Origin of the sequence: Massilia sp. Dwa41.01b (assembly GCF_014171775.1) — a bacterium.
Classification (GTDB): Bacteria; Pseudomonadota; Gammaproteobacteria; order Burkholderiales; family Burkholderiaceae_D; genus Telluria.
Window position 1 is genome coordinate 1,536,468 of the sequence record NZ_CP050454.1, and the last position, 460,357, is coordinate 1,996,824.

Consider the following 460,357-nt stretch of genomic DNA (forward strand, 5'->3'; position numbering starts at 1 on the left):
GGTCATCAGCGATTTCTGGTCCTGGCGCTCGGCATTGGCGGTGATGGGCGCGGCCGGCCTGTACGCGGCCTGGGAGTTCTGGCGCAGCCTTCCCCCCTCGAAGCGCTTCCGTCGCGGGCAGGGCGGCTTCGGCGGCCTGTTGGATGGCCTGCGCCGCCACCTGCGCGACCCCGGCCTGCCCTGGCTGTTCGCCTTGTCTTTCCTGCTGATGGGGTCCTTCGTCAGCCTCTACAACTACATCGGCTACCGCCTGCTCGGACCTGAATTCAACTTGCGCCAGAGCGCCGTCGGCGCGCTGTCGATCCTCTACCTGCTCGGCATCTTCAGCTCCGTCTGGGCCGGGCGCCTGGCCGACCGCCTGGGCCGGCGCAATGTGCTGTGGCTGGTGATGTCGGTGATGTTCGCGGGCCTCTTGCTGACCCTGTTCAGGAACCTGGTCGCCGTCGTCGTCGGCGTCGGCCTCTACACCTTCGGCTTCTTCGCCTCGCACTCGGTGGCCAGCAGCTGGGTCGGCCGGCGCGCGCGGGCGCCACAGGCGCTGGCGTCGGCCTTGTACCTGTTCTTCTACTACCTCGGCTCGAGCGTGGTCGGCTGGGGTTCGGGCTACCTGTGGGAGCACGGCGGCTGGCTGGGCGTGGTGGGGCTGCTGGGGGCGATTCTGGTGATGGCCATGCTCATCGCATTGCGCTTACGTGTGTTGGCGCCGCTGGAACCGGTCGGGCCCGCGGCGCCGTGATCCTGCGAGTCAAAATTTAGCTTAAGCATTGATGCAGATCATGTCTGCAGGTGGCTTTCCCTTCTTGACCTTCGGTAACATCGTCGGCTGGCAAGTTTGCAGCTCGTGTCGGCGCCGTGGGTGCCGCGCGAGCTCTCTGCCTTCCGATTCGTCCGAACCGAAGGAGCTCTCCAGATGGCAACGATGGCATTGCCGGGCCGCGCATGAACGCGTCCGATTTTTCACTTTCGGCCCTGTTCGGTACGGGCCTCGGCCAGCACGCACGGCTCATTACCCTCACCACCCCGCAGGAAAGCGAGCTCCCTGAATCGTTGGCCGCCGAGCGGATCACGGGCCGCGAAGCGATCAACGAACTGTTCTGTTTCGAAGTCGATGCGCTGAGCACCTCGGCCGACCTCGACCTTGCGCTGTTTCTTGGCGAAGAGCTGCGCCTGGGCCTGCTGCAGCCCGACGGCAGCCGGCGCTTCTGGCATGGCCTGTGCACGGGCGCGGCGTGGATGGGCGCCGACGGCGGCGTTGCCCGCTACCGCTTGCGCCTGGAGCCGGCGCTGGCGCTGCTGGGCCTGCGTCGCGACAGCTACATTTTCCAGGACAAGAACGCGCGCGATATCGTCACCGAACTGCTGGCCGATTATCCGCAGGTGCGCTTCGATTTCGACATCACCCAGGCGCTGCCAGTGCGCCCCATCTGCACCCAGTACCGCGAAAGCGATCTCGATTTCTTCACCCGGCTGCTCGCACTAGAGGGCCTGAGCTGGCGCTTCGAGCACGCGCAGGAAGAGGATCAGGGCGGGCACCGCCTCGTCGTCTTCGACAGCGCTGCGCAGGCCCCAGCCACCCCAGGTGGGGCAGCACTGCGTTTCCACGGCGTGCGCGCCACCGAGGAAGACGACGCCATCGACGGGTTCGGTGCGCGCCGCAGCGTCGCGGCGAACGCGGTCGCCAGCAGCAGCTGGCACCCGGCGCAACTGCTCGCGCCCGCCGCCGAACAGCAGTCGATGCTCGATGCCGGCGAGCTGCCGGGTATGCAGGTGCATGACGGCAGTGGCGAGCGGCGCTTCGCCGACCGGGGCGCGGCTGACGCGCACAGCCGGTTGATGCTGCAAGCGCTGGAGCGGGACAACAAGGTGTTCAGCGGCGCCGGCGCGGTACGGCGCCTGGCCGCCGGTCACGGCTTCGCGCTCACCCAGCACGAGCGCTATCCCGAGGGCGAGAATGTCTTCACGGTGCTGTGGGTGGAGCACGAAGCACGCAATAATTTCGAGACCGGCATCGCCGGCGGCGAGCGTGGCGTGGAGAAGGGCAGCTATCGCAACCGCTTCGCCTGCGTGCGCGATACCGTTGCGATCGTGCCGGCAGCGACCGCGGCGCTGCGCCGCACGACGGCTCTTGGCGCGCAGGCAGCGCTGGTGGTCGGCCTGACCGACGCGGTTTCGACCACCACGCGCGACCATCAGGTGCGCATCCAGTTTGCCTGGCAGCGTGGCGCGTCCCCCAACTCCGGCGGAATGGCCCACGACACCGACGACGCCGGCTGCGCGCCGGGGAACGAGACATCCGGCACCTGGGTGCGCGTGGCCGAAGCACTGGCCGGGCCGAACTGGGGCACGCTCTTCACGCCACGTGTCGGCACCGAAGTACTGGTCGATTTCGTCGAGGGCGACATCGACCGTCCCCTCATCGTCGCCCAGCTCCACAACGGCGTCGACACGCCGCCGTTTCCTGCCGGCGTGGAGTCCGGCGCCGACCACGCTGGAACGCTGTCGGGCATCCACAGCCGCAACTTCGACGGCAGCGGTTTCAACCAATGGCAGCTGGACGACACGGCGGGACAGGTGCGCACGCGCCTTGCCACCAGCACCGCAGCTACCCAACTGAACCTGGGCTACCTGATCCAGCAAGCGCCGGGTTCAAGCACACGCGGTGCCTACCGCGGCAGCGGCTTCGAGCTGCGCACCGACGCCTGGGGTGTCGTGCGCGGCGGGGAGGGCGTGCTGCTGTCGACCAGCGCACGTGCGTGCCGGGGCTGCGGCGTGCCCTCGACGCAGATGGATACGCTTGAAGCGGTGTCGATGCTGAAGGGTGCGCAGGCACTCGGCAAGACCCTGTTCGACGCGGCCACACAGCAGGGCGCCCTGTCCAGCAAGGACGCGGAGAAGGCACAGCGCGCGTTCATCGAGCAGATCGATCCGAAGGCGAAGGGCAAGTATGCGGGCGCAGTCGGCGGCCAGCAGGCGCTCAAGTCGCGGGCGGGCAGCCGCGAGCTCGATGGCGCGGGGCCGGTCGAGAAGTTCGGTTCCGCGCTCGTGCTGATGGATTCGGCGGCCGGGATCAACTGGGCGACGCCGGCATCGACCGTGCTCTACGCCGGCCAACAATTAGCGTGGACCACGCAGTCGGATCTGCACCTGAGCGCGGCACATACGGTGTCCTCGGTTGCCGGCAGTGCCGCCAGCTTGTTCACGCATGCGGGGGGCATCCAGGCGATTGCGGCGAATGGGCCAGTGTCGCTGCAGGCGCATACGGATGGGCTGGAGATCCTGGCGGACAAGGAAATTACGGTGATTTCGGTGAATGACTGCATTGAAATCAAGGCCAAGGAAAAGATCGTGCTGCAGGCGGGGCAGTCGGCGATCACGCTGGAGGGTGGGGATATTACGTTTGCTTGTCCGGGGAAGTTTTCGGTGAAGGGGGGGAAGCATTTGTTTGACCAAGGTGCCAAGCAATCGGCTGAATTCCCTCATTTCCCGGAAGCGGGAGCTAAGCTGAATAACTTCATCGCGCTTAACTACCGGGATGCCAGCGGTGAACCGATGGCAGGCGTGGGTTACAAGATCAAGTTCGCAGAGGGCGTCGTCATCAGCGGAACGCTCGATCAGGCTGGAAATGCTCGTCACGACAATGTGCCCGAGAAGCCGATCTCTGCGGAGTACGAAGAGCGAACGCCGCTGCCTGATCCGCCCTGGGATCCCTTGACAGCGATGTTATCCAGAGCGGACAAGATGTTCGCCGGCTGAAAATCTCCCTGGAGTGCGATACATGAACGACGAGTTCGAAAACGCATTAGCGTGGTTTTGTTCTGCCCCTGCCCAATGGATCAAGGAGGGCAGGAACAGCTTGGCCGCCGGTGCCGAGTGGATCTGGGAAGTGCTGCAGGGGGACTTTAACGATAGCGCCAGCACCGCGCAGGTCGTAACCGGGACGATCATTTCCATGATTCCGTTTGTCGATCAGCTGTGTGACGTGCGTGATCTGGTCGCGAACTGCAAGAAGCTCGATGAAGAACCTTCGCAAAAGTGGCACTGGTTCACGCTCGCCTTGACCTTGATCGGGCTGATCCCTGGGCTTGGCTCGCTACTGAAAGGCTCCCTCAAGGTCATGTTTGCCGGAATGCGAAAGGCGGGTGCGGTCAGCGGCGTGACGCCACGCCTATCCTTACATCTCGACGAGGCTATCGTTCAGCTAAACAGATTTCTCGCCCGCCCAGAAATCGTGGCCGCACTGAAGGCCATGAAGTGGGACAACCCTCATCGGCTTCTTGCGATAGAGGTCAAAAAGCTCGCTGCGAAGGTCAACACCACCGCCTTGATCGGCGCATTCGACCACGTTGCCGGAGCAGGAAAGCATTTGCTGGGTCTGGTGACGAAATGGGGTGGCAGTACCGTAGCCTCGCACGCGACAGACCTTATCCGGAAGATCGATCAGGTACGGCAGGGAGCGCATTGCCATTTGACGGGGGCTGTCGGTCCCATTCGGAATGCGATGGAAGCGCTAGCGCGGCGTTTGGAGATACAAGCCGATATGGCGCACCGCGCTTACTTGAACTCGGTGAATCCGCATGCCTTTGCGAAGGTGTCTGAAGCCGAGGAATTAGCTGCTTTTAACAAAGGAAAGCCAGCTTGGGTCGATAGGACTCCAAGCGCGGCATACCCCCAGGTCGCTGTGCCGCCAAATGCCCCGCCGGGGTGGACAAGTACAGTGTCTGGTCCAAAACGTGGGCGGCATCCACTCAACAATGCGCACGAGACGTTTAACACCATTCAAGCGTTGACAATTCCGCCTGGGACAAAGCTGTACCGTATCGTCGATCCGACCTCTTTCGATAACAGCATTTGCTGGATGAGCGAGTCCGAGTTTAAGAAGCTGAAGTCGAAAGATGATTGGAGGCGACGCTTCGCTGTATGGGCAAACTGGAACAGCAATGGAGAGTTCGTTGTCTATACCGTTCCACCAGGATCAGGCCTGAAAGTCTGGGAAGGGGTAACCGCATCGCAACGGATGGAGAAGACCGATTTTGTCCTTGAAGGGGGCGCACGCCAGATAGTCGTCGACCCGTCGCATATGGATAAGTCCCATCTGAGTCCACGGCAAAAAACCGGGTGGGGATACGACGACTTAGGGACAAGCAATAGCCTAGTCGGGGTTCCCGTTCAACGCAACCACGTTCGCTAAGGAAAAAATGAAACCAGTCCTAAATTCTCAAGAGGTATTCCTTCTCGAGCGCTACATATCAGCGGAATATTTTTGCGAACTCCGCGACACTTGGGCTGAGATGGTCAAACATTTGGAAGCTTGCCTTGACAATTGTATGCGGAATTTACCCAAGAACTATCGTTCGCGTCCTTTGCCGGAGCAGCCCGATGTCGTCTGGGGGCATCGTGTTATCCCGAACTTCCGCAAAACCCTAGAGAGTTTACACTCAGGTTACATTCTATTGACCCATGGTGATTTTCTTGGTCTGACTTGCTCATGGGGAGTGCAGAGCGATTTCAAAGGCCAAATGGACTACTGGTCCGGATGGATGCCCCGGTCGGACGAGAATATCTACGGAGAGCTTCTAGACAAGGCAATTATGCTAGCTCGCAATATTTCTCGTACTGAGCGGGCTGGGTGGGGGCCATTCGATTTGGCTGAATACAACGATTACTTCGGGCCACTAAATCCTCCTGCCCAATGGCCCATGTACCAAGTCCAAGCAAACGTATCGGTCGCAACGGGACAGAAACTCGAGCGCAGCGGTATTTATGTGCCCGATGTGGAAGGAAGTTGCGCCCAATTCTTGTTCGTCAGATATGAGACAGCGCCTACGACGAAGGTACGCACCGGAATGCGCCCGATCTTGCACCCAACAACAGGTGAGCAATATGACGAAGAGCCAATCCTGGAGGAGCGAAACTGTACGTGGTATCTCGTCGAACGCGCTTCCGGTGCGCAGGGCATCGTTCGGAACGACGCGACGACTGCTGCGCAACATATCCGTGTTCCTGGCGGCCAGGCTTGCCCAGAGACCGGGTTTTACTTTACACCCGCAAAAACGGAATCTCGGCGTTTATTTCGGAAGGGTGAAGCGATGCCGACCGTGGATTCAGGGTATGGTCGCACTATCTGGCAATGGGACAGTAATCAATCTTAGGCCGCTCAAGCGCGAATGGATCGGTCCTGCCCCGGGGCCGGAACCAATGATCATAGAATTCTAAGTTTCCAAATGTCAGCAGAACTAGAGATGGGGTGGGATGAAGACTTCGCAGGTAATGAGAGACTTTAAATGAGCTCCGCCAACTCGCTATAGGTCGCTACCATCTGAGATGTCGACCGCGAATGCTGGAAGGGCGAGCATTCGAGCCCTTTAAATTATCCAACAATCCATGCTTGAAACTAATTCGCAATGGAATTACGTGGAGCATGACATGAGCACTGAGCCGTTACGGGCAATTTTCGTTTGCAGTGTATTGGTCGCAACGATGCTCGTTGGCGTTGATTGTTTGGCCATTTCTCGCCTTGAGCAGGCTGAAGTAAAGAGCACCAAAGGAAGTGTGTGCTTCTCGATACCCTCGAATAAAGAAACCCGTGATGGAGTCTCACTTTATTCAATTCTTGTATCCGATGCGAAAGCGATCCGTCCAGGAGTGCTTCCTGAAGAGCAGTGGTATACGGCCGTCACCTCAGATGAGAAGCCGCTCTTGCTTAAGCCCAAGGACTGCATTTCGTACGGGTAGGCGCTGCCTTTAACTGAACAGCGGACCTTGCAAACACTTCGTTTAGATCATGCTTACGCTGTCTACCTTGCCGCGAAACTCAAAGAATCAAATGCCATGGGATATTACGGCACGTTTTGCCTCGTGCCGGGCGACAAAGGGGAATTGGTGGTGAAGCTGTTGCCTGCGGACTTGGATCAATGAGATGAGTGGTATCGATCCTGTGGACAACGGTAAGCGTCAAGCTGCCGTTTGCGCATTCAAACGGGGCCATTCGCCCGCTCCACGGTGAGTGGCGCGAATTTCAATGACGCACAGGCACGACGGTCAAGGCCGCTGGGTGCAAGAGGACATCGCGACGTCCAAAGCTCGGATAGCGATACTTGAGAGAAAAGCACTGGAGCGCGGCAACCACTTGATTCCTCGTCAATAAGCAGCTCGGCAGGAGGTTGAAGGTTTCGGACTGCTTGGCCTACGCAGTACTACAGCCCTTCAGCAAGCTAGGCCATTTCCTTTTTTCGTCCCGGTCCGACCAACCTTGACTCCTAGCTCGTGGGACCAGTGGCGGATAATGACGCGCTACTCTATCTTTGCTGCCGGAATCATCCGGTCCTCCTATGTCCAAGGCCTTGATGGGTACGAAAACAACCCCATCTAATCGAGCGAAACAGCTGATGAATTAGCGCCGGCGGCGTGACGGCATTTCGAACAATCTCTCTCACGGGGCGTCATTTGTGAGCCCGCACGCGAATCAGTATTTGACCGAATTTTCGTCCCCGGATTCTGAATTGGTCCGCCATTCTCGTTTCCCAACGCTAATGTGCGCCCGCTCGCGCGCATTTATCCGCAGCGTTAAAATTATTCGCTCTCTTTTCGAAGGAGGTCATCATGCTCCAAGCAAACGAAATCCAGCAACGCTACAGCCACCTGCAGCAGACCATCGGCGAAGCCGAGCAGGCTTGCCGCGCGTCGCAGGATACGCCGCCGCAGATGCGTGATTGTATCGAACGCATTTCGCGTGAATTGCAGCAGGCACGTGATGTGATGCAGTCGAACGACGAGGCGCGCATCGTGCAGTGCGTCGACAGCCTGGAAGACATGGGCGACGAGGCCAAGCGCATGAGCCGCACTATGCCGCAGATGCCGGCGCATCTGGAAGCGGTTGTCACCCGCGTGCATGCCGAGCTGTCGGAGTTCAAGCACAAGCTGCACTGAGTCTGCACTGAGTCGTCTGGCCGGCGCAAAGCCGGCCAATCGACGGAGGCGGCTGTCTCGCATGACGCGGGCAGCCGCTTTTTCATTCAATCGACAGCGCAAGCGATCAGACGATCCCGCGTGCCTGCAGCGCTGCGACTTCGTCCTCGCTCTTTCCCAGTACCTCGCGCAGCACGTCGACCGTGTGCTGGCCCAGCAGCGGCGGAGCTGCGTCGCTGGTCGCCGGCGTCGCCGACATCTTCATCGGATTGCGCACCAGCTTGACGGTGCCCGCTTCCGGGTGCGGCAGCTCGATCGCCATGCCGCGCGCCTGTACCTGTTCATTCGCGAAGACTTCGCCGACGTCGTTGATCGGCCCGCAGGGCACGCCCACCGCCTCCAGCATCGCGATCCATTCGTCGCGGGTGCGCGTGGCCGCCATCTCGGCCAGCAGCGGCACCAGCACGTCGCGGTTCTGCACGCGCAGCGGGTTGGTGGCGAAGCGCGGGTCGGTCGCCAGCTCGGGGCGGCCGCCGCTTTCCACGAACTTCTGGTACTGGCCGTCGTTACCGGCGGCGACGATCATGTGCCCGTCCGAACAGGCGAAGGTCTGGTAGGGAACGATGTTCGCGTGGGCATTGCCCCAGCGCTTGGGCGGCCTGCCGCTGTTGAGGTAATTGCTGCCGACATTGGCCAGCATCGCCACTTGCGTGTCCAGCAGGGCCATGTCGATGTACTGGCCGAGTCCCGTGCGGTCGCGGTGGGTCAGCGCGGCCAGCACGGCAATCGTCGCGTACATGCCGGTCATCAGGTCGGTCAACGCCACGCCGGCCTTTTGCGGGCCGCCGCCGGGCAGCTCGTCGCGTTCGCCGGTCACCGACATCAGCCCGCCCATGCCCTGGATGAGAAAATCGTAGCCGGCGCGATGCGCGTACGGCCCATCCTGGCCGAAACCCGTGATGGAGCAGTAGACCAGGTCCGGCTTGATGGCCTTGAGCGAGGCGTAATCCAGCCCATAGCGCTTCAGGTGCCCGACCTTGAAGTTTTCCAGCACCACATCCGACTGGCTCGCCAGTTCGCGGATCAGCGCCTGGCCCTCGGAGCTGGCGATATCGACCGTCACCGAACGCTTGCCGCGGTTGGCCGAGAGATAGTAGGCCGCCTCGCCGGTATCCTTGCCGGAAGCGTCCTTGGCGTACGGAGGGCCCCAGGCGCGTGTATCGTCGCCGCTGCCGGGACGCTCGATCTTGATGACGTCGGCGCCGAGGTCGGCGAGGTTTTGCGAGCACCAGGGGCCTGCCAGGACACGCGACAGGTCGAGGACGCGGATATGCCCGAGCGCCTTGCTGGCGCCGGGATTGGAACCGGATTGGGTCATTCTGATCTCTTTGGCAAGTCGAACGAAGCGCGATTATAGCTGGCCGCGCTCGACCGTCCTGACTGTGCGCGATGCGGGTTGCAGGCTCGCTTCGATCAGCGCGAGGGCCAGCTGCGGCTGGGCGGCGCCGCACATGAAGATGTCGGCGGCGGCGAAGCCGACTTCCGGCCACGTATGGATCGAAATATGCGATTCGGCCAGCAGCAGTACGCCCGTCACGCCCATGCCGGGGCCGAAGGTATGGAAGTGGCTGTGCAGGACGCGCGCGCCGGCCGCCAGCGCCGCTTCGCGCAGCAGGGCGTCGATACGGTCCGCGTCGACCAGCAGGCTTGGCGTAATGCCGTGCAGGTCGGCCAGCAGGTGCAGGCCAGCCGGACGGTGAAGGGCGGTCGCCGTCACTTGTGGCCGCCGCCGGAATAGGAACCGCCGCCCGAATACGAGCCGCTCGAATACGAGCCGCCGCGCGAGTACCAGCGGCCCCCGGAGCTGCTGCTGGCCCCGAACATCGACAGCCAGCTGAGGAGCGTGATCACCACGATGACGGCAACGGCGTAGAGCATGTAGTACTTTTTCATGGGTCAGTCGCTGCCTGGAGCAAGCATGGCCGGCAGCGCCAGCGCCAGGGCGCCGAGCAGCAGCAGGAAGAACACGCCGGAAAAATTGAAGAGCAGCGGGACGACGTTCAGCCCCAGCAGCCAAAGCAGGCAGCGGCCGACCTTGCCGAACATGTCGGGCGATGCGGAAGGCTGGGCCTGCGCCAGCTTGGGCGCACTCGTACCGAACCAGGCACGCAGCTGGTCGAGCGCCACCGGCGTCGAGCGCGTCCAGGTCAGTTCGTCCGTGTTCCATTCGGCGGCCAGGCGCGCCGTGCCGCGTTCGAATTCGCTTACGCGCACAGTGTCACCGCGCGCCACGCGCCAATCAAAGGCGCCCACCACATGCTCGACCCGTGCTTCGTAGTCGTAGAGTTTGCGGTAGGCGATGCCCTCGAGGCTGACCGAAAGGGACGCGGGTTCGGCCGGCACCGGCCATGCGTCGAGTACCTGGGCACGCGACCAGCCTTCGTTGGTCTCGACCAGCCAGAAAAACGCGCCGGTCGGGCTGAACATCAGGTACTCCGACCATTCGCTGCCTTCTTCGTCAACCCGCACCATGGCGCCGAGCACGCGGTAGCTCCCGTTGCCGATCTTCGCGACAGCGCCCAGCGGCAGCGACATGTTGCGGCGCTCGGCCCGTTCGCCCTGTTCCAGCACCTGTACCTGCGGCGTGGTCGCGTCCAGGCGTGCCGTGCACGACGGGCAGACGAGGTTGGTCGCCATGCCCGGCAGGTAGCCGATCGCGCTGCCGCAGGACGGGCAGAGCAGGGACTCGACGCGGCCGCGGTATTTGCCGGCGCTCGTCTTGATCTGTTCCTCGTCGCGCAGCAGCTGGGCTTTCAGCTCCGGCAGGGTGACCGCGTAGCCCTTGTAGAGCAGGGGCGCCTCGCCATCGGAGTAGTCGAGGGTCAGGAAGTCGCGCTCGCGGCGGAAGTCGGCCACGCGCGCCTGCCAGCCGGCGCCGACGCGAAACGGCAGCTCGCCCTGGCCGCCGATGCAGTCGGCCTCGCGCACGTCGGAGGCGGTGACGCGGGCGTCGCCGACCAGGTAGTTCTGGCCGGGGCGGAGCTCCGCGAATGCGGGCCAGCGTGTCCAGCCGTTCGGCTGCGGGATCGTCAGCATGAACTGGCCGGACGCATCGCCCAGCCAGCCGGCCTGCCCATCGTCGAACAGCAGATACCACTCGTTCCAGATGCCGGCCCGGTAGCGCAGCTGGATGCGGCCGACGACGGTAAAGGCGCGGCCCGCATGGCTGCCGGCGGTGCCGACCTGGATTGGCGAATAGTCTTCCAGCACCTCGGACATCTTGCCGAGGTCGCGTACCGCATCGGCGTCTTTCACGACGCTCGCGCGGCAATATTCGCACACCGCCATGACGGAGGCGTGCGAACGGAATTGGACCGGGGCGCCGCAGGAAGGGCAGGCTACGTTCTGCATCGAGGCCGGCTTAGCCGATCAGCTTTTTCAGGAGTTCGGCCTTGGTGCTGTCGTAGTCGGCGGCGGAAATCAAACCCTTGTCGAGCAGGCCCTTCAGCTTGGCCAGGCGCGTCTCGATGGAGTCATCGGCCGCGGCGGGAACCGCCGGCGCGCCGGGAGCTGCCGTGCCCGGCTGGGCAAAGGCGCCGCCAAGTCCCTGCGCCATCGCCTGGCCGACCGCCATGCCGGCACCGACGCCGGCGCCGATGCCGGCCAGCCCGCCCTCGTTCTGGGCCGCCAGCGGGATGCTGCTGGCCACCTGGAACTGGGTGAAGCCGGCCATTTTCGCGCCCGACAATCCGCCCTTCATGCCGGCCGAGATGCGCTCGTCCAGCGCGGCCTGCAGTTCTTCCGGCAGGCTGACGCTGGCGACGTTGAATTCGTCCAGGCCGATGCCGTAGCGCGCGAACGCGGTGGCAAGGTCGCTGCGTACCTGCTGCGCCATCAGGGCCTGGTTGGCCGCCATGTCCAGGAAGGCGACGTTGGCGCTGCCGAGCGACGAAGCCATCGTCGCCATCAGGATGCCGCGCAGCTGGTCCTCGACCTCGTCGCGCGTATAGGCCGCGCGGGTGCCGCTGATCTCGGTGAAAAAGGCGCGCGGATCGCTGATGCGGTAGGAGTACATGCCGAAGGCGCGCACCCGGATCATGTCGAAGTCCTTATCGCGGATCGTGATCGGCTGCGGCGTGCCCCACTTGCGGCCGGTCTGCAGGCGCGTGCTGAAGAAGTAGACGTCCGACTTGAACGGCGAATCGAACAGTTTGTCCCAGTTCTTCAGGTTGGTCAGCAGGGGCAGGGTGCGCGTGGTGAGCGTATGTGTGCCCGGGCCGAACACGTCGGCGATGCGGCCCTCGTCGACGAACACGGCCATCTGCGACTCGCGCACGTTGAGCACGGCGCCGTTCTGGATTTCGAAGTCCTGCATTGGGAAGCGCCAGGCCAGCACGCCGTCCGTGTCTTCGTTCCACTGCAGGACGTCGATAAACTGCTTCTTGATGAATGAACCGAGGGACATGATGGACTCCGTGTGGCGAATGGGGAAAATCAGGAGATGCTGCCGGCGTTGATCAGGCCGATGGACAGCGAAATGGCGCCCAGCAGGCCGCCGAAGGCACTGTTGCCGGACTCGATCTGGTCCTTCGACATGCGCAGGAGGCGCGTCGCGACCAGGAAGACCAGCAGCTGCACCAGCATGCCGACCGCGCCCCAGCCGAGGAACTGATAGTAGTTGCCGGTATAGGTCAGCGCCGAGGCGAGGGTGACGGAAAAGCCGAGCAGGGTACCGCCCAGCGACAGGGCTGCCGCGCAATTGCCTTCGCGGATGAGGTGCACCTCGTCATAGGGCGTGACCCGGGTGTACACCACAAAAAATGCCATGACCATCGCGATTGCCGTCGCGAGATGCAGCAGATAGTTTAGGATGGCGGGCACAAATTTCTCCAGAGAAGTGTCTTTCTGTCTAGGCAGAGCGATCTTAAGGCAAAACTTGTTTCATGACCAAAAGAATTCTAATACTGTCGGTTTTCGTTGTCGCCTCCTGCGGACTGGCCTATGAACTCATTGCCGGTGCCCTGTCGAGCTACTTGCTGGGCGACTCGGTCCTCCAGTTTTCGACCATCATCGGCTGCTATCTGTTCGCCATGGGCGTCGGTGCCCACTTTTCGAAGTATGTGAAGGACGAGGACGTACTGGCGCGCTTCATCGACATCGAACTGGCGGTCGGCCTGATCGGAGGCGTCTCGGCGGCCCTGCTGTTCATGGCCTTCACCTGGATGGCGGCGCCATTTCGCACGCTGCTCTACACGCTGGTGTTCCTGATCGGGATGTTCGTCGGGATGGAGGTGCCGCTGGTGATGCGCGCGCTCAACGAGCGGCGCACCGAATTCGCCGAACTGGTGAGCCGGGTGCTGACCTTCGATTACCTCGGCGCGCTGGCCGTGTCGCTGCTGTTCCCGCTGGTACTGGCGCCGCACCTGGGGCTGGTGCGCACCGGCTTCCTGTTCGGCATGCTCAATGTCGGCGTGGCGCTGTGGACGCTGTATGCCTTCCGTCTCGAACTGACAGGCCTCGGCGGACGGGTGCTGCGCGCCTGCGCCGTGCTGCTGGCGCTGGCGCTCGGGTTCACGCTGTCTGACCGCATGGTCGGCTGGGGCGAGCGCGGCCTGTTCGGCGACGACATCGTGTATTCCACCACCACGCCCTACCAGCGCCTGGTGATCACACGCTGGAAGGACGACCTGCGCCTCTACATCAACGGCAACCTGCAGTTCTCCTCGCGCGACGAATACCGCTACCACGAGGCGCTGGTCCATCCGGCGCTGCAGCAGCTGCCCTGGGCGCGGCGCGTGCTGATCCTCGGCGGCGGCGACGGACTGGCGCTACGCGAAGTGCTGCGCTACAGGCACATCGAATCGGTAACCCTGGTCGACCTCGATCCGGCCATGACGGGAGCGTTTACGACCCGCCCCGAGCTGGTGAAGCTGAACCGGGGTGCCTTCGCCGACCCGCGCGTGAAAGTGGTGAACACCGATGCCGCGGTCTGGCTGCAGGAAAGCCGCGACATGTTCGACGCCGTCATCGTCGACTTCCCCGACCCGTCGAGCTTCTCGCTCGGTAAACTGTATTCGGTCCCTTTCTACGGCATCCTGAAAAAACACATGGCCGCGAACGGCCTGGTGGTGGTGCAGTCGACCTCGCCGTATTTCGCGCCGAACGCCTACTGGACAGTGGACGCCACGCTGCGCGAAGTAGGCATGCGCACCTGGCCGTACCACCTGTACGTGCCCTCGTTCGGCGAATGGGGCTTCATCATGGCGTCGCCCCAGGCCGATTTCGCGCCGCCGTCGCAGTACACGCTGCCGATGCGCTACCTGAATGGGGAGACCACGCGCGAGATGTTCGCCTTCCCGCCCGACATGGCGCGGCGTGCGATGCCGCCCAACCGGCTCAACACCCAGTCGCTGGTGCACGAGTTCGAAAACGACTGGCGCCAGGTGATCCGCTGATGGACCGCCGCTCCTTCCTGGCAGGTGCCGGCGCAGGTCTTGCGGCCCTGGGCAGCGCGGCCGGCTTCAGCCACTTCCAGGAAATCACGCCGAACGTGCATTATCCGGGCCGTGCCGAAGGCCACTTCCTGCGCGACCTGCGCCACCTGCCGCCGCCGGCATCGCGCATCGACACCGACGTGCTGGTGCTGGGCTCCGGCGTGGTCGGCTTGACGGCAGCCTGGAAGCTGGGGAAGGGGGCGCGCGCGCGCTTGTCGTCGACGGCCCCCAGGCGTTCGGGAACGCGGCTGGCGCGCGCTACGGCGAGCTCGAAAGCCCGACGGGGGCGCACTACCTGCCGCTGCCCTCGATGGAGTCGACGCATGTGCGTGCCATCCTTTCCGATCTCGGCGTCATCGAGCGTGACCCGTATGGAGCGCGTCCGACCTATGACGAGCGGCGCCTGGTGCATGCTCCCGAGGAGCGGCTGCTGGTGAACGGGCGCTGGCAGGAGGGGCTGCTGCCGACCGTCGGCGTGGGCCCGGCGGAGCTGGCCGAGCAGCGCCGCTTCTTCGCCCACATGGCACGCCTGCGCGGCGAGCACGGGCTGGATGGTCGGCGCATGTTCGTGTTCCCGTCGGCGCTGTCGTCGAACGACCCCGCACATGCGGCGCTCGACCGCATCAGCTTTGCCGACTGGCTGACGCACGAAGGCTACCGTGCGCCCAGCCTGCGCTGGTACCTGGACTACTGCTGCCGCGACGATTACGGCGCCACGCTCGACCGCGTCTCGGCCTGGGCGGGCCTGCATTATTTCGCCGGCAGGAGCGGCCAGGCCGCGAACGCGCCGAGGATGCGGCCGTGCTGACCTGGCCCGGCGGACTGGCGCCGCTGGTGGCCGGCATGGCGGACAGCGCTGCGCGCGCAGGCGTCGCGCGGCGGCCGGGTACAGCGGTCTCCTTGCGGCGCGTTGGTGGCGGCGTCGAGGCGCTGTGCTTCCGCTTTGAAGCTGGCGTGCCGACCAGCTTCCTGGTGCGCGCGCCGGGGGCGATCTGCGCGATGCCGCTGTTCGTGGCGGCGCGCGTGGTCGAGGACATGGCGGCGCATGGGTTCGATGCGCGGCGCCACCTGCCGGAGTACGCGCCCTGGCTGGTGGCGAACTTCGTGCTGCGCGAGCCGCCGCGCGAGCGCGAGCAGGGTGGCGAGGCGGTTCCGCTCTCCTGGGACAACGTGGTGCAGGGTGCGCAGGGTGCGCAGGGCGCGCACGGGCTGGGCTATGTGGTCTCGACCCACCAGGATATCCGCGTCACGCCCGCCGAGCGCAGCGTGTACACGGCCTATGTGGCGCTGGCGGACCGCAGGCCCCAGGACGCACGCACATGGATGCAGTCGGCGTCGAAGGAAGAGTTGATCGCGCTGGCGGCGGCCGACCTGAAGGCGGCCTATGGCTGGACGCTGGCGCCTTGCGTGGAGCGGGTCGACATCACGCTGCGGGCGCATGCGATGGCCATTCCGGGGCCGGGATTTCGCAGCAATGCGGGGCTGGCGGCGCTGCGCGAGGCGGACGGGCCGATCCTGTTCGCGCATGCGGATCTGTCGGGGTTTTCGGTGTTCGAGGAGGCGTCGTGGTGGGGTTGGAGGGCGGCGGAGCGGGCCTTGGGGTGATGGCGGCTCGTTACCGCCGCGGGAACGCGGCGGTTCCATACCGCGTGGGCTCAAGAGCCCACCCTACGGTGTGCTGCTGCCCGTAGGGTGGGCACCGTCACCGAGGCCCCCAGTACCGTAGGGTGGGCACTCCGTGCCCACGCTGTCGTGCCCATGCATGCCACAGTGCGTCACCTTGCGGTCGCCATCGAACGGGCTACGGCCGATGCGTCCCCACCTCTCGCAGTCCCGCATCGTCCAGCTGCGCCGCAAACAGATCCCGCTCGCGGTCGACGATGCCATCGACCGTACGTTCGTCCAGCCCCATCGCCTCCAGCACGAAGGCCGACAGCTGCAGGCTCGCTTCCAGCGTTTCCGGCACGATCACCGTCGCACCGGCGCGGCGCAGCGAGCGTGCATGCTTCTCGTCGCGCGAGCGCACGAACAGGGGTACCTGGGCGAATTCGCGGCGGATGCCGCGTACCGCCTGCAGTGCCGACGCCGGATGGTCCATCGTCAGCACGATGGCGGGCGCCTCGTCGGCGTTCACGAGGCGCAGCAGTTCGGGCCGCGCGGCATTGCCGAAGTAGACCGGCGCGCCTTCGGCGTGCAGCTTCGACACCAGGCGCGCATCGTTTTCGAAGGCGACGTAGGCGATGCCACGGGCGTCGAGCAGCTTGGCCAGCTGCTGGCCGACGCGGTCGAAGCCGGCGATGATGATCTTGCCGCGCGCACCGGCATAGCCCTGCGCCTGTTCCTGCACTGCGCGCTCGCGGTGGGCACGATCGTCGCGCTCGCCGATGGTCCTGCCGATGCGCGCCAGCAGCGGCGTGATGAACATCGACAAGCCGACCGCGAGCATCACGCGTGCGCCCAGCGCCGGGTCGAGCAGCTTGCTGTTGATGGCGTAACCGAGCACGATAAAGGCGAATTCGCCGCCCGGGCCAGCAGCAGGCCGCCCTCGAGCGCGCGGCTCCAGGGCAGGCGGCCGGCGCGAAACAGCAGCGTGACCACCAGCGCCTTGATCGCCACCAGGCCAAGGACGGCGCCGGCCAGCCACAGCGGCGCCTCGTCCAGCTGGCGCGTGTCCATGCCCATCCCCACGGTCATGAAGAACAGGCCCATGAGCAGGCCTTTGAAAGGCTCGACCATCAGTTCGACTTCGTGGCGGAACTCGGTCTCGGCCAGCAGCAAGCCAGCCACCAGGGCACCGAGCGCCATCGACAGCCCGGCGGCGGCGGACAAGCCGGCAATGCCGAAGGTCGAAAGCAGGATCAGCGCCATGAAGACGTCCGGCTGGCGATGGCGGGCAAACGCCTTGAACAGCGGCGGAATGATGCGCCGCCCGACCAGGTAGATGAGGGCGATGGCGCCGCCTGCTTTGAGCATCGTCATCATGGCCAGGGCCGCCGCGCCGTCGCCGCTGCCGCGCGCCAGTACGCCGAGCAGCACCAGGATCGGCACCACGGCCAGGTCCTGCAGCATCAGCACGGCAAACGCCGCCTGGCCGAGCGGGCTGCCGGTGGTTTGCTGCTCGCTCATGAGGGCCATCACGACGGCGGTGGAAGAGAGCGACAGCACCACGCCGAGGATCGCGGCCGTCGCCGGCGCCTGCCCCAGCATCCAGGCGGCGCCGCCGATCAGCAGCGCGCTGGCCAGCACCTGGACGGTGCCGGCCCCGAATACCCAGGCGCGCATCGCCCACAGGCGCGCGGCCGAGAGCTCGAGGCCGATCATGAACATCAGGAACAGCACGCCCAGCTCCGCCAGCATGGCCACGCCCTGGCCGCTGGGGAAGGTCAGCCAGCCGAGCCAGGGGATCTCGTGGGTCAGCAGGCCCAGGCCATAGGGACCGACCAATGTACCTACTGCCAGGAAACCGAGCACCTGGTTGATGCGCAGGCGCTGCAGGGTCGGAATCAGGACGCCGGCCAGGATCAGGAACAGGAGGATTTCGCGCAGAAAGGGGAAGGCGTGTTGCTCTTGCACGGGGCTAAGCCTTGGCGGTTGGGGAAGGGCATTGGCATTTTATAACGGCCGGGAGGAGAGGAAGCGGCCGCCATCTGCAGGGTGGGCACCCCGCGTCCACGCGGATGGGCCGGTTCGCGGACGCGGCGATTGCGCCCTCATTCCCCGTATTGTGGACGATTGATCGCCCATGAGCGAAGCGGGATTGCGCGTGGGGTCATTGAGGCCAATGGCCTCAATGACGGCTTCACCACGGGGCGCCCACCCTACAGGACGCGCCGCTTACTCAAAAACTCCCCGCCACCGCCTCCGCCGGCGTCTCTTCCTGCTGGCGATGGCCGCTCGCCACCGGCTGGCGCGATTCGGCGGTCTTGACCAGTTCTTCGTACTCCGGATCGTCGACGCCGCGCAGTTCGATGAAGCGCTCCAGCGCGTTTTCCAACCTTGGCAGCAGGATCGCGCGTTCGCTGTGCAGCACGCTGTAGGCCGGGCGTGCCGCGGCCATGCCAATTTCGCTCGCTGTCTGCGCCACCAGCTTGGCGGCATCGATGCCGGCCTTCTCGGCGGCCATGCGCGCCAGTTCGTACCAGGTGACCGAGCCCACGTTGTTCAGGTGCCAGACCCCGCATTCGCGGTCGATCGCGAGGTCCAGGCAGGTGTGCACCAGGTCGGGCACGTAGGTCGGCGACACCGTCATGTCGTTCGCGGCCGCAAACCGCTCGCCGCGTTCGAGCGCATCGAGCGCCAGCTTGACGAAGTTGTGGCGGTCCCAGGGACCGAAGAAGGCGCTGGTGCGCACGACCAGGGCGCCGGGGTGGGCGGCCAGCACCGCCGTTTCCGACTCGGCCTTGCTGCGCCCATACACGTTCAGCGGCGTGACCGGATCGCTCTCGACATACGGGCTGCCCTTGCTGCCGTCGAAGACCAGGTCGCTGGAGAACGTGGTGAGGTGCACGCCATGGCGCGCGCAGGCCTCGGCCAGGGTGGCGGCGCCCACGGTGTTGTCGCGCATGCAGCGCTCGACCTCGCCCTCGGCGTCGTCCACGCGCACATAGCCCGAGGTGTTGATCACGGCCCAGGGTTTGTGGTGGGCCAGCGCGCGCTCGACCGAGGCGGGGTCGGCGATGTCCATCTCCATGCGCGAGAGCAGCTTGTAGTGCAGGCTGCGCTTCTGGCAGATGCGGGCAAAGGCCCGGCCCGGGGTGCCGGTAGCGCCCGTGATCAGGATGGGCGCGGCGCCCGTGCCGACCAGGCGGTGGCCGTCGGCCGAGATCGAGGTGATGGCGGCCGGCGTGGCGATCGGCGTGCACAGGAAGCGCCCCGGGCGTCGCCACCAGCCCTGGCCGCGCAGCACCGGATGCGAAGGCGTGCGGCCGCTGCCGAGTTCGCGCATCATGGCGGCCAGCGCCGTCGGGCGCGGCATCTTTGATCTCACATCAAAGGGGCCAGGTTCGTAGTAGCCGCGGTTCTGCGTGACGAGGCTATTCCAGTCGAAGGAGCCGAGCAGGGACCAGACAGTGACGGCGCGCACGTCCACGCCCACCTGGCGTGCCGTTTGCGCCGCTTCCCAGATTTCCAGCAGCCAGCGCAGCTGGTCTTCGCGGTTGGCGTCGATATGCGCTTCGGTGACGGCGATCGGCAGGCGGTAGCGCTCCCACACCTCGCCCAGCAGCGGGCCGATGCCGGGCGTCGGCGTGGCCAGCGCGCGCGAGGCTTCGATGTCGGCGCAAGGCACGCCGTCGGCGACGCCGCGGTGGTGCTGCGGATAGCGTTCCGGGCGATGGTCGAGCCAGCGCTCGCTGGTGACGTAGTAATTGACGCCGATGACATCGGGTGGGCAGGGGTTGTCGCGGAACCAGAGGAACTCGGCGGCGTCGATGCCGGTGCCCAGCAAATACTTCCACAGCTTGTGCTCCGGGCCCATCATGCCGCACAGGAGGTCCCAGGCCAGCCAGCGGCGCTCGTTGTAGAACTCGGCCACATGGGCCAGCTCGGGCGTGCTGTAGGTCTTGCCGAGGTCGTCGGTTTGCACCAGCTTGGCGTTCGGGTTGACCTTGCGGATGGCGCGCATGCACAGCACGACGGCGCGGCACTGCACCAGCAGGGCCTGGATGAAGCTCCTGTCGTCGCGCGCATGCGGATACCAGACGCCGTACAGGCCGGCGAAGCGGGCGGTGGTGCAGGGTTCGTTGACGGGCGTGTAGTACTCGAGCCAGGGATAGCGGGCGGCCACCGCGCCGGCATACTCGGCCAGGCGTTCGGGGAAGGCGGGGTCCATCAGGCTGGTGTCGCGCGGGCCGCTACCGTGGTGAATGAGTCCGGCGATCGGGGTGACGCCGGCGTCGCGCAGGGCGGGCAGGCGCTCGTCCGGCCAGCTCCAGTCGGCCTTGTCGAGTCCGTCCGGAGCGGTGCGTTCCCAGAGCACGGGATAGCGGATGGCGCGGATGCCGAGCGAGGCGAAGCGGCCGATGTCGCAGGCGCGCAGTGCGTGGCCATTGCGGTCGAGCTGGCTGAAGTATTCGTCGCGCACGCGGTTGACGGTGCATTCGAGACCGCCCCACAGTTCGAGTGGGCGGTGTTGGCTGTTCGGGCTCGTGTTATGCATGATTTCACCACTTATTAAAATTGTGACAACAAAAAGCTTTTAGACGGCCGCCAGGAAATGAAGTTCGGTCGGACGCTCGTCTGGATGCTGCGTGGACCTTGACGTCCGTTATGTCGGCCAGCCGCCGGGCAGGTTTATCCCAGGACGACGGCGATACCGGGCCTGAAGACCCCTCCGGACCGCTCCCCCCGTCGCGGCCGGTCGTTTGCGGTTGACAGCGCGCCGCCAACCTGCAACCATGCCATCCATGAAATTTCTGAACCCACAATTCTCGTTCTGCACCTGGTGGCGCCGCTGACAGCGCGCGGCCTCCACGAGAAGATGTGACTCAATGAACGCCGCCTCGATTCAGGTGGCGTTTTCGTTGGCGCGGCAGGATCGGGGCACTACCAGGAAACACAAGGAAACCCGATGAGCTCCACCACCCCTGCACCCGTCATCCTCACCGGCGATCGTCCAACCGGCCCGCTGCACCTCGGCCACTTCGTGGGCAGCCTGCGCAACCGCGTTGCCTACCAGGACCAGTACCGCCAGTTCATCATGCTGGCCGACGCCCAGGCGCTGACCGACAACATGGATGACACCGGCAAGGTACACCGTAACGTTGTCGAGGTGGCGCTCGATTATCTGGCTGTCGGCATCGATCCGACACGCTCGACGATCTTCATCCAGTCCCAGGTGCCGGAACTGGCCGAGTTGACATTCTATTATCTTAATCTGGTGACTGTCGCCCGTTTGGAACGCAACCCGACGGTCAAGACGGAAATCGCCCTGCGCAATTTCGAGCGCGACATCCCGGCCGGCTTCCTGACTTACCCGGTCAGCCAGGCCTCGGACATCAGCGCCTTCAAGGCGACCCTGGTGCCGGTGGGCGAAGACCAGATCCCGATGATCGAGCAGTGCAACGAGATCGTGCGCCGCTTCAACCGCCTGGCGAACAAGGACATCCTGGTCGAATGCAAGGCGCTGGTGCCGGAAATCGGCCGCCTGCCCGGCATCGACGGCAAGGCCAAGATGAGCAAGTCGCTCGGCAACACGATCAACCTGGGCGACAGCCCGGACGCGATCCGCGCCGCCGTCAAGCAGGTCTATACCGATCCGCTGCACCTGAAGGTGTCGGACCCCGGCCACCTGGAAGGCAATGTCGCCTTCCTCTACCTGGACGCCTTCGACACGGACAAGGATGCCCTGGCGGAGATGAAGGCGCACTACACCCGTGGCGGCCTGGGCGACAGCGTGGTCAAGAAGCGCCTGGATGTCGTGCTGCAAGAGATGCTGGCGCCGATCCGCGAACGCCGCGAGCACTTTGCCCAGGACAAGGGGCAGGTGCTGGAGATGCTCAGGGAAGGGACGATGAAGGCGCGCGAAGTGGCGGCCAACACGGTCGACGAAGTGCGCCGCGCCCTGGGGTTGTCGTACTTCTGATTGGTTTGCCCATGGCGGCAGGTGGCGTGGCTGTGCGCCTGCCGCTTGAACGCGTGGGCGGCGCAAGCGTTGGCCTTGACGCATCGTTCACGGTGGAGCCGACCCCCCTACCTTGCGCAAGGCCTGTGAGGCTGTTCGCCTGCTGGCTGAACGCGCGGGCGGCGCGGACACTATCCTGAAGCGCCATCCGCGCTGGAGCCGACCACCCTGCAATCGTACGCAGGGTGGTCGGCTCCACCCTGACATCTGCATCCACGCGGCGCGTGCGCCGCCCACGCGTTCAACCCACGTTCGAATGACTGCGGCTGTTCTCCAGCTGGTTGAACGCGAAGCGGCGCGGGCTTTATCTTCACGCCCCATGCACGGCGGGGCCGTCCACCCCAGGTCCTGGCGCGCTGTCTGGCGGTACCCACGGTATCGATATTCGCGTCTCACGCTTCCACACTCGCGTCATGTTTTGCGCCATGTCAAGCTCCCCTTTGCGGCATCGCCGATTATCGGGAATTTTGTGACAGGAGGAAATATGAGCAAGGGATTGCGGCTGACCGAGAAGTGGTTGAACCGGGCACTGTGGCTGGTGGCGCTGGCCTTCGCCGGCTTCCTGATCGGCCTGGGAGGCAAGCTGGTCGAGAACCTGGCCGACGTCGAGGAAGCGCCGACCGTCGAGCAGTTCATGGATCCGGCCCGGCTGGCAGCGCTGCGTGCCGAGCAGAAGGAAGCCGAAGAGAAGCAGGGCGCCGCACGCGAGCGGCGCGACCAGGCCGTCCAGAAGCACGAGGTGGCCCGCTCGAATACGCAGTCGGCGCGCGCCACCTTCGATAACTGGCTGGCCACCCGCAAGGTAACGGCGCGGCCCGAGCAGGACCCCGAACTCATCAGCCGGACGCACGCGCTCGACGCGCTGGAAGCGGAGGAACGCAAGGCGCTGGCGGCGGTCGAGGCCCGGGACCAGGCCCTGCTCGACGCCGGCCAGCAGGCCGAGCGCACCCGGGCGCGATGGAACGCACTCGAGCAACCGGCGCTGATCGCCCATTCCGAGGCGGTGCGTGCGCTCGAGCTGCGCGTGTTCGGCTACCGGCTGGCACTGACCCTGCCGCTGCTGCTGGCGGCCGGCTGGCTGTTCAAGCACAAACGCAAGGGCCCGTCCTGGCCTTTCGCCTGGGGTTTCATCTTCTTCGCCCTGTTCGCCTTCTTCTTCGAACTGGTGCCTTACCTGCCCAGCTACGGCGGCTATGTGCGCTATGTGGTGGGCATCGTCGTGACCGTCGTGGCCGGGCGCTATGCCATCGCCTCGCTGCAGCGCTACCTGGCACGCCAGAAGGAAAGCGAAGCGCTGCCCGACGTCGAACGCCGCCAGACCCTGCGCTACGACGTCGCCCTGGCGCGCCTCGGCAAGGGCGTATGTCCGGGCTGCGAGCGCGCCGTCGACCTGAAGGACGGCGCCACCGACTTCTGCCCGCACTGCGGGATCGGCCTGTTCAACCGCTGCGGCGGCTGCACCACGCGCAAGAATGCGTTCGGACGCTTCTGTTTTCCTGCGGTACCGCGGCCAATACCAGCCTGGCCGATTAGCGCGCTTGCCCGGGGCTGCCAGGCCTGCCGATCCCCACCGCGAGGTGCGGGGCGTGAGGGACGACGCTGCCCGCGTCACCGGGGCATCGCGGGCATCGTCGAAAAACAAGCCGGCGGGCGGCATGGCCGTCCTGGCGAATCAGTCCTGCAGGTCGGCCGGCACCTTGCCGCCGTTCTCGGCCAGCTTCTTCATCACCTGCTTGTGCAGCCAGATGTTCATCGTCGCCGAGTCGCTGGTGTCGCCGGTGTAGTGCAGTTCGGCGGCGAGTTCCTTGCGCGATTGCAGGCTGCTGTCGAGGTCGAGCAGCTTGAGCAGGTCGACGATCGAGGTACGCCAGTTCAGCTGCTGGCCCGATGCCTTCTGCTTGTTGGTCAGGATTTCTTCCACGTCCACCTGCTGGGCCAGCGTGGCGGCCGGTGCGGTGGCGGCGGGCGTCACCGGTTGGCTGGCCGGCCTGCTGGGCTTGCGCGGTGGCTGGCGGCACCGGGATGTTTTGCTGTCCGCCCGGTGCGGCCGCCGGCGCTGCGCCTGGGGCCTGGGTGGCGGCCGGCTTGTCGCGGCCCGGGAAGATCTTGTGGAAGATATTGCTGAGGATACCCATGTGTTTCTCCTTGTTGTTGTCGATGAAGTCGGTCTGATCAGCGGCGCATGCCCTGCGCCATGTGGCCGAGCGCAATCGCAAGCGCGGCGCCGCCCAGGGCTTTCACCACGTTTGGATGCTCGGCGTAGAAGTCGCCCATGCGTTCGACGACGCCCGGATTTTCCTGTTCCGCCTTCTCGGCGATTTGTTGCACTTGCTCAGGCGAGAGCTGCGATGCCTGCTCCGGCGTGATCGGGTCGGGTCGGGCGCCGCCGCCGAGCACATTCCCCAGAAGACCACCCAGACCGCCGCCGGCGGCGCCGCCAGCAAGCGAGCCGAGCAGGGAAGGACCGGCGGCCGCAAGCAGCTGGTTCAGCATGCCCGCACGCTGGTTCGGGTTGCTTTGGCCAAACATCTGCCCGACCATTTGCGGGAAGGGCGGCGTCTGGTCCGAACGCAGCGCCTGCGTGACCCCCTGCGCCACGTGCTCGCGCGGCACCTCCTGTGCCACGCGTTCGAAATCTTCGGTGGCACGGGTGTTGTCTGCGCCCGATGCGCCGTTCATGTATTGCTGCAACAGATTGCCCAAATCAAAAGCCATGATGTTCTCCTGCTTGGATGACAAGGTGAACGAGGAGGGTAGGACGCACGGTTCCCGCATTCGGTACGGTATCGAACGCATGCGGCAGAAAACCCCGGTATCCATTCCGGCTAGCAATTGGGCGGAGACCGCGCTAAGCTGACGCGATGCCCAAACCCTACCGATCCCTGTCGATGCAAGCGCCGGAGTCGCCATGAGCTGGCCTCATGCGCGGGTACTGGCCCACCGCGGCGGCGGCACGCTGGCGCCGGAAAACACGCTCGCTGGCCTGAAAGAGGGCATGCGGCGCGGCTTTCGTGCCATCGAATACGACATCATGCTGGCGCGCGACGGCGTGCCGGTGGTGATGCACGATCCCTACCTCGGGCGCACCGTGGCCGGTTCCGGCAACGTTTTCGACTACGACGCGGCCGAACTGGCGGCGCTGGACGCCGGCGGCTGGTTCGCGCGCGAGTACGAAGGCGAACCGGTGCCGCTTTTTGTTGAGTTCGCAGGATTCTGCAAGGCGCACGGGGTCTGGATGAACATGGAGATCAAGCCGGCGCCTGGCTATGACATCGAGACCGGTGGCACCGTGGCGCGCATCGCCGCGGCGCTGTTCGCCGACGAGATCGCGCGCGGCGAGATGGCGGCGGTGCCGCTCCTGTCGTCGTTCAGCCACCTGGCGCTCGAAGCGGCGCGCGAAGTAGCGCCCCAGGTGCCGCGTGCCTGCCTGATGAGCGAACTGCCGCCCGACTGGGAGCGCCGCGCGCAATCGGTCGAAGCGGTGGCCATCCACACCAACCACAAGCACCTGACGCCGCAACTGGCGCGCGAGGTGAGGGCGGCGGGGTATGGGTTGTTCTGTTACACGGTGAACGACCCGGAGCGGGCACGTGAACTACTTTCATGGGGCGTAGACGCGTTTTGTACAGACCGCATCGATTTGATCGGACCGGATTTCGCGTAGGGTAGGCGGCTCCACCCGCGAGGTGACGGACCACGCTGCCGCAATGCCGCCTACGCGTCCAGGCAGCTCCGGCATCCCGCGGTGCTGTTTCGGCCGGGGTTGAACGCGTAGGCGGCGCAGAAGTCGCGAACTTGCCGAGCAACGCGGGTATAGCCGCCTACCCTACGCTATAATCATTCTCTTTATATACGTACTGCTCTCTTTCCGCCCCGACCAACATGAAATCCTCCGAAATTCGCGAAAAGTTCCTCAAGTTCTTTGAGTCCAAGGGCCATACCATCGTACGGTCCAGCCCCCTCGTGCCGGGCAACGATCCGACCATGTTGTTGACCAACAGCGGAATGGTGCAGTTCAAGGACGTCTTCCTCGGCCTCGATTCGCGCCCGTACAAGCGCGCGACCTCCGTGCAGCGCTGTGTGCGCGCCGGCGGCAAGCACAACGACCTGGAAAACGTCGGCTACACCGCGCGCCACCACACCTTCTTCGAGATGCTGGGTAACTTCAGCTTCGGCGACTACTTCAAGCGCGACGCCATCAATTACTGCTGGGAGCTGCTGACCAAGGTCTACATGCTGCCCGCCGAGAAGCTGACCGTCACCGTCTACTTCGAAGACGACGAAGCCTACGACATCTGGGCCAACGAGATCGGCGTGCCGAAAGAGCGCATCATCCGCATCGGCGACAACAAGGGTGCGCGCTACGCCTCCGACAACTTCTGGCAGATGGCCGACACCGGCCCCTGCGGCCCGTGCACCGAAGTGTTCTACGACCACGGCGCCGACATCTGGGGCGGTCCTCCAGGCTCGGCCGAGGAAGACGGCGACCGCTTCATCGAGATCTGGAACCTCGTGTTCATGCAGTTCAACCGCGACGAATCCGGCGTGCTCACCCCGCTGCCGAAGCCGTCGATCGACACCGGCATGGGCATGGAGCGCCTGGCCGCCGTGCTGCAGCACGTGCACAGCAACTACGAGATCGACCTGTTCCAGAATCTGATCCGCGCCGCTGCACGTGAAACCGGCGCGACTGACCTGGAAAACAATTCGCTGAAGGTCATCGCCGACCACATCCGCGCGGCTTCCTTCATGATCGTCGACGGCATCATCCCGAGCAGCGAAGGCCATGGCTATGTCCTGCGCCGCATCATCCGCCGCGCGCTGCGCCACGGCCACAAGCTGGGCCAGACCCGTCCGTTCTTCTACAAGCTGGTCGACGACCTGAACCTTGAAATGGGCACGGCCTATCCGGAACTCGCGGACGCGAAAGACCGCGTGGCCCAGACCCTGAAGGCCGAGGAAGAGCGTTTCGGCGAGACGCTGGAAAACGGCATGAAGATCCTGGAAGCGCAGCTGGCCAAGGACGCGAAGAACCTCGACGGCGCCACCGCCTTCACCCTGTACGATACCTACGGCTTCCCGCTCGACCTGACCGCCGACATCTGCCGCGAACGCGGCGTGACGCTCGACGAAGCAGGCTTTGCCGAGGCGATGGAGCAGCAGAAGAAGACCGCGCGCGCCGCCGGCAAGTTCAAGATGGCGGCCAAGGTGGACTACGCGGGCGAGAAGACCAAGTTCGTCGGCTACGAGTCGCTGGTCCACAACACCCACGTGCTGGCGCTGTACTCGGAAGGCGTCTCCGTCCAGGAACTGAAAGCCGGCCAGGAAGGCATCGTCGTGCTCGACACCACGCCGTTCTACGCCGAATCCGGCGGCCAGGTCGGCGACCATGGCCTGCTGAAAACCGGCAGCGGCGAGTTTGAAGTCGAAGACACGCTCAAGATTCAGGCGGACGTGTTCGGCCACCACGGCGTGCTGCGTTCCGGCGCGCTGAAGGTCGGCGACACCGTGGACGCGCAGGTCGACCAGGCCAAGCGCGCGCGCACCATCCGCAACCACTCGGCAACCCACCTGATGCACAAGGCGCTGAAGGAAGTCCTCGGTAGCCACGTCCAGCAGAAAGGCTCGCTGGTCGATCCGGACAAGACCCGTTTCGACTTCAGCCACAATGCACCGGTGACCCAGGAGCAGATCGCCCAGGTCGAACTGATCGTGAACCGCGAGATCCTGGAAAACCACGCGACCCAGGCGCAGAACATGTCCTTCGACGACGCGGTGAAGCATGGCGCAATGGCCCTCTTTGGCGAAAAATACGGCGACGAAGTGCGCGTGCTCGACATCGGCTCCTCGAAAGAGCTGTGCGGCGGCGTGCACGTGACCCGCACCGGCGATATCGGCCTGTTCAAGATCGTGTCGGAAGGCGGCGTCGCTGCCGGCATCCGCCGTATCGAGGCGGTGACGGGCGAGGGTGCGCTGGCATGGGTGCAGGCGACCAATGCACGCCTGCTGGCTGCGGCCGCTGCGCTGAAAACCGGTCCGGACGAACTGCCGAACCGCATCGGCCAGGTGCAGGAGCAGGTGAAGTCGCTGGAAAAGGAAGTGGCGGCATTGAAGTCCAAGCTGGCCGCCGGCCAGGGCGACGAGTTGCTGAGCCAGGCGGTCGACGTGAACGGCATCAAGGTGCTGGCCGCGACGATGGAAGGCGCCGACGTGACGGCCCTGCGCGAGACCATGGACAAGCTGAAGGACAAGCTGGGCACCGCGGCCATCGTGCTGGCGAGCGTGCTCGAGGGTAAGGTCAGCCTGATCGCGGGCGTCACCAAGGACGCCACCGGTAAAGTGAAAGCCGGCGAGCTCGTCAATTTCGTTGCCCAGCAGGTGGGTGGCAAGGGCGGCGGCCGTCCGGACATGGCGCAAGCCGGCGGTACCGATCCGGCGGGCCTGCCTGGCGCGCTGGCCGGCGTGGCTGGCTGGGTGGGCGAGCGCGCCTGACCGTTTCAAGGCTTGTACGAGAAGCCGCCTGCGGGCGGCTTTTTTTCGTCCTTGCCGCGCGCACGATTGGCTTATGCACACGGGTTAGGCGTTGCGTCGTTGCAAATATGTACATAGAATGCCGCTGTTCAATCGATAACCCAAGGACGGACATGCGTATTCATCGACTTGCAGCACTGCTTCTCTGTATCGCAACGGCTTTGCCGGCCTGGGCTGCCATGCCGGCTGCCGATACCGTCAAGGGAGGCAAGGATCACCCCCTGCTGTCGCGCTTCGAGGGCGCGCGGATGATTGGCTACGAAGCCACCGAATTCGAAGAGGTCACGCTGCCGGCAGGCAAACGCTACTTCACCAAGGAGCGCAAACCGGCATTCGAGAAAACCCTGCAGCTCTCCGGCAGGTACACCCGCATCGCCTACCTGAACCCGCGCGAGCGTTCGTCGCTCGAAGTCATGCGCAATTACCAGAGCGCACTGGAAAAGGCCGGCCTGAAGATCGTGTTTGCCTGCGCCAAGGAAGCTTGCGGCGAGCGGATCAACGATTACTGGCACGACAAGCGCCTGGGTAACGGCTACCTGAAGGAGGTCGGCGCGGCGGGCACCTTCATCCACGCCAGCGAGCAGCGCTACATGGCGGCGGCAGGCACGCGCCCGGACGGCACGGCCGTGAACGTCGCGGTATGGGTGACGGGGCCGGTATTGAGCTACAACGGCGGCGCCTATGTCGAGATCGTCGAAGGCAAGGCCATGGAAAACGGCAAGGTTGCGGCCAACCTGAACGCGGCCGAGATGGCCAAGGGCATCGCCGACGAGGGCAAGGTTGCTATCTACGGGGTCTATTTCGACACCGGCAAGGCCGAGGTCAAGCCCGATTCGGCACCCGCGCTGGGCGAGATGGCCAAGATGCTGCAGCAGGACCCGAAGCTGAAGGTCTATATCGTCGGCCATACCGACAACCAGGGCGATGCCAACATGAACCTGGCACTGTCGCAGAAGCGCGCCGAGGCGGTGGTGAAGGCGCTTGCCGATGGCTACAAGATCGAGCCGCGGCGCCTGAGCGCGAAAGGGGCGGCCTCGTATGCGCCGGTGGCGTCGAACCGCAGCGACGCGGGGCGCCAGAAGAACCGGCGCGTCGAGCTGGTCGAGATGTAAGAACGGGCGGTGGCAGGCGCTGCCTGTCCCGCACCGCCTTTGCACCACCCGCGTGCAGCGATGCGCCGCCAACGGGCGCATTCGCTGCGACTCAGCAATATCTCTCCGAACTTTTCCTATTTTTTGGTTGCAAAATTGCAACAGGATATGACTATTTTGGTGCGCCGCGTCATAATCCGCAAATAGGAGTAGTATGCATCCAGAATCACCCACCTTAGCAGGCATGCGATGAGCGACACCATTCTCGAAACCGATACGATTCACTTCCAGAAGGACCTGGACGCGCGCGGCCTGAACTGCCCGCTGCCCATCCTGAAGGCCAAGAAGGCACTTGCTGAAATGGCTACCGGAGAAGTGCTGCGCATCACGGCCACCGACACCGGTTCCGTGCGCGACTTCCAGGCTTTTGCCAAGCAGACCGGCAATGCGCTGTTGTCGCACACGCAGAACAATGGCGAATTCGTCTTCCTGATGCGCCGCAAGTAAGGCTGGCAAGGCGGTAGCCTGCGCTGGCACCGTGGACCGGTCGCTGGAGCGGGCAAGCTAAGGTAGTGACGAGCACGTCTCGAAAGGTCGGCGGCAGGTACGGCCGCAAGTGCAGCGCGCGAGCCCATCTTTGGCAGGGACACTTTCCTGCAACCCCTTTATTCAATACACGTGCGATTTGGAAGCATCCCTCTAACCAAAAATCGCACGATCGTGCTTTAATTCAGCCTTGAAGCTGTTATCTCTTATAATCTGGCCTTTTAAGCCACAGTCTACCTCTTCAATTTTTCAAAGGCACACCTATGAAAGTCCTGGTACCCGTCAAACGCGTGGTCGACTATAACGTCAAGGTCCGCGTCAAGTCCGACGGCAGCGGCGTGGATATCGCCAACGTCAAGATGTCGATGAACCCGTTCGACGAAATCGCGCTCGAAGAAGCGACCCGTTTGAAGGAAGCCGGCAAGGTCACCGAGGTGGTGGCGGTGTCCATCGGCGTGCCGCAGTGCCAGGAAACCCTGCGCACCGGCATGGCGATCGGTGCCGACCGCGGCATCCTGGTCGAGACCACGGTCGAGACCGAGCCGCTGGCCGTGGCCAAGATCATGAAGGCGCTGGCCGACAAGGAACAGCCGCAGCTGATCATCCTCGGCAAGCAGGCGATCGACGACGATTCGAACCAGACCGGCCAGATGCTGGCTGCCCTGCTGGGCTGGCCACAGGCTACCTTCGCCTCGAAAGTCGTGCTGGAAGACGGTAAAGTGACCGTGACCCGTGAAGTCGACGGCGGCCTGGAAACCGTTGCCTTGAGCCTGCCGGCCATCGTCACCACCGACCTGCGCCTGAATGAGCCGCGCTACGTCACGCTGCCGAACATCATGAAGGCGAAGAAGAAGCCGCTCGAAACGATCAAGCCGGAAGACCTGGGCGTCGACGTTTCGCCGCGCCTGAAGACCCTGAAGGTCGTCGAGCCGGCCAAGCGCTCGGCCGGCATCAAGGTGCCGGACGTCGCCACGCTGGTGCAGAAGCTGCGCACCGAAGCCAAAGTCATCTGATCGCGGCCTCGCCGTCATCTCAAAAATATAGGAAACATCATGGTCGCATTAGTCATCGCTGAACACGACAATGGCTCCCTCAAGGGCGCAACCCACCACACCGTGACCGCGGCCGCCCAGTGCGGCGGCGAGGTCCACGTGCTGGTCGCCGGCTCGAATTGCGGCGCCGCCGCCGAAGCCGCCGCCCAGATCGCCGGCGTCTCGAAGGTGCTGGTCGCCGACGCGCCTTACTTCGCCGACGGCCTGGCCGAAAACGTGGCCGAGCAGATCCTGGCCGTTGCCGGTTCGTACTCGCACATCCTGGCTCCGGCGACCGCCTTCGGCAAGAACATCCTGCCGCGCGTGGCCGCCAGGCTGGACGTGGCCCAGATCTCGGAAATCACCAAGGTCGATTCGCCCGACACCTTCGAGCGTCCGATCTACGCCGGCAACGCGATTGCTACCGTGCAGTCGACGGATTCGGTCAAAGTCATCACCGTGCGCGGCACGGGTTTTGACGCCGCCCCGGCAAGCGGCGGTTCGGCTGCTGTCGAAAACGTCGCCGCCGCCGCGGACTTCGGCAAGTCGGCTTTCGTCGGCCGCGAGCTGGCCAAGTCGGACCGTCCGGAACTGACGGCAGCAAAAATCATCGTCTCCGGTGGTCGCGGCATGGGCTCGGGCGACAACTTCAAGCTGCTCGAACCGCTGGCCGACAAGCTGGGCGCCGCCATGGGCGCTTCGCGCGCGGCAGTGGACGCCGGCTACGTGCCGAACGACTGGCAGGTCGGCCAGACCGGCAAGATCGTCGCACCGTCGCTGTACATCGCCGTCGGCATCTCGGGCGCGATCCAGCACTTGGCCGGCATGAAGGACTCGAAGACCATCGTCGCCATCAACAAGGATCCGGAAGCGCCGATTTTCTCGGTGGCCGACTACGGCCTGGTGGGTGACCTGTTCGAAGTCATCCCGCAACTGGTGCAGGAACTGGGCTAAGGGGGGAACCCCGATAAACCTGCTGCGCGTCGAATTGGCGTCCTGCGATGCTCCGCACCGGCGGGCCGGCTGTACTTCCGTGCAGCTGCGCTTCTCGAACGCCACTCCTTGCGCTCGCTACGGTTTCTCGGGGGCCCTTTAAGTAACGTAGGGTGGGCTCTCGAGCCCACGCTGTTTATCCGTCGCGACCGAATGCCGGTACGATGATTGATCCGCACGTAGACCGCGTGGGCATCAATGCCCACCCTACCAAAGACACACAGGCCACGCTGGTCCGGCATTCGCCTGGCTACCGTGGCCTGTTTCACATCCAATACTGAGGAGAGACTCGTGAGCTACCAAGCCCCGATCAAAGACATGCTGTTCGTGCTGAACGAACTGGCGAACCTGGAACAGGTCAGCCAGCTGCCAGGCTGCGAAGACGCGACCCGCGACACCGTCGAAGCCGTGCTGGAAGAGAACGCGAAATTCTGCGGCGAAGTCGTTGCGCCCCTGAACGGCCCGAGCGACAAGGAACCGAGCTTCTGGCACGACGGCCAGGTCACGACGTCCGCCGGCTTCAAGGTGGCCTTCCAGGCCTTCGGCGAATCCGGCTGGCAGGGTATCCAGCATCCGCAACAGTTCGGCGGCCAGGGCTTGCCGAAACTGGTCGGCACCCCATGCACCGAGATGCTCAATGCGGCATCGATCTCGTTCGCGCTGGTGGCCCTGCTGACCGACGGCGCCATCGAGGCGTTGCTCACAGCTGGTTCCGACGAGCAGAAGGCACGCTTCCTCGAGCCGCTCATCTCCGGCAAGTGGACCGGCACCATGAACCTGACCGAGCCGCAGGCCGGTTCCGACCTGGCTGCCGTGCGCACCCGCGCCGTGCCGCAGGGCGATGGCACCTACAAGATCTTCGGCACCAAGATCTACATCACCTACGGCGAACACGACATGGCCGAGAACATCATCCACCTGGTGCTGGCCCGTACGCCGGACGCGCCGGCTGGCGTGAAGGGGATCTCGCTGTTCATCGTGCCGAAGTTCATGATCAACGAAGACGGTTCGCTGGGCGAGCGCAACGACGCCCACTGCGTCTCGATCGAACACAAGCTGGGCATCAAGGCCAGCCCGACCGCCGTGCTGCAGTTCGGCGACAACGGCGGCGCCATCGGCACCCTGGTCGGCGAAGAAAACCGCGGCCTGGAATACATGTTCATCATGATGAACGCGGCCCGCTTCGGCGTCGGCATGCAGGGCATTGGCCTGGCCGAGCGTGCCTACCAGCAGGCGGTCGCGTTCGCGAAAGAGCGCATCCAGTCGCGCGACCTCGCTGGCTCCGCCGGCCCGGTGGCCATCATCAACCATCCGGACGTGCGCCGCATGCTGATGTCGATGCGCGCCCAGACGGAAGCGGCGCGCGCGCTGGCGTATGTCGGCGCCGGCATCTCGGACGTGGCCCACTACCACGCCGACGAAGCCACCCGCAAGGCCAACCTGGCCGTCTACGAATACCTGGTCCCGGTCATCAAGGGCTGGTCCACCGAGATGAGCGAGAACGTCACCCGTGACGGCGTGCAGGTTCACGGCGGCATGGGCTTCATCGAGGAAACCGGCGCGGCCCAGCACTACCGCGATGCCAAGATCCTGACCATCTACGAAGGCACGACCGCGATCCAGGCGAATGACCTGGTCGGCCGCAAGACCGTGCGCGACGGCGGCGCAACCGCCAAATCGATCATCGGTCAGGTGCGCGAGACGCAGGCGGCACTGGCCGAGCAGCAGGGCGCGGATTTCGCCGCCATCGGCCGCCAGCTGGCGCTCGGCAGCACGGCCCTGGAAGAGGTGGTCGACTTCGTCGTCGCCAACGTCAAGTCGGACATCAAGGGCGTGTTCGCCGGTTCCGTGCTGTACCTGAAGCTGGCCGGCATCGTGCTGGGCGGCTGGCAGATGGCGCGCGCGGCCCTGGTCGCGCAGAAGAAACTCGATGCGGGAGAGGGCGATGCCGGCTTCCTGCGCGCGAAGATTGCCACCGCGCGCTTCTTCGCCGACCACATCCTGTCCGGCGCGAGCGGCCTGCGTTCGGCCATCGTCGAAGGCAGCGCCGGCGTGCTGGCGCTGGACGTCGAGCAGTTCTGAGCGGGCAGAGGCTGCGGCCTCTTTGCCTGACCAGCGGCCTGCGGGCCGCTTTTTTTGCGCCCGCCATCCGGATTTTTACGGTTTGCTGAGCTTGATTTCGGATAAACGAAGCATTACGGCCGCGTTCGTAGACTGGCTCCACCATTTACTTCCGGAGCCCTACATGCCATTCCTGACAGCGCGCACCCTGCGTGTCCCGGCCCTGGCCATCTCGTCCCTGCTGTTGCTCGCCTCCTGTGGCGGCGGCGACGATGCTGGCCCGGGACAGGTTGCCACCGATCCGCAACCACCCAAGCCCGATCCCAATCCGCCGCCGACCAATCCGCCACCGACGAATCCGCCACCGACCAATCCACCACCGACGAATCCACCACCGGCCGATCCGCCGCCGACCTTGCCGCCGGCAGATCCGCCGCCGGTCAATCCGCCGCCACCACCACCGCCACCGCCGCCGCCGCCCACAGTGGTGCTGGCCGACAGCTATACCGACCTGGTCGCCGGCACCATCGGCAGCCAGCCGAACTGGCCTGCATGGGTGGGAACGGGGCGTCCGGTCGGGGGCGTCGGCTGCCTGATCAACGAGGATTACCACCTGCATTCGCTGGTGTCGATCTACCGCAATGGCCTGCGTCTCGGCTTGCCTGACAACATCGGGCGCAGCGGCTGTGCCTACGAGCTGCATACCCACGACGTGACGGGGGTGGTGCACATCGAAACCGACGTGCCCAAGAAATTCACGCTGGGGCAGTTCTTCGGGCTATGGAACCAGACGCTCGGTGCCAACGGCGCCGCCGGCTTGCCCGGGCCGATTCGCTACTACCTGATCGAGAACGAGAAGCTGACGCCGTTTACCGGCGACCCGGCCGGGCTGGAACTGATGGCGCACCGCGAGATCGTCATCATCAGCGGCACGCCGCCGTCGGTGTTGCCGAAGTATCGCTGGCCGAGCGGCCTGTGAGGGAGGGAAGGGGGACGCCGTGCCGCTGGTCAGCCGTAGGCGCCGCCCGTGTACATCAGGTCGAAGGTGCGCGCGATCGTGGCAATCAACACGGTCGCGCCCACCATCAGGGTCGCCACCAGCAGCAGCGCCAGGATCCAGTTCGAGCGCGAATGGCTGCCGCCGGCGGCATTGAAGCGCGCGTCCCACTTGTCGTCCGGGGTCAGGCCGATGGCCAGGGCGGCAATGCAGCCGGCAATGCAGGACACCAGCAAGGGCAGCAGCGCATAGAAGGGATGGGCGCCATCGACGTTGCTGAAGATGAGTCCGCTAATGGGAATGCTGCTCACGTGCAGCAGGCCAAGGCGGTCGACGCCCCCGTGCAGGTAAAAGCGGTGCGCGCCGACCGTGCCCAGGAGCAGTGCCAATGCGGTCGCGAACGTCTTGTTCTTGTGTGCCATGCAGTAATTTAGTGACGGAATGTGTTACGTGAAACCGCAAGTATCGTTCAAGAAGGTAACAAAAGCATCACTTTTTATGTAAATGCAATGTATCAACATGCAGCACTCGGCAGGGCGCGCCGCCGCGGGTAGCGGTAGCGCCGAAAATCAGGGATAATGCGCAATTCCGCCGGGACTGCGCGCCTGTCGTTACCTCGTTATCATTAACGCTTGCTGCTGCGCGGCATTGCGCGCTATAATCGTCGGCTTTCTCCGTCCAGTACAACTTTTTGGAATTATTATGGTCGTTATCCGTTTGGCTCGTGGCGGCGCAAAAAAGCGCCCGTTCTTCAACATCGTTGCAACCGATTCGCGTAACCGTCGCGATGGCCGTTTCATCGAGCGCATCGGCTTCTACAACCCGATGGCTTCCGGCGCCGAAGTCGGCCTGAAGATCACCGCGGACCGTCTGGCCTACTGGCAAGGCGTTGGCGCACAACTGTCGCCAACCGTCGCTCGCCTGGTTGCTCAGCAGACCCCGGCTGCCTAAGTAAGGTTTTCCTGGTTTGTCCGATTCAGCAGTTGCACAAGGGGCGCAGGCCCCCGACGACCTGACCCAGGTCGGGTATGTGTCCGGTGCCTATGGCATTACCGGCGGTATCCGCGTCACGCCGTTTTCGACGGATGCGGATGCGCTGCTGAGCGTGAAGACCTGGTGGCTCGACAAGCCGAGCCTGCGCTGCGTCACCGTACGCACCGCGAAGATGCATGGCGGCGACGTGGTCGCCACCCTGGTCGGGATGAGTGACCGCAACCTGGCGGAGGCGCTGAAAGGCGCCGCCGTCCATGTGTCGCGCCGCGAGTTTCCCTCGCTTGAAGAAGACGAGTACTACTGGTCCGACCTGATTGGCCTCGATGCGGTCAACCTCGAGGGTGAAGCCCTCGGCAAGGTAACCGACATGATGAGCAATGGCGCGCAATCCATCCTGCGCATCGAGCCCGTCGCCGATCCGGAAAGCAGCGAAAAGGCGCCCGAGCGCCTCGTGCCGTTTGTGGATCAGTTCGTGAAGACCGTCGATCTCAAGCAGAAAAGAATTACCCTGGACTGGGGCCTGGATTATTAACCCGTCCACCCTGAAGCGAGGTCCCGATGCAGTTTGACGTCGTGAGCTTGTTTCCCGAGATGTTTGCCGCGTTGACGCAGTCGGGTGTGACCCGCCGCGCCTTCGAGCAGGAGCGCTGGGGCCTGACCCTGTGGAATCCACGCGATTTCACCCAGGATCGCCACCGCACCGTGGATGACCGCCCGTATGGCGGTGGCCCCGGGATGGTGATGCTGGCCCGCCCGCTCGAAGCGACGATCAACGCCGCCAAGGCACGCCAGGTTGAACTCGGCCTGCCGGCGCCGCGCGTGGTGTTCATGTCGCCGCAAGGCAAGCCGCTGACGCACGAACGTGTCATGGCGCTGAAAGACGAGCCCGGCCTGGTCGTCCTGTGCGGCCGCTACGAAGCGGTCGACCAGCGCTTGCTGGACCGCCTAGTCGATGAGGAAATTTCCCTTGGCGACTTCGTGCTTTCCGGCGGCGAGTTGCCGGCGATGGCCTTGATGGATGCCGTAGTGCGGCAATTGCCTGGTGTGCTGGGCGACGACGCCTCGGCGGTCGAAGACAGTTTCGTCAACGGCTTGCTCGATTCGCCGCATTACACCCGCCCGGAAGTGTACGAGGGCGTCGCGGTACCGCCGGTTCTACTGGGCGGCAACCACGCGGAAATTATCAAATGGCGCCGCCAGCGCATGCTGGAAGCGACATCGAAGAAGCGGCCCGAGCTGCTGGACAAGGCGCGTGCCGCCGGCCAGCTGAGCCCGGCCGATGAACAGTTTTTGGCCACGCTCCCTCCGGGGTAGCAGGCCGGAAAAATGCACCGTCAAGGTGCAAGACATGCGGGCATGTTGCCCTTGTGTTCAACCCCATCCTCTACTGGGCAACAAGTACAGCGCCAGCAAGATGGTTTTTGGAGTCATAAGAATGAATCTGATTCAACAACTCGAGCAGGAAGAAATCGCGCGCCTCGGCCGCAGCATTCCTGATTTCGCACCTGGCGACACCGTGATCGTCAATGTCAACGTCGTCGAAGGCAACCGCAAGCGCGCCCAGGCATACGAAGGCGTCGTCATCTCGCGTCGTAACCGTGGTCTGAACTCGAACTTCATCGTTCGCAAGATCTCGTCGGGCGAAGGCGTGGAACGTACGTTCCAGCTGTACTCCCCACTGATCGCTTCGATCGAAGTCAAGCGTCGCGGTGATGTCCGCCGTGCGAAGCTGTACTATCTGCGTGAGCGTTCGGGCAAATCGGCGCGTATCAAAGAAAAGCTGCCGCAGCGTCGCGTCGCGGCCGCTCCAGCCGCTGAGTAATAGCGTCTGCGGCAATAAAAAGGCATCCCTCGGGATGCCTTTTTTCGTTTTGAGTCATCATTTACGCTGGAGAAATGCTTGTGGCCAAGGTGAATTTCGACCCCTCGCACCTGCCGATCGATGCCGTTGCCGGCGAGCCGGCCATCGACGCAGACCTGCTTACCCCGAGCCGCTTGCGCGTCCGCTTTGCCAACGCGCGCCGCGCCTGGGAACCGGAAACAGGCGAGGAAACGCCATTCCAGCCTGGCCTGAAGCTGCGCCGCGCCGCGGTGCTGGTGCCGCTGGTGGCGCGTCCGGAAGGGCTCACCGTGCTGCTGACCCAGCGCACCGAACACCTGAGCAGCCATGGCGGCCAGATCAGCTTCCCGGGCGGCCGCGCCGAGGAGCTCGACTCCTCGCCAATCGAGACCGCCCTGCGCGAAACCGAGGAGGAAATCGGCCTGCACCGCCGCCACATCGAGATCCTCGGCGTGCTGCCCGAATACATTACGGCCAGTGCCTACCGCATCCGTCCGGTCGTCGCCCTGGTCATGCCGCCGTTTGATCTGCTCGCCGATCCGAACGAGGTCGCCGAGATCTTCGAGGTGCCGCTGGCCTTCCTGATGAGCGGTGCGCATCACCAGCGCATGTCCTTCGAATTGCCCGAGGGGGCAGGGCGGCGCAGCTTCTACGCCATGCCTTATGAAAAATTTTTCATCTGGGGGGCGACGGCCGGCATGCTACGCAACCTCTTCCATTTCTTGCGCGCCGGACACATCTAAGTACTCACCCAAAAATAAATGTGTTTTTGGCTTCCAGAACCGGCGCGTTGCTGCGTCGGTTCGCGCTTGCAGTGCTCGCACTGCGGCGCGCTCGCCGCCTTGCACCGCATCCAGTTCTGTTTGCCAAAATTCCCATTTATTTTCGGTCGAGTACTTACTTACGGGCCCGGATTTGATTATGGCGGGAAGCTGCGCTATCGTAGCGGGGCAGCTGGTATTGCCATAACAAAAGAAGGAATTGCATGACATTTTTATCGATTCTGTGCGCCCTGCTCATCGAGCAGTTGAAACCGCTGCGCGCAGATAACCAGGTCTACAGCGGCATCAAGACCCTGGCGATGCGCATCGAGGGCTGGTTCAATGCCGGCGAAGCGAAAAACGGCCGCATGGGCTGGTTCCTGATGATGGCATTGCTGGTGCTGCCCGTCGCCATCGTCCACTGGACCCTGGCCCGCTACCAGGTATTCCTCGTGTTTGCCCTGAACGTCGCCATCGTCTACCTGACGCTGGGCTTTCGCCACTACAGCCATTACTTCACGTCCATCCAGTTGGCCCTCAACAACGGCGACGAAGCCACCGCCCGTACCCTGCTGGCGGAATGGACCCGGCTCGACACGGTCGGCATGGACGCCGGCGAAATTGCCCGCATCGCCGTGGAAAAGTCGCTGATCACGACCCACCGTAGCGTGTTCGGCGTGTTCTTCTGGTTCCTCGTGGGCGGCCCGGCCTGCGCCGTGCTCTACCGCGTGTCCGAATACCTGGCCCGTGCCTGGAACGAGCCCGAGCATATGCGTAACGAAGCCTTCGGCCAGTTCGCCGCGAAAGCTTTCTACTGGATCGACTGGGTGCCGGTGCGCCTGACGGCGATTGCCTTTGCCGTGGTAGGCAATTTCGAGGATGCGATTTACGCCTGGCGCAATTTCGCCGACCGCTGGTCGGAAGAGTCGCGCGGCATCATCCTCGCTGCCGGCGGCGGCGCCATGGGTGTGCGCCTGGGCACCCCGTACGAGAATGCCCCGCAACTGCTGCCGGCCGACGCCGCCCTGGTCGACATGACCGATGCCGAAGCCGAGGTGCTGCCGGGCGAGGAGCCGAACCTGCGCGCCCTGCAAAGCACGGTGGGACTTGTCTGGCGTGCCCTGATATTATGGATGATCCTGTTGCTCCTCCTGTCGAGCGTGATGTGGCTCGGCTGAGCATGTCCGGACAGGCTTCGTCCCCAAGTCTTCTATAAGATATAATAGTGGGGTTGTCCTTCTCCACGTAGCATTCTTGTATCAGCAAGCAGCACTATGGCCGAGTTACCGCACACCGGGACCGAAACCGCCGCCGGCGAGTTCTTCATCCTGGGCCTCACGAATGCAGGCAGGCAGTTCCGTCCCAGCGACTGGGCGGAGCGCCTGTGCGGGGTCATGTCCTGCTTCCGGCCCGAAGGCAGCGGCGGGCGCAATGCCCACCTGCAGTTTTCTCCCTACGTACACCCGACCATGGTGAACGGCGTCAAGGCCGTTGTCGTCGACAAGACCCTGCAAAAAGCCGAACCGCTGGCCTACCACTTCGTCATCAATTTCGCCAAGGACAACGACCTGCAGTTGGTCGATGCCTGCTTTGTCGAGCTGCCGGGCGATAGCAAGGCGTAAGCGCTCCAAGTTCCCCACGCTGTTTGAGTCAGATTAAACTGCCTTGAAGTTCATGCACTAGCTTGGACTTGAGAGGGCGGAACGCTGTCGTCCCGCCCGCCAACCGTGCGCTGCGTTGCGCATCCAGGGGAAGGCATCATGAACATCGGCGACATCTGCACCGTCCAGACGATCAGCTGCACGCGCGACGAAACCGTGCAGGGCGTGGCGCTCCTGATGCGCAAGCACCATGTCGGTGACCTCGTCGTCGTCGACGGCAGCGACGGCGAAGCCACGCCGGTCGGCATCGTCACCGACCGCGACATCGTCGTCTCCGTCATCGCGCTCGGTCTCGACCCGGCCAGCCTGCTCGTCGGCGACATCATGAGCGACGACCTGCTCACCTGCCGCGAGGACGACGACGTCTACCAGACCATCGAACACATGCGCCTGCGCGGCATCCGCCGGGTGCCGGTCGTGAAGCGCAACGGCGGCCTGGCCGGCATCGTCAGCGCCGACGACCTGCTCGAGTTCCTCGCCGAAGAGATGGGCGACCTGTCGCGCATCAGCGGCAACCAGCAGGCGCACGAACGGCGCGCGCGTCACTGAACCGCGGCATACGCTCCAGGCAGGACCCACCTCGCGGCAACTTGCCTGGCAGCATCTGGCCGCGGGGTGCAGCGGCGGCGCAGGCACGTATGCCCGCTGCATCGATGCCTCTGTCGCAGCATCATCTTGAACAGCCATCTGTTACCATCGCGCTCTTGCAGCCTCTCGCGCCGCCCCCGGACCACGCGCGTCGGACCGACGCCCCACCTGACGGAATGACATGAATTTGACGAGTTTCAAGCAGCGCCTGCCCGCGCAACTGACCGCCGGCGCCCTGATCTTCCTCCTTGCCGGCGCCGCCGCGTCCGCGCCCCTGCCCAAGGGCGTGCAGCTCGGCGCCTCGGTCGAAGGGATCACCGAATACCGCCTGGCCAACGGCCTGAAGGTCCTGCTGTTTCCCGACAACTCGCGTCCGACCGTCACCGTGAACGTCACTTACCTGGTCGGCTCGCGCCACGAGAACTACGGCGAAACCGGCATGGCGCACCTGCTCGAGCACCTGCTGTTCAAGGGCGCGAAGAAGAACCCGGACATCACGCGCCAGTTCGCCGACCGCGGCATGGACTTCAACGGCACCACCTCGCTCGACCGCACCAACTACTACGAGGTGTTCCAGGCCGCGCCCGGCAACCTCGATTGGGCGCTGCAGATGGAAGCGGACCGCATGACCGGTTCCTTCATTGCCCAGAAAGACCTCGATTCCGAGATGACGGTCGTGCGCAACGAATTCGAGAGCGGCGAGAATTCGCCCACCGGCGTGCTGGCCAAGCGCATGCAGAGCGTGGCCTACGACTGGCACAGCTATGGCCGTTCGACCATCGGCAACCGCAGCGACATCGAGAACGTGCGCATCGCCAACCTGCAGGCCTTCTACCGCACCTATTACCAGCCGGACAACGCCGTGCTGCTGGTGGCCGGCAAGTTCGAGCCGAACGCGACCCTCGCGAAGATCAACCGCCTGTTCGGCGCGATTCCGAAGCCGAAGCGCCAGTTGCCGCAATTCTGGACGGTCGAGCCCACCCAGGACGGCGAGCGCAGCTTCGCGGTGCGGCGCCAGGGCGACGTCCAGATCGTCATGCTGGGTTACAAGGTGCCGTCCAGCCTGCACGACGACAGCGACGTGATGGCCTTCGCCTCCGCCATCCTGGGCGACGTGCCGACCGGGCGCCTGCACAAGAGCCTGGTCGAGACCGGCAAGGCGAGCCAGGTGTTCACGTTCGGCGAGACCGGCTACGCGCCCGGCCTGCAGTATGTCGGCGCCGTCGTGAAGAAGGGCGAGCCGCTCGAACCGGTGCGCGCCGCGCTGATCGAGGCCGTCGAGCACTTCGGCGACACGCCGCCGACGGAAGAGGAAATGGCGCGCATCCGCCGCACCTACGAAAACCAGCTCGACCGCAGCCTGAACGACCCGCAGCGGGTTGGCGTGGCGCTGTCCGAAACGATCGCGCTGGGCGACTGGCGCCTGTTCTTCACCGGCCGCGAACGCATCAAGACCATCAGCGCGCTCGAAGTGGCCGGCGTCGCCAAGCGCTACTTCCGGCGCGACAACCGCGTCACCGGCGTGTTCATCCCCGAGGACAGCCCGCTGCGCGCCGTGATCCCGCCGGCGCCGAGCGTGGAGAGCATCCTGAAGGACTTCAAGCCGCGCGAGTCCAAACTGGTGTCCGAGGATTTCGAGCCGACCCAGGCGAATATCCTGAAGCGCACCCAGCTGGCGACTGCCGGCGGCGTCAAGCTGGCGCTGCTGCCCAAGAAGAACCGTGGCGAGACCGTCACCGTCGACCTGCGCCAGCACATGGGCGACGAGAAGAACCTGTTCGGCAAGGGCGCCGTGCCCGAGCTGACCGCGGCGATGCTCGTGCGCGGCACCAGCCGCTACACGCGCGAACAGCTGGCCGACGAGTTCGAGCGCCTGCGCATTTCCGGCGGCCTGACCCATTTCCAGACCACGCGCGAACACCTGCCCGAGGCACTGCGCCTGGTGGCCCACGTGCTCAAGGAACCGGGCTTCCCGCAAGCCGAGTTCGAGCAGCTGCAGCGCCAGTCGCAGGTCGCGCTCGAGGCCAGCCGGGGCGAACCGCAATCGGTTGCCGCGCGCGCCCTGAACCGCCACTTCGACATCTACCCGAAGGGCGACGTGCGCCACGCGAACAGCATCGACGAAGACCTGGCCGAACTGCAGGCCGCGCGCCTGGACGAGCTGCGCGCCTACCACCGCGAATTCTACGGCAGCGTGCCGGCCGAGATGGCGGTGGTCGGCGACTTCGACCCGGCAGTGGTCACGCCGCTGGTCGAGGAGCTGTTCGGCAGCTGGAAGGCGGCCGCCAACGTGGCGCCGGTGCTGCGCGGCCATGCCGAGATCGCGCCGCTGGCGACCATGCTCGATACCCCGGACAAGGAGAACGGCTTCTACGCCGCGCGCCTGAACCTCGACCTGAACATCGACGACCCGGACTATCCGGCCCTGACCCGGCGAACTACATCTTCGGCGAAGGCGGCCTGCGCTCGCGCCTGATGGACCGCATCCGCCAGAAGGATGGCCTGTCCTACGGCGGCGGTTCGCAGCTCGACGCCGGCGACCTGGACCGGGCAGGGGCTTCGAGATCAGCGCCATCGCTGCACCGCAAAACCTGCGGCGCCTGGACGCGGCCGTGCGCGAGGAACTGGCGCGCGCCGTCACGGGCGGCTTCACCGCGGCCGAACTGGCGGGCGCCAAGTCGGGCCTGATGCAGCAACGCCAGCAGACCCGCGCCGACGACGCCGCCCTGGCCTCGGGCTGGACCTCTTACCTGTACCGCAACCGCACCTATGAATGGTCGCGCCAGTTCGAGGACAAGCTGATGGCGGTGACCCTGCCCCAGCTGAACGCGGCATGGCGCCGCGCCATCGACCCGAAGAAGCTGTCGGTCGTGATGGCCGGCGACGAGAAAAAGGCCAGGCCGGCGCCGTAAGCTGCACCCTGGAAGGCCGCAGCGGACCAAAAGCGCAACACTCCCGCGCTAGCAGCCCCGCCTGGATTGATGAAACCCCGGCTTCCCGGTAGAATGTTGCCTTTGGGCATCATTGTGGCAAGACCGCGGGAGCAGCAGGGATGAAGGGCAGGATCAAGCAGGAACCGAAGCAGGAAGCGAAAGAGGGCGGCTTGCCGTTTGCCGGCAAGGTGGCGATCGTCACCGGCGGGGCTGCGGGCATCGGCCGTGCCACGGCGCTGGCCTTCGGGCGTGCCGGCGCATGTGTCGTGGTGGCCGACGTGTCGGTCGACGGCGGCCATGCCACGGCCGCGATGATCGTCGAGAACGGCGGCAAGGCCTTGTTCGTGCAGGCGAACGTGACGCGCGCGGCCGATGTCGAAGCGCTGGTCGACAAGGCGGTGCACCATTACGGCCGCGTCGACTGCGCGGTGAATTCGGCGGCGCTGGAGGACGAGGGCGTGCCGCTGGTCGACATCGACGAAGCCGGGTTCGACCGCATCATGGACGTCAACGTCAAGGGCGTCTGGCTGTCGATGAAGTACCAGCTGCGCCAGATGAAAAAGCAGGGCGCCGGCACCATCGTCAACATGTCCTCGGCGCTGGGCCTGGTCGGTGCGCCGGGCATGGCCGCCTACGCGGCCAGCAAGCATGCGGTGGCGGGCCTGACCAAGAGCGCCGCGGCGGAATATGCCGGGGACGGCATCCGCGTCAATGCGCTGTGCCCGGGTGCGGTGCGTACGCCGATGCTGGCACGCGCCCTGAAGGCGGAGGCGGCAGCCGAGAAGAAGCTGCGCGAAGCGCACCCGATGGGCCGCTTTGCCGAGCCGGCCGAAATCGCCAACGCGGTGCTGTGGCTGTGCTCGGAACAATCCTCGTTCGTGACCGGCCACCAGCTGGCAGTCGATGGCGGCCTGACCGCGATCTGAGCTCGAGCGAATAAAAAAGCGGGCGGCGCCGGTGGCGCTCGCCCGCTTGTCGTTTGCGGCGCGGTTACTGCGTCGAAGCGGTAGCGGCCGCCGGCGCGGCTGCCGGTGCTGCGCCTGCAGCCGGCTGGCGCAGCAGCAGGATATGCATGCGTGCGATGTCGGACAGGCCGCCGCGTGCCTTGACGCTCTCGAAGGTCTTGATCGCGTCTTCCTTGTGGCCGGCCTTGGCCTGGGCCTGGCCGAGACGCAGCTTGGCCTCGTCAGGCTGCTTCAGGCCGCCCTTGGCGATACCCTGCTGGATCAAGCCGATGCCCTTGTCGGCCTGGCCCATGGTGGTGTAGGCCCAGCCCAGGTTGACCAGGCCGGCGCCGGTCTTGGCCTTGCTGGCCGAGGCTTCGCCGCTGGCGATGTTTTTCGCGTCGTCGGCCGCACCCTTGTTGGCGCGGCTGCGCAGGGCGTCGTGGGCCTTGGCGTTGGCACCCTTGCCCAGCACGCCGGCGGCATAGCCCGCGTCCAGCACGTTCTTCGCTTCGGTGGCGAACGTGTCGCGCAGGGCCAGCTCGGCCAGGTCCATGTACTCGCTCTCGTCCAGGGTCTTGATTGCTGCAAACTGCAGGCGGCGCAGGGGCAACGGGTTGTTCTGGTCGAAGCCCGGCTTGGACGTCACGCCCAGGCGGATCAGTTCGTCCCACCATTCATCGGCCGGGTAATAGGTGACCAGTTTCTGGGCCACGATTTCACGGGCAGCATTGTCCTTGGTCTCGCTGGCGGCGCTGCGCAGCAGTTTCAGGTCTTCCATGGTCGGCGTCTTGCCGGCCTTTTCGGTCTCTTCGATCACCTGCAGCAGCAGCGGTTTGGCGGCCGCGTAGTCCTTGTTCAGGTAGTAGGCGCGCGAGAGCATCAGGCGTGCCGTCGTCATGTCGGCGCCCATCGACTCGTAGCGCTTCAGGCTCTGGATGGCGCCCGCGTAGTTGGCCGCCTTGAACTGCATGTCGGCGAGGGTCAGCACCAGTTTCGGCTGCATTTCCTTCGGCTCGAAACCGGACTGGATGACCTGTTCGGACGTGGTTGCGAAGGCAGCGGTGTCGTTGGCAATCGAGGCCGAGACCATCTTCATGCGCGTGATGACATAGGTCTCGTAAGGCGTCTTGTTCGGCAGCGCATCGGCCTGGCCGAGGCGGGCGTTCAGCTCAGCCGTGTTCTTGGCGCTGATCAAAGGCTGCAATTGTGCCGGATCGAGCAGCTTGGCCAGCTCCGGACGCACGCTGTTCTTGGCAGCGGCAGCCGGCGCGTCGTTCTTTTGCGCATGCGCGCTCGTCATCAGGGCAGGCGCGCTGTTCAGGCCGACGGCAGCCAGCAGCAGGCAGAGGCGAGCGAGACGGAAATGGGACATGAAAGATCCTTCTAAAAAAATGAGCGGTGGATCCGCGGCAAAATGGCGAATTTGCCAATCTTGTGCAAACGCGCATTGTCCCATAAACCGGCGGGACCCTGCGCCGCAATTGTGCCGCAGGGACTACCGGGGCGGGCGTGGCGTTACATTGCGTTACCTGCCTTGACGGCAGGTAACTTGTCGTGGGCGCGCGGCCTCAGAAACCGGGAACCGGGCAACGTCCCTCGGCCTCAATCTCGCCCGCCAGCCAGGCGTTGACGGCGGCTAGCGCCGGTGCCGCGAAGCCATAGGTCATCAGGGCCGGCGCGTCGAAGTCGAGTGCCTGGTAGGGGTTCCACAGGGCCAGGTGCAGGTCAGGGCGCCAGGTCGCTTTCGCGTGCGGGCCGTAGCGGCGGCGCGAGGTCGAGGCCAGCACCGTGAAGCGGCCGTCCTGGGGCAGGGCGGCCCAGTCGAAGCTTTCCGCATCGGCAAACGTCACCAGCTCGACGTCGTAGAGCTGGCCGAGGGACGCGGCGATCTGCGCAGCAGGCACGCCGGCTTCCGAGACGCCGTCGCTGACCACGTCCTGGCGCGCCACCAGGCGCAGCCTGCTGCCCGCCGGCGGACGCACGACTTGCCCGCGTGCGCTCAGGGCGCGGCGCCATGCCCGCGCCATCAGGGCGCGGTCGGCGGCATCGGTGCTGTAGACCGGGGCCTCGTCGGCGCCGGGCGGCGCATCGGGCTCGGCCGCAAGGGCGCCCGTGCCGGCAGCGACGCCGGCGCTCGTGCCCGTGGTTGCACCTGCAGGATGGGCCGCCGCGAGCGCGCCCAGGCGTGCCAGCTTCTGCTGGACCTGCGCCATCGGCAGTTCGCCAGAGGCGATCGCGGCGGCAATCGCCGCGACCGTCTCTTCCTGCGTCTCGCGCGAGCCGATCGCCATCACCATGTCGGCGCCGGTCACCAGCGCGCGCACGGCGGCCTGGCCGGCGCCGTAGCGGTGCGCGATCGCATGCATGTCCATGCCGTCGGTGATGATCACGCCCTCGTAGCCCCAGCCGTCCCGCAGGATGCCGGTGAGGATGGGCTGCGACATCGTCGCCGGGTACTCGGCGTCGAGCGCCGGGTAGACGATGTGGGCGGTCATCATTGCCGGCGCCGGTTTTTCGCGCTGCGCGGCCATGCGGAAGGGGGCGAATTCGAAGCGTTCGAGTTCTTCGAGCGGCTTGTCGACGGTGGGCAGCGCGCGGTGCGAGTCGATGTGGGTGTCGCCGTGGCCGGGGAAGTGCTTGACGCAGCAGGCCACGCCCTCGGCCTCGCTGCCGTCCATCCAGGCCAGCGCGATGCGGGTCGCGGTTTCCGCGTCGGCACCGAAGGAGCGCTCGGCGATCACCGGGTTGTGCGGGTTGTTGTTCAGGTCCAGCACCGGCGCGAAGTTCCAGTTGAAGCCGAGCGAGCGCACCGCGCGCCACCCGCCGCGCCGACTTCGCGCGCGAGGTCCGGGTCGTTGGCGGCCCCAAGCGCCATCGCCGAGGGCGGCGCCGGCACCCAGGTCGAACGCACGACGGCGCCGCCTTCCTGGTCGAGCGCAATCAGGGCTTGCGGTCCCATCACGGCGCGCAGGGCGCCGGTGAAACGGGTCAGCTGGCTGGTATCGACCATGTTCTGGCGGAACAGGCAGGCGCCGCGCACCCGGTTTTGCGCCATGAAGGCGGCGGTGTCCTCGTCCAGTTCGGTGCCGAACAGGCGCACCATGATCAGCTGGCCGGCGAGTTGGTTCAGTTCTTCCATGCGCGTCTTCAGTTCAATTGGTCTTGGTGACTTTGCTCAGGTGACGCGGCCGGTCCGGATCGAGCCCGCGCGCTTTCGACAGCTGCGCCGCCATCACATAAAAGGCCTGGATCGCGACGATCGGGTCGAGGTCGGGCGTGGCGGCCACCGGCAGGGTCAGGTCGCGCTCAGGCACGTCGTCCGGCGCGGCCAGCAGCACGCGCGCCGCGTCCGCGCATCTCGGCAGCGAGGGTCAGCAGACCCGCCTGGGCCGGGCCGCGAGTGGCGAAGATCAGCAGCGGATAGCCTTCCTCGATCAGCGCCATCGGGCCGTGCTTGATCTCGGCGCCGGAAAACGCTTCCGCCTGCAGGGCCGAGGTTTCCTTGAATTTCAGGGCCGCCTCCAGGGCGATGGGGAAGCTGATGCCGCGACCCACCACCATGATGTTGCGCGCTGGCGCCAGCACGTCGATGGCCGCCGACCAGTCGGCCTGGCTCGCCGCGCGCAAGGCCTCGGGCAGGGCGGCAACGCCGGCTTTCAGTTCCGCGTCGTCCTGCCACTCGGCCACCAGGCGCGCACCGGCGACGAGACTCGTGATGAAACTCTTGGTGGCGGCCACGCTCTGCTCCTTCCCGGCATGCAGCGGCATGGTCCAGGCGGCGCTCTGCGCCAGCGGCGAGCTGTCGTCGTTCACCAGGGCCACCGTGGTGGCGCCGCCGGCGCGGAAGTACTGGATCGGTTCCACCACGTCCGGGCTCTGGCCCGACTGCGAAATGGCAATCGCCAGCGTGTCGCGCGTGACCAGGGGCGATTTGTACAGCGTGACGAGCGACATCGGCAGCGAGGTGACGAGGCGTCCGAGGCGCGACATGATCAGGTAGGCGACATAGCTTGACGCATGGTCCGAGCTGCCGCGCGCCACCGTCACCGCGCTGTGGAAATTCGTCGACCTGAGCGTGCGCCCGAGTTCGGCGTAGCGTTCGGTGTCCTGGCTCAGTTGCAGCGCGACGCAGTCGCCGGCGGACATGGCCTCCTGCAGCATCAGCGAGGTGGCGGGTGCGCTGTCGGTCGCGCTTTTGCTGGAATTCATACGGCTGCTCCTTCGATATGGACGGCTTTGATGTTCAGGTCGCGGCCGAGCACCACGAAGTCGGCATGGCAGCCCGGCGCCAGGCGTCCGCGCAGCGGTTCGCCCAGTAATCGGCGGCATTGGTCGACACGCGCCGCGACGCTTCCGCCAGCGGCAGGCCGATCTTCACCGGGTTGCGCAGGGCGCCGTCCATCGTGAGCGTGGAGCCGGTCAGCGTGCCGTCAGCCAGGCGCACGCCACCCATGCACTTGTGGACGACCTGGCGCCCCAGCATGTATTCGCCATCGGGCATGCCGGAAGCGGCCGTCGAATCGGTCACGCAGAACAGGTGCGGAATCGCGCGCAGCGCCACCTTGATTGCGCCCGGATGGACGTGCAGCAGGTCGGGATGATCTCCGCGTACTGCGCGTGTGCCAGCGCCGCACCCACCATGCCCGGCTCGCGGTGGTGCAGGCCCGGCATCGCGTTGAACAGGTGGGTAAAGCCGGCCGCGCCGTGTTCGAGCGCGGCGACGCCGTCTTCATACGAGCCGCTGGTATGGCCGATCTGCACGCGCATGCCCTTGTCGGCAAGCAGGCGCACGAGCTCGAGGTGGCCGTGGATCTCGGGCGCCACCGTGATCACGCGCAGCGGCGCGCGACGGGCGTAGTCTTCCACCTCGCGCAGGGTCGCTTCCTTTGCAAACGGCGGCTGGGCGCCCAGTTTGGCGGCATTGATGTAGGGGCCTTCCGGTGCACGCCGAGGATGCGCGCTTCGCCCTTGCCACGCTCTTCGATGGCCGCGCCGATCGCATCCAGCGCGCGTTCGATGTCTTCCGGCGGCGCCGTCATCGTCGTGGCCAGCAGGCTGGTGGTACCGTGTTTCGCGTGCAGGGCGGCGATGACGTGCGGCGCGTCGCCGCCTTCCATCATGTCGCGTCCGCCGCCGCCGTGCACGTGGACGTCGATGAAGCCGGGCAGGATGTAGTCGTCGTTATTCCCGTCAGGGTCGGCCGGGCTGCCGGCGATGGCCTCGATGATGGCGCCGTAGCGCAGTTCGCCGTGGATCCAGCCGTCCGGCGTGAGGATGTTGCCTTTCATGGTGCGGCCTTCTTCAGGTGACGTTCGATCATGCGCAGCGCGCCTTGCGCCGAGTCGCCCTGCGGCGCTAGGCAGCGTGCACGGGTCTCTGGCGGCAGCCAGGCCAGCAGCACTTCGCCCAGGCCGCCGCACAGGGCCAGCGGCAGGCGCGCGGACGGGTCGAGCGCATGGGCGATGCTGGCCACTTCGCGGCCCGCGTGTTCGAGGATGGCACGGGCCACCGGATCGGTGTCGCCATGCAGGATCACGAAGCGCGCCAGGCTCGCATAGGCCGTCTGGTTGGCGCGCCCGAGCCAGACCTGGACGGCATCGCGGCTGCCGCCGCAGGCTTCGATGACCTCGCGCGCAAACGCGCCGCCTGCGACGCGGCCATCGATCACCTGTTCGATATGGTTCAGCGCGCGCAGCCCCATCCATGCGCCGCTGGCTTCGTCCCCGGCCGGGAAACCCCAGCCGCCGACTTCCACCTTGCTGCCGTCTTCCAGCATCGCTTCGCCGACGCTGCCCGTGCCGATCGCGACGATCGCGCCTGGTTCTCCGCCATGGGCGCCCATCAGGGTGCTGAAGCCGTCGGTGCCCAGCACCAGGGCGGCGAAACCGGGATCGCTTGCCACGAACTGCGCGGCCCATTCCTTGTTGTGCACCCCGGCCAGGCCCAGGCCAATCGCCATCGAGGACAGGGGAGGGGAACCGATATCGGCCACCGCGCAGGCTTCGCCGATGGCTTGCATGATGGTGGTCCAGGCGTTCTGGATGCCGTGCGAGAGACCGGAAGGGCCGGCACTGGCCTGCGCCAGTTCGACGCCGTTGGCGCTGGCGAGACGTACGCGGGTGCCGGTGCCGCCGCCATCGACGCCGATGAGGTATTCGATCATGGTTGAGGGGCGCCTGGAGAGGCTGCCGCAAGCTGGAAAAGGGGTCAGGGCACTATAGGCAGGCTGCCTGGGTCTGTCAACAGGTATTTAAGTGGTATTGTTTTTGGGTAGAAGTGGTATGGTTTCGTGCCGCTGCCGATTCGCCTTGGCTAGCTCAATGAGCAGCTTCATTTATGTGAATCGGGCAGGGATGTTGCTTTTTGCTGAACGAAGTCGTGTGCCGGTTCGCCGTCATGCAGTACGAGAGGCAAAACCATTCGTGCCTTGATGCTGCGCAATGTCCTGTTTGAACTATTTCATTAATTTTCGTTAAGAACCCATCGGTTTTGTGAAACCTCATGAAATGAGACCAGGTGCCTTGCACGAACTTAACTAAATGAAACCATTCCCCATTCCTGAGTCCCGTAGCGGGTTGTTGCCAAAAGAGCTGGTTAGCCTGTTTGGTGGATTGAGCGAAGCGAATCGTGCCATTCGACTGCGCATGTCAGGTCGCCAGGGCATTGTTGATGACGTTTTGCTAGTGAAGCAGGTCAGCGGACAGGAAACCATGTGCGGCGGACTGGAATACCGTTTGTACTGTGTATCGCTGGATCCTGCCTTGCCACTCAAGGACTTCATCGCGGTTCCGGTCGAAGTGCAGTTCGTTACCGACCGAGGAGAGATGCGTTCTGTTTGCGGCATTGTCGCGGAAGCGATGGCGGGGCAGGCCGACGGTGGACTTGCGACCTACCAGCTGTTCGTGCGCGATGCGTTGGCCCTGATGGAGCAGCGCGTGAATACCAGAGTATTCCGTAACCTGAATGAAGTCGACCTGTCAGCAGCCATGCTTCGCGAATGGAAAAACACGAATCCCATCCTGGCAAAAGCTTTCGACATTGATATGTCCGGCGTACGCGACACGTACCCCACGCGTGAATTCACGATGCAGCACAACGAATCGGACGCTGCATTCCTGCGCCGGCTCTGGAAGCGGCGGGGTATTTCGTGGTTCATCAGGCCTGGACAGGCCAGCAACGATGGCAGTAGCAGCACACCTGCTCATACGCTCGTCCTGTTCGATTCGTCGTATTCGCTTGTCCAGAATGCAGCTGGTGCCGTACGTTTCAATAACGACCGGGCTACCCAGGCAGCGGACGCAATCTACAACTGGAGTGCGCTGCGGACGCTCCGGAGTGGCAGTGCCACGCGGCAGAGCTGGGATTATCGCAGCGGTGGCATGATGTCGGTTCATCTACCCACCGTCATGCAGCAAGGTGAGGCCGGAACCCAGTTTGCTTTCAGTCTTGATGACTATGTGGTCGATCCGCCGCATGCAGGACACGACGCCGCCGATTATCAGCGCTTGGGCGAACTGCGCATCAGGCGGCACGAATACGCGTCGAAGTGCTTTCGCGGCGAAGGCGGGGTGCGAGACCTCTGCGTTGGCCAGTGGTTCCGGCTCGATGGACATCCGGAAATCGACATGCATAACGACGACCAGCGTGAATTCGTCCTGACCCAGTTGTGGGTGAGCGCAGAGAATAATCTGCCGAAGACGGTGGACGAGCGCGTTCAGCGCCTGTTTTCCGTGAATGGCTGGCAGGGAGATGGTATAGCGGCGGAACTTCATGCTGCAAGCGTAGAGCGCGATATGCGTTACACGAATCGCTTTGCCTGTGTGCGGCGCGGCATTCCAATTGTCCCAGCCTTCGACCCCCGCACTGACCTTCCTCGTGTGACATTACAAACTGCCATTGTCGTCGGCCCACCCGGAGAAGAAGTGTATTGCGACGCACTGGGCCGGGTGAAGCTGCGCTTTCCAGGAACCCGCGAACAGGATCACGCATCGGGACCCGGCGCATCGAACACCGATACCGACTCTGCATGGATACGCGTAGCCAGTTTCTGGGCCAGCGACAAGTGGGGCAGCATGCATCTGCCACGGGTTGGCAATGAGGTGCTGGTCGACTTCCTCGGCGGCGATCCAGATAAACCTGTCGTCGTCGGTAGTCTGTATGGAAAACCTTTGCCGCCGGCATTCAGTCACACAGGCGAACTGCCCGGCAACCGCTTCCTGGCAGGTATCAAGAGCAAGGAAGTAAAAGGCATACGCTACAACCAGCTCCAGTTCGACGATACCCCGGGCCAGATCAGCACCCAGCTTGCAAGCGAACATGGCCACAGCCAGCTCAATCTGGGGTGGCTGACACGGCCGCGCCAGAACGGGCAGGGCGGCGCCCGCGGGGAAGGCGCCGAACTACGCTCGGACGGCGCAGTGTCGGTGCGCGGAAAATCCGGCGTGTTCATCAGTGCGGAGGCCCAGCGCGGGGCGCAAGGGGCGTTGTTGCAGCGGGAATCCTTGCTTGGATTGGCCGAGGTACTGCAAAGCGTTCAGCAGCAGCTATCGGAGCTGGCACAGACTCACCACGCCGATTCGACACCGGCTGCACAATTGGGGGACCTGGTCAAGCGGCTCAAGGCGTGGGAAAACGGAACGAACGTGAGTCCCGATGCCAGTGAAGGACAGGCTGCGGTCGTTGCCGTTAGCGCACCGGCAGGGGTAGCGATCGGCAGCCAGGACAATGTTCTGCTCGGCGCCCAAACCCAGATCGACCTTATCAGTGTGGGTACAACCCATGTCAGCGCCGGCAAAACCTTCCTCGTTCGCGCAGCCGAGAGTATCAGCCTGTTCGCGCACAAGCTTGGCCTGAAACTGATCGCGGCGTCCGGCAAGCTGGAACTGCAGACCCATAAGGACGATATGGAACTGACGTCCGCCAAGCGCATCGTGCTGAGCGCGGCAGACGAAATCGTGCTGCAAGCGCCGAAGCTGCGCTTCATTGCACAAGGGGCGCAAGTCGATATCGGTGGCAATGAGATCGTGCAGCAGTGCAGCGGCAATCACACCATCAAGTCTGCCAAGTTTGCCCACCTCACCGGTGGGGGCGGAAATGTGGCCTCCTTAAATCTCCCAGCCAGCGACATCAAGACCGACGAACGCATCATCTTGTTCGACCAGCAATCGGGCCTGCCTGTCAAGGATCGGGCTTACCGTGCAATTCTTGATGATGGCCAGGAAATCACCGGGAAAACCGATGCGGAAGGACGTACAGAACTGATGCATTCCGTAGCGATGGGAGAGGTGCGGATCATTATCGACCCGCATTCCGACAATGCCTGACAACTTCTTAAGCGGACGCCATGGCTGAACCGATCCGACGACTCCCTGATCCCATTGTCAACGCCGACGGCAAACTGGAGGGCAAAAGCATCCTCACACCGCAGTCTGTGAAAACACGCGGTGCGATTGCGATTCCTTCTAACAAAGTCATTCCAGTGATTCTCGTGCCAGGAATTATGGGGAGTAATTTGCGGGCAACAACAAACAAAAAACAAGCCCAAAACACTGAATTGTCGGTCGGGAATCCGGCTTGGCGCCCTCCAAACGGAGTCCGCGAAGGTTTGCGCGAAGCGAAAATGTGGGATGGGCGTGGCCCGGCCGTTCGTCAACAGATACTCGATGGTGACACACTTGAAGTCGACAATACGGGACTGATTGAGCCATCTGGTGAGATGGAAGGCATGACCGTCGAACAGCTGCGCAACAGATGGTGGGGAGAAGTTCACTGGTCCAGCTATGGACCATTGCTGTGCGAGCTGCAAAGCAAACTGAACAGCACGTTCGAAGCGTCTTTGATTTTGAGAAACCGGCAACCCAACTCGCACTGGGAGTCGATCATGGAATACGACCATGAAAAATGGAATGCTGCTGACATGTCCAAACTCACCGTAGGGAATCTGGAAAAATTCGCGCAGTACCAATACCCTGTCTATGCCTGTGGCTATAACTGGACGCAGTCAAATGAACTGTCGGGCATACGCCTGAAAACCCGTGTGCTGGAAATTATCGACCTTTGGATCAAGCGTAAATTCGACTGTAAGCAGGTCATTCTGGTGACGCATTCAATGGGCGGACTGGTAGCTCGGGCATGCGCCAAGCAAATCCCTGACAGGATTGTTGGGATATCGCACGGCGTCATGCCTGCACTGGGTGCTCCCTTGGCCTACCGGCGTATGGCATGCGGCACCGAAAAGAGCTCTCCATCGGCGACGATCAAAGGTAACTTCGAAATGGAGAAATTTTCTCAGATTGCCGGTGATACTACCGAAAAAACGACTCCCACAATGGCCATGGCCTGTGGTGCGCTGGAACTTCTCCCCAATCACCTTTACCCGCAACCGTGGTTGATGGCTTCAGTGAGAAAGAGGGATGGCAGTATCGAGGACGTTTGCCCGCTTTTCTATCAAAATGTTTACGACCTATATCGTGAGTTCTCAACGTGGTACCGCGTAATCGATCTGGATCTAGTTGATCCTGCTCGTAAATATGATCCAAAGACCGGCGAAGCGAAACGTGCTGTAATACGCGCGGTCGGCCAGGCCGAAAAGTTTCATACCCAGGTGCTTGATAGCTATTATCATCCAAATTCGTATGCCTATTACGGTGCCGACCCGGAGCAGCTTTCGTTCGGCGTATTTCGCTGGATAACAGACGATCAGGGTGCATTGAACCAGCAAGTACGTTCGCTGCTCATCGTCGGGCAGGGCCGGGGAACCAATTTCAACGGTGGAAAAACCATGATTATGCCCGAGAATTTCGTTGGCGCGGGAAGCAGCTATTTCTTCATGCCAGGAGCGCAAGACGCCCCGGGCGACGGTACTGTATCGCATCAATCAGGCGACGGACCGCGCGGCAGGGTCAAGCGCGTGTTCCGCACAACGGGCTTTTCTCATCAGGGTAGCTATAAGGACGAACACATGATAAGTCTTACTTTCAACCTGATAGCTCGAATAGTGCAGGAGGCAAAATAATTGAAAAGCTCAAAAAAATACGCGATAACGGCTGCGACTGCAGTCGCCGTCGCGATAGCGGTGATTGATCGAGCTTGTGACCACTTACCTGGGCCGGAGATTGGAGGAAGAAGCGTGGCGCAAAATATGACACATAAAATGAAGTCAGTATGCGTAGGCAGGTTTATCATCGATTTGCCAGAGGAATCCATTGTGAAATTTGCGCCTGCGCGAATAGCTGGGGTAAACATCAATGTGGAACCTGGATATACCGATGCAAAAATGAAGAGCGAGATCGAGCTGCGCGAGCAGGAGCTGAGCCTGCAAAAGAATGAGTATGACCAGCCAAGTTTGGAAAAAAAGAACAATGTCGATGCCCTGAACTTCAAGGCGGTAATTATGCATTACGCACGAGAAAAGCCCGTGACTTGGTTTGAGTTAGGGAAGAGGATTTCTGGTGCGGAGGAGGGGATTTCCCTCGAAGCATTCGGCCTATATGACAATCTTTTGTTTTATTACAGAGCGGAGCATCTGGCATCGCCGAAGAACGAGAATAATGTACTGAACTTAGTACGAAAAACTGAGGCGCGCAATTCCGATTCGATTCCACCGCAGCCCGGGTTTTGCATGGAGAATGGTCTGATTCACGACCCCATTTCGCCAGACGATAATGAATCGATCGCGATGTTCGCGTCCTTGAAGGGCCACCCCGACATTGCAATAAGACTCCACATGTTAGTCAATGACGACCGGGTCGAGGAATCGTTGCTGGCGCGTGACGCGAGAAGCCGTATCAAGAGACTATATCCGAACCGAATCAAGAACTTGCGGCGGCAACACCGTGCTCTCAATGGCATCGAAGGTGATGAAACGGCCAACAAGTACAAGGAGGACAATGGGACGAGTGCGCACGCGCTCATGTGGTTTTCACCGGGAAAAGCGCGGGATGTACTGGCACCTCAGTTGTCGCTGGAGCTTGAAACAGGCATAGGCCGGCCGGGTGAACCAGTCAATTCCAGTCTCTCAGACGAGGCAGTGCTTGAACTGTGGGACAACATTACGAAAAGCATCCGGCTGCGGCCAACGTCAGCTACGGGCCAGGCCGGCACTGTGACCGTAAAACATCAGGTAGCGCTGGGAGAACTTGCTGCGACGGGCCGTCGTTGTCCGCAAACAGGATATTGGCAATGCGATGCATCCGGCCAGATCGAGGACGACCAGCGCCAATTCCTCAACCAAGGTGACCTGATGCCCAAGGCCATCGTGCGCGGCACGCCGAATCTGTGGCAGAAGCTCAGCGGCGATTTGCCTCTGCATCGCGTTTCGACGGTCTGGAAGCTGGTCGCCTACGATGCGGCTGCAGTCGGGAAGTCGGCGACCGATGGCAGTGGGCTGCCCCGCCAGGCGCCAACGGCATCGGATTCCGACGATGCAGCCACCTGAGCAAAGCTGACACGCTCGTGCCCGTGACGCTAGCGCGGCCACGGCCCGACTACTTAGAGCAAGGGATCAAACTCACCATGCCCAATGTTATCCGCCTTGGCGACACGACCAGCCATGGAGGCAAGGTCGTCAAGGTCGCAGCCAGGCACTATACGATCGGCGGCATCCCTGTTGCTTGCGTAGGCGACGTATGTACATGTCCAATGAAAGGACATGACGGGTGCACAATTGCTGAAGGAAATCCCACCCACCTCGTCGAGGGCGTCCAAGTGGCTTACGATGGGCACAAGACAAGTTGCGGAGCATCTCTCATAGCCAGCCAAACCGTCTTCACGGCTGGGTAAGAATTTGCGCGAAGCGACAGTCCAGGTCCTGTTACGCGGTTGTGTAGGCAGTGCGGGCCTGCACTCAGGCTTTGGATGTTGATGAAATCGCAGCTATTTCAACTTGACCCTGCATTCATAAAAAGCGGACGACGGGTGCCCCTTACCGCCCGCGGCAGACAAACCCGTATTCCGTCACGCTGCACCCCTGCTTGATACACTGCGCCGCGTGATAGCCATGTTCCCGGCACGCCTTCAGCGTTGCCGTCATCGAGGTATCGGGCGCCGTCGGTTTTTCCGCGCGAACCGCGGATGCACGTGCGACCTGACGGACGGGACGGGCCGGCTCCTTTTTCGTCACAGGCTTGCTGGCGCTGGCAGACTGCTTGCGCACGGTCCGGCTCGGCGGCTTCGATACAGGCGCGGAGGGCGCGCGTTCCACGACGGGCTCGGGCGCGGGCGAGGCTTGCGGCCTCCCTTCAGCCGCTTCGGATGCCGGGCGTTCCACCGCCTCGGCAGCGGCAGGCGGATCCGCTTCCAGCATGACGAGGGGCGGTACCCCGGATACAGGACGGGTCTCGGTCTCCGCAGGCGGCACAGGCGCGTCGCCGGCAGCAGCTGGCTTGACCGGCTTCGCTTGACTCGCGCCTTGCGTGCCGGCTTGAACCGCCGGTCGCTCTGCTTTTGCTGCGGTGGCGACAAGCGCGAGCGCGCCCGCATCGTGTTGCTCCCGGTATAGCCAGCGACCACCCCGGGCAATGGCTGCCACGGCGAGCACGCATGCGCCCCACAGCACGTAGCGCGGCTTGAACCACGCGGGCCCGCTTCGGGGGCGCGTGAACGGTTCAGTAGCCTGTGGCGCCGGCGGTGGCGGGGTGAAGTCGAACAGGGGGTCTTGCGGCGCGGCCGCCTGCTGCGTCGGGGGAGGAGCCAGCGCCGGCTCGAACAATGAATCCTGCGGCGCGGCCGCCTGCTGCGTCGCATACTGCGCAAGCGTTGGCCCGGCTGGGGCAGTCCTCGGCTGCTGAAGGGGTTCCTCCGGGGAAGTGGACAGGTCGTGCTCAGGCGCGAGAAGCGGGAGGTGCGCGGCCGGCACCGTGGGCTCGACGGGCGCAGCGACAGGCGCGGGGGGCAAACCAGGTTGCACGTACTGCGCCTCGAGGGCAGCAATTTCCTCGAAGACGCTTTCCAAGGCCAGAGGATCCGGCTGAGAATCTGGTAGTTCCGCCACGGCAATGGGCGGGTCGGCTGCGGCGCGCTCCCGCCATACGCCATGCGTAGAACGGGGCTCGGCGGACGCCGCTTTCCTCGGCAGCGGCACCTTCGCCACCTCTGCCTTCCGTTTCGCATTGCCCGCTGTGTTCGTCGGCGGGAGGGGGAGTGCTGCGCTTTGGCCTATGTCTTCAAGCAATTGCGTTTTCATGATGTGCTACGACTTCCAATTGCGGTGGAAGGTAGAGCTTAGCGCCTTTTCAATATTGGGTTAGCGCGGTTTGTAAGCAGTTGTGAGCAGGCATGGCGGACCTGCCCTCAAAGACGGGCCCGGCGGCGGCTGTCGGGCACCCGCCGGACTCGTCGCCACGCAGCGCGCTTCAGTTACTTTACTCCACCAGTAAGCGCCCGCTGCGCTCGACCGCCACCACTTCCGCCCGCCCGCTCTCCTTGCGCACCGGGTTGACCCTGGCGCTGCCCGGTCCGCGCACGTTGACGTCGCTCTGGCGCACCGTCAGGCGGCGCGCTTCCAGGCTGCCCGAGCCGCTCAGGTCGGCGCTGATGCGCTCGACCTGACCTTCGAGCGAACCTTGCCGGGGCCGCTCATCTTCAGCGCGACGCGCTTGCCTTCGACGGCAGCCGACAGGTCGCCCGAGCCGTGCAGCGAGGCTTCCGGGTGTCCTGCACCTTGTCAAGCGTGACGTCACCGGGACCGCTGCTGTCGATGAAGGCATTGCGCACCGTCAGGTGGTCGGCTTCCAGTTCGCCCGAGCCGTCGAGGTCGGCGCGCAGCTCGTCGACTTTGCCGCTCAGCTTGGCGTTGCCGGGGCCGCCCATGCGCAGGGTGGCGCGCGCCGCCGCCAGGCCGCGTGCTTCCAGGTCGCCGGAGCCGTTCACGTCCGCTTCGAACGCAGTAATGTTGCCGCTCACGCAGGCGTTGCCGGGACCCTGCTGGCGGCTCGTGACTTTTCCACCTGCAGGCTGCAACCGTCGAAGTCGCCGGAGCCGGTGAGCTCGACCCGCAGTTCGCGCGCGCTGCCGCGCAGGTGCACGCCGCCGGGGCCGCTGACCGGGCGACGGCGCGCACTACGCGCACGTCGTCCGCTTCGAGGTCGCCCGAGCCGCTCACACGCGCATTCAGGTCGTTGCCGACACTGCCCAGGCGCACGTCGCCGGGGCCGGACATGGTCAGCGCCACATTGGCCGCCTGCACGCCGCGCAGGTCGAGCTCGCCACTGCCGCTGCCGTTCACTTCCAGCACGCGCACGGCGCCCCGGGCGCGCACATCGCCAGGACCTTGCGCGGCGAGGACGAAGCGCTCGCCCTTGATTGCGTCGACTTCGACGTCGCCGCTGCCGTTGTTGACCAGTTTCTTGAGCCCCGATGCGGCAATGCGCACGACGACTTCCGGCCGGTTGTCCTTGCCGAAGTGGATACCCCAGCGCGAACGCTGGCGCACGACCAGGGTGCCGCCGCGGACTTCGCTTTCGATCTCGGCCAGTTGCTTGGCGTCCCCAAGCAGGTCCAGGCGCGGCGCGCCTTCGCTGACGACGACGCGGAAGGGGCCGGAGACTTCGATGGCGTCGAAGGCGGCAACCGGGCGTTGTTGGGTAGTGACGGCAGGGCGCCGTTCCTCGGCGGTGACGCTGTGCATGCCGGCAAATCCGGCGCAGAGCAGGAAGGCGGCGACGGCGATGTGCTTGTGTTGGGTAGTCACGGGGTGTCCTCGTTGTTTTTGTGGTGTCGGTAGCGTCGACATTAAGGGAAACATGGCCGCTACGCGCAGCCCAACCGATAGACGTGCAAAATAGCGGTATCAACCGTCGAAGAGGGCGATGAACGGCGCGGGTTCTCCGCCCATGCCCCGGTGCACGAAGGAGCTGCCATGCTTGATTTAACTGTCCGCAAGATCGACGTCGACCTGTCGCAGGGCTTCGGCCGCCACTGGAATGGAGGCGATGCCTACCGCACCCAGCTGTTCAATGCGCTGTCGATGACCTTTCCCCTGGGGGAACAATTGTTCATCGATGCGGTGCGCGACGTGCCCGAGGCATGCCTGCGCGATCCGGTGCTGCGCGCCCAGGTGAAGGATTTCGTCGGCCAGGAAGCGACTCACCGCCATCAGCACGTGCAGTACAACCGCGAGCTCGAACGCCAGGGCCTGCCCTATACGCGCGAAGAAAAGCTCAAGAAACGCATGCGCCGTGTGGATAAGCTGGGAGTGCTGAACAGGCTGGCCATTACCTGCGCGCTCGAGCACTACACGGCGATGCTGGCCGACGGCGCGCTGCGCTACCCCGAGTGGCTGCAGGGGGCCGAGCCGCAGATGCGCACGGTCTGGTCCTGGCATGCGGTGGAGGAGCTCGAGCACAAGGGCGTCGCGTTCGACGCCTATGTCGCGGCGGGCGGCGGCTACCGGCGCCGGGTGTTGTGGTACCTGCATGCGAGCGCGATCTTCGCGATCGACGCCTTCATGCAGACGCTGCACAACCTGCGCAACGATGGCCACCTGTTCAAGGCCCGTACCTGGACGGGGGCGCTGCGCTTCTGGTTCGGGCGCAACGGGCTGGCGCGGCACATCGTGCGGCCGGCGCTGGCCTACCTGTCGCCGCGCTTCCACCCCTGGCAGCACGACAACAGGGACTTGATCGCGGCGTGGCTCGAGCACAACAGCAAGGCCTGGCAGCCCGTCCGGACGCGCGCTTCCTGAGCAGAGACGCACTGTGGCGGGAGCCAGCGCTGCCATGGGGCGCCGGGAACTGTCATAATGCGCACTCGCGCAAGGAGAACAGAGTGATTCGTTACATGGGCACGCGCAGGAACAGCGAAGGTGCCATCGTCTATGTATTTATCGTGAACGGCCTCGAGAAGGAGGTACGCGAGCACGCGCTCAAGCAGCATCCCGGCTGCTACGAGGCGCTGCCTGCTTCCACGAAGGCGAAGATCGCCGCCAATCGCGACTGGCTGTCCAAGTTGTGACCTGCCTTGCCGCCGGTGCATTCAGCCGGGCAATGCGCCCGCGGCTTGCGGCCGGCATCGTGCTGGCGCTGGCCTGCTCGAGCGCGGCGGCGGCGCCCTCTACCTTCGGCACCGTCATCGGCAGCGCCTTGCTGTGCCGCAGCCATCTCGAGAATGCCTATTTCCATCAGTACCTGACCACCGCCTTCGGCCCGGCCTACAAGCACGAGGGCGGCGCCTTCTGGTTCAAGCTTGATGCCAGCCTGTGGGGCAAGCCGGTCCTGGAGGTGATGGTCAGCGACGATACCAGCGCCATGGTGTTTGTCGGCGCCGTCGTCGATGCCAGGCCGGAAGAGCTGGAAGAAGCGATCCGGGTCAGTGCCGGACTGCATCACAAGGCCCGGGACGGTTCGGCCGCGCCCTTGAGGATTTCCAATCCGGGCAGCGTCATCGCTTATCAGAACGGCAAATCCAAAATATACTGCGCGAGGTATAAACCTCTGCCGCCAGGCCGCTAGTTCGTCGACTCCTCATGTACACCCATTACTTCAGCCTGAAGCAGGCTCCGTTCTCGATCGCGCCCGACCCGCGCTACCTGTTCATGAGCGAGCGCCACCGCGAGGCGCTGGCCCACTTGCTGTACGGCATAGGTAGTGGCGGCGGGTTCGTGCTGCTGACGGGCGAGATCGGCGCCGGCAAGACGACGGTCTGCCGCTGCTTCATCGAGCAGATTCCCGACAATTGCCGGCTTGCCTATATCTTCAACCCGAAGCTCACCGTCGCCGAACTGCTGCAGTCGGTCTGCGAGGAGTTCCGCATCGCGGCACCTGGTGGGCAGGGCGGGGTCAAGGGCTATGTCGACGCCATCAACCTGTACCTGCTCGAAGCGCACGCCCAGGGCCGCAACAACGTACTCGTTATCGACGAGGCGCAGAACCTGGCGCCGGACGTGCTCGAACAATTGCGCCTGCTGACGAACCTGGAAACGAGCGAGCGCAAGCTGCTGCAGATCATCCTGATCGGCCAGCCGGAACTGCGCACGATGCTGGCGCGTCCCGAGTTGGAACAATTGGCCCAGCGCGTCATCGCCCGCTACCACCTGGGGCCGCTGTCCGAGCCCGAAACCGGTGCCTATATCGCGCACCGCATGGCGGTGGCCGGTTTCGTCGGCGCCCCGGTGTTTCCGCCGGCGAGCGTGGCACTGGTGCACCGCATTAGCCACGGCGTGCCGCGCCGCATCAACCTGCTGTGCGATCGCGCGCTGCTGGGCGCCTATGTGGAAAACAGCCGCGAGGTGACGCGCAAGATCGTGCTCACGGCTGCCGCCGAAGTGTTCGCGGGCGAGGGGGCACCACCGCCGCCACGCAGGGCGCGCTGGCCGCTGGTGGCGGGCGGGCTGCTGGCTGGCGCCGCACTGAGCGCGGCCGCGGCCTGGCAGGTGTTGCCGCACGCGGCGGCACCCGTGTCGCCGGCCGCGTCCGCGACCGGCAAGGTCACTCCGGCGCCGGCGGCGACGGTGCTGCCGGCCGGACAGCTTGATGAAGCGGCTGCGCTACGCGCGCTGGCCCGGCTGTGGGGCGCACCGCTGCCGGCGGGCGAACCCTGCCAGGTGGCCTACCGTCTCGACCTGCGCTGCCATGCGGGGCGCGGCGGCATCTATGAACTGCGCCAGCTCGACCGCCCGGCCGTGATCACGCTGCGCGAGGGCGCGGCCACGCGCTACGCCGTGCTGGTGGGCATGGACGAGCGCAGCGCCACGCTGGAAGCCGGCGGCAAGCGCCAGCGCGTCGACCTGGCCGCGCTGGTCGCGCGTTTCAGCGGCGAATACACCACCTTCTGGACAATGCCGCGCGCCTTCCGCGACCACCGGGGCAGGGCGACGAAGGACCGGATGTCGACTGGCTGGCGTCGCGCCTGGCCCAGCTCGGCCGGGTGGCGGCGCCAGATGCCGGCCGGCCACTGGACGCGCGCACCCGCGAGTGGCTGCGCGCCTTCCAGTCGCAACAGAACCTGAAAGCGGACGGCGTGGCCGGTCCGCGCACCTATATGCGCCTGAACCAGATGACCGGCGTGAACGAGCCGCGCCTCCTGGCCGGCGCGGGGACGGGACACTAAATGTCGTACATTCTCGAAGCACTCAAGAAGGCGCAAGCCGAACGCCAGCTGGGCAACGCCCCGGACATCCACACCCCGGCACCGCTGCAGGTGGCCACGCCGGCGCCAGGGGCCAAACCGCAAGCCCTTACTGCTGGGGCTGGGAGCGGGCGTGCTGGTGGCGGGCGTGGTCGGCGTGTTGGCCTGGCGCGCGCAGGCACCCGGTGATGCTCAGCCGGCCGTGCTGGCACAGGCCCCGGCCGCAGCGACTGCGCAGCCGGTGCCGGCCCCTGCACCGGCTGTCGCACACGCGCCGGCTGCCCCACAGGCGCCATTGATCTTGCCGGATGTGCCCGCCGACACGGCCCCGCCGGTGCCTGCCAGGCCGATGCCGGCGGCACCCGCGCCGACGCCTCCCGCTCCGGCGCCCGCGCCCCGCCGCGCGCCCGGGCAGCCCGCTGCCGCATCGGCGCCTGCGCCGCGCGACGCCGTGCCGGAAGCCGTGTATTTGCCGGCCCCGGCGCGCGTAGCCGAGACGCCGGCGCCGCGTCCGCCCGAGCCGCCGCTCGAGGAGAACCTGCGTACCTTGCAGCAGCTGCCGGACGCGATCCAGCGTGAGGTGCCGAAGGTCAGCTTCGGCGGCTACATCTATTCGCCGAACCCGGCCGATCGGCTGCTGCTGGTCGACAAGATGCTGCGCCGCGAGGGCGAGGAGGTGGCGCCCGGCCTGGTGCTGGAACGCCTGCTGCCGAAGTATGCCGTGATGAACTACCGCGGCACCCGCTACCGTGTCGGCTACTGATTCCCCTGCGGCCGCGAAAGCGGTGTGTGGCAAGGTGCTGGCCGTGGTCGGCTGGTCCGGCAGCGGCAAGACGACCCTGCTCGAATTCTGGTCGGGGCGCTGGCCGCGCGCGGACTGCGCGTGAACATCGTCAAGCACAGCCACCACGACATCGTGCTGGAGCCGCCGCACAAGGACAGTGCGCGCCTGCGCGCGGCCGGCGCCGCCGAGGTGATGATCGCCTCGCCCTACCGCTATGCCATCCTGCGCGAACTGCGCGGGGAGGGCGAGCCGCCGCTGGCGACCAGCTGGCGCGCCTGGCGCCGGCCGACCTGACCCTGGTCGAAGGCTATAAATGGGAGGCGCTTCCCAAGCTCGAGGTGTATCGCCCGGCGCTGGGCCGGCCGCCGCTGTATCCCGACGATCCGCTGGTGGTGGCGGTGGCCTCGGATGAGGCTCCCGACGAGGCTGGCCTGCATGCGCCCCCATGGCTCGACCTGAATGCGCCGGCAAGCGTCCTGGCCTGGCTCGAATCCTGGATGACGGCAGATCCTAAAGTTTCCGAAAAACAAGCCGTTAATGGGGGATAACCCTCACCAGGAGCATCGCATGGACGTCGCCAGCATCGCCAAGTTGTCCACCACTATTGCCGAGACCGGCAACAAGGAAGAAGTCGCCATGACCATGCTGAAAAAGCAGCAGGACATGCAGAAGTCGATGGCCACCCAGCTCCTGGGCACCATCGCGCCGCCTCCCGCGCAGAACCTGCCGGCGCATCTGGGCCAGAACGTCAACACGACCGCCTGAGCGCTGGTAATCTTGTCCCCGCCGGTTGCCGCCACGCGGCGGCCGGGTTATCCTGCCGGGTGCCCATTCGCCCACGCCCTGCCAGGAACCGCTCCATGAACAAACGCCAAGCCGCCATCGCCGCCGCCCTTGCCGGGCTCTGCGCCGCCTCGTCCACGGGCGCTGCTGCGCAAGACGATTCCATGTATGGCAGCAAGCCGGACCAGGAGCGCTGCTACGGTGTCGCCAAGACCGGGCAGAACGACTGCGGCACCGCCCCCACGGCTGCGCCGGCATGGCACGTGTCGACAACGATCCGGCCGAGTGGAAGATGGTGCCGAAGGGCAGCTGCGAAAAGGCGGGCGGCAAGCTCAGCGCGCCATCCACCCAGCCGCCCGTCCAGGCAAAGTAAGCGGTGCGGGTAGAGGGGGGGCGCTGCTGCCGGCGTCGGCGTCGGCCTGCGCGCGCCGCACTACCGCGCCTTTCTCGCCACGCGCCAGCCGGTCGGCTGGCTCGAAGTCCATAGCGAAAATTTCCTCGCCCGCGCTGGCTGGGACTGGCACGTGCTGCGCACGCTGCGCCGCGACTATCCCGTCAGCCTGCACGGAGTCGGCCTGGGGCTGGGCTCGGTGCATGGCTTCTCGCTCGAACACCTGGCACGCGTGCGCGCGCTCGTCGATGCCGTCGAGCCGGCCCCGGTCTCCGAACACCTGAGCTGGGGCGCGCTGGGCGAACGCCACCTGAACGATTTATTGCCGCTGGCGCTGGACGAAGCCATGCTGGCGCTGCTGACCGGGCGGGTAGGGCGGGTGCAGGATGCGCTGGGGCGCCAGCTGCTGCTGGAAAACGTGTCGCGCTACGTCCGTTTTCGCGGCGACACGATGAGCGAGGCGCAGTTCCTGGCCGAGCTGGTGCGGCGCAGCGGCTGCGCGCTGCTGCTCGACGTGAACAACCTGTATGTCAACCAGCAGAATCACGGCGAGGATGCGCTGGCCGCGATCGCCGCGCTGCCGCAAGACGCCGTACGCGAAATCCACCTGGGCGGCCACCTCGACGCCGGCGGCCTGCTGGTCGACCATCACGGTGCCCAGGTTGCGCCGCCCGTCTGGACCCTGTACCGCGCGGCATTGGCGCGCTTTGGCCGCGTGCCTACCCTGATCGAATGGGACAGCGAGGTGCCGGCGCTGGAAGTGCTGCTGGCGGAAGCCGGCAAGGCGGAGGCGATCGGCGCTGCCTTCCTGGTGCCGGCGCCGCGGGCAGGCGAAGAGACACCCGCGCCGTATGTGCCCGGGCCTGCACTGCGCGCTCATGCCGGCCTGCAGGCCAGCTTTGGGCGGCCCTGTTCGACGCCGGGCGCGAAACCGAACTGGCGCAGGCCTTGCTTGGTGCCAATCCCGTCGAACTTGGGCGGCGCATCGCCGTCTACCGCGGCAACCTGCACGCCAGCTGGGAGCGCGCGCTCGCAGCAAGCTATCCGGTCCTGCGCGAACTGGTGGGGACGGCATTCTTCACGGCTATGGCGCATGCCTATGGCCGCGCGCACCCGTCGCAGGAGGGCGACCTGGCCGCTTTCGGCGCGCAGCTGGCTCGATTCATTGAAGCCTATGCGCCGCTGGCCGCCTATCCCTACATGGCGGATATGGCGCGCCTGGAATGGACGCTGCACCGCTGCGCCAGTGCCCCCGAGGCGCCGGTATTGCACGCCGTCGATCTCGCCGCCACCGACCCGGCAGCACTGGAGGCAGGCCGCTTCCCGCTGCATCCGGCCTGCGCCCTCGTTTCCAGCCCCTGGGCGGTCGGGACACTGTGGCGAGCGCATGGGGAGGGCGGTCCGCCGTTTCCGCAGCAAATGGCCACGCCGGGCTACGTCCTGGTGACGCGCCCGCGCTGGCACCCCAGCGTGACCGATATCGATGCGGCGGCACATGGGGCACTGGCGGCGCTGGCCGCCGGTGCCACCCTGGGTGATGCGCTCGACGCGGCGTTCGCACTGGACGAGGCTTTCGACCTGGGCGCACGCTTGCGCGAGTGGCTGGCGCTGGGCGTCTTCCTGCGCAGCGACCTTACTCCGACTTGAAGGTCCAGCTTTCAATGTGGCCGGTGTCCTGTGCCCCGCGGTCGCTGACCCGCAGGCGCCAGGTACCCAGGCGCGCCTTCGAGCCGAGCGACAAGGAATAGCTGCGGATGATGTTGTCGGTCCCGCTGCCGCTGCGGTTGTGCAGGTTGTACACCGTGCCGTCCGGCGCAATCAGGTCCATCACCAGGTCGCCGATGTAGGGATGGATGATGCGCACATCGACCGTCACCGCACCCGCGCTGCCTGCCGTATTGACGCTTACCGGGCTGGCCACGCCGGTCGTGTTGTTGTCGGGGATCGTGTAATCGCCCGTATTGCTGACTGTGACGCTTGCAGACACCGGCGCGGCCCGGAAGCCTGCGAGTGTGGCGGCACGCTCATTGAGTACGCGCGCGTTGTTCGAACGGGTGCTGGTCCCCATCGCCACGCCGTTGCGCGTCTTGCTGGGGTTGGACCACCAGTTGATGCGCGGGCAGCCGTTCGGGCAGTCATAGGCCATGATGGTGCGCCAGTTGCGACTCGGCGACAGGTAGCCGTGGCCATACGCATATGGCGTCGTGCTGCTGTCTTCCTCCGGATTGTGGCGCGCCCCGAACAGGTGGCCCAGCTCGTGGCCAAACGAGTAGTTGCCGACCGCGCAATCGGCGGTCACCGCCACGAAGGCCGAGGTGCTGGACGCGTGGATGGTGCCGTTGCCGCAGCCGCTGTTCCCGTCGGTCAGGAGCACGCCCACATCGGCCGCGTAGGTAGTGCGCTGGGCATGGATTTCGTCCATCACGCGGTCGTCGACGTCGGCATAGCGGCTACGATCGGTGCTGTTGCTGCCGCTCTCGCTGTAACTTACCGGCGCCACATGCGCCAGCTCCACGCGTGCATTCACGCCCGCGTTGACGTAGCCCTGGTTGGTCTCAGCCACCGCCAGGTTGATCTCGCCAACGATGTCGCCAATGCGATTCTTCGCGGCCGGCGTGTAGTTCACCAGCACGCGGATGACCGGCGTCCCGGCCAGGGCCGGCGTCACCGTCGTGCCGGGCAGCGTGGTGGCCGGTAGCTGGCGCTCCAGCGGCTGGCGTTCCAGCGGCTGGCGTTCCAGCGGCTGGCGCTCCGGGGACTGGCGCTCCAGCTCCCGGCGATATTCGCTTTCTTCGTGGTCGCGCGGGAAGGCGGCGCTGTCGATCTCGGCCACCGCATGGCTGCCATCGGCGGCGCTGCGGATGCGATACAGCTTGCCTTCGTGGCGGATACTGCCCGTTACCCGGCCTTCATGCACGACCAGGATGGTTTCTTCCGCTGCCGCTTCGGGCGTGCCGGGTGCCGCGGCATTGTGCTTGCCCACCCAGACGGCCACGCCGCCGCGCGTCGTAGCGCTGGGCGCGGCGTGCGGTGAACTGGCGCCCGTCCGGCAGCGGCATGCTCAATTCGGCCGCGCCCAGCGCGGCCGGGTTGACGTGCAGGCCAAGGCGCGCACGGCCTACCTTGTTGTCCTTGCCGAAGGGCGAGTTGGCGGCCGCGGCCTGGCCGGTGACGCTGCGCGTGGCGCCGTTTTCAAGGAACAGGGGTTCTGCCGCGTGACCGGCTGCGCTCGCCAGCAGCAGTGGGAGTGCGAGGGCGAGGGGAAGGCGTTTGATCATTGCTGGGTCTCCGTCGTTGTGGTTTTATCTTTTACTTAACAATTAAAAAATTGTTAAGTGATAAGAGTAGAACGTCGGAAACGCCTCGGTCTTGCTTCTTCGCGACAGCAGTTGCGCGATCACGCCAGAAGCGCAATCCCGGATGAGCATGCCCCGTCGAGGGCGCGGAGCGGTTCGTCGGCAGCGGCGCACCGGCTGGTCCGGGCACGCGCTTCCCCCGCCACGGCAAGGCAGATGCAAGGACAACCGACGATGGGAAGGACCGAACGAGGCGGGCACGACAAAGCCCGCGTACGGCGCCGGAGGGCGGATGAGGAATCAGGAGGGAACAGCAGGGCGAACGACAATGAAACAGCGCAACAGGAGGTGGACTCGTGCAACGCGGAGCGCGGCGCCGGAGGGCGCCGCGATGGACTCAATGGAAGGCGCGCAGGATCCGTGCTTCGCCGGTCAGGTCGGCGTAGCGCTCGTTGGCCAGCCGGGTCGCTTCCATCATGCGACACAGCTGGGCGTCCTCGAAGCGTTCGAGCTCTTCGTTGGCCGCGTTGAGCGCCATGGCCAGCTTGGCGCGCGCGTTCTGGTACAGGACGCTGGTGTATTGATCGGTGTTTTTCAGCAGCTCTTCCGCGTTTTCAATGACAAGGCGCAGATCGCCGATCAGCCTTTCCTGCGTTTGCGGGTTTTCGTCCGGAGTGTTCATCGCTCTCACCTTAAAGCCGGTTGATCACGTCTTAAAATTAAAACAAGGACTACCGGTCGCGTTTGTCTGCGCGCAAAGGTGCGCCGTAGAGGCCGGCAGTCCGCCTACTGCACCGAGATACGTACGTCGCCCACGGTCACGGTCTGGCCCGTGCGGATTTTCGCGGTCTTGCGCAGCTCCTGCTTGCCGTCGACCGACACCGCGCCGCTGGCCACCATGTTCTTGCCGGCGCCGCCGCTGTCGCACAAGCCCACCAGTTTCAACAGCTGGTTGAGTTCGACGAACTCGGATGTCAGTTCGAAAGTTGTCTTTTGCATACTATCCTCTGGAAAAATTGTAGGGCGCACAGTTGGGTTCGGTTTGCGCCCCCAACCCTCATTCCGGATCCGGCCGCGTCATGTCGATCGGAACGATCCACTGCTTGAACTGCTCTTCGTTGACATGGCCCGATTGCAGCGCCGCCTCGCGCAGCGTGATGCCGGTGTGCTGGGCGTGCTTGGCGATTTGCGCGGCGCGATCATACCCGATGTGCGGTGCCAGCGCGGTCACCAGCATCAGCGAGCGTTCCATCAATTCGCCGATGCGCGCGCGGTTCGGCTCGATGCCCTGCGCGCAGTGCTCGTCGAAGGAGCGCATGCCATCGGCCAGCAGGCGCGCGCTTTGCAGGAAGTTGTGGGCGATCATCGGCTTGAACACGTTCAGCTCGAAGTTGCCCTGGGAAGCGCCGATCGTCAGCGCGACGTCGTTGCCGAACACCTGGCAGCACAGCATCGTCATCGCTTCGCACTGGGTCGGATTGACCTTGCCCGGCATGATGGAACTGCCCGGTTCGTTCTCGGGGATGGTGATTTCGCCCAGGCCCGAGCGCGGGCCGGAGGCCATCCAGCGGATGTCGTTGGCGATTTTCATCAGGGCCGCGGCCAGGGTCTTGAAGGCGCCATGGCTGCTCACCAGGGCGTCGTGGCCGGCCAGCGCGGCAAACTTGTTCGGCGCGCTCTTGAACGCCAGGCCGGTGCGCGAGCCAAGCTCGGCGGCGATGCGCGCGGCGAATTCCGGATGCGCGTTCAGGCCGGTGCCGACCGCGGTGCCGCCGGCGGCCAGCGCCAGCAGGCCGGGCAGGGTGGACTTGATCGCGCTTTCCGCAAATTCCAGCTGGGCGACGTAGCCGGAAAATTCCTGGCCCAGCGTCAGCGGCGTTGCGTCCTGCAGGTGGGTGCGGCCGATCTTGACGATGTCGGCGAAGTCGCGCGACTTGACGAGCAAGGTGCCGCGCAGCCGGGCCAGCGCCGGCAACACTTCCTTCGTCACCGCGATCGCCGCCGCCACGTGCATGGCGGTAGGGAAGATGTCGTTCGAGGACTGCCCCATGTTGACATGGTCGTTCGGATGCAGCAGGCGTGCCTCGCCCCGCTCGCCGTTCAGCAGCTCGGAGCCGCGGTTGGCCAGCACCTCGTTCATGTTCATGTTGCTCTGGGTGCCGGAGCCGGTCTGCCAGACCGCGAGCGGGAATTCATCGGGATGGCGGCCGTCCAGCACCTCGTCGGCGGCGGCAATGATGGCGTCGGCCTTGTCGCGCGGGAGCTTGCCGAGCGAGCGGTTGACGGCGGCCGCGGCGCGCTTGACCTGGGCCAGTGCGGCAACCAGTTCCGGCGCCATCTTTTCGGTCGAAATGTGGAAGTGATGCAGGGAACGCTGGGTTTGCGCACCCCACAGGTGGCTGGCCGGTACCTCGATCGGGCCGAAGCTGTCTTTTTCTATCCGGTTTTCCATGGACTCGTCCTGTTATTTCGAAGCTGGAGCTAAAGAGTGTATCCGAACACCCGTTAATTACGCTTAGGCTACAAATTCACCCGATCCCATGGCGACCCGTCTTTCCCTACTGCTGTCGAGCTTGCTAGCAGCCTCCGTTTTCCCGGCCGCCGGCGCGCATGCGGCCGAACTGGGCGAGGCGAAAGTCGGGTCCCATATCGGCCAGCCGCTCGTCGCCGACGTCGAACTGACGATGATCGACGACGCCGCCAACCCGGTCCAGGTGCGCCTGGCTGACCCGAATGTGTACCGCGGCGCGAACATCGCCATGCCGGCGGTGCTGGGCAGCCTGAACATGTCTGTGATGCGCCGCGATGGCCGGCAGTTCCTGCATCTGACTTCGCTCAAGCCGGTGGAAGGCCGGCATCTGCACCTCTACCTCGACCTGGCCGACGGCAAGGAAAGACAGGTGCGCCTGGTGACCTTGTGGCTGACGCCCGATCCGAATCCGGTTCCGGTGCCAGCACCCGCGCCAGCCGCGCCGGTCGCCGCCGTCGTACCTGCTGCTACGCACGCGGCAGCGGCCGCTCCGGCGGGGCCTGCGCCTGCCGCGCGCAAGGCACCGCCGGTCCCATGCCGAACGCGCGCCGAAAAGGCACGCGCCGGCACCGGCAAACCCCGCTGCGTCCCCCGCGCTTGCGGCCAAACCCGCAACCTGCGCAGCGGCACCCGCCGCCGAGCACGTCAATGCCTGCGTCGCACTCGGCGAAAAGAACGCCGCCCTGCGACACGAGCTTGTGCGCCTCGAAGACAGGATGGACAAGCTGCAGCTGCTGGCCGGCCACGCGTCGGCGTCGGCGCCGGCAAAGGATGCCACGGCGGTCCCGGATGCGGACGTACAAGGCCCCGAGGCGCATGCTCCATCCAAACCGGCCGCCCCGCAGGCCGCGCCCCGCATCCACGCCAAACCGAAAAAGGCCCCGCCACCGGAAGCGGAGACGTCCTGGCTGCCGATCGCGGGCGCGGTAGCCGCGCTGCTGGCACTGGGCGGCCTGGTGGCCATGCTGGTGCGCCGCCGCCGTGCCGCGAGCGGCAAGATGGCGCAGCAACAGGAAGCTGACAGTCCGGAAAAGGGGGCCGGCGTCTCTGGCGCGGGCTCCGGCAAGCGCAATTTCGTGGCGACTGTGAAAGCGCGCTTGATGGCCTTGAGGCGACATAACCCGGCGCAGGACGCTGCGCAAACGGCGCCGGAAAGCGCTGCGCAACCGGCCGCGGAGGCGGTCGAATAGCCGCGCACGAATCGTCTACACAACTGCGAATTTTGCGCTATACTGAATTCGCTGGTTAACAAAACCACAAAAAAACGGCCCCAGGGTCCGGCGCAGCCACCACCGATAGCGTGGCGCGGGAACCGGTCTTTCGTCGCAAGACGCCTGGCTCCGGAAGCGGTCTGACTGCCAACAGCGGCAGCTGACGCCGGATGCAACCGGCAAAGAGGCGACCACCGGGATTACCTGGTGTTCGCTCTCCGAATTCAGTGGTCCGGGTTCCGGGCCGCGGCAAGAAGGCGCCCCTGAGGCGCCTTTTTGTTTGCCTCGCGATTTGTTTGCTTGAAGTTTTTGTGCGTGTAGAAATCGGACCCGTGCGGAGAGGGCGGCGCCTGTCCGGACGCGAGTTCGTCCACGCTCGCATGAACCGGCCGCCGGGACGAGGCCGCTGTTCGTCCGGCGCGGAAAACAAAAAAGCGCCCGCAGGCGCTTCGATGTCGGCCGATGCCGGCTTGGTGCGCCATACAAAACCTTCAGGACAAGGCGCGGCGTCGAAGACAGGTCGAGCGTACGGCAAGACGATGCAACGCTGGACTGGAGGTTTTGTCAGGCGCTCTTTAGTGCGGACGCATCGCCTGGTCCAGCTGTCCCATCCAGGGTTCGGTCACGTCGCGGATGGCGCGGTCGTTGGCCATGATCTGCTTGAGGAGGGCAATCTTGCTCAGGCGCTTGGCGCCGTCCAGCGCCGGGACGCCCGTCGCCGCGACGCTCGCCTGTGCAGCACATTCGCCCTGCAGCTGGTCGAAGCTGTTCCAGTCCCCCGTTTGCGCCGCCGTCGCCATCTTCCCGGTCAGGCCGGCGATGTTTTCATACATGGAGAGGACTTCGTTGGGGGTCATGTTAGCACCGCGACAATGTTATTCCGGTCGGATGACCGGTTGTCCTCCTTTTACGGCAGGGCTGTCGGGAACTTTAGGGTGTTCCTGAAAAAAAATCAAAATATTTTCCGACGCGCGGCGTGCCGGGGCAGCCGGCAGCGGCAGCACGAGCAATCGCCTGTCCATGCCGCATATTGCCGGGTTTATGCAGTCCAGCGCCCGATTCTGCGGCCTGTCGCATCAAGCCCCTGGCAGGTGCAGCCTTGACGTAGAGTGCGTGCTGGGTTGCTGCGCCGGACGCGGCGCCGACATACTAAGAGAGAGCACAAGATGAGAGACCACCAAGCTTCGAGCCTGGCCACGAACCGGGCCTGCGTCGCGGCCATCGCGCTGGCCTGGCGGCCGGCAGCGCGCAGGCGGAAGCGCCGTTTTCCTTCGAGTCCACCCCAGGCAAGCTGCCGAAGGACGTCATTCCACTGCTGTACGACGCCCACCTGGTGCCGGACATGGCCGCCGACACCTTCCGCGGCGAACAGACCGTCGAGATCGAGGTGCTGCGTCCCACGCGCAGCATCGTCCTGAATGCCGCCAACCTGGCGATCGAGCGCGCGACCCTCGCCAAACGCGGCATGGCCGAGCGCGCGCTCACGCCCATCCTCGACGCCGAACACGAAACCCTGCGCTTCGACCTCGATGCGCCGCTGGCGCCGGGACGCTACCGCCTGGCCTTGCGTTTCAGCGGCCAGATCAACCGCGAGGGCAGGGGACTGTTCCAGGTGCGCTACAAGGCGGGAGCGAGCGACAAGAAGCTGGTGGCGACCACGATGGAGCCATCCGACGCGCGGCGCATGCTGCCCACCTGGGACGAGCCGGCCTTCCGCGCGCGCTTCAAGCTGACCGTCGACGTGCCCGCCAGCTTCAAGGCCTACTCGAACACGCCAATCGAAAAACAGCAAAAGCTCGCCGGCGGCCTGCAGCGCATCAGCTTCGCGCCCACCCCGAAGATGCCGAGCTACCTGGTGGTGCTGGTGGCGGGCGAGATGGAACGCGTCACCACGCGCCAGGACGGCGTCGAGATCGGCGTCGTCACCACCGAAGGCAAGCGCGGTTCCACCGCTTTTGCATTGAACAGCACGCGCGACCTGCTGCGCTACTACAACAATTATTTTGGCGTGCCTTACCCGCTCGCCAAGCTGGACCAGATTGCCATCCCCGGCGGCTTCAATGGCGCGATGGAAAACTGGGGCGGCATCGTCTATAACGAGTCGACCCTGCTGTACGACCCGGACAGGAGCCCGGAGCAGGTCAAGAAACTCACTTTCGAGGTCAACGCCCATGAAGTCGCGCACCAGTGGTTCGGCAACCTGGTCACGATGGCCTGGTGGGACAACCTCTGGCTCAACGAAGGCTTTGCCTCCTGGATGGCGGCCAAGGCAACGGCCCACTTCCATCCCGAGTGGCGCCCCTACCTGGACGGCATCGTCGAACGCGAGAGCGTCCTGAACCTGGACGCGCGCAAGACCACCCACCCGATCCAGACCCGCATCGACAACGAGGAGCAGGCTGCCGGCGCCTTCGACGCCATTACCTACGTCAAGGGCCAGGGCTTCCTGCGCATGCTCGAAAGCTGGGTCGGCGAAGACGCCTTCCGCAAGGGCATCCGCGCCTACATGGCGAAGCACCAGTACTCGAATACCACCACGGCCGACCTGTGGGCGGCGATCGAACAGACCTCCGGCAAGCCGGTGTCGAAGCTCGCCGCCGACTGGACCACCCAGCCCGGCTACCCATTGATTTCGGTGAGCCAGCGCTGCGAGGACGGAAAGCGCCAGGTCACGCTGACGCAGGAACAGTTCCGCGTGGACGAACCTGCGCGCGAGGAAAGGCTGTGGAACGTGCCGCTGCAGGTCGGCACCATCAACGGGCGCGCCTGGTACACCCTGCTGGCGAACCGCAGCAGCACCATCACCCAGGGTACGTGCGAAGGTACGCTGGTGGTCGATCCGCAGAGCGTCGGCTTCTTCCGCATCCAGTACGACCGCGCCAGCTTCGACGCCCTGGCACGCGATGCGGCGCGCCTGCCCGACACCACCCGCCTGAAGCTGCTCACCGATACCTGGAGCCTGGTTGCGGCCGGGCGCATGCCGCTCGATGCCTACACGGCGCTGGTGGCGAAATACGGCGACGAGCCGCGCCTGGCTGTCTGGGATTCGATCCTGGTCAACCTCGGCACGCTCGATAACCTGGCGCGCGGCGAGCCGGAGCAGGCCCTGGTGCGGCGCTTCATCATCGACTTCGTGCGTCCGAAATTCGCCAGACTCGGCTGGGAAGACAAGCCTGGCGAATCGTTGGAAGAGCGCCAGTTGCGCGCGCAACTGGCGAGCGTACTGGCGCTGGCCGGCGACGAGCGCGCGATCAACGAAGCGCGCGCGCGCTTTGCCAGTTATCAGCGCGACCCGGCCTCGGTCAGCCCGGAAATGCTCGACTTCGTGTTCGGTACCGTCGGCCGCTATGCCGACGCCGCCACCTACAAGGCGCTGGGCGAGCGTGTCGCCGCGGCCGGGACCGATGAAGAGCGCCACCGCGCGGGACGCGCCATGACGGGCGCGCTCGACCCGCAACTGGCCGAGGCCACGCTGCGCATGGCGCTCTCGCCCCAGGTGCCGGCGAACCTGGCATCGATGATCGTCGCCGGGGTAGGACGCCAGCACCGGACCTGGCCTGGCGCTTCGCCACCGCCAACCGCGACGCGCTGTTGCAGAGCACCGATGCGGTCGGGCGCAACCGCGCGCTGGCGGGCGTGGTCGCGGCATCGAACGATGCGCGCCATGCGGATATGATGGAACAATATGTTGGCAAGCATTTTGGCCCGGACGCGCTGGTCGAAGCCCAGCGGGTCGGCAACGGCATCCGCGTGCGCGCGGCCCAGAAGGCGCGCCTGCTGCCCCAGCTGCGCGCCGCCCTGCAGACGCCACCACACTCACCGCAATCACATTAAATAGCGAGAAGAGGAAGACATGAAGACAAGCCCGACACCCATGAAGCGCGCCCTCGTCCTGGCGCTGTGCGCCGCCACGCTGGCACCGATGCTGGCCGCCGCGCAGTCCACGGCAAGCACGGCCAAAGCCCCTGAAAAACAGCTTGAAAAGCAGGCTGAAAAACAGGGCGACAAGCCGGCGAACATGACCGTGCTGCCTGGCGACGACTTCTTCGCCTATGCCAACGGGGACTGGCTGGCCAGGACCGAGATCCCGGCCGACCGCGGCTCCTGGAGCGCCATGGGCGCGCTCGCCGAAGAGACCAACACCCGCATCGCCAAACTGATCGAGGAGCTGGGCGCGGCCAAGGCGACAAGCGGCGAGGCGCGCAAGGTGGCCGACTTCTACGCCGCCTACATGGACGAAGCCGGCATCGAAAAGCGCGGCCTGGCGCCGATCCAGCCGATGCTCAAGGGGATCGCAGCGATCAAGGACAAGGCGGCGCTGGTGCGCGCGCTCGGCGCCTCGGTACGGGCCGACGTCGATCCGCTCAACGCCACCGACTTCTACACCGAAAACCTGTTCGGCCTGTGGGTGGCCGGCGGCCTGACCGACCCGTCGCGCAACCTGCCTTACCTGCTGCAGGGCGGCCTGGGCCTGCCCGACCGCGCCTACTACCTCGAGAACAATGCGCGCATGGCCGAGCTGCGCACCAGGTACCAGCAACACATCGCCGCGATGATGAAGCTGGCCGGCTTCGACAAGCCCGAGGAACGCGCCGCGCGCGTGTTCGAACTCGAGCTGGCGCTGGCCCAAACCCATGCCACGCGCGAGGAATCGGCCGACATCCAGAAGTCGAACAATGTCTGGAGCGCGAAGGACTTCGCCGCGCGCGCGCCGGGCATCGACTGGGCTGCCTTCTTCAAGGCTGCCGGCCTGCAGGGCCAGGAACGCTTCCAGGTCTACCACCCGAGCGCCGTCATCGGCGCGGCCAAATTGCTGGCCAGGGCCGATGTCGCCACCTGGCGCGATTACCTGGCCTTCCACCAGATCAACCAGTACGCCAGCCTGCTGCCGAAGGCTTTTGCCGACCAGCGTTTCGAATTCAACGGCAAGGCGCTCACCGGCACGCCGCAGCAGTCGGCACGCTGGAAGCGCGCGCTGGCCGCGACCAACGAGGCGATGGATGAAGCCGTCGGCAAGATCTACGTGGGGCGCTATTTCCCGGCCGAGAACAAGGCAAAAGTGCAGGCGATGGTCGCCAACATCATCGACGCATTCAGCCGCCGCATCGACAAGCTCGACTGGATGGCGCCGGCCACCCGCGCCCAGGCCCAGGCCAAGGTCAAGTCGCTGTATGTCGGCATCGGCTATCCGGAGCGCTGGAAGTCCTATGACGGCTTGCAGGTCGCCGCCGGCGACGCCTTCGGCAACGCCGTGCGTGCCGAGGAGTACCGCTATAAACAGGAACTGGCGAAACTCGGCAAGAAGCCCGAGCGCACCGACTGGGCCATGCCGCCGCAACTGGTCAATGCCGTCAACCTGCCGCTGCAGAATGCGCTGAACTTCCCGGCCGCCATCCTGCAGCCGCCGTTCTTCGATCCGAATGCCTCGGACGCGGCCAACTATGGCGCCATCGGCTCCATCATCGGCCACGAAATCAGCCACAGCTTCGACGACCAGGGCGCCCAGTTCGATGCCCAGGGCCGCCTGCGCGACTGGTGGACGAAGGAAGACCTGGCGCACTTCAAGACCGCGTCGAACAAGCTCGTCGCCCAGTACGGCAGCTATAAACCCTTCCCGGACCTGGCGGTGAACGGCCAGCTGACGCTGTCGGAAAACCTGGCCGACCTGGCGGGCCTGGCGGCCGCCTACGACGCCTTCAAGACCACGCCGGCCGGCAAGGTGGCGGCTGCCGATCGCCAGTTCTTCACGGGCTTCGCCCGGGCTGGCGCAGCAAGATGCGCGAAGCCTCGCTGCGCCGCGCCGTGCTGACCGACGGCCACGCACCGGCCCAGTACCGCACCTATATCGTGCGCAACCTGGATCCGTGGTACCAGGCCTTCGATGTCAAGCCGGGCCAGTCGCTCTACCTGCCGCCGCAGGAACGCGTGCGGATCTGGTAAGCGATGGACAACCTGGACGAGATCGCGCGGCGGACGCTGGCGCACTACGAGCAGAGTGCGCGGCAGTTCTTTGCCGGTACCATCGACCACGATGTCAGCCAGAACGTGGCGGCGCTGCTCGATGCCATCGAGGCGCCGGCGCCGTACACCCTGCTCGACCTGGGCTGCGGGCCCGGGCGCGACCTGAAGACCTTCAGTGCGCTCGGGCACCGCGCGATCGGGCTCGACGGCGCGCATGAGTTCGTCGAGATGGCACGCGGGCACAGCGGTTGCGAGGTCTGGCACCGGGATTTCCTGCACCTGGCGCTGCCCCGGGCATGTTCGACGGTATTTATGCAAACGCGTCCCTGTTCCACGTGCCGAGCGCGGCGCTGCCCGGCGTGCTGGCGGCGCTGCACGCCAGCCTGAAGCCGGGCGGCGTGCTGTTCAGCTCGAACCCGCGTGGCCACAACGAGGAGGGCTGGAATGGGCCGCGCTACGGCAGCTATTACGATTACCCGACCTGGGAGCGCTACCTGGTGGTGGCCGGTTTCGTGCCGCTGCACCATTACTACCGGCCGCCAGGCTTGCCGCGCGCGCAGCAGCCCTGGCTGGCCAGTGTCTGGCGCAAACCTATTGTTAATCAGCGAACAGAATTGCCCGGCGATCAGGCATAAGCTGGAAGCTCGATTTCAACCGAAGAGGTGATGGCATGAACGACGACCAAATCAAGGGCAAGGCCAAGGACATCGGCGGCAAGATCCAGGAAAAAGTCGGCGAAGTCACCGGCAGCCGCCAGCAGCAGGGTGAGGGATTGTCGAACCAGGCCGAAGGCAAGGTGCAGGAAAAAGTGGGCGACGTGAAGGATATCTTCAAGGGAAACAACTGATCCTGATGCCTGCAGGAACGAAAAGCCGCGATTCGTCGCGGCTTTTTCTTTGTCCGCCATTGCTCGCCAGCCATGCGCTGGCCGGCAATATTGCCAGCCTCGCCATGAAGGTACGCAAAGCGACAACAGATGGCGCCATCGCGGCGCCAGCAGATTGACTTTGGGAAGGCCGTCCTGGGGTGTCGTGCGAGCTCGGTCGCAGCTTCATTCCCGCCGCCGGGGCGGACTACGGGGCCCGCTTCGGGTGGAAGGGGAAAGGATGCGTGGCGAACATCAGCGAGATCGGCGTCGAAGACGAACAGGTGCGTCATGTTCCTGTCGAGCTTGCGCGCGTTCCCGAATGCCGCCAGGCGGGCACCGGGCAGCGTGCCCGGTGTGGCATCGGCCCCGCAAACATGCGGGGATCGGGCTCAAGCCTTGTCCCCGACCTCATCCCCCAGCACATCCTCCACATACAGCATCTGCACGAGGACCTTGATGACCGCCGCCAGGGGCGTCGCCAGTGCTACGCCGGCAAAGCCGAACAGGGTGCCGAACACCAGCTGCATGACGATGGTGAGCGCCGGCGGCAGGTCGACCGCTTTCGACTCGATCAGCGGCTGCAGCACGTAGCCTTCCACCAGCTGCACGCCGACGAAGAGCAGCACCGTGTACAGGGCCAGGTCCGGGCTGATCGAGAACGCGATCAGCACCGCCGGGACGCCCGCCATGATCGGTCCGAGGTAGGGCACGAAATCGAGCAGGCCGGCAATGATGCCGAGGATGAGTGCCAGCGGCACCCCGAGCAGGCTCAGGCCCACCGAGGTCGCCACGCCGACGATCAGCATCGACAAGGACTTGCCCAGCAGCCAGCTGCCGAGGGTGCGGCCGATGGTCGACAGCACCTCGCGCGCACGCTGCCGCTTCGCCTGCGGCACCAGCCTGATGAAGCCGTTCGTGTACAGGGTGGGCGAGGCGGCGAAATAGATACCGACGAACAGGATGATGACGACGTTGCCGAGCGCGCCGACGACGCCGCCGAAGAACAGGCCGGCGTTCGGCACCAGCGCCGACATCTGCCTGACGAGCTGCTCGGGCGAGGGCAGCCCGGCCATTACGCGCTTGAGCATGGGATGCTCGTTGATGGCCCCTTGCAGCTGCTGCAGGGATTTCGGTACGGTCTCGGCCAGCCGGGTCGCCTGCTCCGAGACCTGCGGCGCCATTGCCCAGCCGCCCAGGACGATCGCCGCCAGCAGCAAGACCACCACGAGGGCGAGGGCGATCTGGCGCTTGCACTTGATGCGCCGCGCCAGCATTGCGCTCAGCTCGTAAAACAGCACGGCGCACAGGACGCAGGCAAAGGTCAGCAGCAGGGCGTCGGCCGCGAACCAGGCGGCGGCCAGCCCCAGGATGAACAGCACCCCGATACCGTCGATGATGGCCACGCGTTTCATCAGGCTGCGTGGGGCCGCTCTGGAGACCTCGTCCGTGGACGCGGCGGCGGGCCGGCCTGGGGATTCAATATGCTCGCTCATGATGCCCCTTGATTAACAAATTGATAAGCAAAGACTACCATTTGTCACGCGCCGTCGCCGCATGGATGAGCTGCCGGCGCGCGCCCGCGGTATTGCAGAGCTATGTGAAGACACGCACGGAACGCGGCGGTACGGGGGCGTATTCTGGCCTCGTCGCGCTGTCATCCGACCGCGCCTGCCACGCAAGGAGATCATCATGAACAAGGACCAGGTCGAAGGCAAACTGCAAGACATCGGCGGCAAGATTCAGGAAGAAGCCGGCAAGCTGGTCGGCAACCCCGAGCAGCAGGTCAAGTGACTGAAGAACCAGGTCGAAGGCAAGACCCAGGAGAAATACGGCGACGCCAAGGAATCCCTGCGCGACGCCACCAACTAAGAGCCTATCCCGGTAGTCCGGAGTCGCTGCTGGCGCGCCTGACAAACGCGTGCTGCGTTGCTCGTCGTTGCATGGCCAGCCATGCGGCCTCCTCGCGCCTTGCCCGCGCTTGCCATGCATCGCCACCAGCTTTCCCCGGACTACCGGGATAGGCTCTAAGCTGCTCCAAGCGGCGCCCTGACGAAAAAACGGCCCCGGCGCGTGATGCGCCGGGGCCGTTTCTTTACGAGCGTACCGCTGCCGCCTTGCGAAGGCAGCGTGCCCGGGCTTACTGCACTTCGAAGGCGCCGATGTCGATCTTGCCGCCCAGCGTGCTGCGGGTCGTGTACGAAGCGGTGTGCTTGTAGCTCGACGTTGCCTTCAGCGACAGGCCGCCCGCCGAGTTGCCTGGTGTCGAGCCTGCGTTGACGATTTGCAGGTTATCGGTCACGCGCAGGTCGTAGGCGGCGCGGTTGACGAAGCTCGGTGCCAGCGACTGGAAGTTGGTCGTCTTGACCGCCGTCGCCTGGTTGGTGATGCTGCCGTAGCCGCTGAACAGGTTGTTGATCAGCTTGGCCGGCGTGGTCACGTTCTTGCTGACCACGACGAAGGTGCCACGGGTGCTGTCGTCGTTCACGAAGGTATTGTTCACCACGTACAGGTCGGTCTTGCGGTCGCCCACGCCTTCTTCACCGTAGGACACCAGGATCGGGTTGTTGCCGCCGGTCGGCTGCATGATCACGTTGCCGGTGATATAGGTGGTGCCGCCGTTCGGCACGTTGATCTCGTAGCTCGGACGGCCCGAAGCGGTCGTGCCGGTTTCGCCGGTACGCAGGCTCGAGAAGCGGTTGTACGCGATGGTGTTGTACAGCGCGCGCGTCTTCAGGTTGTGGCCGACATTGGCATCGTGCGAATAGTTGTAGCGGAAGGTCAGCTTCGCCACTTTGCCGATGTAGATGTTGTGGCTGTAGCCGTCGCCGTAGCCGTTGTGGCCGAACTCGTTGCGCTCCAGCGTGACGGTGCTGGCGGTGTTGACGCCGCTCAGGATGCCGTTTTCGTTATCGTGCAGGAACGAGTTACGCAGCGTGAAGTTGGTGCCTTCCAGGCGCAGGGCGGCGCCGTTCTTGTCGACGACCTTCGCGCCAACCATCTCGACATTGTCGATGACGATGTTGCTGCCGACGACGATCCAGGTGCCCTTGCCGAGAGCGTTCTTGCCGGCGGCATCGATCTTCGGACGGCCGTTCACGCCGCGGATGGTCAGGTTGCTCTTGTAGATGGCGCAGACGTCGCCCGAATAGGTGGCGGCCTGGATTTCAATGGTGTCGCCGGTCTGTGCGGCGGCAAATGCCTTGCATGGGGTCGCGTAAGTCTTGCCTGCGCCGACGCTGAGAATGGCTGCCGAAGCCGGGGCCGCGATTGCGGCGCCCAGGACGAGGGCGGAGGCGGCCAGGGTGATGCGGGTAGCGCTGATACGGATGGCTTGCATGTTGAATCTTCCTTGTGTGTGCCCGCTCGTTTGAGCGTGTCTGTAGATCAGGAACATGCAGAATACCGCGAGGAATTAATTCCGTGTGGATATATTTCAAGGTGGATTGCTAACGCCAGGACACATAGTTCACAATTCTCATAGGAAAGGAAGTGCATTTGCGGGCAAATGCAACTACAAAAAAAATTTTGATAGTGTCCCTATTTCGCAACAAAGGCCGTTGACTTTTTGTTGAGTTGTCAGAAATTTTGTGTAATGCCCGGCAACTATCGAGCTAAAAAGACAAAAAAGGCCGGCAAGCCATGTTGGCGTGCCGGCCCGGATAGTCCGGAAGGCAAACAGCGCTTCCAGAGTCGCCTGTCGATGCCAGGTCAGCGCGGTGTCGTGCCGCCCAGGTTTTTCTTGAAGAAGTTTTCGATCAGCCCATACACGTGGCGCTGGCTGGTGCGTCCCGAGATGCCGTGCTTGGCGCCCGGATAGGTCATCAGCTCGAACTGCACGTTGCGTTTCACCAGTTCGTCGATCAGGCGCGTGCTGTTGGTGAACAGCACATTGTCGTCGGCCATGCCATGCACCAGCAGCAGCGGCGACTTCAAGCCATCGAGGTGGGCGAACACGCCGCTACGGGCGTAGGCGTCCGGGTCCGACTTCGGCGTGGCGCCGACGAACTGCTCGGTGTAGTGGGTGTCGTACAGCGACCAGTCGGTCACCGGCGCCACCGACACGCCCATCGCGATCTTGTCGGATGCGGCAGCGAGCAGGCGCAGGGTCATGAAGCCGCCATAGCTCCAGCCGAACACGCCGACGCGCTTCGGATCGACAAAGCTCTGCTGCGCCAGCCAGTCGACGCCGGTCAGCTGGTCCTCGACTTCATATTTGCCCAGGTTGTTATAGATGACATCGGTAAAGGCGCGTTCGCGGCGGCTCGAACCGCGGTTGTCCAGCGTGAACACCACGAAGCCCTGCTGCGCCATGTACTGGTTGAAGTAATTGCCCCAGGTCCGGGTCACGCGCTGCGAATGCGGGCCGCCATAGGTGAAGAGGAAGACCGGATACTTCTTCGTCGCATCGAAACCGGCCGGCTTGATCATCGAGTAATGCAGCGTCTGGCCATCGTGCGCCTTGATGGTGCCGAATTCGGTGGGCAGGTGGTCGGGCAGGTACTTCGCGTACGGGTGGCTTGCGTTCAGCTCGTTATGCTCGAGCCATTGCACCATGGCGCCATCGGCGCGGCGGATGGAAATCTGCGGCGGGGTGTCCGGATTCGAGTAGGTGTCGACGAAAATCTTGCCGTTGCTTGCGAATGCCGACCCGTGCCAGCCGTCGCCCTGGGTGACGCGCGCAGGCTTGCTGGCCGTGCTGCCATCGAGCGCCAGCGCATAGGTCTGCTTGTCGATGACGGCGTCGCGGTTCGAGGCGACGTACACCTTGCCGGCGTTCTCGTCCACGGCGAGCACGCCGTCGATGCCCCATTCGCCGCGCGAGATCGGGTGCAGCAGCTTGCCGTTCAGGTCGTACAGATAGAGATGGTTGCGGCCGCTACGTTCGGAGGCCCAGATAAAGGCATTGCGTTTCTTCAGGAAGCGCAGGTCGTCGTGAATGCTGACCCAGGTCTTCGAGGTCTCGGTGAGCAGCGGACGCTGCGCCAGCGTGGCGGCATCCACGCCGACCAGGTCCAGGCGCTTCTGGTCGCGCGTCTGGCGCTGGTAGGCCAGGGTCTTCGCATCCGCGCTCCAGTCGGCGCGCACCAGGTAGATGTCCTTTTCGGGGCCCAGGTCCACCTTGCGCGACACGCCGGTTTCCGGCGACACGATGAAGAGGTCGACCAGCACGTTCGGGTCGCCCGCGGCAGGGTAGTGCTGGTCGATCACTTCGGTACGGTCGGCGAAGATTTCGAAGCGGCGTGCCACCGGCACCGGCGCTTCGTCGTAGCGTTTATAGGCGATTGCGGAATCGTCCGGCGCCCAGTAGTAGCCGGTGGTCTGGTCCATTTCTTCCTGGGCCACGAACTCCGCTTCGGCGTTGTGCACGGTGCCCTTGCCATCGTTCGTGAGCTGGCGCTCGGCACCGCTCTTCAGGTCGACCACGACCAGGTTCTGGTCACGCACGAACGAAACGTAGCGGCCGCGCGGCGAAATCTTCGCGTCCAGCACATTGCCGGAAGCAACCTTGCGTGCCGCGTCCGGTGTCGCCACGTCCACCAGGTACAGGTCGCCGGCGATCGGCACCAGCAGCTGCTTGCCGCTCGGTGCCCAGCTATAAGTAATGATGCCCGACAGCCCGGCCGTACGCGCGCGTTCGCGGCGTGCCTTTTCCTCGAGCGACAGGTTCTCGTTGGGAACGAGCTTCCTGGAGTCGACCAGCAGGCGCGTGGTCTTGTCCTTCATGTTGTATTCCCACAGGTCCTGCTGGAACTGGTTGTCCTGCCGGCCGCGCAGGAAAGTCACGCGTTCGCCGTCGGGCGACACCTTGACGTTTTTGACGCCGGGGCCGGCAAGCGAGGGTTCGCCATGGATGCGGTCGAGGGTCAGGCGTTCCGCGGAAGCGGGCGCAGCCGCGAGCACGGCCAGGAGGCAGAGGAGAAGGCGCATTGATTGTCTCGTAGGAAGTTAGCTATATGCAACGGACGAGACGATACCAGAGTCGCCCTCTAAAAGCAGTACATACCGCGCAGTACACACCGGTGATGAATGCACCGGCGACGCAGCCCCGGGGAGCGGGTCAGCCGGCCGCGCGTATCTTCTGGCGCGACAGGCGGTCGAACGACCAGGTCAGCAGCACGGCGGCAATCGTCAGGCCCAGCACGAGGCCGATCCAGAAACCGGTCGATTCCATCGGCGCGGCAGGAGAACCGGCGAACCAGCCAGGCGCGATGCCGAGGATATAGCCGAGCGGCAGCGAGAAGCCCCAGAAGGCGACCAGCTGGATGATCATCGGCGGGCGCGTGACCTGGTAGCCGCGGATCGCCGAGGCGGTGGCCACCTGGGTGGCGTCCGACAGCTGGAACAGGGCGGCGAACAACAGCAGGTGCACGCACGCTTCCTGCACCGCCGGATCCGACGTGTAGGCGCGTGCGATCTCCCAGCGGAACAGGGCGATGCAGGCCGCCGACAGCACGCCGAACGCGACCGACATGGCGACACCCACCCAGGCGACGAAGCGCGCCCGTACCGGATTGCCTTCGCCCATCGCCTGGCCGACGCGCGTGAGCAGGCCAATGCCGAAGCTGAGCGGCACCATGAACACGAGCGAGGCGAAGTTCAGCGCGATCTGGTGCGCCGACACCTGCACCACGCCGAAACGCGCCACCAGCAGGCTGATCAGGCCGAAGGCGCTGACCTCGGCAAAATAGGTGATGCCGATCGGGATGCCCAGGCGCAGCATCTCGCGGATTTCCTGCCAGTCCGGCCCTTCCCAGCCCGTGAACGGATAGGTCATGCGGTAGGCCGGCGAGAACCTGATCCAGGCCAGCATGGCAAACAGCATGCCGTACATGCCCACGGCGGTGGACACCGCGCAGCCGACCGCCCCCATGCGCGGGAAGCCCCAGTTGCCGTAGACCAGCAGCCAGTTGCTGGCCACGTTGAAGAGCAGGCCGAGGATGGCGATGATCATGATCGGCTTGGTCTGGTTGATGCTGGTCGTGTAGCCGTAGAGTGCGCGGTAGCAGGCAAAGGCCGGCATGCCGACGCTGATCACGTGCAGGAAGAGGGAAGCGCGGTCGGCCACGGCCTGCTCCAGGCCGATGTGGTCGAACAGCAGGGTGCACAGATTCGCCGCCAGCAGGGCGACCAGGCCGATGAAGAGTCCCTTCCACAAGGACTGGCGCACCGAATGCGGAATCTTGTCGTAGCGGGCGCCGCCGATCTCGTGCGCGACCACGGTATTGATCGACATCATCGTGCCCATGACGGTGACCAGCACGATCGACCATACCGAGGTGCCCAGCGACACCGCCGCCAGTTCGGCCGCGCTGACGTGGCCCGTCATCGCCACGTCGGCCACGCCCATGCCGACGGTGGCCAGCTGGCCGACCAGCATCGGCCAGGACAGTTTCCAGAGCGTGGCGATCTCCGCGCGGACGGGAGAGGAAGGCGGGCTGAGCGTGGCGGTGGAAGTCATGGGGTGCACGGCGGTCGAAAGCCCGATTTTACTGTCTAACTGATAAGGCCGTGGCGGAGAGCGGCTTGCGTGCGCTGCTCGCCCCGGCGCAGAGGCAAAACATTGTTTTCGGACGCACTGTCCCCATTTATGGAGGGACCGCAGCGTGGCCCGGAAGGGCGCCGCGCTGCACCGACTTCTCACCATTCCGGGAGTGCACTGTGGAATACAAGGACTATTACCAGACCCTTGGCGTCGACAGGGGCGCGTCCGCGGACGACATCAAGAAGGCGTACCGCAAGCTGGTGCGCAAGTACCACCCCGATGTCAGCAAGCATGAGGACGCGGACAGGAAAACCAAGGAACTCAACGAGGCTTACGGGGTACTGGGCGACCCCGACAAGCGTGCTGCCTACGACATGCTGGGCACGGACGGGCATGCCGGCGGCGACTTCCGCCCGCCGCCAGGCTGGGAAGGCTTCGACTTCGGCGGCGTGGGTGCCGACGATTTCTTTGCCGACCTGTTTGCCCAGGCCGGACGGCCGCGCCGCGGCCATGGCTTCGAGATGCGCGGCGACGACATCCACGCGACGATCACGATCGACCTGCAGGACGCCTACCGCGGCGCCACGCGCACGGTGAGCCTCCAGGTGCCGCGCCGCATGGGGCCGGGACGCGCCGCCGTGCAGGAAAAAAGCTCACCGTGACGATTCCGAAAGGCGTGACGCCGGGCCAGCAGCTGCGCTTGGCTGGGCAGGGCCACGAGGGACATGGCGGCGCCGCGCCGGGCGACCTCTACCTCGAGATCCGGTTCGCGCCCGACCCGCGCTACCGCATCGACGGCGTCCACGTGCACCAGGCGGTGCCGGTCACGCCACGGAGGCGGCGCTGGGCGGCAGCGTGTCCGTGCCGACGCCAGGCGGCACGGTCGAGGTCACGGTGCCGGCGGGCTCGCAAAGCGGACGCAAGCTTCGCCTGAAGGGCCGCGGCCTGCCGGGCAAGGTGCCGGGCGACCTCTACCGGTGCTGGACGTGGTGCTGCCGCCCGCCAATAACGACAAGGCGCGTGCGCTCTACCAGGCCATGGCGCGCGACCTGGCGTTCAACCCGCGGGCGGCGTAGCGCCTGCCATGCGCACGGCCGGGAAGCGTGCAGGCTGTTTCGCGTCTGCCGGTGCGGGCACGGCTTGCCTGAAGCGCGCGCCGTGCGCGCCGCTGTCCTCCTAGAATCGGTGCCAGATGATTCACATTTACCAATTTCGAGGAGGTCACATGGAACAGAGCGGTAATGGAGCGCTGCACGGCAAGAAGGTAGCGGTGCTGATGACGGACGGCGTCGAGCAGGTCGAGTACACGGGGCCGCGCAATTTCCTCGAGCAGCATGGTGCCCAGGTGATCCTGATCTCGCCGAAAGCCGTCGGCGAAGCGGTGCAGGGCATGCACCACGACGACAAGGGCGACACCTTCCCGGTCGAAATGCACATCAACGACGCGCGGCCCGGCGACTTCGACGCGCTGCTGCTGCCGGGCGGCGAACAGAACCCCCTGGCCTTGCGCAAGAGCCCGGAATCGATCGCCTTCATCCGCGATTTCTACGCCGAGGACAAGCCGATCGCCGCCATCTGCCACGCCCCGTGGACGCTGATCGACGCCGGCATTGCCGAGTCGAAGAACCTGACGAGCTGGCCCGAGATCCAGGACGACATGAAGCGCGCTGGCGCGGAATGGGTCGACCAGGAAGTCGTCATCGACGAAAAGCTGATCACCAGCCGCAAGCCGGACGATATCCCGGCGTTCAACGATGCGCTGCTCAAGGCGCTGAAGGTGGATCCGCAGGCGGCGGACATTGGCCCGTCGTCGTAGGGAGGGCAGTGATGATGGCATGAGTCATCATCACTGGCACGCGGGATCGGCGCCGCTTCCATTCTCCCGCATGGCGGGGTTCGTAGGATGGGCGCCCCGGGCCCATGCGGATCCCGGAAACGGCAACCGCCGCCTGTCCTCGTGCGCATGAGGGGCCGAGCGGGCTCAGCCCCCGCCAATCTCCCGCTGCAGCTTCTTCGTCAGCTTCCCGAACACCAGCTCATACGACCTGCGCAGCAGGGCCGCCGCTTCCTCGTCGCCCAGCGCATCCCTGTCTTCCACATACACCCATTTCGCCCGCGCCAGGTAGGGCGCCGGAATGATGCCCGGCCGGTCGGTCAGTTCCAGGAAGCGATCGTCGTCGACCTTGAAGCTGATGCCCGTCGCTTCGCCCAGGTTGGTCACTGCGAACATCTTGCCGCCGACTGAAAAGACGAGGTCGTTGTCCCATTTCGTGTCTTCCGTGACGCCGGGAAAAGTACGGCAGAGGGATTTGGCGGCTTCGAAGTCCATGTGTGTGTCCTGAAAATGAGCAATGGCGGAAGTTTAACTCGGCATGCACGCAGACGGAGCGCCTGCGCCGGCAGGCCCGGCGCGCGCCGCGGCGTCAAAGGTCGCTACCGAACAGATCGCGCGTATAGACCTTGTCGACGACATCGTCGAGCACGCCGGTCATGCGGTTGCAGAGAATGACGTCGGCCTCGCGCTTGAACCTGTCGAGATCGGAGACGACGCGGCAGCCGTGGAACTCGGCCGCGGACAGCATGGGCTCATGGATGATCACGTCGATCCCCTTGTTCCGGATGCGCGACATGATGCCCTGGATGCTGGAGGCGCGGAAATTGTCCGAGCCTGCCTTCATGATGAGGCGGTAGACGCCGACGACGCCGGGCTTGCGGCGCAGGATGCTGTCGACAATGAATTCCTGGCGCGTCGTGTTGGCGTCGACGATGGCGCGAATCAGGTTTTGCGGCACGTCTTCGTAGTTGGCCAGCAGCTGCTTCGTGTCTTTCGGCAGGCAATAGCCGCCATAGCCGAAGCTGGGATTGTTGTAATGGGTGCCGATGCGGCTGTCGAGACCGACCCCCTCGATGATCTGGCGGCTGTCCAGCCCATGGGTGGCGGCGTAGGTGTCGAGCTCGTTGAAGTAGGACACGCGCATGGCCAGGTAGGTGTTGGCAAAGAGCTTGATCGCCTCCGCTTCGGTGCTGCCTGTCAATAATATCGGTACGTCCTTCTTGAGCGCCCCCTCGCGCAGCAGGTGTGCGAAGGTTTCAGCGCGCGCCGAGCGTTCGCCGACCACGATGCGCGACGGATGCAGGTTGTCGTACAGGGCCGTGCCTTCCCTCAGGAACTCGGGGGAGAAGATCAGGTTGTCCGTTTCCAGCAGCACCCGGGTCTTGGCGGTATAGCCTACCGGGACCGTCGACTTGATCACCATGGTTGCGCGCGGATTGATGGCCTTGACGTCGCGAATCACCGCTTCGATGGAGCGCGTGTCGAAAGTACCGGTCTCGGCGTCGTAATCGGTGGGGGTGGCGATGATGACGTAGTCCGCACCTTCGTAGGCTTCGCGCTTGTCGAGGGTGGCCTTGAAGTCCAGCTTCTCGTGCTGCAGGTACCAGCTGAGTTCCTTGTCTTCAAAGGGCGCTTCCTTGCGGTTGAGCGCTTCCACCTTCTCGGGAACGATGTCGAGCGCAACCACCTGATGCTGTTGAGACAGCAACACGCCATTCGACAATCCGACATATCCCGTGCCTGCTATCGCGATTTTCATGCGTTTCTGTACTCCATTACGCGAATATTCCTCTTCTGGGTCGTGCTTCATTGGCTGGTGAGATCGATGCGCTGGAGCGCGATGCCAAGGACGCGCGGGTCCGGGATGCCCTGCAATGCCTGCGGCGACATCGCATCCGGTATGGAGATCGACACTTCCTGGAGCAGGGCATCCCCCGCGGGCACAGGAAGCTTGACCTGCATCGATTCACCCGAGCTGGCCACCAGCTTCCGGCTCCATGGTCGGCCGCGGTCCCCGGTGGCGACCACGACGGCCACCGGACGTGCCGGGCTGGCACCAAAGACGGCGAAATGCAGCGTCGCTTCGCACCCCTTCGCCGTACATGCTGTCGGACGCGGCAGCTGCAAGGTCGCGGCCGCCTGCGACCAGACATGCTGCGCCTCCAGGCCGTGCCAACCGCTCTTGAGCACGAGCGGAGCGTTCCTGAACGCCGACCCCAGGACAAGCGGATAGGGAATGGCGTCGTAGATCGCGCGCAGCAAGGCCGTGCGCGCTGCGCTGCCCTGGAACTGCGGACGCAATCGGATTGTGGCGTAGTACTCGGTGTCCTCGACCTCGAGGTAAGGCAGGGCGCGCAAGGCGTGAACGAGGGGCAGCAGTTGCGCACGCCGCTCCCCCGGACAGCTAAAGCCCGGGACGGTGCGAAAAGGCGACTTCTGGGTCTCATGCGCGATGGTCCGGTCGGGACAGGGCCACAGATGGGGCGACCACAGCATGTGGACATACGGAAGAACGATCACGTCCGTCGTGCCGTCGACCAGGATGTTCTGGAGGACAGGGGCCGCGCCCGCATCGAGGTCGCCGTTGAGGCCTTGCATGGCCGCCGGCCAGCCCGGCAGGGCTGCGGCCAGGTTCTTGTCGCCGCCGATATTGAAAGTACGGAAGTTGGCGCGCGGTGCCAGGTAGTTCGCCATGAAGTCGTTATTCCATGGGAGGAACATGACCGTTTCGGCCGGCCGGATGTGCCGACGCAGGCTGGCCACGAGATCCTGGTCGATCTGCTTGAACATGGTCCGGTTGTCCACGCCCTGGCGCCACTGCGCGCGCAGGTCGGGCAGGTTGAACAGGATGATCAGGAGCAGCGCGGCCAGCCACGGGCGCGTGTCCTGCCCGCCCCTGCCGCCGATCCGGACCATGACGAGGAGCCATAGCGCGAAGATGCCGAGGGCCGACCAGCGGTAGGAAGCGCGCATGACATTGAAGCCTGGCAGCGTCTCGGAGATCCAGGCATTGCCGGTCGGGACGAGCCCGATTGGTGGCGGTGCCGTCAGCGCCCGGCCGGACGGGGCGGCGTGCCCCGCCACCGGTTTGGTGGCGTTGATTTTCAATGCGGGCCCGAGCGCCATGTAGAAGCCGAAGGCCGCGACCAGCACGGCGGCCGTCGCGAATCCCTTCTGGCGACCACGCCACCACGCGGCCAGGGCGACGAGCAGGAGCGGGAGCGCGAACGTGGTGCGCCAGACCGAGTCGTCGCCGAAATAGCGCGCGTCGCTGCGCTCCACGCTCCAGCCGAGCAGGTCCGGCAGCCACAGCAGGCCTCTCGTGGGAATGGCGGCAAACGACAGGTCCAGCCCCCAGGCCCGGAAGAAATCGAGCTGCTGGGCTTCGAAATGCGACTTGCCGATATACGCGGAAAAGAGCAGGTAGGCCAAGCCGAAGCTGGCGACGTGGACTGGAACGGCGAAGCACGCCAGCGTGCGCCTGGCCTCGGGGCGCACAAGGAACGCATACAGCAGGAACATGCTGGCACCGCAGGCGAACATCATGAAGGTGTAGCCATCCATGAACACGGAGAGCACGGCAGCGGCGCAATACAGCGCCGCATCCGCCGCGCCGATGCGCCGCGACCCCGGCGCGAGCATGAACAGCCTGATGGCCGCCATGAAATAGAACGGCAACAAGGCGATCCCCAGGGACAACATGCTGTACCCGGCATGCGCCCACACGATCGGCATGCTCATCCATGCAACCGCTCCGGGCAGCGCAAGCGGCCGTCCTGCGCCGAACAGGCGCGCGACGCGATAGGCGGAAAACATGGCCAGGCCCAGCCAGGCTGCAACCATGCCGGCGTAGGCGTCGGCGGGATGCAGGCCGAGCCGGATCAGCAGGCCCGCGGGCCAGGCGCCGGCAAGCCCGAAGGCGATGGCGGCAGGCCGGGGAATCCCGAACGCATGCGTGTGAATGTCGAACAGGGACCCGTTCGCGAACGATTGCGAGAAACCCGTGGTCCATACGGCCTGGCCCAGCGTCGGCGTCATCAGGAAAGGCACCGCTCCGTGCAGCAAGAGTACGACAGCCACCGCGATGGCGACAAGGAGCAGCTCCTTCGGTGTTGCGGATGTTTTTTCAGACATGTTCGCTTCCGGATGCTGTCTGTGTAGGAAAAAAGACGGTCGCTGCCGCAAAAAACAATACGTCGCCGACCACCGTGACCATGCGTCCAAGGAGAACGGCAAGCAGCAGCTGTTCCTCCGAGACGAGTCCGTGCAACAGGAACAGCAGGAGCATTTCGCGCACGCCGACGCCGGCCGGTGCCCCCGGCGTGACCAGGCCAACCAGCCAGGCAAAGACATAGGCGCTGCCCACCGGCAGCCAGTAGCCCGTCTTCAGTCCCGCGCCACCAGCAACGGCCCCGAGCAAGCTCACGAACACCGCGGCGGAAACGAGCAGGAACAGGGTTTGCCACAGCAATGCCAGGCGCGCCTGGGGCCCACCGAGCCGGCCCACCAGGACGGCGAGCAGGGCAGCCGCGAGCAGGGCGAGCGCGACACCGGCGGCCACCGGGAAACCGGGCAGGATCAGCGGCAGCACCAGCGGGCCGGACAGCGCCCCGGCAATGGCGATGGAGCCCAGCTCCCACCCGATGGACTTGGCCAGCGGCACCGGTGCAATGCCGGCCGCCATGCCCAGTGCCTGCCGTCCAGCCAGGTGGAAGATATTTCCTGGCACATACTTCGCCAGCTGCGACAAGCCGTAGATGCGGATGGCCCCAGTGCGGCTTGCCACGGCCTCTAAGTGGCGTAGCAAGTGCCACCACGCCAAGGCAAGCAGAATATTGGCTGCGCCATACACGAAGGCGAGCAGGGCCATCACGCACCAGCCGCCCGGGGTGATGGCGGAAAAGGCCAGATCGCGCCAGTAGGCATCCAGGCGCAGGCCGACAAACGCGATGCCCACGAGGGCCAGTGCGCCGCCGAACCAGTGCAGGCCCCGGCGCAGGGCGGGCGACATCGTCAGTTGCGCGGACGGCAAAGCAGCATCGTCCACGGCAGTGGACTTCTCGTTTCAACAATGTCGAAGTAGCTCGACACCAGGCTGATGAAGCCCTTGCGCGACCAGTGCTGGAGGTGGCCTGGCGTGTTACCCCAGTCTCTGATGTACTTGCCGCGCGCCAGGTTGAGGGCACACCACAGCGGCTCGCGCGGCACGCTGAGGATCAGGTGCCGCACCGTGACGCTTTGCAGGGCCCTGAGGCCGGCTTCCGGATCCTCGAGATGCTCGAGCACTTCACAGCACACCACCAGGTCGGCAGCGTCGCGCGCGGCCTCGAGATCATAGATGCTGCGCGCTTCGAACAGGCCCGGCTGCAGGGCGCGCTGCCCGGCGTTTTCGCGTGCGATGTCGATCACGGCCGTCGAGAAGTCACATCCCCTAGCCGGGATTCCCCCCTCGTTCCAGCGCAGGACCCAATAGCCTTCGCCACAGCCGACTTCGTGGATCGAGCGGGGGGCTGCGCGGGTGACGAGCTCGGACAGGGCCGTATCGAACCCGTTCATCATCCATTTGACGATCGGGTTCTTCGAGCCGTATTTGTCGTACGTGTTGCCGATGACGATGCCATCTTCCGTCGCTCCGCCTGCAATCTTGATATTCATGAGTCGCTTCCGTCTTGTCTACTGGACACTGCGCTCGGCCGCATGCTCATCCGCCACGGGTTTGACAGCGGCGGCCGGCGCGATATTCGCGGTCTTGAAGCGGATATCCTCGAGCAGCTTGCGGTTCGCTGCCAACAGGTCGGCCACGAAGGCCACGAGCAAGGTCTGGAAACCCATGCCCAGCAGGACCGAAGCCAGGATCAGGGATTGGACGTGGCCACCGCCGTCGCCCTGCACGTAATGCCACAGGAAGCGCAAGCCGATCAGGAAGCCGAAACTGAAGAGAACGGCGCCAATCGTTCCAAAAAAGCTGAAAGGCCGGTAAATGACGAAAATGCGTGCAATCGTGAAAATGCTGCGCTTGATATACGAGGGAATGCTTTTGACCAGGCGCGAGGGGCGCAGGTCGCCGTTGACGCGGATTGGGACGGAAGTAATGGCAATGTTTTTCTGGCCCGCCTGGATAATCGTTTCCAGCGTGTAGGTATAGTCGCTGAAAACCATCAGGCGCTGGGCCGCGGGACGGCTGATCGCGCGAAAGCCGCTCGGCGCGTCGGGAATGGCCGTTTTGCTCGCCATGCGGACCACCCAGCTGCCGAGCTTCTGCAACAGTTTTTTTACGGGAGAGAAATGCTCGATGGTAGCAATAGGCCGTGCGCCAACGACGATCTCTGCTTCGTTGCGCAGTATCGGTGCCGTTAATGCGGGAATATCGTCCGCATTATATTGATTATCTGCATCTGTATTGACAATGACATCGGCACCCAGGCGCAGGCATGCTTCCAGGCCGGTCATGAAGGCCGTGGCTAGCCCCTTGTTGCCGGCGTGGCGGACGACGTGATGCACGCCATGCTGCTTGGCGACCTCGACCGTATTGTCCAGGCTGCCGTCGTCGATTATCAGCCATTCGACGCTGCTGAAACCAGGAACCGCGGTCGGCAGGGCTGCCAGGGTGACCGCAAGTGTCTGCGCTTCATTGAAGCACGGTATTTGTATGATTAATTTCATTTCTTTTATCCGTCGAAGTGGGCGCATTTTAAAGGTCGGGGCGGATTCGTGTCATCCTTTTCGTCGGCGTCTTATTTGATGTATTTACTGGAGCGGGGAGGGCGTTTCTGGTTTATGTGGGTGCTGGATGATGTTGCGTCTTGATTTTGTATGTACGGCGTTGAGGGCTGGGTAATCGAAACAATTCGTGAGAATTGATGGGGGGCGGGGGCAAGCTTTGGGGAGATTTGCCTGGCTAGGAAGGGGATGGGCTTGAAGTGTTGCGGAGTGCGGGAAGTTGCAGCCTGATTTCCGATTTATTGAACGGGGTGGAGACAGTTGTGCCAGGAGGGCAATGTTCTGCTCGCAGGTTGACTGGCGGGAGCTCGAAAGGCCAGGGCTCCGGCTGTTCGGGCGGGAGCGGAGGGGAAGCCATCGCTGCGCAAGGTCGAGTGGGGTCAAAGGTCGAGTGGGGTCAGGTCTGACATTTGGACACGAGCTCTGCTTTTGGTCGAGTGGGGTCAGGTCTGACATTTAGGTCGAGTGGGGTCAGGTCTGACATTTGGACACGAGCTCTGCTTTTGGTCGAGTGGGGTCAGGTCTGACATTTGGACACGAGCTCTGCCTTTGCGGAACGGTAGGCAGGAGGCGGAAGGCAAGAAATCGCTGCGCGATTTCCCTTAGTCGGGCGAATCGGAGAGCCCCTTGCGTCCGGAGGCGCAAGGTCGCGCGCAGGCTCGTCGCTTGCGCGCCCCGAAACCCCTGCTCGCCCCGCGTCCGTGCCGTCCGCGGAGTCGATTCCTGACGTCCGAACGCCACGCACACAAAAACAAACCCCCGCTGGCTTGCGCCAGCGGGGGTTTGTTTTTGTGTGCGTTGGTGGAGGCGGCGGGAATCGAACCCGCGTCCGCAAGCACTCTACAGACAGTTCTACATACTTAGCACTATCTTTTAATTTAACTTGGACAACGGGGATGTGCACCCTTTGTACAAGCGAGTTACCTTAAATTTCGGAAGCAACCAAGTAACCCGGTTGAGTCCTAGCCTCTGTAAATGACTCTACTTGCCTTGCGGCCCACCCCAGAGGCGAGGTAGTGTAGAGCTAGCAGCAATTAAGCTGCGAGTGCGTACGAGTTATCGTTTGCAGTTATTGATTTCTGGATGTATTTACGAGGTAACCAGTCCTCGGTATGCCCTGCGCTGCTTTGCAACCCACGTCGAAACCAGGTCGCCCCCAACGAAACTCCATTGTACTCCAATCGTGGACGGTGTGCAGTGCTGCGAAGCCGTGTGATGGGTACATGCCCCGTAGCCTGAGGTTCTGTTGCAAACCTGTGCCGTCGATGCAACAAGCGGCGCCTGGTCCATGACTGAACGGAGCAGGGGCACCGCGGCAGTCCATTCGCGGTGCCCGAACTTTCCTTACTGACCCTGGCTGTTGTGGTTGGCGACCTTGTTGCCGATATAGCCACCGCCGATGATGCCGGCGAGGGTCGCCAGTTTCTTGCCCTTGCCGCCGCCGATCTGGTTGCCGATCAGGCCGCCGATGACCGCACCGGTGCCGATGCCGACATAGTTCGGCTGGGCCGGAGCCGGGGCGGGAGCGATCGGGGCCGGTGCCGGGGCCGGACGGTAGCTCGGTTCCTGGACGTGCACGACCTTGGTCGTGTGATGCTCGATGACGCGCGGCTTCGGTGCGGTCACGGTGCGCTTCACGACGGGGGCCGGCTCCTGCTTCACGACCACGACCGGCGCCGCTGCGTTGGCGGTCTGCACGTAGGTGGTGGTGCCTGGCGCAGCGCTGACGACCAGCGGGGCAGGTGCGTCGGCGTATTGCGCTACCGGTGCCGCAGCGAGCTGGGCCGGCGCGGCAGCCTGCAGCCGGCCTGCGGCGAGCGGCATGGCAGCGGTCGGGGCCAGGGCGGCTTGCTGTTCCGGGGCGCTGCGCGAGCTCGGCAGCATGCCGGTGATGGCGGCAGCGCCCGTCAGGCTGACGACGATCACCGACACGGCTGCGGCGGCCATCAGGGGATGAATGCGGGTAGCGTTTTGCGTGGTGTTCATGGTCTGCTCCATCAGTGTTGCGTTGTCGATGGAGGTAGATTACCGATCGCGCCGGTTACACGGTAGACACCAACCCGTATCAGTCGTAATCAGTTGTAAGTGGGCAAGCAGGGCGCCAGCTCAAGCCACCGATACGGTCGACTTGGCGGTCGTACCCAGCGAACGCAGCAGCGCGAGCAAGTCGAGCGGCGTCTGGCAGAGGAAATCGGCGCCCCAGGTCGTCGGCTCGATATTGCCGCAATAGCCCCAGCCGCAGGCTACCGTCACCATGCCGGCGGACTGGCCCGCTTCGATGTCGCGCAAGTCGTCGCCGACATACCAGCAATGTTCGGGCGCGATGTTCAGGCGGCGCGCGCCTTCCAGCAGCGGTGCCGGGTGCGGCTTGGCATGCGGCATGGTGTCGCCCGAGACCACGCAGCCCGCGTGGTCCAGGCCGATTTGCGGCAGCAGCGGGTCGGTGAAACGCGCCGGCTTGTTGTTGGTGACCACGCCCCAGGCCATGCCGGCTTCCTCGATGCCCTGCAGCAGTGCGGCGACGCCGTCGAACAGCGTGCTCTCGACCGCCATGTGTGCCTGGTAGCGGTCGAACCACGCCAGGCGCAGCTCCTCGTAGCCCTCGTCGCCCGGGGCCAGGCCGAAGGCGGCGCCGATCATGCCGCGCGCGCCGGCCGAGGCTGTGGGGCGCAGCACGTCGTAGGGCGTGGGGGGCCAGGCCGCGCTCGGTGCGCAGCCAGTTGACGGCGGCGGCCAGGTCGGGGGCGGTGTCGGCCAGGGTGCCGTCGAGGTCGAACAGGACGGCGCGCGGTGCCAGGGTCGGGGCAGGGGAGGTCATCGGTTGCACAGGAAGATAAGCGGGAAGGCGTGGAGCGGTTGCTTGAGGATTGATTACGCCAGCGGTTTGGTGCAGGCCACCATGTAGTTCACATCGGTGTCGTTGTTGAGCGAGTAAATTTTGGTCAGCGGGTTGTAGGTCAGGCCCTTCATGCCGTCGACCTGCAGGCCAGCCTGGCGCATGAATTGCGACAGTTCCGCCGGGGTCAGGAACTTGGCGTAGTCATGGGTGCCGCGCGGCAGCATGCGCAGTACGTATTCGGCGCCGATCACGGCCAGCAGGTAGGCCTTCGGGTTGCGGTTGATCGTCGAGAAGAACAGCTTGCCGCCCGGTTTCGCCAGCGCGGCCGCAGCACGCACGATCGAACCCGGATCCGGCACGTGCTCGAGCATTTCCATGCAGGTGACGACGTCATACTGGCCGGCTTCGTCAAGCGCCATGTCTTCGGCCGCGATCATCTTGTAGCGCACCTCCACGCCCGACTCCAGGCTGTGCAGGTCGGCCACTTTCAGCGCCTTCTTCGACAGGTCGATACCGGTGACTTTCGCCCCCTTCTTCGCCATCGATTCGGAGAGCACGCCGCCGCCGCAGCCGATGTCGATCACGTTCTTGCCCGCCAGCGGCGCGCGTGCGTTGATCCATTCCAGGCGCAGCGGATTGATTTCGTGGAGCGGGCGGAACTCGGAAGTCGGGTCCCACCAACGGTGGGCCAGTTCGCTGAATTTGTTGATTTCGAGAGGATCGGCGTTCGTATTCATAGGTCGGAATAATAGCGGGAAATACCGGGCTGCGACGAACGCGAGGCGACAAATTCGGGCAGCCCGGTGCAAAGGCGAAAAAAAACCCCGCCGCGGCGGGGTTCATGGACAGCAGGCCAGGCCTGCTGCGTGCTTACTGCTGCTGGCGGGTGCGGGTACCGACCACTTCGATTTCGACGCGGCGGTTCTTGGCACGGCCCGACGACGACTTGTTGTCGGCGACCGGCTGCTTCTCGCCCTTGCCTTCGGTGTAGATACGGTTCGCATCGACGCCCTTGCCCTGCAGGTAAGCCTTGACGGCTTCGGCGCGGCGGATCGACAGCTTCTGGTTGTAGGCATCGGTGCCGATCGAGTCGGTGTGGCCGACGGCGATGATGACTTCCAGGTTCATGTCGCCCAGCTTCGAGGTCAGCTCGTCGAGCGCCCCCTTGCCTTCAGGCTTGAGCACAGCCTTGTCGAAGTCGAAGAAGGCGTCGGCGGAGTAGCTCACTTTTTCCGAGGTCGGGACCGGTGCCGGTGCCGGGGCGGGTGCCGGAGCAGGGGCTTCGACGGCCGGCGGTGGCGGAGGTGGTGCGACGCACTTGCCGTTCTCGAGTTTTTCAGGCGGGACGCACAGCGGCGCGTCGCAGCCAGGGACCGCGTCGGCCGGGGTCCAGTAGCCGGTACGCCAGCACAGTCCGAAAGGATCGCGCGCGATCACGCCGCGGCTGTCCTGGACGTACGCGCTGTACGGCTTGTTCGCCTGGATGTCGGTCGTCAGCGGTGCGTACGGCGGTGCGCTTTGGGCAAAGGCACTGCCAGCCATCGCTGCCGAAGCTGCGAGCATGAGGGTTGCAATCTTCTTCATATTTTTCTTTCCTTTCGGTTTTATATCTTTCCGTTGCGAAACTTTGCTGGTTCGCAGGGACGTAGGCAGAATATTAACAGCTCGGTTGCCTTGTCTGTTTCGCATTGTGAAACATGCAATTAACTTCTCGACCATTTTGCCACATACGCCATATCCGCACGACGGGGCGTGACGCAATGGCAGTGCCGGGGATCGGTCACGTTGTTTCTGCGCAACAACGTGCTCAACAACACACGCTAGCTTGACGAAGGTTTATGACAAGCATGTGTCAAATCAACAATTGTGCGGTTGGCCCAGGGTTGGCAGAACTGCCCGGAATGCATGCCTTATATAGGCGTGCATGGTAGAATCATCCGTTGGAACTCATAACCATTAGCCTGAAAGCAGTCGACCCGCCCAATGGATCAATTCGCAAAAGAAACAGTCAACATTTCTCTCGAAGAAGAGATGCGCAAGAGCTACCTCGATTACGCGATGAGCGTGATCGTGGGCCGCGCGCTTCCGGACGCACGTGACGGCCTGAAGCCGGTGCATCGCCGCGTATTGTTCGCGATGCAGGAAATGAACAACGTGTGGAACCGCCCGTACCTGAAGTGCGCGCGTGTGGTCGGCGAAACCATGGGTAAGTTCCACCCGCACGGCGATGCGTCGATCTACGACACGCTGGTGCGCATGGCGCAGGACTTCTCGCTGCGCTACACCCTGGTCGACGGTCAGGGCAACTTCGGCTCGATCGACGGCGACAGCGCGGCGGCCATGCGGTATACCGAGTGCCGCCTCGACAAGATTGCCCAGGAGCTCCTGGCCGACATCGACAAGGACACGGTCGACTTCCAGCCGAACTACGACGGCAAGGAAAAGGAACCGACGGTCCTGCCGACCAGGATCCCCAACCTGCTGATCAATGGTTCCTCGGGCATCGCAGTCGGCATGGCTACCAATATCCCGCCGCACAACCTGTCGGAAGTCATCAACGGCGCCCAGCACCTGCTGCGCAACCCGGAATGCAGCATCGACGAATTGATCGAGCTGATCCCGGCACCGGACTTCCCGACCGCCGGCATCATCTATGGCGTCTCGGGCGTGCGCGACGGTTACCGCACCGGCCGCGGCCGCGTGGTGATGCGCGCCAAGACCCACTTCGAAGAGTATGGCAAGGATGGCGGCCGCATCGCGATCATCATCGACGAGCTGCCGTACCAGGTAAATAAAAAGTCCTTGCTCGAGCGTATCGCCGAAAACGTGCGCGACAAGAAGCTCGAAGGCATCTCCGACATCCGCGACGAGTCCGACAAATCGGGCATGCGCGTCGTCATCGAACTGAAACGCGGCGAAGTGCCGGAAGTGGTGCTGAACAACCTGTACAAGCAGACCCAGCTGCAGGACACCTTCGGCATGAACATGGTGGCGCTGGTCAACGGCCAGCCGAAGCTGCTGAACCTGAAGCAGATGCTGGAATGCTTCCTGTCGCACCGCCGCGAAGTGGTCACGCGCCGCACCGTGTTCGAGCTGCGCAAGGCGCGCGAGCGCGGCCACATGCTCGAAGGCCTGGCTGTTGCACTGGCCAACATCGACGACTTCATCGCCATCATCAAGGCCGCGCCGACGCCGCCGATCGCGAAGGTCGAGCTCATGCAGCGCGCCTGGGATTCGTCCCTGGTGCGCGAAATGCTGCTGCGTACCGCCGAGGGCAGCACGATCGGCGGCATCGAGGCTTTCCGTCCGGAGCACCTGCCGAAGCACTACGGCATGCAGACCGATGGCCTGTACAAGCTGTCGGACGAGCAGGCCCAGGAAATCCTGCAGATGCGCCTGCAGCGCCTGACCGGCCTGGAGCAGGACAAGATCGTCAACGAGTACAAGGAAGTGATGTCGCACATCGCCGACCTGCTCGACATCCTGTCGCGTCCGGAGCGCGTCACGACCATCATCAGCGACGAGATGGCGCAGATCAAGAACGACTACACCGAGAACGGCAAGGATGCACGCCGCTCGGCCATCGAACACAACGCCAGCGACCTCGACACCGAAGACCTGATCACGCCGCAGGACATGGTGGTGACGCTCTCGCATACCGGCTACATGAAGTCGCAGCCGATTGCCGAATACCGCGCGCAGAAGCGCGGCGGCCGCGGCAAGCAGGCGATGGCGACGAAGGACGAAGACTGGATCGACCAGCTCTTCATCGCCAACACCCACGACTACATGCTGTGCTTCAGTAACCGCGGCCGCATGTACTGGCTGAAGGTGTGGGAAGTGCCGCAGGGCTCGCGCAACTCGCGCGGTAAACCAATCGTGAACATGTTCCCGCTGCAGGACAACGAGAAGATCACGGTCATCCTGCCGCTGTCGGGCGAGAACCGCACCTTCCCGGAAGACCATTACGTGTTCATGGCCACTTCGCTGGGTACCGTGAAGAAGACGCCGCTGAAGGATTTCAGCAACCCGCGCAAGGCCGGCATCATCGCGGTCGACCTCGACGAGGGCGACTTCCTGATCGGCGCCGCGCTGACCGACGGCGAGCACGACGTGATGCTGTTCTCGGACGGCGGCAAGGCCGTGCGCTTCGACGAGAACGACGTGCGCCCGATGGGCCGTACCGCGCGCGGCGTGCGCGGCATGAACCTGGAAGAGGGCCAGCAGGTCATCGCCCTCTTGGTGGCCGAGAACGAGCAGCAGTCGGTGCTGACCGCAACCGAGAACGGCTTCGGCAAGCGTACCCCGATCACCGAGTACACCCGCCACGGCCGCGGCACCAAGGGCATGATCGCGATCCAGCAGTCCGAGCGCAACGGTAAAGTCGTCGCCGCGACCCTGGTCGATGCGCTGGACGAGATCATGCTGATCACGACCGGCGGCGTGCTGATCCGCACCCGCGTATCCGAGATTCGCGAGATGGGCCGCGCGACCCAGGGCGTGACCCTGATCGCCGTGGAAGACGGCACCAAGCTGTCGGGCCTGCAACGCATCGTCGAGACCGACCTGGAAGAGGTCGAGCTCGAAGCGGCGCCGGAATAAGCCTGGTAAGGCCACTCCTGCGCGAGTGGCCTTTTTTTTGTCCTTGCTTTGGCTGAGCCGCCTCGGCTTGTTCGAACCCTTACCGACATCACGAATGAACAGGATCCTCCTTGCCGTGAGCGCCGCGTCCGCCTTTGCCGGCCTGCCGTCGTTCGCTCATGCCGTGCGGGAATCGCAGAACCAGTAAGCACCATCGAGAGGACCACATGACCCAGGTATTCAATTTCTCCGCCGGCCCGGCCGTGCTCCCCAAGGAAGTGCTGCGCCAGGCCGCCGCCGAGATGCTCGACTGGCACGGCAGCGGCATGTCGGTGATGGAAATGAGCCACCGCGGGCCCGAGTTCATCTCGATCTACCAGCGGGCGGAAGCCGACCTGCGCGAACTGCTGGCCGTCCCGGGCAACTACCGGATCCTGTTCATGCAGGGCGGCGGGCTGGGCGAGAATGCCATCATCCCGATGAATTTGCTCGGCCGTGTGCAGGGCGGGGCAAATGCCCCCGCCGTGATCGACTTCGTCCACACCGGTTCCTGGTCGGGCAAGTCGATCAGGGAGGCGGCGCGCTACGCCCGGGTGAACGTCGCCGCCTCGAGCGAGGCGGGCGGTTTTACCACCGTGCCGCGCCAGGATAGCTGGCAGCTGAGCACGAACGCCGCCTACCTGCATGTCTGCACCAACGAAACCATCGACGGCGTCGAATTCGACTTCGTCCCCGAGCCGCCGCCCGGCGTGCCGCTGGTGGCGGACATGTCTTCCCACATCCTGTCGCGGCAAATCGATGTGTCGCGTTATGGCGTCATTTTCGCCGGCGCACAAAAAAATATCGGCCCGGCCGGCCTGACCCTGGTGATCGTGCGCGATGATCTGCTGGACGGTGCGCTGCCGATCTGCCCCTCGGCTTTCCACTGGAAGAACGTGGCCGAGCACGAATCGATGTTCAACACGCCGCCGACCTATGCGATCTATATTGCCGGGTTGGTATTTGCCCACCTGAAGCGCCAGGGTGGCGTGGCAGCCGTGGAAGCGCGTAATATCGAGAAGGCGCGGCTGCTCTACGACGCGCTCGATGCGGACGACTTTTACCAGAACCGGGTGGAGAAATCATGCCGCTCGCGCATGAATATCCCGTTCTATTTGCGCGACGAATCACTGAATGAGCAATTCCTGGCCGGCGCGAAGGCGCGCGGGCTGCTGCAACTGAAGGGCCACAAGTCCGTCGGAGGCATGCGGGCATCGATCTACAATGCGATGCCGATCGAAGGGGTGCAGGCCCTGGTCGATTATTTGAATGAGTTTGCGGGGCGGTAGGGAGCTCCCGATGACCACGGTGTGGGCATGCCACGAATCGTAGGGTGGGCTCCGCCCACGCGGTCGTACCGTTGCGGACCCCACCGTGGTCAGCATTCCACAGTTCGATCATCGTGAACGATTGTCGCGGATAAGCCGCAATAGATCATGCGGTGATACCGCGTGGGCAGAGCCCACCCTACGATCGCTGAAGGGCCACAAGTCCGTCGGAGGCATGCGGGCATCGATCTACAATGCGATGCCGATCGAAGGGTGCAGGCCCTGGTCGATTATTTGAATGAGTTTGCGGGGCGGTAGGGAGCTCCCGATGACCACGGTGTAGGCATGCCACGAATCGTAGGGTGGGCTCCGCCCACGCGGTCGTACCGTTGCGGACCACGTCGCGTCAAGTGCCGAAGCGTTGATCTCCGAGGTCGCGTTCACGGATGAGCCGCAACAGATCGGGCGATGATACCGCGTGGGCGGAGCCCACCCTACGGTCGCGAGGTCGCATCGGTTAACGATCACCGCACGCAAACACCAACAAACAGCAGCCTTCAATCAGCACAACCATGAACGACAAACTGACACCCCTGCGCCAGCAGATCGACGCGATCGACGCGCAAATCCTCGAGCTGCTGAGCCGGCGCGGGCGCCTGGCCCAGGAAGTGGGCCACGTCAAGGCCGAGACCTCCGCCCCCGTGTTCCGCCCCGAGCGCGAAGCGCAGGTGCTGCGCGGCGTGGCCGAGCGCAATGACGGGCCCCTGAGGGACCACGACGTCCAGACCATTTTCCGCGAAGTCATGTCGGCCTGCCGCGCCCTGGAAAAGCGGGTGACGGTCGCCTACCTGGGCCCGGCCGGTACCTTCAGCGAGCAGGCCGTCTACCAGCAGTTCGGCAGCGCCGTCGAAGGCTTGCCCTGTGCCTCGATCGACGAGGTGTTCCGCGCCGCCGAGGCCGGCACTGCCGACTTCGGCGTGGTGCCGGTGGAAAATTCCTCGGAAGGGGCCGTCAACCGCACCCTCGACCTGATGCTGGCAACGACCACCATTATCAGCGGCGAAGTGTCGATCCCGGTCCACCACAGCCTGATGAGCAAGAACGGCAGCATGGACGGCGTCAAGCTGATCTGCGCCCATTCGCAGGCGCTGGCCCAGTGCCAGGTCTGGCTCAACCTGCATCACCCGGACATCGAGCGCCGCGCCGTCGCCTCGAATGCGGAAGCGGCCGTGCTGGCCAGCCGCGATGCGGGCGTCGCCGCGATCGCCAGCGAAATGGCGGGTGAGCAATACCAGCTGGGCGTCATCCAGGCCCACATCCAGGGACGACCCGCACAACCGCACGCGCTTCGTCATCATCGGCCAGCACCACACCAATCCGTCCGGGCAGGACCGCACCTCGCTGGTGCTGGCCGTGCCGAACCGGGCCGGCGCGGTCTACAATCTGCTGGCGCCGCTCGCGAAGCACGGCGTGTCGATGACGCGCTTCGAGTCGCGCCCGGCCCGTACCGGCACCTGGGAGTATTACTTCTATGTCGACGTCGAGGGCCATCGCCAGAACGAGGCAGTCGACCGTGCATTGACGGAACTGCAGGACAATGCCGCCTTCTTCAAGCTGCTCGGCTCCTATCCGGTCGGCCTTTAATTTTCCATTTTTCGAGATCAATCATGACGCAATTCGGTCCAGACTACGTTCGTGCCATCGCCCCCTACCAGGCCGGCAAACCCATCGCTGAAGTCGCCCGCGAATTCGGCCTCGACGAAGCCAATATCGTCAAGCTCGCTTCCAACGAAAATCCGTTCGGCGTGCCCGAGTCCAGCAAGACCGCGATGGCGCAGGCAGCAAGCGAACTGGGCCGCTATCCGGACGCCAACGGCTTCGAATTGAAGGCTGCCCTGTCCAGCCGCTACGACGTCCCGGCCGACTGGATCACGCTGGGCAATGGGAGCAACGACATCTTGGAAATTGCCGCCCATGCATTCGTGCAGAGGGGCGAGTCGGTCGTGTTCTCGCAGTATTCCTTTGCCGTGTACGCGCTGGCGACCCAGGGCGTGGGCGGGCGTGCGATCGTGGTCCCGGCCGTGAACTACGGCCACGACCTGGACGCGATGGCGGCCGCCATCGCGCCGGACACCCGCCTCGTCTACGTGGCCAATCCGAACAACCCGACCGGCACCTTCATCGATGCCGCGGGCATCGAAGCCTTCCTGAAAAAAGTGCCGGCTAGCGTCATCGTCGTCCTCGACGAGGCTTATAACGAATACCTGGCGCCCGAACACCAGTTCGAATCGAGCGCCTGGGTGCGCAAGTATCCGAACCTGGTGGTGTCGCGCACCTTCTCCAAGGCCTACGGCCTGGCCGGCCTGCGCGTGGGCTTCGCGATCGCCCAGCCAGCCGTCACCGACCTGATGAATCGCATCCGCCAGCCCTTCAACGTCAATTCGCTGGCGCAGGCGGCCGCGATCGCCGCGCTGAACGACAAGGCCTTCCTGGAAAAGGGCGCCCGCAACAATGCCGAGGGCTACAAGCAGCTGACCGCGGCCTTCGAGGAACTCGGCCTGGAATACGTGCCATCCTTCGGCAACTTCGTGCTGGTGCGCATGGGGGGCGACGATGGCGCCGGTGCGCGCGTCAACCTGGCTTTGCTCAAGCAGGGCGTGATCGTGCGTCCGGTGGCCGCCTACGGCCTGCCGCAGTGGCTGCGCATCTCGATCGGCTTGCCGGAAGAAAATGCGACCTTCATCGCGGCCCTGAAGCGAGCCCCGGCGCAGGCCGCCGCCTAATGCTGGGCAAGGTCGTCGTCGTCGGTACCGGGCTGATCGGCGGCTCGTTCGCGCTGGCCTTGAAGGCGGCCGGCGCGGCGCGCCAGATCGTGGGGCTGGAGCGTTCGCCCGATGCGCTGGCGCGTGCACTGGCGCTGGGCATCGTCGATGTCGCTACCGCTTCTTATGAGGAAGCAATGGAGGGTGCCGACCTGGTGCTGCTGGCCGCGCCAGTCGCCCAGACCGCTGCGATCCTGGCCGCCCGGCGCCGCACCTGGAGCCGGGCACGGTCGTCACCGATGCCGGCAGCACCAAGCTTGACGTGGTTGCCAGCGCGCGCCGGTGCTGGGCGAGGGTGCGCGGCAGTTCGTGCCTGCGCACCCGATCGCGGGACGCGAGACCAACGGGCCCGAGGCGGCCCTGGCCGAACTGTACCGCGGCAAGAAGCTGGTGATCACGCCGCTGGCGGAGAATGCGCCGGGCGACGTCGGCCTGGTCGCCGCCGCCTGGCGCCTGTGCGGCGCCGTGGTGCACACGCTCACGCCCGAGCAGCACGACGGCGTGTTCGCGGCTGTGAGCCACCTGCCGCATCTGCTGGCCTATGCCCTGGTCGACGATATCGCCGGGAAGCCGCACGCCGAGCTGCTGTTCCAGTACGCCGCCAGCGGTTTCCGCGATTTCACCCGGATTGCGGCGTCCTCGCCGGAAATGTGGCGCGACATCAGCCTGGTCAACCGCGGCGCGCTGCTCACCGAGCTCGATGCTTATCTGGCACAATTGACTGCAATGCGGGCGCAGCTCGCCGCCGGCGACGGCCCGGCCCCGAAGCCATCTACGCCAACGCCCAGCGCGCGCGGCGCGCCTGGAGCGACGCCATCGAAACAGCGGAGCCGCCACCGGTTCCGTCTCAGGAAGAATAATGACGCAGCAAAAGCCTCAATCGAAACACTATCCGCAGCACATCGACCTCGAGCCGGTGATGCATGTCGAGGGTACGGTGCGCCTGCCGGGCTCGAAGAGCATTTCCAACCGTACCCTGCTGTTGGCGGCGCTGGCAGAGGGCGAGACCCTGATCCACGACCTGCTCGCTTCCGACGACACCGCCGTCATGCTGGAGGCGCTGCGCGCGCTCGGCATCAAGTGGGAAGAAGTCGACGAGCGCAGCATCCGCGTGCACGGCGGGGGCGGCACCCTGCCCCAGCATGAAGCGGACTTGTTCATGGGCAATGCGGGCACCGCGATCCGTCCACTGACCGCGGCGCTGGCCGTGATCGGTGGCGACTACACCCTGCACGGCGTGTCGCGCATGCATGAGCGTCCGATCGGCGACCTGGTCGAGGCCCTGAACGCCGTCGGCGCCGCCATCGAGTACACGGGCGAGCCCGGTTTTCCGCCGCTGCGCATCAAGCGCGGCCACATCCACGCCAACCGCATGGCGGTGCGCGGCAATGTCTCCAGCCAGTTCCTGACCGCCTTGTTGATGGCGGCGCCACTGATGGCGCGCGGCCATGCGGTGACGATCGACGTCGTCGGCGAACTGATCTCCAAGCCCTACATCGAGATCACGCTGAACCTGATGCGCCGCTTCGGGGTCACGGTGGAGCAGAACGGCTGGGCCTCCTTCACGGTGCAGCCGGGCCAGCGCTACACGAGCCCGGGCAGCATCCACGTCGAAGGCGATGCCTCTTCGGCATCCTACTTCCTGGCGGCCGGCGCGATCGGCGGCGGCCCGGTGCGGGTGGAAGGCGTGGGCGCCGACAGCATCCAGGGCGACGTGCGCTTTGCCGACGCCCTCGAGCGCATGGGCGCGCTGGTCACCCGCGGCCCGAACTGGATCGAGGCACGCGCCAATGGCCCCCTGCAGGCCATCGACGCCGACTTCAACCACATTCCCGATGCGGCGATGACGATCGCGGTCGCCGCCCTGTATGCCGACGGCCCCAGCACGCTGCGCAACATCGCCAGCTGGCGCGTGAAGGAAACCGACCGCCTGGCGGCGATGGCGACCGAACTGCGCAAACTCGGCGCCGAGGTGGAGGAGGGCGCCGACTACCTGCGCATCACGCCACCTGCGGAACTGAGCCCCGCCACCATCGACACCTACGACGACCACCGCATGGCGATGTGCTTTTCGCTGGCGGCCCTGGACGGCAAGGCGCGCCGCGGCAATGCCATGCGCATCAACGATCCGAAGTGCGTCGCCAAGACTTTCCCGGACTATTTCGAAGCGTTCGCGGGCATCGCGCGCAACGAACTGTTTTAATCGCGCCCGGCGCGTACCAGAGGTAATCACATGCCAAATTCCCATATTCCCGTCATCACCATCGATGGCCCGACCGCTTCCGGCAAGGGCACCGTCGCCGCCCGCGTCGCCGAGCGCCTGGGCTACCACCTGCTCGACTCGGGCGCGCTGTACCGCCTGACCGCCTTGTCCGCCATCCGTGCGGGCATCGCGCTGACGGACGAGCGCGGCGTGGCGAAGCTGGCGGCCGAACTGCCGGCGCGCTTTGCCGGCGGCGACATTTTCCGGGAGACGAGGAAGTCGGCGCGCTGATCCGCGCCGAGGAAGTCGGCAACAGCGCCTCGAAGATCGCGGCGCTGCCGAGCGTGCGCCAGGCCCTGTACGCCCTGCAGCTGGGCTTCCGGCGGACACCCGGCCTGGTGGCCGACGGGCGCGACATGGGCACCGTGATCTTCCCCAACGCCAAGCTGAAAGTGTTCTTGACAGCAAGTGTTGAGGCACGTGCGGAGCGCCGCTATAAGCAATTGATTGGCAAAGGATTTTCTGCTAATATGGACGATCTGCTCGCGGATTTGCAGGCGCGCGACGAACGCGACACCCGTCGCACCGTCGCCCCGCTGGTCCCGGCAGAGGGCGCGTACATCCTCGATACGTCGGACATGACGGTCGATGTAGCGGTGGAGCAAGTGCTTCACTGGAACGCGCTGTTGTAGTTTGTTGTACCAAGTGGTGCCTGGAGCGTGCAATCCTGCCTCTTCCGGTGTTGTCCAACCTGACCCAGTTCAGAACCGCACCATCGACGGTCCTGCTGGCTAACTCGTAAATAACTCATGTCTACTGCAACCAATCAAGATTCCGGTATGGAAAGCTTCGCAGCCCTCTTCGAGGAATCGCTGTCGCGTCAAGATATGCGCTCGGGCGAAGTCATTTCCGCTGAAGTCGTGCGCCTGGATCACAACTTTGTGATCGTCAACGCCGGCCTGAAGTCGGAAGCCTTCATTCCGGTCGAAGAATTCAAGAATGACCAGGGCGAACTGGAAGTCCAGATCGGCGACTTCGTTTCCGTGGCCATCGAATCGCTCGAAAACGGTTTCGGCGATACCATCCTGTCGCGCGACAAGGCCAAGCGCCTGGCATCGTGGCTGGCACTGGAAAAAGCAATGGAGTCGGGCGAGATCGTCACCGGCACCGTCAACGGTAAAGTCAAGGGCGGCCTGACCGTCCTGACCAACGGCATCCGCGCATTCCTGCCGGGTTCGCTGGTCGACACCCGTCCAGTCAAGGACACCACCCCGTTCGAAGGCAAGACCCTCGAATTCAAGGTCATCAAGCTGGACCGCAAGCGTAACAACGTCGTGCTGTCGCGCCGCGCCGTCATCGAAGCATCGATGGGCGAAGAGCGCCAGAAGCTGATGGAAACGCTGAAAGAAGGCACGGTCGTGACCGGCGTCGTCAAGAACATCACCGACTACGGCGCGTTCGTGGACCTGGGTGGCATCGACGGCCTGCTGCACATCACCGACCTGGCATGGCGTCGCGTGCGTCACCCGTCGGAAGTGCTGTCGGTTGGCCAGGAAATCACCGCCAAGGTCCTCAAGTACGACCAGGAAAAGAACCGCGTCTCGCTGGGCGTCAAGCAGCTGGGCGACGATCCCTGGACCGGCCTGTCGCGTCGTTACCCGCAAGGCACCCGCCTGTTCGGTAAAGTCACGAACCTCACCGACTACGGCGCGTTCGTCGAAGTCGAGCAGGGCATCGAAGGCCTGGTGCACGTGTCGGAGATGGACTGGACCAACAAGAACGTGGCCCCGAACAAAGTCGTGCAGCTGGGCGACGAAGTCGAAGTCATGGTCCTGGAAATCGACGAAGAGCGTCGCCGTATCTCGCTGGGCATGAAGCAGTGCAAGGCGAACCCATGGGACGACTTCGGCATGACCCACAAGAAGGGCGACAAGGTCCGTGGTTCGATCAAGTCGATCACCGACTTCGGCGTGTTCATCGGCCTGCCAGGCAACATCGATGGCCTGGTGCACCTGTCCGACCTGTCGTGGACCGAAGCCGGCGAAGAAGCAGTGCGCCGCTTCAAGAAGGGCGACGAGCTGGAAGCCGTTGTCCTGGCCATCGACGTCGAGCGCGAGCGTGTTTCGCTGGGCGTCAAGCAGCTCGAAGGCGACCCGTTCAACAACTTCGCAGCCCTGAATGACAAGGGTTCGCTGGTCACCGGTACCGTCAAGTCGGTCGAGCCTAAGGGCGCCGTCATCGGCCTGAACGAAGAAGTCGAAGGCTACCTGCGCGCTTCGGAAATCTCGCGTGACCGCGTGGAAGACGCTGGCACCCACCTGAAAGTGGGCGACAAGGTCGAAGCACTGGTCATCAACATCGATCGCAAGGCTCGCAGCATCCAGCTGTCGATCAAGGCGAAAGACAATGTCGAGACCCAGGAAGCGATGAGCAAGCTGGCTTCGGACAACAGCGCAGCGACCGGCACCACCAGCCTGGGCGCCCTGCTGAAGGCCAAGTTCGATAACAAGAACTAATTGGCTGCCTGAGGCGACCAGATGACCAAGTCCGAGCTGATTGCACGACTGGCTGAGCGTTATTCTCAGCTGGTCGCCAAGGATGCGGAGTACGCAGTCAAGACCATCCTCGATGCGATGACCAACGCCCTGGCGACCGGGCAGCGCATCGAGATCCGTGGTTTCGGCAGCTTTGCACTGAACAGCCGTCCTCCCCGCATCGGCCGCAACCCGAAGTCCGGCGACAAGGTGATGGTGCCCGAAAAACGGGTGCCCCACTTCAAACCGGGCAAGCAGTTGCGCGAGCGGGTCGACGCGATGGTCGGGCAACCGATCATCGAAGACTGAAGTCGTCTGCGAGCGTGCAGGCAACAAGAAAGGCGTCCATCGGACGCCTTTTTTTTTGCGTGGCGATGGCGTTCTGCGTAGGGCAGGCGGGCCTCCCGCCTGCGCGTTCAACCGGCACATGACCCGCCGCGGAGCCCTGCAAGTGCAGCAGAGCCACGGAACAGGTGCCCCAGACGTGGTTTGAACGCGTAGGCGGGGAACCCGCCTACCCTACGAACGTCCCGATCGATGTCGATCAGCCCGTTCTTTGAAATAAACTTGCAGATATGCGACACTGCGCCTTTGCAGAGCGCCAGCCGGAACACCCATGAAATTCCTCTCCACCATCGCCGGATTCATCCTCTTCGTCCTGTTTTTCGGCTTCGCGCTGAAGAACACGAAGGAAGTCGAGCTGATTTTTTTCCTCGGCTACGAATTGCGCGGTCCGCTGGTGCTGATGCTGCTCGCCTTTTTCATCGCGGGAGCCGGGATGGGCATCCTTGCCATGTCGCCAACCGTGTTCCGCCATCGCCGCGAAGCCTCGCAGCACAAGCATACCGTGCAGGCGCTGCAAAGCGCCGCCGGCACCGGCACTGCCCAACCGCCCGCCGACGCCGTGACGACCCCGCGCTGAGCGCTGCACTTCAACCAAGAACAAGAACCCATGGAATTTGAAATCTGGTGGCTGCTGGCCATTCCCGTCTTCTTCGGCCTCGGCTGGATCGCCGCCCGGGTCGACATCAAGCAACTCCTGTCCGAATCGCGCACCTTGCCGCGGGCCTATTTCAAGGGCCTGAACCTGCTGCTCAACGACCAGCCGGACAAGGCCATTGACGCCTTCATCGAGATCGTCACCCTCGACCCGGAAACGGCCGACATGCATTTTGCGCTCGGCAACCTGTTCCGTCGCCGCGGCGAGATCGAGCGTGCCATCCGCGTCCACCAGAACCTGCTGGCGCGGCCCGACCTGCCGTCGGCGCAGCGTGCGCAGGCACAATATGAACTCGGCATGGATTACCTGAAGGCGGGCCTGCTCGACCGCGCCGAGGAAACCTTCAACAGCCTCGTCGACGGCAGCTACAGCGTGCAAGCCCAGCGCGCGCTGCTGGAAATCTACCAGCGCGAAAAGGAATGGCGCCGTGCCATCGACGCCGCCACCGGCCTGCAAGCCTCGGGCGCCGGTGCCCGCCAAAAGGAAATCGCCCAGTTCTATTGCGAGCTGGCCCAGGACGCGCTGGTGCGCACCGACCTGCCCGACGCGCTGTCCCTGCTCGACAAGGCGCTGCACGCGGACCGCAACAGCGTGCGCGCGACGATGCTGCTGGGCGACGCGCTGCTGGCCCGGGGCGAGGTCGAGGGGGCGATCACCACCTGGAAGCGCGTCGAACAGCAGAGCGTGCCGCATGTGGCCCTCGTTGCCGGCCGCCTGATGGATGGCTTCCGCCGCGTCGGCCGTGCGCAGGAGGGCGTCAACCTGCTGCGCTCCTACCTGGCCGAAGCCTCGTCGATCGACCTGATCGAAGTCGTGTTCAAGGCCGTCATCGAACTCGATGGCGTGGAAGCGGCCAAGCAGCTCGTCCTCGACGAACTGCGCCGCAATCCCACCCTGCTCGGCCTGGATAAATTGCTGGAAGCGCGCCTGATGGATGCGCCGGCCCACATTTGGGAAGAGCTGTCGATGGTGAAGAACCTGATCCACGGCTATACGGCCAAGCTGGCGCGCTACCAGTGCAGCCATTGCGGCTTCAAGGCGCGCCAGTACTATTGGCAATGCCCGGGCTGCAGCAACTGGGAAACCTATCCGCCGCGCCGCACCGAAGAACTGAATGTGATGAATTGAAGGTGGCCAGCTGGACGCCACGTTCCGAGTGGGCACGTCATGCAAGCCCCCGGCTCCAATGACCCCACCCTACATGAATGCATACGCGATGATGAACACGACCGCAAGCCGCCTCCTCGACGGCGCAGACTACCTCCAGACTCCGGCGCCTGCCCTCGACAGCGTTCGCCTGCTCGTCGTCGGCGACGTCATGCTCGACCGTTACTGGTTCGGCGACGTTTCCCGTATTTCGCCCGAGGCACCGGTGCCGGTGGTGCGCATCGAACGGCGCGAAGAGCGCCTGGGCGGCGCCGCCAACGTCGCGAGGAATGCCGCCGCGCTCGGTGCGCAGAGCGGCTTGCTGGGCGTGGTCGGGGCCGACGAAGCCGGCAGCCAGGTCGAGACCCTGCTGCGCGACTCCAGCATCCACAGCTACCTGCAGCGCGACGAGGCGATTTCGACCATCGTCAAGCTGCGCGTCATCGGGCGCCAGCAGCAGATGGTGCGCATCGACTTCGAGGAAGCGCCCACCGAGACCGTGCTGCGCGACAAGCTGACCCAGTTCCGCGCGCTGCTGCCGGACTACGACGTCCTCATCTTCTCCGACTACAACAAGGGCAGCCTGGTGAACGTGGCCGAAATGATCAAGGCCGCGCGCGCAGCCGGCAAGATCGTGATGGTCGACCCGAAGGGCGACGACTTTTCCATGTATGCCGGCGCCACCATCCTGACGCCGAACAAGTCCGAACTGCGCCGCATCGTCGGCAGCTGGAAGACGGAAGAACAGCTGACCGAGCGCGCCCAGGCACTGCGCCTCGAACTCGGCCTGGAAGCGCTGCTGCTGACCCGCTCGGAAGAGGGCATGAGCCTGTACACGGACGATGAAGTACTGCACGTGCATGCCGATGCGCGCGAAGTGTTCGATGTGTCCGGTGCCGGCGACACGGTGATCGCGACCATGGCGGCCATGCTCGGTGCCGGAGTGCCGCTCGACGTGGCCCTGGCCACCGCCAACCGCGCCGGCGGCATCGTCGTCGGTAAACTCGGTACGGCCACCGTCACCCGCGAGGAATTGTTCGCGGCCTGATGCGGGCCACGGGGCGGCCTGGCGCCGTCCCTACAGCAGCAACACCTCGGCCTCGCCCGGTATCACCAGCCGGGTTTCCGGGGTATATCCCTCGTCGCCCTTGAAACGGCGGCAGAACACCGTCTCGTGCGCATGGTTGCGCAATTCCTCGCTGGCCGGCAGCGTGGCCACGACCCGCTCGCCCTCGCGCAGCAGCACACGGTGCCCTGCATGTGGCTGCACACGGCCACGGCCAGCTTGCGGGTGACGGCCCACACCACCGGTTTCTGGTACCGGGGCAGCAGCTTGCCGACCGCGCCGCGCGCATCCGCCAGCAGCGACTGCACCGCGCCCACCGTCCAGGCGTCGCGCGGCAGGGTCGGCACCAGCACCAGGTTGACCGACAGGTCTTCCTTGCGCTTGTTGATCAGGAACTGGCCGTTTTCCCGTGCGATGCGCTCATTCACCGGGACGACGAACACGCCATCGGCCTGCGCCTTCACCGGCAGGGTCTCGTGCTCGCCTTCGAGCCAGATCTCGAGGTCGTCGGTACGCACGTCCTGGCGCTTGGCGCGCAATTCGACACCGAGCGCCGCGCGGCCGCCGAGCGCATCCTGCACCGCCCGCGCCATAGGGTAGAACAGGTCGGCGTAGGGCACCAGGCGCGTGCGCGCGCCCTTGATCTCGACGGTTTGCAGGGCAGCGGGCGCGGCATCGGGATCGGCCGTGGCGCAAACGGGCAGGCAGGACAGGAAGCCGGACAGCAGCAGGATGGAGGGGCGCATGGCAGGCTGGGAGTTGCCGGGGAAGCCCCATGGTTTCATGCTTTTGCCGGAAACTCAACAGGGCCTCCAATTTTCCACCTTACGTGCCTTGATTGACCTCAACAGTTCAGCGTCAACACGAATGGCCGTGCCGCGTTAAGCGCGGGTGGGCGGCATCCGCCGTCCACTTCCCGTACATGGAGAGATTCGATGATCAAGAAACTGATGCTTGCCATTGCCGTGCTGGTTGCTTCGACCGGCTTCGCGTTCGCCCAGGTCGACGTCAACAAGGCCGATGCCGCCGCGCTCGATGGCGTGAAGGGCGTGGGCCCGAGCATGTCGAAGGCCATCCTGGACGAGCGCGCCAAGGGCGAGTTCAAGGACTGGGCCGACTTCCAGAAGCGCGTCAAGGGTGTCGGCGACAAGAAGGCGGCCAAGCTGTCGGAAGCGGGCCTGCAGGTGAACGGCAAGGGCAAGGAAGGCGCCGCTCCGTCCAAGCCCGATGCCAGGGCCGACACCAAGACCGCCAAGGCGGCGCCTGCGAAGGAGGCCAAGGCCAAGGGCGGCGAGGCCAAGGCGGCAATGTAAGCTCGCGCTTGTTCCGGCTGCCGCAATGGCGGCCGGTGGTGGCGGGCACCGACATGGCGGACGCATGCCAGGTACGCCGTGGGGTGCCCTTTCTTCAGCGGGGCGACGGGCGTGCGATTAGCCGTTCCAGCAGCCGCGCCAGCAGGTTACAGCACAGCAGCAAGGGCAGATAGACGAGGAAAGTCCAGGTCTGCACCTCGCCCAGCAGCGCCCGGTACAGCGCCACCGTGCCGAGGACCAGGAACATGTGGGACAGGTAGAGCTCATAGCTCAGGCTCCCCATGCGCGCAAGCCAGCCCAGGCCGTGGCGCGCCCGTGGCGGATGGGCGTGGCAGGCCAGCAGCAGCGCGCAGGTCCCGAGGCAGAGGACGACCAGCCCGGACTTGAACAGGTGGCGGTGCACTAGGTCGGACCAGCCCAGCACCAGCACGATGCCAGTCAAGCCGAGCCAGGCCATGGCACGTGCCTGGCGCGCACCGGACGCCAGCGCTGCGCCAGCAGGGCCGCCAGTACGCCCCAGGCGATCGCCGCCATGCCCGGCAGGTAGGCCTTTTCGCGCCACACCTCGTCGGCCACCGGTACCAGGTTACGCAGCGGCACCAGGCAGAGCGCCCATGCCAGCAGCAGGCCGATCAGTACCCGGCGTGGCAGCCACAGGCAGAGCATGGGAAAGCCCAGGTAGAACACTTCCTCGATCGACAGCGACCACAGCACGTCCCAGCCCGCCGGTGCCCAGCCCGTGCGGCCCTCGTACCAGTTGAAGGTGAACGTGAGGGCCGAACCAAGCAATCCGACGGTCGTCTGCTCGCCTTCCGGCGCAAAGTCGGGCACGCCCATCCATGCCAGCAGCGTCAACACGGCCAGGACCAGCCCCAGCAGGGGCAGGATGCGCCGCGCCCGGGCAAGATAGAAGCGGCGCAGGTCCACCCGCGCCAGGTCGCCATCGCGCTCGATGATGCGGCTCGCGATCAGGAAACCCGAGACCGTGAAGAAGATGAACACCGCCTCGTAGCCATTGAAGCTGATGGCGTCGATCAAGCGCTTCGGCAGCCAGTCGCCGAGCAGGCTGGGGCCGAGCGGCAGGCGGAAGGGCAGGGCCAGGTGATGCACGATGACCAGCAGGATGGCGAGGCCGCGCAGGCAATCGATGCCGAAGTTGCGCGGCGCCGGACGCAGTGTGGCTGGTGTGGTGCCTGGCGACGGCGCGTGCGGAAGGACCGGTGGCATTGTTGTCATGTGGATAGCTTTCAGATGGACCGCCGCCATCATAAGCGCACCCGGCCGTCGCGGCCAGCAGAACCGCGCCGCGCCCCGCACGAGCGTGCCGGCCGCGCCGTTTTTGCATGTAAAGACTGCAAGCGGCGGGGTATGCATGAGAAGATAAAGCGCTTGATTGAAGCGTAACGATTTCAAGGATTCCCATGCCTCACGTCCGCATTATCGCCGGCCTTGTTGCCGCCCTGTTCGCTGGCGCCGCTGCCGCTGCCGCCACCCCCGCTGCAAAGAGCGCGGCTCCCGCCGGTCCCGACGTCAAGCGCCACCAGGCGCAGATCGACAAGATCGTCGCCGAGATCTCGCCCAAGCGCATCGAAGGCTATGTGCGCAAGCTGGTGAGCTTCGAGACCCGCCATACGATGTCGGACACGACTTCCGAGACGACCGGTATCGGCGCCGCACGGCGCTGGATCAAGGGCGAACTGGAACGCTGCGGCGCCGGCAACCTGCAGGTCGCCTTCGACAGCCACATGGCACCGGTATCGGCGCGCATCTCGCGCCCGACCGAGATCGTCAACGTGGTCGCCACGCTGCCGGGCACGCAGGAAGCATCGAAAGACCGTCTCTACGTGGTCAGCGGCCACTATGACTCGCGCAACACCGACGTGATGGATGCCACCGGCAAGGCGCCAGGCGCCAACGACGATGCTTCCGGCACGGCCGCGGTAATGGAAATGGCCTGCGTGATGGCCAAGTACAAATTCGACGCCACCCTCGTCTTCATGGCGGTCGCCGCCGAAGAGCAGGGCCTGCTCGGCGCCGGCCACTGGGCAAAAACGGCGCGCGAAAAGAACCTGAACGTCGCCGGCATGTTCACCAACGACATCATCGGCAGCTCGCGCGCCGACGACGGCCGCATCGACAACAAGCAGGTGCGCCTGTTCGCCCAGTCGATCCCCGCAACCAGGGAGATGAGCGAAGCCGTGCGCACCCTGGTGGCCACCGGCGGCGAGAACGATTCGATCTCGCGCCAGCTGGCACGCCATGTCAAGGAGCAGGGCGAGCGCTACGTCAAAGGCTTCAAGGTCAATGTCATCCAGCGCCACGACCGCTACCTGCGCGGGGGCGATCACATGCCTTTCCTGGAGCAGGGCTATGCCGCGCTGCGCTTTACCGAGCCGAACGAGGATTTTTCGCACCAGCATCAGAACCTGCGCACCGAGGACGGCAAGGTGTATGGCGACCTGACTGAATTCGTCGACTTCGACTACACGGCCAGGGTGGCGAAGGTGAACGCCGCGGCGCTGGCCTCGCTGGCGCTGGCACCTGCCGCGCCGAAGGAGGTCAAGGTACGCACCGACAAACTGGTGAACGATTCGACGCTGGTGTGGCAGGCCAATGCCGAACCGGACGTCGTTGGCTACCGCATCGTCTGGCGCGAAACCACCGCCGCCGGCTGGCAGGGATCGCAGTACGTCGGCAACGTCACCGAGGCGACCGTCAAGCTGTCGAAGGACAATTACTTCTTCGGCGTGCAGGCTGTCGACAAGGACGGCAACGCCAGCGTCGCGACTTACCCGATGCCGCTGCGCTGATCTTGCAAGGTGGGCACGGCGTGCCCACCTTGCGCCATACCGCGCCTCTGGCCCTCCCCATACGCCTTGTCCCTTCCCGGTTTAGAATGATGGTTTGAAGAACCGTGAGAAAGCAAACATGGCCTACAAGACCATCGAAGACACGATCGGCAATACCCCGCTGGTGCAACTGGTGCGCCTGCCGGGGCCGGAGATCGCTGCGCGCAACAACATCATCCTGGGCAAGCTGGAAGGGAACAACCCGGCCGGCTCGGTGAAGGACCGCGCCGCCATGTCGATGCTGAAGAATGCCGAGGCGCGTGGCCAGATCAAGCCGGGCGACACCATCATCGAGGCCACCTCCGGCAACACCGGTATCGCGCTGGCGATGGCGGCGGCGATTCGCGGCTACAAGATGCTGCTCCTGATGCCGGACAACCTGTCGATCGAGCGGCGCCAGAGCATGGCCGCCTACGGCGCCCAGATCGTGCTGACGCCGAAGACGGGCGGCATGGAATATGCGCGCGACATGGCCGAGCAGATGCAAAAGGACGGCAAGGGCATCATCCTCGACCAGTTCGCCAACCAGGACAACCCGCGCGCCCACTACGAGACCACCGGCCCCGAGATCTGGCGCGACACCGAAGGCCGCATCACCCATTTCGTCAGCGCGATGGGCACGACCGGCACCATCATGGGCGTCTCGCGCTACCTGAAGGAACAGAACGAGGCGGTGCGCATCATTGGCGCCCAGCCCGAGGAAGGCTCGTCGATCCCGGGTATCCGCAAGTGGCCGCAAGCCTACCTGCCGAAGATCTACGACAAGGCGCGCGTGGACCAGGTGGAAAACGTCGGCCAGGCGGCGGCCGAACAGATGGCGCGCCGGCTGGCGGCGGAAGAGGGCATCTTCTGCGGCATCTCGGCGGCCGGTGCCTGCGAAGTGGCGCTGCGCGTTGCCCAGACGGTGGAGAATGCAACGATCGTGTTCGTCGTCTGCGACCGCGGCGACCGCTACCTGTCGACCGGGGTGTTCCCGGCCTGAACAGGACGCAGAATGGCAAAAGGGGCGATCCGATCGCCCCTTTTTTTCGTCCTTCTTCCGTCACGGCCGCGCCGGGTGGCCGGCCGTGTGGAATATCGGAAAATTACTCGCCGCTCGAGGCGCCTGGTGCCGCGCCTTCTTTCGGCTTGAACTGCTTGTCGCTGATGCGGAACTTGTTGCGGCGGTCGCCCATCAGGTAGCGCAGGTCGCGAATCGACAGGTCGCTCACCTCGTGCATGCGAATGAGCAGCGATGCACCCACCGGCAGGCGGTGGTGCCGGATTTTGGAGATCACGGGCGGCGCCACTTCCAGTGCGCGCGACAGTGCGGCGTCGTTTTTCAGGCGCAGGTTCTCGATGAGGGTGTCCAGCAGACGGTTCGGGTTGTATTGCAGCAATTCATCCGACTCCGCATCGCTGTTCATATCAATGCCGACTTGGTTTGTCATGATCTCTTTGTTCCTATTGTGGGTTACGGAAAGTCGCTAGCGGCGTTTCGATTCCGGACGTCTTTCGAAAAAATATACTCAATTGTACAACTATTTTAGGCTCTAGTACCTATGAGCAATAGAATTCGGTGCGAAGCGTTGATCCTGTTGTCTAATCGCAACAATAGCCGCAATGCAATTCTCTCACAAACTCACGGAAAAAATAATTGTTTTTTCGTTAAACCGGAGTGTAGAGGAAACACGTGTTGCGAGACGCACGTTTCAGATTGATATGCCTGAATGACAAGACCGGAGGGGGTATGCGCGATCAAAAATGTTTCCATAGAGTACAGAAACAGAGTCGGGAGAGATACACCGGGGGAGTACCCCGGTATTTGAAGTGCTGCGCTACAGCAAAACCGCCGCTTTGTTGTGACAGCCTGTTACATGCTGTTACAACTTTCCTGCTCTACAAGACTGCGCCGCTGCGGGCTTCTCGTACGGCACGGCCGAGTTCGATCACCGACATGGCGTAGAAATAGCTACGGTTATATTTGGTGATGGCAAAAAAGTTATCGCTGGCGACCCAGTATTCGGTCGGCGCGGCGCCGTTTTGCAGGTCGACCAGGCCGTACAGCCGGTCGGTGGCCAGGGGCGTACCAGTGACGACGCCGACCGCCGCCAGCTCGTCGGGACGCAGGCTCGCAACGAGGCCGCGGTCGAGCAGGCTTTCCCAGTGGCGGTGCTCGGCCACATCGGCCGGGATCACGGCCGGGCCTTTCTCGCGCGGGTTCCACCCATGCTGGATCAGGAAGTTGGCGACGCTGCCGATGGCATCCGCGCTCGAACCGCGCAGGTCGACGTGACCGTCGCCGTCGAAGTCGACGCCATACTTCAGGATGTTGCCGGGCATGAACTGCGGCAGGCCGACGGCGCCCGCGAACGAGCCCAGCAGGGAGAACGGATCGATGTTCTCGTGGCGTGCCAGCAGCAGGGTGTTTTCCAGCTCGCTGCGGAAGAAGGCGCTGCGTGCGGCGGCGTTCGGCGCTTCCGGATAGGCAAAGGCCAGCGTGGTGAGCGTATCGAGCACGCGGAAGCGTCCGGTGTCGCGGCCATACACGGTTTCGACGCCGATGATGCCCGCCAGGATTTCCGCCGGCACGCCATAGGTGGCCTCGGCGCGCGCCAGGGCGTCGGCGTTCTCGTTCCAGAAGCGCACGCCGGCACCGATGCGGATCGGCTCGATGAAGCGTTCGCGGTAGGCTTGCCAGTTCTTCGGCTTGCCCGGCGGCGCCGGTTTTACCAATTGCACGGCCGAGTCGACGAAGCGCACCTGGCGCATGCGCGCCTCCAGCTCGTCGCGGTCGAAGCCGTGTCTGGCGGCCATCTCGTCGACGAAAACGCGCACGGCCTGCCAGTCGGCGAAGTTGACCTGTTCACCTTCGTAGTCGATGCCGCTCGCGGCGACCGCGGCTTTGGCGACTGGCTGGGGCGCGGCCTTGGCGGCCTTGCCTTTAACAAGCTTGCCTTTGGCCGGCTTGGCCTTGGCGCCCTTGCCCTTGGTGGCCTTCGTGATCCTGGCCTTGCCCTTGTCCGCCCCGTGCTGGGAGGCGGCGCTGGCGTGGGAGTGAGGTGCTGCGAGAACGAGTAGTGCGAGAATGGATGCGAAGAATTTCATCTAACTTGCGAAAGTAGGCGCTTCAGGACCGCGGCAAGATGTTCGTGGCGGCGCGGGGGCGCGTAGCGCCAGGCGCTGTAACGGGACAGGAACTCGGCCACCGCCGCCTGCGCGGGGGCGCCAGCCTGCCGGCCTGCGCGATGCGCGCGGCGTAGGCGCCCGGACCTTCATCTGCCGAACGCGCCAGTCCCAGCCGGGCCAGGCGCGTACACAGGGCCGAGTATAGCGCATCGATCGGGTCGATTTCGCGGCGCCGCTTCAAAGTTCTGGCAACCAGCAACAGAGTTATCAGGACGGCCAGCGAGAGCGGCAAACGCCATCCCAGCAGCGAGGACTGCACATAATCGAGCACGTTGCGCTGGCGCTGCGGCGTGTAGTTCAGCACCCACTGGTTCCAGCTGTTGTTGAGCGCCCCGGCCGCATAGCGCAGCTGGGCCAGCAAGGGATGGCTGTCGCCGTCCAGGCGCATCAGGCTGCCCAGGCCCTCGATGCCGAAGGGCGCGCTCTCGGGAATCGCGCTGGCCAGCCCGCGCCGCACCCGTTCGGGCGCCACCGCCGCGGTCGGGTCGATGCGCACCAGCCGCGCCGCGGCAGCCAGACCTCGGCCCGGCATGGGCGTCGGACTGGCGCACGGTGAGGTAGCCGTCCGGGGATTGAGTTCGCCGCCCCGGTAGCCGGTGACGACCCGTGCCGGCACGCCGGCGGCGCGCATCAGGAACACGAAGCTGCCGGCGAAGTGCTCGCAAAAGCCGGCGCGGCTCTCGTAAAGAAAAGCGTCGACGGCGTCGCGTCCCAGCAGCGGAGGACTGAGCGTGTACACATAGTTCTGCTCGCGGAAGCTGCGCAGCACGGCTTCCACCCGCCTGCGTGGATCGGCCTCTGAACGCAGCGCCAGGCCCGCCATCAGCGCGCGCGGATTGCTGCCCGCCGGCAGCTGCAGCCAGTCGTCCAGGCCGGGCGGCGGGCCCGGGCCTGCAGGCTGAAATCGAGATGCGAGCGCATGCGGTAGCGCAGCCGGGTTTGCAGCGGCGCGTCCGCGGTGATTTCGAAGCTGTCCGAAACCTGTACCGCCTTGCCGGTCAGTTGCGGCAGCTGCGCGGGCATCTCGAGCGCGAACAGCCAGCGCGAGTCGGCCGGCTCGGTCGTCACTTCATAGGCCAGCGGCCGTCCGCGCAGCGACAAGTCGGCGGGCGTATCGGTGGCGCCGCGCTCGCTTGGTCGCACGCGGGTCCAGGTGCGGCCATCGTAGACACCCAGCACGGGGCCGCGCCAGTACAGGCGTTCCTGCGCCGGCACGGGCCCGTCGAAACGCACGCGGAAGGCAGGCTCGGTCGATTCCGCCAGGCCTGCCATCGTGCCCGGTGCCATGGTTTCCGACATGCCGGTGCGGGCGCTGGCGGCGTCGTCGGGCAGGCCCCAGAGCGGACCCTGGATGCGCGGGAACAGGAAGAACAGGCCAAGCGCCAGCGGCATGGCCAGGCCGAGGATGCGCACGCTCATCAGCAAACGGGCGCTTAGCGGCGGGCGCGCTGCGCCGAACTGGAAGCTCATCTGGGCGGTCAGCAGCGCCAGCACCGATAGCACGGTCAGGAGCGCGGTGCCGATTCCCTGCTCGTAGAAGAAGTTCGTCAGCACCAGGAAGAAGCACAGGAACACCACCACGAACAGGTCGCGCCGCGCGTGCATCTCCAGCATCTTGAAGGTCACCAGCAGCACCAGCATGGCGACGCCGGCTTCGCGGCCGAGCAGGGTCTGGTAGCTTTGCGCCACGCCCAGCATGGCCGCCGCGGCCAGCGGCAGGAGCAGCAGCGAGGACGGCATGCGCTTGCCCTGCAGGGTGATGGCCGCGCGCCAGGACAGCGTCAGGCCGCACAGCAGCGATACCCAGGCCGGCAGGTGGGCCATGTGCGGCAGCAGCACCAGCAGGGCGCTGGCCAGCAGCAGCAGGGTATCGGCCTTGTCGCGCGGGAGCGACGTCAACTTCGCCAGCAAGGCATTCATCGCGCCTCTCCGGGTGTGCCGACGCCATACAGGGCGAGGGCGCGCAGGCAGGCGGCCTGGTGGGCCGCGCCGATGCCGGCCTCGAAGCTGTCGCCGCCCAGGCGGAAGGCATAGGGCAGGGCGCGCTGTTCGCACTCGAGCACCCAGCGCGTCAGGCGCGACAGGCGCAGTTCCAGGTCCATCCGCGGCGGCAGCTGCGCCAGGTCGAGCAGCAGTTCGCTGTGGGCGCCCCCTTCGAAATGCTTGGTGGCGAGCTGGCCGCCGTCAGCCGGGTCGAGGCGCGCGATCTGGCGCCAGGCCAGGCGCTTGAGCGGGTCGCCCGGCTGGTAGGGCCGCACGCCGGCGAAGTCGTCGTCGCCACCGTGGCCGCTGCCCTCGCTGCCGCTGTTGGAAGCCGGCGGTAGCGGCGGCGCGCCCTCCTCGGGGAAGGGATAGACCAGCGCGCGCATGTCGGGCTGCCAGTAACTCCAGGCGCGAAACAGCCCCAGCGGAAAGCGCGTGGACAGCACCAGGCGCGGCGCGGCCAGCCAGCCGCGCGCCTCGCTCGGCAGTGCCAGGCGCACGGTGGTGTTGCCGCTGGCGGGAATGTCGACCAGGTGGCGCCCCGCATCAGCGCTGCCGGCGAGGTCGACCTGGATCGCGTAGCGCGCCCGTTTCGTGGTGTTCGCCAACTGCAGTTCGAACAGCGCTTCCTGGCCGGCGAAGACGGAAGGCGCGCGCCCTGCCGCCAGGCGCAGGTGCACCAGGTTGCGCCAGGTGAAAAACAGGTCGACCACGGCGCAGGACAGCGCCAGGAAGGTCAGGCCGAAGCCGAGGCCCAGTTGTAGTTGATCGAGCCGACCAGCAGCACCAGCAGCAGGGCGGCGAAGCCCAGTCCCGGGCCGGTCGGCAGGATGTAGACCTGGCGCTGGCCGAGGAAGGCCTCGCGGCCGCGGCGCCGTTCGCGCTTCGGGCGCGGCAGCCAGCCGGTGCCGGCGCGTCCCTTCGCGCTTGACTCGGCTTTGTCGGCCGCCGCTGCCACATCCGTCGCCATGCTAGACCGGCACCGATTTCTGCAACTGCAGCACCAGGTCGCGGCTGGCCAGCGCCAGGCCCCGGGCCGATTTCAGCGGGCGCAGGCGGTGCGCGCAGACGGGCACCAGCACCGCACGGATGTCTTCCGGCAGCACGTGGTCGCGTCCTTCGAGGGCGGCCCAGGCGCGTCCCGCCTGCAAGAGGGCCAGCGTCGCGCGCGGCGACAGGCCTTCGGCGAACAGCGTGCCCTGGCGCGAGGCCGCGGCCAGTGCCTGCACATAGTCGATCAGCGCGTTGGAGGCGTGGATGCCGCGCAGGGCCTGGCGCGCTTCGACCAGTTCGGCCGGGCTCATCGCCGGCTCGAGCGTGCGCAGGAGTGCGCGCCGGTCTTCGCCCATCAGCAGCGCGCGTTCGGCGGCCGCGTCCGGGTAGCCGAGCGAAAGGCACATCAGGAAGCGGTCGAGCTGGGATTCGGGCAGCGGGAAGGTGCCCACCTGGTGCGCGGGGTTCTGCGTGGCGATGACAAAGAAGGGTTCGGGCAGGGGGCGGGTCATGCCGTCCACCGTCACCTGGTGCTCCTCCATCGCCTCGAGCAGGCCCGACTGGGTCTTCGGCGTGGCGCGGTTGATCTCGTCGGCCAGCAGCACCTGGGTGAAGATCGGGCCCGGGTGGAAGGAAAAGCCGTTCTTCTCGCGTTCGTACACCGAGATGCCGGCAACATCGGCCGGCAGCAGGTCGCTGGTGAACTGGACGCGGTTGAACTTCAGTCCGAGCGAGATGGCCAGCGCGTGCGCCAGCGTGGTCTTGCCGACGCCTGGCACGTCGTCGATCAGGAGGTGGCCCCCGGCCAGCAGGCAGGTGAAGGCAAGGCGTACCTGCTGGTCCTTGCCGACCACGATCTTGCCCACTTGCCTGGCGCTGGCATGCAATTTATTGAACATAGAGAGTTCCAAAAGTCGAATGATGCGAGGCCGCGCCCGGCATGGTAGATTAGTGCCATTGCAAGCATTCTTTCCATGCCGCGCCGAAGCCGTCCAAACGATTCTATGCGAGAACGGCCGATCCCGGTGTATGGCTGAGCAGCGCGGCCATCCCGGAATCACGGCGGCGCTGCGGCAGCGCACCGGCCGCGCTCACTGCACCAGGCACCGCACCAACCACCGCACCACGACCGCACCACCATGAGCACAGCCATCTACAGCCATCCCGACTGCCTGCGCCACGACATGGGCGACTGGCATCCGGAGTCACCCAGCCGCCTGCAGGCGATCGAAGACCAGCTGATCCTGGCCCGCCTCGACGGCCTGCTCGAGCGCCGCCTGGCGCCGCTGGCCGAGATTCCCGCCGTGCTGCGCAACCATACCGAGGGCGCGCTGGCGCTCGTGCGCGACCACATCCCGCCGCCCGGCGAGACCTATGCGCTCGACGCCGACACCTTGCTCTGCCACGCCAGCTTCGATGCCGCCCTGCGCGCCGCCGGGGCAGCCCTGGCCGCCACCGATGCGGTGATTGCCGGCGACATCGCGAACGCCTTCTGCGCGACCCGTCCACCCGGCCACCACGCCACCCCGAGCGAGCCGATGGGTTTCTGCCTGTTCAACAACGTCGCCATCGCCGCGCGCCACGCCCTCGAAGCGCACGGCCTGGAACGCATCGCCATCGTCGACTTCGACGTTCATCACGGCAACGGCACCGCCGACGCCTTCCGCGACGACCCGCGCGTGCTGATGGCCAGCTTCTTCCAGCATCCCTTCTATCCGTATTCGGCGCCCGAGCCGTTGACAGGCACCCGCGTCAACGTGCCGGTGCCGGCCGGCAGCGGCGGCGACGTCGTGCGCCAGGTGGTGCGCGAATACTGGCTGCCGGCGCTGCGGGCGCACCGGCCGCAGATGGTCTTCGTCTCGGCCGGCTTCGACGCCCATCGCGACGACGACATGGGCGGCATGGCGCTGGTCGAAGCCGACTATGCCCGGATGACGCGCGAGATCATGGCGGTGGCGCGCGAACACGCGGGCGGGCGCATCGTCAGCTGCCTGGAAGGGGCTACGACCTGTCGGCGCTGGGGCGCAGCGTCGTCGCCCACCTCAAGGTGCTGGCCGAACTCGACTAGCCCCGTCCGGCGGCGCGGGCGCCCGGCCAATTGTTACCTTCGGGTCCCGGTGCCATTTAACTGACAGTAAATTTTATTTGCATAGGCGTTTTCGCCACAGAATCTTCTTCAGTCAATCGTGCGTTTGACAGCAATCTAAGCCAGGCATACAGTCGGCTCAGCCGTAAAAAACGGCTGCGCCTGCGTTTGCCGGCAGCGATGGCGACCGACAGGCGTCCACTCAAAAACAAGGAGGAGATTGTGAAGAAAGTACTGCAGATGATGGCGGCCGTCTGTTTGATGGCCGCCTCGAGCTTTGCCGCGGCCACGAACTACACACTATGGATCAATGGCCGCACCGGTGGCGGGGTGGTCGGCAACTACAACAGCTGGACCTATTGGGGTCCCGGCACCACGGCCGCCGGCGTCAACAAGAAATCGGTCAACTGGGACGGGCGCAGCAGCATTGCTTCGCAAAGCGGCAAGATCCGCGACGCGCTCGACTGCTTCTGCACCGGTAACAACTGGTGCTATGTCGTCACCCACAGCGCCGGCGACCTGATGATGGGCTACACGATGGCCAATTACGGCGGCTCGGCGCGCGTGAAGAAGAATGCGGTCGCGAACACCTCTGGCGTCTGCGGCAATACCGACGGTACGTCCCAGACCGGCTGGAACATCAAGTGGGTGCGCGCCGCGTCGGGCGCCGGCGGCGGCTCGGAGCTGTCCGATGCCGGCTCCTGGACCACGTCCGAACCGCTGGTGCAGGACCTGAAGACCACCACCGCGCGTGCCATGTACAACCACAACACCACCCGCAACGTCTGGTTCTACATGTATGCCGGCGCCAAGGGCACCGCCTACTCGGGCATCCTGCCGGGCCAGGACGACGAAGCCGTGGCCTACCATAGCACCGGCGGCGTGGCCGGCAGTTCGGGAGGCTCCTACTGCAACCCGAGCGACTGGCTGTGCAACGACCTGAGCCTGGGGACGGCGGCCAACGAAGGCGGCAGCCTGAAGTGGAGCTACCACTCGGTCAGCTTCCGCGACGATAACGAGGCCTACAACCACTATGCCAACGGCAACTGGGGCGGCATCGTCGGCGTGGTCCGCAGCGCCGTGGTGAACAGTGCCCTCTGATCGTCCGGGAGGAGTGGCGCGCTGGCGCCGCTGGCTGCCGCTGGCGCTGCTGTTCGCGCTGGTGGCGGCCATCGGCTGGCTGGTGCTGCGCAAGGGCGAGCAGCCGGGGCCGGCGCCCGTCGCCGGTCCCGCTGCCGCTGCCCGGGGCCCCAGTTCTTCGGCCAGGTCGCGGCCGCGGGCGGGGCGCCGCCGGCAGCCGACGAGCGCACGCGCCAGCGCCAGCTGCTGGTCGAAAACTACGAACTGGCCGACCACACCTATTGCAGCTACCGCGAGGGCAGCCAGTATCCGGCCGGCTCGCGGCCGATGTCGCAGAATCCCGACCAGGCCTATCCGAACCGGCCCGTCACCGAGATGAACCCGATGCGCGGCGACGACCGCCGCAGCAACCCGAACATCCTGCTGCAGACTTCGCAGTCGCGGGTCTACCTGGCGGCCGGGGAATCGGTCTCGTTCTCGCTGCGCGCGGTCGAGCCGGGCGGCAACGGCGTGCCGCTCGTGATCACGCGCGCGCTGGCAGCCGGCATCACGACGGCGGGCGCCCGCCCGACCGCCCAGGTGCCGCTGGCCTTTGCCGACGATGGCGGCGGCGCCGATCCGGTGGCGGGCGACGGTGCTTTTGCCGCCGTGCTGACGCCATCCCAGACGGGCCTGGCGGGCTTTCACGGCACCATCCGCACCGAGGTGCGCTACACGGCCGGCGGCAAGAACGGCGCGCTGATCTTCGACGTGATCCATTCGCCCTCGGTGCCCGCCACCGGGCTGGCCCGCCGCGCGAGGCGATCGAGGACGGTTCGCTGGTCTTCGTGCTGCGTGCCGACGTGCGCCAGCCGGGCGCTATGTCGTCACCGGCCGCATCGACGACGCCCGGGGGCGGCCGTTCGCGCTGGCGACCTTCAACGAGGTGCTGGGTCCGGGGCCGAACGACATCAAGCTGGTCGCCTTCGGCAAGCTGCTCCACGACGGCAAGGCCGCGCTGCCGCTGACGCTGCGCGACGTCGACGGCTACCTGCTGAAGGAAAACGCCGATCCAGACCGCGAACTGATGCCGCGCCTGGAAGGCAAGGTGCTGACCAGCCGCTCGCAAACCCTGAAGGGCATCTCGACTGCCGAATGGACGAGCGAGGAGCGCCAGCGTTACCTGACGGAGTTTGCCAAGGACCGCAAGCTGGCCGGCGAGAACCTGGCGAAGTTCGACCCGGCGCAGCCCTTGCCGGCGAGCGCCTGCGAAACGCCGGCGCGGTAGGACATGCAAGGCATCGGGGCAGGGCCTCGATGCCTTGTACGTTGCCGCTACGGGACAGCTGCGGCGCGGCGGTCGTTGACGGCGCCGGTAGACAGTGCCGACCGGCTCGATATGAGGCTCGCCAGCGTGGTAAATCAACTTCGCCGCCTACACCCGCCACGCCCCGCTGTTCGGTATCCTTCCCCCCACGCCCGGACGCGCGCCGGTTGACGCGCCGTCGTCCCTGTAATGTGATGGCGGCAGCGGTCGGCCAACCGAGGAACCCACCGTCACCACAACAATGGAGGAAGACATGGGACGTCCCGCGCGCATTGCCTTAGTCCTCTGCCTGCCCGGCATGCTTGCCGCCGGCCTGGCTGACGCCACCAACTACACGCTCTGGATCCATGGCCGCAACGGCGGCGGCGCGATCGGCAACTACAACGATTTCGCCTACTTCGGCCCGGCCGCTACGGCTGCCGGCGTCAACAAGAAGGCCGTGAACTGGGATGGCAAGAGCGGCGTGGCCTCGCAAAGCGGCACCATCCGCTCGGCGCTCGACTGCTTCTGCACGGGGAACAACTGGTGCTATGTCGCCGTGCACAGCGCCGGCGACATGCTGATGGGCTACACGCTGGCCAACTATGGCGGCTCGCAGCGTCCGGTCACGAATGCCCAGCCGAACACGGCCGGTGTGTGCGGCGCGGGCGGCGGCACGCAGACCGGCTGGAACATCAAATGGGTGCGGGTCGCGGCGGGTTCCGCCGGCGGCAGCGAGCTGGCCGACATCGGCGCCTGGGCGGTGAGCGACGAGATCGCCCGGCAGCACAAGGTGACCACCGCGCGCGCGCTCTACAACCACAACGACACGCGCAATGTCTGGTTCTACATGTATGCCGGCGCCAGGGGCACGCTGTATTCGTTCGCGCTGCCCGGCCAGGACGACGAAGTGGTGGCCTACCACAGCGCCGGCGCGGCTTCCGGGGGCGGCGGCAGTTCGCTGTGCAACCCGGGCGACTGGTTCTGCAACGACCTGACGCTTGGGTCGGGCCCGAACCAGGGTGGGCGCGCCAAGTGGGCCTTTCACTCGGTGGAGTTTCGCGACGACGGCGAAGACTACGGGCACTACACGGGGCGGACCTGGGGCGGGGTGACGAGCCTGGTGCGGCGCGACATGGAAGCGCTGGCGCGCTAGGGCGGAGGGACGGCTGGCGAGGCTGCCGCGCGCTGGAGCGTTCCAGCGCGCGGCCGACCGCGCCTGCTCAGCCCTCGATCTGGCGCGGCGCGCGTTTGGCCGCGCCGCCGGGCCGCTTGCCGACCACGTAGACGACGTACATCGGCTGCATCTGCTCGATGTCCGGCTGCGCCAGCGCGACATCCTCCGCCATGCCCGGTGCCATGCCTGCACCCGCCGACGGGGCGGCGCGCTGGGACGGTCCGCTCAGGCAGGCTGCCAGGCACAGCGCACCGAAAGCCCCAAAGATCCATACTTCGACGTTGCGCGCGATTCCCATGACGATCTCTCCTCGAACCGGCCACAGCGGCCGTCTCGTCATCGTGCGCGCCGGCCTTCCCTGGGTATTGTCCTGGATCAAGCCAAATTTGTTACGTGTGGAAACATAACGACAGCGCGGCGGGACGCGTAGCGGGCGGCAGCGTAAAATACCGCCTCGTTCGCAGAATTTGAAAGCACAGCATGTCGATACAATGGTTCCCGGGCCACATGAACTCCGCCAAGAAGCAGGCGGAGGAGCAGATGGAGTTCATCGATCTCGTGATCGAGGTGCTCGATGCACGCCTGCCCGAGGCGAGCTGCAACCCGCTGGTCGACCGCATGCGCAAGTTCCGCCAGCGTCCGGTACTCAAGATCCTCAACAAGATCGACCTGGCCGACCCGGTCGCCACCGCCGCCTGGAAAGCCTTCTACGATGCCCAGCCGGGCGTGACGGCCTATCCGATGACGACCAAGCGCCCGGCCGACGTCGCGCGCATCCCGGAGCTGGCCCGTTCGCTGGCGCCGCACCGGGGCGTGCCGACCAAGCCGCTGCGCATCATGATCATGGGCATCCCCAACGTCGGCAAGTCGACCCTGATGAACGCGCTGCTGAAAAAGCGCGTGGCCAAAGTCGGCGACGAACCGGCGGTCACCAAGACCCAGCAGAAGCTCTACCTCGACCAGTTCACCGTGCTGGTCGATACCCCGGGCCTGATGTGGCCGAAGATCGACATGCCGAGCGACGGCCTGATGCTGGCCGCCAGCCATGCCATCGGCACGAATGCCCTGATCGAGGAAGAGGTCGCCTTTTTCCTGGGCGACGTGCTGCTTGAACGCTATCCGCAGCTGCTCACGGCGCGCTACGGCTTCAAGACGGAAGGCCTGGACGGCATCGGCGTGGTCGAGCAGGTGGCGGCGCGCCGCGGTTTCCGTGTGCGCGGCGGCGAGTTCGACGTCGAAAAAGCGGCCCACGTGCTGCTGCACGACTACCGCAGCGGGGCCATCGGCCGCATCAGCCTGGAAACCCCGGACTCCCGCGCCGCGCGCCTGGAGGCGCACCGCATCGAGAAGGAAGAAAAAGCGCGCATCGCCGCCGAGAAGGCTGCCTTGAAGGCCGAAGAGGCCGCCCGCGGCAAGCGCGGCACCTGAGGGGGTGTAGGGTGGGCACTTGTGCCCACGCTGTCTCACCGTTTGCTCAGGACCTAGGGTGGAGTCCCGACTCCACGCGGTTTCCCCGCTGAACAGAGAAACGGTATCGTGCCTCCGACAAGACGCGGCCCACGTGGCAACCGGCGCGCCACCATCCGACCCGAAACCCTTGCCAGGTATATAATCACGCCGTTCTGGTGCCCGCGTGCGCGATCTGCGCGCGCAGTTAAACGGGAAACACGATGCCACCGCGCCCCCGGCGCATGGCCAGGTGTGCTGCCCCCGCAACGGTAATCAAGCGTCGCCCCGGCGACAGACTTCCTCGAACACCACTGTGCCGCGCACAGGAAGGTGAGGCGGTCCGACTTGCAAGCCCGGATACCGGCCAGACAGGTGGACGCGCCCGGCGTGTCTCGTGGTGCCGCCCTGTGCGTCGCGAGGCTTACCGGGCGACGTTCGTGGAGTCCGGCCTGCGGGGACGCAAGCCGGGCGCACCCTTATCGAAGAACCAAGATCATGACTGCTGTTGTTTCGAACAGCGCGCCGGCCAGAACGCCGATCGCGCTGGCCTGCGCCGTTTCCCTTTCCCTGTTTGCCGGCGCCGCCCTGGCCGCCGCCGACGTCCCGGACGCTGCCGCCGAATCCGTCTCCACCGTGCATGTCACCGGTGCCCGCTTCGCCAGCGATCCGGCCCTGACGCCGATCGGCGCCACCGTCATCACGGCCGACGAGATCCGCAATGCCGGCGTCACCGACGTGAATGCCGCCATCCGCAAGATTGGCGGCGTATACGGCCGTCAGAGCTTCGACGGTTCGCCCGACTTCGCGCTCGACCTGCGCGGCTTCGGCACCAACAGCAGCCAGAACATGGTGGTCATGGTCGACGGCGTGCGCATGAACGAGAACGAACTGACTGGCGCCGTGCTGTCGACGATTCCCGTCGATACCGTCGAGCGCATCGAGATCATGCGCGGCGGCAGCAGCGTGCTGTACGGCGAAGGCGCGACCGGCGGCGTCATCAACATCATTACCAAACGCGGCGCCGATGGCGGCTACCACGGCTCGCTCGCCCTCGAGGCCGGCCAGCGCCACAGTTTCGATACGCGCGCCTCGGTGCGCCACGGCGCCGGCCCGCTGTCCTTCGACCTGGCCGCCGCGCGCCGGGCAGCCATAACGACCGCGCCAACAACCAGTTCCTGCAAAAGACCGTCAGCGGCGGCGTCCAGTGGGCGCAGGATGGCACGCGCCTGGGGCTGCGCGCCGAAAGCGCGCGCCAGGATGCGCGTTTCCCCGGTGCGCTCACCCTCCCGGAGTTCGAGCAGGACCCGACCCAGACCCATACGCCGCACGACTTCGGCGACCTCGCAACCGACCGGGTCACCGCCTTTGCCGAGCAGCGCATCGGCAGCGTGGAACTGGCGGCCGAGCTGTCGCATCGCGAGCGCGAAGTCAATTCGCGCTACGAGTACCAGACCGCGTCCGGTCCCACGGTGCTGGAGTCGACCGGCTACACCCGCCAGACCCAGTTCTCGCCGCGCCTGCGCCAGATCGCCCGCTCCGGCACCCTGCTCAACGAAGTCGTCGCCGGCATCGACCTGACCCGCTGGGAGCGCGGCGCCGCCGGCGTGGGCGCAATCAGCATCCGGATGCGCGCGCGCCGTCTACCTGCGCGACGAGCTACGCCTCGAGGGGGTGCGCTGAAGGCGCGCCTGGCGCTGGGCGCGCGCCACGAGAAGTTCGAGAAGGAGGACACGCGTGGCTATGAAGCCGGCAACCCGTTCTCGGGCGCGCCGAACGGCACCCAGTCGCAGAATGCCTGGACCCTGGAAGGCAGCATCGATCCGATCGCGGGTGTGACCCTGCACGCGAAAGCGGGGCAGAGCTACCGCGTGCCGAACGCCGACGAAAACGCTTACCGCTCGAGCGACGGCCTGCTGGACGTGCAAACTTCGCGCGACCTGGAAATCGGCATCAGCGCCGGCAGCACGGCACGTGGCGTCTCCGCACGCGTGTTCCGCCACCGCCTGCGCAACGAGATCTTCTTCGATCCGACCCTCGCCGGCGGCTGGGGCGCGAACACCAACCTCGACCCGACCCGGCGCCGGGGCGTCGAAGTGGACGGCCACGCGGATCTGGGCGCGGACCTGCGCCTGACCGGCCACTGGCAGCACGTCCAGGCAGAGTTCACCGAGGGCCCGAACGCTGGCCGCGGCATGGTGCTGGTGCCGAAGAACGTGCTGACCGCGCGCCTGACCTGGCTGCCGGCCGGCGGCGGCCACAGCGCCGACATCGGCGCCCAGTACGTCTCGACCCAGCGCTACGGCAACGACTTCAGCAACGATTGCGGCGCGCGCATTCCGTCCTATACGACGTTTGATGCCCGCTACGCCTACCGCGTCGGCCCATGGGAATTCGCACTCGCCGGCCAGAACCTGGCGGACCGCGACTACTTCAGCCAGGCCTATGGCTGCCGCAGCGGCATCTATCCGGGCAATGGCCGCCTGCTGAAGCTGTCGGCACGCTACGACTTCTGATGTCGTGAGCACCGCCATCGCCAACCCGTCGCCTGCGCGCCGGCACGCCACGCTGGCGCTGCTGGCCGCATGCGCGCTGGCGGCGCTGGCGGGCGCGGGACTGGCAGGCTCGGTGGCCGTGCCGCTGGCTGATTTTCCATCCGCCCTGGCCAGCCTGGTGCGGGGCGAGCCAGGCGGCATGGCGGCGACCCTGCTCGACCTGCGCCTGGGCCGCGCCAGCGGCGCTTTCGTGACCGGCGCGGCGCTGGCGCTGGCCGGCGTGATGATGCAGGCGCTGGTCAGGAATCCCTGGCCGACCCCTACGTGCTGGGCGTGTCGGCCGGCGCCGCCGTTGGCGCCCTGGCCGCGCTGCTGTTCGGCGCCGCGCTGTGGGCGGTCGACCTGGGCGCGCTGGCCGGCGCGGTGGCGGTCTCGCTGCTGCTGTACCTGCTGGCGCGGCGCGACCTGGCCGGTGGGCGCGGGGGCGTGCGCACGGGCGAGTCCAGCACCTTGCTGCTCACCGGCGTGCTGCTGGCCTCGGCGTGCATGGCCCTGTCACCCTGATGCTGTCGGTCGCGCCCGAGTCGCGCCTGCGCGGCATGGTGTTCTGGATGATCGGCGACCTGGCCGGCACCTCGTGGCGGGCGCTGCCCTGGATCGTACTGGGCGGCGCGCTGCTGCTGGCGCTGCGCCGTGCCCGCGACCTGAATGTCATGGCCCTGCATGCCGATGCCGCCGTCACGCTCGGTGTCGATGTGACCGCCCAGCGCCGCTTTCTCTTCATCTGTTCCGGCCTGCTGACGGCCTGCGCCGTCACCACCGGGGCAGCATCGGCTTCGTCGGCCTGGTGGTGCCGCACGCCTGCCGCCATGCCTTCGGACCCGACCACCGCATGCTGCTGCCGGCGGCAAGCCTGGCTGGCGGCGGCTTCCTGGTGCTGGCCGATACGCTGGCGCGCACCGTGCTGGCACCGCAGCAGCTGCCGGTCGGCGTGCTCACCTCGCTGATCGGCGTACCGGTCTTCCTGTTCCAGTTGCATCAACTTCACCTGCGCCGCCCATGATCGAGACCCGCAACCTCCTCCTGCGCGCCGACGGCCGCGTCCTGCTCGAGCGCCTGGACTGGCGCGTCGATCCCGGCCAGAGCTGGTGCGTGATCGGCCCCAACGGCGCCGGCAAGAGCACCTTGCTGCGCACGCTCGCCGGCCTGCGCACGCCCGACGCTGGCCAGGTGGTGCTGGCCGGCCGGCCACTGCCCGACTGGCCGCTGACGGCGCTGGCGCGCGAGCGTGCCTACCTGGCGCAGTCGCGCGGCGACGCTTTTGCCTACCGCGTCATCGAGACGGTCCTGATGGCGCGCCACCCCTATCACGCCGACCGCTACTGGGAAGGCAGCGACGACCATGCCGCCGCCGAGCGCGCACTGCGTACCCTCGACGTGCTGCACCTGGCCCAGCGCGACGTGCGCACGCTGTCGGGCGGCGAGCGCCAGCGCGTGGCGATCGCCGCGCTGCTGGCCCAGGACACGCCGCTGCTGCTGCTCGACGAGCCGGCCAATGCGCTCGACCTGGCGCACCAGGTGGCGATGACGGACCTGCTGGCGCGCCTCTGCCGCGACGAGGGCAGGGCGGTGGTCAGCGTCGGCCACGACCTGAACCTGGCCTGGAGCGGCGCGACGCATGCGCTGCTGCTGTTGAAGGACGGCGCCTGGCGCGCCGGGCCTGTCGCCGAGGTGATGCGCGCCGATTTGCTGAGCGACTGCCTCGGCCATCCGATCGCCGCCATCCACCATGGCGGACGCACCATCTTCCTGCCCGACGATACGCCGGTGCCGGTGCCTGCGAAGCTGCCTGGCCTGGCGGCGCGGAGGGCGCAGTGAAAATCTCGCTCATGCTCGCAGCCGTGCTGGCGCTCAGCGCGAACCTGGCCGCGGCCGCCATCAGCGTCGTCGACGATACGGGCCGCCCGCGTCTGCTGGCGCGCCCGGCCGCGCGCGTGATCTCGATGGCCCCGCACGTGACCGAACTGGTGTTCGCGGCCGGCGGCGGCGCGCGCATCGTCGGCGCCATGAACCATAGCGACTATCCGGCGCAGGCACGCCGCATCCCGCTCGTCGGCTCGAACAGCCAGATCGACCTGGAACGCGTAGTCGCCCTGAAACCCGACCTGCTGATCGTCTGGCAAAGCGGGAACACCGCGCGCCAGATCGCCCAGCTGCAGGGCCTGGGCATCCCCGTGTTCTACAGCGAGCCGCGCAGCTTCGATGCGGTGGAAAGCAGCCTGCGGCGCTTCGGCCAATTGCTCGGCACGGAGGAACGGGCGGGAGCGGCTGCCGCGCGCTTTCATGCGGAAGTGGCCGGCCTGCGCAGCCGCCATGCGGGACGCCCGCCGGTGACCGTGTTCTACCAGGCCTGGGACGCGCCGCTCTACACGCTCAACGGCGAGCACATCGCCAGCGAGGCGATCCGGCTCTGCGGCGGTCGTAACATCTTTGCCGACCTGAAGACGATCGCGCCCCAGGTCGAGCTCGAGGCGGTGGTGGCGAGTGATCCGGAAGCGATCGTCGGCGGCAAGCGCTATACGCCCCAGGACCGCGGCCTGTCGATCTGGTCGCCTTATCGCGGCATGACGGCGGTACGGCGCGACAACCTGTTCACGCTCGACGAGGAGCTGCTGACCCGGCCCGGGCCGCGCGTGGTCGAGGGGCCGCGGCCCTGTGCGCGCGCCTGGAGACGGCGCGTGCACGCCGCCGCGCGGCCCTTGTAGGCGGTAAGCGCGCGTTACACCCGTAAGCAAATGCAAAAATGCGCCCGTTTGCCCTAGCCGAGGGCAAAAAAGTGGTAATCTCGCGGTCGTTTTCTCCCTATTTCACCAGAAGGATATTTATGCGCCGCTCCCTGCGTTTCGCCCTTGTCGCCGCCAGCCTGGTCGCCAGCACCGCTTTCGCCACGCCAACCAATCCGCAGAACGGGGTGGAATACACGACGCTGTCGACGCCACAGCCGGTGCAGGCCGTGGGCAAGAAGGTCGAAGTGATCGAATTCTTCGCCTACCACTGCCCGGCATGCTACGCATTGGAACCTGGCTTGAACGAATGGATCAAAAAGAATGCGAATAGCGTCAACCTGCGCCGCATCCACCTGCCGTTCCAGGGCCCGGCCGATCCGGAAGCGCACCTGTTCCTGACGCTCGAAGCAATGGGCAAGGAAGCTGAAATGCATCCGAAGATCCTCAACGCCGTCCACGTCCAGCGCGTGCGCCTGATGAAGGACGAGCAGATCATCGACTGGGTTGCGAAGAACGGCATCGACCGCGCGAAATTCCTGGAAACCTGGAACTCGTTCGGCGTGATGACGAAACTGCGCCGCCTGCCGCAAGCCAGCACCAACTACCAGGTGAGCGGCACGCCGACGCTGATCGTCGACGGCAAGTACCAGACTTCCCCTGGCCAGGTCGCGGAAAAGCTGAAGATCACCGACCGCAACCAGCTGATGCAGGCCCACTTCCAGGTCCTCGATGCACTCGTTGCGAAGGCAGCCAAGACGAAATGAGTGATTCAGAACGCAAGGTCCTCGAAATGTACGAGGGCTCGCGCCCCCGGGAAGAGGACTTGTTCGAGACCAGCCACGTGAACCACGTGGCCTGGTCGCTTGTCGTCATCTTCGCCGGCATCGCCATCTGGCTCTGCATTGCGCTCGTCAATGCCGAAAACCAGCGTTATGCCCTGATGACGAACAAATGTCCGGATCCCGTGTTCAAGGGCGGCGTCGACAAGGCCTGCCTGTACACGGTGCGCTCGCGGGACCACTGGTGGGAACACCTCTGGTACGGCTTCACCCACGTCAAGCCCGAGACGGGAAAGTAAGCGGGAAACAAGAAGCGCCGCGGGCCTCAGCCCTGCGGCAGCGTCACGACGAAGCGGGCGCCGCCGAGCGGCGAGGCCTCCACCGCCAGCGTTCCCCCATGCAGCAGCACGGCCTTGCGGGCGATCGACAGGCCCAGGCCGAAGCCGCCGGTCGCGCGGTCGCGGCTGCGGTCGAGCCGGTAGAAGGGCTCGAAGATGCGTTCGCGCTCGTCCTCCGGAATGCCCGGCCCGTCGTCCTCCACGGCGATCGTGATGCGGCTGCCGTCGCTGCGCGCCGACAGGCGGATGTCCTGCGCCGCATATTTCTGTGCATTCCTCAGCAAATTCGACAGCGCGCGTTTCAGGAGGCGCGGATCGGCCTTCACGCGCCCCAGCCCGTCGGGGCAGTCGAGCGCCAGGCGCTGTGCTCCCGGCGGCAGGCCGCTCTCGACCGTACGTAGCAGCACGCCGAGATCGACACTCTGCATCGGCAGGGCCTGTTCGCTGTCGAGGCGCGCCATCCCGAGCAGCTCGTTGACCAGGCTGTTCAGTTCAGTCACGTCGCCCTCCATCGCCGCGATGCGCGCGCGCAGGGCAGGGTCGTCCGCCCTGTCGTGCAGTAGTTCGAGTGCGAATTCCAGGCGCGCGATCGGCGTGCGCAGTTCGTGCGAGACCGAATGCAGCAGGTTCTTCTGCGACACGAGCAGCTGCTCGATGCGGTCGGCCATCAGGTCGATGCGTTCGGCCAGCGGATAGATGCTGCGCGAGGAGCGCATGCGCGCACGCGCCGACAGCTTGCCGGCGCCAAATTCGTCGGCCACGCGCGACAGCGTCTGCAAGCCCTGCCAGTGCGCGCGCGACCACAGCGCGATGGGCGCGAGCAGCGCCAGCGCGACGATCACGTAGCGCACCGCCTCCATCTGCAGCGCCAGGCCGATGTCGATCGGCAGGTTGCGCGCATGGATCACCTCGTCGTCGCTGCCGATATAGCGTTCGCCGGTGAGGTCGACGCGCCGGTAGAAGGACTTGTTCCCGACGTCGAGTACGACTTCGCCGCGCTCGAGCGCACCCAGGCTGGTCGCGGGCAGGAAGGTGCGCGCCCGTGCCAGCGTCACGAGGTCGTAGCGGGTATCGGAGACTTCGCGCGCCCGGTTCAGGCGGGTGAGCCATTCGTCGGTGGGCGCGGCGTCGACATATTGTTCGATCAGGAAGATCTGGGCCGAGGCCTGGCGCCGGGCGATGTCTTCCAGCGGGTCGCCGAACAGGCGGCTCATCGTGAAGTAAATGACGAAGGTCGCCGCCGTGATCGATAACATCACCAGCATGAAAAAGCGGAAGAAAATCCGGTTCACCCGTTGTTCTCCACCCGGCGCCTGCCTGTTGTGCGTTTTACCAACATCATTTTTCTCCCGCCGACATTGTATCGGAGCAAACAGCGAACCGGGCTTTTACAAATTCACGACAATTGGCCGACATTTGATGCGGGATTAATAATTTCCCGCTGGGTAACATCAACGCAGATCAGGTTTTCCGTTTGCCCACCTGACATGCGAGTGTCGGTGGGCTTTTTTATTCCGGTCGCCGCCCAGCGGCGTGCGGCCAGCCGAAGCGCCACGAGGCCTGCCCTCCGCGCCATTGTTGCGTCAAGTGCTGGGGAGCAAGGATATGTTGGAGCTGGGCTTGCCTCAACGTAAAATAATGGCACCTGCGTTTTTGCGATCCCACCCATGACCAAGCTTTTCGCCCTGGCCCTTGCAGCTGTAGCGAACACTGCCGCTGCACAGACGCCGGCGACCAATCCGATGCCTGACGGCAGCCGCGACATGTATGTCGGGCTGGGCGTCGTGTCGGCCCCGCGCTACGAAGGCGCGCGCACGAGCGAGCGCCACGCACTGCCGGTGCTGCAGGTCCAGTGGAGCAATGGCGTCTTCGTGTCGGGCATGGGTGCCGGCATGCACCTGTCGCGCGCGCCCCAGGTCGAGTACGGACCGCTGATCGAAGTCCAGCCGCGTCGTGACGAGTCGGGGCGAAGCGGCGAGATCGGCTCCGCCACCGACACCCGCATCAGCATCATCAAGCTGCCGCCCACCACCCCCGAGAACCGCCTGGAAGGCATGGCGCCGGTCCACGCACGCGCCTGCAGGCCGGCGGCTTCCTGAACATCTATCTGGCGCCCGACTGGCGCCTGACCAGCAGCATGCTGTACGGCGCCGGCAACGCGCGCAACGGCGCCAGGCTCGATCTCGGCGTGCAGCGCCTGGCGACGACCATCGGCGACGCCCACCGCATCACGCTGTCGGCTGGGCTGGCGATCGCCAACCGCAGCTATAACCAGGCCTTCTTTGGCGTCGACGAGGCCGATTCCCGCGCCAGCGGCAATCCCATGTTCGCGGCCGGCGGCGACGCGGAAGGATGCGCGCCTGGCCGCCCGCTGGAACTGGGCGTGGTCGCCGTCCTGGATGCTCACGTCCAGCGTCCAGGCCACGCACCTGCTGGGAAGTCCGCGCCACAGCCCGCTCGTCGAGCGGCCGACCAACCTGACGGTTTCCACCGCCATCGCCTACCGGTTCTGACGATGCCACTGGCCCGCCACCTCTCCATCTGCGTCCTGTCGCTATGCGCCACGTCCGCCAGCGCGCAATTGCGTGCCGGGGAATGGGTCAGCTATCGCGATGCCTACCGCGCCATGGTGGTATTCGAAAAGTACGGCGGCGCCAAGAACTACCTGCAGAGCCAGCTCCAGGTCGCCCCCCAGGACAGGTCGGTCTCCTTCGACGGCCTGCAATTGACCCTGGCCGGCAAGACCAACCAGGTCAACCTGCCGCTCGACCCACTTGGACGCGCCGCTTTCCCCCTGCTCAAAGCGGCCTACGACGAGAACGTCGCCTTGCTGCTGAGCCGCAAGATCGGCAGCTTCACCGTGCGCCCGCGCGTATCGATCGCGCTCCAGGCCGACGGTTTGTATGAAGACAGCGAGCTGCGCGCCGCCTGCGAGCAGGCACTGGGCTTCGCCCGCTACGGCGACGGCTCGCTGCGCAGCCGCCAGTGCGGCGGCGTGCGCTTCGTGTTCGCCAAGCGGGCAGGGGAGGCCGGCGTGCGCCTGCATCGCCAGGACGGCAGCGACAGCGCGCTACCCGTCGTGTCCGGCACGGCCTTCGGCGGCGATGGCGACGACGGCTTCCCGACGGTGCTCTATCGTTTCAACGGCGCGGAGCGGGGCCAGTTGGTCACGGCCAATCCACCGCTGGCGATCGTGCCGGTCTTCGACTAAAAGCTCCCCGCACCGAAGGCAGGCGCCCTGTAGAATTGTTGCCTGACAATTTCATGGAGCCCCAATGCGCCGTTTCCTCCTGCCCCTGCTGTTATCCGCCTGCACGCTGACCCAGGCGGCCGAATGGAAGGACAGTCCGCAAGTCGCGCGCCTGTTCGCCCAGGAAGGCGTCAAGGGAACCTTCATCGTCCACGACGTCGCCGCCGACAGCTACACAGTGCATGACCGCCAGCGTGCGCAAACGCGCTACATTCCTGCCTCGACCTTCAAGATCGCCAACAGCCTGATCGGGTTGTCCACAAGCGTGGTGGCGAATGTCGACACGGTACTGCCCTATGGCAGCGGGCCAACGCGGCGGCCGGAATGGGCGCACGACATGTCGCTGCGCGATGCGATCAGGATATCGAACGTGCCGGTCTACCAGGGCATGGCGCGCCGCATTGGCCTCGAGCGCATGCGTGCGGGCCTGCGCACCCTCGAATACGGCAACATGGATCCGGGGCAAAGCGTCGACACCTTCTGGCTGGACGGCCCGCTGGCGATCAGCGCCCAGGAGCAGACGGTCTTCCTCGACAGGCTGGCGCAGGATAAGCTGGCCGTGCCGAAGGAAGCGATGGCCGCGGTGCGCTACATCCTGCGCCAGGAGGGCAGGGAAGAACTCTATGCCAAGACCGGCTGGGGTTCGCCGCCAGGCGCCACGGTCGACATCGGCTGGTGGGTCGGCTGGGTGAAAAAGGACGGCAAGCTCTACACCTTTGCCCTGAACGTCGACATTCCGGACAACGAGACTGGCGCCAAGCGGGTATCGCTGGGCAAGGCCGCATTGACGGCGCTTGGCTTGCTTTGAATTAGCGCGCCTGACAGAACCGCTCTCAGTTCCAGGCCGAGGGCGAGAACAGGTAGCCCTCGCCCCAGACCGTCTTGATCTTCTCCGACTTGGTGTCGTCGAACTTGCGGCGCAATTTCGAGATGCAGTTGTCGATGCTGCGATCTAACCCGTCGAACTCGATGCCGCGCATTTTCTTCAGCAATTCGTCGCGCGAGAGCACCCGTCCGGCCGCCTCGGCCAGCACCAGCAGCAGCTTGTATTCGGTATTGCTCAGCACACAGAGTTCGTCGCGCCAGTAGACGGTGCGGTCGCTGCCGACGATGCGCAGGGCGCCGAATTGTAGCTCGCCCGCGTCGGGCGCAGCCTTGCCGCCGCTGTTGGCGCCGCTGTTGCTTGTCCTGCGCAGCAGGGCACGCAAACGCGCCAGCAGCACGCGCGGCTGCACCGGCTTGTTGACGAAGTCGTCCGCGCCCTGTTCCAGGCCCGAGACCTCGTCGTAGGAGTCCTCGCGCGCGGTGAGGATCAGGATCGGCACCGGCGAGATCGCGCGGATCTGGCGGCAGACCACCATGCCGTCCAGGCCCGGCAGCATCAGGTCGAGCACCACCACGTCCGGCATGAAGGCCTGGAAGCGCGACAGAGCTTCGTCGCCGCGGGTGACGAGCTCGACGGTGAACTCGTAGTTGGACAGATATTCGGTAACGAGCTCGGCCAGGCGCGCATCGTCTTCCACCAGTAATACTCGGTACATGTGTTTCTCCTCGCTCGACATTCTATAAGAGCAATAGTCGTAAAACACATTTCCTACATAATGGAGACAAGCGGATACAGTTTCGGGACAGTCGGCATATTTCGCAGCCCGATTCCTCATCCCGTTCCGTCATGGGACGAAAAAAAATCCGCCGCAGCGGATTTTTTACACGGCAGCCGAAACTCAGGCCATGTTGCCGTTCACGAATTCCCAGTTGACCAGGTTCCACCACGATTCCACGAACTTGGCGCGGGCGTTGCGGTAGTCGATGTAGTAGGCGTGTTCCCAGACGTCGCAGGTCAGGAGGGCCTTGTCGTCGGAAGCCAGCGGGGTGTGCGCGTTCGAGGTGTTGACGATGTCGACGCCGCCGTCGGCCTTCTGCACCAGCCAGGTCCAGCCCGAACCGAAGTTGCCGACCGCCGACTTCGAGAACTCTTCCTTGAACTTGTCGAACGAACCCCACTTGGCGTTGATCGCGTCCGCTACTTTGCCGGTCGGGGCGCCGCCACCGTTCGGGGTCATGCAGTTCCAGAAGAAGGTGTGGTTCCAGACCTGGGCCGAATTGTTGAAGATGCCGCCCGAGGACTTCTTGACGATTTCTTCCAGGGACATGTTCTCGAACTCAGTGCCCTTGATCAGGTTGTTCAGGTTGGTCACATAGCCAGCATGGTGCTTGCCATAGTGAAATTCCAGGGTCTCGGCGGAGATATGCGGCTGGAGGGCGTCTTTCGCGTACGGCAGCGGTGGCAGAGTATGTTCCATGTCTTATTCCTCTAATTGGTTGGAAACGGTGAACGATTCGTCCGAAACGGCGCATATTCTAAACCGGATGGCCTGATGTTGCATGTTTGCTCCCGAAACCACGGTTTCGCCCGACCGGCGAGGCCTTTATTCGAGTCTTGCCTGCACGCTCGATACCTTCACTTCGGCGCTGCCCTCGGCCAGGCGCATCGTCAGTACCTGACGTGCCTTTATCTGCCCCGGCGAGCGCAGCGCCTGGCCCTCGGCATTGCTGACGATGGCATAGCCGCGCTCGAGCGTGCGCTGCGGGTTCAGCAGTTCCAGCTGCGATGCCAGCGCCGTCAAGGCATCGCGCCGTTGTTTGACCAGGCTGCACACGCTCCCGTTCAGGTGACGCTGTTCCGAGGCCAGCTGGGCACGCAGCGTGCGCAGGTCCGGGCGGTGCCGCGCCCAGCGCTGCTGCAGCTGGGCCAGCAGCACGCCGCCGCGGTGCAATGGCATGCGCACGCCATGGGTGAGGGCACCCGCCATGCTGCGCAATTTGAGGCGCTGGTGCGCGATCTGGGCTGTCGGGCTGAGCAGGCGCCGGCTGAGGTTATCCAGGCCCTGGCTCGCCTCCGACAGCGTGCGCCGCATCGCACGGCGCAGGTCGGTGGCATCCGCCGCAAGCGAGGCCATCCAGTCGTCGCGCGGAGTGGCGGCCAGCTCGGCAGCGGCCGTCGGCGTGGCGGCGCGCAGGTCGGCGGCGAAGTCGGCAATGGTGACGTCGGTTTCGTGGCCGACGCCTGAAATGACGGGGATGCCGCAGGCGGCGATCGCCCGTGCCACGCATTCCTCGTTGAAGGACCACAGGTCTTCGATCGAGCCGCCGCCGCGGCAAACCAGCAGCACGTCGACCTCGGCGCGGCGCGAAGCGGTCATGATGGCCTCGGCGATCTTGTCGGCCGCAAACTGCCCTTGGACGGGCGCCGGATACAGCACGATGTTCACGTGCGGCGCGCGCCGTTTGAGGGCCGTCAGGATATCGCGCAGCGCGGCCGCCTGCGGACTGGTAACGATGCCGATGCTGCGCGTGAACAGGGGCAGTGGGCGCTTGCGTTCGGGCGCGAACAGTCCTTGGGCCGCCAGCTTTTCCTTCAGGCGCAGGAAGGCTTCATAGAGCTGGCCGACCCCGGCGCGGCGGATCGCCTCGACATTGATCTGGTAGTCGCCTCTGGCGCCGTATAGCGTGACGAGGGCGCGCACCTCGACCTTGTCGCCTTCGCGCGGGACGAAGCCGGCATATTGGGCGCGGCTGCGGAACATGACGGAGCGCACCTGGGCGGCGTCGTCCTTCAGCGTGAAATACCAGTGGCCGGAGGCGGCGCGCGTGAAGTTCGAGATTTCCCCACCGATCCACACCAGCGGGAAGCTGCGCTCGAGCAGGCGCGCCACCTGCGCATTCAAGGCGGTGACGCTGAGGACGGCGGGTGCCGCATAGGCGGCGTCGGAAGTCGAATCGTTGAGCATGATCGTAGCGGATGGAAGAAGCCGAGCGATGAGCTTATGGCATATCCGTGGCGGATAAACAAGGGTTTTCTATCGCGCGGCGCCACGCGGGTGGCATCGCCTTTTTTGCTGGCAGCCCAGGGTGATCTGTTTTAAATCAAACACTTGCAAGGTGGTAAGGGCACTTGGGCACAATGTTATCCACAAAAAATGTGGGGAACTCAGCAGTAAGCGGCCGAGGCTGCCACAAAAGCGGGCACGTGGTGGAAGACTGTTTTGAATCAAGGGCTTAAGACATGTCGAACGGCCTTGCGCACATTGTTTTCCACAGTTTGTGTGTAAAGGCTGCGCCGGCTTGCCGAGCCGACCCCATAACGGTACGGGACATCCCGCTTTTCTCTTCCGTATGCGTAGTTCTTAACTGTGCGAAAAATTTATGCAGCGTCAAATTTCTCTTTGAAATCAAAGCGCTTGGCGGAGCGCAACACGCTTCCTCACAATTTTATCCACAGAAAATGTGAAGAAGCGCATCCTAGGGACGATGCGACTTTCAGGCCCGGGGCTTTTCCGGACGGGACCGCTTCAACGCTAAGACTGTTCAGCACATGCTGCCCGCAAACCCGCAGGCCGCGGTAATTGCTTAAAAAGCCAGCGACGCTAAAACGCTGTTCAAATTCATGGACTTAGTGTTTGCCAGGGCTGATTGCACACATTCTTTTCCACAGAAAGCGTGGATAGACCTTGATGCTCAACAAGATAGCGGCCCAACAGGAGAACGGCGGGGCCTGTAGCCATGAACTCCGCCGGAAGTCGATTGAACAACTACTTCCACCCAGCGCTCCCGCTCCCTTTGCAACAGACTGCTACGTTTCGAGGCAGAAATACTTTCCTGTTTAAAATCAAGGGGATGAAGCGAACTGGTCCCGCTTGCTCACACTTTTGTCCACAAAAAGTGTGGGCATCTACTTCAATGTTCGCTGCCGGCCGGGTGGTTCGATCCATGCTGCATTTATAGGCGCGGCTTTATTGTTGAGCTAAATCAAAGACTTAGTCTGCTCGACTGATCCTTGCGCACAATTTTATCCACAGAAAATGTTTGCAAGTTCCGCTCGGCCACTGTCACTGCACATTTCGTGCGCGTCAAAACGAAACAATGATTTCCTTCGCTGCCAAATTCTTGCGCATAGGAAAAATTTCCTTAAGAATCAAGGTGCTTGTGCCTGATCAAGGCCCTTGCGCACAATTTTATCCACAGAAATTGTGCAGAACTTTGGCCAGCAGCCTCGCGCACGGCGCGTGTCAGGCTTGCCGCAATGCTGTCAACTTGTTACATTGCCGAATTCGTTTCTATTTAGCAGGAGTTCACTTGTTCGCCATTCTCCAAGCCGCCGGTTGGCCCATCTGGCCTTTGTTGTTCGCTTCCATCCTGGCCCTGGCCCTGATCATCGAACGCCTGGTTTACCTGCGCCGCGAAAAAATCCTGCCGAAGCAGCTGCTGGGCGAAGTGATCCAGGTCTACCGCAACAACAAGGTCACCCCCGACATCATCAATACGCTGGAACAGAATTCGCCGCTCGGCACCGTGCTGGCGGCCGCGCTGCGCAACGTCGACGCGCCGCGCGAAGTCATGAAGGAATCGATCGAAGAGGCCGGCCGTGGCGTCGCCCATGTGCTCGAGCGCTTCCTGACCACGCTGGGCACGATCGCTTCGCTGGCGCCGCTGATGGGCCTGTTCGGTACGGTGGTCGGCATGATCGAGATTTTTGGCTCGCAAAACGCCAGCGGCGCCAACCCGGCCCAGCTGGCGCACGGCATCTCGGTGGCGCTGTACAACACCGGGTTCGGCCTCGCGATCGCCATGCCGGCGCTGGTGTTCTACCGCCACTTCCGCGCCCTGGTCGACAGCTTCATCATCGACATGGAACTGCAGGCCGTGAAATTTGTCGACGTCGTCCACGGGGCGCGCAAATGATGGATTTCCGCCGCGGCCGCAAGCGCGAGGATCCGGAGATCAACCTGATCCCGTTCATCGACGTGCTGCTGGTCGTGCTCATCTTCCTGATGGTGTCGACCACCTACAGCAAGTTCACCGAACTGCAGATCACGCTGCCGACGGCCGACGCCGAAAAAGCAGCCGAGAAGCCGTTCGAGATCAACGTCACCATCGATGCCAAGGGCAACTACACCGTCAACGGCACCCCGGTCTCGTTCAATGGCGTGGGCGGCCTGGCCGACGACCTGAAGGCCGCTGCGCGCAGCGGTCCGAACGGCCAGCCGGTGAAGGATCCGGTCGTCATCGTCAATGCCGACCAGTTCGCGATGCACCAGATGGTGATCAATGTGCTGGAAGCGGCGCGCATCGCCGGCTACGACAAGCTGACCTTCGCTGCCCAGACCGGCGGTAAAAAGTAACCCTCAGTTAAACAGGGCGGACAGCACCGGGCGCCTGGCCACCCGGTGCTGTTTTCTTTTGAACTCCCATGTCGAACCCTCGCTCCCTCGAAACGACCCTGACCCGCGCCTGGCTGCGCCGCGGTCCGCTCGCCTGCGCCCTGTGGCCGCTGTCGCTGCTGTTTCGCGCGCTGGCGGCGCTGCGTGGCGCGCTGTTTCGGGCTGGCGCACTGAAGGCTGAGCGCCTGCCGGTGCCGGTGATCGTCGTCGGCAACATCTTCATCGGCGGCACCGGCAAGACACCGCTGACGATCTGGCTGGCCGAGGCCCTGCGCGCGGCCGGTTTCCATCCGGGCGTGATTTCGCGCGGGCACGGAGGGGACGGCGACGCGGCGGTGCTGCCGGTCACGGTGGACTCGGACACGCGCGCGGTCGGCGACGAGCCCCCTGATCGCGCGCCGCGCACGCGTGCCCGTCTTCGTCGGGCGCAAGCGTGCCCAGGCGGGCAGGGCGCTGCTGGCGGCGCATCCGGACGTCGACGTGCTCATCACCGACGACGGCCTGCAGCACTATGCGCTGGCGCGCGACATCGAAGTCGTGCTCTTCGACGGCCGCGGGGTCGGCAACGGCTGGCTGCTGCCGGCCGGGCCGCTGCGCGAGCCGCCCTCGCGCCGGCGCGATTTCACGGTGGTGAACGCGCCTGAATTGACGCCGCAACTGGCGCGCGCAGTGGGTGGCCGGCCCTTCCGCATGGAGCTGGCCGGCGACCATGCGGAGCGCCTGGGTGGCGCCGGCGAACGCCTGCCGCTGGGGTCCTTTGCCGGCAAGCGGGTGCTGGCGGCGGCCGGCATCGGCAATCCGGGCCGCTTTTTCGCACTGCTGCGGGGCGCCGGACTGCAATTGGCCGAACTGCCCCTGCCCGACCATTACGATTTCCGCGACAATCCTTTTGCTGCGGTGGAGGCCGATGTCATCCTGATCACGGAGAAGGATGCAGTAAAATGTGGGCAACTTGAAAACCTGAAGCACGACCCGCGCCTGTGGGTCGTCCCGGTGACGGCGCGCATCGATGCCGCGCTGGCCGAACAAATTGTGGAGAAATGTCGTGGACGCTCGCCTGCTTGATATCCTGGTCTGCCCGCTGTGCAAGGGACCGCTCGAATACGATAAGAAGGCGCAGGAACTGACTTGCCGCCCCGACCGCCTGGCTTACCCGATCCGTGACGGCATTCCGATCATGTGGGCCGACCAGGCCCGCCGCATCGAACCGGTGTGAGCACCGGCCGTATGGGCTTTACCGTCATCATCCCGGCGCGCCTGGCCTCGACGCGCCTGCCGAACAAGCCGCTCGCCGACCTCGGCGGCAAACCGATGGTCGTGCGCGTGGCCGAGCGCGCGCGCGAGTCCGGTGCGGCGCGCATCATCGTCGCCACCGACCATCCCGACATCCTGGCCGCCTGCGCCGCGCATGGCGTCGAGGCGCGCATGACGCGCGCCGACCACCCGTCCGGCACCGACCGCATCGCCGAAGTGGCGCGCGAACTCGGCCTGGCGGACGACGAGGTCGTCGTCAACCTGCAGGGCGACGAGCCGCTGATCGATCCGACCCTGCTGACCGCCTGCGCCGCCCGCATCGAGGCCGGCGTGCCGATGGCCACCTGCGCCCATCCGCTGCACGAGGTGGCGGACGTGTTCAATCCGAACGTGGTGAAGGTCGTGCTCGACCGCCGGGGCAGGGCGCTGTATTTTTCGCGCGCCACGATTCCCCGGCACCGCGACGCCTTCGCTGACAGCCGCGACGCGCTGCCGCCGGGCTACGCCCCGCTGCGCCACATCGGCCTCTACGCCTACAGCAACGCCTTCCTGCAAGCCTACCCGAGCCTGGAAGTGGCGCCGCTCGAGCAGGCGGAAGCCCTGGAACAGCTGCGCGTGCTCTGGCACGGCTACCCGATCGCGGTCCACGTCACCGACAGTGCGCCGCCGGCCGGCGTCGACACTCCGGAAGACTTGGCGCGGGTACGTGCGGTGTTTGCGGCCTGAATGCGTCCTGAATACGTTTTGACCGAGGTGAAAAGGGATTGCGCGCGCGCCTGTGCCCGATCAAGTGAGGCTGCCGACAAGCCCTTCCTTACCCCTGGCGATTGGCGCTGACGCTGACTTTTGTGGTAAGTTTCGTACCAAGGCTGCCAGATATGCATCAATCCCGCTTCGTTGCCAACACAATTACAATTTTCAACATCCGTCTTAGGAATTTTTCATGCGTCTCATTCTGTTAGGAGCGCCTGGCGCCGGCAAAGGCACCCAGGCTAACTTCATCAAGGAAAAATACAATATCCCGCAGATCTCCACCGGCGACATGCTGCGTGCGGCGATCAAGGCCGGCACCGAACTGGGCCTGGCGGCGAAAAAAGTAATGGACGCAGGGGGACTCGTTTCCGACGACATCATGATCGGGCTGGTGAAGAACCGCCTGCAGGAAGCCGATTGCGCCAACGGCTACCTGTTCGACGGCTTCCCGCGCACCATCGCGCAGGCCGACGCCATGAAGGACAACGGCATCAACGTCGACTACGTGCTGGAATTCGACGTGCCCGACGAGATGATCGTCGAGCGCATGAGCGGCCGCCGCTCGCACCCGGGCTCGGGCCGCGTGTACCACACGAAGTTCAATCCGCCGAAGGTTGCCGACATCGACGACATCACCGGCGAGCCGCTGGTCCAGCGCGACGACGACAAGGAAGAAACCGTCAAGAAGCGCCTCGAGGTCTACCATAACCAAACCGAAGTGCTGCTTGGCTACTACAACAAATGGGCCCAGTCGGGCCTGCCGGGCGCCCCGAAATACCGCAAGATTTCGGGCGTGGGCCCAGTCGAACAAGTACGCGACGCGGCGTTTGCCGCACTCGCCGAGTAAGACCGAAAGCGGACGCGAGTCCGCTTTTTTTTCGTGCCCCGGCTGTACCAGAGCGCCTTTGCGCTCATGGAGCACCAATGGTTTGCATCAAAGTCAGCAGTACGCAGTGAGGCAGACTCCTTCGCCGTAGCGGGTGAAGCGTCTTTCAATGTGTGGTTGTGAATACTTGATCAAAATCTAAGGGGACGATATGGCAGCAAACTTTCTCGCGTTTGCGGTGGCGTGCGGCGCCATTGCGGTCATCTACGGGCTATGGGCCAGGGCCTGGATCCTGCGCCAGGACGCCGGCAACGAACGCATGCAGGCCATAGCGCAGGCGATCCAGGAGGGCGCCGGGGCCTACCTGGCGCGCCAGTACCGCACCATCGGCATGGTCGGTCTCGTGCTGCTGGTAGCCATCTGGTTCCTGCTGGGACGCTGGACCGCGCTCGGCTTCTTCGGCGGCGCCGTCCTGTCGGCCGCCTGCGGCTTCATCGGCATGAACGTCTCGGTGCGCGCCAATGTCCGTACCGCCCAGGCGGCAGCGAGCGGCATGAGCGCGGCCCTGAACGTCGCATTCAAGGGCGGCGCAATCACCGGCATGCTGGTGGTCGGCCTGGGCCTCCTGGGCGTCACGCTGTTCTACTGGCTGCTCACCAGCATGGCAGACGGTAGCGGCCAGTCCCGCCACGACGTCATCGAGCCCCTGATCGGGCTGGCCTTCGGCGCTTCCCTCATCTCGATCTTCGCGCGCCTGGGCGGAGGCATCTTCACCAAGGGAGCCGACGTCGGCGCCGACCTCGTCGGCAAGGTCGAGGCCGGTATTCCGGAAGACGACCCGCGCAACCCCGCCGTCATTGCCGACAACGTCGGCGACAACGTGGGCGACTGTGCCGGCATGGCCGCCGACCTGTTCGAAACCTATGTCGTCACCCTGATCGCCACCATGCTGCTGGGGGCGCTGATGGTGACCGATAACATCGGCGAAGCGATGCTCTACCCGCTGCTCCTCGGCGCGGTATCGATCCTCGGCTCCATCGTCGGCTGCGCCATGGTGCGGGCCCGTCCCGGGCGCAAGATCATGGCCGCGCTCTACACCGGCCTGTGGTGGGCGGCCGGGCTGTCCCTGCTGGGCTTTGCCGTCGTCACCTGGATGGTATGGGAAGACCCAGCCATGCGCGGCAGCATGCTCGGTTGCGCCATCGTCGGCATCGTGCTCACTGGCCTGATGGTCTACATCACCGAGTACTACACGGGCACCCAGTTCAAGCCGGTCCAGCATATCGCCGAAGCCTCGACCACCGGCCACGGCACCAACATCATCGCCGGCCTGGGGGTCTCGATGAAGTCGACCGCCTATCCGGTACTGGTGGTGTGCGCCGCCATCCTGATCGCCTACCAGCTCGGCCAGCTGTATGGCATCGCGATCGCCGCCACGTCCATGCTGTCGATGGCCGGCATCATCGTCGCGCTCGACGCCTATGGTCCGATCACCGACAACGCCGGCGGCATCGCCGAAATGAGCGGCATGCCCGATTCCGTGCGCGCCGTTACCGATCCGCTCGACGCCGTCGGCAATACCACCAAGGCCGTCACCAAGGGTTATGCGATCGGTTCTGCCGGCCTGGCCGCGCTGGTGCTGTTCGCCGACTACACCCACGCGCTTGACTCGGCCGGCAAGTCCATCGTGTTCGAGCTGTCGAATCCCCTCGTGATCGTCGGCCTCTTCATCGGCGGCCTGATTCCCTACCTGTTCGGGGCAATGGCGATGGAGGCGGTCGGGCGTGCGGCCGGCGCCGTCGTGGTCGAGGTACGGCGCCAGTTCCGCGATATCGTCGGCATCATGGACGGCAGCGGCAAGCCCGAGTACCACAAGGCGGTCGACATGCTGACCGCCTCGGCCATCCGCGAAATGATCATTCCCTCGCTGCTGCCGGTGATCGTGCCGGTCGCGGTGGGCATGCTGCTGGGGCCTGCGGCCCTGGGCGGACTGCTGGTGGGCACCATCATCACCGGGCTGTTCGTTGCCATCTCGATGACCACGGGCGGCGGCGCCTGGGACAATGCCAAGAAATACATCGAGGACGGCCACCACGGCGGCAAGGGCTCGGATTCGCACAAGGCGGCCGTCACCGGCGACACCGTGGGCGACCCCTACAAGGACACGGCGGGGCCGGCGGTCAATCCGCTCATCAAGATCATCAACATCGTCGCGCTGCTGATGGTGCCGCTCTTGCCGGCAGCCGGGTGGATCGCCGTTTCCGAGCCGCAGATCGCCCAGCTGAAGCGTCCGCCGCGGGCAAGCGTGCCGGCGACGGCCACCGCGCCAGGCGTGGCGCCGGCATTGGCACCGGCGGCCGCAAGCGCGGTCGGAGCCGACAGGCCACCGGCAACGGCGGCGACGAAAACGGCAGTGCAGGTGGAAGCGACGCGGCCCTGACCCGGACCGCGCCCGACGCTACAGTCTTGCGGCTGTGCGGCCTGGTGGGCAGCACAGCCGGTGTGCGGGACGCAGCGGTGTGGCGGAGAAGCGCGCTAGCCCTTGCCGCCCAAGGCCTGTTCGATGGCGGCCGCCAGCGAAGCATGGTCCGAGTCGCCGTGATAGCGCTCGCCGTTGATGAAGAAGCTCGGGGTGCCCTTGGCACCGTGCGCGTGGGCCTCCTGCACATCGCGCTCGACGCGTGCGCGATGGCGTCCGCCTTCGAACTCGCTCGTGAAGCGCGCCACGTCGAGCTGCAGGTTGGCGGCAAGCGCCGGCAGCGTGTCCTCGTCCAGCATGCCCCGGTTCTCGAACAGGGCGTCGTGCATGTCCCAGAACTTGCCCCGGGCAGCGGCGGCTTCGGCGGCTTCGGCGGCGGGCTGCGCGAAGGGGATGCAGGTCGGTGAGCGGCAGGTGGCGGAATACGAGGGTCACCTGGTCGCCGTGCTGGCGCTGCAGCTGGGTCAGCGCCGCGTGGGCGCGGGCGCAATAGGGGCACTGGAAGTCGCCATACTCGATCAGGGTCACGGCCGCGTTCCTGCCGCCGCGGACGTGGTCGTCCTCTGCAATCGTCAAACTGTTGCTCATGCTCTCTCCAATGGTTGGGCCGGCAGGCCGGCGATTGCAGCCATGATGGCATGAGGCAGGGCCTGTACGCCGCAGGTTTCCGTGCGTCAGTACTCTTCAGAACATGCACCCCCGGCTCGCCGCTTAGCGCAGCGAAACACGGGAGGCCAAATGGGTAATGGCGATGAGCTCCTGCCCACACCTCTTCGCCGATAGGCCACGCAGTTGCGCCAGACCATGCGCGATGACGCCACGGTTGACGTCGTTCCATGCTCGTGGTGGCGCTGCGTTCCCGGGCTGGGCATAGGGCGGATGAGCGAATGACGGCGGGCGCAAGTGCGCGCCATGGGGCGGCGCGCAGGCGGATAATCCTGCCATCGGCCAGATTCGTCAGGAGGACGGCATGGAACATGCACACGACCCCCGGCAGGGGAAGGGCGCACGGCACGAACGGCACATGAAGGCGGCCAGGATCGTGCTGGCCTTGCTGGTCGCCCTGGTGGCCAGCAGCGTTGCCGGCCAAAGCACGCAACCGCGCGCTACGGGCGCGGCGGCTCCCGCCCAGGCCAGCCCGCCGCCTGCTACCGGCCCCAGCTACGGACCGGTACTGCATCCGCAGCCGCTCAAATCGGAACCGGGCGCCCAGCCCGAGCAGACGCCCCAGGCCCGGGAAGAAAAGGCCGGCGCCGTGGCGCAGCCACGCCGGGGAGAGGTGGATCCCTCGGCACGGCCGGCACCGCAGCCGAAGGACCCGGCCGGCTCTGGAGCGGAGAAAGCCGGAAACGGGAAAAGCAGGGATGCGCGCAGGGAAACAGGAAAGGCTGCACGCAAAGATGCGCGCAACAGCGGGCCGCGGCGCGCCGTGTGGCAGCGCATCGATCCCTTGCCGGCCGTGACCTGACGGCACCGCCGCCGTCGCCACCGCTGCCGCCGCAGCCGGTCTCGACCGTACCGGGGCCGGCGCAGATCAATACCTGTCTGGGCAGCACCTGCATCGACACGCAGGGCGCCACCTACAACACGGGCGTCGGCAACGCGGCGGTCAACAGCAGCGGCAGGCTGTGCAACCGCAGCGGCAACACGATGCAGTGCTTCTGAAAAGCCGCACGCGCCTCGAATGAGCCCGGTAGCTTGCGCCCGGTAGGGCAGTCCCCGGGCGGGCAGCCCCAGGCGGGCAGCCCCCAGCAAGCAGCCCCCGGCGGGCGGCTCCAGCGGGCAGCCCCAGCGGGCCGCTGCGACGGCGATACCCTCCGCTGCCGATCCCATTCTTTTCAACTCCACGTGGTTTTTTCTCCCAAAGTTCGCTACAATCCTGCGAGTTGACGTTAACGTAAAACGTCAAAGACCGCGAACTGGACAAGAAAAGGGAAAACCATGCAAATTCAGAATAATGTGTTCATCGTCACCGGCGGCGCGTCGGGCCTGGGAGCGGCCACCGCACGCATGATCACCGACGCGGGCGGCAAGGTCGTCATCGCCGACGTGCAGGCAGAGGCGGGCGCTGCGCTGGCAGCCGAGCTGAACGGTCAGTTCGTCAAGTGCGACGTCACCTCCGAGGAGGACGGCAAGGCGGTCGTGGCCGCTGCCGTCGCCATGGGCACGCTGCGTGGCCTGGTCAACTGCGCCGGCGTCGCGCCGGCCGTGAAAACCGTGGGCAAGGATGGCCCGCACCCGCTCGACGTGTTCCAGCGCGCGGTGAACATCAACCTGGTCGGCACCTTCAACATGGTCGCGCCTGGCCGCCGAAGCGATGGGCAACACGGAAGCGGGCGAATACGGCGAGCGCGGCGTCATCATCAACACCGCCTCGGTCGCGGCCTTCGATGGCCAGATCGGCCAGGCGGCCTACGGTTCGTCGAAGGCGGCCGTCGCCGGCATGACGCTGCCGATGGCACGCGACCTGGCACGCAGCGGCATCCGCGTGATGACGATCGCCCCCGGCATTTTCGAGACCCCGATGCTGATGGGCATGCCACAGGAAGTGCGCGACTCGCTCGGCAAGATGGTGCCGTTCCCGCCGCGCCTCGGCATGCCGAAGGAATATGCCCACCTGGCCAAGGCCATCATCGAGAACGTCATGCTCAATGGCGAAACGATCCGCTTGGACGGGGCGATTCGTATGCAGCCAAAATAAGGGCTGGTCTTGTCAGGCAGCTGCGTGGAATGAGCCATCTGACAATTTAAGGTAGGATGCCAAACGGTATCGGGCGCGCAGCGCAGCTTGCGCGCCCGCTTTGCTTTTGGAGAATCCATGATCACGTTGAAGAAGTTCGCCGGTGCGGCCGCGTTGCTGACGCTGGGCGCGTTTGCCGCGGTGAATGCGCCGGCCCAGGAAGTCGCCCAGAAGGCAGTTCCAGGCACTGCCCAGGAAGCCGCCCAGCGCGCCCCCGAGATTTCTACCGGCTATGCCGACAAGGCCGGCTGGGCGGCGCGCAAGTACATGGTGGTGGCGGCCCATCCGCTGGCGGTCGAGGCCGGCTACCAGATCCTGAGGAAGGGCGGCAGCGCCATCGATGCCGCGATCGCCACGCAGATGGTGCTGACCCTGGTCGAGCCGCAGAGTTCGGGCATCGGCGGCGGTGCCTTCCTGATGCATTATGACGGCAAGAAGGTGCAGGCCTTCGACGGCCGCGAAACGGCGCCAAAGGCGGCCGACGAACACCTGTTCCAGAAGCCCGACGGCACGCCGCTGTCGCGTACCGCCGGCATCGTCGGCGGGCGCTCGGTCGGCGCGCCGGGTGTGCTGCGCATGCTCGAGCTGGCCCACAAGCAGCATGGCAAGCTTCCCTGGAAGACGCTGTTCGAACCGGCGATCCGCTTGTCCGAACGCGGCTTCCCCGTCAGCGAGCGCCTCAACGGCCTGCTGACCTGGGACGCGCATATCCGCAAGGACCCGGCTGCAGGCAGCTATTTCTACGATGCCGCAGGCAAGCCCTGGCCAGTCGGGCACGTATTGAAGAACCCGGCGCTGGCGAAAACCCTGCGCGAAATCGCGCGCGGCGGCGCCGATGCCTTCTACAAGGGACACATCGCACGCGACATCGCGGCGAAGGTCAGGAGCCATCCGACCAACCCGGGCCTGCTGACGGCGCGCGATATCGCCGACTACCGTCCCAAGCTGCGCGATCCGGTCTGCAGCGACTACCGCGTCTACACCGTCTGCGGCATGCCGCCGCCATCCTCGGGCGGCATCGCCGTTGCCCAGATGCTCGGCATGTTCGAGACGCGCGACATGGCCAGCCTGGCGCCAAAGGACGGCGTACCGGGCGTCGACGCCCTGCACCTGTTCTCGGAAGTGGGGCGCCTGGCCTATGCCGACCGCAACCGCTACGCGGCCGATACCGACTTCGTGCCGCTGCCCGGACGCGGGTTGCCGGCCCTGATCGACAAACAATATCTGGCGCGCCGCGCTGCGCTGATCACGGAGCGCTCGATGGGCGAAGCACCCGCCGGCAACCCGCTCGGGCTGGACGTGGCCTGGGGTCGCGACAACGCCATCGAAACGCCGTCGACCTCGCACCTGGTTGTCGTCGACGGTCACGGCGCCGGGCTGTCGATGACGACCACGGTCGAAGACGCCTTCGGTTCGCGCCAGATGGTCGGCGGCTTCATCCTGAACAACCAGCTGACCGATTTTTCCTTCGACTCGGTTGACGCAAGCGGCCCGATCGCCAACCGCGTCGAGCCGGGCAAGCGCCCGCGCAGCGCGATGTCGCCGACGGTCGTGTTCGACAAGAAGAGCGGCAAGCTCGTCATGGCAATCGGCTCGCCTGGAGGGCCGGCGATCATCAATTACGTTGCCAAGGTACTCGTCGGCACCCTCGACTGGGGCCTGAACGTGCAGCAGGCGATTTCGCTGCCGAACTTCGGCAGCCGCAACGGTCCGACCGAGCTCGAAGCGGGGCGCTTCCCACAGGCAACCGTGGACGCACTCAAGGCACGCGGCCATGCGGTGCGCCAGCTGGAACTCAATTCCGGCCTGCACGGCGTCATGCGCCTGCAGATCCATGGCGAGCCCTGGTGGTTCGGTGGTGCGGATCCGCGACGCGAAGGTGTCGCAAAAGGTGACTGACGGGCAATAATTTCCCTCAAGCTGCACTTTGTTTGATAACCTTACGAGGTGGACAAAGAACAAGACAGCGCGACGCCATCGACCGCAGCCGGGACGCCGGTCCCGCTGCGCCATGCCTACCCATTTTGGTCATCGGCGGCATGAGAGCCTTCCTGCTCGCTGCGCTGCTGGCGCTGGCCGCCTGTCTCGGCACGGCGGCGCATGCCGCACCGGCGCCGACGCTGCGCTTCGAACACCTCAGCGTCGAAGACGGCATGGCCCGAAACCGTGCTGACCATGGCCCGGGATGCCGACGGCTTCATGTGGTTCGGCACCCAGAACGGCCTGTCGCGCTTCGACGGCTACCGCTTCGTCAATTTCCGCAACCTCGTCGGCGACGCGACCACCCCGGGCAGCAACTGGATCCGCGTGCTCCACGTCGATCCCAAGGGCCGCCTGTGGATCGGCAGCGATGGCGGCCTGGCGCGCTATGACGCCACCACCCAGCGCTTCCAGCAATTCCTGCCGAACGAGCCGGCGCGGCGTGGCAACGGCAACCGCCGTGTGCGCGCCATCCTCGACGACGGCAAGGGCGGCCTGTGGCTGGGCACGGGCGACGGCCTGCAGCATTTCGACATCGACAGCAACCGCTTCACGACCTGGCACCAGGTTCCCGGCGACCCGCACAGCCTGGGCAACGACGAAATCACCGCGCTCGCGCTGGACAAGCGCGGCCGCCTCTGGATCGGCACCGCAACCGGGGTCGACAGTTTCGATCCGGTGCGGCGGCGCTTCGACCACCATTGGCCCAACGACGGCAAGGCGGTGGAGGTGCACACCCTACTGGCGGACGCTGCCGATACGCTGTGGATCGGCCACGTCGGCGGCCTGGAGCGCATGCAGCTGGCAGGCGGGAAGGCCGGTGCCGTGCGTAGCCTGGGACAGGCCGAGAACATGCCGCGCACCTACGTGTCCGCCATCTACGACGACGGCAAGGGGCAACTCTGGGTGGGCACCCGCGACGACGGACTCTTCCGGTGGAACGCCAAGCGCAACAACTTCGAAGTGCACCGCCAGGCGCTCAACGACTCCCACAGCCTGACCGACAACCACATCTCGTCGCTGTTTCGCGATCGCGTCGGTACTTTTTGGGTCGGCACCTGGTATTCCGGCGTCTCGCGCGTCGACCTCGGCAGCGGCGGCTTCGCGCGCTTGCTGCTCGAGCGCGACGGCAGCGGCGAGGCCGCCGACAACCGCGTGCGTGCGATCGACAACGACGGGACAGGGCGCCTGTGGCTGGCCGTGGCGACCAGCCTCCAGCTCTACGACCCGACCCTGACCGGCAAGGATGCCTACCGCTTGTGGCGTCACGATCCGAACAATCCGAACAGCCTGATCGACTCCCGGGTCAACGCCGTGCTGCGCGACCGCGACGGCCTGATCTGGGTCGGCGGACGCACCGGCATCACCAGCTTCGACGTCAAGCGCGGGCGCTTCACGCGCCAGTGCTCGTGCCGGGCGACACCCACGCCAATACGGTGCGCGCGCTGTCGCTCGGGCGCGACGGCAGCGTCTGGATCGCCACTCGCGGCGGCCTGCACCGGCTCGACCCGCGTACGCGCCGCCTGGAGACCTTTCGCCACGACCCGATGCGCCAGGGCAGCCTGTCCGACAACAACGTGCGCCCCATGCTGGACGACAGCCGCGGACGGCTGTGGGTCGGCAGCTTCAACGGCCTCGACTTGCTCGACCGCAGCAGCGGGCGCTTCCGCCATTTCCGCCACGACCCTTTCGACCCAAATAGCCTCAGCCATGACGAGGTGCACACGCTGTACGAGGACAAGGCCGGCAACATCTGGGTCGGCACGGCCGTCGGCCTGAACAAGATGGTCACCGCCGCCGACGGTTCGGTGAGCTTCGTGCGCTACACCTCGCGCGACGGCCTCGTCGACGACGCGGTGGCATCGATCCTGGAAGACGCCCATGGCGTGATCTGGGTCAGCACCAATGACGGCCTGTCGCGCTTCGACCCTGCCACCAACGCCTGGCGCAACTATACGGAGGTCGACGGCACCATCGACGGTGCCTATTACGACAGTTCGGCCGTGCGTGCGCCGGACGGCACCCTGTACTTCGGCGGCTTCAATGGGATGACCGCCTTCGACCCCGACGCCCTGCGCCACAACCGCATCGCGCCGCGCGCCGTCATCACCGGTATCGAGATTTTCAACCGGCCCGTGCAGACCGCCTACCCGCATCTGCTGAACGGTCCCGTCGAGAACACGCGTGCGATCACGCTGCCGTCCGCGTATTCGGTTTTTTCGCTCGAGTTCTCGGCGCTGCACTACGCCGCGCCGCAGCACAACCGCTTCTCGTACAAGCTCGAGGGCTTCGACGAGCAATGGGTCAGCGCCGACGCGGCCAAGCGCTTCGCCACCTATACCAATCTCGATCCCGGCAAGTACCTGTTCCGGGTGCGCGCCGCCAACAAGGACGGGGTCTGGAGCGAGACGCCGGCCACGCTCGCCATCACGATCGAGCCCCCGGTGTGGGGCACCTGGTGGTTCCGTGGCGTCCTGCTGGCGACGCTGGTCGGGCTCGGCACCGGCGGCTATACCTGGAGGGTGCGGCGCCTGAGCCAGCAGAAGGCCCATCTCGAGCGCCTGGTCAGCACCCGCACCGAGGAAATCGCCCAGCAGAACAGCCTGCTGGAACGCCAGACCGAGGAGCTGCGCGAACGCGAGCGCGAGGTGCGCCGCAGCACGGAGGAGCTGGCCGAGGCCAACCGCGCCCTGTACGAGAACGAGGAACGCCTGCGCCTGGCCAAGGACCGCGCCGAGGACGCCGCGCGCCAGAAGTCCGAATTCCTGGCCAACATGAGCCACGAGATGCGCACGCCGCTTGCCGGCGTCATCGGCATGCTCGGCTTCGCGCTGCGCGACGGCCTGCTGCGCGAGAATACGCGCGAACAGATCCTGCGCGGCCAGGCCAATGCCCAGTCGCTGCTGGCGATCATCAACGACCTGCTCGACTTCTCGAAGATCGAGGCCGGCAAGCTGACGATCGAGAACATCGACTTCGCCCTGGACGGCGCGATCAACAACGTGGCCGGCCTGTTCGAGGAGCAGGCGGCCGCCCACAGCGTCGGTTTCGCGATCGCGCTCGACGAGCGGCTGCCGCGCTTCGTCGTGGGCGACCCGACGCGCCTGCGCCGGTGCTGATCAACCTGGTCGGCAATGCCTTCAAGTTCACCCCGAGCGGGCAGGTGACGCTGCGCGTCGAGCGCCGCCCGGAAGACCGGTGGCGCGCGGGCCGGGCGCGACGCATCACATGATCCGCTTCTCGGTGCAGGACACCGGCATCGGCATCGCCGCCGATGCCCTGCCGCGCCTGTTCCAGAAATTCGAGCAGGCCGACGCCACCACCACGCGCCGCTACGGCGGAACCGGGCTGGGCCTGGCGATCTGCCGCCAGCTCGTCGAGCTGATGGGCGGGGCGATCGGCGTGACCAGCAGGCAGGGCGAAGGCAGTACCTTCAGCTTCGTGCTGCCGCTGCGCGACGGCGTCGAACCGCCGAGCATCGAACACGCGCCGCGCAGGCCGCACGCGCACCGCCTGCGCGTGCTGTGCGCCGAGGACTTCGCCACCAACCAGATCATTGCCCGCATGATGGTCAGGGAAATGGGGCACCAGATCGAGATCGTCGAGAACGGTGCCATGGCGGTGGCCGCCTGCGCGCGCGCCCGTTACGACATCATCCTGATGGATGGCCGCATGCCCGAGATCGACGGCGCCACCGCCACGCGCCTGATCCGCGCCGGCGGCGCACTCGATGCGCCCGTGCTCGACCAGCACGTGATGATCGTCGCCCTCACCGCCAACGCCAGCGACGAGGACCGCGACCGCTACCTCGCCTGCGGCATGGACGGCTTCCGGCGAAACCGATCGACGAGGCCGCGCTGCATTACCAGCTCAGCCGCGCCATCGAGCGCCAGCTGCAGCGCGGCATCGCCTTGCCCTTGATGACGTCGGCGCCGCCGACGACGGCCGAGCTCGACGCCATGTTCGGCGTGGCGGGCGAGCCCGCGTCCGGCCCTGCGCCGGGACGGATGGCCCATCTGCAGGCGCGCATGCGCACGGCCTTCGCCGCCGACCTGCCGCGCCGCCGTGCCGAACTGCACGCCGCGTTCGCGTCCGGCGACACCGAGACCTGCGCCCGCGTCCTGCACGGCCTGCGCGGCAGCGCCCTCTACCTCGGCGCCAGCGAGCTCGTCGCCATGTGTGCGCAACTGGAAAGACGCTGGACGGGGCCGAGGCGGCAATCGCAATGGCACAGTTGCGCGCCCAGTTGCCGCAGCTGGAAGCCATGCTGACCCCGTTCGAACAGGAAGCGGCCTGACGGCGGCGCGTCGCCGCGGGCGCGGCCCTGCTTCCTGACCTGACGTTCCTGTCAGGCGCGGCGAACCGCAAAAGCCTCGTATAATGTTCTTTTATGGCAACAGGTGCCTGGGAGCGGCGATGAAGGTGCTGGTGGTGGACGACGATGTGGTGTCGCGCATGATGCTGATGCATCTGGTCGACGGCTGCGGCAGGTACGAAATCCTGGAAGCGGAAGACGGACTCGACGCCTGGCGCCAGTTCGAGGCCGGGCTGCGTCCAGCCATCACCTTTTGCGACCTGCGCATGCCCCATTTGTCGGGCACCGAGCTGCTGGTGCGCGTCAAGGCCAACCCGGCGCTGGCCGCCATGCCCTTCGTCCTGGTGTCGGCGGCAAACGACAGCGCGACGATGGACGAAACCGTTCAGCTGGGCGCCGACGGTTATGTCGTCAAGCCCTTCCGCGTCGAGCAACTGCGCCCGCACCTGATCGCCCTCGAGGCCGACGAAACGCCCGCCGCCTGTGCCGCGCGCCTCGGCGTCGACCTGGCGCGCCTCGCGCTTTACTTCAGCGGCCTGGACCGGCAACTGGCGGAGGCCGGCCCCGTTCTGGACGACTTCCTGGCCGCGGGCGATGCCGCCGGCGCGGGCGAACGCCTGGCGCGCCTGCGCGAAGGCTGCGCCACCACGGGCCTCTACGCGGCGGCGGCCGGGTTCGCGCGTGCGGAAGCGGCGCCGCGCCCGGCCCCTGTCACGGCGGCATTGACGGACGCACGCGCCGCACTCGCGCGCCGGCTTGCACTCTTCGAAGGCGCAAGCAGCTAGGCGCTGAAACCTGGCTCAGTTGGTTTCGTGTTCTTCCTGCCGCGCCGCAGCCGGTGCCGGACGGTAGGTGACTACGCGGTACAGGTACCAGGCGAGTATGGCGCCAAGCACGGTCTTCGAGACCGGATCGACATAGCGCGATACTTCGGAATACTTGTCCTCGAGCAGAAAGCCGGCGGCCGTCAGCAAACCGGTCCAGGCCAGCGAGCCGATGCTCGAGTACAGCAGGAACTGCGCCAGCGACATGTTTCCCAGACCGGCCGGCACCGAGATCAGCGTGCGCACGGCCGGCACCAGGCGCCCGAACAGCACGGCCTTGCGTCCGTGCTTGTGGAAGGCCTGCAAAGCCTTGTCGATGTCGCTTGACGTGACCGTCAGCCAGCGCGCGCGGCGGTCGGCCAGCTTCTTGAGCCGCTCGCAGCCATAGATTTTCGCCGCGTAATACCAGGGCAGGGCCCCCAGCACCGAGCCGCTCGTTCCCGCCAACAGCACACCCACCAGGTTCAGGTCGCCACGCGCGACGACGAAGCCGGCAAACGGCATGATCATCTCGGACGGGATGGGCGGAAAAATATTTTCAAGCGCCATCAAGGCGAACACGCCGAGGTAGCCGCTCTTTTCCAGGAACTGGGTGATCATTTCGAACATGGCGGCCTCTGGACGGACACAGGAGTACCGATCATATACGGGCTCGGCGTGCGGCGGCGTACGGGCGGCGCTGCAGGTCATCCAGATCTCGGCCTGGGAATCTTGCGAGGGACAAGCAGCCCCAAGAAAGGCCTCTGGAACACGGCGCGACATGCCTGGTCATGCTTCCAGCATGAACTTGGCACCTTAGCGATCAGCGGTAAGCTCCGGCACGCGATTTTCTTAACTTCCAGTTAACATTTCTGGCAAGTTGTGATATTTTGCACAACTTTATTCGACTTGGCGGAAGTCGGGCTGCTTGACGCAGGAGGGATTCGTCTTCAGCACCGGTTTTTTAGCGCAAATAACGACCATCAAGGTTTCCCAATAAAACGGCTTCCTGGCAACGACGCGCCTCCAGGCCGGCCAGTACGATTTTTAGATTATCGACATGAAGATTCAGGCTTACTTCGCGCATGTTGCAGTGGCAATTTTTCTGACACTCGGTGTCGCACATGCGGGAATCCCGGGGTTTGGCGATCCGACACCGTGTGGGCCCGGAATGAGTTGCGTGCCCGGGACGCCGACTGTCCCGCCTTCGTGCGGACCCGGAAAGGGCGGAGCGGTTTGTGGCGCCGGCGGACCGGCCAGCCTGGCTGCGGCTTCGCCTGTCACTGTCGGGGCCGGTAATCCAATCAACGTCATCACGGGCAACAAGTACCAGCGTGAAGTGGACATGGCGCCACTGCCCGGGGTATTGGGCTTGGAGATCGTGCGGCACTACAACAGCGCCTTCAGTCAGCCGAACCACTCGACCAACCTGGTGGGACGTGGTTGGAAGTTGTCTTACGAAACCGAACTGCACGCGAGCCCGACTTCCTTGCAGATCGTCCAGGCCGACGGTACCCGCGTCATCTTCAGTCGCGACCGTCGCCGGCCGAGCTTGTGCGAGAGCGGCAATCCAGCCGACGGCGTGGTCGACGTCGTGCGCACCGCACGCGGCGACGAATACCGCTGGCGCTGGGCGGATGGGCGTGAACTGAGCTTCGACAGTGCAGGCAAGCTGGTGCAAATCCTGGCCCCCAGCGGCGAATTCGTCACCCTGCAGCACGACGGCCGTGGCCGCTTGCTGAAGGTAACCGATCCCCAGGGACGCAGCCTGCGCCTGCAGTATCCCGGCAAGGATGGGAACACACGCGGCTTTCGCGGCGTGCAGGCCATCGATAGTCCGGTCGGCCGCTTCACCTACGGCTACGGCAGCACCGCGGCGCCGGGTGCTGGCCAGTCGCCTGCCTTGCTGGCGAACCTGGTGCGCGTGGGCTACCCCGACAGCCCCGGCGCCGCCGCGACCGGACGCCGCTATCATTATGAGGACCCGGCCAATCCGACACTGCTGACCGGTATCAGCATCGAGACGGCGAGCGGAGCAGCCAAGCCTGCCGTGACCCGCTATGCGACTTATGCCTACGCGGCCGATGGGCGCGCCGTGTACTCAGGTCACGACGGCAACGTCGGTGCGGTCAAGCTCGACTACAAACAACCCGGCCTCACCGCGGTCACCAATAGTCTGGGCGGCGTTACGCTGCTCCGTCACGCGATCGTCGGCGGCCAATACCGGCTGCTCGAAGTGCGCGGCGAAGGCTGTGCCGGCTGCGCCCCGGCCAATACACGCTACGGCTACGACGCCAGCGGCCGCCTGAGCGAGGTCACCCGCATCGATCCTGAGGGCAAGCCTGTCGAGGCAAACCGGACCACGTTCGACGCGCTGGGCCGTCCGCTACGGGTGCAGCGCATCGCCTATGTCAACGGGCTTGCCCAGGCGCCAGAGGCCTTGTTGCGCTACGAATATGGCGAGGGTAGCGGCATGCTGCCGACTCTGATTGCCAAACCGAGTGTGGTACCGGGCAAGGAGCATGTCACCCGCATTCGCTACAACGGCCACGGCCAGCGCGTGAGCGTCAGCGAAAGCGGGTGGATGCCGGCACCGTTGCCGGGACAAGCGCCTGCCGTGCTTGCCCGCACCACCACCTATGGCTACAGCAAGATCAATGGCCGCAGCCTGTTGACCCGGATCGACGGGCCGCTCGCGAACGGCAAGAGCGCTTCGCCTCTCGACTCGGACATCACGCTGATCGCCTACGACAAGCGTGGCAACCATATCGCCAAAGTCACCGCGCCGGGGAACCAGGTCACGCTGGTGGCGGCCGTGAGCGATGTCGGCCGCCCGACGGTGATCGTCACGCCGGACGGCGTCGAAAACCGCGTCGAATACGACCGCGACGGCCGCGCCACCAAACTGGTCAAGGCCGGGGTGGCGCAGTCCTATACCTATGCGGCCTTGGGCGCGCTCGCCAGCATGACGAGTGCGACCGGCGAACGCATCCATTTCGACTATGCCGCCAGTGGCCAGCTGCTCGCCATCGCCGACGCCCAGAACAACCGCATCCGCTTCCAATGGAGCACGGAAGACGAGCTGCTCTCGCGCACCCTGCTCAATCCCGACGGCAGCGTGGCACAGGAAAGCGACCTGGCGCGCTTCGTGCCCGCCGGCAGCAAGGAAGAAGGCCAGTTCCGCGCCCTTGCCGAGACCCAGGCCGGCACAGCCTCGTTGGGTCTGGCCGCGCAGGGACGCGATGCCGCCACGCTGACGGCCGGCCGCGAACCCTACCTGCCCGCAGCCCTGGACCTGGCCTTCGACCCGGCCCGCCGGCTGAGCGAAGTGCAGGACCGCCGCCGCAACCGCACCGCTTATGTGTACGACGATTTCGGGCGGCTCGTTGCCATCGGCAGTCCGGACAGCGGCACCACCCGCTACAGCTGGGATGCGGCCGATCGCCTGATTGAAAAAATCACTGGCGCCGGCAGCACCGACGAAAACAGGATCGGCTATCGCTACGACCAGGCCGGGCGCGTCGTCGAACAGCGCACGCGCGAGGGCAGGACTGTTATCGCCTACGGTGCGCAGGGACGTCCGGTCAGCATCAGCTACCCGGGCGGGCAGGAACTGTTCGGCTATGACGCCGCCACGCGCTTGACCCTGCATACACGCGTGATCGACGGCAGGCGGTTCGCGACGGCCTATCGCTACAACGATGTGGGCCAGCTGGTGGCAAAGACCTTGCCCGACGGGCAGGTCCTGACCTACACCTACAACGGCGCAGGCCATGCCAAACCGGGCTTGCTGGCCGCGATCGGCCGGCAGGATCTGTTCGGCAAGACCACCCTGCTCACCGGTCTGAACGAAGCCGGCGACGGCTACGCCGACCAGCGCTACCAGCTGGCCAATGGGGTCGGCTACGTGCGCCAGCTGGACCGCTTCGGCCAGATCCGTCATATCGGCAGTGCCGGCATCTGGGAAGAACACCAGGCGCGCACGGCCAGCGGCCTGCTCGAGCGCCGCGTTGTCGCCGCTATGGGCCAGCGGCAAACCACGGGCCTGAGCTACGACGTGCTGGGCCGCCTGCAGGGCATGGGCAAGGCCGGCGCGCAGCACGAACCGGGCACACGCGGTTATGCCTACGACCCGGCAGGCAACCTGCTCAGCCAGATCGTCGGCGCCAGCAGCACGACCTATCGCGTGGCACCCGACAGCAACCGCCTGGTCGCGGCCGTGCAGGGTGGCCAGGAGCGGCGTTACAGCTACAACGGCGCAGGCAGCGTCACCGCCATCGGCGACACCGCTTATACCTGGGACAGCCAGCAGCGCCTGGTCAAGGTCGCGCGCGCCGGAAAACCGGTGGCCGAGTATGCCTATAACGCCTTCGGCGAACGCATCAGGAAGATCAGCTATGCCGGCAACCAGCGCAAGGTGGTCTATTACTTCTACGACGGCGCCCAACTGGTTGCCGAAGCCGAGCCCGACAAGGGCGCCATCGACATCACCCGCCAGTACGTCTGGCTCGAAGAATATGGCCAGGCGCGTCCGATCGCCATGCTCCAGCATCGCGGGAGTTCTGCCGGTGCCGCGCTGCAAGCGATTCCGACCGAGCGCACCCAGAGCGCCGGGCGCGCGCAACAGACCGAGGTCTTTGCCATTGTTGCCGACCATACCGGCGCACCGCGCGCCTTGGTCGACGAACAGAAAAAGACCGTATGGCGCGCCGAGGCGACCGGGTTCGGCGAACTGATCGTCGCCGCCGACAGCAAGCTCGTCCTGAACCTGCGCGGCTCTGCGCAGTATCACGACACCGAAACCGGCTTGCACTACAACCGCCACCGCTACCTCGACGTGGACAGTGGACGCTACCTGTCGGCGGACCCGAGCGGACAGCAGGGCGGGCCCAACCTGTATGCCTTTGCGAACAATAACCCGGTCGACAATATCGATCCGCTGGGCCTGTCGAGCAAGCCCGCGGGCGCCGTGACGACCTGGAGCATGCAGGATAAGCTGAAGTATGTGATGGAGCGGGTGGCTGCCAAATTCCCTGGTGAACTGGGCGACGCGCTATTGGAAATGGTGAGCCCGGCCTCGCTCGCCACCACGGCCGGCGTGTTTGCTGTCTGGGCCGCGGCACAGGCAACGCCATATGGATGGGCTGCGGATATTGGCCTTGCAGGCCTCGGATACCTGTTCATGGGGTCCGCAGTGCTCGATGTGCTTCATGGGGTATGGGATTCGGCCTCGCTGATCATGAACGCCAAGTGCGAGGGCGATCTCGATAAGGCAGGCGATATACTGGCGCATGGGCTGGGAGTGGCCGTCGCGAGTAGTGGCGCTACCTTAGGCGCCGCAAAGGTGTCCAAGATCGTCAAGGCGGTGTTCGAGAAGAGCGCGCTGGCGAAGGCGGTGATTTTCAAGCCTAATATTGCGAAGCACTTGAAAACAGTTGATGGGTTCGATCAGAAAACTGGCGTCAAAGGTGCCCACAATCGCGACGCTTTCTTCAGTGCGGTGTTGGACAACAGTCTCAAGATCACAAAAGTGACCCCTGGTCAGCCACCCGGAATCACGACGTATGAGTATCTGATCCCTAAACGGCTCCCCAATGGGGCGATAGAAAAGGATGCGTTAGGCAATATTGTCTACAAGAGTCCAGGGAAAAATCCGCCTACGAAAACTGTCTACGATCCGAATGTATTCCCGGATCAGAAAATTTTCGATCTGGGAAGGAAAGCCGCTGCTGATGGGTATCATGCCGCGAGGGCCAACGGGCTCCAACAATACGATGCCAAGGCGGGAGGGATTACGTTCCGCGTCTATATCGATCCAAAAACCGGCGAGATAACGAATTTCCATCCGAAATAGTGTTCATCCGCGCTTACTCGATATAGGTCGTCTGCGCCCCCCCAGTGCTGTCCCATCGGTCCTGGCCGGGCAGCATGAGGAATCGAGGAGGGCGGCCTTGCGAAAGGCAGGTCCCGGTGCAGCGCGAGCTCATCAATGGAGACGGATTGGAAAAGGTATAGTCAATGCGTAAATTAAGTACCATCTTTAAGAAATTTATTGGGCAGAATGCTGTGACTCAGACAAAAAAAGTGTTTGAAAGTCTAAATTGTCACACGGACGACGAGTATCAGGCTAAGGAGTTCCTGAACTCAATGTACTCACAAGGTCGTTTTGTTCGTGCAATAGAGGGTATCGTAAATAGGGAAGACATCATTGTTAACGATGAATATTGCCTGTTTCCTGAGCCAGACCTGAATGAGCCAATAGCGCACTTTGAAGGCGTTAAATTCGTCGCTTTTGACAGCGAACTGGTGATTTCCGAAGCGGCTTGCTCTACGATTATTGATCAGGCATGCGCGAACTACCTTCGCTTGCATCCGGAAGATACGGGTGAGATCAATGCGATTCTACAAAAACGGCTGTTCTGACCTATTTCTACTTGCCTATAACTATCTTTCCGCAGAGTTCCAGTTGCTGAAGACAGGTTTCAATCGACGTTGAGACTGGGTTGAACATGCAATCCATCTTCCCACAAATATTCGGCTACGGCTGGCCCAGCGATGAGCAATTAGTCGAGTTTGCCCGCAGCGGGCATGGATACATGGGAAATGACGGCTACTACGGCGTGACCTACGCTTCAGATCTCGACGAGTACGAACGAGTTGTCGAAAGGCGATCCATCGGCGACAACCACGTCGAAATCACTTATTGGGACGGAGAGCCTCGATCCATACAGGTAGCCGAGGCCGTCTATCTTGAGGCGCTCGCGGCATATCTGGAGTCGCGAGGAAAGAAAGAGGCGGCTTCGGCATTAGAAGGCTTGGCCGCAGAGGTCCGCGCTAAAGGCACATAAGCTGCATCATCCTTGTTCTGAGCCGTTTTCCAGGACTGCCACAACAACGGACTGGACCGGCCTTGTGGAAGGCGGGCGCGATGGCCAGTTCTGGTGCAAAGGGGCACGCAATGCAGCGCAAACTCCACGTTTCCATCATCGAAAGCCTGGAATGACCAAGCCTTATCTCTATGATGCGTCTATTCTTCCGAAAGACTTTACGCTGCCAAAAAGCTATGTGGAATTGGCCTTATCGCAAAATCAGCCGGATCTGTCCCCCTGGGAATTGTTGTTTCTGGATGTGCCGCGCAGTTCGAGCTATTACGGCGCGATGCTGCAGCGATATCCAGACAAGCCCTTGGTGCCGTTTGCTATAGCGAACGATGAAAGCGGCCTATTTAATGATGGATATGTCGTACTTGCTTGCTTTGATGGCAATGATAAGAGCGGTAATCCGACTATCTATTATCACGATTACGGAAGCGATCAGCACGTGCACTGGTCCGACAGATATTGCATACCGAACTTCGATGAATGGCTACGGGTCGAGGGGGAAGAGTCCGCACGGTATAAAGCAAGCCGGGCAGAGGATGACAGCATCTGACAAGGCGGTACTAGATGCAGCCTTCCCCTCCTGCTAATCAACAAGTATTGTCATTAACGATGGATATTGACAGTGCCTTGGATAAGCCGGCGCTGCTAAGCCTTATCGATCAAGCACGACGTTTGCATCTCTACTTCATGTCTGTTTCGACCGGGCGCGCACCGTATCATCACATGCATTGCTGAGTTTACCTGCAATTAGTATTGTCGTGCAGTACCCGCCAATGCTTCTGCTTAAGTGTATAAGGGCGGCTATCAGGAAAGAATAATATATTCAAGGAAACTGAAATTTCCAGTGATCCTTGATGTAGTCGGCAGCTGTCCTGATTCAATAGACAAGTTCACGCGCGCTGCATTAGGATGCGCATCTATTCAAGATAGCAACTTCGACAATGCGAGGCTCGTGTGAAACAAAAGCTTGAAATGGCGCAACTGCGCCGACCGCCCAATCGGCTGACGGCGGAAGAATATCGGATGTACAAGCTTGACGGCATGTCATGGGAAGAGAAGGTTCAGTTTCTAGGCGTAAACTCCGGCACCGCCACCAATTCAAATAATGACCTGCGCTCCCAAGCCCTTACTCGAGATAAGTTGATCACCTACAGCATCCTGCGTCTCCATGGATTCTCATTTCCTGAAATCAAGGCCGTTGCGCATCCAACGCGGAGTTTTCCGGATGCCGTCTCTTTACGTTCGGTGCAAGAGATCGCGACATATCTGCAAACCCAGGCCGCGTTCCCGTTTTTCATGAAACCAATCGGCGGCAATGCGGGCGCCGGATCGGTCTGGGTCGACGGCTACGCCGACGGCAAGCTGCAGCTGCGCAATGGCGATACGATTCCGCTCGAGAAATATTTCGATCGTTGGCGCTCGTTCGAGGGGATCGTGCTGCAGGCGGTGGCGCGTCCGCATCCGGAAATTGCGCAACGCTTCGGCCCCAGGCTGGCGACGGCGCGGGTGGTCGTGCTCATGGGCGAAGACGGGCCGATCATCCATCGCGCGGTCCTGCGCATTCCAGCAGGCAAGAACATGATCGACAATTTCAGGCACGGGGCGTCGGGCAACCTGCTCGGTGCCATCGAGGTCGACAGCGGGCTCGTGTCGAATGTGATCGGCAAGAAGGGGAACCAGTTGGATACCATCCCGACGCATCCCGATACCGGCGAGCAGATCATCGGCTTCACGCTGCCCGATTGGGAGAAGGCCAAGGACTTGTGCGTCCAGGCGGCACCGCTGTTCCCAGGCATCATGTACCAGTCCTGGGATATCGCCTTCACGGAGGAGGGCCCACAGACCATCGAGGTCAATTCGGGCGGCGATGTCGACGTGCTCCAGCTCGCCTCCGGACGGGGCATCGCCGACGCAACCTGGTGGAAGCTGTTCCGCGAACCGAAGCCCGGCAATGTCCTGCGGCGCTGGATGGTGCGCAGCGGTCCCTGGAAGCGCCACGCCTGATGCGAGAACGATGCAGCGGCAACCATCGCAAGGGATGATCAAGGAACGGGGCATCCTGTTTTCTGGCGCGATGGTGCGCGCGCTGCTCGACGGCACCAAGAGCCAGACGCGCCGCGCGCTGCGCCCGCAGCCGGAAGGGGAATGCGCGCCCGAAATGGCGCGGAATCGCTTCGGCCTGGCCGGCGACCGGCTGTGGGTGCGCGAAACCTATTTCGCCTTCGGCCATTGGGAAACGCGGCCCAAGGCCGGGAAGGCAGGTAACGCCCGGTATTTCATCGACCAGACGCGCACGAGCGGCCAGCGCTACCGTTACGCGCTCGACGAACCCGGCGGCGCCGACCCGCTGGCCGGGCGGGTAGCGGGCGACCTGCCGCGCTGGCACCAGCGCCCGGCGCTCTTCATGCCGCGCGCCGCCAGCCGCATCCTGCTCGAGATCGTCGGCGTGCGGGTCGAGCGGCTGCGCGCGATCAGTGCGGACGATGCGCTGGCCGAAGGCATCGATCCCCAGGGCGCCGGCGGCGACCCGGTACTGGCCTATCGGAAGGTGTGGGAGCGGATCAATGGGGCCGGAAGCTGGGATGCCGACCCGTGGGTATGGGCGGTGGAATTGAGGCGGCTGGCGCCTTGAGCCGGCTCGATGCATGTCATCCCACTGAGGCGGCATCAGGAGAACGGACAAGAAATCTGGTGGTCCCCCCGACTGGAATCGAACCAGTATCCCACGCTTAGGAGGCATGTGCACTATCCATTGTGCTACGGGGAGGACGCAGGCCGCCGAGGCGGCACGGTGCGGTTCGGCGAGCGGGCCCTGCTTGAGCAGGCCGGTATCGTGAACCGAGCGCAATTATAGCCGAGGATAGGCCGATAATTGGAAGTCAGTGGAAGCGAAGGCGCCGCAATCGGTACAATAGCCGCTTCTTTCAATTTTTCGCCGCCTCGCGCCCCTTCTTGCGCGCGCGAACGGCCCGCTCACAGAATATGGCAGTCATCTCCCTTTCGTCCGCGCAACTCGCGTTCGGCCACGTCGCGCTGCTCGATCACGCGGACTTTTCCCTCGAATCCGGCGAACGGGTCGGCTTGATCGGCCGTAACGGCACCGGCAAGTCCTCGCTGCTGAAAATTATCGCCGGGCGCTTCAAGCTCGACGATGGCCTGTTGGTCATGCAGCAAGGCATCAAGATCGCCTATGTCGAGCAAGAGCCGAGCTTCGATCCGGAGTCGACCGTGTTCGATGCGGTCGCCGCCGGCATGGGCGAACTGCAAGGGATGCTGGCCGAGTACGAAGCGCTGACCGGCCAGTTCGGCCAGGGCGACGACGAGGCGCTGATGGAACGCATGCACGTGTTGCAGGTCAAGCTCGACGCCACCGACGGCTGGAACTTGAACAACAAGGTCGATACCACGCTCGACCGCCTGGGCCTGGCGCGCGACGCGAAGATGGGCACGCTCTCGGGCGGGATGCAGAAGCGCGTGGCGCTGGCGGTCGCCCTGGTGTCGGCACCGGACGTGCTGCTGCTGGACGAACCGACCAACCACCTCGATTTCAAGTCGATCCTGTGGCTGGAAGGGCTGCTGCGCGATTTCCGCGGCTCGGTCCTGTTCATCACCCACGACCGCAGCTTCCTCGACAACGTCGCCACCCGCATCATCGAACTCGACCGCGGCAAGCTGTTGTCGTTCCCGGGCAATTTCTCGACGTACCAGGAGCGCAAGCGCGAACTGCTGGCGAACGAGGAAGTCGAGAACGCCAAGTTCGACAAGTTCCTGGCCCAGGAAGAAGTCTGGATCCGCAAGGGCGTGCAGGCGCGCCGTACCCGCGACGAAGGCCGTGTCCGCCGCCTGGAGGCGCTGCGCCTGCAGCGCGCCGCGCGCCGCGATACGCAGGGGCAGATCAAGCTTGACGTCGGCACGGGCGAACGCTCCGGCAAGATCGTCGCCGAGCTGGAAAACGTGTCCAAGTCATACGGCGAAAAAGTGATCATCACCGACTTCACCGGCACGATCATGCGTGGCGACAAGGTCGGCCTGATCGGCCCGAACGGCGCGGGCAAGACGACGCTGCTGAAGATCATCCTGGGCGAGGAAACGGCCGACAGCGGCACCACGCGTCTCGGTACCAAGCTGAACGTGGCCTACTTCGACCAGATGCGCGCCCAGCTCAACGAAGAGGCGAGCCTGGCCGATACCATCTCACCGGGCAGCGACTGGGTCGAGGTCAATGGCCAGCGCAAGCACGTCATGACTTACCTGAACGACTTCCTGTTCGCGCCGGAACGTGCCCGTTCGCCGGTGAAATCGCTCTCGGGCGGCGAGCGCAACCGCCTGCTGCTGGCCCGTCTGTTCGCCAAGCCGGCGAACTGCCTGGTGCTGGACGAACCGACCAACGACCTCGACATCGATACCCTCGAACTGCTGGAAGAACTGCTCGAGGACTATACCGGCACCGTGTTCCTGGTGAGCCACGACCGAACCTTCCTCGACAATGTCGTTACGCAAGTGATCGTGGCCGAAGGGCAGGGCATGTGGCGCGAATACGTGGGCGGCTACAGCGACTGGGAGCGCGTCAAGTCGCAAGCGCCGCAGGTGGCGGCTGCGTCCGCGAAATCGGTCCCGGCGAAGAATGCCGAGCCTGCGGCGCCGGCCGCCGCGGCAGCCGCGGTGAAGAAGGTAAAGCTGAGCTACAAGGAACAGCGCGAACTGGAAGAGCTGCCCCAGCTCATCGCCTCGCTCGAGGACGAGCAGTCGGCGATTACCGCGCAGCTCAATGCGCCGGACTTCTACAAGACCAATCCGGCCGACGCGCGCCGCATCAATGCACGCTTTGCCGAGATCGACGAATTGTTGATGGACGCACTCGAACGCTGGGAGCGCATCGAAGCCCGCGCGCGCGGCGACGCCTGATCGCTTGTCGTGGCGGCGCGTCGGCCTTGCCCCGCGCGCCGCTTTATCGCCTGCGCTCCCCGGCGCAGGCGCGTCCTGCCCTGCCGGACGGCCTCATGTACGCCTCCGCGCGATGTTCCCTATCGACGTGTGCCTAGCATATTCGTCGAACCACACCTCGTAGTCGATCAAGTCCCCGGGCGGAACTGCTCGTCTTTTCGCCGGTCTCATCAGTAACTGCGCGGCGGCTTTGCGCCGTTTTTCCGCGTCCCGCGTTGCAGGACGGGAGCCAGGGCTGCGGAGTCCGCGCCGTTTGATCCAGCACAGCCCATGGACGGGAGTTTTCTTCAGTATCGTTTCACGGGCTGCCCCGACCATCGCCGACGCCGGCTTGCATTGCCTTTCGAGAGACCACGACATGTCGAGAAACCGCTCCCATCCGCTTGCACTGGTGGCTGGCCTCATCCTGTCGGCGCCGGGCTGGGCCATTCCCGGAAGCTCGCTCGACGTCTACGGCCGCGTTGGCTGGGCACATGACGACAATCTGCTGCGCATTCCGGAAAACGAGCCCGCTTTCGACAACCAGCGCGCCGATTCCTGGACTACGGCGGAGTTCGGCGCGGTGGTCGACAAAACGCTGCGCCGCCAGCGCCTGCTGGCCGTGGGCAAGCTCTCGAAAGTGAAATTCGACCATTTCCGCCAGCTCGACTACGACGGCAAGGACCTGCAAGCCTCCTGGTACTGGGAACTCGGCAAGCGTTTCTCCGGCCAGCTCGGCAGCACCTACGCCCAGACGCTTGCGCCCTATACGGATTTCCGCAGCAACGAGCGCAACCTGAGGCGGCAACGCCGCGGCTTTTTCGAAGGAGGGTGGAAGCTGCATCCGCGCTGGGAAGCGCATGCCGCGTTCTCGCGCGAGAAATTCGAGTACGAGCTGGCCGCGCAGGCCTACAACAACCGCACCGAGAAGGTCGCCGAGCTCGAAGGACGCTACCTGGCGCGCAGCGGCAGCGCCGTCGGCCTGGTGTTGCGCCGCATCGAAGGCAGGTATGCCAATCGCCGCCCCTTTGCCACGAGCCCGCTGACCGACGATTTCCACCAGGACGAGCTCAAGGCACGGGTCGAGTGGAAGGCGAGCGGCTCCACCACGCTGCAGGCGCTGGCCGGCTATGCCAGGCGTACCCAGCCATCGTTCGGTCCGGGGCGCACGAGCGGCGCAAACGGCCGCATCACGGTGCTGCATGAGCCGCGCGGCAAGTTCGCCTACCGCAGTTCCGTGTGGCGCGATTTCGCTCCGCTCGAGAGTTCCATCGTCAGCTACACCCTGAACAAGGGCGTCAGTGCCGGCGCTACCTGGAACGCGACGGCGAAGCTGCGCGTTGATGCCGACGCGGTCTACGAGCGGCGCAACTACAACCAGCGCATCGCCTTCAGCGCCCCGGATGGCCTGGACGACACGCTGCGTTCGGCTACCCTCAAGGCGAGCTGGGCGGTGCGGCGCAAGCTGAGCGTGTCCGCAGCCTATGTCCACCAGGCCCGGACCGGCTCCGCGGTACTGGGCATCGGCAACTTCAAGTCGAACACGGTCGTCCTCAACGCGAGCGCACAGTTCTGAGCATCATGCGATGACGGTCAACGACATTCCGCTCATCTCGTTCTTCCAGCGAGTGCTCGATCCCCTGATCATCATGGGGTCGCTGTACCTGTCGTCGATGGCATTCGAGGAACCGTTCTCCGGCTATTCGCTGGTGCTGATGATTCTCGCCTTCTTCATCTCCTCGGCGGTCTACCAGCACATCGACCCCTACCGCACCTGGCGCAGCGGGCGCATGTTCGCCTATGCCCGCGACACCTTGTTCGGCTGGTGCGTGACGATTGCGGTGTTGTACTTCCTCGGCTCGGCCAGCGGGCTGAAATACTATTACGACGAACGGGTGCTGCTGGCCTGGATCATCGCCACCCCGGCCACCCTGCTGGGCAGCCATATCCTCGTGCGCCGCGCCGCCGGAGCGCCCGATCGCAGCCGTGAGCTGCGCTCCGTGGTCGTGGTCGGCGCCAACGATGTCGGCGTCAAGTTCGCCGGCGTATGCGCGCGCCATCCGCACCTGTTCATGCAAGTGCATGGCTTTTTCGACGACCGCGCCAGGGTGCGCCATCCCGCCAGCCTGCGCCATCCCGTGCTCGGCGCCGTCGCGGAGTTGAGCAGCTATGTGCGGACCCATAACATCAAGCTGATTTTCATCAGCCAGCCGATCTCCGCGCAGCCGCGCATCCGCCGCCTGATCGACGAATTGCAGGACACGACGGCCTCGGTGTACTTCCTGCCCGACGTCTACGTGTTCGACCTGATGCAGGCACGCTTCGACAACGTCGGCGGCATGCCCGTCATCGCCATCTGCGAAACCCCGTTCATGGGCCTGAACGGCATGCTCAAGCGGCTCTGCGACATCGTGCTGTCCAGCGTGTTCCTGGTCTTGCTGGCGCCCCTGATGTTGACGATTGCAGGGGCTGTGAAGGCCAGTTCGCCAGGGCCGGTGATCTTCACGCAGCGCCGCTACGGCCTGTACGGAGAAGAAATCCACGTCTACAAATTCCGCTCGATGCGGGTGCTCGACGACGGCAACGAGATCGTCCAGGCCCGCCGCGACGATGGCCGCGTGACGCCCATCGGCCGCTTCCTGCGCCGCACCTCGCTCGACGAATTGCCACAGTTCGTCAACGTGCTGCAAGGTCGCATGAGCATCGTCGGACCGCGGCCCCATGCCGTCGCTCACAACGAGCAGTATCGGAAACTGATCAAGGGCTACATGTTGCGCCACAAAGTGAAACCAGGCATCACCGGCTGGGCCCAGGTCAACGGCTTGCGCGGTGAAACGGCCACGCTCGACAAGATGGAAGCACGCGTCCAGTACGACCTGGACTATTTGCGCAACTGGTCGGTATGGCTGGACCTGTGGATCATTTTGAAGACAATCCGGGTAATTTTGACGCGAGAGAACGCGTTCTGACGCAAAGCGCTTAACGCTGCCTTAAGTGCGCCGTCGCTCGCTGGCGCGCCGCTTGTCTGCGGCGCCGGGCTGCTTATGATGACCGTGGAAGCCTCGTTCCCATCGGCGTGGCAGGGCAGGGCAACCGGATCGTGTCGCGGGGCCTTGCGTGCATGGCCCGCATCCGGGAGCTGTTGTATGGGGCGGCCACTTTTGGTTCCCCAATAGTGCGCACGCGCAGTTCGATACTGGTCAAGAAGGCGGCAAGGCACGACAGGTACGCTGGCAAGGGCAGTCCGTCGCCGCGGCTCGCAGCAGTTACGGCGCAGCACCAGGCACGGCAGGCGCGAGGTACCGGCACGTCGCCCGGGCATCGCAACAAGGCAGGTCACGGCAAGCATCGCAGCCGGTCGCGGCCCCACATCATGGCATCGCTTACATCGTCGCAACCGATCGGAGTGGACCTTGAAGAATCCAGAACCCCGCATCTATGTCGCCGGCCATCGCGGCCTCGTTGGTTCCGCCATCGTACGCGCGCTGCGCGCACGCGGCCACACGAGCATCGTCACGCGCACGCACCAGGAACTCGAGCTGACCGACCAGCCGTCCGTCCGCGCCTTCTTCCGCAGCGAGCGCATCGACCATGTCTATCTGGCGGCGGCACGGGTGGGCGGCATCCACGCCAACAATACCTATCCTGCCGAATTTATTTACGACAATCTGATGGTGCAGGCGAATGTCATTCACGAGGCCTGGCGCGCCGGCGTGGATCGGCTCTTGTTCCTCGGCTCGTCCTGCATTTACCCTCGCCTGGCGGCGCAGCCGATTCGCGAGGAGTACCTGATGGAAGGTGCGCTCGAACCGACCAACGAGCCCTACGCCGTCGCCAAGATTGCCGGCATCAAGCTCTGTGAAAGCTACAACCGTCAATACGGCACCGATTTTCGCAGCGTCATGCCAACGAATCTGTACGGACCGGGCGACAACTACCATCCGCAAAACAGCCACGTGATCCCGGCCCTGGTACGGCGCTTCCACGAAGCGAAGGCGAACTGCGCGCAGGAGGTCGTCATCTGGGGCAGCGGCAAACCGATGCGCGAGTTCCTCTATGTCGACGACATGGCCATGGCCAGTCTCCATGTCATGCACCTGGCGCCGGAAACCTATGCCGCGAACACCGGTCCGATGCATTCCCATATCAATGTCGGCACCGGACAGGACGTCAGCATCGGCGAGCTGGCCCATCTCGTGGGCGAAGTGGTCGGGTTTGAAGGACGCATCGTGTTCGATGCCTCCAAGCCCGACGGCACGCCACGCAAGCTGCTCGATGTGTCGAAGTTGCGCGCACTTGGCTGGAGCGCCAGTACGCCGCTGCGCGAAGGGCTGCGCCGGGCGTATTCCGCCTTCCTTGCCGTCGAGGTAGCCGATGCGCCCGCCTGAAAGCCCCGTGCCGGTGCAGCCGCGATGCTGCCGCGCCGGATGACGCCTGCAGCGAGGCCCGTAACGCGATCTTTTTCATGACGAGGACTTATGTCGAACATCTTTCAGGAAACGGGCGCGCGCGGCGCCGCAGCCGCCGCGGTCCGAGCCGTGGGCGTGGTCGCATTGCTGTCGGCCGCGCTGGCGGGATGCAGCGGACGCTCCGCACCGACCGGTCGCCGGGACAGGCCCTTGCCAACGTCAACGGCGAAGAGATCACGGTGCTGCAGCTGAACGAGGAGATCCAGCGCGCCGGCATCCCCGCCACGCGCCAGCCCGACGCCAGCAAGCAATTGCTGCAGGCGCTGATCGACCGCGAGCTGCTCGAGCACGCGGCAACCCAGGAAAAGCTCGACCGCGATCCGAAGGTGATGGGCGCCATCGAGCGCGCCCGTTCGCTGATCGTGGCGCAAGCCTACATGCAGAAGCGGCTGGCCAATGTCGCCAAGCCGACGCCGGCCGAGGTCGAGGAGTACTACAAGGCGCATCCCGACTACTTCGACAAGCGCAAGCAGTTCAGCATGGATCAGCTCGTCATCGCGGGGAGCGACCTCACGCCCGAGGTACGCAAGGCGGCCGATAGCGCGCGTTCGCTCGAAGAGGTTGCGGTCTGGCTCGATGCGCACGGCATCAAGTACGGCCGCGCCCAGATCACGCGCAGTACCGCCGACCTGAACCCCGCGCTGGCGAAGAAGCTGCTCGCCATGCCCAAAGGCCAACTGTTCAGCGTACGCGAAGGTGAGCGCGCCATGATGCTGTCGATAGCCGAGGTACGCGAGGCGCCGGTGCCGCTCAATGTCGCCACGCCCCAGATCGCGCAGTACCTGTTGACGCGCAAGCACAAGGAAGTGGCCGCGGCCGAGGTCGACCGGCTGCGTGAGGGAGCCAGGATCGAATACCTGAACAAGGAGCTGGCACTCGATGCGAGGGCCGCGCCGGCCAGTCTTGCCAATCCGCGTGGTACGGATGCCGGCGACGCGGGACGCGCCGGCAAGGCAGTGGCACCTGCTGCCGGCACGGCGTCCGGTACCGGCCCGGCGGCAATGCCCGAGACGGCTCCGGCGCGTACCACGGGCGCAGGAACGCCGGACGCCGCGGCGGTCGATCGCGGCGTCGCCGGCCTGAAGTAATCGGCCTCAACCAAACTCTGGAGGAGCGAGCATGAAAACACTTGCACAATGGATCATGGCAGCTGTGCTGGCACTGGGCGCCGGGTTCGCCAGCGCCGCCGAAGTGCTGCTCGGACCGGGCGACGTGGTGCGCCTGTCCGTGTACGGCAGCCCCGACCTGGCGGTCGAGACGCGGGTCAGCGAGAGTGGCGCCATTACCTTTCCCTTGCTGGGCCAGGTGGCCGTCGGCGGCCTGTCCGTTGCCGCAGCCGAGAAAAAGATCGGCAACCTGTTGGAAAAGGGTGGCTACCTGAAAAAAGCCGAGGTCAACATGATTGTCACCACGCTGGCCAGCCAGCAGGTCTCGGTCCTTGGACAGGTCAACCGGCCGGGGCGCTATCCGGTGGAAGGGCGACGCAAGGTACTGGACCTGCTCGCCATGGCTGGGGGAATCGGCTCCGAGGGAGGCGACCTCATCAGTCTGGTGCGTACCCGCGACGGCAAGACCACGCGCGAGACAATCGACGTTGTCGACATGGTGCGCAAGGGTGAACTCGACAAGGACTTCGAAGTGGCCGGCGGCGACATCATCTATGTCGAGCGCGCGCCCCGTGCCTATGTCACCGGCGAAGTGCAGCGGCCCGGGGCATTTCGCATCGAGCGGGGCATGACGGTCCAGCAGGCGATTTCCGCCGGCGGCGGCCTGACCCCGCGCGGCAGCGACAACGGCATGCGCATCACCCGCCGCGATGCCGCCGGCCGTCCTTTCACGCTCGAAGCCCGCGCCAGCGATCCGGTCCAGGTCGACGATGTGATCACCGTGCGCGAAAGCTGGTTCTGAGCCGCCCGGAGTCGCCATGAACCTCTATCAATTCCTGTTGTTGCTGCGCGCACGGCGACGCCTGATCCTGTCGACCCTGCTGGTGACGGTGTTGCTGGCGCTCGGCTGGAGCCTGATCCAGAACAAGACCTACACCGCGACCGCATCGGTACTGCTCAACTATAAAGGCGTGGACCCGCTCACCGGTGTGACCACACCCGGGCAGCTGCTGCCCGGCTACATGGCGACCCAGATCGACATCATCACCAGCAAGAACGTGGCATTGCGCGTCGTCGACCGCCTGCGCCTGGCGACCAGCCCGGTCGTGATCGCGCAGTTCCAGGACGCTACCGACGGCAAGGGCAGCGTGCGCGACTGGCTGGCCGACCTGCTGCTGCGCAAGCTCGAAATCAAGCCGGCGCGCGAATCGAGCGTCGTCGAAATCAGCTTCAAGGGCGCCGATCCGGCCTTCGCCGCCGCGGTCGCGAACGCGTTCGCCGAGGAATACCAGAACGCCTCCGTGCAGCTCAAGACCGAGCCGATGAAAAAGGCGGCGTCCTATTTCAATGAGCAGACGAAACAGCTGCGCGACAACGTCGAGACGGCCCAGGCGCGCCTGTCGAAATACCAGCAGGAGAAGGGCATCGTCAGCCTCGACAACAATCGTGTCGACATCGAGCTGGCGCGCCTGAACGACTTGTCCTCGCAGCTCGTGGCGGCGCAGGCGGCAGCGCTCGAGGCTACCTCGCGCGAACGCATGGCGGGGGGCAATGCCGTACACTCGCCGGATGTGGCCAACAATCCCCTGGTGCAGAATCTGCGCGTAGCACTCGCGTCGGCTGAAGCCAAACTGGCGGAAGGCGCTGCCCGCTACGGCAGCAACCACCCGCAGTACCGTGCTGCGCGCGCCGAAGTCGACAAGATGCGCGCAGACCTGAATGCCGCGCTCGGTACGGTGTCGAAGAGCGTCGGCGGCAATGCGCAGGTGTTGCGCCAGCGCGAGGAGGAATTGCGTGCCGCCCTGGCGGCCCAGAAGACCCGGGTGCTCGAGCTGAACCGCACTCGCGACGAACTCGGCGTCCTGCTGAAGGACCTCGACAGCGCGCAGCGCGCCTTCGATGCGGCCAGCGGGCGCTTCTCCCAGACCCGGATCGAAGCCCAGGCCGAGCAGTCCGATATCGCGGTGCTGAACCCGGCGGTCGCGCCGGCCGAACCCTCAGGCCCGCGGGTCCTGCTCAACACCCTGGTGGCAATTCTGCTGGGCAGCATCCTTGGCGTGGGCCTGGCCTTGCTGCTGGAATTGCTGCAACGGCCCGTGCGGTCCGGTGCCGACGTGCACGACCTGCTGGGTATCCCTGTGTTGGGCACCATCGAGTGGCAGGCGCCGCGCCCGCGTAGCGGCCTGCGCGCGTTGATGGCACCGCGGCGCCTGTTGCGCCTGAACTGAAGGAAGCTGCGATGAACTCACCCATCCTCTCACCGCTGCCAGCCGATACTGCGGACTCGCGCATGGGCATGCTGCTGCTCGAAGCGGGCAAGCTAACGCTGGACAACGCCGAGCGCGTGCTGCGCATGCAGAAGGATCTCGGCATCCGCTATGGCGAAGCCGCGGTGCGCCTTGGCCTGGTCAGCGAGGACGACATTCGCCAGGCGTTGGCGCGGCAGTTCGGCTATGACTACGTGCAGCCGGGGCAGGGCGCTCTGTCGGCGCGCCTGGTGGCCGCCTACGAGCCTTTTTCGCCTCAGGTAGAAGCCCTGCGCGAGATTCGCAGCCAGTTGATGTTGCGCTGGTTTGCGCGCGGCCGCCGGGCACTGGCCGTGGTCGGCGCCGACCCCGAGGACGGAGCGGCATTGTTCGCCGCCAATCTCGCAGTCGTCCTGTCCCAGCTCGGCGAGCAGACCCTGCTCGTGGACGCGAACCTGCGCAGTCCGCGCCAACAGGAGGTGTTCGGACTCAAGCCACGCCAGGGCTTGTCCGACCTGCTCGTGGGACGCACCGACCTCGACGCAATCGTGCGTGTCCCGGGGTTTGCCGACCTGTCGGTCCTGCCGGCCGGTACCTTGCCCCCCAATCCCCAGGAACTGCTGAGCCGTGAGGCATTTCGCACGCTGCACACGCTGCTGGAAAACCGCTACGACGTCCTCCTGTACGACCTGGCGCCCTTCGGCTACGGCGCCGACGCACTCGCCGTGGCCGCGCGCGCGGGCGGGTGCTGCTGGCCGCGCGCAAGGATCATACCCGTGTCGCCGATGTCGCGCGGATGGCCGAGCAGCTGGTCGAGGCCGGGGCCGAGGTCGTCGGCGCCGTCGTCATGGAGTTCTGAATGACGAGCCAGGCCAGCTCGCAGGTGTCCGGCCGACGGCAAGCGCGTCCACGCGTGCGGCGGCCGGCACCGCCGATGCGCCCATGTCTCGCCGCGGCTTTGCAGGACTGCGCCACGCAGCCCGCGCGGCGCTGCCGGAATGGTGGCCCGTGTGGCTCGGGCTGGCCGCACTGTTCCTGCCGACCTTCGCCAGTCTGGCGACCGGCGCCTGGATCGGCGAAGAGCAGGCCCATGGACCGATGATCTTCGCGCTGGCACTGTGGCTTCTCTGGCGCAAGTGGGCTATCGTGCAGGCCCTGCCTCCGGCCTCGTCCGCGACCGGCTGGGCGGTGCTCGCTGTGGGCCTGGTGCTGCACCTGCTGGGGCGCTCGCAGCATATATTGATGTTCGAGATCGGCGCCATCATCGTCGTGCTCGCGGCAATCGTGCTGGTCAAACACGGTGTGTCCGCACTGCGCGTGTTGTGGTTCCCCTTCTTCTTCATGCTGTTCATGGTGCCCCTGCCCAGCGAATTCGTGGCCGCCGTCACGATGCCGATGAAGATGGCGGTGTCCTGGGCCACCGAACAGCTGCTGTTCGCAGCCGGCTACCCGATCGGGCGTTCCGGCGTGGTGCTGCAAATCGGTCAATACCAGCTGCTGGTAGCCGATGCCTGCGCCGGCCTGCAAACGCTGCTCACGCTCGAGGCGCTCGGCCTGTTCTACCTGAACCTGATGCGCCATCCCTCGGCGTTTCGCAATATCTGGCTGGCCTTGCTGATTGTTCCGATCTCGTTTTCGGCCAACGTGATCCGGGTCGTGGTGCTGACCCTGGTCACCTTTTATTTGGGCGACGCGGCGGGCCAGGGCTTCCTGCACGGCTTCGCCGGCATGGTGCTGTTCCTGACGGCGCTGGCGCTCATTCTCGCAGTGGACTCGGGGCTGCAGTGGCTGGCGCGACGGCGCATGGCCGGGGCGCGCGGGGAGGGGACATGAACAGCCGTTTCCTTGCCAGCCTGACCCTGGGCGTGGCAATGGCGGCCACGTCGGCCCTGACAGGCGCGTTGACGCCGTCGCAGAAGACAGCCCAGGCGCGGCCCGGCTTCAGCCTGGAAGCAATGGTGCCCGCTCAATTCGGCGCCTGGCGCATCGACCCCGCCATTGTGCCGCTCACGCCCAATCCCGAGCAGCAGGGTTTGCTGGAAAAGATTTACGATCAGACCCTCTCGCGCACCTATGTCGACGATGGCGGCAGGCGCGTGATGCTGTCGATTGCCTACGGTGGCGACCAGAGCAAGGCGCTGCAGCTGCACCTGCCCGAAGTCTGCTACGTCGCGCAGGGATTCCAGCTCGTCCGCGACGGCAGCGACCGCCTCACGACCGGTTATGGCGTCCTGCCCGTGCAGCGCCTGGTCGCGCGACTGCAAGAACGCAACGAACCGATCACCTACTGGGTGACGATCGGCGAACATGCCACGCGCTCCGGCATCGAGCAGAAACTGCGGCGCCTGGCCTATGGCCTGTCGGGCGAGATCCCGGACGGCATGCTGGTGCGCGTATCGAGCATCACGAACGACGAGCCCGGCGCATGGCGGCTACAGGACCGTTTTGTTGGGGAACTGCTGGCCGCCATGGGTCCAACCGATCGTGCACGCCTCATCGGCGCGCTGCGCTGACCGTCCCTGTCATCATGTCCGACACCTTGCTCCAGGTTGTTTTCAGCTCCTTGCCATTCGCTGTGGTGCTGTTCCTCGTGATCGCGGCCGTGCTCGGCATCGGTCTCGGCCTGGTATGGCCGCGGCTGCTCGCCTATCCCTATCTGTGCATCTTTTTCTGGATGAATTCGACCAGTTACGGCAGCTTGTCCGTATTCGCCACCCCCGGTGTCTACAGCCGCGGTTCCGGCTTGCTGTTCTTCCCGGTGGTGCTCTGGTATGTCCTCGGTGCCTGGGCATGCGCCCGGGTGGCGGCGGCATTCCGGCCCGGCGGCACGACGGATTGCAACCTGCGGCCCTGGTTCTGGGGCTGGACGCTGCTGCTGGGCGCCCATGCCGCTGCCGCTATTTTCGCTGGCGTGCCGCTGAAGGACGCGCTGGCACCGTCGGGATTTTCCAACATTGTATGGATGGGGCCGCTGGTTGCACTGATGCTGCTGGCGTTCCGCACCCGCGCCGAGGCCCTGGAACTGGCCCGTTTCATCATGCTGGCCGGTCTTGGACGGGCGCTGTTTGGCCTGGTGCGCTGGGCGGCCTTTGGTGGCGACCCGAACAACGTCTACGCCAACATGAACGCGATCAGCATCCGTCTGACCTTCTTCGACATCAACGACAGCCTGCTCTGCATGATGGCATGCGCGATTGCCGCGGTGACCCTGTTTGGTACTGGCAATAGCAACGAAAAGAGCGACGATGGGCAAACGCGTCTGTGGCGGCTGCTGGCGTGGCTGGCGCTGGCGAGTACGGCCGCCTGCATCGTCCTGTCCTACCGCCGTAGCGCCTGGATAGGCTTCATGCTCGGCTGTGCTGTCGTGCTGCTGCGCTTTCCGCCGCGTCGCCGCATCCAGTTGGCGCTCGCGGCCTCGCCGCTGGTGGGCGCGGCGCTTGGCTACGCAGCCCTGCGTCGCCTGGGCCAGGCCGGCGGCGGGATGGCCAGCCTGCTCTACGACATGCAGTCACGCCGCTTCGGACCCGAGAGCGAGCGCGTTCTCGAACTGAAACTGGTGCTGGCCGATATCCTTGCGCGGCCATTCACCGGCATCGGCGCCTGGGGCCGCTATACCGGCTACCAGCAGATCTCCTGGCAGGCCAATCCGGACGGTGGCCTGTTCCTGCACAGCGGCGTGCTGCACGTGTTGCTGAAAAGCGGCCTGCCCGGGCTAATCCTGCTGGGTGGAACGATCTGCGCCTTCGTGCTGGTCGCGCGCCGCGCCCTGCGCAGCCTGCCTCCCGACCTGCTGGGCCTGGGTACGGCAGGCGCAGCCGCGCTTGCCTTCATGATCCCCGACGTACTGATCGGCACGCCCTTTCCCGGTGCGCACGACCCAGATGCTGGCCATTGCCCTGGCCTTGCCCTACATTGCGCTGGCCGCCGGCGCTACCATGCCGCTACCACGCCGGAGGCACATGCGCGTACGCTTGCGTCCCGAAGCCGAATCCCTCGCAGGGAGCATCGCTTGAGGCCAGCCTTCCACAGGGTAAAGGGCGGCCCCATCGGCCTGTCCGGGCGGCAGCGAGTCAGGGCAGGCCGGCGCGCGGCAACCCGTCACGGCAGTTGGGCGGGCGCGCAGTCGACCGATGGGGCAAGGGCGTACGCATCCGTCCCGGCAAACCCATGAACCTGCGCCTGTTCCACAATGCCTGGTCGAACCTGCTGGGGGCGGCAGTGCCGGCGCTCGCCGCGCTGGTCACCGTCCCGCTGGTCGTTGCGGGCCTGGGCGAAGCCGGCTATGGGCTGTATTCGCTGGTGACCGCCATCGTCGGCTATTTCGCCGTCATCGATATCAACGTTACGGCCGGCTCAGTCAAGTACATCGCGGCCCAGCATGCGCGCGCCGAGCACGACAGCGTGGCAGAGACGCTGTGCTTCGGTTTCACCGTCTATTTGCTGATCGGCACGCTCGGAGCGCTGGGATTGTATGGCGCGGCGCCCTGGCTGGCGGCGGAGGTGTTCGCGGTGCCTGCCACACTGGCTGGCGAGGCCGTATCCTGCCTGCGCCTTGCCGCGCTTGGCTTTCTTCTCGGCCAGCTGCAAAGTTATCTCAATAGCGTTCCGCAGGGGCTGATGCGCTTCGACGTCTCCGGTCGCATCGAGATGGTATTCGGTACGCTCGTGCCGCTGCTGACGGTGGCGGTGTTGATGCTGGGACAGGGCTTGTACGAGGTGATCGCGCTGCGCGTGGTCGCTAGCGCCCTGCATTGCCTGGTGTTGTGGCGCGGCGTGAAGCGCCTGTTGCCGCGCCTGCGCTGGCGCTGGCCGGACCGTGCCCTGCGTGGCAGCATCCTCGGTTTTTCCGCCTATTCCTTCCTCTCGCGCTTCGCCGCGCTCTCGTATGCGCACGCCGACAAATTGGTCATCGGTGCGCTCGTCGGCGTCACCGGCCTGGCTTACTTCACGGTGGCGGCCACGCTGGCGAACCGCGTGCTGGGTCTGACCTTCCGCCTCTCAGGGTGTTCTTCCCCGCCACCAGCGCACTGGCTGCCGGCGGCGAACTGGCGCGGCTGGGCCGCGCCTACCTGAAGGCTACCCGCTACCGGTCTACGTGAACGCCGCCATGCTGGTGCTGCTCGCCGTGTTTGCCCATCCGCTGCTCACCGCCTGGATGGGCGCCGATTTCGCGCGCAGCGGCGCGCTCGTACTGGCCCTGATGGCCCTGTCGCAGTTCGTCGACTCGCTTACCAGCCTGCCCACGCTCGTCAACGACGGCATGGGTTACCCCCGCCTGTCGGGCGTGTTCGCGCTCGCTCGTGCGCTCGTTGGCCTGGTGCTGGTCTATGCGGGCGTGGCCGGCTGGGGAATCGAGGGCGCGGCCTGGGGCCACCTGCTGGCTTCCTTGTTGTTTACCGTCAGCTTTCTCGTTGTCGTGCACGGGCGCACAGTGCCAACGCAGCTGTCGCACCTGTGTGCGCATGCCTACCTTCCCGGTATTGGCGCCGCGGCAATCGCCGCGGTCTTCGCAGGCGCGGCCGAACGCTGGTTCGACCGCGGCAGCCTTGACTTCGCCCTGATCGCTTTGATCAGCGCTGCGCTGCTGGCCTTGCTCGGGATGGTGTTCGTTGTCGAACGCGATGACCGCCGCTGGGCCTGGGCATGGGTCAAGGCCATGGCGGGGGGCTAGGGTGCGTGTCCTGCTGGTATCGGAGGACTTGCCGGGCGAGCAGATAGGCGGGCTCGGCAAGCATGTCGTCACGCTCGGCAACACGCTGCTCGCGCGCGGACACGAAGTCAGCATTCTCGGCCGTAACGACCTCGGGCCAGGCGCCGGCGCCGCGCAGATCGGCTTTCACGGCCGCTTCCAGCCCGGTTTCGACTATGCCCACCCCGGCTGGAAGGAGCAGCAACTCGGGCTCTTCAATCCGCTCAAGCGTCCTTACTTCGCGCGCAAGATCGGCCGCGCCATCGCGCGCCATGCTGGCCATGCCGACGTCGTGCACTACCACGGACACCTGCCGCTCGTCGGTCAATATGTCGATCCAGCATTGAACTTCGTGCAAACCCGCCACGACCAGGGCAGCGAATGCCTTACCCATCTGCGCTTTCGCGAGGGCCAGGTGTGCACGACCCGTGCCCCCCGCGATTGCTCGGCCTGCATCGATGCGCGCGCCGGCGCCCTGCGCCAGGGTATCACCGCCATCGCCGTAAATGGCTACCGCCAGGCCAGCGCCCGTGCCTTTGCCAGCCACAAGACCGTGTTCGTGTCGGACTTCCTGCGCTGCCAGTTCCTGCGTGCCGAGCCCGGCGCCGACCTGTCGCGTTGCCGCGTGATCCCCAACTTCGTCGACTATGCGCGCCTGGCCGCCATCGCCGCCGCCGCGCCCGAACCCGTGCCGGGCGACATCGTGCTGGTCGGGCGTATCGATGCCGGCAAGGGCTTCGGCGAATTTCTCGTGGCGCTAGAAGGACGCTTGCCGGCCTGGGCGAGCGTGTCGATCGTGGGGGACGGGCCCGAACGCGCCGAACTGGAACGCCGCCACGGCGGCGCGCAGGTGCGCTTTCTCGGCTGGCAGGACGGACAGCGCACGCTGGCCCGGAGCGCGTGCAGCCACCTGTGCGTCGTTCCCTCCATCTGCGAGGAAGCCTGCAGCACCACCGTGCTCGAGGCGTTGGCCTTGGGCCGTCCCTGCATTGCCCTGGCCAGGGCGGTACGCCGGAACTGGCCAGCTACCAGCAGTATCCTGGTCAGCTGCAGCTGGCCCTGAGCATGGCGGAACTGGCCGATCGGGTCCTGGCGCAGCTCGCGATCCCGCCGTGCCGTGGCCCGCTGCCGCCCCGTTTCGGCGCCGATGCCGCCGTCATCGTCCCCGACTGGTAGACCTGTATGCCGACTGAGCCCCGATTTTCGATCGTCACCTGCACTGGAACAGCGCCGCCACGCTGGACGACACGCTCGCATCGCTGCGTGCCCAGACCTGCCAGGACTTCGAGCATATTTTCGTCGACGGCGGCTCGACCGACGGCACGCTCGACATGCTGGCCGCCTATCCCGGCAACAAGCGCATCCTGCGCGACGTGGGCGGCGGCATCAGCCGCGCCATGAACCAGGGCATTGAGGCCGCGCGCGGCGCCATCGTCGCCCACCTGCACGCAGACGACTACTACGCCACGCCCGACGTCCTCGAGCGGGTAGGGCGCTGCTTCGACAGCAGCGGCGCCGGCTGGGTGGTAGGCCGGATCCAGGTACTGCACGAAGGTCGCCTGCTGCCGCAGTACCCGCAGCGGCGCTTCAGCTACCGCGCCTACGCCGCCGGTCACGCCAGCATCCCCCATCCAGCCGTGTTCGTGCGCCGCGAGTGGTTCGCGCGCGCGGGCCTGTTCGACACCAGCCTGCGCTACGCAATGGACATCGACCTCTGGCTGCGCCTGGCCGCACTGGCGCCGCCCGCCATGCTCGACGATACCCTGGCGATCTTCCGCGAGCATGCCGGCAGCGTTTCATCAAGCAACAAGCTGCAGGCGCGGCGCGAGGAATTCGCCGTGCGGCGCCGCTACCTGGCGCGCGCGCCGCTAGCGTTTGCCGTGTATTGCCTGCGTTATCTGAAGCGCATGCATGCCTTGCGCCGCACTACCACGGCATGAGCAATCGGGACGCGTATTGACGAGCGTATTGACGAAAGGCGCAATCTGTTTGTGAACAACACACAGCTGTTAAATGCTTGAAAATGAAGGGAAAACAAGCTTGATACTCTGTCGTTGGATTTCTGCGATGCAACCAAAAAATATGATGATTTGAGGAAAAAAGTTTCCTCTGTTCAATTTCTTACTGCGGTAACATCATTCCGTTACGAACGTTCCGTCAAGAACCATCGTACGGACGACGCAAGCCTGCAGCACGCGCCGTTCACGCAGCATGCGGGCCACCCCGGTCCGCTGAACAGTCATCCAACGTTCTCGGAGCATCATTCATGAAATTCAACCGACAGGGCCTGATCCAGGCCCTCGCCCTGGCATCGTTGTGCGCGCTGTCCTTGAATGCGCGCGCCGATTGGGCCCAATCGGCCGATCCACTCGTCGTCCAACCGGGGCCGGCGGGCAGTGCCATCCAGGCCCAGAATCCGCCCGGTTTCACCTGGGCCCGCCATTCCACGGGGCCGGCCGCGTACGACATCGAAATCACCCCGGCCGGCGGCGCGCCAATGGTTGCCGTGGTCGAGCGTAACTGGTACTTGCCGACCAAGGCCCTGCCTCTGGGTAATTACACCTGGCGCGTGCGTCCGAGCGGCAGCAGCGACTGGTCGACCGAGCGCAGCTTCTCGATCACTGCCCGTTCCACCGTCTTCGAAGTGCCGGACAACACCACCTTGCGCCAGCGTATCAGCGCCAAGGCACGCCCACGCGCGCTGCCGCCGTCGTTCACCTTGTATTCGAGCTGGAGCGCGGCCAAGAAGACCGAGCTCGATCCCTACGTCAGCCGCATGAATAACGAGATCAAGCTGCAGATCAATGCGCTGCCGGTCCTGAGCGATGCACGCTGGCCGATCGCCATCACCTCGCCGCTGACGGCCGCCATGGCCTCCCAGCAGACCGACATCCGCCAGCGTATCAACGAGGCCAGCCGGCAGCTGGAAGCGGCGGCCGTGATGTGGCGCATGAAGCGCGATCCGATGTTCCTGACCGAAGCGCTGCGCAAGGGCGACCAGCTGGCCAGCCTCGACCCGAAGGGCCCGACCAGCTACGCCAACCAGGACCAGGCGACACGCCAGATCTCGGTGTCGCTGATCAAGGCGGTCGACTCGCTCGCCGGCGACCTCGACGCCACGCGCAAGGCGCGCTGGCTCGACACCGTGCGCGTGCGCACCGAAGAGATCTATCGCAACCTGGCCGGCGACAATGGCCGTCTCGACCAGTATCCGTTCGACTCGCATGGCAATACGAGCCTCGTGTTCCTGGTGCTGATCTCCTCGCTGTCGCTGGGCGACATCCCGGAAGCGCAGAAGTGGTTCGATTTCTCGTTCCGCGCCTACGCCAACGCGCCCTCGCCATGGGCCGGTCCGGAAGGGGGCTTTGCCAACGGCACCGCCTATGCCGAATACGCCGCCGGCTACCTGGTGCAGCTGTGGGACCCGCTGACCCAGGCGACCGGCGTGAATTTCTACGCCAAGCCCTGGGCTCTGGGCTTCCTCGACTTCGCGACGCAGTTCACGCCGCCAGGCTCGAAGATCCACGCCTTCGGCGACGGTTCCGAGACCAAGCCCGACACCCGCGTCTTCCACGCCTTCGGCTCGCGCATGGTGTCGCCGCGCGCGGCCTGGTACGTGGCCAAGCTGGGCGGCACCGAAGACACGCTGTCGCTGCTGCAGGCACCGTACCCGATGCCGGTGGCCGATACCAAGGTCCAGCTGCCGCCGTCGAACACCGCCTACTACCCGAGCACCGGCTGGGTGTCGATGCACAGCGATATCGGTTCGAATGCGCGCAGCTCGCTGTACTTCAAGTCCAGCCCGTACGGCTCGTTCAACCACAGCCACGGCGACCAGAACGGTTTGCTGCTGTCGGTGGCCGGCCAGCCATTGCTGGTCAAGGCCGGCTGGTATGACTGGTATGGTTCGCCTTACTGGACCGACTGGTACCACCAGACCCGTTCGCAGAACGCCATCACCTTCGACGGCGGCAAGGGCCAGCTGGTGACCGGCTACCGCGAGCAGCTGCAGCGCAACGGCAAGATCATCGGCTATGCGGCGCAGCCAAGCTACGACTACACCGAGGGCGATGCGACGCCGTCGTATGGTGGCCAATTGACCATGGCCAAGCGCCAGGTCTGGCACCTGCGCAATGCCGGCAACGCGATCCTGGTACGCGACCGCCTGTCGGCAACGGTGCCGCACACCTATGAGTTCAACCTGCACGCTCCGGTGGCGATGGTGAAGGAAAACGCGGGCGCGGTGAAGATTGCGATCAACGGCCAGTCGGTGTGCGTACGTTCCCTGAACCCGAACGCCAGCTTTGCTCCGTGGATCGGCCCGGGTGCCAAGCCGAATGTCGTCGAAGACCATGGCGCCTTCTACCTGGCCAACGACGGCAAGTCGGTCGCCGAGTTCCTGGTGCTACTCGATGTCGGCTGCAAGCGTCCGGAGGTGCAGGTCACGACGTCCGGCACCGTGCGCACGGTCACTGTTGCTGGGCAAAGTGTCACGCTGAACTGAACGCAGGCCCTTCGCGGCCACGCGCTATAGTCGGTACGCCTGCCAAGGCGCGCCGCCCACGTCCCCGCGGCTGCGCGCCACGGGGACGTTTTTTTTTGGTCGCGATGCACGCCAGCCATTGGCTCGCAACTGGCCGGCGCGCGGCCGGGAGCTGCCAGCCATGAGACAGGTTTTCCTGATCCACGCGCACAGGGACCTCGAGCAACTCAACACGCTCATTGCCCGCCTGTGCGATCCGGACTTCGTCATCTACGTCCACCTCGACCGTAAATGGCAGGTCGATCCGGCACAGGTACATCCTGGCGCCCGCCAGGTGCAGCCGCGTGTCGACGTGCGCTGGGGCGGCTTCAGCCAGGTACGCGCCATGCTCGGCTCGCTGCGCCAGGTCATCGCCAGCGAACGCGATTTCGACAAGCTCGTCTTCCTGTCGGCCCAGGACTATCCGGTCTTGCCGAATGCCGTGCTCAAGCACGAACTGGCGGCGCTCCGGGGCCGCGAGCTGATCGATACCGTGGCCATCGGCCCCGGTGGCTGGCCGGCCGCCTATCGCTACCAGTTTTTCCATCGCGAGGGCGGCGCCTTGCCTGCGCGCCTGGGATGTGCGTTCGCCAGCCGTGCCCTGCGCCTGGCAGGCAGGACGCGGCGCCTGCCTGGCGGACTGGTGCCCTATGGCGGCTCGGCCTGGTGGACACTGTCCCGACCCTGCCTGATCCACCTGCTCGGCCAGGTGGACCAGCAACCGCGGCTGGCACGCTTTTTCAGCACGGTTCTCTGCCCTGATGAAATGTTTTTCCAGACCCTCGTGATGGCCTCGCCTTTCGCCTGCCGCGTGTTGCCGCAGAGTTTTCGCTACGTCCAGTGGCCGGAGGGCAGCGCGCGCAACCCCATGGTGCTGGTCGACGCCGATTTCGAGCCGATCCGTGCTTCCGGAGCGCACTTTTGTCGCAAGCTCGACAGTGTTGCCAGTGCTGGCCTGCGCGCACGCCTGGAGCAGGCTGCGCAGGGTCGGGCTGGCGGCTGATGCTGGCCTTGCAGAAGTCACGGCTGCGTGAGGCTGATCCAGCCGTGTACGGTCTCGCGCCGCGATCGTGGCGGCATCATCCACGGCATGCCGCACCGGTGCGCACATCGCGCTGTCCGGTAGGCACTTCCAACGCTCCTTGATTGCCCTCAAATGCGCGGCCCGCCCTGTTGCGTTTCGGCGGGCGCATTCTGGAACGCCTGCGCTAGTATCGACGGCGATATCTCGACAGGGCTCCCATGCGCACCAGGTCGCTTTCCATTGCTTACATCGTCCGCGACCCGCTGCCGCCGCTGCGTGCCGACGTGCTGACCCTGTTCGGTGCCGAAATGCCGCGTCACGGCGTCCATACCGAGCTCGTCGGGCAGCGCGGCGCGGCGCCTGGCGCGCCCTGGCAGGGTGGTGGCATGCACGCCGTCGGCAGCCTCGCCGGACGCTTCGCCAGCATCCTGGCGCCGCTCTGGGACGCGCTCGGCCTGCTGCGCGCCGCGCGCCGCGTGCGGCCCGACTGCATCCAGGTGCGCGACAAGGTTGCCAGTGCATGGCTGGGACTGGTGGCGGCGCGCCTGCTGCGCGTTCCCTTCGTCTACTGGATGTCCTTTCCCATCGTCGAGGGCTTCGAGGCACGGCGCGATGCCTTGCGCGGGCGCGGGCGCGGTCCGGCCTGGCTCGGGCATGCCGTGCGCGCCCGGGCCTCGCGCCTGCTGCTGTACCGGATGGTGTTGCCCCGCGCCAGCCACCTGTTCGTGCAGAGCGAGGCGATGCGCGCCTGGCTCGCAGGGCAGGGCATCGCGCTTGATCGCATGACGCCGGTGCCGATGGGCGTCGACGCCGCCCTGTTCGACCGCACATCCATCGCGCCCAGCCAGGACCCCAGGCTGGACGGCCGGCGCGTCGTGCTCTACCTGGCCGGGTCGCCCAGTCGCGCCGCTCCGACTTCCTGCTCGAGGTCACCGAGCGGCTGCGCGCGCGGCTGCCCCAGGTGCTGCTCGTGATTGCCGGCGATGCGCCCTCGAATGACGAAATGGCGTGGATGCGCTCAAGCATCGCTGCGCATGGCCTGGACGAGCACGTGCTGCTGACGGGCTGGCTGCCCCAGCGTGAAGCGCTGGGCTACGCGGCGCGCGCCGAAGTAGGCCTGTCGCCGATCCCGCGCGGCCGGCTGTTCGACGTCTCCTCGCCCACCAAACTGGTCGAATACCTGGCGCTCGGTATCCCGGGCGTGGCCAACGACATACCCGACCAGGCGCGTGTGATACAAGAGAGCGGTGCCGGGCTGTGCGTGCCGATGCAGGCCGACGCCTTTGCGGAGGCCACGCTGCGCCTGCTGGAGGACCCTGCGCTCGCTGCCGCCTGCGCCGCGCGCGGTCGGACTGGGTCCGCGCCCACCGCACCTACGACATCCTGGCCCGCGTCGTCGCCCAGGCCTACGAGCGCATCCTGCCATGTGGACCTGGTCGCTGAAGTGCACGCTGCGCTCCCTGCTGCGCACGCTCCTGCGCGGACTGTGGGCCCGCATCCTGCTGCCCGGACTGCTCGCCAACGAGCGCAGCGCGGTCCGGCTGAATGAATCCATTGCCCGGCGCGCACGCCGCCTTGGCGTGCAGGTCGACGGCGATGGAACCCGCCTGTGCCACGCCGATCGCGGCGCACCGCTCTTGACCAAGCACGCGCTACGCCAGCATCCGGAACGCTTCGTCCGTCCACGCGGCCCCGGCTCGCTGCTGCGCAACACCATCCGTACCAGCGGCACCTCCGGCACGCCCTTGACCCTGGTGCAGGCCTGGAGCGCCGTGATCCGCGAAGAAGCTTTTCTCCAGCGCCAGCTGCGCTGGATCGGCTGGCGCCCGGGCGGACGCCGCGCCTGGATTCGCGGCGATATCGTCTGCCCCGCGCATCCGGCAGATGGCCGCTACTGGTGCCATGACCGCTTCGGCCGGATGCTCATGATGTCTTCCTACCACCTGTCGCAGGCCAGCATTGGCGCCTACATCGACGCGCTGGAAAGCTACGATCCGGTCGTCATCCAGGCCTATCCGTCCTCGATCGCGGCGCTCGCGTCCTGGCTCGATGCGGGCAGCGCGCACTACCGCGGCCGCGCCCTGCGTGGCGTGCTCACCTCGTCCGAGACGCTCGAACCGGGGTGCGCGCCCTGGTCGAGACATGCTTCGGCGTGCCCGTCTTCGACTGGTATGGGCAGGCCGAACGGGTCGTGGCAATCGGCACCTGCGAGCGCGGCAGCTACCACGTGCTCACCGACTATGGCGGCGTGCAGTTGCTGCCGCTGGACGATGGCGGCTACGAACTGGTGGGGACCACCCTGAACAACCCCGCCATGCCGCTGCAGCACTACCGCCTGGGCGACCGGGTGTTGCCGGGCGACGGGGCGCCTTGTGCCTGCGGCCGCGTGTTCCCGACCGTCCAGGCGGTGCTGGGGCGCCAGGAGCGCAGCCTGGTGCTGCCCGACGGACGCATCGTCACCCGCCTCGACCGCGTATTCCAGGGGCGCGACCGCAAGCTCGTGGAAGGGCAAGTGTTGTATCGGGGCGACGGGCGTTTCAGCCTGCGTGTGGTGGCCGGCGAGGGCTTCGGCGCAGCCGACGAGGCCGCGCTGACGGCGGCTTTTCTCCTGCGCGTGCCCGGCGTAGAAGTAGACGTGGTGCGGGTTCCAGCGATTGCACGCGGCCCCAACGGCAAATTCGAGTTCATCGCGGTCGAGGGCTGAACCGTGCGCGGGAGGGGAAACAGATGATGTATGATCGAAATATTGTGCCTTTATTAAGAATCGTGAATCCGCCAGCCCTCATCAGATGTGTCGCACCCCCGGTTGCCGGAGTCCGCGCATGAAAGCGCGCGCGCCGCGCATCCTGATGCTGGGTACCGCACCGGAAGGGCGGGGCGGGGTGGCGGCGCTGGTGTCGGTGTTGCGCGACGGCGGCCTGTTCGAGCGCGAGGCGGTAGCGTATGTCAGCACCCACCGCGAAGGCGGCGTGTTTGCCAAGCTGGGCAGCGCGGCGAGCGGTTTCTCGAAAGCCGCGCTGGCCTGCCTGCGGCAGCGTCCGCGCATCGTGCATGCACACGCCGCCTCGGGAGCGAGCTTCCTGCGCAAATCGATGCTGTTGTGGCTGGCGCGGACAGCTGGCTGCCGTACCATTTTTCATCTGCATGGCGGCGGCTTTCGCCAGTTCGCCACCGTTCGTTCCAGCATGCTCACGCAGCGCTGGATCCGGCATACGCTCGAACGCAGTTCGCTCGTCATCGCGCTCTCCGAAGGCTGGGCCCAGTTCCTGCGCGGCTTCGCACCGGAGGCACGCGTGACCGTGGTGCCGAATGCGGTGCCCTTGCCGCGGCAGGGCGAGCAGGGCGAGCAGGGCGAACAGGCCGAGCAGGTCGAGCCGGGGCGTATCCTCTTCCTCGGCCGTCTCGAATGCGCCAAGGGCGTGGCCGAGCTGCTCGATGCGGCCGCTACCCTGGCGCCGCGTTTTCCGCAACTGCGCCTGGTACTTGCTGGCAGTGGCGACCTCGCGCGGCGTGCCGCGGTCGCCGCGCGCGGCATCGGCGCGCACGTCGAACTGCCGGGCTGGCTGGATGCGGCTGCACGCGAACGCGAACTGGCCCGGGCATCCGTGTTCTGCCTGCCTTCGCATGCCGAAGGCTTGCCGATGTCCCTGCTCGAGGCCATGGCGGCCGGCAAGGCGGCCGTGGCCACGGCCGTCGGCGCGGTGCCGGAAGCGGTGCGCGATGGCGAAAATGGCCTGCTGGTGCCGCCGCACGATGCTCCGGCGCTGGCGGCGGCGCTGGAGCGGCTGCTGGCCGATAGCGCCTTGCGTGGGCGTCTTGGCACGCAGGCGAGGGCGACGGTGGAACGGCATTACTCAACAGAAGCGGTGTGTGGCCAGTTGGCCGCGATCTACAACGATTTGGCGGGGGTTCGATGAATGCAACAGTACGCATGGTATGGCTGGTGAACCGTCTGCGCTGCATGTCGGTAGCGGAGATCGGTTACCGGGTGCGCCAGGCCGCGCGCACGAGAATGGCGCGCCGCGCGATCCCACGTGGCGCCCCGGCCCCTTTGCCGCGTACCCGCAGCTTCGGCCTGCCCGGTGCTCCCACCCTCGACGCCGCCCAGGTCGAAACCCTGCTGGCCGAAGCCGACCGTATCTGCGCCGGCCACGTCGTCCTGTTCGCCGACCGCAGCTTCGACGTCGGCGTGCCCACCGTCTGGAACCGCGACCCCGACAGCGGCATCACGGGGCCATCGGTGTTTTCGGGCGACATCAGTATCGACGATCCCAACCTGGTCGGCGACATCAAGCATGTCTGGGAACTGAACCGCCACCTGCACTTGGTGCGCCTGGCGCAAGCCTGGAGCGTCAGCGGCGACGTGCGCTGGCTGCACGCGCTCGAGCAGCAGCTGCGCAGCTGGCTCGACCAGTGCCCGCCGCTGACCGGCCCCAACTGGACCAGTCCGATGGAGCTGGGCATCCGCCTGATCAACTGGGCGCTGCTGTGGCAGCTCGTCGGCGGCGAGGGCAGCGTACTCTTTTCCGGCGACTCCGGCCAGCGCCTGCGCGCCGACTGGCTCGACAGCATCCACGCCCATTGCCGCACCATCGCGCGCAACCTGTCGCGCCATTCGTCGGCCAACAACCACCTGATTGGTGAACTGGCCGGCCTGTTCGTGGCCAGTTCGGTCTGGCCCTGCTGGAAAGCCTCGAGCGGCTGGATGGAGCAGGCGCGGCGCGAACTCGAACAGCAGGCGCGCCTGCAGTATTCGCTCGACGGCGTGAACCGCGAGCAGGCCTTCGGCTACCACGTGTTCTCGGCCGAATTCCTGTTCGTGGCCGGTCTCGTCGGCCAGGCCTGCGATGTGCCGTTCTCCCGCACCTACTGGAGCGTGCTGCAGCGCGCCCTGCGGTTCCTGCGTTCGGTACGCGATGTCGGCGGCCATGTGCCGAACGTCGGCGACAGCGACGACGGCGGCGTGTTCCGCCTCGACGCCGCCGGCAGCGACCGCGCGGCGCAATTGCTGGCGCTGGGCGATGCCGTCTTCAGCGCCCAGCCGGCGCTGCAAGCGGCCGGGCACAGCGCTACCCACCCGGGCGTGCGCTGGCTGCTGCACGCGCTGCCGGGGCGCCGTCCCGATGCCGACCCTCACGAGTCCGACACCGGCTGGGCCTTCCCCGACGGCGGCTATTTCCTGTTCGGCTCGCAGTTCGGCGAAGAGAACGAAATCAAGGGCATGCTCGATTGCGGCCCGCTCGGCTATCTCGGCATTGCCGCCCATGGCCATGCCGACGCGCTGGCGCTGACGCTCTCGGTGGCGGGCGAGGAAGTGCTGGTCGACCCGGGCACCTATTCCTACTGGCAGGAACCGAAGTGGCGCGACTATTTCCGCGGCACCTCGGCCCACAACACCGTGCGCGTGGACGGGCGCGACCAATCGGTCTCCGGTGGACGCTTCATGTGGCTGCGCAAGGCCAACGCCAGCATCGAACGCATGCCCAGTTCGCCCCACGAATTCGATTTCCGCGGTTCGCACGATGGCTACACCCGCTTTACCGATCCGGTGCGCCACCTGCGCAGCGTCCGTTTCGACGCGGCCAGCTCGACCCTGGTCGTGCGCGACGAGGTTGCCGCGAAAAAGCCGCATCCGGTCGAACTGTTCTGGCATTTTGCGCCCGAACTGAACGTGCGCCTGACCAGCAGCGGCCTGCACGTGCGGGGCAAGCGCTTTGCCCTGCAGATGCACGCCAGCGGCGCCGACCTCAAGCTGGAACTGGTGCGCGGCGCCGAAAACCCGCCGCTGGGCTGGTATTCGCGCTGCTACGAATCGAAAGAGCCAAGCGACGTATTGCGCATCTCCACCGTATCGTCCGCCGTTCCGGTCGAGTGCAGGTTTACAATAACGTTTTTTTAAGTACTTGACTGAAAAGCAATGCGACAATAGCGGGCAGAAGCGGATCCGGTGGGGCACAGCCGGCAACGTAAACAAACGGGACGGACGCGGCAACGCCTCGGTCCTGGATGCCGAAAACACATTGGTTCTTAGCCAAATAGTTCAGTTTCCATAATTACTACAGCTGCAGGGAAGTCCAAAAACATGCTTATTTATCTGGTGGCCGGCGCAAGGCCCAACTTCATGAAGATCGCGCCGATCGTGCGTGCATTGCAGGCACAGCAGGCGCTGTCGTTCAAGATCATCCATACCGGCCAGCACTACGACCGCGAAATGAACGACGTCTTCTTCGAGGAACTCGGCATTCCGCAACCCGACGTCTTCATGGCCGCCGGCGGCGGCAGCCACGCCCAGCAAACCGCGAAAATCATGGTCGGCTTCGAGGAACTGTGCGTGGCCGAGCGTCCCGCTGCCGTGCTGGTGGTCGGCGACGTCAATTCCACGCTGGCCTGCTCGATCGTCGCCAAGAAGCTCAACATCCCCGTCGCCCACGTCGAGGCCGGCCTGCGCAGCGGCGACATGGCCATGCCCGAGGAAATCAACCGCCTCGTCACCGACAGCATCTCCGACTGGTTCTTCGTCACCGAACCGTCGGCCGTCGAACACCTGCGCCGCGAAGGCAAGCCTGAATCCGCCGTGCACTACGTCGGCCATGTGATGGTCGACAACGTGCTGTTCCAGGCTGACAAGCTCACCCGCGCCGACACCTCCGGTTTCGAAACAAGCGCCTTCAAGGCCCAGGCCCAGCAGAATGGCGGCCGCTACGGCGTCGTCACCATGCACCGCCCGAGCAATGTCGACGAGCCGGAGACTTTTGCCCGCATCGCCGGCGCACTGAAGGAAATCGCGACGGAACTCCCGCTGATCTTCCCGGTGCACCCGCGCACCCGCGCCAACATCGAGAAATTCGGCATCGACCTGGGCCCGAACGTGACCCTGGCCGGTCCCCAGGCCTACATGGCCTTCCTCAACCTGTGGAAGGACGCGGCCGTCGTGCTGACCGACTCCGGCGGCCTGCAGGAAGAAACGACGGCACTCGGCGTGCCCTGCGTCACCATCCGCGAGAACACCGAGCGTCCGGTGACGGTGGAAGAGGGCTCGAACGTGCTGGCCGGCACCGACCCGAACAAGATCCTGGAAGAAGCGCGCAAGGTCCTGCGCGGCGAAGGCAAGCAGGGCCGCCGTCCGCACCTGTGGGACGGCAAGGCCGCCGAACGCATCGTGGAAGTGCTGGCACGCGAGCTGAGCTAAGGAAAATGGCATGTCCCCCGCCATCACACTGATGGGCTGCCGGATCGACAACCTGTCGATGGAAGAAACCCTCGTGCGCATCGAGGAATTCATCCGCTCCGGACAGCCCCATCAGCATGTGGTGGTGAACGTGGACAAGCTGGTCAAGGCCAGCCGCGATGCCGAGCTGCGCCGCATCATCAACGAGTGCGCGCTGGTGAACGTCGATGGCATGCCGGTGGTCTGGGCCTCGCGCCTGCTCGGCAAGCCGTTGAAGGAACGCGTTGCCGGGGTCGACCTGTTCGAGGCCCTGATGCGCCGTTCGAGCGAGCGCGGCTGGCGTGTATTCCTGCTGGGCGCGCGGGCCGAGGTGGTGCAGGCCGTGGCCGAGACCTATACCGCGCGCTACCCCGGCCTGGTCGTGGCGGGCTGGCGCGACGGCTACTGGCAGGGCGAGGCGGAAGAAGCGGCGGTCGCGGAGCAGGTAAGGGCCAGCGCTGCCGACCTGCTGTTCGTGGCGATCAGTTCGCCCAAGAAGGAACAATTCCCGGGCCGCTGGCAGGCCGCCATGCGCATCCCGTTCGCGATGGGCGTGGGCGGCACCTTCGACGTCGCCATCGGCCGTGTGAAGCGGGCGCCGCTGTGGATGCAGCGCGCCGGGCTGGAATGGTTTTACCGCTTCCTGCAGGAGCCGCGCCGCATGTTCCGGCGCTACTTTATCGAGGACATGGCCTTCCTCTGGCTGCTGGTCAAGGAAGCGCTGCATACCCGCAAGGGACAAACATAGGGACACGCGGTCGCAGAGCCGCCGAAGGACAAAGAAGAGGGGGGCGGCAATGCCGTCCTGGGAGCGCCGATACAGGCGCGCATCAACAAGCATAGAGAGTGACGACAATGAAGATTCTGGTTACGGGCGGCGTGGGCTATATCGGTTCCCACACCGTCGTCGAGTTGCAGCATGCCGGGTACGACGTGGTCGTGGTCGACAATCTCTCCAACGCCCAGCGCGAGGTCCAGGACCGCGTGCGACAAATCACGGGCAAATCGTTTGATTTCATCGAGGCCGACATCCGCGATCGCGCCGCCATGGAAGCGGCCTTTGCCGCTCACAAGGTCGATGCCGTGATCCACTTTGCTGGCCTGAAGGCGGTCGGCGAATCGGTGGCGCAGCCGCTGCGCTACTACGACAACAACGTCTCCGGCAGCGTCGTGCTGTTCGAGACGATGGCGAAGTTCGGCGTCAAGACGCTGGTGTTCAGTTCCTCGGCCACCGTCTACGGCGACCCGGCCTCGGTGCCGATCCTGGAAGACTTCCCGCTGTCGGCCACCAATCCCTACGGCCGCAGCAAGCTGATGATCGAGGACATCCTGCGCGACCTGATCAAGGCCGAACCGGACTGGCGCATTGCGCTGCTGCGCTACTTCAACCCGGTCGGTGCCCACGAAAGCGGCCTGATCGGTGAGTCGCCTTCCGGCATCCCGAACAACCTCGTTCCCTACATCGCCCAGGTCGCAACCGGCCAGCGCGAAAAGCTGTCGGTGTTCGGGGGCGACTACCCGACCCCGGACGGCACCGGCATGCGCGACTACATCCACGTCGTGGACCTGTCGATCGGCCACGTCAAGACGCTCGACAAGCTGGCCCAGGGGCCGGGCCTGGTGACCTACAACCTCGGCACCGGCCGTGGCAACAGCGTGCTGGAAATGGTGCGTGCTTTCGAGGCCGCCAGCGGCCGCCCGATTCCGTACCAGATCGTCGACCGCCGTCCGGGCGATATCGCGAAGTGCTATGCCGATCCGGCCAAGGCCCGCGAGGAGCTCGGCTGGATCGCCACGCGCGACGTCGCCCAGATGTGCGCCGACACATGGCGCTACCAGACCTCCGGTAACGTTGAAAAAGCTTCAGAAAACTGAGTTCACTGGCTTTTGTAAGACTCATGAAGTATCGCGTCTTCAAAGCCTGCAAACCACTAGTGTCACAGGGCCTCGAGAAACCGTAGCGAGCATCGCAAACCGACACAGCGACGCGCAGCAGGTTTAGCAAGGCCCCTACCAAAAGGACGGTTCAATAATGAAAGCAATGATTCTCGCGGCAGGCAAGGGCACGCGCGTTCGCCCGCTCACGTACGACCTTCCGAAACCCATGATTCCGCTGCTGGGCAAGCCGGTGATGGCCTACCTGGTCGAGCACCTGAAAAAACACGGCGTGACCGAAATCATGGTCAACGTCAGCTGGCTGCATGAAAAGATCGAAGAGTATTTCGGCGAAGGCGAGCAGTTCGGCGTCCAGATCGGCTATTCCTTCGAAGGCTACATGACCGACGACGGCACCATCGTGCCCGAGCCGATCGGTTCGGCCGGCGGCATGAAGAAGATCCAGGAATTCGGCCAGTTCTTCGACGACACCACCATCGTGCTGTGCGGCGACGCCCTGATCGACCTCGACCTGAAAGCGGCCCTGCTCGAGCACCGCCGCAAGGGTGCGATGGCCTCCGTCATCACCAAGGAAGTCCCGTGGGACAAGGTGTCCTCGTATGGCGTCGTCGTTACCGACGAGCAGGGGCGCATTACCGAGTTCCAGGAAAAGCCGAGCCAGGAAGAGGCGAAGTCGAACTTCATCAGCACCGGCATCTACATCTTCGAGCCGGAAGTGATCGACTTGATTCCGTCGGGCGTGTCCTTCGACATCGGTTCGGAACTGTTCCCGCTGCTGGCCGAACGCGGCCTGCCGTTTTATGCCCAGGGTCGTCCGTTCAACTGGCTCGACATCGGCACCATGTCCGACTACTGGGAAGTGCTGCAGACGGTGCTGACGGGCGAAGTCAACCACATGGACGTGCCGGGCACCCAGATCGAGCCGGGCCTCTGGGTCGGCCTGAACACCTGCATCGACTGGAACGGCACCAAGATCGAGGGCCCGGTCTACATCGGCTCGGGCGTGAAGATCGAATCGGGCGTGCACATCGTCGGCCCGACCTGGATCGGCCACGGCAGCCACATCTGCGAAGGCGCCGAGATTGTCCGCAGTGTGTTGTTTGAATATACTCGCGTCTTGCATGATGTAACACTCAATGAAATGATTGTCTTCAAGGAATACAGTGTCGATCGTGCAGGAGAAATGAAGCACGCGTCCGAGTACAGCTCCGAAGAATGGCTGAACGCCCGCGACCGCCGCCGCAGCAGCCGCAAAGAAATCGCAAGTCAGAACAGCAATAACCAATAGAAAGCGAACGCATGAAAATTTACCCAGTGATCCTCTCCGGCGGTGCCGGCACCCGTCTGTGGCCACTGTCGCGGGCTGTGCTGCCAAAACAGTTGCTGCCGCTGGTTGCCGACAAGACCATGTTGCAGGAGACCGCGCTGCGCGTGGCCGGCCTGCCGGGTCTGATGGCTCCGCTGGTCGTCTGCGGCAACGACCACCGCTTCATGGTGGCCGAGCAGCTGCGCGCGGCCGGCATTACGCCGCTGGGGATCCTGCTCGAGCCGGTCGGCCGCAATACCGCGCCGGCAGTGGCCGCCGCTGCGCATTACCTGAAATCGATCGACCCGGAAGCGGTCATGCTGGTGCTGCCGGCTGACCACGTCATCACCAATCGCGAAGCCTTCAAGGATGCGGTGCTGCGCGCCGCGACCATGGTGCGCGAAGGCGGCCTGGCCACCTTCGGCATCGTGCCGCAAGGCCCGGAAACCGGCTATGGCTACATCCGCCGCGGTGCGGCGCTGGCGAATTGCGAAGACTGCTACCAGGTCGAGCGCTTCGTCGAGAAACCGGACCTTGCCACGGCCCAGGCCTTCGTCGCGGACGGCGGCTACTACTGGAATAGCGGCATGTTCATGTTTGCCGCCGAGCGTTACCTGGCCGAGCTGGCCCAGTTCGCGCCGGAGATCGCCACCGCCGCCGAGAAAGCCGTCAGCACCGGCTACCGCGACCTCGATTTCTGCCGCCTCGACGAAGCCGCCTTCTCGGGCTGCCCGTCGGACTCGATCGACTACGCCGTCATGGAGCATACCGGCCACGCCGTGGTTGTCCCGGCCGACATCGGCTGGAGCGACGTCGGTTCCTGGTCGGCGCTGTGGGAAGTGCAGCCGAAGGACGACAATGGCAATGCCCAGCGTGGCGACGTCTATCTCGACGGCGTCAAGAATTCGCTGGTGCGCGCCGAGAGCCGCATCGTGGCGGTCGTCGGCGTCGAGAACATCGTCGTCGTCGAGACCCAGGATGCGGTGCTGGTCGCGCACAAGGACCAGGTGCAGCGCGTCAAGCAGGTGGTCGACCACCTGAAATCGAAGGAACGTACCGAGCACCTGCACCACACGCGCGTCTACCGTCCGTGGGGCCACTACGAGGGCATCGATGCGGGCGACCGTTTCCAGGTCAAGCGCATCACCGTGAAACCGGGCGAAAAACTGTCCCTGCAGATGCACCACCACCGCGCCGAGCACTGGGTGGTCGTCTCGGGCACGGCCCGCGTGACCTGCGGCGACAAGGTCAGCCTGCTGTCGGAAAACGAGTCGACCTATATCCCGATCGGCATGAACCACCGTCTCGAGAACCCGGGCAAACTGCCGCTGCACATCATCGAAGTGCAGTCCGGCAGCTACCTGGGCGAGGACGACATCGTGCGCTTCGAGGATATCTACCAGCGCTCGTAAGATCAGGACAGCCGGCACTGCGCGGGAAGGACGCCTGCAGGGCCGGGGGACCGGCAGGGACGAAAGCGGGCGGCAACGCCCGCTTTTTTTCGTCCGTCGCGCCCGCGCGGGACGGCCACGCGCACCCGTGGCTTCCTCTACACCTTGCGCAAGGTTCCCAAGTCAACAGTGTGAGGGGGTGCGCCACCCCGGCATACAATGGGTTGGTCAGTGAACCCCGACCGGAGGTGATCATGAAGACGCTCCTTGCCCGTGGCCCGCATCCGCTGCCTCTTGCGCTGCGCCTTGTACTATCGCGTGCACTGTCCCGCGCGCTCGCGCTGGCACTGCCGCTAGTCCTGCCGTTTATCCTGCTGCTCGTTGCTCCGCCATCGCACGCCCAGACCGGCAACCCGCCGCTCGATCCCGTCCTCGAAGGGCAGCTCGAACGCTGGCTCGGCGCCGGCGACCTCATCTTCGATAACGTCTATACGCGCGCGCCTGGCGACGACTCGCTCGACTTCCACGCCGCCGCCGACGACCGGGGCCCGACTTTTACCCTGGTGCGCGTCAGCGATCCGGCAGGGCAAGCCTGGCTGGTGGGCGGCTACAACCCGCAAAGCTGGTCGTCCACGGACGGCTGGCACAGCACGGAACGCGATTTCCAGCGCACGGCCTTCCTGTTCAATTACACCGATCCCGGCGTCTGGCACCAGGTGCCGAGCGGCTTCGAACTACCCAGCCAGGGCGCTTTCCAGACCTTCAATGCGGCCGACCAGGGGCCGACCTTCGGCGCCGGCCCCGACCTCCTGGTCAACGACCGGCTCGATACCGCGCTGTCCTGGCGCCTGAGCTATGGCGACCCAGGCGGCGAGGGGCGCAGCATCATCGACGGATCGACCGGCGGACAGCTCTTCAGGATCGACGCGCTCGAACTCTACGCCATCGCGCCGATTCCGGAACCGGCCGCAGCCACCATGCTCGCAGGCGGCCTGGGCATGCTGGCGCTCGCCCTTGCGCCACGCATGCGCCGCCGTACGGTCGCCGTGCGCGCCTGATAGCGGGCCATGGCCCGGCCATCCCGCAGGCGTGGCGGCGCTGCAGCCTTGTCGCGTCCATGCGCCAGGAAACGGGTGCGGCCGGGCGGGGAGTTCCCGCGCGCGTTCGCGCTGCCAGCGGAAGGAGGCGCGTACTGGCGCTCCGGCGCGCCTCCGTGGGCGCACGGGCGCACGCCTGCGCGGCTGTTCGTGAGCCTGCTCCCATGGCTGCGCATCCGGATGCGCGTGTGGCGCGCACGCGTGTGCCGGCACGCGTGCTGGCAGGGCTGCTCGCGTGCCTATGTGCGCTGCCGTTTACCGTCCTGGGCGCCGCGCCCGAAACCGGCCTCGCCGCAGGCACGGCGCAGGTGGAAGCCGCCGCGAGCTCCGGCCTCGGTCCGCGCCAGCTGGCAATCGTCATCAACGACAACGACCCGGACAGCGTCGCCATCGGCAAGTACTATCGCGAGCGCCGCGACATCCCGGCCGCGAACGTGATCCATGTGCGCCTGCCACGCGAGGCCTCGCTGCCGCTCGAACGCTTCCGCGCGCTGAAGGAGGACATCGACAGCCGCCTGGGACCAGGCATCCAGGCCGTGCTGATGGTCTGGACCGCTCCCTACAAGGTCGGCTGCAATGCCATCACCGCCGCCTACACGCTGGGCTACGACGAGGCCTTGTGCCGCGATACCTGCGCTCCCGCCCGGCCCAGCCCCCTATTTCAATGCGCGCGGCCGCCGTCCCTACAGCGAACACGGTCTGCGGCTGTCGATGCTGCTGCCGATCGCGTCGGTTGACAAGGCGCGGGCGCTGATCGACCGCGGCGTCATCAGCGGCTTTCGCCTGCTACCCGCCAGCGCCTGGTACCTCAGTACCTCCGAGCGGCGCGCAACGCCCGCGCCGTTTTCTTTCCGCGCCCCGGCTATCTGGCGTCCAAGCGCCTGCGCATCCACCGCGTCCGGGGCGACGCCATCGAAGGCGTCGACGACGTCCTCGTCTACCAGCTCGGCAAGGCCGAGGTCGACAAGCTGGGCAGCCTGCGCTTCGTGCCCGGCGCCCTGGCCGACCACCTGACTTCGCACGGTGGCGAATTGCTGGGAAGCTCGCAGATGAGCAGCCTGCGCTGGCTCGAAGCGGGCGCGACGGCCAGCTATGGCACGGTAAGCGAGCCCTGCAACCACTGGCAGAAATTCCCGAATCCGGGCGTCCTCCTGCGTCACTATCTCGATGGCGACAGCGCCATCGAAGCCTACTGGAAGAGTGTCGCCTGGCCGGCCCAGGGCCTGTTCATCGGCGAGCCGCTGGCGACACCCTATCCGAAGCGATGAGTGGCGGCGCAAGCTGCACAAAGCGTCGCAGGCCGGACCGCGAGGTGAAGCGGACAAGGGCCGCCAGGGCCGCCATCGGCGCGTCGTGGCTCCGGCTTGTTTCGTGACCGGGTGGGAACACAGCCAGCACAGGGACCGCAATGCCGGCCCCAGCACCGACGCGAGTCGGCAGCCTACCGCCGCAAGACAGCAAAAACATGGCCGTGAAGTTGGACGACGCGCCGCCGTCTCGAGGGCCGGTGAATGCAGTCCCGATGACTTGCGGCAGCTTTATTTTCTTGTAAGAATCTCTTTTGAATCAATGTGTTGCCGGCTTACCTCATCCGGAAGTATTGCCGTGAGAAATTGTGTCATTCTCCTGTCAAATTGTAGATTTATTATTGTTTCTAGTAATAAAATGACTATAAGCATGGACAACATTGCTGCGCCCCACCATCCCTTTTAGGAAGCCCATGAAAATGCCCGTTGCAACCCCTACCTCCGCCGGCCGGCTGACCGTCCTGGCGGCACTGCTGGCCGGATTGTCCGCCGGTGCCTGCGCCGCGCCAGCCGATGTCGTCATCAGCCAGTTGTACGGCGGTGGCGGCAGCGCCAACTCCACCTGAACCGCGATTTCGTCGAACTGTTCAACCGCAGCGGCGCACCGGTCAGCCTGAAAGGGATGAGCCTGCAGTACCAGTCGGCCGCCGGCACCACCTGGCAGGCGGGCGCCTTGCCGGACGTAACGCTGGCACCGGGGCAGTATTTCCTCGTCGCGGGATCGGCGGGCACGGGGGCGACATCGGTCCGATCGACCATTCCTGGGGCGCCTCGCTGTCGGCCACGACCGGCAAGGTGGCGCTGGCAAAAGTCGACAAGGCGATGACGACGCCCGAGGGTGAAGCGATCGTCGACCTGGTCGGCTTCGGCACCGCCAACCGCTTCGAAGGCTTCGTCGCGCCGGCACCGTCGATCTCGACCTCGCTGCAGCGCGCAGCCCCGGGCTGCACCGACACCGACAACAACGCGGCCGACTTCACCGCCGCCACCGTCGTCGGCCCGCGCCGCAGCACGTCGCCCATCAACAGCTGCGGCGGCCCGGTGCAGCAGGCCATCGTGCTGTCCTGCCCGGCCGGCCTGCAGGCCGAGCAGGGCAGCGCCGCCAGCGCTCCCTTGTCCGCGCGCGACGAGGACAGCATCGTCAACAGCGCCGTCATCGAATCGGGCGCGGTGCCCGGCATCAGCCTCGACGGTTTCGTCGCGGCCGGCGCCATCGGCGCCAGCGCCAACGCCACCCTGAGCGTGGCCGCAAGCGTGGCACCAGGCAGCTACCCGGTGAAGATCCGCTTCGCCAACAACGACGGCCAGAGCGCCAGCTGCACCGTGCCCGTGCGCGTGGCCGGCCAGCTGAGCATCCCGCAAATCCAGGGCACCGGCCCCAGGACCGCCTACCACAACACCGTGCAGACGACCCAGGGCGTCGTCACTGCCGTGGTCGGCAGCGGCTTCTTCCTGCAAGACCCGAAGGGCGATGGCGATCCGGCCAGCTCGGACGCGATTTTCGTGTTCGGCAGCAGCGCCGGCCTGGCCGTGGGCGACCTGGTGCGCATTACCGGTACCGTGGTCGAATACACCCCAAGCGGCGCCAGCCGTTCGTACACCGAATTCAAGGACCTCGGTGCGGTGACGAAACTGGGCAGCGGCCCGGCGATTGCACCGGCCAATGTCGCGCTGCCGGACGCCGACCTGGCCCGCTTCGAAGCCATGCTGGTGCGTTTCACCACACCGCTGACGGTCAATGGCAACGCCTACCTCGCCGAGCGCGGCGAGCTGACCTTATCAAGCGGCCGCCGCGAAATCCCGACCAACCGCTATCCGGCCGGATCGCCTGAAGCCCGGGCGCTGGCCCGCGACAACGCGGCCAACATGATCGTGCTCGACGACGGCATCTTCACGACGCCGGCGCAGATTCCCCTACCGGGCCAGGACGGCACCGTACGCGCGGGCGACACCGTCACCGACCTGACCGGCGTGCTCGACTTCGGCGCCATCGGCGGCGGCGGTGCGGCCTTCAAGGTGCAGCCGACCGTGACGCCGGTGTTCTCGCACCAACGAGCGCTTGCCTGCACCCCGTGTGGCAAGCGGCAACGTGAAGGTCGCCAGCGCCAACGTGCTGAACTTCTTCACCACCTTTACCAACGGCCAGGATGCCTGGGGCCGCACCGGCCAGGGCTGCACCATCGGCAGCCGCACCAGCGCCGGTAACTGCCGTGGCGCTGACAACATGGCCGAGTTCGTGCGCCAGCGCGACAAGATCGTTGCCGCCCTGTCGGCCGTGAATGCCGACGTCGTCGGCCTGATGGAAATCCAGAACAACGGCGATACCGCCGTCGACTACCTGGTGCAGCAGCTGAACGGCGTGATGGGTGCCGGCACCTACGCGGTCGTGCCCAAGCCGGCCGCGACCGGCACCGACGCGATCCGCGTGGCCATGATCTACAAGCCGAAGGCGGTCAGCCTGGTGGGTGGCGCACTGTCGGACGGCGACATCGTCAACAACCGCGCACCGATCGCCCAGACCTTCAAGGCCGGCAACGGCGGCAAGTTCTCGCTGGTCGTGAACCACCTGAAGTCGAAGGGCAGCTGCGGCGGCGCCAGGGGCGGCGATGCCGACAGCGGCGACGGCCAGGGGCTGCTGGAACGCCAGCCGTGTCGAACAGGCCGCACGCCTGCGCGACTACTTCCTGCCGCAGGTCGTGGCTGCCGCCAACGATCCGGACGTGCTGGTGGTCGGCGACATGAACGCCTATGGCATGGAAGACCCGATCCGCCTGCTGAACGCGGCCGGCTATGTCAACGAGATCGAACGCTTCGTGCGTCCGCAGGGCACGCCTTACTCCTACGTGTTCGGTGCCGAAAGCGGCTACCTCGACCACGCGCTGGCCAGCACCAGCCTCGACGGGCAAGTGGCCGGCGTGACCGAATGGCACAACAATGCCGACGAGCCGGAAGCGATCGACTACAACATCGAGAACGGCAACACGGAACCGTACGTGAAGGACGCTTTCCGCGCCTCGGATCACGACCCGGTGGTGGTCAGCCTGAACCTGGCGCCAACCTATCTTGATGTCACGACGTCAAGCTCGATCACGCGTTCGGCATTGCTGCTGAACCGCGCAACCGGCAAGTACAGCGCCACCGTGAAGATCACGAACACGAGCGGCGCGGTCCTGACCGGTCCGCTGCACCTGGTGCTCGAAGGCCTCCCGAGCGGCGTGACGCTCGACGGCAAGAGCGGCGAGCAGGGCGGGGCGCCTTATCTCACCCTGCCAGGCGCATCGCTGGCGCCTGGCGCCACGGTCAGCGTCACCACCACCTTCACCAACCCATCGAAGTCCAGCATCGGCTACACGCCGAAACTGTTCACCGGCACTTTCTGAGGAAGCGATCCATGTTCAAGCTGAAAAACCTGTTCACCCGTGCGCTGCTGGCGCTGATGCTGGCAACGGGCGCCGGCGCGGCGCTGGTCGGCCCGACCTACCACGTGACGGTCGACACCCGCGGCTATGAGGGCAGCGGCACGCTCGACTTCCTGTTCCTCGGTTACGACACCTCGGCGCCAGGCAATGCGTTCCTGAGCAATTTCACGGGGGACTATGGCAGCGACAGCGCCTTCGAAGGCGATGCGAGCGGCGCCATCGACAGCGGCGTGGTGCTGGGAACGAGCGACTGGTACAACAGCTTCGCGCAATCGGTGAACCTGGGCGGGCGCTTCGGCTTCGACCTGCGCTTCGACGTCGGTCCAGCCGGCGGCCCGCTCGGTTTCAGCGTCGGCCTGTTCAGCGATGCACTGGGCCAATACCTGGGCGCGGACGCCACCCTGGTCTCGTTCGAGCTGAGCCCGGGCCAGCCCGACCTGATCGCACTCGACGCCTCGCTGGTACGCGTGGCCGAGGTGCCGGAACCGGCGGGCATGGCCCAGCTGGCGCTGGGACTGGCATTGATGGCCTGGACCGCTCGCCAGCGCCGCAAGCGCTGATCGCGCGCGCTGGCCGCTTCAGGAGAAGCACACCGGACTCGCGTCCGGTGTGCTTTTTCATGGAAGAGCGGAATCAGCTGCCGGCGCGGCGCATCGCATCGAGGCGATAGGCTTCGGCGTTGCCGTCGATGATGCGCAGGCCGGCGCAGGGCCTGGTCGGCGCAGTCGGGCAGCGGGGTCTTGCCGACCGACGCCGGGTCGACCGAGATGTCGACCACATGGGTCGCCGCGGCGCTCTGGACAGGGGCATTCATGCCGGTGGCATCGGTGCCGCCGCAGGCGCTCAGGGCGCAGGCAAGGGCGGTAAGGGAGAGCAGGGAGCGGAGGATATGGGTATGCATGATGGCGTTGAGACGGGCTCGTCAGTGATGGATCTATTGTAGCTAGGAATTTTTTCCTTGGGTCAATAACTTTCTGCCGTTGGCCGAAGAAGAAAGATATTGAACGCGAGATAGCATACAGATAGGCGAAGATGAATGCTGATTGTGGGAAATATCCTACAGGAAACAAAAAGTGCGATTAGGAATCATTTTCGATGGCCGTCGCATGGACGCTACACTCCTGTCGCGTTCAAAAACCACGTTCATGTGCGGCGCATGAATACTGCGTGCACGCTTGACCCGACAACGCGGGAGCGTATGATGAGCACATGAAAAAACTTGCCATTCTCCTACTACTGGCCTTGTCTGCCTGCAGTACCCGGGCAGACGATCCGGCGTCCGCCTCAAGCACGGGGCCTGCCTCTGAGCCGGCCACTGCCGCCAATGCCGCCACTGCCGCCAATGCCGTGGCCATGCCTGCCGGTGCGCCTGGGGCGAAGTCCGACTTGCTGGCCCAGATCCAGGGCGAAAATAGGCACGGCCGCATGCAGCAGCGACAGCCAGTGCCAGTCATCCCGATCGGCGCCAAGGCCTGTGGCGGCCCGGCCAGCTACCTGCCCCTGGTCGAGCGCGCAGACGAACGGCGCCGAACTGCAGGCGCTGGCCGACCGCTACCGCGACGAGCAGCACGCCAGCAACAAGCGTTCGAACATGATCTCGAACTGCATGGTGGTGGCTCCGCCGGGCGTGGCCTGCCGCGCCGGCACCTGCCAGGCGGTTGACGCCACGGCGCCGCGGTAAGCAGACCGCGGGGTGCTGGTTCGGGGGATCCCCATGCCGCCGGCACGGGGTGTGCAAGGGTGTGCAAGCGGCGCAACTTCGGCCGGTTTGGCGTTGCCTCATGGATAACCCCATGGTACTCTGCTGGGACGCGGCCGCCTGGCCGAATCAGGAGTCATCTGGATGTCGCAAGCACCACTCGCCGGACCGCGTCGCGGACTGAAACAAGGTTTTACGCTGCTCGAATTGCTGGTCGTGATCGTCATCATCGGCCTGCTCGCCGCCTACGTTGGTCCCAAGTATTTTTCCCAGCTCGGCAAGTCGGAAGTGACGATCGCCAGGGCGCAAATCGACGCTTTCGAGAAGTCGCTCGACACCTACCGCCTCGACGTCGGCCGTTATCCGACGGGGGAAGAGGGCCTGAATGCCCTGATGGCGGCGCCCGCCAGTGCCGGCGCCAAGTGGAACGGTCCCTACCTGAAGAAGGGCGTGCCGCAAGACCCCTGGGGCCATCCGTATCAATACCGTTCGCCCGCTGCCAAGGGAGAATACGAAATCATCTCGCTCGGCCGCGACGGCCAGCCTGGCGGCAGCGGCGACAACGCCGACATTTCCTCGCTCTGATTTCCGTTCCCTTTCCTTCTTCACCACACATCCGGGCACGTCTTCATGCAGTTCGCAGTACGCACCCTTGCGCCCGACCTCTCGATCTCCAGCCTCGTGGTCGATGCGCTCGATGAAACCGACGCGCGCCGGCAAATCGAGGCGCAAGGCCTCTTCGTCAGCGACATCGCGCCGGCCGGCGGAGCGGTAGCGCGCACGCGCGGCCCGAAGCTCTCGCTCGTCCTGTTTTCCCAGGAATTGCTGGCCCTCCTGAATGCGGGCCTGGGCATCGTCGAAGGCCTGGAAGCGCTGCTGGAGAAGGAAGCCAATCCCGCCGCGCGCGCCGTGCTCGAGCGCCTGCTCGCCGGCCTGCGCGAAGGCAAGCGCTTTTCCAGCGTGCTGGCAAGCCAGCCGCAATTGTTCCCGCCGCTGTATGTCGGCATCGTGCGCGCCGCCGAAGGCACCAGCGACCTGCCGCGGGCGCTCTCCCGCTATATCGACTACCAGCAGCGCATCGATACCGTGCGCGCGAAAATCGTCAGCGCCTCGATCTACCCGGTCATCCTGCTGTGCGTGGGCGGCGGCGTGTCGACTTTCCTGATCGGCTATGTGGTGCCGCGCTTTGCCGAGGTCTACCAGGGTGCCGGGCGCAACCTGCCGTGGATGAGCCAATTGCTGCTCGAGTGGGGCCAGTTCGCGGCCAGCCACGGCACGGCCGTCCTGCTGACGCTGGGCACTGCGGTAGCGGCTGCGGTGCTGGGCGTACGCCGCATGCTGCGTAGCGGTGGCATCACGCGCCTGCTGGCGCGCCTGCCCGGTATCGGCGAGCGTGCCCGCATCTATGAACTCTCGCGCCTCTACCTGACGCTCGGCATGCTGCTTGAGGCCGGCATCACCATCGTCGGCGCCATCGAGACGGTGGGGCCGATGGTGTCAGGCTCGCTGCGCGCGGCGCTGACGAACGCGCGCCTCGCCATCGAATCGGGCCGCCCACTGTCGGACGCCTTCGAAGCACATGGCCTGACCACGCCGATCTCGCTGCGCATGCTGCGCGTGGGCGAACGCACCGGCGACATGGGCCCGATGCTCACGCAATCGGCCGCCTTCTACGACGGCGAAATCAGCCGCTGGATCGACCGCTTCACGCGCACCTTCGAGCCGCTGTTGATGGCGGCCATCGGCCTGGTGGTGGGCGCCATCGTGGTGCTGCTGTACATGCCGATCTTCGACCTGGCGGTAGACATGTCGTGAGTGCGTCCATCCTCGCTCCGGACCTGCTGGCGCGTGCGCGCCTGCAAAGCCGCCAGTCACAGCGCCCGCTCGTGGCCGAACTCGAGGCGCTGACCGGCCTCGATCCGCGCCAGCTCGTCGGCGCCCTGGCCGAGCCTTTGGACTCTCGGTCATGGAAACCACCGAGATGCTGAGCCAGGAGCCGGCTTTCGACCTGCTGCCCTTGGCGCAGGCACTGGCGCGTCACTGCGTGCTGCTGCGCGGTCCGAACCGCGAACTCACCGGCGTGATCGCCGATCCGTTCGACCTGGACCAGCAGACCTGGCTGTCGAACCGTGCCGGCGCCAGCGCACGCGCGCCACTGCACCTGCGCCTGGCGCTCGCCTCCGACATCCAGGCCTATCTGTCGCGCCAGGAAGCCTCGGCGCGCGCAGTCGACAGCATCGTCCCCAGCAGCGGGGATGGACGGCGCGACGGCAAGACCGCCGCCGTGCTCTCGTTCGCCTCGGTGTCGGAAGCGGGCAGCCCGGCCGTCAAGCTGGTCAACTCCACGCTCTACGATGCCCTGAAAGCCGGCGCGTCCGACATCCACCTGGAGAGCACCGCCGGCGGCCTGGCTGTGAAATACCGCGTCGACGGGGTGCTCGACCATGCGACCACGGTCGGCGGCATCGAGCTGGCCGAACACATCATCTCGCGCCTGAAGGTGCTGGCCGAACTCGACATCGCCGAGCGCCGCATCCCGCAGGACGGCAGTTTCCGGGTCGAGTCGAACGGACGCGACATCGACCTGCGCGTCTCGATCATGCCCAGCATTCATGGCGAGGATGCGGTCATCCGTATCCTCGACAAACGCGCCATGGTCGAAGCCTATGGCGCGCTGACGCTGGAAGCGCTGGGCTTTGACGCGCCCTCGCTGGCGACCCTGCGCGCCCTGGCCCAGGAAGCCTATGGCATGCTGCTGGTGACAGGGCCGACCGGCTCGGGCAAGACCACCACGCTATACGCGGCGCTGACCGAAATCCACAACGGCCGCGAAAAGATCATCACCATCGAGGACCCGGTCGAGTACCAGCTGCCGGGCATCCTGCAGATCCCGGTCAACGAGAAGAAGGGACTGACGTTCGCGAAAGGCCTGCGTTCGATCCTGCGCCATGACCCGGACAAGATCATGGTCGGCGAGATCCGCGACCGCGAAACGGCGGAAATCGCGGTGCAATCGGCGCTGACCGGCCACCTGGTCCTGACGACCGTCCACGCCAACAACGTGTTCGACGTGTTCGGCCGCTTCACCCACATGGGCATCGACCCGTACGCCTTCGTGTCGGCCCTGAACGGCATCTGGGCCCAGCGCCTGATCCGCATGAACTGCCCGCACTGCGCCACGCAGTACGACCCGAGCGAGGCGGAACTGGCCTCGGTGCGGCTCGAGCGCATGGAGGTCGCGGACTACCTCTTCATGCGCGGCAAGGGCTGCGGCGATTGCCGCGGCACCGGCTATCGCGGCCGCCGCTCGATCGCCGAGATATTGACCCTGAACGACGAGATCCGCGAGCTGATCGTCGACAAGCAGCCGATCCGCCGCATCAAGGCCGCCGCCCACGCGAACGGCACCCGCAGCCTGCGCCTGGCCGCGCTCGATCTGGTCAAGCGCGGCGCGACCACGCTCGAGGAAATCAAACGGGTGACCCAGCATGCCTAGACTGCCCGGACAAAGCCTGCGCCTCGGCGTCGACCACGACAGCCTGGCACTCGTGCGCCACAGCCGCCTGTTCGGCGCGGCCAGCACCGTGCTGGCTGAAGCCCGTATCGCCGATGCGAACGACGCCGCCGAACTGCTGCGCGGCCTGCGCCAGCTGGGGGAGGTCGCACCGCTGGCGCACTGGCCGGTGAGCGTGGTAGTGGCCGACGAACTGGCGCGCATGTGGCAGGTGGCGCCGCCGCCTGCGGCCGCGAGTCCCGCCGACCTGGACGCCGCCTGCGCGATGCGCTATCAGTCGCTGTTCGGCGCCCCCAGGCGGCTGGACGATCGCCGCCGACTGGCAGGCGGGGCAGCCCTTCCTGGCTGCCGCGCTGCAGGACGGCTTGCTCGCGACGCTGCGCGAATGGTCGCGCGAATCCCGCTGCCACCTGATGCAAGTCGTGCCTCAATTCGTCGCGGCGATGAATGCCTGGCGCCGTGCGCGCCGTCCCGGTGCCTGGTTCGGCCTGGTGCATGGGCAGGTGCTGAGCATCGCGGCCTACGAGGGCCCGCGCCTGGCTGCCCTGCGCAGCACCGTGGTGCCCCCTGGCGCCGGCCGCGACTGGCTCGCCAGCCTGGTCGCGCGCGAGGCGCTGCGCGTGGGCGTGGCGCAGCCGGAACTGCTGCAGGTATGCGGGCCGGCGCCGCGCGCCTGGGGCGGCAGCGACGACAAGCTGAAGTTCGCCTGCACGCTGCTGGGCGGCGAGAGCGATGACACCAAAGGCCATTCCGGCATCGTGCGCCTGGCCTGTACCGGGAGCGCCGCATGAAGCGCGTGCGCCTGGATTTCGCACCGCCCAGCCTGCGCCGCACGCTGTACCTTGCGCCGGCCTGGGCCTGGGTGACCGCGCTTGGTGCTGCCGCGCTGTGCCTGACCGCGCTGGTGCAGGTGCTGGATTACCGCGAGGCGCGCGAGGAGGTCGATGCCCAGTGGGCAGCGATTCGCGACCGCGCCGCGGCCTCGCAGGTGCAGGCGGCGGTGCCGCCGCTGGCCACCCGCGCGGCGCCGGTCGGTGCCCAGCAGGCCGTCGCCGTCAACGCGGCCATCATGCAGCTGAACCTGCCCTGGCGCGCCCTGCACGATGCCGTGCGCAGTGCAACACCCGCGAACGTGGCGCTGCTGGCGCTGGAACCGGACGCGAAAAAGCGCGTGCTGCGCATCACGGCGGAAGCACGCAGCAGCGACGACATGCTGGCCTACGTGGCGGCGCTGGGACGCGAGGAATGGTTCGGCGCAGTCACCTTGGCGCGCCATGAAGTGCAGGAGCAGGACCCGAACCGGCCCGTGCGCTTCCAGGTCGATGCCGAGTGGGGGACCCCATGATGCCGCAAGGGGGTAACGCGCTCCTGCGCATGCGCCTGGCGCTGCGTGCCACCAGTGCGCTGCTACTGGCGGCCGTGCTGCTGTGCGCGGCGGCGCTGGCGCTGCTGGCCTGGGTACTGCCGGCGCGCGACAAACTGGAACGGGAGCGCGCCGAAGCGGCGGACATCGCACGTCGCCCGCCAACGGTCGCGGCGCACGCGCCTGTCGTCGACAACGCCGCCGCCAACCTGGCGCTGTTCCAGGCCGCGCTGGGCAACCCGCGCCACCTCGAGCGCGAGTTGAAGACCCTGTTCGACCTTGCCGCGAAAAGCGGGCTGCTACTCCGCCAGGGCGAGTACAAGAGCGGCTACGACCGCAACGCGCGTCTTGCCACCTACCAAGTCAGCCTGCCGGTGAAAGGGAGCTATGCCCAGGTCTGGCAGTTCGCGCTGCTGGCGCTGCGGGCCATTCCCTTCGCCTCGCTCGACGAGGTCAGCTTCCGGCGCGAGGCCATCGGCGAGCCGACAGTCGAAGCGCGCCTGCGCCTGACCCTCTACCTGCAAGACACGCGAGGGGCGCCATGAAGCGCGCTTCCATCAAGCCGCGCCACGTCGTGCTGGGCGTGGCCCGGTGCTGGCGGCGGCGCTGGCCGCCTTTGGCGACCGCACGCCCGAGAGCGAGGTGGCCGAAGCCGTCGAGCGCGCCCCGGCCGCCGCGCAGGCGCCATCCACGCCGGCGCGTGCGTCCACGCAGGAAGCCAAACCCGCACCCGCGATCGCCCGCCTGCTGCCGCGCGAGGTCCTGATCGGCGACGCCAGGGTCGGTCTGAAGGCCGGCAGCCGCGACCCGTTCGGCCGCCAGGACTGGACACCGCCGCCGCCACCGCCACCGAAACCGGCGCCACCCCCGCCGCCCAGCGCGCCGCCGCTCCCCTTTACCGTGATCGGCAAGGCGCTCGAGGACGGTGTCTGGGAAGTCTACCTGGCCAGCGGCGACCGCACCCACATCGCCCATGAAGGCGGCGTGATCGAAGGGGCCTGGCGCGTCGATCGCATCGCGCCGCCCATGATGACCCTGACTTATCTGCCGCTGAACCAGGTCCAGCAGCTCAACATTGGAGTATTCGAGTAATGAACCGTTCCCGCATGCGCGTCTTTGCTGCTGTGCTGGCCGCTACGCTGCTGGCCGGCTGTACCGCGCAGCGCGCCTACCACGAGGGCAACGCGCTGGTCGCGCGCCAGGAGGGTGGGGGCAGGGCTGGCCAAGTACCGCGAGGCGGTGGAGGCCGATCCCGCCAATCCGCTCTACCGCGCCGCCCTGCTGCGCGCGCGATGCCACCACCACGCGCTTCATCGAGCAGGCCGAGCGCGAGCTGGCGGCGGGCCGCGCCGATGCCGCGCGCGCCGCCTACGAGCAGGTGCTGGCGGTCGATCCGGCCAACGAGCGCGGCCGCGCCGGCATGCGCCAGCTCGAGGCCGACCGCCGCCATGCCGCCTGGCTGGAAGCGGCGCGTGCCGATATCGAGAAGAAGGACATCGCGGCGGCACGCCGCAAGCTGGCCGACATCCTCACCGAGCGTCCGGGCCACGAAGCGGCGCGCCTGCTGCTGGCCGAACTCGACGAGAAAGAGGCCGTACCGACCGCCGACACGGCGCTGGCCGCGGCCTTCCGCAAGCCGATCAGCCTGGAGTTCCGCGAGGCGCCGCTGCGCCAGGTGTTCGAGATCATCGCGCGCCATTCGGGCCTGAACTTCGTCTTCGACAAGGACGTGCGCTCGGACGGACGCACCTCGATCTTCCTGAAGAACAGCACCGTGGAAGCGGCAGTGCACTTCCTGCTGGTGACGAACCAGCTCGAGCGCCAGGTCATGGACGGCAACACCATCCTGATCTTCCCGAACAGCGCGGCCAAGCTGAAGGAATACCAGGAGCTGACGGTCAAGACGTTTTACCTGGCCAATGCCGATGCCAAGAGCATCGCCAACACCTTCAAGACGATCCTGAAATCGCGCGACGTCGTGGTCGACGAAAAACTCAACCTCGTGATCCTGCGCGACAGCCCGGAGGCAATCAAGCTGGCCACCCAGCTGGTGGCCCTGCAGGACGTGCCCGAGCCGGAAGTCATGCTCGACGTCGAGGTGCTCGAGATCAAGCGCTCGCGCATCATGGACCTGGGCGTGGCATGGCCGCAGAGCCTGGGCTTCGCGCCCCTCATCGGTGGCAATGGCGCGCCCTTGTCGATCGACGAGCTGCGGGGACTGAGCAGCAGCGTGATCGGCGTGTCGGGCGTGAGCGCCACCGTCAACGCCAACAAGACCGACTCCGATTCGAACACGCTGGCCAATCCGCGCATCCGCGTGCGCAACCGGGAAAAGGCGAAAGTCGTCATCGGCGACAAGGTGCCGAACATTACCGCGAACTACTCCACTGGCGGCGGTGGCCTGAACAATGTCCTGACCGAGTCGATCAACTACGTCGACGTGGGCCTGACGCTCAACGTCGAGCCGACCATTTACCTGAACAACGAAGTCGGTATCCGCATCTCGCTCGAAGTGAGCAACCTGGTCGACACCGTCACGACCGGGAGGGGCGCTGTGGCCTACCGCATCGGCACCCGCTCGGCGCAGACCATGCTGCAGCTGAAGGATGGCGAGAACCAGGTGCTCGCGGGCCTGATCAACAGCGAGGACCGCAGCAGCGGCAGCAAGGTGCCGGGCATGGGCAACCTGCCCATCCTGGGCCGCCTGTTCGGCAGCACGCGTGACGCCAACGACAAGACCGAGATCGTCCTGTCGATCACGCCGCACCTGGTACGCACGATCCAGCGCCCGCCGGCCGGCGCGTCCGAATTTTCAGCAGGAACGGAGGCCAGCTTCCGCCGCCGTCCCGATACCGCGGTGCGCCTGCCGACAGTGCAGCCTGGCGCGCGTCCGGCCGCGATGCCGATCGCTCCGCCGCTGGGCCAGCCGGCCACGCCGCCCGGCGTGCCGCCGCAGGTGACCGGCGTTCCCCTGTCGCAGCCGATCGGCACGACGCCGCCGCCGGCACCCTACACTGCGCCCTCGGGTGCGCAGGTGACGCCGGTACCGGCGCCGGCCACGCAGCCTTTGCCGCCGGCCTCACCCACGCAGCAGCCGCCGACGCAATGAAACTGGCCGTATTCAGTCGTGAGCCGACGCGCAGTTGCGGCTTCACGCTGATTGAACTCCTTGTCACGCTGGCGATCCTGGCGCTGCTGGCGACGCTCGTGATCCCGGTCGGCCAGACCGTGGTCCAGCGCCGCAACGAGGCCGCGCTGCGCCAGTCGCTGCGCGAGATCCGCGGCGCGCTCGACGCCTATAAACGCGCCAGCGACGAGGGCCGCGTGAAAAAGGCGGTGGGCGCCAGTGGTTACCCGGAGCGGCTCGAATTGCTGGTCGAGGGCGTGCTTGACCAGCGCAGTCCGAAGCCGGCGAAAATCTTCTTCTTGCGCCGCCTGCCGCGCGACCCCTTCAATCCCGATCCCACGCTGGCCGACGCCCAGACCTGGGGCAAGCGCAGCTATGCCAGCGAAGCCGAGGAGCCGAAGGAGGGCGACGACGTCTACGACGTATATTCGACCTCCACGCGCGTCGGCCTGAACGGCATTCCCTACAGGCGGTGGTGAGCATGACCAGGAGACTCCGTGGCTTTACCCTGATCGAGCTGCTGGTGGTGCTGGCCATCGTCGCGCTGCTGCTCACCTTGGCCGTGCCGCGCTTCTTCCCCAGCGTGGACGGGGCGAAGGAAACCATCCTGATGGATAACCTGAGGAGCGTGCGCGCGGTGATCGACCAGTTCCATTCCGATACCGGGCGCTATCCGGACTCGCTGGAGCAGCTGGTGGAGAAAAAATACCTGCCACGCTTGCCGGTCGATCCGATCACCGAGAGCGATACCACCTGGACGATCGTCCCGCCCGAGGACGACAGCACGCCCGGCGCCGTGGTCGACATCCACAGCGGCGCGCAGGGCAACGGGCGTAACGGCCGTCCCTACGCGCAATGGTAGTGGCGCGCACGCAGGGGGGCGAAGCCGGCTTCACCTATGTCGGCCTGATCGTCTTCGTTGCCATCCTGGCCCTGTGGGCGCGGCGACGCTGAAGGTGGACAGCCTGCTGCGGCGCGCCGCCGCCGAAGCCGAACTGCTCGAGATCGGCGCGGCCTATGGCGAAGCGCTGCGCTGCGCAGCTATGCCGCGGCCACGCCGCGCGGCTTCCCGACGGCGCCGCCGACCCTGCAGGATTTACTGAAGGACCCGCGCTTCCCGGGCGTGCGGCGCCACCTGCGCAAGATCTTTGTCGACCCGGTCACGGGCCGCAGCGAATGGGGCGTGGTCTACCGGGCAGCGGGGGCACAGGCGGGGTCGGCGTGCTGGCGGTCTACAGCCTGTCGCAGGCCCGCCCGCTGAAGATCGGGAATTTCGACGCGCGCTTCCAGAACTTCGAGAACAAGGAACACCTGTCGGACTGGAAGTTCACAGCTGCCGGGCAAAGCGTGTCGAGCGCGGCGCCGGTCGCAGGATGGCAGCCCGGACAGCCGGGAAAGCCGGGGCAGCCGGGCCAGCCCGGCACGCCGCCGACGGTTCCGCCGCCTCCCGCCACGCCGGCGCCACCCGAACCGGCCGAACCGCCGGCCACTGAGCCTGTCGAGCCCCCGCGCGAAAGGCCGCCGGAACCGCCACCGGAGCCCGAACCCGAGCCCGAGCCTGAACCCGTTACGCCCCGGAACCGCCACCGCAGACCGGACGCACCGAGTCCGGACGGTGATTACTTGGCGCGGCGCTTGAAGTCGCGCGGGCGGAAGCCCAGGGGCGCCGAGCACGCCGAAATAGCTCACCGCGCTGGCGGTGACGATGGCCAGCAGGGCCATGGCGCGCATGAGCGGGTGGGCACGCATGCCGATCCAGTCGAGCTGCGCCTGGCCGAACCAGGCCACCGTGCCCATCACCGCCACGGCAATGACGAGCTTGAGGACGAAACTTCCCCAGCCGGGCTCCGGCTGGTAGATCCCGCGCTTGCGCAGGCCGGTGAACAGCAGGGCCGCGTTGATGCAGGCGCCCACCCCGATCGACAGGGCCAGTCCGGCCACGCCCAGGAGCGGTACGAAGACCAGGTTCAACAGCTGCGTGACGACCAGCACGCCCACGGCGATGCGCACCGGCGTGCGTACGTCCTGGCGTGCAAAGAAGGCCGGCGCCAGCGTCTTGACGAGAATGAAGCCGAGCAGGCCGGCGCTGTAGGCCATCAGCGGCAGCGAGGAGGCGATCACGTCGGCGTTATCAAAAGCGCCGTAATGGAACAGGGTGGCGATCATCGGCTCGGCCAGTGTGGCCAGGCCGACGGCTGCCGGCAGGGACAGCAGGAAGGTCAGGCGCAGGCCCCAGTCCAGCAGCGACGAGTATTCGCGGGTATCGCCTTCGGTATTGGCCTTGGCCAGGCCGGGCAACAGGATCGTCCCCAGGGCCACGCCGAGCAGGGCCGTCGGCAATTCCATCAACCGGTCGGCGTACTGCAGTGCCGACACGGCGCCCGCTGCCAGTCCGGCCGCGATCGTGGTGTTGATCAGGAGGCTGATCTGGGCCGCCGCCACCGAGAAGACGGCCGGTCCCATCTTGGCCAGCATGCGGTGCACGCCGGCATCGCGCAGGCCGACCAGCGGGTTGATGGCCAGGCGCGGGAGCATGCCGATCTTCAACAGCGAGGGAAGCTGCAGCGCCACCTGCAACACGCCGCCGATACACACGCCCACGGCCATTGCATAGATCGGCTGCGCGAACCAGTCGGCCATGACCACGGCGGCGAAGATGAAGGACAGGTTCAGCAGGACGGGGGTGATGGCGGGAATCTTGAACTGGCGCCAGGTGTTGAGCACACCGCTGGACAGGGCAACGAAGGCCATGCAGGCGATGTAGGGAAACATCATGCGCGTCATGACGACCGCGGCATCGAAGGCGGCCGGTTCGCGCTGCAGGCCGCCGCCGATCCAGTAGATCAGCACCGGTGCCGCGATGATGCCGGCAATGCTGGTCAGAACGGTTGCCCAGATCAGCACGGTCGCCACATGGTCGACCAGGGTCTTGGTCGCCTGCTGGCCGTGTTTCGTCTTGTACTCGGTGATGATCGGTACGAAAGCCTGCGAGAAGGCGCCCTCGGCGAACAGGCGGCGCAGCAGGTTCGGCAAGCGGAAGGCGATGTTGAAGGCGTCGGTGAAGTTCGAGGCGCCGAAGGCGGCGGCGAACAGGCTTTCGCGCAACAGGCCCGTCACGCGGGACACCATGGTCATGCTGGAGATGGCAGCGAGGGTCTTGAGCAGATTCATGGGGCGAGATTATAGCTGTGCAACAACCGCTCCGCCGCTTCTCTTGCCGGAAGTGTGAAGAATGAATTGCTCGGAAGGGATTCCTTCGCTATAATCGTGGGCTGTACTGAATTCTGTTAGCAGACACTTATGTTTGGCAGGCACTGGAATGGGCCAGTTTGACTCGCTAATGTTTGCAAACGCAACTTGACCCCGATTTAGGAAATTCCATGGCAAATACCGCACAAGCGCGCAAACGCGCTCGTCAAGCAGTTAAGCAAAACGCACACAACAGCGCTCAGCGTTCGACCCTGCGCACCGCAATCAAGGCTGTCCGCAAAGCCATCCAGGCTGGCGACAAAGCCGCTGCGACCAGCATCTTCCAGTCGTCCGTGTCGACCATCGACAGCATCGCCGACAAAAAGATCATCCACAAGAACAAGGCCGCTCGCCACAAGAGCCGCCTGGCTGCTGCCCTGAAAGCCCTGTCGGCCTAACAACCGGTTGGCGCGCGGCGATGCGCCGCGCAGGCAGTACAGTGGAAGAAAGACCCGCCCGACTTCGGTCCTGGCGGGTTTTTCCGCTTGTGGGGCGTGTTTTTGCTCCGCCGCCCGCTTTTTGAGTGTCGCGAGATCGACGTAGGGCGTAGGGCGGCACCTGTGTCCACGCTACGGTTCTATTACTGTGCCTCTGATCGTCGGATGGGACTGCGTGGGCGCGAGTGCCCACCCTACAGCTTCGCCGACGTCCACTTCACGCACCCGAGCGCCAGCGCCGAATTGCTGACCAAAAACGCGCCATGCCGGTAGAGCAGGGCGGTCTTTGCCTTGTCGCGCACGTCGAGCGCCCAGACGTCGCCGGTGGGTGCGGCCCACAGGATGCGACCATCGACCGCCTCGATGCCGGCGAACACCTGGTTCGGCGTCGTGCCTGGCTTGAAGAACACCATGACCGTATCGGTATCCCGGGGCGGCAGGGCCGCGACCGGCCCGCCGACCAGCACTGCCAGCACCAGCGCGGCGGCGCTCTTGCCCCCGCCGACCGGGCCTTCACCCCGGTTGAGCCACCAGGTCAGGGCGACGAAAGCCAGCCCGAACACCACGAACCAGAGCAAGTCCCAGAGGAGGGGATTGACGTCGAGGCGAATGTGGTGGATGCGCAGCACCCAGTGGAACAGTACCGCGTCGACGATGTTCCAGACGCCGAAGCCGAAGGCGGCGCTGGCCAGCAGCAGGCGGTCGCCCGTGGCCGCGGCGCGGCGTGCCTTCCACAGCTTCCACAGGCCGATCGCGGCAATCAGGTACATCAGGACGTGAAAGAGGCCGTCGGCCAGGATCTGCACCTTGATGTCGCGGAAGGGCTCGCCCGGAACCAGCGACAGCAGATGGTGCCACTGCAGCACCTGGTGCAGCAGGATGCCGTCAAAAAATCCGCCCATGCCAAAGCCGAGCAGGAAGCCGGCCCAGGCCAGCGTGCGCAGGGCGGGGATGGCGGAAGCGTCGGATTGGCGGACAGCATTCATGGTGGCTCCTGTCGGATCAAGGGAAGGTGAAACCGCTGTGCGCCATGCTAGCGCGTTCCGCCTGTGCCGCGCGCCCGCCATGCCGGCCGCATTGCCGATCCTTCTAGCCCCTAAAGCTATAGCGCACAGTAAAATACTGGTGCATAATGTGAAACGCCCATCTTATGTCTTATAGAAGACTTCCATCGCGGCGAGGGTTCCAGCCCTGCCGCCAGGCGCCGGCGCCTGCCCCATCACGGCAGGATGTCGCGCCCTGTCCATCATGCTCCCGGTGGGGTAGTATGTCCGGACCTGGTGCCGGCCGCGCGCGTGGACAGGGGCTACTTATCAAGTTGACCAATGCAGGTTTTATATTCGCGGCAGCTTCGCGAGAACTGAGGAAATAGCGCATGAGCAGTGATCCGACCATCATCTACACCCTGACCGACGAGGCGCCGCTGCTGGCGACCCACGCCTTCCTGCCAGTCGTCAGCACCTTCACCAAAGCCGCCGGCATCAAGGTCGAGCAGGCCGATATCTCGGTTGCCGCCCGTATCCTGGCCGCCTTCCCGGAAAACCTGACGCCTGAGCAGCGTGTGCCGGACGTGCTGGCCGAGCTGGGCAAGAAGACGCTCGAGCCGGACGCGAACATCATCAAGCTGCCGAACATCAGCGCCTCGGTCGGCCAGCTGGTTGCCGCGATCAAGGAACTGCAGGGCAAGGGCTACAACATCCCCGACTACCCGGCCGATCCGAAGACGGAAGAAGAAAAATCGATCAAGGCCCGCTACGGCAAGTGCATCGGCTCCTCGGTCAACCCGGTCCTGCGCGAAGGTAACTCCGACCGCCGCGCCCCGCGCGCCGTGAAAGAATACGCACGCAAGAACCCGCACTCGATGGCCGAATGGTCGCCGGCCTCGCGCACCCACGTGTCGCACATGACCCATGGCGACTTCTATCACGGCGAAAAGTCGATGACGCTCGACCGCGCGCGCGACGTCAAGATGGAACTGGTCACCAGGAGCGGCCAGACGGTCGTCCTGAAGCCGAAGGTCGCGCTGCTGGACGGCGAGATCATCGATTCGATGTTCATGAGCCGCAAGGCCCTGCTGGCCTTCTACGAACAGCAGATCAACGATGCCAGGGAAACGGGTGTGCTGTTCTCGCTGCACGTGAAGGCGACGATGATGAAGGTCTCGCACCCGATCGTCTTCGGCCACTGCGTGCGCATGTTCTACAAGGAAGCCTTCGAGAAGCACGGCGCCCTGTTCGACAGCCTCGGCATCAACGTCAACAACGGCATGGCCGACCTGTACAGCAAGATCGCCGACCTGCCGGCTTCGCAGCGCGAAGAAGTCGAGCGCGACCTGCACGCCTGCCAGGAGCATCGTCCGGCGCTGGCCATGGTCGACTCGACCAAGGGCATCACCAATTTCCATTCGCCGAACGACGTGATCGTCGACGCGTCGATGCCTGCGATGATCCGTGCCGGCGGCAAGATGTACGATGCCAACGGCCGCCTGAAGGAAGTCAAGGCTGTCATTCCCGAATCGACCTTCGCCCGTATCTACCAGGAGATCATCAACTTCTGCAAATGGCACGGCGCCTTCGATCCGAAGACCATGGGCACGGTCCCGAACGTGGGCCTGATGGCGCAGCAGGCCGAGGAATACGGCTCGCACGACAAGACCTTCGAGATCCCGGAAGATGGCGTGGCCAACATCACCGACCTGGCAACCGGCGAAGTCCTGATGAGCCAGAACGTGGAAGCCGGCGACATCTGGCGCATGTGCCAGACCAAGGACGCGCCGATCCGCGACTGGGTCAAGCTGGCCGTGACCCGCGCGCGCAACTCGGGCATGCCGGCCGTGTTCTGGCTGGACCCGTACCGTCCGCACGAGAATGAGCTGATCAAGAAGGTGCGCACTTACCTGAAGGACCACGACACCACCGGCCTGGACATCCAGATCATGTCGCAGGTGCGTGCGATGCGTTACACGCTCGAGCGCGTCAAGCGCGGCCTGGACACCATCTCGGTCACCGGCAACATCCTGCGCGACTACCTGACCGACCTGTTCCCGATCCTGGAACTGGGCACCAGCGCCAAGATGCTGTCGATCGTCCCGCTGATGGCCGGCGGCGGCATGTACGAGACCGGTGCCGGCGGCTCGGCGCCAAAACACGTGCAGCAGCTGACCGAAGAGAACCACCTGCGCTGGGACTCGCTGGGCGAATTCCTGGCCTTGGCCGTGTCGCTGGAAGACCTCGGCATCAAGACCGGCAATAACAAGGCCAAGGTGCTGGCAAGGACGCTCGACGCCGCTACCGGCAAGCTGCTCGACAACCGCAAGTCGCCATCGCCGAAGACCGGCGAACTCGACAACCGCGGCAGCCAGTTCTACCTGTCGATGTACTGGGCGCAGGAACTGGCGCAGCAAGCCGAGGACGCCGAACTGGCAGCGCACTTCGCGCCGCTGGCCAAATCGCTGGCGGAGAACGAGCAGAAGATCGTTGCCGAGCTGCTCGCAGTGCAGGGCAAGCCGGCCGACATCGGCGGCTACTACAAGGCCGACGAGGCCAAGGTGAAAGCCATCATGCGTCCGAGCGCGACCTTCAACGCGGCGCTGGAATCGGTAGCGTAAGCCGATCCGCAGTCGTTAAGTTAAAAAACCCGCCCGGCGCAAGCCCGGCGGGTTTTTTTTGTAGGGTGGGCACTCCGTGCCCACGCGGCAGGTGCATATCGCTCGGACACGAGCATCAAAACGTCGCTCGCAAACGCCTGCAATTCTGTCGACGCTACGTGGCGATACTTCACCGCCAACAAATAATACGAACGCCGTATCCGCGTGGGCACGGAGTGCCCACCCTACCTCAATGCGCTTGCCGGCACCTCGACGAACTCCCCCGGCATCAAGGGATGCGTCTGCAAGGAAAACGGCCCGATACTGCTCCGCACCAGCCGCAGCGTCGGCAGGCCGACGGCCGCCGTCATGCGCCGCACCTGCCGGTTCTTTCCCTCTTCCAGCGTGATCGCGATCCAGCTCGTCGGCTTGTCCTGGCGCGTGCGGATCGGCGGGTTGCGCGGCCACAGCCATTCGGGCTCGGCGATGCGCACCGCGCGGCAGGGCTTGGTGACGAAGTCGCCCAGGTCGATCGGCGCCTGCAGGCGCGCGAGCAGGGCGGCATCGGCCACCCCGTCGACCTGCACCAGGTAAGTCTTGGCTTCCTTGTGATCGGGATGCGCGATCTGGTGCTGCAGCTTGCCGTCGTCGGTGAGCAGCATCAGGCCCTCGCTGTCGGCGTCCAGCCGTCCTGCGGGATAGATGCCGGGAATGGCGAGGTAGTCGGCGAGGGAGGCGCGGCCTTCCTGGGGCGTGAACTGGCACAGGACCTGGAAGGGCTTGTTGAAGAGGATCAGCGGCATGAAGTGAATCTCGAACGATAGGGGCCGCCTGTGCGGGGGCTTGCAATGGCAAGGTGCACGAGACTGGTGCATAATGCAAGATACGACTTGCGTCTTATACAAGACAAAGACAAGACACACCACAGGCAGCCAACATCATATTGTAATGTAGATCGCAGGCCAGCTTTCCGCCGCCCCTGGCGCCGGCCATGCGACCACTTGGGAGAACACATGTACCAACATATCAAGGTTCCTGCCGACGGCCAGAAAATCACCGTCAATGCCGACTTCTCGCTGACCGTCCCGGACCATCCGATCATCCCCTATATCGAAGGCGATGGTACCGGCATCGACATCACCCCGGTGATGATGAAGGTCGTCGACGCGGCGGTGGCCAAGGCCTATGGCGGCGCCCGCAAGATCAGCTGGATGGAAATCTATGCCGGCGAGAAGTCGACCAATGTGTACGGCCCGGACGTCTGGCTGCCGCCGGAAACCCTGGAAGCGGTGAAGGACTATGTGGTTTCGATCAAGGGTCCGCTGACCACGCCGGTCGGCGGCGGCATCCGCTCGCTCAACGTCGCGCTGCGCCAGGAACTCGACCTGTATGTCTGCCTGCGCCCGGTTCGCTACTTCACGGGCGTGCCGTCGCCGCTGAAACAGCCGGAAAAGACCGACATGGTGATCTTCCGCGAGAACTCGGAAGACATCTATGCCGGCATCGAATGGGCGGCCGATTCCGAGGGCGTGAAGAAGGTCATCGACTTCCTGACGAAAGAGATGGGCGTCAAGAAGATCCGCTTCCCGGAGACCTCGGGCATCGGCATCAAGCCGGTCTCGCGCGACGGCACCGAGCGCCTGGTGCGCAAGGCCATCCAGTACGCGATCGACAACGACAAGCCATCGGTCACGATTGTCCACAAGGGCAATATCATGAAGTACACCGAAGGCGGCTTCCGCGACTGGGGCTACGCGCTGGCCCAGAAGGAATTCGGCGCCGAGCTCATCGATGGCGGCCCATGGTGCAAGTTCAAGAATCCGAAGACGGGGCGCGACATCATCGTCAAGGATTCGATCGCCGACGCCTTCCTGCAGCAGATCCTGCTGCGTCCGGCCGAGTACAGCGTGATCGCCACCCTGAACCTGAACGGCGACTACATCTCCGACGCGCTGGCGGCGCAGGTGGGCGGCATCGGCATCGCGCCGGGCGCCAACATGTCGGATTCGGTCGCCATGTTCGAGGCCACCCACGGCACCGCGCCGAAATATGCCGGCAAGGACTACGTCAACCCGGGCTCGCTGATCCTGTCGGCCGAGATGATGCTGCGCCACATGGGATGGGTCGAGGCTGCGGACCTGATCATTTCGGCGATGGGTAAAGCCATCCAGTCCAAGCGCGTCACCTATGACTTCGCGCGCCTGATGGAAGGCGCGACCCAGGTATCGTGCTCGAGCTTTGGCGATGTGATGATCGAGCAGATGCAATAAGCAGACAAGCCTTTTGATAACAGCCCCGCGTTCGCACGAACCCGGGGCTGTTTTAGTTGAGCCAGGCCAGGAGAATAGCGTGAGCAAAGCACCCAATTACGAACGTATTATCCCTTTTGTGTATGCGTTCTACCGCACGGGACTCAGTCCCGAGCAGTTACGTGGCCTCGGTACACCGGATCGGGGGGCGCTCGCGTCGCCGTTGGGTGAGCGTGCACGGCAACTGGCCGATCGCTTCGACCAGCTGCTTTCCGCTAAAGAAGACCAGCACGTGGACGACGCGCAGCTGCAAGCCATGCTGGAAGAGGCGCAAGCGCTGAGTAAAGAACTGGGCACGCGGCCCGGGCAAGGCTGAGGCGGGGCAGGCGGCGCGGCACAGGCGAAAAAAAACCCCGCTATTGGCGGGGTTTCTTGCTTCCGCAGGGAGGATTACATGCCCTGGATGTTGGAAGCTTGCTTGCCTTTAGGGCCTTGCGTGACTTCGAATTGGACTTTCTGACCTTCTTTGAGGGTCTTAAAACCGTTCATGTTGATTGCGGAGAAGTGCGCGAACAAATCTTCACCGCCGTCATCTGGAGTGATGAAGCCAAAGCCTTTGGAATCATTGAACCACTTAACAGTACCAGTTGCCATAAAAGAACTTTCAAATTTAAACTAATCACACGAGCCATAAAAGCAAGAAGCTTCTTGCCCCCTCCTCAGCCTGCTCACTTCTTATCAACAAGTACATAAGTACAAGTCAATGGTTGCATTGTTGATGCACTAAAGTTGTAAGTCAAGCCCTTTAGCATAGTTGTTGTTAATTTTTTCATACTGCCTGCATAAGGGGGTAAAAGCCCTTCGCGAAACGCCTGGCAGGAGTGCGCGACGCCCCGTAGACACCCGCCCGGCCTGTCGCGTGGACTCGTCGCTGGCGTTTTGCCTGACGATGCGAAACAAGCTCTTGATTTCTGCAATCGGAGCGCCATCTGCGCATTCAACGGAAAACAAGTAAGATGAAAGCGAATCGAAGTGAGCGGGCAGTAAGCTGAACGTAGTGAGCAGATCGTACCGAGCTGACGTTTACGCTTTGCATCATCCTTGAACGCATTAGAATACGCCCATGGCAACCAAGCACGATACCGAACAGCTGCTGGAGCGGCAGACAGTGAAACCCCCGCCCCTGTATCAGGTGGCGTTGCTGAATGATGACTACACGCCGATGGAATTTGTGGTGGCGATCATTCAGGAGTACTTCAACAAGGATCGCGAGACGGCGACGCAGATCATGCTTTCCGTGCACCGTCATGGTAAAGGCGTGTGCGGCGTGTTTTCCAAAGATATAGCGTGTACCAAAGTGGAGTTTGTCTTAACGCATGCGCGCAAGGCGGGTCACCCCCTGCAGTGCGTGATGGAGGAAGTATGATTGCGCAGGAACTTGAAGTATCCCTACACATGGCCTTTGTCGAAGCCCGACAGGCACGGCACGAGTTCATTACCGTGGAGCACCTGCTGCTTGCGCTCCTCGATAATCCCTCGGCCGCTGAAGTCCTGCGTGCATGCGCGGTCAATATCGATGACCTGCGCAAGACCCTGACCAATTTCATCGGCGATAACACGCCGACCGTGCCCGGCACGGGCGAGGTCGACACCCAGCCGACGCTCGGCTTCCAGCGTGTGATCCAGCGCGCGATCATGCACGTGCAGTCGGCGTCGAACGGCAAGAAGGAAGTCACGGGCGCCAACGTGCTCGTCGCGATCTTCGGCGAGAAGGACTCGCATGCCGTTTACTACCTGCACCAGCAGGGCGTGACCCGTCTCGACGTGGTGAACTTCATTTCGCATGGCGTGCGCAAGGACCAGCAGATCGACAGCCAGAAGGCGTCGGAAGGCGTGGAAGAGGCGCAGGTCGAGGGCGCAACGAAGGAGAGCCCGCTCGACCAGTTCACGCAGAACCTGAACAAGGCCGCTGCCGACGGCAAGATCGATCCGCTGATCGGCCGCGAGGAAGAAGTCGATCGCGTCATCCAGATCCTCTGCCGCCGCCGCAAGAACAATCCGCTGCTGGTCGGTGAAGCCGGTGTCGGCAAGACGGCGATTGCCGAAGGCCTGGCATGGCGCATCGTCCAGGAAGACGTGCCCGAAATCCTGCAGAACGCCGTCGTGTTCTCGCTCGACATGGGTGCGCTGCTGGCCGGTACCAAATACCGCGGCGACTTCGAACAGCGCCTGAAGGCCGTCCTGAAGCAGTTGAAGGACACGCCGAACGGCATCCTGTTCATCGACGAGATCCACACCATCATCGGCGCCGGTTCGGCTTCGGGCGGTACGCTCGACGCATCGAACCTGCTGAAACCAGCGCTCGCCAACGGCCAGCTGAAATGCATCGGCGCGACCACGTTCACGGAATTCCGCGGCGTGTTCGAGAAGGACCATGCACTCTCGCGCCGCTTCCAGAAGGTGGACGTGAACGAGCCCTCGGTCGAGCAGACCGTGCAGATCCTGCGTGGCCTGAAGTCGCGCTTCGAAGAGCACCACGGCGTGAAGTACTCGTCGTCGGCACTCTCGACCGCGGCCGAACTGGCGGCGCGCTTCATCAACGACCGCCATCTGCCGGACAAGGCGATCGACGTCATCGACGAAGCGGGCGCGGCACAGCGCATCCTGCCGAAGTCGAAGCAGAAGAAGACCATCGGCAAAACCGAGATCGAGGAAATCATCGCCAAGATCGCGCGGATTCCCCCGCAAACGGTCAACCAGGACGACCGTTCCAAGCTGCAGACGATCGACCGCGATTTGCGCAACGTCGTCTTCGGCCAGGACCCGGCCATCGATGCACTCGCTTCGGCGATCAAGATGGCGCGTGCGGGCCTGGGCAAGCAGGACAAACCGATCGGCTCCTTCCTGTTCTCCGGTCCGACCGGTGTCGGCAAGACCGAAGTGGCCAAGCAGCTGGCCTTCATCCTCGGCATCGAGCTGATCCGCTTCGACATGTCGGAGTACATGGAGCGTCACGCCGTGTCGCGCCTGATCGGTGCGCCGCCGGGTTATGTCGGCTTCGACCAGGGCGGTTTGCTGACCGAAGCCATCACCAAGAAGCCGCACGCGGTGCTGCTGCTGGACGAAATTGAAAAAGCCCACCCGGACATTTTCAACATCCTGCTGCAGGTGATGGACCACGGCACGCTGACCGACAACAACGGACGCAAGGCCGACTTCCGCAACGTGATCATCATCATGACCACGAATGCGGGTGCCGAGAGCCTGACCAAGCGTTCGGTGGGCTTCGTCGATTCGAAGGCTGCCGGCGACGAGATGGCCGACATCAAGCGCATGTTCACGCCGGAGTTCCGCAACCGCCTGGACGCGATCATCAGCTTCCGTGCGCTGGACGAGGAAATCATCCTGCGCGTCGTGGACAAGTTCCTGATGCAGCTGGAAGAGCAGCTGCACGAGAAGAAGGTGGAAGCCATCTTCACCGAGAAGCTGCGCAAGTTCCTCGGCGCGAAGGGCTTCGATCCGCAGATGGGTGCCCGTCCGATGTCGCGCCTGATCCAGGACATGATCAGGAAAGCCCTGGCCGACGAATTGCTGTTCGGCCGCCTGACGAACGGTGGCCGCGTCACCGTCGACATGAACGAGAAGGACGACGTCGTCCTCGAGTTCCCGGAAGGCGACGCACTGCCGCCGCCGGCCCCGGCCGAAACGGTCGAGATCGAGTAATCGATCGGCTGATCCAGAAAACCGCGCTTCGGCGCGGTTTTTTTTCGCCTGTGAACGGCAGCGATGCCACCTTCTTGCAGCGCCGGCTATCGTAGGGTGGGCGCCCCGTGCCCACGCTGACAACACCTTCCGATGACATGGACCCAGAGCGTGCCGCGCCCACCCTATGGTCGATGACGCAATGTCAGCTCGAGACAGCGATGCACCGGCCGCCGGATTTTTTGCCTGTATGCACGCCCACGCCGTCCACCCCTGTGGCACACTCATTCTCTTCAGCAACCCTTGCCGCAGAGAACATGAACCTGTCCCGCACCATCCTCGCACTGTCGCTGGCGCTCGTCGGCACCCAGGCCACCGCCGCCGATCCGTATTTCCGCTATCCCGCCCTGCGCGGCGACACGGTCGTGTTCACCGCCGAGGGCGACCTCTGGCGCACGACCCTGGCCGGCGGCAAGGCCACGCGCCTGACCACGCACCCGAATGCCGAGACCCACGCCGCCATCTCGCACGACGGCAAATTCGTCGCCTTTGCGGCGTCATACGAGGGCGCCCAGGAAGCCTATGTGATGCCGCTCGAAGGCGGCCTGCCCAAGCGCATCACCTTTGAAAACGGCGGCGTGACCGTGTTGGGCTGGACGGCGCAAGGCGAAGTCCTGGTCAGCACCGAAAATTCCACTGGCCCCTCCAAGCACCGCGTGGTCGCCGCGCTCGACCCGGTCAGGATGACGCGGCGCGTGCTGCCGCTGGCCGACGCCAACGACGCGGTGCTCGACGACGCAGGGCGCACCGTCTATTTCACGCGCATGGGCCTGACCATGACCAACGATAACGTGAAGTCCTACCGCGGCGGCGCCTATGCCCAGCTGTGGCGCTTCGACCTGGCAGCTGGCGGCAAGGCGCCCGGCGAGGCTACGCCGCTCTTCAAGGGCGACAGCAACAACAACCGTCACGCGATGTGGTGGCAGGGCCGCCTCTACTTCATCAGCGACGCCGACGGTGCCGACAACATCTGGTCGTCGCAGCCGGACGGCAGCGACCGGCGCCAGCATACGCGCCACAAGGAATGGGACGTGCGCAGCGCGGCGCTCTCCGATGGCCGCATCGTCTACGGGCTCGGCGCCGACCTGCACGTGCTGGAGATCGCCAGCGGCACCGACACGCTCGTCAAAGCAAGCCTGGTGTCGGACTTCGACCAGACGCGCATGCGCCGCGTGAAGTCGCCGCTCGATGCGCTGACCAGCATCGAGCTGGCCAACAAGGCCGAGCGCATCGTCCTGACCGCGCGCGGCCGCGTGACGATTGCCGGCACCGGCAGCTATCGGCGCGTCGAGATCGCCGTGCCGGACGGCGCTAGAGCCCGCAGTGCCGTATTCAGCCACGACGACAAATGGGTGTACGCGATCGTCGACGCCAGCGGCGAGAACGAGATCTGGCGCTATGCCGCCGACGGCTCCGGCGCCGGCGAACGCCTGACGATGGATGGCGCCAGCCACCGCGCCAACCTCTACCCGTCGCCCGACGGCAAATGGCTGGCCCACACCGACAAGAAGGGCCGTACCTGGCTGCTCGACCTGGCGAAAAAGACCAATGTCATCGTCGACGACGCCGGCCAGGTGGGCCTCGAACGCCCCGACCAGGTCGTGTGGTCGCCCGACAGCCGCAACCTGGCTTTTGTCCGCGTCGGCAGCAGCGAACAGCGCAACCAGATCGGCATGTTCAATCTCGCGACGAAGGAAATGAGTTTCGTCACGACCGACCGCTACGAGGCCAATTCCCCGGCATTCTCCCCCGACGGCAAGTGGCTCTACTTCCTCTCGGCCCGCAACTTCAACCTCGGCAACGCCTCGCCCTGGGGCGACCGCAACATGGGGCCCGTGTTCGACAAGCGCGTCGGCGTGTATGCGCTGGCGCTGCAGCCTGGCGGACGTTTCCCCTTCAAGCCCGAGGACGAGCTGACCAAACCCGAAGAAACGCCAACCGACAAGCCGGCCGAGAAATCGACCGCCAAGCCGGGCGACAAGCCTGCTGAGACTCCTGCCGACGCTGCGCGCGGCGGTAGCAGCGCCGATGCTTCCCATGCCGCCAAGGGCGGTGCGGATGCCACCGCGTCCGCCGGCGCAAAAGACGGCGCGGCCGCGAAGAAGCCGCTGCCGGCCGTCGTGTATGCGGGCCTGCGCGAACGCCTCTACGAAGTCCCCGTCGCCCCCGGCAATTACCGCGGGCTGGCCGTCGACGACAAGCGCCTGTACCTGCTGGACGCCGACGACGACGGCAGCAAGGGCAACCTGCTGACGCTGCCCATCAGCCGCAGCACGCCAAAGCTGGAAACCTTTGTCGGCAACGTGCGCGAGTTCGGCCTCACCGACGACAAGAAGCACGTGTTCTATCGCACCTGGGCGAAGGGCACGCCGGGCGACATGCTGATCGTCGACGCCGGCGCCAAGGCACCCGCCGACCTGTCGCGGTCGAAGGTGAAAATCGACGACTGGGCGGTGAGCTCCAACCCGCGCATGGAGTGGAAGCAGATGTTCAACGACGCCTGGCGCATGCACCGCGACTTCCTCTACGACGCGCGCATGCGCGGTATCGACTGGAACGCCGTGCGCACCCGCTACGCGCCGCTGGTCGAGCGTGTCACCGACCGCGCGGAGCTCGACGACGTGCTGGGCATGATGGTGGGCGAAGTCGGGGCGCTGCACTCGCAGATCCGCCCGGGCGACCTGCGCCGCGCGCCCAGCGAAGGCACGCCGGCCAGCCTGGGCGCGGTGCTGACCAGGGTGCCCGAGGGCTATCGCGTCGACCGCGTGTACCGCAGCGAGCCGGAGCTGCCGGCCGAGCGGGGTCCGCTGGCCGCACCCGACGTGAATGTGAACGAGGGCGACATCATCACGGCAGTCAACGGCAAGTCTGCGCTTGATGCACGCGACATCGCCGACCTGCTGCTCGACACGGCCGACAAGCAGGTACTGCTGCAGGTGCAGCGCCAAGGTGCGAAGGCACAAGCCAAGCCGCGCGCCGTCATCGTCACGCCGGTCTCGATGGCGCGTCACGCGAGCCTGCGTTATGCGGACTGGGAACAGGGCAGGGCGCAGCAGACCGACGCCGCGTCGAAAGGCCGCATCGGCTACCTGCACCTGCGTGCGATGGGCGCGCGCGACATCAATGCCTTTGCGCGCGACTTCTACGCCAACGTGAACAAGGAAGGCCTGGTCATCGACGTACGGCGCAACAACGGCGGCAACATCGACAGCTGGATCATCGAAAAGCTGCTGCGCCGCGCCTGGGCCTTCTGGTCCTCGAACGGCCGCCAGCCGCAGCCGAACATGCAGGGCACCTTCCGCGGCCACCTGGTCGTGCTGGTGGACGAGCTGACCTATTCGGACGGCGAGACCTTCGCGGCCGGCGTCAAGGCGCTCAAACTGGGCCCGCTGGTCGGCAAGCGCACGGCTGGCGCGGGCGTGTGGCTCAGCGACGGCAATGGCCTGAGCGACAACGGCATGGCGCGGGTGGCGGAGTTCGGCCAGTTCTCGAGCGACGGCGAATGGCTGATCGAGGGTGTGGGCGTGGTGCCCGACGTGGAAGTCGACAACCTGCCGCACGAGACCTTCGCCGGGCGCGACCGCCAGCTGGAAGTGGCGATCGAACTGCTGGAGAAGAAGCTGAAGGAGCAGCCGGTGAAGGTGTGGAAGCCGGCGGCGATTCCGGCCTTGAAGCGGGAGTAAGAGTGGAGGCACGCTGCTTGAAGTGGCGTGCCGGTAAGGCTGCCGATGTTCGGATGGTGAGACAGCGTGGGCACGGAGTGCCCACCCTACATATCGCGAGGTTCGTAGGGTGGGCACTCGTGCCCACGCTGTCTACGTGTCGCGAGGTTCGTAGGGTGGGCACTCGTGCCCACTGCCGATGTTCGGATGGTGAGACAGCGTGGGCACGGAGTGCCCACCCTACGTGTCGCGAGGTTCGTAGGGTGGGCCCGTCATCGAGGCCATTGGCCTCGATGACCCCACGCGGTATGACATCATGAACAGTTCGTAGGGTGGGCCCGTCATCGAGGCCATTGGCCTCGATGACCCCACGCTGTCTGGCCTCATGAATAGCCGCGCCATTACCGGAGCCGCAGGATGGCCCCGTTCAAACCATCACATCGCGTCCAGCGCCCGCTGCAGATCCGCCCGCTGGTCCTCGACATGCTCGATCCCCACCGACAGGCGGATCAAGGTGTCGCCAATCCCCAGCTCCGCCCGCTGTGCCGGCGGAATCGTCGCATGCGTCATCAATGCCGGATGCTCGATCAGGCTCTCGACGCCGCCCAGGCTCTCGGCCAGCGTGAATACCTTGCACGCTTCCAGGAAGCGCCGCGAGCCGGCCAGGTCGCCTTCGAGCTCGATCGAGATGATGCCGCCGAAGCCGCTCATCTGCCGGCGCGCCAGCGCATGCTGGGGATGCGATTCCAGCCCCGGGTAATACACCTTGCGTACCTTCGGCTCGCGCTCGAGCCACTGTGCCAGCGCCAGCGCATTCGCGTTGCTGCGCTCGACGCGCAGGGCCAGGGTCTTGATCCCGCGTAGCACCAGGAAGCTGTCGAAAGGCCCCTGGATCGCGCCCACGGCGTTCTGGATGAAGCCCAGCTTGTCCGCCAGCTCGGCCTGGTGCGCTTCGCGCCCGACGACGGCCACGCCGCCGATCACGTCCGAGTGCCCGTTCATGTACTTCGTGGTCGAGTGCACCACGATGTCGATGCCCAGTTCCAGGGGGCGCTGGTTGATCGGGCTGGCGAAGGTGTTGTCGCAGACGGTGACGATGCCGCGCTCGCGGCACAGGCGCGCGATCGCCGAAAGGTCGGCGAGTTTGAGCATCGGGTTGGTCGGGGTCTCGACCCAGACCAGGCGTGTCTCGGGCGTCAGGGCGGCGGCCAGCGCCTCCGGGTCGGCCAGGTTCACGTAGGTGAAGGTATGGCCGGCGCTGACCCTGCGCACACGCTCGAACAGGCGGTAGGTGCCGCCGTACATGTCGTCGCCGGCGACGATGTGCGAGCCGGCCGGCAGCAATTCGAGCACGGCGGAAATCGCCGCCAGGCCCGAGGCAAAAGCGAAGGCCGCGCTGCCGCTTTCGATGTCGGCGACGCAGCGCTCCAGCGCCCAGCGCGTCGGGTTGTGCGAGCGGCCGTAGTCCAGGCCCTTGTGCACGCCCGGGCTCTCCTGGACAAACGTCGAGGTGGCGAAGATCGGCGGCATCACGGCGCCGGTGGATGGATCCGGTGCCTGGCCGCCGTGGATGACGCGGGTGGCGATGTGTTGTTTGTTGTCGGAAGAGCTCACGATAGGGTCCTGCGCAAATGGTTGAGAAGGTCGAAGCGGGTGATCAGGCCGTAGAAACGGTCGCCGTCGGCGATCACGGCGGTCAGGCCGCGGTCGAGGATATCGCGCAGCTGGGCCATGCTGGCGGCCGGCGTCAGCGTCTGCAGCTGCGAGGTCATCGTAGAGGAAACCGGCGTCTGGAAGCGCGCGGCCTCGTTCGTCACGTGCAGCAGCAGGTCGGACTCGTCGATGATGCCCACCAGGCGGCCCTTGTCGATCACCGGCAGCTGGGCCAGGTCGCTCGAGCGCATGCGGTTGAAGGCGACCAGCAGGGTATCGGTCGGACTGACCGTGACGACTTCGCCGGCGTCGAAGCGGCGGCCGATCAGGTCGCGCAGGTCGCCGGTTTTCGGACGGTGCAAGAGGCCCTGGTCGACCATCCAGCCGTCGCTGTAGACCTTGGTCAGATAGCGGGTGCCGGTGTCGCAGACAAAGGTGACGACGCGTTTCGGCGTCGTCTGGGCGCGGCAGTACTTCAGCGCGGCGGCCAGCAGCGTGCCGGTCGAGGAACCTGCAAGGATGCCCTCATGCTGGAGCAGGGCGCGCGCGGTGCCGAAGCTTTCCTCGTCGGTGATGGTGTAGGCGCTGCGCACGCGTGACAGGTCGGCGATGCCCGGAATGAAGTCCTCGCCGATGCCTTCCACCGCCCAGGAGCCGGCCTCGTCGGCCAGGTGGCCGGTGTTCACGTAGTCGGCCAGGATCGAGCCTTTCGGGTCGGCCAGCACGAATTCGAGGTCGGGCTGGACACGCTGGAAGTAGTTCGACAGGCCGGTCAGGGTGCCGGATGAACCGACGCCGACGACGATGGCATCGAGCTCGTGGCTGGTCTGCTCCCAGATTTCCGGGCCGGTGGTGGTTTCGTGGGCGCGCGGGTTGGCCGGGTTGTTGAACTGGTCGGCAAACCAGGCGCCGGGAATCTCGCGTGCCAGGCGCGCCGCGTAGTCCTGGTAGTACTCGGGGTGGCCCTTGCCCACGTCCGAGCGGGTCAGGTGGATTTCGGCGCCCAGGGCTTTCAGGTGCAACACCTTTTCAGCGGCCATCTTGTCGGGCACGACCAGCACGACGCGGTAGCCCTTGATGCGCGCCACCAGGGCCAGCCCCAGGCCGGTGTTGCCGGCCGTGGCTTCCACGACGGTGCCGCCGGGTTGGAGGCTGCCGTCAGCCTCGGCCGCCTCGATCATGGCGCGGCCGATGCGGTCCTTGATCGAGCCGCCCGGGTTTTGCGATTCCAGCTTCAGGAACAGCTGGCAGGGACCGGTATCCATGCGGGTGACTTGCACCAGCGGTGTGTTGCCGATCAGGGAAAAGATTGCCGCTTGAGACGCGTGTTGCTGCTTGCGTGACATGTTGCCTCCAAATAAACGCCTTGTGGGCGCTGGGACGACGGATGAGAGAGCGCGGGTAGGGCGCCGGGCCGTGGTAAAAAAAGCATGGTACGACTGATCAAGGCGGTTTGTCTTGAACTGGCGCGAAAAGACGAACCACGGCCAGCGCCGCCCGAGGAGCGCGAGCGTAGCACTGATAAGGCTTGTCTATACAATAAGAAATTCGCATAAGTGTATGCGGTTTTTGACTTGGTGCGGAGCATTTCGCGGCACACGCTGGTGCTCCTAAGCCACGTCCGCCGTAAAATTTTGCCAACGCCTGAGCCAGACGCTTATACTGGAGCACTATTTCTTTTTGGCATGAATAACATGATCACGCACATTCGCTCCCTCGTACCCGCAGCTGCAGCTGCCCTGACTTTGTTGGCCGGCTGCGGCGGCGAAGGCGGTGTGCCGCTGGGCGAGTTCCCCGCGATCAATATGGCGGAAGGCGAGACGGTCGAGCTGAAGGCGCCGAGCTCGAAGAGTCCGGCAACGTTCAGCTTCAGCAGCAGCAACCCGGCCGTGGCCGAGGTGAGCGGCACGACGCTGTTCGCCCGCGCGCCTGGTGTCAGCACGATCACCGCGCAGCAGGGGAAGATGGGCAGCTACAACCCCACCTCGACCAGCACCACCGTGACCGTGGCCGCCTATGTCAGCCATGGCGGGATGCTCTGGATGCCACCGAGCACGACCCTCAGGAACTGGGCCGATGCAAAAGCGTTTTGCGAGAATACGACCATCAAGACCCTCGACGGATGGCGGGTGCCGACCCAGGCCGAGCTGACCGCGATGGCGTCGTCGGTGGCGCTCCCTAGCCAGGGCTGGCTGCTGGCCGACACCTGGACCTCGAACCCCGGATCCGGTGCGAATACGCACGTGGTCCTGAACCTGTCGAGCAAGGTGTCGAGCTCCATCGCCAGCGACAAGACAGCCGCCGTCACCTGCGTGAGGACGGCACCCTAAGCGCCCCTGGCCGCCTGCGCGCAGGCGCCGCCACAGGTCGTGCGGCTGATGCCGAGATGGCGCGCGGCGGCATCGCGCTGGCCGTTGAAGCGCGCCAGCACCGCCGCCGCACTTTCCTCCGCAGGCGCTTCCAGCCTGGTCGCGGGCGCGGGAAGCACCGTTTGCCCCGCGACTTGCGCCAGCTCCGGCGCGATCCCCAGCAAGAAACTCGGCGTCAAGGCCTGCAAGGGCTCGGCCGCCGTGGAACAGGGCCAGGCGCTCCATCAGGTTGCGTAGTTCGCGCACGTTCCCCGGCCAGGGGTAGGCCGCCAGCAGCGGCGCGCAGGCCTGGATTTCGGCATGCAGGTTCGGATGCGGACGCGCACCCAGCGCTGCCAGCGACTGCTTCAGCGACCACTCGGCCAGCGGTGCGATATCGACCGCGCGTGCCCGCAGCGCCGGCAGCGCCAGGCGCAGGACCGCCAGCCGGTAGAACAGGTCGGCGCGGAAGCGCCCTCGCGCACCCGCGCCTCCAGGTCGCAGTGGGTAGCGCTGATCACGCGCACCGCGATCGGCACCGGACGCGTGCCGCCCACCCGCATCACCTCGCGTTCTTCCAGCACCCGCAAGAGGCGCGTCTGCAGCGCCAGTGGCATTTCGCCGATCTCGTCCGGGAACAGGGTGCCGCCATTTGCCGCCTCGAACAGGCCCGCATGGCCGCCGCGGCGCGCCCCCGTGAACGCGCCTTCCTCGTGGCCGAAAAGTTCCGACTCCAGTAGCGACTCGGCGATTGCACCGCAATTGACCGCCACGAAAGGCCGGTTCGCGCCCAGGCTGCGCGGCCCTCGCGGTGGATGGCCTGGGCGACCAGCTCCTTGCCGCTGCCGGTCTCGCCACGGATCAGGACGGTGGCCGGCGAGCGCGCGTACAGCACCACCGTCTGGCGCAGGCGCTCCATCGCATCGGACTCGCCCCGTAAATCGTTCAGGCCGCGGCGCGCGCTGCACCGTGTTCGCGCTGCCGCGGCGGATCCGGTTCGCTTCCAGCTGGGTCAGGCGCGCCACTTCCAGCGCATCGTCGAAGGCCTGGCGGATCGAGGCGGCCGAGTACAGGAACACGCTGGAAAGATTCGCCTCCTCGGCCAGGTCCGTGATCAGGCCGGCGCCGACGACCGCCTCGATCCCTGCGCTCTTCAGTTCGCGGATCGCCGCGCGCGCATCCTCGCGCGTCACATAGGTGCGCTGGACGATGTCGAGGCCGAAAGTGGCTGAAAATTCCGCGAGCTCGGGCAGCGGTTGCTGGTAGCTGATCACGCCGACGCGTGTCGACATCTTGCGCGCCTGCGCCAGCGCACGCATGACGTCGTAGCCGCTGGCCTTGGCCACCACCACCGGCGCCGACACCCGGCCCTTCAGGTAGGCGCCGTTCGAACCGGCGGCGATGACGACGTCGCAGCGTTCGCCCGCCATGCGTTCGCGGATGTGGCGGGCCGCCTCGTCAAAGCCGAGCTTGATCGGTTCGATGGTCGCCAGGTGGTCGTATTCGAGCGTGATGTCGCGGAACAGGTCGGACAGGCGCGAGACGGACACCGTCCAGATGACGGGTTTGTCGGCTTCGACGGGAGCAGGGGAGAGTGGGCGCATGTTGCAATTTTACTGCAACGATGTTTCGTGCGTTTCATTTGAAACGACGAGTGAAACATCACGGGGACGGAAGCTGAGCGAACCCTGGATGCAAGTAGCTGAAACATAAAGGATTTCTGCTCATCGGATGCAGCCGGCATGGCTGGCACGCTCCTTGCAAAAGAGGGAGCCATTCATCACCGAACCCTCAGGAGAGCACATGACCCCATCCGCAGGCGCGCTGTTTCGCCGCGCAGTCCAGGAAGAATCGCCGCTGCAAGTCGTCGGCGCCATCAATGCCAACCACGCGCTGCTGGCCAAGCGCGCCGGCTTCAAGGCCATCTACCTGTCCGGTGGCGGCGTCGCCGCCGGCTCGCTCGGCCTGCCCGACCTGGGCATCTCGAACCTGGACGACGTGCTGACCGACGTGCGCCGCATCACCGACGTCTGCGACCTGCCGCTGCTGGTCGACGTCGACACTGGCTTCGGTTCCTCCGCCTTCAACGTGGCGCGCACCGTCAAATCGATGATCAAGTTCGGCGCCGCGGCCATCCATATCGAAGACCAGGTCGGCGCCAAGCGCTGCGGCCACCGTCCGGGCAAGGAGATCGTCTCGAAAGGGGAGATGGTCGACCGCATCAAGGCGGCGGTCGACGCACGCACCGACGAGAACTTCGTCATCATGGCCCGCACCGATGCGCTGGCCGTCGAAGGTTTCGACGCCGCCATCGAGCGTGCAGTGGCCTGCGTGGAAGCCGGTGCCGACATGGTCTTCCCGGAAGCGATGACGGAACTGGGCATGTACGCCAAATTCGCGAAAGCCGTGGGCGTGCCGATCCTGGCCAACATCACCGAATTCGGCTCGACCCCGCTGTTCACCGTGGACGAACTCAAGTCCGCCGACGTCGGCCTGGTGCTGTATCCTCTGTCGGCTTTCCGCGCCATGAACAAGGCGGCCGAGAACGTCTACACGGCGATCCGCCGTGACGGTTCCCAGCAGGCCGTGCTCGATACGATGCAGACCCGCGCCGAGCTGTACGAGCGCATCAACTACCACGACTTCGAGCAGCACCTCGACGCCCTGTTCGCAGCCCAGAAAAAATAACAACCACTGAATTGGAGATCGACATGACTGAACAAGCCCCAGCATTCAAGCCAAAAAAATCCGTTGCCCTGTCGGGCGTTGCCGCCGGTAACACGGCCCTGTGCTCTGTCGGTAAATCGGGCAACGATTTGCACTACCGCGGCTACGACATCCTGGACGTGGCCGATTCCTGCGAATTCGAAGAGATCGCCTACCTGCTGGTGCACGGCAAGCTCCCGACCGCCGCCGAACTGAAGGGCTATAAAGCCAAGCTGAAGATGCTGCGCGGCCTGCCGCACGCGGTCAAGCTGGCGCTGGAAGCGCTGCCGGCCGGCAGCCACCCGATGGACGTGATGCGTACCGGCGTCTCCGCGCTGGGCTGCGCGCTGCCGGAAAAGGACGACCACAATATCGCCGGCGCGCGCGACATCGCCGACCGCCTGATGGCCTCTTTCGGCTCGATGCTGCTGTACTGGTACCACTTCAGCCATAACGGCCGCCGCATCGAAACGGAAACCGACGACGACTCGATCGGCGGGCACTTCCTGCACCTGCTGCATGGCACCGCGCCATCGGAAGAGTGGGTGAAGGCGATGCACACCTCGCTGATCCTCTACGCCGAGCACGAGTTCAACGCCTCTACTTTTACCGCACGCGTCATCGCCGGCACCGGTTCCGATATGCACTCGGCCATCACCGGCGCCATCGGCGCGCTGCGGGGCCCGAAACACGGCGGCGCCAACGAAGTCGCCCTCGACATCCAGAAGCGCTACGAGAACGCCGACGAAGCCGAAGCGGACATCCGCAACCGCGTCGCCAACAAGGAAGTCGTGATCGGCTTCGGCCACCCGGTCTATACGATTTCCGACCCGCGCAACAAGGTCATCAAGGAAGTGGCGCGCTCGCTGTCGCAGTCGGCCGGTTCGATGAAGATGTTCGACATCGCCGAGCGCCTCGAGTCGGTGATGTGGGAAGTCAAGAAGATGTTCCCGAACCTGGACTGGTTCTCGGCCGTCTCGTATCACATGATGGGCGTGCCGACCGCGATGTTCACGCCGCTCTTCGTCATTTCGCGTACCTCGGGCTGGGCCGCGCACATCATCGAGCAGCGCATCGACAACAAGATCATCCGCCCGAGCGCGAACTACGTCGGTCCGGAAGACCTGGCCTTCGTGCCGATCGCCGATCGTAAATAACCGAGTTTTAGAATGAACAACGCCTACCGCAAACCCCTGCACGGCACGGTGCTTCACTACTTCGACGCGCGCGAAGCCGTCGACAGTATCGAAGCCGGTGCTTGGGACAAGCTCCCCTACACCTCGCGCGTGCTAGCCGAAAACCTGGTGCGCCGCTGCGAGCCGATGGCGCTCGTGCCGTCCCTGAAACAGCTCATCGAACGCAAGCGCGACCTCGATTTCCCCTGGTACCCGGCGCGCGTGGTCTGCCACGACATCCTCGGCCAGACGGCCCTGGTCGACCTGGCCGGCCTGCGCGACGCCATCGCGCTGGAAGGGGGCAACCCCGCGCTGGTGAACCCGGTGGTGCCGACCCAGCTCGTCGTCGACCATTCGCTGGCCGTCGAGTGCGGCGGCTTCGATCCGGACGCGTTCGAAAAGAACCGCGCCATCGAGGACCGCCGCAACGAAGACCGCTTCCACTTCATCGACTGGACCAAGAAGGCCTTCCAGAACGTCGACGTGATCCCGCCGGGGAACGGCATCCTGCACCAGATTAACCTCGAGCGCATGTCGCCCGTGATCCAGGTGAAGGACGGCGTCGCCTTCCCGGATACCCTGGTCGGCACCGACTCGCACACCCCGATGGTCGATGCGCTGGGCGTGATCGCCATCGGCGTGGGTGGCCTGGAAGCGGAAAGCGTGATGCTGGGCCGCGCCTCGTACATGCGCCTTCCGGACATCGTCGGCGTCGAACTGACCGGCAAGCCGGGTCCCGGCATCACCGCCACCGACGTCGTGCTGGCGCTGACCGAGTTCCTGCGCAATGCCAAGGTCGTGTCGACCTACCTCGAGTTCTACGGTGAGGGCGCATCGAACCTGACCCTGGGCGACCGTGCGACGATCTCGAACATGGCGCCGGAATTCGGCGCCACCGCCGCGATGTTCTACATCGACGAGCAGACCATCAAGTACCTGAAACTCACCGGCCGCGAAGACGAGACCGTGAACCTGGTCGAGCTGTATGCGAAGGAAACGGGCCTGTGGGCCGATGCGCTCACGACCGCCGAATACGAGCGCGTGCTGCGTTTCGACCTCTCGACCGTGGTGCGCAACATCGCCGGCCCGTCGAACCCGCACAAGCGCGTGCCGACCTCGGAACTGGCGGCGCGCGGCATCGCCGGCGTGGTGGAAAACGAACCGGGCCGCATGCCCGATGGCGCCGTCATCATCGCGGCCATTACCAGCTGCACCAACACGAACAATCCGCGCAACATGGTCGCGGCGGGCCTGCTGGCGCGTAACGCCAACGCCCGCGGCCTGCTGCGCAAGCCCTGGGTGAAATCCTCGCTGGCGCCGGGCTCGAAAGCCGTGTCGCTCTACCTGGAAGAAGCGGGCCTGCTGCCGGAGCTGGAAAAGCTGGGCTTTGGCGTCGTCGCCTTTGCCTGCACCACCTGCAACGGCATGAGCGGCGCGCTCGACCCCGTCATCCAGCAGGAGATCATCGAGCGCGATTTGTACGCGACCGCCGTCCTGTCGGGCAACCGCAACTTCGACGGCCGCATCCACCCGTATGCGAAACAGGCCTTCCTGGCCTCGCCGCCGCTGGTGGTGGCCTATGCGATTGCCGGCACCATCCGCTTCGACATCGAGAAGGACGTGCTGGGCGTGGACGCCAACGGCCAGCAGGTGACCTTGGCCGACATCTGGCCGAGCGACGAGGAAATCGACGCCGTCATCGAACAGAGCGTGAAACCCGAGCAGTTCCGCAAGGTGTACACGCCGATGTTCGCGCGCGTGGCCGACGATGGCGAAGCCGTCAGCCCGCTGTACGACTGGCGCGAGATGTCCACTTACATCCGCCGTCCGCCGTACTGGGAAGGCGCGCTGGCCGGCGCCCGCGCCTTGTCCGGCATGCGTCCGCTCGCGGTCCTGGGCGACAACATCACGACCGACCACCTGTCGCCGTCGAACGCGATCATGATGGATTCCGCCGCCGGCGAATACCTGTTCAAGATGGGCCTGCCGGAAGAGGACTTCAATTCCTATGCCACCCACCGCGGCGACCACCTGACGGCCCAGCGCGCGACGTTTGCCAACCCGACCCTGAAGAACGAGATGGTGCGCAATCCCGACGGGACCGTGCGCGCGGGTTCGCTGGCACGCATCGAACCCGAAGGCCAGGTGACGCGCATGTGGGAAGCCATCGAAACCTACATGGAGCGCAAGCAGCCGCTGATCGTGATCGCCGGCGCCGACTACGGCCAGGGTTCCTCGCGCGACTGGGCGGCCAAGGGCGTGCGCCTGGCGGGCGTGGAAGCGATCGTCGCCGAAGGCTTCGAGCGCATCCACCGCACGAATCTGGTTGGCATGGGCGTGCTGCCGCTGGAGTTCATGCCCGGCGTGAACCGCTTGAGCCTGGGCATCGACGGTACCGAGACCTTCGACGTGATCGGCGAACGCACGCCGCGCGCGACGCTCACCCTCGTGATCAATCGTCGCGATGGGCAGCGTGTCGAGGTGCCGGTGACCTGCCGCCTCGATACGGCGGAAGAGGTGTCGATCTACGAGGCGGGCGGCGTGCTGCAGCGCTTCGCGCAAGACTTCCTGGCGTCGTCGAAAGTCGCGGCGTAATCCGGACGTTTTCGAGGGCGATTATTTTCCGCCCGTGACGATGTTCGGCGCACATAAGCGCGTGGGCACGGAGTGCCCACCCTACGGGCGGCGGATCGGCTTTAACGACACTGCCACACGCGTTCGTCATTGTAGGGTGGGCACTCTGTGCCCACGCGGGACCAGCGTCACACCGGCCACGCACGGCGAATCGTCGCCCGCATCATCAAACAGGACCACGAACACATGGCACATACTCCCCAAATCAAAATCCCCGCCACCTACATGCGTGGCGGTACCTCGAAAGGTGTGTTCTTCCGCCTCGACGACCTGCCTGAAGCGGCCCGCGTGCCGGGCGCGGTGCGCGACGCGCTCTTGCAACGCGTGATCGGCAGCCCCGACCCCTACGGCAAGCAGATCGACGGCATGGGCGGGGCGACGTCCAGCACCAGCAAGACCGTGATCGTCTCGAAGAGCACCCGTCCCGGCCATGACGTCGACTACCTGTTCGGCCAGGTCTCGATCGACAAGCCTTTCGTCGACTGGAGCGGCAACTGCGGCAACCTGTCCTCGGCGGTGGGCTCGTTCGCAATCAATGCAGGCCTGGTCGCGGACCTGCCGCAAAACGGCATGGCGACCGTACGCATCTGGCAGGCCAATATCGGCAAGACCATCGTCGCCCACGTGCCGGTGACGAATGGCGAAGTGCAGGAAACGGGCGACTTCGAACTCGACGGCGTGACCTTCCCGGCCGCCGAAGTGGCGCTCGAATTCATGGACCCGGCAGCGGACGAGGAGGGTGGCGGTGGAGCGATGTTCCCGACCGGGAACCTGGTCGACGACCTCGAGGTTCCAGGCCTGGGCGTCGTCAAGGCCACCATGATCAATGCCGGCATCCCCACCATCTTTGTGAACGCCGCCGACATCGGCTATACCGGCACCGAACTGCAGGATGCGATCAATGGCGATCCGCGCGCGCTGGCGCTGTTCGAAACCATCCGCGCCCACGGCGCCGTGCGCATGGGCCTCATCAAGCATGTCGACGAGGCGGCCAAGCGCCAGCACACGCCGAAGGTCGCCTTCGTGGCGCCGCCCGCGGGCTATACCTCGTCGAGCGGCAAGGAAGTGGCGGCCGCCGACATCGACCTGCTGGTGCGTGCACTCTCCATGGGCAAACTGCACCACGCGATGATGGGCACGGCGGCGGTCGCCATCGGTACGGCTGCCGCGGTGCCGGGCACGCTGGTGAACCTCGCGGCGGGCGGCGGCAAGCCGGGCGCGGTACGCTTCGGCCACCATCCGGCACGCTGCGCGTGGGTGCCGAGGCGGTCGAGAAGAACGGCCAGTGGAGCGTCACCAAGGCGGTGATGAGCCGCGCAGCGCGCGTGCTGATGGAAGGCTGGGTGCGCGTGCCGGGCGAGGTGCTCGGCGCCTAGCACACAGCCGTCCAGGGGCCTGCAGCAGCCGGGTCGGCGCCATCTGTGCGCCGGCCCGGCTTTTTTGTCTATACAGGCCCTTTACCCATCCCTCATGGTTTATCATTGGGCAACTTTTGTGGCCGATGGGGCCACGCGCACGGAACTACCCCTGATGGACCGAATTTCAAGCAAACCCGCCGGCATCGCCGAGGCCCTGGACCTGATTGCGGCACCCGCCTGTGCCTGCGACGCCGGGGCCTCGTTTTCGCCGCCAATGCCGCCATGGCCACCCTCAGCGGCAGGCCGGTGGAAGGGCGCGCGCTGCCCGAGCTGTTTGCCGGGCGCGCCGCCCGGATTGCCGCGATCGAGCTGCGCAAATCGATGCGGCGCGAACGCGCATGGCAGGCCGTGCTGGCGACGCAGGGCGGCGACCGGGCGGTCCAGGTCAGTTCCCCGCCCCCTGCCTCAAGGGAGCGGCGCGCCAGGTGCGACCTTCGTCTTCCATGACATGACGGCGCGCGAAGCGCAAGCCTCGGCCTTGCGCACCACCGTGCTCGAGCAGAAGGCCATCCTCGATCACGCGCCGCTCGGCATCGGCTTCACCAAGGCGGGCGTGCTCATGGAATGCAACGTGCATCTGGCCGACATGGTCGGCTATCGCGTCGCCGACCTGGTCGGGCGCGACCTCGGCACGATGTTCCCCTCCAGCCCCGACTTCCAGCACCTGCGCGACGAGGCGCTGGGGGCGCTGGCGCAGGGCGGCATCTACGAAAGAGCGAATACCCTTTCCGCCGCCGCGACGGCTCCCTGTTCTGGGCACGCTTGCGCGCCAGTGCCGTGGTGCCGGGACGGCGCGAGGCCGGCATCGTCTGGACCGTCGAGGACATCGGCGAGAAATTCCAGGCCCAGCGCGAGCTGCAGGCGTTGATGGACAACGCCTCGCTGGCGATCATGTTCACGCGCGCGCAGCGCGTCAAGCGCTTCAACGCGGGCTTCCTGGCCCTGTTCGGCTACAGCGCGGCCGAGAGCGTCGACCTGCCCGTGCAGCAGCTGCATCCGGACGCGGACGCGTTCGCGCGCATGGCGGCAGCCTCGTACCCGCTGTTCGCGCAGGGGCGCACCTACGAGGACGAAGCCGAAGTCGCGCGCAAGGACGGCACCCGCGTCTGGGTCAAGGTGATCGGCTACGCCGTCGATCCGGATGACCTGGACCAGGGCTATGTCTGGATCGTCGAGGACCGCTCGCGCCAGAAGCGCGACGAGCAGTCGCTGCGCGAGGCGCTGCTGGAGAACCAGGCCATCCTCGATACCGCGGTACTGGGCATCGCCGTGGTCGAGAACGGCCGCACGCTGCATTGCAACCGCAAGATGGAAGAGCTGTTTGGCTGCGTACCCGGCCAGATCCAGGGCGCCAGCGTGCGCTCGCTGTATCCCGGCGTGGACGGCTGGCTGGCGGCGCGCCAGGAGACTGCGCGCGACTTTTCAAATGGACGCGTCAGCGTCGGCGAGCACCTGCTGGTGCGGCGCGACGGCACGACTTTCTGGGGGCGCCTGTCGGGACGGCCCTTCGACCTGGACGACCCGCACGGGCGCAGCCTGTGGCTGGTCGACGATGTCACCGCCCAGCGCGCGGCGGCCGAGGAAGTGCGGCGCGCGCGCGACGAACTCGAGGTGCGCGTGGCCGAACGCACGGCCGAACTGGCGGGCGCGAATGCGCTGCTGCAGGAAGAAATCCTCGAGCGGCGCCAGGCCGAGGCGCGCGTGCACCACATGGCCTACCACGACAGCCTGACCGGCCTGCCGAACCGCGCGCTGCTGGCCGACCGCCTCGAGCGCGCCATCCTCGCGGCAACGCGCAACGATGCTCGCCTGGCCGTGATGTTCATCGACCTCGACCGCTTCAAGACGATCAACGATTCGCTCGGCCACGCGACCGGCGACTTCCTGCTCAAGGAAGTCGCCGGCCGGCTGCCGCGCGGTGCGTGCCAGCGACACCGTGGCACGCCTGGGCGGAGACGAGTTCGTGGTGCTCATTCCAGGCGTGCATGGGATCGAAGAGTGCAGCCAGGTCGGCGACAAGATCATCGAGGCGCTGGCCGCGCCGATCCGCTTCGAAGGCCGCAGCCTGCACATCTCGCCCTCGATCGGCATCTGCGTCTATCCGGACGACGGCGGCGACGTCGACATCCTGATGCGCCATGCCGATGCGGCCATGTACCACGCCAAGGCGGCCGGCCGCAACAACTACCAGTTCTTCACCCAGAGCCTCGATGGCGCGGCAACCCGCCGCTTCGAGCTGGAAACGAGCCTGCGCCGCGCGCTCGAGAACGGCGAATTCGAGCCCTTCTACCAGCCGATCATGGACATGGGCACGAACCGCGTGCACGCGCTCGAGGTCCTGCTGCGCTGGCGCCGTCCCGGCCTTGGCCTGGCGCTGCCGGACGAGTTCATCCCCATCCTGGAAGAAAACGGCATGATCGTGCCGGTCGGCGAATGGGTAATCCGGCGCGCCTGCGAACAGAGCATGGCCTGGCAGCGCGCCGGCCTGCCGGCGGTGCCGCTGGCGATCAACCTGTCGGCGCGCCAGTTCATGCACAAGGCGCTGGTGGCCTCGATCCGGCGCATCGTCGACGAAACCGGAATCGACCCGAGCCTGGTGGAGTTCGAGATCACCGAGACCGCGCTGATGCAGCACGGCGAGCAGACGCTCGAGATCCTCGGCCAGATCAACCGCATGGGCATGGCGCTGTCGATCGACGACTTCGGCACGGGGTATTCCAGCCTGGCCTACCTGAAGCGCTTCCCGGTCAGGAAGATCAAGATCGACCGCGCCTTCATCCGCGAGCTCGAGGCCAGCAGCGAAGACCGGGCGATCGTCGCCGCCGTGATGGCGCTGGCGAACAGTTTGCAGCTGCGCGTGGTGGCCGAGGGCGTCGAGACCGAGGAACAACTGGCGCTGCTGCGCACCTACGGCTGCCAGTACGTGCAGGGCTGGCTGTTCGCGCGCGCGCTCGACAGCGAGGCGGCGCAGGCGCTGCTGAGCGCGCAATCGTAAAGCCGGCGCGCCGGCGCCGGGATCAGGCGAGCGTCGCGATGACGGGCGTGTGATCCGACGGCTGCTCCCACTTGCGCGGTTCGCGGTCGATCTCGCAGGCGGTGCAGCGCGCGGCCAGGGCGGGCGAGAGCAGGATGTGGTCGATGCGTAGGCCGCGGTTGCGGCGGAAACCCATCATGCGGTAGTCCCACCAGCTGTACTGCTTCTCGGGCTGCTCGAACAGGCGGAAGGCGTCCACCAGGCCCAGGCCAATCAGCGCCGTCATGGCCGCGCGCTCGCGCTCGGAGCAGTGGATCTTGCCTTCCCATTCGGCCGGGTCGTGCACGTCGCGGTCCTCGGGGGCGATGTTGTAGTCGCCCAGCAGGGCCAGTTGCGGGTGCTGGCGCAGTTCGTCCTCCAGCCACGCATGCAGCGCGTCCAGCCAGGCCATCTTGTAGACATACTTGTCCGAGTCGACCGCCTGGCCGTTCGGGATGTAGGCGCAGACGAAACGCACGCCCTCGACTGTCGCAGCGATGATGCGCTGCTGCTCATCTTGATACCGCGGGTTGTTCCGGACCACATCCTGGAGCGGCGCCTTCGACAGGATGGCCACGCCGTTATAGGTCTTCTGGCCGCTGAAGGCGACGTGGTAACCGGCCGCGTTGATTTCCGCGAGCGGAAATTTATCGTCGGTGAGCTTCGTTTCCTGGAGGCAGAGCACGTCCACCGGACTGGTTTCCAGCCAGCGCAGCAGGTGCGGCAGACGGACTTTCAGGGAATTGACGTTCCAGGTTGCTATTTTCATGTAAATATTCGGTCGTGAGAGGAGAGTCAGGCGTGTTGCATTGGTGCGCAGTATCGATGCTGGCGCCAGATCGTGCAACTTTTCGCAAGTTTTGCGGCCTGCATTCCATCTTGTTATTCGATTTGTATATATATGCGACCAGAAATGATCGCGTAACAAGTTTGTGGTTTAAAATCTATTGTCCGGAGTACAAATTTCTATTTACCGGTAGCGAGAAGTAACAGTTACGGTGTAGCATGTCACATTCCCTAAATATTACCTTTAGGGAATATCCGGTTGTATTTGCATAACTCGCGATGTAATATTTCGATCAGGCGGCATGTGCCGCTACCACCGCCGCGGTGCGCACGATTGGCTTCATGCGTGCATGGCTTTTGCGGTGAATGGTACTATGGTGAAATATTGCTGTATCGATAGCGAGTATTTGTACCCATATGAAAAGGACAGAGATGCGCAGTGCATTTGAAGCATGGGCCCAACGCGATGGCCACATCGTTCGTCGCCGTGAAGACAAGCCCGAGGAATACCTCGTCTACGAAACCCAGCGCCGCTGGGTGATCTGGCAGGCAGCATTGGCACACGGTGCCAAGGCCGCAGGCGAGACCTCGTCGAAATTCGCCGGCGAGGGCGAGGTCAAGGCAATCCAGCCGGACGAAGCAGCGGTACGCAATCGCGTGCTCAACGAAGTCCTGGACGCATTCAGCGACCTCGACGAGAGCGCCGGCATGGAAGGCGTGCTGAAGGTCATCCAGGGCCTGAAGAAGAAGCAGAAGGCCACGGCCGAGCAGGCCTGAATCGAGCACGCTTGATCAAGTATCGTCACTACAAGGGCGGTCTGTACGAGCTGGTCTGCGAGGCCACGCTCGAGGCCGACCTGACGCCGATGATCATCTACCGCGCACACGACGGCTCGATCTGGGCCCGCCCGAGGGCGGTGTTCTTCGAGCTCGTCGAGGTCGACGGCAAGCAGGTGCCGCGCTTCGCGCAGGTAGACTAGCATCGCGGGCCGGCTTTGCCCGGCCTGGGTGGCGTGACATTTAATTTCATTGCTGAGCCGCATCTGAAATAATATTTCAGCTGCGGCCTTCTCGCGTCCGTAGGGTGGGCTCTTGAGCCCACGCGGTATGGTACCGTCGCGTTCTCCGGTATTGGCCGAAGTCCGTGCAGACGGCACGCAGGTTCAGCACCTGCAGTCGAGTTCGGCGTTCGATACGCAGCCGAACCATACCGCGTGGACACAGGTGTCCACCCTACGGTTCTCCCTGTTCGCCTTGCCGGGCCGACGGTGACACCAAAAAAAACGGGCCGCTTTCGCGGCCCGGTTTCATTCCCGGCTCAAACCAATCACACGCGGTTCATCAGGAAAGTCGTCAGCAGCGGCACCGGACGCCCGGTCGCGCCCTTGGCCGCGCCGCTCTTCCACGCCGTACCCGCGATATCCAGGTGGGCCCAGGTGTAGTTGCGGGTGAAGTTCTCCAGGAAGCAGGCCGCCGTGATCGAGGCGCCGCCAGGCGTGCCGATGTTGGCCAGGTCCGCGAAGTTCGACTTGAGCTGCTCGTTGTAGATCTCGCCGATCGGCAGGCGCCATGCGCCGTCGCCGGTTTCCTTGCCGGCGTCCAGCAGTTCGTCGGCCAGGGCGTCGTGGGCGGCGTCGTGGCGGGTGAACAGGCCGCTGTTGTGGTGGCCCAGCGAGACGATGCAGGCGCCGGTCAGCGTGGCGATGTCGACGACGGCCGCCGGCTTGAAGCGCTCGGCGTAGGTGAGGGCGTCGCACAGGATCAGGCGGCCTTCGGCGTCGGTGTTCAGGATTTCGATGGTCAGGCCGTTCATGGCGGTGACGATGTCACCCGGCTTGGTGGCGCGGCCCGACGGCATGTTCTCGCAGGCGGCGACGATGCCGATCACGTTCAGCTTCAGGCCCATCTCGCCGATGGCGCGGAAGGTGCCCAGCACCGACCCGGCGCCGCACATGTCGTACTTCATTTCGTCCATGCCGGGGCCTGGCTTGATCGAGATGCCGCCGGAATCGAAGGTGATGCCCTTGCCGACCAGGACCACGGGCGCGTCCTTCCTGCCGCCGCCCATGTGCTTGAGGACGATGAACTTCGGTGCTTCCTCGCTGCCCTTGGCCACGGCCAGGAAGGAACCCATCTTCAGTGCTTCGAGCTGCTTGCGCTCGAGGACTTCGATCTCGAAATTGAAGTCGTCGGCGAGCTTGCGGGCGACGTTGGCGAGGTAGGTCGGGGTGCAGACGTTCGGCGACAGGTTGCCCAGTTCGCGCGTCAGGTTCATGCCGTTGGCAATCGCGATCGCTTGCGCCAGCGCGGCCTTCGTTTGCGGCGCGGCCAGCGGCATCGCCACGGTGACCTTGCGCACGCCGGTGGAGACCGGATCCTTCTTGCTCTTTTGCGCGTCGGTGCGGAACTCGCCTTCGGTGGCGGCCAGCACAATGCTGCGCAGCGCCCACTCGGGTTCACGCTCTTTCACTTCCGTCATCGGAAATGCGATAATGGCATCTGCCGCACCCAGCGACGCGAACGCCTTGAGCGTGGCGTTGACCGCGGAAGTAAAGGACTTTTCGCTTACCGCCTCATCGGCGCCCATCCCGACCAGCAGCACGCGCGCCGCAGCCACGCCGGCCACGCCACGCAGCAGCAGGGTCGAGCCAGGCTTGCCGGAGATGTCGCCCGACTTCAGTGCCGCGGTGATCTCGCCGGTTTGATCGAGGGCTTTTGCAGCCTGCGACAGTTTCTTGTTTTCGAACACCGCCACTGCCAGGCAGCCGGTCTTGGCTGCGGTCAGGGTGTTTTTTGCGTCGAATGCTTTTATGCTAAAGTCCATTTGATTCTCCGTTTCGTTTTATGCGTGCATTGTGCGCGCAGCGTGCACGCGATGTGTGCACCCCAGCTCAACCTGCAATTATAACTATCGAATGATTTTCCAACGCGCTTTGCATCGTGAACTGGCCAGCGCAGCCGGGGCAACCTTCACGGTCTTGTTCACGGTGTGCGTCACCTGGACCCTGATCGCCATCCTGGGCAGGGCCGCGGGAGGCAGGGTCGCGTCCAGCGACGTGGTGGCATTGATTGCATTCCAATCACTGAATTATCTGCCAACTGTCCTGATCCTCACCAGCTTTATTTCCGTGCTCGTCGCCATCACGCGCAGCTACCGCGATTCCGAGATGGTCGTCTGGTTCGCCTCGGGCCAGTCGCTGCTGGCCTGGATCCGCCCGGTGCTCGTGTTCGGCCTGCCGCTGGTGCTGCTCGTGAGCGCGCTGTCGCTGGTGGTTGCGCCCTGGGCCAAGATGAAGAGCGCGGAATTCATCCAGCGCTTCGAGAAGCGCGAAGACCTGAAACGCGTCGCACCCGGCCAGTTCCGCGAGTCCTCATCGAGCGACCGCGTCTTCTTCGTCGAGGGCAGCACCAACGGGTCGACCGTGGTCAAGAACGTGTTCGTCAGCACCGCGGGAGCGAACAACAGCAATTCGATCGTCGTCGCGCGCGAAGGCGTGGTGGAGTCGGACGGCAAGGGCGGACAGTACCTGGTGCTCAAGAACGGCCGCCGCTACCAGGGCGTGCCGGGCCAGGCCGATTTCCAGTCGATGGAGTTCGAGCGCTACAGCATGCGCGTGGCCACGAAGGTGCCCGTGCTGGGTGCCGACGTGCCGCTCGATGCGCTGTCGATGCCGGCGCTGCTGGCGGTGAAGAACCAGTACACGCGTTCCGAGCTCCTGTCGCGCATCTCGGCGCCGATCGTCTGCCTGCTGCTGGTGCTGCTGGCCATTCCGCTGGGTTTTGTGAATCCGCGCGCCGGCAGCTCGGCCAACCTGATTCTCGCGCTGCTGATCTTCTTCACCTATAACAACCTCGTGAAGATGGTGGAAGCGAGCGTCAAGCAGGGCAAGATCGACTTCGCCGTGGCCTGGTGGCCGCTGCACCTGTTCGTTGCGCTGATCGTGCTGGCCCTGTTTGCCTGGCGCCTGAACGTGAATCACCATTACCACCCGCTGGTGCTGTTCAGCGCCTGGAAACGCCGTCGCCTGCTGGGCAAGACGGCAGGAAAGGCGGTGGCGCCATGAAGGTCCTGCAGCGCTATTTTGCGATCAACATCTCGCAGGCCGTGGTGTTCGTGCTGGTGGCCTTCCTCGGCCTGATCTCCTTCATGGACCTCACCAGCGAGCTGCCCTCGGTAGGCAAGGGCGCCTACACCTTCCAGCACGCGCTGCTGTACGTGGCGCTGATGATTCCCGGTCACGTCTACGAAGTCATGCCCGTTGCCGCGCTGATCGGCACCATCTACGCGATGGCGCAGTTCGCGCAAAGCTCCGAGTTCACCATCATGCGCGCCTCGTCGATGTCGACGCGCATGGCCGGCTGGATGCTGTTCAAGATCGGCATCGTGTTCGTCGTGATCACCTTCATCTTCGGCGAACTGATCACGCCGCGCACGGCGCCGCTGGCCGAACGGGTGCGCCTGTCGGCCAAGGGGGCGACGCTCGCCTCCGAGTTCCGCTCGGGGATGTGGACCAAGGATAACGTGCATGCGGACGTCAAGGAGGGAGGGCGCGGCGCCGTCGTCGGCTCGCGCTTCTTCAATGCGCGCCAGATCCGGCCGGATGGCCAGTTGCTGGACGTGCGCCTCTACGAGTTCGACAATTCGATGCGCATGCGCGCGATCATCACCGCGAAAAGCGCGAGCTTCAGCGGCAACGGCACCTGGCGCCTGCAGGACGTGACGGAGACCCTGTTCTCGAACAGCCGCACGCTGCCCGAGCCGGGCGCGCCGCTCGCGCAAGGACAGACCATCCAGAGCAGCTTTGGCCAGGACACCAGTGCGGTCGCCACGCGCAAGCTGGCCAGCATGGACCTGGTATCGGAAATCACCCCGAAGATCCTGCAGGTGTCGCGGCGCGACCCCGAGCGCATGTCGGCCAACGAACTGGCCGTGTACACGCGCCACCTGGCCGAGAACCGCCAGGAGAGCGAGCGTTTCCGCATCGCGTTCTGGAAGAAGATCGTGGGTCCGCTGGCGATCTTCGTGCTGATGGCGCTGGCGCTGCCCTTCGCCTACCTGCACACCCGCAGCGGCGGCGTCAGCCTGAAAATCTTCATCGGCATCATGATTGGCGTTTCTTACATCCTGATCAATTCGCTGTTTTCGCACCTCGGCATGCTCTCGACCTGGCCGGCCTTCCTCACGGCGGTGGCGCCAAGCCTGCTGTTCCTGCTGATGGCGATCCTGGCGCTGCGCTGGGTGGAGCGGCATTGATGGACGCTTTGCCCAAGCGCGCCCTGGTCCCTGTTCGCGCACGGCGCGCGCGCCGCGCCTCCCGGGCCGCGCCCTTCGAGCGCCTGCGCGACCTGACGCGCACGCCTGCCCGATTGCGCCGTCACGCTGGCGTTTCTCGAACTGATGGAGCCGCGCCTGCCAGACGCGGTTGCCGCGATCATGGCGGAGGGGATCGAGGACGTAACGATCGTGCCGGTCTTCACGGGACAGGGCGGACATTTGCTGCGCGACCTGCCGCTGCTGGCCGAGGGCTTGCGCACGGCGCATCCGGGCTTGCGCCTGAGCGTGGCGGGTGCCGTCGGGGAAGACCCCGGCGTGCTGGCGGCGATGACCGATTATTGCGTGCGCTCGCTCGGGTAGAGAGGGGTGAACGAGGCTCCCGGCCTCATTCAACCCACCCTGCGGTCAGGTCAACACCTCAATCCAGATCCGACGCATCATGGCGCTCGGCCAGCTGCTCCTCAGGATTGCCGAACACCCGATTCACACGCCGTCCACGCTGCACCGCCGGCCGCGCGAACACTTCGTCGGCCCAGCGCCGCACGTGCTCGTATTCGTGCACCGAGAGGAATTCGCCTGCCTGGTACAGTTCCCCGCGTACCATGCCGCCGTACCAGGGCCAGATCGCCATGTCGGCAATCGTGTACTCGTCGCCGGCAACAAAGCGCTGCGTGGCCAGCTGGCGGTTCAGCACGTCGAGCTGGCGCTTCGATTCCATCGCATAGCGGTTGATCGCGTATTCATATTTTTCCGGCGCATAGGCATAGAAGTGGCCGAAGCCGCCGCCCAGGAAAGGTGCCGAGCCCATCTGCCAGAACAGCCAGTTCAGCGTCTCCGTGCGCGCCGGCGCGCTCGTTGGCAGGAAGGCGCCGAATTTCTCCGCCAGATACATCAGGATCGAGCCCGATTCGAACACGCGCACGGGCGTCTCGCCGCTGCGGTCGAGCAGGGCCGGAATCTTCGAATTCGGATTCACCTCGACGAAGCCGCTCGAGAACTGGGCACCTTCGTTGATGCGAATCAGCCAGGCATCGTACTCGGCACCGGTATGGCCGGCTGCCAGCAATTCCTCGAGCATGATCGTCACTTTCACGCCATTCGGCGTCGCCAGCGAGTACAGCTGCAGCGGATGCTTGCCGACCGGAAGTTCCGCTTCGTGGGTGGCGCCGGCGACCGGACGGTTGATGTTGGCGAAGGTGCCGCCTGACGAGGCGGGTGGTACCCAGACTGCGGGCGGAACGTAGTCGGCTTGGTCGCTCATGTGGATCTCCCAGGTAGGATAAACAGGTTGCAATCGCAATCGCAATCGCAGTCGCAGGGGCGCGCAGGCCGCGCCGCCTGGCGATGTCGAAAGCACATGACGAAAGAGCTTACCCGACTCCTGCGCTTTTCGCTGACGGCCCTCAAATGCGGAGGGCACGGGCATGCGTCGCCCCGTGCCGACGCCGAGTCCCGAAGCTGCGCAAACTGCGCCGCGGCGGCAACGAACCGCGCGCACCTTGTTCTTGCTCATGCATCAGGACCGTGTGCGGGTTTGACAGTGCCCGGTAATCCGCCCACACTTCTCGAGCACTTTCGTCCGCGTCCGCCTTCCCAACCAACAGGGTCGCACATGCTCCCAGCCATCCTCAAGCACATCGTTGCCACGCTGCGCCGCTTCGGCTCGGGCGAGGCAGATTTTCTCGATGGCCTGCGGCTGCCTGGCGGGCTGTTCGCGCAAACGCGCTGTGCGCGCCGCATCGATGCCACCGCCCGCCGCATCGCCGCGATGGGCGTGAAGATCGGCCGCTTGTCCGGGCGCCTGCATGCACGGGCGATCCCCGGCCTGGTCGACGCCGACCGCAGCCTGCGGCGCATGCTGGGCGAATTGCGCGAAGACCTGGGCGGCATGCGCCGCGACCTGGCGCTGTGGCATGTGCGCGAGTGCCATGGACGCGCCGGCGCGCGCCTGGAAACGGCGATCGCGCAGTTGAACCGTATCGCATCCGAAACCCAGGCCGCGGCCGAACGCCTGGTGCAGGAAATCGAGGAATACGACCGGGCCTAGGCTGGGCGCGCCTGGCGGCGCGCCGACGCGGGGACGGTTTGCAGTGACTTCATCCGGAACGATGCCGTAACGAGCGGCGAACAAGGGCGGCTGGCGTGCCCGCCACCATCAACTATCCCCGGGTCGGCAAAGCTCCCGCTGCGGAGCTTTGCCGACCCTGGGTCTGGTGTTCGCGCAGGCGCAGGGCTTCGCCGATCATCACCAGCACCGGGCCATGGGCCGTGCCCAGGCCCCGTGCCAGGTCCGTCAGGGTGAGGCGCTCGATGCGCTCGTCATGGCGGCTGCAGTTTTCCACCACCACCACGGGCGTATCGGCGCTGCGGCCCCGGGCCAGCAGGCGTTCGGCGGTGGCGGCGGCTTCGCGGCCGCCCATGTACTGGATCAGGGTGTCGGTATGGGGCAGAGCCGGGTGTTCCGGCTGGTCGGGGGCGGTGCTGGAGGTGAAGAAGGCGACGCTGCGGGCGACGCCGCGCCGTGTCAGCGGCGCCTTGGTGACGGCCGCCGCCGCGACCGCGGTGGTGATCCCGGGGACGATCTCGACCTCGATGCCTTCGCTCTCCAGCGCGCGCAATTCCTCGTCGGCGCGGCCGAACAGCATCGGGTCGCCGCCCTTCAGGCGCACGACAAGACGGTACTCGCTGGCGCAATCGACCAGCAGGCGGTTGATCGCTTCCTGGGCCGTTGAGCGCTGGCCGGAACGTTTGCCCACCGAAATGAGCGTGGCCTGTGAACACAGTTCCAGCATCTCGGGGGTGACCAGTGCGTCGTAGAGCACGACGTCGGCCTGGGCCAGCAGCCGCGCGCCGCGCACCGTGATCAAGTCGGCAGCGCCAGGGCCGGCGCCAATCAGGTAGACCTTGCCCATCCCCGCCATGCACCGCTCCTGTTATTCGCCTAAACGAATCATACCCGCGGCAACGGTCTGGTGCGTCACTTCATCGATCAGGATGAATGCGCCTGTAGCGCGGATGTCGGCATAGGCGTCGGCCGCCAGCGGCTGCTGCACGCTCAAACCGATGCGCGCGATGTCGTTCAGCTTCAGGCCGTCCGCAGGGTGGCGTTGCTGGGTGTTGATATCCAGCAGCGTGTCGACCCTGGTCACCTTGGCCGCCGTCTGGCGCGTGCCGTGCTTGATCCAGTACTTGCGGCGCGCATCGAGCGGCTCGTCCGACATCCAGCACACGTCCGCCACCACCTGCTTGAGCAAGGTTGCCGGCGCATCGGCACCAGCGAGCGTATCGCCGCGCGAGATGTCCAGGTATTCGTTCAGCAGCAGCGTCACCGACTGGCCGGCGGCGGCCGTATCGAGCGAACCGTCGAAGGTCAGGATTTCCTTGACGGTTGCGCTCTGGCCGGAAGGCTGGACCACCAACTTGTCGCCGACGGCAACGCTGCCCGACTCGATACGGCCCATGTAGCCGCGGAAGTCGTTGGCCTCATGGCCGTTGTGGCGGGCCACTAACTGCACCGGGAAACGGAAGGGCGCATCGTGGGCTTCGTCGTAGACCGAGATGTCTTCCAGCAGTTCGATCAGGGTCGGGCCGGTGTACCAGTCCATCCTGGCCGAGCGATCGACGACGTTATCACCGGACAGGGCCGACAGCGGAATCGCGGTCACGTCCTTCAGCCCGAGCGACTGGGCGAATTCGCCGTAAGCCTTGACGATGCGGTCATAGACGGCCTGGTCGTAGTTCACCAGGTCCATCTTGTTGACGGCCACGATCACGTGCTCGATCTGCAGCAGCTTGGCGATCGTCGAATGGCGCTTGGTCTGGATCAGCAAGTCCACGCCGCCATCCTCGCGCAGCTTCACTTTCGACACGTCGACCAGGATGATCACCGCGTCCGCGGTCGAGGCGCCGGTCACCATGTTGCGGGTGTACTGCTCGTGGCCCGGGGTGTCGGCAATGATGAACTTGCGCTTGGGCGTGGCGAAATAGCGGTAGGCCACGTCGATCGTGATGCCCTGTTCGCGCTCGGCTTCCAGGCCGTCGGTCAGGAGCGACAAATCGATGGTGTCGCCGACGGTGCGCTTGTGCTTCGAGCGCGAGACGGCCGCCAGCTGGTCGGCGAAGATGCCCTTGCTGTCGTAGAGCAGGCGTCCGATCAGCGTGCTCTTGCCGTCGTCGACGGAACCGGCCGTGATGAAGCGCAGCAGGCTGTGTTGGGTCAGTTTATCGTAGGGGGAGTCGATGCGGGCGTTCATCAGAAATATCCTTGCTTCTTGCGTTTTTCCATCGAGGCTTCCGAGGTCTGGTCATCCATCCTGGTCGCGCCGCGCTCGGTGACTTGCGTCACGGCGGTTTCGGCGATGATGGCCTCGACCGTGCTGGCGGTCGACGATACCGGGCAGGTGCAGGAGATGTCGCCGACGGTGCGGAAGCGGACCGTTTGCGTTTCGACCGTCTCGCCTTCCTTCGCCGGGGTCAGCGGGGTCAATGGCACCAGCAGGCCATTGCGCGGAATCACCTGGCGCTCGTGGGCGAAATAGATCGGCGGCAGGGCCAGCTTTTCACGGGCGATGTACTGCCACACGTCCAGTTCCGTCCAGTTCGAGATCGGGAACACGCGCATGTTTTCGCCCGGGTGGACGCGGGTGTTATACAGGTCCCACAGTTCCGGACGCTGGGCCTTCGGGTCCCACTGGCCGAATTCGTCGCGGAAGGAGAAGATGCGCTCCTTGGCGCGGGCCTTTTCCTCGTCGCGGCGGGCGCCGCCGATGCAGGCGTCGAATCCGTGTTCGGCGATGGTTTCCAGCAGCGTCACGGCCTGGGCCGCGTTGCGCGAATCGGTGGCCGGGTTACGCAGGCGCACGGTGCCCTTCCTGATCGAGTCCTCGACCGAGCCGACGATCAGGCGCTCGCCGAGCTCAAGCACGCGTGCATCGCGGAAGGCGATCACTTCGTCGAAATTGTGGCCGGTGTCGATGTGCACCAGCGGGAAGGGGAATTTGCCGGGGCGGAAGGACTTTTCGGCCAGGCGCAGCAGTACCACCGAGTCCTTGCCGCCCGAGAACAGCAGGGCCGGATTGCTGCATTCGGCCGCCACTTCGCGCAGGATGTGGATCGCTTCGGATTCGAGGGCGTCGAGGTGGCGCGCGTTGACGTCGGCGAGGATGCCGGTCGTATCTTGGAGATTCGTCATGGGTTCTGCCTTGTGTTCATGCTGTGGCTCAGGGGGCCACGGATTTGATACGGATCAGTTTGCCGTCGACCACATGCAAGCCGCATTCCTTGGACTCGGGGTTTTCCCACCACCAGCGGCCGGCGCGCACGTCCTCGCCCGGCTGGACCGCGCGGGTGCAGGGTTCGCAGCCGATCGAGGGGTAGCCGCGGTCATGCAGGGCGTTATACGGCACGTCGTTGGCGCGGATGTATTCCCACACTTCCTCTTCGGTCCAGTCCACCAGCGGATTGAACTTGGTCATGAAGTGGGCCGGATCGTCTTCCTCGACGCGCAGGTCGGAACGGGTGGACGACTGGGCGCGGCGCTGGCCGGTAATCCAGGCCTTGTTGCCGAGCAGCGCACGGCCGAGGGGCTCGACCTTGCGCACGCGGCAGCATTCACGGCGCATCTCGACGCTGTCGTAGAAGGCGTTCAGGCCGTTGGCGGCGACATAGGCGTCCACCGCTTCCGTCTCCGGGCGGAACAGCGCGATCTCATAGCCATACTTCGCCTTGACGGCATCGAGCACCGCCAGGGTTTCCTTGTGCAGGCGGCCGGTCTCCAGCGAGAAGATGCCGATCGGCAGCTTCGCTTTCAGGATCAGGTCGGTCAGCACCATGTCTTCCGCCGCCAGGCTGGAGGCGAACACGGCGGGCGAATGGTCGGCCGCGATGCGTGCCAGGATCGCCTGGGTTTCTGCGACGCGGTGGGCGAGGGCGCTCATAAGGTATCCAATGCGTCCTTAAATGCCGGCGCCAATGTCGGCGTGTTCCGGCGGGATGTCGCGTTCCTTGCGGCGGAACAGCGGCAGCGGCTGGTCGACCGACGCCTGGTAGGTTTCCGAGAACACGGTCAGGCCTTTCAGCGCGTCATGGATCGAACGGTCCTTGCGCGGGGCGTAAGCGTTGAAGCCCACCCGCGACATCGAGAACAGCTGGTCGCGCAGCACGTCGCCGATCGCACGCAGTTCGCCCGTATAGCCCAGGCGCTTGCGCAGGTTGTAGGCGATCGAGTAGCCGCGGCCATCGGAAAACTTCGGGAAGTCCACGCCGATGACGGCGAAGCGCTCGGCCTCGCCCTTGAGCATTTCGAAACGCTCGTCGGCGGCCAGCCACACGCCCAGTTCGGCGCGTTGCGAGAGCGTCTCTTTCTGCGCCAGCCAGACCGTCAAGGGCACGATGACCTTGCCTTCAGGGATGGTGACGCTCCCGGCGGCCTCTCCCTCTTCCAGGCGCAGCACGCGCCAGTCGTCGGCCACGACTTCACGGCCGCGGATGATGTGTGAGTGCACTACTTCAAGCATGGTCTTCCCCAACAAGTTCGCCTTTTGAAATCGGCGTCGCATACACGTGTTCCTTGAATGGCGTAATGCCCAGGCGCTGCGCCGTTTCGGCGAAACGCTCGCCTTCGAAACGGTTCTGCACATACACGTTCAGGAGGCGGTCGATCACTTCCGGCATCTGGTGCGCCGAGAACGAGGGGCCGATGATCTTGCCGATCGCCGAGTTGTTGCCCTGGGCGCCGCCAATCGACACCTGGTACCACTCGCTGCCGTCCTTGTCGACGCCCAGCACGCCAATCGACCCGACGTGGTGGTGGCCGCAGGCGTTGATGCAGCCCGAGATGTTCAGTTCGATCTCGCCGATGTCGTGCTGGAAGTCGAGGTCGTCGAAACGCTCCGCAATGGCGGCCGCGATCGGGATCGATTTCGCGTTCGCCAGCGAGCAGAAGTCGCCGCCCGGGCAGGAAATGATGTCCGTCAGGAGGCCAATGTTCGGCGTCGCCAGGCCCTTCGACTTGGCCAGCTGCCAGACCGCGAACAGATCAAGCTGCTTCACATCCGCCAGCACCAGGTTCTGTTCGTGGGTCACGCGCAGTTCGCCGAAGCTGTACTTGTCGGCGAGATCGGCCACGAAATCCATCTGCTCGGCGGTGGCATCGCCCGGCGGCACGCCGGTTTTCTTCAGCGACAGCACGACCGACGCATAGCCCGGTACCTTGTGCGGCTTGACGTTGCGGCTCAGCCAGTTGGCGAAAGCCTTGTTCTCAGGCTGAGCGGCCAGCGGGTCGATCGCGGGCAGGGTCTCGTAGGCCGGGGCCTCGAAATAGGCCGCGACGCGGTCGTATTCTTCCTGGGTCAGGGTTTCCGGACCATCCTTCAGGTCTTGCCACTCTTCTTCGACCATGCGCGCGAATTCCTCCACGCCCAGGGATTTCAGCAGGATCTTGATGCGGGCCTTGTACTTGTTGTCGCGGCGGCCGTACGAGTTGTACACGCGCATCACGGCTTCGGTATAGGTCAGCAGGTGTTGCCAGGGCAAAAAGTCGCGGATCACGCTGCCCAGGATCGGCGTACGGCCCATGCCGCCGCCGGCCATGAACTTGAAGCCGACTTCGCCCGCTTCGTTCTTCACCAGGGTCAGGCCGATGTCGTGGATGGCGATGGCGGCGCGGTCTTCCACGGCGCCATTGATCGCCACCTTGAATTTACGCGGCAGGGCGATGAATTCGGGGTGGAAAGTGCTCCACTGGCGCAGGATCTCGGCGAAGGGGCGCGGATCCATCAGCTCGTCAGCCGCGACACCGGCGAACTCGTCGGTGGTAATGTTGCGGATGCAATTGCCCGACGTTTGGATCGCGTGCATTTCGACGGACGCCAGGTCGGTCAGGATGTCCGGGGTCTGTTCCAGCTCGATCCAGTTGTACTGGATGTTCTGGCGCGTGGTGAAGTGGCCGTAGCCGCGGTCGTACTTGCGCGCGATGTGGGCGAACATGCGCATCTGCTTCGACGACAGCAGGCCGTAGGGCACGGCAACGCGCAGCATGTAGGCGTGGCGCTGCATGTACAGGCCGTTCTGCAGGCGCAGCGGCAGGAACTCTTCTTCGGTCAACTCGTCGTTCAGGCGGCGTGCCACCTGGTCGCGGTACTGCGCAATGCGCTCGCGGATGATGAGATGGTCGTATTGGTCGTAGCGGTACATAAATTAATCCCGGGATAGTCGGGCTGAAGGGCCCGGTAAGCTAGCCTGAATGGTAAGCCCGCACAGCTTTATTCCAAACGACTGACAATTTATTTGCTTATATACGGTAAGGGCATAAGCAATCGCATAAAATACGCCTTGGCTATCTACCATCACACATAACAACAGGAATGAACCTTCACCAACTGCGTTTCGTGCGCGAAGCCGTGCGCCAGAACTACAACCTGACCGATGCCGCCAAGGCCCTGTTCACCTCGCAGCCGGGCGTGTCGAAAGCCATCATCGAGCTCGAGGAAGAGCTCGGCGTCGACATCTTCACCCGCCATGGCAAGCGCATCCGCGGCCTGACCGAGCCCGGGCGGCTGGTACTGGCCTCGGTCGAGCTGATCATGCAGGAAATCGACAGCCTGAAACGCATCGGCAAGGAATACGCCGCCCACGATAGCGGCAGCTTCACGATTGCCACCACGCATACCCAGGCGCGCTACATGCTGCCGAAAGTGGTGCAGGCCTTCATGGGCAAGTTCCCGAAAGTGCGCCTGTCCCTGCTTCAAGGTAATCCAAAGCAGATCGCTGACATGGTGAAAAACGGCCAGGCTGACCTGGCGATCGCCACCGAGTCGATTGCCGCCGTCGACGGCCTGATCACCTTGCCCTGCTATCAGTGGGAGCACGTGCTGGTGGTGCCGCCGGAACACGAGTTGCTGCGTTCGAAAGCCGTGTCGCTGGAAGAAATCGCGACTTACCCGCTGATCACCTACGACGCGGCCTTTGCCGGACGCAGCAAGATCGATCATGCGTTTTCCCTGCGCGAACTGAAGCCCGACGTGCTGCTGGAAGCCATCGACGCCGACGTCATCAAGACCTATGTGGAGCTGGGCATGGGCGTGGGCATCATCGCCGGCATGGCCTTCGATGCCGAACGCGACCGCAACCTGCGCGCCATTCCCGTGGGTCACCTGTTCGGCATGAACGTCTCGCGCGTGGCCGTGAAGCAGGGCGCCTACCTGCGCAGCTATATCTATACTTTCATCGAGCTGCTGGCACCCGTGCTGAACCGCAAGATGGTCGAGGCCGCCATGCGCGGCGGCGAAAACTACGAGCTGTAAGAGAAAACATGAGCAATCAACAAGTCGCACAATACTATGCCCTGCTGGGCGAAGCCCTCGAGGACAAATACCTCGAGCCGGACATGGACGAAGACATCGACGACATGAGCATCCACCTGGCCAGCCTGCTGGCGGGGCACAAGGTGCTCGAGCTCGGCTGCGGCGCCGGTTTCTGGACCGAGGTCGTGGCCGAAGCGGCCGAGTCGGTGCTGGCGGTGGACATCAATGCCAACCTGGTCGATATCGCGCGTTCGCGTGAGATGCCGGAAGGGAAAGTGGGCTTCCGCGTGGCCGATGCGCTCGACCTGCCGGAAGATATCGGCAAGTTCACCGCGGTGCTGGTCAGCTTCCTGTGGTCGCACCTGAACAAGGGCGAGCAGGAAAAGCTGCTGGCCACCCTCAAGAAGCGGCTGGGCAAGGACGTGTTGCTGGTAATTTTGGACGATTCGTTCGTCGAAGGCTTCAGCGAAACGATCGCCCGTACCGATGCCGAGGGCACGACTTACCAGATCGTCACCGCGCCCGAAGGTGAACGTTTCGAGCTGCCCAAGAGCTACCAGTCCGACAGCGCGCTGCGCAAGCGGCTCGGTGCTGCCGGCAAGGAGATCAAGATCGAACGGGTGGAGTTTTTCTGGATTTTGACGTGCAGGTTGAAGTGATTCGCTAGCTGCAGATCTTTGTAGGGTGGGCTCTCGAGCCCACGCGGTCCGACGGATGAGAGTCGAGTCGGCTCTTGGAAAAGCCGCCGTGGCGAGCGCACTCTGCGCACCATGCATGGGTTCAACCGCGTGGGCTCGAGAGCCCACCCTACGCCCATCTCAACATCCGTGGCCAAAAAAAACGCGCGTGGTTTCACGCGCGTTTTTCATTTCAGGCAACCAATCAGAACGAGTGGCGTACCCCCAGCGTGAACACGCTCGGATCCGCCCCCGCCACCGTCACCGGTGTCGCCCCGGTCGTGGTCGGCGTCACACTGGTCGATGACGAATTCAACCCGAAGCTGGCCAACCCATTGTTGCGCATCGAACCGTAGGTGGTGTACACGTTGGTGCGTTTCGACAGTGCGTAGGTGTAGGCAAGCGCCCAGGCATTGCCCTTGGCATCGCCGCGCGCGGTCTCGACCTGGTTGCGCTGCAGGTTCACGAAGAACTTGTTCGAGCCCATCGTATAAGCCGCGCCCAGGTTGACCTGCTCGAACTTGTTGCTGGCGCCGGCCTGGTCGGCCGACAGGTAGTTGGCCTTCAGGTCGATGTCGCCGATCTTGACGCCCGCGCCGAAGGCCATTTCCTTGTCGTCCTCGACCGCCAGGCGCTCGAGGCGGTGGTAGCCGGCGCCCGCGTAGAAGGGGCCGTTCGCGTATTCCAGCGCCACGCCCATCAGGTCGCCCGACGGGTCGACCGTGCGCTCGCCGGCCGAGTACGCGGCCAGCAGGCTGAAACCGGCCATCGGCGCGCTCTTGAAGTTCACGGAATTGCTCAGGCGGCGTGTCAGGCGGTTGGCGGTGAAGGCGGACAAATTGCTGCCATAGAAGCCCTGGCCGAAGACGTCGGTTGCCGCGGCCACCGAGGCGATCGGGCTGTATTCGCGGCCCACCGTCACCTGGCCGAAGCTGCCCTGCAGGCCGACGATCGAGCGGCGGCCGAACAGCGCCGAATCGGCAGCGCCGGTGTCGATGGACACGCCCGCCTCGATGTTGAAGATGGCCTTCAGGCCGTTCCCCAGTTCCTCGGTCCCGCGAAAGCCGAGGCGGCTGCTCGACTGGTTGCCCGAGTTGATGACGGTACGGCGGCCTTCGCCCGGCACGTCGGTGTCCTCGACGGCGACCGCGGCGTCCATGATGCCGTAGAGGGTGACGTTGGTCTGGGCCTGCGCGAACAGGGGGAGGGACGCGATCAGCGCAGCGGCCAGGGCTTTGTATTGCATGGAAATCTCCAATAAGGTGGCGAAGGGTTCCGCTTGCCGTTCTGGCAAGCTCAACTTCGAGCATCTTATCGAAGCAATATTTCTGGTTGATGACAGGTTGGCATCCGCCGGCGGCGGACTAAAGGAAACCGGCTAAACGGTATGCCCTGTCACCGGGATGACGATGTCGATGCGCGTGCCCGGCGGCTCGTCGGCGCTGATTGTGATGTCTCCCTTCAGGCCCCAGACGCGCTCGCGCATGCCGATCAGGCCGAGGGATTCTGCCTTGTCCATGTCTTCCTCGCGGATGCCGCGGCCGTCGTCGCGGATCGTCACCAGCAGTTCGCCGTTGATGCGGTACAGGTTCATGGTGACGCTATGGGCCTGCGCGTGGCGGGCGACGTTGGTCAGCGCTTCCTGCACGATGCGGAAGATGGCCGTGCTGGCGGTATCGTCCAGGCGCAGTTCGGCTTCGTCGGCCAGCAGGGTGCAGGCGATGGCATAGCGCTCGGCGAAGTCCTCGCACAGGCCCTGCAGCGCAAAATACAGCCCGCCCTCGTCGAGCGCGCGCGGGCGCAGGTTGGTGGCGATGCGGCGCAGCGAGGCGATGGCGGTGAGCAGGTTGCCGTCCATGCCGTTAATCAGGCGCTGGGCGTCAAGCGTGGCGCCGCAGGCCTCGCGCAGCAGGGTGAGGTCCATGCGCAGCGAGGCCAGCAGTTGCCCGAGGTCGTCGTGCAGCTCGCGCGCGATGTGGGTGCGTTCCTCCTCGCGGATGGTCTGCAGCGCAGCCGACAACTGGCGCAGCTGGTCGTGCGAGCGCGCAAGCTTGTGCTCGACGCGGTGCCGCTCCGAGACGTCGCGCAGGATGATGGTGTAGAGGGTGACGCCGTCCTGGAAGGCGTCGGTGATCGAGCCTTCGATGGGGAAGGGATCGCCGCCCGCGCGCAGGCCGACCCCGGCGTAGTCGGTGGCGCGGCGGCCGGCGCGTCCGCCCAGGAAATAGTCGAGGGGCTATGGCCGCCATTGGCCGGCGCGCGGATGAAGCGCGCCGGGGGGGCCCAGCATCTGGGCAGCGGTGAGGCCGAACATGGACGCGGCCGCCGGGTTGGCCAGCACGATGCGGCTGGTTTCGTCGGCGGAGATGATGGCTTCGCCGGCGTTGTCGACGATGCGGCGGCTGTGGCGTGCGGGCGAGTCGCCGTGGTGGTCGGCATTCAGCGGGCAATCAGGTGGCCGCCGAGTAGCCCGAGCGCGAAAACCGCCGCGCCGCGCCCGCGCCGGGACCTGTTGCGTTGAAGTGTCATGGGGCTTCCTGCGAAGTCGCCCGCAATGCGGGCAAGCCTTCACGATACGGCGCGAACGGCTGAGCAGGATTGAGCGGGAGCAAACCGAGGGGCGTCGCGACGGCGCTGTGGGAACAGCGCACCACGCTCCGGACCCGGCATGAAACGGGGCCGGCCGGACCGCCGGACGGCCGGGCCGCCGGGCCGCCGGACCGCCGGACCGCCGGACCGCCGGACCGCCGGACCGCTCCCCATGAACGGTCCGGCACCGGGAGTGCCCCTTACATCTGCTTGAACAGATGCAGGAAGCTGCGGCTCACTTCGAGTTTTTCCGAACGGCCCTTGACGAGCACCAAGTGGCGGCCGCGGATGTCGCGTGTCACGCCTTCGATGGCATTCACGTTCACCAGGGTGGCGCGGTGGATCTGCCAGAACAGCGAAGGGTCGAGCTCGTCGGCCAGGTCGCGCACCGGCTTCCTGATCAGGGCTTCGAACTTTTCGGTTTGCACGCAGGTATATTTTTCGTCCGAGCGGAAGAACAGGATGTCCTCGACCGGAATCATGCGCAGGTCCTGGCCGATGCTGGCCTGGATCCACTGCAGGTGCTTCGGCTTGGGCGCGGCGATTTTTTCGGCCAGCTGCGACAGCATGGCCGTCACGCTGTCGTTGACCACCACCCCCGGCTTGCCCAGGCGCGCCTTGAGGCGTTCGACGGTGAGTTTCAGGCGCTCCGGTTCCGACGGCTTGAGCACGTAATCGACAGCGCCGCGCTCGAAGGCCTCGACCGCGTATTGGTCGTAGGCGGTCACGAACACGATCTGGCTGCGGTCGCCGATCTCGCGCGCCGCTTCCATCCCGGTCTTGCCCGGCATGCGGATGTCGAGGAAGGTCAGGTCGGGCTGGTGCTCTTCGACCAGTTCGACCGCTTCCTCGCCATTCTTGGCCTCGCCCACGATTTCCAGTTCGGGCCACACCTGCTCCAGGCGCATGCGCAGCTGGTCGCGCATCAGTCTTTCATCGTCGGCAATAATCGCAGTAGGCATGGTGGTGTCCGGTACAGGAAGGAGAGGGTGACAGGAGAGTAACAATTATTCAACGAAACCGCGTGACAGGCAAGGTCGGCCGAGGGACAGCCGTCGGCCTCGCGTCCTGGACGGTGCCTGCGCGGCGGAGCGCGGCATCAGCGCGACACCTGGTAGGGCACTTCGACCATGGCGATCACGCCGCTCGGGCTGTTGGCGGCAATGTGCAGCTGGCCGGCGTCGCCGTGCAGCAGGCGCAGGCGCTCACGGATGGTGGGCAGCCCCAGGCCGGTGCCGGTGCTGGGCACCACGCCGAAGCCCACGCCGTCGTCCGTCACGGTCACGCGCAGCTTGCCGTCGGCAACGTCGGCAACGATCTTCAGGGTGCCGCCCTCGGGTTTGCACTCGAGGCCGTGCTTGATCGCGTTCTCGACCATCGACTGCAGCATCATCGGCGGGAAGGAAGCCGTGCGCAGCTTCTCGGGAATGCGCATGTCCACCGTCAAACGTTCTTCCATGCGCATCTTCAGCAGGTTCAGGTAGGCCGTCACCATGTCGACCTCGCGGCCGAGGTTGGTAACCAGGTTGTTTTCGCGCATCTGCGGCAGCACGGCGCGCAGGTACTGGATCAGGCTGCGCTGCATGGCCGAGGCGCGTGGCGGATTGGTCTCGATCAGGTGCTCGACGGAAGCGAGCGTGTTGAACAGGAAGTGAGGCTCTACTTGCGCCTGCATCATCTGCATGCGGGCTTCGGACAACTGGCGCTGCATCGACTCGCGCTCGGCGGCGGCATTCGCGCTCAGGGTCTGCTGTTCGGCGCGCTTCTTGCCGCCGACCAGCGCCTTGGTGCCAAACAGGGCCAGCACCAGCAGCCAGACGAAGCTGGTGAACCAGGTCGAGGCCTGTTTGTGGTAACGCGACACTTTCGCTTCGGCCGCATCGTCGACCGCGCCTTCGATTGCCACCGACAATTCCTCGGCGATCTGGGGCGGCAATTCGATGTGCACCGCGTCCCCATTCGGGTGCGCGCCTTTGGGCAGGGCAAGGTCGGGCGCAGTGGTGCTGCCGCCAGTCCCGGCGGCGGGCGCGGGAGGTGTCGCAGGCGGTACCGGCGGGGTGGGCGTTGTCTCGGGCGCACCCGCACGCGGCTTGTTGCGCGGATTGAAATGGATGCCGCTGTCGTCGATCAGGATGCTCGCCTGCTCGCGGCGCGCGGCGCGCTCGGCCGCGGCAATCTCGGCTTCTCCGTCGGAAAACAGTTCTTCCTGCAGGATGGCGCCGGCGATCAGCAGCAGTGCCGCAAACAGAAAGAACTTCCACCACGACAGCTGGGTCACCCAGGTGGCCACCGCGTCGAAGGCACGGTAGAGCCACGAGAGGATGCCGGAAAAGGGATGGTGGACGGAGCTGCGCGCTTGCATGGTCAGGATAAGGTGGTCGGTTTCGATGGCGGAGCGAGTGTACCGCGTCCCCGCGCCCGGGTGCCGAAAAATTGATTGACGGAACAATCCGCCTTGCCGATGCCCGTGTTGGAATGTTGCAACTCTACCTGCCGGCGGGCGGGCATGTCAGCGGCGATGCGACAGCCTGCAGGAAGCGGGGAACAGGCTGCGCCCAGCCCCGTGGCTGCGCCGTGCGCACCTTTCATGCACCTTGCTTGAAATGCATTTCAGTCGCTGACAATCGGAAACCTTGCGCGGTATGATGAATCGGCATCCTCAACCAGCCGAATGCCGTTCGCTCCATGAAAGGAGTTACCGATGTCCGCCATTCCGAAACAATTCCGCCTCGTTACCCGCAGCGATTTCGATGGACTGGTCTGCGCGGTCCTGCTCAAGCACCTGAACCTGATCGACGACATCCTGTTCGTCCACCCCAAGGACATGCAGGACGGGAAAATCGCGATCGGCGAGCGCGACATCACGACCAATCTGCCCTACGTCGCTGGCGCCCACCTGGCTTTCGACCACCATTTGTCGGAAACCATCCGCAATAGTGGAGACCGGCGCAACCACGTGATCGATCCCGAAGCTCCCTCTGCCGCGCGCGTGGTCTGGGACCACTATGGCGGCGCGAGCATCTTCCCTGTGGCCTGGACCGAGATGATGGCGGCCGTCGACAAGGCCGACAGCGCACGCTTTACGCAAGAAGAAGTGCTGGCGCCCGCGGGCTGGAACCTGCTCAATTTTCTGATGGATGCGCGTACCGGACTCGGGCGCTTCCGCGACTTCCGCATCTCGAACTACCAGCTGATGATGGAACTCATCGACGCCTGCCGCCAGCACCCGATCGACACCATCATGGCGCTGCCGGACGTGCAGGAGCGTACCCGGCTGTACTTCGAGCACAACGAGCGTTGCAAGGAACAGATCCGGCGCTGCGCCCGCGTGCACGGCAACCTGGTCGTGCTCGACTTGCGCGAGGAAGCAACGATCTATGCCGGCAACCGTTTCGTTATCTACGCGCTCTTCCCGCAATCAAATATCTCGATTCACGTGCTATGGGGCCTGAAGAACCAGAACACGGTCTTCGCGGTCGGCAAATCCATCCTGGACCGCAGGTCGAAAACGAATATCGGCGCCTTGATGCTGGAATACGGCGGCGGCGGGCATGAGAACGCGGGCACCTGCCAGGTCTCGAACGAGATGGCGGAAGAGGTGCTGGGCGCACTGATACGGCGCATCACGCGCGAGGGCTGAGCGGCCAGGAGCCTGTTCCAGCAGGCCGGAGCCGCTGCTGGCGCGCCTGGCAAGCGGGTGCCCCGTTGCTCGTCGTTGCATGGCTCGCCATGCGGCCTCCTCAGGCCTTGCCCGCGCTTGCCATGCATCGCAGACGCGCATGTCGCCGTCCGCTTTCCCCTGCCTGCTGGAACAGCCTCTCAGGCCGGCATGCTGTCGCGCAGCAGTTCGCGGGCGGCGTCGGGCGCCAGCGGTTCCTGGAACAGCTTGCCGGCCAGGCCCTCGCAGCCATGGGCGGCAAGAAATTCCATCTGCGTGCGCGTTTCGACCGCGTCGCCGACCACCGGCATGTGCAGGTTGCGGCCGATGTCGATCAGCGTGCGTGCCATGGTGTTGCCCTTGTCGCCCTCGCCGTCGCCGTTATCGGCCTTGATGGCGTGCACCGCCGCTTTCGCCAGTTTCAGTTCGCCCACCATCAGTTCGCGCAGGAAGCCGATATCGGACAGGCCCTGGCCGAATTCGTCGATCGCCAGCCCCAGCCCGAGCTGGTGCAGCTGGGCGGCCAGGTCGCGCACCTGGCCGGGGTTGCGCAGCAGGGCCTCCTCGCGCAGCTCGATCTTCAGGTTGTCCGGGCTCAGGCCGTAATGCTCGAGGCGCGCGGCGATGGCCGTGACGAAGTCCTGCTGCGCGTATTCGCGCGGCGAGACGTTCACGCTGACGGGCACGCCCGTCACGCCCAGCTCCCTGAGTTCATACAGGAAGGTGCAGACCTGGTCGAGCACCCATGAGCCGAACTGGACGATGCGGCCGCTCTCCTCGGCTTCAGTCAGGAAGGCGGCGGGCAGCAGGACACCGTGCTCGGGGTGGCGCCAGCGCAGCAGGGCCTCGAAGCTGCGCACCTTGCCGCTGCGCGCGTCGATGCAGGGCTGGTACAGCACGAACAGTTCGCCGCGCTCGATGGCCTGCGACATGCCGGAATCGAGCTGCTGGCGCGCCTCGGTGGTCGACTTCATGTCGTTCGAGAAGAAGTGGATTTCGTTGCCCCCGGAAGCCTTGGCATGGTACATGGCGACATCCGCGGCGCGCACGAGGTCGGCCGCGCTGCTGCCGTCGTGCGGATAGACCGCCACGCCCAGGCTGGCCCCGACGGCGATTTCCTTGTGGTCGAACGAGACCGGCTGGGTCAGGCCCTGGCGCAGGCGCTCGATCATGCGCAGCGTGTAGCGCAGCGACGGCTGGTTGACCAGCACCAGCACGAATTCGTCGCCCGACAGGCGCGCCACGGTATCGCTGTCGCGCACCGATGCCTGCAGGCGCCGCGCCACCACTTTCAGGACGACGTCGCCGGCTTCGTGGCCGAAGGTGTCGTTGATGGTCTTGAAGTTGTTCAGGTCGATCAGCACGACGCCCACCAGCGACTTCTGGCGCTGCGACAGGTGCAGTGCCTGTTCGAGCCGGTCCCACAGCAGATTGCGGTTGGCCAGGCCCGTCAGCGCGTCGTGGTTGACCTCGTGTTCGAGGTGGGCGGTGCGCTGCTTGGTGGCGGTGACGTCCAGGATGACGCCGATGAAATGGGTCGTCGCGCCGTGTTCGTCAAGCACCGGCGTGATGGAGAGGTCGTTCCAGAACAGCTCGCCGTTCTTGCGCAGGTTGCGGAACACGACGTTGACAGGCTCGTGTGCACTGATCGCCTCGCGTACGCGGCTGCGTTCGTTCAGGTCCATGCCGGGTGCGGCCATGAAGCGCGAGTCGCGCCCGATCACTTCGCTTGCCGCGTAGCCGGTGATGCGTTCGAAGGCCGGGTTGACGTATTCGATGGGCGTGTCGCGGCCATCGATGCCGGTGATGACGATGCCGTTGCTGGTGGCGTGCAGGGCGCGCTCGCGCAGGCGCAGCATGCGTTCCTGCTCGCGCCGCGCGGAGATGTCGATCCCCATGCCGAACAGGTACTGGTTGCCGTTGGCGGGCACGCGCGCCCCGCACAGGAGCATGGGCGTCTCGCGCCCGCTGCGCGCAATGAAGTTGGCCTCGATGGCCACCTCCTCGCCGTTCTCGAACACGCGGCGGATGCTCTCGGCGATCAGGGACCGGGTTTTCAGGTCGAACAGTTCGACAGCGTTGCTGGCCGCAATTTCCTCCGGCGTCATTTCGGTGATGCGTTCGTGGTTGCGGTTCCAGAGGATGAAGCGGCCCTCCCGGTTGAGCGCATAGAAGGTGCCGGGCAGCAGGTCGACGATCGTGGCCATCGGCGTGCGCCCGACCAGCACGGCATCGGGCGTGGCGTCGTCGTGGACGTTGTCGATGGCGGCCACCCAGATGTGGGTGACGCCATCGGGACCGGCCTGGGGAGCAAGTCCCAGGTTCGCCTTGACCACGCCGCCATCGGCATGGCGCAGCACGACCTGGTTGGTACGGCCATGGTCCTCCGCCAGCCCGCGCCAGCGCTCGTTGCGGTCCTCGGGTTCGACGCCGACGAGCAGGGCACCCAGCGGCTGGCCGATCACGTCGCCGGCTGGAAAACCGAGCAGGCGCTCGCATGCGCTGTTCCAGGCCGCGATGATGCCGGACTCGTCGACCAGGAAGGCTGCATTGGCAGTCGGTAGGGACAAGAACATGCTCAGCGCCTTTCAAGGTGGGAGCCACCCTAGTTGGACTCGCTAAAGACTACGCGTGTTCCCCAAGTTTCGTCGCATGATGCTGAATAAAGCAAAAGCCACGGCACTGCCGTGGCTTTTCCATGTCGAAAGGGCGACGGGCCGGGCCCGGTATTGCTTCAGGCTGCCACGGTTTCCTGTTTCGGCGGCAAGGCGATCTCGTTGTCGACGCTGAACTGGTAGTCCTTGAACACGTGTTCCGCGCTCAGGATCTGGTAGTTGCCGTCGGCCAGTTTGTGGGTGGTGTCCTTCAGGCGGTAGGTGTAGTGGCCGCAGGTCCAGCAATTGAAGTTGCGCATGTGCGTGCACAGGCAGGTCTTGTCCATCACCGATACCGTCTTCGTATCCGGATTGGCCAGCACTTCGCGGTTGTACGAATTGATGTAGGCGCAATTGCCGGTGGCGTCCAGCAGGTAGCCGTAGGATTCGCAGCCCGGGCGGATGCCGGAACCGATCGCCGGCGTGCTCTTGAGCATGCGCATCGGGTAGCCGGTCGGCGAGATGCCGTTGACGATGATGTCTTCCTCGCTGGCGCGGAAGTATTCCTGCTTGACGTTGTCGGGCAGGCCGCACTCGTGGGTGACGGTGAAACGGGTCGCCACCTGCACGCCGCCCACGCCTTTTTCCAGGAAACCCACGGCGTCGGAACCGGTGAACACGCCGCCGGCCGCGATCAGGGGAATATCGATGTTTTCCGCACGCATATAGGCGAGGATTTCGTCGATGATCAGGTGCAGGTCGTAGTTCTTCCAGTCGAAACCGAAGCCAAGGTGGCCGCCGGCCAGCGGGCCTTCGACGATGATGAAATCGGGCGGGCGGTTCAGTTTCGCCACCTTGCGCAGGAATAGCTGCAGCGCGCGGACCGAAGACACGATGATGCCCAGCTTGGCTTCGCGGAAGCGCGGATGGTCCTTGATCAGTTCGAACGAGCCCAGATGCAGGCCGGCCGACATGGTGATGCCGTCGATGCCGGCGTCCAGGGCCGAAGACAGGCGCGTGCGCAGCGTTTCCTTGGGCGCATTCATGGTCAGCTTTTCCATGCAGTTCACGAAAATCAGGCCATCGCCCTTTTTCGCCGCCATGGTAGCGCCCACGTGCAGGCGCGTCGCTTCGGCCAGGCGCTCGAGGTCGAACTGCACCACCGCCTTGTCCATGTTGTTGATGTTGAACTTGTAGAGCTTGGTCTTGTCCTTGACGAAGGTGGTGTCGAACTTGCGGTCCGACACGTCCTGCACCATGGCGTCCGAGATGTGACCAATGCCGCCGAGGCGCGCCGCTTCCAGCGCCAGTTCGGAGGTCGAAATGTCCACGCCCATTCCGCCAATCATGATGGGCACGTATTCCTTGTTGCCCAGACGCAGGCGGAAATCATCAACACGTTTCATTGCTATCCTTAGACTACCGAAGTTGCGCTTGTCCGGCGGGCAGGCCACGACGGGCGGGCGCACGCGAGCAAGTTTTTTGCTGCCTTTATTCTACCCCAAGCAAAAAGAGGGCAGCGCGAGGCATGGGACGATGGAGCGGGGCAAAGCGACGCAGGAGGCCGCGTTCGCGGACCCCGCACGACACGAGCGATCCATTAGTCGCGGAAATTGTTGAACGCCAGCGGCAGGTCCTGCACATCCTTGCGCAAGAGCGCCATGGCCGCCTGCAGGTCGTCGCGCTTGGCGCCGGTGACACGCACGGTTTCGCCCTGGATCGAGGCCTGCACCTTCATCTTGCTTTCCTTGATCGCCTTGGTGATCTTCTTGGCGTCTTCGGTCTCGATGCCGTTGCGCACCTTGATGAGCTGCTTGACCTTGTCGCCGCCGATCTTCTCGACCTTTTCCTCGTCGAGGAAGCGGACGTCGACCTTACGCTTGGTCATTTTATTGACCAGCACGTCCTTCACCTGGCTCAGCTGGAAGTCGGAGTCGGCGAACAGAGTCAGTTCGCGTTCCTTCTGCTCGACCTTGGCCGAGCTGCCCTTGAAGTCGAAGCGGGTGGTGATTTCCTTGTTCGATTGCTCAACGGCATTCTTTACTTCAACCATGTCTGCTTCGCAGACCACGTCAAACGATGGCATGGCGGTTCCTTTTCGGGTTTCTCTATTATTGCAAATTCATAAGTGGCAGTATTTTAACGGACTGGCCGGAATAGAACGACCGTTTTTGCCGTCAGGACAGGGCTTACCCCTATAATCGACCCGTTTTCGCCTTTGCCCATCCCGACACCATGCACTCCACGCTCCCGATCGAACACGACGTTTCGCTGCAAGCTTTCAATACCTTCGGCCTGCCGGCAAGGGCGCGCCGCTACCTGCGCGTGTCGGACCCCGCCCAGCTCGACGGGCTGCGCCAGGACCCGGAAGCCGCGAGCCTGCCCCGTTTCGTGCTCGGCGGCGGCAGCAACGTGCTGCTCACGCGCGATGTCGAGGCACTGGTGCTGCACATGGTCATCCCCGGTCGCGAAATCGTGGGCGAGGAGGGCGATGCCGTGCTCGTACGCGCCGGCGCCGGCGAGAACTGGCACGCCTTCGTCGACTTCACGCTGTCCCAGGGCCTGGGCGGGCTGGAAAACCTGTCGCTGATCCCCGGCACGGTCGGCGCCGCACCGATCCAGAATATCGGGGCCTACGGGCTCGAAATCAAGGATGTGTTCCATTCGCTCACGACCTACGACCTGGCCAGCGGCGCACGGCGGGTGCTGGCAGCTGCCGATTGCCGCTTCGGCTATCGCGACAGCCTGTTCAAGCATCCCGAAGGCGCGGACCTGGTCGTGCTCGACGTCACTTTTGCGCTGCCGCGCGCCTGGCGGCCGAACCTGCGCTACGCCGAGCTGGCCCAGGCCGCCGAGGCCGCCGGCCTGGCCGACCCGACGCCGCGCCAGGTCAGCGACCTGGTCGTTGCCATCCGACGCCGCAAGCTGCCCGACCCGGCCGACATTGGCAATGCCGGCAGCTTCTTCAAGAAATCCGGTCGTCAGCGCGGCGCAGTGCACGGCGCTGCTGGAGCGTTTCCCGCAACTGGTGCACCATGCGCAGCCCGACGGCAGCGAGAGCTGGCCGCAGGCTGGCTCATCGACCAATGCGGCTGGAAGGGGAAAAACCTGGGCGCGGCCGGCGTTTATCCGAGGCAGGCGCTGGTATTGGTGAACAATGGCGGCGCGACCGGGGCCGAGGTGCAGGCGCTGGCGCGGGCGATCCAGACGATGTGCTGGCACGCTTCGGGGTGGCACTGGAGCCGGAGCCGGTGTTCGTGTGAGGCAATGAGTCCGGGGTGCTGGCGGACGGCCGGGAGGACCCGTCAAACGACGGGCAGTGCGAACTGCTCGCCCGCACCCGGCCTCGGGCAATTAGGCCCTGAAGGCCACCACCCGGTTGCGCCCGCGCGCCTTGGCCGCTTCGATCGCCTCGCCGGCGCGCGTTACCACGCCCTCGAACTGGGCATCGTCCTGCGGCACCGTGGTGGCCACGCCGACCGAGATGGTGACGATGCGGCGCTGCGGTTCCGGATGCGAGAGGGCCAGGCGCTCGATGGCGGCGCGGCAGGCCTCTGCCACCTGCACCGCGCCGTCCAGGCCCGTGTCGGGCAGCAGGATCGCAAACTGCTTGCCGTCGAAACGCGCCGCCACGTCGGCCGCGCGCTTGAGCTGGCCGGTGAGCACGCCAGCCAGGCGGCGCAGGCAGATATCGCCCGCGTCGCGCCCTAAACGCTCGTTGAAATAATCGAAATTGTCGACGTCGCACAGCAGCAGCGACAGCGGCTGGCTGCTGCGGCGCGCGCGCTGCCATTCGCCCTGCGCGACCTCTTCGAAACGGCGGCGGTTCGGAATCCCGGTCAGGTTGTCGTAGCCGGCCAGGCGGTCGAGCTCGGCCTGGATGCGCGCCAGCGCTTCTTCTGTCTGGCGCAGGCGGCGCAGGGCATCGTCGCGCTCCAGCGCTGCGCGCGAAGCAAGCGCATGGTAGCGCAGGCGCGCCAGCATTTCGGTGCGGCTCGGCAGGCCGGCCAGGTAGTCGCTGGCGCCGGCGGCGAAGGCGGCCTCGCGGCCCTGCGCCGCGGCATCGTCGCTTGCCTGCGGTGCCAGCACCAGCAGAGGCAGCTCGCGCGAGCGCCTGTCGTCGCGGCAGGCGTGCAGGAAAGCGTGGTCGTCGGCGTCGGCCAGCGCGCGCGATCAGCGAAGGACGCAGGCTCGCCACCTGTTCCAGCGCGCGCTCGGCGTCGGTCAAGACCAGTTCGATGTCGTCGACGCCGGCAAGCATCTCGCGCAAGGCGGCGGCGGCAGGCGGCGCGCCGACCAGCAACACGCGGCAGGGAGCGTTCTGGAACTGGACGGCGGAGGTGGATGGCATCGGATTGGCTGAGGTGAGCATGAACCTCGATTCTACCCCGAGGTATCGTCGGAATGTTGCTTTTTGGCGACGGCCGCTGCTGGCTTACAACGGAATCGAAGGCCTGCGCGTGATCCGTTATGCTTGCGCCAATTCGCAAGGAGAAACACCATGAAAGCAATCGTTACCGGATACTCGAAAGGCCTGGGCGCGGCCATCGCCGCCGAACTGCTCGGGCGCGGGATCCCTGTGCTGGGCCTGGCGCGGGGACGGGCGCCCGATCTGGCTGCGCGCTTCCCCGATGCCTTGCAGGCGGTGGAACTCGACCTGGCCGACCCGGCCGCGCTGACCGCCTTCCTGGCGGGCGGCACGCTGGCAAGCTGGGTGCAGGGCAGCGACATGGTCCTGCTGGTCAACAATGCCGGCGTGGTGTGGCCGGTGGGGCCGCTGGCCGAGCAGGATCCTGCAGCCGCCGTGCAAGCGGTGACGGTCAACGTGGCGGCGCCGCTGGCGCTGGTCGCCGCCGCCGTCCGCGCGTCGAACGGCGCCGAGCGGCGCATCCTGCACGTGTCGAGCGGTGCCGGACGCAGCGCCTATCCCGGCTGGAGCGTGTACTGCGCCACCAAGGCTGCGCTCGACCGCCATGCCGAGGCGGTGGCGCTGGACGGCGACGCGTCCGTGCGCTGCTGCAGCCTGGCGCCGGGCGTGATCGACACCGGCATGCAGGCCGAGATCCGCGCCACGCCGGAATCGCGCTTTCCGATGAAGGAACGCTTCGTGCAACTGAAGGCCCAGGGCGGACTGAATTCGCCCGAAGCCTGCGCGTGCGCGCTGGTCGACTACCTGCTGGCGCCGCGTTTCGGCAGCAAGCCGGTGGACGATTTACGCAACGCGTGAACCTGCAGGGTGGGGTAATCGAGGCCCCGCCTCGATTATCCCACCCTACGAAAAGCGACAAAAAAGCCGCCCGGAGGCGGCTGTCGTTCCTGCGCGGCGAGATTACTGCCCGCGCTTGGCCCGCGCCTTGGCCGCGATGCGCATGCGCAGCGCGTTGAGCTTGATGAAGCCGCCCGCATCGGCCTGGTTGTAGGCGCCGCCGTCCTCGTCAAAAGTAGCGATGTTCATGTCGAACAGCGAGTCCGTTTTGGAGTCGCGCGAGACCACGATCACGTTGCCCTTGTAGAGCTTGATGCGCACCCAGCCGTTCACGGTCGCCTGGGTGTGGTCGATCAGCGTCTGGAGTGCGACGCGCTCCGGCGCCCACCAGTAGCCGTTATAGATGAGCGAGGCGTAGCGCGGCATCAGGTCATCCTTCAGGTGCGCCACTTCGCGGTCGAGCGTGATCGATTCGATCGCGCGGTGGGCGCGCAGCATGATGGTGCCGCCCGGGGTCTCGTAGCAGCCGCGCGACTTCATGCCGACGTAGCGGTTTTCCACCAGGTCGAGGCGGCCGATGCCGTGCTTGCCGCCCAGGCGGTTCAGCTCCGTCAGCACTTCGGCGGGCGACATGCGCTTGCCGTTCAGCGCGACGATGTCGCCGCGCTCGTATTCGATGTCGAGGTACTCGGCTTCGTCCGGTGCCGCTTCCGGGCTCACCGTCCAGCGCCACATCGATTCCTCGGCTTCCGCGCTCGGGTTCTCCAGGTGGCGGCCTTCGAAGCTGATGTGCAGCAGGTTGGCATCCATCGAATAGGGCGCGCCGCCGTTCTTGTGCTTCATGTCGACGGCGATGCCGGCGTCCTCCGCGTACTTCAGCAATTTTTCGCGCGACAGCAGGTCCCACTCGCGCCATGGGGCGATGATCTTCACATCGGGTTTGAGCGCATAGGCACCGAGCTCGAAGCGCACCTGGTCGTTGCCCTTGCCGGTCGCACCGTGCGAGACGGCATCGGCGCCGGTCTCGTTGGCGATCTCGATCAGGCGCTTGGCGATCAGGGGACGCGCGATCGAGGTGCCCAGCAGGTACTCGCCTTCATAGACGGTGTTAGCACGGAACATCGGGAACACGAAGTCGCGCACGAATTCCTCGCGCACGTCGTCGATGTAGATGTTTTCCGGCTTGATGCCGAACTTGATGGCCTTGGCGCGTGCCGGCTCGAGTTCTTCGCCCTGGCCGAGGTCGGCCGTGAAGGTCACGATCTCGCAGCCGTAATGGTCTTGCAGCCATTTCAGGATGACGGAGGTGTCGAGGCCGCCCGAGTAGGCGAGAACTACTTTTTTGATGTCGCTCATGGAGATTCCAGTGTGGAGGGAGGTGGGTAGGTCAGCCGGCCCGCTGTCCAAAAACAGCGGGACCGACGATCAAACTAAAGGTGCTGCAGGGTTCAACTAACAATAATCAGGTGGTCTCCAACCTGCCGAGCAGCAGGTATTCGATCAGTGCCTTCTGCACGTGCAGGCGGTTTTCGGCTTCATCCCAGACCACCGACTGCGGTCCGTCGATCACCTCGGCCGCGACTTCCTCGCCGCGGTGGGCCGGCAGGCAGTGCATGAAGATGGCATCCGGATTGGCGCGCGCCATCTTGGCGGCATCGACGATGAAGCCGTCGAAGTCCTTCAGGCGCTGGGCGTTTTCCTTTTCAAAACCCATGCTGGTCCACACGTCCGTGCTGACCAGGTGCGCGCCTTCGCAGGCATCCGATGGGTTGTCGAAACGCGTGTAGCGGTTTGTGGAGACCAGCGCCGGGTCGAGGTCGTAGCCCTGTGGCGTGGAGATATTCAGGTGGAAGCCGAACACTTCAGCCGCCTGCAGCCAGGAGTAGAGCATGTTGTTGGCGTCGCCGATCCAGGCAACAAGCTTGCCGGCGATCGGGCCGCGGTGCTCGTAGAAGGTGAAGATGTCGGCCAGCACCTGGCAGGGATGGTGTTCGTTGGTCAGGCCATTAATCACCGGCACGCGCGAGTGGGCCGCGAAGCGCTCGATGATGTCCTGGCCGAAGGTGCGCACCATGATGATGTCGCACATGCGGCTCATCACCTGGCCCGCGTCTTCCACCGGCTCGCCGCGACCCAGCTGGCTGTCGCGCGTGTTCAGGTAGATCGCCGCGCCGCCCAGCTGGTGCATGCCGGCTTCGAAGGACAGGCGCGTGCGCGTCGAGCTCTTCTCGAACACCATCACCAGCGTGCGGTCGACCAGCGGGTGGTAGACCTCGTAGGCCTTGAACTTGCGCTTGATGACCTTCGCGCGCTCGATGACGTATTCGAATTCGTCGAGGGAGAAGTCGGAGAACTGCAGAAAATGTTTGATCGGCTTGATCGCGTCGGCGCCTGGCATATCGTGTCTTGGATGCTGTTATCCAGCTGATTATAGAGGGTTTCTACAAGATATGCGGCAGTGCGTCATTTGTGGCGCCAAGGCGCAGGTCTGGGGTCAGGTCTGACATTTGGACACGACCTCAAGCGTATCAGAGCCAGGCAAGCGCGCTTTTCTCGAGCAAGGCTGAGTCCCGTGTCCGAATGTCAGACCTGACCCCGGCCCTTTGGTTGTCAGGGCGCAGGTCTGGGGTCAGGTCTGACATTTGGACACGACCTCAAGCGTATCAGGGCCAGGCAAGCGCGCTTTTCTCGAGCAAGGCTGAGTCCGTGTCCGAATGTCAGACCTGACCCCAGCACTTACCCATTGTTTCTCAAGCAAGGCAGAGCTCGTGTCCGAATGTCAGACCTGACCCCGGCCCTTTGGTTGTCAGTACAAGGTCTGCGCGGATTCGTGGAGCAGCTGTCCGTACAGCTCGTGGCGGTGCTTGGCGATCTTGCCCTCGCGGACAGCCTCGAGCACGGCGCATTGCGGCTCGGCCAGGTGGCGGCAGTTGTAGTACTTGCAGCCGCCGAGGTAGGGCTTGAACTCGACAAAGGCCCGTTCCAGCATGCCTTCTGACAGGTGATACAGGCCGAATTCCTGGAAGCCGGGTGAATCGATGATGGCTGCGCCTTCACCTGCCTCGCCAGGCAACCAGTACAGGCGCGTGAACGTCGTGGTGTGCTTGCCGGTGTCGAGCGCCGCCGAGATTTCGCGCACGGCGATGTCGGCGTCCGGCACCAGCAGGTTGATGAGCGAGGACTTGCCCATGCCCGACTGGCCGATGAAGATCGACGATTGCCCGGCCAGCAGGGGCCGCAACACTTCCAGTGCGTGCTCGGGATGGGCGCGTGCCGATACCTCGTGCACCGGGTAGCCGAGCGAAGCGTACACGCCGGCACGTTCGCGCGCGCGCGGCAGCAGGTCGGTCACGTCGGTCTTGTTCAGGATCAGGTGGGCCTCGATGCCGGCCGCCTCGGCCGCCACCAGCGAGCGCGAGACCAGGTCGTCGGCAAATCCCGGTTCGGTCGCCACCACGATGAACAGGCGCGAGATGTTCGCCGCCAGCAGCTTCGACTTGTACTGGTCAGAGCGGTAGAGCAGGGTGCTGCGCTCGGCGATGTCCTCGATGACGGCCTGGTCGTTCGAGGTGCGCTTCAGGTGGACAACGTCGCCGACCGCCACGTTGGTCTTCTTGCCGCGGGTGACGCACTGGAGCAGTTCACCGCCGGCGTCGGCCAGGTAATGGCGGCCGTGGGCGGCGATGATGGTGCCGCGCATGGCGCCGCCGTCGGCCGCGCCCTTGCTCTCGCCTTTGTTCTTCTTGTCGTTCATGCGCGGGTTCGTCCTTCGTAGAGTGCGTCGGCTTTCGCCGCGCAGATGAAATCGTTCAGGGAGACGGCGTTGCCCGCCGAATGGGTGGTGTAGGCGACGACGCAGTGGCGGTAGCGCACGGTCAGCTCCGGATGGTGGTCCTCGCGGTGGACCATCCACGCCAGCGCGTTCACGAAGGCGATGGTTTCGTGGTAGTCCTTGAACGCGTAAGTACGCTCGATGCGCGGTCCGGCGAGGCGCCAGTCGGGCACCTGCGCCAGCAGCGATGCGAGTTCGTCGCTCCCGAGCGCCGGTGCGCCGTGGGTGCAGTGCAGGTCGGTCAGCATCACAGCTGAGCTCATGCGCCGGCGGCGCGCATCTGGGCGCCCAGGTGGGCAATCCGCACCGAGGCCGGCGGGTGCGAGTCATAGAACGCCGAGTGCAGCGGATCGGGCGTCAGCGTCGAAGCATTGTCCTCGTACATTTTCACCAGGGCGGACACGAGGTCGCGCGCGTCGCTATGCTGCGCGGCGAAGGCGTCGGCCTCGAACTCGTGCTTGCGCGAGGTGATCGAATTGAGCGGTCCAAGGACGAAGGTGAAGATCGGCAGTACCAGCGCGAACAGCAGCAGGGCCATCGCGTCGTCCGCGTTCGGTGGCATCGTCGGCGCCAAACGCAGCGGCATCACGCCCAGGCCGGTGTAGAACCAGGCCTGCTCCTTCAGGTAGCCGAGCAGCGCCAGGAAGGCCAGCGACAGCGCGAACATCACGACGATGCGCTTGACGATGTGGCGCAGCTTGAAGTGGCCCAGTTCATGCGCCAGCACGGCCTCGATTTCCTGCGGCGCGAGGCGCTCGACCAGGGTATCGAAGAAGACGATGCGCTTGGCTGCGCCGAAGCCGGAGAAATAGGCATTGCCGTGGGCGCTGCGGCGGCTGCCGTCCATCACGAACAGGCCCTTCGATGCGAAACCGACGCGCGCCATCAGGCCCTCGATGCGGCTCTTCAGAGCTTCGTCGGCGAGCGGGGTGAACTTGTTGAACAGCGGCGCGATCACGCTCGGGTACAGCACCATCATCAGCAATTGGAAACCGCTCCAGACGAACCAGGTCCACAGCCACCACAGCGAACCGGTGGTTTCCATCAGTTTCAGTACCACCCACAGCAGCGGCAGGCCGATGACCGCGCCAACCAAGGCGCCCTTGACCATGTCGGTCAGCCACAGCGAGACGCGCATCTTGTTGAAGCCGAAGCGTTCTTCCAGCACGAACTGGCGGTAGTAATCGAAGGGCAGGTCGAGCAAGCCTGAGACGATGGCGAACGCCGTCACCAGGGCGATCTGATGTAGCATGCCGGGACCGGTCCACCCAAGCAGGGTAGTCGACATGGCCTGCAGGCCGCCCAGCAGCGTGAAGCCGATCAGGGTCAGGCCGCCGAAAAGGAGGCCGGCGATGCCGAAGCGGGTGCGGGCAACCGTGTAGTCGGCGGCTTTCTGGTGGGTGTCGAGCGAGACTTTGGCTGCAAATTCGCTTGGCACCTTGCCGCGGTGGCGCAGCACGTGACCGATCTGGCGGGTGGACAGCCAGAAGCGCAGGGCGAGCGTGCCTACCAGGAAAACGACGAACAAAACCGAAAACGCGAGTGAAGACATTCAGTGCCTGTGAGAAAATGCAGGATTGATTAGGCAAAGAGAGAATTATGTCACAAGCCACCGATTCCGCAGTATCCGCAACCCCTGCCACGCCCGCCGGGCGCCCGAACGAGATGAACCTCGTCTGGGTCGACATGGAAATGACCGGGCTCGACCCGGACACCGACCGTATCATCGAAGTCGCCGTCGTCGTCACCGACATGCACCTGAACGTGCTGGCCGAGGGCCCCGTCTTCGCCATCCACCAGTCCGACGAAACGCTCGACAAGATGGACAACTGGAACAAGGGCACCCACGGCAAGTCCGGCCTGATCGACCGCGTGAAAGCCTCCACCGTCACCGAGGCGGACGCCGAAGTCGCGCTGATCGCGTTTCTCAAGAACTTTGTCCCGGCCGGCAAGTCGCCGATGTGCGGCAATACCATTTGCCAGGACCGCCGCTTCATGGCACGCGGCATGCCGAAGCTGGAAGCCTTCTTCCACTATCGCAACCTGGATGTGTCGACACTGAAGGAACTGTGCCGCCGCTGGAAGCCGGAACTGGCGTCGGGCTTCAAGAAGCACCAGAAGCACACGGCCCTGGCCGACATCATCGAGTCGGTCGAAGAGCTCAAGTACTACCGCGAGCACTTCATCAAGCTGTAAGTCACGCCACGGATCGGCCGCCGCGCGCGGCCGTCCATCCACATTGGCTCATACGGCTCAGCGACATAACAATTGTGTTCCAGCACGGTGCAGTCCTGTGCCAGAATCACGGGATGCCCCGAATTCACCATAGCGGTTCACCGAAGGCCCAGTCGGCCGTACGCTCGCTCATTGCCGCGCGCGACTGGAGCGGCCATCCGCTCGGCCATCCCGACCGTTGGCCCGCCGAACTGGCGACCGCGGTCGGGATGACGCTCAACTCCTCGTTCCCGATGTTCGTCGCCTGGGGCGCGGAGCTGCACCTGCTCTACAACGACGCCTATGCCCAGATCATGGGCACCAAGCACCCGGCCGCACTGGCCCAGCCTTTCAAGCAGGTCTGGGCCGAGATCTGGGACGACCTGGTGCCGATCATCGACCGGGCGCTGTCGAACAAGCCCGCCTTCTTCCAGGACCTGCCGCTCACCATCGTGCGCCAGGGCTATCCCGAACAGGCCTGGTTCACCTTTTCCTATGCGCCTCTGGAAGACGCCGCCGGCAACGTCGCCGGCATGTACTGCACCGTCATCGAGACCACCGACCGCGTCCAGGCCGAGCGCCGCGCCGCGCTCGAACTGAAACTGTCGGACGCGCTGCGCCCCCTCAGTGCCCCGAGCGAGGTACTGGCCACGGCCAGTGCGCTGCTCGGCCAGGAACTGCGCCTGACACGCGCGCTCTATGCCGAAGTGGACGACGAGGCCGGCACCTTCCATACGCCGCGCGAGTGGAGCGGGCCGGGGATGGAACACCTGTCGCGCGAAAGCTTCCCGATCGCCGAGTTCGGCACCGAGCTCATCAAGGTGCTGCGCGCCGGCGAGACCCTGATCATCGACGATGCCTTCCTTGACCCGCGCACCGCCGGCTTCCCGCAGCGCTATATCGAGGAAAACATCCGCGCCGTGCTGACCGTGCCGCTGGTGCGCGGCGGGCGCCTGGTCGCCTTCCTCAGCCTGAATCGCGCCGAGCCCTACCGCTGGAGCGCGAACGACGTGCGTTTTACGCGCGATACCGCCGAGCGTACCTGGGCCGCGCTCGATACGGCACGGGCCCAGGCCGAGCTGCGCGCCGAGCGCGACCGCAGCCGCTACATCTTCGACACCATGCTGGAAGGTTTTTCGCGGGTGGCGCCGGACTGGACCCTGGTGGAGATGAATGCCGAAGGCCTGCGCATCTGCCGCAAGACGGCCGCCGAGGTCGTCGGGCGCAACCACTGGGACGTGTTTCCCGAGGTGGCCGCGACCAATGCGGGGGCGATGCTGATGCGTACCATGCGCGAGCGCGTGCCCGGCGCCGTCGAGCACAGGGTACCGGACGCCGAAGGACGCCTGGGCTGGCACGAACTGCGCGCCTTCCCGACCCAGGACGGCGGCATGGCGATCTTCTTTCGCGACATTACCGACCGCAAGCTGGCCGAGAGCAAGCTCAAGGCGGCCGACCAGCGCAAGGACGAATTCCTGGCCATGCTGGCGCACGAGCTGCGCAACCCGCTGGCGCCGATCAGTGCCGCCGCCCAGCTGCTCGACATGGGCGCACTCAACGAAACCCGGGTGCGCCAGAGCAGCGCCATTATCGGACGCCAGGTGCGCCACATGACACGCCTGGTGGACGATTTGCTGGACGTGTCGCGCGTCACGCGTGGATTGATCGAACTCGACAAGGTGCCGCTGGACGTACGCAACATCGTCGACGAAGCGATCGAACAGGTGCGCCCGCAACTGGCGGCGCGGCGCCAGCGCCTGGGAGTGCACCTGCCGTCGACGCCGCTGGTGGTCGAAGGCGACCGTGCGCGTCTGGTGCAGGTGCTGTCCAACCTGCTCGGCAATGCCGTGAAGTATTCTCCGGACGAGCGTGCCATCGAAGTGAGTGCGCGGCCAGAGGGAGAGCGCCTGGTGCTGACGGTGGCCGACGAGGGCATCGGCATGGAGCGCGAATTGACGGAACGCGCCTTCGACCTGTTCGCCCAGGCCAAGCGTTCCTCGGACCGCTCGCAGGGCGGCCTGGGACTGGGCCTGGCGCTGGTGCGCAACCTGGTCGAACTGCACGGCGGCGAGGTGGCCTGCGCCAGCTCCGGGCCGGGGCGGGGCAGCACTTTCACGGTGACGCTGCCGCTGGCGGGGGCGCTCCCCTCGCTTGTGACTGGCGCGCGTCCGGCGCGTGCGGGAGGCGTCGGCATGTCGGTGCTGGTCGTCGACGACAACATCGACGCGGCCACCACCCTGGCGATGCTGCTCGAAGCGGCCGGACACCGGGTCGCGGTCGAACACGCGCCGCTGGCGGCCATCGAACGGGCCCGCGCGCTGCGTCCCGACGTCTGCCTGCTCGACATCGGGCTGCCCGGCATGGACGGCATCGAGCTGGCACGGCGCCTGCGCGCGCAGCGTGAGAGCGCGGGCGCGCTGCTCGTGGCGGTGTCCGGCTACGGCCAGGAAGCGGACCGCCACGCCGCCCGGGAGCGGGGTTTGCCCACCACCTGGTCAAGCCGGTCGATTTCGACGCGCTTGCCGCGCTGCTCGCCTCCAACGGCAGCGAGCGCGTCGGGGGCGCTAGGCGATCAGCGCATCTGCGTGTAGTTGACCGGGACCCAGCGGTAGCCCTTGCCCTCGCTGCGCAGGTAGCCCAGTCCCGGAACTGCAGGTGGGCGCCGCCGATCAGCGCGCCCTCCTGGCGGCGGCGTCGAACACCTTCTTGCGCGCGGCGGCTGCCGCTTTCTGGTCGCTGTCGAAGCCGATCGTCACCGCCGGATTATCGAACTGCACCGCCGCCACGTGGATCAGGTCGCCGACGAGAACCAGCTTCTTGCCGCCGCTTTCGACCACATAGGTCGCGTGGCCGGGCGTGTGGCCCTGGGCGCCCTGGACGCGGATGCCGGGGACGAGCTCGCCATCGCTGTCGAAGGGCTTGAACTTGCCGCTCTTGATGTAGGGGTCGAGCGTGGCCATCGCGTTCTTGAAGAAGTCCCTGGCTTCCGCCGGCGCCTTGTCCATGTTCGCCTGGCTCAGCCAGAAATCGGCCTCCTGCTTCGACGCGCGCACGATTGCATTCGGGAAGGCGATCTTCGACTGCGCCAGCAGGCCGCCGAGGTGGTCGCTGTGGAAGTGGGTGATATAGACCTCGTCGACCTGCTCGGGCGTATAGCCGGCGGCCTTCATGTTCGCCAGCAGCTTGCCCAGGGTCGGGCCGAACAGCGCCCCGGCGCCGGTGTCGATCAGGACCAGCTTCTTGCCGGTGTTGACGAGGAAGGCATTGTCCGAGGTTTCGAGCGGCGTCTTCAGGTGGGCTTTCGCCAGCGCGCCGGTCGTCTTGTCGGCCTTCTGGTTCAACAGTTTCTCCACCGGCAGGTCGACCGTTCCGTCCGACAGCGGGGTGATCTCGAACTCGCCCAGCATGGTGCGGAAATAGCCCGGGGCAGGGGTCTTGGCCATCGGCGCGGCGGCGAAAGCGGGAGCGGCGATGCAGGCGGCGGCGCAGGCGGCGGCCAGCAGGCGCAGGGTGGATGGCAGAGCTCGGGTCATGGGTTCTCCTCGTCGTTGATGTTGTTGGATACGGAACTTAGATACTGAACAATGCTGGGTATCGTACATGAATGCCGGGGAGCGCGTGAGTACCGGCGAAGGCTGGGACATCGCTTATGCGTCCCGGGCAAGCCGACGCCGCTTGTGGTGTAATAGCCGTCTTTGCCTGGAATTTCCACGGAATGCGAGTCACCTTCGTCCAGTGGCTGCACGGCTTCCTGCCGCAGCCGCTTGCCGCCAGCGGCGCCGAGCGCATGCGCGCCGTTGCCGGCGCCTGCGTTGGCCTGCTGGCCACAGCCCTGCTTTCCCACCTGCTCGCGCCGCAGCTGTCGGCCTGGCTGGTCTGGTCCCCGATGGGCGCCTCCGCCGTGCTGCTGTTCTGCGTACCGGCCAGCCCCCTGGCCCAGCCCTGGTCTGTCGTGGGCGGCAATACCGTGTCGGCCCTGGTCGGCGTCGCCTGCGCGCACCTGCTGCCCGATCCGGCGCTGGCCGCGCCCTGGCCGGCGCCCTGGCGATCGGCACCATGTTCGCGCTGCGCTGCCTGCACCCGCCGGGCGGGGCGGTGGCACTCACCGCGGTGCTGGGCGGCCAGGCCGTGCATGACGCCGGCTTTGCCTTCGCCTTCATGCCGGTGGCGCTGAACTCGGCCCTGATCGTCGGCGCCGCCCTCGTCTACAACAACGCCACCGGCCGGCGCTACCCGCACCTGCCGCACGCGGCCGACCGCAACGTGCATGCCACCGGCGACGCGCTGCCCGCCGAGCGGCTCGGCATCACGGAGGAAGACCTGGAAGCGGCGCTGCTGCGCTATGGCGAAGTGCTGGACGTGAGCCGCGACGACTTGCTGGCGATCGTCGACGACGCCCGCCAGATCGCGCTGCAGCGCCACTTCAAGGAGCGCACCTGCGGCGAATTGATGTCGACCCATATCATCGCCCTCGGCCCGCGCGACACGCTCGAGCATGCGCGCGAACTGCTGTTGCGCCACCGGGTGCAGTCGCTGCCGGTGCTGGACGAGACGCGCCACCTGCGCGGGGTGCTGGCGCAAGAGGACCTGCTGCGCCATTCCGGCTGGATCGCGCGCCTGCGCCACCGGTGCCGGGCGCCGCGCCGCGCGTGCAGGACGCCATGCGCCAGCGCGTGGTGGCCCTCGACGTTGCCGCGCCGATGGCCCAGCTGGTGCCGCTGCTGCGCGACGAGGGTTATCACCAGGTGGCGATCACGGGGGAGGACGGGGTGATGGTGGGGCTGGTCAGCCAGTCCGACCTGCTGGCGGCCTTGCTCGAAGAGCGGATCGAGCACGCCTAGGCGCGGCGGCCATTCCCGGCCGGGCACCCGTCCAAGCCGCGTCAGGGGCGAAAAAAAACCGGGGCAGACCCCGGTTCTTCCATCCAGCCGTACTACAGGCCGGGAATCACGCCGACTCCGCCCCGCAGCATTTCTTGAACTTCTTCCCGCTGCCGCAAGGGCAGTCGTCGTTGCGGCCCACCTTCGGCGTCTCGTGGCGCACGGTCTCGACCGCGGCCTTGCGCAGCGGCAGCCAGTAGCGGTGGATCGCCGGCAGGTTCGCTTCGATTTCCAGCGCCAGCTGGTGTGCCTTGACAGGGTCTTCGACCAGCGGCAGTTCGGCTTCCTCGATCTCGTCGGCACCCAGCAGGTAGAGCGGACGCATCAGTTCGGCCACCTCGGATTCCCAGATCGGGTCCCAGGAGCCGGGGCGCAATTCCATGCCTTCCCAGAAACCCCAGCACCAGGCTTCGGCGTCGATCAGGGTCTGGCCGGCGTGCTCGTGCTCGCAGTAGAGCGGCTCGAATTCCTTGGGCGCCACCTCGAAGGTGATCAGCACTTCGTTCATGAAGCGCATGATCAGGTTGAGGATGCGTTCTTCTTCCTTGGCATTCTTCCACTTCGGCGCCTGCTTGCCGTCCTCGCCCCAGACACGCGGCAGCCACTCGGCCGGCATGATGGTTTCCGGCCCGATCGCAATGGCCGTCAGGTAGCCGTGCAGGGTGTCCATCGTCATCGCGTCTTCCGGGCTGCGCTCGGAGAGGAGGAATTGGTCGAGTTCGTCGAATTCTTTTTCGGTCAGGGGCTGTTCGAGTTGCATGTCAGGGTCTTCGTTGCGGATGCGCGGGAACCGGGCGGCTCCCAAAGGCTGCCAGTGTAACGCCTTGGAGGCGTGCAGTGCGCGAAATAGGCCGCGCCGCCTTACAATGACGATCATGCACAACGAGTCCACCCCCACTTCGCCCGACGCCGGCCACCCGTTTTCCAGCCTCGACCCGGGCCGCGTGCTCGACGCGCTCGACAGTGTCGGCCTGCGCGGCGACGGCCGCCTGCTGGCCCTGAACAGCTACGAAAACCGGGTCTACCAGGTCGGGCGCGAGGAGGGGCCGCCGGTGGTCGTCAAGTTCTACCGTCCGGCGCGCTGGAGCGATGCCGCCATCCTCGAGGAACACGCGTTTGTCGCCGATCTGGCCGAGCAGGAAGTGCCGGTGGTGCCGGCCGACATCATCGACGGCCGTACGCTGCACAGCTTCGAAGGCTTTCGTTTCGCCGTCTTTCCGCGCCGCGGCGGGCGCGCCCCGGAACTGGACGACCCCAAGGTGCTGGAGTGGATCGGCCGCTTCATCGGGCGCATCCATGCGCTTGGCGCGACATCGGCCTATGCCGAGCGGCCCACATTGAACCTGCAAACCTTCGGACGCGAGCCCTTCGACTTCCTGCTGCGACACGACTTCATCCCGCACGAACTGCGCGCGACCTGGGCCAGCGTCGTCGAGCAGGCCTTGGCCGGCGTGGCGCGCTGCTACGAACGCGCCGGCACCGTGCCGCTCCTGCGCCTGCATGGCGACTGCCACGTCGGCAATGTGCTGTGGACGGATGCCGGGCCGCATTTCGTCGACTTCGACGACAGCCGCATGGGCCCGGCGGTGCAGGACCTGTGGATGCTGCTGTCCGGCGAACGCCATGAGCAGGTGCGGCAACTGTCCGACGTGCTGGCCGGCTACGAGGACTTCTGCGATTTCGATCCGCGCCAGCTCTACCTGGTCGAAGCCCTGCGCACGCTGCGCCTGGTCCATTACGCGGGCTGGCTGGCGATGCGCTGGGACGATCCCGCCTTTCCCGCCGCTTTTCCCTGGTTCAATACCCAGCGCTACTGGCAAGACCGCATCCTCGAGCTGCGCGAGCAGGTTGCACTAATGGATGAGCCGCCGCTCTGGCCCGTGTAGAGCGCGTTCTCGGGATACGGCTGAGCAGAAATGCGGGGTGAATACCGCGCAGTTCCAAGTGACATGATTGTCGTGTTTGACGGATAATGGTTTGGCGCGAGCGCGCGCCCAGCCAACCCGAGAACACCCATGGACAGCCAATCCGCACCACACGACGATACCGACTTCACGATCGACCTGCCTGAGTCGCAGGCTGCGCACGTTCCGGCCGCTGCGCCTGCCGGGCGCCCGCTGGAGCAGGGGGCGATCAAGGAAGCGATCGCCCGGGTCGAGGCCGAGGCCAAGGCGAACGTCGCCGCCGAGTCGCGCGCCCATGCCGAGGCGCACGCCCGCTCGCTGGCCGAGGAACGCGCCGCCATGGATGCCCAGGCCGCTGCCGCCGCGCTGGCCAATGCCCGGGCGTCCGAGCAAGCCATCGAAGCGAACCGCGCCCGCCTGGAAACCCTGCGCGCCGCCGCCCAGGCCTCGAACGAGCGCCTCGAAGCGATGCGCCTGGAAACGGCCGACCTGCGCGCGCGCGTGCAGGCCGACCACGACAGCCGCATCGCCACCGAAGCACGCGCCCGCGCCGCCGAGGAAGCGCGCCGCCGCGCCGCCGAGCAGCTCGAAGCGGAAGCGGCGATGGCCGAGGAAGCCGCGCGCGCGGCCGAGGAATTGCTGGCCCAGACCGTCGAGGCCCGGCGCCAGGCTGCCGAGCGCCTGGCCGCGGTGCAGGCCGCCCGCGAGGAAGTGCTGCACAACGCCGCCGCCGACGCGCGTGGCCCGTGCTGGCGCGCGAACGCGAACGGGCCGAGAAGGCGGCGCGCCAGACCGCGGAAAAGCTGGCCGAAACCGAGGCCGAAGCACTGGAACTGGCACGTCAGCGCGAACGCGCCGACCAGGTCGCCCTGTCCTCGGCCTTCGCGCGCGCCGCCGCCGAGGCCCGTGCACTGGAGGAGGCACGCGCGCTGGCCCACGTCGAACACGAACGCGAAGCGATTGCCCAGGCCCAGGCCGACTCCCAGCGGGTGGCGGCCGACACGTTGCGCACCCGCCTGCAGCTGGAAAAGGAATTGCGCGACGCCGCGATCCACCGCGAGCGGGTCGAACACATGGCGGCAGCCAGCGCCGAGGCACGCATCGAAGCGGAGGCGCGCATTGTCGCTGCCACCGAGGCGCGGATCGAGTCCGACCGCAAGCTGCGCGAAGCGGCCGAGCTGCGCGCCGCGGCCGAACAGGAAGCGAGCCGGCAAGTGGAAGTGCGCCTGCAGGCCGAACGCGAAGCGGCAGCCCACGCCGCCCAGCGCGCCGAGGCCGACCGGCTGGCCGCGGCTGCGGCCGCGCGCGACGCCGAGGAACAGCAGCGCGAGCGAGCGCTCGCCGAGGAGCGCGCCGCGCAGGCGCGCGCCGCTGCCGAAGCGCGCGCGGCCGCCAACGCCGCCCAGGAGGCCGAACTGGCGGCCCAGGCCGAGACAGTAGCCGCCCAGCGTGAAGCGGCCGAACTGGCCGAGCGCCGCGCCCGTGAAGCCGAAGCCCTGGCCGCCGCCGAGCGTGCCCATGCCGAGGCGGAAGAAGCCGCATTGGCGCGGCTGCAGGAAAACTCGCCGTCGAACGCGAACTGGAAGCGGCCGCGCGTGCGCGCGTCAAGGCCGACGAAGAGCAGGCGCGCCTGCTGGGCGAGCAGCTGGTCGCCGAGGAACGTGCCGCGCGGGCGCGCCAGCTGGCGCTCGAGGCCCAGCGTGCCCAGGCGGCGCAGGCGCTGGAAGCGGCGCAGCAGGAAGAAGCCGCTGCGAGGCGCGAGCAGGCCGCGGCCCTGGCAGCCCAGCGCAAGCGGCCGCGGCCGCGGAGCGTTCGCGCATCCAGGCCGAACACGCGGTGATGGAGGAAGCGCGCCTGGCGGCCGCCACGACGGCGCTCGAGACCGAACGCCAGGCAGCCGAGGCGGCACGCGCGGCGCTGGACATGGCCGAACAAAGCGCCGCCGCCCAGCGCCGCCAGGCCGAGCTGGAAGCGCGTGCGAATGAAGCAGCGGCTGCGCGCCTGGCCTCCGAACAGGAAGCGGCCCTGGCCGCACGGGTGCGCCAGGAAGCCGAGGAAGAAGCCGCACGCCTGGCCCGCGAACGCGAACAGGCCGAGGCGGCAGCGGCCCAGGCGGCCCCGGAAAAGCGCGATGCCCAGCGCGCGCTGCTGGAACACGCCCAGGCCCACGCCGAGATGCAGCGCAAGACGGCAGCCACCACCTTGCAGATGGCGCAGGCGCGGCGCGAGTTGCTGGAGCTGGAAACGAAGCGGCTGGAAGAGCAGGCCGCCGAGCTGTCGGCCACCGAGGACGCCATCAACGAACGCAAATCCGATGCGCGCCGGCGCGCCGCCTCGGAAAACATCACCCGCGAAGTCCTTGGCCGCCTGAAGCAGCAGCCGTCGGCACAGCAGGCCGCAGCCCGGCTGGCCGAAGTGATCATGAACCAGCGGCGTTCGGGGCTGGAGTAGGGTGGGGTGAATGAGGCCGGTGGCCTCATTCACAGATTCGCGCGGACGCCGTAGGGTGGGCACCCCGTTGTGAAGCCGTAATTGAGGCCCCCGGCCTCAATTACCCCACGCGGAACGATGATCTGTGTTGGCGGCTCTACTGCACAGCGTTGGCTCGAACAAGCGTCAACATCATTCCGCGTCCAGCGCTAACACCATTCATGCGTCCGCGTGGGCACGGGGTGCCCACCCTACGCATCATCCGGCGCCAACAATGTATTACATCCCCGCCGGCGCGTCGCTCGGCGCGACCGGGTTGCGCGGTCCGGTATGCACGCCGGTGACGAAATACTCGGTCTCGCCGAAGCAGGAGGTCGGCACGCCGCGGTGCTGTTCGTAGCTGATCTCGACGCGCTGGCCCATGGTCGACTCGAGCTGCTTGACCAGCTTGTCGTCGCGCACGGTAAAGGCGAAACGCTCGGGAATCGCGCCGGGCATGCTCGAGAGCAGGATTTCGCCTTCCCAGGTCTTGCACAGCCAGCCCTTCTTCGAGAACTTCTGCAGGTAGCCGGCGCGGGTACCTTCCGAGTACGACCAGGTCAGGGTGAACCAGGTGTACAAGCCCGCCAGCACCACGAGGGCGGCGATCAGGGAGAGCAGGATGGCGATGGCGCGTTGCGGCAGGGCTTTCGGCATGGTTGGTATCGTCGGTCAGGTAAGGAAGAAAACAGGTCAGGGCGCAAGGGCGCGCCGTGGCGACATTCTGCCACGGCGTCCGGGATTGTCAAAATGGCAGGCTGGATTGTCGCCAATGCGAGCGGTCACGCCACCTCGGCTTTGTCGCGCGCTTCCTCGAGTTCGTTGCGCTTGCGATGGCGGATCGAGGACCAGAGCGAGACCAGGATGAAGGCCAGCCCCGACAGGCCGGTGAACCATTCCGGAATTTCGTAGTGGACGCTGGCGAACATGATCAGCGCCAGGATGCCGATCGCGTAGTGGGCGCCGTGCTCGAGGTAGACGAATTCCTGCAGCGTGCCCTTGTAGACCAGGAACACGGTCAGCGAGCGCACGAACATGGCGCCGATCGCCAGGCCGAGCATGATGATGACGACGTCATTGGTAATGGCAAAGGCGCCGATCACGCCGTCGAAACTGAAGGAGGCGTCCAGCACTTCCAGGTAGAGGAAGCCGCCGATGCTGCCCTGGGAAATCATCTTGCCGATCGTCGGGTCTTCCTCTTCTTCTTCCAGCAGGCTGCTGATCCAGTCCACTCCGACGTAGACCAGCACGCCGACCACGCCGGAGATCAGCACGGCCAGCTTGCGCTCCTCGGGCATCAGGCTCATCGCGAAGAACACGGCCAGCAAGGTCAGCAGGATGGCCAGGCCCTCGGAGCCGTACTTGCCCACCTTTTCCTCGATCCAGCCGAGCCAGTGCAGCTCCTTTTCGCTGTCGAACAGGAAGTTCAGGAACACCAGCATCAGGAAGGCGCCGCCAAAGGCCGACACTTCCGCGTGGTGCTCGGTGAGGTGGCGCGAGTATTCCTGCGGCGTATCGATGGCCATGTGCCAGACGTCGATCAGGCCGAGGCCGGTAGCGACCGAGACGATCACCAGCGGGAACAGCAGGCGCATGCCGAAGACCGCGACCAGGATGCCGACGGTGAGGAAGAGCTTGCGCCAGAACTCGTTCCAGTGGCGTAGCACCGAGGCGTTGACGACCGCATTGTCGAAGGAGAGCGAGACCTCGAGCACGCCCAGCACCGCCGTGATCCACAAGGCCTGGATCAGGCCCGCCGTGCCGCCGTGCTGGAAGCCCCACCATCCCGCCAGGCCCATCAGCAGGACAGTGACCGCAATGGACAGCTTGAAGTGACGCATGCTTACCCCTTTGATTCCGATATTGGTTGAAATGCCACAGTTCCGTGGCATCTTAACCGTTAGATGCAGGGGAGCGGCGCAGCGCAGGTCGCCGCATGGGGTGGCTTCTGCGATAATGCCGCGCGGAATTACGCTACGCGGACCACCACTGCCCGGATCACCGCTGCTGAACCACTTAAGGAACCCCATGGACTTTGCTTATCTCGTCACGCCGGTACTGACCTGGATGGTCGTCGGCCCCATCAAATTCTTGATCAACAGTGTGCGCCAGCGGCGCTGGGCCTTCAACCTGGTCGGGAATGGCGGCTTTCCGAGCAACCATAGCTCGGTAGTCACGAGCATGGCGACGCTGATCGCACTGCGCCATGGCATCGATCACCCGGCCTTCGGCGTGGCGGTCACGCTCGCCTTCATCGTGATGATCGACGCCAACAGCCTGCGCCAGCACGTCGGCCGCCAGGCTGCCGCCATCAACCGTTTGGCCGCCGGCGCGGCCGGCCACACGACCCTGCGCGAGCGCATGGGCCATACCCTGGTCGAGATCTGCGGCGGCATCGCCACCGGTATCGGCATGGGTTTCCTTATTTATAAGGTTTTTGGCGGCTGATGCGCTGGCTGGGCGGGCAAACCCTGCCCGCCGCGCCTGTCGCGCAAGGGTATTCGCGCTCCCGCGCATGCAGTTCATCGCGCAAATACGCAGTTCATCCATACAAAACCACAACGGGCGGGATCCTCAATTGACTGGTGGGATCGCCTCCGGGATACTGCGCGCTGGCGCTTTTCATTCTCATTCTAATAAGGGCGCCCCGACAAGCCTGCGAGCTGTCCGGGGCCCCAACCATCATCAGAGTCCAACTCGGAGATCCACCATGCTGCGCAACACTCTACTCGTCCTTGCCATCGCGTCGGCCCTGGCCGCCTGCAGCAAGGAGGCGAAGGACCCGGCCAAGCCAGGCCCGAACGCCACCGCCCAGGCCAACCAGAAGGACAGCAAGCCCAGCCATGTGACGGTGGGGCCGGAAGACCTGCTGACGGTGCAGAGCGATGCGCTGGCATCCGGCCCCGTGATCACCGGTTCGGTCCAGCCCGAACGCCGCGCCGACCTGCGCGCCGAAGTCTCCGCCGTCGTGTTGCAGGTGCTTAAGGACAACGGCGAGCCGGTGAAGCGCGGCGACCTGCTCGTGAAACTCGACGAAACGGCACTGCGCGACAGCCTGCTCTCGGCCGACGCCGCCGTACGCGCGGCCGGCCAGGCGCTGGACCAGGCGAACCGCCAGCTCGAGCGCCTGAAAACCCTGCGCGCCTCGGGCATGACGTCGGCCGCCGCTTTCGATGAGGCCGAAGTGCGCCGCAACAGCGCGCTGTCGGAAGTGTCGGCGGCGAAGAGCCGCGCCGCCGTGGCGCGCCAGCAGATCGCCCGCACCTCGGTGCGCGCGCCCTTCGACGGCATCGTCAGCGACCGCAAGGTTTCCAGCGGAGATACCGCCAACGTCGGCAAGGAACTGGTGAAGGTCATCGATCCGAACAGCATGCGCTTCGAAGGACGCGTCTCGACCGACAAGATTGCCAGCGTGAAGATCGGCCAGCCCGTCAAGTTCCATATCAATGGCTACGGCACCCAGCAGTTCAGTGGTGTCGTCAAGCGCATCGACCCTTCGGCCAACGCCGTCACCCGCCAGGTCGAAGTGCTGGTGGGCCTGACCGGCGAACAGCCGCGCGTGGCCGGCCTGTACGCGGAAGGGCGCATCGACGCCGAGAGCTCGAACGTGCTGATGCTGCCGGAAAGCGCCCTGGTGCGGGCCGGCGACAAGACCTCGACCTGGCGCGTGAAGGGCAACCAGCTCGCGAAGGTGGACGTCCAGCTCGGCAGCCGCGACACGCGCACCGGCAACTACGAGATCAAGTCGGGCCTGGCCGCTGGCGACACCGTGCTGCGCAGCCCGGGCTCGAACCTGAAGGATGGCCAGAAAGTGCAGTACACCAACGCAGCCAAGGTGGCCAGCGTCGCCGCGCCGCAGGCCAGCGGAGGAAAATAAGTCATGTTCCTCTCCAATTTCAGTGTCAAGAAGCCGGTCGCCACGATCGTGCTGATCCTGGCGATGATGTGCATGGGGCTCCTGGCCCTGTCGAAGCTGCGCGTCAACCAGAGTCCCGACGTCGAGATCCCGGTCATCGTGGTCAGCATTCCGTATCCGGGCGCCTCGCCCGAGACGGCCGAGCGCGAGATCATCGACCGCCTGGAAAAACAGATGCAGAGCGTGCAGGGCGTGACCGAGGTCGAGTCTTATGCGAACGAGGGCAGTGCCACCCTGGTGCTGCAGTTCGACTTCAAGCGCAACCTGATCGAAGCCTCGGACGACGTGCGCAACGCCATCTCGGCGGTGCGCTACAAGCTGCCCACCGAGATGCGCGAGCCGATCCTGCGCCGCGTCGACCCGTCGGCGCGGCCGATCATGCAGCTGGCCCTGTCCTCGAAGAAGCAGAGCCATTCCGAGATTTCGCGCCTGGCCGAGGATGACCTGGCCGACCGCTTCCGCGCCATCGACGGCGTCTCGACGGTCAACGTGAATGGCTCGCTGCGGCGCGAACTGTCGGTGCTGCTGCGTGCGGACAAGCTGCGCGAATACAACGTCTCGGTGACGGAAGTCGCCAACGCCCTGCGCAACCAGAACACCAATGCACCGGTCGGCAAGGTGCGCGGCGTGCTCGACGAGAAAGGCATCCGCCTGATCGGCCGCATCGAGCGTCCCGAGGACTTTTCGCAGATTGTCGTCAAGCGTAACGGCGACACCATCGTGCGCCTGAACCAGGTGGCCGAGATCAGCGACGGCTTCGCCGACATCGACAGCGCCTCGATCCATAGCGGCGCTCCCAACGTCGGCATCTCGATCGTGCGCTCGCGCGACGCCTCGACCGTGTCGATCGCCAAGCGCGTGCGCGAACTGACCGCCGAGATCAACAAGGAGCTGGCGGACGGCACCGTGCTGACCGTCACCCAGGACGGCGGCGAGGAAGCACAGAGCAGTTTGAACAACGTCATCGAATCGCTGGTCTTCGGCGCGGTGCTGACCGTGTTCGTGGTCTACGCCTTCCTCAACTCGTGGCGCTCGACGCTGATCACCGCGCTGTCGCTGCCGACCTCGGTGCTGGCGGCATTCATCGCCGTCTGGCTGTGCGGCTTTACGCTGAACTTCATGACCCTGCTCGGCCTGTCGCTCGCTATCGGCGTGCTGATCGACGATGCCATCGTGGTACGGGAAAACATCGTGCGCCACATGGAAAACGGTGCCGACCGCCGCAGCGCGGCCCTGAACGGTACCGCCGAGATCGGCATGGCGGTGGCCTCGACGACCTTCTCGATCATGGCCGTGTTCATCCCGGTGGCCTTCATGCCGGGCGTGGCCGGCGAATGGTTCCGTCCCTTCGCGCTGACCGTGACCTGCTCAGTGCTGGTGTCGCTGTTCATCTCCTTCACGCTCGACCCGATGCTGTCGGCCTACTGGGGCGACCCGCCAGGCCAGCACCATGCACCAAAAAAGGGCATTTCGCGCGTGCTGGGCCGCTTCAACGACTGGTTCGACCGCCAGGCCAGCCGCTACGGCAACGTGATTGCCTGGGCGCTGCACCATCGCCGCTGGATGGGCGTGATTGCCTTCCTCAGCCTGGTTGCCGCCATCGCGCTGCAATCGACCGTGGGCGGCACCAGCTTCCTGCCCAAAGGCGACGGCAACAAGATCATGATCGAGGTGCGTACCCCGGCTTCGTCGAGCCTGCGCTATGCGCGCCTGAAGATGGAGCAGGCGGCAAGGCTCGCCCACGACATGAAGGAAACGCGCGCCACCGACGTCGTGGTGCGACCGAATGGCGGCCAGGTCTATGTCGAAATCGGCAAGCGCAACACCCGTAACCGTACGGCGGCCGAGATCGGTGCCGACCTGCGTGCCAGGGTGGCCAGCCTGGTGGGCGCCGAGTACACGGTGATCGACGACCTGGGCGGTGGCGGCAAGCCGGTGCAGATCGAGTTCACCGGCGCCGACTCGCGCAAGCTGATGGAGCTGACCTCGCTCTACATGGAGAAGCTGCGCCAGGTGCCGGGCGCGGTGGACGTGACGCTGTCGCAGCAGGATCCGAAGAACGAGCTGCAGATCGAGCTCGACCGCGGCCTGGCGAACTCGATGGGCGTGTCGGTGGGCGACGCCGCCACCGCGCTGCGCGTGACCTTTGCCGGCATCGAGGTGGGCGACTGGGTCGACCCGACCGGCGAGACGCGCGACGTCGCGGTGCGCCTGCATCCGGACGACCGGGTCAACATCGAGAACATCGAGCGCCTGCCGATCGCGATTGCCGGCACCAATACCATGGTGCCGCTGGAGCAGATCGCCCGCATCAGCATGGGCAAGGGTCCATCGGAAATCCAGCACAAGGACGGCAAGCGCGTGATCACGGTCTCGGCCAATGTCCAGGGCCGCTCGAACGGCGAGGTCACGGCCGACGCGATGGCGCTGGCCAAGACCTTCGATTTCCCGCCAGGCTATGGCCTGGCCCTGGGCGGCGCCGGCAAGGACCAGCAGGAGCTGTTCCGCGAGATGACGATTGCGCTCCTGAGCGGCATCGGCCTGATGTACCTGATCCTGGTGATGCAGTTCGGTTCGTTCACGGCGCCGCTGGGCGTGATGCTGTCGCTGCCGCTGTCGCTGATCGGTGTGGTGCTGGCCCTCATCATCACCCGCGGCACCCTCAACCTGATGAGCTTTATCGGCATCATCATGCTGATGGGCCTGGTGGCGAAGAATGCGATCCTGCTGCTCGAGGCCGCCCGTACGCTGGAACACGAAGGCTATGACCGCGAAGAAGCGCTGATGAAGGCGGGGCGCCTGCGCCTGCGTCCGATCCTGATGACGACCTTTGCGCTGATCGCCGGCATGCTGCCGGTAGCGCTGGCCCTCGGTCCGGACGGCAAGTTCTACCAGCCGCTGGCGGTGGCCATCATCGGCGGCACGATCACCTCGACGCTGCTGACGCTGCTGGTGGTGCCGACCTTCTACGACAGCATCGAGTTCGCCCGCGAACGCATGGCGGTCAAGTTCCATCGCCGTGCCGAGCGCTGGACCGTGCTGCCGGCCTTCCTGATGACCTTCATCGAGGCCATCCTGACGCTGGTGCTGGTGCGCTTCGTGTACCGCATGATCGTCGGCGCCGGGCGCTTCGTCACCGGCCGTGGCCGCAAGCGCGGCGAGCCGGTGCCGCTGGTGAAGAAGCCACGCCGCGAGGCCGCCGAGAAGGTATGATTTCCCGCCGGTTCCGATAGAGAAAAAGCCCGCGCATGCGGGCTTTTTCCTTGCTGCTTGCACAGTGGCCTGTCACGGAACACCCGTGCAGCGCCGCGCCCGTTGTGCGGGCAGCTGCGCGTGGGCGGGGCGGCACCTTCGCAGCTGTCTGGCGCATGCCTGCCGGGCTGGCAGTGCCTTTGCGCTTTCCAGGTCCGGGTGCGAGTCCGGCGCCGCCCTGGGGCATCAGTGATTGCCGCCTTCGTGTCCTGCACCCGGCTTGGTCGAGGCAGGACCGGTGCCGGTGGTGTCGCCGGTGTGGCCGACGGTCTTGCTGCCGGGAGCCGAGGTGGCCTGGGTCGGGCTGCCGCCCGGATTGGCGCCGCCGGTGGTGCCGCCCTTGCCGTCGACGACAACCGCGCCGTCCACGCCGCTGGCGCCGCCGGATGCGCCAACGCTGTCCTGCTTGGTCGATTCCTCGTTGCCGACAGTGCGCGGCGTCACGTTGGTGTTGTACTCGGTCGACGAGAGGCCGGCATTGCCCGCGTTGCCGGTGCCGGCGACGGTGCCGTCGGCCGAGCTGTTACCGGCACCTGGCGTCCTGCTCGTCACCGCGGCGGCGTCGCCTTCGCCGCCGATACCCGCGTCTTTCTGTTTGCAGCCACCCAGCAGGGCAGCCAGCACGGCAGCGGTCACGACGAGGGTAGGGAAGGTGGATTTGGTGTTCATCATGATGTCCTTGTCTAATCGATGCTGCCGGCACGCCCTGGTTTTCGCATTGCAGGGCCGCACCGGCTCGGGGGCAGAAACTGCTGTGAAGTGCACAGTGTGCGGCGGACGCGCTCCAGCGTCGGTGCGGGCGCCAACGTTCGCGAGACGAAAGCGATGCGGGTGGATGTGCGCCGGCGGATCGGCAAGCCGGACGGGGCGGACGGAACACCAGAGCCTCGGCGCAGGTGGAGCGACGCAGCAGCGGAACAGCGGAACAGCGGAACAGCGGAACAGCGGAATAGCGGAACAGCGGAACAGCGGAACAGCGGAACAGCGGAACAGCGGAATAGCGGAATAGCGGAATAGCGGAATAGCGGAACAGCGGAACAGCGAAACAGTGGCACAGCGGAACGGCGGAACAGTGGAGCAGAGAGGCGGAAATAGGGGGCAGGCCAACAGGGGAGGCAAGCCGCAAGAGGACATGCAGCAATGCTGGACGCGGAGACGCCGAGACGCGGAGACGCGGAGACGCGAAGACGCGAAGACGCGGAGACTCAGTCCGGTGCGGTCTGGCCGAGCCAGCGAGAAAAGCCGGCAAGCCGGCGGAACAACGGCAGAGCCCGCGCTGAGCGGGCTCTGCTTGGTAGGCAGCGAAGACCGATTAGCGGCCGGTGCCCGAGGTGCCGGTGGTGCTGCCGGTGCCCGACGAGTCGGTGCTGCCGGTGGTGCCGCCAGAACCGGTGGTGCCGGTGGTGCCCGAGGTGCCGCTGGTGCCGGTGCCGCCGGTGGTGCCGGTAGCGCCAGTGCCGGTAGCGCCGGTGCCGGTTGCGCCGGTGCCGGTTGCGCCAGCGCCGGTGGTGTCGCCGGTGGTGCCGGTAGCGCCAGTGCCGGTGGTGCCGGTTGCGCCGGTGCCGGTGGTGTCACCGGTGGTGCCCATTGCGCCCGTGCCGGTCGCGCCGGTGCCGGTGGCGCCCGTGCCGGTATCACCCGTGGTGCCGGTGGTGCCGCTCGTGCCCGACGTCGAGCTCGGCGCGGTGGCCGAGGTGTCGCCGGCGCCGCCGGTGCCGGCGGTGTCGTTCTTCTTGCAAGCGCCCAGCATGGAAGCCAGCAGGGCAGCGGTCAGCAGAATTTTTGGTGCTTTGGTGATTGCGTTCATTGTTTAAACTCCTCGTTCACGTCTATCTTGTGCCGTAGTCTCCAGGTGAGGCGCTGGAGGGGTAACGGCGCCAGTTCGGTTACACCATGAATCTCTTCGGCACCTCGATCACATTGCCAAACGTCGGATTGCCGCTTGCGACGCCCGAGGTATCCCGACTGCCCGGGTACCGCGCTGCTTCTCCACGTAATCCTTCGCTCGCCAAGCGTGCCCGACGTGCCAGTACGGGTTCATTGGCCTAACCCTCAGGGAACCGACGCAACACGCGGCCCCGTTCAGTGCACGAATTCGACTGTGAAAATTAGACTGCCGTAACTACCGCCAGTTCGCCGAATTGTGCCCTTCTTGCTTTATTCCGCAGTACTGCTCGCGGACTTTGATACCAGTCAAACGGTTGCCCGTTCAACCGGCCCCCCGGCGTTAGCCGGATGGTCGTTACGGGAGGCGGAACCGATTGCGGGTGCGGCTTGCGCCTTCGCCCGCTATGCCTGTTCGACGCTCCTCCCTGTGCCGGCCCCGTGGCCGGCAATCGATTCGAGTAATGCGGGGATCTCGTCGGGGATCTCCCGCGCCAGGTAGCCCAGCACACCGAGCCGCGCGGCCAGGCGTTCGCCGGCGCGCGCATGCAGGGCGACGCCCCAGCAGGTGGCCTGGGCCAGGTCCGCACCACGTGCGGCCAGGCCGGCGATGATGCCGGCCAGGGTATCGCCCGAGCCGGAAATCGCCAGGCCGACATTCCCGCCTTCGTGCTGCCACATCTCGCCATCGGGCGCGGCGATCACGGTACGTGCGCCCTTGAGCGCGACCACCGCGTTCCACTTCACAGCCGCGTCCGCCGCGCGTGCGTCCGGGGCGGCGACGATCTCGGGCTTTGGCGTGCCGGTCAGGTGCGCCATTTCCCCAGTGCGGTGTGACGATCACTGGCTGTTCGAAGCGGAAGGCCTTGCCAGGGTCCCAGCCTTGCGGCGCATGCAGCAGCGTGCCCATGGCACAGGCATCGAGCACGACGACGGTGTCGCTGCCCTGCAGGCGGCCCAGCAGGCCGTGCACCAGCTCGGCAGCCGCCGCTTCATCCTGCATGCCGGGCCCGATCAGGACCGCGTCGACGCGGTCGGCCAATGGATCCAGGCGGGCGATGGCATCAAGCTGGAAGCCGCCGGCTTCGGTTTCGGCCAGGCCGATCACGCGCGCTTCCGGCATGGCCAGTGCCACCAGTTGGGCAACGCTGGCCCCGGTGGCGACCGTGAGCTTGCCGGCACCGGCGCGCAGGGCGGCAGTGGCGGCCAGGATCACGGCACCAGGCATTTCGCGCGAGCCGCCCAGCACCAGCACGTGGCCACGCTCTTCCTTGTCGCCGCCCACGCCGGGCATCGGCAGGGGCCAGGCTTGCAGGAGTTCCGTGGTGACGTCGTGCATGACCGCAGCGGTATGGATGGCATTCATGGAAGCTCCGCTCAGGCCTTCGCCGCCGTCGGGACATCCTTGTCGACCGTGACCGGCGTGCCGGTTGATTCCAGCGGCGCGACGAAGTTCACCAGGCGCACCACCAGCTTGCCGCGCTTGCCCTCGTCCGGATGGAAGGCATACGAGGTGACCGAGCAGTTCGGCACGTCGCCGGCGCGGTCGTAGGCGAGGATGCTGGCCTCGTCGAGGCGCTCGATCAGGTAGCGGAAGCAGTTGACGATGACCTGGTGGGCGACGATGAGCACGCGTTCCTGGCGGTAGTCGCGCGAGAGCGTGTCGAGCACGCTGCGCAGGCGCAGGATGACATCGCACCAGCTTTCGCCGCCGGGCGGGCGGAAATAGAATTTGCCGACGTGCTGGCGCTGCGCGTAGAGCTCGGGATACTTGTGGGCGATGCCGTGCGTGGTGAGGCGGTCGAGGATGCCGAATTCCTTTTCGCGCAGGCGCTCGTCGGCATGCACCGCCAGCAGCGACTCGCGTTCGAGGCGGCGCATCAGGATCTTGGCGGTTTCGGCCGCGCGCACATAAGGGGAGTGCAGCACGACATTGGGCCGCTCGCCCCGGGGCAGGGCGGCGAACCAGGAAGCGAGGGCCTCGGACTGGCGCACGCCCAGCTCGGACAGGGGCACGTCGACGTCGCGCTCGGCGATGTCGATCTCGTGCCCGGCCGCGGCTTCGGCGACGTCGCGTGCGACGTTACCGGCGCTTTGCCCGTGCCTGACCAGCCAGATTTCCTGTGGCCACTTCTGTTCCATTACCTGCCCGTCGTTGATGTTGACATGACATCATCATAGACGGATTCGTCAGCGGGTCCGCGCACGATTCCGCGCGCAAACAATCGCAGCCGGCAGGCGTTCAGGCGGCTTGTTCTTCCCCGTCCAGATTGGTTTCCGCGTCGCTATTAAACACCGCCATGTCGGTGGCGCCGAGGACGCGCGCCGTGATTGTGCCGGCCGTGATGGAGCCGCTGACATTGAGCGCGGTGCGGCCCATGTCGATCAGCGGCTCGATCGAGATCAGGAGTCCGGCCAGTGCCACCGGCAGGTCAAGCGCCGACAGTACGATCAGCGCAGCAAAAGTGGCGCCGCCGCCGACCCCGGCCACGCCGATCGAACCGAACACGACGATCGCTAGCAGGGGCAGCAGGAAGCCGGCGTTCCAGGGATCGATGCCCACCGTCGGGGCGATCATCACCGCCAGCATCGCCGGGTAGATGCCGGCGCAGCCATTCTGGCCGATGGTGGCGCCGAAGGAGGCGGCGAAGTTGGCGATGCCTTCGGGCGTACCGAGGCGCGTCGTCTGCGTTGCCACGCTCATCGGGATCGCACCGGCGCTGGTGCGCGAGGTGAAGGCGAAGGCCAGCACCGGGAAGATTTTTTTCAGGTAGCGTGCCGGATTCAGGCCGCTGACGCCGACCAGCACCAGGTGCACGCAGAACATCAGGATGATGGCGCTGTACGAGGCCATCACGAAGCCGAGCAGGTTCAGGATGTCCTGCAGGCTCGAGCCGGCGACGACTTTCGCCATCAGCGCGAACACGCCGTACGGGGTCAGGCGCAGTACCAGGGTCACCATGCGCATCACGATCGCATGGGCGACCTGCACGAAATGGCTGAACGAGGCAAATTCAGCCGGCTTCTTGCCCGCGATGCCGGTGGCGGCGATGCCGATGAAGACCGAGAAGAACACCACCGCGATGGTCGAGGTCTTGCGCGCGCCCGTCATGTCGAGGAAGGGATTGGCCGGGATGAACGACAGCAGCATCGACGGCAGTGAAATCTCCTTTGCCGTCGACAGCGAGCCCTGCAGGTATTCGCCGCGGGCGACTTCGGCCGCGGATGCCGTCAGCCCGACCGCAGACAAGCCGTAGAGCTTGGCCATCAGGATGCCGAGCACGGCGGCCAGGGCGGTAGTGGCGATCAGGATCCCGATCGTCAGCACGCTGATCTTGCCCAGCGAGGCGGCGTCGCGCAGCTTGATGATGGCGCCAATGATCGACACCATGATCAGCGGCACCACGATCATCTGCAGCAGCTTGACGTAGCCGCTGCCGGCGACGTCGAGCCAGGCATTGGTGGCGGCCACTTCGTTCGACGCCGCACCGTAGAGCGCTTGCAGGGCCGCGCCGAGCAGCACTCCCAGCCCGAGACCGGTGAATACGCGGCGCGTGAAGGAGACATGGCGGGCCTGCATGCCGTAGAGCAGGGCGCAAACGGCCAGCGCGACGGCCAGGTTCAGGATCAGGGGCAAGGTCATGGAACGCCTTCCGTGGCAAACGAATGTTGCAGAAATTTAAACGCAGCATTCTATAGGCAAACGAACCCGGCCGCAGGAAGCGGTGCGTGAGCCTTTTGCCAAGTAGCTTGTCAGGGGAGTAAAGGAACGTTGCCGTGTAGCGACAAAACCCGCAAAACCAGCAGGGTTTTTCCGGGATTGTTTCCTTATGGATGGGGATATTTCTATAATTCAACGCAGCGTCCCGTCGCACTGTCGACCAACACCCACTCGCCCCAGCGCACCTCAATGTTCAAGACCCTCACTATCAAGACCCGGCTGATCTTTGTCATCGGCTTCCTTGCCATCGAACTGATTGCGGGATTCGCGATCGGTATCCTCAACCTGGAAAAGGCCAACGGCGCACTCGAGTCGATGTACACGGATCGGCTCAAGGCGCTGGCCCAGCTTGGCGACGTCGAGCGTGCCATGTTGCGCAACCAGGTCCTGATCGGCAAGGCAACCCAGCCGGGCGCAGCCGTCGGAGAGATCGTCGACCAGATGGCAGCCAACACCGCCATCGTGACGAAGAGCTGGACCGAATACGCCGCGACCAGGATGGACGCCAACGAAAAGCGTGCCGCCGAAAAGTTCACCGCTTCGCGTGCCGCCTTCGTCAACGGTGCCCTGCAGCCGATCGTGACGGCCCTGCGCGCCGGCGACATCGCCCGTGCCACCGAACTGATGAACGGCCCCATGCACGCCCTTGCCGTCCCGATGGGCAAGGACATCGATGCGCTGGTGCAGATCCAGGTCGAGGTCGCCCGCGCCGACTACCAGCGCTCGCAGGAGATCGTGAAAATCGTGCGTCTCGTCTGCGTTACCGGCCTGGCGCTGGGCCTGGTCATCGCGGCCGTGCTCGGCTGGCGCATGGTGCGCGCCATCGTGCGTCCGCTGGAAGAGGCGGTGAAGATTGCCGGCGCCGTCGCCCAGGGCGACCTGACCCAGAAGATCGAGGTGCGCTCGAACGACGAGACCGGCCGCCTGATGGCGGCCCTGAAGGACATGAACGATTCCCTCGTCGAGATCGTGACCCGGGTGCGTGCCGGTACCGACACGATCGCCACCGCCTCGAGCGAGATCGCCGATGGCAACCTCGACCTGTCTTCGCGCACCGAGCAGCAGGCCGGTTCGCTCGAGGAAACAGCCTCGTCGATGGAAGAACTGACCTCGACCGTCAAGCAGAATGCCGACAACGCCCGCCAGGCCAACGTGCTGGCCGGCTCGGCCTCGACGGTGGCGGGCAAGGGCGGCGCCGTGGTGGCGCAGGTGGTCGAGACCATGGGTGCAATCAACTCCCCGGCCAACAAGATCGTCGAGATCATCACCGTCATTGACGGCATTGCCTTCCAGACCAACATCCTGGCGCTCAATGCCGCTGTGGAAGCGGCGCGTGCCGGCGAGCAGGGCCGCGGTTTCGCGGTCGTGGCCGGTGAAGTGCGCAACCTGGCCCAGCGCAGCGCCGCAGCGGCCAAGGAAATCAAGCTGCTCATCGACGACTCGGTCGAGAAGGTGCACCATGGCGCGGCCCTGGTCGACCAGGCCGGCGCGACGATGAACGAGATCGTGCACAGTGTCGGCCGCGTGACCGACATCATGGCCGAGATCAGCGCGGCCAGCCAGGAACAGAACGCCGGCATCGAACAGGTGAACTCGGCCATCGCGCAGATGGACCAGGCCACCCAGCAGAACGCCGCCCTGGTCGAAGAGGCATCGGCAGCGGCCCAGTCGCTGCAGCAGGAAGCGACGATCCTGGCGCGCACGGTCGGCGCCTTCCGCATCGAAGGCTCGGCGCCGCTTTCGGCGCCGGCCCGGCAGACGCTCGCCGCCCCGGTGGCCAGGACGGCTGCGCCTGTCCGCCTGGGCAAGCCCGCGTCGGCCAAGGCCGTCAGCAAGCTTGCCCGCGCCGCGTCCGCGCCGAAAGCTACCGCGACTGCGGGCGACGGCTGGGAAGAGTTCTGACGGCAACGTAGGTCAGCGCGCCGCGCCTGCGAGGGTAGCGGCCCGAACGGAAGGGAGGAAGGGGGCGACGGTGTCGCCCCTTTTTCTTTTTCCTTTACGCAAACACTGCCTTGAGAAAAGTCGATCTTCGGTTCTGCTGCGTTTGCGCAGACGCGTGCCGTACTGTCGCGCTTACGCTGGGAGCTCGACCGATCATTCCGAGGAGATGTCATGCGTCCTGTTGCATTCCTGCGCCTTGCCGGCGCTGCCTTGCTGGCCATGCCCCTGCTGGCGGCCGCCGTACCGCGCTATACCGTCACCGTGCTGGCCGGCGCCGGCAGTCTCGCATGGGACATCAATGCCGCCGGCCAGGTGGTCGGCGAAGAGGGCGGTAATGCCTGGCTGTACGCGGATGGGCTGTTCACGACCCTGGGTAGCGGCGCCGGGCGCGGCATCAACGACAGCGGCCAGATTGCCGGCGAATCGGGCGGCAACGGTTTTCTCTACAGCGGCGGTGCCATGACCTGGATCACCGGCTGGGGTGTCACCACGGTACGTGGCATCAACAACGACGGCACCGTCGTCGGCATGGCCGAATACGAAGACGAGGAAGAGGGTTTCGTGCGCCATGCCTACAGCTACCGCGATGGCGTTTCCACCGACCTCGGCACCCTGTACGGCATCCGCAGCCAGGCCAATGCCGTCAATAACCTCGGCCACATTGCCGGCGGCACCGATATCGGCGGAGCGCCCAACTGGCCTTTGACGCCCTTCCTCTACCGCGACGGCGGCATGAGCGACCTCGGGCCTTTCAACGGACCGTGGAGCGAAGCCATGGCGGTCAACGACCTCGACCAGGTGGTCGGCTATGCCGGCTACGCACCCCGCGGCGGCGAGCTCTATCCGCGCGGCGCCTTCCTCTGGGATGCCGGTACCACCTACGATCTCGGCGCATTGACCGGCAGCGACTACAGCTATGCCAACGGCATCAACAACCTGAGCCAGGTCGTGGGCTGGTATGGCGACGGCCTCGCAACGCGCGCCTTCCTCTACGAGAACGGTAGCCTGCTCGACCTGAACACCCTGATCGATCCCGCGTCAAGCTGGGTAGTGTCGGACGCCACCGCCATCAACGACCTTGGCCAGATCGTCGGCACCGCCTGCCGCGCTGGCGCCTGCCACGCCGTGCGCCTGGACCTTGTCGCGGCCGTTCCGGAACCGGCAGCGTGGAGTCTGTTGCTGGGCGGGGGCGTCATGCTGGGCTGGCGTCGGCGGGTGCGCGGAAGGCGTGCCTGATCCGCGCCGACGGCTGCCCGGGGTCCTACCGGCCTAACCAGCTGCTTTCGCCGAGCCGTTCGTCAGGCAAGCCAACATACCGAATGTGGATGCGTTCGGCGGGCCCGTCCGGCAAATACTCGACCGTCAACTTGCCGTCGCGCGAAGCAAGCGTCCGGTCCGTCACCGGCAGCAACTTGTGCCGCCGATACCGGTTCAGGTCGAGATAGAGCTCGTCGTCAACCAGCCGCATGCGGATCTTGCGTCCGTTGTCGAGCAGGTACTCTCCGGCGATGTCGAATTTCAGCTCGCTGGCATCGCCACGGCTGATCGAGGGAGAAGCAAGAACGGTGGTGGAAACGAAGGCGAGGCAAAGCAGTGCACGCATGGCTGTCCTCCATCGAAAGGTTCACATCGGGTGCTTACGAGGGTTGGACAGGGGAGGGGTCAACAATACTTCGCGTATGCATCGAATTTCTCTGCACACATGCCAGGTCACGCGGATCAAGGACGGCGTTCGTAGGAAACGCGAGGCGCAACCGCAAGGAAGGGAGCGAAAACAAAAACGCCAACCCGAAGGTTGGCGTTTTCGTTGAAACTTGGTAGGCCGTGCGGGATTCGAACCTGCGACCAACGGATTAAAAGTCCGCTGCTCTACCAGCTGAGCTAACGACCCGAAAGAAGCAAGATTATAGGGGCGCGCCGTCGTGCTGTCAAACGTGCAGCACCAGAATGTTGCTGTGCAGTCTTATTTCATCCGGTCAAGGCATCCAGCAGCACTTACTTCAGCGCCGCCAGCCGGTCCTTCGCCGCCTGCGCAGCCTGCGAACTCGGGAACTTCGACACCAGGGCCTGCAGCGCCTTCTTGGCCTTGGCCTTTTCCTTCAGCTGGGCGTAGCTGGTAGCGATGTTGAGCATGGCGTCCGGTGCCTTGGGGCTGCTCCCGTAAGCGGTGGTCACGACTTCCTGGGCGAGGATCGCGTTCTTGTAGTCGCCCAGCGCGTAGTAGGCATTGCCCAGCCAGTATTGCGCATTCGGGGCGTACGCCGATTCCGGATAACGCTTCACGAAATCCTGCAGGGCGCTTGCTGCGCGCTTGTAGTCCTGTGTCTTCAAGATTTCCATGGCGCTGTCGTAGGCCTGCTTTTCCGAAGGCAGCACTTCGGCGGTCTGGCCGTCGATATTTTCCTGGCGTGGCTCGAGTTTCTTGATGCGCGCGTCAAGGTCGGCATACAGGGTACGCTGGCTGTTCTGCGCCTTGGCCACTTCATTGGCCAGCACTTCGATCTGGCCGCGCAGCTTGGCGATCTCGGCCATGGTCTGTTCGTGCTGGTTCAGGATGTCGAGCGTGACCGTCTTGTCGGACTTGGCATCGAGGCGCGTCGTCAGGTCGCGTGTGATGTTGTCGACCTTGGCACGCAGGTCGAGGATGGCGCGGCGGGCTTCATCGTCGTCGAGCAGGCCGGCGGAGGCCTGCAGCGGCAGCACGAAGGCCAGCAGCATGGCGGCAAGGCGGGACGGGGACAGTTTGATCATGTCGTGTTCTTTCTAAACCAGTCGGAAGTCGAAACGGGGAGGCCCGGGGTGCATGGCCGCAGCTCGCGGCATGTTGCGATCCGAATGTTGCAATGAAAAACGGGGCGGTTGCAGTCTGCACTGCCCCCGCCCCGCTGTCAATCAGCCGCGCCTGACAGGCTCCCATGGCGGCGTTGCATTCGTCTCGCCGTACTCGCGTACTGTCTTCGACGATGCGCCTTGCCCTGGAAGCCCGTCAGGCACGGCAGGCTGCTATCTGGCCGGATTACTGGTAGACGATGTCGGCGCGGCGGTTTTCAGCCCAGGCCGATTCGCCCGAACCGGTTGCCTTCGGCTTTTCTTCGCCCAGCGACACGGCTTCCATCTGGTTCTCGGCCACGCCCAGCGCTGCCATCGAACGGCGCACGGCTTCGGCGCGCTTCTGGCCCAGGGCCAGGTTGTATTCGGTACCGCCGCGCTCGTCGGTGTTACCCTGGATCAGGACCTTGCGGCCTTTGTTCTGGTTCAGGTAGTTCGAGTGGTTCGCGACCACTGGCTTGCCGTCTTCACGCACGACGTAGCTGTCGAAGTCGAAGTAGACGCTGCGGTTGGCCAGCACGCCTTTCGGATCGTTCAGCGGATCGACGGTCGCGGTTTCCACCGGACGGATGTCGCGCGGCTCGGCGGCTGGGGCCGCTTCCGGCGTACGCTCGACGACCGGGGTCTCGGCGACTGGGGTTGGCGATTTGCAGGCTGCCATCAGGGCGGCTGCGGCGATGATGAAAGCTACACTCTTAACGTTGCGCATGGTTTTTTCTCCTGGTCTTGGTTGGTGATGTACTTCTTTTGCTTCTTTACTTCATGAAGGGACCCCAGCTGGGCTCCCGAATATTTCCCGCTTTGGTGCTCAAGCGCTGCTTGACCCGACCGTCCACCGATACGACGGCCAGCGAGACGCGCCCGCCACCTTTGTTCGCATACATGATGTACTTGCCGTTAGGCGAGAAACTCGGTTCGGTGGCGCCATCGGCCAGGCGCAGTTCCTGGCCGCTGGCGAGGTCCTTCGCAAAGAGGGAGAAGCCGCCGTCGCGCTGCGAAATCCAGGCCAGGGTCTTGCCGTCTGGAGATACGCGCGGGCTGATGTTGTAGTTGCCGTTGAAAGTGACGCGGGTCGCATTGCCGCCCGAAACAGGCATCTTGTAGATCTGCGGGCCGCCACTGCGGTCGCTGGTGAAATAGATGGTCTGGCCATCGGCCGAGAATTGCGGCTCGGTGTCGATGCCGTTGCCGGTGGTCAGGCGGCGCAGGCCGCTGCCGTCGGCGTTGACGATGTAGACCTGGTAGCTGCCCGACTTCGACAGGGCAATCGCCAGCTTGCTGCCGTCCGGCGACCAGCTCGGTGCCGAGTTGCTGCCTTTTTCGTTGGCGATCACGCGGCGCTTGCCGGTGACGAGGTCCTGCATGTAGATGACGGGTTTGCGGTCCTCGAAGGACACATAGGCGACGCGGCCGCCGTCCGGCGACCAGGACGGCGAAATGATGGGCTCGCGTCCGTGCACGGCCACGATCTCGTTCTCGCCGTCGGCATCGGCCACCGCCAGCGCGTAGCTGCGTCCGGCGCGGTTTTCCTTCACGTAGGCGATGCGGGTCGAGAAGATGCCGCGTGTGCCGGTCAGTTTTTCATAGACATCGTCGGCGATGCGGTGGGCCTGCAGGCGCGTGTATTTCGGCTGCACTTCGCCGCCCAGGGTCGAAATCTGGCTGCCCTTGACGGTGTCGTAGAGCTTGTAACGAACGGCAAAACGGCCGTCCGGCTGCTTTTGCACGCTGCCCACCACCAGGGCGTCGGCGCCGCGCGACTTCCAGGCCGCCGCATCGACGCTGGCGCTATCGCTGATGACCTGGCCGGCATTGATGACCTTGAAGACGCCGCTGCGCTCGAGGTCGTTGCGGACGATGGCCGAGATCTGGTCCGGCGCCATGGCTTCGTCGGCAAAGGCGGCAACGGCCACCGGAATCTGGTTGCTGCCTACGCCGGCGATTTCCACCTGCAGCTGGGCCTGGGCCGTCGACCCGATCAGGAGGGTGGCGGTAAATAAAAAGGTATGCAGTTTTTTCATGCGTTCTCTCGGCAAAGATTGTTCAGTGCGGTCATTCCAGGTCTTTCATGGAGAAGCCGACCACCACAGTGCGCTCCACCGTACCATCTTTCCTTTTTGGAAGTGGTGACGATTTGTTAATGCCGCGCTCCACCGCGTCGTCGAACTGCGGTATGCCGCTGCTCTTGGTCAGGCGTACCGACAGGATTTCGCCGGTCGGCAGCTGGTCGACCTTGAAGACGGCTTTCGGGTTACCCGGCACATCGGTGCTGCCGGTGAAGTTCGTGTTGCTCTTCACTTTCGCGGCAATCGCGGCCTGGTAGCTCGGGTCGCCTTTCGGTCCGCTCGACTTCTCGGCGCTGCCGGTGCTGCCGATTGCGCCCATCATGCGCTTGAGGTCGTCGGCGCGCATCTTGTCGAGCTTGGCCTGGTCGGCCTTGTCGGCCTTGAGCTTGGCGGCTTTCTCTGCGGCGGCAGTTTTCTTCTTGTCTTCGTCGGCTTTCTTATCCGCTTCCTTTTTCTCGGCTATTTTCCGTTCCGCATCTTTCTTGTCGGCCGCGTCCCTTTTCTTCTGTTCGGCGATCTCTTTTTGACGAGCGATGTCGCGCTCCTTCTGGTCGATCTCGCGCTGCTTCTTCAGTTCAGCCAGCTTCTTCTCGCGCTCAAGCTTGATCTCCGCCTGGCTCGGCTTCACCGGCTCCGGCTCGACCGCTTTCGGAGGCGGCGGCACCGGCTTCGGCTGCGGCGCCGGCTCGGGTTCCGGTTCGGGTTGCGGCGGCGTCGGCAGGGGTGGGGCGGCAGCCGTTTCGACCTTCATGTCCCAGACCTCGGCCTCGACCGCGATCGGCTCCTTGTTCTGCCAGCTGATGCCGAACCAGAGAAAAGCGAGCAGCACGGCGTGCACGCCCACCGCCAGCAGGATGGCCGGCATGCGGTTCGGTTCGGGAGGCACCGTGTAGGGGGCGCCTGGGGTGGCTGGCTTCATTGCGGACATGCTGTTTATTTCGTCGCGAGGCCGACGCGGTTGATTCCCATTTTCTTGGCGGCCGAAATCAGTTCGATGACGTCGGCGTACTTGCTCTCGCGATCGCCGGCGATCAGCACCGGATAATCCGGATGGTCTTCATGCAGCTCGCGCAGGCGTGCGAGCAGGGCGGAGCGGTCCGGCACCGCTACCGTCGGCGCGCTTTCCTTGCCGCCGACGCCGATCGTCATGCCACCCTCGGGCTTGACCGTCACCTGGATATAGGTGTCCGGCGGCAGCGACGATTTTTCCGCCTGCGGCAGGTTGACCACGTTCGGCGTTTCGTTGGCCGGCACCGCCATGAAGATGATGAGCAGCACCAGCATCACGTCGATGTACGGGACGACGTTGATTTCGGATTTCAGTTTGCTGCGGCGTCCACCGCGCATGCTGCTGGAAAAAGCCATGTCGAATGCTCCGGCGCTCAGCGCGACTGGCGCTGCAGGATGTTGGAGAATTCCTCGACGAAGCTCTCGAAGCGGATCGCGAGGCGGTCGATGTCGTGGGTGAAGCGGTTGTAGGCGACGACGGCCGGAATCGCGGCGAACAGGCCGATCGCGGTGGCGATCAGGGCTTCGGCAATGCCGGGCGCGACCACCGCCAGCGTTGCCTGCTGCACGCTGGCGAGACCGCGGAAGGCGTTCATGATGCCCCAGACCGTGCCCAGCAGGCCGATGTAGGGCGAGACCGAGCCGACCGAGGCCAGGAAGTTCAGGTGCAGGTCGAGGCCGTCGAGTTCGCGCTGGAAGGCCGCGCGCATCGCACGGCGCGAGCCGTCGAGCACGGCGCCCATGTCGAGCGCATCGCGCGACGCCTGCTTGCCCTTGATGAATTCACCCATGCCGGCTTCGAAGATGCGTGCCAGCGGGCCGCTCTGTTCGCGCTGGGCGGAAGCGGACTGGTGCAGGGTATGCAGGTTGCCGCCGGCCCAGAAGCTGCGCTCGAACTGTTCCGTCAGGCGGCGCGCGGCGCGGATGGCGAACAGTTTGCGGAAGATGTACGACCAGCTCACCACCGACAGCAGGAGCAGGAGCAGCATGATGAGCTGCACGAGGATGTGCGCGTTGCTGATGAGGGCAAGGAAGGAAAGGTCGTGGGTCGGTGTCATCGGGTGAGCAGGGAAAGCAATATTGTTGGTTGAATACTTTTATTGATTCAAGCGGCACGCATTTTATCAGCGACATCCTCGGGGAGCGAGCGCGGGCGTACCGTGGCGAGGTCGACGCAGCCGACCTTGACGCTGGCCGCGGCCAGCAAATGCTCGCCGCGCCAGGCCTTCTGGGCAAACCGCACCGAGGCGGGGCCGAGCTTGTCCACTTCCAGCGTCAACCGGATTTCGTCGTCCAGGCGGGCAGGGGCGTGGTAATCGATGTTCGCGTTCTTGACCACGAAAGCGGCACCCGAGCGCTCGAGCAATTCCTGCTGGCCAATGCCCGCAGCGCGCAGCCACTCGGTGCGCGCACGCTCGAAGAACTTCAGGTAGTTCGCATAGAACACGATGCCACCGGCGTCGGTATCCTCGTAGTAGACACGTACTGTCCAGGTGAAAACGGAAGGCATGTCAGATTGCCAAAAATGATAAAAGGAAACATTTTACGCTATCGCCGCCAATGTTCGCCAGCGAACATGGTTGGGACAGGCAACCATACCCGAGATGCATGCAAGTCGGCGCGCGTAGTAGACGGGAGACAATGCTGTCAGGACAATAACTGTAACACTTTCTCACAATTATCGAAGCTTGGGCGCACGCATGTGCAGCAGCGCTCGTAGGGTGGACGGGTTTCCCGTCCACGCGTTCAACGGTAACGTGCACATCGTGCCACCAGCCGTGTGCCGGTTGTGCTTGGACGCGTGGATGGCAGAGCCGTCCACCCTACACTGACGTCCGCTTGATAGTGAACGGCGAAAATCCCTGGCAAGTCGGCATCAGCTCGATACTGTTGACATTCACATGCGGCGGCAGGGTGGCGATCCAGTAGGCGGTCTCGGCGATGTCGCTGGCCGTCAGCGGCGTCGTGCCTTCATAGACCTTGGCCGCGGCCGCATCGTCGCCCTTGAAGCGCACGTTCGAAAACTCCGTACCGCCACAGAGGCCCGGCGCCAGGTTGGTGGCGCGCACGCCGGTGCCGACCAGGTCGGCGCGCAGGTTGAGGGTGAACTGGTCCACAAAAGCCTTGGTGGCGCCATACACGTTGCCGCCCGGGTAAGGGTAGGCCCCCGCTACCGAGCCGAGGTTGATCACCAGGCCGCTGCCGCGCTCGACCATCGCCGGCAGCAGGGCGCGCGTCATCGTCACCAGCCCTTGGCAATTTGTGGCGATCATGGTTTCCCAGTCATCCAGCGATGCGTCCTGTGCCGGTGCCGTGCCCAGGGCCAGGCCGGCGTTGTTGATCAGGACATCGATCTGGCGCCAGGATTGCGGCAACAGAGCAAGGGCTTCCTCGATCGAGGCCTTGCTGGTCACGTCCATCTCGACCGGCAGCGCCGATTCGCCCAGCTCCGCCGCCAGCGCCGCCAGCCTGTCCTTGCGGCGGGCCGCCATCACCACCTGGTGGCCGTTGCGGACGAAAGTGCGCGCCATCTCGGCGCCGAAACCGGCGGAAGCGCCGGTGATGAAAACGATCATGTGAGTTCCTCGGTGGCAGAAGCAACAAGATTGTAGCCGATATACTGGTAGCAGCCGGCCCGGTCCCCCGCTTGGGAGGGCCGCATGGGAGGTTCCTTGCCCTCGCCGGTCAGTTCACATACAATCCCGAGTCCATTTGCGTCTCACGTAACTGGCGAAAACCTCGGTGTCCTTGATGCCGTGGCAAGGTGGATATCCACCGGGGAACGTGAGACTTCACCGCCGTTCGCCTGGGCAGCCGACAATGGGACTGTGTTGCTGCGCGACTGTCCGCTTCATTGACCATGCTGCTGGCCCACGCCGATCCAACACTGCCGTTGCCCGGTTCTCTTATCGATTGGAGTTTTGTACATGTTTGCAAAAGATCACACGCTGGCCAAGATTGACCCGGAACTGTGGGATGCCATTCAGAAGGAAAACACCCGCCAGCAAGACCACATCGAGCTGATCGCTTCGGAGAACTACACCTCGCCAGCCGTCATGGAAGCGCAGGGCTCGCAGCTGACGAACAAGTATGCCGAAGGCTATCCAGGCAAGCGCTACTACGGCGGCTGCGAATACGTCGACGTAGCCGAGCAGCTGGCGATCGACCGCGTCAAGGAGCTCTTTGGCGCCGAAGCGGCAAACGTGCAGGCGAACTCGGGTTCGCAGGCGAACCAGGGCGTGTTCTTCGCCATGCTGAAACCCGGCGATACCATCATGGGCATGTCGCTGGCCGAAGGCGGCCACCTGACCCACGGCATGGCGTTGAACATGTCGGGTAAATGGTTCAACGTCATTTCCTACGGCCTGACCGAGCAGGAAGACATCGACTACGAACAAATGGAAGCTTTGGCCCGCGAGCACAAGCCGAAGATGATCATCGCTGGCGCCTCGGCATTCGCGCTGCGCATCGACTTCGAGCGCTTCGCCAGGGTCGCCAGGGAAGTCGGCGCCTATTTCATGGTCGACATGGCCCACTACGCCGGCCTGGTCGCCGCGGGTGAATACCCTAACCCGGTGCCCTACGCCGACTTCGTCACGTCCACGACGCACAAGTCGCTGCGCGGCCCGCGCGGCGGCATCATCCTCATGAAGGCCGAGTACGAGAAGCAGATCAATTCGGCGATCTTCCCGGGCATCCAGGGCGGTCCGCTGATGCACGTCATCGCCGGCAAGGCCGTGGCTTTCAAGGAAGCGCTGTCGCCTGAATTCAAGGCCTACCAGCAGCAGGTCGTGAAGAACGCGAAAGCCCTGGCGGAAGCGCTGATCGCGCGCGGCCTGCGCATCGTGTCGGGACGTACCGAGTCGCACGTGATGCTGGTCGACCTGCGCGCCAAGGGCCTCACCGGCAAGGAAGCCGAAGCCATCCTTGGCCAGGCCCACATGACCTGCAACAAGAACGGCATCCCGAACGACCCGCAAAAGCCGTTCGTGACCTCGGGCATTCGCCTGGGCAGCCCGGCCTTCACCACCCGCGGCTTCAAGGAAGAAGACGCGACCAAGGTAGGCCACCTGATCGCCGACGTGCTCGACAACCCGCACGACGCCGCCACCATCGAGCGCGTCAAGGCCGAAGTCAAGGTCCTGACCGACAAGTACCCGGTCTACGCCCGATAAACCGGGACGTCGCCCCGGCGACGGCAAGACCGCAAAGGAACGGTAGTCCGGCATCCCGGGCTACCCTTCCTTTTTCGTTTATGATTGCACCATGAAATGTCCGTTCTGCCAGCATGAAGATACCCAGGTCCTCGATACGCGTGTATCCGAGGAGGGCGACGCCATCCGGCGCCGGCGCCGCTGCGTGCAATGCGACAAGCGCTTCACCACCTACGAGCGCATCGAACTGTCGATGCCGATCATCGTCAAGAAGAACGGTAGCCGTACCGAATTTTCATCGAGCAAGCTGCGCGGCAGCCTGATGCTTGCCTTGCGCAAGCGCCCGGTATCGGCCGAGGCCATCGACGGCGCCGTCGCCTCGATCGAGGAAAAGCTGCTCACCAGCGGCCGGCGCGAGGTCGACACCGGCTATGTCGGCGAGCTCGTCATGCAGGAACTCAAGCGGCTGGACGAAATCGCCTACATCCGCTTCGCTTCCGTCTACAAGGACTTCAAGGACCTGGCCGAGTTCCAGCAGGCCCTGGCCGAAGTCGGCCATACCCACAAATAAACAAGCCCGTACGCGTCACGCACGGGCCCGATGCAGGCTTCGCTAACGCGTGCGCGCAAAGTAGGACGCTTCGATCGCGTCCGCATCCCGCGCGCGCGAGACAAAATCGGCGATGTTCGCGGCCTGGGCCAGCGGGTCGAAGGCCGAGCCACGGAGAAAAGCCGCTACCTCGTCCAGTTGCTGCGGTGTGACGCGGCTGCGGCGGGCGGCTTCGATCGCCTCGGCGAACGTGGCCGGCTCCGTCTCGTCATACTGGTACAGGATGTGCGGCACGCTGTCCTGCAGGCGGCATTCTTCCGGATGGCGCGGCCGTGGGCTCACGACGACGCGGCCCAGCCACAGCGATTCGACCGTGCGGCAGGCGAGTCCCCGGAAAATCGAGGGCAGGTTCACGATCAGCGGCAGGTGCTTCAGCACTTGGGTGTAGTGGGCAAAGGCGGCGTGCTTCAGCTGCCGGTAATGCTCGAACAAGTCCTCCGCCTGCAGCGGATCGTTCGCGGTGGCCAGCGCCAGGATGTCCTGGTGCACCTCGGTGAAGGCGTCCGGATAGGTGATGCGTCCCGCCGTGATCTGGCCGGCCAGTCCGGCCTGGCGCAGGAAACGCTGGCGCTTGGCATACATGCTGCCGACGAAAGCCAGTTCATTCGACACGTTCACCTCCAGCCCCGGCGACGGATCCGAGGAGGTAAATGGCGACCACAGCGCGCGCACGCCCATCGACCGCAGCACATCGGCGTCATGGCGATCGAAAGCGATAAAGGCGTCCAGCCACAGCATCGTCTGCATGATGGCGCGCAGGCGATGCTGGGGCATGACGTCGGCGTTTTCGCCATGGTCGTGGAACAGCGTTTCGATGGCGATGCCGGCAATCGGAATACCGCGCTGTTTCAGGGTCAAGAGCGGCGGAATCGGAATCTGGTGCGTGTTCGCATCCATGCGGCACAGGCCATGCACCACATCGATCAGCGCGAAATCGTAGTGTTCGCGGCTGGCCAGCAGCTCCAGGCGCGCGGTATGCGGCATCAGCACGCAATCGACTTCGTGGCCGCAATCGCGCAGTGCCGCCGGAATACCTGCCGAACAGTGGTAGGCCAGCGAGACGGAATCGGAAAACTGGTTGAATTCGTACTGGATGAACAGGATTTTCATTATTGGTATCTTTGAGGAGGGGCGTGCGCTTCAACTGCCGGGATGACGATAATGCCGGACCGCGAGCCCGAGTGCGCTGCGCACGGCCGCGACGGGATCCTCGGTCGCCGGCGTCAGCATTTCGATCGACACGGTCATGTCCGGCGGAAGAGCGTGGCGCAGCAGCGCGCCGAGATGAGCATGGTCCGCCGCGCTTCTTCCCAGCGGCTGCAATCCCGGCTCGCTGATGTGGACATGTCCGATCAGCTCGCGGTAACGCACCAGCAAATCCGCGGCGTCTTCTCCATTGGCCGTCACCGACCCGATATCGAACTGTAGTCGAATCGCCGGATGCGCGGTTTCCCGCACCATCTCCGCCGCTTCCGCCGTGCCGAGCATGAAATTGCAGCCGTAAGCGGCGGGATTCGCCTCGAGGCAGACGATGCATCCCGAGGCGGCCGCGATATCGCCGAGGCGGCGGAAGAAATCGATGGCCATCGCGGTGGTGGTCGCGTCATCGATGCCGCTGCGGTCGCGGTTTTTTGGCGAACCGAATACCAGGCGTTTCGCTCCGAGGGCGCCGCCGATGGCGGCTATGCGGGCCAAGTGGTTCAGCATCGCTTCCTGCACGGCCGGGCTGCCGAACATGTTCAGACCCGTCGTACCGAAAAGCAGGGCCTGCATCGCGACGATATCGATGCCGCATTCCTGCCACGCGCGGCGAACGGCATCGAGGCCTTGCGTGTTGGATTCCTGTTTCGCATCGGCGATCGGAAAATATTTTCCGGGTGCGATTTCGATGGCATCGAACGCGAATGCATGCAACAGGCCAGCAATGCGGTCATCGTATTCGGGGTTCCATGCGAGATTGGAAATGGACAGGCGCATGGCTTCATGCGCCCCGGGCATAGTCGCGCACGGCGGCCAGGGTCGCTGCCTTGTCGTATTGGTAGGCGCCGCTCGTACCGAACAATGCCGCGTGGCGGGTACGAAAATCGTAGCGGGCCGCTTCGCCTTCGGTCTTCGAAGGCAGGCGCACACCAAAACCTTCCAGCGCGATCTCCTCGACACTGATCGGCTCGGCCGTCAGGTGGACCAGGCGCAGGCCGGCGTCGCTGGCGATGGCGATGTCCTTCCACAAATTCATCATCGGGTAGAACTGGAACACGCCGCGCGGGTCGATCTGCGCCAGGTTGTTGCCATGCTTGAGGTCGAAAATGACATTCTTGCGCAACCCGGCGCCGACCAGGCCCGGCAGCCGCACCGTGAGCGCGTTGTGGAAACGGGCGGCGACGAATTGCTCCAACTGACGGCGGTGCAATCCGTAGGGCTGCAGGCCGGCGTCAATCACCGGCGAGGTTTCATCGACACCGACTGGATCGGCAAAGACGTCGACGGTGCTGATCAGAATGAGACGCCTGCATGCGACCTGATCGAGGCAGCGCATCAGGCTGTCGATCGCTGCCTTGTCTTGCGCGGGCGAAGCGTTGGCCTTCCATTTCACGCCCGGTGCTCCGGCGCAGACCACCGTATCGAAGCTGCGGCCGCGGATCTCGTCGATATTCGTCGATCGGTATAGCGCCGGGAAATCCGCCTGCGCCATCAGGGTCGAGCCGACGAAGCCGGTATGGCCAATCAGTGCGTTCTCATGCATGCCAGCAGCCGCTCCTTCAATCGATTGCAATCCGGCCCGGCCGGTGCCGGGCCTCAATAGGCGAAATTGTAATCGGGATTGTAATGCTGCCAGAATCCGCTTGCCTCGCCGCGATAGGCCTGCTCGGCAGGGTCGGCAAACGAGGCGGGCTCGTTCTCGATGCCCAGGATATTCAGGATCTTCTCGAACGAATAGAAAATCGAGTCGACTTTCCCCGACAGCACACTGATGACGCGGCGGTCCTGGTGGACGTAGCAGCTGCGGTCGTCATAAGCGCCAACCGGTTTGGTCTTGATCGCCAGCTGCGGTCCGAGGTAACTGAATTCCTTGCCGAAGGAGGGCAGGTAGGCTTGCACCTGCGCCTCCATGCGCTCGCGATGCTCGGCCAGTTTGCCTGCCGAAACACTGGACAGGAAGGCGCGCGCCTCGGCGGACGTCCTGAAACGTCCCAGCGGCGTATGCGGAACGCTGGACAGCGTGTACACGCCCCGCTTTTCGGTCGGATACAGCGAGCACAGATCGCCGTCGACGAAGGTATAGGCGGGGAAATCGGCCTCGGTGCGGTAATAGAACAGGATCGTCGGCTCGTAGAACACGTCCACTGGGGGCTTGGTCAAATGGCCCCAGGTCGTGTCGATCAGCCAGTCGAAACGCTGGCCATTGATGCAGGGCGCGTCGGTGGTCGTTTGATCGAGGCTGACTTTCGTGCCGAAGACGGCGCAGTCCTTCAGTTTGCTCCAGAAGTAGTTGCGCGCCTTGCTGGTCAGGATCACCCTTTCGTCGCAGCGGATGATGCCCCCGACTTCCTTGCCGCCCAGGCCATAGGGCGTGGCGCGCACCTCGTGGAAGTCGATGCCGGACGAGATCATGATCTGGCGATAAGTCATGAAATCGATGAGCGAGTCTTCCTTCGGAATGACGTAGAAATTCCTGTCGATTTTCTCGGACAGGAAGGGATAGCGCTCGATGAAGCGGTTGAAACCGTCGCGCGTCTGGATCCGGGTGCGGTGATGGCGCGCGTAGTGAAAACCCTGGTGCAGGCGGAACTGGTTGTTGCCTGACGCTTCGGGAAAGACGCCCATGTGCTGCTCGAACAGGGTGACGTCGTACCCGAGCATCTTCAAGGTGGTCGCGAAATGGCAACCGTACCAGCCGCTACCGACAACAGCAATTTTCATGGTCTTCGACAGTTTTATTGGATTATTCAGCGGCACCTGCAGCGCGCCTGTTGGCCGGATCGGGTACCGGCATCACGCACCGCTCCCATAGCCATGGTGCGGGCAAACCAGGATTGTATCGGCGCCTTGCCTGGCGGCACCTTCGAAACAGCGGGCGAAAACCCGTCCATTTCATCGTACGCAGGCCGGCAGGGGCAATGCGGAGGGGCCGCACAGGGAGCGACGCAGCGACCACTCAGCCGCCTTCGCGTGCCCTGCACACGCTTGAGCCAACGCAGGCGCGCACCGGGGCTCGCTGATAACTTCACATCTCGCGCGATGGTGCGCCAACTTGCCTGTGGAGGTTTCCTTGCAGCGGTGTCGGCACGGCAGTCTTCGGCTCCAGCGGGAGCGCGCTTTCACGCTCGTCGAGGTGCTGGTGGCACTATTCGTGCTCGCCGTCGGCGTGGCCGGTGCGGCCGCCACCCAGGCACGCACGATGCGCCTGCGCCAGCAGGTCGCGCTCGAGTCCGAGGCTGTCCAGCTTGCCGCGTCGCTGGGCGCGCGCATGCGTGCCAACCCGGTACAGATGGCCTTGCCGGATGGCGCCAACCCCTATCTGTCCTTCGACTACGACGCCGCCGGCGGCGACCCGCCCGCCGCGCCCGCCGACTGCCATGGCAGCGGCGGTTGCGACCCGGCGCAGCTGGCACTGTTCGACCTCCACGAGACCGCGCGCACCCTGCGCGCGGCCTTCCCCCGGACGCATCGTCGTCTGCCGCGACAGCCGCGCCTGGAATGCCGCGCTGGGCACACTGGATTGGGAGTGCGCGGGCGGCGCCGGCGCGCCTGTCGTCGCCAAGCTCGGCTGGCGTATCCGCGGCGCAACCGCGGACGGGGCTGCCGAAGCGGTGCCGGTCGTCGCGATGGTGGTGGCGCGATGAGGGCGCGGCGCAGGCAAGCAGGCCTCACTCTGCCCGAGCTGCTCGTGGCGCTGGCGCTCAGTCTCGGCGTGCTGCTGGCGGCCGGCATCCTGCTGGCGGGCGCCCAGGCCTCCTACCTCGCGCATGCCGACGCCGCCGACGTCGACGACAGCGGCCGTTTCGCGCTGGCGCTGGTCGGGCGCGCCGTGCGCCAGGCGGCATTTGTCGACTGGGAGCACAGCGGTGCGGCGGCCTCCGCGGCGACGGCGCCGGCTGCGATTGCCGGGCTGGACGACCGCTCGCTGGGCAGGAATACGGCCGCCATCAGTGCCCCGCTGAGCGAGGCGGTCAATGGCAGCGACGTGCTGGCCCTGCGTTATCCCGGCGCAGGCAAGGCACCCGACGGCGACGGCAGCGTACTCAATTGCGCCGGCTTTGCCGTCCATGGGATGGAAGAGGGCTGGAGCATCTTCTATGTGGCGAAGAACGCCGACGGCGTGGCCGAGCTGCGCTGCAAGTACCGCGGCACGGGTAGCTGGAGCGCGGACGCAATCGTGGCCAATGTCGACGGATTCCAGGTCCTGTACGGGGTCGACATGGACGTCCCGGGCGACGGCGTGCCGAATCGCTACCTGAACGCGACGGCGCTGGCCGCGCTCGATGCCGCACTGGTGCCAGGCGGCGCCACGGCGGCCGAACGCGATGCCGATTTCGCCCGGCGCACTTGGTGGAAGCGGGTAACAAACGTGCAAGTGGCGCTGCTGCTGCATGGCGAACGGCCGGCGCAGGGCGCGGTCGTCCCCGCGGACCATGCCATGTTCGGTCTCGCGTACGCCGAGACCTTCGGGAGCGCCGACCCGGGCGTCAGGCTGGTGCCGCCCCCGCCGGCGGGCGGGAAGCGCGCCCGCTGCGGCGCCTGTTCACGGCCGTGTTTGCCGTCGGTGCGGCGGTGCCCTAGCCATGGTCCGTCCCGCTTCATTCGCCACCGAGCGCGGCGCAGCCCTCGTCACCGTGCTGTTCCCGGTGCTGGCCCTGTTGACGGTGACCATGTCCGGCACGCGCGCTGGCGGCCGCGAAGTCCGCCAGCGCCGAGCGCGATCGCCTGGTCGCGCATGCGCTGGCCGACGCCGCCCTGGTCGACGCCGAGCGCGACATCGACGGCGGCGCCGGCGCCGGCACGGCGCGCGCGGCCATCTTCGCCACGGGCGATGCCGGCGCCTTTCTCGAGCGCTGTGCGGGGTCGGCGGAAAGGCAGGGTCTGTGCCAGGCCGTACCTGCCCCGGGAATCCCTGCCTGGCAGCTGGCCGACCTGACCGGCGAGGCCGGCGTCGACTACGGGCGCTTCAGCGGCCGGGTACTGCCCGAGGGCGGGCCGCTGCCGGCGCGCCTGCCGCGCTACCTCATCGAATTGCTGCCCGCGCCGTCCGGTGGCGCGCTGTACCGGATCACCGCGATCGGCTTCGGCACGGGCGAGGCGACGGTCGTCGTCCTGCAGGTCTATTACCGCAGAGCGCTTGCGGGCGCAGCGCCCGGGGCGCCTGGCATCCGCCTCGGCTGGCGCGAGATTGCCAACTGGCCCGAATTGCACCGGGCCGCTTCCTGACAACCACGAGGAGACACCACGATGTATTGCGCGATGCCCGGCACGACATGCAGGACCAATGGGCGCGGATCCGGCTGCCGACGCGGATCCGGACGGGGGTTTTCCCTGATCGAGTTGATGGTGGTGCTGGTGATCCTGTCGCTGCTGGCCGTGGTGGCCTTCCCCAGCTATTCCAGCTACGTGAACAGGGCACGCCGGCTCGAGGGCCAGGTGGCGTTGGTCGACGCGATGCAGCAGCAGGAACATCATCACGCGCTGCACCACAGCTACGTCGCCTTCTCGGCCGCGGCGCCACGCGAGGGACTGCGCTGGTGGTCCGGCAACAGCGCGCTTGACAGCGCCTACGAGCTCGACGCCGAGGCCTGTCCCGGCAGCGAACTGCGCGACTGCGTGCTGCTGCGCGCGTCCCGGTACGCCGAATGTCGACGTGCGCTACCGCGACGCCGAATGCGGCGTCCTGACGCTCAGCAGCCGCGGCGAGCAGGGCGCGGACGGCCCGGGCAAGCGTTGCTGGCCATGAGGGCGCGGCGCACTACGGCAGGCTTCACCCTGGTCGAACTGCTGGTCGTGGTGGCGGTTGCCGCCACGCTGCTGGCGGTGGCGCTGCCCGACCTGCGCGCCCTGGTGCAGTCAACCCAGCTGCGGGCAGCCTCCAACGACCTGTTCGACGCGATCGGCCTTGCGCGCGCCCAGGCGATCGCGCGCAACGAGCGCATCGCGTTGAGGCCGCGCGACCCGGCCGGGCTCGACTGGGCGCAGGGCTGGACCGTCTTCGCCGACCGCGACGACAACGGCGTGCCCGGCGCGGGCGACGATATCCTCGCCGTGCACGGGGCGCTGGCGCCGGGCGTGGCGCTGGCGTTTGCCCTCACGAGTCCTGCGCCGCCGTACTACATCGCCTACAATGGCGCCGGACGCAGTTGCAGCGCGACGAGCAGCGGTGCTGCGCGCTGGGGCACGCTGTCGCTGTTTCATGGCGGCGGCATCCGCCGTATTAAAATCAACATGCTGGGACGGGCGCGCCTGTGCAACCCCGCGCGCGACGACAATTGCGACGGCGCCGCTGCGCCGCCTTGAGGGAACGCCGCCTCGAGCGGCGCCGGCCCGGGAACCGCGCTGAAGAGCGAAACTGAAGAACCACAGAGTGCAGATCGAGAACGACACCGACGGCATGGCGCTGGCCCGGAATGGGCGGCGAAGGGCATGTACATCACCGCGCCGAATCCGCGCGTGGGCTGCGTCATCGTGAAGGGGGCGTCGTCATCGGCGCCGGCCACACCCAGCCCGCGGGCCAGGCCCATGCCGAGATCCAGGCACTGCGCGACGCTGCCGCGCGCGGCAACGATGTGCGCGGTGCCACGGCGTACGTCACGCTCGAGCCCTGCAGCCACTACGGCCGCACGCCGCCGTGCTCGAAGGCGCTGGTGGAAGCGGGCCTCGGGCGGGTAGTGGCTGCCATGGGCGACCCGAATCCGCTCGTTGCCGGGCGCGGCATGGCCCAGCTGCGGGCGGCCGGCATCGAGACCGCAACGGGCCTGCTGGCCGATGCCGCCTGTGAACTGAACATCGGCTTTTTCTCGCGCATGCGCCGCGGCCGCCCCTGGGTGCGCCTGAAAACCGCGGCCAGCCTGGATGGTTTTACCGCCCTCGAGAGCGGCGAAAGCCAGTGGATTACCGGGCCTGATGCCCGTGCCGACGGCCATGCCTGCGCGCGCGCGCCTGCGTCATCCTGACCGGCATCGGCACGGTCAAGGCGGACGACCCGCAGCTCACCGTGCGCGGGATCGATACCCCGCGCCAGCCGCGCCGTGTCATCGTCGACAGCCGTCTCGAGATTGCGCTGGACGCGCGCATCCTGCAGGGCGAACCCTGCTGGATCGTGGCGGCGGGCGCATATCCCGAAAAGGAAGCCCTGCTGCGCGCCGCCGGCCACGAAGTGATCGTGCTGGCCAACGGCGCCGGCAAGGTCGACCTGCCGGCCCTGATGCTGGAACTGGGCCGGCGCGAAATCAACGAAGTGCACGTGGAAGCCGGCGCGAAGCTGAACGCCTCCCTGTTGCGCGAAGGCTGCGTCGACGAGCTGCTGGTCTACCTGGCCCCCAGCCTGATCGGCGCCGGGCAGGGCATGTTCGCGCTGGCGCCGCTGGCGCGCCTGGCCGACAAGACCGCATTGCGTTTTCACGAGGTGAAGCAGCTCGGCGCCGACCTGCGCATCCTGGCGCGCCTGGACACGCCCGCACCAGCCGGGATTGAACCCGATATTCACACCTAAAGGACAAGCTGCATGTTTACTGGAATCGTCGCCGCCGTCGGCAACATCAACTCGGTCTCGCCACTGGCGGCGGCCAGGACGCCGGCGTGCGCCTGGAGATCGACGCCGGCGGCCTGCCGCTGGCCGACGTCGCGCTGGGCGACTCGATCGCCATCAACGGCGCCTGCATGACCGTCGTCGCCAGGACCGACACGGCCTTTTCGGTCGACGTCTCGCGCGAAAGCCTGAACCGCACCGTGGGCCTGGACGCGCCGGGCGAAGTCAACCTGGAAAAGGCGCTGACCCTGGCCGAGCGCCTGGGCGGACACCTGGTCTCGGGCCACGTCGATGGCCTCGGGCGGGTGCACAGTTTCGAGTCCGTCGGCGAATCGCGCGAGCTGGTCATCGATGCGCCGCACGAGCTGGCCAAGTTCCTGGCCTACAAGGGCTCGGTGGTCGTGAACGGCGTGTCGCTGACCGTCAACCGGGTCGAAGACCTGGAAGCCGGGGGCGGCAAGGTGTGCCGCTTCTCGATCAACCTGATCCCGCACACGATCGAGGTCACGACCCTGAAGCACCTGCACGCGGGGGCCCGCGTCAATCTCGAGATCGACCTGATCGCACGCTACGTCGAGCGCATGCTGTCGGCTGCGCGCTGAACGCAGGTTCCACGGCGCCGGGCGGGCGCGTCAGGCCGATGCTCGCACCGCGTCGCGGGTGCTGGCCGGGCTGCTGGCCGGGGCATGGACCGGCGGATGCGGGACGGTAGCTGCCGAGGCAGACGCCGAGGCGGGAGCCGATGCGCGCGTGGCGTCCTGCGGCTTGAGCTCCCTGCCGACTCCGAAGCGCGCCATGGTGTCGGCGGTCGACGGCCGGTGCAGCCCGGCGAGGCGCTTGGCGATGTCGCCGATGGAATCGTACAGGCCCGTGCGCAGCAGTCCGCCCATGGGCGCAAGCGCGCCGGCCGGGCCCTTCGGACAGGCCGTGCAGCCTGTCGAGGAAGACGTCGGCCTTCATCAGCGCGGACGTATCGAAGCGGCGCGGGCGTTCGATGCGCGCGGTCGGCGCCACCAGTACCAGCGCATCGATCGCGACGTCCTGCAGGCCGAGATGGGCCAGGGCCCGTCGCAAGACCCGGGCATTGTGTTCGCATTGCGCTAGCGGCGAGGGTGCCGGCTCGAAGCGCCTGGCGTCCGCGTTCCAGCGCAGGTAGCTACCGTCATCGAGGATCCTGACGTCCTGCGCGAAGCATTTGGTGTCGAGGATGTAGAAACGGCGCGTACGGTGGATCAGGACATGGTCGATCTGGGCCACGTGGCCGCTGCGCGAGTCGAGCCGCAGGTCGTGGATGACGGCAGTGCGGGTGGCGTTCCGGAGCCACGAGTCGAGCAGGCAGGTCGCTTCCCGTTCGCTGCGGATGCCGGCGCGCATCGCGCGCAGCTCCCGCTCGATCAGGGGCTGCTTGTCCGGTCCCGCCAGCTTCAGCATGCGCTCGAGGATGGCCACGACCGGTTCCTTGTTGTCGATATCCTTGTAGATCATCCTCGGCTCCTGGCTAGATCGAGTGTTCAAGTCTAGGGCTGCGTCAACTATCCGCCACCGGATTTCTTGCATCAAAGCAAAATTACCCTTCCCGCATGAATTTTGTTGCGCGGCGGACGCATGCGAATCCGCGTAGACTGCGCGTTGCCGTTCAAACACGAGCTGGGCCCGCGAGAGGCAGCCGAACACGAGGAGAGAAGATGAGAATGCAAAGAACAGCGGCAGGGGTCACGCTGGCCATGCTGGCATTGGCCGCGCCTGGCGCGCAGGCGGCGCAGATGCGCGAATACCGCGCGCTCGCCATCAGCGCCGGTGGCGAGCGCATTGCCGCAGTCGAGGCCGTCGACCCGGGCGTGCCCGGCCAGCGTGCCCACGGCCGGGTGGTGGTGCGCGATGCCGCCAGCGGGCGCATCGTGTCCGAATACGATCCCTGCGCCACCTGTTCTTACGATTTCCCCAGCTTCTCGCCCGACCGCAGCGCGCTGGCCTTCATCGCCTCCGACGCCCGGGGCGGCGTCGCCACCTTGTGGGTGGCACGCGGCGGCAAGACCGTGCCGGTGGGTGCGGTCAAGGGCGTGGCCAACACGGCGCGCTGGTCGCCGGACGGCGCCAGCATCGCCGTGCTGGCCACGGTCGGCGCCACCAAGCAGACCGGCGCCGTCGAAGCCGGCGCGCGCCTGGTCGGCGAGATCGGCAGCAGCGAGGATGCCCAGCGCATCGCGGTGGTGCCGGTCGCGGGCGGCACGCTGCGCCTGGTCTCGCCCGCCGATACCTATGTCTACGAATACGACTGGACGCCGGACGGCCGCGGTTTCGTCGCCACCAGCGCCGGGGTAATGGCGACAACAACTGGTGGGTCGCGACGCTCGGCCACGTCGACGCGGGCAGCGGCGCGCTGCGCATCGTCGCGGCGCCGAAGATGCAGATGAGCCTCCCGCACGTCTCGCCCGACGGGCGCACGGTCGCGTTCGTCGGCGGCCTGATGAGCGACTTCGGCTCGGTGGGCGGGGACATCTTCACGGTGCCGCTGGCCGGCGGCGAGCCAGTCGACGTCACGCCGCGCTACGCCGGTTCCTTCAACGGCCTGGCGTGGAAGGGCACCCAGCTGCTCGCGTCGAGCCTGCAGGGCAGCGACATGGCCGTGGTGACGATCGACCCGGCCGCGCGCAGCGTGCGTACGGTGTGGTCCGGGCCGGTGGCGGCGAACGGCTCGCGTGACGGCCGCATCGTCTTCAGCGCCGACGGCGCAGCTGCCGTGTCGGTGATGGAAAGCTTCGAGCAGGCGCCGCGCATCGTGGCAGGCCGCCTGCCGGAGTTGAAGCCCGTCACGCACGACAATGACGGCTTCGCCCCCAGGTTACCGCACGCAGCATCAGCTGGAAGAACGAAGGACACACCAGCCAGGGCTGGCTGCTCGGGCCCCGCAATCCGAAGGCGGGCAGCAAGCATCCGATGGTGGTGCTCGTGCACGGCGGCCCGGCATCGGCCGCGATGCCGCGCTTCGTTGCCGAGGGCGAGTTCGGCAATCCTCTGGTGCGCGACCTGGTAGCGCGCGGCTACTTCGTGTTCCAGCCCAATCCGCGCGGCAGCTACGGCCAGGGCCTGGCCTTCACGATGGCCAACCGGCGCGACTTCGGCGGCGGCGACTGGCGCGACATCCTCGCCGGGGTCGACGCCGTGCTGGAGGCGGCACCCGTCGACGGCAACCGCCTCGGCCTGATGGGACACTCCTATGGCGGCTTCATGACCATGTGGGGCGTCACCCACAGCACCCGCTTCAAGGCCGCCGTGGCCGGGGCGGGCATCGCCAACTGGATCAGCTACTACGGCCAGAACGGCATCGACCAGTGGATGGTGCCCTTTTTTGGTGCCACCATGTACGACGACCCCGCCATCTACCGGGCCGCCTCGCCGATCGAATCGATCAGGAAGGCGAAGACACCGACCCTGCTGTACGTGGGCGAGCGCGATGTCGAGACGCCGGCGGTGCAGTCGATGGAATTCTGGCACGGCCTGCGCGCGATGGGCACGCCGACGGCGCTCGTGATCTACGACGGCGAAGGCCACGCGATCAGGAAGCCGGAACACCAGCTGGACCAGCGCAAGCGGACGGTGGAGTGGTTCGACAGGTATTTGAAATAGGGAGCCGTGGGCACAGGGTGCCTCGGCGGCCCCGCCCACCCTGCGGTTCTTGCCAACGGTCTGCGGACAGGCATCGAGCATTCGCGGCGATCAACACCCGGGCAACCCAGGGTGGGCACTCCGTGCCCACGCGCTACAGGCTTCGCCTTGCACCCGCGGCAGCGAAATCGCCGCTCGCGACGTTTCCGTGAGCCGCCATACGCCGGCGGTTCAGGCAATAGCGTACTACCCCAGGGTCAGTTTGCCTGGGCGGCGGCCGCTTCCTTCATGGCAGGCGCGGGCTGCTGCGACGGCTGCGCCGCTTTCGCTTTCTTCTCCGGATACAGCACCACCTGCACGTAGTTGTTCGTGTCCAGGTAGCGCCGCGCCGCCTGCTGCACGTCGGCCACGCTCAGCGCTTCCACGCGGGCCTCGTGGGTGAGGAGGGTGGCCGGGTCGGTGCCGTCCATCAGCGCCGACTGGATGCGTCCCAGCCAGTAGCCGTTCTCGCGCAGCGCCTTGCGGTAGTTCTGGATCCAGTTCTGCTTGACCTTGGCCAGGTCGGCCGCGCTCGGACCCTCGCGTTTGAGGCGGTCGAATTCCTCGAACGTGGCGGCGATCACCTTGTCGACGTTTTCCGGGCCGGTCGGCAGCGTCAGCGACAGCGAATAGCTGCCGTAAGGGATGCGGCCGAGCGAACCGCCGGCGCTGCCGCCGTAGATCAGCGACATCTTCTCGCGCAGCACCTCGATGATGCGGATGTTGAGCACTTCGCTCAGTGCCTGCAGGCGCATCTGCTCGTCTTCCGAGAACGGCGCTTCGCCGGTGAAGGTCAGCGAAATCGTGCTCTTCGGTTCGGTGCCGCTATGGACCGCGCGCTTGACCACGCCGCGCACGGGGCGCAGGCCGACGTCGCGCCAGCCGATCGGAAGCTCGGGCGTGGGCAGGCTGCCGAGGTAGGTTGCCAGCAGCGGTTTCACCCGCTCCAGGTCGAAGCTGCCGACCATCACGAAGGTCAGGTCCTTCGCGCTCGCGAAGCGCTCGCGGTAGATCGCGATGCTGCGGTCCAGGTCGATCTGCGCATACTCTTCCGGACGCAGCGGCCGTGGCGCGCGCGGGTGGTTGTTGTAGAGGGTGGCGACGAGCGCGTCGCCGAAGCGCGCGCCTGGCTGCGCATCGCGGTTGCGCGCGGCTTCGACCTGCTTGCCGATGAAGGACTTGAACAGGTCCTCGTCGCGGCGCACGGTATCGAAGCGCAGCCACAGGAGCTGCAGCATGGTCTCGATGTCGGTCGCGCCCGACGAGGCCCCGATCACCTCGCTGTAGCCGGACAGGCCGACGGTGACGGCGGCCGCTTTGCCGGCCAACACCTTCGACAGGTCGAGCGGCGAATAATCCTTCAGGCCCATGCTGGCGACGATCGCGCTGGCGTAGCGGGCGTTGAGGATGTCGCCGTCGCCGTACAGGCTCTGGCCACCATAGCGGGCCGCGCTCAGCAGCACCTGGTCGTTGCGGAAGTCGGTGGCTTTCAGGATCACCTTGACGCCGTTCGACAGCGTCAGGTGCGTCAGGCCCAGGGCCTTGTCCTGGCGCTCGGCGACGATCTTGCCGGGCTGCGGCGGCTCTGCCATCAGCTTGCCCAGGGATTTCTCGACATAGGGCGCGACTTCGGCCTGCTCGGCGCCGGCCACCGCCGCCAGCAGCGACTCGCCGCTCGGGGGCGGCAGGTCGGCGCGCTCGATGCCGCTGTAGATCACCAGCTTGCCGGAATTGGCGGGGATGGTGCGGCGCGCGTAGGCGTTCATTTCCTCGAGCGAGATCGTCGGCAGCATCTGGCGCGCGTAGCCGAATTCGGCGACGATGCCGGGAATCGGTTCCTGCTGCAGGAAGTTGCGCATGTATTCGGCCACGTAGGCGCCGGAATCGGTCTTCTCGCGTTCGTTGTAGGTGCGTTCGAAGCTGCGCATCATGTCCTTCTTCGCCCGCTCCAGTTCGGCGGCGCCGAAGCCGTGGCGGCGCGCGCGTTCGTTCTCGCGCACCAGGGCGTCGATGGCCTTGTTTGCGCCGCCGGGTTTCACGACGGCGCTGGCATTGAAGGATTTATGGAAAGGTGTGAGCTTGCCGAAGGCGCTCGAGCCTCCCAGGAAGGGCGGGTCCGGCAGCTGCGTCAGTTCCTGCAGCCGGCCATTGAGCATGCCGGTGAACAGGCTCTCGACCAGGCCCTCGCGGTAGCCGCGCACCGTGCTTGGCTCGCGCACCGGCTGCACCGGATAGCGGATCAGGAGGCCGTTACCCGTCGCTTCGCGGTCGGTGACGATGACGGCCTCGGTCTCTTCGCGGCGCCCAATCTCGGCATAGGGGCGCAGGCGGGCAGGGCGAGGATTGGTCAGCTTCGAAAAATGCGTGCGGATCAGCTTTTCGGCCGCCGCCGGCTCGATGTCGCCGACCACTACCACGGCCATCAGGTCGGGCCGGTACCAGTCGCGGTAGAAGCGGCGCAGTGCTTCGGGCGGGAAGCTGCGCAGCACTTCTTCCTTCCCGATCGGCAGGCGCTCGGCATAGCGCGAGCCGTTGTAGATCTTCGGGTAGAGTTTCTTGCCGATGCGGTCGCCCGCACCCTTGCCGAGGCGGAGTTCCTCGAGCACGATGCCGCGCTCCTTTTCGATGACCGCTTCGTCGAAAGCGATACCGTGGGCCCAGTCTTCCAGCACCTGGAAGGCGCGCTTGACGTTCTCGGGCCGGTCGGTCGGAATCGGCAGGACGTAGACCGTTTCGTCGAAGGACGTGTAGGCATTCAGGTCCGCACCGAACTTCACGCCAATCGACTGCAGGTAGTCCACCAGCTCATGCTTCTGGAAGTGGGTCGAGCCATTGAAGGCCATGTGCTCCACAAAATGGGCCAGGCCCTGCTGGTCCTCGTCTTCCAGGATCGAGCCGGCCTTGATCACCAGGCGCAGTTCGAGCTTGCGCTCGGGGCGGGCGTTCTTCTGGATATACCAGGTCAGGCCGTTGGCGAGCTTGCCGACCTTGACCTGGGGGCCGACGGGAATCGGCGCGTCCAGTTTCAGGGCGGCCCCGGCCCCGGCGGGCAGCAGGAGGGCGGCGGCGAATACGAAGCCTGGAACCAGGCGAAGGAGGGACGAGAAGCGTGAAAACATGGCGGTCATCGGCGAATCCGTGGCAAAGGCGGCGAGCCGCCATTGTAACGGTCGCCGCGCCGCCACGCGGGGCAAGTCAAACCTTAACGTAGCCGGCCCGCAGCAGGCTTTCCATTTCGCGCGCGGGGAGGGGCTGGCTGTACAGGTAGCCCTGCAGCACATCGCAGCCGATGCGGCCGAGGAAATCGCGCTGGGCCAGCGTCTCGACGCCTTCGGCCACCACGCGCAGCGACAGGCCGTCGGCCAGGGCGATGGTGGCCTGGGCGATGGCCGCGCTGCGCGTATCGGTGGTGATGTTGCGGACAAAAGCCTGGTCGATCTTGAGCTTGTCGAGCGAGAAGCGCGACAGGTAGCCGAGCGAGGAATAGCCGGTGCCGAAGTCGTCGAGCGAGAGCGACACGCCCATCGCGCGCAGCTCGGCCAGCTGGGCCTCGGCCGCGCTGGTATCGCCCAGCATCACGCTTTCGGTCAGCTCGATCTCGAGGTAGCGCGCTTCCAGGCCCGATTCGAGCAGCGAGGCGCGCACCACGGCAGGCACAGTGCCGGCCTTGAACTGGTGCGCCGAGACGTTCACCGCCAGCGGCACGCGCGGCAGGCCCGCGTCCTGCCAGGCCTTGTTCTGCAGGCAGGCCTGGCGGATCACCCAGTCGCCGATCGGCAGGATCAGGCCGGTGTCCTCGGCCAGCGGAATGAAGTCGGCCGGCGAGACCCGCCCCAGTTCGGAGCTCTGCCAGCGCAGCAGCGCCTCCATGCCAAGCACGCGGCCGTCCGCGCGCGCCACCTGCGGCTGGAAGTGCAGTGCCAGCTCGGCGCGGCCGATGGCGCGCCGCAGCCGCGTTTCCAGCGCCAGCCAGCGCATCGCCTCGTCGTTCATCTCGCCCTTGAAGAAGCGGAAGCCGTTGCGGCCGGCGTCCTTCTGGTGCGCCAGCGCGGCGTCGGCCGCTTTCAGCAGGTCGCCCGGGGCATTGCCGTCGCGCGGGAAGACGCTGATGCCGACGCTGGCGGTGACGACGACGTCGTGGCCCCCGATCGAATGTGGCTGGGCGACCGCTTCGATCAGGCGCTGCGCCGCGAGGATGATGTCCTCGGTGTCCTCGCAGCTGGTGAGCAGCACGAACTCATCGCCGGACAGGCGCGCCACCGTGTCGGCGGGGCCGGCGATCTCGCTGGCGCGGCGCGCCACTTCGCGCAGCAGGGCGTCCCCGGCCGAGTGGCCCAGGCTGTCGTTGATGCGCGAGAGGCGGTCGACGTTCACCAGCAGGAGTGCCAGCTGGCTGCCGTCGCGGCGCGCGGCGGCGATCGCCTGCTGCAGGCGGTCGTGGAACAGCGAGCGGTTCGGCAGCAGGGTGAGAGCGTCGTGATTCGACAGGAAGTCGAGCTGGTTGTGGGCGGCCTTCAGGGCCGACAGGTCGGTGGAGACCGAGACATAGGCGGTGAGCTTGCCGTCGTCGTCGCGCACCGCGCTGATGCTGGTGCGCTCGGGGTAGACCTCGCCGTTCTTGCGCCGGTTCCAGATCTCGCCGCGCCACTGGCCGTGCTCTTCCAGGCAGCTCCACATCTTGCCGTAGAAGGGCGTTTCGTGCCGGCCCGAGCGCAGGATGCGCGGGTTCTTGCCGATGACCTCGAACTCGCGGTAGCCCGTGATCTGCTCGAAGGCGGGGTTGACGGCGACGATGTTGGCGCAGGCGTCGGTCATCATGATGCTTTCCTGGGTGCTGTCGAATACCTGGCGCGCCAGCTCGAGCCGGTGTTCGCTCTCGCGCAGGGCGGCGTCGGCCTGGGCACGCGCGGTCGCTTCCAGCTGCAGCTGGGCGGCGTGGCGCTGCACGACGCCGTACAGGTTCAGGTTCTCGTAGGCCAGCGCCAGGTGCGCCGCCAGCGCCGCGGCCCAGCGCTCGTCCTCGCGCGTGAAGGGCGCCGCACCGGGCAGCGCAGGAAGTAGATCCAGCCATGCAGCTGGCGCAGGTCGCGCACGGCCAGGCCAAGGAAGGAGCCGCAGCGCGGGTGGCCGGGCGGCAGGGCGGCCAGCATCGGGTCGCCCGGCCCGAGCAGCAGGGGCTGGCGCGCGTGCAGCAGCGCGCCCGGCAGGCGGGTGGCGGTGCCGGCGTGCGGCGCGATCAGGTCGCGCTCGAAGCCTTCGGTACACAGGTGGCGTACGCTGCGCTCGTCGCTGTCGAGCAGGCACAGGGCGAAGCCGTCGGCGCCGAGCAGGGGCGCGGCCGCCTTGCGGAAGGCCTCGACGAGGCCCTCGACCTTGCGCTCGCCCACCGGTGCAGCAGCATCTCCTCGAGCGCGGCCAGGCGCACCGAGACGCGGCTGTCCTCGGGCACGGGCGGCGTCGGCAGGAAGGGAGCGAGCTCGCGCGCGGCCGCGGCGGCGGCCGGCGCGGTGGCGCTGTCGGTCATGCCCAGTTCGGCGTTCACGGCGTCGAGGATGTCCTGCGGATCGGAAGGTTTACTCAGCACCGTACGCACGCCGCAGCTGCGCGCCATCGCTATCGTCTCGCGTTCGGCATACACGGCAGAATAGAAAATGATGCGGGTGGCGGCAAGGTTGCGGTCGGCGCGCAGGCGCTGGACGAACTCGTAGCCGTCCATGGTCGGCATCAGGATGTCGGTAATGATCAGCTCGGGACGCTCGGCGCGTACCAGCGCGAGGGCGGCGGCGCCGTCCTCGGCTTCGAGCAGCCGATGTTCGGTAAAGCCGAGCAGCGCGAGCAGGTAGGCGCGGTTGCTCGGCCGGTCATCGACGATGAGGATGGTTGCCATCAGCACGTCTCCCGGGCTGCGGCGGTGGACTGAGGCGCGAATATCGGTACCAACATGACAACTCCAGGAATGCGCCGACGGCAGCACGCGGCGCGTTAGACCAGATCGCTGCATCATAATCCAGCCAATGTCGCGAGACACGAGAAAGTTGCATTGCAAAACGTGAAAATTAACAATTGTTCTTGAACAAATCCAATTGCGTTGCACTACTGCAACGTTTGCGGCGCGATCCGCATTTCCGTATGTGGCGAGTTGCGCCGTCTGCCCGCTGGAGGGAAATTCTGCTGCCGAGCTCCTCGCCAGGGCCGGTTGAAAGCTGGTAAATCCTTTAAAATAGCGGATTACGCACGATGCGTCACTGTTTCAAGGAAATCACATGTCTATCTCCAGCACCCAGGAAATCGTTGCCGAACTGCGCGCAGGGCGCATGGTCATTCTCGTGGACGAGGAAGACCGCGAGAACGAAGGCGACCTGGTGCTGGCCGCCGACTTCGTTACCCCGGAGGCGATCAACTTCATGATCCGCCATGCCCGTGGCCTGGTCTGCCTGACGCTCTCGGAAGAGATCTGCGACCGCCTGGCGCTGCCGATGATGACGACCCGTAACGGCACCTCCTTCGGCACCAATTTCACCGTCTCGATCGAGGCGGCAGAAGGTGTCACCACCGGCATCTCGGCGGCGGACCGTGCCCGCACGATCCAGGTGGCCGTGAACAAGGGCGCCCGTCCCGACGACCTGGTGCAGCCGGGCCACATCTTCCCGCTGCGTGCGGTCAAGGGCGGTGTGCTGATGCGCGCCGGCCACACCGAAGCCGGCTGCGACCTGACCGAAATGGGCGGACTGACCCCGGCCTCGGTGATCTGCGAGATCATCAAGGAAGACGGCACGATGGCGCGCCTGCCGGACCTGATCGAGTTCGCGAAAGAACACAACCTGAAGATCGGCACGATCGCCGACCTGATCCACTACCGCAGCCAGAACGAGAGCCTGGTCGAGCGCGTTGCCGAGCGTACCCTGAACACCGCCCACGGCGAGTTCAAGCTGATCGCCTACCGCGACAAGCCGAGCGGCAGCGCCCACCTGGCGATGGTGCATGGCGAGCTCAAACGCGAGGATGAAACCCTGGTGCGCGTGCACCAGCCGGTCTCGATCCTGGACGTGCTGGAACACCGCGCCACCACCCACTCCTGGACCATGGCCTCGGCCATGGACGCGATCAAGGCCGCCGACAGCGGCGTGCTGGTGCTGCTCAACTGCGGCGAGACCGCCGAGCAGCTCTTCGCCCAGTTCGCCTCGATCGACGCGCCCGGCGCTCGCCCGAGCGGCCGCGCGGCGACGATGGACCTGCGCACCTATGGCATCGGCGCCCAGATCCTGAAGGAACTGGGCGTGGGCAAGATGAAGCTGCTGGCCAATCCGCGCAAGATGCCCTCGATGACCGGTTTCGATCTCGAGGTGACCGGATACATCGCCTGTCCGGCGGCTTGAGCCTCGATAAACCTGCTGCGCGTCGGATTGTCGGCCTGCGATGCTCGCTGTGCGTTTGTACAGCTGCGCTTCTTGGCCAACACTCCTTCCGCTCGCTACGGTTTCCCGAGGCTTCGAGACAGGGTAGGATCACATTATTGAAACGAACAAATCACAGAAGAGGGTAGCCATGACGGTAGGAACTTATGAAAGCAATATGACGGGCGAAGACCTGCGCATCGGGATCGTGCAGGCGCGCTTCAACGCCGACGTCGGGCATGGCCTGCTGTCGTCGTGCCTGGCCGAACTGAAGCACCTGGGCGTGGCCGACGAGGACATCCTGCACGTGACCGTTCCGGGTGCACTGGAAATCCCGCTGGCGCTGCAGAAGATGGCCGAGACCCAGCAGTTCGACGCCCTGATTGCGCTGGGCGCCGTCATCCGCGGCGAAACCTACCACTTCGAGCTGGTCTCGAACGAGTCCGGCGCCGGCATCACCCGCATCGGCCTGGATTACGGCATCCCGATCGCCAACGCCGTGCTGACCACCGAGACCGACGAGCAGGCCGAAGCGCGCATGGCCGAGAAGGGCACCGACGCCGCACGGGTCGCGGTCGAGATGGCCAACCTCCTGATGGCGCTCGAAGAGCTGCATCCGGAAGAAGAAGAGTAAGCAGCAGAAAGCAGAGAAGGACGCATATGAACGACAAGACCACCCACGCCAACCCGAGCAAGAACCGCACCCCGCGCCACCGCGCGCGCGAGTTCGCGCTGCAGGGCCTGTACCAATGGCTGCTCAACAACGAGCCGTCGAGCACCGTGACGAACAACATCCGCGGCGCCCACGGCTTCGACAAGGCCGATGGCGAATATTTCGCGGCACTGCTCAACGGCACCATCAGCACCTCGATCGAGCTGCGCGAAGCGATTGCCCCCCTGATCGACCGTACGATCACGGAACTGTCCCCGATCGAGCACGGCGTGCTGCTGCTGGGCGCCTACGAGCTGAAGAACCATCCGGAGATTCCGTACCGCGTCGTCATCAACGAAGCGGTCGAGCTGACCAAGTCCTTCGGCGGCATTGACGGCCACAAGTATGTGAACGGCGTGCTCGACAAGCTGGCGGGCAGGCTGCGTCCGGAGGAAGTCGCGGCCGACGTGCGCCGCTGAGATTCGCCACGCGCTCTATATATATTAGTAGGGCCGGCTCGTAAGCCACCGATGCCTCGCGGCGCGGTGGCTTTTTTGTTGGGTGATGCGGGCAGGCGTGTACCCGTGGGGCGCGTGGGTGCCGACGTGGGTTGATCGCGTGGGCGGCGCGAAGGGCGCGGGCTCGGCCTGCGACGGCGTGGAGCCGCACACCCTGCGTCCGCGCCATAAAAAAAAAGCCACCGCGAGCGGTGGCCATGAGGAGTGAAGGTTAATAGCGCTTACAGGTTGGCCAGCGCATCGGTGTGGGCTTCGGCCGCCGGGGCTTCCTCGGCTTTCGGCGCGGGGGCGCTGTCCGGGGCGGGCGTGGCCGGTGCCGCTGGCGCCGCCTTGTTGACGACCATCTGGCTCGGTGCGGCAGGAGCGTTGGTGGTCGGCACGTGCTTGCCGCCGGCGACCGCCTTCAGGCGGTGGTATTCGGCCAGGACCTTGGCACCGTAGCCGGAGTCGCTTTCCATGTCGGCCGCGCCGACGTAGGTCTTCAGGGCGCCTTCGACCGAGCCGGTGCGCTTGACGTAGTCCTTGAGGATCTGGGCGCCGACACGGATGTTGGCGACCGGGTTCAGGGCTGCCTGGGTGCCGCCGACTTCCTCGAACTTGTCGTGGTGGACCTTGGCCATGACCTGCATCAGGCCCTTGGCGCCCATCGGGCTTTCCGCAAAGGGATTCAGGCCCGATTCGATCGCCATGACCGCAAGGATCAGGAGCGGGTCGAGTTTCATCTCGTGCGCCGTCGTGTAGGCGGTCGAGACGAGCATGTTGGCGGCGTCGCCGGCCACGCGGTAGCGCTTGGCCAGCCACGAGGTCACGTTCTTTTGCTGCCTGCTGTTGCCGAGCACCTTGGGCTCGGCGGGTTCCGGCGCGGCCTCGGCCACGACAGGCTGGGCGGCAGGCGCCGGTGCCTGGACGACGGTCACGCCGGCAGGCGCGCTGTCGGCTTCGGGAGACAACAGTTCGGACACCTTCCTGGCGGCATCCGGGTTCGTGTAGAGCAGGGCCAGTACCGCCACTGCCGAGAGACCGAACACGGTCAGTGTGTGCTGCATGGTGGTCAACAGACCACGTGCCGTCTTGCTCACTTGCGAAAACGTGATTGGCTGGCTGGCCATGGATTGGACGAGCCTTGCGCTCGTACCGAACAAACGATTGATCATCGAAGTCCCCTTTGTCGCGGCAAAAATGATCCCGTCGCTGCGCTATGGGCGCTGCGGAGGTCGGATGCCGTGCATCAGAAAAATCGTCAGGGCTTCCTGTGTGGAAGACCGAAACGCCGTCATTGCTTTGCTTCAGCTGGTCGCGCTTCCCAGTGGGGAATGGTCCAGTGGCTCAACAACTGTCTCGGGGAGGGTAGGCAGACGCCTAAAGAAAACACTCCTTAAAATGTCATATGGGGCCCCGACCCCGTGAATGTATGAGAACGGCTAGAATCTCGTCTACATGTGGCCGTCTCATCAAGTAGGGTGGATTCTAGGCGGTCGTTTATACCAAGTCAATACTAGCACGACTGCCCTTTATTACTTTTGAATCTTACTTATCTTGGGTGAGCTCAGCAATACCTTGCCAAATCAAATACTTGGCGGCGCAATTTGATTAACCGCAAGCAATCGAAAAAACAAGCAAAACTTGATGAAATATTCCGATCTCCGGGATTTTATGTCCCAGCTGCAACAAAACGGCGAATTAAAGCACGTTGGCCTCCCCATTTCCACCCATCTGGAGATGACCGAGGTCTGCGACCGCACGCTGCGCGCCGCCGGCCCGGCACTGTTGTTCGACCATGCGACGGATGCGCGCGGCGGCAGGCATGCGATGCCGGTGCTGGCCAACCTGTTCGGCACGCCGCAGCGCGTGGCCCTGGGCATGGGTGCCAGCGACGTAAGCGAACTGCGCCGCATCGGTCACGTGCTGGCGCGCCTGAAGGAACCGGAACCGCCGCGCGGCTTCAAGGACATCATGGGACTCGGGTCCCTCGTGAAAGCCGTATGGGACATGGCGCCGAAGGAAGTGAAGGGCGCCGCCTGCCAGGAAATCGTCTGGGAAGGGCAGGACGTGGACCTTGCCCGCCTGCCGATCCAGCATTGCTGGCCGGGCGACGTCGCGCCTCTCATCACCTGGGGACTGGTGGTCACCAAGGGGCCGAACAAGAAGCGCCAGAACCTGGGCATCTACCGCCAGCAGGTGCTGGGGCCGAACAAGGTGATCATGCGCTGGCTGGCGCACCGCGGCGGCGCGCTCGACTTCCGCGAGCACGCGATCGCCAACCCGGGCCAGCCCTATCCGGTGGCGGTGGCCCTCGGGGCCGACCCCGCCACCATTCTCGGCGCGGTGACGCCGGTGCCGGACAGTCTGTCGGAATACCAGTTCGCAGGCCTGCTGCGGGGCCAGCGCACGGTGCTGACGAAAGCCATCGGCAGCGAACTGCGCGTTCCGGCGTCGAGCGAAATCGTGCTGGAAGGGCATATCTACCCGGATGCGAACCACCCGTCCGGCTTCGAGCATGCGCTGGAAGGGCCGTACGGCGACCATACCGGCTATTACAACGAGCAGGACAGCTTCCCCGTGTTCACGATCGACCGCATCACGATGCGGCGCGACCCCATCTATCACTCCACCTACACCGGCAAGCCGCCCGACGAGCCGGCCGTGCTGGGCGTGGCGCTCAATGAAGTCTTCATCCCGCTCCTGCAGAAGCAGTTCAGCGAGATCACCGACTTCTACCTGCCGCCGGAAGGCTGCAGCTACCGCATGGCCGTGGTGCAGATGAAGAAGCAGTACGCCGGCCACGCCAAGCGCGTGATGTTCGGGGTCTGGAGTTTCTTGCGCCAGTTCATGTATACGAAGTTCATCGTCGTGGTGGACGAGGATGTCGACGTGCGCGACTGGAAGGAAGTGATCTGGGCCATCACGACCCGGGTCGATCCGACGCGCGACACGGTCCTGGTCGACAACACGCCGATCGACTACCTCGACTTCGCCTCGCCTATCAGCGGGCTGGGCAGCAAGATGGGCATCGACGCCACCAACAAGTGGCCAGGCGAAACGAATCGCGAATGGGGTACGCCGATCGTGATGGCGCCAGACGTGAAAACACGCGTCGATGCGATCTGGCAGCAACTGGGCCTGTAGCGAGGGGCGGGCAGGGCTGCGGATGGCGGCCCTGCCCACCCATTGAAATCGCTGCCCACAAAGCCGCGCGCTGGGTTATAATGCGCGCTGGCGGGCCCCTGCGCATTGTGGCATGGTTTACCTGGTCAGGTCGGGAACGAAGCAGCCAAAGCCGTTCACCGCAAGTGCCGCAGATCAGGCTCGCCTCCTTCGTTTTCCTCGTTGTACCTTCCCCTCTGCATTCTCTGTTCGGCATCTCGTGCCGGCGCTTCTATCTGCTCGACAATTGTTTGCCTGTCAAGACAGAAGTTGCACATTTGCATGCAATCTTCATCCCGGCCTCAGCCGGTAATGTTCGCGGCATGGCCCAACTGCGGTAAAATCGTGGCATGTCCTATCAAGTCCTCGCCCGCAAATACCGCCCCAAGAACTTCGAAACGCTGGTCGGCCAGGAGCACGTCGTGCGCGCGCTCACGCACGCGCTCGGCTCGGGCCGCCTGCACCATGCCTACCTGTTTACGGGGACGCGCGGGGTCGGCAAGACCACGCTGTCGCGCATTCTTGCCAAGTCGCTCAACTGTACCGGTCCGGACGGGCAGGGCGGCATCACCGCCGCGCCTTGTGGGCAATGCGAGGCTTGCCGCGCGATCGATGCCGGCCGCTTCGTCGACTATATAGAGATGGACGCCGCGTCGAACCGCGGCGTCGACGAAATGGCGCAGCTGCTCGAGCAGGCCGTCTACGCGCCCAGCAATGCACGCTTCAAGGTCTACATGATCGACGAGGTGCACATGCTGACCAACCACGCCTTCAACTCGATGCTGAAGACGCTGGAAGAGCCGCCCGAGCACGTCAAATTCATCCTCGCGACCACCGATCCGCAGAAGATCCCGGTGACGGTGCTGTCACGCTGCCTCCAGTTCAACCTCAAGCAAATGCCGCCCGGTCACATCGTCGGCCACCTCGAGAACATCCTCGGCCAGGAAGGCGTGAGCTTCGAACAACCCGCGCTGCGCCTCCTGGCGCAGGGCGCCCACGGCTCGATGCGCGACGCGCTGTCGCTGACCGACCAGGCCATTGCCTATGCCGCCGGCGCCGTCACCACGGAAGCCGTGCAGGGCATGCTCGGCGCGCTCGACCAGTCCTACCTCGTGCGCCTGCTCGACGCGCTGGCTGCCCAGAACGGCGCCGACCTGCTGGCCGTGGCCGACGAAATGGCCAGCCGCAGCCTGTCGTACAACGGCGCGCTGCAAGACTGGGCACGCTGCTGCACCGCATCGCGCTGGCGCAATCGGTGCCGAACGCGGTGCCGCAGGATTTGCCTGAACTGGCCGACATCCTGCGCCTGGCGCAGCGCTTCGATGCGCAGGAAGTGCAGCTGTATTACCAGATCGCCGTGCACGGGCGTAACGAGATCGGCCTGGCGCCGGACGAGTATGCGGGCTTCACGATGACCTTGCTGCGCATGCTGGCTTTCCGTCCGGGGCAGGGCGGTGCCGACAGCCTGCCAGCCGCGCCTGTGGCAAGCGCGCCGCGTGCGGCACCGGGCGCGCCACGTGCCGCGGCAGCGGCGGCAGCACCAGCACAGGCGAGCGCGCCGGCGGCGCCGGCAGCCGCAGCGCCACGTCCAGCGCCACCGAGCGCACCCGCGGCGGCCGCCAACCCGGCGCCGGCCATGAATTCGGCGCGTGCCGCCATCAATGCCGCGCTGGAAGCGGCGCGTGCGGCTTCTGGCCAGCGCGCGCCGGCCAAGCGTCCAGGCGCCGATGCGCCGCCGCCAGCACCTTCGGCACCAGCCGCCGAACCGGCAGCGCCGGCGCGGCCGATCCAGGTCGGCCCGTCCGCGCCTCCGGGCGGCACCGGTGCGCGGATGGCGCCGCCGCCTGCGCCCACGGCCGGCATGTCCCCAGCGCAAGGCGGCAGTACGCCGCCCGGGACCGTCCGCAAGGCCAGGCCCGGGCACAGGCGCACGCCCAGGCCGACATGCGCCAGCAACCGCAGGCGCGCGCAGCTTACGATGCGGGCGCCGGCGAAGACGGTCCGCCCTCGTGGGTGACCGAATTTTCCGACGACACCGCCGTCGCCTCCGAAGCGCCGGCCGTCGTGACCCGCGCCGGCGCCGGTGCGCGCACCGAGCGCGCCGCCGCATGCCTATGTCGTCACACCGGTGCCGCAGATCGATTGGGACGGCAACTGGCCGGCCCCGGTCGCCTCGCTGGCACTGCGCGGCGTGTCGCAGCAGCTGGCGCTGCAGACTGAATTGATTGGCTGCCACGCCGACGCCGGCTCGATCGTGTTCCGCCTGCGCGTGCCGGTCGACACCCTGCGCGCCAGCGGCAACAGCGAAAAACTGCAGGCGGCCTTGCAGGAACGTTTCCCCGACAAGCGGGTCAATCTCGAGACCGAGCTTGGACCTGTCTGGTACACGGCCAGCGCCGAAGCCAAGGCCGCGCGCGAGGAGCGCCAGCGCCAGGCCGAGGCGGTCGTCGCCGGCGACGCTTTTGTCCAGGAGATGGAGCGCACCTTCAATGCCTTCGTCGTGCCCGGCTCGGTGAAGCCGCCGGCCGCCTGACCCGTTCGAACCCCATTTACTATCCGATCATTGGAGAACAGCATCATGATGAAAAACCAGCTCGCAGGCTTGATGAAACAGGCGCAAGCCATGCAGGACAACATGAAGAAGGCGCAGGAGCAGCTGGCCCTCGTCGAAGTCGAAGGCCAGTCCGGCGCCGGCCTGGTGAAGGTCACGATGACCTGCAAGAACGACGTCAAGCGCGTCCAGATCGATCCATCGCTGTTGGCCGACGACAAGGACATGCTGGAAGACCTGGTCGCCGCCGCCTTCAACGACGCCGTGCGCAAGGCCGAAGCCACCGCCGCGGAAAAGATGAGCGGCCTGACCGCCGGCATGCCTGGCCTGCCGCCCGGCTTCAAGATGCCGTTCTGATCCCGGATCCATGTTCATCGTTTCGCTCAGCTATACCGCCCCGCTCGAGGAGGTCGATGCGCACCTTGCCGCGCACCGCGATTTCCTCGCCGCGCATTATGCGAACGGAACCTTCCTGATGTCGGGGCGCAAGGTGCCGCGCGACGGCGGCATCATCGTCGCCAATGCGCCCAGCCGCGCCGCGCTGGACGCCGTGCTGGGTGAGGATCCGTTCGCCCGTGCGGGCGTCGCGCGCTACGAGGTCACCGAGTTCGTGCCGACCATGACGGTCGAGGCGCTTTCCGCCTGGCGCGTCGCACAGCGCGCCGCGTAGGCTGTCCACACAAGATGTCCAAATCACTCGACTTCCTCACCGAGGCCCTGCGCCGCCTGCCCGGCATCGGCCCCAAGTCGGCCCAGCGCATGGCCTTCCACCTGCTGCAGCACGACCGCGAGGGAGCGGCGATGCTCTCGCGCGCGCTCTACCAGGCCGTCGACACGGTGCACCACTGCGCCATGTGCAATACCTTCGCCGACACCGAAATCTGCGAGATGTGCGCCGACGAGGCGCGCGACCACACGCTGCTGTGCATCGTCGAGACGCCCGCCGACCAGATGATGATCGAGCAGACCCTGACCTTCAAGGGCCTGTATTTCGTGCTGATGGGGCGGCTGTCGCCGCTCGACGGCATCGGTCCGAAAGACCTGCACCTCGACAAGCTGGTGGCACGCGCCGCCGACGGCGTGGTCGGCGAAGTGGTGCTGGCAACCAATTTCACCAACGAGGGCGAAGCCACTGCCCACTACATCTCCGAGATGCTCAAGGCGCGCGGCCTGCGGGTCAGCCGCCTGGCGCGCGGCGTGCCTGTCGGCGGCGAGCTCGAGTACGTCGATGCCGGCACGATAGCGCGCGCCATGCTTGATCGCCGCACTGCATAATGGTCGCAATGACAACCCGGTAGCCCCGGAGTGGCGGGTGCCCGTTTGCGTGCGCGCAATCCATGTTGAGGGTCCGCTGCTATCGTGGGCTCCTTCGAGCGAGGGAAAAAATTGTCAGGGCAAGACCCTGAGGGCGTGGCGTCATCGTCGAAGACAGTACACTGGTACGTCGAGACGAATGCAACGCCGCCATGGCGATTTTTTCACACGCTCTCCAAGCGGACCTGCGAGCATGCATCTTGTCGACATCACCATGTTCTACGCCGCCGAAGGCAACGGCGTGAGCACCTACCTGAATGCCAAGGCGCGCTGGCTGGCGCGTAACAGCCGCGTTCGCCATACGATTCTCAGTCCCAACGTGGACAGCGGCGGCGAGGCGCCCAGGCTGGTGCGCGTGCCTGCCTTTGCCCTGCCCGGCATCAATGGTTTTCGCATGCCGGTCTCGGTACGGGCGCCGGCCCGCCTGCTGCACCAGGCCGCACCCGACCTGATCGAGGTCGGCGACGCCGGTCACAGCGCCTGGGCCGCGCTCAAGCTGCGCCGCCGCCTTGGCGTCCCGGCAATCGCCTTCTACCATTCCGACCTGCCGCGCCTGGTAAGGCCGCGCTTCGGCCAGACCGCCGAACAGGCCACCTGCAAATACCTGGCCCACCTGTACCGCCAGTTCGACCTCGTGCTGGCGCCGAGCCAGTGATGGTCGAGCAGCTGCACGACATGGGCGTGCAGGGCGCGCGCCACCAGTCGCTGGGCATCGACAGCGCCGTGTTCCACCCGTCGCGCCGCGTCGAGACGCTGCGCGCCCACCTGCGCCTGCCGCCTGACGCGCGCCTGCTGGTCTACGCGGGGCGCTTCACGCCCGAAAAGAAGTTGCCGCTCCTGATCGAGGCGGTGCGCAAGCTGGGGCGGCCCTATCACCGGTCATGATCGGCGGCGGCGCCGAGCTGCCGCGCTATCCGCAGATCACCTATCTGCCCTTCAAGCGCAACCAGCGCCAGCTGGCACGGCTGCTCGCCAGCTGCGACGTGCTGGTGCATCCGGGCGACTGCGAAACTTTCGGCCTGATCGTGCTCGAGGCCATGGCTTGCGGCCTGCCGGTCGTGGCCACCGGGGGGCGGCGGCGTGGTCGAGCTCGTGGACGAGCGCACCGGCATCCTGGCGCGTCCGAACTGTGTCGACAGCCTGGCCGGCGCGATCGAGGCGATCTACGGTCGCGATCTGGCCGAGCTGGGCGCGAATGCGCGCCGCAAGGCGGCCGAATACTATGACTGGAACGAAATCCTGCCGCAGGTGATGCGGCGCTACCAGGCGGTGCTGGGTACGCGCGAGCAGGACGAACCGGGCGCGGAAGGCATCTGTGTTCCCGAATGAGGGGAAGGGCGCGTGGACCCCGGCAGCCGCATCGCCGGCGGCGTTGCCGGCGGTGGCGCGGCTGGCGCGTTGTCGGCTGCGTCGGCCTCGGTACTGAATGCAGGTTCCGGTATGGCGCCTCAGCAGATGATCCAGGCCCCGCACGATGCGCTGTCATCCCCACGCCTCGCCCGCGCTGACGGCGCACCGCTGCTATGCGTTTCCATCCACGACGTCGCCCCCGCCACCCGGGAAGCCTGTGCGCAGCTGGCCGAAGCCCTGCGTGGCATCGCCGACATCGCGCTGACCTGGCTGGTGGTGCCGCGCTACCACGACCGCGCGGACGACGAGCGGGCCATGCGCGCCGGTCTGGATGCGGCCCCGGCACGTGGCGACGAACTGGTCCTGCATGGCTATACCCATCTCGACAGCGCGGCACCCGAAGGCAGCCTGCGTGCACGCTTCCTGCGCGGCGTGTACACCCAGCGCGAGGGCGAATTCGCCGCCTTGACGGCGGCCGAGGCGCGGATGCGGATCGAGCTGGGCCTGGCGTGGTTCCGGGCGCGCGGGTGGGAGCCAAGCGGCTTCGTCCCGCCGGCCTGGCTGCTGGGACAAGGTTCCTGGGAAGCGCTGGCCGGCTACGGCTTCAGCTACACCACGACCTTCACGCGTTTTCACCTGCTGCCAGAGCGCGGCTCGGTGTTCGCGCCTTCGCTCGTCTACGCGGCGCGCAACCGGGCAGGGCGCCTGTTTTCGCCACTTGCTGCCAGCATGGCCGCCCGCGCGCTGGCAGGAAGCCCGCTGATGCGCCTGAGCCTGCATCCGCCCGATCTGCGCCATCCGCGCCTGATGGCGCATGCACGCCACATCGTCGCGCGCGCACTCGAGACGCGCGCCGCCGTCACCAAAGCCGAGTGTGCACAGCGCCTGCGCCAGCTGCATCCCGGCGCAGTGCGACCCGGTGCCCGCTAGCGCGGGAGCGTTCCGCCAGCGCGGCCAGTGTTACCAGCCCCGGCCCCAATAACCGCCACCCCAATAGCCGCCGCGCCATGGCCCGGCGTATCCTGGACTGCCGTAGCGCTGCACGTCGTCCTTGGTGCTCAGGCTGATGATGCAATCGCGCCATTGGTCCGATTGCTGGGCATAGCCGAGGCGGTCGCAGGCGGGGCCGTAGACGGCGATCATCTCCGCCATTTCGGCCTGCTTGCGCGCTGCGCGCTCTTGCGGGGTGGCACAGGCGCCCAGCAACAGCGCGGCCGTCAATACGATGTAGGTACGCATCGTTCACTCCTTTTTAGCGTTTGACTTGTTGGCTTCGAGCTTAGCGCAAGAATCCGAACACTGCTCGAATCCACCAATCGCGCGGTCGTAAGGGCGCGACTCGGGGCGCGCACGCAAGCGGACGCTGCTATGCGCGAACGTGGTTTTCTGGCAATATATTTAGCTTCGATAACAACAAGATGAGGGGACCATGCGCAAACCTGGCGCACCATCCTGGACCTTGCGCATTGCGCTGGGCTTGCTCGGCCTCGTCCTGCTGGCGCTGCTGGGTGCCTGGCTGTTCCTGCGCGCCAGCCTGGCGCAACTCGACGGCAAGCGCGAGACGGCCGGGCTGGCCGCCGCCGTGACGGTCGAGCGCGACGCGGCCGGTGTGCCCCTGATCCGCGGGGAGAACCGCCTTGACCTGGCCTATGCCACCGGTTTCGTGCATGCCCGGAACGCTATTTCCAGATGGACCTGCTGCGCCGCACCGCCGCCGGCGAACTGGCCGAGCTGTTCGGGCCGCGCGCCTTGCCGCTCGACCGCGCACGCCGCCTGCACCGCTTCCGCGCCCGTGCCGGCAAGGTGCTGGCCGGGCTGGCACCGCAGGACCGTGCTTTCCTCGACCGCTATGTCGCCGGCGTCAACGATGGCCTGAACGCGCTGTCGGCGCGTCCCTTCGAGTACGTGCTCGCCGGCGCGCCGCCGGTCGCCTGGCGCGCCGAGGACAGCCTGCTGGTGGTCTGGGCCATGTACCTCGACCTGCAGGGCAACCAGGAAGCGCGCGAACTGGCGCGCGGCTGGCTGCGCGAACACAGCACCCCGGCCCAGTTGGCCTTCCTGCTGCCGGAGGCAAGCGCCTGGATGCGCCGCTCGACGGCAGCGCATCCGCCTGCCTGCGGGCGCGCCGCTGCCGCCGGGAGCGCCTGGCTGGTGGGGTAAACCGGCCGCGGCACCAGCGCGCGTAGCCATGCTCGAGCGCGGCGACGCCGTTGGCAGCAACAATTATGCGATTGCCGGCAGCCGCAGCGCCAGCGGCGCGGCGATCGTTGCCGACGACATGCACCTCGGCCTGCAATTGCCGAACATCTGGTACCGGCTGGCGCTGTCCTGGCCGTCCGCGCCAGGCGAGGCTGCCGTCAATGGGCGCAAGCGCATCGTCGGCGTGACGCTGCCGGGCGCGCCGCCGCTCGTCATCGCCGGCAGCAACGGCAAGGTGGCCTGGGGCTTCACCAACAGCTATGGCGACTATCTGGACCTGGTCGAAGTCGGGATGGACGCGGAGCACGCCGGCCAGGTGCGCCTGCCGGCAGGCTGGGAGCGCCCGGCCGAGCATGCGGAAACGATCGCGGTGAAGGGCGGCCCGGCCGAAACGCTGCTGGTACGCGAGACCACGCTCGGGCCCCTGCGCGTGGCAAACGGCAAGACCTACGCGGTGCACTGGATCGCCCACCATCCGCAAGCGCTCAACCTGAACCACCTGCGCCTGGAAGGCGCGGCCACGCTCGACGCAGCGCTGGGCATCGCGGCCACGGATGGCATCCCGGCGCAGAATTTCGTCGCCGGCGACGCCGCCGGCAACATCGGCTGGACCGTCGCCGGCATGCTGCCACGCCGCGCGGCGACGGAAGGCATCAGCTTCCCGCTGGCCGCCGCCGATGGCGTGCCGACCTGGGATGGCCTGCTGGCGCCGGCCGATTATCCGCGCGTGGTCAACCCCGCCGGCGGTCAGCTGTGGACTGCGAACAGCCGCCAGTTGCTGGGAGCGGGAAGCGCGCTGCTCGGCGACGGCGGTTTCGACCTCGGTGCGCGCAGCAGCCAGCTGAAGGACCGCCTGCAGCGGCTGGGGCCGCGCACGGACGTAGCCGCCGCCTTCGACGCGGCGCTGGACGACCGCGCCCTGTTCATCGCGCGCTGGCGCGAACGCGCACTGAACACGCTCGACGTCGACGCCACCCGCGACCAGCCGCGCCGCGCCGAGTTCCGTCGCCAGCTCGAAACCAGCTGGAACGGCCGTGCCGCCACCGATTCGGTGGGCTACCGGCTGGCGCGTAACTTCATGTGGGCACTGCATGACGAGCTCTTTGGCGCGGCGAATGCGGCGATGGCCGGCCTCGATCCGAAGGCGACGTTTGCAGTGGCCAATCCACGCTGGCCGGCGAGCTTGGCGCGCCTGCTCGACGAGCAGCCGGCCGGCTGGCTGCCGCCGGGCCGGCGCGACTGGCGTGCGGTCCAGCTGGCGGCGCGATCGACCGCGTCATCGCGGATCTCGACAAGGAAGGCGTGCCGCTGGCGCAGGCCACCTGGGGCACGCGCAATACGGCGGCGATCGCGCATCCGATCGCGCTGGCGGTACCGGCGCTGGCGGGCGTGCTGGGGTGCCGCCCGACCAGCTGCCGGGCGACTCGCACATGCCGCGCGTGGCGGGACCGAAGTTCGGTCAGTCGGAGCGGATGACGGTGTCGCCGGGCCGCGAGGAGGAGGGGCTGTTCAACATGCCGGGCGGGCAGAGCGGCCACCCCTTGTCGCCGTTCTTCCTGCGCGGGCATGCCGAATGGGTGCAGGGCAAACCGCAGCCGCTGTTGCCGGGCGCGGCGCGCCATACCCTGACGCTGGCGCCTGCGCGCTAGGACGGCGGTTCAGCAACCGTACTGGGTCGGGTCCCAGAAATAGAAGCGCCCGCGGGACGCCAGGGCTTGCCGCTCGCGAGTTGGCTGGACAGGAAGAGCTGCATCTCGAGCGCGCGGCGCTCCAGCTGCGGCCGCACGACAAGGTCCGGCTTGCCGTCGCCATCGAGGTCGCCGATCCAGACGACGAAGTCGTCCGGCAGCAGCGGCGTGCCCAGTTCCGGCATCTCGCTGTCGGCAACCGCTATCGTGCGTTCGTCCTCGCCGAAGCGGACTTTCCAGTCCACTTTTACACGTGCCAGGCAAAATGTCGCATCCGAACACGGGTCTTCGAAGGTGGTCGACAGCGTGGCCGCAAGGGTGAGCGCCTGGCCATCGATGTCGTAGCGGCGCACTTCGCTGGCGCGCCATGGCTCTTCGGAGACCGGCTTCCCGCTCTGGAAGCGCTTGTTGAAATACCAGGTGCGCACCGGGCCCTCCTTCAGGCCAGGCAGGCCGCGCACCAGGAACAGCGCGGGCGCGCTGCCGGCGGTACGGGCGACTACACCCTGGGCCGGACCATCGGTCGTCGCAATCGGCTCGGCGCGGATGCGCACCTCGTCCTTCTTCAATGCACAGGTCTGCGCGCAGTGCAGGGCATGGTACTCACCGGCGGGAAACTGAATGGTATCGGCAAAGAAGGCGTAGCCCGACGGCTTGCCATGAATGAGGTGGATCTGTTCGGCGGCCTGCAGCGGGGCCGATGCGAGGATTGCGGCCATGCAGGCGAAGATGGCGATATGACGAACGACATGGATCGAAGACATGGGCTCTGGTCGCGAGGATGGCTGACCCCGGCAGTGTAGCACCGCGGCGGGCACGCCGGCACCGCTGGCCGCCGAGCGCTGAACGCCGGGCGCGTTCCCACGCGTCGGGCGTTCGCAAAACATGCGTGGCGGGAAAGCCGGGCGCTCAGCGCGCGGGCAGCTCCAGCGGCAGCTTGCGCAGCATCTGGTCGATGGCTTCGGCGCTCGACGGCCGGCCGAGGAAGAAACCCTGAACCACGTCGCAGCCGAACTGCTCGAGCAGCACCAGCTGTTCGTCGGTCTCGACGCCTTCGGCCACCACCGCCATTTTCAGGCCGTGCGCCATGGCGATGATGGCGCGGGTGATCGCCGCGTTTTCCGAGTCCTGCGGCAGGCCGCAAATGAAGCTGCGGTCGATCTTCAGCGCGCGCACGTCGAAGCGCTTCAGGTAGTTCATCGACGAGTAGCCGGTACCGAAGTCGTCGATCGACAGGTAGACGCCGATGCCGCGCAGCTGTTCGAGCGTGGCCATGGTCGCCTTGGCGTCGTCCATCAGCGTGCCTTCGGTGAGCTCGAGTTCCAGCAGCTTCGGATCGAGTCCGGTGTCTCCCAGGGCCGAGAGCACGATCTGCGACAGGTTCTCGTCCTTGAACTGCTTGGCTGACAGGTTCACCGCCATGCGCACTGCGCGCCGTCCCATCCCCTGCCACAGGCGCGCCTGGTTGCAGGCGGTGCGCAGCACCCATTCGCCGATCGGCACGATCAGGCCCGTTTCCTCGGCAAGCGGAATGAATTCGGTGGGCGAGATGATGCCGCGTTCCGGATGGCGCCAGCGCACCAGCGCTTCGACGCCGACGACGTCGAGCGAGCGCACGTCGAGCTGCGGCTGGTAGAGCAGGTAGAGCTCATCGTTCTGCAGGGCGCGGCGCAGGCCCACTTCGAGTTTCACGTGGCTCATGATCTGCATCGTCAGCGAAGAGCTGTACAGCTTGGCGTTGTTCTTGCCGCAGTTCTTGGCGTGGTACATCGCCGTGTCGGCGTACTTGAGCAGCGAATTGCAGTCGTCGCCGTCCTCGGGGAAGAGCGAGATGCCGATGGAGGCGGTGACGAAAATCTCGTTGCCGTCGATGAGGAAAGGGCGGCGCATCGCTTCCTTGACGCGGTGGGCCACGTTCAGCGCGTGTTCCACGCGTTCCAGGTCGGGGATCAGGATCGTGAATTCGTCGCCGCCCAGGCGCGCCATGTGCGTCGCGCCCGCAGTGGCGGCCTGTACCTCGTGCCCTTCCGGCGTGCCTTCCTGGACTACTTCCTCGTGCGGCGTCCCGTCGGGCAGGGCTTCGCTGCGCGAGACCAGGTCGCTGGGACGGATCGTCTCGCGCAGGCGTTCGGACACGATTTTCAGCAGGTGGTCGCCGACGTTGTGGCCGAGCGTGTCGTTGATGCGCTTGAAAGCGTCGAGGTCCATGAACAGCACCGCGAACTTCTTGTTGCCGATCTTCGAGCGCTGCAGCTCGCGTTCGAGGGTTTCGAGGAAGGCCTGGCGGTTCGGGATGCCGGTCAGGCTGTCGCAGTAGGCCAGCCGGCGGATCTGCTCCTCGGTGCGTTTGCGCTCGCTGATGTCGCGCACCAGGCCGAGCACTTCCGATGGCCCGGTGGCCACCAGGCGCGCCTCGAAATGCTGGACGACGCCGAAGCGCACCAATTCGTACTCGACCGAGCGCACCTGGCGCGTGCGCAGCACTTCCTTCAGCTGGGCCAGCATGCGCGCGGAGATCTCCTTCGGCAGCACTTCGCCGATGTGGCGACCGACGCAGCGTTCGCTGGTGAAGGGGGCCGGGGTGTCGTTGTCGTCGGCGCGCTGACCGTGCCCGCCCGGACGCAGGCGTCCGCGGCCCGGTTCGTAGTCGAGGTAGAAGCCGTCGCCGTTCATGCGGAAGAAGGTGTCGGGAATCGCGGCCAGCACGGCGCGGTTCTGGGCGTCGGCGATGCGCAGGCGCGCGATGGCGTCGCTGGCGCGCAGCACGTACAGCACCCGGTGGCCGAGGATGGGCCAGTTGATCGGCTTGGAGACGAAATCCGTGGCGCCGGCTTCGTAGGCGCTGGTGACGGCTTCGACATCGTCGCCGCCGGTGACCATCACGATCGGCACCGAGGGACCGCCTGCTTCGGCCTGGCGAATGGCACGGCAGGCGGCGAAGCCGTCAACGTGCGGCATCTCGACATCCATCAAAATGAGGTCGGGCCGGCGTTCCCGTGCCAGGGCAATGGCCTGGCGGCCGTCCTCGGCCTCGATGCCATGCAGGCCGACGTTGTGCAGCATCTCGAGCATCAGGAGGCGCATCACCGGATCGTCGTCGGCCACCAGCACGACACCGCGTTGAGGGGAAGGGGAGGCTGGCATCATGTTTCCTTCTCTAGCATGGCATTGAGCGAATGGCGGACCGCGGGGAATTGCTGTTCCAGCCCGGTCACCAGTGTGGCCGCGCCTTCGACGCTGGCGGCGCGGCCGAGTTGTTCGAGTTCCCTGCACAGGCGGGCAAAGGCGTCGGCGCCGACGTTGGCGCTGGCCGACTTCAGGCTGTGGGCGACGCGGCGCACGGTATCGGCGTCCTGGCTGGTTGCGGCCCGGCGCAGGGTGGCCAGATGCCGCGGCGTGTCGCCGACATAGGCCGCGATGACCTTCTGTACCAGCGCGTCGCCGCCGTCGCGGCTGAGGGCGCGGATCTTCTCCAGTGCCGCCGCATTGATGACGTCGCGCTGGATCACTTCGCGCGCTTCCGGCGGCAGGGTCGGCGTGCACTCGTCGTGGTGGACGGTAGCGGCGATCGGCAAGCGCGATCCAGCGCCCCATTACGCCCGCCAGTTCCTGCTGGGTGAAGGGCTTGGAGAGGTAGTCGTCCATACCGGCGGCGAGGCAGGCTTCGCGGTCGCCCTGCAACGCGTTGGCGGTAATGGCGATGACCGGCAGGGTGCGCGGCCGTCCCGCCTCGCGTTCTTCGCCGCGGATGGCGGCGGTGGCGGCAAAGCCGTCCATGACCGGCATCTGGCAATCCATTAGCACGGCCGCGTAATCGTGGATGCGCACGGCCTGCAGCGCCTCCGCGCCGTTGCGGGCGACATCGGCCTGCAGGCCAGGCTCTCGAGCATGGCCTTGGCCACCTCGACGTTGACCGGGTTGTCTTCGGCCAGCAGCACGCGGCGCATGCGCTGGCGCTCGCCGGACGCCGGCAGCGCCTGAGGCGGCGGCAGGAACTGTGGCGCCGGCGCAGTGAGGCCGCGCGGGCGCGTCGCCAGACAGGCGAACAGGTCGGCCGCCCGCGCGGGCTTGATCAGCTGGTAGGCGACGCCGGCGCCGCGCCGCTGCACCGGATCAGCGGCGCTGCGTTCGGGGCTGATCAGGATCAGGCGGGTCGGGCGCGTCAGGGCGTGGGCGCGGATCGTGGCGGCGAGCAGCAGGCCGCTCGACTGCGGCAGCTCCATGTCGATCACGGCGGCGTCGAAGGGCGTGCCCGCGTCGGCGGCGGTGGCCAGGCGCCGCACCGCATCGCCCGGGTCGCCGCTGCCTTCGCACGCGACCTTCCAGTCGGCCAGGTGGCGCTGCATGCCGATGCGGCTGGTCTCGTTCTCGTCGACGATCAGCACGCGCATGCCGGCCAGGGTGTGCTGCTGCCCGCCGGGTGCATCGGGATCGACGCGGCGCTTGTCGAAGCTGACCGTGAACCAGAACACGGACCCGCGCGTGGTGCCATTGTCGACGCCGATCGCCCCGCCCATCAGTTCGACCAGCTGCCTGGAGATCGCCAGGCCCAGGCCCGTGCCGCCGAACTTGCGCGTGGTCGAGTCGTCGGCCTGGGAAAACGCTTCGAACAGGCGGCTCCTCGCTTCGTGCGAGATGCCGATGCCGGTATCGATCACTTCGAAGCGCAGCACGACGGCCTGGCTGTCTTCGCTGGCGACGCGCACGCGCGCTTCGATACGGCCTTCCTCGGTGAACTTGATGGCATTGCCCAGCAGGTTGGCCATGATCTGGCGCAGCCGGTTCGGGTCGCCGCAGATGGCGACCGGGATATCGTTGGCGATGTCGAAGTCGAGCGCAATGCCCTTCGCTTGCGCCTGCGGCGTGTAGACCGTGTGGATGTCTTCCAGCAAGTCCCACAGGTTGAAGTTGATGTACTCGATGGTGAGCTTGCCGGCTTCGATCTTGGAAAAGTCGAGGATGTCGTTGATGATGACGAGCAGGTGCTCGCCCGAACGCTTCACCAGCCGCGTGTAGTTGCGCTGGGTGTCGGTGAGCTCGGTCCCGAGCAGCATTTCGGTCATGCCGAGCACGCCGTTCATGGGGGTGCGAATCTCGTGGCTCATGGTGGCAAGGAATGCGCTCTTCGCGCGGCTGGCCGCTTCGGCCGCGTTCTTGGCGCGCTCGAGCTGTTCGGTGCGCACCGATACCTGGCGTTCGAGTTCGTCGCGGTGGTGGGTCAGTGCCGCGCCGCGGCCCTCGATCTGCGACAGCATGTCGTTGAAGCTGTCGATCAGCGTGCCCAGTTCGTCGCTGCGGCCGTGCGCCACGCGCAGCGTGTAGTTCTGGCTTTCCGACACCTTCTGCGCGGCGCCGATCAGCTTCCTGACCGGGTCGGTGATGCTGCGCGTGAAGCGCCGCGCCAGCACCAGCGAGACCAGCAGCGCCGCGCACATGGCCGCACCGAGCACGCCCACGCTGCGCAGGATGTCGCGCCACATCGGCAGCAGGTCGGCTTCGATCACGATGACGCCGACCCGGGCGCGGTCGTTGGCGACCTGGCGGTACAGGCGCATGCGCGTCGACACCAGGCGCGCGCCGTGCAGGTTCGCTTCCACGAGTTCGGCCTCGTCGGCGATCGCCAGCGTCGGCGCCGTCTTCGCGGTGCCATGGGCCGGCGCGACGTAGTCGGCGAACAGGCGGCCATGGCTGTCGTAGAGCGCCGCGAAGCTGATCTCTTCTTTCGCGGCGAGCGAGGCGAGCAGGGTGCGCGCCAGGTTGCGGTCGTTGAAGACGAGGGTATCGGCACTGTTGGCGGCCACCACCGCGGCCAGCGAGGCCAGTGCCACGCGCTCGTCCTTGCGCCCGTTGACCACCGAGGCGCAGGCAAAGGCGATGAAGACGAACAGCAGCGCGGTACCGGTCGAGAGCAGCGACATCGACGTCAGTTTGCGGTTCAGGCTGGAGCGCTCGGATGTCGGCATGGAGGCATCAATCAGGGCAGGAGCGGCGGACGGCGTGGGCCGGCGCCAACGCGCGCGTGCCCTCCTTGCAGAAGTGAAAATTCCTGCAAGAAAAAATAGTACGTGGGAGGGGGAAGGGGGACTTTGCGGTGGCGCAAGTAGGGTGGGCAAGCGTTGCCTACCCGACGGTTCTGGGCGATACCGCTCGTGCGTTGTCGTAGCGTGACGGCTCCGCCGCCCACGCGTTCAACAGGCAGATGCCATCCGAACCACAGTCAAAGCTGGAACGCCGAAAGCGTGGACGGATGGCCCGTCCACGCGTCCTTCAAACTACGGCCGAGCTCAGCAGCAACCCCCGCTGCGCCCGGACCCGTACCGCGCTTCCTGGCGCTCGCGGAAAAACTCCTCGTAGGTCATCGGGGTTTTATCCGGATGCTCGCGCTCCATATGCGCCAGGTAAGTGTCGTACTCCGGCAAGCCGACCATCAGGCGCATGCTTTGCCCGAGGTATTTGCCGGCCTGGGCGAGGGCGGCCAGCATCACCGCACCTGCGCCGCCGGGGCCGCCACGAACGGCGATTCCTTCACCGTCGGGTTGCCGTTGTTGCGCGCATTGATGACGGTGCGGATGCCGTACACCAGCACCGCCACCACCACGACCATGAAGAAGCCGCACAGCGTGGCGTCGACATAGTCGTTGAAGACGATGCGGCTCATCTGGTCGAGCGACTTGGCCGGAGCCAGCACGGTACCGGCGTCGAGCGCGGCCTGGAATTTCTGGGCGTGGGCGACGAAACCGACCTTCACGTTCGGGCTGAAGATCTTCTGCCAGCCGGCTGTCAGGGTGCAGATCAGGAGCCAGATGGTCGGCACGATCGTCACCCAGGCGTACTGGCCACGCTTCATCTTGAACAGCACCACGGTGCCCAGCGTCAGGGCGATACCGGCCAGCATCTGGTTGGCGATGCCGAACAGCGGCCACAGGGTGTTGATGCCGCCCAGCGGATCGACCACGCCCTGGTACAGGAAGTAGCCCCAGGCGGCCACGCACAGGCCGGTCGCCAGCAGGTTGGCCGGCAGCGATTCCGTGCGTTTCAGCGATGGGACAAACGCGCCCAGCAAGTCCTGCAGCATGAAGCGGCCCGCGCGCGTTCCTGCGTCGACCGCGGTGAGGATGAAGAGCGCCTCGAACAGGATCGCAAAGTGGTACCAGAAGGCCATCATCGCCTTGCCGCCAACCACGTTGGCCAGGATGTTGGCCATGCCCACGGCCAGCGTCGGGGCGCCGCCCGCGCGCGAGATGATGGTGTGCTCGCCCACGTCCTTGGCCACTTGCGTGAGCGTTTCAGGCGTGACCACGAAGCCCCAGTTCGAGACCGCGGCGGCAGCCGACTGCGCGGTGGTGCCCAGCACGGCGGCCGGCGCGTTCATCGCGAAGTACACGCCCGGGTCGATGGTGGACGCGGCCACCAGCGCCATGATGGCGACGAACGATTCCATCAGCATCGCGCCGTAGCCGATGAAGCGGGCGTGGGTCTCGTTCTCGATCATCTTCGGCGTCGTGCCCGAGGAAATCAGCGCGTGGAAGCCGGAGACGGCGCCGCAGGCGATGGTGATGAACAGGAAGGGGAACAGATTGCCCGACCAGACCGGGCCGGTGCCGTCGATGAAGCGGGTCACGGCGGGCATCTGCATGTGCGGTGCGACCAGCACGATGCCGATGGCCAGCGCCACGATGGTGCCGATTTTCAGGAAAGTGGAGAGGTAGTCGCGCGGCGCCAGCAGCAGCCACACGGGAATGACCGAAGCGACGAAGCCGTAGCCGATCAGCATCCAGGTCAACTGGACGCCGGTGAAGGTGAACATCGGGCCAAGCGTGGCCGAATCGTGCACGTACTGGCCGCCGATGATGGCCAGCATCAGCAGGATGAAGCCGATGAAGGAGATTTCGCCGATGCGGCCCACGCGCACATAGCGCGAATAAATGCCCATGAAGAGCGCGATCGGGATCGTCGCCATCACGGTAAAGCTGCCCCAGGGCGAGCCGGTCAGGGCTTTCACCACGATCAGCGCCAGCACCGCCAGGATGATGACCATGATCATGAAGGTGCCGAAGAGGGCGATGATGCCGGGGATTTCCCCCATTTCGGATTTGATCAGGTCGCCCAGCGAGCGGCCGTCGCGGCGCATCGACATGAACAGCACGATAAAGTCCTGCACGGCGCCGGCGAAGACGACGCCGGCCAGGATCCACATCATGCCGGGCAGGTAGCCCATCTGCGCGGCGAGGACCGGACCGACCAGCGGCCCGGCGCCGGCAATGGCCGCGAAGTGGTGGCCGAACAGGACGTATTTATTCGTCGGCACGTAGTCGAGGCCGTCGTTGTACTTGTAGGCCGGGGTCTGGCGGCCGGGATCGAGTCCCATCACCTTCGTGGCGATGTAGAGGCTGTAAAAGCGGTAGGCGATGAGGTAGACGCAGACGGCGGCCGCCACCACCCACACGGCGTTGATCGACTCGCCGCGGCGCAGGGCCACATAAGCGAGCGCGACAGCGCCGAAGAGTGAGAGCGCCGCCCAGCCGAGTCGATTTCCGAGACTTTTCATGGGTGGCTCCTTAGGTTTTTTTCTCATGGGGGTACGGCGCAGCCGGGACATGCCCTCGAACATGCCGAAGCGTGCACGGACAGCGGCAGGCGGACGGCGTGTCGCCCCCATCTTGCCCCATTATGGAAATGGCAAGCGCATGATTCTAACCCGTCAAGCTTGCCATTCAGGCTACGTAGAATCACGTATGCACGCACGTTGGAATATGTCCACGTGGAAACATTTTTAGTTGCGTTTAGTTAAGCCGTCGACTAAGATGACCCGACCGATCACTCTGAAGATGCCGATGTCTGTGCAGGACTCCCAAGCGTTCCCGCTGGTGCGGCTGCACCCCGTCGCCAATGGCCAGAACGAGTGGGTTGCACTGCTGATCGACCCGGTGCCGGGACCGGCGCTGCACGAGATGCTGGCGGCGCTTTTCGGTACGCCCGACCTCCTGAGCGCGGTCGCGCCGCTCGACTGCGTGCTGCGCATTCCCGATCCCGCCGAACTCACCCCGAACCTGCTGTCGCTGCTGCCGCCGCAACGCGTGGTGCTGGCCGTCGATGCCTTGTCCGCCATTCTCGATGGCCGTGCCGAGCAGACGGCGGCGCTGCGGGAAGGTGGCTACCGCGTGCTGCTCGAGCGCGTGCCAGGCCCCGGCGCGGGGCTTTCGGCACCTCCGCAGAGCGTGGCGCGCGACTGCTCGGGGGATCGCTGCCGCCCGGCAGCCTGCCGCCCCTGTTCGCTCCGCACCTGGCCTACCACGTCGACAGCGCGCCGCGCCTGCTGGACTGCGCGCGCGCCGGCTTCACCTGGTTCAGCGGCGCCTATCCGCTCGACCCGGCAGGCGCCCCCCAGGAACCCGACGGGCCCTCGCGCCGGCGCGTACTGGGCCTCTTGGCGCTGCTCGCGCGCGACGCCGATTCACGCGAGCTCGAGCTCCTGCTCAAGCAGGACCCGGTCCTGTCCTTCCACCTGCTCAAGCTGGTCAATTCCGCGGCCTTCGCCGTCAACACCCAGATCACGAGCTATGCCCAGGCGATCGCCGTCCTCGGACGACGCCAGCTGCAGCGCTGGCTGCAGTTGCTCCTGTACGCACGCGCCGCCGCCGACGGCGCGCCGAACCTGCTGCTGCCGCTGGCGGCGCTGCGCGCAGGGCAGCTCGAGATCCTGTGCAAGGCAGACGGCGGCGAGCGCGACGACCAGGACCTGGCCTTCATGACCGGCGCCTTTTCCCTGCTCGACCGCCTGCTCGGCATGCCGATGGCCGCCATCCTGGCGGACCTGCAGCTGCCGGCCCACGTCGAGGCGGCGCTGCTTTGGCGCGAGGGGGCTCGGACGGCGCCTGGCGATGGTTGAAGGCGGAGCCGACCCGGCGCAGCTGGCCCGCGCCGGCATCGATCCACAACGCTGGTGGGCCAGCCAGCTGCACGCCCATCACTGGGCGATCCAGGTAGGCCGCAATGTCTGAGCTGCTGGCGGTGCGCTGCCACGACTTCGTCGCCTCCAGCGCGGCCCTTTCCGCCGCCGTGCTGCGCCTGCGCGGCGGCGAAGCCTGCCGAGGAACTCGGACGCATCGCGCGCGAGCTGCTGACCAGTCCGGCAGGGCGCTTCGTGGCATCCGATCCGCTCGACCTCGCCGCCTCCGTTCCGCGCGCCGCTGCGCCCGGCACCCTGCTGCAGGAAATCCACACCGAGGCCGGCTACCATGGCTATTACGAAGTCGGCGGACGCACCGACTACAGCGCGGAGGACCGCCGCCACCTGGCCGCGCTGGGAGCGCTCACCGGCACGCTGCTGCAAGTCCATTCGCTGGCCCAGCGCGCTACCCACGCCTATGCCGGCCTCGAAGCGCAGGCGGCGCGCCAGACGCAGATCCTCGAGCAGATCCACGAATCGGTCCTGACGCTCGACCAGATGGGCTATATCACGGGTTGGAACCGCGGCGCCGAGGAGCTGTTCGGCTATTCGGCGCTGGAAGCGGTGGGCCGCAACATCCTGTTCCTCTACGCCGACCAGGACGAGGAAGCCAGCGCGCTGCCCGACGCGTTCGCGGAAGAGGGCGGACGCATGATGGAAGTGCGGCGCCGTAAGAAATCGGGAGAGGTGTTCTGGGCCAGCCTGTCGCTGTCGCCGCTGCGCGACCTCGACGAGCGCCCGGTCGGCCTGATCGCCTACCTCACCGACATCACCGAGCGCAAGCTGGCCGAAGAGCGCCTGTACCATCTGGCTTATTACAACGAATTGACCGGGCTGCCGAACCGTTCGCTGTTCGCGCGCCTGGTCGACCAGGCCCTGACGGTCGCGCAGCGCAACGAGCTGTCCGGCTGCCTGCTCTTCATCGACCTGAACCGCTTCAAGCTGGTCAACGACACCCTCGGACGCAGTATCGGCGACGAATTGCTGCGCCAGGTGGCCGCGCGCTTTCGCCAGGCGCTGCGCGAGGAAGACGTGGTCGCGCATTTGTCGGGCGACGAATTCGCGGTCGGCCTGTTCGACGTGCGCCAGCATTTCGAAGCGACCACCGTCGCGCGCAAACTGCAGGCGGCACTGGACGCGCCCTTCCTGATCGAAGGTCACGACCTGCGCGTGGGCGCCAGCGTCGGCATCAGCGTCTATCCCCAAAACGGCATGGATGCCGATACCTTGCTGCGCATGGCCGACATCGCCATGGCGCGCGCCAAGGAAGGCCACGCCAACCCCGACCACAGCGTCGCCTTCTACAGCCTCGACATGAACAAGGGCATGCACGAGCGCATGCGCATCGAATCAGGCCTGCGCCACGCGCTCGGCCACGACGAGCTGCTACTGTATTACCAGCCCAAGTTCGAGATCGGCAGCGACCGCATCGTCGGCGCCGAAGCGCTGGTGCGCTGGCTGCACCCCGAGCGCGGCCTGGTACCCCCGGGCGAATTCATTCCGATGGCCGAGACCACCGGCCTGATCGTGCAGGTGGGCGAATGGGTGCTGGAGCAGGCCTGCGCCCAGGCGGCCAGCTGGCAGCGCGCGGGCTTGCCGCCGCTGCGCCTGGCGGTGAACGTCTCGGCGCGCGAATTCACCGAATCGCTGCCCGACCGCGTCGCCGACACGCTCGCGCGCCACGGGCTCGACCCGTGCTGGCTCGAACTCGAGATCACCGAAAGCACCCTGATGCACGACATCGACCGCGTGATCGGCATCATGGACCGCATCAACGCGCTCGGCGTCGCGCTCTCGCTGGACGACTTCGGCACCGGCTACTCGAGCCTGTCCTACCTGAAGCGCTTCCCGATCCAGACCCTGAAGATCGACCGCTCCTTCACGACCGGCATCCCGCTTGACGCGAGCGACTGCGCGATCGCCAGCACCATCATCAGCATCGGCCGCCAGCTCGGCCACCGCGTGATCGCCGAAGGTGTGGAGACGCTCGAGCAGTTGTCCTTCCTGCGCGACTCGGGCTGCGACGAGGTGCAGGGCTACCTGTACGCGGCGCCGCTGCCGGCAGGGCGCTTCGAGCAGGGGCTGCGGGAGAACTGGCTGCTGGTGTGATGCGTAGGGTGGACGCGGTCGGCGAGGCGGGTTCCCCGTCCACGCGGTGATAGGCTGACGATGATCTATCGCGCCCGCTCCGCCCTGACCGCACTATCTTGGCCGGCGCTTCTACTTCCACCACCACTGCCCCCCCCCGCAGAGTGATTTATGTATAATGCCGGTTCCTCAAAGGAAGCGTGGCCGAGTGGTTGAAGGCAGCAGTCTTGAAAACTGCCGACGGGGGAACCCGTTCGTGAGTTCGAATCTCACCGCTTCCGCCAGCATGCCGAACAAGAGCCCCACGACGTGGGGCTTTTTTCTACGGTCTCAGCGCGGCCTGGCTTCACCCTTTCTCACTCACTCACTCACTCACTCGGGTAACTGCCAGGCCATTGTCACCGCTACCCCGGCACGCAGCGTGTTGTGCACCTCGGCCACCGCATCGGTCTCGCTCAGGAGACGCGCGATGCCGGCGGCGGGAGCGGATGTGCGAACGGTCGCGTGGTAGCGGATGTTGGTGGCCGCCAGGCCGATTCCGGGGAACTCGGCAGTGGCCGTGACCTCGACCACGTCGATGGGAATCCCTAGTCGCCTGGCTTCCCGATACAGGTCATTGCAATAACATGTAGCGAGCGCCAGCATCAGGAATTCGCCGCCATTGAGCGCCGATCCGCCACCACCCGTCTTGCCTGGTACAGGAAAGGGGCGGCTGGCCCCATCGCTGCCGACCGTCACCTCATGGGTGGTTGGCGAACTGCATACCCGTGCCACGATCTCCATGACGTTCTCCTCGAATGGTCTTTCGGCGAGTCTTTGTCCATGACGCGCGGCTCGATGGCACTCGCACCGGTATTGGACAAATCCAGACCCGTTTCGGCTGCGGCGCCTCCGTGCCGGCCGACTCCTGGATCAATCCGGCAGCGCCGCGCGCCGCCGACCCAACGTAACTGCTAGCTTCCCACCGAAATTGCTTGTCGGTATGATTGCGCTAACTCAATAACAATCAAGAAAAAGGGGGGAGCTCCGATGAAACGACCAGGCACCGTCACACTGCGTTTTACCTCGCGTTGGCCTTATAACCCGATGAGCCTCTTGATCGCCACCTTTACCGGCTCGCGCTTCTTCAGCCATGTGGTGACCATCATCGGCGAACGCGCTTACGAAGCCTCGATGACCCATGGCTGCCGCGGGGGTGCGGTCGCGGAAATCATGCAGGGCGTGGTGCGCTATCGCGACATGCAGGTCGAGGTGCCCGACATCGATGCGGCAATCGCCTTTGCCGAGGCCCAGAACGGCAAGCCCTACGATTTCGGCGGGGCCTTCGCGCTGCCGCTGCTCACGTCCGATAACTGGAACGACGACAGCAAATGGTGGTGCAGCGAACTCGTGTTTGCGACCGTGATGGCCGGCGGCGTGACGCTGCTCGATCCGGACGAAATGCACCGCGTGACGCCGAACGACCTGTACCAGTGCTTCTATCCGAAGGGCGACATGATCCGCGCCTGAGCCCGCACACTGCAATGCAGCCCTCCAGGCCGGCTCGCTCTCGGGCTGTCCAGGCTTGGCGGCTTGCAGAGGGACGACGGCTCGTCCGCAATCCGCGCCCGCACCTGGGCCGCCCGCTATTCTGCTATTGACGTAGATCTATTGCCCTCAATACATGCATTGGTGTATTTACATTGCGCTAATTTTGATGCTACCTTAGCCACATTGCCTACAAAACAATGCGCCCAGCGCACACATCCTCATGAACCAGCGCCCCGCTTCGTTCTCCAGAGTGATCCTGCTTCTGTGCGCGTCGCTGTGCTTCAGCGCGGCACAGGCCGCCATTCCTCCTGAACAAGCCGCCTGCAGCGCCCGCCTCCAGGCCATCCGGCCCGACGATCCCAGCTTCAAGCGTCTCGACAAGATCTACCGCCAGAGCCTGCGTTTTGGCGGCACCGTGCACCGCATCCTTCCCAGCTTCCATGCCACCCACGACGACCTGGTCGCGGCGAAGAGCAGGATGTCCGCGCAGGACATTCCCTACATGGTCTACGAACTGGCGCAAGCCGAGGAACCGAACGCACGCCAGCGCGTCGCCGTCGGCGTGCTTGGACTGTTCGGCCCGCAGGCCCTGCCTTGCATCGCCGCGGCCATGCTCGATGCGCGCATCCCGGGGCGCTTCACGCTCAACCAGATAAGAATCGGTATCGAGGCCGAAAGGGTTTCGACAACCCGTGCGCAGTAGCAGTCCGTCCACGCTGTTTTGTCCAAAACAAGGGAGGGTTCATGTCACGCAAATTCAACTCCGCGCTTCGCACGGCGGCGCTCGTCGCCGCGCTGGGCGCGGTCGGCAGCTCGTACGCCTTTGTCCCGTCGGTGGGGCTGGGGGCGATCACGCCCGGCGAGTCGCACGCGGCCATTACCAAGACCGGCTTGACGACCATCTACGGGGAGCTGGGCATCACCTCGGTGTCGCGCACGATGGAGCAGGCGCGCGATACCATGCTCGAGGCCAATGCCCAGGTCGACAAGACCTTCGAGACTTCGACCGCCCACCATTGCGATGCCGAGAACATCAACCGCTGCAACGAGGTGGTGGTTGCCGCCTTCGATTCGGCGGTGCGCTCGGTGCAGGCGAATAACCTCGACGACGCGCGCAAGAACTTCGGCGCGGCGCTGCACACGCTCCAGGATTTTTATTCGCACAGTAACTGGATCGAACTCGGCAACAACAGCCTGCATCCGCAGATGGGCCGGCCGGGACGGGTAACCGGCATCTCGCCGAGCACCTTCAACGGCGACACCACCAATGCGCCCACCTGCATCGAGTCGCCCACCGGCGCCTGCATGCGCAACAACCTGATCACGCCGCTGCTGACCAGCGGCTACTACGGCGGCCAGAACCGTGATCGTCCGCCCGGCAAGTGCCGCCACGGCGGCTTCTTCGACAAGTCGCCGGGTGTCGGCGGCATCAACAAGGACATGGCGGCTTGCCTCGGCACCACCGGCAACGGCCTCTTCGACTCGCCGCACAGCGACCGCCATCCGGAAGCGGCAGCCCTGGCGGCGCAAGCCACCGCCGACCTGCTGCGCCAGATGAAGGCGAAGGTCACGCTGCGCCAGTTCAAGTCCTTCCTCGGCATCGGCGCGCCGTTTGCGTTCGCCATCGATACGACCGGCAGCATGGGCTCGGTCATCGAGGGTGTGAAGAGCCAGGTCAACGTGATCATCGACTCGCGTGCGAACACACCGGAAGAAGCCAGCCAGTACGTGCTGGCGCCGTTCAACGATCCGGGCGTGCCCACCGCGATCGTGACCGAGAACCCGGCAGCCTTCAAGAGCGCCCTGGCCGGATTGTTCGCCAGCGGCGGCGGCGACTGCCCCGAGCTGTCGATGGCCGGTGCCTACAATGCGGTGGCCGCGGCCGACAAGGGTGCGCAGGTCTACCTGTTCACCGACGCCAGTGCCAAGGATTTCTCGACCTACGGTTCGGTGCTCGACCTGGCCAGTACCAAGAAGTCGCGCCTGTTCTTCGCCCTGTTCGGCAACTGCTCGCCCTACGACCCCGTGTATTTCGCGCTGGCGCGCAACACCGGCGGCCAGGTGTTCATCCTGAACCGTCCGGAAGCGGCCCAGGTCTCGCGCCTGGCGGATGCCTTCTCGCGCACCGACACCGTCGACATCCTGACGATTTCCGGCACGCTCACACCCACGCCGCGCACCTACCAGTTCCCGGTCGACAGCCATATCAGCCGCATGAACCTGTCGGTGGCGCGCACGGCGCCCGGCACGGTCGTGGTCAGGCGCCCGGACGGCTCGACGCTGACACCGACGACGCCAGGCGCCACCGAAATCCCGCTCAGCAACACCACTGCCTATGCCATCACCACGCCGCAGCGCGGGGTCTGGTCGATCACCGTCAGTGGTTCCGACACCTTCTCGATCCTTGTCAACGGCGAGAGCGACTTCGCGTTCTCGCAGTTCCAGTTCGTCGAGCCGGGCGGACGTCCGGGCCACAGCGGCGCTTTCCCGCTGACGGGTTCGCCCGCACCCGGCAAGCAGGTATATGCGCTGGCCAACGTCGGCAGGTTCGCGGTGACCAAGTCGTACGAGTTCCGCAGCCCCGAGGGAAGCGTGCTGGCCCGCTTCGACCTGAGCAACAACGACGCCGCCGACCCGACCTCGGAGACCGGGCAGGTCACGATCCCCACGGGTCCCTTCAAGGTGTATGCGCTCGGCCAGGACAACAACCGCAACGCCTACCAGCGCGTGGTCGGCAACGTCGTCAATCCGCAGACGGTATCGGTCAGCGCGCCAACCGCCGTCGGCCTGCCGCAGGGCCAGGTCACGACCTACATCTTCTCGGTCAGGAACGACGGCCCGGCCGCGACCTTCCGCTTCAGCGCCATCGACGACAAACGCTTCGTCAGCGGCCTGGCGCCGCAGACCGCGACCATCCCGACGGGCGGCAGCGCGCTGGTGACGGTGCGCATGACGCCGCCGGCAGGCACCCCGGTGGGCACGGTCTCCACCCTGACCTTCAGCGCCGAGGATGCGAGCAACCCGGATGCGCGCAACTACGCCAGCCTGTCGAGCAGCGTGATCGCGCCGCCACTGGTGGGCGATGTCAACCGCGACGGCCGCGTCGATTGCGACGACCTCGGCATCGTGCGCGCCTCCTTCGGCTCGCGCCCGGGCTCCGGCAAGTTCAATCCGAACGTGGACCTGGACGTCAACGGCGTGATCGACGTGCGCGACCTCGCCATCATCACCCGCCTGATCCCGGCGGGCACCGTGTGCAAATAAGCTTCACGAAAGGAACCATCATGAAAGCATTCACCAAACTGCTGTTACTGGCGCTGTCGCTGCTGCTCCTGGCATCGCACCCCGCGCAGGCCGTGCCGATCCTGACCTTGACCACCGATAGCACCAGCGTGGAGCAGGGCGCCGAGTTCAGCATCGCCCTCGATGTCGCCGACATCGCCGACCTGTTCGGCTATAACGTGACCATCAACTACGATCCCGCGAAGATCCGCTTCGTCTCCGTCAGCGAAGGAGGCTTCCTGGGCAGCGCGGGCACGAGCTTCTTCGTTCCAGGCGTCGACGACGGCGCCGGCTCGGTCGCCTTTTCCGGCGCCGCGCTCATCGGAGCGATCGGCGGCGCGAACGGCGGCGGCAACCTGCTGAACTTCGTGTTTGCCGGCAGGGGGCGGGCGCGGCCCTGTTCACGCTGTCGGACCTGCTGTTCATCGACTCGACCCTGGCATCGATCGAGGTCGGCGGCGCCTCGCTCGGCGTGGTCGTGCGCGGCACACCGTCCGAGGTACCGGAGCCGGCTTCGCTGGCGCTGATTCTGGGCGGTGCGCTGGCGCTGGCTGCGCGCCGTCGCGCCGGGTGGCCGCGCCGAAAATGAGGAACTGAGCTTCCCGCAAAAGCCCCGCAGGCCGGGGCTTTTGTGCGCCTGGAGCACGCGAAAGCGAAAACCTGCTTTCATGGAAGGCTGCGGGAGGGGCGGGTTAGCAAAACGATGTGTATTGGAAATATTTTGCATATAATCTTGGCAATTTTTGTTGACGGTCGATATTTCCTTTGCCGCTGAGCAGCAGGGGGAGGAAGTGTGTCCGTTCCTGATTCCCAAGGATATCCATGCTCAAGTTGTTGCCGGCAGTCGTAGTGATGTTTGCTCTCTCCGGATGCGGAGGCGGCGGCGCCGACACTCCGGCCCCGGGGAAGGGGGGTGAGGGCCCGCCGTCTCCACCGCTTCCAACGTTCTCGGTCGGCGGCTCGGTTAGGGGCCTGGCTGCCAACGCCAGCCTGACGATTCAGAGCGGCACTGGCGCGTCCACGACGGTACCGCGGACGGCGACTTCACCTTCCCCCAGAAGCTCGTTGCTGGAGGCAGCTATCAGGTTTCGCTCGGTGCAAGCCCGCCGGGCCAGGTCTGCACGGTAGGCGGCGCGAGCGGAACCGTCGCCGCGGCGGACGTGCGCGGTATCGAGATCCTGTGCAATCCCGCGAGCGCAAGCGTGGTCCAGAGCGGAATGGCGGTGACCACCTTCGCGGGCTACCCCGGTTCGCAAGGCGAAGGCGACGGCAAGCTGACCGATGCGACCTTCGCTTGCCCTTTCGGGGTCGCGCTTGACGATGCCGACAACGTGTATGTCACCGATGCCCAGGGCGAATCGGTAAGGAAGATTTCGCCAGCGGGCATCGTGAGTACGCTGGCCAATCCCCTGGACTCGCCCGGCGGTATTGCACGCGATGCATCCGGCAACCTGTACGTCGCCAGCACACGTACCGACAAGATTTTCCAGATCAGTCCGTCGGGCGCGCTGTCGTCCACCGCCGTACGGGAGTGGGGCGGCGCCACGGTCTTGCCGGTTGGCGTCGCCATCGATGGGGCAGGCAATACCTATGTGGTCGGCCGGGGCACGCATGCCATCTACAAATTCAGTCCCGGGGGTGCTGCGAGCGTATTCGCCGGCGGCGAGAAAGTGGAAGGTTCAGCCGATGGCACCGGTGCTGCGGCACGCTTCAAGCTGCCATTTGGCGTGGCGATCGACCCGGACGGGAATGTGTTCGTCTCCGACGAAGGGAACCATACGATTCGCAAGATCACGCCGGCAGAGGTGGTGACGACGGTCGCCGGCGCGGCCGGGGTAGAAGGTGCCTCCGACGGTAGCGCGGCTACCGCCAGGTTCAGCCATCCCGCTGGCGTGACGATCGGGCCGGGCGGCAACCTGTACGTCGTCGATAACGGAAACCGCACAATTCGCATGATCACGCCCGATGGCGTCGTCAGCACGGTGGCCGGTACCGCCCTGGCAACGGGCGCTGCCGACGGATATGGCGCCGCGGCCAGCTTCAGCGATCCCTACGGTATCGTTGCCGACAAGGCGGGCGCCCTGTATGTGACCGACTGCGGCAACCATACGATACGAAAGCTGATTCCTTCGATCGGCACCAGGACCGTCAGCGTGACGCCGCCGCCGATGGTCTTTGCCGAGACGGGGACCGTGACGACGCTTGCCGGCAAACTCGGCGAAGGGGGTTCTGTGGATGGCACAGGAGAGTTCGCTCGTATATGGAGCGACACCATGCGTGCCATGGACCCGGACGGATATCTCCTGCTCGCCGAGGGCTATCCCACGCATGCTTTGCGCAAGGTGTCGAAGACCGGCGTGGTCTCGACGATAACGAGAGAAAACAACGCAAACGACACCTTGGCTTATCCGGCGTTCACCTTCGATCCAGCAGGAAATATGTACACTGCCAAGCGGCGGCCCGGCGGGTCGGTCGAAGGGCTGACGCGGCGTGACACGTCCGGCAATGTGACGACGATTTACGCTGAAGTATATGGCGCTCCAGGACTTGGCAGGATCGTCGCCGATGGTTTCGGCAACGTCTATGGCATCGATGGCGACCAGATCGACAGGATCACGGTTTCCCCGGTCAGCGCGACGGTCTTCGCCGGTACGACTGCCTCGTTCGCGCCACGCTACCATTTCGATGGCCCCGGACCTGTTGCACGTTTCCAGAGCCCGAGTGGCATCGTGGTCGATACCGAAGGGAATGTGTTTGTCACCGATGCGGCGAATCTGGTCATCCGTAAAATCAGTCCGGATGGGGTCGTCAGCACCTTTGCCGGCAAGGTGGGGCGCTCGGGTACGGCACCAGGTTATCACTCGGCAGTTGTCGATGGAACCGCAGACGCTGCACGGTTCTATTACCCGCAGGGGCTGGCTATCGACGGCCAGAATAACCTGTACGTCATCGACAACCATACCATTCGCAAGATCACGCCGAATCGTGAGGTGCGGACGATTGCCGGACTGGCGGGCGTAAAAGGATTCGCCGACGGCATGGGCGCGGCGGCCAGGTTCAGCCGGCTGGACTCGATCGTCGTCGACAAGGAGGGAACCATCTACGTCGGCGACAACAATACGATTCGCAAGATCGTGCAGAAATAGCCGGGGAAACGTGTGCTTGCGGATAAGGCCTGGGCAGCTGCCCAGCCCGGCGGACCCGCATGCGGTTCTACGCGCACCTGGTCGGTTCCGCGCCCATGTCGGTCGATGTCCCCAGGGTAACGCCGCCCACTGAAGGCAACAGTCCTGCTGGTCGGGGCTTTTGTTAATTCCGAAATGTTGCAGCGTAACAAACAGACGGCGCCTGGTTTGCGAAGCCCTTCTGTTTGCCCATGGGAAATGTATAATGCCCCACCTAAGCTGCCAAACGGCAGGGCAGGGACCGCGTGGTTGTTGCGTCGGAGGCAAGGTAGCTGGCATGGACGACAAGATTGTCGGAGTCCGCCTACGTCAAGACGAGCGGAACTGGTCAGCCGTATGTGTGATATTCGACAGATGAACTCGCTTGAGAGGGGTAAGGTAGAGGCGTAAAGAGGATACGCCGATGCTCAAGTCGTTAATCACATTCGCAGTGTTGGGAGGAAGCGCCGCCGTCGCGTGCGCCCAGAGCGGTGTCACCACGTATGGCGTAATCGATGCCGGCGTGGTCGGGCAGGGCGGCTGTGCGGGAAACTGCGCTACCAGGGTCGGTGGCGGCGTCGCCTCCGAATCGCATATCGGCATCCACGGCAGCGAGCCGGTGGGTGGCGGTGCGACGGCGATCTTCGCGGCCGAAACCGTGGTGCGTGCCGACACCGGGCGCGCCGACCAGGGCGAGCGTCCCTTCGGACGCCAGGTCTGGGTCGGTTCTGCCGGCGAATTCGGGGCAATCACGATCGGTCGCCAGTACAACCTCCAGTACCTTGCCCTGACCAACGTGGCCGACCCGTTCAAGGGCGGCATGGCCGGCAGCGCGGGCAACCTGATCGGTGGTGGGCAGCGCGTCGACAACAGCATCCAGTACTACGGCGCCCTGGCGCGCGGCATCTCGGCCGGCGCGTCCTATGCCTTCAGGGAAAAAGTCGATACCTCGCCGGCCGGGCGGGCCTGGGGCATGACGGTCGGCTTCGAGCACGGTCCGCTGACCCTGCGCGCCGCCCACCAGAACCTGAACGCCGTGCGCGTCCAGTTCAACAGCAAGACCAGCAACGACACCGCCGCCAGGAATTCGATCCTGGCCGCCAACCTGCGCCTGGGCTGGGGAACGGCCTACGCCGCCTACAGCCTGAGCCGCGGCTGGGCCAGCTCGCCCCTGTTCAACCCCGACAATCCCTACAGTGCCGGCCTGGCTCGCACGCCATCGAACAACAGCCGCGACGTGCTCGTCGGGCTGGCGGTCCCGGTCTCGCAGCGTACGACCCTCCTGACCTCGTACATCCAGAAGGACGACCGCGACCTGGCCAACCAGGACGCCAACCAGATGGCCATCGGCGCCAGCCACGCGGTATCGCGGCGCACCGATTTCTATGCCGCCTATTCGCACATCCGCAACCGCAACGGCGCCGGCTATACGGTCGGCAATGCCAGCTCGCGCGGCAACGGAAACTCCGCCTTCAACGTCGGCATGCGCCACGCTTTCTGATGAGCATCCGGCAAAGCTTTCAAGGCCCTCGAGAGCCGCGCACTCGAGGCCCCTGAAGCTTTGCCGAATGCTCGAGCCCGAATTGGCTGATCGGAGGCGTGCGCTGCGACGCCGGCTGGGAAATTTCGGTAGCCTGAACCTATTCCATTATCTTCATTCACCATCTTCACGGAGGCATCATGACTGGCAGCAGCACTCTTGATCCGGACAACTTTCCGGAAGGCCCAGACCGTAGCCTGGGCAAGGGCCACGGCACCGACGCCCTCGGTCCCAGCGATTTGTCCGACACCGGCAGCGATGTGATGGGCGGCCCCGGCTTCGCGGCCAACCTCGATGACGACCAGTTGGTCCATCTCGACGGCGGCACCAACGAAGACCAGGAAGCGAGCTTCGCCGGCGACACCGCCGGCCCGGACGTCGGCGACGCCAATTTCTCGGGTGACAGCGATGTCGGCGGCACCGGCGAACGCGCCGCGGCGGGGCGCGACACCATCGTCAAGGATGGTGCCGACATCGATACCGACCAGGTGGTATCGATTCCCGACCTGCCGCTGACGGAAGAAGATACCGACTTCCTAGCGAGCAAACCGCCGACGGGCGAGTCCGGTTCCCGTTAAATCGGCCAGCGCCTGGCGCCGACCTGTTGCGGGGCGCGCCAGGCCCCAGGCCGCCAGCAAGGCGCCCCCACCCAGCAGGATGGCCATCAAGGGCTTTGAGCGCAGGGCGGTGGCCGTATAGGCCGAGCGCTCGAACACGTGGCGCTCGGTCATGCCCTGGCGTTCGCGCAGGGTCTGGGCCGGGTCGGGCGCGTGCAGGGCGTCGGGCCGGCCGGGCAGCTTGTCGAACTTCGACTTTTGCTGGCGCCACATCGATGCGTTCATGAATTTGTCGAGCATGCGCGGCATGTAGGCGTTGCCGGCCGAGATCATCTTGGACGCGCCGCCGACGAAAATGTCGCGTTTCGGATGCTGGGCGCAATACAGGATGGCCTTGGCGACCACTTCCGGCGCATACACCGGAGGTGGCAGGGCCGCTTCCTTGTCCATGTAGTTCTTGGCGTGCACGGCGAACAGGGTGTCGATGCCGGCCGGCTTGACCAGGGTCACCGAGATCGGCGCCGCTTCCTTTTCCAGCTCCATGCGCAGCGAGTCGGTGAAGGCTTTCACCGCGTGCTTGGACGCCGAGTACATGCCCTGCAGCGGCGCCGCGCGGTCCGACACTTCGCTGCCGACATTGATGAGGGCACCGCCGCCGCGCCCCTTCATGCGCTTCACCGCTTCCAGCGATCCATTGACGACGCCCCAGAAATTGGTCTGGAACAGGCGCATGTGGTCTTCCAGCGCCACTTCTTCCAGGCGGCCGAAGGTGCCCACGCCGGCATTGTTGACCCAGGTGTCGATGCGGCCGAAGCGCTCGAGCGCCGTCTGGCCGACGCGTTCGATGTCGCCGGCATTGCCGACGTCGGCAGCGACCGTGGCGACCTGGCTGCCGTGGCGGCGCAGTTCGCTTGCAAGCTGGTCGAGGGCGTCGCCGTTGCGGGCTACCAATACCAGTTTGGCGCCGGCCTCGGCGGCCATGCGCGCGGTGGTGAGGCCAATGCCGCTGGTGGCACCGGTGATGACGATCACCTGTTCGTTGATCTTGCGAAGTTTCACTGACATGACGGTTTCCTTTATCTGATCGATACGGGAAGGACCGCTTGGCGGGCGCAAGTTCGCTGCGCCCGGCAGGCAGCCACGATGGGAGATGACGGACGAAAACCCGAGGGGCCGTACAGCTCCTCGGGCCCGGCCGTACAGTCTTAGCGAACTAACACTGTCGTGGCCATCTGCGCGATTTCAAGTCATTTTTTGCCGGGCTGGTAAATCTGGTCGAACACGCCGCCATCGGCGAAGTGGGCTTTCTGGGCTTGCGTCCAGTTGCCGGCAACCTGGTCCAGCGTGAACAACTTGATGTTCGGGAACTGCGGAGCATACTTGCGCGAGAATTTCTCGACCGTCGGGCGGTAGTAGTTCTTCGCGATGATGTCCTGGCCTTCGTCGCTGTACAGGTACTCGAGGTAAGCCTGCGCCACCTGGCGGGTGCCGCGCTTGTCGACGACCTTGTCGACCACGGCAACCGGCGGCTCGGCCAGGATGCTGACGGACGGTGCGACGATCTCGAACTTGCCCGGGCCGAGTTCGCGCAGCGCCAGCAGGGCTTCGTTTTCCCAGGCCAGCAGCACGTCGCCGATACCGCGTTCGACAAACGTCGTGGTGGCGCCGCGCGCGCCCGAATCGAGCACCGGCACGTTTTTGTACAGGCGCGCGATGAAGTCGCGCGCGCTCGCTTCGTTGCCGCCGGGCTGGCGCAGGGCATAACCCCAGGCTGCAAGATGGTTCCAGCGCGCGCCGCCCGAGGTCTTCGGGTTCGGGGTGATCACGGACACGCCAGGCTTGACCAGGTCGCCCCAGTCGCGGATGCCTTTCGGGTTGCCCTTGCGCACCAGGAAGACGATGGTCGAGGTGTAGGGGGCGCTGCGCGACTTCAGGCGGTCCTGCCAGTTGTGCGCGATAAGGCCGCGTTCACTGATAGCATCGATATCGTAGGCCAGGGCCAGCGTGACGACGTCGGCCGACAGGCCATCGATCACCGCGCGCGCCTGCTTGCCCGAGCCGCCATGCGACTGGCGAATCGTGAGGTTGTCGCCCGTCCTGGCTTTCCACTGCTTGGTGAAGGCGGCGTCGACGTCCTGGTAGAGCTCGCGCGTCGGGTCGTAGGAAACGTTCAGCAGGGTGATGTCGGCTGCGAAGGCGCCTGCATGGGCCAGCAACGCGGCGGCGGCGAGCGAATGGGCGATTTTTTTCAACATGGTGTTTCTTCCGGATGAGTTGGGGGGAGTTAGCGCCAGCTTATGGCCCGGCCCTCCGGAAGAGAACGAATGAATTCAGTTATCGATATGCGATTTTCAACGCATGCCGGACGCTGCCGCATGGGAAGGCATGCGGAAAGGCATGCGGCAGGCATGTGGGTAGAGCTTGCGGCAGGGCATGCAGTCAGACGCCCATGCAGAAGCGGCAGACCCAAAAACAAAAGCCCACGAATAGGTGGGCTCGGGAGAAATGCTGGTGCAGGGAAGACCGGTCGACCGTGAACTACCGCCTTCGGGCCAGGCATGGAAGGGCGCGAGAAACTGCAGCGAACGTGGCGTGAAGCGGGCCGGCGGATCACCCCGGCCGATCAGGGCCGTGGGAGACACGCGGGGCGCTCATGCACAAGCCGCGTCGCGGGCAGGGCACCCGCGGCCACGTACCCGGTGCGCAGCAGGCTCATCGAGCGCCAGGCCTCAGTGGGCTTTGGACAGGATGAGAAGCCAGCGGCCGAAGAGCAGTACTTCCACGTGACCTGCTTCGACACCGGTATCGCACTCGATGATCGGGTTGATCGGATAAAAACGCTTGCGGAAATCGCGGGTGATCAGGATTTCACGGCGGCCAAAGCGCATGAGGAAAGGTGCAGGAGCGTATTCCAGGCCGAAGGCATTGTTCAGAGTGGTCATTGACGGATCCCTTTGTTTGAATTGTGTTGTCAGTGAAAACAGGATAGCACAACTACTGTATAAATCCACAGCTACTGTACAAAACACCAGTAAAATTTTTTAAGTGTAGTTTTTTTGCCATCGAGCCCCAATTGATCCGCATGGACAGCTCCCACACCGACAGCTCGCCCTTTGCACGCCTGCACCGCTTTGCCGCCGCGCGTTTCTCGCCGGCCGAAGCGTTCGGGCTGCACCTGACGCTCGGCGTGCTGGCGCTGCTCCTGGCCATGACCGGCTTCGCCCGCCTTGCCGGGGCGGTGGTGGCGGGCGCGCCGATCACGCTGGTGGACGTGCAGCTGGCGAACTGGCTGCACGCGCACGCACACGACAACCCGCTGCTGAGAACTGCCATGCTGGCGCTCACCCAATTGCACAGCACCCCGGGCATGCTGGGCCTGACGGCGCTTGCCGGCTGGTGGCTGGTGCGGCGCGGGGCGCGCCACTGGGTACCGGCCCTGGTCGCCGCAGTGCCGGGGGCATGCTGCTGAACGTGGCGATGAAGCACACCTTCGAGCGCGCGCGGCCGCATTTCCTCGAGCCCATCGTCAGTCTCGACACCTACAGTTTTCCCAGCGGCCACACGGTGGCGGCCACCCTGCTGTATGGCTTCCTGGCCTGCTACCCGGTGCGCCACGTGCACGGGCGCGCGCGCCAGATGGCGATCGTGCTGGCGGCCTGTGCGATGGTGGCACTGGTGGCCGGCTCCCGCCTCTACCTGGGGCCCATTACCTGACCGACGTGCTCGCGGCCACCCTCGAGGGCTGCGCCTGGCTGGCGGTATGCGTCACCGCGACGGCGACACTGCGCCGCCGGCGCGCCCGTCGCACCCGCGCGGCCGGCACCACTCCCCATTCAATCGACAACGAGGAATCCTGAATGCGCACACTCATCCACCTGTCCGACCTGCATTTCGGCCGCGTCGACGAAGCCCTGCTGGGGCCCTTGCGCGACCTGGTCCACAGCATCGCTCCCGACGTCGTGGTGGTGTCGGGCGACCTGACCCAGCGCGCGCGCAGCGAGCAGTTCGAAGAGGCGCGTGCCTTCCTCGACACCTTGCCCGGGCCGCAGATCGTGGTGCCCGGTAATCACGACATCTCGCTCTACAACGTGTTCCGCCGTTTCGTCAAACCGCTGGCACGCTACAAGCGCTACATCACGGACGACCTCGACCCGGTCTATGTCGACGACGAAATTGCCGTGGTCGGCGTGAACACCGCGCGTTCGCTGACGATCAAGGATGGCCGCGTCAACAAGGAGCAGGTGGCGAAGATCCGCGAGCAGCTCGATGGCCTGGACCCGAAGCTCACGCGCATCGTCGTCACCCACCATCCCTTCGACCTGCCGACCAGCTTCGAGGAGGACGACCTGGTCGACCGCGCGCCGATGGCGATGGAAGTGTTCGCCGAGTGCGGCGTGGACGTGCTGCTGGCCGGGCACATGCACGTCAGCCATGCGGCCAGCACGGCAATGCGCTACCGGATCGATGCCTATGCGGCGCTGGTGGTGCAGGCGGGGACGGCGACGTCGACGCGGGGCCGCGGCGAAGTCAACTCCTTCAACGTGCTGCGTGTCGAGCACGAGCGGGTGGAAGTGGACCGCTATGGCTGGGACATGCTGACAAACACCTTCCGCGTGATCGTCACCGAGAAATTCCTGCGCAGCGGAAATGTATGGTCGCCGGCCTCGGAAGGCATGCTCGCCGCCGGCATCTGAGCAACGCGGGCCGGACGCGTGCCGCCTGGCCCTTTGCCCACTAGATCCAGTACTCGGTCAATCGGGCCATCCATTCCTTGACGCGGTCCGACCAGGGCCGGCTGCGCCAGGCCTCGCGCGTGACCTCCTTCGAGTCGCGCAAGTCTTCAATGAAGGCGGCCTCCATGTCGCGCCCGAAAGCGGGGTCGATCACCACCACGTTCAATTCATAGTTATGGATGAAGCTGCGGCGGTCGATATTGGCCGAGCCGATGGTCGACCAGGCTTCGTCGATCACCGCGGTCTTGGCATGCAGCACCGCCACCTGCAGCTGGAAGATGCGCACGCCGCCGGCCAGCAGCGGCTCGTAGAAGGCGCGGCCCGCATGCATCACCAGGCCATGGTCCGACACCCCCGGCAGCACCAGTTTCACGTCCACGCCGCGCTTGGCCGCCGCCACCAGGGCATCGACGATTTGCGGGTCCGGCACGAAATAGGCCGAGGTGATATGCACCGATTTCTTCGCCTCGTTGATCGCCACCAGGAGCGACTTGTAGATTTCGGAGTGGCCGTCCGGCTCGGTCGCCAGCACGCGCACGAACTTGTCGCCGACGGGCGCCAGGCGAGGGAAGTAATCGCCCGGAGGCAATTCGCCCGCTTCCTGGCGTACCCAGTTGTTGACGAAACTCCACTGCAGGGCAGCGACAGCCGGGCCCTCGATCTTGACGTGGGTATCGCGCCAGCCAACCTTGTCCTTGTCGACATTGTCCGGCTTGCTGCGCGAGCGGAACAGCGAGCTGTTGGCATAGTCGCTGCTGATGTTGATGCCGCCGGTGAAGGCAACCGAGCCGTCGACCACCATCAGCTTGCGGTGGTCGCGGTTGTTGACCGACCAGTTGCCCTTGGCCTTGGCCGGGTTCACGGGATTGAAGGCGAGCATGTTGATACCGGCTTCACGCATGCGCCCGAAAAACGCGTCGGGCGTGCCGATGGTGCCGACGCTGTCGTACATCACGTTGACGATCACGCCCTGGCGCCGCTTTTCCATCAGCAGTTCGGCGAACTGCAGGCCGATCGGGTCCTGGTCGAAAATATAGGTTTCCAGGTTGATGCTGTGGGTGGCGGCGCGCGCGGCCGCCATCATCTCGCGCATCGTCGCCGGGCCGTCGAAGAGCAACTGGACGCGGTTGCCGGCGATGAGCGGAATCCCCGTCGCCTGCTCCTCCAGCACGGCCAGGCCCTTCAGGTCGGGCGTGGCGTTCGCCCAGCGCCGCGCCAGCAACTGCGCCGCCTGGGCCTTGGGCAGGGTGCCGCGCGCGGTGGCGACCGTCGGGTTGGCCTTGGCGGGCGTGTCGGGCAGGGTCCCGGCGTCGGGCAGGGTGCGGCAGGCCGCGACCGTGCACAGGAGCAGCAGCGCGGCAAGCCAGGTATGGAGGCGGTTCTTGTTCATTTCGTTCCCCTTGAGGAGGCCGGACCGGCCTCGTACACGTCGGCGTCCTTCGGGCCGATGAAGAAGTCGAGCGGCGCATGCAGGAAGCGCCGGCCGAGTGCGCGCAGCAGCAGGACGCTGCGCGTGAAGCGGATCTTGCGGGCGCGCAGGGCTACCCACAGCGCCAGGTTGAAGCTGACCAGCAGGTTGACGGCGCCGATCAGTCCCACCCCGAGCGCGGCATTCGCGGCTTCCTGCGGCGTGATCATGTAGTCGAGCCCCACCAGGGCGGTGGCGAAGTTCGCCGTCGAGAAGGTGACGTGGCGGATGTCGAGCGGCAAGCCGAGCAGGTAGCCGACCGTGCCCGTGGTGCCGAGCAGGATGCCGAAGAAGAAGTTACCCATCAGGCCGCCCAGGTTGTCCTCGATGTATTGCGACACCCGCGCGCAGCGCGCCGGCCCGAGCAGCCGGCACATCGGGCGCAGCTGGCGCACGCGCTGGCCCATGCGCGTGTACAGGGCCTTGTTGTCGTAGTAGCCGGAAATCAGGCCGGCGACGAACAGCCACACCCGGCAACCGCCGCGTAGAACAGCGCCGGCGTGCCGAGCGGGTCGATGTCGTGCAGCAGGTGGCGCGCCTTGTCGGGCGTGACCAGGTGGGCACCGGTGGCTTGCTGCCAGCCGATGGCGATCAGCAGCGCCGTCGGGAAGGCGACGATCACGTTGCCGAGCACGGCGACGATCTGGGTGCGGAATACCTTGTTGACGAGCTCGGCCATGCTGTCGAAGTCGATGCGCCCGCCGTCGCGGCTATGCAGCCCGGCGGCGATGCGCTGGGCCGTCATCGCCGGCTGCTTGGTGGCGATGGTCCAGTGCAGCATGTGCACGAGCATGAAGCCGAGCGAGTAGTTCATGCTGAAGAGGAAAGCCTCGACCAGGGGCGCGGCGCGCAAATACGACAGCAGTATCTTGAAAGTGGCCATGAAGCCAACGATGAAGCCTGCGCCGGAGGCCGCCTTGAACATGTGCCGCAGCTGGGCGCGGCTTTCGGCGATGTAGTGCTCGCCGGTGCGGCTGGCGTTCTCGGTGACGTTGCGTGCCAGCAGGTCGATATTGTCGTGCACCAGGCCGCGCACGCGGTATTTGGTGTTGTGCGCTTCCACCAGCTCCTGGGCCAGCGCCAGCGCGGCCGCGCGGCGCGCCGTGAGCGGGCGCGGCGGCTGGGGTGTGGCTGCGGCGGCAACCAGCGCGCCGGGTTCAGCCGCCTGGGTGCTTGGGACGGCCGATGCCGCCGGCAAGGCCAGCGGCGTGCTGTTTTCCTGGCCCGCTTCGCTCAGGTCGACAAGGAACAGGAGTTTGCGCAGCCGGTCGATACTCTGGGTAATGGCCACCAGCACATAGGTCAGCGCGACGCTGGTACCGAAGGAGAGCGCATTGCGCCGGATCCTGCCCACCACTTCTTCGCACTGGTCGAGCATCACCAGCAGGTGGCTGGGATCGTCCGGGCGCGGGCGCGCGCCTTCCAGGAAGCGTCCGTACTCGTCGAGGTAATGGTTGACCTCGATGTTCTGCATCAGGAAAGGCGAATCGAATTCCTCGATCTGGCTATGGCTGTGCACCAGGCGCGGCTCCAGTCCCAGCGCGCAGATGCGGCAGGACAGGGTGCGGATGGCGTCGAGGATGCCCAGTACCGTGACCTCGCGTGCGCGGTCGGGCGCGGCGTCCATGGGCGGCGGCGCTTCGGCAACGACGTCGAACAGCGCCAGCCATTCGGCGTCCGGCACCGAACGTACCCACTCGTAGTCGTCATCCTTGTACAGCACCTGGTCGAGCGCGTCCGACAGGTAGAGATCGTCCAGCGCCGGCGGCAGCACGCGGTAGGAAATCCTGCGCTTGAGTTCGGTGAAGAAGCCGTCGTTGGAGAGGATGCCGATCTCGCTGTAGAGGCTGGTGTGGCGGCGCTTCTCGAGCAGGGTGACGATGTAGCTGCGCAGCGCCCAGGCCTGCTCGGGATTGCCGCGCAGCAGCTGGGTGAGCGTGCGGACGGCATCGCGCGCCTGCCCGGCGTCCGGAGCGCGCAGCAGGCGCCGGCGCGGACGCAGGCTGTCGACCAGCTCGACCAGCAGGTCGATGCGGTCGCTGTGCGGGTCGATCCGTTCAAGAATGGCAAGCATGCATTATCCGTTTCCCAGAAGCGTACAGTGTACGCGCTGGGGCCGCCGGAACTTGGTACGCCAACGAACAGATGCGGCGCCGCTCGACAGCGATTCAAACGGAACGATCGGCCACCTGCAACTGTAAATACTGCAGCAGCACCACCGTCTTGGCATCCTCGATCTCACCGCGGGCGAGCATGGCGAAAGCCTCGTCGAAGCCGATCTCGAGCACGTCGATGTCCTCCCCTTCGTCCTCCTTGCCGCCGCCTTCGCTGCAGCGCTGGCCAGGCTCGTATTCGCCGACGAAATAGTGCACGCGCTCGGTCAGCGTGCCGGGGCTGGCGAAGAGGGTCATCACGTGGCGCAGGTCGTCGACGGCGTAGCCGAGTTCCTCGCGGATCTCGGCGCGCATGCGTTCCTTCGGGTCGGCGCCTTCGAGCATGCCGGCGGCCGTTTCGATGAGAAAGCCCTGGTGGCCCGACAAACGCGCGCCGATGCGGAACTGGCGCGTCAGCAGTACGGTGCGGCGGGCGCGGTTGTAGAGCAGGGCGGTCACGCCGCTGTCGCTGGCATAGACTTCGCGCGTTTCCTCCTGCCGCTCCCCGCTGGCGCGGCGCTGCGCGTACTTCACTTCCTTGAGCGGGAAGTAAGCGTCGGAGAGGAGTTTTTCGTCGAGAATCTGGATCGGGTCGTCTCCCATGCTCGGCTCCTGGAAAGGGATGGTGCCAGCATACATGAGGCAGCCCGGGCGCCCGCGCACCGGACCGGGCGGAAAAAAAGCCGCCCGGCTTGCGCGGGGCGGCTCCGTTCAGGCTACAGGTCGATCAGAACTTGTAGCTGGCGGTGAGGCGGAAGTTGCGGCCCATCGCATTGTGCAGCTGCGGGTTGAAACCTTCGATGCCGTACGACGCATCGTAAGGTGCCGCGGTATCGAACACGTTGCGGATGTTCGCCGACAGGGTCCAGTTCTTGAAGCCCGTGTACGAGTACGACAGGTTCACCGTGGTCCACTCCGGCACCGAGCAATCGTTCACCCAGTTGCTGTACTTCGGCAGGCCGCCCAGCGAGTAGGCGGTCGACGGCTGGCCGCTGCCGTAGTAGCAGTAGATCTCCGGATAGGTCTCATAGTTGTCGGTACGGCGGTACTGCGAGACCGGGCCCACGTAGTCGATCGAACCGGTCAGCGCGTGCACGCCGCGGGTCCAGGTCGAGGACAGGGTGGCACGGTGGCGCGGGATGTCGTCGACCGAGGTGTTCCAGTCGGAGATGCCGCCGCTGGTGCCGACCAGGTTCACGGCGCGGTCGCCCTTGTGCTCTTCACGCTTGTAGGTCAGCGCGTAGTTCCAGTCCAGCCTGGTGGACAGGCGGCCCTGCTCGCCCAGCGACAGGCGGTGCGTCACTTCGAAGTCCAGGCCCGACACTTCGGTCGAACCCTGGTTCACGTAGTAACGGTTGACCGCGCTGATCGGACCGGTGCCTGGAACCGGGTTGCCGTTGGCGTCGAGGACGAAGTTCGCCGGGTTGGTGTCGCGCACGATCAGGCCCGGGTAGTCGGCGGCGTGGGTGGCCACGTGCGATGCCGACAGCAGCACGGTCTCGTCTTCCTTGCGGATCCGGTAGTAGTCGATCAGGATGTCGAGGTTGCGGGTCGGATTGAGGATCGCGCCGAACGAGAAGCTCTTCGAGGTTTCGGGCTTCAGGTCCGGGTTCGGTGCCGAGAAGCTCGACACGCGGCGCGGGCAGTCCGACGAATCGGCGCCCGGCAGCGGATTGACGCCGTCCGGGCAGCGCAGCGGGTCCTTGATCGAGGTGAAGGACTGCACGCCGCCTTCGGCGATCTGCGACAGGGCTGGCGCGCGGAAGCCTTCGGCATAGGTCGAACGCAGGGTCAGCTTGTCGTTCACGGCCCACTTGGCGCCCACCTTCGGCACGAAGCTCGATTCAGTCGGGTACTTGTCGTAGCGGCCGGCGAAGTCCATCTCGAAGTTCCTGGTGAACGGGGTGCGCAGTTCGACGAAGGCCGACTTGACGACGCGGCTGGCGTCCATCATCGAGTTCGCCAGGCCCAGGATGGTGCCGGTCTGGGTCGCCATGTCCGGGGTCATCGACAGCTTTTCCTGGCGGATTTCGCCGCCGAAGGCCAGGCCGATGTCGCCGCCGGCCAGGTGGCCGACCGTGGTCGATGCCTTGGCATCGAACTGGGCCACGTGCGCGTAGCCTTCGTTGACGACGTCGCGCACGGCGCTCGGGTCGGCAGCGGTCTGGGCCAGCGTGCGGTTCTCGGTCAGGATGCGGCGGATGACCGGCAAGTAGAGGAAGCCGCGCGCGGTCTCGGTGCGCTCGCTACGGTTGAGCAGCAGGCCGGTTTCCCAGTCCCAGGTACCGGTGGTGCCCTTGACGCCGGCCAGCAGGCGGCCGGCCTCGTTGACGTTGCGCGAACCTCCCGGGGTGTTCACGAAACGGTAGGCCACGGCGGAGCGCGAGTCGGCCCATGGATTGTCCGGATGGCCGGCCGGCAGGATCAGCTGGAAGTCGCTCGGCGCGCCGTTCGTGCGGAAGACGGTGGTCGGCGAGGTCGAGGAGATGGTCGGCGAATTGCCGGTGTACTCGCGTTCGACGCGGCTGTAGCCGAATTCGGCGAAGGCGGTGATGTCCGGTGTGACCTGGAAGGTCAGCTTGCCCAGCAGGTTGGCGTCCGTACCCTTGCTTTGCGCCTCCTGGTTGTTCCAGGTGTCGTAGTTGCAGAAGGTGCGGCCGATCAGGATCGAGCTGGCCGACAGGTTGTGCTCTGCGCGGCTGCCGGTGAGCTGCTGCGACGGGTCGCAACCGGTGCGGTTGACGATGCCGGCGGCGTCCTTCTGGGTAGTCGAGAAGTCGCGTGCGCCCGGGGTCTTCTCGCGGAAGAAGAAAGGCTGGTCGGACACATAGCTGCCGTACGGATTCAGGCGCGCGTTGATGTCGCCGTACATGTTCTGCTTGATGTCTTTGACATCGCGCGCGGCGGTGCGGTCGCGCCTGGCCAGGTCGACGCTGAAGAAGGCGTTGTAGCGGTCCTGTTCCAGGTCGCCGAAGCCGAACACGCCGTTGACGTTCCTGCGGGCGAATTCGCCGTCGTCGTTGGCGCTGGCCGAGGCCTTGATTTCGGCGCCGCGGTAGTTGCTCCTGGTGATGAAGTTGATCACGCCGGCGATCGCGTCCGAGCCGTAGACGGCCGAGGCGCCGTCCTTGAAGATCTCCACGCGTTCGATGGCCGAGACCGGAATGCTGTTGAGGTCATAGACGGCCGACTTGCCCTGGTTCGGGTCGGCATAGGCGGACGAGGTGATGCGGCGGCCGTTGAGCAGGATCAGGGTCGCGGACGAGCCCATGCCGCGCAGCGATGCCGTCGAGGTGCCTTTCGAGAAGCCGCCTTCGATGATGTCGTTCGAGGAACCCGAGCCGAAGGCCGGGATGTTGTGCAGCAGTTCGGCGACCGTGTTGGCACCGGTTGCTTCGATCTGCCTGGAGGTCAGGACGCCGACGGGCGAGGAGCCCTCCTTGTCGGCGCGCTTGATGTTGGAGCCGGTCACGTACACCTTCTGGACCGGTGCGGCAGCTTCCTGCTGCGCGAAAACGACGCCTGACGAAGCCAGGGTCAGGGCGACAGCGAGAACGCTGCGCTTTACTACGGGGTGCTGCTTGGTCAAAGAAATCTCCGATACATCTGAAACACGAACCGTCCTGGCTGGCCGACGGTCGGGCGACCTGGGCCGCCTTGACGCTTCGTACTTGTTGCCGTTACTTGGGATGCTCAGGCAGCGGGGTGCGCCTGAGGGCAACATAAAAGCATTTCAGCCAAACAAAAGTCAAATCGACGTGGATTTTTGTTTGTCACTTACAACACGTATAAGCTCAGGTGATGGGAGGATGCGCGTTTGCTAAGGCAAGCGCATAAAAAAACTTGCCCATGCATAAGTAAAACTGATGCATGGGCAGTGGGGGGAGGGAGACGGGATCAGCCGCGTGCCGGTTCGGCGACGTAGATTTCGACGCGGCGGTTGCGTGCGCGACCGGCGTTGTCGTTGTTCGAAGCGATCGGCTCGCGTTCGCCGCGGCCTTCGATGCTGATGCGGCTCGGGTTCACACCGCGCCCTGCGAGGTAGTCGCGGGTGCGGGCGGCGCGGTCGACCGACAGCGGCTGGTTGACCGCATCGGTACCGGTGTTGTCGGTATGGCCGATGATGACGACGTTGGTGGCCGGGTTTTCGTTCAGCGTGGCGGCAAAGCGCTCGAGGACAGGCTGGAAGTTCGACTTGATGTCGGCGCGGCCGGTGTCGAACGAGATGTCGCTCGGGATCTCCAGTTTCAGGCGGTTGTCCGAGGTCTGGCTGACCTGCACGCCGGTACCCTGGGTGGCCTGTTCCATGGCCTGCTTCTGCTGTTCCATGCGCTTGGACCAGATGTTGCCGATGACTGCGCCGGCGGCACCGCCGATGACGGCGCCCTTGGCCGCGCGGCTGCCGCCACCGCCGTGGTGGTGCCGCCGATCAGCGCGCCGAGTGCCGCGCCGGCCCCGGCGCCGGTGGCGGTGCCTTTCTGGGTGGCGCTCATGTCGGCGCAGCCGCTCACGCCCAGGGCGAGGATGGTGGCGGCGATGGCGGATTTGGTCAGATTGCTATGCATAGTGCTCTCCTAGAAAAAAATCCGTTTCGGAGGCGCGCCCGTGGGGCGCGTCCGCGAAACGGATTGGTCAAACAACTTCGGTACTGCGGGTACCACGCCGCGGCATTGCGGCGCAGACCAGGTCAGGTACTGCATGGCCTGTCTATATTCCTCGACCGCTGATCAGGCGTACCAGGATCATGATGACGGCAACCACCAGCAGGATGTGGATGAAGCCACCGATCGTGTACGAGGTGACCAGGCCGAGCAGCCACAGGACGATCAGGACAATGGCAATGGTGTAGAGCATGATGTGTCTCCTCATTCAACCGGCGCCGCAAGTGGCGCCGTGAAATCAGTATCGCTCTCCCTGCTCAGCATCACCGTTCGATGGCGTACATTTCGCGCAATTTTTTTTCAGGCGCGCGATTTCATGCGCGATCCGTCGTCGCCGCGCAGGCCGGGAATCCAGCCCATGAAGCCGAGCAGGCCAACGATGCCGATCAGGCAGGTCAGCAGTCCACCGCTGACCAGGAAGACGACGTCGTGCGCGGCCAGTTCGGGTCCTGCTTCGGCCGGTGGCCCGACGGACACGAGCCCGAAGCCAGTAACCACCAAACCCCAGACGATGATGCCGATCCATGCAAGGCTGTTCATGCTGTTCCCCTTTCGACGTTGTGTGGCGCGGCCGATCCGCACGCGGCGGCCGCGTTGAACGCGTAACAAGCGTAGGAATCCATTGTCGGGGTAGCTCAGCAGTATTTCCGTGCGATGGCGCACATTGCGCTGTGGAAAATGCTAAAAAAGTCGAGGCCGGCGATCCTTGCGGAAGGCCGGCCTCGGGATGGAAGGGGGCAGGGCTCAGGCGCTGCGCAGGTGCCCCTTGACGATGCGCACGCGGTCGCCGCTGCGCCATTGCGGCTCACTGCTCTGGCGGAAGGTACGCAGGCTGCCGTCGTCCAGGCGCACCCGGATTTCATAGGTGGTGGTGGCCTTCATGTTGCCCTCGACCCGGTTGCCGACCACCGCGCCGCCGACCGCACCGGCGACCGTGGCCAGTTGACGGCCGTGGCCGCCGCCGCCGACCTGGTTGCCCAGCAGGCCGCCGATCACCGCGCCCCCCAGCCGCACCCAGGCCGCTGCCCCGGGCACGCTGCTTGATGGCGCGCACCGATTCGATGTTGCCGCAGTTGCCGCACCATTTCGGTTCGGCGGCCGCGACCTGGACCGGCTTGGACCTCACCACGGTGTGCGGTGCCGGTTCCGGTTCCGATTCGCGCACGGGGGCATGGGCCGGGGCGCTCGGCGCCGGCGCATAGGCTTGCGCCACCTGCTGCGCGGGATAGGCGGGAGCAGCTGGAACGGCCGGGTAGGCGGGAGAGGCCGGATAGGCACCGCCCACGGGCTGCCGGGCCATGCCGACATCGGGCGCGACCGGGGCGACTGCCGCCTGGGCGCCCGGCATGCTCGCGGCCAGGGCGGCGCGGTCGGCTTCATTGAGCTGGCGGCTGGCATTGCCGCCGATCGAAGACGGGATCCAGCCCATGATGGCCGCGGTGCCGATCAGGCAAAACAGCACGACGGCCAGCGCCGCCAGCAGCAGCAAGGGGTGGTGCTGGGCACGCCCTGGAGGGTTCGGAATATTGTTCATGACGGTCCTTGTAGAAGGTGTGGGGGCATGCGCCCGCCGATGTAAAGATTGTCCCGAGGAACAACAGAGTATTCCGTGCGTCACCGAACATACTTCCCCTATCAGAGCCTTTACGCTGACTGAAATTGTTTGCAAATGTATCCGTCGCCGTTTTTTGCCCTCGTGGCGGGCGGCGGCCAACTGCGAGGGTCCGATGAACTTTGCTGTTTCTCCCGGCGTCGCCGAGCACAATGCCAATCAGCTGCTGGCCGCGCTCCCGCCGCAGGAGCTGGCCCAGGTGCTGCCGATGCTCGACCAGGTAAGGGTCGAGGCCGGCGAGGTACTGTCCGAGGCGGGTGAACCTTTTCGATATATCTATTTTCCGCACGACTGCCTGATCTCCCTGCTCGGGGTGGCGGGCGGGCGCATGACGCTCGAAGTGGGGCTGGTCGGCCGCGAGGGCATGCTGGGCGCCACCGTCGCGCTCGGCCACGAAACGGCCCGTGCGCGCCGTCGTGCAGCGGCCGGGCAGTGCCAGCCGCATGGACAGCGCGGCCTTCCGCGCCGAGTTTGCGCGCAACGGGGCGCTCCAGCGCGTGCTGTACCGCTATACCGACACCCAGCTGGCGCAGGCGATCCAGATCGCCGTCTGCAGCCGCTTCCACGTGCTCGAGGCGCGCCTGGCACGTTCGCTCCTGATCACGCGCGACCGCCTGCAATCGGACAAATTCCACCTCACCCACGAATTCCTGGCGCACGCACTGGGGGTGCGCCGGGTTGGCGTGACGAAGGCCGCCAGCGCGCTGCAGCAGCAGGGCCTGATCATCTATAGCCGTGGCAATATCGAGATCCTCGATGCCGACGGGTTGGCGGCGGCGGCCTGCACCTGCTACGAGATCGTCAAGGACGCGGGCGTGGGGGCGCTGTCGAGTGCGTTCGTGTAGGCTTCGAGCCCGTGCGGATGATGAGGGCGCAGGTCCCTCGGCGGTGAGGCCGCGTGGACTCAGGAGTTCACCCTGCGATTGTTTCGGGCCGTAGGGTGGAGTTCGTAGGGTGGAGTCCCGACTCCACGCGGTATCACGCACGCGCGTCGAGACCCCGAACCATTCCAGCATGCCTTCAAACGCAACGCCCCGCCTGCACGATTGCAAGGCGGGGCGTCCCGTGTGTTTGCCTGGTACTACAAGCTTGACTGCAAATTAGTGGGTTTTGCCGGTCTGGTTGCCGATGACACCGCCAACCGCTGCGCCGCCGACCGTGCCCGCTGCGCTGCCGCCGGTCAGGGCGCCGCCGATGACCGCACCGGCACCTGCGCCGATCGCGGTGTTCTTGTCCTGTTGCGACATGTTCGAGCAACCGGTCAGGCCCAGTGCCAGGGTAGCCAGGGTAGCGCTCACTGCCAGGTGTTTGATGGTTTTCATGATGGATCTCCTTTGGTGGGTTAAGCGAACCTCAATCGCTGCGGTGCCTGAGCGGCGTCGCGGACGCCATCCCTTGCACGCGCAACGGTTTGACGAGGTCCTTACTTCAGGCGCAGGTCGTTCTTGACCGACTTCACGCCTTTCACGGTGCGCGCAACCGACGCTGCGGTTGCCACGCTGTCCGCCGAGCTGACAAAACCGCTCAGCTGCACAATGCCTTCCCGGGTCGCGACATCGATATCGGCCGCCGTCAACTCCTTACTGCTTCCCAGCGCCGCCTTCACGCCGCTGGTAATGGCACCGTCGTCGACCGGCACGCTGGCGGCCACCATGGTGTTGCTGCCGCATCCGGCCAGGGTCAGTCCGAAAGCCAGGCTTGCCAGCAGCGCCAGGGCAGGTAGTGAATGCGTCATGCGAGTTCCTCGATGCCCGAACCGGTGGGCGATGGTTACAGGCTACGCAGGCTGCATGGTCGAGTCTGTTCGAGAACGCACACAGGCAGCTCGTCAGCGCGTCCGGGTCTTGCCCGGCGGCGGCGCGGTCGGCTTCTCCCCTGCCAGCGCCACCAGGCGCCCGCACTCGCTGTTCTCGCCCGGACCGGTGTTAATCAGGGGCAGCAGCGCCGCTACCGGTGCCGCCACCGCGGCCAGCGCCGCAGCACCGCCCGCCTTCAGGGCCAGCACCTTCTTGTCGACCGAGACGTCAGGCTTGCTGAACGGGCCGCGCACGTACAGCGGGGCGCGCAGGGTGAACAGGCGCAGTGCCTTGGTTTCCGGCTTGATCGTCAGGTCCATCTGCTCGTTGGCCAGGCTGATGCTGCCGTTGACGTTGATGAGCGCTTCCTCGGTGTCGACAACGAACACGTTCGACTGCATCAGGCCCTTGTTGACGTCGAAGTCGGCCGCCATGCAATTGAGCTGCACCGGCTTGTCGCCGAACAGCTTGGTGACGACGATGTTGCCCACGTTCAGGCCCATCATCTCGAGCAGCATCTTGCTGATCGTGCCCTGGTTGACCAGTGCCTTGACTTCGCCGTTCGAGGTGGCCAGCAGCGAGGCGACCGAGGTGCCCGTCGCCGACAGCTGGGCGTCGCCGTTGATCGTGCCGACCGTTGCCTGCATCTTCTCGATGGTCGGGAACAGCTGCTTGATCTCGATTTTGCGCGCGCTGACCTTGGCCGTGGCCGCGATCGTGTTCTTGCCCTTGGCGCCGCTGCCGTCCAGCCGGATCGTCGAACGCAGGGTACCGCCGGCCACGCCGAAGTCGAGCGGCGCCAGCGTGATCACGCCGTCCTTCATGACCAGGTGGGTCGAGAGCTTGCTGATCGGCAGTGTCTTCTCGCGGCGGATGCTCTCGGCGGTGTAGCGCACGTCGGCATCGATCGCCTTCCAGCGCTCGGTGCGGAACTCTTCCACCGGCAGCACCTTGCCGCCCGGCTGCACGGCATCGACGCCGCGCGCCTTCTTGCTCTCGTTCGAATCGCCGCCGACCAGCGGGCCGAGGTCGGAGAACAGCAGCTTTTGCGTCGCCACGTTGCCGCTGAGTTTGCCGCGGGGCTTGCCGCCTTCGTAGACCAGCTTGCCGCTGATGTCGCTGCTGCCGACCTTGCCCTTGAAATTCTCGTAGGTCCAGCGCCCGTATTCACGGTCGAGTTCGCCGCGCAGGCGGCCCGAGGTCGAGAAGGCCGGCGTTTCCGGCAGCGTGATCCTGGTGAAGTTGTACAGGCGCGCCATGCTGCGGCCGGCCAGTTGCAGCTGCAGGTCGACGGCTTTCAGCTTGGCCGGGCTGGTGACGGTGCCCTCGATGGCGATGCGGCTGGGGCCGCTGCGCATGTCGGCCTTGACCGGGTAGGGTACGTTCTGGTCCTTCAGCGACAGCACCTGGCCCACCTTGCCCCCGCCGGTGACGGGCGCGCCGTTGTAGCTGCCGGTCACTTCGAATCCGACGCCGTACCTCGGGTCGTTCGCCAGCGTGCGCACGTGCGCGGTGATGTCGGCGTCGGTGACGGCATCGACCACGCGCACGACCCCGTCGGTCAGCACCACGCGCTCGAGGTCGAGCTCCCACTTCGATTCCTTCTTTTCCTTTTTGTAGACCCAGTTGTAGTGGGTGCTGTCGGTGCGCTGCAGTTCCACGCGCGGCGAGTCGAAGCGCAGCACGGGGATGCCGATGGTGTGGTGCAGAAGCCCGAAGGGGTTGAGCGAGAACGAGAACTGGCGCACGCTGGCCATGTCCATCTGCTTCATGTTCGCCGGGTTACCGACGTGCACGTCGTTGGCGATCAGGTGCGGCCAGGGCAGCCAGTCGCGCAGGTGGCGGTCGCTCGGGGCCATGCTGCGCGCGGGTACTTCCCATTGCACGGCCAGGTTGCCGCGGATGGCGAAGGGCCGCTCGATCGCTTCGCTGACCTTGGCGTTGAGCCAGGGCCGGGCCCGGTTCCAGTCGAAGGTCAGGATGAAAATGACGGCGATGACGGGAATCGCGATCAGGGTGGCGAGGACGCCGAAGAGGATTTTCTTCTTCTTGTGCCCGCCGTGCTGCTTGGCGGTGCCGGGTGGGGAGGTGGTGTCGGGCATGACGATCCTTTGCGTGGGAGTCTGTCTTGGGGCCAGATTAGCGCAAAGGGTATGGTCATCAATGTGCGGTGTCGCACCGTGTGGCAGTCGAGCTTTCGGGAAGTGCCCTCTATGTGCGGCAGCGAACCGAACTCGGCTGATAACAAGCTTATAACGTTAACAACTTCCTCACATAAACAGGAGATCGCAATGAACCCAATTCGCCCAATGAATCAGCTCGCCGGCGCCGCTGCGCTGGCCGCGATGCTGGCATTGACGGGCTGTGCCAGCCCGAACCGGGCGCCGGCCGCGGCCGACGTGGCGGTGTCGAAGAATGCCGTCGACAACGCCGTGCAGGCCGGCGCCGCCGACCTGGCACCGGAAGAGATCACGGCCGCGCGCGCCAAGATGATGCGCGCCAGCGAAGCCCTGGCCGCGAAGGACTACAAGCTGGCACGCGAACTGGCGGTGCAGGCCCAGGCCGACGCCCAGCTGGCCCAGAGCAAGGCCAATTCGGCCAAGGCGACGGCCGCGTCGAACCAGCTCAACGAGGATCTGCGCGTGCTGCGCCAGGAAGTCGACCGCGCCAATTCGCAATAACTCGGCAGTAAAGCGCGGCAGTAAAGCGCGGCAGTAAAGCGCGGCAGTAAAGCGCGTGCAGTAAAGCGCGCGCGGCAAGCCGGGCGGCTTGCCCGCCACGCGACAACGATGCAGCAGCGCCGGCAGTGCGCTTCCCCGGGGCGCCGGCGACATGAACAACACCAACGCGCCACCGCGGCGCCCATGGAGGGAAAGATCATGCAAGTACGCTTCCTGAAACCGGCCATCTTCGCCAGCGCCGTGCTGCTGGCCGCCTGCAGCACCACGCCGACCACCACGCCGACGCTGGACCAGGCCCGGGCCGACTTCGTCGCCGCCAACAACAACCCGCAGGTGTCGAGCTACGCGCCGCTGGAGTTCAAGCAGGCCAGCGATGCGCTCGACAAGGCCAATGCCGCCGCCGCGAAGAAGGAAAGCCTGGAAGACATCGACCGCCTGGCCTATGTCGCCAAGCAGAAGATCGCCACCGCCCAGGAAGTGGCCCGTACCAAGGCCGCAGAAGCCAACATCGCCTCGGCCTCGCAGGAGCGCACCACCGTCCAGCTGGAAGCGCGTACCGCCGAGGCCGAACGTGCCAAGCGCGAAGCCGAGCAGGCGCAAGCGGCCGCAATGGCTGCCCAGCAGCAGGCCGCCAGCGCCCAGGACCAGGCCCGTGCCATGGCCGAGCGTACTGCGAAACTCGAGGCGATCCTGGTCGAGCTGCAGGCCAAGCAGACCGAGCGCGGCATGGTCGTCACCATCGGCGACGTGCTCTTTGCCACCGGCAAGGCCGACCTGACCGCCAACGGTATGTCGACCCTGCGCAAGCTGGCCGACGTGATGGCGCAGAACCCTGAGCGTACCGTGCTGGTCGAAGGGTTTACGGACAACGTCGGCAAATCCGACTACAACCAGGAGCTGTCGCAGCGCCGTGCCGACGCCGTGGCGAACGCACTGGGCAGCATGGGCGTGGCACGCCAGCGCATCGCCACCCGCGCCTATGGCGAAACCTTCCCGGTCGCGGCGAACGATACCGCCGCCAACAAGCAGCTGAACCGCCGCGTCGAGATCGTGCTCTCGAAAGACGCGCAGCCGATTCCGCCACGGTCGGCAGGGCGCTGATGCGCCGTAATGCAACCTAGAGGAAACATCATGGAACAGACCACCCCGAACCTGGCACATGGCTTCGACGTCGAGGCGATCCGCCGCGCCGCCGCCAACCTCGATGACGGCGCCGTCACCGTGGGCTACCAGGCCGACCGCGAAGCCGTGATTGCCATGCTGAACGACGCGCTCGCCACCGAACTGCTGTGCGTGCTGCGCTACAAGCGCCATTACTACACCGTGGGCGGCCCGAATACCACCGCCATCAAGGCCGAGTTCCTCGAGCATGCCCAGCAGGAGCAGGACCATGCCGACCGCATCGCCGAGCGCATCGTCCAGCTCAACGGTTCGCCGAACTTCAACCCGGCCACGCTGACGGCCCGTTCGCATGCCGAGTACGACGATTCGGACGATGTCCAGGCCATGATCCGCGCCGACCTGATCGCCGAACGCGTGGCAATCGAGTCGTATCGCCAGATGATCCTCGCCATTGGCGACAAGGACCCGACCACGCGCCAGATGCTGGTCGAGATCCTTGCCGTCGAGGAAGAGCACGCCGACGACCTGCGCGATTTCCTCGCAGCCTGATTCTTTTTACCTTCTACAACAACCAACAACAGGAGTTCATCATGCTAGACACCACCACCCGCGGCACCTCCCGCTCGATCGACAGTAGCCTCAACAACGCCAGCGCCGACATGAAGCTGCTGGTCAAGGACGCCCAGGCACTGCTGACCGCTGCCGCATCGCTGACCGGCGAGAAGGCCGAAGAGTTGCGTGGCCGCGGCATGGAGCTGCTCGACCGCGCGATGGGCAAGGCCAGCCACTACCAGGGTCAAGCCAAGGTCAAGGGCAAGGAACTGGCCCAGACCGCCGATGTCTATGTGAAGGACAACCCGTGGCGTACCGTCGCCGCCGCAGCGAGCGTCGGCCTGCTGGTCGGCATCTACCTCGGCCGTAAATAATTCCACCGGAGAACGCCATGGAAAAGACCGAAACCGTCGTGCATGGTCCTGGACTCATGGGCGGCATCTCCGGGCTGGCGAAGAACCTGTTCGGCCTCATCGTGTCGCGGGTGGAACTTGCCGCGCTCGAGATGTCGGAAGTGCGCAATCACGTGATCGAACTGCTGGCGATCTTCGCCGGCGCCGTTCTCGCCGTGTGGTTCGCATTGGCCTACGGCACCGCGACGATCGTGGCGCTGGCCTGGGACGCCATGGGCTGGAAGATCCTGCTGGTGCTGTTCCTGGTGTTTCTGATTATCACGGCCGTGCTCGTGATGAAGGGGCTGTCCATGCTCAAGCAAGGCAAGCTCGCTTTCCCGGAAACGATGAACGAACTCCGTCACGACCGCGACGCGCTGCTGTAGGCGCCTGACCCAGGGGAAGAACATGGAAAAACACAATCACAAGGACGAGCCGACCGGCCTGGCCGGCCACAAGCACAGCCGCGATCCGGTCACGCGCAAGGCCGAGTTGCTGCGCGAAGGCGAGTTCTATCGCGCCGGCGTCACCTACGCCAAGGCCCAGGTGAAGCACGGTGCGCGGCCGGAAGTCATGCTGCATTCGGCGATCGACCACGCTACCTGGGCACTGCGGGCCCGTGCCGATGCTCTGCTGAAACCTACCGGTACGAGCATCTCGGTGCTGGCACCGTACGCGCTGGGCGTTTTCAATTTCGTGCGCCAGCGCCGCATGGGCAAGCAAGCTTTGGCAGGCGCGGTGCTGCTGGGCGTGGCGGGCTGGTTTGCCCAGCGGCGCCGGGCGCAGCGCGAGATCTGAAGCAGGGGCGTGCGCCATCAGGCGCACGCGCAACGCATGTCGTCGCAGGATTTTCATGCCCTTCGCCTGCCATCCGGGGCGAGGCGGCATGAAGAGCGTCTGGCAAAGCCCTCCGGGCGCTTCGCGGAAATCGCGTACGGGAGTACCCGGTTGCACGCGACGCCGCACATGGCGGCGCACATGGCGGTTTTTCAGGCGCGCCATGCATCATGAATAGTGGCAGCACAAGTGCAGTGTCATGCCGGACAGGTAAGCTGATTCCAGCGCAGGCTTCTGCGCAGCACGCGCCGCGTTCGCGCAAGCGGGCGCCCCGCCCGAGCGCTTTGCGGCATGATGGATACCAGGCGCGATCGTTCGGGCGCGGTTGGTCGGCTTGTTTGAGCGCCGGTCTGCATCGCGCGGGCTGGACTCGCGGCAGGACACGACGCAGCGTGTCAACGAAGGCCGGCTTGTCGCCTTCGATACGCGGACAACGCGCAGTCCGTCGTGCCGCTGCAGGATGGTTGGCGTGCACGCGCCGTGACGCCGCAAGCGACGTCGACAGAATATGGTGGGGCTTGAGCGGCGTCGCAATCGTTGATTGGACGCCGTCTTTTTTTTGTGGAGCGCCACCACGCGGCGGCATCCTCCCGCGCGCCGCCGTTCGCGCTGCCGGGCGACCCATGCCGTGCCGGATCCAAGCCGTGACGCGCCCGCCTAGCGCGCCGCCTAGCGTGCCGGCTGCGCGCCGGTTTCGCTACGCAGGCCCGCCATCTCTTCCTTGTAGGTTTCCTGCGCCGCCTTCAGGCAGGCGGCGCGCCCGGCTTGCGGGCCCGGCGGCACGCGTGCCTGGCTTCGTCCAGCGCCGCCGCGATTTCCTTCTGGCGCGAGCGCATCCGCTGGCCAGCGGTCGCGTCCTCCTTGTACCAGCGCGCCGGATCGCCCTGCGCGATCTCGCGTGCCTGCTTGTTCGCCGCGGCCGGCGCCACGTTCGCATCGCTGCTCTGCGCGAGGGCGAGGCCGCTGGTCGCCAGCAGCACACGCCGGCCAGGGTGGCGGCAAGCGAGCGGCGTATCGATAGTCTGTTCATCTGCACCTCCAGAATGGAAACGGGCCGGCAGGCGCCGGCCCGGTTGCATGACCGGCTTCCCGCACCGGCCCCGGGAGGGCGCGGCGCAGGGCGCGCTGCGGAAGGATGCGAATCCATCCGGGCATGCCGTCCGCCGTATCGACGCCGGGGTCTCGCGGGAATCAGTAACGGTAGGCGCGGCCGTCGACCAGGCGCACGCGGTTGCCCGGACGCAGATCATAGGCGCTGTCCTGGACCACGGTGCGGTATTCGCCATTGTCCATGCGGACGTTGATCTGATACATCTCCTGGCCATTGGCGTTGCGGTTGCGCTCGACGTTGTTGCCGATTGCGGCACCGGCGACGCCGCCGGCCACGGTGGCGGCGGTGCGGCCGCTACCGCTACCGACCTGGTTGCCTGCCAGTGCCCCGACCAGGCCGCCGACGACGGCGCCGGCACCGCTGGTGCGGTTCTCGCCCTGCGTGACCTGGATCGATTCGATGGTGCCATAGCCCATCGATGCCGTGCTGCCATAGCTGCCGGCATTGGCGTAGCCGCCGCTGTTGGGGTTGCTGTACGACGGCGAGCTGGCGCAGCCCGAGAGCAGGGCGCCTGCGGCGACCACGGCTGCTGCAAAGGTACGGGTAGTTTTCATATTGTTCTCCTGACAAATGATGTACATGCAGATTAGACATCCCAGCGGCAGGGGTCTGTGCGATCACGCACGCATTGTTGCCGGTTTGATATGACTTTAAGACATCGCATGCTTATGTTCGGCAGCGAACAGAATCGCTGCCGCGTTAGGCGTAAAACGTTATTAGCGTTTTGATAAATGGAGTACGAGAACATGACGGCGAAAATGAAAAACGTGCATGTGCTGCTGATCGCCGGGGCCGCGTTGATGTGGTCCAGCCAGGGCCGTGCCCAGTCCGTGCCCGACGCGAAAACGGCCTACAACCAGGCACGCGACCTGGCCGCCGCCAACTACAAGGTGGCGCGGGCGCGTTGCGATGCTGTCACAGGCAATCCGCACGATGTCTGCGTTGCCGAGGCCAAGGCCGAGCGCGTACGCGTCGAGGAAGAGGCCGGCGCTGCCTACAAGAACACCCTGAAGGCTTACACCCAGGCGCGCATGCGCATTGCCGACGCCAACTACGAGCGCGACAAGGCGCGTTGTGGCGCCACCACGGGCAACGACCGCGACGTGTGCATCAAGCAGGCGAAGGCGACGCTCGTCGCCGCCCAGGCCGATGCCAACGCGGACCGCAAGACGATCGAAGCGCGCAGCAATGCGCGTGAAGACAAACTGACGGCTGAATACCGGGTCGCACTGGAAAAGTGCGACGCGTTTGCCGGCGCGGCGAAAGACAAGTGTGTCGACGCCGCCAAAACCGCGTACGGAAAGTGACGTACCGGCGCTCTCCTGAGCATTGCTTGACCTTTGACCAACGATAGAAAGGGATACATCATGAAAATCACCCAACGTCTCGCCACCGCCGTCTTTACCGGCGCCCTCGCTTTCACCATGGTTGGCTGCTCGTCCTCGCCGACGAAGGAAAGCGCAGGCGAATTCGTCGACGACAGCGTCATCACCGCCAAGGTGAAAGCAGCCTTCGCCGCTGACCCAACCGTGAAAGCGACCGAAATCAACGTCGAGACCTTCAAGGGCGACGTCCAGCTGTCGGGCTTCGTGGCCCAGCCTGGCGATGCACAGCGCGCCGTCGAGGTTGCACGCGGCGTGAAGGGTGTAACATCCGTCAAGAACGACATCCGCGTGAAATAAGCAGCGCCGCCGTGGCGGCGGTCTGGCAACTTTTTTTGGCAAACACATGCAACTCGCCAGTCCAGGCTCGGTCGCAACCGAGCCGAACGATTCCGCCGCCATCGGGGCAGAGCCGGCCATACAGGCCGACTCTGCCGCACCAGAAGTCCATGCCGGGCCAGGCGACGAGCTGACCCTGCACGCGGGCAGCCTGCGGCTCCCCATCCATGTGAACGCCCGCGGCCTGTCGCTGGGTATCCTGGCCACCGTGGCCTTTGTCTTTGCGCTCCAGTGGGCGCAGAAATTCTTCGTTCCCCTCCTGCTCGGCATCTTCATTGCCTATACCCTGAGCCCGGTCGTGCGCTGGCTCGAACGCATCCACATCAAGCGCATTGTCGGCGCCACCCTCGTGACGGCGCTGCTGATCGGCGGCCTGGGCGCCACCATGTACCGGCTGCAGGACGAATTCTTCAACATCATCGACGAGCTGCCCACGCTCACCCACAAGGTCACCAGGCTGCTCAGTACCGCCGCGTCCGGGCAGGGCTCGACGATCCAGCAGATGCGCAAGGCTGCCGCCGAGATCGAGCAGGCCACCGCCAGCGTCGGCGAGAACCGCGACGGCCGCGTGGTGCAGCGCCGCCCGAGCGTGTCGCAGCCGCATGCGCCGGCTTTCCGCATCACCGACTGGCTGCTGGCCGGTTCGGTCGGACTGGCGGCCTTCCTCACCCAGGCGACCATGGTGGTCTTCCTCGTGTTCTTCCTGCTGCTGGCCGGGGACACCTTCAAGCGCAAGCTCGTCAAATTGACCGGTCCCTCGCTCACGCGCAAGAAAGTCACGGTGCACATCCTGGACGACATCAATACCTCGATCCAGAACTACATGTTCATGCTCCTGGTGACGAACATCCTGCTGGCGCTCCTGATGTGGGTGACGCTGCGTGCGATTGGCCTGGAAAACGCCGGCGCCTGGGCCATCTTCGCCGGCGTGGCACACGTCATGCCCTATTTCGGACCACTCCTGATCACCACCGCCACCGGGCTCGTCGCCTTCCTGCAATTCGAGTCGCTGCGCATGGTCATTTTGGTCGCCGGCGCCTCGATGGGCATCGCTACCCTGGTCGGCATGGTCGTCACCACCTGGATGACGGGCAAGATCGCCAAGATGAACCCGGCTGCCGTGTTCGTCAGCCTGCTGTTCTGGGGCTGGCTCTGGGGCATGTGGGGACTGCTGCTGGGCGTGCCCGTGGTCGTGATCCTGAAGGTCGTGGCCGAGCGCGTCGAGGGAATGGAAGTGCTGGCCGAGTTGCTCGGGGAATAGGGGCCGCACCCTGCCTGCTCCTGCCGAGGTGGACCCGCTCTCGTAGGGTGGAGTCGAGACCTCCACGCTGTTTCGTGCCCTTGCGCCCCCGGTCCTGTGTGCTGCGAATTGCGGTTCCGCTCTCGTAGGGTGGGGTCTCGACCCCACGCCGTCTTTCGTGCCTTTGCGCACCCGGCCCTTTTGCTGCCAGCTGCGGTTCCGCTCTCGTAGGGTGGGGTCTCGACCCCACGCCGTCTTTCGTGCCTTTGCGCACCCGGCCCTTTTGCTGCCAACTGCGGTTCCGCTCTCGTAGGTGGGGTCGAGGCCCCACCCCACGGATTGGCAGGCGCACTGGTTCGCGCCGCGCCTGCTCCATCAGGCCATGCGCTTGACGTTCTTCGCACCGGTGACATGGGCAGGTGCATGGCGCAGGCTGCCCAGTTGCAGGGCGTACTGGCGGGCGAACTCGGCGCCGAGGAAGAAGATCTGCGCGGAGTAATACACCCACAGCAGCAGCGCGATCAGCGAGCCGGCGGCGCCGAAGCTGCTGGCGGTGCCACTGTTGCCGATGTAGAGGCCAATCGCGAACTTACCCAGCGTGAACATGGCAGCCGTACCGAGGGCACCGATGGTCACGTCGTGCCAGGACAGCTTGATGCGCGGCAGCAATTTATAGATCGTGCCGAACAGGATCGCGATCACCAGGAAGCTGATGCATGACGAGACCCAGCCCATGATCACGGTGGCTTCCTTCCACATGCCGCCCAGGTAGTTCTCGACGACGGCCAGGGCGGCGCTCACCACCAGCGACACCATCAGGAGGAAGCCGAGCACGAGGATCAGGCCGAAGGAGAGCAGTCGGGTACGCACCGTGTTCCACCAGCTGGCGTTCTTGGGTGGGGGCACGTCCCAGATTTCGTCCAGGCTATCCTTCAGTTCCGCGAACACGGACGTAGCGCCCACGAGCAGCAGGACGGTGGCGATGATCGTTGCCAGGCGCCCGGTTTCCTTGTTCTGCGCGCCGGCCAGCACCGACTGGATTGTTTCGGCGCCCTGGGCACCCACCAGGCCCCGCAGTTCGTTGAGGAGCTGGCCCTGGGCTGCTTCCGCACCATAGAAGAAACCGGCGATCGCGATCACCAGCACCAGGATGGGGGCGAGCGAGAACAGCGTGTAGAAGGCCAGGGCGGCGCCCTTGCTGGCGGCGCGGTGCGCGAGCCATTCCGTGACCGCACATTTCATCACATGGATGACCTGGCGCGAGAATGGAAACCATTTGTTGACAGCCATACCAGCCCTCCAGAAAAGAAAAAGGGGCACTTGGCCCCCTCGTGTACGCCCGCAGGTATGATCCCGGGACGCCCGTGAGATCGGGCCAAGTACCCCGCTGGCCGCACCCGTCGGTGCGGCCCTGCGACCTTCCGCCCGCAGGCGGAGCGGCAATTACTGAACGCGCTTTTCGATCACGATCTGTTCGATCTCGACGCGACGGTTTGGCTCCAGGCACTTGATCAGGTCCGCACGCTTCTTGTTGTTGCAGGTGACGACCGGGTTGGCTTCGCCTTTGCCGTAGGCCTTCAGGCGGCCACCGTCGACGCCCTTGCTGACCAGGTAATCGCGCACCGAGTTGGCGCGGCGCTCCGACAGCTTCTGGTTGTACTTGTCGGTACCCAGGCGGTCGGTGTAGCCGGTGATGTCGACATCGGTGATGCTTGGGTCGGCCTGCAGTGCGGCAGCGACTTCATCCAGGCGTGGTGCCGGCAGGATGACGTCGGCCTTGTTGAACTCGAACAGCTTGCTCGTTTCCAGCGTCACTTTTTCGAAGCGGGCTGGTGGTGGCGGAGCGACCGGTGCTGGCGCTGGTGCCGGTGCGGCTTCAGCCACTGGCGCAGGTGCTGGAGCCGGTGCCGGTGGTGCTGGCGGTGGGCTGAACGCATAGTTCAGGCCGACGGTGACGTATTTGTTATTGCTGCGCGAGAAGCCGAACTGCTCGTCGTCACGCAGGAAGCCGCGCACCGAGCGGAGGTCGGCCTGCAGCGACAGCTGCGGGGTCAGGGAAGCCTGGAAACCGATACCGGCGGTAGCGTACGGCGAGGTCTTGCTCAGGCGGTTGATGCCGCCGTTCGGGTTTTCGACGCGGTCACGCTGGGCGCCGACACCGAACAGCACGAAGGGACGGAAGCGCTCGCGCGACAGCATCAGCAGCGCGTCGACGCCAACGAGGGTCTGGCGGTAGGTTGCTGGAAATTCCTTGGTGCGTGCGTGGGTGACACCGGCCTGGACATCCCAGTACGGGTGCACGGCCTTGCCGACTTTCAGGCCAGCGCCCCAGTCACGGTCGTTCACGCCGAAGTCCGCGTCCGGCTTGAAACCGACGACGCTCGGCTGGACATACCAGGACGGATTGATTTCTTGCGTTGGCATGGATTCTTGAGCCAGCGTGGAGCCAGCTGCGCAGAGCAGGGCGACGGCCAGGGCGATCTTCTTCGTATTGTTCACAGGAAACTCCCATAAGTTGAAAAGGTAGGGTGACATCGCGTGCCTTGACAGTGATGTTGGAGTCAAGAATACGAGTCCGAGTTCCAGAGGGTCGGTGCGCTAGCGCACCTACAGATACTGCTGAGTGACAAAACTACAACATTGGCGACTTTTTAAGTCATGCTTCTATATAGAGGAGGGGAGAAAGACGGCAGACTGGGCTCCAAGCTTTATCCGCAATGGATAAGACGATTTCGTTGTATTTTTGCTACAAGCGCCCAGTTTCGCGCGCACAATTGATTTTTCTTAAAACTTAATTGACGAAATGCTTCGAGGAATTTTGCCAATGTGGGCTGGCGCACAGACCGGCTACCCTGACGCAGGCAATCTTGAGGTCAGTTAAGCGGAACCCGAGGTGTTGTCAGAGTGTCAGACCACACACAGCGACCCGGGCCACCCCAGTCTCTCTCTTTCATTGGAGCATATCAACATGCATGCAACGACTCATCACAACGCGGTGCAAGGCGACATCGGCGCAGTGCACACTTCCAGCAACTCAGCGTTGATCGAACGTGTGCCGCCACAACCGACCGAACGTGCGCCCATCTCGCTGGCGCCGATCGAGCGTGTGCGTTCGACGTCCGCCACCCAGCGTCGGATCGAGAACATGCAAAAGCTGATCAACGAACTGTCGACGCACGAAATGCTGGCCGATGAGATCGCGTGGTTCCTGAAGTTCTCGCCGTCGGGCGCCCGCAAGTATATCCGCGACCTGCGCGAAGCCGGCGTCATCGAACTGGCGCGCTACATCGAAGGCACCGCCACCTACCTCGGCAAGGCCGTCTACCAGATCTGCCCCGACCAGGAACGCGTGAAAGCCTTCCTGGCTGCGATCTGCCAGCCGAAGCGCGAAGGCGTTGCCCCGCGCAAGGAGCGTCCAGGCCTGCGCGAGCAGAGCATGGCCGGCAGCGGTCGCCATTTCCACATCCTGGCCGATGACACCCACTATGCCATCCGCGTGAACCGCAGCCCGGTCACCCGCGATCCGCTCGTCGCCGCCCTGTTCGGCCCGGCCCCAAGCCAGGTGGGCAAAGAGCGCGCCTGACCTTGCTACAGGAGCGTGCCGCGGCAGAGACCCGTAGCACGCTCCGTACCGACGATCGCTGTCGTCACGCACAACGCCGCGCACCGCGCGGCGTTTGCCGTTTACGTCTCCCCATCGCCGTCTCCCCATCTCCCCCCACGCCTTGCCGGTCGCTTCCACGCGCCATCGCGCCGTCGCCGCCCGACCCGCTGCGATCTTCCGGTCGCAGCGCCGCGGTCCTGGTGACTTTGTCTGCCCCTCGCAAGGCAGTCTCCACGCCGCGCAGGGCGCCGCGGGCCGAACATTGAAAACCCGGCAACAGGCCCCACCTCCGCAGGAGCGCGGCGCGGTGCCGTGCCAGACCACTCGAAAAGGACATCCCATGCTGCCAAGTGCCGATACGCTGGAAGGCAAACCCGTGCCTGACGTGACGTTCAAGGCGCGCCCGGACAACCAGTGGCGCGACCTCACGACCGATGAGCTGTTCAAGGGCAAGACGGTCGTCGTGTTCTCGCTGCCGGGCGCCTATACCCCGACCTGTTCCTCCACCCACCTGCCGCGCTACAACGAGCTCGCGCCCGTGTTTCGTGACAACGGCATCGACGCCATCTACTGCGTCTCGGTGAATGACGCCTTCGTCATGAACGAGTGGAAGCAGGGCCAGGATGCCAGGGACATCACCTTCATCCCGGACGGCAACGGCGACTTCGCACGCGAAATGGGCATGCTGGTCGACAAGCGCGACCTCGGTTTCGGCATGCGCTCCTGGCGCTATTCGATGCTCGTGCGCGACGGCATCATCGAGAAAATGTTCATCGAACCGGACAAGGAGGGCGATCCCTTCGAAGTCTCGGACGCCGACACCATGCTTCGCCATATCAATCCAGAGGCGCGCGCGCCGGAACCGATCGTGATCTTCTCGCGCCCGGGCTGCCCGCATTGCGCGCGTGCCAAGGCGGCGCTGGACGGGCGCGATTTGCGCTATACCGATTTTTCGCAGGACCAGAAGATCAACACCAGCGTGCTGCGTGCCGTCAGCGGCAACATGACCTGGCCCCAGGTCTTCATCGGCGGACGCCACATCGGCGGGGCCGACGAGCTCGAGGCTTACCTCGGGCAAGAGGCGGGAAACGCAAAACAGGCGCGCGCGTGAACACCCCGACGGAGAAGACGTGATGGAAGCCCTGATCCTCTCGAGCGTCCTGGCCGCGCTGGCCCTGGCCTGGGCCGTGCCGCGCTGGCGCCTGCGCCGTGCCACGGCGCGGCCGCTGGACGCCGCCGCAATTGCCGTTTTAGAACGCAATGTCGAGCAATACCGGGGCATGGATGCAGGGCAGCGCGCGCGCCTGGAGCGCCTGGTGCGCCGCTTCCTCCACGAAAAAACCTTCGTCGGCTGCGCCGGCCTGGAGATCACCGACGAGATGCGCCTGACCATCGCCGGCCAGGCCTGCCTGCTGCTGCTCGGCAATCGCGGCGACACGGTGTATGCCAGCCTGCATTCGGTACTGGTCTATCCCGGCGCCTTCCCGGGTGCCGCGGCGCCAGGTCGATGCCGCCGGCGTCGTGAGCGAGCAGCGCCAGGACTTGCTGGGCGAGTCCTGGGGCGACGGCCGCGTGATCCTGTCCCGGAACCACGTGCGCCGGCCTGACGCCGACACGGTGCCTTCGCACAATGTCGTGCTGCACGAGTTTGCCCACCAGCTCGACAGCGAATCGGGCAGCACGAATGGCGCGCCTTACCTCGGCAGCGCCGAGCGCTACCGCAGCTGGTCCGAGGTGCTCTCGCGCGACTTCGCGGCCCTGCGCCAGGACGCCTGGTTCGGCCAGCAGGGCGTGCTCGACCATTACGGCGCGACCAGCCCGGCCGAGTTCTTCGCCGTGGCCACCGAGGCCTTTTTCGAGCAGCCCCACCTGCTGGCATCGCGCCACCCGGCCCTGTACGAGGAATTCCTGAAGTACTACCGGGTCGATCCGCGTCACTGGCAGGCGCCGCCCGCACCCGAGCCTGCGCTACCCGAGCTGCATGCCGGCCAGGTTCTGTATGGACAATGGCAATAGGCTGCGTGCGTTTGCGTACAGAATGGCCAGCCCAGCAGGAGCATGCTTGCCGCTATCTAACAATGCAGGAGAAATCCATGTCCATCATCATTGCAGGGCATTTCCAGCTCCAGGATGAAGCCGAAGCCGCGCGCCGCGCGCTGCTCGACGCCGGTTTCAATGCCGAACGCACCAGTACCTTTTACCTGAGCCAGCCAGGGCAGCACGACATGACGCCGATCGGTGGCGACCATATCCAGTCGCCCGGCGCCAAGGAGACGCCAGTCGGCGTGCTGCAGGGCAGCGCCACCGGCGGCGCGGTCGGTGCCGCGGTCGGTGCCGTCACGGCGCCCCTGACCGGGCCGGCCGGTCCCATCGTCGGCGGCCTGGTCGGCGCCCACGTCGGCTCGCTGTTCAGCTTTTCGAAAATGAAGGAAGCAGGCGAGCGCGAGCAGGGCGGGCGGGCACCCACGGAACAGCGCATGGCCGGCATGCTCGTCGCCGTCGCCTTCGACGACGCCGGCCAGGAATCGCAGGCCGTCGACCTGCTGCGCCGCCTGGGAGCGGTTCAGATCGAGCGCGCGCGCGGCAATATCGTCGAGGGCGACTGGGCCGACTTCGATGCTTCCAGCCCGCCGGATATCCTCCACTGAGGATCCACTTAGCATCAACTGAGCATCCACTGAGCATCCACTGAGCATCCGCTGAGTATCCTCGCCGCATGCCCTGCCAACCCGTCCGGTACGGCAGGGCAGTGCTGTCGGGAGCCGACGACACAGCCGACGACGTTTGATCCACCTCAAGATTGCTCTCCTTCTCGTCCCTAGACTTGGCGCTTCCGGCCGCTTGGCCGCAACGACAAAAGGGGAACAACATGAGCAACAGCACGGGCAAGGTGGCATTGGTAACGGGCGGCATGGGTGGACTGGGCACGGCACTGTGCCGCCACCTGCACGACGCCGGCTTCACGGTCGCGCTCACCTACTCGCCGGGCAACACGACCCCCGAGGCCTGGCTGTCGGCACAGCGTGACGAGGCCTACCGTTTCCAGGCCTACCGCCTCGACGTGACCGATTTCGCCGCCTGCGAAGCCACCGTCGCAGGCATGCTGGCAGACCTCGGCCGGATCGACGTGCTGGTCAATAATGCCGGCATCACGCGCGACCGCAGCCTGCGCAAGATGGGCCTGGAGGACTGGAACGCCGTGCTGCGCACCAACCTCGACAGCGTGTTCAACATGACCCGCCAGGTGATCGAGCCGATGACGTCGCAGCGCTGGGGCCGCATCATCAATATCTCGTCCGTGAACGCGAATGCCGGCGCCTTCGGCCAGGCGAACTACGCGGCGGCGAAGGCCGGCATGCACGGCTTCACCAAGGCGCTGGCGCTGGAAACGGCGCGCCATGGCATCACGGTCAACACGGTCTCGCCGGGCTACCTGCGGACCAGAATGGTCGAGGCTGTGCCGCAAGACGTGATGATCAACAAGATCCTGCCGCAGATTCCGGCCGGCCGCCTGGGCGAGCCGGACGAGGTGGCCGCACTGGTGGCGTATCTTGCTTCGGATGCGGCCGCCTTCGTGACCGGCGCCGACTTCGCCATCAACGGCGGCCAGCACATGCGCTAACGCTTCTCCAGGCGCGTCTGGCAGGTAATGCACAGGCGCGCCTCGGGGCGTGCCTGCAGGCGCGAAAATCCGATGTCCTGGCCACATTCCTCGCACAGGCCATAGCTTCCGTCTTCGAACTTTGCCAGCGCATGGCGCAGTACGTGCAGCTGGGCTGCATGGTGTCCGGCCGCTTCCAGTGCAAGGTCGTTCAGCAGGCGCACGGTGGCCTTGTCCGCAGGCGAGGTTTCGATTTCGGAGACGGGCAGGTCGCGTTCGGCGCCGGCCAGTTGCGGCTCGGCGGCGCCCGCGAGGGCATCGAGGCGGGACGCCAGCGTGGCGCGCAAGGCTGCCAGCTGGGCTTGGTCGAGAGCGGCCATGGCGGTCTCGCGCCGGTCAGACGAAGGAGGCGCGTGCATGGCGCCGGGCGGGTTGGCCGAGCGGGGAAAAAGCCGTCCATCGCATCCTCCCACATTCACTGTGTGGAACCAGTGTAGCGCGATGCGCGCGCGATGAACATGGGCGCACGGGACGGGTCGGGAGGGTGTCGCAGCGGTGTCGCGCAAGCGGTGGCCTACGGGCCGACAAGCGTGCCGACAAGCGTGCCGACAAGCGTGCCGACAAGCGTACCGACAAGCGCGTCGGCAAGCTTGACGAATCGGTGCCCGGTCAAAGCGGAAGCGGCGGCACCTTCGTGCCGCCGCTTCGTCCACCGTGGCATACGCTGGCTGGGCTCAGGCCGGCTTGGCAGGCGGGGCTGGTGCGATTCGAGCACCTTGATCTGGGTATGCAGGTTGTCGAGCGCCATGATGACCGGCACCGCCTGCCCGGTGGCGGCGGCCCCCGCCAGGTGCAGCAGGCCCGCCACCAGTCCGGTAACGTCGCCGATCAGCGTGATCTTGCGGATCTTCTCGGCCGCGGCCGTCGTGAGCGCGACCAGCTTCTGCTGCGGCCTGCCGAGCGACTTGACGATGTAGGTGGCGGCGTCGGCATACAGGCCGTTCGCACGCTGGCGCAACAGCAGCTCATCCTCGAGCAGGGTGCGCGCGGCGGTCTGGACACGGTAAGGCACATTGCCTTCCTCATAGGCGCGGATGTCGCGCATGATGCGTTCGTGCAACTGGTCGGCGCAGGCCGAGAGCTGGTCGGCCAGCTCGACGATCTGGGCCACGCTGGCCAGGCCGTTGTCTCCCGCCGGGGCAGGCGCCGCTCCTGTCTTCGCCGCCACCTCGCCATCGCCGGCACCGGCACCGGCACCGGCACCGGCAACCGCGCCCTTGCCTGCGTCGCCGCCCGCCATCGTCTTGTCGTTCATCTGCTCTGCCATCTTGCCTCCGAATGGTTCAATCGCCCGCCAGGCCTTCGCGGATCATGCGCAGGTCGCGCCCGTAGTTGCCGAGCATGCGGCGCACCTCGTCCTGCGACAACTTGTGCATGTTCTCGCGCAGCTTCTGGTGGCCCAGCGCCACCTTGGTCAAGCCCTGCAGCGCCAGGTCGTAGCGCCGGTCGATGAGCTTGTATTCGCTCGACTTGTTCAGGTAGTGCACCTTGGCCAGCGTCACGAGCATGCGGTCGGTGTTGCGGTTCGTGAACGGCAGTTCGACGTCGAAGATCCCGAGCACGGTCTTCTTTTCATTCTCGTTGGTCTTGTAATACAGGCGGGTGAGCGAAATCATCGCTTCGAGCAGGGTCTGGACGTCGGCGTCACCGTCGCGCACCATGGTTTCCACGCTGCGGTTCTGGTAGCCCGAGGCGATCACCCGGGTCAGCAGCCGGGTCAGGCCGGTGTAGGCGGCGATATGGCGCTGCTGCAGGCCCGACTCGGCATTGGCCTTCAGGCCATTGCCGAGGTCGTCGATGCGCGGCGTCAGGTCGTAGCGGTCGTCGCCTGCAAGGAGGCTCAGCGTCTGCATGTAGAGCACCACCGCCTTTTGCACGCTGACGAAGTCCTCGTAGACGGCGCGGCGCTTGGCATCGTTCTCGCGCGCCAGCTTGTCGACGGTCGCCGGCAGGTAGGGCTGCTCGCGCTCGTAGGTGTCGCGGTAGCGGCGCGACAGCTCGGCATAGCCGCCCAGCTTGGCCGAGGCGTCGGCGAACTCGCGCACTTCCTGCAGGCTGACGGGGCCGTTGGCGGTGCCGCAGCCGCCCAGCAGCAGGCTGATGCCGAGAAGGCTGGAAGCAAGGGCAGGGCGAAATGAAGTCATCGGGTCCTCTCGACGGCAATAATGCCGGACGGAAAGGCCCATTCTGGCAAACGCGACCTGCCCAGACTTTGGTTTAGATCAAGTCACAAGGGATGAGTGCGTCGATGCGGCTATCTGCGCACGCCCCGTGCACAGGATGCGGTCGCTGTTCAGCTCTTTTGTCGCGGCGACGCCGCACCCGCCAGTGCCGTGCGCCATGCCAGGCCTTCGAGCGTGCCGGCCTGCGGCGTGTATTCGCAGCCGATCCAGCCGCCGTAGCCGAGCTCGTCCAGCAGGCGGAACAGGTAGGGAAAGTGGATCTCGCCCGTGCCCGGCTCATGGCGGCCCGGCACGTCGGCCAGCTGGATGTGGCGGATCAGGGGCAGCAGGCTGCGGATGCTGTTGCCCAGGTCGCCTTCCATGCGCTGCATGTGATAGATGTCGAACTGCAGGAACAGGTTGTCGACCGCGCATTCTTCGATGATGGCTTGCGCCTGGCGCGACCTGGTGAGGAAATAGCCCGGCATGTCGCGGTCGTTGATCGGCTCGATCAGCAGGTCGATGCCGCGTGGCGCCAGCTCGGCGGCGGCAAACTTCAGGTTGGCGACAAAGGTGGCGTGCGCGCGCTCGGGCGCGACGTTCGGCGGCAGCTTGCCGGCCATGCAATGGAGGCGCTTGACGCCCAGCTCCTCGGCATAGTCGATGGCGAGCTCGACGCTGTCCTGGAATTCCTGCACGCGGCGCGGGTCGCAGGCCATGCCTCGCTCGCCCGCCGCCCAGTCGCCGGCGGGGAAATTGTGCAGTACGAGTTCCAGCTTGTAACGGGCCAGCCGTCCGGCGATCGATTCCGGTTCGCAGGCATAGGGAAACAGGAATTCGACCGCGTCGAAGCCCGCCTCGCGTGCCGCGGCGAAGCGGTCGAGGAGGCTGAGCTCGTTGAACAGCGTGCTCAGGTTGGCGGCGAATTTCGGCATCGGGTGGCTCGAATGTTGTCAGCCCACTATCGTAGCACCTGGGCGGGGAATGCGCCGGGCAGGGCAATCGTGCGCGCGCGTGTTGGCAGGGTGGGCGGCCCCGCCCACCCTACGAAAAGCCAAAAAAAACAGCCCGGCGAACCGGGCTGTTTTTGCTTTTCCTCTCCGCTCAAGCGAAGCGCTTAGCGGTCGCGGCCACCTGCAGGACGCGGGCCGCGGCCGGCGCTGTTGCCGCCACCACCAACCGAACGGCCACCGCCGTTGCCGCCATTCGGACGGCCGCCGTTGCCGGCAGGACGCGAACCGGCTGGCGCCGCGGCGCTGCGTGGCTGGCCCTGGCCGCTACGGCCACCGCCACCGCCACCGCCAGGACGGCCGCCGCGATTGCCGTGGCCAGGCGCGCCGCTGCGCAGCTGGATCGGCTGGGCCTTGGCGTTCATGTCCGGCTCGAAGCCCGGGATCACGTGACGCGGCAGCGTCTGCTTGATCAGCTTTTCGATGTCTTTCAGCATCTGGTGCTCGTCGACGCAGACCAGCGACACCGCTTCGCCGGTGGCGCCGGCACGGCCGGTACGGCCGATCCGGTGCACATAGTCTTCCGGCACGTTCGGCAGGTCATAGTTGACCACGTGCGGCAACTGGTCGATGTCGATACCGCGCGCGGCGATATCGGTGGCAACGAGGACCTGCAGGCTGCCGTCCTTGAACTCGGCCAGCGCCTTGGTACGCGCCGTCTGGCTCTTGTTGCCATGGATCGCCATCGCGCCGATGCCGTCCTTGCCCAGTTGCTCGACGAGTTTGTTGGCGCCGTGCTTGGTGCGGGTAAACACCAGCACCTGGTGCCAGTCGTTTTCCTTGATCAGGTGCGACAGCATCGGGTGCTTCTTGTCGCGGTCGACCGGGTGGATCTTTTGCGAGATCACTTCCACCGTCGAATTGCGGCGCGCCACTTCGATCGAGGCCGGGTTGTTCAGCAGCTTGTCGGCCAGGGCCTTGATGTCGTCCGAGAAGGTGGCCGAGAACAGCAGGTTCTGGCGCTTCGGCGGCAGCAGGGCCAGCACTTTCTTGATGTCGTGGATGAAGCCCATGTCGAGCATGCGGTCGGCTTCGTCCAGGATCAGGATCTCGACCTTCGAGAGGTCGACCGTGCGCTGGCCGGCGTGGTCGAGCAGGCGGCCTGGCGTGGCGACGAGGACGTCGACGCCGTGCTTCAACAGCTTGATCTGCGGGTTGATGCCGACGCCGCCAAAGATCACGGCGGAATTCAGGTTCGTGTACTTGCCGTACAGGCGCACGCTTTCCTCGACCTGGGCGGCCAGTTCGCGGGTAGGCGTCAGCACCAGGGCGCGGATCGCGCGCGGGGCGGTCTTGCTCTTGAGCGCGGCGCCAACCGCGTCGGTCGACAGGCGCTGGAGGATCGGCAGGGTGAAGCCGGCGGTCTTGCCGGTGCCGGTCTGGGCGCCGGCCAGCAGGTCGCCGCCGCCGAGGACGGCGGGAATGGCCTGCGCTTGAATCGGGGTCGGCGTGGTATAGCCCTGTTCAGTGACTGCGCGAACGATGGCGTCGGACAAGCCGAGGGTAGCAAATGACATTAGGTCTCTTCTGGTAAGTTGTTCCGCCGCGGCGCAAGCGGCGCCAGGATCGGAGAGGGTGACGAAGGACACTCCCGGGTCACCGTACAGGCGCGCCGAAAAAGTGCCGGGTCATTATAGTGGGTTTGTTGCGCGGTGGAAATGCTTTGATGAGGATGCCGACGATTGCACTGCGCGAAAATCGTCGGCCGGAGCGCTATTTTACGCGAAAGGAACCATCAGCGGGATCATCTGTGCAAATACCTTCGGGCCGGCGGCGATGATGTCGCCCTTGTTGATGTATTCCGACTCGCCGTTGAACTCGCCAACGATGCCGCCCGCTTCCGTCACCAGCAGCGAACCTGCGGCGATATCCCAGATTTTCAAGCCCTTCTCGAAAAATGCGTCGACGCGGCCGGCAGCCACGTTGGCCAGTTCCAGCGCGGCCGAACCGCTGCTGCGCACGCCGTGGCAGCGCGAGGCGACGACTTCGTACATGCGCAGGTATTCGGCCAGCGCGCGCGGATCCGGGCCGTGGCCGGCGGCGATCAGCGCCTTGCCGATGCGGTCGTGGTTGCGCACGCGGATGCGCTTGTCGTTGAGGTAGGCGCCGGCGCCCTTGCTGGCGGTGAACAGGTCATTGCGCACCGGGTCGTAGACGACGGCCTGCGTGATCACACCGCGCTGCTGCAGCGCGATCGAGATGCAGAAGTTCGGGTAGCCGTGCATGAAATTGGTGGTGCCGTCGATCGGATCGATGATCCAGACGTATTCGCTGTCGTCGTTCAGGTTGCGCGACGGGCCGGACTCTTCGCCGAGGATGGCGTGGTCGGGATAGGCCTTGAGCAGGGTTTCGACGATCGCCTGTTCGGAGGCCTGGTCGATGTCGGTGACGAAATCGTTGTGTTGTTTTTCAGAGACTGTAATACGGTCGAGGTCGAAAGACGCGCGGTTGATGACGGTGGCGGCGCGGCGAGCGGCCTTGATGGCCGTATTGAGCATTGGATGCATATTGTTTTCCCTGAAAAAAACGCTGACGCCCACGGGCGAAGAGCGCGCCGCGGACAGTCGGAGACGAGAGTGAATTAAAGAGCAAAGCGGCGCCGAACCCGTTAAAATCCCGGCCTTCTCTGCCAGAATGTCAACGTTCGTCGCCGCGCGATGGCGCTATTTTAAATGAACCAGCCCGATTCCGACACGTCTCTTTTTACCCGCCTGCCGAATCGGCTCAGATTCGTGCTCGTCGAAACCAGCCGCGCCGGCAACGTCGGCTCGGTCGCGCGTGCCATGAATACAATGGGTTTTTCCGAGCTGGTGCTGGTGGCACCGCGCTGCGCCGACCCGTTGCGCGACCCGGAAGCGATCGCCTTTGCCAGCGGGGCGATTGACGTGCTGGAGGGCGCACGCATCGTCGGCAGCATCGCCGAAGCCCGGAGGGCAGCAATTTCGCCGCCGCCGTCTCGGCGCGCCTGCGCGAATTCTCGCCGCCGGTCTGGACCCCGCGCCAGTTCGCCGGCCACGCGGCGGCCCAGGGCGAACTGCGTCCGGCCCTCATCCTCGGTAACGAGCGCGTCGGCCTGCCAAATGAGATCGTCGAGAAGTGCAATGTCCTGATCAATATTCCGGCGAACCCGGCGTATTCCTCGCTGAATTTGTCGCAGGCGGCCCAGGTGCTGGCCTACGAATGCCGCATGGCGGCCATCGGCGACAGCTTGCCGGAAACCCCCATCGGCTTCCAGGGCGACGCCGCCAGTGTGACGCAAATCGAGGGCATGTACGCCCACCTGGAAGAAGCCCTGGTATCGATCGGCTTTCTCAACGCGGACAATCCGAAAAAGCTCATGCCGCGCCTGAAGCGCCTGTTTTCGCGTACCCAGCTGGAAACGGAAGAAGTCAATATCCTGCGCGGGATTGCCAGGCAAATCCTCAAGCGTTAAGTCTTGGGCTGAGGCTCAGGACCCGAAGGCAATCACTTCGTCGCCCGGCCCCGGCTTGCACTCGGCCCCTAGCGGCTCCCACCCCCGGTGCACCACGATGCGTTCCTTGTCGTGGCATAGCTCGACGCGCTGGGCGTTCGGGGCCTGCTGGCGCACGAAGGCTTCGATCGACGCCGGCACGCTCACCTGCAGGGCAAGCGCATGGATGTCGTCGATCGGATGGTCGTTCACATGCACCAGCGGCACGAACTGGCCGGCGAACATCATCGCATGCGAAGGAACCTTCACGGGACCGGCCTGGTAGCGGCGTTCGCGCAGCCATTCCTGGGCGCGGCTGCGCGCGCATCAAGCCCGCCCGCCAGGCCACCCCAGGCGCTGGCGAGGAGCTCGGCCACCCACTGGTTGCAGTTCTGGTAGCGCGTGCTGAAGGCATGGGCGTTCGCGCTGTACTGGCCGGCCAGCAGCGACAGCGCCAGCGGCTTGTCGAGTGCCGCCGCGGCCACGCTCGCGCCCTCCGCACCGGGCAGGAAGACCAGCGACATGTGGCCGCGCGCCGGCGCTTCCGCCCCGAGCGCGAAGCCGGCGATGCCCTGGTCGAACAGGCGCGGGCGCGATTCGTCGCAGGCGTAATACAGCTGGCGCACGGCCCGGGGCTGGCCGGGTTGTCCTTCAGTGCGATGGCGGCGTGCGAGTACAGCAGGCCGAAGCGGGACAGGTCGAGCCCCGCGCGCGACACCAGCGCCGCCTGCCCGCCAGAACGTTCCAGCTCGCGCCTGACGACGCCGGCAAAGCGCAGCACGCGGTCCTGGTCGGCTGCGGTGATCTCGGCCGAGCGCGCGCAAAGGTGGGAATGCCGGCCCAGGCGCTGCCGCCGGCGAAGAACGCGCAGGCCGCGAGCAAGCCGCGCAGGCTTGTCCCCAAGCGCCGGCGCATGCCCGGCCGTTCACCCATCAGATGGCGACTTTGTGCGAAGCGAGGTCGCGGTACCAGCCATCCTGCAGGGCCAGGAAGAAGGACTGGCGGGTGTCGGCATGGGCGAACTCGTAGCCGTAGTCGCGTTCGTTCACCCGGATGAGCTCGTCCTTGCGCACGGCGCGCTGGGCCAGGGCACGGTCCGGCACGTCGAGCGTGAATGCGCGTGCACCGTTTGCTGCGCGCAAGGTCAGGCGCGTGGTCTCGCGCTTGCCCGGGGCCTGGGCGATGTCGATCACGCGGTACTCGCCGGCGGCCACTTTCTTGTCGTCGCCCGAGCTGTCGCTGGAGGCGCCGATCGAGTCCGAGATGCTGCCCGACGAGGCGGCGCCGGCGCTGGAGGCGGACGAGGCAGCCGAGCTGCCGGCCTGGGCGGGAAGGGCGCAAGCGGCGGCGGCCAGGGCGAGGCACACGGCGCGGAACAGGGAAGAGATGGTCATGGGAGGCTTTCGTAGTCGAGCAAATGGCGCTATGGTACAAGCCCGGCGCCAGCCTGAGAAGGGCAGGCGCAACGGTGCGCGGCGAATCGCGGCCCTTGTGGCCCGATGCAAACATCCTGTGCCCTGGAAGCCCCACCGGCAGACGATGTTTGCACGCCAGCACCTGGGGCCGCATTTTCGACGACATCCTCTATTCCTGGCGGCGGCAACGGGCGTCCTTTGTCGTACACTGGGAAAAACAACAGGGATAACCAGATGGAGACAAAGCGCAGATCCTTTCTCAAGGCGGGCGTACTCGGTGCGCTCGCGCTGGCCGCCGGTGGCGGCATCTACCGCATGGCCAATCCGCCGGCGCCAGGCCGCTTCGTGCTCGACGGCGAGGCGCGCAGCGCGCTGGGGCGATCGTGCCGGCCTTGCTGGCCGGCGCCTTGCCAGCCGCGCCAGCCGAGCGCAAGGCCGCGATCGACACGACGGTCCAGGGCGTGCATACCGCCATTTCGAACCTGCCCCCTGGGCGTGCAAAAGGAAGTGCAGGACCTGTTCGGCCTGCTCGCGCTGGCACCGGCGCGGCGGCTTCTGACAGGTGTCTCGGGCGGGTGGGCGAATGCCGGCGAAGCCGAGGTCACGGCTTTTCTCCGGGACTGGCGCATGCACCGCTTCGCGCTGCTGCGTACGGCCTACGGCGCGCTGCACGACCTCGCGCTCGGCGCCTGGTATGCGCAGCCGGCCCATTGGGAAGCGATCGGCTATCCCGGGCCGATGAAGGAGTTGTCGTGAGTACGGCAGCGCCAACGATGCAAGCCCCCATCCCACGCATCGCTTCGAGAACCACACCATGAGCGACAAGAACATTCCCCTGACACCGGCTGAAAGCATCGTCCCCGACCCGATCCGCGCGGGCCTCGCGCGCGGCTGGAAAGTCGTCGATGCCGCCGCGCTCGATGCCGACCGTACCCTCGAGGCCGACGTCGTCATCGTCGGCAGCGGTGCCGGCGGCGGCGTGACGGCCGAGATCCTGGCAACGAGCGGCCTCTCGGTCATCATCGTCGAGGAAGGCGCGCTGCGCTCCTCGAAAGACTTCAAGATGCGCGAGGCCGATGCCTATCCCGGCCTGTACCAGGAGTCGGCCGCGCGCCAGACCCTGGACAAGGGCATCAAGATCCTGCAGGGCCGCACCGTCGGCGGTTCCACCACCGTCAACTGGACCTCGAGCTTTCGCACGCCCGCGCCGACCCTCGACTTCTGGCGCAGCCATTTTGGTCTCGCCGGTTACGACAGCGAGAGCCTGGCGCCCTGGTTCGCGCGCATGGAAGCGCGCCTGCACATCGGCGACTGGCAGGGCGCGCCGAACGCCAACAACGACCTGCTCAAGCGCGGCGCCGACAAGCTGGGCATCGCCTCCGGCTTCATCCGCCGCAACGTCAACGGCTGCTGGAACCTCGGCTATTGCGGCATGGGCTGCCCGACCAACGCCAAGCAGTCGATGCTGGTGACGACCATCCCCGCCGCGCTCGACCACGGCGCCACGCTCGTCACGCGCGCCCGCGCCGAACGCTTCGCGCTGCGCGGCGACCGTGTCGAGGAACTCGTCTGCACCGCCCTCCAGGCCGACGGCGTCGCGCCCAGCGGCCGCAGCCTGCGCCTGCGCGCGAAGCACTTCGTCGTGGCCGGGGGCGCCATCAATTCGCCGGCACTGCTGCTGCGTTCGAACGCGCCGGACCCGAACAAGCTGTTAGGGAAGCGCACCTTCCTGCACCCGACCCTGATCTCGGCCGCGATCTTCCCCGAGCGCGTGGAAGCCTGGGCCGGCGCGCCGCAGACGGTGTATTCCGACCACTTCCTGCACACGGGGGCCATCGACGGCCCGATCGGCTACAAGCTCGAGGCGCCGCCGCTGCATCCGGTGCTGCTGTCGACCACGCTCAACGGTTTCGGCCGGGGCCACGCGGAATTGATGCGCCAGTTCCCGCACCTGCAAGGCATGCTGGCGCTGCTGCGCGACGGTTTTCATGAAGCGTCGCCCGGCGGCAGCGTCGGTCTGAAGGACGGCGCGGCGGTGCTCGACTATCCGCTCAACGACTTTTTCTCTGGGACGGCGCGCGCCGCGCGCTGCTGACCATGGCCGAGATCCAGTTCGCGGCCGGCGCCAGCGCGGTGCAGCCGGCGCACGAGACGGCGCGCCGCTACACCTCGTGGAACGAGGCGAAACGCGAGATCGCCGCGCTGCCGCAGCAGCTGCACATGACGCGCGTGGCCTCGGCCCACGTGATGGGCGGCTGCACCATGGCCGGCGACGAGCGCCGCGGCGTGGTGGCCCCCGACGGCCGCTACCGGGGCCTTGCCAACCTGTCGGTGCACGACGGCTCGCTGTTCCCGACCTCGATCGGCGCCAATCCGCAGCTGTCGATCTACGGCATCACGGCACGCCTGGCGAGCGGGCTGGCGGCTAGCCTCACCGGCAAACCGGCGCCGACGGTGGCGGCTTGACGTGAAGAGCGCGCGCCGCATCCTGCGCACCGTGCTGCTGGTGCAAGCGGCGGCGGCGCTGGCGATCGCGTGCGCCGCCATGGCCTGGGGCGGCGCCGGCTTCCTGCGCGCGCTGGCGCTGGGCGCAGCTTGCGTGGCGCTGGTGCGCCTGGCCATCAACATGAACAACTTCGTGGTCAGCAGCCTGTACGCCAGCCCGACGCCGCCGGAATACCGCCTGCGCGGCACCGCGCGCCTGCGCCTGCTGTGGGAGGAATTCCGATCGAGCATGCTGCACACGTCCGGCACATGCCGCGCGCGGCTGCCTGCCGGCACGTTTATCCGGACGCGAAAGGAGCACCGGTGCTGCTCGTGCACGGCTATGGCTGCAACGGCGGCTACTGGGCCTACCTGCGCCCGCGCCTGGAACGCGCGCGCATCAGCCATGCGACGGTCGACCTGGAGCCCGTTGCCGCCCCGATCGACAGCTACGTGCCCCTGATCGAGCAGGCGGTGGAGGAACTGCGCGCCGCCACGGGTTCGCAGCAGGTGGCGCTGGTGGCGCACAGCATGGGCGGGCTGGTGGTGCGCGCCTGGATGCGCCGCCACGGCAGCGAGCGGGTAGCGCGCGTGATCACCCTCGGCACCCCGCACCACGGCACCGGCATGGCCAATTTCGGACTCGGCGCCAATGCCGTCCAGATGCGCTGGCGCGGCGGCGGGCCGAGCGCCTGGCTGCGCGCGCTGGCCGCCAGCGAGGACGGCGCACGGCGCGCGCTCGTCACCTCCATCTTCAGCCACCACGACAACATCATCGCGCCGCAGACCTCGAGCCTGCTGCCGGGCGCGCGCAACCTGGCGTTCGGCGGCATCGGCCACGTGGCGCTCGGCTGCAATGCGCGCGTGCTCGACGCTGTCATGGCGGAACTCGGCGCGCTCGCGTTCGCGGCCTGATCCACGATGTGCTAGATTCGGGCCGGACGCAATCCGGAGGCCCCGTGGCACGCATACTCATCATCGACGACGACTTCGCGACCGCCGCGACGGCAGCCGCGCTGCTGCGCGCACGCGGCCACGTCATGATCGGCGCCGAAGGGGAGGCGTCAAGCTGCGACCTGGTGCTGTGCGGCGCGCGCCACCCGCATGCCTTCGCACTGGCAGGGCACAAGGCAGGGACCGTGCTGCTGGCCATGAGCGCGCCCGGCGACGAGGCGCTGCGCGACCGGCTGCTGGCGGCCGGCTACAACGGCTACATCGGCTTGCCGATCGAGGCCGACAGCCTCGTCGACGAGGTCGAGGCCTTCCTGCCGCCGCCGGCGCTGCTGCTGGTCGACGACGACCCCTTCATGCTCGGCGTGCTGGCCGACCAGGTGGAGGGGCAGGGCTGGCGCGTGCTCCGTGCGGCATCAGGCGAGGAGGCGCTGGCGCTGCTCGAGCGCGAGGCGGTGGCGGTCGTGCTGAGCGACCACTGGATGCCCGGCATGCGCGGCGCCGCGCTGCTGGCCGAGGTGCGCAGGCGCCGCCCAAGCGTCTTTCGCATGCTGCTGTCCGGCCAGAGCGCGGACGAGGCGATTGCGCGGGCTCTCGCTTGCGGCGACGCCGAACGCTTCCACCAGAAACCCTGGCAGGGCGCGGCCTTGCTCGATGCGCTGCACGAGGCCTTTCGCCTGCAGCGCGGGCGCGGCCCCGTTTAGAATGCGCGTTCTATCGGGCGCGCCTACAATGGCGTTCGAGCGCATGAGGTCAGGCGCGCAGCATGGGGGCAGAATGAGCAAGAACATCAAGGAACTCGAGCAGGAAGAAGAAGCGCTGGCGCGCGCGGTGCGCAGCTCGGCCCAGCAGATCTGGCAGGCCGGCCTGGGCGCGTTCGCCAAGGCGCAGGCCGAAGGCGGCCGCGAATTCACGCGCCTGGTACGCGACGGCAGCGAGCTGCAGAAGCGCGCTCGCCAGGTCGAGGATGCCACCGACACGGTCGCGCGCAAGGCCGAACGCGCAAGCCGGCGCACCTCAGCCTCGCAGCTGGAGCCGAGGAACGGAACTGGCAGGTGTTCGAGGAACGGGTGGCCACGCGCGCGGCCATCGGCGTGCCGGCGCGGGGCGAAGTCGAAGCGCTGGCGCAGCGGGTCGATGCGCTCGAACGGACGCTGGCCGAGCTGGCGGCCGAACGGCGACAGGTGCCGGCCGTGAAGCCAGCTGCGAAAACAGCCGCAAAGGCCGCGACAAAGGCAGCCGCGAAGCCAGCAGCAAAGTCCGCGGCAAGGCCGGCAGCGAAGAAGGTCGCCGCGGCACGCGCCGCCGGGTCGAAGACCCGGGCATGACGCCGCGCCGGTCCACGGCTGTCGTCGGCACCGGGTTCAGTGATATGCTTGCGGATGACGCCAACAATGCCGCCTTCCATGCTACAGAAAGCCCCGCGCCGCACCCGTGAACGCATCCTCGAGCTCTCGCTCAGGCTGTTCAACGAGTTCGGCGAGCCGAACATCACGACGACCGTCATTGCCGAGGAGATGAACATCTCGCCCGGCAACCTGTACTACCACTTCCGCAACAAGGACGACATCGTCAATTCGATCTTCGTGCAGTTCGAAGCCGAGATCGGGCGCATCCTCACGGTGCCGGCCGGCCGGCGCTCGAACATGGAAGACGTCTGGCTCTACCTGCACCTGATGTTCGAGCTGATCTGGCGCTACCGCTTCTTCTACCGCGACCTCAACGACCTGCTCTCGCGCAACCGCAAGCTCGAACTGCACTTCAAGGCCATCCTGGCGCACAAGATCAAGGTCGCGCGCCAGCTCTGCGAAGACCTGCGCAGCGAGGGTTCGCTGCAGGCGAGCGACCAGCAGATCGGGGCAATGGCCACCAACATGGTGGTCGTGGCGACCTACTGGCTGTCCTACGAATACGTGCGCAATCCGCGCAAGTACAGCGAGCAGCAGGCCATTGCCGACGCGCTCGCGCGCGGCTGCTACCAGGTGCTGTCGATGCTCGGGCCCTACCTGCGCGGCGATACCAGCCTGCTGTTTGAAAAGCTCTCTGAAGAGTACTTGAAAAAGCTGCCTGACGAGGGTCGGGATCCGGGCGCCGCATAGGATCCGCCGGGTTCTCACATCTTTGGAAAGTCCATGAAATCAATCGCTGTCTACTGCGGCGCCTCGAACGGCGCCAGGCCCCTGTATGCCGACGCGGCCCGCCAATTGGCGCGCGCGCTGGTCGACCATAACATCGCTCTCGTCTACGGCGGCGGCAAGGTCGGGCTGATGGGCGTGATCGCCGACGAAGTACTGCGCCTGGGCGGGGAGGCGACCGGGGTGATTCCCCGCGCGCTGGTCGAGCGCGAAGTCGGCCATGCCGGGCTGACGCGCCTGTTCGTGGTGAAGGACATGCACGAGCGCAAGGCCATGATGGCCGAGCTGTCGGAAGGCTTCATCGCCATGCCGGGCGGGATGGGAACGCTGGAAGAGCTGTTCGAGATGATCACCTGGGCCCAGCTGGGCATCCATGCCAAGCCGATTGGCCTCTTCAACGTGGACGGCTTCTACGACGGCCTGATGGCTTTTGTCGCGCACCAGGTGCAGGAAGAATTCGTGCGCCCGGCGCACGCGGCGCTGCTGCACATCGATGCCGATGCCGAGGCCCTCGTGCACAAGCTGCGCGCGCCGTCCGTCGCCGGCTAGCCGGGCCGCGGTATCGCCACGCGGTGCCGGGCAGTCCGTGTTCCGGCACGGCGCCGTTTTCTTGTCAGCGCCGTGCCAGGCAAGGGCATCATGACGCGCGTGTGCAACCAGCCATGCGACCACGATGAAGCCCCTTCTCCTTGCCTGCCTCGGCTTTCACCTGCTGCTCTCCGGCTGCGCCGTCCCGGCGGAGCGGCGGGGCGCCTTCGGCTTCCTGCAGGAAGAAGCTTATCGGCGCACCAGATCCCATGTCGACCCCAGCTCGATCGGGAGCGAGCATGAACGCCTCGTGGTGAAGGACGCCATCACGCCGATCGCGCGTTTTCTGGTGGGGATGGCCTTCGTGAAGCTGCCGCCGGCCATCGAGAGCGGCCTCATGACCGCGCACGGCCGCGCGGTGCTGCGGCGCGCGCCGGCGGACAACGCCTACAACCGCTATTCGGTAACCCATGTCGGCAACTGGCGGGTGTGCGGCGGCGATGCGCTGTCGTTCACGGCGGTCTTCCAGATCTGCTGCGCAAGCATGCGTGGAAAGAAGAATACCGTTTCGTGAAAACCGGGGAAGCTGGCGCTTCGATGGCCACGAGGCGCTCGCCTGCGCGCAAGGCGGATGAAGCCGGGGAAGGGCACGATCGCGCGCTTCCCCGGCGGTCTTACATGGCCTCGGTCGCGGCCCTGGTCGCTGCCGGCGCGGTGCCGGCAGCGTCGATGAGCGCTGCCGCCTCGACGCTGGCGCCGGCGGGCGCCGGGATGCAGGGGCAGCCGACCGGCATGGACACGTGCGCTTCGAGCATGTCGGCGATTTCGCCGGCCGGCACCGGGCGGCTGAACAGGTAGCCCTGCATCTCATCGCACTCGTTCTCGCGCAGGAAGGCGCACTGCTGCTCGGTCTCGACGCCTTCGGCGATCACGCGCAGGTTCAGCTTGTGGCCGAGCGAGATCACCGCCATCGCAATGGCCTGGTCGTCCGCATTGTCGGCCAGTTCGCTGACAAAACTCTTGTCGATCTTCAGGCGGCTGATCGGGAAGGTCTTCAGCGACGACAGGCTCGAGTAACCGGTGCCGAAGTCGTCGATCGACAGCGACACGCCCATCGCCTTCAGTTCGCGCATGCGTTCGACCGACTTGGGCATGTCGCGCATGATCAGGCTTTCCGTCACTTCCAGTTCCAGCAGGGCGGGCGCCAGGCGGCTGTCGTCGAGCGCCGCGGCGACCCGTTCGACCAGGCGCGCTTCCTCGAACTGGCGCGGCGAGACGTTCACCGAGACGGTGAGCGGCGGCAGGCCGGCATCGATCCATTCCTGGGCCTGGCGGCAGGCTTCGCGCACCACCCAGTCGCCGATCTCGACGATCAGGCCGCTTTCCTCGGCCAGGCCGATGAAGCGCTGCGGCGGCACCATGCCGTGTTCCGGGTGCTGCCAGCGAATCAGGGCCTCGACGCCGAAGATGCGGCCGCTCTTGAGGTCCACCTTCGGCTGGTACAGCAGGCGGAATTCGCTGCGCCCAAGCCGGCTGTCGAGCGTGCCCGCGACCGCGTTGCGCAAGCCGTCGAGCATCACCAGCTTCTCTTCCACGCTGGCGTTCATTTCGCGTGCGTAGAACTGGAAGTTGTTGCTGCCCAGGTCCTTGGCGCGGTACATCGCGGCGTCGGCGTTCATCAGGAGCGCGCTGGCGTCGAAGCCGTCGCGCGGGTACATCACCACGCCCATGCTGCAGCTGACCTGCACCGACTGCCCCGACACCTGGATCGGTTCGGTGACGGCCACGCGGATCTTCTCCAGCAGCGGCGCCAGCACCATCGGATCGATGCCCTGGTCGGGCAGCAGGATCACGAATTCGTCGCCGCCGAAGCGCGCCAGCGTGTCGTTGCGGCGCAGGCAGGCGCCCATGCGCTTGCTGACCACCTTCAGCAGTTCGTCGCCCGCCTTGTGCCCCAGGCCGTCGTTGACGAGCTTGAAGCCGTCGAGGTCGACGAAGGCGATCGCCACGCCGGTACCCTGGCGCTCGGCGGTGCGGATCGCCTGGTCGATGCGGTCGTGCATCAGGTTACGGTTCGGCAGTCCCGTCAGTTCGTCGTGGTGGGCCATGTGGAAGATGCGTTCCTCCACCAGCTTGCGCTCGGTGATGTCGCGCACGATCGCCACCACGCCGTCCTCGACGGCGACGACCTGGCGGTGCAGCCAGCGTCCGTGCGCATGGCGGTGTTCGGCCAGCCATTCGCCTTCGCGCGGCTCGCCGTCGAGGGCCACCGACACCATATCGTCGAAGATGCCGTTGCTGCGGTAATACGGGAGCAGGTCGCACAGGCGCATGCCGCGCAGTTCGTCGCGGCTCACGCCGAACATCTCCTCGGCGCGGCTGTTGGTGTCCTCGACTTCGAAGTCGTGGATCACGCCACCGGGACCGCGCAGGGCGCGCAGCACGCAAAAGGCGTCGAGGCTGCCTTCGGATGCGGCGGCATAGGTTTCGCGGGCGCGGCGGGCACGGCGGCGGACGCGTGCCAGCTGCCACGACCATACCGACACCACGCCGACCACCAGGCCGAGCAGGGCGGTGGCGGCGGTGGCGGCCATCATCCAGGCACGGCGCGCTTTCTCGAAGGACGCCATCTGCTCGTCGCGGCCGAGGCCAATGACGATCGCCAGCGGGAAGCCGTGGAGGCGCTGCACCGTGGTGTAGCGCGCCACGCCGTCCGGTGCGCCGGAGTGCAGGGTGATGGTGCCGCCGGCGGCGTTGCCCAGTTCGATGCGCTGGCCCCAGGTGACGTTCTCGCCGATGCGCATCGCGCGCATCAGGCCATCGGTGCCGGCCAGGCCGAGCAGGCCCTGCTCGCCGTCGCGCGAAGGCTCGTAGGCGCTGGTGAAGTAGGCCGGATCGGCCTCGACGATGGCGATGCCGTCGAACTTGCCGTCGGCGTCGTTGATGCGGCGCGAAAAGTGCAGGTGCGGCTCGCGCTTGGCGGCGTCGCCCACGGTCGCGCCGACGAACACTTCGCCGTCGTCGTTATCGCGGTGGTAGAGGAAATAGGGGGCGCTCGAGACGTCGAGCGGCGCGGATTCGGGATTGCTGGCGACGACGCGGCCGCCGCGGTCCGACACCGCCACCACGAACACCAGTCCCGGCGGCAGCAGGCCCTGCTCGCGCAGCGCCGGCAAGGCGCCTTGCGCGCCCTTGAGTTCGACGGCGTACTTGAGCACCTTGAGGGTCTGGTCGATGCCGTTCAGGCTGCGCGCCATCTGGGCTTCATAGGTGTCGAGGCGTTCGCGGGTGGCCGTCTGCGCCGCGTTGATGGCGCCAGCGCGTTCGGACTCGATGAAGCGCAGCGTCAGCACCCACATCGCCAGCACCAGCAGCAGGGCGAACAGCGGCAGCGAGATGTGCGTCTCCAGGCCGCGGCCGAGCCAGCGGGACAACTGGGTACGGCGCGCCGTGCGGCGCGCCGGGATGGTGGATCGCTTCATGCGCGCGCTCTCAATGCACCAGCAGTACCGGGCGCACGCTCGAATCGAGCGCTTCGCGATCGATATAGCCGATCAGCGCGGGATCGTCGGCGACGGCGCGGCGCACGGCGAGGCTGTCGCGCAGTTCGCGCGGCGGCTGGCCACGGCCGGTGAACACCATCTTCGACCAGTAAGCCTTGAGCAGGGCAGGGGTCTTGCCGGCCACGTTCTGGTAGAAGTGGTCGCGTTCGGGCGAACCGATCGGCTGGTCGAGCGCGGTGGCGACGGTGCCGTCGGGGAAGCGTGCGGCCTGGCCGAGGAAAATGGCCGATACCTGGTCCGGGCGCAATGCGGCGATCGGGCTGCGTGCGGAAACGACGACGACCAGTTCGCCGGCATGGGCAAGTACAGGAAGCAGGAGCAGCGCGCCGGCGGCGAGCAGGCGTGAAATGTAGTTAGCCATGGCGCCCTCAGAACACGAAGTCCAGCGCCAGGCTGGTGACCTGCGCCGTCTGTCCGGAACGGAACTCCGGCTGCAGGTTGTTCATGGTGCCGCGGCTGCCGCTGCGGGGCGTGACACGGTCGTACTGCAGCTTGAGCGCGACGTTCGATGCGAAATCCCAGCGCAGGCCGGTGGTTATCGAGCTCTGCGAGGCAATCGCGTTGAGCATGGTGTCGAGGTAGCTGTTGCCGAGCGCACCGTAGGCGGCGTAGGCCGGCGGCAGGCCGGTCAGGTCCAGCATGGTCGGGCCCGCCGGACGCTTGCCCCAGACGCGCGAAAAGCCCAGGTAAGGGGTGAAGTCGCCATGGCGGACACCGCCGCTGACGTACATCGACTTCATGCGGCCAGGGAAGGCATCCACCTTGGTGTAGCCGGCTTCGCTCATCAGGAACCACTTGCCCGGGTCGTAGCTCAGGCCCACGCTTGCTGCCGTGGCACGCTTGTGCTGCGCTTCCAGGCTCTCCGCGATCTCGGCGCCCTGGGGGCCGAAGGTGCGGACCGCGTCGAACAGTTCCGGGAACAGCGTCATCGTCAGGCGCGCATTCAGGATCGACGCGCGCGCGGTGAACGCGCCGCTTTCGATCGTGTGCGACAGGCCGCTGATGCCGGTGGCGCGCAGGCGCCCGCCGTCGTACAGCGGCATGTCGGTATGGCCCCAGAAGGCCTGGGTGTTGCTGCGCACCGATTCGCCGTTCCAGTGCCAGGTGATATCGACGCCGTCGCTGTTGGTGAACGGCAGGCCGGCATAGACTTCGACCGGGGTGCGCACCCATGGATAAGCGTAGCCGACCTTGCGGTATTCGGCGGCGATGAACATCGGCAGTGCGATGCGGCCCAGGCGCACGGCCAGTTCCGGCGTCGCCTGGTATTTGATGTTGGCCCATTCCAGGCGTGGCTTGTAGGACGCATCCATGCGCTGGTCGGTGACGACCTGCACCACCGCGGACCAGCGCGGGTCGAGCGTCAGGTCGAGCTGGCCGCCCAGCTTGCTGTCGACGTGCGGGCTCACGCTACGGGTGCCGCCGGCGCCGTGACCCTTCAGGGTCCGAGGCAACGAAGTCGGCGTTCTTCTCGGTCGAATGGACGGCACCGATCGTGCCGAAGCCGGACAGTTTCCGGGACGGGGAGGCGGTGGTGTCGGCCGCATGGGCAGCGCCGGTCAGCAGCAGCGCCAGCAGGCTGGCGCATGCGGCGCCGGGAAGGGCGCCGCCAGTCGTTTGAAGCGGGTACATGGTCATGCTTTCATCAAGAATTCGCGGCTGCGCGGGGTTGTTTCCCCGGGGCCGGGCGGGGACAGCCTGGCAACAGGCGGCCGCTGCCAGCCAGGCGGCCGGCAGCGTTCAGTGTCCAGCCCTCCGACTTTAGCGAACGGATGGGTGAAAGTCGATAAATTTACCTGTCAAACCCGTCAATTCGATACCAAACTGTTGTTGTGAGGCAACGACAATTGCTGACTGCTAAGTGGCGCTCCACAGGCGTTCGCCGCCGTGGTCCAGGTGCGTGAGATAGAGGCGCAGGTCGAGTTCGAACTGGTGGTAGTCCGGCTCCATCCAGCAGCACAGCTTGTAGAAGGCCTTGTCGTGCTGCTTTTCCTTCAGGTGCGCCAGCTCGTGGACGGCGATCATGCGCAGGAAGGGGAGCGGAGCGTCGCGGAAGACGCTGGCGATGCGGATCTCGTGCTTGGCCTTGAGCTTGCCGCCCTGGACACGCGAAATCGCCGTATGCAGGCCCAGCGCGTGCTGCACCACATGGATCTTGGTGTCGTAGGCGACCTTGGCGACTGGTTCCGCATTGCGCAGGTAGTCGTCCTTCAGTTCCTGTACGTAGTCATACAGGGCCCGGTCGGTGCGCAGGCCGTGGGCGCGCGGATAACGGCCGCGCAGGAGCGCGCCGAGGCGGCCTTCGGCGAGTAGGCCGGCCGCCTGCTGGCGCAGGGGTTCTGGATAGGCGGTGAGGTAGGGAAGCGCTTGCATAGGCGCGGCAATGTATCACAGCCGCAGCGCTTGCGCGACGGCCCGCTTGCCGCCATGGCGCCGGCCCTGCCTGCTGCTGTTGGCGCTTCCGCAAGGCCGGCAGCCTTGCCTGGCGCAAGGCATGGCAGCCCGAGCCGGGGACGGATACCGGCAACGGGGCGGCGCCTTTTCCTTGCTCGCTTCGCAACAAAGCCCTTACACTGGGCGGTCGAACGTCTGCCGCCCCGGCCGGGAAGGGCGTTCATATTGCCCTGTCTTTTTCTGCAGCGAGAAGCCGCTTGACGATCGAATACCGAACCCAGCCCTTGGCGCCTGCGCTGCTTCTCGAGGAGCTGGCGTTCTATGGCGAGGTGCTTGCCCGTCGGGGCATCGTCACGACGACCGCCATGTTCGGGTGGGACAGCTGTCTCGACATCGACGACATGTGGCAGGACATGCTGGTGCCGACACGGGACCTCGTCGACTGGTTGCTGGCCGCGCAGCAGGCCGGAACGGTGATGGTCGGCAGGTCGGACGTGATCGTCTCGGCCGGAGACTGCACCTTCACCCTGTGCCACGAAAGCGATGTGCACATTGCCGCCGCAGCTGACGCGGCAGAGGAATTCTGGGTGCGCTGGACGGAGGAGGGCTATGCGCCGTATGCCGTTCCGCCGCTTCGGTAAGCTAACCGGGCGACTGCGGTTCGGCTGGGCAGTGCGGGTGGCGCACCGGCTGCCGTCCGGATTGGCACCTGCCGCGCTGGTCGTGGTGCGCCGTCCCATGTGTCGTGCCGATGAAGGCCACGCGTCTCGCATGCACTGTAAGGGACGGATGCAAGACGGTCGCTACTCGCCGCCGGGCATCGGCCGGGCCCGAAATGGCGCGCCCCCATGCGGGATGCGAGACGCGCCAGGGGCGGGCTGTGCAGCCAGCCCTTTACTCCTCCTTGGCCGACTGGCGGTTGCCCCCTTTGCTGCCGCCGTTGCTCGAGCCAGCCGACCCGGCCGAACCACCTGCCGCGCTTGCCGTACGGCTGGCCGACTGCCGGCTCTCGCCACCCTTGCGGCCGATGTCGGCCATGTGGGCACGGTTGCGGCTCACGGCTTCCCCGCCTTTCTGGCCGGCGCGGCGCGCTTCCTCGGAATCGAATTCGTGCGCCGTGCCTTTCTGGTGGGCTGCCTGCCCGCCCTTGCTGGCAATTTCACGCTGCTGGTTCTGGTCCATCGCCGCAAAGCCCCGTTTGGCGGGGCCGCTGCCGCTGCCGCCACCACTTTTTTGCGCGCTGCCGCCGGAACTGCCAGCGCTCTTGCCGTTCTCCTTGCTTGTCGCCATGTCGCTCTCCTGGTTGCCCTGCAGGTGAAGGGAAATGAGCACCGCATTGATGCGCTCGTGCGGTTAGAGACACCACCTGTTCGATAGTTCCGCCTGTTTTGCCGACTCGTCCTCAATCGGGGGCGCGCCGCGCGATGCGCATGCCCTCGCGCGGCGCCATCGCGTCGATCACGCCGCCGGCCGGGTCGATGTCTTCCTCGAGCTGGCGGCGCCGCTCGGCGAGCTTGTGGCCGAGCCGGTCCAGGTCCAGCCCTGCCGCGCGCGCGGCCTCGAACATCTCGCCTTCCTCCCTGGCGACGTGGTGTTCGACTTCCTCGGCCAGTACGGCGACGGTGGCCTCGAAGTGTTCGTCGCCGGGATACATGACCTCGAGCTGGGCGACCAGTTCGCGTACGCCCGCATGCTCGATGTCGGCTTCGTCGACCATCTCGTCGTCGCCGCTCGCCGCACGCAGCGCCGGGTAGAAAATCTCTTCCTCGAGCAGGCCGTGCGTGATCAGCTCGGCGCAGAGCTCGTCGATCAGGCCGGCCTTGCGTTCGTCTTCGTCGTCCATGCCGCGCAGGCGCGCGAAGGCGCCGAACAGCTGGCGGATGCGCTCGTGGTCGGCGCGCAGCAGCGTCAGCGCGTCGGCCGGCCCGTCCGGGCGGGGTGTGCCGGGGTTGCCATGGGACCTCCTTGGTAGGTTGAAAGCTAGGTGGGATTCGTGGCGGTGCCGGCCGTGGCGCGGGCTGCCTGCCAGCCGCCGTCGCTGGCTTCGCGCGCAGGGCCGCGCCGCCCGAGGCAAGCAGGTTCATCAGCTCGGTCTGCCAGTGGCGCCAGTGCTCCAGCGCCGGCTGCGCTTCACGCACCGACACGCCCGTCATCTGGAACGGGTCGCTGCAGGCGCCGAGCTGGCGGCCCAGGTGGATGGCGTCATCAAGCAGCTGGCGCGTGGTGCGCAGGTTCAGGGCGCCGAGCTGGCCGAGCGTCTCGACCGCATGGCGCGTGAGCTGGGTGAGGAACTGCACTTGCGCGTCGAGCTGCGCGTGCAGGGCGGGAGGAGTGGGGAAGGCTTGCATGGATGTCCTTGACGTGAACGAGGGGAGCTCGTCCGCAGGGACCGGCCATGGACGAACGAGCGTCGGTATAGACGCCGTTCGTGCGATGGAGTTCAAGGAGATTGCGCGCGCCTGCGTTTCGGTCAAGCGGGCGTCACATCAGGCCATGCCGCGTGGCGGCATGGCATACCGGCCTCAGGCGTCGGCAACTTTCAGGACCAGCTTGCCGAGGTTCTCGCCCCTGAACAGCATCAGCAGGGTTTGCGGGAACGTCTCGAAGCCTTCGACGATGTGTTCGCGGCTCTTGAAGCTGCCTTCCTGCATCCAGCGCGCGATGGCGGCCACGCCTTCCGGATAGCGGGCAGCGTAGTCGGTCACCAGCATGCCTTCCATGCGTGCGCGGTTCACCAGCAGCGACAGGTAGTTGGCCGGGCCCTTCACGGCACTCGTCGCGTTGTACTGGGAGATGGCGCCGCAGATCACGATGCGGGCTTTCATGTTGATGCGGGTGAGCACGGTGTCGAGGATGTCGCCGCCGACATTGTCGAAGTAGACGTCCACGCCCTGCGGGCAATGCTGCTTCAGGCCGCCGTGCACGTCGCCGGCCTTGTAGTCGATGCAGGCATCGAAACCGAGTTCCTCCACCACGAAGCGGCATTTGTCCGCGCCACCGGCGATGCCGACCACGCGGCAGCCCAGGTGCTTTGCCACCTGGCCGACGGTCATGCCGACCGCGCCGGCCGCGCCCGACACCACCACCGTGTCGCCGGCCTTGGGCTGGCCGACCTCGATCAGGCCAAAGTAGGCCGTCATGCCCGGCATGCCGAGGGCATTGAGCCAGGTCGGCAGGGGCGCCAGCGCCGGATCGACCTTCACCGGGGCGGTGGCCTTGTCGTCGGCAGGACCGGTCCAGAAGCGCTGCACGCCCATCACGCCCATCACGTGGTCGCCGACGGCGAAGCGCGGCGAGCTCGATTCGACGACGACGCCGACGCCGCCGGCGCGCATCACCTCGCCGATGGCGACCGGGCGCACATAGGATTTGCCTTCGTTCATCCAGCCGCGCATGGCCGGGTCGAGCGACAGGTAGAGCAGCTTGACGCGCACTTCGCCGGGCTGCAGATCGGCCAGGGCCGGTGCGGCGCGGCTCCAGTCGCTGTCCTTGGGCATGCCGACCGGGCGGGCGGCAAGCAGGAATTGGTCGTTGGCGGCTTGCGTCATGGGTGTCTCCTTCAGGGATGGTGGAAACGGTGACTATACCGAAAAAATACGGTCGTGCGTTTTTGGTGCCCGATTTTTTGTGGCTGTTTTTGCATGGCTGTTTTTACAAGGCATGCGACAATGCCCGAGCTCCTTCGACTACCATCCCCGCCACCATGACGCATCCGGAATACATCCTGACCCTGTCCTGCCATGACCAGCGCGGCATCGTGCTGCGCGTGGCCGGTTTCCTGGCCGAGCACGGCTGCAACATCATCGATTCGGCCCAGTTCGGCGACCCGGAATCGCAGCTTTTCTTCATGCGCGTGCACTTCGCGCTCGAAGACGCGGGCGTGGCCGATGGCGACCTGCGCGGGGCCTTTGCGGCCTTCTGCGAGGCGAACGCCATGCGCGGCGAGCTGCACGATGCGCATGCCAGGCCGCGCGTGCTGATCATGGTCTCGAAGATCGGCCACTGCCTCAACGACCTGCTGTTCCGCTACAAGAGCGGCCTGCTGCCGGTGGAGATTCCCGCCATCGTGTCGAACCACATGGACTTCTACCAGCTCGCGGCAAGTTACAATATCCCGTTTCACCACTTGCCGCTGGCGGCCGGCGCGCCGGAAGAAGCCAAGCTGGCGCAGGAAGCGCGCATCATCGAGCTGCTCGACATGCACCGCATCGACCTGGTGGTGCTGGCGCGCTACATGCAGATCCTGTCGCCGGGACTGTGCGAGGCCTTGAAGGGGCGGGCGATCAATATCCACCACTCCTTCCTGCCGAGCTTCAAGGGCGCGCGCCCGTATGCCCAGGCGCACCGCCGCGGCGTCAAGCTGATCGGCGCGACGGCCCACTTCGTCACGGGCGACCTTGACGAAGGCCCGATCATCGAGCAGGACGTCGAACGGGTCGATCACGCGATGACGGTCGATGAATTGACCGCCATCGGGCGCGACGTCGAATGCGTGGTGCTGGCGCGCGCGGTCAAGTGGTTCGTGGAACACCGCATTTTGCAAAATGGCGACCGCACGGTCGTTTTTTAATCACTGGGTATTCAAGCATCAATGGCTCTTAAAGCAACCATCTACAAGGCAGACCTGCAGATCGCGGACATGGACCGCAACTACTACGCCGAGCACGGGCTGACGATCGCCCGCCATCCGTCCGAGACCGACGAGCGCGTGATGATCCGCGTGCTGGCCTTTGCCCTGCACGCGAATGAAGCGCTGGGCTTTACCAAGGGCCTGTTCGACACCGACGAGCCCGACCTGTGGCAGAAGGACCTGACCGGCGCCATCGATACCTGGATCGAGATCGGCCAGCCCGACGAGAAGCGCCTGCTGAAGGCCTGCGGGCGCGCCGAGCACGTGGTCGTGTACAGCTACAGCGCCACCAGCCACATCTGGTGGAAAGGCATCGCCAACAAGGTCGAACGCGCACGCAACCTCACCGTGATCAACATTCCGGCCGAGGCGAGTGCGGGACTGGAAAAGCTGGCCAAGCGTGCCATGCAGCTGCAGTGCACGATCCAGGACGGCCAGCTGTGGCTGACCGACAGCGTCGACACCGTACTGGTCGAGCGCGAAGTCTTCAAGGCCGCCGCCTGAGCCGGCCGGCACTATAATCGATCGTCTTTCATCCTCGAGAGTACCCCATGACCCGTTCCGTGATTGCTTTCCTCGCCTGCGCCCTGGCATCGAGCGGCGCACTGGCCCAAGTGAGCGTCCTCGACCCCTGGGTGCGCGCCACCGTGCCGCAGCAAAAGAGCGCGGGCGCCTTCATGCGGGTCCAGTCGACAGCGCCGGCCCGCCTGGTGGGCGTGAGCACGCCCGCGGCCGGACGCGCCGAGATCCACGAGATGGCGATGGAGAACAACACGATGCGCATGCGCCAGGTCGACGCCATCGCGCTGCCGCCCGGTAAGCAAGTGAACCTGGCCTCCGGCGGCTACCACCTGATGTTCTTCGACCTGAAGCGCCAGCTGAAGGAAGGCGAAACCGTGCCCGTGACCCTGGTGGTGGAGGATGCCGCGAAGAAGCGCAGCAGCGTGACGGTGGAGGCGCAGGTGCGGCCGCTGACCTATGTCGCGCCGCAGGTGGGGCAGGGGCACGCGGGACACTAATCGGACCGCGTGGGGTTATCGGGGCCGGGGGCGTCGATAACGTTGGCTACTGTACGATGACTGCGTGGGCACGGGGCGCCCACCCTACGATGATCACGTTGCAGGGTGGGCGCCGCGTGCCCACGCGGTACGTGAACCGACGGCGTTACAGCGGCGCCGCCCCGATTCGCTTCACATCCCCCGACCCCACGGTCGACTTGCTGACGCGCGGGTCGCCGTAGTAATTCACGTCGCCCGAGCCGGCGATCGTGACGGACAACTCGTTGCGCGGCCAGACGGTGGCTTCGCCGGAGCCGGCCACGGTGACGCTGGCGCGGTTCGCGGCGACGCGTCCAAGGTCGACGTCGCCCGAGCCGCCGATCGACACCGTCAGCGCGCCGACCGTGCCGCGGCCGGCCTTCAAGTCGCCGCTGCCGCCGAGCGACACCGCCAGCGACTCGCTTTCCACGCCTTTCAGCTTGATCGAGCCGGAACCGCCGATGTCGACTTCCAGCGCGCGCCCGCGCAGGGCGTCCGACTCGATGTTGCCCGAGCCGCCCAGTGCCAGGCGCTCGATCGCCCGCGCCTGCACCACGACGCGGATCGATGTCGACTGCAGGTTGAGGTTGCGGCGCGCCGGGCGGATCTTCAGGGTATTACCCTCGACAACGGTCTCGAGCAGGGGCAGCAGGTTGTCGTCGGCTTCCACCGTTACGCCTTCGGTGTCGCCGATACGCAGTTCGACGCTGCCCGGCACCGCCAGCGACAGGCCGTTGAAGCTGCCCACCTGGCGGGTCTGCTTGACGATCTTGCCGCTGCCTTGCACCTGCTCGCCGCCCCAGGACCGGGGCGCGCGCCATGGCGGTGGCGGTGTAGGCGGCGCCGGCCAGGCTTGCCGCGATACAGGCGGCCAGCAGGGTGCGGCGGCCGAAGGAGGAAAGCGTGTTCTTGTTCATGGTCGTGTCCTCGTGGTGGTCGATGCTGGCACTGTAGCGCCGGGCCGCGGGCGAGGGCAGGGCTTTGCGACGAAATGCGGGCAAACGCGACCAGGATGCAGCGGACGCGGACAGACTCAGGATCGTCCCGGCACGTCCAGGTAGCCCGGCGGCACGCTTTCCGTCAGCCAGACCCCGTTGTCGGCCTGGTAGAAGCGCAACCCGTCCGCATGCATGGTGGCGGCATCCACGCGCAGGACGACCGGCTTGCCATGGCGCGCGCCCACCTCGACCGCGGTGGCATGGTCGGGCGACAGGTGGACGTGGTGGCGTGAGCCCGGGCGCAGTCCCTCTTCGCGGATGGCGTCGAGGAAGCGGGTGGCCGTGCCGTGGTACAGCTGGGGCGGCGGCACGCTTTCCCTGCCGCAGCTGCACGCTCGTGGTCGAATGCCCCTGCACGGCGCGGATGCGCAGGCCGTCATCGGACACGGCAAAGCGCTTCTTGTCGTTGCTGCGCACGACCTCATCGACCAGGGCACGATCGATGGAGCGCCCGTGGCGGCCCGCCGCCTCGATCAGGGTGGAAACCTCGACCCAGCCTTCGCTGTCGAGGGCGATGCCGATCGCCTGCGGTGCGTGGCGCAGCACGAAGCTCAGGAACTTGCTGGTTTCGACGGCGTGCTTGCTCATCTGTTTTTCGCTCTTGATGTGGACGATTGCGCCATGATAGCTCCGCAGCTGTGCATTCTGACAACAGCGCGCTACGCCGGACCGTGCAGCGGAACGCCACTTCCACTACAATCTTGCCCTTTTGTTTCCGGCAGTCCCCGGTAAGGAAGTGATGTCATGAATGCGGTTTTGTTTCTCCTGGCCTTTTGCGTCGGCATCTTCATCTCGGTGCAAGCGGCGGTCAACAGCCAGCTCGCCAGTGCCCTGCATGCCAATTCGGTGGTCGCGGCCCTGATCTCGTTTTCCGTCGGCACGCTGGTGCTGGCCATTGCCGCCTTTGCCCGCGGCGGCGTCGGCGAAGCCCTGGGCGCCTTGACCCAGCAGCCGCTGTGGAAACTCGGCGGCGGCGTGCTCGGCGCCGCTTTCGTGTTCGGCACCGTGTTCCTGGCGCCACGCATTGGCCTCTTGAACCTGGTGGTGCTGGTGATTGCGGGCCAGCTCATGATGTCGATGGCGATCGATAATTTCGGCCTGGTGCAGATGGCGGTGCGCAAGGTGTCGAACGTGCGCATGGCGGGCGCCCTGGTGGTGGTGGCTGGGGTTGCCCTGACGCTGTTCGGCGACAAGATTGTTGCAGCACTGGGACGTTAAATAATTTCTTTCTTGCAGCTGCAATTTCTGGCGAGCATGGTTTTATAATGATCGGCATTGTCGTAACGACACACTGATCGATCAAGAGCCACGCCAGATGGAATTCCACCAGTCCTCGCAAATCCCCACGCTGTCGTATGTCGAAAACGAAGACCACCCGGTCTTCGGCACCCTGGTCGAGCAGATCCTGCACCTGCTCAACTCGCGCCTGGTGTTTTCCGACGTCATCATCCACCAGAACAGCCCGCTGATGCTGCGCCAGCCGAAAGGCCTGGTTGCCGTCACCGATTCGCCGATCACGCGCGAGGAGCTGGAAGAGTTCTTCGAAGTCATCGAGCCGAACTGGGCCGAACGTATCCTCGACCGCGCCTTCGACCGCTCGATCGACCTGCACACGGCGCGCATCCGCGCCAACTGCTTCAGCTTCCAGGGCAAGAAGCGCCTGGGCTGCGTGATCCGCCGCTTCCCCAAGGAACCGCTGCCACTGGCCGAACTCGGCCTGGACGCCAACGCCCAGGAACTGGCGCGCGCGACCAGCGGCCTGGTCCTGATCATCGGCGACACCTGCCAGGGCAAGTCGACCACGATCGCCTCGATGATCGACGAGATCAACGGCCGCCGCTCGGGCCACATCATCACCATCGAAGATCCCGTCGAGACCCTGATCCCGCAGCGCAAGTGCATCATCACCCAGCGCGAAGTGGGCGTCGACGGCGACGTCGAGAGCTATTACCAGGGGGCGCTGGACGCGCTGCGCGAACGCCCGGACGTGATCATGATCGGCGAAATCCGCGACGCCCGGACGGCCCAGGAAGCACTCGCCCTTGCCGAATCCGGTCCCCTCGTGCTTGCAACTCTTCATGCGCGCTCGACCGAGATGGGCCTGCAGAAGATGCTGCGTCTGCTCGGCAACCTCGATTCCCAGGCCCAGGCGCTGGCACATGCCCTGCGCGGCGTGCTGTGCCAGGCGCTGGTGCCTTCGCTCGATGCCAACCGCTACCACCTGGCCACCGAATGCCTGACCATGAACCCGACGGTGGCGCGCCTGGTCGAAGCGGGCGACCTGGGCGCCGTGCGCGACTACATGAACAGCGGTCGCGACCCTCACAGCCACACGATGAACGTCTCGCTCGAAAAGCTGCTGGCCACCCACCGCATCGGCGTCGACGACGCGCGCGCGGCCACGACCGACCGCATCGGGTTCGCCGACCTGGTATGAAGCCGGCCGCCGTCGCGCTTCCCGCGCCGGGTCAGTAGTCGACCCGCGCGCTCACGCTCGAGATCGCCGAATAGGCGTAGACGCCCACGTACCAGGTGCCGGCCGCCGGGTTACTCAGCGTGCACGACTCCGCGGCGTTGGGCGAATCCGACTTGCAGGCATAGCTGCTGCTGGACGGGAGTTGTCCCTTGCTGACGAACATGTCGGGGTCGCCGCCGGCGCCGCTGATGCCGAAGGTCAGGCTGGACTTGCCGGCGGGGACCTCGACCTGGAAGTACTGCCAGCTGCCAGCGGCTGCGCTCTTGCCGCTCGTCCAGGCGCCGTCCGTCAGCACCGGATACGCGCTACCGGTGCCACTGCCGGTCAGGGTGCCTTTCATGCCAAACCAGCCCAGCGAGGAATAATTCGAAAAGCCGTTCGCGGGCGTGCCCTCGGCGCCGCCGCGCACGACCAGGCGGTAGCTGCCGGCTGGCAGCGAGAGGTTGGTGAACTGCGCCGAGCGGTTCACCGACAGGTTGCTCGTCGCCACCGCCACATTCGCGGCGTTGTAGATCGTTGCCGAGACGTCGAGCATGCGCAGGTATTCGAGCGGGTCGATTCGCAGGTTCAGCGTCGACACGCCCGTGGTGGTGAAGGTGAAGGTGTCGGTGTCGGTGTTACGCTCGATCTGCCCGAAGTTGCGGGCCGGGTCGATGGCGCCGCCGCTGCCAAGGACGAGCGCGCGCCCGTTCGGATTGTCGTCGGCCATGTAGGGAACGCTCTCGACGGTGGTCATGCGGTACAGGTCGTCTTCGCGGTTCGTCGCCGTCGAATACTCGCCCCGGCTCCAGGTGAACAGCTGGTTGGGCCAGTAGGCGCCCATCCAGTAATTGCCCATGATCGGACCCCACTGGTAGGCTGCGATGCCCTCGAAATATTCGCCACCGGTGCCGCCCCCGTCGTGGCCCATGCCCATCTGGTGGCCGATTTCATGGGCGCCGGTCATGCCGATGCCGTAGCCGTAGTCGAAGCCGGCGCTCGGGTTGCGGTAGAGCGTGCCCGCGGTGGTGGAACCGAAGGAATTGAGCGGCGCGAACGAGCGGCCGTCCTGGTTGACGAAGTTGATGATGCCGGTACGCAGCACATTCGCTGCGCGCGCCGCATCGTAGACGGCGCGGCTGGTGGTCACGTTCAGGTTCAGCATCGAGTACTGGTCGGCAACCGATTGCCAGGCGCGGTACATGTTTTCCCTGGTGACGCCGTTGAGCGGCGTGGAGCCGCTCATCACAGCGGCGGTATTCAGGTAAAACACATACGGGCTGCCGGGTTTGCTTTGCAGCTGCAGCACATCCTGGTTCTGGTAGGGGCCGATATGCGGCGCCTGGCGCAGCGCCATCGGGCTGTAGACCGGGTGCGGCACGGCCGCCGTGGGCCTGACGATCGAATCGGGCACCTTGAAATCCGGATCGAAGTCCGGAACGATTTTCTTGATGTCGACTTCGGTCAGCCAGACCTTGCCCGCCGCATCGGTGGTGTATTCGAAAGCCTGTTTCGTATCGTACTTGAGCAGGTAGCCATAGATTTTCTTCTTGCTCCCTTTCAGCATGAAAGCGGAATGCGGCGTATCGATCGCCGTACCCGAAATCGATACCACGCCGTCTTTCTCGAAATAGTCGCGGATGTTTGCCGCGACGGTTTTTCCATTCATCGAATGGGCGACCATCGAGCGGCTATTCGCGCGCTGCGCGGCGAAACCCTTGATGACGGTGTCCACCGTGCCGATTTCCACACCGCGCGCCGGGCTGGCGGCGGGTGCCTGGGCAAATGCGGCGCCCGAGGCGAGAGCGGCGGCAAGGGGCAGGATAAAATGAGGTGCCATGTCTTTTCCGATATATTTATTTATATTGAGTAATAGTTTTCGCATCCCACAAGTTGGCGGAATGATCGGGTGTCAAAACCGATGGCACGACATTAAAGCTGAGATTGCATTTGAGGCAATGCGATTTGGGCGAAACGCGCGCATTCCAGGGGGCGACATTGCGCCTGTCGCCAGGCCAAATGAAATTTGCCTCCAGCGCGGCGGGTCAATGTATTTACCGGAAATAATTCGTACGGCTGGGCTTCAATTATCCAGTCGGAAAAATTTCCGTTTATTATTTTGTTGTATCCAAAGAAATTCGTTGGCTCGATTCCACAGCCCTTGGCCAAATGGCGACACGACTCGTTTCTAGGTGGCACGGAGTCGATTCGGCATGCATCGGATATTGCTGTGGCGGCGCTTATCGCATCTCGCGCCCGGCCAGCCGCCGCCGGGCTTGCCGCTCCGGTGTGTCGCCCAGCGGCAGCAGCGGCGCCAGCCGCGTGAGCAGGCGCACCAGTGCCGCTTCACCGCGACGCAGTCCCTGACCGCGCAATTGCGGCAGTGAAGCCACCGGCCTTGGGACGATCGCGACCGCCGCGCGGACCAGCAGCCGTTGCAGCGGCCGCAGGAGAGGGGGCACGATGGGCGCCTCGTTCATGATCCGCAGGAATTCGAGCAGGATGGCGGAACCCTCGAGCCGCGGCGCGGTGGCGCCGAGCAGCGCATCCCATCCGGCCCAGGACTGGGGCACGCCTGTCGCGCCATACAGCCGCGCCGAGGGCTGGGCCTCGACGAAGGCGCGGTCTTTCTCGGCCGCGCTCAAAGGCGCCGCGTAGCGATGATAGGCCTCGATGAATCCAAAGACGGCGGTGGCCTGCACCCAGTCGAGCAGGCGCGGGTCGTTGGCGTGGTAGGGCAGGCCGTCAGGGGTGCTGCCTTCGATCCGCCCATGCACGCGCACCACACGGGCGATCAACTGTTCCGCAGCCGAACGCGGCCCGTAGACGGTCATCATGGCGGCAAAGCCGGTGCGGCGCAGGCGCATGCCGGGGTCGCGCTGGAAGCCGCCCTTGTCCCAGACACCCGAACGCACCGAAGGCTCCGCCAGTTCCAGCAGCACCGCGGCCACGCCGCCGATGAAGAGCACCAGCGGATTGGCGAACACACGCCAGGACACGCCGTCGGCCGGCGCCAGCGCCGGTTCGCCGGGCGGCTGCCTGAAGTCGAAGGCCATGCCCGGCGGCGGCTGCATCAGTTCCCGTATCGTCTTCCACATCGTCGCCTTCCTTCGGTAGCGCGTCCGCATGCTGGCGGGCGTCGGCGAGCACCGCGCCTTGCAGGCCGGCGGCCTGCCGGCACCCGGTCAGTCCAGCGGTACGCTGCGGTAGCGGTTCACTTCCGCGCTCGACACGGGGGCGGCGGCATTGCCCCAACTCGTGCGCAGGTAGGTCACGAGCGTCGCCACTTCGGTGTCATCCGGGTGTGGCTGAACGGGGCATGCCGTAGGGACGCGGATTGCCGGCGGTGCCGGGCGGGAAGCCGCCGTTCAGGATCACACGGATCGCGTTCACCGGTTCGGCCAGGGTCAGCGCGCGGTTGCCGGCCAGCGCAGGGTAGGGGCCTTGCCCTCGCCGCGGGCGCCGTGGCAGCTGGCGCAATGCTGGCGATACAGTTCGGCGCCGGCCTGCAGCACGGCCTGCGGTGCCGGCGTGTACGCGGGTGGCGCGGGGTTCTTCTCCGCCGGGAGCGACTTCAGGTAGAGCGCCATCGCACGCAAGTCCGCGCCCGTCATGTGCTGCAGGCTTTGCTGGACCACTTCGGCCATGGGCCCGGTCACGCCGGCGCCGGGTGCGACCCCGGTTCCCAGCAATTGCACGATGTGTTCGACGCTGCGCCCGCCCAGGCCCGCTTCGGCGTTCGAGGTCAGCGACGGCGCGTACCAGCCGAGCATCGGAATCAGGCCGCCGCCGAGCGTGTTGCCGGTGGCGCCCAGGCGGTTGCGCGTGCTGTGGCAGGCACTGCAATGTCCCAGGCCCTCGACCAGGTAGGCGCCGCGGTTCCAGGCGGCGCCCTGCCTGCCATCGCTTTGCTGCACGCCCGGCTTGAAATACAGCAGGCGCCAGCCGGCCAGGGTGATCTGCTGGTTGTAGGGGAAGCGCAGATCGTGCGGCGTGTTCGGCTGGCGTACCGGCGGCAGGCTGCGCAGGTAGGAGAACAGGGCATCCGAATCGGCGCGCGTGACCTTCGTGTAGTTCGTGTAGGGGAAGGCCGGGTAGAGCAGGCGGCCGTCGCGCGACTTGCCGTTGTGCAGGGCGCGCCAGAAATCGTCGGCGCTCCACTTGCCGATGCCGGTAGTGGATTCCGGCGTGATGTTGGGCGCATGCAGGCGGCCGAAGGGCGTGTCAAGCACGCGTCCGCCGGCATAGGGCGCGCCGCCGCGTGCCGTGTGGCAGGCCATGCAGTCGCCGGCGCGGGCAAGGTAGGCGCCACGGGCGATGTTGACGGAGGTGGGGGCGTGGTCGGCGGGCGAAGCCGAGGCGATGAATTCCTCGCGCGGCCAGGCCAGTGCGATCACGAGTGCGGCCAGCAGCGCCGCGGCAGCCAGCACCAGGAGGGCGCGGCGCTTCATGGCAGGCTCCCGCAGGCCAGTGGCAGCGGTGCGGCCGGGTGCTCGGCCGGACGCGCGTCGGGCGGCGTCGGCTGGGTGGCGAGCCAGGCCGAGATGGCGGCGACGTCGCCCGGCGCCAGGCGTTCGGCGATGGTGGCCATGCAGTCGGGCGCGTGCGCGCGGCGCACCCCCGTTGCGCCAGGCGCCGAACTGGGCGTTGACGTAGTCGCGCGGCAAATTCAGCAAGCCCGGGATGGTGGGCGCGACGCCCGTCAGGCGCTCGCCGTGGCAGGCGATGCAGGCCGGCACCTTGAGGGCGGCATCGCCCTGGCGCACGAGGCGCTGGCCGCGCTCGAGCACGGCGGCAGGAACGGCGCTTGGGGCCGGCGCGGGCACGGGGGATGCTGGTTCGAAAAGTAGTCGGCGATTTCGAGCAGGTAGGGGTCGGGCAGGTGATCGACCATCCAGGTCATCAAGGGGTACTGGCGCCGGCCTTCGCGGAAGTTGAGAAGCTGGTTGTACAGGTAGCCCGAGGGTTTTCCGGCGATGCGCGGGAAGTACTCGCCGCGCGCGCGGGTGCCGGCGCCATCCTTGGGGGCATGGCAGGCGATGCAGGCGGCCACGCGCTGTTCGATCGTGTCCGGCACGGGGCGGCGACCCGCCGGCTTGCGCGGCGGCCGGCGCCGGCAGGGTGCAAGCGAGCAGGAGGGCGACGAAAGAAGAAAGGAGGAAGCGGGCAAAGCGTGGCGCTGCGGCTGGCGGCATACCGGTGTCCAGGTTGTCAAAAGTCGGCAAATGCCGGAATGATAACCCAAGCGCGAATGAGGCCAGGCAGCGCTCAGGCAGCGGGCGGGTTGGCGCGCCAGTGGCGGTAGATGCGCAGCGCCACGTGGGCGTCGTCGGCCGCGTACAGGATCTGCTTTTCGGACAGGCGCGGCAAGGCCCAGTTGGTGGTGGTGATGCGTTTCGACTTCTGCAGGCGCTGGCCGAAATGGCGCTCGACCGCCGTCCTGGCGCCGAGCGTGTTGCGCTCGCCGCGGCGGCGCAGGGCCGTCGACAGGTCGAGCACGTTGTTGGCCTCGATGCCGAGTTTGCTGCGCAGGCGACGCAGGTCGTCGCCCAGGCCAAAGCCCACCTTCAGGATGCTTGCGGACTCGAGCACCGGACGCAGCACCGTCAGCGCCGTGGCGGCGTCGGCGCCGATCTGGAACAGCCAGGCGGTGTCGTCCGTTGCCAGCTGCACCAGGTGCGGGCCCGTGGATTCCTCGCCCTTGGCGAAAGTGGGTTTCGACTCGGTGTCGAAGCCGATGACATCGGCCTGCGAGAGCGCCGCCAGCGCGGCCGCGGCGTCCTCGCCGGACTTGACCAGGCGCACGTCGGCCATTGCGATGCCCGCGTACGGGGGCAGCGCGTCTTCCGGCACGGAATTCATCGACAAGGCGGCTTCGACAAGGGCAGGTGGCGCCAGCTCAGCCGCGCGAGAACTTCGAGGCCAGCTGCTGCAGCTTTTCCTGGCGCAGGCGGGCCGCCTCCGCTTCGGCGGCGGCGGCTTTCTCGGCCTTCTTGCGCTCGGCTTCTTTCTTGAAGCGCTGCTGCAATTGTTCCTTCGCATGCAGGCGATGGGTGTCGGTCACTTCGGCACCGGCCACACCGTCGAGGTCGTAGCGCACGGTGCCCTTTTCCATCGCGCGCAGGTAGCGCATCGAGCCGGTGTGGATGCCCAGGGCTGCGCGCATGGTCTTGCGGTCCAGGCCAGGGATGCGCGACAGCAGTTGCTTGTCGATGCCGATGGACAGCGGCAGGCAGTCGCGGAAAGCCGGGAATTGCTGCTGCAGCTGCTTGAGCAGGGCACGCGCCGAGGTCGGCGCCGCCGGGGCGGCTTCCGGACCGGCGCGCCGGCAGCGGTGTCGCTGGACGATTCGGCCGGCGATGCGGTGGCCGACACATCGGTCGGCTCGCTGCTTGCCGCGCTGTTCGGGGTCTCGGCTGGGGAAGGGGTGGTGGCGTCGACGGACTCGGCGGCAGGACTAATGGTGTTCATTGACTTCATGGTAATAACAGGAATCCGAAGGATAGCATGCTGGCCCGCACTAGTGCGCTGCCAATCGTGTGACTTCCACTGAGGATGGCCGGGTGACCGGGCGTTGTCATTGCTGCACTGCGCCGCCGGCCGCGAAATCGTGTATGATCCGCCTCTTGCCCTGCGCCCGGCTTGCGTGCGCGCAGACGGACGGAAGAGGTGTTCGTGGACTGAAGGGCAACAATATGTGGTTTGCTTATATCCATTATCGGATATATCAATTATCACCGATTCTTGCTTTAAGGCATAATGCTGCCTGTCCCATCTTTTGATCCGACAGAGACAATGCAAGCCCGTTTCGAGCCAACGGGCTTTTTTCGTTCCGACATGACCACCGCGATATTGATCCTTGCACATCGAAGCCTTGCCAGTCACACACCCGGCCACGCCTGGTGTTTTTGCAGGCTCGGTGCGCTTGATTTGCGGCTTGTCCGCCCTTAGCTAGGGCCATCCCGTTTCTTTTCCCCCCGGCCCATGCGGGCCATGGTGAATTATTGACCTCGCAGGCGGATAGCCGCCGCGACAGGAGAGTTTTTTTATGAAGAACACCGCCAAGACACTGACACTGACCGCCAAGAAGGCGCCGGCCAAGAACGCCGCGGCGCAGCTGGCAGTGCCGAAAACCGCGACCTCCTACTTCCTCGAAACGGAAGCGGCGGCCAAGGTAACGGTGGTCAAGACCCGCTCGCGCCTGGCATCGCTGAAGGCACAGGCCGAGGCGCCGGAAGCTGAGATGCCGGTAGCGGACATGCCGGTAGCGGACGTGCCGGTAGCGGACATGCCTGTTGCTGAAGTTCCGGCAGCGGACGTGCCGGTCGCGGACATGCCAGTCGCGGACATGCCGGTTGCGGACATGCCGGTCGCGGACGCTCCTGTTGCCCAGGCATCCGATGTGCCCGCTGCCCTGACCGCCGTTGCGGAAGAGTACCAGGCCAGTGCCGCCCCGGCGGGCCCGGCGCCTGTCATCGTAAGGAAGCGCACCAAGCTCGCCGCCCTGAAAGCGGCCGAGGCCGCGCCGGCAAGCGAAGCGCCTGTGCCGGTCGCCGCACCCGCCGTCGCCGCCAACGACGAAGCACCCAAGGTCGTGCGTGCCCGCGCTGCCCGCCGCATGGAGCCGTCCGTCGCTGTCGTCCCGAGCGCACCCGCCGCCGTGAACGCCGTCAGCCAGACCACCGATGCCGCCGTGCTGGCCGCGATCGATACCTCGGGCTACCTGCTGCCGGGCGTGAAAGTGCCGGGCCGCCGCGGCCGCAAGCCGAGCGAATTCACGCCGGAAAACGACGAAGTCGCGGCACTGAACGCGGTCGAGCGCGCCGAGCTGAAGGCCGTGTCGAAGGCGCGCGAGCGCAAGGCCAAGGGTGCCGGCCTGCTCAGCGGCGAAGGCTTCTCGGGCGAGGAACTCGAAAAGCGCCGCACCCAGCTGAAGAACCTGATCAACATGGGCAAGGAGCGCGGCTACCTGACCCATGCGGAGATCAACGACCACCTGCCGGAAAACATCGTCGATCCGGAAGCGATCGAAGGCATCATCGCGACCTTCAACGACATGGGCATCGCCGTCTACGAGCGTGCGCCGGAAGCGGAAATGATGCTGCTGTCCGATAACGCCGTGACGCCGACCAGCGAAGACGAAGTCGAGGCCGCCGCCGCGACGGCGCTGTCGACGGTCGACTCCGACTTCGGCCGCACCACCGACCCGGTCCGCATGTACATGCGCGAAATGGGCGCGGTGTCGCTGCTGACGCGCGAAGGCGAAATCGAGATCGCCAAGCGTATCGAGGAAGGCCTGAAGGACATGGTCCAGGCGATCTCGGCCTGCCCGACGACGATTTCCGAAATCATCGCGCTGTCGCACAAGATCGCCAGCGACGAGCTGAAGATCGACGATGTCGTCGATGGTTTCGTCGACCACAACGACAACGCCCCCGCCCCGGTCGCCGCACCGGGCAAGACCGTTGCCGGCGATGACGAGGACGAGGAAGAGGAAGAAGTCGAGGAAGAAGAAGACGGCGACGCCGCGGGCGGCGCGGCTGGCTATTCGACCGAGCAGCTGGCGCAGTTGCGCCGCGGCGCGCTGGAAAAATTCGCCCTGATCGAAGAGCAGTTCGACCGCATGGGCCATGCCTTCAAGACCACCGGCTACGGCTCGGCGGCCTACGAGAAGGCACAGGAAATCATCTCCACCGAGCTGCTGGGCATCCGCTTCACCGCCAAGATCGTGGAAAAGCTGTGCGACACCCTGCGCGGCCAGATGGACGAAGTGCGTTCCATCGAGCGCGCCGTGCTCGACATCTGCGTGAACCGCTGCGGCATGCCGCGCGCCCACTTCATCAAGGTCTTCCCGGGCAACGAAACGGACCTGGCCTGGGGCGACCGCGAAGTCGACTGCGCCTATCCGTACAGCGCCGTGCTGGGCCGTAACCTGCCTGCGATCAAGGAACTGCAGCAGCGCATGATCGACCTGCAGGCACGCGTGGCGCTGCCGCTGGCCGACCTGCGCAAGATCAACAAGCAGATGGCAGCGGGCGAGAAGCGTGCCCGTACCGCAAAGCGCGAAATGACGGTCGCGAATTTGCGTCTGGTGATCTCCATTGCTAAAAAATATATCAACCGCGGCCTGCAATTCCTCGACCTGATCCAGGAAGGCAATATCGGCCTCTTGAAAGCGGTCGACAAGTTCGAATACCGCCGCGGTTATAAATTCTCGACCTACGCGACCTGGTGGATCCGCCAGGCGATCACGCGCTCGATCGCGGACATGGCCCGAACGATTCGCGTGCCGGTGCACATGATCGAGACGATCAACAAGATGAACCGCATCTCGCGCCAGATCATGCAGGAAACAGGCAGCGAGCCGGATCTCGCCACCCTGGCCCAGAAGATGGAAATGCCGGAGAACAAGGTCCGCGAGATCATGAAGATCGCGAAGGAACCGATTTCGATGGAAACCCCGATGGGCGAGGACGGCGATTCGCAGCTGGGCGACTTCATCGAGGACAACACCACGCTGGCCCCGCTCGACGCCGCGCTGCACGCGTCGATGCGCAACGTGATCAAGGAAGTGCTGGACTCGCTGACCCCGCGCGAAGCGAAGGTGCTGCGCATGCGCTACGGCGTCGAGATGTCGAACGACCACACGCTGGAAGAAGTGGGCAAGCAGTTCGACGTGACGCGCGAGCGTATCCGCCAGATCGAAGCCAAGGCCATGAGCAAGCTGCGCCAGCCTTCGCGTTCGGACAAGCTGAAAACCTTCTTGCACGACAAGTAACAGCATTGCGCCTGGTACCGAAAACGCGTCCTCCATCCGGGGACGCGTTTTTTTTTGCCTGCTTCACTCGCGGCGTAGGGGCAGGGCTAGCGGGACAGGATGCTTGTCGCAACGCAAACGCCTTCAGCACATCCGCAACGTTTCCTTATTTGTTCGCAAACGGTTCGGCCGAAAACTGTTGACCATAACCAGTAGTCGCGCAAAGATTCCATACGGCAATATAATCGCCGGAAGAATTTTTGTTCAATTAAGCCGACAGACCATGGTTGCCCAACTCCTACGCCGCGCCTCCATCCGCACCAAGCTTCTCGCCAGCATGGCCGCCTGCCTGCTGCTGCTGCTGGTCATTTCCGCCACCCTCAGCGTCACGCTGACCAGCCGCAGCCTGCGCGAGCGCGCAATCTCCCAGGACCTGCCCGCCGTGGTGGGCGAAATCCGCAACGACGTGCTGCGCCGCATCGGCCAGCCGGTCACGGCGGCGCTGGCGGTCGCCAACAACACCTATGTGCGCGACTGGGAGCGTGCCGGCCTGCCCGACGAGGGCCTGGCTGCCTGGCGCGCCTATGCGGCCCAGATGAAGGCGGCGAACAAGGCGATGGGCGTGTTCTGGGCCTCGCCGACGACGCTGAAATTCATGGACGAGAGCGGCCTGAGCTACACGATCGACAAGGCCAACCCGAAGAACGCCTGGCTCGACGCCTTCATCAACAGCGGCGCGCCCTACGAACTGAGCATCGATCCGGACATCAAGACCGGCGTCATGAAGCTGTTCATCAACGCCCGCGTGGAACTGGGCGAGGGCAAGCTGGCCGTGGCGGGCCTGAGCCTGGGTGTGAAGGATATGGCCGACGCCGTGCGCGCCTACAAGATCGGGCAGTCCGGCTACGTGTTCCTGGCCCGCGCCGACGGCAGCATCGTGCTGCACCGCGACCCGACCCTGGGCGACGGCGAGCACAACGTGAAGGACTTGCCGGGCTATTCGCCGGAACTGATTGCTGGCCTGACGAAAAAGGCGACCTTCGCCAGCGCGCGGCGCGAATCGAGCCACGGCACCCTGATCATTGCCTCGTCCTACATTCCGGAACTCGACCTGTACGTGATCGCCGAGGTGCCGGAAGCGGAAGTGCTGGGCGGCGTGCTGCGCTCGGCCACGATTGCCAACATCGTCGCGGGACTGATCGGCGGCTGTGTCGGCCTGTTCGTGATCCTGCTGGTCAGCCGCGCGATTGCGTCTCCGGTGGCGCGCGCCGCGCGGATGCTGGGCGAAATCGCCGACGGCAGGGGCGACCTGACGCGGCGCATGCGCGTCGAAACGCAAGACGAGGTCGGCGCGCTGGCGCATGCCTTCAACCGCTTCGTCTCGTCCCTGAACAGGACGATGGGCGAGGTGCGGCGCAGCAGCGACGCCATTGCCGGTGCCGCTGCGGAAATCGCGGCGGGCAACATGAACTTGTCGAGCCGTACGGAAGCGCAAGCTTCCAGCCTGGAAGAAACCGCGGCGGCCATGGAAGAACTGACCTCGACCGTGCGCCAGAATGCCGACAATGCGCGCCAGGCCAACGCCCTGGTGAGCTCGGCCAGCGAGCAGGCCCGCCGCGGCGGCGAAGTGGTGGGCGAAGTGGTGGCGACGATGGGCTCGATCACGGACAGTTCGCGCAAGATCGGCGACATCATCGGCGTCATCGACGGCATCGCCTTCCAGACGAATATCCGGCGCTGAACGCGGCCGTCGAGGCGGCCCGCGCCGGCGAGCAGGGACGCGGCTTTGCCGTCGTCGCCAGCGAGGTGCGCAACCTGGCCGGACGCTCGGCCGCCGCGGCCAAGGAAATCAAGGCCTTGATCCAGATTCGGTTGGCAAGGTCGACGCCGGCGCGCGCCTGGTCGATACGGCCGGTGCGACCATGACCGGCATCGTGCAGGCGGTGGCCCGGGTGGCCGACCTGATGAGCGAGATCGATGCGGTCCAGCACCGAACAGAGCCAGGGCATCGGCCAGGTGAACGGCTCGATCGCGACGATGGACGACGTCACCCAGCAGAACGCGGCCCTGGTGGAAGAAGCGGCGGCTGCGGCCAGCGCGCTGGAAGAGCAGACCGCGACGCTGGCGCGCGTGGTCGGCGTGTTCAAGCTGGACGAGGCCTGGCGCGATGCCGTCCCGGCCGCCGGCGTCCGCGCGCAGCCTCAGGCGCCTGTCCTGGCGGCCTGAGACCGGCGCCCGAAGCGGGGAAGCCGTGCGCGGCTCCCCAATCGCGCGAGGCCGGCAGGTCGGCAGTTGTAATATCGGGGCGGAGCCGGCGGATCGGCCGCCTGGCCAGCCGCCATGGAGCCGCGCATGCCACGTCCTTGTCCTCGTCTTCGTCCCGCCGTATCCTCCCGCCTGTCGTTCTCGTTCCCCTTGGGCCTGCTGTTGCTGGCCGCCGCCAGCGCCGCACCTGCCCAGGAGCGCGAGGGCAAGGACGAGCCGATCTCGGCCGACCGGCCGGATTTCGTCGAGTCCAGCGAAGTCGTCGGCAAGGGCAGGGTACAGCTCGAAACCAGCTTCCTGAGCGAGCGCGAGCACACGCTGTCGATGCCGACCCTGCTGCGCGTCGGCGTGGGCGAGGCCGTCGAGCTGCGCTTCGAGACGGAAGGGCGCACCCTGCGTCACAGCAGGGAGGCGGAGACGGGCGAGCGCAGCACACTGGGCGGCTATGCCGATACCGCCGTCGGCCTGCTCTGGCATGCGCTAAGTACTCGACCGAAAATAAATGGGAATTTTGGCAAACAGAACCGGATGCGGTGCAAGACGGCGAGAGCGCCGCAGTGCGAGCACTGCCCCGCAAGCGGACGCGAGCCGACGCAGCAACGCGCCGGTTCTGGAAGCCAAAAACACATTTATTTTCGGGTGAGTACTTAGACGCCAAGGGTGGCATGCCATCGGTCGGCGTGCTGGTCGGCGCCGAGCTGCCGACAGGCTCGCAGGCGCTGCGCGGCGTGGGCGTACGGCCATCGCTGCGCGTGGTCGGCGAGTGGGAGCTGCCCGGCGAGATGCAGCTGGGCGTGATGCCCGGCGTCGCCGTCCTGCACGAGCGCGATGCCGAGCGCACAAGCTACGGCCTGCTGGGTATCGCACTCGAAAAATCCTTCGACGCGCGCCTGCGCGGCTTCGCCGAGCTGGCCCTGCCGCACATCGCGCGCAGCCGGCACGGCGGCACCGAGGCCAGCGTCGGGCTGGGCGCGGCCTGGCTGCTGTCGAAGGACTGCCAGCTCGACACCATGTTTTCGCGCGGGCTGAACCATCGCACGCCTTATGCCAGCTGGACCGTGGGCTTGTCGTTCCGGCTCTGAGCCGGCTTGGCGGGCGCATGGTGGGTGCCTACCCTACGGATGCGCAATGCGATATGCCGGCATGGCGCACCCTGCAGGGATCAGCCGGTATTGCGCAATCCCGCCGCCACGCCGTTGATCGACAGATGAATCCCGCGGTGTACGCGGGGGTCCATCTCGCCAGGCTTGTGGGCCATGGCGCGGTGGCGATGGATCAGCTCGACCTGCAGGTGGTTCAACGGGTCGAGGTAGGCGAAGCGGTTCTGGATCGAGCGTGCCAGCAGCGGATTGCCGGCCAGGCGTTCGCTGTTGCCGGTGATGGCTTCGAGCTGGCGGATGGTTTCGCCATGCTCGGCGGCGATGCGCTTGAAGATGCGCTCGCGCAGTGCCACGTCGGGCACCAGGCCGGCGTAGCGCGAGGCGATCGCCAGGTCCGTCTTGGCGAGCACCATGTCCATGTTCGACAGCAGCGTCGCGAAGAAGGGCCACTCGCGCACCATTTCCTGGAGCATGGTCAGGCGTTCTTCCTGCGGACCGTCGGCCAGCCAACTGGACACGGCTGAACCGAAGCCGTACCAGCCCGGCAACAGCAGGCGGCACTGGCCCCAGGAGAAGCCCCAGGGAATCGCGCGCAAGTCCTCGATGCGGCGCGTCTTCTTGCGCGAGGCCGGGCGCGAACCGAGGTTCAGTTCCGCGATCTCGGCGATCGGCGTGGCGGCGAAGAAGTAGTCGGTGAAGCCCGGGGTCTCGTAGACCAGGTTGCGGTAGGCGGCATATGCCCGCTGCGACAGTTCGGCCATGACGGCCTCGTAGGCGGCGAGGCGCTCGGCCTTGCCGCGGTCCTGTCCATGCGGCATCAGGCTCGCTTCCAGGGTGGCGGCCACCAGCAGTTCCAGGTTGCGCCGGCCGATCTCGGGATTCGAGAACTTCGAGGCGATGATCTCGCCCTGTTCGGTCAGGCGGATCTGGCCGTTGACGGTGCCCGGCGGCTGCGCCAGGATCGCCTGGTAGCTCGGGCCGCCACCGCGGCCGACGGTGCCGCCGCGGCCGTGGAACAGGCGCAGCTTGACGCCGGCGCGTTCGAACACGTCGACCAGTTTCAGTTCGGCCTGGTACAGCTCCCAGTTCGAGGTGAGGAAACCCCCATCCTTGTTCGAATCCGAGTAGCCGAGCATGACTTCCTGCAGGCGGCCCTGGTTGTGGATGATGCGGGTGACCAGCGGCAGCGCCATCCACTCTTCCATGATGGCGCTGGCGCGCTGCAGGTCGGGAATGGTTTCGAACAGCGGGATCACCATCACGTCGGCGATGCCCGCGCCAATGCGCAGCAGGCCCGCTTCCTTCTGCAGCAGCAGCACTTCCAGCAGGTCCGACACCGCCTCGGTGTGCGAAATGATGTAGTTGCGGATCGCGCGGGTGCCGTAGCGCTGGCGGATCTCGCGCGCGGCGCGCACGATCGCCAGTTCCGACTGGGTCTCGTCGGTATAGGTTTCGAAAGGCGAATACAGCAGGCGTGGCTGGGCCAGTTCGGCCAGCAGCAGCTTGCACTTGTCCGCTTCCGAGAGAGCAGCATAATCCGCTTCGACCCGGGCCTTTTCGAACAGTTCGGCCAGCACGCGCTCGTGCACGTCCGAGGTCTGGCGCATGTCGAGCGAAGCGAGGTGGAAGCCGAAGATGCGTGCGGCGCGCATCAGGCCGGCCAGACGCGGCGTGACCAGCATGGCGCCATGGTTCAGCTGCAGCGATTCCGCCAGCACCTGCAAATCGGCGGCGAATTCGGCCGCGTCGCGGTAGGGGGCGGCATGGCCCACTTCCTTGCGCAGGATGTTCACCGCACCAAGTTCGCGCGCGCTGGCGGCCAGCCGTGCGTACATGCCGATCAGGGCACGGCGGTAGGGTTCGTCGGCGCGGTGCTCGGACTGGTCGGTCGAGCGCTCGGCCAGGGCCTGCATCGCCGGCGTGATGTCCACCATCAGCGTCGAGGTCGACAGCTCGGCGCCGAGCGCGTGCACCTCGTCGAGGTACCACTCGAGGATGGTCGTGGCATGGCGCATCGTCGCGTGGCGCATGGTGTCGGCGTTGACGTTCGGGTTGCCGTCGCGGTCGCCGCCGATCCAGCTGCCCATCTGCACGTAGGCAGCGTCGCCCAGCTGCGCCGGGCTGCCGTGGTACTGGACGCCGATCTCGTCTTCGATATCGTCGTACAGAGCCGGCAGCTCGCGCAGGAAAGTGATGCGGTAGTAGGACAGGGCGTTTTCGATTTCGTCGGCCACCGTCAGCTTGGTGTAGCGCAGCATGCGCGTCTGCCACAGGGTGGCAATGCGCGCCTGCAGCAGCTGCAGGTTGCGCACCTGCTCCTTCGGCGTCATCGGCAGGTCGCGTTCGGCCAGCAGGCGCGCGATGTCGTGCTCGGCATCCAGGATGCTCTTCCTCTGCACTTCGGTCGGGTGGGCGGTCAGCACCGGGGCGATCAGCGCGTTGCGGAAGAAGGTTTCGACCGTCTTCTGGTCGACGCCGGCGCCGCGCAGCCGGCTCAGTGCATGGCCGACGCTGCCTTCGCGCGGACGCGAACCGGCCAGCAGGTGGGCGCGGCGGCGGCGGTTGTGGTGCTGGTCCTCGGCGATGTTGGCCAGGTGCGAGAAATAGGAAAAGGCCCGCACCACCGAGATGGTCTGGTTGCGCGTGAGCTTGTGCAGCAGCGTGGTGAGCTCTTCGCCGGCTTCGGGGTCGGCGTCGCGGCGAAAGCGCACGGCCGTCTGGCGGATGGTTTCGACGACGTCGAAGACGGCATCGCCCTCCTGGTCGCGCAGCACGTCGCCGAGCAGGCGGCCGAGCAGGCGGATGTCTTCCTTCAGCGGCGCGTCCTTGTCGGTGGTTTGCACGGCAGGTGCGTCCGGGTTGTCGGCGGGATTGTCTAGTGCAACGGGTTTGTCCATATCGGCCACAGGTTCGCTATATAAAAGTCGTCGGTTGTGCATGGCGATCGGCCACGGTATGCAGGTAGGCGCATGCTAAAATTTGTGATTCTTTGCAAGAGCCGCAGCTGGCGCAGGCCGGGTTGGGCGCGGCACCAGGTCCATCATTCATTTTGAAAGCACGAACATGACGCAGCAGGGGCTGGCGCAGCAAGACCAGGCGCAACGCGCACCATCGAAGCTGGTTATCGCATCGCGCGAGAGCCGCCTCGCCATGTGGCAGGCGGAGCACGTGCGCGACCGTCTGGCTGCATTATATCCACAGTGTCAAATTAGCATCCTCGGGATGACGACGCGCGGCGACCAGATCCTCGACCGCACGCTGTCGAAAGTCGGCGGCAAGGGCCTGTTCGTCAAGGAACTGGAAGTGGCGATGGCCGAGGGGCGCGCCGATCTGGCCGTCCATTCGCTGAAAGACGTGCCGATGGAGCTGCCGGAAGGCTTCGCGCTGGCCGCCGTGCTCGAGCGTGAAGATCCGCGCGACGCTTTCGTGTCGAACGATTACGCCAGCCTGGACGACCTGCCGCCTGGCGCCGTGGTCGGCACCAGCAGCCTGCGCCGCCAGGTCCCTGATCGCCGCGCGCTACCCGCAGCTGGTGATCCAGCCGCTGCGCGGCAACCTCGACACGCGCCTGGGCAAGCTCGACCGTGGCGAGTACGCCGCCATCATCCTGGCCGCCGCCGGCCTGAAGCGCCTGGGTCTGCCGCAGCGCATCCGGGGCGTGCTCGATCCTTCGATGAGCCTGCCGGCCGCGGGGCAGGGCGCGATGGCCATCGAGGTGGCAACCGGCGCGCGCAGCGACGGCCTCGACCTGGCGGCCGTGCTCGCGCCGCTGAACCACTTCGACACCGCCCAGGCCGTGCTGGCCGAGCGCAAGGTGTCGCGCGTGTTCGGCGGCAGCTGCCAGATTCCGCTGGCCGCCCATGCGACCGTGGACGGCGAGCAGCTGCACCTGCGCGCGATGGTGGCCACGCCCGACGGCAGACGCAGTGCCTTTGCCGAGCTGGCCGGCCCGGTCGCCCAGCCCGAGCTGCTGGGGGAGCAGGTGTCGGCGCTGCTGGCGCAGCAGGATGCGCAGGCGATCCTGGACGCTTGCCGCCAGGACGCTTGAGCCCGCGCCGCATGCCCGGGAAGGTCGTCATCACCCGTCCCCGCGCCCAGGCCGATGGCCTCGCGCAGGCCGTCGCCGTGCTCGGGCGTACGCCGGTCCTGCTGCCCCTGCTCGAGATCGCGCCTTTGGCGGACACCACGCTCCTGCGCGCGGCCCCGCAGAGTTGTCCAGCTTTGCCCTGGTGGCCTTCGTGTCGCCGAACGCGATCGACGCCGCCTTTTCCCATCTGACAGACTGGCCGCGCGAAGTGGCGATCGCCGTCCTGGGCGAAGGCAGCCGAGCGACGCTGGCGCGCCGCGGCCTCGACGCGTCGAACGCGACCATCCTCGGCCCGCAGGACCCGGCGCGCAGCGATTCGGAGAACCTGCTGGCCTCGCTCGACCTGGGGCAGCTTGCGGGCAAGCGGGTGCTGATCGTGCGCGGCGAGTCGGGGCGCGAACTGATGGCGGACGGGTTTCGCGCCGCCGGCGCCGAGGTAGTGGTGGTGCCGGCCTACCGCCGTAGCGTGCCGCCGCTCACGCCCCAACTGGCCGCCACGCTGCGCGCCTTGCTGGGCGGGCCGAACGACTGGATAATCACGAGCTCGGAGGCGCTGCGCGGCCTGTTTGCGCTTCTGGACGAGCTCGACCCCGGCTGTGTCAGCCAAATGCGCGGCCAGCACCTTATCGTGCCG

Annotated in this window: 393 protein-coding genes, 3 tRNA genes, 2 other RNA genes, 61 pseudogenes and 2 riboswitches (2 of these 461 only partly in view); of the genes and pseudogenes, 279 read left to right on the forward strand and 180 right to left on the reverse strand. The window is 65.6% G+C overall.

The window, feature by feature from the left end; genetic code table 11:
• The 7 genes from G4G28_RS06990 to G4G28_RS07020 all read left to right on the forward strand — a co-directional run.
• A protein-coding gene (locus G4G28_RS06990; RefSeq protein WP_182991405.1) for an MFS transporter crosses the window boundary here: on the forward strand, positions 1–736 show its 3' portion. It extends 479 nt beyond the left edge of the window; only the last 736 of its 1,215 coding nucleotides appear in the window; its start codon lies beyond the left edge, outside the window; it ends in the stop codon at positions 734–736.
• Positions 737–852: 116 nt separating this feature from the next.
• Complete coding sequence (locus G4G28_RS06995) at positions 853–3,753, forward strand: type VI secretion system Vgr family protein (RefSeq protein WP_229507920.1); 2,901 nt, start codon at positions 853–855, stop codon at positions 3,751–3,753.
• A 22-nt stretch (positions 3,754–3,775) separates the two neighbouring features.
• Positions 3,776–5,188, forward strand: a complete 1,413-nt coding sequence (locus G4G28_RS07000; protein WP_182991407.1) for a hypothetical protein — start codon at positions 3,776–3,778, stop codon at positions 5,186–5,188.
• 7 nt (positions 5,189–5,195) lie between these two features.
• On the forward strand, positions 5,196–6,149 hold the full coding sequence (locus G4G28_RS07005; protein WP_182991408.1) for a hypothetical protein: 954 nt from the start codon (positions 5,196–5,198) through the stop codon (positions 6,147–6,149).
• Between the two features lie 274 nt (positions 6,150–6,423).
• On the forward strand, positions 6,424–6,732 hold the full coding sequence (locus tag G4G28_RS07010) for a hypothetical protein (protein WP_182991409.1): 309 nt from the start codon (positions 6,424–6,426) through the stop codon (positions 6,730–6,732).
• Positions 6,733–6,759: 27 nt separating this feature from the next.
• Entirely contained in the window at positions 6,760–6,915 is a 156-nt protein-coding gene (locus G4G28_RS07015; protein WP_183108179.1) for a hypothetical protein, read from the forward strand.
• A gap of 684 nt (positions 6,916–7,599) precedes the next feature.
• Positions 7,600–7,926 carry a hypothetical protein gene (locus G4G28_RS07020; protein WP_182991410.1) on the forward strand — a complete coding sequence of 109 codons (327 nt, stop codon included), beginning with the start codon at positions 7,600–7,602 and terminating at the stop codon, positions 7,924–7,926.
• A gap of 106 nt (positions 7,927–8,032) precedes the next feature.
• Here G4G28_RS07020 and G4G28_RS07025 read toward each other — a convergent pair whose 3' ends face one another.
• The 6 genes from G4G28_RS07025 to G4G28_RS07050 form a co-directional block, all read right to left on the reverse strand.
• Positions 8,033–9,283, reverse strand: coding sequence for a CaiB/BaiF CoA-transferase family protein (locus G4G28_RS07025; protein WP_182991411.1), 1,251 nt, complete (start codon positions 9,281–9,283; stop codon positions 8,033–8,035).
• 33 nt (positions 9,284–9,316) lie between these two features.
• Positions 9,317–9,682 (reverse strand): adenosylmethionine decarboxylase, encoded by a 366-nt coding sequence (gene speD / locus G4G28_RS07030; RefSeq protein WP_182991412.1) that lies wholly within the window; start codon positions 9,680–9,682, stop codon positions 9,317–9,319.
• A complete protein-coding gene (locus tag G4G28_RS07035; protein WP_182991413.1) occupies positions 9,679–9,858 on the reverse strand; it encodes a hypothetical protein in 180 nt (59 codons plus the stop codon). Before G4G28_RS07035 ends, speD begins: the two co-directional genes overlap by 4 nt.
• A gap of 3 nt (positions 9,859–9,861) precedes the next feature.
• Positions 9,862–11,220 (reverse strand): DUF4178 domain-containing protein, encoded by a 1,359-nt coding sequence (locus G4G28_RS07040; RefSeq protein ID WP_229507921.1) that lies wholly within the window; start codon positions 11,218–11,220, stop codon positions 9,862–9,864.
• 106 nt (positions 11,221–11,326) lie between these two features.
• Positions 11,327–12,370: an SPFH domain-containing protein gene (locus G4G28_RS07045; protein WP_183108181.1), complete on the reverse strand. Its 1,044-nt coding sequence runs from the start codon at positions 12,368–12,370 to the stop codon at positions 11,327–11,329.
• Positions 12,371–12,399: 29 nt separating this feature from the next.
• Positions 12,400–12,786 (reverse strand): DUF350 domain-containing protein, encoded by a 387-nt coding sequence (locus G4G28_RS07050; protein ID WP_229425509.1) that lies wholly within the window; start codon positions 12,784–12,786, stop codon positions 12,400–12,402.
• Between the two features lie 62 nt (positions 12,787–12,848).
• On the opposite strand from G4G28_RS07050, the gene G4G28_RS07055 reads away from it, so the two are divergent.
• Both G4G28_RS07055 and G4G28_RS07060 read left to right on the forward strand, forming a co-directional pair.
• On the forward strand, positions 12,849–14,360 hold the full coding sequence (locus G4G28_RS07055; protein ID WP_182991415.1) for a polyamine aminopropyltransferase: 1,512 nt from the start codon (positions 12,849–12,851) through the stop codon (positions 14,358–14,360).
• A pseudogene (locus tag G4G28_RS07060) lies at positions 14,360–16,004 on the forward strand (NAD(P)-binding protein). The gene G4G28_RS07055 and the pseudogene G4G28_RS07060 overlap by 1 nt, the downstream one beginning before the upstream one ends.
• Positions 16,005–16,200: 196 nt before the next feature.
• Here the strand turns inward: G4G28_RS07060 and G4G28_RS25360 are convergent.
• The 3 genes from G4G28_RS25360 to G4G28_RS07070 all read right to left on the reverse strand — a co-directional run bounded on the left by G4G28_RS25360 (position 16,201) and on the right by G4G28_RS07070 (position 20,556).
• Positions 16,201–16,902 carry an NAD-binding protein gene (locus G4G28_RS25360; RefSeq protein WP_229507922.1) on the reverse strand — a complete coding sequence of 234 codons (702 nt, stop codon included), beginning with the start codon at positions 16,900–16,902 and terminating at the stop codon, positions 16,201–16,203.
• Entirely contained in the window at positions 16,845–17,972 is a 1,128-nt protein-coding gene (locus tag G4G28_RS25365) for a cation:proton antiporter (RefSeq protein WP_229507923.1), read from the reverse strand. The genes G4G28_RS25360 and G4G28_RS25365 overlap by 58 nt, the downstream gene beginning before the upstream one ends.
• Before the next feature lie 265 nt (positions 17,973–18,237).
• Positions 18,238–20,556 (reverse strand): family 1 glycosylhydrolase, encoded by a 2,319-nt coding sequence (locus G4G28_RS07070; protein WP_183108182.1) that lies wholly within the window; start codon positions 20,554–20,556, stop codon positions 18,238–18,240.
• A gap of 411 nt (positions 20,557–20,967) precedes the next feature.
• On the opposite strand from G4G28_RS07070, the gene trpS reads away from it, so the two are divergent.
• Together trpS and G4G28_RS07080 are read left to right on the forward strand one after the other, a co-directional pair.
• Entirely contained in the window at positions 20,968–21,981 is a 1,014-nt protein-coding gene (gene trpS, locus G4G28_RS07075) for a tryptophan--tRNA ligase (protein ID WP_182991416.1), read from the forward strand.
• A 523-nt stretch (positions 21,982–22,504) separates the two neighbouring features.
• A pseudogene (locus tag G4G28_RS07080) lies at positions 22,505–23,553 on the forward strand (serine endopeptidase).
• Between the two features lie 139 nt (positions 23,554–23,692).
• Here the strand turns inward: G4G28_RS07080 and G4G28_RS07085 are convergent.
• Positions 23,693–23,992: a DUF3597 domain-containing protein gene (locus tag G4G28_RS07085; RefSeq protein ID WP_229507924.1), complete on the reverse strand. Its 300-nt coding sequence runs from the start codon at positions 23,990–23,992 to the stop codon at positions 23,693–23,695.
• Positions 23,993–24,192: 200 nt separating this feature from the next.
• Positions 24,193–24,795 (reverse strand): hypothetical protein, encoded by a 603-nt coding sequence (locus G4G28_RS07090; protein ID WP_229507925.1) that lies wholly within the window; start codon positions 24,793–24,795, stop codon positions 24,193–24,195.
• Between the two features lie 133 nt (positions 24,796–24,928).
• Here G4G28_RS07090 and ugpQ point away from each other — a divergent pair, with 133 nt between their 5' ends.
• The 8 genes from ugpQ to G4G28_RS07130 all read left to right on the forward strand — a co-directional run bounded on the left by ugpQ (position 24,929) and on the right by G4G28_RS07130 (position 35,252).
• Positions 24,929–25,684: a glycerophosphodiester phosphodiesterase gene (ugpQ, locus tag G4G28_RS07095; protein ID WP_183108183.1), complete on the forward strand. Its 756-nt coding sequence runs from the start codon at positions 24,929–24,931 to the stop codon at positions 25,682–25,684.
• Positions 25,685–25,902: 218 nt separating this feature from the next.
• On the forward strand, positions 25,903–28,512 hold the full coding sequence (gene alaS, locus G4G28_RS07100; protein WP_182991419.1) for an alanine--tRNA ligase: 2,610 nt from the start codon (positions 25,903–25,905) through the stop codon (positions 28,510–28,512).
• Positions 28,513–28,730: 218 nt separating this feature from the next.
• On the forward strand, positions 28,731–29,663 hold the full coding sequence (locus tag G4G28_RS07105; protein ID WP_229425514.1) for an OmpA family protein: 933 nt from the start codon (positions 28,731–28,733) through the stop codon (positions 29,661–29,663).
• A gap of 228 nt (positions 29,664–29,891) precedes the next feature.
• Positions 29,892–30,149, forward strand: coding sequence for a sulfurtransferase TusA family protein (locus G4G28_RS07110; RefSeq protein WP_182991421.1), 258 nt, complete (start codon positions 29,892–29,894; stop codon positions 30,147–30,149).
• A gap of 302 nt (positions 30,150–30,451) precedes the next feature.
• Entirely contained in the window at positions 30,452–31,201 is a 750-nt protein-coding gene (locus tag G4G28_RS07115; protein WP_182991422.1) for an electron transfer flavoprotein subunit beta/FixA family protein, read from the forward strand.
• A gap of 39 nt (positions 31,202–31,240) precedes the next feature.
• Positions 31,241–32,173, forward strand: coding sequence for an electron transfer flavoprotein subunit alpha/FixB family protein (locus G4G28_RS07120; protein WP_182991423.1), 933 nt, complete (start codon positions 31,241–31,243; stop codon positions 32,171–32,173).
• 330 nt (positions 32,174–32,503) lie between these two features.
• The gene (locus G4G28_RS07125) at positions 32,504–34,294 is read left to right on the forward strand and encodes an acyl-CoA dehydrogenase (protein ID WP_183108184.1); all 1,791 of its coding nucleotides are present in this window, start codon (positions 32,504–32,506) and stop codon (positions 34,292–34,294) included.
• A 163-nt stretch (positions 34,295–34,457) separates the two neighbouring features.
• Entirely contained in the window at positions 34,458–35,252 is a 795-nt protein-coding gene (locus G4G28_RS07130; protein WP_182991425.1) for a hypothetical protein, read from the forward strand.
• A 29-nt stretch (positions 35,253–35,281) separates the two neighbouring features.
• On the opposite strand, the gene G4G28_RS07135 is transcribed toward G4G28_RS07130, so the two are convergent.
• Positions 35,282–35,692, reverse strand: coding sequence for an NINE protein (locus G4G28_RS07135; protein WP_182991426.1), 411 nt, complete (start codon positions 35,690–35,692; stop codon positions 35,282–35,284).
• A gap of 280 nt (positions 35,693–35,972) precedes the next feature.
• Here G4G28_RS07135 and rpsP point away from each other — a divergent pair, with 280 nt between their 5' ends.
• The 11 genes from rpsP to G4G28_RS07185 all read left to right on the forward strand — a co-directional run bounded on the left by rpsP (position 35,973) and on the right by G4G28_RS07185 (position 44,972).
• Positions 35,973–36,221 carry a 30S ribosomal protein S16 gene (rpsP, locus tag G4G28_RS07140; protein WP_182991427.1) on the forward strand — a complete coding sequence of 83 codons (249 nt, stop codon included), beginning with the start codon at positions 35,973–35,975 and terminating at the stop codon, positions 36,219–36,221.
• A 16-nt stretch (positions 36,222–36,237) separates the two neighbouring features.
• Positions 36,238–36,795 carry a ribosome maturation factor RimM gene (rimM, locus tag G4G28_RS07145; RefSeq protein ID WP_182991428.1) on the forward strand — a complete coding sequence of 186 codons (558 nt, stop codon included), beginning with the start codon at positions 36,238–36,240 and terminating at the stop codon, positions 36,793–36,795.
• 26 nt (positions 36,796–36,821) lie between these two features.
• Positions 36,822–37,577 (forward strand): tRNA (guanosine(37)-N1)-methyltransferase TrmD, encoded by a 756-nt coding sequence (gene trmD / locus G4G28_RS07150; protein ID WP_182991429.1) that lies wholly within the window; start codon positions 36,822–36,824, stop codon positions 37,575–37,577.
• A gap of 121 nt (positions 37,578–37,698) precedes the next feature.
• Complete coding sequence (rplS, locus tag G4G28_RS07155) at positions 37,699–38,085, forward strand: 50S ribosomal protein L19 (RefSeq protein ID WP_182991430.1); 387 nt, start codon at positions 37,699–37,701, stop codon at positions 38,083–38,085.
• Between the two features lie 74 nt (positions 38,086–38,159).
• The gene (locus tag G4G28_RS07160; protein ID WP_182991431.1) at positions 38,160–38,846 is read left to right on the forward strand and encodes a CoA pyrophosphatase; all 687 of its coding nucleotides are present in this window, start codon (positions 38,160–38,162) and stop codon (positions 38,844–38,846) included.
• Between the two features lie 242 nt (positions 38,847–39,088).
• Positions 39,089–40,042, forward strand: a complete 954-nt coding sequence (locus G4G28_RS07165) for a CobD/CbiB family protein (RefSeq protein WP_182991432.1) — start codon at positions 39,089–39,091, stop codon at positions 40,040–40,042.
• Positions 40,043–40,138: 96 nt separating this feature from the next.
• Positions 40,139–40,486, forward strand: a complete 348-nt coding sequence (locus G4G28_RS07170) for a DUF3579 domain-containing protein (protein ID WP_182991433.1) — start codon at positions 40,139–40,141, stop codon at positions 40,484–40,486.
• Between the two features lie 138 nt (positions 40,487–40,624).
• Positions 40,625–41,074, forward strand: coding sequence for a CBS domain-containing protein (locus G4G28_RS07175; RefSeq protein ID WP_182991434.1), 450 nt, complete (start codon positions 40,625–40,627; stop codon positions 41,072–41,074).
• Positions 41,075–41,294: 220 nt separating this feature from the next.
• A complete protein-coding gene (locus tag G4G28_RS07180) occupies positions 41,295–43,589 on the forward strand; it encodes a pitrilysin family protein (protein WP_229507926.1) in 2,295 nt (764 codons plus the stop codon).
• A gap of 136 nt (positions 43,590–43,725) precedes the next feature.
• Complete coding sequence (locus tag G4G28_RS25370; protein ID WP_229507927.1) at positions 43,726–44,025, forward strand: hypothetical protein; 300 nt, start codon at positions 43,726–43,728, stop codon at positions 44,023–44,025.
• Between the two features lie 140 nt (positions 44,026–44,165).
• On the forward strand, positions 44,166–44,972 hold the full coding sequence (locus G4G28_RS07185; protein WP_183108185.1) for an SDR family oxidoreductase: 807 nt from the start codon (positions 44,166–44,168) through the stop codon (positions 44,970–44,972).
• A 64-nt stretch (positions 44,973–45,036) separates the two neighbouring features.
• On the opposite strand, the gene G4G28_RS07190 is transcribed toward G4G28_RS07185, so the two are convergent.
• From G4G28_RS07190 to G4G28_RS07210, 5 genes and pseudogenes are all read right to left on the reverse strand, one after another.
• Positions 45,037–46,365, reverse strand: coding sequence for a tetratricopeptide repeat protein (locus tag G4G28_RS07190; protein ID WP_182991437.1), 1,329 nt, complete (start codon positions 46,363–46,365; stop codon positions 45,037–45,039).
• A 196-nt stretch (positions 46,366–46,561) separates the two neighbouring features.
• Positions 46,562–48,132 (reverse strand): annotated as a pseudogene (locus G4G28_RS07195) (glycoside hydrolase family 3 N-terminal domain-containing protein).
• Positions 48,133–48,145: 13 nt separating this feature from the next.
• Positions 48,146–49,154: pseudogene (locus G4G28_RS07200) on the reverse strand (SIS domain-containing protein).
• A gap of 44 nt (positions 49,155–49,198) precedes the next feature.
• Positions 49,199–50,281: pseudogene (gene nagA / locus G4G28_RS07205) on the reverse strand (N-acetylglucosamine-6-phosphate deacetylase).
• Positions 50,278–51,156 carry a BadF/BadG/BcrA/BcrD ATPase family protein gene (locus G4G28_RS07210; protein ID WP_183108186.1) on the reverse strand — a complete coding sequence of 293 codons (879 nt, stop codon included), beginning with the start codon at positions 51,154–51,156 and terminating at the stop codon, positions 50,278–50,280. Before G4G28_RS07210 ends, nagA begins: the two are co-directional and overlap by 4 nt.
• A 376-nt stretch (positions 51,157–51,532) precedes the next feature.
• Between G4G28_RS07210 and G4G28_RS07215 the strand changes: the two genes are divergently transcribed.
• The 4 genes from G4G28_RS07215 to G4G28_RS07230 all read left to right on the forward strand — a co-directional run bounded on the left by G4G28_RS07215 (position 51,533) and on the right by G4G28_RS07230 (position 57,773).
• The gene (locus G4G28_RS07215) at positions 51,533–54,316 is read left to right on the forward strand and encodes a type VI secretion system Vgr family protein (RefSeq protein ID WP_182991438.1); all 2,784 of its coding nucleotides are present in this window, start codon (positions 51,533–51,535) and stop codon (positions 54,314–54,316) included.
• A gap of 20 nt (positions 54,317–54,336) precedes the next feature.
• Complete coding sequence (locus G4G28_RS07220) at positions 54,337–56,007, forward strand: triacylglycerol lipase (RefSeq protein WP_182991439.1); 1,671 nt, start codon at positions 54,337–54,339, stop codon at positions 56,005–56,007.
• Positions 56,008–56,121: 114 nt separating this feature from the next.
• The gene (locus G4G28_RS07225; protein ID WP_182991440.1) at positions 56,122–57,429 is read left to right on the forward strand and encodes a T6SS immunity protein Tli4 family protein; all 1,308 of its coding nucleotides are present in this window, start codon (positions 56,122–56,124) and stop codon (positions 57,427–57,429) included.
• A 77-nt stretch (positions 57,430–57,506) separates the two neighbouring features.
• Positions 57,507–57,773: a PAAR domain-containing protein gene (locus tag G4G28_RS07230; RefSeq protein ID WP_182991441.1), complete on the forward strand. Its 267-nt coding sequence runs from the start codon at positions 57,507–57,509 to the stop codon at positions 57,771–57,773.
• 142 nt (positions 57,774–57,915) lie between these two features.
• Here G4G28_RS07230 and G4G28_RS07235 read toward each other — a convergent pair whose 3' ends face one another.
• The 4 genes and pseudogenes from G4G28_RS07235 to G4G28_RS28890 form a co-directional block, all read right to left on the reverse strand.
• Complete coding sequence (locus G4G28_RS07235) at positions 57,916–59,175, reverse strand: hypothetical protein (protein ID WP_183108187.1); 1,260 nt, start codon at positions 59,173–59,175, stop codon at positions 57,916–57,918.
• Positions 59,176–59,353: 178 nt separating this feature from the next.
• Entirely contained in the window at positions 59,354–59,671 is a 318-nt protein-coding gene (locus G4G28_RS07240; protein ID WP_183108188.1) for a GIN domain-containing protein, read from the reverse strand.
• Positions 59,574–59,894, reverse strand: a complete 321-nt coding sequence (locus G4G28_RS28885) for a GIN domain-containing protein (protein WP_374039776.1) — start codon at positions 59,892–59,894, stop codon at positions 59,574–59,576. Before G4G28_RS28885 ends, G4G28_RS07240 begins: the two co-directional genes overlap by 98 nt.
• A 169-nt stretch (positions 59,895–60,063) precedes the next feature.
• A pseudogene (locus G4G28_RS28890) lies at positions 60,064–60,735 on the reverse strand (GIN domain-containing protein); the annotation flags it as partial.
• Between the two features lie 114 nt (positions 60,736–60,849).
• Between G4G28_RS28890 and G4G28_RS07250 the strand changes: the two are divergent.
• The 12 genes and pseudogenes from G4G28_RS07250 to G4G28_RS25395 all read left to right on the forward strand — a co-directional run bounded on the left by G4G28_RS07250 (position 60,850) and on the right by G4G28_RS25395 (position 67,660).
• Entirely contained in the window at positions 60,850–61,674 is an 825-nt protein-coding gene (locus G4G28_RS07250; protein ID WP_183108190.1) for a metal-dependent hydrolase, read from the forward strand.
• Positions 61,675–61,757: 83 nt separating this feature from the next.
• A complete protein-coding gene (locus tag G4G28_RS07255; RefSeq protein WP_182991445.1) occupies positions 61,758–61,943 on the forward strand; it encodes a hypothetical protein in 186 nt (61 codons plus the stop codon).
• Between the two features lie 32 nt (positions 61,944–61,975).
• On the forward strand, positions 61,976–62,440 hold the full coding sequence (locus tag G4G28_RS07260; RefSeq protein WP_182991446.1) for a hypothetical protein: 465 nt from the start codon (positions 61,976–61,978) through the stop codon (positions 62,438–62,440).
• Positions 62,441–62,454: 14 nt separating this feature from the next.
• Positions 62,455–64,037: pseudogene (locus G4G28_RS07265) on the forward strand (AAA family ATPase).
• Entirely contained in the window at positions 64,038–64,244 is a 207-nt protein-coding gene (locus G4G28_RS25375; RefSeq protein WP_229507928.1) for a hypothetical protein, read from the forward strand.
• A 121-nt stretch (positions 64,245–64,365) separates the two neighbouring features.
• Positions 64,366–64,818: a general secretion pathway protein GspB gene (locus G4G28_RS25380; protein ID WP_229425589.1), complete on the forward strand. Its 453-nt coding sequence runs from the start codon at positions 64,366–64,368 to the stop codon at positions 64,816–64,818.
• Between the two features lie 34 nt (positions 64,819–64,852).
• Positions 64,853–65,387 (forward strand): annotated as a pseudogene (gene mobB / locus G4G28_RS07280) (molybdopterin-guanine dinucleotide biosynthesis protein B).
• 19 nt (positions 65,388–65,406) lie between these two features.
• Entirely contained in the window at positions 65,407–65,604 is a 198-nt protein-coding gene (locus tag G4G28_RS07285) for a YjfB family protein (RefSeq protein WP_182991448.1), read from the forward strand.
• Between the two features lie 95 nt (positions 65,605–65,699).
• Positions 65,700–65,995: pseudogene (locus tag G4G28_RS07290) on the forward strand (DUF2282 domain-containing protein).
• A gap of 46 nt (positions 65,996–66,041) precedes the next feature.
• Positions 66,042–66,749: pseudogene (locus tag G4G28_RS25385) on the forward strand (DUF692 domain-containing protein); the annotation flags it as partial.
• Positions 66,746–67,120, forward strand: a pseudogene (locus tag G4G28_RS25390) (DNA-binding domain-containing protein); the annotation flags it as partial. The pseudogenes G4G28_RS25385 and G4G28_RS25390, both read left to right, overlap by 4 nt.
• A gap of 312 nt (positions 67,121–67,432) precedes the next feature.
• The gene (locus G4G28_RS25395; RefSeq protein WP_229508135.1) at positions 67,433–67,660 is read left to right on the forward strand and encodes a hypothetical protein; all 228 of its coding nucleotides are present in this window, start codon (positions 67,433–67,435) and stop codon (positions 67,658–67,660) included.
• On the opposite strand, the gene G4G28_RS07300 is transcribed toward G4G28_RS25395, so the two are convergent.
• The 6 genes from G4G28_RS07300 to G4G28_RS07325 form a co-directional block, all read right to left on the reverse strand.
• Positions 67,647–69,008, reverse strand: a complete 1,362-nt coding sequence (locus tag G4G28_RS07300) for a proprotein convertase P-domain-containing protein (RefSeq protein WP_183108191.1) — start codon at positions 69,006–69,008, stop codon at positions 67,647–67,649. The genes G4G28_RS25395 and G4G28_RS07300 overlap by 14 nt on opposite strands.
• Positions 68,923–69,291 (reverse strand): hypothetical protein, encoded by a 369-nt coding sequence (locus tag G4G28_RS07305; protein WP_183108192.1) that lies wholly within the window; start codon positions 69,289–69,291, stop codon positions 68,923–68,925. Before G4G28_RS07305 ends, G4G28_RS07300 begins: the two co-directional genes overlap by 86 nt.
• Before the next feature lie 415 nt (positions 69,292–69,706).
• The gene (locus G4G28_RS07310; protein ID WP_182991452.1) at positions 69,707–69,991 is read right to left on the reverse strand and encodes a DUF883 domain-containing protein; all 285 of its coding nucleotides are present in this window, start codon (positions 69,989–69,991) and stop codon (positions 69,707–69,709) included.
• Positions 69,992–70,095: 104 nt separating this feature from the next.
• Positions 70,096–70,308 carry an RNA-binding S4 domain-containing protein gene (locus G4G28_RS07315; protein ID WP_182991453.1) on the reverse strand — a complete coding sequence of 71 codons (213 nt, stop codon included), beginning with the start codon at positions 70,306–70,308 and terminating at the stop codon, positions 70,096–70,098.
• A 58-nt stretch (positions 70,309–70,366) separates the two neighbouring features.
• Positions 70,367–71,761 (reverse strand): class II fumarate hydratase, encoded by a 1,395-nt coding sequence (fumC, locus tag G4G28_RS07320; RefSeq protein WP_183108193.1) that lies wholly within the window; start codon positions 71,759–71,761, stop codon positions 70,367–70,369.
• 124 nt (positions 71,762–71,885) lie between these two features.
• On the reverse strand, positions 71,886–72,167 hold the full coding sequence (locus G4G28_RS07325; protein ID WP_183108194.1) for a hypothetical protein: 282 nt from the start codon (positions 72,165–72,167) through the stop codon (positions 71,886–71,888).
• A gap of 370 nt (positions 72,168–72,537) precedes the next feature.
• Between G4G28_RS07325 and G4G28_RS07330 the strand changes: the two genes are divergently transcribed.
• Positions 72,538–73,029, forward strand: a complete 492-nt coding sequence (locus tag G4G28_RS07330) for a hypothetical protein (protein ID WP_210283287.1) — start codon at positions 72,538–72,540, stop codon at positions 73,027–73,029.
• Positions 73,030–73,625: 596 nt separating this feature from the next.
• On the opposite strand, the gene G4G28_RS07335 is transcribed toward G4G28_RS07330, so the two are convergent.
• On the reverse strand, positions 73,626–73,907 hold the full coding sequence (locus tag G4G28_RS07335) for a flagellar protein FliT (protein WP_182991455.1): 282 nt from the start codon (positions 73,905–73,907) through the stop codon (positions 73,626–73,628).
• Positions 73,908–74,392: 485 nt separating this feature from the next.
• Between G4G28_RS07335 and G4G28_RS07340 the strand changes: the two genes are divergently transcribed.
• The 6 genes and pseudogenes from G4G28_RS07340 (at position 74,393) to G4G28_RS07360 (ending at position 79,858) form a co-directional block, all read left to right on the forward strand.
• A complete protein-coding gene (locus G4G28_RS07340) occupies positions 74,393–76,726 on the forward strand; it encodes a M1 family metallopeptidase (protein ID WP_229508062.1) in 2,334 nt (777 codons plus the stop codon).
• The gene (locus G4G28_RS07345; RefSeq protein ID WP_183108197.1) at positions 76,726–76,884 is read left to right on the forward strand and encodes a hypothetical protein; all 159 of its coding nucleotides are present in this window, start codon (positions 76,726–76,728) and stop codon (positions 76,882–76,884) included. The genes G4G28_RS07340 and G4G28_RS07345 overlap by 1 nt, the downstream gene beginning before the upstream one ends.
• Before the next feature lie 19 nt (positions 76,885–76,903).
• Entirely contained in the window at positions 76,904–78,859 is a 1,956-nt protein-coding gene (locus G4G28_RS07350; RefSeq protein ID WP_267875274.1) for a M13 family metallopeptidase, read from the forward strand.
• Positions 78,826–78,990 carry a M13-type metalloendopeptidase gene (locus G4G28_RS27425; RefSeq protein ID WP_267873667.1) on the forward strand — a complete coding sequence of 55 codons (165 nt, stop codon included), beginning with the start codon at positions 78,826–78,828 and terminating at the stop codon, positions 78,988–78,990. The genes G4G28_RS07350 and G4G28_RS27425 overlap by 34 nt, the downstream gene beginning before the upstream one ends.
• Positions 78,991–78,993: 3 nt before the next feature.
• Positions 78,994–79,646: pseudogene (locus G4G28_RS07355) on the forward strand (class I SAM-dependent methyltransferase).
• 35 nt (positions 79,647–79,681) lie between these two features.
• A complete protein-coding gene (locus G4G28_RS07360) occupies positions 79,682–79,858 on the forward strand; it encodes a CsbD family protein (protein ID WP_182991457.1) in 177 nt (58 codons plus the stop codon).
• Positions 79,859–80,268: 410 nt separating this feature from the next.
• Here G4G28_RS07360 and G4G28_RS07370 read toward each other — a convergent pair whose 3' ends face one another.
• Positions 80,269–81,372, reverse strand: a complete 1,104-nt coding sequence (locus G4G28_RS07370; protein WP_182991459.1) for an AI-2E family transporter — start codon at positions 81,370–81,372, stop codon at positions 80,269–80,271.
• Between the two features lie 196 nt (positions 81,373–81,568).
• Between G4G28_RS07370 and G4G28_RS07375 the strand changes: the two are divergent.
• A pseudogene (locus G4G28_RS07375) lies at positions 81,569–81,748 on the forward strand (CsbD family protein).
• A gap of 268 nt (positions 81,749–82,016) precedes the next feature.
• On the opposite strand, the gene G4G28_RS07380 reads toward G4G28_RS07375, so the two are convergent.
• The 3 genes from G4G28_RS07380 to G4G28_RS07390 all read right to left on the reverse strand — a co-directional run bounded on the left by G4G28_RS07380 (position 82,017) and on the right by G4G28_RS07390 (position 87,338).
• Positions 82,017–83,216 (reverse strand): hypothetical protein, encoded by a 1,200-nt coding sequence (locus G4G28_RS07380; protein WP_229425520.1) that lies wholly within the window; start codon positions 83,214–83,216, stop codon positions 82,017–82,019.
• Between the two features lie 371 nt (positions 83,217–83,587).
• A complete protein-coding gene (locus tag G4G28_RS07385) occupies positions 83,588–85,807 on the reverse strand; it encodes a S9 family peptidase (protein WP_182991460.1) in 2,220 nt (739 codons plus the stop codon).
• A 130-nt stretch (positions 85,808–85,937) separates the two neighbouring features.
• Positions 85,938–87,338 (reverse strand): MATE family efflux transporter, encoded by a 1,401-nt coding sequence (locus G4G28_RS07390; RefSeq protein ID WP_182991461.1) that lies wholly within the window; start codon positions 87,336–87,338, stop codon positions 85,938–85,940.
• A gap of 200 nt (positions 87,339–87,538) precedes the next feature.
• Here G4G28_RS07390 and G4G28_RS07395 point away from each other — a divergent pair.
• Together G4G28_RS07395 and G4G28_RS07400 are read left to right on the forward strand one after the other, a co-directional pair.
• Positions 87,539–88,438 (forward strand): annotated as a pseudogene (locus G4G28_RS07395) (DnaJ C-terminal domain-containing protein).
• Between the two features lie 149 nt (positions 88,439–88,587).
• A complete protein-coding gene (locus tag G4G28_RS07400) occupies positions 88,588–89,178 on the forward strand; it encodes a type 1 glutamine amidotransferase domain-containing protein (protein WP_182991462.1) in 591 nt (196 codons plus the stop codon).
• 165 nt (positions 89,179–89,343) lie between these two features.
• Here G4G28_RS07400 and G4G28_RS07405 read toward each other — a convergent pair whose 3' ends face one another.
• The 11 genes and pseudogenes from G4G28_RS07405 to ompA all read right to left on the reverse strand — a co-directional run bounded on the left by G4G28_RS07405 (position 89,344) and on the right by ompA (position 100,339).
• Positions 89,344–89,691, reverse strand: a complete 348-nt coding sequence (locus G4G28_RS07405) for an MmcQ/YjbR family DNA-binding protein (protein ID WP_182991463.1) — start codon at positions 89,689–89,691, stop codon at positions 89,344–89,346.
• Between the two features lie 94 nt (positions 89,692–89,785).
• A complete protein-coding gene (locus tag G4G28_RS07410; RefSeq protein WP_182991464.1) occupies positions 89,786–90,955 on the reverse strand; it encodes a nucleotide sugar dehydrogenase in 1,170 nt (389 codons plus the stop codon).
• Positions 90,956–91,002: 47 nt separating this feature from the next.
• On the reverse strand, positions 91,003–93,234 hold the full coding sequence (locus G4G28_RS07415; protein ID WP_210283288.1) for a hypothetical protein: 2,232 nt from the start codon (positions 93,232–93,234) through the stop codon (positions 91,003–91,005).
• 88 nt (positions 93,235–93,322) lie between these two features.
• Positions 93,323–94,243 (reverse strand): hypothetical protein, encoded by a 921-nt coding sequence (locus G4G28_RS07420; protein ID WP_183108199.1) that lies wholly within the window; start codon positions 94,241–94,243, stop codon positions 93,323–93,325.
• Complete coding sequence (locus G4G28_RS07425; RefSeq protein ID WP_202033735.1) at positions 94,210–94,851, reverse strand: bifunctional 2-polyprenyl-6-hydroxyphenol methylase/3-demethylubiquinol 3-O-methyltransferase UbiG; 642 nt, start codon at positions 94,849–94,851, stop codon at positions 94,210–94,212. Before G4G28_RS07425 ends, G4G28_RS07420 begins: the two co-directional genes overlap by 34 nt.
• Positions 94,852–94,869: 18 nt before the next feature.
• Entirely contained in the window at positions 94,870–95,859 is a 990-nt protein-coding gene (locus G4G28_RS07430; protein WP_182991467.1) for a glycosyltransferase family 2 protein, read from the reverse strand.
• Positions 95,860–96,715: 856 nt separating this feature from the next.
• Positions 96,716–97,074: a transfer-messenger RNA gene (gene ssrA / locus G4G28_RS07435) on the reverse strand.
• Between the two features lie 186 nt (positions 97,075–97,260).
• Positions 97,261–97,902, reverse strand: a complete 642-nt coding sequence (locus G4G28_RS07440) for a hypothetical protein (RefSeq protein WP_183108200.1) — start codon at positions 97,900–97,902, stop codon at positions 97,261–97,263.
• Between the two features lie 120 nt (positions 97,903–98,022).
• Positions 98,023–98,734: pseudogene (locus tag G4G28_RS07445) on the reverse strand (HAD family hydrolase).
• 53 nt (positions 98,735–98,787) lie between these two features.
• A complete protein-coding gene (gene ubiG, locus G4G28_RS07450) occupies positions 98,788–99,492 on the reverse strand; it encodes a bifunctional 2-polyprenyl-6-hydroxyphenol methylase/3-demethylubiquinol 3-O-methyltransferase UbiG (protein WP_182991468.1) in 705 nt (234 codons plus the stop codon).
• A gap of 133 nt (positions 99,493–99,625) precedes the next feature.
• Positions 99,626–100,339, reverse strand: a complete 714-nt coding sequence (gene ompA / locus G4G28_RS07455) for an outer membrane protein OmpA (RefSeq protein WP_182991469.1) — start codon at positions 100,337–100,339, stop codon at positions 99,626–99,628.
• A 399-nt stretch (positions 100,340–100,738) separates the two neighbouring features.
• Between ompA and gyrA the strand changes: the two genes are divergently transcribed.
• The 13 genes and pseudogenes from gyrA to rfaE1 all read left to right on the forward strand — a co-directional run bounded on the left by gyrA (position 100,739) and on the right by rfaE1 (position 115,396).
• A complete protein-coding gene (gene gyrA / locus G4G28_RS07460; protein ID WP_182991470.1) occupies positions 100,739–103,357 on the forward strand; it encodes a DNA gyrase subunit A in 2,619 nt (872 codons plus the stop codon).
• A gap of 206 nt (positions 103,358–103,563) precedes the next feature.
• Complete coding sequence (gene serC / locus G4G28_RS07465; RefSeq protein ID WP_182991471.1) at positions 103,564–104,664, forward strand: 3-phosphoserine/phosphohydroxythreonine transaminase; 1,101 nt, start codon at positions 103,564–103,566, stop codon at positions 104,662–104,664.
• Between the two features lie 187 nt (positions 104,665–104,851).
• A pseudogene (locus G4G28_RS25400) lies at positions 104,852–104,961 on the forward strand (3-phosphoserine/phosphohydroxythreonine transaminase); the annotation flags it as partial.
• Between the two features lie 254 nt (positions 104,962–105,215).
• Positions 105,216–106,287 (forward strand): annotated as a pseudogene (gene pheA, locus G4G28_RS07470) (prephenate dehydratase).
• A gap of 23 nt (positions 106,288–106,310) precedes the next feature.
• The gene (gene hisC / locus G4G28_RS07475; RefSeq protein WP_183108201.1) at positions 106,311–107,426 is read left to right on the forward strand and encodes a histidinol-phosphate transaminase; all 1,116 of its coding nucleotides are present in this window, start codon (positions 106,311–106,313) and stop codon (positions 107,424–107,426) included.
• A pseudogene (locus tag G4G28_RS07480) lies at positions 107,426–108,325 on the forward strand (prephenate dehydrogenase). The gene hisC and the pseudogene G4G28_RS07480 overlap by 1 nt, the downstream one beginning before the upstream one ends.
• Positions 108,325–109,668 carry a 3-phosphoshikimate 1-carboxyvinyltransferase gene (aroA, locus tag G4G28_RS07485; protein WP_183108202.1) on the forward strand — a complete coding sequence of 448 codons (1,344 nt, stop codon included), beginning with the start codon at positions 108,325–108,327 and terminating at the stop codon, positions 109,666–109,668. The pseudogene G4G28_RS07480 and the gene aroA overlap by 1 nt, the downstream one beginning before the upstream one ends.
• Positions 109,669–109,698: 30 nt before the next feature.
• A pseudogene (gene cmk / locus G4G28_RS07490) lies at positions 109,699–110,360 on the forward strand ((d)CMP kinase).
• A 147-nt stretch (positions 110,361–110,507) separates the two neighbouring features.
• The gene (gene rpsA, locus G4G28_RS07495; RefSeq protein ID WP_229425521.1) at positions 110,508–112,184 is read left to right on the forward strand and encodes a 30S ribosomal protein S1; all 1,677 of its coding nucleotides are present in this window, start codon (positions 110,508–110,510) and stop codon (positions 112,182–112,184) included.
• Between the two features lie 21 nt (positions 112,185–112,205).
• Positions 112,206–112,511 (forward strand): integration host factor subunit beta, encoded by a 306-nt coding sequence (locus G4G28_RS07500; RefSeq protein ID WP_056344442.1) that lies wholly within the window; start codon positions 112,206–112,208, stop codon positions 112,509–112,511.
• A 307-nt stretch (positions 112,512–112,818) separates the two neighbouring features.
• Positions 112,819–113,124, forward strand: coding sequence for a lipopolysaccharide assembly LapA domain-containing protein (locus tag G4G28_RS07505; RefSeq protein WP_182991476.1), 306 nt, complete (start codon positions 112,819–112,821; stop codon positions 113,122–113,124).
• A gap of 30 nt (positions 113,125–113,154) precedes the next feature.
• Positions 113,155–114,330, forward strand: a complete 1,176-nt coding sequence (lapB, locus tag G4G28_RS07510; RefSeq protein WP_182991477.1) for a lipopolysaccharide assembly protein LapB — start codon at positions 113,155–113,157, stop codon at positions 114,328–114,330.
• Between the two features lie 91 nt (positions 114,331–114,421).
• A complete protein-coding gene (rfaE1, locus tag G4G28_RS07515; protein ID WP_182991752.1) occupies positions 114,422–115,396 on the forward strand; it encodes a D-glycero-beta-D-manno-heptose-7-phosphate kinase in 975 nt (324 codons plus the stop codon).
• A 62-nt stretch (positions 115,397–115,458) separates the two neighbouring features.
• Here the strand turns inward: rfaE1 and G4G28_RS07520 are convergent, their stop codons facing one another.
• Positions 115,459–116,199, reverse strand: coding sequence for a hypothetical protein (locus tag G4G28_RS07520; protein WP_183108203.1), 741 nt, complete (start codon positions 116,197–116,199; stop codon positions 115,459–115,461).
• Positions 116,200–116,349: 150 nt separating this feature from the next.
• Here G4G28_RS07520 and G4G28_RS07525 point away from each other — a divergent pair, with 150 nt between their 5' ends.
• Entirely contained in the window at positions 116,350–116,727 is a 378-nt protein-coding gene (locus tag G4G28_RS07525; RefSeq protein ID WP_182991480.1) for a helix-hairpin-helix domain-containing protein, read from the forward strand.
• A gap of 94 nt (positions 116,728–116,821) precedes the next feature.
• Here the strand turns inward: G4G28_RS07525 and G4G28_RS07530 are convergent, their stop codons facing one another.
• Together G4G28_RS07530 and G4G28_RS07535 are read right to left on the reverse strand one after the other, a co-directional pair.
• On the reverse strand, positions 116,822–117,184 hold the full coding sequence (locus G4G28_RS07530; protein WP_183108204.1) for a hypothetical protein: 363 nt from the start codon (positions 117,182–117,184) through the stop codon (positions 116,822–116,824).
• Complete coding sequence (locus tag G4G28_RS07535; RefSeq protein WP_183108205.1) at positions 117,166–117,963, reverse strand: acyltransferase; 798 nt, start codon at positions 117,961–117,963, stop codon at positions 117,166–117,168. Before G4G28_RS07535 ends, G4G28_RS07530 begins: the two co-directional genes overlap by 19 nt.
• Before the next feature lie 185 nt (positions 117,964–118,148).
• Between G4G28_RS07535 and G4G28_RS07540 the strand changes: the two genes are divergently transcribed.
• Positions 118,149–119,537, forward strand: a complete 1,389-nt coding sequence (locus tag G4G28_RS07540) for a M20/M25/M40 family metallo-hydrolase (protein WP_182991481.1) — start codon at positions 118,149–118,151, stop codon at positions 119,535–119,537.
• 118 nt (positions 119,538–119,655) lie between these two features.
• Positions 119,656–120,558, forward strand: coding sequence for a cysteine synthase CysM (gene cysM / locus G4G28_RS07545; RefSeq protein WP_182991482.1), 903 nt, complete (start codon positions 119,656–119,658; stop codon positions 120,556–120,558).
• Between the two features lie 103 nt (positions 120,559–120,661).
• On the opposite strand, the gene G4G28_RS07550 is transcribed toward cysM, so the two are convergent.
• From G4G28_RS07550 to G4G28_RS07570, 7 genes are all read right to left on the reverse strand, one after another.
• Positions 120,662–121,006 (reverse strand): hypothetical protein, encoded by a 345-nt coding sequence (locus tag G4G28_RS07550; RefSeq protein WP_182991483.1) that lies wholly within the window; start codon positions 121,004–121,006, stop codon positions 120,662–120,664.
• A 448-nt stretch (positions 121,007–121,454) separates the two neighbouring features.
• Entirely contained in the window at positions 121,455–122,663 is a 1,209-nt protein-coding gene (gene mltB, locus G4G28_RS07555; RefSeq protein WP_182991484.1) for a lytic murein transglycosylase B, read from the reverse strand.
• A 22-nt stretch (positions 122,664–122,685) separates the two neighbouring features.
• Entirely contained in the window at positions 122,686–123,567 is an 882-nt protein-coding gene (locus G4G28_RS25405) for a transglutaminase family protein (protein ID WP_229507929.1), read from the reverse strand.
• Positions 123,567–124,664 carry a DUF3488 domain-containing protein gene (locus tag G4G28_RS25410; RefSeq protein ID WP_229507930.1) on the reverse strand — a complete coding sequence of 366 codons (1,098 nt, stop codon included), beginning with the start codon at positions 124,662–124,664 and terminating at the stop codon, positions 123,567–123,569. The genes G4G28_RS25405 and G4G28_RS25410 overlap by 1 nt, the downstream gene beginning before the upstream one ends.
• Complete coding sequence (locus tag G4G28_RS07565) at positions 124,661–125,440, reverse strand: DUF58 domain-containing protein (RefSeq protein ID WP_229507931.1); 780 nt, start codon at positions 125,438–125,440, stop codon at positions 124,661–124,663. Before G4G28_RS07565 ends, G4G28_RS25410 begins: the two co-directional genes overlap by 4 nt.
• Positions 125,441–125,463: 23 nt before the next feature.
• The gene (locus G4G28_RS25415) at positions 125,464–125,697 is read right to left on the reverse strand and encodes a hypothetical protein (protein WP_229507932.1); all 234 of its coding nucleotides are present in this window, start codon (positions 125,695–125,697) and stop codon (positions 125,464–125,466) included.
• A 1-nt stretch (position 125,698) separates the two neighbouring features.
• Entirely contained in the window at positions 125,699–126,619 is a 921-nt protein-coding gene (locus G4G28_RS07570) for a MoxR family ATPase (protein WP_183108206.1), read from the reverse strand.
• A gap of 240 nt (positions 126,620–126,859) precedes the next feature.
• Here G4G28_RS07570 and G4G28_RS07575 point away from each other — a divergent pair.
• From G4G28_RS07575 to G4G28_RS07590, 4 genes and pseudogenes are all read left to right on the forward strand, one after another.
• Positions 126,860–127,788: pseudogene (locus tag G4G28_RS07575) on the forward strand (histone deacetylase family protein).
• A gap of 240 nt (positions 127,789–128,028) precedes the next feature.
• Positions 128,029–128,907 (forward strand): hypothetical protein, encoded by an 879-nt coding sequence (locus tag G4G28_RS07580; RefSeq protein WP_229425525.1) that lies wholly within the window; start codon positions 128,029–128,031, stop codon positions 128,905–128,907.
• Between the two features lie 904 nt (positions 128,908–129,811).
• Positions 129,812–130,153, forward strand: coding sequence for a hypothetical protein (locus G4G28_RS07585; RefSeq protein WP_183108207.1), 342 nt, complete (start codon positions 129,812–129,814; stop codon positions 130,151–130,153).
• Positions 130,154–130,445: 292 nt separating this feature from the next.
• Positions 130,446–131,327: a hypothetical protein gene (locus G4G28_RS07590; protein ID WP_229507933.1), complete on the forward strand. Its 882-nt coding sequence runs from the start codon at positions 130,446–130,448 to the stop codon at positions 131,325–131,327.
• Positions 131,328–131,394: 67 nt separating this feature from the next.
• On the opposite strand, the gene G4G28_RS07595 is transcribed toward G4G28_RS07590, so the two are convergent.
• Positions 131,395–131,646, reverse strand: a complete 252-nt coding sequence (locus G4G28_RS07595) for a hypothetical protein (RefSeq protein ID WP_182991487.1) — start codon at positions 131,644–131,646, stop codon at positions 131,395–131,397.
• A 209-nt stretch (positions 131,647–131,855) separates the two neighbouring features.
• Here G4G28_RS07595 and ylqF point away from each other — a divergent pair, with 209 nt between their 5' ends.
• The 8 genes and pseudogenes from ylqF to G4G28_RS07635 all read left to right on the forward strand — a co-directional run bounded on the left by ylqF (position 131,856) and on the right by G4G28_RS07635 (position 139,153).
• Complete coding sequence (gene ylqF / locus G4G28_RS07600) at positions 131,856–132,776, forward strand: ribosome biogenesis GTPase YlqF (protein ID WP_229425592.1); 921 nt, start codon at positions 131,856–131,858, stop codon at positions 132,774–132,776.
• Between the two features lie 178 nt (positions 132,777–132,954).
• Positions 132,955–133,181, forward strand: a riboswitch (cobalamin riboswitch).
• Between the two features lie 111 nt (positions 133,182–133,292).
• Positions 133,293–133,733, forward strand: a pseudogene (locus G4G28_RS25420) (TonB-dependent receptor plug domain-containing protein); the annotation flags it as partial.
• A 200-nt stretch (positions 133,734–133,933) separates the two neighbouring features.
• Positions 133,934–135,310: pseudogene (locus G4G28_RS07605) on the forward strand (TonB-dependent receptor domain-containing protein); the annotation flags it as partial.
• Between the two features lie 16 nt (positions 135,311–135,326).
• Positions 135,327–136,352: pseudogene (locus G4G28_RS25425) on the forward strand (FecCD family ABC transporter permease).
• Positions 136,349–137,167 carry an ABC transporter ATP-binding protein gene (locus G4G28_RS07620; RefSeq protein ID WP_182991490.1) on the forward strand — a complete coding sequence of 273 codons (819 nt, stop codon included), beginning with the start codon at positions 136,349–136,351 and terminating at the stop codon, positions 137,165–137,167. The pseudogene G4G28_RS25425 and the gene G4G28_RS07620 overlap by 4 nt, the downstream one beginning before the upstream one ends.
• On the forward strand, positions 137,164–138,054 hold the full coding sequence (locus G4G28_RS07625; RefSeq protein WP_308601937.1) for a cobalamin-binding protein: 891 nt from the start codon (positions 137,164–137,166) through the stop codon (positions 138,052–138,054). The genes G4G28_RS07620 and G4G28_RS07625 overlap by 4 nt, the downstream gene beginning before the upstream one ends.
• Positions 138,055–138,173: 119 nt before the next feature.
• Positions 138,174–138,839 (forward strand): thiol:disulfide interchange protein DsbA/DsbL, encoded by a 666-nt coding sequence (locus G4G28_RS07630; RefSeq protein WP_182991491.1) that lies wholly within the window; start codon positions 138,174–138,176, stop codon positions 138,837–138,839.
• Positions 138,836–139,153, forward strand: a complete 318-nt coding sequence (locus G4G28_RS07635) for a hypothetical protein (RefSeq protein WP_182991492.1) — start codon at positions 138,836–138,838, stop codon at positions 139,151–139,153. Before G4G28_RS07630 ends, G4G28_RS07635 begins: the two co-directional genes overlap by 4 nt.
• Positions 139,154–139,179: 26 nt before the next feature.
• Here G4G28_RS07635 and G4G28_RS07640 read toward each other — a convergent pair whose 3' ends face one another.
• Positions 139,180–140,484 (reverse strand): ATP-binding protein, encoded by a 1,305-nt coding sequence (locus tag G4G28_RS07640; protein WP_183108209.1) that lies wholly within the window; start codon positions 140,482–140,484, stop codon positions 139,180–139,182.
• Between the two features lie 375 nt (positions 140,485–140,859).
• On the opposite strand from G4G28_RS07640, the gene G4G28_RS27430 reads away from it, so the two are divergent.
• From G4G28_RS27430 to blaOXA, 5 genes and pseudogenes are all read left to right on the forward strand, one after another.
• On the forward strand, positions 140,860–141,291 hold the full coding sequence (locus G4G28_RS27430) for a MipA/OmpV family protein (protein ID WP_183108210.1): 432 nt from the start codon (positions 140,860–140,862) through the stop codon (positions 141,289–141,291).
• A 26-nt stretch (positions 141,292–141,317) separates the two neighbouring features.
• A pseudogene (locus tag G4G28_RS27435) lies at positions 141,318–141,461 on the forward strand (MipA/OmpV family protein); the annotation flags it as partial.
• 13 nt (positions 141,462–141,474) lie between these two features.
• Positions 141,475–141,705 (forward strand): MipA/OmpV family protein, encoded by a 231-nt coding sequence (locus tag G4G28_RS27440; RefSeq protein WP_183108211.1) that lies wholly within the window; start codon positions 141,475–141,477, stop codon positions 141,703–141,705.
• A gap of 2 nt (positions 141,706–141,707) precedes the next feature.
• Positions 141,708–142,403, forward strand: a complete 696-nt coding sequence (locus G4G28_RS07660) for a hypothetical protein (RefSeq protein WP_183108212.1) — start codon at positions 141,708–141,710, stop codon at positions 142,401–142,403.
• 64 nt (positions 142,404–142,467) lie between these two features.
• Positions 142,468–143,250 carry a class D beta-lactamase gene (gene blaOXA, locus G4G28_RS07665; protein WP_182991494.1) on the forward strand — a complete coding sequence of 261 codons (783 nt, stop codon included), beginning with the start codon at positions 142,468–142,470 and terminating at the stop codon, positions 143,248–143,250.
• Positions 143,251–143,275: 25 nt separating this feature from the next.
• Here the strand turns inward: blaOXA and G4G28_RS07670 are convergent, their stop codons facing one another.
• From G4G28_RS07670 to xseA, 3 genes are all read right to left on the reverse strand, one after another.
• Complete coding sequence (locus G4G28_RS07670) at positions 143,276–143,983, reverse strand: response regulator (RefSeq protein ID WP_275944337.1); 708 nt, start codon at positions 143,981–143,983, stop codon at positions 143,276–143,278.
• A 183-nt stretch (positions 143,984–144,166) separates the two neighbouring features.
• Positions 144,167–144,745, reverse strand: a complete 579-nt coding sequence (locus G4G28_RS07675) for a superoxide dismutase (RefSeq protein ID WP_182991496.1) — start codon at positions 144,743–144,745, stop codon at positions 144,167–144,169.
• 126 nt (positions 144,746–144,871) lie between these two features.
• Positions 144,872–146,233, reverse strand: a complete 1,362-nt coding sequence (gene xseA, locus G4G28_RS07680; RefSeq protein WP_182991497.1) for an exodeoxyribonuclease VII large subunit — start codon at positions 146,231–146,233, stop codon at positions 144,872–144,874.
• 1,345 nt (positions 146,234–147,578) lie between these two features.
• Between xseA and G4G28_RS07685 the strand changes: the two genes are divergently transcribed.
• From G4G28_RS07685 to G4G28_RS07715, 7 genes and pseudogenes are all read left to right on the forward strand, one after another.
• The gene (locus G4G28_RS07685; protein ID WP_182991498.1) at positions 147,579–148,184 is read left to right on the forward strand and encodes a MotA/TolQ/ExbB proton channel family protein; all 606 of its coding nucleotides are present in this window, start codon (positions 147,579–147,581) and stop codon (positions 148,182–148,184) included.
• On the forward strand, positions 148,184–148,624 hold the full coding sequence (locus G4G28_RS07690) for a biopolymer transporter ExbD (RefSeq protein WP_182991756.1): 441 nt from the start codon (positions 148,184–148,186) through the stop codon (positions 148,622–148,624). Before G4G28_RS07685 ends, G4G28_RS07690 begins: the two co-directional genes overlap by 1 nt.
• A 68-nt stretch (positions 148,625–148,692) precedes the next feature.
• A pseudogene (lpxK, locus tag G4G28_RS07695) lies at positions 148,693–149,728 on the forward strand (tetraacyldisaccharide 4'-kinase).
• Positions 149,709–149,879, forward strand: a complete 171-nt coding sequence (locus tag G4G28_RS07700) for a Trm112 family protein (RefSeq protein ID WP_182991499.1) — start codon at positions 149,709–149,711, stop codon at positions 149,877–149,879. Before lpxK ends, G4G28_RS07700 begins: the two are co-directional and overlap by 20 nt.
• A gap of 11 nt (positions 149,880–149,890) precedes the next feature.
• The gene (gene kdsB, locus G4G28_RS07705) at positions 149,891–150,643 is read left to right on the forward strand and encodes a 3-deoxy-manno-octulosonate cytidylyltransferase (RefSeq protein WP_183108445.1); all 753 of its coding nucleotides are present in this window, start codon (positions 149,891–149,893) and stop codon (positions 150,641–150,643) included.
• A gap of 217 nt (positions 150,644–150,860) precedes the next feature.
• Positions 150,861–151,517 carry an adenylate kinase gene (gene adk / locus G4G28_RS07710; RefSeq protein WP_182991500.1) on the forward strand — a complete coding sequence of 219 codons (657 nt, stop codon included), beginning with the start codon at positions 150,861–150,863 and terminating at the stop codon, positions 151,515–151,517.
• Positions 151,518–151,707: 190 nt separating this feature from the next.
• The gene (locus G4G28_RS07715) at positions 151,708–153,936 is read left to right on the forward strand and encodes a sodium-translocating pyrophosphatase (protein WP_182991501.1); all 2,229 of its coding nucleotides are present in this window, start codon (positions 151,708–151,710) and stop codon (positions 153,934–153,936) included.
• Between the two features lie 95 nt (positions 153,937–154,031).
• Here the strand turns inward: G4G28_RS07715 and G4G28_RS24705 are convergent, their stop codons facing one another.
• Entirely contained in the window at positions 154,032–154,304 is a 273-nt protein-coding gene (locus tag G4G28_RS24705; RefSeq protein WP_229507934.1) for a DsbA family protein, read from the reverse strand.
• A 112-nt stretch (positions 154,305–154,416) separates the two neighbouring features.
• A pseudogene (locus G4G28_RS28895) lies at positions 154,417–154,563 on the reverse strand (thioredoxin domain-containing protein); the annotation flags it as partial.
• A gap of 382 nt (positions 154,564–154,945) precedes the next feature.
• Here G4G28_RS28895 and G4G28_RS07725 point away from each other — a divergent pair.
• The 9 genes and pseudogenes from G4G28_RS07725 (at position 154,946) to G4G28_RS07750 (ending at position 163,795) form a co-directional block, all read left to right on the forward strand.
• The gene (locus G4G28_RS07725; protein ID WP_183108213.1) at positions 154,946–155,443 is read left to right on the forward strand and encodes a hypothetical protein; all 498 of its coding nucleotides are present in this window, start codon (positions 154,946–154,948) and stop codon (positions 155,441–155,443) included.
• Positions 155,407–155,640: a hypothetical protein gene (locus tag G4G28_RS07730; protein ID WP_183108214.1), complete on the forward strand. Its 234-nt coding sequence runs from the start codon at positions 155,407–155,409 to the stop codon at positions 155,638–155,640. The genes G4G28_RS07725 and G4G28_RS07730 overlap by 37 nt, the downstream gene beginning before the upstream one ends.
• A 276-nt stretch (positions 155,641–155,916) precedes the next feature.
• Positions 155,917–156,676: pseudogene (locus G4G28_RS07735) on the forward strand (3-hydroxyacyl-CoA dehydrogenase).
• Positions 156,677–156,793: 117 nt separating this feature from the next.
• Positions 156,794–158,614, forward strand: a complete 1,821-nt coding sequence (gene ggt / locus G4G28_RS07740) for a gamma-glutamyltransferase (protein ID WP_182991504.1) — start codon at positions 156,794–156,796, stop codon at positions 158,612–158,614.
• A gap of 276 nt (positions 158,615–158,890) precedes the next feature.
• Positions 158,891–160,021, forward strand: a pseudogene (locus G4G28_RS25435) (two-component regulator propeller domain-containing protein); the annotation flags it as partial.
• An 83-nt stretch (positions 160,022–160,104) separates the two neighbouring features.
• Complete coding sequence (locus G4G28_RS25440; RefSeq protein WP_229507935.1) at positions 160,105–161,814, forward strand: two-component regulator propeller domain-containing protein; 1,710 nt, start codon at positions 160,105–160,107, stop codon at positions 161,812–161,814.
• Positions 161,815–161,923: 109 nt separating this feature from the next.
• The gene (locus G4G28_RS25445) at positions 161,924–162,616 is read left to right on the forward strand and encodes an ATP-binding protein (RefSeq protein ID WP_229507936.1); all 693 of its coding nucleotides are present in this window, start codon (positions 161,924–161,926) and stop codon (positions 162,614–162,616) included.
• A complete protein-coding gene (locus G4G28_RS25450; RefSeq protein ID WP_229507937.1) occupies positions 162,616–162,966 on the forward strand; it encodes an Hpt domain-containing protein in 351 nt (116 codons plus the stop codon). The genes G4G28_RS25445 and G4G28_RS25450 overlap by 1 nt, the downstream gene beginning before the upstream one ends.
• Before the next feature lie 109 nt (positions 162,967–163,075).
• On the forward strand, positions 163,076–163,795 hold the full coding sequence (locus G4G28_RS07750; protein ID WP_229507938.1) for a response regulator: 720 nt from the start codon (positions 163,076–163,078) through the stop codon (positions 163,793–163,795).
• A gap of 15 nt (positions 163,796–163,810) precedes the next feature.
• Here G4G28_RS07750 and G4G28_RS07755 read toward each other — a convergent pair whose 3' ends face one another.
• Entirely contained in the window at positions 163,811–164,443 is a 633-nt protein-coding gene (locus G4G28_RS07755; RefSeq protein ID WP_182991506.1) for a DedA family protein, read from the reverse strand.
• 430 nt (positions 164,444–164,873) lie between these two features.
• Between G4G28_RS07755 and G4G28_RS07760 the strand changes: the two genes are divergently transcribed.
• From G4G28_RS07760 to G4G28_RS07785, 6 genes are all read left to right on the forward strand, one after another.
• Entirely contained in the window at positions 164,874–169,667 is a 4,794-nt protein-coding gene (locus G4G28_RS07760) for an RHS repeat-associated core domain-containing protein (RefSeq protein WP_182991507.1), read from the forward strand.
• A gap of 164 nt (positions 169,668–169,831) precedes the next feature.
• Positions 169,832–170,236 carry a ribonuclease toxin immunity protein CdiI gene (gene cdiI, locus G4G28_RS07765; RefSeq protein ID WP_182991508.1) on the forward strand — a complete coding sequence of 135 codons (405 nt, stop codon included), beginning with the start codon at positions 169,832–169,834 and terminating at the stop codon, positions 170,234–170,236.
• An 86-nt stretch (positions 170,237–170,322) separates the two neighbouring features.
• On the forward strand, positions 170,323–170,661 hold the full coding sequence (locus G4G28_RS07770) for a hypothetical protein (RefSeq protein ID WP_182991509.1): 339 nt from the start codon (positions 170,323–170,325) through the stop codon (positions 170,659–170,661).
• Positions 170,662–170,725: 64 nt separating this feature from the next.
• A complete protein-coding gene (locus tag G4G28_RS07775) occupies positions 170,726–171,244 on the forward strand; it encodes an SMI1/KNR4 family protein (protein ID WP_182991510.1) in 519 nt (172 codons plus the stop codon).
• A 404-nt stretch (positions 171,245–171,648) separates the two neighbouring features.
• Positions 171,649–172,698: a sugar-transfer associated ATP-grasp domain-containing protein gene (locus G4G28_RS07780; protein WP_182991511.1), complete on the forward strand. Its 1,050-nt coding sequence runs from the start codon at positions 171,649–171,651 to the stop codon at positions 172,696–172,698.
• 10 nt (positions 172,699–172,708) lie between these two features.
• On the forward strand, positions 172,709–173,326 hold the full coding sequence (locus tag G4G28_RS07785; protein ID WP_229425535.1) for a hypothetical protein: 618 nt from the start codon (positions 172,709–172,711) through the stop codon (positions 173,324–173,326).
• Between the two features lie 60 nt (positions 173,327–173,386).
• On the opposite strand, the gene G4G28_RS07790 is transcribed toward G4G28_RS07785, so the two are convergent.
• A tRNA-Arg gene (locus G4G28_RS07790) sits at positions 173,387–173,461 on the reverse strand.
• Between the two features lie 215 nt (positions 173,462–173,676).
• Here G4G28_RS07790 and G4G28_RS07795 point away from each other — a divergent pair.
• The 37 genes and pseudogenes from G4G28_RS07795 (at position 173,677) to G4G28_RS07945 (ending at position 212,856) form a co-directional block, all read left to right on the forward strand.
• Positions 173,677–175,599: an ATP-binding cassette domain-containing protein gene (locus G4G28_RS07795; protein WP_182991512.1), complete on the forward strand. Its 1,923-nt coding sequence runs from the start codon at positions 173,677–173,679 to the stop codon at positions 175,597–175,599.
• A 397-nt stretch (positions 175,600–175,996) separates the two neighbouring features.
• Entirely contained in the window at positions 175,997–177,193 is a 1,197-nt protein-coding gene (epsL, locus tag G4G28_RS07800) for an XrtB/PEP-CTERM-associated polysaccharide biosynthesis outer membrane protein EpsL (RefSeq protein WP_182991513.1), read from the forward strand.
• Positions 177,194–177,203: 10 nt separating this feature from the next.
• Positions 177,204–178,586 (forward strand): undecaprenyl-phosphate glucose phosphotransferase, encoded by a 1,383-nt coding sequence (locus G4G28_RS07805; protein WP_182991514.1) that lies wholly within the window; start codon positions 177,204–177,206, stop codon positions 178,584–178,586.
• Positions 178,587–179,030: 444 nt separating this feature from the next.
• Positions 179,031–180,005 (forward strand): GDP-L-fucose synthase, encoded by a 975-nt coding sequence (locus tag G4G28_RS07810; protein WP_182991515.1) that lies wholly within the window; start codon positions 179,031–179,033, stop codon positions 180,003–180,005.
• Between the two features lie 188 nt (positions 180,006–180,193).
• Entirely contained in the window at positions 180,194–181,174 is a 981-nt protein-coding gene (locus G4G28_RS07815; protein WP_229507939.1) for an EpsD family peptidyl-prolyl cis-trans isomerase, read from the forward strand.
• Positions 181,175–181,205: 31 nt separating this feature from the next.
• A complete protein-coding gene (gene epsE / locus G4G28_RS07820) occupies positions 181,206–181,994 on the forward strand; it encodes a polysaccharide export protein EpsE (RefSeq protein ID WP_182991516.1) in 789 nt (262 codons plus the stop codon).
• Positions 181,995–182,010: 16 nt separating this feature from the next.
• Positions 182,011–183,420 (forward strand): chain length determinant protein EpsF, encoded by a 1,410-nt coding sequence (gene epsF / locus G4G28_RS07825; protein ID WP_182991517.1) that lies wholly within the window; start codon positions 182,011–182,013, stop codon positions 183,418–183,420.
• A gap of 11 nt (positions 183,421–183,431) precedes the next feature.
• Complete coding sequence (epsG, locus tag G4G28_RS07830; RefSeq protein WP_308601947.1) at positions 183,432–184,301, forward strand: chain length determinant protein tyrosine kinase EpsG; 870 nt, start codon at positions 183,432–183,434, stop codon at positions 184,299–184,301.
• Between the two features lie 79 nt (positions 184,302–184,380).
• Positions 184,381–185,271: an exosortase B gene (gene xrtB / locus G4G28_RS07835; protein WP_183108216.1), complete on the forward strand. Its 891-nt coding sequence runs from the start codon at positions 184,381–184,383 to the stop codon at positions 185,269–185,271.
• Positions 185,268–185,951, forward strand: a complete 684-nt coding sequence (gene epsI, locus G4G28_RS07840; protein WP_183108217.1) for an exosortase-associated protein EpsI, B-type — start codon at positions 185,268–185,270, stop codon at positions 185,949–185,951. Before xrtB ends, epsI begins: the two co-directional genes overlap by 4 nt.
• A gap of 14 nt (positions 185,952–185,965) precedes the next feature.
• Positions 185,966–187,609 carry an O-antigen ligase family protein gene (locus G4G28_RS07845; RefSeq protein ID WP_229507940.1) on the forward strand — a complete coding sequence of 548 codons (1,644 nt, stop codon included), beginning with the start codon at positions 185,966–185,968 and terminating at the stop codon, positions 187,607–187,609.
• Positions 187,606–188,511, forward strand: a complete 906-nt coding sequence (locus G4G28_RS25455; protein ID WP_229507941.1) for an oligosaccharide flippase family protein — start codon at positions 187,606–187,608, stop codon at positions 188,509–188,511. The genes G4G28_RS07845 and G4G28_RS25455 overlap by 4 nt, the downstream gene beginning before the upstream one ends.
• A gap of 22 nt (positions 188,512–188,533) precedes the next feature.
• Positions 188,534–189,109: a lipopolysaccharide biosynthesis protein gene (locus G4G28_RS25460; protein WP_229507942.1), complete on the forward strand. Its 576-nt coding sequence runs from the start codon at positions 188,534–188,536 to the stop codon at positions 189,107–189,109.
• A 1-nt stretch (position 189,110) separates the two neighbouring features.
• Positions 189,111–190,190: a glycosyltransferase family 4 protein gene (locus tag G4G28_RS07855; RefSeq protein ID WP_229507943.1), complete on the forward strand. Its 1,080-nt coding sequence runs from the start codon at positions 189,111–189,113 to the stop codon at positions 190,188–190,190.
• Positions 190,191–190,386: 196 nt separating this feature from the next.
• Entirely contained in the window at positions 190,387–191,067 is a 681-nt protein-coding gene (locus G4G28_RS07860; RefSeq protein WP_229508063.1) for a glycosyltransferase, read from the forward strand.
• Positions 191,068–191,393: 326 nt separating this feature from the next.
• Entirely contained in the window at positions 191,394–193,631 is a 2,238-nt protein-coding gene (locus G4G28_RS07865; protein WP_182991522.1) for a DUF4962 domain-containing protein, read from the forward strand.
• Positions 193,632–193,791: 160 nt separating this feature from the next.
• On the forward strand, positions 193,792–194,652 hold the full coding sequence (locus tag G4G28_RS07870; protein ID WP_183108218.1) for a beta-1,6-N-acetylglucosaminyltransferase: 861 nt from the start codon (positions 193,792–193,794) through the stop codon (positions 194,650–194,652).
• Between the two features lie 239 nt (positions 194,653–194,891).
• A complete protein-coding gene (locus G4G28_RS25465; RefSeq protein ID WP_229507944.1) occupies positions 194,892–195,647 on the forward strand; it encodes a glycosyltransferase family 4 protein in 756 nt (251 codons plus the stop codon).
• Positions 195,614–195,964, forward strand: a pseudogene (locus tag G4G28_RS25470) (glycosyltransferase); the annotation flags it as partial. The gene G4G28_RS25465 and the pseudogene G4G28_RS25470, both read left to right, overlap by 34 nt.
• 133 nt (positions 195,965–196,097) lie before the next feature.
• Positions 196,098–196,976, forward strand: coding sequence for a hypothetical protein (locus G4G28_RS07880; RefSeq protein ID WP_229507945.1), 879 nt, complete (start codon positions 196,098–196,100; stop codon positions 196,974–196,976).
• On the forward strand, positions 196,901–197,377 hold the full coding sequence (locus tag G4G28_RS25475) for a hypothetical protein (RefSeq protein ID WP_229507946.1): 477 nt from the start codon (positions 196,901–196,903) through the stop codon (positions 197,375–197,377). The genes G4G28_RS07880 and G4G28_RS25475 overlap by 76 nt, the downstream gene beginning before the upstream one ends.
• A 118-nt stretch (positions 197,378–197,495) precedes the next feature.
• Positions 197,496–198,590 carry a glycosyltransferase family 4 protein gene (locus tag G4G28_RS07885; protein ID WP_229507947.1) on the forward strand — a complete coding sequence of 365 codons (1,095 nt, stop codon included), beginning with the start codon at positions 197,496–197,498 and terminating at the stop codon, positions 198,588–198,590.
• Complete coding sequence (locus tag G4G28_RS07890; RefSeq protein ID WP_229425545.1) at positions 198,587–200,572, forward strand: alginate lyase family protein; 1,986 nt, start codon at positions 198,587–198,589, stop codon at positions 200,570–200,572. The genes G4G28_RS07885 and G4G28_RS07890 overlap by 4 nt, the downstream gene beginning before the upstream one ends.
• A gap of 183 nt (positions 200,573–200,755) precedes the next feature.
• Positions 200,756–201,862 carry a non-hydrolyzing UDP-N-acetylglucosamine 2-epimerase gene (gene wecB / locus G4G28_RS07895; protein ID WP_182991523.1) on the forward strand — a complete coding sequence of 369 codons (1,107 nt, stop codon included), beginning with the start codon at positions 200,756–200,758 and terminating at the stop codon, positions 201,860–201,862.
• A 10-nt stretch (positions 201,863–201,872) separates the two neighbouring features.
• The gene (locus G4G28_RS07900; RefSeq protein ID WP_183108219.1) at positions 201,873–202,628 is read left to right on the forward strand and encodes a WecB/TagA/CpsF family glycosyltransferase; all 756 of its coding nucleotides are present in this window, start codon (positions 201,873–201,875) and stop codon (positions 202,626–202,628) included.
• Between the two features lie 107 nt (positions 202,629–202,735).
• A complete protein-coding gene (gene galE, locus G4G28_RS07905) occupies positions 202,736–203,755 on the forward strand; it encodes a UDP-glucose 4-epimerase GalE (protein WP_182991525.1) in 1,020 nt (339 codons plus the stop codon).
• Positions 203,756–203,912: 157 nt separating this feature from the next.
• On the forward strand, positions 203,913–205,064 hold the full coding sequence (locus G4G28_RS07910; RefSeq protein WP_182991526.1) for a sugar phosphate nucleotidyltransferase: 1,152 nt from the start codon (positions 203,913–203,915) through the stop codon (positions 205,062–205,064).
• An 11-nt stretch (positions 205,065–205,075) separates the two neighbouring features.
• Complete coding sequence (locus G4G28_RS07915; RefSeq protein WP_182991527.1) at positions 205,076–206,494, forward strand: mannose-1-phosphate guanylyltransferase/mannose-6-phosphate isomerase; 1,419 nt, start codon at positions 205,076–205,078, stop codon at positions 206,492–206,494.
• 233 nt (positions 206,495–206,727) lie between these two features.
• Positions 206,728–207,531 (forward strand): PEP_CTERM-anchored TLD domain-containing protein, encoded by an 804-nt coding sequence (locus G4G28_RS07920; RefSeq protein ID WP_182991528.1) that lies wholly within the window; start codon positions 206,728–206,730, stop codon positions 207,529–207,531.
• 203 nt (positions 207,532–207,734) lie between these two features.
• Entirely contained in the window at positions 207,735–208,307 is a 573-nt protein-coding gene (locus G4G28_RS28055; protein ID WP_308601957.1) for a TIGR03790 family protein, read from the forward strand.
• 129 nt (positions 208,308–208,436) lie between these two features.
• Positions 208,437–208,838: a TIGR03790 family protein gene (locus G4G28_RS28060; protein WP_308602434.1), complete on the forward strand. Its 402-nt coding sequence runs from the start codon at positions 208,437–208,439 to the stop codon at positions 208,836–208,838.
• Between the two features lie 452 nt (positions 208,839–209,290).
• Complete coding sequence (locus G4G28_RS25480) at positions 209,291–209,443, forward strand: hypothetical protein (RefSeq protein WP_229507948.1); 153 nt, start codon at positions 209,291–209,293, stop codon at positions 209,441–209,443.
• 56 nt (positions 209,444–209,499) lie between these two features.
• Positions 209,500–209,703, forward strand: a complete 204-nt coding sequence (locus G4G28_RS25485) for a hypothetical protein (protein ID WP_229507949.1) — start codon at positions 209,500–209,502, stop codon at positions 209,701–209,703.
• Positions 209,673–211,082 (forward strand): hypothetical protein, encoded by a 1,410-nt coding sequence (locus G4G28_RS07935; RefSeq protein WP_229508136.1) that lies wholly within the window; start codon positions 209,673–209,675, stop codon positions 211,080–211,082. The genes G4G28_RS25485 and G4G28_RS07935 overlap by 31 nt, the downstream gene beginning before the upstream one ends.
• A gap of 19 nt (positions 211,083–211,101) precedes the next feature.
• Positions 211,102–211,368, forward strand: a pseudogene (locus G4G28_RS28900) (hypothetical protein); the annotation flags it as partial.
• Between the two features lie 115 nt (positions 211,369–211,483).
• A complete protein-coding gene (locus tag G4G28_RS07940) occupies positions 211,484–212,257 on the forward strand; it encodes an endonuclease/exonuclease/phosphatase family protein (RefSeq protein WP_183108220.1) in 774 nt (257 codons plus the stop codon).
• Positions 212,258–212,268: 11 nt separating this feature from the next.
• Positions 212,269–212,856 (forward strand): NF038129 family PEP-CTERM protein, encoded by a 588-nt coding sequence (locus G4G28_RS07945; protein WP_183108221.1) that lies wholly within the window; start codon positions 212,269–212,271, stop codon positions 212,854–212,856.
• Positions 212,857–212,929: 73 nt separating this feature from the next.
• Here G4G28_RS07945 and G4G28_RS07950 read toward each other — a convergent pair whose 3' ends face one another.
• On the reverse strand, positions 212,930–213,076 hold the full coding sequence (locus tag G4G28_RS07950) for a hypothetical protein (RefSeq protein WP_183108222.1): 147 nt from the start codon (positions 213,074–213,076) through the stop codon (positions 212,930–212,932).
• Between the two features lie 694 nt (positions 213,077–213,770).
• Here G4G28_RS07950 and G4G28_RS07955 point away from each other — a divergent pair.
• The 12 genes and pseudogenes from G4G28_RS07955 (at position 213,771) to G4G28_RS25495 (ending at position 223,102) form a co-directional block, all read left to right on the forward strand.
• Positions 213,771–213,977 (forward strand): hypothetical protein, encoded by a 207-nt coding sequence (locus G4G28_RS07955; RefSeq protein WP_183108223.1) that lies wholly within the window; start codon positions 213,771–213,773, stop codon positions 213,975–213,977.
• Positions 213,978–214,139: 162 nt separating this feature from the next.
• Entirely contained in the window at positions 214,140–214,580 is a 441-nt protein-coding gene (gene gspG / locus G4G28_RS07960; protein WP_182991532.1) for a type II secretion system major pseudopilin GspG, read from the forward strand.
• 45 nt (positions 214,581–214,625) lie between these two features.
• Positions 214,626–215,810, forward strand: coding sequence for a type II secretion system F family protein (locus G4G28_RS07965; RefSeq protein ID WP_183108224.1), 1,185 nt, complete (start codon positions 214,626–214,628; stop codon positions 215,808–215,810).
• Positions 215,807–217,491 (forward strand): annotated as a pseudogene (locus G4G28_RS07970) (GspE/PulE family protein). Before G4G28_RS07965 ends, G4G28_RS07970 begins: the two are co-directional and overlap by 4 nt.
• A gap of 383 nt (positions 217,492–217,874) precedes the next feature.
• Positions 217,875–218,300, forward strand: coding sequence for a hypothetical protein (locus tag G4G28_RS25490; RefSeq protein WP_229507950.1), 426 nt, complete (start codon positions 217,875–217,877; stop codon positions 218,298–218,300).
• Complete coding sequence (locus G4G28_RS07980) at positions 218,297–218,854, forward strand: PilN domain-containing protein (protein WP_183108225.1); 558 nt, start codon at positions 218,297–218,299, stop codon at positions 218,852–218,854. Before G4G28_RS25490 ends, G4G28_RS07980 begins: the two co-directional genes overlap by 4 nt.
• Positions 218,851–219,417: a hypothetical protein gene (locus G4G28_RS07985; protein ID WP_182991535.1), complete on the forward strand. Its 567-nt coding sequence runs from the start codon at positions 218,851–218,853 to the stop codon at positions 219,415–219,417. Before G4G28_RS07980 ends, G4G28_RS07985 begins: the two co-directional genes overlap by 4 nt.
• Positions 219,418–219,463: 46 nt before the next feature.
• Positions 219,464–219,964, forward strand: a complete 501-nt coding sequence (locus G4G28_RS07990; RefSeq protein WP_183108226.1) for a hypothetical protein — start codon at positions 219,464–219,466, stop codon at positions 219,962–219,964.
• A complete protein-coding gene (locus G4G28_RS07995) occupies positions 219,948–221,981 on the forward strand; it encodes a secretin N-terminal domain-containing protein (RefSeq protein WP_229507951.1) in 2,034 nt (677 codons plus the stop codon). Before G4G28_RS07990 ends, G4G28_RS07995 begins: the two co-directional genes overlap by 17 nt.
• Positions 221,978–222,478: a prepilin-type N-terminal cleavage/methylation domain-containing protein gene (locus tag G4G28_RS08000; protein WP_182991537.1), complete on the forward strand. Its 501-nt coding sequence runs from the start codon at positions 221,978–221,980 to the stop codon at positions 222,476–222,478. Before G4G28_RS07995 ends, G4G28_RS08000 begins: the two co-directional genes overlap by 4 nt.
• Before the next feature lie 2 nt (positions 222,479–222,480).
• The gene (locus G4G28_RS08005; RefSeq protein ID WP_182991538.1) at positions 222,481–222,861 is read left to right on the forward strand and encodes a type II secretion system protein; all 381 of its coding nucleotides are present in this window, start codon (positions 222,481–222,483) and stop codon (positions 222,859–222,861) included.
• Positions 222,862–222,955: 94 nt separating this feature from the next.
• Positions 222,956–223,102 carry a hypothetical protein gene (locus G4G28_RS25495; protein WP_229507952.1) on the forward strand — a complete coding sequence of 49 codons (147 nt, stop codon included), beginning with the start codon at positions 222,956–222,958 and terminating at the stop codon, positions 223,100–223,102.
• A 129-nt stretch (positions 223,103–223,231) separates the two neighbouring features.
• On the opposite strand, the gene G4G28_RS25500 is transcribed toward G4G28_RS25495, so the two are convergent.
• Both G4G28_RS25500 and murJ read right to left on the reverse strand, forming a co-directional pair.
• A complete protein-coding gene (locus tag G4G28_RS25500; protein WP_229507953.1) occupies positions 223,232–223,489 on the reverse strand; it encodes a hypothetical protein in 258 nt (85 codons plus the stop codon).
• 129 nt (positions 223,490–223,618) lie between these two features.
• Positions 223,619–225,170, reverse strand: a pseudogene (gene murJ, locus G4G28_RS08015) (murein biosynthesis integral membrane protein MurJ).
• Positions 225,171–225,379: 209 nt separating this feature from the next.
• Between murJ and rpsT the strand changes: the two are divergent.
• Positions 225,380–225,646, forward strand: coding sequence for a 30S ribosomal protein S20 (gene rpsT, locus G4G28_RS08020; RefSeq protein WP_056339242.1), 267 nt, complete (start codon positions 225,380–225,382; stop codon positions 225,644–225,646).
• 233 nt (positions 225,647–225,879) lie between these two features.
• Here rpsT and G4G28_RS08025 read toward each other — a convergent pair whose 3' ends face one another.
• Complete coding sequence (locus G4G28_RS08025) at positions 225,880–226,671, reverse strand: DUF2243 domain-containing protein (protein ID WP_183108227.1); 792 nt, start codon at positions 226,669–226,671, stop codon at positions 225,880–225,882.
• Positions 226,672–227,060: 389 nt separating this feature from the next.
• Between G4G28_RS08025 and G4G28_RS08030 the strand changes: the two genes are divergently transcribed.
• A complete protein-coding gene (locus tag G4G28_RS08030; RefSeq protein ID WP_182991541.1) occupies positions 227,061–229,292 on the forward strand; it encodes an NADP-dependent isocitrate dehydrogenase in 2,232 nt (743 codons plus the stop codon).
• A 224-nt stretch (positions 229,293–229,516) separates the two neighbouring features.
• On the opposite strand, the gene G4G28_RS08035 is transcribed toward G4G28_RS08030, so the two are convergent.
• Entirely contained in the window at positions 229,517–230,074 is a 558-nt protein-coding gene (locus G4G28_RS08035) for a pseudouridine synthase (protein WP_183108228.1), read from the reverse strand.
• Between the two features lie 210 nt (positions 230,075–230,284).
• On the opposite strand from G4G28_RS08035, the gene icd reads away from it, so the two are divergent.
• Together icd and G4G28_RS08045 are read left to right on the forward strand one after the other, a co-directional pair.
• Positions 230,285–231,541 carry an NADP-dependent isocitrate dehydrogenase gene (gene icd / locus G4G28_RS08040; RefSeq protein ID WP_182991543.1) on the forward strand — a complete coding sequence of 419 codons (1,257 nt, stop codon included), beginning with the start codon at positions 230,285–230,287 and terminating at the stop codon, positions 231,539–231,541.
• A 79-nt stretch (positions 231,542–231,620) separates the two neighbouring features.
• Positions 231,621–231,896, forward strand: coding sequence for a hypothetical protein (locus tag G4G28_RS08045; RefSeq protein ID WP_182991544.1), 276 nt, complete (start codon positions 231,621–231,623; stop codon positions 231,894–231,896).
• Between the two features lie 74 nt (positions 231,897–231,970).
• On the opposite strand, the gene G4G28_RS08050 is transcribed toward G4G28_RS08045, so the two are convergent.
• On the reverse strand, positions 231,971–232,174 hold the full coding sequence (locus G4G28_RS08050; RefSeq protein WP_020653506.1) for a cold-shock protein: 204 nt from the start codon (positions 232,172–232,174) through the stop codon (positions 231,971–231,973).
• 469 nt (positions 232,175–232,643) lie between these two features.
• Between G4G28_RS08050 and clpS the strand changes: the two genes are divergently transcribed.
• The 3 genes from clpS to G4G28_RS08065 all read left to right on the forward strand — a co-directional run bounded on the left by clpS (position 232,644) and on the right by G4G28_RS08065 (position 238,965).
• Entirely contained in the window at positions 232,644–232,946 is a 303-nt protein-coding gene (clpS, locus tag G4G28_RS08055; RefSeq protein ID WP_027864722.1) for an ATP-dependent Clp protease adapter ClpS, read from the forward strand.
• Positions 232,943–235,243, forward strand: a complete 2,301-nt coding sequence (gene clpA / locus G4G28_RS08060) for an ATP-dependent Clp protease ATP-binding subunit ClpA (protein WP_182991545.1) — start codon at positions 232,943–232,945, stop codon at positions 235,241–235,243. Before clpS ends, clpA begins: the two co-directional genes overlap by 4 nt.
• Before the next feature lie 296 nt (positions 235,244–235,539).
• Positions 235,540–238,965, forward strand: coding sequence for a S41 family peptidase (locus tag G4G28_RS08065; RefSeq protein ID WP_182991546.1), 3,426 nt, complete (start codon positions 235,540–235,542; stop codon positions 238,963–238,965).
• A 414-nt stretch (positions 238,966–239,379) separates the two neighbouring features.
• Here the strand turns inward: G4G28_RS08065 and G4G28_RS08070 are convergent, their stop codons facing one another.
• The gene (locus G4G28_RS08070; RefSeq protein WP_182991547.1) at positions 239,380–240,558 is read right to left on the reverse strand and encodes a PLP-dependent aspartate aminotransferase family protein; all 1,179 of its coding nucleotides are present in this window, start codon (positions 240,556–240,558) and stop codon (positions 239,380–239,382) included.
• Positions 240,555–241,943 (reverse strand): cystathionine beta-synthase, encoded by a 1,389-nt coding sequence (locus G4G28_RS08075; protein ID WP_182991548.1) that lies wholly within the window; start codon positions 241,941–241,943, stop codon positions 240,555–240,557. Before G4G28_RS08075 ends, G4G28_RS08070 begins: the two co-directional genes overlap by 4 nt.
• 348 nt (positions 241,944–242,291) lie before the next feature.
• Here G4G28_RS08075 and G4G28_RS08080 point away from each other — a divergent pair, with 348 nt between their 5' ends.
• A complete protein-coding gene (locus G4G28_RS08080) occupies positions 242,292–242,927 on the forward strand; it encodes a hypothetical protein (RefSeq protein WP_182991549.1) in 636 nt (211 codons plus the stop codon).
• A gap of 15 nt (positions 242,928–242,942) precedes the next feature.
• Here the strand turns inward: G4G28_RS08080 and prpR are convergent.
• Positions 242,943–244,549: pseudogene (gene prpR, locus G4G28_RS08085) on the reverse strand (propionate catabolism operon regulatory protein PrpR); the annotation flags it as partial.
• A gap of 199 nt (positions 244,550–244,748) precedes the next feature.
• Between prpR and prpB the strand changes: the two are divergent.
• The 7 genes and pseudogenes from prpB to G4G28_RS28910 form a co-directional block, all read left to right on the forward strand.
• Entirely contained in the window at positions 244,749–245,633 is an 885-nt protein-coding gene (gene prpB, locus G4G28_RS08090; protein WP_182991550.1) for a methylisocitrate lyase, read from the forward strand.
• Positions 245,634–245,656: 23 nt separating this feature from the next.
• On the forward strand, positions 245,657–246,808 hold the full coding sequence (gene prpC, locus G4G28_RS08095) for a 2-methylcitrate synthase (RefSeq protein ID WP_182991551.1): 1,152 nt from the start codon (positions 245,657–245,659) through the stop codon (positions 246,806–246,808).
• 12 nt (positions 246,809–246,820) lie between these two features.
• Positions 246,821–249,421, forward strand: a complete 2,601-nt coding sequence (gene acnD, locus G4G28_RS08100; protein WP_182991552.1) for a Fe/S-dependent 2-methylisocitrate dehydratase AcnD — start codon at positions 246,821–246,823, stop codon at positions 249,419–249,421.
• 225 nt (positions 249,422–249,646) lie between these two features.
• Positions 249,647–250,836, forward strand: a pseudogene (gene prpF, locus G4G28_RS08105) (2-methylaconitate cis-trans isomerase PrpF).
• A 264-nt stretch (positions 250,837–251,100) separates the two neighbouring features.
• The gene (locus G4G28_RS08110; RefSeq protein WP_183108229.1) at positions 251,101–251,325 is read left to right on the forward strand and encodes a hypothetical protein; all 225 of its coding nucleotides are present in this window, start codon (positions 251,101–251,103) and stop codon (positions 251,323–251,325) included.
• A 444-nt stretch (positions 251,326–251,769) separates the two neighbouring features.
• A pseudogene (locus tag G4G28_RS28905) lies at positions 251,770–252,030 on the forward strand (PAS domain-containing protein); the annotation flags it as partial.
• 7 nt (positions 252,031–252,037) lie between these two features.
• Positions 252,038–253,870: pseudogene (locus G4G28_RS28910) on the forward strand (diguanylate cyclase domain-containing protein); the annotation flags it as partial.
• Between the two features lie 25 nt (positions 253,871–253,895).
• Here the strand turns inward: G4G28_RS28910 and xth are convergent.
• On the reverse strand, positions 253,896–254,660 hold the full coding sequence (gene xth, locus G4G28_RS08120; RefSeq protein ID WP_182991554.1) for an exodeoxyribonuclease III: 765 nt from the start codon (positions 254,658–254,660) through the stop codon (positions 253,896–253,898).
• Between the two features lie 449 nt (positions 254,661–255,109).
• Between xth and G4G28_RS08125 the strand changes: the two genes are divergently transcribed.
• Both G4G28_RS08125 and G4G28_RS08130 read left to right on the forward strand, forming a co-directional pair.
• Positions 255,110–255,454, forward strand: coding sequence for a hypothetical protein (locus G4G28_RS08125; protein WP_182991555.1), 345 nt, complete (start codon positions 255,110–255,112; stop codon positions 255,452–255,454).
• An 11-nt stretch (positions 255,455–255,465) separates the two neighbouring features.
• Entirely contained in the window at positions 255,466–255,657 is a 192-nt protein-coding gene (locus tag G4G28_RS08130; protein ID WP_182991556.1) for a DUF1653 domain-containing protein, read from the forward strand.
• Between the two features lie 347 nt (positions 255,658–256,004).
• Here the strand turns inward: G4G28_RS08130 and G4G28_RS08135 are convergent, their stop codons facing one another.
• The gene (locus G4G28_RS08135) at positions 256,005–257,501 is read right to left on the reverse strand and encodes a leucyl aminopeptidase (protein ID WP_182991557.1); all 1,497 of its coding nucleotides are present in this window, start codon (positions 257,499–257,501) and stop codon (positions 256,005–256,007) included.
• A 91-nt stretch (positions 257,502–257,592) separates the two neighbouring features.
• Between G4G28_RS08135 and lptF the strand changes: the two genes are divergently transcribed.
• The 3 genes from lptF (at position 257,593) to G4G28_RS28065 (ending at position 260,312) form a co-directional block, all read left to right on the forward strand.
• Positions 257,593–258,741, forward strand: a complete 1,149-nt coding sequence (gene lptF / locus G4G28_RS08140; protein ID WP_182991558.1) for an LPS export ABC transporter permease LptF — start codon at positions 257,593–257,595, stop codon at positions 258,739–258,741.
• Positions 258,738–259,931: an LPS export ABC transporter permease LptG gene (gene lptG / locus G4G28_RS08145; RefSeq protein ID WP_182991559.1), complete on the forward strand. Its 1,194-nt coding sequence runs from the start codon at positions 258,738–258,740 to the stop codon at positions 259,929–259,931. The genes lptF and lptG overlap by 4 nt, the downstream gene beginning before the upstream one ends.
• 144 nt (positions 259,932–260,075) lie before the next feature.
• Positions 260,076–260,312, forward strand: coding sequence for a sirohydrochlorin chelatase (locus tag G4G28_RS28065; protein WP_308601965.1), 237 nt, complete (start codon positions 260,076–260,078; stop codon positions 260,310–260,312).
• A 58-nt stretch (positions 260,313–260,370) separates the two neighbouring features.
• Here the strand turns inward: G4G28_RS28065 and yghU are convergent, their stop codons facing one another.
• Positions 260,371–261,213 carry a glutathione-dependent disulfide-bond oxidoreductase gene (yghU, locus tag G4G28_RS08155; RefSeq protein ID WP_182991560.1) on the reverse strand — a complete coding sequence of 281 codons (843 nt, stop codon included), beginning with the start codon at positions 261,211–261,213 and terminating at the stop codon, positions 260,371–260,373.
• A gap of 351 nt (positions 261,214–261,564) precedes the next feature.
• On the opposite strand from yghU, the gene G4G28_RS08160 reads away from it, so the two are divergent.
• Positions 261,565–261,999, forward strand: a complete 435-nt coding sequence (locus G4G28_RS08160; RefSeq protein WP_183108230.1) for a hypothetical protein — start codon at positions 261,565–261,567, stop codon at positions 261,997–261,999.
• A 112-nt stretch (positions 262,000–262,111) separates the two neighbouring features.
• On the opposite strand, the gene cobA is transcribed toward G4G28_RS08160, so the two are convergent.
• Genes cobA through G4G28_RS08190 form a run of 6 tightly spaced genes read right to left on the reverse strand, consistent with a single transcriptional unit; the run spans position 262,112 to position 268,145 of the window.
• Positions 262,112–262,873, reverse strand: a complete 762-nt coding sequence (gene cobA / locus G4G28_RS08165) for a uroporphyrinogen-III C-methyltransferase (RefSeq protein WP_183108231.1) — start codon at positions 262,871–262,873, stop codon at positions 262,112–262,114.
• Between the two features lie 12 nt (positions 262,874–262,885).
• Positions 262,886–264,205 (reverse strand): sulfate adenylyltransferase subunit 1, encoded by a 1,320-nt coding sequence (locus G4G28_RS08170; protein WP_182991563.1) that lies wholly within the window; start codon positions 264,203–264,205, stop codon positions 262,886–262,888.
• Positions 264,205–265,143, reverse strand: a complete 939-nt coding sequence (cysD, locus tag G4G28_RS08175) for a sulfate adenylyltransferase subunit CysD (protein WP_182991564.1) — start codon at positions 265,141–265,143, stop codon at positions 264,205–264,207. Before cysD ends, G4G28_RS08170 begins: the two co-directional genes overlap by 1 nt.
• A 28-nt stretch (positions 265,144–265,171) precedes the next feature.
• The gene (locus tag G4G28_RS08180) at positions 265,172–265,888 is read right to left on the reverse strand and encodes a phosphoadenylyl-sulfate reductase (protein ID WP_182991565.1); all 717 of its coding nucleotides are present in this window, start codon (positions 265,886–265,888) and stop codon (positions 265,172–265,174) included.
• 18 nt (positions 265,889–265,906) lie between these two features.
• On the reverse strand, positions 265,907–266,467 hold the full coding sequence (locus tag G4G28_RS08185; RefSeq protein ID WP_182991566.1) for a DUF934 domain-containing protein: 561 nt from the start codon (positions 266,465–266,467) through the stop codon (positions 265,907–265,909).
• Entirely contained in the window at positions 266,460–268,145 is a 1,686-nt protein-coding gene (locus G4G28_RS08190) for a nitrite/sulfite reductase (protein ID WP_182991567.1), read from the reverse strand. Before G4G28_RS08190 ends, G4G28_RS08185 begins: the two co-directional genes overlap by 8 nt.
• A gap of 170 nt (positions 268,146–268,315) precedes the next feature.
• Between G4G28_RS08190 and G4G28_RS08195 the strand changes: the two genes are divergently transcribed.
• Both G4G28_RS08195 and G4G28_RS08200 read left to right on the forward strand, forming a co-directional pair.
• Complete coding sequence (locus G4G28_RS08195) at positions 268,316–269,254, forward strand: CysB family HTH-type transcriptional regulator (RefSeq protein ID WP_182991568.1); 939 nt, start codon at positions 268,316–268,318, stop codon at positions 269,252–269,254.
• Between the two features lie 8 nt (positions 269,255–269,262).
• Positions 269,263–269,913 carry a class I SAM-dependent methyltransferase gene (locus tag G4G28_RS08200; RefSeq protein WP_182991569.1) on the forward strand — a complete coding sequence of 217 codons (651 nt, stop codon included), beginning with the start codon at positions 269,263–269,265 and terminating at the stop codon, positions 269,911–269,913.
• Positions 269,914–270,136: 223 nt separating this feature from the next.
• Here G4G28_RS08200 and G4G28_RS08205 read toward each other — a convergent pair whose 3' ends face one another.
• The 5 genes from G4G28_RS08205 to G4G28_RS08220 all read right to left on the reverse strand — a co-directional run bounded on the left by G4G28_RS08205 (position 270,137) and on the right by G4G28_RS08220 (position 274,882).
• Positions 270,137–271,177, reverse strand: coding sequence for a porin (locus G4G28_RS08205; RefSeq protein WP_182991570.1), 1,041 nt, complete (start codon positions 271,175–271,177; stop codon positions 270,137–270,139).
• Positions 271,178–271,309: 132 nt separating this feature from the next.
• Positions 271,310–271,951, reverse strand: coding sequence for a sensor histidine kinase (locus tag G4G28_RS25520; RefSeq protein ID WP_229507955.1), 642 nt, complete (start codon positions 271,949–271,951; stop codon positions 271,310–271,312).
• A gap of 216 nt (positions 271,952–272,167) precedes the next feature.
• Positions 272,168–272,503 carry a PAS domain-containing protein gene (locus G4G28_RS25525; protein ID WP_229507956.1) on the reverse strand — a complete coding sequence of 112 codons (336 nt, stop codon included), beginning with the start codon at positions 272,501–272,503 and terminating at the stop codon, positions 272,168–272,170.
• Positions 272,504–272,720: 217 nt separating this feature from the next.
• Entirely contained in the window at positions 272,721–273,482 is a 762-nt protein-coding gene (locus G4G28_RS08215) for a LytTR family DNA-binding domain-containing protein (protein ID WP_182991571.1), read from the reverse strand.
• Positions 273,483–273,619: 137 nt separating this feature from the next.
• A complete protein-coding gene (locus tag G4G28_RS08220; RefSeq protein WP_182991572.1) occupies positions 273,620–274,882 on the reverse strand; it encodes a sensor histidine kinase in 1,263 nt (420 codons plus the stop codon).
• Positions 274,883–275,221: 339 nt separating this feature from the next.
• On the opposite strand from G4G28_RS08220, the gene G4G28_RS08225 reads away from it, so the two are divergent.
• A complete protein-coding gene (locus tag G4G28_RS08225; RefSeq protein WP_182991573.1) occupies positions 275,222–276,160 on the forward strand; it encodes an exopolyphosphatase in 939 nt (312 codons plus the stop codon).
• 179 nt (positions 276,161–276,339) lie between these two features.
• On the opposite strand, the gene G4G28_RS08230 is transcribed toward G4G28_RS08225, so the two are convergent.
• The 3 genes from G4G28_RS08230 to G4G28_RS08240 form a co-directional block, all read right to left on the reverse strand.
• Positions 276,340–278,754, reverse strand: coding sequence for a bifunctional diguanylate cyclase/phosphodiesterase (locus G4G28_RS08230; protein WP_182991574.1), 2,415 nt, complete (start codon positions 278,752–278,754; stop codon positions 276,340–276,342).
• Between the two features lie 158 nt (positions 278,755–278,912).
• Positions 278,913–280,178: a nitronate monooxygenase gene (locus tag G4G28_RS08235; protein WP_182991575.1), complete on the reverse strand. Its 1,266-nt coding sequence runs from the start codon at positions 280,176–280,178 to the stop codon at positions 278,913–278,915.
• Between the two features lie 194 nt (positions 280,179–280,372).
• Positions 280,373–280,858 (reverse strand): YajQ family cyclic di-GMP-binding protein, encoded by a 486-nt coding sequence (locus G4G28_RS08240; protein ID WP_182991576.1) that lies wholly within the window; start codon positions 280,856–280,858, stop codon positions 280,373–280,375.
• Between the two features lie 149 nt (positions 280,859–281,007).
• On the opposite strand from G4G28_RS08240, the pseudogene murB reads away from it, so the two are divergent.
• Positions 281,008–281,934: pseudogene (gene murB / locus G4G28_RS08245) on the forward strand (UDP-N-acetylmuramate dehydrogenase); the annotation flags it as partial.
• Between the two features lie 192 nt (positions 281,935–282,126).
• Here murB and G4G28_RS08250 read toward each other — a convergent pair.
• Entirely contained in the window at positions 282,127–282,861 is a 735-nt protein-coding gene (locus G4G28_RS08250) for a diguanylate cyclase domain-containing protein (protein WP_183108232.1), read from the reverse strand.
• A 149-nt stretch (positions 282,862–283,010) separates the two neighbouring features.
• On the opposite strand from G4G28_RS08250, the gene G4G28_RS08255 reads away from it, so the two are divergent.
• Both G4G28_RS08255 and G4G28_RS08260 read left to right on the forward strand, forming a co-directional pair.
• Positions 283,011–283,277, forward strand: coding sequence for a hypothetical protein (locus G4G28_RS08255; RefSeq protein ID WP_183108233.1), 267 nt, complete (start codon positions 283,011–283,013; stop codon positions 283,275–283,277).
• The gene (locus G4G28_RS08260; RefSeq protein WP_183108234.1) at positions 283,274–283,999 is read left to right on the forward strand and encodes an SDR family oxidoreductase; all 726 of its coding nucleotides are present in this window, start codon (positions 283,274–283,276) and stop codon (positions 283,997–283,999) included. The genes G4G28_RS08255 and G4G28_RS08260 overlap by 4 nt, the downstream gene beginning before the upstream one ends.
• Positions 284,000–284,101: 102 nt before the next feature.
• Here G4G28_RS08260 and G4G28_RS08265 read toward each other — a convergent pair whose 3' ends face one another.
• From G4G28_RS08265 to G4G28_RS08285, 5 genes are all read right to left on the reverse strand, one after another.
• Positions 284,102–285,334 (reverse strand): argininosuccinate synthase, encoded by a 1,233-nt coding sequence (locus G4G28_RS08265; RefSeq protein ID WP_182991580.1) that lies wholly within the window; start codon positions 285,332–285,334, stop codon positions 284,102–284,104.
• 106 nt (positions 285,335–285,440) lie between these two features.
• The gene (gene argF / locus G4G28_RS08270; protein ID WP_182991581.1) at positions 285,441–286,376 is read right to left on the reverse strand and encodes an ornithine carbamoyltransferase; all 936 of its coding nucleotides are present in this window, start codon (positions 286,374–286,376) and stop codon (positions 285,441–285,443) included.
• A 408-nt stretch (positions 286,377–286,784) separates the two neighbouring features.
• On the reverse strand, positions 286,785–287,732 hold the full coding sequence (rsgA, locus tag G4G28_RS08275; protein ID WP_182991582.1) for a ribosome small subunit-dependent GTPase A: 948 nt from the start codon (positions 287,730–287,732) through the stop codon (positions 286,785–286,787).
• On the reverse strand, positions 287,729–288,073 hold the full coding sequence (locus tag G4G28_RS08280; RefSeq protein WP_229425555.1) for a 4a-hydroxytetrahydrobiopterin dehydratase: 345 nt from the start codon (positions 288,071–288,073) through the stop codon (positions 287,729–287,731). Before G4G28_RS08280 ends, rsgA begins: the two co-directional genes overlap by 4 nt.
• Positions 288,070–289,362 carry a M48 family metallopeptidase gene (locus G4G28_RS08285; protein WP_182991583.1) on the reverse strand — a complete coding sequence of 431 codons (1,293 nt, stop codon included), beginning with the start codon at positions 289,360–289,362 and terminating at the stop codon, positions 288,070–288,072. The genes G4G28_RS08280 and G4G28_RS08285 overlap by 4 nt, the downstream gene beginning before the upstream one ends.
• Positions 289,363–289,409: 47 nt before the next feature.
• Between G4G28_RS08285 and orn the strand changes: the two genes are divergently transcribed.
• On the forward strand, positions 289,410–290,006 hold the full coding sequence (gene orn / locus G4G28_RS08290; RefSeq protein WP_182991584.1) for an oligoribonuclease: 597 nt from the start codon (positions 289,410–289,412) through the stop codon (positions 290,004–290,006).
• Between the two features lie 113 nt (positions 290,007–290,119).
• A complete protein-coding gene (locus G4G28_RS08295) occupies positions 290,120–292,615 on the forward strand; it encodes an ATP-binding protein (protein ID WP_183108235.1) in 2,496 nt (831 codons plus the stop codon).
• Here the strand turns inward: G4G28_RS08295 and G4G28_RS08300 are convergent.
• Positions 292,597–293,557: pseudogene (locus tag G4G28_RS08300) on the reverse strand (MBL fold metallo-hydrolase). The gene G4G28_RS08295 and the pseudogene G4G28_RS08300 sit on opposite strands and share 19 nt — an antisense overlap.
• A 353-nt stretch (positions 293,558–293,910) precedes the next feature.
• On the opposite strand from G4G28_RS08300, the pseudogene G4G28_RS25530 reads away from it, so the two are divergent.
• Positions 293,911–294,563: pseudogene (locus G4G28_RS25530) on the forward strand (HPP family protein); the annotation flags it as partial.
• Positions 294,564–294,724: 161 nt separating this feature from the next.
• Positions 294,725–294,865 (forward strand): CBS domain-containing protein, encoded by a 141-nt coding sequence (locus G4G28_RS25535; RefSeq protein WP_229425557.1) that lies wholly within the window; start codon positions 294,725–294,727, stop codon positions 294,863–294,865.
• A 106-nt stretch (positions 294,866–294,971) separates the two neighbouring features.
• On the opposite strand, the gene G4G28_RS08310 is transcribed toward G4G28_RS25535, so the two are convergent.
• Complete coding sequence (locus G4G28_RS08310) at positions 294,972–295,664, reverse strand: UPF0149 family protein (RefSeq protein WP_182991588.1); 693 nt, start codon at positions 295,662–295,664, stop codon at positions 294,972–294,974.
• A 115-nt stretch (positions 295,665–295,779) separates the two neighbouring features.
• Between G4G28_RS08310 and G4G28_RS08315 the strand changes: the two genes are divergently transcribed.
• A complete protein-coding gene (locus G4G28_RS08315; protein WP_182991589.1) occupies positions 295,780–296,790 on the forward strand; it encodes a serine/threonine protein kinase in 1,011 nt (336 codons plus the stop codon).
• On the opposite strand, the gene G4G28_RS25540 is transcribed toward G4G28_RS08315, so the two are convergent.
• On the reverse strand, positions 296,758–297,528 hold the full coding sequence (locus G4G28_RS25540) for a hypothetical protein (protein ID WP_229507957.1): 771 nt from the start codon (positions 297,526–297,528) through the stop codon (positions 296,758–296,760). The two genes, G4G28_RS08315 and G4G28_RS25540, sit on opposite strands and share 33 nt — an antisense overlap.
• Before the next feature lie 26 nt (positions 297,529–297,554).
• On the opposite strand from G4G28_RS25540, the gene G4G28_RS25545 reads away from it, so the two are divergent.
• Both G4G28_RS25545 and G4G28_RS25550 read left to right on the forward strand, forming a co-directional pair.
• Positions 297,555–298,793 (forward strand): hypothetical protein, encoded by a 1,239-nt coding sequence (locus G4G28_RS25545; protein ID WP_229507958.1) that lies wholly within the window; start codon positions 297,555–297,557, stop codon positions 298,791–298,793.
• Entirely contained in the window at positions 298,732–299,259 is a 528-nt protein-coding gene (locus G4G28_RS25550; protein ID WP_229507959.1) for a hypothetical protein, read from the forward strand. The genes G4G28_RS25545 and G4G28_RS25550 overlap by 62 nt, the downstream gene beginning before the upstream one ends.
• A gap of 258 nt (positions 299,260–299,517) precedes the next feature.
• On the opposite strand, the gene G4G28_RS08325 is transcribed toward G4G28_RS25550, so the two are convergent.
• Both G4G28_RS08325 and G4G28_RS08330 read right to left on the reverse strand, forming a co-directional pair.
• Positions 299,518–299,934 carry a hypothetical protein gene (locus G4G28_RS08325; protein WP_182991592.1) on the reverse strand — a complete coding sequence of 139 codons (417 nt, stop codon included), beginning with the start codon at positions 299,932–299,934 and terminating at the stop codon, positions 299,518–299,520.
• Between the two features lie 125 nt (positions 299,935–300,059).
• A complete protein-coding gene (locus G4G28_RS08330; protein ID WP_182991593.1) occupies positions 300,060–301,118 on the reverse strand; it encodes a DUF475 domain-containing protein in 1,059 nt (352 codons plus the stop codon).
• Between the two features lie 187 nt (positions 301,119–301,305).
• Here G4G28_RS08330 and G4G28_RS08335 point away from each other — a divergent pair, with 187 nt between their 5' ends.
• From G4G28_RS08335 to G4G28_RS08345, 3 genes are all read left to right on the forward strand, one after another.
• Positions 301,306–301,725, forward strand: coding sequence for a divergent PAP2 family protein (locus G4G28_RS08335; protein WP_182991594.1), 420 nt, complete (start codon positions 301,306–301,308; stop codon positions 301,723–301,725).
• Positions 301,726–301,987: 262 nt separating this feature from the next.
• Positions 301,988–303,154: an efflux RND transporter periplasmic adaptor subunit gene (locus tag G4G28_RS08340; protein WP_182991595.1), complete on the forward strand. Its 1,167-nt coding sequence runs from the start codon at positions 301,988–301,990 to the stop codon at positions 303,152–303,154.
• A 3-nt stretch (positions 303,155–303,157) separates the two neighbouring features.
• Positions 303,158–306,406, forward strand: a complete 3,249-nt coding sequence (locus tag G4G28_RS08345) for an efflux RND transporter permease subunit (protein ID WP_183108236.1) — start codon at positions 303,158–303,160, stop codon at positions 306,404–306,406.
• Between the two features lie 225 nt (positions 306,407–306,631).
• Here G4G28_RS08345 and G4G28_RS08350 read toward each other — a convergent pair whose 3' ends face one another.
• The 6 genes and pseudogenes from G4G28_RS08350 to G4G28_RS08370 all read right to left on the reverse strand — a co-directional run bounded on the left by G4G28_RS08350 (position 306,632) and on the right by G4G28_RS08370 (position 311,972).
• Positions 306,632–307,114, reverse strand: a complete 483-nt coding sequence (locus G4G28_RS08350; RefSeq protein WP_182991596.1) for a hypothetical protein — start codon at positions 307,112–307,114, stop codon at positions 306,632–306,634.
• Between the two features lie 643 nt (positions 307,115–307,757).
• Positions 307,758–308,252, reverse strand: a complete 495-nt coding sequence (locus G4G28_RS08355) for a hypothetical protein (protein WP_229425558.1) — start codon at positions 308,250–308,252, stop codon at positions 307,758–307,760.
• Between the two features lie 482 nt (positions 308,253–308,734).
• Positions 308,735–309,148, reverse strand: coding sequence for an NAD(P)H-hydrate dehydratase (locus tag G4G28_RS28070; RefSeq protein WP_308601975.1), 414 nt, complete (start codon positions 309,146–309,148; stop codon positions 308,735–308,737).
• Positions 309,149–309,212: 64 nt separating this feature from the next.
• Positions 309,213–309,695: pseudogene (locus G4G28_RS28075) on the reverse strand (NAD(P)H-hydrate dehydratase); the annotation flags it as partial.
• Positions 309,696–309,706: 11 nt separating this feature from the next.
• Positions 309,707–310,471 (reverse strand): histidine phosphatase family protein, encoded by a 765-nt coding sequence (locus G4G28_RS08365; protein ID WP_182991598.1) that lies wholly within the window; start codon positions 310,469–310,471, stop codon positions 309,707–309,709.
• A gap of 100 nt (positions 310,472–310,571) precedes the next feature.
• On the reverse strand, positions 310,572–311,972 hold the full coding sequence (locus tag G4G28_RS08370; protein WP_182991599.1) for an L-cystine transporter: 1,401 nt from the start codon (positions 311,970–311,972) through the stop codon (positions 310,572–310,574).
• Between the two features lie 267 nt (positions 311,973–312,239).
• On the opposite strand from G4G28_RS08370, the gene G4G28_RS08375 reads away from it, so the two are divergent.
• Both G4G28_RS08375 and G4G28_RS08380 read left to right on the forward strand, forming a co-directional pair.
• Entirely contained in the window at positions 312,240–313,952 is a 1,713-nt protein-coding gene (locus G4G28_RS08375) for a methyl-accepting chemotaxis protein (protein ID WP_183108237.1), read from the forward strand.
• Positions 313,953–314,162: 210 nt separating this feature from the next.
• Positions 314,163–315,227, forward strand: coding sequence for a PEP-CTERM sorting domain-containing protein (locus G4G28_RS08380; RefSeq protein WP_182991601.1), 1,065 nt, complete (start codon positions 314,163–314,165; stop codon positions 315,225–315,227).
• Positions 315,228–315,252: 25 nt separating this feature from the next.
• Here G4G28_RS08380 and G4G28_RS08385 read toward each other — a convergent pair whose 3' ends face one another.
• The 10 genes from G4G28_RS08385 to G4G28_RS08430 form a co-directional block, all read right to left on the reverse strand.
• The gene (locus G4G28_RS08385; RefSeq protein WP_182991602.1) at positions 315,253–315,594 is read right to left on the reverse strand and encodes a hypothetical protein; all 342 of its coding nucleotides are present in this window, start codon (positions 315,592–315,594) and stop codon (positions 315,253–315,255) included.
• A 212-nt stretch (positions 315,595–315,806) separates the two neighbouring features.
• Positions 315,807–315,882: transfer RNA gene (locus G4G28_RS08390), tRNA-Lys, on the reverse strand.
• Positions 315,883–315,986: 104 nt separating this feature from the next.
• The gene (gene ybgF, locus G4G28_RS08395; RefSeq protein ID WP_182991603.1) at positions 315,987–316,742 is read right to left on the reverse strand and encodes a tol-pal system protein YbgF; all 756 of its coding nucleotides are present in this window, start codon (positions 316,740–316,742) and stop codon (positions 315,987–315,989) included.
• Between the two features lie 265 nt (positions 316,743–317,007).
• Positions 317,008–317,529, reverse strand: a complete 522-nt coding sequence (gene pal / locus G4G28_RS08400) for a peptidoglycan-associated lipoprotein Pal (RefSeq protein WP_182991604.1) — start codon at positions 317,527–317,529, stop codon at positions 317,008–317,010.
• A 46-nt stretch (positions 317,530–317,575) separates the two neighbouring features.
• A complete protein-coding gene (gene tolB, locus G4G28_RS08405; RefSeq protein ID WP_182991605.1) occupies positions 317,576–318,841 on the reverse strand; it encodes a Tol-Pal system beta propeller repeat protein TolB in 1,266 nt (421 codons plus the stop codon).
• A gap of 31 nt (positions 318,842–318,872) precedes the next feature.
• On the reverse strand, positions 318,873–319,814 hold the full coding sequence (gene tolA / locus G4G28_RS08410) for a cell envelope integrity protein TolA (RefSeq protein ID WP_308601978.1): 942 nt from the start codon (positions 319,812–319,814) through the stop codon (positions 318,873–318,875).
• Positions 319,815–319,819: 5 nt separating this feature from the next.
• The gene (locus G4G28_RS08415) at positions 319,820–320,251 is read right to left on the reverse strand and encodes a biopolymer transporter ExbD (protein WP_182991606.1); all 432 of its coding nucleotides are present in this window, start codon (positions 320,249–320,251) and stop codon (positions 319,820–319,822) included.
• A 17-nt stretch (positions 320,252–320,268) separates the two neighbouring features.
• Positions 320,269–320,952: a protein TolQ gene (gene tolQ / locus G4G28_RS08420; RefSeq protein WP_182991607.1), complete on the reverse strand. Its 684-nt coding sequence runs from the start codon at positions 320,950–320,952 to the stop codon at positions 320,269–320,271.
• A 47-nt stretch (positions 320,953–320,999) separates the two neighbouring features.
• Complete coding sequence (ybgC, locus tag G4G28_RS08425) at positions 321,000–321,404, reverse strand: tol-pal system-associated acyl-CoA thioesterase (protein ID WP_182991608.1); 405 nt, start codon at positions 321,402–321,404, stop codon at positions 321,000–321,002.
• A 313-nt stretch (positions 321,405–321,717) separates the two neighbouring features.
• Entirely contained in the window at positions 321,718–322,470 is a 753-nt protein-coding gene (locus tag G4G28_RS08430) for an SDR family oxidoreductase (protein ID WP_182991609.1), read from the reverse strand.
• Positions 322,471–322,607: 137 nt separating this feature from the next.
• A riboswitch (ZMP/ZTP riboswitch) is annotated at positions 322,608–322,713 on the forward strand.
• A gap of 108 nt (positions 322,714–322,821) precedes the next feature.
• Here G4G28_RS08430 and glyA point away from each other — a divergent pair.
• Together glyA and nrdR are read left to right on the forward strand one after the other, a co-directional pair.
• A complete protein-coding gene (gene glyA / locus G4G28_RS08435) occupies positions 322,822–324,069 on the forward strand; it encodes a serine hydroxymethyltransferase (RefSeq protein ID WP_182991610.1) in 1,248 nt (415 codons plus the stop codon).
• A 91-nt stretch (positions 324,070–324,160) separates the two neighbouring features.
• The gene (gene nrdR / locus G4G28_RS08440) at positions 324,161–324,619 is read left to right on the forward strand and encodes a transcriptional regulator NrdR (protein ID WP_182991611.1); all 459 of its coding nucleotides are present in this window, start codon (positions 324,161–324,163) and stop codon (positions 324,617–324,619) included.
• Positions 324,620–324,661: 42 nt separating this feature from the next.
• Here the strand turns inward: nrdR and G4G28_RS08445 are convergent, their stop codons facing one another.
• From G4G28_RS08445 to G4G28_RS08460, 4 genes are read right to left on the reverse strand one after another with little or no spacing between them, the layout of a single operon-like run.
• Complete coding sequence (locus G4G28_RS08445) at positions 324,662–325,768, reverse strand: hypothetical protein (protein WP_182991612.1); 1,107 nt, start codon at positions 325,766–325,768, stop codon at positions 324,662–324,664.
• A gap of 30 nt (positions 325,769–325,798) precedes the next feature.
• Positions 325,799–326,635 carry a sugar phosphate isomerase/epimerase gene (locus tag G4G28_RS08450; protein WP_182991613.1) on the reverse strand — a complete coding sequence of 279 codons (837 nt, stop codon included), beginning with the start codon at positions 326,633–326,635 and terminating at the stop codon, positions 325,799–325,801.
• Positions 326,636–326,639: 4 nt separating this feature from the next.
• A complete protein-coding gene (locus G4G28_RS08455; RefSeq protein ID WP_182991614.1) occupies positions 326,640–327,401 on the reverse strand; it encodes a pyridine nucleotide transhydrogenase in 762 nt (253 codons plus the stop codon).
• Between the two features lie 53 nt (positions 327,402–327,454).
• Positions 327,455–328,579 (reverse strand): NAD(P)-binding protein, encoded by a 1,125-nt coding sequence (locus G4G28_RS08460; protein ID WP_182991615.1) that lies wholly within the window; start codon positions 328,577–328,579, stop codon positions 327,455–327,457.
• A gap of 412 nt (positions 328,580–328,991) precedes the next feature.
• Between G4G28_RS08460 and G4G28_RS25555 the strand changes: the two genes are divergently transcribed.
• The 5 genes and pseudogenes from G4G28_RS25555 (at position 328,992) to G4G28_RS08495 (ending at position 333,994) form a co-directional block, all read left to right on the forward strand.
• On the forward strand, positions 328,992–330,794 hold the full coding sequence (locus tag G4G28_RS25555) for a PilW family protein (RefSeq protein ID WP_229507960.1): 1,803 nt from the start codon (positions 328,992–328,994) through the stop codon (positions 330,792–330,794).
• Complete coding sequence (locus G4G28_RS25560; RefSeq protein ID WP_229508065.1) at positions 330,791–331,084, forward strand: pilus assembly protein; 294 nt, start codon at positions 330,791–330,793, stop codon at positions 331,082–331,084. The genes G4G28_RS25555 and G4G28_RS25560 overlap by 4 nt, the downstream gene beginning before the upstream one ends.
• 117 nt (positions 331,085–331,201) lie before the next feature.
• Positions 331,202–332,161, forward strand: coding sequence for a GspH/FimT family pseudopilin (locus G4G28_RS25565; protein WP_229507961.1), 960 nt, complete (start codon positions 331,202–331,204; stop codon positions 332,159–332,161).
• A 94-nt stretch (positions 332,162–332,255) separates the two neighbouring features.
• Positions 332,256–333,356 (forward strand): annotated as a pseudogene (ribD, locus tag G4G28_RS08490) (bifunctional diaminohydroxyphosphoribosylaminopyrimidine deaminase/5-amino-6-(5-phosphoribosylamino)uracil reductase RibD).
• 12 nt (positions 333,357–333,368) lie between these two features.
• Positions 333,369–333,994: pseudogene (locus tag G4G28_RS08495) on the forward strand (riboflavin synthase).
• On the opposite strand, the gene G4G28_RS08500 reads toward G4G28_RS08495, so the two are convergent.
• Positions 333,933–334,877, reverse strand: coding sequence for a nuclease-related domain-containing protein (locus G4G28_RS08500; RefSeq protein WP_183108239.1), 945 nt, complete (start codon positions 334,875–334,877; stop codon positions 333,933–333,935). The pseudogene G4G28_RS08495 and the gene G4G28_RS08500 overlap by 62 nt on opposite strands.
• Before the next feature lie 200 nt (positions 334,878–335,077).
• Between G4G28_RS08500 and G4G28_RS24715 the strand changes: the two genes are divergently transcribed.
• Genes G4G28_RS24715 through G4G28_RS24725 form a run of 3 tightly spaced genes read left to right on the forward strand, consistent with a single transcriptional unit; the run spans position 335,078 to position 337,019 of the window.
• Entirely contained in the window at positions 335,078–335,806 is a 729-nt protein-coding gene (locus G4G28_RS24715) for a hypothetical protein (RefSeq protein WP_202033879.1), read from the forward strand.
• The gene (locus G4G28_RS24720) at positions 335,803–336,426 is read left to right on the forward strand and encodes a hypothetical protein (RefSeq protein ID WP_202033738.1); all 624 of its coding nucleotides are present in this window, start codon (positions 335,803–335,805) and stop codon (positions 336,424–336,426) included. The genes G4G28_RS24715 and G4G28_RS24720 overlap by 4 nt, the downstream gene beginning before the upstream one ends.
• On the forward strand, positions 336,330–337,019 hold the full coding sequence (locus G4G28_RS24725; RefSeq protein ID WP_202033880.1) for a S9 family peptidase: 690 nt from the start codon (positions 336,330–336,332) through the stop codon (positions 337,017–337,019). Before G4G28_RS24720 ends, G4G28_RS24725 begins: the two co-directional genes overlap by 97 nt.
• A gap of 236 nt (positions 337,020–337,255) precedes the next feature.
• On the opposite strand, the gene G4G28_RS08510 is transcribed toward G4G28_RS24725, so the two are convergent.
• The 3 genes from G4G28_RS08510 to G4G28_RS08520 all read right to left on the reverse strand — a co-directional run bounded on the left by G4G28_RS08510 (position 337,256) and on the right by G4G28_RS08520 (position 342,924).
• Positions 337,256–340,165, reverse strand: coding sequence for a pitrilysin family protein (locus G4G28_RS08510; protein ID WP_229425563.1), 2,910 nt, complete (start codon positions 340,163–340,165; stop codon positions 337,256–337,258).
• Between the two features lie 67 nt (positions 340,166–340,232).
• Positions 340,233–341,984, reverse strand: a complete 1,752-nt coding sequence (locus G4G28_RS08515) for a bifunctional diguanylate cyclase/phosphodiesterase (protein WP_183108240.1) — start codon at positions 341,982–341,984, stop codon at positions 340,233–340,235.
• Between the two features lie 289 nt (positions 341,985–342,273).
• Complete coding sequence (locus G4G28_RS08520; protein ID WP_183108241.1) at positions 342,274–342,924, reverse strand: response regulator; 651 nt, start codon at positions 342,922–342,924, stop codon at positions 342,274–342,276.
• A gap of 376 nt (positions 342,925–343,300) precedes the next feature.
• On the opposite strand from G4G28_RS08520, the gene ribBA reads away from it, so the two are divergent.
• From ribBA to nusB, 3 genes are all read left to right on the forward strand, one after another.
• Entirely contained in the window at positions 343,301–344,413 is a 1,113-nt protein-coding gene (gene ribBA, locus G4G28_RS08525; RefSeq protein ID WP_182991621.1) for a bifunctional 3,4-dihydroxy-2-butanone-4-phosphate synthase/GTP cyclohydrolase II, read from the forward strand.
• A 169-nt stretch (positions 344,414–344,582) separates the two neighbouring features.
• The gene (gene ribH, locus G4G28_RS08530; protein ID WP_182987946.1) at positions 344,583–345,065 is read left to right on the forward strand and encodes a 6,7-dimethyl-8-ribityllumazine synthase; all 483 of its coding nucleotides are present in this window, start codon (positions 344,583–344,585) and stop codon (positions 345,063–345,065) included.
• Between the two features lie 26 nt (positions 345,066–345,091).
• Complete coding sequence (nusB, locus tag G4G28_RS08535; RefSeq protein WP_182987947.1) at positions 345,092–345,562, forward strand: transcription antitermination factor NusB; 471 nt, start codon at positions 345,092–345,094, stop codon at positions 345,560–345,562.
• A 260-nt stretch (positions 345,563–345,822) separates the two neighbouring features.
• On the opposite strand, the gene G4G28_RS08540 is transcribed toward nusB, so the two are convergent.
• On the reverse strand, positions 345,823–346,710 hold the full coding sequence (locus G4G28_RS08540; protein ID WP_229507962.1) for a transglycosylase SLT domain-containing protein: 888 nt from the start codon (positions 346,708–346,710) through the stop codon (positions 345,823–345,825).
• Between the two features lie 517 nt (positions 346,711–347,227).
• On the opposite strand from G4G28_RS08540, the gene ubiD reads away from it, so the two are divergent.
• The 13 genes and pseudogenes from ubiD to G4G28_RS08580 all read left to right on the forward strand — a co-directional run bounded on the left by ubiD (position 347,228) and on the right by G4G28_RS08580 (position 354,890).
• Positions 347,228–348,727, forward strand: a complete 1,500-nt coding sequence (gene ubiD, locus G4G28_RS08545; RefSeq protein WP_182987949.1) for a 4-hydroxy-3-polyprenylbenzoate decarboxylase — start codon at positions 347,228–347,230, stop codon at positions 348,725–348,727.
• An 89-nt stretch (positions 348,728–348,816) separates the two neighbouring features.
• An RNA gene (gene ffs / locus G4G28_RS08550) (signal recognition particle sRNA small type) lies at positions 348,817–348,915 on the forward strand.
• A 180-nt stretch (positions 348,916–349,095) separates the two neighbouring features.
• Positions 349,096–349,917 (forward strand): annotated as a pseudogene (gene dnaX / locus G4G28_RS28915) (DNA polymerase III subunit gamma/tau); the annotation flags it as partial.
• Positions 349,918–350,024: 107 nt separating this feature from the next.
• Positions 350,025–350,762 (forward strand): hypothetical protein, encoded by a 738-nt coding sequence (locus G4G28_RS28920; RefSeq protein WP_374039777.1) that lies wholly within the window; start codon positions 350,025–350,027, stop codon positions 350,760–350,762.
• 66 nt (positions 350,763–350,828) lie between these two features.
• Positions 350,829–351,278 (forward strand): DNA polymerase III subunit gamma/tau C-terminal domain-containing protein, encoded by a 450-nt coding sequence (locus tag G4G28_RS28925; RefSeq protein WP_229507963.1) that lies wholly within the window; start codon positions 350,829–350,831, stop codon positions 351,276–351,278.
• Between the two features lie 45 nt (positions 351,279–351,323).
• The gene (locus G4G28_RS08560) at positions 351,324–351,653 is read left to right on the forward strand and encodes a YbaB/EbfC family nucleoid-associated protein (RefSeq protein ID WP_182987950.1); all 330 of its coding nucleotides are present in this window, start codon (positions 351,324–351,326) and stop codon (positions 351,651–351,653) included.
• 10 nt (positions 351,654–351,663) lie between these two features.
• A complete protein-coding gene (locus G4G28_RS08565; RefSeq protein WP_183108243.1) occupies positions 351,664–351,966 on the forward strand; it encodes a YciI family protein in 303 nt (100 codons plus the stop codon).
• A 14-nt stretch (positions 351,967–351,980) separates the two neighbouring features.
• A complete protein-coding gene (recR, locus tag G4G28_RS08570) occupies positions 351,981–352,571 on the forward strand; it encodes a recombination mediator RecR (protein ID WP_182987952.1) in 591 nt (196 codons plus the stop codon).
• A 232-nt stretch (positions 352,572–352,803) separates the two neighbouring features.
• The gene (locus G4G28_RS25575; protein ID WP_229507964.1) at positions 352,804–353,265 is read left to right on the forward strand and encodes a glycosyltransferase; all 462 of its coding nucleotides are present in this window, start codon (positions 352,804–352,806) and stop codon (positions 353,263–353,265) included.
• Complete coding sequence (locus G4G28_RS25580; RefSeq protein ID WP_229507965.1) at positions 353,265–353,495, forward strand: hypothetical protein; 231 nt, start codon at positions 353,265–353,267, stop codon at positions 353,493–353,495. Before G4G28_RS25575 ends, G4G28_RS25580 begins: the two co-directional genes overlap by 1 nt.
• Positions 353,492–353,620, forward strand: a pseudogene (locus tag G4G28_RS25585) (glycosyltransferase family 1 protein); the annotation flags it as partial. The gene G4G28_RS25580 and the pseudogene G4G28_RS25585, both read left to right, overlap by 4 nt.
• Before the next feature lie 70 nt (positions 353,621–353,690).
• A complete protein-coding gene (locus tag G4G28_RS25590; RefSeq protein ID WP_229508137.1) occupies positions 353,691–353,939 on the forward strand; it encodes a glycosyltransferase in 249 nt (82 codons plus the stop codon).
• 12 nt (positions 353,940–353,951) lie between these two features.
• A complete protein-coding gene (locus G4G28_RS08580) occupies positions 353,952–354,890 on the forward strand; it encodes a DUF2334 domain-containing protein (RefSeq protein WP_229507966.1) in 939 nt (312 codons plus the stop codon).
• Between the two features lie 30 nt (positions 354,891–354,920).
• Here the strand turns inward: G4G28_RS08580 and G4G28_RS08585 are convergent, their stop codons facing one another.
• Positions 354,921–355,199, reverse strand: a complete 279-nt coding sequence (locus tag G4G28_RS08585; RefSeq protein WP_182987953.1) for a hypothetical protein — start codon at positions 355,197–355,199, stop codon at positions 354,921–354,923.
• Positions 355,200–355,389: 190 nt separating this feature from the next.
• On the opposite strand from G4G28_RS08585, the pseudogene G4G28_RS28930 reads away from it, so the two are divergent.
• Positions 355,390–357,808: pseudogene (locus tag G4G28_RS28930) on the forward strand (penicillin acylase family protein).
• Here the strand turns inward: G4G28_RS28930 and G4G28_RS28935 are convergent.
• The 7 genes and pseudogenes from G4G28_RS28935 to G4G28_RS08615 all read right to left on the reverse strand — a co-directional run bounded on the left by G4G28_RS28935 (position 357,805) and on the right by G4G28_RS08615 (position 366,395).
• Complete coding sequence (locus tag G4G28_RS28935) at positions 357,805–358,734, reverse strand: FG-GAP repeat protein (protein ID WP_183108244.1); 930 nt, start codon at positions 358,732–358,734, stop codon at positions 357,805–357,807. The pseudogene G4G28_RS28930 and the gene G4G28_RS28935 sit on opposite strands and share 4 nt — an antisense overlap.
• A gap of 22 nt (positions 358,735–358,756) precedes the next feature.
• Positions 358,757–360,991, reverse strand: coding sequence for a bifunctional diguanylate cyclase/phosphodiesterase (locus G4G28_RS08600; RefSeq protein ID WP_182987954.1), 2,235 nt, complete (start codon positions 360,989–360,991; stop codon positions 358,757–358,759).
• Complete coding sequence (locus G4G28_RS25595) at positions 360,991–361,422, reverse strand: Hpt domain-containing protein (RefSeq protein ID WP_229508066.1); 432 nt, start codon at positions 361,420–361,422, stop codon at positions 360,991–360,993. The genes G4G28_RS08600 and G4G28_RS25595 overlap by 1 nt, the downstream gene beginning before the upstream one ends.
• Positions 361,423–361,507: 85 nt before the next feature.
• Positions 361,508–361,675: pseudogene (locus tag G4G28_RS25600) on the reverse strand (response regulator); the annotation flags it as partial.
• Complete coding sequence (locus tag G4G28_RS08605) at positions 361,645–363,810, reverse strand: ATP-binding protein (protein WP_229507967.1); 2,166 nt, start codon at positions 363,808–363,810, stop codon at positions 361,645–361,647. The gene G4G28_RS08605 and the pseudogene G4G28_RS25600, both read right to left, overlap by 31 nt.
• A 321-nt stretch (positions 363,811–364,131) precedes the next feature.
• On the reverse strand, positions 364,132–364,329 hold the full coding sequence (locus G4G28_RS08610; protein WP_182987955.1) for a YbdD/YjiX family protein: 198 nt from the start codon (positions 364,327–364,329) through the stop codon (positions 364,132–364,134).
• Positions 364,329–366,395 carry a carbon starvation CstA family protein gene (locus tag G4G28_RS08615; RefSeq protein WP_182987956.1) on the reverse strand — a complete coding sequence of 689 codons (2,067 nt, stop codon included), beginning with the start codon at positions 366,393–366,395 and terminating at the stop codon, positions 364,329–364,331. Before G4G28_RS08615 ends, G4G28_RS08610 begins: the two co-directional genes overlap by 1 nt.
• An 879-nt stretch (positions 366,396–367,274) precedes the next feature.
• Between G4G28_RS08615 and G4G28_RS25605 the strand changes: the two genes are divergently transcribed.
• The 3 genes and pseudogenes from G4G28_RS25605 (at position 367,275) to G4G28_RS08630 (ending at position 370,168) form a co-directional block, all read left to right on the forward strand.
• Entirely contained in the window at positions 367,275–367,736 is a 462-nt protein-coding gene (locus tag G4G28_RS25605) for an HDOD domain-containing protein (protein ID WP_229507968.1), read from the forward strand.
• 104 nt (positions 367,737–367,840) lie between these two features.
• Positions 367,841–369,905: pseudogene (locus G4G28_RS08625) on the forward strand (putative bifunctional diguanylate cyclase/phosphodiesterase).
• A gap of 173 nt (positions 369,906–370,078) precedes the next feature.
• Positions 370,079–370,168, forward strand: a tRNA-Ser gene (locus G4G28_RS08630).
• An 88-nt stretch (positions 370,169–370,256) separates the two neighbouring features.
• On the opposite strand, the gene G4G28_RS08635 is transcribed toward G4G28_RS08630, so the two are convergent.
• Positions 370,257–370,667 carry an OsmC family protein gene (locus G4G28_RS08635; protein ID WP_182987957.1) on the reverse strand — a complete coding sequence of 137 codons (411 nt, stop codon included), beginning with the start codon at positions 370,665–370,667 and terminating at the stop codon, positions 370,257–370,259.
• Between the two features lie 246 nt (positions 370,668–370,913).
• Between G4G28_RS08635 and G4G28_RS08640 the strand changes: the two genes are divergently transcribed.
• The 8 genes from G4G28_RS08640 (at position 370,914) to G4G28_RS08675 (ending at position 379,978) form a co-directional block, all read left to right on the forward strand.
• Positions 370,914–371,393, forward strand: coding sequence for a hypothetical protein (locus G4G28_RS08640; protein ID WP_182987958.1), 480 nt, complete (start codon positions 370,914–370,916; stop codon positions 371,391–371,393).
• Between the two features lie 241 nt (positions 371,394–371,634).
• On the forward strand, positions 371,635–372,117 hold the full coding sequence (locus G4G28_RS08645; protein ID WP_182987959.1) for a hypothetical protein: 483 nt from the start codon (positions 371,635–371,637) through the stop codon (positions 372,115–372,117).
• 41 nt (positions 372,118–372,158) lie between these two features.
• Positions 372,159–374,678 (forward strand): dockerin type I domain-containing protein, encoded by a 2,520-nt coding sequence (locus G4G28_RS08650; protein WP_182987960.1) that lies wholly within the window; start codon positions 372,159–372,161, stop codon positions 374,676–374,678.
• Positions 374,679–374,698: 20 nt separating this feature from the next.
• A complete protein-coding gene (locus G4G28_RS08655) occupies positions 374,699–375,223 on the forward strand; it encodes a cohesin domain-containing protein (protein WP_183108245.1) in 525 nt (174 codons plus the stop codon).
• Positions 375,175–375,285, forward strand: coding sequence for a PEP-CTERM sorting domain-containing protein (locus G4G28_RS28940; RefSeq protein ID WP_183108246.1), 111 nt, complete (start codon positions 375,175–375,177; stop codon positions 375,283–375,285). Before G4G28_RS08655 ends, G4G28_RS28940 begins: the two co-directional genes overlap by 49 nt.
• 571 nt (positions 375,286–375,856) lie before the next feature.
• A complete protein-coding gene (locus G4G28_RS08665; protein WP_182987962.1) occupies positions 375,857–377,842 on the forward strand; it encodes a hypothetical protein in 1,986 nt (661 codons plus the stop codon).
• A gap of 442 nt (positions 377,843–378,284) precedes the next feature.
• A complete protein-coding gene (locus G4G28_RS08670) occupies positions 378,285–379,361 on the forward strand; it encodes a porin (RefSeq protein WP_183108247.1) in 1,077 nt (358 codons plus the stop codon).
• A 179-nt stretch (positions 379,362–379,540) separates the two neighbouring features.
• Complete coding sequence (locus G4G28_RS08675) at positions 379,541–379,978, forward strand: hypothetical protein (RefSeq protein ID WP_182987964.1); 438 nt, start codon at positions 379,541–379,543, stop codon at positions 379,976–379,978.
• Here the strand turns inward: G4G28_RS08675 and G4G28_RS08680 are convergent.
• From G4G28_RS08680 to G4G28_RS08690, 3 genes are all read right to left on the reverse strand, one after another.
• Complete coding sequence (locus tag G4G28_RS08680) at positions 379,937–381,022, reverse strand: SDR family oxidoreductase (protein ID WP_182987965.1); 1,086 nt, start codon at positions 381,020–381,022, stop codon at positions 379,937–379,939. The genes G4G28_RS08675 and G4G28_RS08680 overlap by 42 nt on opposite strands.
• 182 nt (positions 381,023–381,204) lie before the next feature.
• Positions 381,205–382,212, reverse strand: coding sequence for a sulfate ABC transporter substrate-binding protein (locus G4G28_RS08685; protein ID WP_182987966.1), 1,008 nt, complete (start codon positions 382,210–382,212; stop codon positions 381,205–381,207).
• Positions 382,213–382,686: 474 nt separating this feature from the next.
• Positions 382,687–382,899, reverse strand: a complete 213-nt coding sequence (locus G4G28_RS08690; RefSeq protein ID WP_182987967.1) for a hypothetical protein — start codon at positions 382,897–382,899, stop codon at positions 382,687–382,689.
• A 140-nt stretch (positions 382,900–383,039) separates the two neighbouring features.
• Between G4G28_RS08690 and G4G28_RS25610 the strand changes: the two genes are divergently transcribed.
• From G4G28_RS25610 to G4G28_RS08700, 3 genes are all read left to right on the forward strand, one after another.
• Positions 383,040–383,426, forward strand: a complete 387-nt coding sequence (locus G4G28_RS25610; protein ID WP_229424919.1) for a hypothetical protein — start codon at positions 383,040–383,042, stop codon at positions 383,424–383,426.
• Positions 383,417–383,671: a phosphatase PAP2 family protein gene (locus G4G28_RS25615; protein WP_229507969.1), complete on the forward strand. Its 255-nt coding sequence runs from the start codon at positions 383,417–383,419 to the stop codon at positions 383,669–383,671. The genes G4G28_RS25610 and G4G28_RS25615 overlap by 10 nt, the downstream gene beginning before the upstream one ends.
• 143 nt (positions 383,672–383,814) lie before the next feature.
• Positions 383,815–384,651: a metallophosphoesterase gene (locus tag G4G28_RS08700; RefSeq protein WP_182987968.1), complete on the forward strand. Its 837-nt coding sequence runs from the start codon at positions 383,815–383,817 to the stop codon at positions 384,649–384,651.
• 40 nt (positions 384,652–384,691) lie between these two features.
• On the opposite strand, the gene cls is transcribed toward G4G28_RS08700, so the two are convergent.
• The 9 genes and pseudogenes from cls to G4G28_RS08740 all read right to left on the reverse strand — a co-directional run bounded on the left by cls (position 384,692) and on the right by G4G28_RS08740 (position 394,506).
• Positions 384,692–386,080, reverse strand: coding sequence for a cardiolipin synthase (gene cls / locus G4G28_RS08705; RefSeq protein WP_183108248.1), 1,389 nt, complete (start codon positions 386,078–386,080; stop codon positions 384,692–384,694).
• Positions 386,077–388,232: pseudogene (locus G4G28_RS08710) on the reverse strand (site-specific recombinase). The gene cls and the pseudogene G4G28_RS08710 overlap by 4 nt, the downstream one beginning before the upstream one ends.
• Before the next feature lie 94 nt (positions 388,233–388,326).
• Positions 388,327–388,914, reverse strand: a complete 588-nt coding sequence (locus G4G28_RS08715) for an NUDIX domain-containing protein (protein ID WP_182987970.1) — start codon at positions 388,912–388,914, stop codon at positions 388,327–388,329.
• Between the two features lie 124 nt (positions 388,915–389,038).
• Positions 389,039–391,900: a TonB-dependent receptor gene (locus G4G28_RS08720; protein ID WP_182987971.1), complete on the reverse strand. Its 2,862-nt coding sequence runs from the start codon at positions 391,898–391,900 to the stop codon at positions 389,039–389,041.
• Positions 391,901–392,208: 308 nt separating this feature from the next.
• A pseudogene (locus tag G4G28_RS08725) lies at positions 392,209–392,876 on the reverse strand (OmpA family protein).
• A 142-nt stretch (positions 392,877–393,018) separates the two neighbouring features.
• The gene (locus G4G28_RS08730) at positions 393,019–393,165 is read right to left on the reverse strand and encodes a lmo0937 family membrane protein (protein WP_136223041.1); all 147 of its coding nucleotides are present in this window, start codon (positions 393,163–393,165) and stop codon (positions 393,019–393,021) included.
• A gap of 107 nt (positions 393,166–393,272) precedes the next feature.
• Positions 393,273–393,512 (reverse strand): hypothetical protein, encoded by a 240-nt coding sequence (locus G4G28_RS08735; protein ID WP_182987973.1) that lies wholly within the window; start codon positions 393,510–393,512, stop codon positions 393,273–393,275.
• A gap of 204 nt (positions 393,513–393,716) precedes the next feature.
• Positions 393,717–393,926, reverse strand: a pseudogene (locus G4G28_RS28095) (hypothetical protein); the annotation flags it as partial.
• Complete coding sequence (locus G4G28_RS08740) at positions 393,832–394,506, reverse strand: hypothetical protein (protein WP_308602012.1); 675 nt, start codon at positions 394,504–394,506, stop codon at positions 393,832–393,834. The gene G4G28_RS08740 and the pseudogene G4G28_RS28095, both read right to left, overlap by 95 nt.
• A gap of 193 nt (positions 394,507–394,699) precedes the next feature.
• Between G4G28_RS08740 and G4G28_RS08745 the strand changes: the two are divergent.
• Positions 394,700–395,429: pseudogene (locus G4G28_RS08745) on the forward strand (Crp/Fnr family transcriptional regulator).
• A gap of 255 nt (positions 395,430–395,684) precedes the next feature.
• On the opposite strand, the gene G4G28_RS08750 reads toward G4G28_RS08745, so the two are convergent.
• The 3 genes from G4G28_RS08750 to G4G28_RS08760 form a co-directional block, all read right to left on the reverse strand.
• Positions 395,685–395,906, reverse strand: coding sequence for a glycine zipper 2TM domain-containing protein (locus G4G28_RS08750; protein WP_182987974.1), 222 nt, complete (start codon positions 395,904–395,906; stop codon positions 395,685–395,687).
• Between the two features lie 101 nt (positions 395,907–396,007).
• Positions 396,008–396,319: a BON domain-containing protein gene (locus G4G28_RS08755; protein ID WP_182987975.1), complete on the reverse strand. Its 312-nt coding sequence runs from the start codon at positions 396,317–396,319 to the stop codon at positions 396,008–396,010.
• Positions 396,320–396,412: 93 nt separating this feature from the next.
• The gene (locus G4G28_RS08760) at positions 396,413–398,482 is read right to left on the reverse strand and encodes an AsmA family protein (RefSeq protein ID WP_183108249.1); all 2,070 of its coding nucleotides are present in this window, start codon (positions 398,480–398,482) and stop codon (positions 396,413–396,415) included.
• 189 nt (positions 398,483–398,671) lie between these two features.
• Here G4G28_RS08760 and G4G28_RS08765 point away from each other — a divergent pair, with 189 nt between their 5' ends.
• The 6 genes from G4G28_RS08765 (at position 398,672) to G4G28_RS08790 (ending at position 401,925) form a co-directional block, all read left to right on the forward strand.
• Positions 398,672–399,061 (forward strand): DUF4398 domain-containing protein, encoded by a 390-nt coding sequence (locus G4G28_RS08765; protein ID WP_183108250.1) that lies wholly within the window; start codon positions 398,672–398,674, stop codon positions 399,059–399,061.
• A gap of 198 nt (positions 399,062–399,259) precedes the next feature.
• Positions 399,260–400,162, forward strand: a complete 903-nt coding sequence (locus tag G4G28_RS08770) for an OmpA family protein (RefSeq protein WP_182987976.1) — start codon at positions 399,260–399,262, stop codon at positions 400,160–400,162.
• 30 nt (positions 400,163–400,192) lie between these two features.
• The gene (locus G4G28_RS08775; protein WP_182987977.1) at positions 400,193–400,732 is read left to right on the forward strand and encodes a bacterioferritin; all 540 of its coding nucleotides are present in this window, start codon (positions 400,193–400,195) and stop codon (positions 400,730–400,732) included.
• A gap of 41 nt (positions 400,733–400,773) precedes the next feature.
• Positions 400,774–401,109: a YqjD family protein gene (locus G4G28_RS08780; protein WP_182987978.1), complete on the forward strand. Its 336-nt coding sequence runs from the start codon at positions 400,774–400,776 to the stop codon at positions 401,107–401,109.
• A 17-nt stretch (positions 401,110–401,126) separates the two neighbouring features.
• A complete protein-coding gene (locus G4G28_RS08785) occupies positions 401,127–401,513 on the forward strand; it encodes a phage holin family protein (RefSeq protein WP_229424920.1) in 387 nt (128 codons plus the stop codon).
• 22 nt (positions 401,514–401,535) lie between these two features.
• A complete protein-coding gene (locus G4G28_RS08790; RefSeq protein ID WP_182987979.1) occupies positions 401,536–401,925 on the forward strand; it encodes a hypothetical protein in 390 nt (129 codons plus the stop codon).
• A gap of 782 nt (positions 401,926–402,707) precedes the next feature.
• Here the strand turns inward: G4G28_RS08790 and G4G28_RS08795 are convergent.
• Together G4G28_RS08795 and G4G28_RS08800 are read right to left on the reverse strand one after the other, a co-directional pair.
• Positions 402,708–402,944 (reverse strand): hypothetical protein, encoded by a 237-nt coding sequence (locus tag G4G28_RS08795; RefSeq protein ID WP_183108251.1) that lies wholly within the window; start codon positions 402,942–402,944, stop codon positions 402,708–402,710.
• 211 nt (positions 402,945–403,155) lie between these two features.
• A complete protein-coding gene (locus tag G4G28_RS08800) occupies positions 403,156–403,629 on the reverse strand; it encodes a glycine zipper 2TM domain-containing protein (RefSeq protein WP_183108252.1) in 474 nt (157 codons plus the stop codon).
• 192 nt (positions 403,630–403,821) lie between these two features.
• On the opposite strand from G4G28_RS08800, the gene G4G28_RS08805 reads away from it, so the two are divergent.
• The 3 genes from G4G28_RS08805 to G4G28_RS08815 are packed head-to-tail and all read left to right on the forward strand — an operon-like array spanning position 403,822 to position 406,057.
• Complete coding sequence (locus tag G4G28_RS08805) at positions 403,822–404,382, forward strand: hypothetical protein (protein WP_229424921.1); 561 nt, start codon at positions 403,822–403,824, stop codon at positions 404,380–404,382.
• Positions 404,383–404,442: 60 nt separating this feature from the next.
• The gene (locus G4G28_RS08810) at positions 404,443–404,757 is read left to right on the forward strand and encodes a BON domain-containing protein (protein WP_182987982.1); all 315 of its coding nucleotides are present in this window, start codon (positions 404,443–404,445) and stop codon (positions 404,755–404,757) included.
• 46 nt (positions 404,758–404,803) lie between these two features.
• Positions 404,804–406,057, forward strand: coding sequence for an AI-2E family transporter (locus G4G28_RS08815; protein ID WP_182987983.1), 1,254 nt, complete (start codon positions 404,804–404,806; stop codon positions 406,055–406,057).
• A 354-nt stretch (positions 406,058–406,411) separates the two neighbouring features.
• Here the strand turns inward: G4G28_RS08815 and G4G28_RS08820 are convergent, their stop codons facing one another.
• Positions 406,412–407,326 carry a YihY/virulence factor BrkB family protein gene (locus G4G28_RS08820; protein WP_182987984.1) on the reverse strand — a complete coding sequence of 305 codons (915 nt, stop codon included), beginning with the start codon at positions 407,324–407,326 and terminating at the stop codon, positions 406,412–406,414.
• Between the two features lie 153 nt (positions 407,327–407,479).
• Positions 407,480–408,535, reverse strand: coding sequence for an OmpA family protein (locus G4G28_RS08825; RefSeq protein ID WP_182987985.1), 1,056 nt, complete (start codon positions 408,533–408,535; stop codon positions 407,480–407,482).
• Positions 408,536–409,004: 469 nt separating this feature from the next.
• Here G4G28_RS08825 and G4G28_RS08830 point away from each other — a divergent pair, with 469 nt between their 5' ends.
• The 6 genes from G4G28_RS08830 to phbB all read left to right on the forward strand — a co-directional run bounded on the left by G4G28_RS08830 (position 409,005) and on the right by phbB (position 413,262).
• Positions 409,005–409,619: a winged helix-turn-helix domain-containing protein gene (locus G4G28_RS08830; RefSeq protein ID WP_182987986.1), complete on the forward strand. Its 615-nt coding sequence runs from the start codon at positions 409,005–409,007 to the stop codon at positions 409,617–409,619.
• 361 nt (positions 409,620–409,980) lie between these two features.
• Positions 409,981–410,751: a glutathione peroxidase gene (locus G4G28_RS08835; protein ID WP_182987987.1), complete on the forward strand. Its 771-nt coding sequence runs from the start codon at positions 409,981–409,983 to the stop codon at positions 410,749–410,751.
• Between the two features lie 22 nt (positions 410,752–410,773).
• On the forward strand, positions 410,774–411,247 hold the full coding sequence (locus G4G28_RS28100) for a zinc-dependent peptidase (protein ID WP_308602448.1): 474 nt from the start codon (positions 410,774–410,776) through the stop codon (positions 411,245–411,247).
• Positions 411,162–411,656, forward strand: a complete 495-nt coding sequence (locus G4G28_RS28105; RefSeq protein WP_308602025.1) for a M90 family metallopeptidase — start codon at positions 411,162–411,164, stop codon at positions 411,654–411,656. Before G4G28_RS28100 ends, G4G28_RS28105 begins: the two co-directional genes overlap by 86 nt.
• Before the next feature lie 77 nt (positions 411,657–411,733).
• Positions 411,734–412,288, forward strand: coding sequence for a hypothetical protein (locus tag G4G28_RS08845; RefSeq protein WP_183108253.1), 555 nt, complete (start codon positions 411,734–411,736; stop codon positions 412,286–412,288).
• 221 nt (positions 412,289–412,509) lie between these two features.
• Positions 412,510–413,262, forward strand: coding sequence for an acetoacetyl-CoA reductase (gene phbB / locus G4G28_RS08850; RefSeq protein ID WP_182987988.1), 753 nt, complete (start codon positions 412,510–412,512; stop codon positions 413,260–413,262).
• On the opposite strand, the gene G4G28_RS08855 is transcribed toward phbB, so the two are convergent.
• The 6 genes from G4G28_RS08855 to G4G28_RS08880 form a co-directional block, all read right to left on the reverse strand.
• Positions 413,259–413,621 (reverse strand): TraR/DksA family transcriptional regulator, encoded by a 363-nt coding sequence (locus G4G28_RS08855; protein ID WP_182987989.1) that lies wholly within the window; start codon positions 413,619–413,621, stop codon positions 413,259–413,261. The two genes, phbB and G4G28_RS08855, sit on opposite strands and share 4 nt — an antisense overlap.
• A gap of 194 nt (positions 413,622–413,815) precedes the next feature.
• Positions 413,816–414,568 carry a hypothetical protein gene (locus G4G28_RS08860; RefSeq protein ID WP_183108254.1) on the reverse strand — a complete coding sequence of 251 codons (753 nt, stop codon included), beginning with the start codon at positions 414,566–414,568 and terminating at the stop codon, positions 413,816–413,818.
• 16 nt (positions 414,569–414,584) lie between these two features.
• Positions 414,585–415,445, reverse strand: coding sequence for a hypothetical protein (locus G4G28_RS08865; protein WP_182987990.1), 861 nt, complete (start codon positions 415,443–415,445; stop codon positions 414,585–414,587).
• Between the two features lie 149 nt (positions 415,446–415,594).
• Positions 415,595–416,398, reverse strand: a complete 804-nt coding sequence (gene otnI, locus G4G28_RS08870) for a 2-oxo-tetronate isomerase (protein WP_182987991.1) — start codon at positions 416,396–416,398, stop codon at positions 415,595–415,597.
• A 182-nt stretch (positions 416,399–416,580) separates the two neighbouring features.
• Positions 416,581–417,990, reverse strand: a complete 1,410-nt coding sequence (locus tag G4G28_RS08875) for a DEAD/DEAH box helicase (protein ID WP_182987992.1) — start codon at positions 417,988–417,990, stop codon at positions 416,581–416,583.
• A 201-nt stretch (positions 417,991–418,191) separates the two neighbouring features.
• Positions 418,192–418,971 (reverse strand): inositol monophosphatase family protein, encoded by a 780-nt coding sequence (locus tag G4G28_RS08880; RefSeq protein WP_182991772.1) that lies wholly within the window; start codon positions 418,969–418,971, stop codon positions 418,192–418,194.
• 174 nt (positions 418,972–419,145) lie between these two features.
• Here G4G28_RS08880 and G4G28_RS08885 point away from each other — a divergent pair.
• Positions 419,146–419,906 (forward strand): annotated as a pseudogene (locus G4G28_RS08885) (RNA methyltransferase).
• A 15-nt stretch (positions 419,907–419,921) separates the two neighbouring features.
• Here G4G28_RS08885 and G4G28_RS28110 read toward each other — a convergent pair.
• The 4 genes and pseudogenes from G4G28_RS28110 to G4G28_RS08895 all read right to left on the reverse strand — a co-directional run bounded on the left by G4G28_RS28110 (position 419,922) and on the right by G4G28_RS08895 (position 421,318).
• Positions 419,922–420,194: a hypothetical protein gene (locus tag G4G28_RS28110; protein WP_308602029.1), complete on the reverse strand. Its 273-nt coding sequence runs from the start codon at positions 420,192–420,194 to the stop codon at positions 419,922–419,924.
• Positions 420,191–420,550 (reverse strand): DUF2145 domain-containing protein, encoded by a 360-nt coding sequence (locus tag G4G28_RS28115; protein WP_308602031.1) that lies wholly within the window; start codon positions 420,548–420,550, stop codon positions 420,191–420,193. Before G4G28_RS28115 ends, G4G28_RS28110 begins: the two co-directional genes overlap by 4 nt.
• Before the next feature lie 65 nt (positions 420,551–420,615).
• Positions 420,616–420,705: pseudogene (locus G4G28_RS28120) on the reverse strand (DUF2145 domain-containing protein); the annotation flags it as partial.
• Between the two features lie 151 nt (positions 420,706–420,856).
• Positions 420,857–421,318: a hypothetical protein gene (locus tag G4G28_RS08895; protein ID WP_183108255.1), complete on the reverse strand. Its 462-nt coding sequence runs from the start codon at positions 421,316–421,318 to the stop codon at positions 420,857–420,859.
• Between the two features lie 255 nt (positions 421,319–421,573).
• On the opposite strand from G4G28_RS08895, the gene G4G28_RS08900 reads away from it, so the two are divergent.
• From G4G28_RS08900 to G4G28_RS08935, 9 genes and pseudogenes are all read left to right on the forward strand, one after another.
• Positions 421,574–422,095 carry a hypothetical protein gene (locus tag G4G28_RS08900; protein WP_183108256.1) on the forward strand — a complete coding sequence of 174 codons (522 nt, stop codon included), beginning with the start codon at positions 421,574–421,576 and terminating at the stop codon, positions 422,093–422,095.
• Positions 422,096–422,153: 58 nt separating this feature from the next.
• Positions 422,154–423,805 (forward strand): annotated as a pseudogene (locus G4G28_RS08905) (GMC family oxidoreductase N-terminal domain-containing protein).
• Position 423,806: 1 nt separating this feature from the next.
• Positions 423,807–424,286, forward strand: a complete 480-nt coding sequence (locus G4G28_RS25620; protein WP_229424927.1) for a hypothetical protein — start codon at positions 423,807–423,809, stop codon at positions 424,284–424,286.
• A complete protein-coding gene (locus G4G28_RS25625) occupies positions 424,196–424,738 on the forward strand; it encodes an alpha/beta fold hydrolase (RefSeq protein ID WP_229425598.1) in 543 nt (180 codons plus the stop codon). The genes G4G28_RS25620 and G4G28_RS25625 overlap by 91 nt, the downstream gene beginning before the upstream one ends.
• Before the next feature lie 44 nt (positions 424,739–424,782).
• The gene (locus tag G4G28_RS08915; protein WP_229424928.1) at positions 424,783–425,478 is read left to right on the forward strand and encodes a response regulator; all 696 of its coding nucleotides are present in this window, start codon (positions 424,783–424,785) and stop codon (positions 425,476–425,478) included.
• A gap of 73 nt (positions 425,479–425,551) precedes the next feature.
• The gene (locus tag G4G28_RS08920) at positions 425,552–425,971 is read left to right on the forward strand and encodes a phasin family protein (protein WP_183108257.1); all 420 of its coding nucleotides are present in this window, start codon (positions 425,552–425,554) and stop codon (positions 425,969–425,971) included.
• A 209-nt stretch (positions 425,972–426,180) separates the two neighbouring features.
• On the forward strand, positions 426,181–426,873 hold the full coding sequence (locus G4G28_RS08925) for a TetR/AcrR family transcriptional regulator (protein ID WP_182987996.1): 693 nt from the start codon (positions 426,181–426,183) through the stop codon (positions 426,871–426,873).
• Between the two features lie 33 nt (positions 426,874–426,906).
• Complete coding sequence (locus G4G28_RS08930) at positions 426,907–427,458, forward strand: TIGR00730 family Rossman fold protein (protein WP_182987997.1); 552 nt, start codon at positions 426,907–426,909, stop codon at positions 427,456–427,458.
• Positions 427,459–427,582: 124 nt separating this feature from the next.
• A complete protein-coding gene (locus G4G28_RS08935; RefSeq protein WP_183108258.1) occupies positions 427,583–428,011 on the forward strand; it encodes a hypothetical protein in 429 nt (142 codons plus the stop codon).
• A 100-nt stretch (positions 428,012–428,111) separates the two neighbouring features.
• Here G4G28_RS08935 and G4G28_RS08940 read toward each other — a convergent pair whose 3' ends face one another.
• The 5 genes from G4G28_RS08940 to G4G28_RS08960 form a co-directional block, all read right to left on the reverse strand.
• Positions 428,112–430,919: an EAL domain-containing protein gene (locus G4G28_RS08940; RefSeq protein ID WP_183108259.1), complete on the reverse strand. Its 2,808-nt coding sequence runs from the start codon at positions 430,917–430,919 to the stop codon at positions 428,112–428,114.
• A 10-nt stretch (positions 430,920–430,929) separates the two neighbouring features.
• Complete coding sequence (locus G4G28_RS08945; protein WP_182987998.1) at positions 430,930–431,361, reverse strand: phosphate ABC transporter substrate-binding protein; 432 nt, start codon at positions 431,359–431,361, stop codon at positions 430,930–430,932.
• 7 nt (positions 431,362–431,368) lie between these two features.
• Entirely contained in the window at positions 431,369–432,409 is a 1,041-nt protein-coding gene (locus G4G28_RS08950) for a hypothetical protein (RefSeq protein WP_182987999.1), read from the reverse strand.
• A 1-nt stretch (position 432,410) separates the two neighbouring features.
• Positions 432,411–432,632, reverse strand: a complete 222-nt coding sequence (locus G4G28_RS08955) for a hypothetical protein (RefSeq protein WP_183108260.1) — start codon at positions 432,630–432,632, stop codon at positions 432,411–432,413.
• A 225-nt stretch (positions 432,633–432,857) separates the two neighbouring features.
• Entirely contained in the window at positions 432,858–433,373 is a 516-nt protein-coding gene (locus tag G4G28_RS08960; RefSeq protein ID WP_183108261.1) for a YgjP-like metallopeptidase domain-containing protein, read from the reverse strand.
• Between the two features lie 278 nt (positions 433,374–433,651).
• On the opposite strand from G4G28_RS08960, the gene G4G28_RS08965 reads away from it, so the two are divergent.
• Entirely contained in the window at positions 433,652–434,035 is a 384-nt protein-coding gene (locus G4G28_RS08965) for a hypothetical protein (protein ID WP_182988001.1), read from the forward strand.
• Positions 434,036–434,288: 253 nt separating this feature from the next.
• Here G4G28_RS08965 and G4G28_RS08970 read toward each other — a convergent pair whose 3' ends face one another.
• From G4G28_RS08970 to G4G28_RS08985, 4 genes and pseudogenes are all read right to left on the reverse strand, one after another.
• On the reverse strand, positions 434,289–434,684 hold the full coding sequence (locus G4G28_RS08970) for a KGG domain-containing protein (RefSeq protein ID WP_202033615.1): 396 nt from the start codon (positions 434,682–434,684) through the stop codon (positions 434,289–434,291).
• A 112-nt stretch (positions 434,685–434,796) separates the two neighbouring features.
• Positions 434,797–435,306 carry a hemerythrin domain-containing protein gene (locus G4G28_RS08975; RefSeq protein ID WP_229508067.1) on the reverse strand — a complete coding sequence of 170 codons (510 nt, stop codon included), beginning with the start codon at positions 435,304–435,306 and terminating at the stop codon, positions 434,797–434,799.
• Positions 435,307–435,508: 202 nt separating this feature from the next.
• Positions 435,509–435,742, reverse strand: a pseudogene (locus tag G4G28_RS28945) (phasin family protein); the annotation flags it as partial.
• Between the two features lie 174 nt (positions 435,743–435,916).
• On the reverse strand, positions 435,917–436,942 hold the full coding sequence (locus tag G4G28_RS08985) for an NADP-dependent oxidoreductase (protein ID WP_182988002.1): 1,026 nt from the start codon (positions 436,940–436,942) through the stop codon (positions 435,917–435,919).
• Between the two features lie 155 nt (positions 436,943–437,097).
• On the opposite strand from G4G28_RS08985, the gene purU reads away from it, so the two are divergent.
• Genes purU through G4G28_RS09000 form a run of 3 tightly spaced genes read left to right on the forward strand, consistent with a single transcriptional unit; the run spans position 437,098 to position 439,043 of the window.
• On the forward strand, positions 437,098–437,964 hold the full coding sequence (gene purU, locus G4G28_RS08990; RefSeq protein WP_182988003.1) for a formyltetrahydrofolate deformylase: 867 nt from the start codon (positions 437,098–437,100) through the stop codon (positions 437,962–437,964).
• Between the two features lie 21 nt (positions 437,965–437,985).
• Positions 437,986–438,528 carry a YaeQ family protein gene (locus G4G28_RS08995; protein WP_182988004.1) on the forward strand — a complete coding sequence of 181 codons (543 nt, stop codon included), beginning with the start codon at positions 437,986–437,988 and terminating at the stop codon, positions 438,526–438,528.
• 47 nt (positions 438,529–438,575) lie between these two features.
• The gene (locus G4G28_RS09000) at positions 438,576–439,043 is read left to right on the forward strand and encodes a copper chaperone PCu(A)C (RefSeq protein WP_182988005.1); all 468 of its coding nucleotides are present in this window, start codon (positions 438,576–438,578) and stop codon (positions 439,041–439,043) included.
• 145 nt (positions 439,044–439,188) lie between these two features.
• Here G4G28_RS09000 and G4G28_RS09005 read toward each other — a convergent pair whose 3' ends face one another.
• Both G4G28_RS09005 and G4G28_RS28950 read right to left on the reverse strand, forming a co-directional pair.
• On the reverse strand, positions 439,189–439,848 hold the full coding sequence (locus G4G28_RS09005; protein ID WP_183108262.1) for a head GIN domain-containing protein: 660 nt from the start codon (positions 439,846–439,848) through the stop codon (positions 439,189–439,191).
• A 246-nt stretch (positions 439,849–440,094) separates the two neighbouring features.
• Positions 440,095–440,647 (reverse strand): annotated as a pseudogene (locus G4G28_RS28950) (RNA 2'-phosphotransferase).
• Between the two features lie 156 nt (positions 440,648–440,803).
• Between G4G28_RS28950 and G4G28_RS09015 the strand changes: the two are divergent.
• Positions 440,804–441,277 (forward strand): DMT family transporter, encoded by a 474-nt coding sequence (locus tag G4G28_RS09015; RefSeq protein WP_182988008.1) that lies wholly within the window; start codon positions 440,804–440,806, stop codon positions 441,275–441,277.
• 97 nt (positions 441,278–441,374) lie between these two features.
• Complete coding sequence (locus tag G4G28_RS09020; protein ID WP_182988009.1) at positions 441,375–442,496, forward strand: type IV pilus twitching motility protein PilT; 1,122 nt, start codon at positions 441,375–441,377, stop codon at positions 442,494–442,496.
• Between the two features lie 31 nt (positions 442,497–442,527).
• Here G4G28_RS09020 and G4G28_RS09025 read toward each other — a convergent pair whose 3' ends face one another.
• The 6 genes and pseudogenes from G4G28_RS09025 to G4G28_RS09050 all read right to left on the reverse strand — a co-directional run bounded on the left by G4G28_RS09025 (position 442,528) and on the right by G4G28_RS09050 (position 448,746).
• A complete protein-coding gene (locus G4G28_RS09025) occupies positions 442,528–444,354 on the reverse strand; it encodes a PPC domain-containing protein (RefSeq protein ID WP_182988010.1) in 1,827 nt (608 codons plus the stop codon).
• A 400-nt stretch (positions 444,355–444,754) separates the two neighbouring features.
• Positions 444,755–445,612: an oxygenase MpaB family protein gene (locus G4G28_RS09030; RefSeq protein WP_183108263.1), complete on the reverse strand. Its 858-nt coding sequence runs from the start codon at positions 445,610–445,612 to the stop codon at positions 444,755–444,757.
• Positions 445,613–445,699: 87 nt separating this feature from the next.
• Positions 445,700–446,965 (reverse strand): annotated as a pseudogene (locus tag G4G28_RS09035) (cytochrome c).
• Positions 446,962–447,591: pseudogene (locus G4G28_RS09040) on the reverse strand (cytochrome c). The pseudogenes G4G28_RS09035 and G4G28_RS09040 overlap by 4 nt, the downstream one beginning before the upstream one ends.
• A 191-nt stretch (positions 447,592–447,782) precedes the next feature.
• The gene (locus tag G4G28_RS09045) at positions 447,783–448,376 is read right to left on the reverse strand and encodes a 3'-5' exonuclease (RefSeq protein WP_183108453.1); all 594 of its coding nucleotides are present in this window, start codon (positions 448,374–448,376) and stop codon (positions 447,783–447,785) included.
• Between the two features lie 37 nt (positions 448,377–448,413).
• Positions 448,414–448,746: a ProQ/FINO family protein gene (locus G4G28_RS09050; protein ID WP_374039794.1), complete on the reverse strand. Its 333-nt coding sequence runs from the start codon at positions 448,744–448,746 to the stop codon at positions 448,414–448,416.
• On the opposite strand from G4G28_RS09050, the gene G4G28_RS28955 reads away from it, so the two are divergent.
• From G4G28_RS28955 to G4G28_RS09070, 5 genes and pseudogenes are all read left to right on the forward strand, one after another.
• Positions 448,657–449,067, forward strand: coding sequence for a hypothetical protein (locus tag G4G28_RS28955; RefSeq protein WP_374039778.1), 411 nt, complete (start codon positions 448,657–448,659; stop codon positions 449,065–449,067). The two genes, G4G28_RS09050 and G4G28_RS28955, sit on opposite strands and share 90 nt — an antisense overlap.
• A gap of 810 nt (positions 449,068–449,877) precedes the next feature.
• Positions 449,878–452,292, forward strand: a complete 2,415-nt coding sequence (rpoD, locus tag G4G28_RS09055) for an RNA polymerase sigma factor RpoD (protein WP_374011307.1) — start codon at positions 449,878–449,880, stop codon at positions 452,290–452,292.
• Between the two features lie 262 nt (positions 452,293–452,554).
• A pseudogene (locus G4G28_RS09060) lies at positions 452,555–454,497 on the forward strand (methyl-accepting chemotaxis protein).
• 126 nt (positions 454,498–454,623) lie between these two features.
• On the forward strand, positions 454,624–455,187 hold the full coding sequence (locus G4G28_RS09065; RefSeq protein ID WP_183108264.1) for a hypothetical protein: 564 nt from the start codon (positions 454,624–454,626) through the stop codon (positions 455,185–455,187).
• A gap of 14 nt (positions 455,188–455,201) precedes the next feature.
• Positions 455,202–455,618, forward strand: coding sequence for a transporter (locus tag G4G28_RS09070; RefSeq protein ID WP_183108265.1), 417 nt, complete (start codon positions 455,202–455,204; stop codon positions 455,616–455,618).
• 80 nt (positions 455,619–455,698) lie between these two features.
• Here the strand turns inward: G4G28_RS09070 and ppc are convergent, their stop codons facing one another.
• On the reverse strand, positions 455,699–458,533 hold the full coding sequence (gene ppc, locus G4G28_RS09075; protein ID WP_183108455.1) for a phosphoenolpyruvate carboxylase: 2,835 nt from the start codon (positions 458,531–458,533) through the stop codon (positions 455,699–455,701).
• A gap of 166 nt (positions 458,534–458,699) precedes the next feature.
• Between ppc and hemC the strand changes: the two are divergent.
• Both hemC and G4G28_RS09085 read left to right on the forward strand, forming a co-directional pair.
• A pseudogene (gene hemC / locus G4G28_RS09080) lies at positions 458,700–459,684 on the forward strand (hydroxymethylbilane synthase).
• 11 nt (positions 459,685–459,695) lie between these two features.
• Positions 459,696–460,357: pseudogene (locus tag G4G28_RS09085) on the forward strand (uroporphyrinogen-III synthase) (it continues 104 nt past the right edge of the window).

Coding starts and splice junctions, on each gene's coding strand:
- G4G28_RS09000 (WP_182988005.1), top strand. CDS start 438,576: ATGACCCGTTCCGTGATTGCTTTCCTCGCCTGCGCCCTGGCATCGAGC.
- G4G28_RS07715 (WP_182991501.1), top strand. CDS start 151,708: ATGGCAGCAAACTTTCTCGCGTTTGCGGTGGCGTGCGGCGCCATTGCG.
- G4G28_RS07005 (WP_182991408.1), top strand. CDS start 5,196: ATGAAACCAGTCCTAAATTCTCAAGAGGTATTCCTTCTCGAGCGCTAC.
- xth (WP_182991554.1), bottom strand. CDS start 254,660: ATGAAAATAGCAACCTGGAACGTCAATTCCCTGAAAGTCCGTCTGCCG.
- blaOXA (WP_182991494.1), top strand. CDS start 142,468: ATGCGCCGTTTCCTCCTGCCCCTGCTGTTATCCGCCTGCACGCTGACC.
- rsgA (WP_182991582.1), bottom strand. CDS start 287,732: ATGAACGACAAGAAGAACAAAGGCGAGAGCAAGGGCGCGGCCGACGGC.
- G4G28_RS08125 (WP_182991555.1), top strand. CDS start 255,110: ATGCGCAGTGCATTTGAAGCATGGGCCCAACGCGATGGCCACATCGTT.
- G4G28_RS07165 (WP_182991432.1), top strand. CDS start 39,089: ATGACATTTTTATCGATTCTGTGCGCCCTGCTCATCGAGCAGTTGAAA.
- rplS (WP_182991430.1), top strand. CDS start 37,699: ATGAATCTGATTCAACAACTCGAGCAGGAAGAAATCGCGCGCCTCGGC.
- rpoD (WP_374011307.1), top strand. CDS start 449,878: ATGCCGGTCGCGGACGCTCCTGTTGCCCAGGCATCCGATGTGCCCGCT.
- G4G28_RS07340 (WP_229508062.1), top strand. CDS start 74,393: ATGGCCGCCGACACCTTCCGCGGCGAACAGACCGTCGAGATCGAGGTG.
- prpC (WP_182991551.1), top strand. CDS start 245,657: ATGACTGAACAAGCCCCAGCATTCAAGCCAAAAAAATCCGTTGCCCTG.
- G4G28_RS07500 (WP_056344442.1), top strand. CDS start 112,206: ATGACCAAGTCCGAGCTGATTGCACGACTGGCTGAGCGTTATTCTCAG.
- G4G28_RS08200 (WP_182991569.1), top strand. CDS start 269,263: ATGAGCAATCAACAAGTCGCACAATACTATGCCCTGCTGGGCGAAGCC.
- cls (WP_183108248.1), bottom strand. CDS start 386,080: ATGAACAAGAACCGCCTCCATACCTGGCTTGCCGCGCTGCTGCTCCTG.
- G4G28_RS08285 (WP_182991583.1), bottom strand. CDS start 289,362: ATGTCTTCACTCGCGTTTTCGGTTTTGTTCGTCGTTTTCCTGGTAGGC.
- G4G28_RS25480 (WP_229507948.1), top strand. CDS start 209,291: ATGAAAATGCCCGTTGCAACCCCTACCTCCGCCGGCCGGCTGACCGTC.
- G4G28_RS07170 (WP_182991433.1), top strand. CDS start 40,139: ATGGCCGAGTTACCGCACACCGGGACCGAAACCGCCGCCGGCGAGTTC.
- aroA (WP_183108202.1), top strand. CDS start 108,325: ATGACGCAGCAAAAGCCTCAATCGAAACACTATCCGCAGCACATCGAC.
- rpsP (WP_182991427.1), top strand. CDS start 35,973: ATGGTCGTTATCCGTTTGGCTCGTGGCGGCGCAAAAAAGCGCCCGTTC.
- cysM (WP_182991482.1), top strand. CDS start 119,656: ATGGCCTACAAGACCATCGAAGACACGATCGGCAATACCCCGCTGGTG.
- G4G28_RS08730 (WP_136223041.1), bottom strand. CDS start 393,165: ATGCTCTACACCATTGCCATTGTCCTGATCGTCCTGTGGCTGCTCGGC.
- G4G28_RS08380 (WP_182991601.1), top strand. CDS start 314,163: ATGCGTCCTGTTGCATTCCTGCGCCTTGCCGGCGCTGCCTTGCTGGCC.
- G4G28_RS07035 (WP_182991413.1), bottom strand. CDS start 9,858: ATGAAAAAGTACTACATGCTCTACGCCGTTGCCGTCATCGTGGTGATC.
- G4G28_RS07115 (WP_182991422.1), top strand. CDS start 30,452: ATGAAAGTCCTGGTACCCGTCAAACGCGTGGTCGACTATAACGTCAAG.
- acnD (WP_182991552.1), top strand. CDS start 246,821: ATGAACAACGCCTACCGCAAACCCCTGCACGGCACGGTGCTTCACTAC.
- G4G28_RS08640 (WP_182987958.1), top strand. CDS start 370,914: ATGAAACGACCAGGCACCGTCACACTGCGTTTTACCTCGCGTTGGCCT.
- ppc (WP_183108455.1), bottom strand. CDS start 458,533: ATGGACAAACCCGTTGCACTAGACAATCCCGCCGACAACCCGGACGCA.
- G4G28_RS07690 (WP_182991756.1), top strand. CDS start 148,184: ATGGATTTCCGCCGCGGCCGCAAGCGCGAGGATCCGGAGATCAACCTG.
- G4G28_RS08655 (WP_183108245.1), top strand. CDS start 374,699: ATGAAAGCATTCACCAAACTGCTGTTACTGGCGCTGTCGCTGCTGCTC.
- icd (WP_182991543.1), top strand. CDS start 230,285: ATGTACCAACATATCAAGGTTCCTGCCGACGGCCAGAAAATCACCGTC.
- mltB (WP_182991484.1), bottom strand. CDS start 122,663: ATGAAATTCTTCGCATCCATTCTCGCACTACTCGTTCTCGCAGCACCT.
- G4G28_RS07550 (WP_182991483.1), bottom strand. CDS start 121,006: ATGACAAACCAAGTCGGCATTGATATGAACAGCGATGCGGAGTCGGAT.
- G4G28_RS08615 (WP_182987956.1), bottom strand. CDS start 366,395: ATGAAAAGTCTCGGAAATCGACTCGGCTGGGCGGCGCTCTCACTCTTC.
- trmD (WP_182991429.1), top strand. CDS start 36,822: ATGCAGTTTGACGTCGTGAGCTTGTTTCCCGAGATGTTTGCCGCGTTG.
- G4G28_RS07105 (WP_229425514.1), top strand. CDS start 28,731: ATGCCGGCTGCCGATACCGTCAAGGGAGGCAAGGATCACCCCCTGCTG.
- G4G28_RS07570 (WP_183108206.1), bottom strand. CDS start 126,619: ATGTTCAATAAATTGCATGCCAGCGCCAGGCAAGTGGGCAAGATCGTG.
- ybgF (WP_182991603.1), bottom strand. CDS start 316,742: ATGATCAAACTGTCCCCGTCCCGCCTTGCCGCCATGCTGCTGGCCTTC.
- G4G28_RS08670 (WP_183108247.1), top strand. CDS start 378,285: ATGCTCAAGTCGTTAATCACATTCGCAGTGTTGGGAGGAAGCGCCGCC.
- G4G28_RS07750 (WP_229507938.1), top strand. CDS start 163,076: ATGTTCTTTTATGGCAACAGGTGCCTGGGAGCGGCGATGAAGGTGCTG.
- G4G28_RS07010 (WP_182991409.1), top strand. CDS start 6,424: ATGAGCACTGAGCCGTTACGGGCAATTTTCGTTTGCAGTGTATTGGTC.
- phbB (WP_182987988.1), top strand. CDS start 412,510: ATGAGCAACAGCACGGGCAAGGTGGCATTGGTAACGGGCGGCATGGGT.
- G4G28_RS25615 (WP_229507969.1), top strand. CDS start 383,417: ATGCTGCTGAACGTGGCGATGAAGCACACCTTCGAGCGCGCGCGGCCG.
- rpsA (WP_229425521.1), top strand. CDS start 110,508: ATGGAAAGCTTCGCAGCCCTCTTCGAGGAATCGCTGTCGCGTCAAGAT.
- G4G28_RS08365 (WP_182991598.1), bottom strand. CDS start 310,471: ATGGAACAGAAGTGGCCACAGGAAATCTGGCTGGTCAGGCACGGGCAA.
- G4G28_RS25565 (WP_229507961.1), top strand. CDS start 331,202: ATGGTGGTGCTGGTGATCCTGTCGCTGCTGGCCGTGGTGGCCTTCCCC.
- G4G28_RS08680 (WP_182987965.1), bottom strand. CDS start 381,022: ATGTCAGTGAAACTTCGCAAGATCAACGAACAGGTGATCGTCATCACC.
- wecB (WP_182991523.1), top strand. CDS start 200,756: ATGCTTATTTATCTGGTGGCCGGCGCAAGGCCCAACTTCATGAAGATC.
- G4G28_RS07415 (WP_210283288.1), bottom strand. CDS start 93,234: ATGACGCCGACGCTGGGCCAGGCCGTATGGACCACGGGTTTCTCGCAA.
- G4G28_RS25445 (WP_229507936.1), top strand. CDS start 161,924: ATGATCCGCTTCTCGGTGCAGGACACCGGCATCGGCATCGCCGCCGAT.
- G4G28_RS24715 (WP_202033879.1), top strand. CDS start 335,078: ATGAGAATGCAAAGAACAGCGGCAGGGGTCACGCTGGCCATGCTGGCA.
- G4G28_RS07130 (WP_182991425.1), top strand. CDS start 34,458: ATGCCATTCCTGACAGCGCGCACCCTGCGTGTCCCGGCCCTGGCCATC.
- G4G28_RS07215 (WP_182991438.1), top strand. CDS start 51,533: ATGAAACCATTCCCCATTCCTGAGTCCCGTAGCGGGTTGTTGCCAAAA.
- G4G28_RS07175 (WP_182991434.1), top strand. CDS start 40,625: ATGAACATCGGCGACATCTGCACCGTCCAGACGATCAGCTGCACGCGC.
- G4G28_RS08830 (WP_182987986.1), top strand. CDS start 409,005: ATGCATGCAACGACTCATCACAACGCGGTGCAAGGCGACATCGGCGCA.
- G4G28_RS07425 (WP_202033735.1), bottom strand. CDS start 94,851: ATGAATATCAAGATTGCAGGCGGAGCGACGGAAGATGGCATCGTCATC.
- G4G28_RS07045 (WP_183108181.1), bottom strand. CDS start 12,370: ATGTCCCTCGGTTCATTCATCAAGAAGCAGTTTATCGACGTCCTGCAG.
- G4G28_RS07315 (WP_182991453.1), bottom strand. CDS start 70,308: ATGCAAAAGACAACTTTCGAACTGACATCCGAGTTCGTCGAACTCAAC.
- G4G28_RS08005 (WP_182991538.1), top strand. CDS start 222,481: ATGACCAGGAGACTCCGTGGCTTTACCCTGATCGAGCTGCTGGTGGTG.
- G4G28_RS07505 (WP_182991476.1), top strand. CDS start 112,819: ATGAAATTCCTCTCCACCATCGCCGGATTCATCCTCTTCGTCCTGTTT.
- G4G28_RS07000 (WP_182991407.1), top strand. CDS start 3,776: ATGAACGACGAGTTCGAAAACGCATTAGCGTGGTTTTGTTCTGCCCCT.
- G4G28_RS08050 (WP_020653506.1), bottom strand. CDS start 232,174: ATGGCAACTGGTACTGTTAAGTGGTTCAATGATTCCAAAGGCTTTGGC.
- tolQ (WP_182991607.1), bottom strand. CDS start 320,952: ATGACACCGACCCACGACCTTTCCTTCCTTGCCCTCATCAGCAACGCG.
- G4G28_RS08895 (WP_183108255.1), bottom strand. CDS start 421,318: ATGACCATCTCTTCCCTGTTCCGCGCCGTGTGCCTCGCCCTGGCCGCC.
- G4G28_RS08945 (WP_182987998.1), bottom strand. CDS start 431,361: ATGGCTAACTACATTTCACGCCTGCTCGCCGCCGGCGCGCTGCTCCTG.
- G4G28_RS07135 (WP_182991426.1), bottom strand. CDS start 35,692: ATGGCACACAAGAACAAGACGTTCGCGACCGCATTGGCACTGCTCCTG.
- ugpQ (WP_183108183.1), top strand. CDS start 24,929: ATGAGCTGGCCTCATGCGCGGGTACTGGCCCACCGCGGCGGCGGCACG.
- G4G28_RS08510 (WP_229425563.1), bottom strand. CDS start 340,165: ATGACCGCCATGTTTTCACGCTTCTCGTCCCTCCTTCGCCTGGTTCCA.
- G4G28_RS08335 (WP_182991594.1), top strand. CDS start 301,306: ATGGACTTTGCTTATCTCGTCACGCCGGTACTGACCTGGATGGTCGTC.
- lptG (WP_182991559.1), top strand. CDS start 258,738: ATGAAGGTCCTGCAGCGCTATTTTGCGATCAACATCTCGCAGGCCGTG.
- G4G28_RS08230 (WP_182991574.1), bottom strand. CDS start 278,754: ATGTTCTTGTCCCTACCGACTGCCAATGCAGCCTTCCTGGTCGACGAG.
- G4G28_RS24725 (WP_202033880.1), top strand. CDS start 336,330: ATGGTGGTGCTCGTGCACGGCGGCCCGGCATCGGCCGCGATGCCGCGC.
- tolA (WP_308601978.1), bottom strand. CDS start 319,814: ATGTCCGCAATGAAGCCAGCCACCCCAGGCGCCCCCTACACGGTGCCT.
- G4G28_RS07110 (WP_182991421.1), top strand. CDS start 29,892: ATGAGCGACACCATTCTCGAAACCGATACGATTCACTTCCAGAAGGAC.
- G4G28_RS07595 (WP_182991487.1), bottom strand. CDS start 131,646: ATGGGAATCGCGCGCAACGTCGAAGTATGGATCTTTGGGGCTTTCGGT.
- G4G28_RS07635 (WP_182991492.1), top strand. CDS start 138,836: ATGAGTGATTCAGAACGCAAGGTCCTCGAAATGTACGAGGGCTCGCGC.
- otnI (WP_182987991.1), bottom strand. CDS start 416,398: ATGCCGAAATTCGCCGCCAACCTGAGCACGCTGTTCAACGAGCTCAGC.
- G4G28_RS07230 (WP_182991441.1), top strand. CDS start 57,507: ATGCCCAATGTTATCCGCCTTGGCGACACGACCAGCCATGGAGGCAAG.
- G4G28_RS07805 (WP_182991514.1), top strand. CDS start 177,204: ATGACGGTCAACGACATTCCGCTCATCTCGTTCTTCCAGCGAGTGCTC.
- G4G28_RS08160 (WP_183108230.1), top strand. CDS start 261,565: ATGCTCCCAGCCATCCTCAAGCACATCGTTGCCACGCTGCGCCGCTTC.
- fumC (WP_183108193.1), bottom strand. CDS start 71,761: ATGGAAAACCGGATAGAAAAAGACAGCTTCGGCCCGATCGAGGTACCG.
- kdsB (WP_183108445.1), top strand. CDS start 149,891: ATGGGCTTTACCGTCATCATCCCGGCGCGCCTGGCCTCGACGCGCCTG.
- xrtB (WP_183108216.1), top strand. CDS start 184,381: ATGTCTCGCCGCGGCTTTGCAGGACTGCGCCACGCAGCCCGCGCGGCG.
- G4G28_RS08780 (WP_182987978.1), top strand. CDS start 400,774: ATGCTAGACACCACCACCCGCGGCACCTCCCGCTCGATCGACAGTAGC.
- G4G28_RS25395 (WP_229508135.1), top strand. CDS start 67,433: ATGGCCACGCCGGGCTACGTCCTGGTGACGCGCCCGCGCTGGCACCCC.
- G4G28_RS25410 (WP_229507930.1), bottom strand. CDS start 124,664: ATGAATGCCTTGCTGGCGAAGTTGACGTCGCTCCCGCGCGACAAGGCC.
- G4G28_RS07405 (WP_182991463.1), bottom strand. CDS start 89,691: ATGGACTTCGAAGCCGCCAAATCCCTCTGCCGTACTTTTCCCGGCGTC.
- G4G28_RS07235 (WP_183108187.1), bottom strand. CDS start 59,175: ATGAAAACGCAATTGCTTGAAGACATAGGCCAAAGCGCAGCACTCCCC.
- G4G28_RS08450 (WP_182991613.1), bottom strand. CDS start 326,635: ATGCGCCTGTCCATTTCCAATCTCGCATGGAACCCCGAATACGATGAC.
- gspG (WP_182991532.1), top strand. CDS start 214,140: ATGTCGCAAGCACCACTCGCCGGACCGCGTCGCGGACTGAAACAAGGT.
- G4G28_RS08195 (WP_182991568.1), top strand. CDS start 268,316: ATGAACCTTCACCAACTGCGTTTCGTGCGCGAAGCCGTGCGCCAGAAC.
- ggt (WP_182991504.1), top strand. CDS start 156,794: ATGATCACGTTGAAGAAGTTCGCCGGTGCGGCCGCGTTGCTGACGCTG.
- G4G28_RS09020 (WP_182988009.1), top strand. CDS start 441,375: ATGGAATTCCACCAGTCCTCGCAAATCCCCACGCTGTCGTATGTCGAA.
- G4G28_RS08685 (WP_182987966.1), bottom strand. CDS start 382,212: ATGTTGAAAAAAATCGCCCATTCGCTCGCCGCCGCCGCGTTGCTGGCC.
- xseA (WP_182991497.1), bottom strand. CDS start 146,233: ATGCTCAACGATTCGACTTCCGACGCCGCCTATGCGGCACCCGCCGTC.
- G4G28_RS08845 (WP_183108253.1), top strand. CDS start 411,734: ATGTCCATCATCATTGCAGGGCATTTCCAGCTCCAGGATGAAGCCGAA.
- G4G28_RS08810 (WP_182987982.1), top strand. CDS start 404,443: ATGAAAATCACCCAACGTCTCGCCACCGCCGTCTTTACCGGCGCCCTC.
- G4G28_RS25610 (WP_229424919.1), top strand. CDS start 383,040: ATGGACAGCTCCCACACCGACAGCTCGCCCTTTGCACGCCTGCACCGC.
- clpS (WP_027864722.1), top strand. CDS start 232,644: ATGGCAACCAAGCACGATACCGAACAGCTGCTGGAGCGGCAGACAGTG.
- G4G28_RS08925 (WP_182987996.1), top strand. CDS start 426,181: ATGCTACAGAAAGCCCCGCGCCGCACCCGTGAACGCATCCTCGAGCTC.
- G4G28_RS07910 (WP_182991526.1), top strand. CDS start 203,913: ATGAAAGCAATGATTCTCGCGGCAGGCAAGGGCACGCGCGTTCGCCCG.
- G4G28_RS25405 (WP_229507929.1), bottom strand. CDS start 123,567: ATGGCGGGCCTGGCGCTGCGTTCAGAGGCCGATCCACGCAGGCGGGTG.
- G4G28_RS27430 (WP_183108210.1), top strand. CDS start 140,860: ATGACCAAGCTTTTCGCCCTGGCCCTTGCAGCTGTAGCGAACACTGCC.
- rfaE1 (WP_182991752.1), top strand. CDS start 114,422: ATGAACACGACCGCAAGCCGCCTCCTCGACGGCGCAGACTACCTCCAG.
- G4G28_RS07325 (WP_183108194.1), bottom strand. CDS start 72,167: ATGCCGGCCTTCCACCGGCTTGAGCGAAGTCAGATGCAGGAACTGCCG.
- G4G28_RS08775 (WP_182987977.1), top strand. CDS start 400,193: ATGGAACAGACCACCCCGAACCTGGCACATGGCTTCGACGTCGAGGCG.
- G4G28_RS07945 (WP_183108221.1), top strand. CDS start 212,269: ATGTTCAAGCTGAAAAACCTGTTCACCCGTGCGCTGCTGGCGCTGATG.
- G4G28_RS08865 (WP_182987990.1), bottom strand. CDS start 415,445: ATGACTTCATTTCGCCCTGCCCTTGCTTCCAGCCTTCTCGGCATCAGC.
- ylqF (WP_229425592.1), top strand. CDS start 131,856: ATGAACTCCGCCAAGAAGCAGGCGGAGGAGCAGATGGAGTTCATCGAT.
- G4G28_RS25550 (WP_229507959.1), top strand. CDS start 298,732: ATGGCCGAACAAAGCGCCGCCGCCCAGCGCCGCCAGGCCGAGCTGGAA.
- G4G28_RS07915 (WP_182991527.1), top strand. CDS start 205,076: ATGAAAATTTACCCAGTGATCCTCTCCGGCGGTGCCGGCACCCGTCTG.
- G4G28_RS08180 (WP_182991565.1), bottom strand. CDS start 265,888: ATGAGCGCCCTCGCCCACCGCGTCGCAGAAACCCAGGCGATCCTGGCA.
- G4G28_RS08920 (WP_183108257.1), top strand. CDS start 425,552: ATGAGCAAGAACATCAAGGAACTCGAGCAGGAAGAAGAAGCGCTGGCG.
- galE (WP_182991525.1), top strand. CDS start 202,736: ATGAAGATTCTGGTTACGGGCGGCGTGGGCTATATCGGTTCCCACACC.
- G4G28_RS07345 (WP_183108197.1), top strand. CDS start 76,726: ATGGAACAATATGTTGGCAAGCATTTTGGCCCGGACGCGCTGGTCGAA.
- yghU (WP_182991560.1), bottom strand. CDS start 261,213: ATGAGCGACCAAGCCGACTACGTTCCGCCCGCAGTCTGGGTACCACCC.
- G4G28_RS07890 (WP_229425545.1), top strand. CDS start 198,587: ATGAATGCAACAGTACGCATGGTATGGCTGGTGAACCGTCTGCGCTGC.
- G4G28_RS08735 (WP_182987973.1), bottom strand. CDS start 393,512: ATGAACAGCCTTGCATGGATCGGCATCATCGTCTGGGGTTTGGTGGTT.
- G4G28_RS24705 (WP_229507934.1), bottom strand. CDS start 154,304: ATGCACGACGCCCTGTTCGAGAACCGGGGCATGCTGGACGAGGACACG.
- G4G28_RS07530 (WP_183108204.1), bottom strand. CDS start 117,184: ATGGCCTGGCTCGGCTTGACTGGCATCGTGCTGGTGCTGGGCTGGTCC.
- G4G28_RS07305 (WP_183108192.1), bottom strand. CDS start 69,291: ATGATCAAACGCCTTCCCCTCGCCCTCGCACTCCCACTGCTGCTGGCG.
- trpS (WP_182991416.1), top strand. CDS start 20,968: ATGAGCTCCACCACCCCTGCACCCGTCATCCTCACCGGCGATCGTCCA.
- ompA (WP_182991469.1), bottom strand. CDS start 100,339: ATGAAGAAGATTGCAACCCTCATGCTCGCAGCTTCGGCAGCGATGGCT.
- G4G28_RS07535 (WP_183108205.1), bottom strand. CDS start 117,963: ATGACAACAATGCCACCGGTCCTTCCGCACGCGCCGTCGCCAGGCACC.
- G4G28_RS08785 (WP_229424920.1), top strand. CDS start 401,127: ATGGAAAAGACCGAAACCGTCGTGCATGGTCCTGGACTCATGGGCGGC.
- G4G28_RS08000 (WP_182991537.1), top strand. CDS start 221,978: ATGAAACTGGCCGTATTCAGTCGTGAGCCGACGCGCAGTTGCGGCTTC.
- G4G28_RS08675 (WP_182987964.1), top strand. CDS start 379,541: ATGACTGGCAGCAGCACTCTTGATCCGGACAACTTTCCGGAAGGCCCA.
- G4G28_RS25535 (WP_229425557.1), top strand. CDS start 294,725: ATGGCCCAGCTGGTGCCGCTGCTGCGCGACGAGGGTTATCACCAGGTG.
- lptF (WP_182991558.1), top strand. CDS start 257,593: ATGATTTTCCAACGCGCTTTGCATCGTGAACTGGCCAGCGCAGCCGGG.
- orn (WP_182991584.1), top strand. CDS start 289,410: ATGTCACAAGCCACCGATTCCGCAGTATCCGCAACCCCTGCCACGCCC.
- G4G28_RS07410 (WP_182991464.1), bottom strand. CDS start 90,955: ATGAAAATCGCGATAGCAGGCACGGGATATGTCGGATTGTCGAATGGC.
- G4G28_RS08170 (WP_182991563.1), bottom strand. CDS start 264,205: ATGAACGCCCGCATCGACTCCCCCTACGATAAACTGACCCAACACAGC.
- tolB (WP_182991605.1), bottom strand. CDS start 318,841: ATGAAAAAACTGCATACCTTTTTATTTACCGCCACCCTCCTGATCGGG.
- epsI (WP_183108217.1), top strand. CDS start 185,268: ATGAACAGCCGTTTCCTTGCCAGCCTGACCCTGGGCGTGGCAATGGCG.
- G4G28_RS08820 (WP_182987984.1), bottom strand. CDS start 407,326: ATGGCTGTCAACAAATGGTTTCCATTCTCGCGCCAGGTCATCCATGTG.
- G4G28_RS07335 (WP_182991455.1), bottom strand. CDS start 73,907: ATGACCCCCAACGAAGTCCTCTCCATGTATGAAAACATCGCCGGCCTG.
- G4G28_RS08280 (WP_229425555.1), bottom strand. CDS start 288,073: ATGAGCTCAGCTGTGATGCTGACCGACCTGCACTGCACCCACGGCGCA.
- G4G28_RS07190 (WP_182991437.1), bottom strand. CDS start 46,365: ATGTCCCATTTCCGTCTCGCTCGCCTCTGCCTGCTGCTGGCTGCCGTC.
- G4G28_RS25415 (WP_229507932.1), bottom strand. CDS start 125,697: ATGGCGACGGATGTGGCAGCGGCGGCCGACAAAGCCGAGTCAAGCGCG.
- nrdR (WP_182991611.1), top strand. CDS start 324,161: ATGAAATGTCCGTTCTGCCAGCATGAAGATACCCAGGTCCTCGATACG.
- G4G28_RS08805 (WP_229424921.1), top strand. CDS start 403,822: ATGACGGCGAAAATGAAAAACGTGCATGTGCTGCTGATCGCCGGGGCC.
- G4G28_RS07390 (WP_182991461.1), bottom strand. CDS start 87,338: ATGACTTCCACCGCCACGCTCAGCCCGCCTTCCTCTCCCGTCCGCGCG.
- G4G28_RS08610 (WP_182987955.1), bottom strand. CDS start 364,329: ATGCTGGCCGCCCTCGCCCAGGCCGGCAAATACCTCGGGCAAAGCATG.
- G4G28_RS28070 (WP_308601975.1), bottom strand. CDS start 309,148: ATGGCGCACCTGACCGGCACGCCAAAGCCCGAGATCGTCGCCGCCCCG.
- G4G28_RS08455 (WP_182991614.1), bottom strand. CDS start 327,401: ATGCATGAGAACGCACTGATTGGCCATACCGGCTTCGTCGGCTCGACC.
- G4G28_RS08325 (WP_182991592.1), bottom strand. CDS start 299,934: ATGCCGAAAGCCCTGCCGCAACGCGCCATCGCCATCCTGCTCTCCCTG.
- G4G28_RS25375 (WP_229507928.1), top strand. CDS start 64,038: ATGTCGTACATTCTCGAAGCACTCAAGAAGGCGCAAGCCGAACGCCAG.
- epsL (WP_182991513.1), top strand. CDS start 175,997: ATGTCGAGAAACCGCTCCCATCCGCTTGCACTGGTGGCTGGCCTCATC.
- nusB (WP_182987947.1), top strand. CDS start 345,092: ATGAACGACAAGACCACCCACGCCAACCCGAGCAAGAACCGCACCCCG.
- G4G28_RS08185 (WP_182991566.1), bottom strand. CDS start 266,467: ATGCTTGAAGTAGTGCACTCACACATCATCCGCGGCCGTGAAGTCGTG.
- G4G28_RS09065 (WP_183108264.1), top strand. CDS start 454,624: ATGCCACGTCCTTGTCCTCGTCTTCGTCCCGCCGTATCCTCCCGCCTG.
- G4G28_RS07250 (WP_183108190.1), top strand. CDS start 60,850: ATGCTTGATTTAACTGTCCGCAAGATCGACGTCGACCTGTCGCAGGGC.
- G4G28_RS07120 (WP_182991423.1), top strand. CDS start 31,241: ATGGTCGCATTAGTCATCGCTGAACACGACAATGGCTCCCTCAAGGGC.
- G4G28_RS08970 (WP_202033615.1), bottom strand. CDS start 434,684: ATGGCGACAAGCAAGGAGAACGGCAAGAGCGCTGGCAGTTCCGGCGGC.
- epsF (WP_182991517.1), top strand. CDS start 182,011: ATGAACCTCTATCAATTCCTGTTGTTGCTGCGCGCACGGCGACGCCTG.
- G4G28_RS07590 (WP_229507933.1), top strand. CDS start 130,446: ATGGGACGTCCCGCGCGCATTGCCTTAGTCCTCTGCCTGCCCGGCATG.
- G4G28_RS08340 (WP_182991595.1), top strand. CDS start 301,988: ATGCTGCGCAACACTCTACTCGTCCTTGCCATCGCGTCGGCCCTGGCC.
- G4G28_RS08880 (WP_182991772.1), bottom strand. CDS start 418,971: ATGCTCAATACGGCCATCAAGGCCGCTCGCCGCGCCGCCACCGTCATC.
- cysD (WP_182991564.1), bottom strand. CDS start 265,143: ATGACGAATCTCCAAGATACGACCGGCATCCTCGCCGACGTCAACGCG.
- G4G28_RS08500 (WP_183108239.1), bottom strand. CDS start 334,877: ATGATCTACAAGGATATCGACAACAAGGAACCGGTCGTGGCCATCCTC.
- G4G28_RS08645 (WP_182987959.1), top strand. CDS start 371,635: ATGAACCAGCGCCCCGCTTCGTTCTCCAGAGTGATCCTGCTTCTGTGC.
- G4G28_RS08985 (WP_182988002.1), bottom strand. CDS start 436,942: ATGACGCAAGCCGCCAACGACCAATTCCTGCTTGCCGCCCGCCCGGTC.
- G4G28_RS08860 (WP_183108254.1), bottom strand. CDS start 414,568: ATGGCAGAGCAGATGAACGACAAGACGATGGCGGGCGGCGACGCAGGC.
- G4G28_RS08065 (WP_182991546.1), top strand. CDS start 235,540: ATGAACCTGTCCCGCACCATCCTCGCACTGTCGCTGGCGCTCGTCGGC.
- G4G28_RS07525 (WP_182991480.1), top strand. CDS start 116,350: ATGATCAAGAAACTGATGCTTGCCATTGCCGTGCTGGTTGCTTCGACC.
- gyrA (WP_182991470.1), top strand. CDS start 100,739: ATGGATCAATTCGCAAAAGAAACAGTCAACATTTCTCTCGAAGAAGAG.
- G4G28_RS08235 (WP_182991575.1), bottom strand. CDS start 280,178: ATGAAACGTGTTGATGATTTCCGCCTGCGTCTGGGCAACAAGGAATAC.
- G4G28_RS08260 (WP_183108234.1), top strand. CDS start 283,274: ATGAAAGCAATCGTTACCGGATACTCGAAAGGCCTGGGCGCGGCCATC.
- G4G28_RS08350 (WP_182991596.1), bottom strand. CDS start 307,114: ATGAACACCAAATCCACCTTCCCTACCCTCGTCGTGACCGCTGCCGTG.
- G4G28_RS08800 (WP_183108252.1), bottom strand. CDS start 403,629: ATGAAAACTACCCGTACCTTTGCAGCAGCCGTGGTCGCCGCAGGCGCC.
- G4G28_RS08600 (WP_182987954.1), bottom strand. CDS start 360,991: ATGCCAGCCTCCCCTTCCCCTCAACGCGGTGTCGTGCTGGTGGCCGAC.
- G4G28_RS07180 (WP_229507926.1), top strand. CDS start 41,295: ATGAATTTGACGAGTTTCAAGCAGCGCCTGCCCGCGCAACTGACCGCC.
- G4G28_RS08700 (WP_182987968.1), top strand. CDS start 383,815: ATGCGCACACTCATCCACCTGTCCGACCTGCATTTCGGCCGCGTCGAC.
- clpA (WP_182991545.1), top strand. CDS start 232,943: ATGATTGCGCAGGAACTTGAAGTATCCCTACACATGGCCTTTGTCGAA.
- G4G28_RS08940 (WP_183108259.1), bottom strand. CDS start 430,919: ATGAAGCGATCCACCATCCCGGCGCGCCGCACGGCGCGCCGTACCCAG.
- G4G28_RS28065 (WP_308601965.1), top strand. CDS start 260,076: ATGGAGCCGCGCCTGCCAGACGCGGTTGCCGCGATCATGGCGGAGGGG.
- G4G28_RS08855 (WP_182987989.1), bottom strand. CDS start 413,621: ATGGCCGCTCTCGACCAAGCCCAGCTGGCAGCCTTGCGCGCCACGCTG.
- G4G28_RS27425 (WP_267873667.1), top strand. CDS start 78,826: ATGCGCGAAGCCTCGCTGCGCCGCGCCGTGCTGACCGACGGCCACGCA.
- G4G28_RS08295 (WP_183108235.1), top strand. CDS start 290,120: ATGCCCCGAATTCACCATAGCGGTTCACCGAAGGCCCAGTCGGCCGTA.
- ybgC (WP_182991608.1), bottom strand. CDS start 321,404: ATGCCTTCCGTTTTCACCTGGACAGTACGTGTCTACTACGAGGATACC.
- G4G28_RS25455 (WP_229507941.1), top strand. CDS start 187,606: ATGAACCTGCGCCTGTTCCACAATGCCTGGTCGAACCTGCTGGGGGCG.
- ribBA (WP_182991621.1), top strand. CDS start 343,301: ATGTCTATCTCCAGCACCCAGGAAATCGTTGCCGAACTGCGCGCAGGG.
- G4G28_RS08225 (WP_182991573.1), top strand. CDS start 275,222: ATGTCCGCCATTCCGAAACAATTCCGCCTCGTTACCCGCAGCGATTTC.
- G4G28_RS09015 (WP_182988008.1), top strand. CDS start 440,804: ATGAATGCGGTTTTGTTTCTCCTGGCCTTTTGCGTCGGCATCTTCATC.
- G4G28_RS09030 (WP_183108263.1), bottom strand. CDS start 445,612: ATGTGGAAGACGATACGGGAACTGATGCAGCCGCCGCCGGGCATGGCC.
- G4G28_RS07985 (WP_182991535.1), top strand. CDS start 218,851: ATGATGCCGCAAGGGGGTAACGCGCTCCTGCGCATGCGCCTGGCGCTG.
- G4G28_RS08030 (WP_182991541.1), top strand. CDS start 227,061: ATGAGCAGTGATCCGACCATCATCTACACCCTGACCGACGAGGCGCCG.
- G4G28_RS25580 (WP_229507965.1), top strand. CDS start 353,265: ATGGTCGAGCAGCTGCACGACATGGGCGTGCAGGGCGCGCGCCACCAG.
- G4G28_RS08035 (WP_183108228.1), bottom strand. CDS start 230,074: ATGCCGCTGATCCTCTTCAACAAGCCCTTCCAGGTCCTGTGCCAGTTC.
- G4G28_RS08585 (WP_182987953.1), bottom strand. CDS start 355,199: ATGCGTACCTACATCGTATTGACGGCCGCGCTGTTGCTGGGCGCCTGT.
- G4G28_RS07670 (WP_275944337.1), bottom strand. CDS start 143,983: ATGTACCGAGTATTACTGGTGGAAGACGATGCGCGCCTGGCCGAGCTC.
- G4G28_RS08750 (WP_182987974.1), bottom strand. CDS start 395,906: ATGAAAACCATCAAACACCTGGCAGTGAGCGCTACCCTGGCTACCCTG.
- G4G28_RS07310 (WP_182991452.1), bottom strand. CDS start 69,991: ATGAACACTCCGGACGAAAACCCGCAAACGCAGGAAAGGCTGATCGGC.
- G4G28_RS07285 (WP_182991448.1), top strand. CDS start 65,407: ATGGACGTCGCCAGCATCGCCAAGTTGTCCACCACTATTGCCGAGACC.
- G4G28_RS07980 (WP_183108225.1), top strand. CDS start 218,297: ATGAAGCGCGTGCGCCTGGATTTCGCACCGCCCAGCCTGCGCCGCACG.
- G4G28_RS07520 (WP_183108203.1), bottom strand. CDS start 116,199: ATGAAACCATGGGGCTTCCCCGGCAACTCCCAGCCTGCCATGCGCCCC.
- G4G28_RS07630 (WP_182991491.1), top strand. CDS start 138,174: ATGCGCCGCTCCCTGCGTTTCGCCCTTGTCGCCGCCAGCCTGGTCGCC.
- G4G28_RS08900 (WP_183108256.1), top strand. CDS start 421,574: ATGGAGACAAAGCGCAGATCCTTTCTCAAGGCGGGCGTACTCGGTGCG.
- G4G28_RS08755 (WP_182987975.1), bottom strand. CDS start 396,319: ATGACGCATTCACTACCTGCCCTGGCGCTGCTGGCAAGCCTGGCTTTC.
- G4G28_RS07540 (WP_182991481.1), top strand. CDS start 118,149: ATGCCTCACGTCCGCATTATCGCCGGCCTTGTTGCCGCCCTGTTCGCT.
- G4G28_RS07400 (WP_182991462.1), top strand. CDS start 88,588: ATGGAACAGAGCGGTAATGGAGCGCTGCACGGCAAGAAGGTAGCGGTG.
- G4G28_RS25465 (WP_229507944.1), top strand. CDS start 194,892: ATGCGCACCAGGTCGCTTTCCATTGCTTACATCGTCCGCGACCCGCTG.
- cdiI (WP_182991508.1), top strand. CDS start 169,832: ATGCGTAAATTAAGTACCATCTTTAAGAAATTTATTGGGCAGAATGCT.
- G4G28_RS07660 (WP_183108212.1), top strand. CDS start 141,708: ATGCCACTGGCCCGCCACCTCTCCATCTGCGTCCTGTCGCTATGCGCC.
- G4G28_RS07795 (WP_182991512.1), top strand. CDS start 173,677: ATGGCAGTCATCTCCCTTTCGTCCGCGCAACTCGCGTTCGGCCACGTC.
- G4G28_RS25450 (WP_229507937.1), top strand. CDS start 162,616: ATGACGTCGGCGCCGCCGACGACGGCCGAGCTCGACGCCATGTTCGGC.
- G4G28_RS08955 (WP_183108260.1), bottom strand. CDS start 432,632: ATGTACCCGCTTCAAACGACTGGCGGCGCCCTTCCCGGCGCCGCATGC.
- pal (WP_182991604.1), bottom strand. CDS start 317,529: ATGCGCAACGTTAAGAGTGTAGCTTTCATCATCGCCGCAGCCGCCCTG.
- G4G28_RS08220 (WP_182991572.1), bottom strand. CDS start 274,882: ATGCAAGCGCGCAGCTCCGTCCACCATCCCTTTTCCGGCATCCTCTCG.
- G4G28_RS07920 (WP_182991528.1), top strand. CDS start 206,728: ATGAAGACGCTCCTTGCCCGTGGCCCGCATCCGCTGCCTCTTGCGCTG.
- ubiG (WP_182991468.1), bottom strand. CDS start 99,492: ATGAATACGAACGCCGATCCTCTCGAAATCAACAAATTCAGCGAACTG.
- G4G28_RS07755 (WP_182991506.1), bottom strand. CDS start 164,443: ATGTTCGAAATGATCACCCAGTTCCTGGAAAAGAGCGGCTACCTCGGC.
- G4G28_RS07900 (WP_183108219.1), top strand. CDS start 201,873: ATGTCCCCCGCCATCACACTGATGGGCTGCCGGATCGACAACCTGTCG.
- glyA (WP_182991610.1), top strand. CDS start 322,822: ATGTTTGCAAAAGATCACACGCTGGCCAAGATTGACCCGGAACTGTGG.
- G4G28_RS07725 (WP_183108213.1), top strand. CDS start 154,946: ATGGAACATGCACACGACCCCCGGCAGGGGAAGGGCGCACGGCACGAA.
- G4G28_RS28055 (WP_308601957.1), top strand. CDS start 207,735: ATGGCTGCGCATCCGGATGCGCGTGTGGCGCGCACGCGTGTGCCGGCA.
- G4G28_RS07220 (WP_182991439.1), top strand. CDS start 54,337: ATGGCTGAACCGATCCGACGACTCCCTGATCCCATTGTCAACGCCGAC.
- G4G28_RS07350 (WP_267875274.1), top strand. CDS start 76,904: ATGAAGACAAGCCCGACACCCATGAAGCGCGCCCTCGTCCTGGCGCTG.
- argF (WP_182991581.1), bottom strand. CDS start 286,376: ATGCCAGGCGCCGACGCGATCAAGCCGATCAAACATTTTCTGCAGTTC.
- G4G28_RS25485 (WP_229507949.1), top strand. CDS start 209,500: ATGAGCCTGCAGTACCAGTCGGCCGCCGGCACCACCTGGCAGGCGGGC.
- G4G28_RS07370 (WP_182991459.1), bottom strand. CDS start 81,372: ATGAGCGAGCATATTGAATCCCCAGGCCGGCCCGCCGCCGCGTCCACG.
- G4G28_RS09045 (WP_183108453.1), bottom strand. CDS start 448,376: ATGAATTCCGTGCCGGAAGACGCGCTGCCCCCGTACGCGGGCATCGCA.
- G4G28_RS28935 (WP_183108244.1), bottom strand. CDS start 358,734: ATGTTTTGCGAACGCCCGACGCGTGGGAACGCGCCCGGCGTTCAGCGC.
- G4G28_RS07380 (WP_229425520.1), bottom strand. CDS start 83,216: ATGCAAGCCATCCGTATCAGCGCTACCCGCATCACCCTGGCCGCCTCC.
- G4G28_RS08520 (WP_183108241.1), bottom strand. CDS start 342,924: ATGGCAACCATCCTCATCGTCGATGACCGGCCGAGCAACCGCGCCTAC.
- G4G28_RS24720 (WP_202033738.1), top strand. CDS start 335,803: ATGAGCCTCCCGCACGTCTCGCCCGACGGGCGCACGGTCGCGTTCGTC.
- G4G28_RS07870 (WP_183108218.1), top strand. CDS start 193,792: ATGAGACAGGTTTTCCTGATCCACGCGCACAGGGACCTCGAGCAACTC.
- G4G28_RS07430 (WP_182991467.1), bottom strand. CDS start 95,859: ATGAAATTAATCATACAAATACCGTGCTTCAATGAAGCGCAGACACTT.
- G4G28_RS07675 (WP_182991496.1), bottom strand. CDS start 144,745: ATGGAACATACTCTGCCACCGCTGCCGTACGCGAAAGACGCCCTCCAG.
- G4G28_RS07760 (WP_182991507.1), top strand. CDS start 164,874: ATGAAGATTCAGGCTTACTTCGCGCATGTTGCAGTGGCAATTTTTCTG.
- G4G28_RS08930 (WP_182987997.1), top strand. CDS start 426,907: ATGAAATCAATCGCTGTCTACTGCGGCGCCTCGAACGGCGCCAGGCCC.
- G4G28_RS08025 (WP_183108227.1), bottom strand. CDS start 226,671: ATGAATGCTGTCCGCCAATCCGACGCTTCCGCCATCCCCGCCCTGCGC.
- G4G28_RS08330 (WP_182991593.1), bottom strand. CDS start 301,118: ATGCGTCACTTCAAGCTGTCCATTGCGGTCACTGTCCTGCTGATGGGC.
- G4G28_RS08255 (WP_183108233.1), top strand. CDS start 283,011: ATGTCGTCGACGCCGGCAAGCATCTCGCGCAAGGCGGCGGCGGCAGGC.
- G4G28_RS07070 (WP_183108182.1), bottom strand. CDS start 20,556: ATGCATAACACGAGCCCGAACAGCCAACACCGCCCACTCGAACTGTGG.
- G4G28_RS07440 (WP_183108200.1), bottom strand. CDS start 97,902: ATGAACACCACGCAAAACGCTACCCGCATTCATCCCCTGATGGCCGCC.
- hisC (WP_183108201.1), top strand. CDS start 106,311: ATGACGCAATTCGGTCCAGACTACGTTCGTGCCATCGCCCCCTACCAG.
- G4G28_RS08690 (WP_182987967.1), bottom strand. CDS start 382,899: ATGACCACTCTGAACAATGCCTTCGGCCTGGAATACGCTCCTGCACCT.
- ubiD (WP_182987949.1), top strand. CDS start 347,228: ATGAAATATTCCGATCTCCGGGATTTTATGTCCCAGCTGCAACAAAAC.
- G4G28_RS08460 (WP_182991615.1), bottom strand. CDS start 328,579: ATGAAAATTGCTGTTGTCGGTAGCGGCTGGTACGGTTGCCATTTCGCG.
- G4G28_RS08740 (WP_308602012.1), bottom strand. CDS start 394,506: ATGAACAATATTCCGAACCCTCCAGGGCGTGCCCAGCACCACCCCTTG.
- G4G28_RS08540 (WP_229507962.1), bottom strand. CDS start 346,710: ATGGCCAGCCAGCCAATCACGTTTTCGCAAGTGAGCAAGACGGCACGT.
- purU (WP_182988003.1), top strand. CDS start 437,098: ATGACGCATCCGGAATACATCCTGACCCTGTCCTGCCATGACCAGCGC.
- G4G28_RS09070 (WP_183108265.1), top strand. CDS start 455,202: ATGCCATCGGTCGGCGTGCTGGTCGGCGCCGAGCTGCCGACAGGCTCG.
- G4G28_RS08445 (WP_182991612.1), bottom strand. CDS start 325,768: ATGAAAATCCTGTTCATCCAGTACGAATTCAACCAGTTTTCCGATTCC.
- G4G28_RS08385 (WP_182991602.1), bottom strand. CDS start 315,594: ATGCGTGCACTGCTTTGCCTCGCCTTCGTTTCCACCACCGTTCTTGCT.
- G4G28_RS08310 (WP_182991588.1), bottom strand. CDS start 295,664: ATGCAACTCGAACAGCCCCTGACCGAAAAAGAATTCGACGAACTCGAC.
- G4G28_RS07185 (WP_183108185.1), top strand. CDS start 44,166: ATGAAGGGCAGGATCAAGCAGGAACCGAAGCAGGAAGCGAAAGAGGGC.
- G4G28_RS09025 (WP_182988010.1), bottom strand. CDS start 444,354: ATGGCACCTCATTTTATCCTGCCCCTTGCCGCCGCTCTCGCCTCGGGC.
- G4G28_RS08345 (WP_183108236.1), top strand. CDS start 303,158: ATGTTCCTCTCCAATTTCAGTGTCAAGAAGCCGGTCGCCACGATCGTG.
- G4G28_RS08650 (WP_182987960.1), top strand. CDS start 372,159: ATGTCACGCAAATTCAACTCCGCGCTTCGCACGGCGGCGCTCGTCGCC.
- G4G28_RS07880 (WP_229507945.1), top strand. CDS start 196,098: ATGTGGACCTGGTCGCTGAAGTGCACGCTGCGCTCCCTGCTGCGCACG.
- G4G28_RS08605 (WP_229507967.1), bottom strand. CDS start 363,810: ATGCCGACATCCGAGCGCTCCAGCCTGAACCGCAAACTGACGTCGATG.
- G4G28_RS08205 (WP_182991570.1), bottom strand. CDS start 271,177: ATGCAATACAAAGCCCTGGCCGCTGCGCTGATCGCGTCCCTCCCCCTG.
- G4G28_RS08565 (WP_183108243.1), top strand. CDS start 351,664: ATGTTCATCGTTTCGCTCAGCTATACCGCCCCGCTCGAGGAGGTCGAT.
- epsG (WP_308601947.1), top strand. CDS start 183,432: ATGAACTCACCCATCCTCTCACCGCTGCCAGCCGATACTGCGGACTCG.
- G4G28_RS07210 (WP_183108186.1), bottom strand. CDS start 51,156: ATGATCGAATACCTCATCGGCGTCGATGGCGGCGGCACCGGCACCCGC.
- G4G28_RS08430 (WP_182991609.1), bottom strand. CDS start 322,470: ATGATCGTTTTCATCACCGGCGCTTCCGCCGGTTTCGGCGCCGAGATG.
- G4G28_RS08240 (WP_182991576.1), bottom strand. CDS start 280,858: ATGCCATCGTTTGACGTGGTCTGCGAAGCAGACATGGTTGAAGTAAAG.
- G4G28_RS07940 (WP_183108220.1), top strand. CDS start 211,484: ATGCCGACAGCGGCGACGGCCAGGGGCTGCTGGAACGCCAGCCGTGTC.
- G4G28_RS08815 (WP_182987983.1), top strand. CDS start 404,804: ATGCAACTCGCCAGTCCAGGCTCGGTCGCAACCGAGCCGAACGATTCC.
- G4G28_RS08135 (WP_182991557.1), bottom strand. CDS start 257,501: ATGGACTTTAGCATAAAAGCATTCGACGCAAAAAACACCCTGACCGCA.
- G4G28_RS08355 (WP_229425558.1), bottom strand. CDS start 308,252: ATGAACGCAATCACCAAAGCACCAAAAATTCTGCTGACCGCTGCCCTG.
- G4G28_RS07770 (WP_182991509.1), top strand. CDS start 170,323: ATGCAATCCATCTTCCCACAAATATTCGGCTACGGCTGGCCCAGCGAT.
- G4G28_RS08415 (WP_182991606.1), bottom strand. CDS start 320,251: ATGGCTTTTTCCAGCAGCATGCGCGGTGGACGCCGCAGCAAACTGAAA.
- G4G28_RS07845 (WP_229507940.1), top strand. CDS start 185,966: ATGTCCGACACCTTGCTCCAGGTTGTTTTCAGCTCCTTGCCATTCGCT.
- G4G28_RS08715 (WP_182987970.1), bottom strand. CDS start 388,914: ATGGGAGACGACCCGATCCAGATTCTCGACGAAAAACTCCTCTCCGAC.
- G4G28_RS08110 (WP_183108229.1), top strand. CDS start 251,101: ATGGCCACCCTCAGCGGCAGGCCGGTGGAAGGGCGCGCGCTGCCCGAG.
- G4G28_RS07785 (WP_229425535.1), top strand. CDS start 172,709: ATGCAGCGGCAACCATCGCAAGGGATGATCAAGGAACGGGGCATCCTG.
- cobA (WP_183108231.1), bottom strand. CDS start 262,873: ATGGCGGGGATGGGCAAGGTCTACCTGATTGGCGCCGGCCCTGGCGCT.
- G4G28_RS08790 (WP_182987979.1), top strand. CDS start 401,536: ATGGAAAAACACAATCACAAGGACGAGCCGACCGGCCTGGCCGGCCAC.
- G4G28_RS07885 (WP_229507947.1), top strand. CDS start 197,496: ATGAAAGCGCGCGCGCCGCGCATCCTGATGCTGGGTACCGCACCGGAA.
- G4G28_RS07260 (WP_182991446.1), top strand. CDS start 61,976: ATGCGCCCGCGGCTTGCGGCCGGCATCGTGCTGGCGCTGGCCTGCTCG.
- serC (WP_182991471.1), top strand. CDS start 103,564: ATGACCCAGGTATTCAATTTCTCCGCCGGCCCGGCCGTGCTCCCCAAG.
- epsE (WP_182991516.1), top strand. CDS start 181,206: ATGAAAACACTTGCACAATGGATCATGGCAGCTGTGCTGGCACTGGGC.
- G4G28_RS07620 (WP_182991490.1), top strand. CDS start 136,349: ATGATCGAGACCCGCAACCTCCTCCTGCGCGCCGACGGCCGCGTCCTG.
- G4G28_RS08315 (WP_182991589.1), top strand. CDS start 295,780: ATGCACAACGAGTCCACCCCCACTTCGCCCGACGCCGGCCACCCGTTT.
- G4G28_RS07360 (WP_182991457.1), top strand. CDS start 79,682: ATGAACGACGACCAAATCAAGGGCAAGGCCAAGGACATCGGCGGCAAG.
- G4G28_RS07055 (WP_182991415.1), top strand. CDS start 12,849: ATGACCAAAAGAATTCTAATACTGTCGGTTTTCGTTGTCGCCTCCTGC.
- G4G28_RS08935 (WP_183108258.1), top strand. CDS start 427,583: ATGAAGCCCCTTCTCCTTGCCTGCCTCGGCTTTCACCTGCTGCTCTCC.
- G4G28_RS08215 (WP_182991571.1), bottom strand. CDS start 273,482: ATGCCTACTGCGATTATTGCCGACGATGAAAGACTGATGCGCGACCAG.
- recR (WP_182987952.1), top strand. CDS start 351,981: ATGTCCAAATCACTCGACTTCCTCACCGAGGCCCTGCGCCGCCTGCCC.
- G4G28_RS08560 (WP_182987950.1), top strand. CDS start 351,324: ATGATGAAAAACCAGCTCGCAGGCTTGATGAAACAGGCGCAAGCCATG.
- ribH (WP_182987946.1), top strand. CDS start 344,583: ATGACGGTAGGAACTTATGAAAGCAATATGACGGGCGAAGACCTGCGC.
- G4G28_RS07950 (WP_183108222.1), bottom strand. CDS start 213,076: ATGTGGTCGACATCTCGGTCGACCCGGCGTCGGTCGGCAAGACCCCGC.
- G4G28_RS08770 (WP_182987976.1), top strand. CDS start 399,260: ATGCAAGTACGCTTCCTGAAACCGGCCATCTTCGCCAGCGCCGTGCTG.
- G4G28_RS08635 (WP_182987957.1), bottom strand. CDS start 370,667: ATGGAGATCGTGGCACGGGTATGCAGTTCGCCAACCACCCATGAGGTG.
- G4G28_RS08370 (WP_182991599.1), bottom strand. CDS start 311,972: ATGACCTTGCCCCTGATCCTGAACCTGGCCGTCGCGCTGGCCGTTTGC.
- G4G28_RS07815 (WP_229507939.1), top strand. CDS start 180,194: ATGCAGCGGACGCTCCGCACCGACCGGTCGCCGGGACAGGCCCTTGCC.
- G4G28_RS08875 (WP_182987992.1), bottom strand. CDS start 417,990: ATGTCATTTGCTACCCTCGGCTTGTCCGACGCCATCGTTCGCGCAGTC.
- G4G28_RS07025 (WP_182991411.1), bottom strand. CDS start 9,283: ATGACCCAATCCGGTTCCAATCCCGGCGCCAGCAAGGCGCTCGGGCAT.
- adk (WP_182991500.1), top strand. CDS start 150,861: ATGCGTCTCATTCTGTTAGGAGCGCCTGGCGCCGGCAAAGGCACCCAG.
- G4G28_RS08960 (WP_183108261.1), bottom strand. CDS start 433,373: ATGCAAGCGCTTCCCTACCTCACCGCCTATCCAGAACCCCTGCGCCAG.
- G4G28_RS07020 (WP_182991410.1), top strand. CDS start 7,600: ATGCTCCAAGCAAACGAAATCCAGCAACGCTACAGCCACCTGCAGCAG.
- G4G28_RS08765 (WP_183108250.1), top strand. CDS start 398,672: ATGAACCCAATTCGCCCAATGAATCAGCTCGCCGGCGCCGCTGCGCTG.
- G4G28_RS08190 (WP_182991567.1), bottom strand. CDS start 268,145: ATGTACCGCTACGACCAATACGACCATCTCATCATCCGCGAGCGCATT.
- G4G28_RS07865 (WP_182991522.1), top strand. CDS start 191,394: ATGAAATTCAACCGACAGGGCCTGATCCAGGCCCTCGCCCTGGCATCG.
- prpB (WP_182991550.1), top strand. CDS start 244,749: ATGACCCCATCCGCAGGCGCGCTGTTTCGCCGCGCAGTCCAGGAAGAA.
- G4G28_RS08075 (WP_182991548.1), bottom strand. CDS start 241,943: ATGTCACGCAAGCAGCAACACGCGTCTCAAGCGGCAATCTTTTCCCTG.
- G4G28_RS08760 (WP_183108249.1), bottom strand. CDS start 398,482: ATGCCCGACACCACCTCCCCACCCGGCACCGCCAAGCAGCACGGCGGG.
- G4G28_RS07090 (WP_229507925.1), bottom strand. CDS start 24,795: ATGCGGGAACCGTGCGTCCTACCCTCCTCGTTCACCTTGTCATCCAAG.
- lapB (WP_182991477.1), top strand. CDS start 113,155: ATGGAATTTGAAATCTGGTGGCTGCTGGCCATTCCCGTCTTCTTCGGC.
- G4G28_RS07385 (WP_182991460.1), bottom strand. CDS start 85,807: ATGCGCCTTCTCCTCTGCCTCCTGGCCGTGCTCGCGGCTGCGCCCGCT.
- rpsT (WP_056339242.1), top strand. CDS start 225,380: ATGGCAAATACCGCACAAGCGCGCAAACGCGCTCGTCAAGCAGTTAAG.
- G4G28_RS25575 (WP_229507964.1), top strand. CDS start 352,804: ATGCATCTTGTCGACATCACCATGTTCTACGCCGCCGAAGGCAACGGC.
- alaS (WP_182991419.1), top strand. CDS start 25,903: ATGAAATCCTCCGAAATTCGCGAAAAGTTCCTCAAGTTCTTTGAGTCC.
- G4G28_RS07160 (WP_182991431.1), top strand. CDS start 38,160: ATGCTTGTGGCCAAGGTGAATTTCGACCCCTCGCACCTGCCGATCGAT.
- G4G28_RS08995 (WP_182988004.1), top strand. CDS start 437,986: ATGGCTCTTAAAGCAACCATCTACAAGGCAGACCTGCAGATCGCGGAC.
- G4G28_RS08375 (WP_183108237.1), top strand. CDS start 312,240: ATGTTCAAGACCCTCACTATCAAGACCCGGCTGATCTTTGTCATCGGC.
- G4G28_RS28100 (WP_308602448.1), top strand. CDS start 410,774: ATGGAAGCCCTGATCCTCTCGAGCGTCCTGGCCGCGCTGGCCCTGGCC.
- G4G28_RS08080 (WP_182991549.1), top strand. CDS start 242,292: ATGATCACGCACATTCGCTCCCTCGTACCCGCAGCTGCAGCTGCCCTG.
- G4G28_RS08265 (WP_182991580.1), bottom strand. CDS start 285,334: ATGAGCGACATCAAAAAAGTAGTTCTCGCCTACTCGGGCGGCCTCGAC.
- G4G28_RS07965 (WP_183108224.1), top strand. CDS start 214,626: ATGCAGTTCGCAGTACGCACCCTTGCGCCCGACCTCTCGATCTCCAGC.
- G4G28_RS08835 (WP_182987987.1), top strand. CDS start 409,981: ATGCTGCCAAGTGCCGATACGCTGGAAGGCAAACCCGTGCCTGACGTG.